General features: G+C 72.8%; 429 protein-coding genes, 5 tRNA genes, 12 pseudogenes and 1 riboswitch (1 of these 447 cut by a window edge). Of the genes and pseudogenes, 240 read left to right on the top strand and 206 right to left on the bottom strand.

The genetic code is table 11. The features are described from left to right. Nucleotides 1–246: the 5' end (the start) of a hypothetical protein gene (locus tag BLW47_RS02180; RefSeq protein WP_091550716.1), read on the bottom strand. 1,020 nt of this gene lie to the left of the window's left edge; 246 of the gene's 1,266 nt are visible here — the first part of the coding sequence; it begins with the start codon at nt 244–246; its stop codon lies off the left edge, out of view. A gap of 152 nt (nt 247–398) precedes the next feature. On the opposite strand from BLW47_RS02180, the gene metG reads away from it, so the two are divergent. From metG to BLW47_RS02135, 9 genes are all read left to right on the top strand, one after another. After that, nucleotides 399–2,201: a methionine--tRNA ligase gene (metG, locus tag BLW47_RS02175; protein WP_091550714.1), complete on the top strand. Its 1,803-nt coding sequence runs from the start codon at nt 399–401 to the stop codon at nt 2,199–2,201. Nucleotides 2,202–2,295: 94 nt separating this feature from the next. After that, nucleotides 2,296–4,284, top strand: a complete 1,989-nt coding sequence (locus BLW47_RS02170) for a hypothetical protein (RefSeq protein WP_091550711.1) — start codon at nt 2,296–2,298, stop codon at nt 4,282–4,284. Nucleotides 4,285–4,295: 11 nt separating this feature from the next. Next, complete coding sequence (locus BLW47_RS02165; protein WP_091552381.1) at nt 4,296–5,195, top strand: TatD family hydrolase; 900 nt, start codon at nt 4,296–4,298, stop codon at nt 5,193–5,195. Between the two features lie 25 nt (nt 5,196–5,220). Next, complete coding sequence (gene rsmA / locus BLW47_RS02160; protein ID WP_091550708.1) at nt 5,221–6,084, top strand: 16S rRNA (adenine(1518)-N(6)/adenine(1519)-N(6))-dimethyltransferase RsmA; 864 nt, start codon at nt 5,221–5,223, stop codon at nt 6,082–6,084. A 65-nt stretch (nt 6,085–6,149) separates the two neighbouring features. Further along, the gene (locus BLW47_RS02155) at nt 6,150–6,737 is read left to right on the top strand and encodes a Uma2 family endonuclease (RefSeq protein WP_091550706.1); all 588 of its coding nucleotides are present in this window, start codon (nt 6,150–6,152) and stop codon (nt 6,735–6,737) included. Further along, nucleotides 6,734–7,687: a 4-(cytidine 5'-diphospho)-2-C-methyl-D-erythritol kinase gene (locus BLW47_RS02150; protein WP_091550703.1), complete on the top strand. Its 954-nt coding sequence runs from the start codon at nt 6,734–6,736 to the stop codon at nt 7,685–7,687. Before BLW47_RS02155 ends, BLW47_RS02150 begins: the two co-directional genes overlap by 4 nt. 4 nt (nt 7,688–7,691) lie before the next feature. Beyond that, the gene (locus BLW47_RS02145; RefSeq protein ID WP_091550701.1) at nt 7,692–9,515 is read left to right on the top strand and encodes an ABC-F family ATP-binding cassette domain-containing protein; all 1,824 of its coding nucleotides are present in this window, start codon (nt 7,692–7,694) and stop codon (nt 9,513–9,515) included. Nucleotides 9,516–9,602: 87 nt separating this feature from the next. After that, nucleotides 9,603–10,058, top strand: a complete 456-nt coding sequence (locus tag BLW47_RS02140; RefSeq protein ID WP_091550698.1) for a DUF4383 domain-containing protein — start codon at nt 9,603–9,605, stop codon at nt 10,056–10,058. Between the two features lie 101 nt (nt 10,059–10,159). Next, nucleotides 10,160–10,651: a DUF4383 domain-containing protein gene (locus tag BLW47_RS02135; protein ID WP_091550695.1), complete on the top strand. Its 492-nt coding sequence runs from the start codon at nt 10,160–10,162 to the stop codon at nt 10,649–10,651. Here BLW47_RS02135 and BLW47_RS02130 read toward each other — a convergent pair. Both BLW47_RS02130 and BLW47_RS02125 read right to left on the bottom strand, forming a co-directional pair. Continuing rightward, entirely contained in the window at nt 10,629–11,234 is a 606-nt protein-coding gene (locus BLW47_RS02130; protein WP_091552379.1) for a TetR/AcrR family transcriptional regulator, read from the bottom strand. The genes BLW47_RS02135 and BLW47_RS02130 overlap by 23 nt on opposite strands. Nucleotides 11,235–11,382: 148 nt before the next feature. Further along, on the bottom strand, nt 11,383–12,348 hold the full coding sequence (locus BLW47_RS02125) for an acyl-CoA desaturase (RefSeq protein WP_091550693.1): 966 nt from the start codon (nt 12,346–12,348) through the stop codon (nt 11,383–11,385). Nucleotides 12,349–12,684: 336 nt separating this feature from the next. On the opposite strand from BLW47_RS02125, the gene BLW47_RS02120 reads away from it, so the two are divergent. The 8 genes from BLW47_RS02120 to BLW47_RS02085 all read left to right on the top strand — a co-directional run bounded on the left by BLW47_RS02120 (nt 12,685) and on the right by BLW47_RS02085 (nt 20,320). After that, nucleotides 12,685–12,756, top strand: a tRNA-Gln gene (locus tag BLW47_RS02120). A 104-nt stretch (nt 12,757–12,860) separates the two neighbouring features. Continuing rightward, nucleotides 12,861–14,408 carry a bifunctional UDP-N-acetylglucosamine diphosphorylase/glucosamine-1-phosphate N-acetyltransferase GlmU gene (gene glmU, locus BLW47_RS02115; protein ID WP_091550690.1) on the top strand — a complete coding sequence of 516 codons (1,548 nt, stop codon included), beginning with the start codon at nt 12,861–12,863 and terminating at the stop codon, nt 14,406–14,408. A gap of 52 nt (nt 14,409–14,460) precedes the next feature. Then, nucleotides 14,461–15,441 carry a ribose-phosphate diphosphokinase gene (locus tag BLW47_RS02110; RefSeq protein ID WP_091550687.1) on the top strand — a complete coding sequence of 327 codons (981 nt, stop codon included), beginning with the start codon at nt 14,461–14,463 and terminating at the stop codon, nt 15,439–15,441. A gap of 294 nt (nt 15,442–15,735) precedes the next feature. Next, entirely contained in the window at nt 15,736–16,374 is a 639-nt protein-coding gene (locus tag BLW47_RS02105) for a 50S ribosomal protein L25/general stress protein Ctc (RefSeq protein ID WP_091550685.1), read from the top strand. Nucleotides 16,375–16,449: 75 nt separating this feature from the next. Next, nucleotides 16,450–17,034 (top strand): aminoacyl-tRNA hydrolase, encoded by a 585-nt coding sequence (gene pth / locus BLW47_RS02100; RefSeq protein WP_091550682.1) that lies wholly within the window; start codon nt 16,450–16,452, stop codon nt 17,032–17,034. Between the two features lie 201 nt (nt 17,035–17,235). Then, on the top strand, nt 17,236–18,057 hold the full coding sequence (locus tag BLW47_RS02095) for a 3'(2'),5'-bisphosphate nucleotidase CysQ (protein ID WP_425435307.1): 822 nt from the start codon (nt 17,236–17,238) through the stop codon (nt 18,055–18,057). Nucleotides 18,058–18,125: 68 nt separating this feature from the next. Beyond that, complete coding sequence (gene cysD, locus BLW47_RS02090) at nt 18,126–19,034, top strand: sulfate adenylyltransferase subunit CysD (protein WP_091550679.1); 909 nt, start codon at nt 18,126–18,128, stop codon at nt 19,032–19,034. Beyond that, nucleotides 19,034–20,320 carry a sulfate adenylyltransferase subunit 1 gene (locus tag BLW47_RS02085; RefSeq protein ID WP_091550676.1) on the top strand — a complete coding sequence of 429 codons (1,287 nt, stop codon included), beginning with the start codon at nt 19,034–19,036 and terminating at the stop codon, nt 20,318–20,320. Before cysD ends, BLW47_RS02085 begins: the two co-directional genes overlap by 1 nt. 98 nt (nt 20,321–20,418) lie before the next feature. Here the strand turns inward: BLW47_RS02085 and galE are convergent, their stop codons facing one another. Beyond that, the gene (galE, locus tag BLW47_RS02080; RefSeq protein WP_091552375.1) at nt 20,419–21,396 is read right to left on the bottom strand and encodes a UDP-glucose 4-epimerase GalE; all 978 of its coding nucleotides are present in this window, start codon (nt 21,394–21,396) and stop codon (nt 20,419–20,421) included. Nucleotides 21,397–21,539: 143 nt separating this feature from the next. Here galE and BLW47_RS02075 point away from each other — a divergent pair, with 143 nt between their 5' ends. The 5 genes from BLW47_RS02075 (at nt 21,540) to BLW47_RS02055 (ending at nt 25,824) form a co-directional block, all read left to right on the top strand. Beyond that, nucleotides 21,540–22,589 (top strand): hemolysin family protein, encoded by a 1,050-nt coding sequence (locus BLW47_RS02075; RefSeq protein ID WP_091552373.1) that lies wholly within the window; start codon nt 21,540–21,542, stop codon nt 22,587–22,589. A gap of 81 nt (nt 22,590–22,670) precedes the next feature. After that, nucleotides 22,671–23,696: a tryptophan--tRNA ligase gene (gene trpS / locus BLW47_RS02070; protein ID WP_091550674.1), complete on the top strand. Its 1,026-nt coding sequence runs from the start codon at nt 22,671–22,673 to the stop codon at nt 23,694–23,696. Between the two features lie 74 nt (nt 23,697–23,770). Further along, on the top strand, nt 23,771–24,385 hold the full coding sequence (locus BLW47_RS02065) for a 2'-5' RNA ligase family protein (RefSeq protein ID WP_425435335.1): 615 nt from the start codon (nt 23,771–23,773) through the stop codon (nt 24,383–24,385). Nucleotides 24,386–24,463: 78 nt separating this feature from the next. Next, entirely contained in the window at nt 24,464–25,369 is a 906-nt protein-coding gene (locus tag BLW47_RS02060) for a YhjD/YihY/BrkB family envelope integrity protein (protein ID WP_091552370.1), read from the top strand. Nucleotides 25,370–25,395: 26 nt separating this feature from the next. Continuing rightward, nucleotides 25,396–25,824 (top strand): hypothetical protein, encoded by a 429-nt coding sequence (locus BLW47_RS02055; RefSeq protein WP_091550669.1) that lies wholly within the window; start codon nt 25,396–25,398, stop codon nt 25,822–25,824. A 165-nt stretch (nt 25,825–25,989) separates the two neighbouring features. Here BLW47_RS02055 and BLW47_RS02050 read toward each other — a convergent pair whose 3' ends face one another. Continuing rightward, nucleotides 25,990–27,621 (bottom strand): glycoside hydrolase family 13 protein, encoded by a 1,632-nt coding sequence (locus BLW47_RS02050; protein WP_091550666.1) that lies wholly within the window; start codon nt 27,619–27,621, stop codon nt 25,990–25,992. Between the two features lie 91 nt (nt 27,622–27,712). Beyond that, entirely contained in the window at nt 27,713–28,786 is a 1,074-nt protein-coding gene (locus BLW47_RS02045) for a LacI family DNA-binding transcriptional regulator (RefSeq protein ID WP_091550663.1), read from the bottom strand. Between the two features lie 182 nt (nt 28,787–28,968). Here BLW47_RS02045 and BLW47_RS02040 point away from each other — a divergent pair, with 182 nt between their 5' ends. The 12 genes from BLW47_RS02040 to BLW47_RS01985 all read left to right on the top strand — a co-directional run bounded on the left by BLW47_RS02040 (nt 28,969) and on the right by BLW47_RS01985 (nt 43,525). After that, a complete protein-coding gene (locus tag BLW47_RS02040; protein ID WP_091550661.1) occupies nt 28,969–30,210 on the top strand; it encodes a sugar ABC transporter substrate-binding protein in 1,242 nt (413 codons plus the stop codon). Then, a complete protein-coding gene (locus BLW47_RS02035; protein WP_091550658.1) occupies nt 30,210–31,832 on the top strand; it encodes an ABC transporter permease subunit in 1,623 nt (540 codons plus the stop codon). Before BLW47_RS02040 ends, BLW47_RS02035 begins: the two co-directional genes overlap by 1 nt. Next, entirely contained in the window at nt 31,829–32,671 is an 843-nt protein-coding gene (locus tag BLW47_RS02030) for a sugar ABC transporter permease (RefSeq protein ID WP_091550656.1), read from the top strand. The genes BLW47_RS02035 and BLW47_RS02030 overlap by 4 nt, the downstream gene beginning before the upstream one ends. Nucleotides 32,672–32,676: 5 nt before the next feature. Further along, the gene (locus BLW47_RS02025; protein ID WP_091550652.1) at nt 32,677–34,479 is read left to right on the top strand and encodes a glycoside hydrolase family 13 protein; all 1,803 of its coding nucleotides are present in this window, start codon (nt 32,677–32,679) and stop codon (nt 34,477–34,479) included. A gap of 182 nt (nt 34,480–34,661) precedes the next feature. Continuing rightward, entirely contained in the window at nt 34,662–35,003 is a 342-nt protein-coding gene (locus BLW47_RS02020; protein WP_091552368.1) for a hypothetical protein, read from the top strand. A 277-nt stretch (nt 35,004–35,280) separates the two neighbouring features. Then, on the top strand, nt 35,281–36,351 hold the full coding sequence (locus BLW47_RS02015; protein WP_091550650.1) for a BMP family lipoprotein: 1,071 nt from the start codon (nt 35,281–35,283) through the stop codon (nt 36,349–36,351). A gap of 137 nt (nt 36,352–36,488) precedes the next feature. After that, nucleotides 36,489–38,027: an ABC transporter ATP-binding protein gene (locus BLW47_RS02010; RefSeq protein WP_091550647.1), complete on the top strand. Its 1,539-nt coding sequence runs from the start codon at nt 36,489–36,491 to the stop codon at nt 38,025–38,027. Then, complete coding sequence (locus BLW47_RS02005; protein ID WP_091550644.1) at nt 38,024–39,361, top strand: ABC transporter permease; 1,338 nt, start codon at nt 38,024–38,026, stop codon at nt 39,359–39,361. The genes BLW47_RS02010 and BLW47_RS02005 overlap by 4 nt, the downstream gene beginning before the upstream one ends. Before the next feature lie 2 nt (nt 39,362–39,363). Next, nucleotides 39,364–40,632, top strand: a complete 1,269-nt coding sequence (locus tag BLW47_RS02000; RefSeq protein ID WP_091550641.1) for an ABC transporter permease — start codon at nt 39,364–39,366, stop codon at nt 40,630–40,632. A gap of 30 nt (nt 40,633–40,662) precedes the next feature. Continuing rightward, nucleotides 40,663–41,364, top strand: coding sequence for a cytidine deaminase (locus tag BLW47_RS01995; RefSeq protein WP_091550638.1), 702 nt, complete (start codon nt 40,663–40,665; stop codon nt 41,362–41,364). Between the two features lie 134 nt (nt 41,365–41,498). Then, nucleotides 41,499–42,779, top strand: coding sequence for a thymidine phosphorylase (locus BLW47_RS01990; protein ID WP_091550635.1), 1,281 nt, complete (start codon nt 41,499–41,501; stop codon nt 42,777–42,779). Nucleotides 42,780–42,844: 65 nt separating this feature from the next. After that, nucleotides 42,845–43,525 (top strand): DUF4272 domain-containing protein, encoded by a 681-nt coding sequence (locus tag BLW47_RS01985; protein WP_091550632.1) that lies wholly within the window; start codon nt 42,845–42,847, stop codon nt 43,523–43,525. Nucleotides 43,526–43,542: 17 nt separating this feature from the next. On the opposite strand, the gene BLW47_RS01980 is transcribed toward BLW47_RS01985, so the two are convergent. Further along, the gene (locus BLW47_RS01980) at nt 43,543–44,376 is read right to left on the bottom strand and encodes a putative RNA methyltransferase (RefSeq protein WP_091550630.1); all 834 of its coding nucleotides are present in this window, start codon (nt 44,374–44,376) and stop codon (nt 43,543–43,545) included. Between the two features lie 68 nt (nt 44,377–44,444). On the opposite strand from BLW47_RS01980, the gene BLW47_RS01975 reads away from it, so the two are divergent. Beyond that, on the top strand, nt 44,445–45,521 hold the full coding sequence (locus tag BLW47_RS01975) for an adenosine deaminase (RefSeq protein WP_091550627.1): 1,077 nt from the start codon (nt 44,445–44,447) through the stop codon (nt 45,519–45,521). 22 nt (nt 45,522–45,543) lie between these two features. Here BLW47_RS01975 and BLW47_RS01970 read toward each other — a convergent pair whose 3' ends face one another. Further along, nucleotides 45,544–46,200: a uridine kinase family protein gene (locus BLW47_RS01970; RefSeq protein ID WP_245736278.1), complete on the bottom strand. Its 657-nt coding sequence runs from the start codon at nt 46,198–46,200 to the stop codon at nt 45,544–45,546. A gap of 140 nt (nt 46,201–46,340) precedes the next feature. Here BLW47_RS01970 and BLW47_RS01965 point away from each other — a divergent pair, with 140 nt between their 5' ends. The 4 genes from BLW47_RS01965 to BLW47_RS01950 all read left to right on the top strand — a co-directional run bounded on the left by BLW47_RS01965 (nt 46,341) and on the right by BLW47_RS01950 (nt 51,287). Then, complete coding sequence (locus BLW47_RS01965) at nt 46,341–49,811, top strand: sensor histidine kinase (protein WP_091550624.1); 3,471 nt, start codon at nt 46,341–46,343, stop codon at nt 49,809–49,811. After that, the gene (locus tag BLW47_RS01960) at nt 49,808–50,212 is read left to right on the top strand and encodes a roadblock/LC7 domain-containing protein (protein ID WP_091550621.1); all 405 of its coding nucleotides are present in this window, start codon (nt 49,808–49,810) and stop codon (nt 50,210–50,212) included. Before BLW47_RS01965 ends, BLW47_RS01960 begins: the two co-directional genes overlap by 4 nt. A 108-nt stretch (nt 50,213–50,320) precedes the next feature. Continuing rightward, on the top strand, nt 50,321–50,698 hold the full coding sequence (locus BLW47_RS01955) for a DUF742 domain-containing protein (RefSeq protein ID WP_091550618.1): 378 nt from the start codon (nt 50,321–50,323) through the stop codon (nt 50,696–50,698). 1 nt (nt 50,699) lies between these two features. Further along, complete coding sequence (locus BLW47_RS01950) at nt 50,700–51,287, top strand: GTP-binding protein (RefSeq protein ID WP_091550615.1); 588 nt, start codon at nt 50,700–50,702, stop codon at nt 51,285–51,287. 192 nt (nt 51,288–51,479) lie between these two features. Here BLW47_RS01950 and BLW47_RS01945 read toward each other — a convergent pair whose 3' ends face one another. From BLW47_RS01945 to deoC, 9 genes are all read right to left on the bottom strand, one after another. Next, on the bottom strand, nt 51,480–53,837 hold the full coding sequence (locus BLW47_RS01945) for a transposase (protein WP_091550613.1): 2,358 nt from the start codon (nt 53,835–53,837) through the stop codon (nt 51,480–51,482). 38 nt (nt 53,838–53,875) lie between these two features. Continuing rightward, the gene (locus tag BLW47_RS01940; protein ID WP_175543512.1) at nt 53,876–54,805 is read right to left on the bottom strand and encodes a DNA primase; all 930 of its coding nucleotides are present in this window, start codon (nt 54,803–54,805) and stop codon (nt 53,876–53,878) included. Nucleotides 54,806–54,962: 157 nt separating this feature from the next. Next, nucleotides 54,963–56,735: a thiol reductant ABC exporter subunit CydC gene (gene cydC / locus BLW47_RS01935; RefSeq protein ID WP_091550608.1), complete on the bottom strand. Its 1,773-nt coding sequence runs from the start codon at nt 56,733–56,735 to the stop codon at nt 54,963–54,965. Further along, complete coding sequence (gene cydD / locus BLW47_RS01930; protein WP_091550605.1) at nt 56,732–58,453, bottom strand: thiol reductant ABC exporter subunit CydD; 1,722 nt, start codon at nt 58,451–58,453, stop codon at nt 56,732–56,734. Before cydD ends, cydC begins: the two co-directional genes overlap by 4 nt. A gap of 140 nt (nt 58,454–58,593) precedes the next feature. After that, complete coding sequence (locus BLW47_RS01925; RefSeq protein ID WP_091550603.1) at nt 58,594–59,565, bottom strand: M56 family metallopeptidase; 972 nt, start codon at nt 59,563–59,565, stop codon at nt 58,594–58,596. 2 nt (nt 59,566–59,567) lie between these two features. Further along, nucleotides 59,568–59,975, bottom strand: coding sequence for a BlaI/MecI/CopY family transcriptional regulator (locus BLW47_RS01920; protein ID WP_091550600.1), 408 nt, complete (start codon nt 59,973–59,975; stop codon nt 59,568–59,570). Between the two features lie 105 nt (nt 59,976–60,080). Continuing rightward, the gene (locus BLW47_RS01915) at nt 60,081–60,899 is read right to left on the bottom strand and encodes an aldehyde dehydrogenase family protein (protein WP_091550598.1); all 819 of its coding nucleotides are present in this window, start codon (nt 60,897–60,899) and stop codon (nt 60,081–60,083) included. Next, complete coding sequence (locus tag BLW47_RS01910; protein WP_091552364.1) at nt 60,892–62,322, bottom strand: aldehyde dehydrogenase family protein; 1,431 nt, start codon at nt 62,320–62,322, stop codon at nt 60,892–60,894. The genes BLW47_RS01915 and BLW47_RS01910 overlap by 8 nt, the downstream gene beginning before the upstream one ends. A 9-nt stretch (nt 62,323–62,331) precedes the next feature. Beyond that, nucleotides 62,332–63,291 (bottom strand): deoxyribose-phosphate aldolase, encoded by a 960-nt coding sequence (deoC, locus tag BLW47_RS01905; RefSeq protein ID WP_091550595.1) that lies wholly within the window; start codon nt 63,289–63,291, stop codon nt 62,332–62,334. Between the two features lie 121 nt (nt 63,292–63,412). Here deoC and upp point away from each other — a divergent pair, with 121 nt between their 5' ends. After that, nucleotides 63,413–64,045 carry a uracil phosphoribosyltransferase gene (gene upp / locus BLW47_RS01900; RefSeq protein ID WP_091550592.1) on the top strand — a complete coding sequence of 211 codons (633 nt, stop codon included), beginning with the start codon at nt 63,413–63,415 and terminating at the stop codon, nt 64,043–64,045. 93 nt (nt 64,046–64,138) lie between these two features. Here upp and BLW47_RS01895 read toward each other — a convergent pair whose 3' ends face one another. From BLW47_RS01895 to BLW47_RS01885, 3 genes are read right to left on the bottom strand one after another with little or no spacing between them, the layout of a single operon-like run. Then, a complete protein-coding gene (locus BLW47_RS01895; protein WP_091550590.1) occupies nt 64,139–64,627 on the bottom strand; it encodes an NUDIX hydrolase in 489 nt (162 codons plus the stop codon). Nucleotides 64,628–64,652: 25 nt separating this feature from the next. Beyond that, nucleotides 64,653–66,320, bottom strand: a complete 1,668-nt coding sequence (locus BLW47_RS01890) for a phospho-sugar mutase (protein WP_091550588.1) — start codon at nt 66,318–66,320, stop codon at nt 64,653–64,655. A gap of 49 nt (nt 66,321–66,369) precedes the next feature. Further along, the gene (locus BLW47_RS01885) at nt 66,370–68,361 is read right to left on the bottom strand and encodes a serine/threonine-protein kinase (RefSeq protein ID WP_091550586.1); all 1,992 of its coding nucleotides are present in this window, start codon (nt 68,359–68,361) and stop codon (nt 66,370–66,372) included. Nucleotides 68,362–68,565: 204 nt separating this feature from the next. On the opposite strand from BLW47_RS01885, the gene BLW47_RS01880 reads away from it, so the two are divergent. The 5 genes from BLW47_RS01880 to BLW47_RS01860 all read left to right on the top strand — a co-directional run bounded on the left by BLW47_RS01880 (nt 68,566) and on the right by BLW47_RS01860 (nt 74,349). Further along, nucleotides 68,566–70,149: an acyl-CoA mutase large subunit family protein gene (locus BLW47_RS01880; RefSeq protein WP_091550583.1), complete on the top strand. Its 1,584-nt coding sequence runs from the start codon at nt 68,566–68,568 to the stop codon at nt 70,147–70,149. A gap of 256 nt (nt 70,150–70,405) precedes the next feature. After that, entirely contained in the window at nt 70,406–71,842 is a 1,437-nt protein-coding gene (locus BLW47_RS01875) for an amidohydrolase (protein ID WP_175543467.1), read from the top strand. 156 nt (nt 71,843–71,998) lie between these two features. Then, complete coding sequence (locus BLW47_RS01870) at nt 71,999–72,628, top strand: MBL fold metallo-hydrolase (protein WP_091550579.1); 630 nt, start codon at nt 71,999–72,001, stop codon at nt 72,626–72,628. A 12-nt stretch (nt 72,629–72,640) separates the two neighbouring features. After that, nucleotides 72,641–73,588, top strand: coding sequence for a coiled-coil domain-containing protein (locus BLW47_RS01865; protein WP_091550576.1), 948 nt, complete (start codon nt 72,641–72,643; stop codon nt 73,586–73,588). Next, nucleotides 73,585–74,349, top strand: coding sequence for an SCO6745 family protein (locus tag BLW47_RS01860; protein ID WP_091550574.1), 765 nt, complete (start codon nt 73,585–73,587; stop codon nt 74,347–74,349). The genes BLW47_RS01865 and BLW47_RS01860 overlap by 4 nt, the downstream gene beginning before the upstream one ends. 69 nt (nt 74,350–74,418) lie before the next feature. Here BLW47_RS01860 and BLW47_RS01855 read toward each other — a convergent pair whose 3' ends face one another. Further along, the gene (locus tag BLW47_RS01855; RefSeq protein ID WP_091550571.1) at nt 74,419–74,874 is read right to left on the bottom strand and encodes a gamma-glutamylcyclotransferase; all 456 of its coding nucleotides are present in this window, start codon (nt 74,872–74,874) and stop codon (nt 74,419–74,421) included. Nucleotides 74,875–75,007: 133 nt separating this feature from the next. On the opposite strand from BLW47_RS01855, the gene BLW47_RS01850 reads away from it, so the two are divergent. Beyond that, complete coding sequence (locus BLW47_RS01850; protein ID WP_091550568.1) at nt 75,008–76,411, top strand: NAD(P)H-quinone dehydrogenase; 1,404 nt, start codon at nt 75,008–75,010, stop codon at nt 76,409–76,411. A gap of 264 nt (nt 76,412–76,675) precedes the next feature. On the opposite strand, the gene BLW47_RS01845 is transcribed toward BLW47_RS01850, so the two are convergent. The 4 genes from BLW47_RS01845 to BLW47_RS01830 all read right to left on the bottom strand — a co-directional run bounded on the left by BLW47_RS01845 (nt 76,676) and on the right by BLW47_RS01830 (nt 81,917). Then, nucleotides 76,676–77,503 (bottom strand): ABC transporter permease, encoded by an 828-nt coding sequence (locus BLW47_RS01845; protein ID WP_091550565.1) that lies wholly within the window; start codon nt 77,501–77,503, stop codon nt 76,676–76,678. After that, nucleotides 77,500–78,492: an ABC transporter ATP-binding protein gene (locus tag BLW47_RS01840; protein ID WP_091550563.1), complete on the bottom strand. Its 993-nt coding sequence runs from the start codon at nt 78,490–78,492 to the stop codon at nt 77,500–77,502. Before BLW47_RS01840 ends, BLW47_RS01845 begins: the two co-directional genes overlap by 4 nt. Nucleotides 78,493–78,597: 105 nt before the next feature. Then, nucleotides 78,598–80,037 carry a GuaB1 family IMP dehydrogenase-related protein gene (locus BLW47_RS01835; protein ID WP_091550561.1) on the bottom strand — a complete coding sequence of 480 codons (1,440 nt, stop codon included), beginning with the start codon at nt 80,035–80,037 and terminating at the stop codon, nt 78,598–78,600. A 122-nt stretch (nt 80,038–80,159) separates the two neighbouring features. After that, nucleotides 80,160–81,917 (bottom strand): acetyl/propionyl/methylcrotonyl-CoA carboxylase subunit alpha, encoded by a 1,758-nt coding sequence (locus BLW47_RS01830; RefSeq protein ID WP_091552362.1) that lies wholly within the window; start codon nt 81,915–81,917, stop codon nt 80,160–80,162. Between the two features lie 206 nt (nt 81,918–82,123). On the opposite strand from BLW47_RS01830, the gene BLW47_RS01825 reads away from it, so the two are divergent. From BLW47_RS01825 to BLW47_RS01815, 3 genes are all read left to right on the top strand, one after another. After that, the gene (locus BLW47_RS01825; protein ID WP_091550558.1) at nt 82,124–82,735 is read left to right on the top strand and encodes a PadR family transcriptional regulator; all 612 of its coding nucleotides are present in this window, start codon (nt 82,124–82,126) and stop codon (nt 82,733–82,735) included. A 129-nt stretch (nt 82,736–82,864) separates the two neighbouring features. Further along, nucleotides 82,865–83,824 carry an ATP-binding cassette domain-containing protein gene (locus BLW47_RS01820; RefSeq protein WP_091552359.1) on the top strand — a complete coding sequence of 320 codons (960 nt, stop codon included), beginning with the start codon at nt 82,865–82,867 and terminating at the stop codon, nt 83,822–83,824. A 15-nt stretch (nt 83,825–83,839) separates the two neighbouring features. Next, nucleotides 83,840–84,604 carry an ABC transporter permease gene (locus BLW47_RS01815; protein WP_091550555.1) on the top strand — a complete coding sequence of 255 codons (765 nt, stop codon included), beginning with the start codon at nt 83,840–83,842 and terminating at the stop codon, nt 84,602–84,604. 8 nt (nt 84,605–84,612) lie between these two features. Here BLW47_RS01815 and mctP read toward each other — a convergent pair whose 3' ends face one another. Then, entirely contained in the window at nt 84,613–86,283 is a 1,671-nt protein-coding gene (gene mctP / locus BLW47_RS01810; protein WP_091550551.1) for a monocarboxylate uptake permease MctP, read from the bottom strand. Nucleotides 86,284–86,286: 3 nt separating this feature from the next. After that, nucleotides 86,287–86,757: a DUF3311 domain-containing protein gene (locus BLW47_RS25860; protein WP_091550549.1), complete on the bottom strand. Its 471-nt coding sequence runs from the start codon at nt 86,755–86,757 to the stop codon at nt 86,287–86,289. A 358-nt stretch (nt 86,758–87,115) separates the two neighbouring features. Between BLW47_RS25860 and BLW47_RS01800 the strand changes: the two genes are divergently transcribed. Beyond that, nucleotides 87,116–88,303, top strand: a complete 1,188-nt coding sequence (locus BLW47_RS01800; protein ID WP_091550547.1) for an MFS transporter — start codon at nt 87,116–87,118, stop codon at nt 88,301–88,303. A 133-nt stretch (nt 88,304–88,436) separates the two neighbouring features. Here the strand turns inward: BLW47_RS01800 and BLW47_RS01795 are convergent, their stop codons facing one another. From BLW47_RS01795 to BLW47_RS01770, 6 genes are all read right to left on the bottom strand, one after another. Further along, the gene (locus tag BLW47_RS01795; protein ID WP_091550544.1) at nt 88,437–89,090 is read right to left on the bottom strand and encodes an O-methyltransferase; all 654 of its coding nucleotides are present in this window, start codon (nt 89,088–89,090) and stop codon (nt 88,437–88,439) included. Between the two features lie 9 nt (nt 89,091–89,099). Beyond that, the gene (locus BLW47_RS01790; protein WP_425435334.1) at nt 89,100–89,735 is read right to left on the bottom strand and encodes a Maf family protein; all 636 of its coding nucleotides are present in this window, start codon (nt 89,733–89,735) and stop codon (nt 89,100–89,102) included. Nucleotides 89,736–89,770: 35 nt separating this feature from the next. Then, nucleotides 89,771–90,880 (bottom strand): type VII secretion-associated serine protease mycosin, encoded by a 1,110-nt coding sequence (gene mycP / locus BLW47_RS01785; RefSeq protein WP_245736276.1) that lies wholly within the window; start codon nt 90,878–90,880, stop codon nt 89,771–89,773. Between the two features lie 11 nt (nt 90,881–90,891). Further along, nucleotides 90,892–92,292: a hypothetical protein gene (locus BLW47_RS24570; RefSeq protein ID WP_139307133.1), complete on the bottom strand. Its 1,401-nt coding sequence runs from the start codon at nt 92,290–92,292 to the stop codon at nt 90,892–90,894. After that, nucleotides 92,292–92,744 carry a hypothetical protein gene (locus tag BLW47_RS01775; protein WP_091550532.1) on the bottom strand — a complete coding sequence of 151 codons (453 nt, stop codon included), beginning with the start codon at nt 92,742–92,744 and terminating at the stop codon, nt 92,292–92,294. Before BLW47_RS01775 ends, BLW47_RS24570 begins: the two co-directional genes overlap by 1 nt. A gap of 82 nt (nt 92,745–92,826) precedes the next feature. Next, nucleotides 92,827–93,039, bottom strand: a complete 213-nt coding sequence (locus BLW47_RS01770; RefSeq protein WP_091550529.1) for an acyl-CoA carboxylase subunit epsilon — start codon at nt 93,037–93,039, stop codon at nt 92,827–92,829. Nucleotides 93,040–93,172: 133 nt separating this feature from the next. Here BLW47_RS01770 and BLW47_RS25985 point away from each other — a divergent pair. Next, nucleotides 93,173–94,177, top strand: a pseudogene (locus BLW47_RS25985) (serine/threonine-protein kinase); the annotation flags it as partial. A gap of 1,466 nt (nt 94,178–95,643) precedes the next feature. Continuing rightward, nucleotides 95,644–95,883, top strand: a complete 240-nt coding sequence (locus tag BLW47_RS01760; RefSeq protein WP_245736272.1) for a hypothetical protein — start codon at nt 95,644–95,646, stop codon at nt 95,881–95,883. Between the two features lie 90 nt (nt 95,884–95,973). Here the strand turns inward: BLW47_RS01760 and BLW47_RS01755 are convergent, their stop codons facing one another. Further along, a complete protein-coding gene (locus BLW47_RS01755; protein WP_091550523.1) occupies nt 95,974–96,198 on the bottom strand; it encodes a hypothetical protein in 225 nt (74 codons plus the stop codon). A 432-nt stretch (nt 96,199–96,630) separates the two neighbouring features. Here BLW47_RS01755 and BLW47_RS01745 point away from each other — a divergent pair, with 432 nt between their 5' ends. Beyond that, nucleotides 96,631–96,852, top strand: coding sequence for a winged helix-turn-helix domain-containing protein (locus tag BLW47_RS01745; RefSeq protein WP_091550519.1), 222 nt, complete (start codon nt 96,631–96,633; stop codon nt 96,850–96,852). A 248-nt stretch (nt 96,853–97,100) separates the two neighbouring features. Here the strand turns inward: BLW47_RS01745 and BLW47_RS01740 are convergent, their stop codons facing one another. Beyond that, nucleotides 97,101–97,658 (bottom strand): Uma2 family endonuclease, encoded by a 558-nt coding sequence (locus tag BLW47_RS01740; protein WP_091552356.1) that lies wholly within the window; start codon nt 97,656–97,658, stop codon nt 97,101–97,103. Nucleotides 97,659–97,761: 103 nt separating this feature from the next. On the opposite strand from BLW47_RS01740, the gene BLW47_RS01735 reads away from it, so the two are divergent. Next, nucleotides 97,762–98,496 (top strand): M50 family metallopeptidase, encoded by a 735-nt coding sequence (locus BLW47_RS01735; protein WP_245736270.1) that lies wholly within the window; start codon nt 97,762–97,764, stop codon nt 98,494–98,496. Between the two features lie 40 nt (nt 98,497–98,536). On the opposite strand, the gene BLW47_RS01730 is transcribed toward BLW47_RS01735, so the two are convergent. Then, nucleotides 98,537–100,129 carry an acyl-CoA carboxylase subunit beta gene (locus BLW47_RS01730; protein WP_175543466.1) on the bottom strand — a complete coding sequence of 531 codons (1,593 nt, stop codon included), beginning with the start codon at nt 100,127–100,129 and terminating at the stop codon, nt 98,537–98,539. An 84-nt stretch (nt 100,130–100,213) separates the two neighbouring features. Between BLW47_RS01730 and BLW47_RS01725 the strand changes: the two genes are divergently transcribed. Together BLW47_RS01725 and BLW47_RS01720 are read left to right on the top strand one after the other, a co-directional pair. Beyond that, complete coding sequence (locus BLW47_RS01725) at nt 100,214–101,080, top strand: biotin--[acetyl-CoA-carboxylase] ligase (protein WP_091550515.1); 867 nt, start codon at nt 100,214–100,216, stop codon at nt 101,078–101,080. Between the two features lie 137 nt (nt 101,081–101,217). Next, nucleotides 101,218–101,787: a PH domain-containing protein gene (locus BLW47_RS01720; protein ID WP_091550513.1), complete on the top strand. Its 570-nt coding sequence runs from the start codon at nt 101,218–101,220 to the stop codon at nt 101,785–101,787. Nucleotides 101,788–101,797: 10 nt separating this feature from the next. On the opposite strand, the gene BLW47_RS01715 is transcribed toward BLW47_RS01720, so the two are convergent. From BLW47_RS01715 to BLW47_RS01700, 4 genes are all read right to left on the bottom strand, one after another. Beyond that, on the bottom strand, nt 101,798–102,280 hold the full coding sequence (locus BLW47_RS01715; protein WP_217634765.1) for a MaoC/PaaZ C-terminal domain-containing protein: 483 nt from the start codon (nt 102,278–102,280) through the stop codon (nt 101,798–101,800). 10 nt (nt 102,281–102,290) lie between these two features. Further along, nucleotides 102,291–102,941: a GtrA family protein gene (locus tag BLW47_RS01710; protein WP_091550511.1), complete on the bottom strand. Its 651-nt coding sequence runs from the start codon at nt 102,939–102,941 to the stop codon at nt 102,291–102,293. A 70-nt stretch (nt 102,942–103,011) separates the two neighbouring features. After that, nucleotides 103,012–103,551 (bottom strand): GtrA family protein, encoded by a 540-nt coding sequence (locus tag BLW47_RS01705; RefSeq protein WP_091550509.1) that lies wholly within the window; start codon nt 103,549–103,551, stop codon nt 103,012–103,014. 77 nt (nt 103,552–103,628) lie between these two features. Next, nucleotides 103,629–104,252, bottom strand: a complete 624-nt coding sequence (locus tag BLW47_RS01700) for an RNA polymerase sigma factor (protein ID WP_091550507.1) — start codon at nt 104,250–104,252, stop codon at nt 103,629–103,631. Nucleotides 104,253–104,632: 380 nt separating this feature from the next. Here BLW47_RS01700 and BLW47_RS01695 point away from each other — a divergent pair, with 380 nt between their 5' ends. After that, nucleotides 104,633–106,468 (top strand): phosphoenolpyruvate carboxykinase (GTP), encoded by a 1,836-nt coding sequence (locus BLW47_RS01695; RefSeq protein ID WP_091552349.1) that lies wholly within the window; start codon nt 104,633–104,635, stop codon nt 106,466–106,468. Nucleotides 106,469–106,647: 179 nt separating this feature from the next. Continuing rightward, complete coding sequence (locus BLW47_RS01690) at nt 106,648–107,418, top strand: isoprenyl transferase (protein ID WP_091550505.1); 771 nt, start codon at nt 106,648–106,650, stop codon at nt 107,416–107,418. A gap of 43 nt (nt 107,419–107,461) precedes the next feature. On the opposite strand, the gene otsB is transcribed toward BLW47_RS01690, so the two are convergent. From otsB to BLW47_RS01675, 3 genes are all read right to left on the bottom strand, one after another. Continuing rightward, the gene (gene otsB, locus BLW47_RS01685) at nt 107,462–108,286 is read right to left on the bottom strand and encodes a trehalose-phosphatase (protein ID WP_091550503.1); all 825 of its coding nucleotides are present in this window, start codon (nt 108,284–108,286) and stop codon (nt 107,462–107,464) included. A gap of 97 nt (nt 108,287–108,383) precedes the next feature. Continuing rightward, nucleotides 108,384–108,752 (bottom strand): hypothetical protein, encoded by a 369-nt coding sequence (locus tag BLW47_RS01680; RefSeq protein WP_091550501.1) that lies wholly within the window; start codon nt 108,750–108,752, stop codon nt 108,384–108,386. A gap of 164 nt (nt 108,753–108,916) precedes the next feature. After that, the gene (locus BLW47_RS01675; RefSeq protein ID WP_091550499.1) at nt 108,917–109,357 is read right to left on the bottom strand and encodes a helix-turn-helix domain-containing protein; all 441 of its coding nucleotides are present in this window, start codon (nt 109,355–109,357) and stop codon (nt 108,917–108,919) included. 264 nt (nt 109,358–109,621) lie between these two features. On the opposite strand from BLW47_RS01675, the gene BLW47_RS01670 reads away from it, so the two are divergent. From BLW47_RS01670 to BLW47_RS01645, 6 genes are all read left to right on the top strand, one after another. Beyond that, a complete protein-coding gene (locus tag BLW47_RS01670) occupies nt 109,622–109,966 on the top strand; it encodes a hypothetical protein (protein WP_091550496.1) in 345 nt (114 codons plus the stop codon). Nucleotides 109,967–109,991: 25 nt separating this feature from the next. After that, nucleotides 109,992–110,324 carry a hypothetical protein gene (locus BLW47_RS01665; protein ID WP_091550494.1) on the top strand — a complete coding sequence of 111 codons (333 nt, stop codon included), beginning with the start codon at nt 109,992–109,994 and terminating at the stop codon, nt 110,322–110,324. A gap of 410 nt (nt 110,325–110,734) precedes the next feature. Continuing rightward, nucleotides 110,735–112,150, top strand: coding sequence for an RNA 5'-3' helicase PhoH2 (gene phoH2 / locus BLW47_RS01660; RefSeq protein WP_091550491.1), 1,416 nt, complete (start codon nt 110,735–110,737; stop codon nt 112,148–112,150). Between the two features lie 331 nt (nt 112,151–112,481). Continuing rightward, on the top strand, nt 112,482–113,162 hold the full coding sequence (locus tag BLW47_RS01655) for an aggregation-promoting factor C-terminal-like domain-containing protein (protein WP_091550488.1): 681 nt from the start codon (nt 112,482–112,484) through the stop codon (nt 113,160–113,162). Nucleotides 113,163–113,318: 156 nt separating this feature from the next. Next, nucleotides 113,319–113,978 (top strand): rhomboid family intramembrane serine protease, encoded by a 660-nt coding sequence (locus tag BLW47_RS01650; RefSeq protein ID WP_091550486.1) that lies wholly within the window; start codon nt 113,319–113,321, stop codon nt 113,976–113,978. A 103-nt stretch (nt 113,979–114,081) separates the two neighbouring features. After that, complete coding sequence (locus BLW47_RS01645; RefSeq protein ID WP_091550483.1) at nt 114,082–115,050, top strand: NAD(P)/FAD-dependent oxidoreductase; 969 nt, start codon at nt 114,082–114,084, stop codon at nt 115,048–115,050. A 17-nt stretch (nt 115,051–115,067) separates the two neighbouring features. Here BLW47_RS01645 and BLW47_RS01640 read toward each other — a convergent pair whose 3' ends face one another. Next, nucleotides 115,068–116,051, bottom strand: a complete 984-nt coding sequence (locus tag BLW47_RS01640) for a DMT family transporter (protein WP_091550480.1) — start codon at nt 116,049–116,051, stop codon at nt 115,068–115,070. Beyond that, on the bottom strand, nt 116,048–117,079 hold the full coding sequence (gene glpX, locus BLW47_RS01635) for a class II fructose-bisphosphatase (RefSeq protein WP_091550477.1): 1,032 nt from the start codon (nt 117,077–117,079) through the stop codon (nt 116,048–116,050). The genes BLW47_RS01640 and glpX overlap by 4 nt, the downstream gene beginning before the upstream one ends. A gap of 157 nt (nt 117,080–117,236) precedes the next feature. Here glpX and BLW47_RS01630 point away from each other — a divergent pair, with 157 nt between their 5' ends. Further along, nucleotides 117,237–117,830, top strand: a complete 594-nt coding sequence (locus BLW47_RS01630) for a DUF4245 domain-containing protein (RefSeq protein WP_091550474.1) — start codon at nt 117,237–117,239, stop codon at nt 117,828–117,830. Between the two features lie 74 nt (nt 117,831–117,904). Here the strand turns inward: BLW47_RS01630 and BLW47_RS01625 are convergent, their stop codons facing one another. Together BLW47_RS01625 and xseA are read right to left on the bottom strand one after the other, a co-directional pair. Then, nucleotides 117,905–118,117 carry an exodeoxyribonuclease VII small subunit gene (locus tag BLW47_RS01625; RefSeq protein WP_091550471.1) on the bottom strand — a complete coding sequence of 71 codons (213 nt, stop codon included), beginning with the start codon at nt 118,115–118,117 and terminating at the stop codon, nt 117,905–117,907. Nucleotides 118,118–118,160: 43 nt separating this feature from the next. Further along, complete coding sequence (gene xseA / locus BLW47_RS01620; RefSeq protein ID WP_091550468.1) at nt 118,161–119,381, bottom strand: exodeoxyribonuclease VII large subunit; 1,221 nt, start codon at nt 119,379–119,381, stop codon at nt 118,161–118,163. A 206-nt stretch (nt 119,382–119,587) separates the two neighbouring features. On the opposite strand from xseA, the gene BLW47_RS01615 reads away from it, so the two are divergent. Both BLW47_RS01615 and BLW47_RS01610 read left to right on the top strand, forming a co-directional pair. Further along, on the top strand, nt 119,588–120,616 hold the full coding sequence (locus BLW47_RS01615) for a 4-hydroxy-3-methylbut-2-enyl diphosphate reductase (protein ID WP_091552347.1): 1,029 nt from the start codon (nt 119,588–119,590) through the stop codon (nt 120,614–120,616). 76 nt (nt 120,617–120,692) lie between these two features. Next, nucleotides 120,693–121,079 (top strand): hypothetical protein, encoded by a 387-nt coding sequence (locus tag BLW47_RS01610; protein ID WP_091550466.1) that lies wholly within the window; start codon nt 120,693–120,695, stop codon nt 121,077–121,079. Between the two features lie 68 nt (nt 121,080–121,147). On the opposite strand, the gene BLW47_RS01605 is transcribed toward BLW47_RS01610, so the two are convergent. Then, a complete protein-coding gene (locus BLW47_RS01605; RefSeq protein WP_245736268.1) occupies nt 121,148–124,405 on the bottom strand; it encodes a S8 family serine peptidase in 3,258 nt (1,085 codons plus the stop codon). 215 nt (nt 124,406–124,620) lie between these two features. Beyond that, entirely contained in the window at nt 124,621–125,835 is a 1,215-nt protein-coding gene (locus tag BLW47_RS01600) for a DNA recombination protein RmuC (protein ID WP_091550462.1), read from the bottom strand. A gap of 79 nt (nt 125,836–125,914) precedes the next feature. On the opposite strand from BLW47_RS01600, the gene BLW47_RS01595 reads away from it, so the two are divergent. Then, on the top strand, nt 125,915–126,649 hold the full coding sequence (locus BLW47_RS01595; RefSeq protein ID WP_091550460.1) for a hypothetical protein: 735 nt from the start codon (nt 125,915–125,917) through the stop codon (nt 126,647–126,649). Between the two features lie 19 nt (nt 126,650–126,668). On the opposite strand, the gene BLW47_RS01590 is transcribed toward BLW47_RS01595, so the two are convergent. The 6 genes and pseudogenes from BLW47_RS01590 to BLW47_RS01565 form a co-directional block, all read right to left on the bottom strand. Next, a complete protein-coding gene (locus BLW47_RS01590; RefSeq protein WP_091550457.1) occupies nt 126,669–127,610 on the bottom strand; it encodes an alpha/beta hydrolase in 942 nt (313 codons plus the stop codon). Between the two features lie 96 nt (nt 127,611–127,706). Then, a complete protein-coding gene (valS, locus tag BLW47_RS01585; RefSeq protein WP_091550455.1) occupies nt 127,707–130,295 on the bottom strand; it encodes a valine--tRNA ligase in 2,589 nt (862 codons plus the stop codon). A gap of 43 nt (nt 130,296–130,338) precedes the next feature. Next, entirely contained in the window at nt 130,339–131,469 is a 1,131-nt protein-coding gene (locus tag BLW47_RS01580; protein WP_091550452.1) for a serine hydrolase, read from the bottom strand. 249 nt (nt 131,470–131,718) lie between these two features. Further along, nucleotides 131,719–132,234: a methylated-DNA--[protein]-cysteine S-methyltransferase gene (locus BLW47_RS01575; protein WP_091550450.1), complete on the bottom strand. Its 516-nt coding sequence runs from the start codon at nt 132,232–132,234 to the stop codon at nt 131,719–131,721. A gap of 77 nt (nt 132,235–132,311) precedes the next feature. After that, nucleotides 132,312–133,829 (bottom strand): annotated as a pseudogene (locus BLW47_RS01570) (DNA-3-methyladenine glycosylase 2 family protein); the annotation flags it as partial. Nucleotides 133,830–133,894: 65 nt separating this feature from the next. After that, nucleotides 133,895–134,419, bottom strand: coding sequence for a helix-turn-helix domain-containing protein (locus BLW47_RS01565; protein WP_091550446.1), 525 nt, complete (start codon nt 134,417–134,419; stop codon nt 133,895–133,897). Nucleotides 134,420–134,499: 80 nt separating this feature from the next. On the opposite strand from BLW47_RS01565, the gene BLW47_RS01560 reads away from it, so the two are divergent. Both BLW47_RS01560 and BLW47_RS01555 read left to right on the top strand, forming a co-directional pair. Then, the gene (locus BLW47_RS01560) at nt 134,500–134,838 is read left to right on the top strand and encodes a hypothetical protein (RefSeq protein ID WP_091550444.1); all 339 of its coding nucleotides are present in this window, start codon (nt 134,500–134,502) and stop codon (nt 134,836–134,838) included. A gap of 41 nt (nt 134,839–134,879) precedes the next feature. Then, the gene (locus BLW47_RS01555) at nt 134,880–135,815 is read left to right on the top strand and encodes an alpha/beta hydrolase family protein (protein WP_091550441.1); all 936 of its coding nucleotides are present in this window, start codon (nt 134,880–134,882) and stop codon (nt 135,813–135,815) included. 30 nt (nt 135,816–135,845) lie between these two features. On the opposite strand, the gene BLW47_RS01550 is transcribed toward BLW47_RS01555, so the two are convergent. Then, nucleotides 135,846–136,766 carry an EamA family transporter gene (locus BLW47_RS01550; protein ID WP_091550438.1) on the bottom strand — a complete coding sequence of 307 codons (921 nt, stop codon included), beginning with the start codon at nt 136,764–136,766 and terminating at the stop codon, nt 135,846–135,848. Between the two features lie 79 nt (nt 136,767–136,845). On the opposite strand from BLW47_RS01550, the gene BLW47_RS01545 reads away from it, so the two are divergent. From BLW47_RS01545 to BLW47_RS01535, 3 genes are read left to right on the top strand one after another with little or no spacing between them, the layout of a single operon-like run. Then, on the top strand, nt 136,846–137,379 hold the full coding sequence (locus tag BLW47_RS01545) for a MarR family winged helix-turn-helix transcriptional regulator (protein WP_091550436.1): 534 nt from the start codon (nt 136,846–136,848) through the stop codon (nt 137,377–137,379). 11 nt (nt 137,380–137,390) lie between these two features. Further along, nucleotides 137,391–138,476, top strand: a complete 1,086-nt coding sequence (gene ychF / locus BLW47_RS01540) for a redox-regulated ATPase YchF (RefSeq protein WP_091550433.1) — start codon at nt 137,391–137,393, stop codon at nt 138,474–138,476. A 58-nt stretch (nt 138,477–138,534) separates the two neighbouring features. Further along, on the top strand, nt 138,535–139,257 hold the full coding sequence (locus tag BLW47_RS01535; protein WP_245736266.1) for an alpha/beta hydrolase: 723 nt from the start codon (nt 138,535–138,537) through the stop codon (nt 139,255–139,257). A 92-nt stretch (nt 139,258–139,349) separates the two neighbouring features. Here BLW47_RS01535 and BLW47_RS24565 read toward each other — a convergent pair whose 3' ends face one another. Then, the gene (locus BLW47_RS24565; protein WP_139307132.1) at nt 139,350–140,108 is read right to left on the bottom strand and encodes a hypothetical protein; all 759 of its coding nucleotides are present in this window, start codon (nt 140,106–140,108) and stop codon (nt 139,350–139,352) included. After that, on the bottom strand, nt 140,105–140,626 hold the full coding sequence (locus tag BLW47_RS01530) for a SigE family RNA polymerase sigma factor (RefSeq protein WP_091550428.1): 522 nt from the start codon (nt 140,624–140,626) through the stop codon (nt 140,105–140,107). Before BLW47_RS01530 ends, BLW47_RS24565 begins: the two co-directional genes overlap by 4 nt. Nucleotides 140,627–140,763: 137 nt before the next feature. Here BLW47_RS01530 and BLW47_RS25980 point away from each other — a divergent pair, with 137 nt between their 5' ends. Continuing rightward, complete coding sequence (locus tag BLW47_RS25980) at nt 140,764–141,072, top strand: helix-turn-helix domain-containing protein (protein ID WP_425435304.1); 309 nt, start codon at nt 140,764–140,766, stop codon at nt 141,070–141,072. Here BLW47_RS25980 and BLW47_RS01520 read toward each other — a convergent pair. Together BLW47_RS01520 and BLW47_RS01515 are read right to left on the bottom strand one after the other, a co-directional pair. Then, nucleotides 141,060–141,422 carry a PH domain-containing protein gene (locus BLW47_RS01520; RefSeq protein ID WP_091550426.1) on the bottom strand — a complete coding sequence of 121 codons (363 nt, stop codon included), beginning with the start codon at nt 141,420–141,422 and terminating at the stop codon, nt 141,060–141,062. The two genes, BLW47_RS25980 and BLW47_RS01520, sit on opposite strands and share 13 nt — an antisense overlap. Nucleotides 141,423–141,452: 30 nt before the next feature. Beyond that, nucleotides 141,453–141,764, bottom strand: a complete 312-nt coding sequence (locus BLW47_RS01515) for a 4a-hydroxytetrahydrobiopterin dehydratase (RefSeq protein ID WP_091550424.1) — start codon at nt 141,762–141,764, stop codon at nt 141,453–141,455. Between the two features lie 166 nt (nt 141,765–141,930). Between BLW47_RS01515 and BLW47_RS01510 the strand changes: the two genes are divergently transcribed. Continuing rightward, entirely contained in the window at nt 141,931–142,374 is a 444-nt protein-coding gene (locus BLW47_RS01510) for a (deoxy)nucleoside triphosphate pyrophosphohydrolase (protein WP_425435333.1), read from the top strand. A gap of 91 nt (nt 142,375–142,465) precedes the next feature. Here the strand turns inward: BLW47_RS01510 and BLW47_RS25975 are convergent. The 8 genes and pseudogenes from BLW47_RS25975 to BLW47_RS01475 form a co-directional block, all read right to left on the bottom strand. Further along, nucleotides 142,466–142,669: pseudogene (locus BLW47_RS25975) on the bottom strand (succinate dehydrogenase/fumarate reductase iron-sulfur subunit); the annotation flags it as partial. Nucleotides 142,670–142,767: 98 nt separating this feature from the next. Continuing rightward, nucleotides 142,768–143,524 (bottom strand): annotated as a pseudogene (locus BLW47_RS01505) (succinate dehydrogenase/fumarate reductase iron-sulfur subunit); the annotation flags it as partial. Further along, entirely contained in the window at nt 143,524–145,431 is a 1,908-nt protein-coding gene (locus tag BLW47_RS01500) for a fumarate reductase/succinate dehydrogenase flavoprotein subunit (RefSeq protein ID WP_091550419.1), read from the bottom strand. The gene BLW47_RS01500 and the pseudogene BLW47_RS01505, both read right to left, overlap by 1 nt. Before the next feature lie 17 nt (nt 145,432–145,448). After that, on the bottom strand, nt 145,449–146,255 hold the full coding sequence (locus tag BLW47_RS01495; RefSeq protein ID WP_091550417.1) for a hypothetical protein: 807 nt from the start codon (nt 146,253–146,255) through the stop codon (nt 145,449–145,451). 233 nt (nt 146,256–146,488) lie between these two features. Continuing rightward, entirely contained in the window at nt 146,489–147,154 is a 666-nt protein-coding gene (locus tag BLW47_RS01490; protein WP_091550414.1) for a hypothetical protein, read from the bottom strand. A gap of 121 nt (nt 147,155–147,275) precedes the next feature. Further along, entirely contained in the window at nt 147,276–148,664 is a 1,389-nt protein-coding gene (locus BLW47_RS01485; protein WP_091550412.1) for a TldD/PmbA family protein, read from the bottom strand. Continuing rightward, nucleotides 148,661–150,097 carry a TldD/PmbA family protein gene (locus BLW47_RS01480; protein WP_091550409.1) on the bottom strand — a complete coding sequence of 479 codons (1,437 nt, stop codon included), beginning with the start codon at nt 150,095–150,097 and terminating at the stop codon, nt 148,661–148,663. The genes BLW47_RS01485 and BLW47_RS01480 overlap by 4 nt, the downstream gene beginning before the upstream one ends. A 27-nt stretch (nt 150,098–150,124) precedes the next feature. After that, on the bottom strand, nt 150,125–150,679 hold the full coding sequence (locus BLW47_RS01475; RefSeq protein WP_091552342.1) for a Uma2 family endonuclease: 555 nt from the start codon (nt 150,677–150,679) through the stop codon (nt 150,125–150,127). 277 nt (nt 150,680–150,956) lie between these two features. Between BLW47_RS01475 and BLW47_RS01470 the strand changes: the two genes are divergently transcribed. The 5 genes from BLW47_RS01470 to BLW47_RS01450 all read left to right on the top strand — a co-directional run bounded on the left by BLW47_RS01470 (nt 150,957) and on the right by BLW47_RS01450 (nt 156,863). Continuing rightward, nucleotides 150,957–151,997, top strand: coding sequence for an ABC transporter ATP-binding protein (locus BLW47_RS01470; protein WP_425435303.1), 1,041 nt, complete (start codon nt 150,957–150,959; stop codon nt 151,995–151,997). Then, nucleotides 151,994–153,010: an ABC transporter ATP-binding protein gene (locus BLW47_RS01465; protein ID WP_091550404.1), complete on the top strand. Its 1,017-nt coding sequence runs from the start codon at nt 151,994–151,996 to the stop codon at nt 153,008–153,010. Before BLW47_RS01470 ends, BLW47_RS01465 begins: the two co-directional genes overlap by 4 nt. After that, nucleotides 153,007–154,014: an ABC transporter permease gene (locus tag BLW47_RS01460; protein WP_091550402.1), complete on the top strand. Its 1,008-nt coding sequence runs from the start codon at nt 153,007–153,009 to the stop codon at nt 154,012–154,014. Before BLW47_RS01465 ends, BLW47_RS01460 begins: the two co-directional genes overlap by 4 nt. 10 nt (nt 154,015–154,024) lie before the next feature. Next, nucleotides 154,025–155,011 carry an ABC transporter permease gene (locus tag BLW47_RS01455; protein ID WP_091552340.1) on the top strand — a complete coding sequence of 329 codons (987 nt, stop codon included), beginning with the start codon at nt 154,025–154,027 and terminating at the stop codon, nt 155,009–155,011. 109 nt (nt 155,012–155,120) lie between these two features. After that, the gene (locus BLW47_RS01450; protein WP_091550399.1) at nt 155,121–156,863 is read left to right on the top strand and encodes an ABC transporter substrate-binding protein; all 1,743 of its coding nucleotides are present in this window, start codon (nt 155,121–155,123) and stop codon (nt 156,861–156,863) included. Nucleotides 156,864–156,925: 62 nt separating this feature from the next. Here BLW47_RS01450 and BLW47_RS01445 read toward each other — a convergent pair whose 3' ends face one another. Beyond that, the gene (locus BLW47_RS01445) at nt 156,926–159,040 is read right to left on the bottom strand and encodes a S9 family peptidase (protein ID WP_091552337.1); all 2,115 of its coding nucleotides are present in this window, start codon (nt 159,038–159,040) and stop codon (nt 156,926–156,928) included. A gap of 126 nt (nt 159,041–159,166) precedes the next feature. Here BLW47_RS01445 and mshB point away from each other — a divergent pair, with 126 nt between their 5' ends. The 3 genes from mshB to BLW47_RS01430 all read left to right on the top strand — a co-directional run bounded on the left by mshB (nt 159,167) and on the right by BLW47_RS01430 (nt 161,136). Next, the gene (gene mshB / locus BLW47_RS01440) at nt 159,167–160,081 is read left to right on the top strand and encodes an N-acetyl-1-D-myo-inositol-2-amino-2-deoxy-alpha-D-glucopyranoside deacetylase (RefSeq protein WP_175543465.1); all 915 of its coding nucleotides are present in this window, start codon (nt 159,167–159,169) and stop codon (nt 160,079–160,081) included. Next, a complete protein-coding gene (locus tag BLW47_RS01435) occupies nt 160,078–160,509 on the top strand; it encodes a hypothetical protein (protein WP_091550396.1) in 432 nt (143 codons plus the stop codon). Before mshB ends, BLW47_RS01435 begins: the two co-directional genes overlap by 4 nt. 162 nt (nt 160,510–160,671) lie before the next feature. Further along, nucleotides 160,672–161,136, top strand: a complete 465-nt coding sequence (locus tag BLW47_RS01430; protein ID WP_091550394.1) for a hypothetical protein — start codon at nt 160,672–160,674, stop codon at nt 161,134–161,136. Between the two features lie 14 nt (nt 161,137–161,150). Here BLW47_RS01430 and BLW47_RS01425 read toward each other — a convergent pair whose 3' ends face one another. Further along, nucleotides 161,151–162,119 (bottom strand): GNAT family N-acetyltransferase, encoded by a 969-nt coding sequence (locus BLW47_RS01425; RefSeq protein ID WP_091550391.1) that lies wholly within the window; start codon nt 162,117–162,119, stop codon nt 161,151–161,153. 80 nt (nt 162,120–162,199) lie between these two features. Here BLW47_RS01425 and fdxA point away from each other — a divergent pair, with 80 nt between their 5' ends. The 4 genes from fdxA to BLW47_RS01405 are packed head-to-tail and all read left to right on the top strand — an operon-like array spanning nt 162,200 to nt 164,981. Next, on the top strand, nt 162,200–162,526 hold the full coding sequence (gene fdxA / locus BLW47_RS25315; RefSeq protein ID WP_091550388.1) for a ferredoxin: 327 nt from the start codon (nt 162,200–162,202) through the stop codon (nt 162,524–162,526). Further along, nucleotides 162,523–163,632 carry a succinyldiaminopimelate transaminase gene (dapC, locus tag BLW47_RS01415; RefSeq protein WP_245736408.1) on the top strand — a complete coding sequence of 370 codons (1,110 nt, stop codon included), beginning with the start codon at nt 162,523–162,525 and terminating at the stop codon, nt 163,630–163,632. The genes fdxA and dapC overlap by 4 nt, the downstream gene beginning before the upstream one ends. Nucleotides 163,633–163,680: 48 nt before the next feature. Then, nucleotides 163,681–164,346: an SIMPL domain-containing protein gene (locus BLW47_RS01410; RefSeq protein ID WP_091550385.1), complete on the top strand. Its 666-nt coding sequence runs from the start codon at nt 163,681–163,683 to the stop codon at nt 164,344–164,346. Continuing rightward, nucleotides 164,343–164,981, top strand: coding sequence for a nucleoside/nucleotide kinase family protein (locus BLW47_RS01405; protein ID WP_425435332.1), 639 nt, complete (start codon nt 164,343–164,345; stop codon nt 164,979–164,981). The genes BLW47_RS01410 and BLW47_RS01405 overlap by 4 nt, the downstream gene beginning before the upstream one ends. Here BLW47_RS01405 and BLW47_RS01400 read toward each other — a convergent pair. Then, nucleotides 164,971–165,489: a hypothetical protein gene (locus tag BLW47_RS01400; protein ID WP_091550383.1), complete on the bottom strand. Its 519-nt coding sequence runs from the start codon at nt 165,487–165,489 to the stop codon at nt 164,971–164,973. The two genes, BLW47_RS01405 and BLW47_RS01400, sit on opposite strands and share 11 nt — an antisense overlap. A 223-nt stretch (nt 165,490–165,712) precedes the next feature. Between BLW47_RS01400 and BLW47_RS01395 the strand changes: the two genes are divergently transcribed. Then, nucleotides 165,713–169,045: a S8 family serine peptidase gene (locus BLW47_RS01395; protein WP_245736264.1), complete on the top strand. Its 3,333-nt coding sequence runs from the start codon at nt 165,713–165,715 to the stop codon at nt 169,043–169,045. 48 nt (nt 169,046–169,093) lie between these two features. On the opposite strand, the gene dapD is transcribed toward BLW47_RS01395, so the two are convergent. After that, nucleotides 169,094–170,056, bottom strand: a complete 963-nt coding sequence (gene dapD / locus BLW47_RS01390) for a 2,3,4,5-tetrahydropyridine-2,6-dicarboxylate N-succinyltransferase (RefSeq protein ID WP_091550379.1) — start codon at nt 170,054–170,056, stop codon at nt 169,094–169,096. A 125-nt stretch (nt 170,057–170,181) separates the two neighbouring features. On the opposite strand from dapD, the gene dapE reads away from it, so the two are divergent. After that, entirely contained in the window at nt 170,182–171,255 is a 1,074-nt protein-coding gene (gene dapE / locus BLW47_RS01385; protein WP_091550377.1) for a succinyl-diaminopimelate desuccinylase, read from the top strand. Nucleotides 171,256–171,282: 27 nt separating this feature from the next. On the opposite strand, the gene BLW47_RS25005 is transcribed toward dapE, so the two are convergent. Beyond that, nucleotides 171,283–171,441: a hypothetical protein gene (locus tag BLW47_RS25005; protein WP_175543464.1), complete on the bottom strand. Its 159-nt coding sequence runs from the start codon at nt 171,439–171,441 to the stop codon at nt 171,283–171,285. A 196-nt stretch (nt 171,442–171,637) separates the two neighbouring features. On the opposite strand from BLW47_RS25005, the gene BLW47_RS01380 reads away from it, so the two are divergent. The 12 genes from BLW47_RS01380 to nudC all read left to right on the top strand — a co-directional run bounded on the left by BLW47_RS01380 (nt 171,638) and on the right by nudC (nt 187,324). Next, entirely contained in the window at nt 171,638–172,507 is an 870-nt protein-coding gene (locus BLW47_RS01380) for an LOG family protein (protein WP_091552333.1), read from the top strand. Nucleotides 172,508–172,510: 3 nt separating this feature from the next. Continuing rightward, nucleotides 172,511–173,056: an LOG family protein gene (locus BLW47_RS01375; RefSeq protein ID WP_091550374.1), complete on the top strand. Its 546-nt coding sequence runs from the start codon at nt 172,511–172,513 to the stop codon at nt 173,054–173,056. Nucleotides 173,057–173,140: 84 nt separating this feature from the next. Beyond that, a complete protein-coding gene (locus BLW47_RS01370) occupies nt 173,141–176,521 on the top strand; it encodes an ATP-dependent helicase (RefSeq protein ID WP_091550371.1) in 3,381 nt (1,126 codons plus the stop codon). Beyond that, a complete protein-coding gene (locus tag BLW47_RS01365; protein ID WP_091550369.1) occupies nt 176,518–179,934 on the top strand; it encodes an ATP-dependent helicase in 3,417 nt (1,138 codons plus the stop codon). The genes BLW47_RS01370 and BLW47_RS01365 overlap by 4 nt, the downstream gene beginning before the upstream one ends. Before the next feature lie 274 nt (nt 179,935–180,208). Further along, a complete protein-coding gene (cspE, locus tag BLW47_RS01360; RefSeq protein WP_091550366.1) occupies nt 180,209–180,412 on the top strand; it encodes a transcription antiterminator/RNA stability regulator CspE in 204 nt (67 codons plus the stop codon). 146 nt (nt 180,413–180,558) lie between these two features. Next, the gene (locus BLW47_RS01355) at nt 180,559–181,824 is read left to right on the top strand and encodes a DEAD/DEAH box helicase (protein ID WP_091550364.1); all 1,266 of its coding nucleotides are present in this window, start codon (nt 180,559–180,561) and stop codon (nt 181,822–181,824) included. Between the two features lie 38 nt (nt 181,825–181,862). Then, on the top strand, nt 181,863–182,288 hold the full coding sequence (locus tag BLW47_RS01350) for a DUF6157 family protein (RefSeq protein WP_091550361.1): 426 nt from the start codon (nt 181,863–181,865) through the stop codon (nt 182,286–182,288). Between the two features lie 170 nt (nt 182,289–182,458). Continuing rightward, nucleotides 182,459–182,638 carry a hypothetical protein gene (locus tag BLW47_RS01345; protein ID WP_091550358.1) on the top strand — a complete coding sequence of 60 codons (180 nt, stop codon included), beginning with the start codon at nt 182,459–182,461 and terminating at the stop codon, nt 182,636–182,638. Between the two features lie 135 nt (nt 182,639–182,773). Continuing rightward, the gene (locus tag BLW47_RS01340) at nt 182,774–183,562 is read left to right on the top strand and encodes a hypothetical protein (RefSeq protein ID WP_139307131.1); all 789 of its coding nucleotides are present in this window, start codon (nt 182,774–182,776) and stop codon (nt 183,560–183,562) included. Nucleotides 183,563–183,687: 125 nt separating this feature from the next. Then, the gene (locus tag BLW47_RS01335) at nt 183,688–184,998 is read left to right on the top strand and encodes a M16 family metallopeptidase (protein ID WP_091550353.1); all 1,311 of its coding nucleotides are present in this window, start codon (nt 183,688–183,690) and stop codon (nt 184,996–184,998) included. Beyond that, entirely contained in the window at nt 184,995–186,347 is a 1,353-nt protein-coding gene (locus BLW47_RS01330) for a M16 family metallopeptidase (protein ID WP_091550351.1), read from the top strand. Before BLW47_RS01335 ends, BLW47_RS01330 begins: the two co-directional genes overlap by 4 nt. Then, nucleotides 186,344–187,324 (top strand): NAD(+) diphosphatase, encoded by a 981-nt coding sequence (gene nudC / locus BLW47_RS01325; protein WP_245736262.1) that lies wholly within the window; start codon nt 186,344–186,346, stop codon nt 187,322–187,324. The genes BLW47_RS01330 and nudC overlap by 4 nt, the downstream gene beginning before the upstream one ends. Nucleotides 187,325–187,597: 273 nt before the next feature. Here the strand turns inward: nudC and BLW47_RS01320 are convergent. The 3 genes and pseudogenes from BLW47_RS01320 to BLW47_RS01310 form a co-directional block, all read right to left on the bottom strand. Continuing rightward, nucleotides 187,598–187,861: pseudogene (locus tag BLW47_RS01320) on the bottom strand (hypothetical protein); the annotation flags it as partial. Nucleotides 187,862–188,042: 181 nt separating this feature from the next. Further along, nucleotides 188,043–189,023: a helix-turn-helix domain-containing protein gene (locus BLW47_RS01315; protein ID WP_091550349.1), complete on the bottom strand. Its 981-nt coding sequence runs from the start codon at nt 189,021–189,023 to the stop codon at nt 188,043–188,045. A gap of 235 nt (nt 189,024–189,258) precedes the next feature. Then, nucleotides 189,259–189,504: a mycoredoxin gene (locus BLW47_RS01310; RefSeq protein WP_091550346.1), complete on the bottom strand. Its 246-nt coding sequence runs from the start codon at nt 189,502–189,504 to the stop codon at nt 189,259–189,261. Nucleotides 189,505–189,597: 93 nt separating this feature from the next. Here BLW47_RS01310 and BLW47_RS01305 point away from each other — a divergent pair, with 93 nt between their 5' ends. The 3 genes from BLW47_RS01305 (at nt 189,598) to BLW47_RS01295 (ending at nt 192,659) form a co-directional block, all read left to right on the top strand. After that, entirely contained in the window at nt 189,598–191,757 is a 2,160-nt protein-coding gene (locus BLW47_RS01305; protein WP_091550344.1) for an ATP-dependent DNA helicase UvrD2, read from the top strand. 88 nt (nt 191,758–191,845) lie between these two features. Beyond that, nucleotides 191,846–192,166 carry a hypothetical protein gene (locus BLW47_RS01300; RefSeq protein WP_091550342.1) on the top strand — a complete coding sequence of 107 codons (321 nt, stop codon included), beginning with the start codon at nt 191,846–191,848 and terminating at the stop codon, nt 192,164–192,166. Nucleotides 192,167–192,293: 127 nt separating this feature from the next. Then, the gene (locus tag BLW47_RS01295) at nt 192,294–192,659 is read left to right on the top strand and encodes a WhiB family transcriptional regulator (RefSeq protein WP_091550339.1); all 366 of its coding nucleotides are present in this window, start codon (nt 192,294–192,296) and stop codon (nt 192,657–192,659) included. Between the two features lie 350 nt (nt 192,660–193,009). On the opposite strand, the gene BLW47_RS01285 is transcribed toward BLW47_RS01295, so the two are convergent. From BLW47_RS01285 to BLW47_RS25000, 3 genes are all read right to left on the bottom strand, one after another. Continuing rightward, the gene (locus BLW47_RS01285; protein ID WP_091550336.1) at nt 193,010–194,338 is read right to left on the bottom strand and encodes an ABC1 kinase family protein; all 1,329 of its coding nucleotides are present in this window, start codon (nt 194,336–194,338) and stop codon (nt 193,010–193,012) included. Nucleotides 194,339–194,348: 10 nt separating this feature from the next. Then, nucleotides 194,349–195,464 (bottom strand): ThiF family adenylyltransferase, encoded by a 1,116-nt coding sequence (locus tag BLW47_RS01280; RefSeq protein WP_091550333.1) that lies wholly within the window; start codon nt 195,462–195,464, stop codon nt 194,349–194,351. 256 nt (nt 195,465–195,720) lie between these two features. Further along, a complete protein-coding gene (locus BLW47_RS25000) occupies nt 195,721–195,888 on the bottom strand; it encodes a DUF5679 domain-containing protein (protein ID WP_175543463.1) in 168 nt (55 codons plus the stop codon). A 468-nt stretch (nt 195,889–196,356) separates the two neighbouring features. Here BLW47_RS25000 and BLW47_RS01275 point away from each other — a divergent pair, with 468 nt between their 5' ends. Continuing rightward, nucleotides 196,357–196,887 (top strand): M48 metallopeptidase family protein, encoded by a 531-nt coding sequence (locus BLW47_RS01275; protein ID WP_091550330.1) that lies wholly within the window; start codon nt 196,357–196,359, stop codon nt 196,885–196,887. A gap of 69 nt (nt 196,888–196,956) precedes the next feature. Continuing rightward, the gene (locus BLW47_RS01270; RefSeq protein WP_091550328.1) at nt 196,957–197,586 is read left to right on the top strand and encodes a hypothetical protein; all 630 of its coding nucleotides are present in this window, start codon (nt 196,957–196,959) and stop codon (nt 197,584–197,586) included. A gap of 85 nt (nt 197,587–197,671) precedes the next feature. On the opposite strand, the gene BLW47_RS01265 is transcribed toward BLW47_RS01270, so the two are convergent. Then, nucleotides 197,672–198,931, bottom strand: a complete 1,260-nt coding sequence (locus BLW47_RS01265) for a zinc-dependent metalloprotease (protein ID WP_091550325.1) — start codon at nt 198,929–198,931, stop codon at nt 197,672–197,674. Nucleotides 198,932–199,043: 112 nt separating this feature from the next. Between BLW47_RS01265 and BLW47_RS01260 the strand changes: the two genes are divergently transcribed. The 3 genes from BLW47_RS01260 (at nt 199,044) to BLW47_RS01250 (ending at nt 203,462) form a co-directional block, all read left to right on the top strand. Further along, nucleotides 199,044–200,069 carry a YlbL family protein gene (locus BLW47_RS01260; protein ID WP_091550322.1) on the top strand — a complete coding sequence of 342 codons (1,026 nt, stop codon included), beginning with the start codon at nt 199,044–199,046 and terminating at the stop codon, nt 200,067–200,069. Between the two features lie 102 nt (nt 200,070–200,171). Further along, nucleotides 200,172–203,123: a UPF0182 family membrane protein gene (locus BLW47_RS01255; RefSeq protein WP_175543462.1), complete on the top strand. Its 2,952-nt coding sequence runs from the start codon at nt 200,172–200,174 to the stop codon at nt 203,121–203,123. Between the two features lie 265 nt (nt 203,124–203,388). Beyond that, nucleotides 203,389–203,462, top strand: a tRNA-Met gene (locus tag BLW47_RS01250). Nucleotides 203,463–203,583: 121 nt separating this feature from the next. On the opposite strand, the gene BLW47_RS01245 is transcribed toward BLW47_RS01250, so the two are convergent. Then, nucleotides 203,584–204,027, bottom strand: a complete 444-nt coding sequence (locus BLW47_RS01245) for a hypothetical protein (RefSeq protein WP_091550317.1) — start codon at nt 204,025–204,027, stop codon at nt 203,584–203,586. 131 nt (nt 204,028–204,158) lie between these two features. Between BLW47_RS01245 and BLW47_RS01240 the strand changes: the two genes are divergently transcribed. Next, nucleotides 204,159–204,410, top strand: coding sequence for a hypothetical protein (locus BLW47_RS01240; protein WP_091550314.1), 252 nt, complete (start codon nt 204,159–204,161; stop codon nt 204,408–204,410). Between the two features lie 21 nt (nt 204,411–204,431). Here the strand turns inward: BLW47_RS01240 and BLW47_RS01235 are convergent, their stop codons facing one another. Then, nucleotides 204,432–205,751: an ABC transporter substrate-binding protein gene (locus BLW47_RS01235; protein WP_091550311.1), complete on the bottom strand. Its 1,320-nt coding sequence runs from the start codon at nt 205,749–205,751 to the stop codon at nt 204,432–204,434. Nucleotides 205,752–205,907: 156 nt separating this feature from the next. Here BLW47_RS01235 and BLW47_RS01230 point away from each other — a divergent pair, with 156 nt between their 5' ends. Beyond that, a complete protein-coding gene (locus tag BLW47_RS01230; RefSeq protein ID WP_091550308.1) occupies nt 205,908–206,738 on the top strand; it encodes a phosphoribosylaminoimidazolesuccinocarboxamide synthase in 831 nt (276 codons plus the stop codon). Between the two features lie 33 nt (nt 206,739–206,771). Continuing rightward, nucleotides 206,772–207,746, top strand: a complete 975-nt coding sequence (locus BLW47_RS01225; RefSeq protein WP_091550305.1) for an acetylxylan esterase — start codon at nt 206,772–206,774, stop codon at nt 207,744–207,746. A gap of 74 nt (nt 207,747–207,820) precedes the next feature. Here the strand turns inward: BLW47_RS01225 and BLW47_RS01220 are convergent, their stop codons facing one another. Further along, on the bottom strand, nt 207,821–209,059 hold the full coding sequence (locus BLW47_RS01220; RefSeq protein ID WP_091550303.1) for a glycoside hydrolase family 16 protein: 1,239 nt from the start codon (nt 209,057–209,059) through the stop codon (nt 207,821–207,823). Between the two features lie 136 nt (nt 209,060–209,195). On the opposite strand from BLW47_RS01220, the gene BLW47_RS01215 reads away from it, so the two are divergent. Then, a complete protein-coding gene (locus tag BLW47_RS01215) occupies nt 209,196–210,134 on the top strand; it encodes a ribose-phosphate diphosphokinase (protein ID WP_091550301.1) in 939 nt (312 codons plus the stop codon). Between the two features lie 89 nt (nt 210,135–210,223). Here the strand turns inward: BLW47_RS01215 and BLW47_RS01210 are convergent, their stop codons facing one another. The 3 genes from BLW47_RS01210 to BLW47_RS01200 form a co-directional block, all read right to left on the bottom strand. Continuing rightward, nucleotides 210,224–210,799: a DUF5709 domain-containing protein gene (locus tag BLW47_RS01210; RefSeq protein WP_091550300.1), complete on the bottom strand. Its 576-nt coding sequence runs from the start codon at nt 210,797–210,799 to the stop codon at nt 210,224–210,226. 47 nt (nt 210,800–210,846) lie between these two features. Then, on the bottom strand, nt 210,847–211,515 hold the full coding sequence (locus tag BLW47_RS01205) for a hypothetical protein (protein WP_091550297.1): 669 nt from the start codon (nt 211,513–211,515) through the stop codon (nt 210,847–210,849). 79 nt (nt 211,516–211,594) lie between these two features. Further along, the gene (locus BLW47_RS01200) at nt 211,595–212,329 is read right to left on the bottom strand and encodes an ATP-binding protein (RefSeq protein ID WP_091550295.1); all 735 of its coding nucleotides are present in this window, start codon (nt 212,327–212,329) and stop codon (nt 211,595–211,597) included. Nucleotides 212,330–212,722: 393 nt separating this feature from the next. Between BLW47_RS01200 and BLW47_RS01195 the strand changes: the two genes are divergently transcribed. Beyond that, nucleotides 212,723–213,919, top strand: a complete 1,197-nt coding sequence (locus tag BLW47_RS01195) for a glycosyltransferase (RefSeq protein ID WP_091550292.1) — start codon at nt 212,723–212,725, stop codon at nt 213,917–213,919. 10 nt (nt 213,920–213,929) lie between these two features. On the opposite strand, the gene BLW47_RS01190 is transcribed toward BLW47_RS01195, so the two are convergent. From BLW47_RS01190 to aroA, 4 genes are all read right to left on the bottom strand, one after another. After that, entirely contained in the window at nt 213,930–214,790 is an 861-nt protein-coding gene (locus BLW47_RS01190) for a hypothetical protein (RefSeq protein WP_175543509.1), read from the bottom strand. Between the two features lie 91 nt (nt 214,791–214,881). After that, nucleotides 214,882–215,673, bottom strand: a complete 792-nt coding sequence (gene hisN / locus BLW47_RS01185) for a histidinol-phosphatase (RefSeq protein WP_091550286.1) — start codon at nt 215,671–215,673, stop codon at nt 214,882–214,884. A 51-nt stretch (nt 215,674–215,724) separates the two neighbouring features. Beyond that, complete coding sequence (gene rsgA / locus BLW47_RS01180; RefSeq protein WP_245736260.1) at nt 215,725–216,657, bottom strand: ribosome small subunit-dependent GTPase A; 933 nt, start codon at nt 216,655–216,657, stop codon at nt 215,725–215,727. Between the two features lie 124 nt (nt 216,658–216,781). Beyond that, nucleotides 216,782–218,080, bottom strand: coding sequence for a 3-phosphoshikimate 1-carboxyvinyltransferase (aroA, locus tag BLW47_RS01175; RefSeq protein WP_091550281.1), 1,299 nt, complete (start codon nt 218,078–218,080; stop codon nt 216,782–216,784). Nucleotides 218,081–218,167: 87 nt separating this feature from the next. On the opposite strand from aroA, the gene BLW47_RS01170 reads away from it, so the two are divergent. The 5 genes from BLW47_RS01170 (at nt 218,168) to rsrA (ending at nt 221,564) form a co-directional block, all read left to right on the top strand. Further along, a complete protein-coding gene (locus BLW47_RS01170) occupies nt 218,168–218,893 on the top strand; it encodes an SOS response-associated peptidase (RefSeq protein ID WP_091550279.1) in 726 nt (241 codons plus the stop codon). Nucleotides 218,894–219,080: 187 nt separating this feature from the next. Next, a complete protein-coding gene (locus BLW47_RS01165) occupies nt 219,081–219,473 on the top strand; it encodes a WhiB family transcriptional regulator (RefSeq protein WP_091550277.1) in 393 nt (130 codons plus the stop codon). A gap of 123 nt (nt 219,474–219,596) precedes the next feature. Continuing rightward, nucleotides 219,597–220,208: an alpha/beta hydrolase family protein gene (locus tag BLW47_RS01160; protein WP_091550274.1), complete on the top strand. Its 612-nt coding sequence runs from the start codon at nt 219,597–219,599 to the stop codon at nt 220,206–220,208. 241 nt (nt 220,209–220,449) lie between these two features. Beyond that, nucleotides 220,450–221,265 (top strand): sigma-70 family RNA polymerase sigma factor, encoded by an 816-nt coding sequence (locus BLW47_RS01155; protein ID WP_091550272.1) that lies wholly within the window; start codon nt 220,450–220,452, stop codon nt 221,263–221,265. Between the two features lie 2 nt (nt 221,266–221,267). Next, entirely contained in the window at nt 221,268–221,564 is a 297-nt protein-coding gene (gene rsrA / locus BLW47_RS01150; protein WP_091550269.1) for a mycothiol system anti-sigma-R factor, read from the top strand. Nucleotides 221,565–221,661: 97 nt separating this feature from the next. Here the strand turns inward: rsrA and BLW47_RS25970 are convergent, their stop codons facing one another. After that, the gene (locus tag BLW47_RS25970; RefSeq protein WP_370461611.1) at nt 221,662–221,736 is read right to left on the bottom strand and encodes a 50S ribosomal protein bL37; all 75 of its coding nucleotides are present in this window, start codon (nt 221,734–221,736) and stop codon (nt 221,662–221,664) included. A 166-nt stretch (nt 221,737–221,902) separates the two neighbouring features. On the opposite strand from BLW47_RS25970, the gene BLW47_RS01145 reads away from it, so the two are divergent. Both BLW47_RS01145 and BLW47_RS01140 read left to right on the top strand, forming a co-directional pair. Continuing rightward, nucleotides 221,903–222,118 (top strand): biotin/lipoyl-binding carrier protein, encoded by a 216-nt coding sequence (locus BLW47_RS01145; RefSeq protein ID WP_091550267.1) that lies wholly within the window; start codon nt 221,903–221,905, stop codon nt 222,116–222,118. After that, entirely contained in the window at nt 222,115–222,630 is a 516-nt protein-coding gene (locus BLW47_RS01140) for a GNAT family N-acetyltransferase (protein WP_091550264.1), read from the top strand. Before BLW47_RS01145 ends, BLW47_RS01140 begins: the two co-directional genes overlap by 4 nt. Before the next feature lie 7 nt (nt 222,631–222,637). On the opposite strand, the gene BLW47_RS01135 is transcribed toward BLW47_RS01140, so the two are convergent. Beyond that, the gene (locus tag BLW47_RS01135) at nt 222,638–224,482 is read right to left on the bottom strand and encodes a tetratricopeptide repeat protein (RefSeq protein WP_091550262.1); all 1,845 of its coding nucleotides are present in this window, start codon (nt 224,480–224,482) and stop codon (nt 222,638–222,640) included. 192 nt (nt 224,483–224,674) lie between these two features. On the opposite strand from BLW47_RS01135, the gene BLW47_RS01130 reads away from it, so the two are divergent. After that, nucleotides 224,675–225,712: an SIS domain-containing protein gene (locus tag BLW47_RS01130; protein WP_091550259.1), complete on the top strand. Its 1,038-nt coding sequence runs from the start codon at nt 224,675–224,677 to the stop codon at nt 225,710–225,712. Between the two features lie 24 nt (nt 225,713–225,736). Next, nucleotides 225,737–227,284 (top strand): PAS domain-containing sensor histidine kinase, encoded by a 1,548-nt coding sequence (locus tag BLW47_RS01125; protein ID WP_091550257.1) that lies wholly within the window; start codon nt 225,737–225,739, stop codon nt 227,282–227,284. Here the strand turns inward: BLW47_RS01125 and BLW47_RS01120 are convergent, their stop codons facing one another. After that, on the bottom strand, nt 227,285–228,718 hold the full coding sequence (locus BLW47_RS01120; protein ID WP_091552326.1) for a glycosyltransferase family 39 protein: 1,434 nt from the start codon (nt 228,716–228,718) through the stop codon (nt 227,285–227,287). It abuts the gene before it with no gap. A 454-nt stretch (nt 228,719–229,172) separates the two neighbouring features. Between BLW47_RS01120 and BLW47_RS01115 the strand changes: the two genes are divergently transcribed. From BLW47_RS01115 to BLW47_RS01105, 4 genes are read left to right on the top strand one after another with little or no spacing between them, the layout of a single operon-like run. Continuing rightward, entirely contained in the window at nt 229,173–230,852 is a 1,680-nt protein-coding gene (locus BLW47_RS01115) for a nitrite/sulfite reductase (RefSeq protein ID WP_091550254.1), read from the top strand. Beyond that, a complete protein-coding gene (locus BLW47_RS24995) occupies nt 230,849–231,013 on the top strand; it encodes a hypothetical protein (RefSeq protein WP_175543460.1) in 165 nt (54 codons plus the stop codon). The genes BLW47_RS01115 and BLW47_RS24995 overlap by 4 nt, the downstream gene beginning before the upstream one ends. After that, complete coding sequence (locus BLW47_RS01110; RefSeq protein WP_091550251.1) at nt 231,010–231,771, top strand: phosphoadenylyl-sulfate reductase; 762 nt, start codon at nt 231,010–231,012, stop codon at nt 231,769–231,771. The genes BLW47_RS24995 and BLW47_RS01110 overlap by 4 nt, the downstream gene beginning before the upstream one ends. Continuing rightward, entirely contained in the window at nt 231,753–232,565 is an 813-nt protein-coding gene (locus tag BLW47_RS01105; protein ID WP_425435302.1) for a sirohydrochlorin chelatase, read from the top strand. Before BLW47_RS01110 ends, BLW47_RS01105 begins: the two co-directional genes overlap by 19 nt. A gap of 169 nt (nt 232,566–232,734) precedes the next feature. Here BLW47_RS01105 and BLW47_RS01100 read toward each other — a convergent pair whose 3' ends face one another. Together BLW47_RS01100 and BLW47_RS01095 are read right to left on the bottom strand one after the other, a co-directional pair. Then, complete coding sequence (locus BLW47_RS01100) at nt 232,735–232,992, bottom strand: WhiB family transcriptional regulator (RefSeq protein WP_091550247.1); 258 nt, start codon at nt 232,990–232,992, stop codon at nt 232,735–232,737. A gap of 408 nt (nt 232,993–233,400) precedes the next feature. Next, a complete protein-coding gene (locus BLW47_RS01095) occupies nt 233,401–234,351 on the bottom strand; it encodes a diacylglycerol/lipid kinase family protein (protein WP_091550244.1) in 951 nt (316 codons plus the stop codon). A gap of 43 nt (nt 234,352–234,394) precedes the next feature. Between BLW47_RS01095 and BLW47_RS01090 the strand changes: the two genes are divergently transcribed. Next, on the top strand, nt 234,395–234,784 hold the full coding sequence (locus tag BLW47_RS01090) for a hypothetical protein (protein ID WP_091552323.1): 390 nt from the start codon (nt 234,395–234,397) through the stop codon (nt 234,782–234,784). 90 nt (nt 234,785–234,874) lie between these two features. After that, nucleotides 234,875–235,597 (top strand): FadR/GntR family transcriptional regulator, encoded by a 723-nt coding sequence (locus BLW47_RS01085; protein ID WP_245736256.1) that lies wholly within the window; start codon nt 234,875–234,877, stop codon nt 235,595–235,597. Between the two features lie 68 nt (nt 235,598–235,665). Here BLW47_RS01085 and BLW47_RS01080 read toward each other — a convergent pair whose 3' ends face one another. From BLW47_RS01080 to sodN, 3 genes are all read right to left on the bottom strand, one after another. After that, a complete protein-coding gene (locus BLW47_RS01080; protein ID WP_091550242.1) occupies nt 235,666–236,073 on the bottom strand; it encodes an ATP-binding protein in 408 nt (135 codons plus the stop codon). 25 nt (nt 236,074–236,098) lie between these two features. After that, complete coding sequence (locus BLW47_RS01075) at nt 236,099–236,551, bottom strand: GNAT family N-acetyltransferase (protein ID WP_091552316.1); 453 nt, start codon at nt 236,549–236,551, stop codon at nt 236,099–236,101. 65 nt (nt 236,552–236,616) lie between these two features. Next, nucleotides 236,617–237,021, bottom strand: a complete 405-nt coding sequence (gene sodN, locus BLW47_RS01070) for a superoxide dismutase, Ni (protein WP_091550239.1) — start codon at nt 237,019–237,021, stop codon at nt 236,617–236,619. 118 nt (nt 237,022–237,139) lie between these two features. On the opposite strand from sodN, the gene BLW47_RS01065 reads away from it, so the two are divergent. From BLW47_RS01065 to BLW47_RS01055, 3 genes are all read left to right on the top strand, one after another. Beyond that, nucleotides 237,140–237,457, top strand: a complete 318-nt coding sequence (locus BLW47_RS01065) for a S26 family signal peptidase (RefSeq protein WP_281247220.1) — start codon at nt 237,140–237,142, stop codon at nt 237,455–237,457. Nucleotides 237,458–237,595: 138 nt separating this feature from the next. Further along, nucleotides 237,596–238,774: an NAD(P)-dependent malic enzyme gene (locus BLW47_RS01060; RefSeq protein WP_091550235.1), complete on the top strand. Its 1,179-nt coding sequence runs from the start codon at nt 237,596–237,598 to the stop codon at nt 238,772–238,774. Nucleotides 238,775–238,835: 61 nt separating this feature from the next. Beyond that, the gene (locus tag BLW47_RS01055; protein WP_175543459.1) at nt 238,836–239,795 is read left to right on the top strand and encodes a zinc-binding dehydrogenase; all 960 of its coding nucleotides are present in this window, start codon (nt 238,836–238,838) and stop codon (nt 239,793–239,795) included. Here BLW47_RS01055 and BLW47_RS01050 read toward each other — a convergent pair whose 3' ends face one another. Both BLW47_RS01050 and BLW47_RS01045 read right to left on the bottom strand, forming a co-directional pair. Then, complete coding sequence (locus BLW47_RS01050; RefSeq protein ID WP_091550231.1) at nt 239,796–240,776, bottom strand: alpha/beta hydrolase family protein; 981 nt, start codon at nt 240,774–240,776, stop codon at nt 239,796–239,798. A 74-nt stretch (nt 240,777–240,850) separates the two neighbouring features. Then, nucleotides 240,851–241,765 carry an alpha/beta hydrolase family protein gene (locus tag BLW47_RS01045; RefSeq protein ID WP_245736254.1) on the bottom strand — a complete coding sequence of 305 codons (915 nt, stop codon included), beginning with the start codon at nt 241,763–241,765 and terminating at the stop codon, nt 240,851–240,853. A gap of 216 nt (nt 241,766–241,981) precedes the next feature. Here BLW47_RS01045 and BLW47_RS24990 point away from each other — a divergent pair, with 216 nt between their 5' ends. Then, nucleotides 241,982–242,149: a hypothetical protein gene (locus BLW47_RS24990; RefSeq protein ID WP_175543458.1), complete on the top strand. Its 168-nt coding sequence runs from the start codon at nt 241,982–241,984 to the stop codon at nt 242,147–242,149. A 91-nt stretch (nt 242,150–242,240) separates the two neighbouring features. On the opposite strand, the gene BLW47_RS24985 is transcribed toward BLW47_RS24990, so the two are convergent. The 5 genes from BLW47_RS24985 to BLW47_RS01020 form a co-directional block, all read right to left on the bottom strand. Continuing rightward, on the bottom strand, nt 242,241–242,417 hold the full coding sequence (locus tag BLW47_RS24985) for a DUF6104 family protein (RefSeq protein WP_091550229.1): 177 nt from the start codon (nt 242,415–242,417) through the stop codon (nt 242,241–242,243). Between the two features lie 184 nt (nt 242,418–242,601). Continuing rightward, entirely contained in the window at nt 242,602–246,342 is a 3,741-nt protein-coding gene (locus BLW47_RS01035) for a multifunctional oxoglutarate decarboxylase/oxoglutarate dehydrogenase thiamine pyrophosphate-binding subunit/dihydrolipoyllysine-residue succinyltransferase subunit (protein ID WP_091550227.1), read from the bottom strand. A gap of 244 nt (nt 246,343–246,586) precedes the next feature. Continuing rightward, a complete protein-coding gene (locus tag BLW47_RS01030) occupies nt 246,587–247,420 on the bottom strand; it encodes an ABC transporter permease (protein ID WP_091550224.1) in 834 nt (277 codons plus the stop codon). Beyond that, nucleotides 247,417–248,328: an ABC transporter ATP-binding protein gene (locus BLW47_RS01025; protein WP_091550221.1), complete on the bottom strand. Its 912-nt coding sequence runs from the start codon at nt 248,326–248,328 to the stop codon at nt 247,417–247,419. Before BLW47_RS01025 ends, BLW47_RS01030 begins: the two co-directional genes overlap by 4 nt. A gap of 115 nt (nt 248,329–248,443) precedes the next feature. Beyond that, the gene (locus BLW47_RS01020; protein ID WP_091550218.1) at nt 248,444–249,121 is read right to left on the bottom strand and encodes a hypothetical protein; all 678 of its coding nucleotides are present in this window, start codon (nt 249,119–249,121) and stop codon (nt 248,444–248,446) included. A gap of 253 nt (nt 249,122–249,374) precedes the next feature. Here BLW47_RS01020 and BLW47_RS01015 point away from each other — a divergent pair, with 253 nt between their 5' ends. The 6 genes from BLW47_RS01015 (at nt 249,375) to BLW47_RS00990 (ending at nt 256,101) form a co-directional block, all read left to right on the top strand. After that, nucleotides 249,375–250,001 carry a PadR family transcriptional regulator gene (locus BLW47_RS01015; protein ID WP_091550216.1) on the top strand — a complete coding sequence of 209 codons (627 nt, stop codon included), beginning with the start codon at nt 249,375–249,377 and terminating at the stop codon, nt 249,999–250,001. Nucleotides 250,002–250,079: 78 nt separating this feature from the next. Then, the gene (locus BLW47_RS01010) at nt 250,080–250,781 is read left to right on the top strand and encodes a response regulator transcription factor (protein WP_091550214.1); all 702 of its coding nucleotides are present in this window, start codon (nt 250,080–250,082) and stop codon (nt 250,779–250,781) included. Beyond that, nucleotides 250,778–252,334, top strand: coding sequence for a sensor histidine kinase (locus BLW47_RS01005; RefSeq protein ID WP_245736252.1), 1,557 nt, complete (start codon nt 250,778–250,780; stop codon nt 252,332–252,334). The genes BLW47_RS01010 and BLW47_RS01005 overlap by 4 nt, the downstream gene beginning before the upstream one ends. A gap of 63 nt (nt 252,335–252,397) precedes the next feature. Further along, a complete protein-coding gene (locus tag BLW47_RS01000) occupies nt 252,398–254,020 on the top strand; it encodes a trypsin-like peptidase domain-containing protein (protein ID WP_091552306.1) in 1,623 nt (540 codons plus the stop codon). A gap of 155 nt (nt 254,021–254,175) precedes the next feature. Beyond that, nucleotides 254,176–254,628 carry an SRPBCC family protein gene (locus BLW47_RS00995; protein ID WP_091552303.1) on the top strand — a complete coding sequence of 151 codons (453 nt, stop codon included), beginning with the start codon at nt 254,176–254,178 and terminating at the stop codon, nt 254,626–254,628. Between the two features lie 141 nt (nt 254,629–254,769). After that, complete coding sequence (locus tag BLW47_RS00990; RefSeq protein WP_139307129.1) at nt 254,770–256,101, top strand: ABC transporter ATP-binding protein; 1,332 nt, start codon at nt 254,770–254,772, stop codon at nt 256,099–256,101. 7 nt (nt 256,102–256,108) lie between these two features. On the opposite strand, the gene BLW47_RS00985 is transcribed toward BLW47_RS00990, so the two are convergent. Then, nucleotides 256,109–257,416 (bottom strand): serine/threonine-protein kinase, encoded by a 1,308-nt coding sequence (locus tag BLW47_RS00985; RefSeq protein ID WP_091550212.1) that lies wholly within the window; start codon nt 257,414–257,416, stop codon nt 256,109–256,111. A gap of 138 nt (nt 257,417–257,554) precedes the next feature. Here BLW47_RS00985 and BLW47_RS00980 point away from each other — a divergent pair, with 138 nt between their 5' ends. The 3 genes from BLW47_RS00980 to cutA are packed head-to-tail and all read left to right on the top strand — an operon-like array spanning nt 257,555 to nt 259,743. Further along, a complete protein-coding gene (locus BLW47_RS00980; protein ID WP_091552300.1) occupies nt 257,555–258,391 on the top strand; it encodes a patatin-like phospholipase family protein in 837 nt (278 codons plus the stop codon). Beyond that, nucleotides 258,391–259,416, top strand: a complete 1,026-nt coding sequence (locus BLW47_RS00975) for a 1-acyl-sn-glycerol-3-phosphate acyltransferase (RefSeq protein ID WP_091550209.1) — start codon at nt 258,391–258,393, stop codon at nt 259,414–259,416. Before BLW47_RS00980 ends, BLW47_RS00975 begins: the two co-directional genes overlap by 1 nt. A gap of 6 nt (nt 259,417–259,422) precedes the next feature. Further along, nucleotides 259,423–259,743, top strand: a complete 321-nt coding sequence (cutA, locus tag BLW47_RS00970) for a divalent-cation tolerance protein CutA (protein WP_091552298.1) — start codon at nt 259,423–259,425, stop codon at nt 259,741–259,743. Between the two features lie 65 nt (nt 259,744–259,808). On the opposite strand, the gene BLW47_RS00965 is transcribed toward cutA, so the two are convergent. Beyond that, nucleotides 259,809–260,597 (bottom strand): hypothetical protein, encoded by a 789-nt coding sequence (locus tag BLW47_RS00965; protein ID WP_091550207.1) that lies wholly within the window; start codon nt 260,595–260,597, stop codon nt 259,809–259,811. 160 nt (nt 260,598–260,757) lie between these two features. Between BLW47_RS00965 and BLW47_RS00960 the strand changes: the two genes are divergently transcribed. Next, nucleotides 260,758–261,051, top strand: a complete 294-nt coding sequence (locus BLW47_RS00960) for a 4a-hydroxytetrahydrobiopterin dehydratase (RefSeq protein WP_091550205.1) — start codon at nt 260,758–260,760, stop codon at nt 261,049–261,051. 23 nt (nt 261,052–261,074) lie between these two features. Further along, the gene (locus BLW47_RS00955; protein ID WP_091550203.1) at nt 261,075–262,190 is read left to right on the top strand and encodes an FHA domain-containing protein; all 1,116 of its coding nucleotides are present in this window, start codon (nt 261,075–261,077) and stop codon (nt 262,188–262,190) included. A gap of 75 nt (nt 262,191–262,265) precedes the next feature. On the opposite strand, the gene rocD is transcribed toward BLW47_RS00955, so the two are convergent. The 3 genes from rocD to BLW47_RS00940 all read right to left on the bottom strand — a co-directional run bounded on the left by rocD (nt 262,266) and on the right by BLW47_RS00940 (nt 265,200). Continuing rightward, on the bottom strand, nt 262,266–263,480 hold the full coding sequence (gene rocD, locus BLW47_RS00950) for an ornithine--oxo-acid transaminase (protein WP_091550201.1): 1,215 nt from the start codon (nt 263,478–263,480) through the stop codon (nt 262,266–262,268). Beyond that, nucleotides 263,477–264,319: a dimethylargininase gene (gene ddaH, locus BLW47_RS00945; protein ID WP_091550198.1), complete on the bottom strand. Its 843-nt coding sequence runs from the start codon at nt 264,317–264,319 to the stop codon at nt 263,477–263,479. The genes rocD and ddaH overlap by 4 nt, the downstream gene beginning before the upstream one ends. Nucleotides 264,320–264,603: 284 nt before the next feature. Beyond that, complete coding sequence (locus tag BLW47_RS00940) at nt 264,604–265,200, bottom strand: DUF308 domain-containing protein (protein ID WP_091550196.1); 597 nt, start codon at nt 265,198–265,200, stop codon at nt 264,604–264,606. Between the two features lie 197 nt (nt 265,201–265,397). Here BLW47_RS00940 and BLW47_RS00935 point away from each other — a divergent pair, with 197 nt between their 5' ends. Beyond that, a complete protein-coding gene (locus BLW47_RS00935) occupies nt 265,398–266,204 on the top strand; it encodes an Fpg/Nei family DNA glycosylase (RefSeq protein ID WP_091550193.1) in 807 nt (268 codons plus the stop codon). Nucleotides 266,205–266,208: 4 nt separating this feature from the next. Here the strand turns inward: BLW47_RS00935 and BLW47_RS24560 are convergent, their stop codons facing one another. Then, complete coding sequence (locus tag BLW47_RS24560) at nt 266,209–266,799, bottom strand: DUF1707 SHOCT-like domain-containing protein (RefSeq protein WP_175543457.1); 591 nt, start codon at nt 266,797–266,799, stop codon at nt 266,209–266,211. Nucleotides 266,800–267,001: 202 nt separating this feature from the next. Between BLW47_RS24560 and BLW47_RS00920 the strand changes: the two genes are divergently transcribed. After that, nucleotides 267,002–267,463 carry a PPOX class F420-dependent oxidoreductase gene (locus BLW47_RS00920; RefSeq protein ID WP_091550189.1) on the top strand — a complete coding sequence of 154 codons (462 nt, stop codon included), beginning with the start codon at nt 267,002–267,004 and terminating at the stop codon, nt 267,461–267,463. A 110-nt stretch (nt 267,464–267,573) separates the two neighbouring features. Here BLW47_RS00920 and BLW47_RS00915 read toward each other — a convergent pair whose 3' ends face one another. The 4 genes from BLW47_RS00915 to BLW47_RS00900 all read right to left on the bottom strand — a co-directional run bounded on the left by BLW47_RS00915 (nt 267,574) and on the right by BLW47_RS00900 (nt 272,061). Next, nucleotides 267,574–268,527 carry a DUF559 domain-containing protein gene (locus tag BLW47_RS00915; RefSeq protein ID WP_091550186.1) on the bottom strand — a complete coding sequence of 318 codons (954 nt, stop codon included), beginning with the start codon at nt 268,525–268,527 and terminating at the stop codon, nt 267,574–267,576. Between the two features lie 53 nt (nt 268,528–268,580). Next, the gene (locus BLW47_RS00910; RefSeq protein ID WP_091550184.1) at nt 268,581–269,990 is read right to left on the bottom strand and encodes an FAD-dependent oxidoreductase; all 1,410 of its coding nucleotides are present in this window, start codon (nt 269,988–269,990) and stop codon (nt 268,581–268,583) included. A gap of 9 nt (nt 269,991–269,999) precedes the next feature. Then, the gene (locus BLW47_RS00905) at nt 270,000–271,139 is read right to left on the bottom strand and encodes a carboxylate-amine ligase (protein WP_091550182.1); all 1,140 of its coding nucleotides are present in this window, start codon (nt 271,137–271,139) and stop codon (nt 270,000–270,002) included. Nucleotides 271,140–271,272: 133 nt separating this feature from the next. After that, nucleotides 271,273–272,061: a hypothetical protein gene (locus tag BLW47_RS00900; protein ID WP_245736251.1), complete on the bottom strand. Its 789-nt coding sequence runs from the start codon at nt 272,059–272,061 to the stop codon at nt 271,273–271,275. Nucleotides 272,062–272,406: 345 nt separating this feature from the next. On the opposite strand from BLW47_RS00900, the gene BLW47_RS00895 reads away from it, so the two are divergent. From BLW47_RS00895 to fabG, 5 genes are all read left to right on the top strand, one after another. Next, nucleotides 272,407–273,816, top strand: a complete 1,410-nt coding sequence (locus BLW47_RS00895) for a carbohydrate-binding protein (RefSeq protein WP_091550179.1) — start codon at nt 272,407–272,409, stop codon at nt 273,814–273,816. A gap of 185 nt (nt 273,817–274,001) precedes the next feature. Beyond that, nucleotides 274,002–275,390 (top strand): chitinase, encoded by a 1,389-nt coding sequence (locus BLW47_RS00890; protein WP_091550177.1) that lies wholly within the window; start codon nt 274,002–274,004, stop codon nt 275,388–275,390. Nucleotides 275,391–275,418: 28 nt separating this feature from the next. Continuing rightward, complete coding sequence (locus BLW47_RS00885; protein WP_091550175.1) at nt 275,419–276,987, top strand: cellulose binding domain-containing protein; 1,569 nt, start codon at nt 275,419–275,421, stop codon at nt 276,985–276,987. A 108-nt stretch (nt 276,988–277,095) separates the two neighbouring features. After that, entirely contained in the window at nt 277,096–278,751 is a 1,656-nt protein-coding gene (locus BLW47_RS00880; RefSeq protein ID WP_091550173.1) for an alpha-amylase family protein, read from the top strand. Nucleotides 278,752–278,894: 143 nt separating this feature from the next. Next, entirely contained in the window at nt 278,895–279,656 is a 762-nt protein-coding gene (gene fabG, locus BLW47_RS00875; protein ID WP_091550171.1) for a 3-oxoacyl-ACP reductase FabG, read from the top strand. An 88-nt stretch (nt 279,657–279,744) separates the two neighbouring features. On the opposite strand, the gene BLW47_RS00870 is transcribed toward fabG, so the two are convergent. From BLW47_RS00870 to BLW47_RS00860, 3 genes are all read right to left on the bottom strand, one after another. Further along, the gene (locus tag BLW47_RS00870) at nt 279,745–280,158 is read right to left on the bottom strand and encodes a hypothetical protein (RefSeq protein WP_091550169.1); all 414 of its coding nucleotides are present in this window, start codon (nt 280,156–280,158) and stop codon (nt 279,745–279,747) included. Further along, entirely contained in the window at nt 280,151–280,519 is a 369-nt protein-coding gene (locus BLW47_RS00865; protein WP_091550166.1) for a hypothetical protein, read from the bottom strand. The genes BLW47_RS00870 and BLW47_RS00865 overlap by 8 nt, the downstream gene beginning before the upstream one ends. A gap of 120 nt (nt 280,520–280,639) precedes the next feature. Further along, nucleotides 280,640–282,601, bottom strand: coding sequence for a hypothetical protein (locus tag BLW47_RS00860; protein ID WP_091550164.1), 1,962 nt, complete (start codon nt 282,599–282,601; stop codon nt 280,640–280,642). A gap of 408 nt (nt 282,602–283,009) precedes the next feature. On the opposite strand from BLW47_RS00860, the gene erm reads away from it, so the two are divergent. Then, nucleotides 283,010–283,828: an ErmE/ErmH/ErmO/ErmR family 23S rRNA (adenine(2058)-N(6))-methyltransferase gene (gene erm / locus BLW47_RS00855; RefSeq protein ID WP_091550160.1), complete on the top strand. Its 819-nt coding sequence runs from the start codon at nt 283,010–283,012 to the stop codon at nt 283,826–283,828. Nucleotides 283,829–283,846: 18 nt separating this feature from the next. On the opposite strand, the gene BLW47_RS00850 is transcribed toward erm, so the two are convergent. The 5 genes from BLW47_RS00850 to BLW47_RS00830 form a co-directional block, all read right to left on the bottom strand. Next, nucleotides 283,847–285,457 (bottom strand): Hsp70 family protein, encoded by a 1,611-nt coding sequence (locus tag BLW47_RS00850; protein ID WP_175543456.1) that lies wholly within the window; start codon nt 285,455–285,457, stop codon nt 283,847–283,849. Continuing rightward, a complete protein-coding gene (locus BLW47_RS00845; protein WP_091550154.1) occupies nt 285,450–287,558 on the bottom strand; it encodes an acetate and sugar kinases/Hsc70/actin family protein in 2,109 nt (702 codons plus the stop codon). The genes BLW47_RS00850 and BLW47_RS00845 overlap by 8 nt, the downstream gene beginning before the upstream one ends. 189 nt (nt 287,559–287,747) lie before the next feature. Next, nucleotides 287,748–288,803 (bottom strand): ABC transporter ATP-binding protein, encoded by a 1,056-nt coding sequence (locus tag BLW47_RS00840; protein ID WP_091550152.1) that lies wholly within the window; start codon nt 288,801–288,803, stop codon nt 287,748–287,750. Further along, nucleotides 288,800–290,338 carry an ABC transporter permease gene (locus tag BLW47_RS00835; RefSeq protein ID WP_091552293.1) on the bottom strand — a complete coding sequence of 513 codons (1,539 nt, stop codon included), beginning with the start codon at nt 290,336–290,338 and terminating at the stop codon, nt 288,800–288,802. The genes BLW47_RS00840 and BLW47_RS00835 overlap by 4 nt, the downstream gene beginning before the upstream one ends. A 68-nt stretch (nt 290,339–290,406) precedes the next feature. Further along, nucleotides 290,407–291,471: an iron ABC transporter substrate-binding protein gene (locus BLW47_RS00830; RefSeq protein ID WP_091550149.1), complete on the bottom strand. Its 1,065-nt coding sequence runs from the start codon at nt 291,469–291,471 to the stop codon at nt 290,407–290,409. Nucleotides 291,472–291,837: 366 nt separating this feature from the next. On the opposite strand from BLW47_RS00830, the gene BLW47_RS00825 reads away from it, so the two are divergent. Then, nucleotides 291,838–292,425: a TMEM165/GDT1 family protein gene (locus BLW47_RS00825; RefSeq protein ID WP_091550146.1), complete on the top strand. Its 588-nt coding sequence runs from the start codon at nt 291,838–291,840 to the stop codon at nt 292,423–292,425. Nucleotides 292,426–292,429: 4 nt separating this feature from the next. Here BLW47_RS00825 and BLW47_RS00820 read toward each other — a convergent pair whose 3' ends face one another. Continuing rightward, nucleotides 292,430–293,140, bottom strand: a complete 711-nt coding sequence (locus tag BLW47_RS00820; protein ID WP_091550144.1) for a biliverdin-producing heme oxygenase — start codon at nt 293,138–293,140, stop codon at nt 292,430–292,432. A gap of 232 nt (nt 293,141–293,372) precedes the next feature. Between BLW47_RS00820 and BLW47_RS00815 the strand changes: the two genes are divergently transcribed. The 4 genes from BLW47_RS00815 to BLW47_RS00800 all read left to right on the top strand — a co-directional run bounded on the left by BLW47_RS00815 (nt 293,373) and on the right by BLW47_RS00800 (nt 297,790). Beyond that, nucleotides 293,373–294,287, top strand: a complete 915-nt coding sequence (locus BLW47_RS00815) for an EamA family transporter (protein WP_091550141.1) — start codon at nt 293,373–293,375, stop codon at nt 294,285–294,287. 74 nt (nt 294,288–294,361) lie between these two features. Then, entirely contained in the window at nt 294,362–294,754 is a 393-nt protein-coding gene (locus BLW47_RS00810) for a cupin domain-containing protein (protein WP_091550138.1), read from the top strand. Between the two features lie 111 nt (nt 294,755–294,865). After that, complete coding sequence (gene ggt / locus BLW47_RS00805; protein ID WP_091550136.1) at nt 294,866–296,674, top strand: gamma-glutamyltransferase; 1,809 nt, start codon at nt 294,866–294,868, stop codon at nt 296,672–296,674. 57 nt (nt 296,675–296,731) lie between these two features. After that, the gene (locus tag BLW47_RS00800) at nt 296,732–297,790 is read left to right on the top strand and encodes an FAD-dependent oxidoreductase (RefSeq protein ID WP_091550133.1); all 1,059 of its coding nucleotides are present in this window, start codon (nt 296,732–296,734) and stop codon (nt 297,788–297,790) included. 86 nt (nt 297,791–297,876) lie between these two features. Here BLW47_RS00800 and BLW47_RS00795 read toward each other — a convergent pair whose 3' ends face one another. Both BLW47_RS00795 and BLW47_RS00790 read right to left on the bottom strand, forming a co-directional pair. Continuing rightward, nucleotides 297,877–298,446, bottom strand: a complete 570-nt coding sequence (locus BLW47_RS00795; RefSeq protein WP_091550131.1) for a hypothetical protein — start codon at nt 298,444–298,446, stop codon at nt 297,877–297,879. A 97-nt stretch (nt 298,447–298,543) separates the two neighbouring features. Beyond that, nucleotides 298,544–300,655 carry a catalase gene (locus BLW47_RS00790; protein WP_091550129.1) on the bottom strand — a complete coding sequence of 704 codons (2,112 nt, stop codon included), beginning with the start codon at nt 300,653–300,655 and terminating at the stop codon, nt 298,544–298,546. A 203-nt stretch (nt 300,656–300,858) separates the two neighbouring features. Here BLW47_RS00790 and BLW47_RS00785 point away from each other — a divergent pair, with 203 nt between their 5' ends. Then, nucleotides 300,859–302,952 (top strand): bifunctional metallophosphatase/5'-nucleotidase, encoded by a 2,094-nt coding sequence (locus BLW47_RS00785; protein WP_091550127.1) that lies wholly within the window; start codon nt 300,859–300,861, stop codon nt 302,950–302,952. Between the two features lie 93 nt (nt 302,953–303,045). Here the strand turns inward: BLW47_RS00785 and BLW47_RS00780 are convergent, their stop codons facing one another. Then, nucleotides 303,046–304,038 carry a DNA polymerase ligase N-terminal domain-containing protein gene (locus tag BLW47_RS00780; RefSeq protein WP_091550125.1) on the bottom strand — a complete coding sequence of 331 codons (993 nt, stop codon included), beginning with the start codon at nt 304,036–304,038 and terminating at the stop codon, nt 303,046–303,048. A gap of 74 nt (nt 304,039–304,112) precedes the next feature. Between BLW47_RS00780 and BLW47_RS00775 the strand changes: the two genes are divergently transcribed. After that, nucleotides 304,113–304,898, top strand: a complete 786-nt coding sequence (locus BLW47_RS00775; protein WP_091550122.1) for an aldo/keto reductase — start codon at nt 304,113–304,115, stop codon at nt 304,896–304,898. 395 nt (nt 304,899–305,293) lie between these two features. Then, nucleotides 305,294–306,283: a hypothetical protein gene (locus tag BLW47_RS00770; RefSeq protein ID WP_139307127.1), complete on the top strand. Its 990-nt coding sequence runs from the start codon at nt 305,294–305,296 to the stop codon at nt 306,281–306,283. 36 nt (nt 306,284–306,319) lie between these two features. Here BLW47_RS00770 and BLW47_RS00765 read toward each other — a convergent pair whose 3' ends face one another. Then, a complete protein-coding gene (locus tag BLW47_RS00765) occupies nt 306,320–307,438 on the bottom strand; it encodes a glycoside hydrolase family 12 protein (protein ID WP_091550116.1) in 1,119 nt (372 codons plus the stop codon). Between the two features lie 116 nt (nt 307,439–307,554). Further along, entirely contained in the window at nt 307,555–308,325 is a 771-nt protein-coding gene (locus tag BLW47_RS00760) for an IclR family transcriptional regulator (RefSeq protein ID WP_245736404.1), read from the bottom strand. 59 nt (nt 308,326–308,384) lie between these two features. On the opposite strand from BLW47_RS00760, the gene eda reads away from it, so the two are divergent. The 4 genes from eda (at nt 308,385) to ctaD (ending at nt 313,248) form a co-directional block, all read left to right on the top strand. Beyond that, on the top strand, nt 308,385–309,023 hold the full coding sequence (gene eda / locus BLW47_RS00755; RefSeq protein ID WP_245736249.1) for a bifunctional 4-hydroxy-2-oxoglutarate aldolase/2-dehydro-3-deoxy-phosphogluconate aldolase: 639 nt from the start codon (nt 308,385–308,387) through the stop codon (nt 309,021–309,023). Nucleotides 309,024–309,035: 12 nt separating this feature from the next. After that, nucleotides 309,036–310,130 (top strand): sugar kinase, encoded by a 1,095-nt coding sequence (locus tag BLW47_RS00750; RefSeq protein ID WP_217634761.1) that lies wholly within the window; start codon nt 309,036–309,038, stop codon nt 310,128–310,130. A gap of 113 nt (nt 310,131–310,243) precedes the next feature. Continuing rightward, entirely contained in the window at nt 310,244–311,359 is a 1,116-nt protein-coding gene (locus tag BLW47_RS00745) for an FAD-dependent monooxygenase (protein ID WP_091550109.1), read from the top strand. A gap of 128 nt (nt 311,360–311,487) precedes the next feature. After that, complete coding sequence (gene ctaD, locus BLW47_RS00740; RefSeq protein ID WP_091550106.1) at nt 311,488–313,248, top strand: aa3-type cytochrome oxidase subunit I; 1,761 nt, start codon at nt 311,488–311,490, stop codon at nt 313,246–313,248. Between the two features lie 324 nt (nt 313,249–313,572). Here ctaD and BLW47_RS00735 read toward each other — a convergent pair. From BLW47_RS00735 to BLW47_RS00720, 4 genes and pseudogenes are all read right to left on the bottom strand, one after another. Next, nucleotides 313,573–314,851 (bottom strand): annotated as a pseudogene (locus BLW47_RS00735) (MFS transporter). Nucleotides 314,852–314,900: 49 nt separating this feature from the next. Next, complete coding sequence (locus BLW47_RS00730; protein ID WP_091552289.1) at nt 314,901–315,479, bottom strand: isochorismatase family protein; 579 nt, start codon at nt 315,477–315,479, stop codon at nt 314,901–314,903. A gap of 14 nt (nt 315,480–315,493) precedes the next feature. Further along, nucleotides 315,494–316,789, bottom strand: a complete 1,296-nt coding sequence (locus BLW47_RS00725; protein ID WP_091550101.1) for a nicotinate phosphoribosyltransferase — start codon at nt 316,787–316,789, stop codon at nt 315,494–315,496. 20 nt (nt 316,790–316,809) lie between these two features. Next, the gene (locus BLW47_RS00720; protein ID WP_091550099.1) at nt 316,810–319,449 is read right to left on the bottom strand and encodes a LuxR C-terminal-related transcriptional regulator; all 2,640 of its coding nucleotides are present in this window, start codon (nt 319,447–319,449) and stop codon (nt 316,810–316,812) included. A 289-nt stretch (nt 319,450–319,738) separates the two neighbouring features. On the opposite strand from BLW47_RS00720, the gene BLW47_RS00715 reads away from it, so the two are divergent. The 6 genes from BLW47_RS00715 (at nt 319,739) to BLW47_RS00690 (ending at nt 324,026) form a co-directional block, all read left to right on the top strand. Further along, nucleotides 319,739–321,130 carry a hypothetical protein gene (locus BLW47_RS00715; RefSeq protein ID WP_139307126.1) on the top strand — a complete coding sequence of 464 codons (1,392 nt, stop codon included), beginning with the start codon at nt 319,739–319,741 and terminating at the stop codon, nt 321,128–321,130. A 148-nt stretch (nt 321,131–321,278) separates the two neighbouring features. Further along, nucleotides 321,279–321,569, top strand: a complete 291-nt coding sequence (clpS, locus tag BLW47_RS00710) for an ATP-dependent Clp protease adapter ClpS (RefSeq protein ID WP_091550094.1) — start codon at nt 321,279–321,281, stop codon at nt 321,567–321,569. 22 nt (nt 321,570–321,591) lie between these two features. Continuing rightward, nucleotides 321,592–322,086 carry a DUF2017 domain-containing protein gene (locus BLW47_RS00705; protein WP_091550091.1) on the top strand — a complete coding sequence of 165 codons (495 nt, stop codon included), beginning with the start codon at nt 321,592–321,594 and terminating at the stop codon, nt 322,084–322,086. 92 nt (nt 322,087–322,178) lie between these two features. Continuing rightward, entirely contained in the window at nt 322,179–322,670 is a 492-nt protein-coding gene (locus BLW47_RS00700; RefSeq protein ID WP_091552286.1) for a M67 family metallopeptidase, read from the top strand. 65 nt (nt 322,671–322,735) lie between these two features. Further along, the gene (locus BLW47_RS00695; protein ID WP_091550089.1) at nt 322,736–323,050 is read left to right on the top strand and encodes a MoaD family protein; all 315 of its coding nucleotides are present in this window, start codon (nt 322,736–322,738) and stop codon (nt 323,048–323,050) included. A gap of 10 nt (nt 323,051–323,060) precedes the next feature. Beyond that, a complete protein-coding gene (locus BLW47_RS00690; RefSeq protein WP_091550087.1) occupies nt 323,061–324,026 on the top strand; it encodes a PLP-dependent cysteine synthase family protein in 966 nt (321 codons plus the stop codon). 86 nt (nt 324,027–324,112) lie between these two features. Here BLW47_RS00690 and BLW47_RS00685 read toward each other — a convergent pair whose 3' ends face one another. Then, nucleotides 324,113–325,165: a hypothetical protein gene (locus tag BLW47_RS00685; RefSeq protein WP_175543455.1), complete on the bottom strand. Its 1,053-nt coding sequence runs from the start codon at nt 325,163–325,165 to the stop codon at nt 324,113–324,115. 528 nt (nt 325,166–325,693) lie between these two features. On the opposite strand from BLW47_RS00685, the gene BLW47_RS00675 reads away from it, so the two are divergent. The 3 genes from BLW47_RS00675 (at nt 325,694) to rdgB (ending at nt 327,892) form a co-directional block, all read left to right on the top strand. Then, the gene (locus BLW47_RS00675) at nt 325,694–326,440 is read left to right on the top strand and encodes an MBL fold metallo-hydrolase (RefSeq protein WP_091550082.1); all 747 of its coding nucleotides are present in this window, start codon (nt 325,694–325,696) and stop codon (nt 326,438–326,440) included. Nucleotides 326,441–326,507: 67 nt separating this feature from the next. Next, complete coding sequence (gene rph, locus BLW47_RS00670) at nt 326,508–327,236, top strand: ribonuclease PH (protein WP_091550079.1); 729 nt, start codon at nt 326,508–326,510, stop codon at nt 327,234–327,236. After that, nucleotides 327,233–327,892 (top strand): RdgB/HAM1 family non-canonical purine NTP pyrophosphatase, encoded by a 660-nt coding sequence (rdgB, locus tag BLW47_RS00665; RefSeq protein ID WP_091550076.1) that lies wholly within the window; start codon nt 327,233–327,235, stop codon nt 327,890–327,892. Before rph ends, rdgB begins: the two co-directional genes overlap by 4 nt. Before the next feature lie 7 nt (nt 327,893–327,899). Here rdgB and hutH read toward each other — a convergent pair whose 3' ends face one another. Genes hutH through BLW47_RS00635 form a run of 6 tightly spaced genes read right to left on the bottom strand, consistent with a single transcriptional unit; the run spans nt 327,900 to nt 335,624 of the window. Further along, nucleotides 327,900–329,438, bottom strand: a complete 1,539-nt coding sequence (hutH, locus tag BLW47_RS00660; RefSeq protein ID WP_091550074.1) for a histidine ammonia-lyase — start codon at nt 329,436–329,438, stop codon at nt 327,900–327,902. Next, entirely contained in the window at nt 329,426–330,601 is a 1,176-nt protein-coding gene (gene hutI, locus BLW47_RS00655; RefSeq protein ID WP_091550071.1) for an imidazolonepropionase, read from the bottom strand. The genes hutH and hutI overlap by 13 nt, the downstream gene beginning before the upstream one ends. After that, the gene (locus BLW47_RS00650) at nt 330,598–331,923 is read right to left on the bottom strand and encodes a formimidoylglutamate deiminase (RefSeq protein WP_175543508.1); all 1,326 of its coding nucleotides are present in this window, start codon (nt 331,921–331,923) and stop codon (nt 330,598–330,600) included. Before BLW47_RS00650 ends, hutI begins: the two co-directional genes overlap by 4 nt. Next, nucleotides 331,920–333,119 carry an allantoate amidohydrolase gene (locus BLW47_RS00645; RefSeq protein ID WP_091550065.1) on the bottom strand — a complete coding sequence of 400 codons (1,200 nt, stop codon included), beginning with the start codon at nt 333,117–333,119 and terminating at the stop codon, nt 331,920–331,922. The genes BLW47_RS00650 and BLW47_RS00645 overlap by 4 nt, the downstream gene beginning before the upstream one ends. A 3-nt stretch (nt 333,120–333,122) precedes the next feature. Next, nucleotides 333,123–334,772: a urocanate hydratase gene (gene hutU / locus BLW47_RS00640; RefSeq protein ID WP_091550063.1), complete on the bottom strand. Its 1,650-nt coding sequence runs from the start codon at nt 334,770–334,772 to the stop codon at nt 333,123–333,125. Between the two features lie 9 nt (nt 334,773–334,781). After that, a complete protein-coding gene (locus BLW47_RS00635; RefSeq protein ID WP_175543507.1) occupies nt 334,782–335,624 on the bottom strand; it encodes a MurR/RpiR family transcriptional regulator in 843 nt (280 codons plus the stop codon). 85 nt (nt 335,625–335,709) lie between these two features. Here BLW47_RS00635 and BLW47_RS00630 point away from each other — a divergent pair, with 85 nt between their 5' ends. Then, the gene (locus BLW47_RS00630; RefSeq protein ID WP_091550058.1) at nt 335,710–336,543 is read left to right on the top strand and encodes a class I SAM-dependent methyltransferase; all 834 of its coding nucleotides are present in this window, start codon (nt 335,710–335,712) and stop codon (nt 336,541–336,543) included. Nucleotides 336,544–336,556: 13 nt separating this feature from the next. Continuing rightward, nucleotides 336,557–337,372 carry an MOSC domain-containing protein gene (locus BLW47_RS00625; protein WP_091550055.1) on the top strand — a complete coding sequence of 272 codons (816 nt, stop codon included), beginning with the start codon at nt 336,557–336,559 and terminating at the stop codon, nt 337,370–337,372. Between the two features lie 31 nt (nt 337,373–337,403). Here BLW47_RS00625 and BLW47_RS00620 read toward each other — a convergent pair whose 3' ends face one another. The 3 genes from BLW47_RS00620 to bcp all read right to left on the bottom strand — a co-directional run bounded on the left by BLW47_RS00620 (nt 337,404) and on the right by bcp (nt 338,664). Then, nucleotides 337,404–337,922 carry a GNAT family N-acetyltransferase gene (locus BLW47_RS00620; protein WP_091552284.1) on the bottom strand — a complete coding sequence of 173 codons (519 nt, stop codon included), beginning with the start codon at nt 337,920–337,922 and terminating at the stop codon, nt 337,404–337,406. 125 nt (nt 337,923–338,047) lie between these two features. Next, nucleotides 338,048–338,129: transfer RNA gene (locus BLW47_RS00615), tRNA-Leu, on the bottom strand. 67 nt (nt 338,130–338,196) lie between these two features. Next, nucleotides 338,197–338,664 carry a thioredoxin-dependent thiol peroxidase gene (gene bcp / locus BLW47_RS00610; RefSeq protein WP_091550052.1) on the bottom strand — a complete coding sequence of 156 codons (468 nt, stop codon included), beginning with the start codon at nt 338,662–338,664 and terminating at the stop codon, nt 338,197–338,199. A 127-nt stretch (nt 338,665–338,791) separates the two neighbouring features. Here bcp and BLW47_RS00605 point away from each other — a divergent pair, with 127 nt between their 5' ends. From BLW47_RS00605 to BLW47_RS00590, 4 genes are read left to right on the top strand one after another with little or no spacing between them, the layout of a single operon-like run. Then, nucleotides 338,792–339,526 carry an energy-coupling factor ABC transporter permease gene (locus BLW47_RS00605; protein ID WP_091550050.1) on the top strand — a complete coding sequence of 245 codons (735 nt, stop codon included), beginning with the start codon at nt 338,792–338,794 and terminating at the stop codon, nt 339,524–339,526. Next, nucleotides 339,523–339,870 (top strand): PDGLE domain-containing protein, encoded by a 348-nt coding sequence (locus BLW47_RS00600; RefSeq protein WP_091550047.1) that lies wholly within the window; start codon nt 339,523–339,525, stop codon nt 339,868–339,870. Before BLW47_RS00605 ends, BLW47_RS00600 begins: the two co-directional genes overlap by 4 nt. 5 nt (nt 339,871–339,875) lie before the next feature. Further along, a complete protein-coding gene (cbiQ, locus tag BLW47_RS00595) occupies nt 339,876–340,661 on the top strand; it encodes a cobalt ECF transporter T component CbiQ (protein WP_091550045.1) in 786 nt (261 codons plus the stop codon). Nucleotides 340,662–340,702: 41 nt separating this feature from the next. After that, nucleotides 340,703–341,479, top strand: coding sequence for an energy-coupling factor ABC transporter ATP-binding protein (locus BLW47_RS00590; RefSeq protein WP_091550042.1), 777 nt, complete (start codon nt 340,703–340,705; stop codon nt 341,477–341,479). Here BLW47_RS00590 and BLW47_RS00585 read toward each other — a convergent pair. From BLW47_RS00585 to BLW47_RS00570, 4 genes are all read right to left on the bottom strand, one after another. Then, complete coding sequence (locus BLW47_RS00585) at nt 341,443–342,603, bottom strand: hypothetical protein (RefSeq protein ID WP_175543454.1); 1,161 nt, start codon at nt 342,601–342,603, stop codon at nt 341,443–341,445. The two genes, BLW47_RS00590 and BLW47_RS00585, sit on opposite strands and share 37 nt — an antisense overlap. Beyond that, nucleotides 342,600–343,310, bottom strand: coding sequence for a DsbA family protein (locus BLW47_RS00580; RefSeq protein ID WP_091550040.1), 711 nt, complete (start codon nt 343,308–343,310; stop codon nt 342,600–342,602). The genes BLW47_RS00585 and BLW47_RS00580 overlap by 4 nt, the downstream gene beginning before the upstream one ends. A 7-nt stretch (nt 343,311–343,317) precedes the next feature. Further along, nucleotides 343,318–343,791, bottom strand: coding sequence for a MauE/DoxX family redox-associated membrane protein (locus BLW47_RS00575; protein ID WP_091550037.1), 474 nt, complete (start codon nt 343,789–343,791; stop codon nt 343,318–343,320). A gap of 64 nt (nt 343,792–343,855) precedes the next feature. Beyond that, nucleotides 343,856–344,458, bottom strand: a complete 603-nt coding sequence (locus BLW47_RS00570; RefSeq protein ID WP_425435297.1) for a sigma-70 family RNA polymerase sigma factor — start codon at nt 344,456–344,458, stop codon at nt 343,856–343,858. A 98-nt stretch (nt 344,459–344,556) separates the two neighbouring features. Here BLW47_RS00570 and BLW47_RS00565 point away from each other — a divergent pair, with 98 nt between their 5' ends. The 4 genes from BLW47_RS00565 to BLW47_RS00550 all read left to right on the top strand — a co-directional run bounded on the left by BLW47_RS00565 (nt 344,557) and on the right by BLW47_RS00550 (nt 349,682). Continuing rightward, a complete protein-coding gene (locus BLW47_RS00565) occupies nt 344,557–345,210 on the top strand; it encodes a zf-HC2 domain-containing protein (RefSeq protein WP_091550032.1) in 654 nt (217 codons plus the stop codon). A 34-nt stretch (nt 345,211–345,244) separates the two neighbouring features. After that, a complete protein-coding gene (locus tag BLW47_RS00560; protein ID WP_091552281.1) occupies nt 345,245–346,909 on the top strand; it encodes a copper resistance CopC/CopD family protein in 1,665 nt (554 codons plus the stop codon). Between the two features lie 14 nt (nt 346,910–346,923). Then, on the top strand, nt 346,924–347,667 hold the full coding sequence (locus BLW47_RS00555) for a YcnI family copper-binding membrane protein (RefSeq protein WP_091550030.1): 744 nt from the start codon (nt 346,924–346,926) through the stop codon (nt 347,665–347,667). Between the two features lie 143 nt (nt 347,668–347,810). Continuing rightward, nucleotides 347,811–349,682, top strand: a complete 1,872-nt coding sequence (locus BLW47_RS00550; RefSeq protein ID WP_091550027.1) for a hypothetical protein — start codon at nt 347,811–347,813, stop codon at nt 349,680–349,682. Between the two features lie 193 nt (nt 349,683–349,875). Here the strand turns inward: BLW47_RS00550 and BLW47_RS00545 are convergent, their stop codons facing one another. Then, the gene (locus BLW47_RS00545) at nt 349,876–351,201 is read right to left on the bottom strand and encodes a glycosyltransferase 87 family protein (protein WP_245736247.1); all 1,326 of its coding nucleotides are present in this window, start codon (nt 351,199–351,201) and stop codon (nt 349,876–349,878) included. 68 nt (nt 351,202–351,269) lie between these two features. On the opposite strand from BLW47_RS00545, the gene orn reads away from it, so the two are divergent. Together orn and BLW47_RS00535 are read left to right on the top strand one after the other, a co-directional pair. Next, the gene (orn, locus tag BLW47_RS00540) at nt 351,270–351,866 is read left to right on the top strand and encodes an oligoribonuclease (RefSeq protein WP_091550022.1); all 597 of its coding nucleotides are present in this window, start codon (nt 351,270–351,272) and stop codon (nt 351,864–351,866) included. Nucleotides 351,867–351,974: 108 nt separating this feature from the next. Continuing rightward, nucleotides 351,975–352,050 (top strand) — tRNA-His (locus BLW47_RS00535). A 147-nt stretch (nt 352,051–352,197) separates the two neighbouring features. Here the strand turns inward: BLW47_RS00535 and BLW47_RS00530 are convergent. After that, nucleotides 352,198–353,256 carry a L,D-transpeptidase gene (locus BLW47_RS00530; protein ID WP_425435296.1) on the bottom strand — a complete coding sequence of 353 codons (1,059 nt, stop codon included), beginning with the start codon at nt 353,254–353,256 and terminating at the stop codon, nt 352,198–352,200. On the opposite strand from BLW47_RS00530, the gene BLW47_RS25965 reads away from it, so the two are divergent. Next, nucleotides 353,225–353,470, top strand: a complete 246-nt coding sequence (locus BLW47_RS25965) for a hypothetical protein (protein WP_425435295.1) — start codon at nt 353,225–353,227, stop codon at nt 353,468–353,470. The two genes, BLW47_RS00530 and BLW47_RS25965, sit on opposite strands and share 32 nt — an antisense overlap. A 192-nt stretch (nt 353,471–353,662) precedes the next feature. Here BLW47_RS25965 and BLW47_RS00525 read toward each other — a convergent pair whose 3' ends face one another. Further along, nucleotides 353,663–354,907: a L,D-transpeptidase gene (locus BLW47_RS00525; RefSeq protein ID WP_091550017.1), complete on the bottom strand. Its 1,245-nt coding sequence runs from the start codon at nt 354,905–354,907 to the stop codon at nt 353,663–353,665. Between the two features lie 185 nt (nt 354,908–355,092). Between BLW47_RS00525 and BLW47_RS00520 the strand changes: the two genes are divergently transcribed. Further along, nucleotides 355,093–355,168, top strand: a tRNA-Lys gene (locus tag BLW47_RS00520). 203 nt (nt 355,169–355,371) lie between these two features. Here BLW47_RS00520 and BLW47_RS25960 read toward each other — a convergent pair. Further along, nucleotides 355,372–355,560, bottom strand: a pseudogene (locus tag BLW47_RS25960) (glycosyltransferase family A protein); the annotation flags it as partial. Nucleotides 355,561–355,881: 321 nt separating this feature from the next. Next, complete coding sequence (locus BLW47_RS00510; RefSeq protein WP_091550015.1) at nt 355,882–357,126, bottom strand: PQQ-dependent sugar dehydrogenase; 1,245 nt, start codon at nt 357,124–357,126, stop codon at nt 355,882–355,884. A 378-nt stretch (nt 357,127–357,504) separates the two neighbouring features. On the opposite strand from BLW47_RS00510, the pseudogene BLW47_RS00505 reads away from it, so the two are divergent. Then, nucleotides 357,505–357,771, top strand: a pseudogene (locus BLW47_RS00505) (DUF2637 domain-containing protein); the annotation flags it as partial. 427 nt (nt 357,772–358,198) lie between these two features. Further along, the gene (locus BLW47_RS00500) at nt 358,199–358,603 is read left to right on the top strand and encodes a hypothetical protein (RefSeq protein ID WP_139307124.1); all 405 of its coding nucleotides are present in this window, start codon (nt 358,199–358,201) and stop codon (nt 358,601–358,603) included. A gap of 437 nt (nt 358,604–359,040) precedes the next feature. On the opposite strand, the pseudogene BLW47_RS00495 reads toward BLW47_RS00500, so the two are convergent. Then, nucleotides 359,041–359,274, bottom strand: a pseudogene (locus tag BLW47_RS00495) (tyrosine-type recombinase/integrase); the annotation flags it as partial. A gap of 173 nt (nt 359,275–359,447) precedes the next feature. Here BLW47_RS00495 and BLW47_RS00490 point away from each other — a divergent pair. Continuing rightward, nucleotides 359,448–359,999: a hypothetical protein gene (locus BLW47_RS00490; protein WP_139307123.1), complete on the top strand. Its 552-nt coding sequence runs from the start codon at nt 359,448–359,450 to the stop codon at nt 359,997–359,999. 294 nt (nt 360,000–360,293) lie between these two features. Here BLW47_RS00490 and BLW47_RS00485 read toward each other — a convergent pair whose 3' ends face one another. From BLW47_RS00485 to BLW47_RS00455, 9 genes and pseudogenes are all read right to left on the bottom strand, one after another. Further along, entirely contained in the window at nt 360,294–360,749 is a 456-nt protein-coding gene (locus BLW47_RS00485) for an SRPBCC family protein (RefSeq protein ID WP_091550005.1), read from the bottom strand. A 156-nt stretch (nt 360,750–360,905) separates the two neighbouring features. Then, complete coding sequence (locus BLW47_RS00480) at nt 360,906–361,475, bottom strand: GrpB family protein (RefSeq protein ID WP_091550002.1); 570 nt, start codon at nt 361,473–361,475, stop codon at nt 360,906–360,908. Nucleotides 361,476–361,719: 244 nt separating this feature from the next. Then, a complete protein-coding gene (locus tag BLW47_RS00475; protein WP_091550000.1) occupies nt 361,720–362,055 on the bottom strand; it encodes a YnfA family protein in 336 nt (111 codons plus the stop codon). Next, nucleotides 362,052–362,360 (bottom strand): hypothetical protein, encoded by a 309-nt coding sequence (locus BLW47_RS24550; protein ID WP_139307122.1) that lies wholly within the window; start codon nt 362,358–362,360, stop codon nt 362,052–362,054. Before BLW47_RS24550 ends, BLW47_RS00475 begins: the two co-directional genes overlap by 4 nt. Beyond that, nucleotides 362,344–362,793, bottom strand: a complete 450-nt coding sequence (locus BLW47_RS00470; protein WP_091549997.1) for a MerR family transcriptional regulator — start codon at nt 362,791–362,793, stop codon at nt 362,344–362,346. Before BLW47_RS00470 ends, BLW47_RS24550 begins: the two co-directional genes overlap by 17 nt. After that, complete coding sequence (locus BLW47_RS00465; RefSeq protein WP_091552278.1) at nt 362,790–363,146, bottom strand: hypothetical protein; 357 nt, start codon at nt 363,144–363,146, stop codon at nt 362,790–362,792. Before BLW47_RS00465 ends, BLW47_RS00470 begins: the two co-directional genes overlap by 4 nt. A gap of 284 nt (nt 363,147–363,430) precedes the next feature. Next, on the bottom strand, nt 363,431–364,696 hold the full coding sequence (locus tag BLW47_RS00460; RefSeq protein WP_091549995.1) for a TolB family protein: 1,266 nt from the start codon (nt 364,694–364,696) through the stop codon (nt 363,431–363,433). A gap of 10 nt (nt 364,697–364,706) precedes the next feature. Then, nucleotides 364,707–364,805: pseudogene (locus BLW47_RS24545) on the bottom strand (haloacid dehalogenase); the annotation flags it as partial. 96 nt (nt 364,806–364,901) lie between these two features. Further along, complete coding sequence (locus tag BLW47_RS00455; RefSeq protein WP_139307121.1) at nt 364,902–365,282, bottom strand: hypothetical protein; 381 nt, start codon at nt 365,280–365,282, stop codon at nt 364,902–364,904. A 129-nt stretch (nt 365,283–365,411) separates the two neighbouring features. On the opposite strand from BLW47_RS00455, the pseudogene BLW47_RS24540 reads away from it, so the two are divergent. The 3 genes and pseudogenes from BLW47_RS24540 to BLW47_RS00445 form a co-directional block, all read left to right on the top strand. Next, nucleotides 365,412–365,588 (top strand): annotated as a pseudogene (locus BLW47_RS24540) (hypothetical protein); the annotation flags it as partial. 63 nt (nt 365,589–365,651) lie between these two features. Then, entirely contained in the window at nt 365,652–366,221 is a 570-nt protein-coding gene (locus BLW47_RS00450) for a kinase (protein WP_245736245.1), read from the top strand. 293 nt (nt 366,222–366,514) lie between these two features. Further along, a complete protein-coding gene (locus BLW47_RS00445; RefSeq protein WP_091549991.1) occupies nt 366,515–368,281 on the top strand; it encodes a fibronectin type III domain-containing protein in 1,767 nt (588 codons plus the stop codon). 112 nt (nt 368,282–368,393) lie between these two features. Here BLW47_RS00445 and BLW47_RS25460 read toward each other — a convergent pair whose 3' ends face one another. Continuing rightward, the gene (locus BLW47_RS25460; RefSeq protein ID WP_245736244.1) at nt 368,394–368,687 is read right to left on the bottom strand and encodes a hypothetical protein; all 294 of its coding nucleotides are present in this window, start codon (nt 368,685–368,687) and stop codon (nt 368,394–368,396) included. A 491-nt stretch (nt 368,688–369,178) separates the two neighbouring features. Here BLW47_RS25460 and BLW47_RS00435 point away from each other — a divergent pair, with 491 nt between their 5' ends. Continuing rightward, complete coding sequence (locus tag BLW47_RS00435) at nt 369,179–370,381, top strand: NsdA family TPR-like regulatory protein (protein WP_091549989.1); 1,203 nt, start codon at nt 369,179–369,181, stop codon at nt 370,379–370,381. A 99-nt stretch (nt 370,382–370,480) separates the two neighbouring features. On the opposite strand, the gene BLW47_RS24980 is transcribed toward BLW47_RS00435, so the two are convergent. From BLW47_RS24980 to BLW47_RS00415, 5 genes are all read right to left on the bottom strand, one after another. Further along, the gene (locus BLW47_RS24980) at nt 370,481–370,636 is read right to left on the bottom strand and encodes a hypothetical protein (protein WP_175543453.1); all 156 of its coding nucleotides are present in this window, start codon (nt 370,634–370,636) and stop codon (nt 370,481–370,483) included. A 64-nt stretch (nt 370,637–370,700) separates the two neighbouring features. Further along, nucleotides 370,701–371,177 (bottom strand): OsmC family protein, encoded by a 477-nt coding sequence (locus tag BLW47_RS00430; protein WP_091549987.1) that lies wholly within the window; start codon nt 371,175–371,177, stop codon nt 370,701–370,703. A gap of 77 nt (nt 371,178–371,254) precedes the next feature. Further along, nucleotides 371,255–372,346, bottom strand: coding sequence for a lytic polysaccharide monooxygenase auxiliary activity family 9 protein (locus tag BLW47_RS00425; protein ID WP_091552273.1), 1,092 nt, complete (start codon nt 372,344–372,346; stop codon nt 371,255–371,257). 251 nt (nt 372,347–372,597) lie between these two features. Continuing rightward, nucleotides 372,598–373,362 (bottom strand): lysozyme, encoded by a 765-nt coding sequence (locus BLW47_RS00420; RefSeq protein WP_091549984.1) that lies wholly within the window; start codon nt 373,360–373,362, stop codon nt 372,598–372,600. 105 nt (nt 373,363–373,467) lie between these two features. Then, nucleotides 373,468–374,127, bottom strand: a complete 660-nt coding sequence (locus BLW47_RS00415) for a peptidoglycan recognition protein family protein (protein ID WP_091549982.1) — start codon at nt 374,125–374,127, stop codon at nt 373,468–373,470. Between the two features lie 301 nt (nt 374,128–374,428). Between BLW47_RS00415 and BLW47_RS00410 the strand changes: the two genes are divergently transcribed. Further along, on the top strand, nt 374,429–376,219 hold the full coding sequence (locus BLW47_RS00410) for a glycoside hydrolase family 6 protein (protein ID WP_091549979.1): 1,791 nt from the start codon (nt 374,429–374,431) through the stop codon (nt 376,217–376,219). A 118-nt stretch (nt 376,220–376,337) separates the two neighbouring features. Here BLW47_RS00410 and BLW47_RS00405 read toward each other — a convergent pair whose 3' ends face one another. After that, a complete protein-coding gene (locus tag BLW47_RS00405; RefSeq protein ID WP_091552270.1) occupies nt 376,338–376,658 on the bottom strand; it encodes a hypothetical protein in 321 nt (106 codons plus the stop codon). Nucleotides 376,659–376,720: 62 nt separating this feature from the next. Further along, a complete protein-coding gene (locus BLW47_RS00400; protein ID WP_091549978.1) occupies nt 376,721–377,002 on the bottom strand; it encodes a hypothetical protein in 282 nt (93 codons plus the stop codon). 223 nt (nt 377,003–377,225) lie between these two features. Between BLW47_RS00400 and BLW47_RS00395 the strand changes: the two genes are divergently transcribed. The 5 genes from BLW47_RS00395 (at nt 377,226) to BLW47_RS00375 (ending at nt 382,992) form a co-directional block, all read left to right on the top strand. Continuing rightward, nucleotides 377,226–378,707, top strand: a complete 1,482-nt coding sequence (locus BLW47_RS00395) for a catalase (protein WP_091549976.1) — start codon at nt 377,226–377,228, stop codon at nt 378,705–378,707. Between the two features lie 234 nt (nt 378,708–378,941). After that, on the top strand, nt 378,942–381,605 hold the full coding sequence (locus BLW47_RS00390) for a sensor histidine kinase (RefSeq protein ID WP_175543452.1): 2,664 nt from the start codon (nt 378,942–378,944) through the stop codon (nt 381,603–381,605). Beyond that, nucleotides 381,605–382,024 (top strand): roadblock/LC7 domain-containing protein, encoded by a 420-nt coding sequence (locus tag BLW47_RS00385; RefSeq protein ID WP_091549973.1) that lies wholly within the window; start codon nt 381,605–381,607, stop codon nt 382,022–382,024. The genes BLW47_RS00390 and BLW47_RS00385 overlap by 1 nt, the downstream gene beginning before the upstream one ends. After that, nucleotides 382,017–382,403 carry a DUF742 domain-containing protein gene (locus BLW47_RS00380; RefSeq protein WP_091549971.1) on the top strand — a complete coding sequence of 129 codons (387 nt, stop codon included), beginning with the start codon at nt 382,017–382,019 and terminating at the stop codon, nt 382,401–382,403. The genes BLW47_RS00385 and BLW47_RS00380 overlap by 8 nt, the downstream gene beginning before the upstream one ends. Next, on the top strand, nt 382,384–382,992 hold the full coding sequence (locus tag BLW47_RS00375; protein ID WP_091549969.1) for a GTP-binding protein: 609 nt from the start codon (nt 382,384–382,386) through the stop codon (nt 382,990–382,992). Before BLW47_RS00380 ends, BLW47_RS00375 begins: the two co-directional genes overlap by 20 nt. On the opposite strand, the gene BLW47_RS00370 is transcribed toward BLW47_RS00375, so the two are convergent. Genes BLW47_RS00370 through BLW47_RS00355 form a run of 4 tightly spaced genes read right to left on the bottom strand, consistent with a single transcriptional unit; the run spans nt 382,989 to nt 386,541 of the window. Further along, a complete protein-coding gene (locus tag BLW47_RS00370; RefSeq protein WP_091549967.1) occupies nt 382,989–383,609 on the bottom strand; it encodes a LutC/YkgG family protein in 621 nt (206 codons plus the stop codon). The genes BLW47_RS00375 and BLW47_RS00370 overlap by 4 nt on opposite strands. A 52-nt stretch (nt 383,610–383,661) precedes the next feature. Continuing rightward, the gene (locus tag BLW47_RS00365; protein WP_091549964.1) at nt 383,662–385,113 is read right to left on the bottom strand and encodes a LutB/LldF family L-lactate oxidation iron-sulfur protein; all 1,452 of its coding nucleotides are present in this window, start codon (nt 385,111–385,113) and stop codon (nt 383,662–383,664) included. Next, on the bottom strand, nt 385,110–385,859 hold the full coding sequence (locus BLW47_RS00360; RefSeq protein WP_091549962.1) for a (Fe-S)-binding protein: 750 nt from the start codon (nt 385,857–385,859) through the stop codon (nt 385,110–385,112). The genes BLW47_RS00365 and BLW47_RS00360 overlap by 4 nt, the downstream gene beginning before the upstream one ends. A 4-nt stretch (nt 385,860–385,863) precedes the next feature. Continuing rightward, a complete protein-coding gene (locus BLW47_RS00355; protein ID WP_091549960.1) occupies nt 385,864–386,541 on the bottom strand; it encodes a GntR family transcriptional regulator in 678 nt (225 codons plus the stop codon). A 147-nt stretch (nt 386,542–386,688) separates the two neighbouring features. Here BLW47_RS00355 and BLW47_RS00350 point away from each other — a divergent pair, with 147 nt between their 5' ends. The 3 genes from BLW47_RS00350 (at nt 386,689) to BLW47_RS00340 (ending at nt 391,400) form a co-directional block, all read left to right on the top strand. After that, on the top strand, nt 386,689–387,732 hold the full coding sequence (locus BLW47_RS00350) for a lactonase family protein (protein WP_091549958.1): 1,044 nt from the start codon (nt 386,689–386,691) through the stop codon (nt 387,730–387,732). 258 nt (nt 387,733–387,990) lie between these two features. Then, nucleotides 387,991–389,700, top strand: coding sequence for a VWA domain-containing protein (locus tag BLW47_RS00345; RefSeq protein WP_245736240.1), 1,710 nt, complete (start codon nt 387,991–387,993; stop codon nt 389,698–389,700). Nucleotides 389,701–389,915: 215 nt separating this feature from the next. Continuing rightward, nucleotides 389,916–391,400, top strand: a complete 1,485-nt coding sequence (locus BLW47_RS00340) for a sugar transferase (protein ID WP_425435293.1) — start codon at nt 389,916–389,918, stop codon at nt 391,398–391,400. 43 nt (nt 391,401–391,443) lie between these two features. Here the strand turns inward: BLW47_RS00340 and BLW47_RS00335 are convergent, their stop codons facing one another. Beyond that, complete coding sequence (locus BLW47_RS00335; RefSeq protein ID WP_091549954.1) at nt 391,444–392,574, bottom strand: PP2C family protein-serine/threonine phosphatase; 1,131 nt, start codon at nt 392,572–392,574, stop codon at nt 391,444–391,446. A 55-nt stretch (nt 392,575–392,629) separates the two neighbouring features. Here BLW47_RS00335 and BLW47_RS00330 point away from each other — a divergent pair, with 55 nt between their 5' ends. After that, complete coding sequence (locus BLW47_RS00330) at nt 392,630–393,112, top strand: MarR family winged helix-turn-helix transcriptional regulator (protein WP_175543451.1); 483 nt, start codon at nt 392,630–392,632, stop codon at nt 393,110–393,112. Here the strand turns inward: BLW47_RS00330 and BLW47_RS00325 are convergent. Further along, nucleotides 393,109–394,374, bottom strand: coding sequence for an ROK family transcriptional regulator (locus BLW47_RS00325; protein WP_175543450.1), 1,266 nt, complete (start codon nt 394,372–394,374; stop codon nt 393,109–393,111). The genes BLW47_RS00330 and BLW47_RS00325 overlap by 4 nt on opposite strands. A gap of 69 nt (nt 394,375–394,443) precedes the next feature. On the opposite strand from BLW47_RS00325, the gene xylA reads away from it, so the two are divergent. The 4 genes from xylA (at nt 394,444) to BLW47_RS00305 (ending at nt 398,966) form a co-directional block, all read left to right on the top strand. Next, nucleotides 394,444–395,631: a xylose isomerase gene (gene xylA / locus BLW47_RS00320; RefSeq protein ID WP_091549952.1), complete on the top strand. Its 1,188-nt coding sequence runs from the start codon at nt 394,444–394,446 to the stop codon at nt 395,629–395,631. A gap of 110 nt (nt 395,632–395,741) precedes the next feature. After that, complete coding sequence (gene xylB, locus BLW47_RS00315; RefSeq protein ID WP_091549949.1) at nt 395,742–397,157, top strand: xylulokinase; 1,416 nt, start codon at nt 395,742–395,744, stop codon at nt 397,155–397,157. 64 nt (nt 397,158–397,221) lie between these two features. Next, the gene (locus BLW47_RS00310) at nt 397,222–398,679 is read left to right on the top strand and encodes an MFS transporter (RefSeq protein WP_091549947.1); all 1,458 of its coding nucleotides are present in this window, start codon (nt 397,222–397,224) and stop codon (nt 398,677–398,679) included. A 17-nt stretch (nt 398,680–398,696) separates the two neighbouring features. After that, nucleotides 398,697–398,966 (top strand): hypothetical protein, encoded by a 270-nt coding sequence (locus BLW47_RS00305; protein WP_139307120.1) that lies wholly within the window; start codon nt 398,697–398,699, stop codon nt 398,964–398,966. 96 nt (nt 398,967–399,062) lie between these two features. Here BLW47_RS00305 and BLW47_RS00300 read toward each other — a convergent pair whose 3' ends face one another. The 9 genes from BLW47_RS00300 to BLW47_RS00265 form a co-directional block, all read right to left on the bottom strand. Next, on the bottom strand, nt 399,063–400,748 hold the full coding sequence (locus BLW47_RS00300; protein WP_091549943.1) for a glycoside hydrolase family 13 protein: 1,686 nt from the start codon (nt 400,746–400,748) through the stop codon (nt 399,063–399,065). A gap of 45 nt (nt 400,749–400,793) precedes the next feature. Then, entirely contained in the window at nt 400,794–401,819 is a 1,026-nt protein-coding gene (locus BLW47_RS00295) for a LacI family DNA-binding transcriptional regulator (RefSeq protein WP_091549942.1), read from the bottom strand. A gap of 38 nt (nt 401,820–401,857) precedes the next feature. Next, nucleotides 401,858–402,820, bottom strand: a complete 963-nt coding sequence (locus tag BLW47_RS00290) for a carbohydrate ABC transporter permease (RefSeq protein WP_091549940.1) — start codon at nt 402,818–402,820, stop codon at nt 401,858–401,860. A 4-nt stretch (nt 402,821–402,824) separates the two neighbouring features. After that, nucleotides 402,825–403,883, bottom strand: coding sequence for a carbohydrate ABC transporter permease (locus BLW47_RS00285; protein ID WP_091549938.1), 1,059 nt, complete (start codon nt 403,881–403,883; stop codon nt 402,825–402,827). A gap of 78 nt (nt 403,884–403,961) precedes the next feature. Continuing rightward, entirely contained in the window at nt 403,962–405,302 is a 1,341-nt protein-coding gene (locus tag BLW47_RS00280; protein WP_091549937.1) for an ABC transporter substrate-binding protein, read from the bottom strand. A gap of 347 nt (nt 405,303–405,649) precedes the next feature. After that, entirely contained in the window at nt 405,650–405,793 is a 144-nt protein-coding gene (locus BLW47_RS24975; RefSeq protein WP_175543449.1) for a GPGG-motif small membrane protein, read from the bottom strand. Nucleotides 405,794–405,795: 2 nt separating this feature from the next. Continuing rightward, nucleotides 405,796–406,566 carry a metallophosphoesterase family protein gene (locus BLW47_RS00275; RefSeq protein ID WP_091549935.1) on the bottom strand — a complete coding sequence of 257 codons (771 nt, stop codon included), beginning with the start codon at nt 406,564–406,566 and terminating at the stop codon, nt 405,796–405,798. Beyond that, nucleotides 406,563–406,835 (bottom strand): hypothetical protein, encoded by a 273-nt coding sequence (locus tag BLW47_RS00270; RefSeq protein ID WP_091549934.1) that lies wholly within the window; start codon nt 406,833–406,835, stop codon nt 406,563–406,565. The genes BLW47_RS00275 and BLW47_RS00270 overlap by 4 nt, the downstream gene beginning before the upstream one ends. Further along, nucleotides 406,832–407,410, bottom strand: coding sequence for a nucleotidyltransferase family protein (locus BLW47_RS00265; protein ID WP_091549932.1), 579 nt, complete (start codon nt 407,408–407,410; stop codon nt 406,832–406,834). Before BLW47_RS00265 ends, BLW47_RS00270 begins: the two co-directional genes overlap by 4 nt. A gap of 198 nt (nt 407,411–407,608) precedes the next feature. On the opposite strand from BLW47_RS00265, the gene BLW47_RS00260 reads away from it, so the two are divergent. Then, nucleotides 407,609–408,292: a dTMP kinase gene (locus BLW47_RS00260; protein ID WP_091549930.1), complete on the top strand. Its 684-nt coding sequence runs from the start codon at nt 407,609–407,611 to the stop codon at nt 408,290–408,292. On the opposite strand, the gene BLW47_RS00255 is transcribed toward BLW47_RS00260, so the two are convergent. Continuing rightward, nucleotides 408,277–408,960: an SDR family NAD(P)-dependent oxidoreductase gene (locus tag BLW47_RS00255; RefSeq protein WP_091549928.1), complete on the bottom strand. Its 684-nt coding sequence runs from the start codon at nt 408,958–408,960 to the stop codon at nt 408,277–408,279. The two genes, BLW47_RS00260 and BLW47_RS00255, sit on opposite strands and share 16 nt — an antisense overlap. A gap of 92 nt (nt 408,961–409,052) precedes the next feature. Between BLW47_RS00255 and BLW47_RS00250 the strand changes: the two genes are divergently transcribed. From BLW47_RS00250 to BLW47_RS00235, 4 genes are all read left to right on the top strand, one after another. Beyond that, complete coding sequence (locus BLW47_RS00250) at nt 409,053–410,066, top strand: NAD-dependent epimerase/dehydratase family protein (protein WP_091549926.1); 1,014 nt, start codon at nt 409,053–409,055, stop codon at nt 410,064–410,066. Nucleotides 410,067–410,157: 91 nt separating this feature from the next. After that, a complete protein-coding gene (locus BLW47_RS00245) occupies nt 410,158–411,072 on the top strand; it encodes a MurR/RpiR family transcriptional regulator (protein WP_091549925.1) in 915 nt (304 codons plus the stop codon). After that, nucleotides 411,069–412,064 (top strand): N-acetylmuramic acid 6-phosphate etherase, encoded by a 996-nt coding sequence (gene murQ / locus BLW47_RS00240; protein ID WP_091549922.1) that lies wholly within the window; start codon nt 411,069–411,071, stop codon nt 412,062–412,064. The genes BLW47_RS00245 and murQ overlap by 4 nt, the downstream gene beginning before the upstream one ends. Nucleotides 412,065–412,521: 457 nt before the next feature. Next, the gene (locus tag BLW47_RS00235; protein WP_091549921.1) at nt 412,522–413,523 is read left to right on the top strand and encodes a sigma-70 family RNA polymerase sigma factor; all 1,002 of its coding nucleotides are present in this window, start codon (nt 412,522–412,524) and stop codon (nt 413,521–413,523) included. 169 nt (nt 413,524–413,692) lie between these two features. Here BLW47_RS00235 and BLW47_RS00230 read toward each other — a convergent pair whose 3' ends face one another. After that, nucleotides 413,693–414,652: a C40 family peptidase gene (locus BLW47_RS00230; RefSeq protein ID WP_091549919.1), complete on the bottom strand. Its 960-nt coding sequence runs from the start codon at nt 414,650–414,652 to the stop codon at nt 413,693–413,695. A gap of 12 nt (nt 414,653–414,664) precedes the next feature. After that, nucleotides 414,665–414,805: riboswitch (cyclic di-AMP (ydaO/yuaA leader) on the bottom strand. Between the two features lie 633 nt (nt 414,806–415,438). Between BLW47_RS00230 and BLW47_RS00225 the strand changes: the two genes are divergently transcribed. Continuing rightward, complete coding sequence (locus tag BLW47_RS00225) at nt 415,439–415,918, top strand: DUF6232 family protein (protein WP_091549918.1); 480 nt, start codon at nt 415,439–415,441, stop codon at nt 415,916–415,918. Between the two features lie 24 nt (nt 415,919–415,942). On the opposite strand, the gene BLW47_RS00220 is transcribed toward BLW47_RS00225, so the two are convergent. Then, entirely contained in the window at nt 415,943–416,809 is an 867-nt protein-coding gene (locus BLW47_RS00220; RefSeq protein ID WP_091549916.1) for a helix-turn-helix domain-containing protein, read from the bottom strand. Between the two features lie 187 nt (nt 416,810–416,996). Next, nucleotides 416,997–417,182 carry a DUF397 domain-containing protein gene (locus tag BLW47_RS00215; protein WP_091549913.1) on the bottom strand — a complete coding sequence of 62 codons (186 nt, stop codon included), beginning with the start codon at nt 417,180–417,182 and terminating at the stop codon, nt 416,997–416,999. A gap of 222 nt (nt 417,183–417,404) precedes the next feature. On the opposite strand from BLW47_RS00215, the gene BLW47_RS00210 reads away from it, so the two are divergent. After that, nucleotides 417,405–418,415 (top strand): SMP-30/gluconolactonase/LRE family protein, encoded by a 1,011-nt coding sequence (locus tag BLW47_RS00210; protein ID WP_091549911.1) that lies wholly within the window; start codon nt 417,405–417,407, stop codon nt 418,413–418,415. On the opposite strand, the gene BLW47_RS00205 is transcribed toward BLW47_RS00210, so the two are convergent. Continuing rightward, nucleotides 418,405–418,737: a DUF3817 domain-containing protein gene (locus BLW47_RS00205; protein ID WP_091549909.1), complete on the bottom strand. Its 333-nt coding sequence runs from the start codon at nt 418,735–418,737 to the stop codon at nt 418,405–418,407. The genes BLW47_RS00210 and BLW47_RS00205 overlap by 11 nt on opposite strands. Before the next feature lie 27 nt (nt 418,738–418,764). Further along, nucleotides 418,765–419,157: a hypothetical protein gene (locus BLW47_RS00200; protein ID WP_091549907.1), complete on the bottom strand. Its 393-nt coding sequence runs from the start codon at nt 419,155–419,157 to the stop codon at nt 418,765–418,767. Between the two features lie 137 nt (nt 419,158–419,294). Between BLW47_RS00200 and BLW47_RS00195 the strand changes: the two genes are divergently transcribed. The 3 genes from BLW47_RS00195 (at nt 419,295) to BLW47_RS00185 (ending at nt 420,580) form a co-directional block, all read left to right on the top strand. Continuing rightward, nucleotides 419,295–419,639: a DUF6158 family protein gene (locus BLW47_RS00195; protein WP_091549904.1), complete on the top strand. Its 345-nt coding sequence runs from the start codon at nt 419,295–419,297 to the stop codon at nt 419,637–419,639. Beyond that, entirely contained in the window at nt 419,629–419,964 is a 336-nt protein-coding gene (locus BLW47_RS00190; RefSeq protein WP_091549901.1) for a hypothetical protein, read from the top strand. The genes BLW47_RS00195 and BLW47_RS00190 overlap by 11 nt, the downstream gene beginning before the upstream one ends. Nucleotides 419,965–420,052: 88 nt before the next feature. Then, complete coding sequence (locus BLW47_RS00185; protein ID WP_091549899.1) at nt 420,053–420,580, top strand: DUF1360 domain-containing protein; 528 nt, start codon at nt 420,053–420,055, stop codon at nt 420,578–420,580. A gap of 60 nt (nt 420,581–420,640) precedes the next feature. On the opposite strand, the gene BLW47_RS00180 is transcribed toward BLW47_RS00185, so the two are convergent. Together BLW47_RS00180 and BLW47_RS00175 are read right to left on the bottom strand one after the other, a co-directional pair. After that, nucleotides 420,641–420,853 (bottom strand): hypothetical protein, encoded by a 213-nt coding sequence (locus tag BLW47_RS00180; RefSeq protein WP_091549896.1) that lies wholly within the window; start codon nt 420,851–420,853, stop codon nt 420,641–420,643. Continuing rightward, nucleotides 420,850–421,059, bottom strand: coding sequence for a hypothetical protein (locus BLW47_RS00175; RefSeq protein ID WP_425435292.1), 210 nt, complete (start codon nt 421,057–421,059; stop codon nt 420,850–420,852). Before BLW47_RS00175 ends, BLW47_RS00180 begins: the two co-directional genes overlap by 4 nt. A 603-nt stretch (nt 421,060–421,662) precedes the next feature. On the opposite strand from BLW47_RS00175, the gene BLW47_RS00170 reads away from it, so the two are divergent. The 3 genes from BLW47_RS00170 (at nt 421,663) to BLW47_RS00160 (ending at nt 423,465) form a co-directional block, all read left to right on the top strand. Further along, entirely contained in the window at nt 421,663–422,028 is a 366-nt protein-coding gene (locus tag BLW47_RS00170) for an STAS domain-containing protein (protein ID WP_091549891.1), read from the top strand. After that, the gene (locus BLW47_RS00165; RefSeq protein WP_091549888.1) at nt 422,025–422,957 is read left to right on the top strand and encodes a sensor histidine kinase; all 933 of its coding nucleotides are present in this window, start codon (nt 422,025–422,027) and stop codon (nt 422,955–422,957) included. The genes BLW47_RS00170 and BLW47_RS00165 overlap by 4 nt, the downstream gene beginning before the upstream one ends. A 223-nt stretch (nt 422,958–423,180) precedes the next feature. Then, a complete protein-coding gene (locus BLW47_RS00160; RefSeq protein WP_091549885.1) occupies nt 423,181–423,465 on the top strand; it encodes a GlsB/YeaQ/YmgE family stress response membrane protein in 285 nt (94 codons plus the stop codon). Between the two features lie 139 nt (nt 423,466–423,604). Here BLW47_RS00160 and BLW47_RS00155 read toward each other — a convergent pair whose 3' ends face one another. Then, nucleotides 423,605–424,699, bottom strand: a complete 1,095-nt coding sequence (locus tag BLW47_RS00155) for a 3-deoxy-7-phosphoheptulonate synthase (RefSeq protein ID WP_091549883.1) — start codon at nt 424,697–424,699, stop codon at nt 423,605–423,607. A gap of 270 nt (nt 424,700–424,969) precedes the next feature. On the opposite strand from BLW47_RS00155, the gene BLW47_RS00150 reads away from it, so the two are divergent. From BLW47_RS00150 to BLW47_RS00135, 4 genes are all read left to right on the top strand, one after another. Further along, nucleotides 424,970–425,188, top strand: coding sequence for a hypothetical protein (locus BLW47_RS00150; protein ID WP_091552266.1), 219 nt, complete (start codon nt 424,970–424,972; stop codon nt 425,186–425,188). Between the two features lie 62 nt (nt 425,189–425,250). After that, nucleotides 425,251–426,543: a M16 family metallopeptidase gene (locus BLW47_RS00145; protein WP_091549882.1), complete on the top strand. Its 1,293-nt coding sequence runs from the start codon at nt 425,251–425,253 to the stop codon at nt 426,541–426,543. Beyond that, the gene (locus tag BLW47_RS00140; protein ID WP_091549879.1) at nt 426,540–427,886 is read left to right on the top strand and encodes a M16 family metallopeptidase; all 1,347 of its coding nucleotides are present in this window, start codon (nt 426,540–426,542) and stop codon (nt 427,884–427,886) included. The genes BLW47_RS00145 and BLW47_RS00140 overlap by 4 nt, the downstream gene beginning before the upstream one ends. A gap of 167 nt (nt 427,887–428,053) precedes the next feature. Beyond that, on the top strand, nt 428,054–429,082 hold the full coding sequence (locus BLW47_RS00135) for an aspartate-semialdehyde dehydrogenase (protein WP_091549876.1): 1,029 nt from the start codon (nt 428,054–428,056) through the stop codon (nt 429,080–429,082). A 56-nt stretch (nt 429,083–429,138) separates the two neighbouring features. Here BLW47_RS00135 and BLW47_RS00130 read toward each other — a convergent pair whose 3' ends face one another. Continuing rightward, nucleotides 429,139–429,891, bottom strand: a complete 753-nt coding sequence (locus BLW47_RS00130; RefSeq protein WP_091549874.1) for an IclR family transcriptional regulator — start codon at nt 429,889–429,891, stop codon at nt 429,139–429,141. 115 nt (nt 429,892–430,006) lie between these two features. On the opposite strand from BLW47_RS00130, the gene pobA reads away from it, so the two are divergent. The 4 genes from pobA (at nt 430,007) to BLW47_RS00110 (ending at nt 433,869) form a co-directional block, all read left to right on the top strand. After that, nucleotides 430,007–431,179: a 4-hydroxybenzoate 3-monooxygenase gene (gene pobA, locus BLW47_RS00125; RefSeq protein WP_091549872.1), complete on the top strand. Its 1,173-nt coding sequence runs from the start codon at nt 430,007–430,009 to the stop codon at nt 431,177–431,179. Between the two features lie 118 nt (nt 431,180–431,297). Further along, the gene (locus tag BLW47_RS00120) at nt 431,298–431,714 is read left to right on the top strand and encodes a CBS domain-containing protein (protein ID WP_091549870.1); all 417 of its coding nucleotides are present in this window, start codon (nt 431,298–431,300) and stop codon (nt 431,712–431,714) included. Between the two features lie 131 nt (nt 431,715–431,845). Beyond that, entirely contained in the window at nt 431,846–433,150 is a 1,305-nt protein-coding gene (locus BLW47_RS00115; RefSeq protein ID WP_091549869.1) for an NAD(P)/FAD-dependent oxidoreductase, read from the top strand. Continuing rightward, nucleotides 433,039–433,869 (top strand): NADPH-dependent F420 reductase, encoded by an 831-nt coding sequence (locus BLW47_RS00110; RefSeq protein WP_425435331.1) that lies wholly within the window; start codon nt 433,039–433,041, stop codon nt 433,867–433,869. The genes BLW47_RS00115 and BLW47_RS00110 overlap by 112 nt, the downstream gene beginning before the upstream one ends. On the opposite strand, the gene BLW47_RS00105 is transcribed toward BLW47_RS00110, so the two are convergent. The 4 genes from BLW47_RS00105 to BLW47_RS00090 all read right to left on the bottom strand — a co-directional run bounded on the left by BLW47_RS00105 (nt 433,866) and on the right by BLW47_RS00090 (nt 438,251). Further along, nucleotides 433,866–434,264 (bottom strand): group I truncated hemoglobin, encoded by a 399-nt coding sequence (locus BLW47_RS00105; protein WP_175543448.1) that lies wholly within the window; start codon nt 434,262–434,264, stop codon nt 433,866–433,868. The genes BLW47_RS00110 and BLW47_RS00105 overlap by 4 nt on opposite strands. Nucleotides 434,265–434,405: 141 nt before the next feature. Then, a complete protein-coding gene (locus BLW47_RS00100) occupies nt 434,406–436,049 on the bottom strand; it encodes a hypothetical protein (RefSeq protein ID WP_245736237.1) in 1,644 nt (547 codons plus the stop codon). Next, the gene (locus tag BLW47_RS00095) at nt 436,046–436,744 is read right to left on the bottom strand and encodes a TetR family transcriptional regulator (RefSeq protein WP_091549862.1); all 699 of its coding nucleotides are present in this window, start codon (nt 436,742–436,744) and stop codon (nt 436,046–436,048) included. Before BLW47_RS00095 ends, BLW47_RS00100 begins: the two co-directional genes overlap by 4 nt. Before the next feature lie 55 nt (nt 436,745–436,799). Continuing rightward, nucleotides 436,800–438,251 (bottom strand): glycoside hydrolase family 3 N-terminal domain-containing protein, encoded by a 1,452-nt coding sequence (locus tag BLW47_RS00090; protein WP_091549859.1) that lies wholly within the window; start codon nt 438,249–438,251, stop codon nt 436,800–436,802. 190 nt (nt 438,252–438,441) lie between these two features. On the opposite strand from BLW47_RS00090, the gene BLW47_RS00085 reads away from it, so the two are divergent. From BLW47_RS00085 to BLW47_RS00070, 4 genes are all read left to right on the top strand, one after another. After that, the gene (locus BLW47_RS00085; RefSeq protein WP_091549857.1) at nt 438,442–439,617 is read left to right on the top strand and encodes an ROK family transcriptional regulator; all 1,176 of its coding nucleotides are present in this window, start codon (nt 438,442–438,444) and stop codon (nt 439,615–439,617) included. Nucleotides 439,618–439,747: 130 nt separating this feature from the next. After that, on the top strand, nt 439,748–441,295 hold the full coding sequence (locus BLW47_RS00080) for a golvesin C-terminal-like domain-containing protein (RefSeq protein ID WP_245736236.1): 1,548 nt from the start codon (nt 439,748–439,750) through the stop codon (nt 441,293–441,295). 79 nt (nt 441,296–441,374) lie between these two features. Further along, on the top strand, nt 441,375–442,172 hold the full coding sequence (locus BLW47_RS00075) for an ABC transporter ATP-binding protein (protein WP_245736233.1): 798 nt from the start codon (nt 441,375–441,377) through the stop codon (nt 442,170–442,172). A gap of 88 nt (nt 442,173–442,260) precedes the next feature. Then, nucleotides 442,261–443,163, top strand: a complete 903-nt coding sequence (locus BLW47_RS00070; RefSeq protein ID WP_091549852.1) for a ribokinase — start codon at nt 442,261–442,263, stop codon at nt 443,161–443,163. 32 nt (nt 443,164–443,195) lie between these two features. Here the strand turns inward: BLW47_RS00070 and BLW47_RS00065 are convergent, their stop codons facing one another. Together BLW47_RS00065 and BLW47_RS00060 are read right to left on the bottom strand one after the other, a co-directional pair. After that, on the bottom strand, nt 443,196–443,891 hold the full coding sequence (locus BLW47_RS00065) for a hypothetical protein (RefSeq protein ID WP_091552258.1): 696 nt from the start codon (nt 443,889–443,891) through the stop codon (nt 443,196–443,198). Between the two features lie 90 nt (nt 443,892–443,981). Then, entirely contained in the window at nt 443,982–444,449 is a 468-nt protein-coding gene (locus BLW47_RS00060) for a DUF6232 family protein (RefSeq protein ID WP_091549850.1), read from the bottom strand. Between the two features lie 89 nt (nt 444,450–444,538). Between BLW47_RS00060 and BLW47_RS00055 the strand changes: the two genes are divergently transcribed. Beyond that, nucleotides 444,539–445,312: an enoyl-CoA hydratase/isomerase family protein gene (locus tag BLW47_RS00055; protein WP_091552255.1), complete on the top strand. Its 774-nt coding sequence runs from the start codon at nt 444,539–444,541 to the stop codon at nt 445,310–445,312. 301 nt (nt 445,313–445,613) lie between these two features. On the opposite strand, the gene BLW47_RS00050 is transcribed toward BLW47_RS00055, so the two are convergent. Further along, nucleotides 445,614–445,886 (bottom strand): hypothetical protein, encoded by a 273-nt coding sequence (locus BLW47_RS00050; RefSeq protein ID WP_091549847.1) that lies wholly within the window; start codon nt 445,884–445,886, stop codon nt 445,614–445,616. Further along, nucleotides 445,883–446,164, bottom strand: coding sequence for a hypothetical protein (locus BLW47_RS00045; protein ID WP_091549845.1), 282 nt, complete (start codon nt 446,162–446,164; stop codon nt 445,883–445,885). The genes BLW47_RS00050 and BLW47_RS00045 overlap by 4 nt, the downstream gene beginning before the upstream one ends. 177 nt (nt 446,165–446,341) lie before the next feature. On the opposite strand from BLW47_RS00045, the gene BLW47_RS00040 reads away from it, so the two are divergent. The 3 genes from BLW47_RS00040 (at nt 446,342) to BLW47_RS00030 (ending at nt 449,080) form a co-directional block, all read left to right on the top strand. After that, nucleotides 446,342–447,139: a helix-turn-helix domain-containing protein gene (locus BLW47_RS00040; RefSeq protein WP_091552253.1), complete on the top strand. Its 798-nt coding sequence runs from the start codon at nt 446,342–446,344 to the stop codon at nt 447,137–447,139. Beyond that, entirely contained in the window at nt 447,130–447,321 is a 192-nt protein-coding gene (locus BLW47_RS00035) for a DUF397 domain-containing protein (protein WP_091549843.1), read from the top strand. The genes BLW47_RS00040 and BLW47_RS00035 overlap by 10 nt, the downstream gene beginning before the upstream one ends. A gap of 115 nt (nt 447,322–447,436) precedes the next feature. Continuing rightward, on the top strand, nt 447,437–449,080 hold the full coding sequence (locus BLW47_RS00030) for an acetolactate synthase (protein WP_091549840.1): 1,644 nt from the start codon (nt 447,437–447,439) through the stop codon (nt 449,078–449,080). A 25-nt stretch (nt 449,081–449,105) separates the two neighbouring features. On the opposite strand, the gene BLW47_RS00025 is transcribed toward BLW47_RS00030, so the two are convergent. From BLW47_RS00025 to BLW47_RS00015, 3 genes are read right to left on the bottom strand one after another with little or no spacing between them, the layout of a single operon-like run. Continuing rightward, nucleotides 449,106–449,537 (bottom strand): PLD nuclease N-terminal domain-containing protein, encoded by a 432-nt coding sequence (locus BLW47_RS00025; RefSeq protein WP_091549837.1) that lies wholly within the window; start codon nt 449,535–449,537, stop codon nt 449,106–449,108. A 16-nt stretch (nt 449,538–449,553) separates the two neighbouring features. Then, a complete protein-coding gene (locus BLW47_RS00020; RefSeq protein ID WP_091549834.1) occupies nt 449,554–449,865 on the bottom strand; it encodes a DUF202 domain-containing protein in 312 nt (103 codons plus the stop codon). Beyond that, nucleotides 449,855–450,244: a YidH family protein gene (locus BLW47_RS00015; RefSeq protein WP_091549831.1), complete on the bottom strand. Its 390-nt coding sequence runs from the start codon at nt 450,242–450,244 to the stop codon at nt 449,855–449,857. Before BLW47_RS00015 ends, BLW47_RS00020 begins: the two co-directional genes overlap by 11 nt. 41 nt (nt 450,245–450,285) lie before the next feature. Between BLW47_RS00015 and BLW47_RS00010 the strand changes: the two genes are divergently transcribed. The 3 genes and pseudogenes from BLW47_RS00010 to BLW47_RS24535 form a co-directional block, all read left to right on the top strand. Then, nucleotides 450,286–451,104 (top strand): GNAT family N-acetyltransferase, encoded by an 819-nt coding sequence (locus BLW47_RS00010; protein ID WP_091549828.1) that lies wholly within the window; start codon nt 450,286–450,288, stop codon nt 451,102–451,104. Between the two features lie 32 nt (nt 451,105–451,136). Continuing rightward, nucleotides 451,137–451,514, top strand: coding sequence for a hypothetical protein (locus BLW47_RS00005; RefSeq protein ID WP_091552250.1), 378 nt, complete (start codon nt 451,137–451,139; stop codon nt 451,512–451,514). Nucleotides 451,515–451,750: 236 nt separating this feature from the next. After that, nucleotides 451,751–451,828: pseudogene (locus BLW47_RS24535) on the top strand (electron transfer flavoprotein subunit beta); the annotation flags it as partial.

The raw sequence follows: 451,828 nt of genomic DNA, 5'->3' as shown, positions 1-451,828 counted from the left end.
CGGCGCGGGTCCCGTCGCGGCGGGGCTCGCCCCCGGCCCGCCGACGCGGGCGTCGGCCCGCCACCGCGGGGTCGAGGTGCTCGCCGGCGTCGCCGAATCCTCGGCCCACCACGCCGGGTCCCGCCCGGCCGTCCACGGGCTGGCGGCGCCGATCGGGCGGTCGCGGCGCGGGCCGCCCGCGGCCCCGGCCGGAAGGCGGTCGCCGCCGCCGTGGGGTCGCTGCAGATCACCTGATTCGCCGCTCACGCCCTCATTGGACAACGCTTGTCCCGGATCGCCGCGCAGGTGAGCTGCGTGTCGAGCGACAAATCGGGTGAACCGCCTGTCCATGCCGTCAGCCGGGACGCGGTGACTATCCGTTCGCAGCCGGCCGGCGACGGTCACTAGGCTTGGGCCCCATGAGTCACGTTCTCGCGGCGGTCGCCTGGCCGTACGCCAATGGCCCACGCCACATCGGCCACGTCTCCGGCTTCGGCGTCCCCTCCGACGTGTTCAGCCGGTACATGCGGATGGCGGGCCACGACGTGCTCATGGTCTCCGGCACCGACGAGCACGGGACGCCGATCCAGGTGCAGGCGGACAACGAGGGGGTCACCCCGCGCGAGCTGGCGGACCGCTACAACCGGGTGATCGTCGAGGACCTGGCCGGGCTCGGGCTCTCGTACGACCTGTTCACCCGCACCACGACCCGCAACCACTACGCGGTGGTGCAGGACGTCTTCGAGGGGCTGCACCGCAACGGCTACATCGTCGCCAAGACCACGCTCGGCGCGATCTCCCCGTCGACCGGCCGCACCCTGCCGGACCGCTACATCGAGGGCACCTGCCCGATCTGCGGCTACGACGGCGCGCGCGGCGACCAGTGCGACAACTGCGGCAACCAGCTCGACCCCGTCGACCTGGTCAACCCGCGGTCGAAGATCAACGGGGAGACGCCGCAGTTCGTCGAGACCGAGCACTTCTTCCTCGACCTGCCGGCGCTCGCCGAGGCGCTGGGCCGGTGGCTCGACACCCGCGAGGGGTGGCGGCCGAACGTGCTGCGCTTCTCCAAGAACCTCCTGGACGACCTGCAGCCGCGGGCCATCACCCGCGACCTGGAGTGGGGCGTGCCGATCCCGCTGGAGGGCTGGCGCGACCGCGCCGACAAGCGGATCTACGTCTGGTTCGACGCGGTCATCGGCTACCTTTCCGCCTCGATCGAGTGGGCGCGCCGCTCCGGCGACCCGGACGCCTGGCGGCGCTGGTGGGCCGCCGACGCGGAGGGCAAGGACGCGCGCGGCTACTACTTCATGGGCAAGGACAACATCGTCTTCCACTCGGTGATCTGGCCGGCGCTGCTGCTCGGCTACTCCGGCGAGGGCGACCGCGACGGCGACCCGGGCGACCTCGGGCGGCTCAACCTCCCCACCGAGGTGGTCTCCAGCGAGTACCTGACGATGGAGGGGCGGAAGTTCTCTTCCTCCCGCCGCGTCGTGATCTACGTACGCGACTTCCTCGCCCGGTACGACGCCGACGCCCTGCGGTACTTCATCGCGGCCGCCGGCCCGGAGAGCAACGACACCGACTTCACCTGGGCCGAGTTCCTGCGCCGCAACAACGACGAGCTCGTCGCCGGCTGGGGCAACCTCGTCAACCGGTCGATCTCGATGGCGGCCAAGAACTTCGGCGCGATCCCGCCGGTCGACCCGGCCGGGCTGACCGACGCCGACCGGGCGCTGCTGGACACCGTCCGCGCCGCCTTCGCCACCGTCGGCGACCTGATCTCCAAGCACCGCCAGAAGGCGGCGATCGCGGAGGCGATGCGGGCGGTCGCGGAGGCGAACAAGTACCTCTCCGACCAGACGCCGTGGAAGCTCAAGGGCGAGGACGAGAAGCCCCGGATGGGCACCATCCTGCACGTCGCGCTCCAGGCGGTCAGCGACCTCAACACGCTGCTCACCCCGTTCCTGCCGCACTCGGCCCAGAAGGTGCACGAGCAGCTCGGCGGTACCGGGGTGCACGCCCCGATGCCGCAGATCGTCGAGGTCGAGGATCTCGACGGCGGCCCGGCGTACCCGGTGCTCACCGGCGACTACTCCGTCGGGGCGCGGTGGGAGTCCGTGCCGGTCGAGGTGGGCCGACCGCTCGCCCCGCCGAAGCCGGTCTTCCGCAAACTCGACCCGTCGATCGTCGACGAGGAGCTGGAACGGCTCGGCGCCTGACCCCGCGTTCGTAGCGGCGCCCCGGCAGTCGCGACTTTGGCGGAGCGTGACGAAGCCGGCACGCGGACCGGTCCGCCGGGGAAAAATACGAGCAGTGGACGCAGGAGCGCGTGAAGACCCGTGGCGGCACCTCGGGCCCGCCGCCGGCGGGGCCGGCGACATCGCCGAGCTGATCCGACAGGTGGGTTCGGCGGGCGAGACCGAGGCCCGGGAGGCGCTCGACCAGCTCGGCTACGAGCTCGGCGGCGGGGAAGGGGTGCTGCGCTCGGCGGTGCACCCCACCCTGCCGCTGTTGATCGAGATGGTGGAGGGCGACCTGACGCCCTGGCCGGTCCCGGTGTTGCGGATGCTCGCCCGGCTCGTCCCGCCGCCCGGCGAGCGGGACCTGCGGGCCGAGACGGACCGGGGGTACGCCGGGCCCCCCACCGAGGTCGACCCACTGCTGCCGGTCGTGCGTGAGCTGCTCGGGGAGCACCTGCAGGGCCTGCACCGCCTGCTGATCGGCGAGGACCCGACGACCCGGGCGGTCGTGGCCCGGCTGCTGGCCGGGCTGCCCGAACACGCGGCCGCGAGCGTTGCCGCGCTGGTGCGCGCGGCCGACCGGGAGACGGACCCGGTGCCGCACGCCAGCATGGTGCTGGCGGTGGCGGCGCTGCACCGGGACGCCCCGACCACCGCGGCCGGTGACGGGGTCGGGCTGGCCGCCTGGCTGGACGGCCGGCTCACCGAACCGGAGGACGCGCTCGTGCAGACCGCCGCCGCGGTCGCCGCCGGCTGGCTGGCGCCGGACACCCGCCGGACCCGCCCGGTGCTGGAGGCGGCCGCCCGGCAGCTGCCGCCCGGTCTGACCGACGCGTTCCCGTGGGCGGAGTGCGGGCCGGAGCAGCTGCTGCGCTCGGCCCACCCCGACGACCGGGCCTTCGCCGTCGACCTGGTCAGCGCCGGCATCCGCGCCGCCGACGCCGGCCGGCGCGACGACGCGATCTGCGCGGGCGAGGAGGTCATGCGCCGGTGGCGGGCCGCGCCCGGGCCGGTCGTCGCCGTTCTCGCCGACCTCGTCGCCGACCCGTCCGCACGGGTGCGGCAGCACGCCGTCCACACCATCGCGCTCGCCGGCCAGGCCACCGCGCTGGTCAGCGACCTGCTGGTCACACTGCTCGACGAGCCGGCCGACCCCGACCGGGTGGACGCCTGGCCCACGGTCTCGGCCAGTGCCCGGTACGGCCTGGCCCGGCGCGGCGACCCCCGCAGCGTGCCCGCCGTGGCGCGGGCGCTCACCGGCCCCGACGAGAGCGCCTGGCTGGCGGAGTCGCTCGCCGGGCTGGCCGGGTACGCCGACGAACTCGTTGGCGAGGTGGCCCGCGCGCTGGCCACGACCCGCGACCACGGCCGTCTGATCGCCGTGGTCTCCGGCCTGCAGGCGTGGGGCGAGCCCGTCGCCGCGCTGGCCGAGCCGCTGCTCGCGCTGACCGGCGACGTGGGGTGGGCGGCGTGGCCCGGTGGCCTGCCCGGCGTGCTCGGCCGCCTCGGCCCGCGCGCCGAGCCGGCCGTGCCGTACCTGCGCGGGCTGCTCCTGCACGAGTTCCCCGCCGTGCGGGCCGCGGCCGCCGTGGCGCTGTGGCGGATCACCGGCGACGCCGACGCCACGCTCGCCGCGCTGCGGGGGCTGATGTCCCGGCCGGACCCCGGCGCGTACCTGGCCGCCGACGCCGCGGAGCAGCTCGGCCGGGCCGCCGCGCCGCTCGCCGCGGAGCTCGCGCCGCTGCTCGACGCCGACACCGTCGACTGCCGCACCCGGGTCGCCGCGGCCCGCGCGCTGCTGGCGGCCGGCGCCGCCGGTGGCGCGGTGCGCGCCACGCTCACCGCCGCGGCCGGCCCCGACGAGACCGGGGTACGGGCGATCGAGGCGCTGGCGTGGACCGGGGCGCCCGTCGCGGAGCTCGTGCCGGTGCTGCGGCCGATGGCCTTCAGCGAGCGGCGGATCCCGCAGTGCGGCGGCGACCTCGGGGTGATCCGGGACGAGAGCTGTCAGCGGCTGGCCCGGATCGCGCTGGCCCGGATCGCCCCCGGCGAGCTCGCCTGAGCGGATATGTGATCCTGGCGGCGATGACTGAAAACGCCGAGACCCGCCGCGAGCGGGCCGCCCGCCGCGCCGGGGAGTTCCCGCCCGCGCCCGAGCCGCTCCCGCTCCCGGTGATCGACAGCCACACCCACCTCGACATCACCGTCTCCGAGGCGGGCGCGCCCGGGCCGGCGACCATCGACGACCCGGTCGCCCGGGTGATCGCGATCGCCGCCGAGGTCGGCGTCAACCGGCTGGTGCAGGTCGGCGTCGACCTGCCCTCCTCGCAGTGGGGTGCGGAACTGGCCACCCGCCACCCCGCGGTGGTCGCCACCGTCGCGCTGCATCCCAATGACGCGCCGCGGCTACCGGACCTGGACGAGGCGCTGCGCGGCATCGAGGCGCTCGCCGCGCAGGAGCGGGTCCGCGGCATCGGCGAGACCGGCATGGACTTCTTCCGCACCGGCGAGGACGGCCGGGCGGCGCAGGAGGCCAGCTTCCGCGCCCACATCGCGATCGCGAAGCGGTACGGCAAGCCGCTGGTGATCCACGACCGCGACGCCCACGCCGAGGTGCTGCGCATCCTCGACGACGAGGGCGCGCCGGAGACCGTGGTGCTGCACTGCTTCTCCGGCGACGCCGAGTTTGCCACCGAGTGCGTCGACCGCGGCTACCTGCTCAGCTTCGCCGGCACGGTGACGTTCGCCAGCGCCGCCGGGCTGCGCGAGGCCGCGAAGGTGACCCCGCCGGAGCTGATGCTGGTCGAGACCGACGCGCCCTACCTGACGCCGACGCCGCACCGGGGACGGCCGAACGCGTCGTACCTGATCCCGCTGACCGTCCGGGCGCTGGCCGAGACGACCGGGCGCGGAGTGGACGAGCTCTGCGCGGCGATCTCGGACAACGGCGAGCGGGTCTTCGGCCCGTGGTAGGCGCCGACACGTACGCTCTGTCTCCGTGACCGATCTCCTCGGCCCGGCGGAGATCCGGGAACTCGCCGCCCGGCTCGGCGTCGCCCCGACGAAACGGCTCGGCCAGAACTTCGTGCACGACCCCAACACCGTGCGCCGGATCGTGACCGCCGCCAACCTCGACCCGGACGACGTGGTGGTCGAGGTCGGTCCGGGACTCGGCTCGCTCACGCTCGGCCTGCTGCCCGCCGCGCGGCACGTGCACGCCGTCGAGATCGACGCGGCGCTGGCGACCGCGCTGCCGCAGACCGCCGCCGGGCGCCCCGGCGCGGAGCGGCTCACCGTGCACCACGCCGACGCGCTGCGGGTCACCGCGGCCGAGCTGGGTGACCCACCCCCCACCGCGCTGGTGGCGAACCTGCCGTACAACGTCGCCGTGCCGGTGGTGCTGCACCTGCTCGCCGAGCTGCCGGGGCTGCGACACGGTCTGGTGATGGTGCAGAAGGAGGTCGCCGACCGGCTCACCGCCGGCCCCGGCACCAAGATCTACGGGGTGCCGTCGGTGAAGCTGGCCTGGTACGCCGCCGCCCGTCCCGCCGGCCGGGTGCCGCCGAACGTCTTCTGGCCGGTGCCGAACGTCGACTCGGGCCTGGTCGCCTTCACCCGACGCGAACCGCCCCGCCCGGAGGTGCCGCGGGAGCGGGTTTTCGCGGTCGTGGACGCCGCCTTCGCGCAGCGCCGCAAGACGCTGCGCGCCGCGCTGGCCGGCTGGGCCGGCGGCGCCGACCGCGCGGCCGCCGCGCTCGTCGCCGCGGGCGTCGACCCCGGCGCCCGCGGTGAGGCGCTCACCGTCGCGCAGTTCGCCGCGATCGCCGCGGCGGCTCCGAGCGGCACGGACGGCGCCGAGTAGGCTGGCGCGTAATCCGCGGGCCCAGCCCGTGAGAGGTGGGGAACGAGGCCAGGGAGGTGAACACGATGAGCGCAGAGGCGGTCCCGCCCCAGCGCCAGCCGTGGCCCGGCCCGGACCTTCGGCGGCAGCGCCTCGCCAACCACACCGTCGAGGACGTGCTGTCGTTGCCGGACGACGCCCCCCGCGTCGAGCTACGGGATGGAGTCATGATCGTGGTCCCGTCCCCGACCATCGGGCACCAGGAGATCAGCTCCCTGCTCTGGCACTGGTTCCGGCGCCACGCCCCGCTCGAGTTCCGGCCGAGCGTGGCGACCGGCGTGCTCATCGACGCGGTGCAGACCTTCGAGCCCGACGTCCTGCTGCTCCATCGGGAGACGATCAACGTCGAAAGCCACTACTCGACGCCGGATCAGGTGGCGCTCGTGGTGGAGGTCGTCTCGCCCAGCACGCGGCGGCGCGACCGGTTGGAGAAGCCGGTGGGATACGCCGCCGCCGGCATCCGGCACTTCTGGCGGGTGGAACAGGATCCGGTGCACATCTACGCGTACGAACTGGTCGACGGCGGCTACCAACTCGTCGCCGACTCGGCCGACGAGCTCGTGCTGGCCAAGCCGTTCGAGCTGCGGCTGCCGATCCGGGACGTCACCCCGTGACCGAGGCATGGCGGCCGGACGGCGATGACGACCGCACCCGTCGTACCGGATCCGCGGTGAAGGTCCGCGTCCCGGCCAAGATCAACTTGCATCTCGGGGTCGGACCGCTGCGTCCCGACGGGTACCACGAGCTCAACACCGTGTACCACGCGATCTCCATCTACGACGAGCTGACCGCCCGCCGCGGCGACACCCTGACCCTGACGATGGAGGGGGAGGGGGCCGGCGAGCTCGCGCTCGACGAGACCAACCTCGTGATCCGCGCCGCGCGGGCGCTGGCCGCGCACGCCCGGGTCCCCGCGCACGCCCGGCTGCACCTGCGCAAGCAGATCCCGCTCGCCGGCGGGCTGGCCGGCGGCAGCGCCGACGCCGCGGCCGCGCTGGTGGCCTGCGACGCGCTCTGGGGCACCGGGCTCAGCCGCGACGAACTCGCCGAGATCGCGGCCGGACTCGGCTCCGACGTGCCCTTCCTGCTGCACGGCGGCACCGCGCTCGGCACCGGCCACGGCGAGTCCGTCAGCCCGGTGCTGGCCCGCCCCACCACCTGGCACTGGGTCGTCGCGGTCGCCGAGCGCGGCCTGTCGACCCCGGCCGTCTACCACGAACTCGACCGGCTGCGTGCCGAGTCCGCCGCCCCGGCGCCGCTCGGCCCCGCCGACGACCTGCTCGCCGCGCTGCGGCAACGCGACCCGGCGGTGCTCGGCGCGGCGCTCGGCAACGACCTGCAGGCCGCCGCGCTGGCGCTGCGCCCGGCGCTGGCCGACGTGCTCAAGGTGGCCCAGGCCGCCGGCGCGCTCGCCGGCATCGTCTCCGGCTCCGGCCCGACCTGCGTGTTCCTGGCCGCCGACGCGGCGCACGGCGGCCGGATCGCGGCCGAGCTCGCCGCGGCCGGAGTGTGCCGCGAGGCGCGCACGGCGCACGGCCCCGTCCCCGGCGCGCGGGTGATCTGAACCGGTGGCGAACATTCTCAACCTGGACCGGGTGTCCAAGGGGTACGGCGCGGCCGGGCAGCTGCTCACCGACGTCTCGCTGGGCCTGGAGGACAGCGACCGGATCGGCGTCGTCGGGCTCAACGGCGCCGGCAAGTCGACGCTGCTCCGCCTGCTCATCAGGGCCGAGCAGCCCGACAACGGCCGGGTCACACACCGCCGCGACCTGCGGGTGGCATGGCTGCCGCAGACGCTCGACCTGGCCCCCGAGGCGACCGTACGGGACGTCGTGCTCGGCACCGCCTGGCTCGACGAGGGCTTCGGCGCGGAGCACGAGTGGGCGGGCGACGCCGGCGTACGCGGCATCCTCGACGGGCTCGGCATGCCGTACCTCGGTCTCGACCAGCCGGTCGGGCCGATGTCCGGCGGCGAACGGCGGCGTGTCGCGCTCGCCGCGCTGCTGGTCCGCGCGGCCGACCTGCTCATCCTCGACGAGCCCACCAACCACCTCGACGTGGCCGGCGTGGCCTGGCTCGCCCGCCACCTGGTCACCCGGCGCGGCGCGCTGGTCGTGGTAACGCACGACCGCTGGTTCCTCGACGCGGTCTGCACGACGACCTGGGAGGTCGCCGACCAGACCGTCCGGGTCTACGAGGGCGGCTACGCAGCCTGGACGCTGGCGCGCGCCGAGCGCGAACGCGTCGCGGCCGCCACCGAGGCGCGCCGGCAGAACCTGTTGCGCAAGGAGATCGCCTGGCTGCGCCGCGGCCCGCCGGCGCGGACCTCCAAGCCGCGCTTCCGGATCGACGCCGCCAACGCGCTGATCGCCGACGTCCCGCCGCCGCGCGACACGGTGTCGCTGCAGCGGCTGGCCACCGCGCGGCTCGGCAAGCAGGTGTACGACCTCGAGGAGGTCACCCTGCACGCCGGCGACAAGCTCGTCCTCGACGACCTGACCTGGCAGGTCGGGCCGGGGGACCGGATCGCCATCGTCGGCGCGAACGGCGCCGGCAAGACGACGCTGCTGCGGTTGCTCGCCGGCATCACCGAGCCGGAGAAGGGGCGGCGCGCCGTCGGCGCGACCGTCCGGCCCGCCTTCCTGTCGCAGGAGCTCGCCGAGCTCCCCAACCAGCTGCGGGTGCTCGAAGCCGTCGAGGAGGTGGCCCGCCGGGTCACGCTCGGCGACCGCGAGCTGGGGGCGGCGCAGCTCGCCGAGCTGTTCGGTTTCGACGACCGGCGGCTCTGGACCCCGGTCGGTGACCTCTCCGGCGGGGAACGGCGGCGGCTGCAGCTGCTCCGGCTGCTCGCCACCGAACCCAACGTGCTGCTGTTCGACGAGCCGACCAACGACCTCGACACCGACACCCTCGCCGCGCTGGAGGACCTGCTGGACTCCTGGCCCGGCACGGTGATCGTCTCCAGCCACGACCGCTACCTGATCGAGCGGGTCACCGACGTCGTGTACGGCATGTTCGGTGACGGCCGCCTCGTGCACCTGCCCGGCGGGATCGACGAATACCTGGCGCGGGCCGCGGACGCCCCCGTCGACGCCGGCGAACGCGGGCGGATCGGCGGCGTCACCACGCCCGCGCTGCCGTCCCCGCCGGAGGGCGAGCCGACGCTCTCCGCCGGCGAGGTCCGGGCCGCCCGCAAGGAGCTGGCCCGGCTGGAACGGCAGATCGGCAAGCTCGAGCAGAAGGAGGCCGGGCTGCACGAGCAGCTCGCCGCGCACGCCACCGACTACGGCAAGGTGGCAGAGCTCGACGCGCAGCTGCGGGCCCTGCAGGCCGAGCGCGCCCGGGCCGAAGAGGAGTGGCTGCTGCTCGCCGAACAAGTGACGGAGAGCTGATCGCGCGGGGTCACTGGTCAGCGCCGTTGCCCCATACGCCACAATCGTCGGCGACCATCACTGGCACGGCGTTGGAGACAGACAGCCATGGCGCACAACCCCGTCAACCACCCCGCGCGCCCGATCTACCGAGCGATCGGCGGACTGACCGGCATCTACCTGGTGATCTTCGGGGTGCTGGGCTTCATCCAGAACAGCGGCGAAGAGTTCTTCGCCCAGGACGCCGCTCTCGTCCTCGGGCAGGGCACCAACCGCGGCTACGCGCTGGTCTCCGTGGCCGTCGGCGCGCTGATCCTGATCGGCACCGGCATCGGCCGCAACCTCGACGCCGCCATCAACAAGCTCTTCGGGTACCTCTTCATGCTGCTCGGCCTCGCCGAGCTGGCCCTGCTGCGCACCGACGCCAACTTCTTCGGCTTCAGCATCGTCACCGTCATCGTCGTCATGATCATCGGACTGGTGCTGCTGACCGCCGGCATGTACGGCAAGGTCGGCACCGAGGAGCAGCACCGCGCCTGGCAGGACGCGCGACTCAACCTCTGAGCGCCGCCACCCGTGCCCGCCGAACCGACCGGTTCGGCGGGCACAACCCGGCTCCCCGCGCGACAATCCATCCAGAGCGTCGACGCGACGGAGGTGGAGCAATGGCTCATATCCCGGTCAACCACCCGCTGCGGCCCGTCTACCGGACCATCGCCGGTCTCGGTGGGCTCTACCTGTTCCTCTACGGCGTCGTCGGGATGGCCGTCACCTGGGGCGACCCGCTCTTCGGGCGTGAGGACGTCTGGGCGCTCGGCCTGCGCGCCAATCTCGCCTCCGCGATCGCGTCGCTGCTGTTCGGCGCGACCGTCGTCGCCGCCGCGGTCTTCGGTGGCCGCGCCGAACACCTGGTCAATCTCGCCGCCGGCGTCGTCGCGCTGGCGACCGGCCTCGTGATGCTGACCCTGCTACGGCACGCCAACTTCCTGAACTTCTCGGTCGCGAACGTCATCGTGTCGTTCGTGCTCGGCATGGTGTTCCTCACCGCCGGGCTGTACGACAAGGTCGGCTCAGCCGCGGACGCCGACACCGAGGACGGCTTGCGGCACGGCCGGCTGCGGATGCCGCACGGCGTCAGCCACGGCCGCGCCGGCTGATCAGCGCCGGCTTCGCCTCCAGGTGCGACAGCCCGTTCCACGCCAGGTTGACCAGGTGCGCCGCCACGGTCTCCTTGCGCGGCTTGCGCACCTCCAACCACCAGCGGCCGGTCAACGCGACCATGCCGACCAGCGCCTGCGAGTAGAGCTCGGCCAGCTTCGGGTCGTAGCCGCGGCTCTTGAACTCCGCGCCCAGGATGTGCTCCACCTGGTGCGCCACGTCGTTCATCACGCTGCTGAAGTTTCCGGTCCCGGAGACCAACGGCGACTCCCGGACCAGCACCCGGAAGCCGTTGGTCTCCTCCTCGATGTAGTCCAGCAGCGCCAGCGCCGCCTGCTCCAGCAGCTCTCGCGGATGCCCCGCGGTCAGCGCCGTCGTGATCCGGTCCAGCAGCGCCCGCACCTCGCGGTCCACCACGACCGCGTACAGGCCCTCCTTGCCGCCGAAGTGCTCGTACACGACGGGCTTGGAGACCTTCGCCCGGGCCGCCACCTCCTCGATCGAGGTCGCGTCGAAGCCGCGTTCGGCGAAGAGCTGGCGGCCGATGGCGATCAACTGCTCGCGCCGCTGCGCCGCGGACATCCGCACCCGAGAGCTGGGTTTGGCGGGCGCGGGGGGTGGGGCCGGAACGCGCCCCCGCCCCCCGCCGTTCGTGCTCGGGGTCTCTGTCACTGCGCCATCCTGCCAGCCCGCCGTGACCGACACGGGCCCGCGGCGCGCGCGCCGACCGTCACGCGGTCGGCTTGACCAGCTTCGCGGCCACCCGCTCCGGCTTCGGCCAGCGCACGTTCGTGGCCGCGCCGATCTTCTCGAAGAGCCAGATCGTCCGCGCCGAGATGTCGATCTGACCGCGCAGCACGCCGTGCCGGGCGCAGGTGGGGTCGGCGTGGTGCAGGTTGTGCCAGCTCTCGCCGAACGACAGGATCGCCAGCGGCCAGAAGTTCGCCGCCTTGTCGCCCTGGCGCACCTCGAACGGGCGCTCGCCGTACACGTGGCAGACCGAGTTGATCGACCAGGTCACGTGGTGCAGCAGCGCGATCCGGACCAGGCCCGCCCAGAAGAACGCCGACAGCGCGCCGTGCCAGGACCAGGTGATCAGCCCGCCCATCGCCGCCGGGCCGAGCAGGGTGATCGCGACGATCGCGGGGAAGAGTCGGTCGATCCGGCTGATGTCCTTGTCGGCGAGCAGGTCGGGCGCGAAGCGCTCGCGGTTGGAGAGCTCGCGGTGGAACATCCAACCCACGTGGGCGTAGAGCAGGCCCTTGGTCAGGCCCCAGACGCTGTTGCCGAAGCGCCACGGCGAGTGCGGGTCGCCCTCCACGTCGGAGAAGGCGTGGTGGCGGCGGTGGTCCGCGACCCACTGCGTGATGTTGCCCTCGACGGCGAGCGAGCCGGCGATGGCGAGCGCGATCCGCAGCCAGCGCTTCGCCTTGAACGAGCCGTGCGTGAAGTAGCGGTGGAACCCGACGGTGATGCCGAGCCCGGCCACCACGTACCACACCAGGGCGATCGCCACGTCGGTCCAGGAGAGCCAGCCGCCCCAGGCGACCGGGACCGCGGCGATCAGCGCGAGGAACGGGATCACCACGAAGGACCAGAGCGCGATCAGGATGCCCGGGGACTGGGTCCCCTCGGTGAGCGGCTTGGGACCGGACGCCGGTGCGGCCGAGGGCGGTTCGAGGAGGGTGGTGGACATGGCACCTCACTGAGGGTTCAGAACGACAACTTACGCCTACGTCACCGTAACCTACGGAACCGTAGTTTTCTACGGACCGGAACCTGGCAGTTGGATGGGGACGGCCGGGCCGAGCTGTCGTGCCCGAGCCCGAACGTGTTCGGCGCCAGCGGCTCGACCGCAGGCCGGACACGCTGTACGAGCGGGTCCACCGGGTACCCCCGCCCGGGTGGACGAAACGGTCGAACGCGAAGGACACCCTGCGGATCGGGGCGCCGATGATCGCCGGCGGCGCAGGGGGCCGGATCTCGGTCGCGAAGGAGGACGTTCGGGCGGTTAAGCTATCCACCGGCACGATCGGCCGTGGTGTAATTGGCAACACCCAAGATTTTGGCTCTTGTATTCCAGGTTCGAGTCCTGGCGGCCGAGCTCCCTCTTCTGCCCTGTTTGCGTCGGCCCGGCAGCCACCGCGGGTGCCCCCGTCGCTAGCATGGGGCCGCTGACTGACCGCCGTTTCTGACGGGAGCTCCCTCGTGACCCAGGCTCCGCCGCGCACCGTCGTCGTTCTCGCTGCCGGCGAGGGCAAGCGGATGAAGTCGGCCCTGCCCAAGGTGCTGCACCCGCTGCTCGGCCGTACCCTCGTCGGCCATGTGCTGGCCGCGGCCGCGCCGGTCGGCGCGGCGCGCACGCTGGTCGTGGTCGGGCACGGCGCCGACCAGGTCACCGCGCACCTCGCCGAGATCGCGCCCGCCGCCACCCCGGTGCTGCAGGCCCAGCAGCACGGCACCGGGCACGCCGTGCGGATCGCGCTGGAGGCGGCGCCGGAGAGCGAGGGCACCGTCATCGTGCTCAACGGCGACGTGCCGCTGCTGCGCGCCGAGACCGTCACCGCGCTGGTCGAGGCCCACGAACGCGCCGGCGCGGCCGCGACCGTGCTCGCCGCCGAGGTCGCCGATCCGACCGGGCTGGGGCGGATCGTGCGCGATCCGGCCGGTGGCCTGGAGCGGATCGTCGAGGAGCGGGACGCGAGCGCCGACGAGCGGCGGATCCGGGAGATCAACGCCGGCATCTACGCCTTCGACGCGGCGCGGCTGCGCGGGGCGCTGGGAAAGCTGTCGACGGACAACGACCAGGGCGAGGAGTACCTGACCGACGTCTTCGGGCTGCTCGCCGCCGATGGCCAGGCGGTCGCGGTGCACGTCGCGGCGGACGCGAACGAGACGCTCGGGTGCAACGACCGGGTCGAGCTGGCGGGCCTGCGCCGGCTGCTGCGTGACCGGATCAACGAGGGCTGGATGCGGACCGGTGTGACGATCGCCGATCCGATGACCACCTGGATCGACGTGACCGTCACGCTGGGCCGCGACGCGGTGATCGACCAGAACACGCAGCTGCGCGGCGCGACGGCGGTCGCCGAGGGCGCGACGGTCGGGCCGGACGTGACGTTGGTGGACACGACGGTCGGGGTCGGCGCGACGGTGCTGCGGTCGCACGCGACCGGCGCGGAGGTCGGCGACGGCGCCAGCGTCGGGCCGTACGCCTATCTGCGGCCGGGCTCGCGACTGGCGCGCAAGGCGAAGGTCGGCACGTTCGTGGAGACCAAGAACGCCGAGATCGGCGAGGGCACCAAGGTGCCGCACCTGTCGTACGTCGGGGACGCGACGATCGGCGAGCAGAGCAACATCGGGGCGGCGACGGTCTTCGTCAACTACGACGGGATCAACAAGCACCGCACGGTGATCGGCAGCCACGCCCGGACCGGGGCGGACAACATGTTCGTCGCTCCCGTGCAGGTGGGGGACGGCGCGTACACGGCCGCCGGTTCGGTGATCGTCTCTGACGTGCCGCCGGGCGCGCTCGGGGTGGCCCGGGGGCAGCAGCGCAACATCGAGGGGTGGGTGGCGCGGCGTCGGCCCGGCTCGGCCGCGGCGGAGGCCGCCGAGCGGGCGCTCCAGGCGGGCACGGCGCTGCCGGCCGACCAGCCGCCGGCGGACGCGAGCACAAGCGAAAGTGAGACAGTCCACGACCGGGGTCGGGCTGGTGGTGTGGGCGAGGGCGCGAGGGATACTCGGAACGCATAGTTCCTGCGGTCCGCTGGCCGCAGCCACCGACTGACGGGAGCAGACGTCCTCGATGGGCAGCATCGTCGCTGAAAACCGTAAGAGCTTGATGCTCTTCTCCGGACGAGGTTTTCCCGAGCTGGCGCAGGAGATCGGTGAGGTGCTCGGCGTCGCGCCGACGCCCTCCGACTCGTACGAGTTCGCCAATGGCGAGATTTTCGTCCGGTTCAAGGAGTCGGTTCGCGGCTCCGACGCTTTCGTCGTGCAGTCGGTGACGCACGGTGTGAACAAGTGGGTCATGGAGACCCTGATCATGATCGACGCGCTGAAGCGGGGTTCGGCGAAGCGGATCACCGTGGTGCTGCCGTTCTACCCGTACGCGCGCCAGGACAAGAAGCACCGCGGCCGGGAGCCGATCTCGGCCCGGCTGGTGGCCGACCTGCTGCGCACCGCGGGCGCGAACCGGATCCTCACCGTCGACCTGCACACCGCCCAGATCCAGGGCTTCTTCGACGGTCCGGTGGACCACCTCTTCGCGATGGACATCCTCGCCGGCTACGTGGAGCGCAAGTACGCGGGCCGCCCGATGACGGTGGTGGCGCCGGACTCCGGCCGGGTGCGGGTGGCAGAGCGCTGGACGGACCGGCTGGGCGGTTGCCCGCTGGCGTTCATCCACAAGACGCGGGACCCGCTCAAGCCCAACCAGGTGGTCGCGAACCGCGTGGTCGGCGACGTGGAGGGGCGGGTCTGCCTCGTCGTCGACGACATGATCGACACGGGCGGGACGATCGTGGGGGCGTCGGAGATCCTGCACGAGGCGGGCGCGGCCGACATCATCGTGGCGTCGACGCACGCGCTGCTCTCCGACCCCGCGACGGAGCGCCTGAAGAACAGCCGGATCAGCGAGGTCGTGGTGACGAACACACTCCCGCTGCCGCCGGAGAAGCAACTCGACAAGATCACTGTGTTGTCGATCGCGCCGCTACTCGCCCGGGCCATCCGGGAGGTCTTCGACGACGGTTCGGTGACCACCCTGTTCGGTGGCTTGAGCTGACGTTCGTCCCGGTTCGTCCGTCCCGTAGGCGGGCGGACCGGGCCGGACGGTGGGACTGCCTGAAGGGGTTGCCGGCGGCTCGGGTAGACTGGCGCGGTTGCCACGGCGAGGGTGCCCTGCGGGCCGCTTCTGACGAAGAGCGTTGCCGCGTGGACGCACCGTGATCGACGCGGTGCTCCGGGCACTGCTCTGACGAGCGTCCCAGCGCCTCCTCGCCCGGCACCGCCCGACATCGCTCCGGTTCACCGACCGGATATTTGCATCGCAGCCGCCGAAACTCCAGGAGTACCCACCGTGTCCGAGGTAAAGATCAGCGCCGAGCCCCGCACCGAGTTCGGCAAGGGTGGTGCCCGTCGTACCCGCCGGGCCGGTAAGGTGCCCGCCGTCCTGTACGGCCACGGCGAGAAGCCGAAGCACATCGCGCTGCCGGCGCGTGAGTTCGCCGCCGCCATCCGGCACGGGGGCGCCAACCAGCTCTTCACGATCGAGATCACCGACGGCACCCAGGCGCTGGCCCTGCCGAAGGCGATCCAGCGTGACCCGATCAAGGACACCTTCGAGCACGTCGACCTGCTGCTGGTGCGCCGCGGTGAGATGGTCACCGTGGACGTGCCGGTGAACCTGGTCGGCGAGGCCGCCCGGGACACCCTGGTCGTGCACGAGAGCGACACGCTGTCGGTCAACGCCGACGCCACCAAGCTGCCCGAGTCGCTCGAGGCCTCGATTGAGGGCCTGGAGGCCGGCTCGCAGGTCACCGCGGCCGACGTCACGCTGCCGGCCGGCGTGGAGCTCGCCGCCGACCCCGGGACCATCATCGCGCTGATCTCCGCGGCCACCGTCGTCGAGGAGGCGACCGAGGCTCCGGAGGAGGAGGCCACCGAGGGCGAGGCCGCCGAGGCCGCCGAGGCGGCCGCCGAGACCGCGCAGGCCTGACCGATTCGCTGATCCGGGCGTCCCCCGTGCCGCTTCGCCGGCGCGGGGGACGCCCGGGTTGTTTCTGGAGGTGTCGTGGAGACCGCGCCGTGGCTGGTGGTCGGGCTGGGCAACCCGGGCAGGGAGTACGCCCGTAACCGGCACAACGTCGGCTTCATGGTGGTCGAGCTGCTCGCCGGGCGGATGGGCGCGAAGTTCAGCCGGCACCGGCGGGCGGTGGCCGAGGTCGCCGAGGGGCGGCTCGGGATGGGCGGGCCGAAGCTGGTGCTCGTCAAGCCGCTGACCTACATGAACCTCTCGGGCGGGCCGGCGGTGGCGCTGAGCCAGTTCTACAAGGTGCCCGTCGATCAGGTCATCGCCGTCCACGACGAGCTCGACATCGACTACGGCCAGCTGCGGGCCAAGCGAGGTGGCGGCGAGGGCGGCCACAACGGGTTGCGCTCGATGTCGAAGTCGCTGGGGAGCAAAGAGTACGCGCGCGTCCGGTTCGGCATCGGGCGGCCGCCGGGCCGGCAGGACCCGGCCGACTACGTGCTGTCGGACTTCTCCGCCACGGAGCGCAAGGAGCTGGAGTTCCTGGTCGACCGGGCGGCCGACGTCGTGGAGGCGATCGTGAACCACGGCGTGGAGTGGACGCAGAACGCGTACCACGGCGTCTGACATCGCGGGACCCGGTCGGGGGTGGCACCGCCGCCCGCGCGGCGGGTGGCAGAGTGTCCCGGTGACATGCGTGGTCGCCGGCGGTCGGGCCGCCGGGCGGCCGGGTTGGGGCAGGGGTCGCCGGCGTCGGACCTGCCGTGGGAGGAGGCGGTCTGAGTTGGGCCTGCGACACCTGGAGAGGTCGGCGACGGGGGCGTGCCGATGAACCCGCCGGTGGGTGACGGTGCCTTCGCGCGCTGGCTGGCCGAGCGGGCCGGGCGGCTGCTGCTGGAGGTCCGCGCGGAGCTCGGCCACGCCGATCCGGCGGCGCTGAAGGCGGCCGGCGACAAGCGCGCGCACGACCTGCTCCGTACGGAGCTGGGGCGGTGGCGGCCGGCGGACGCGGTGCTGTCGGAGGAGGACGACGAGGCGCGGCGTGCGTGGGCGGAGGCGTCCGGGTTGCCGGCGCCGTCGCGGCTGACCGCGGACCGGGTCTGGATCGTGGATCCGCTCGACGGTACGCGCGAGTACTCCGAACAGGGGCGCGCGGACTGGGCGGTGCACGTCGCGCTCTGGGCGCGGAACGGGTCGACCCCGCACCGCCTGGTCGCCGGCGCGGTGGCGCTGCCGGCGCAGCACCGGGTGCTGGCCACGGACAACCCGCCCGGCTATCCGCCGATGTCGTCGGGGGCGGCCGGGGTGATCCGGCTCGCCGCGAGCCGCAGCCGTCCGCCGGCGTTCCTCACCGGTCTCGCGGAGGACGTCGGCGCGGAGCTGGTCCCGATGGGGTCGGCGGGCGCGAAGATCGCCGCGGTGATCAGCGGCGAGGTGGACGCGTACGTGCACGCGGGCGGCCAGTACGAGTGGGATTCGGCGGCGCCGGTCGCTGTGGCGACGGCCACCGGACTGCACGCTTCCCGAATCGACGGATCTACGCTGCAATACAACGAGGCCGATCCGCGCCTGCCAGACCTGGTGGTGTGCCGGAAGGATCTGGCTTCCCGGCTGCTTGCAGCGCTGCAACGCCACATCCGGGTAACCTGACCCGCTACTGCAGTTAACCTACCGGGAAGGTCTGGAATCCTCATGAGCGACCGTAGCGAGGCGGAGGCATGAGCCAGGCGGCGTACCGCGTTTCCCACCTCGACGCCCTGGAGGCGGAGAGCATCTTCGTGATGCGTGAGGTGGTGGCCGAGCTGGAGCGTCCGGTGCTGCTCTTCTCGGGCGGCAAGGACTCCATCGTCATGCTGCGGCTGGCCGAGAAGGCCTTCGCGCCGGCGCGGATCCCGTTCCCGGTGATGCACGTGGACACCGGCCACAACTTCCCGGAGGTGCTGGAGTACCGGGACGCGCGGGTCGCCGAGCTGGGGCTCAACCTGGTCGTCGCCAGCGTGCCCGAGGCGCTGGAGGCCGGCCTGGTGCGCGAGCCGGCCGACGGCACCCGCAACCGGATCCAGACCCCGGTGCTGCTGGCCGCGGTGGAGAAGCACCGCTTCGACGCGCTGTTCGGCGGGGCGCGGCGCGACGAGGAGAAGGCGCGCGCCAAGGAGCGGGTCTTCAGCTTCCGCGACGAGTTCGGCCAGTGGGACCCGAAGAACCAGCGGCCGGAGCTGTGGTCGCTGTACAACGGTCGGCACCACCCGGGTGAGTCGATCCGGGTGTTCCCGCTGTCGAACTGGACCGAGCTGGACGTCTGGCACTACATCGCGAGCGAGCGGCTCGCGCTGCCGTCGATCTACTACGCGCACCAGCGCGAGGTGGTCGAGCGCGACGGGATGCTGTACGCGGTGAACGAGTTCTTCCGGGCGCGCGACGGCGAGGTGCCGTTCAAGACCACCGTCCGGTACCGCACCGTCGGTGACGCGTCGCAGACCGCCGCGGTCCGCTCGGAGGCGGACACCGTCGAGAAGGTGATCGAGGAGGTCGCGGCGACCCGGATCACCGAGCGTGGCGCGACCCGCGGTGACGACCGGGTCAGCGAAGCCGCGATGGAGGACCGCAAGCGGGAGGGCTACTTCTGATGACCGCCACCATGCCCACCGAGAGCCGTGCGATGGATCTCCTGCGCTTCGCGACCGCGGGCAGCGTCGACGACGGCAAGTCGACGCTGATCGGCCGTCTGCTGTACGACACCAAGTCGCTCTTCACCGACCAGCTCGCCGCCGTCGAGGCCGTGTCGGCGGCGCGCGGCGACGAGTACACGAACCTCGCGCTGCTCACCGACGGGCTGCGGGCCGAGCGGGAGCAGGGCATCACCATCGATGTCGCGTACCGCTACTTCGCCACCCCGCGCCGCAAGTTCATCATCGCCGACACCCCCGGCCACCTGCAGTACACCCGGAACATGGTCACCGGCGCCTCCACCGCCGACCTGGCGCTGATCCTGGTCGACGCCCGCAAGGGGCTGGTGGAGCAGTCGCGGCGGCACGCGTTCCTCTGCTCGCTGCTGCGGGTGCCGCACCTGGTGCTCTGCGTCAACAAGATGGACCTCGTCGACTGGTCGCAGGAGGTCTTCGAGTCGATCGCCGACGAGTTCACCGCGTTCGCCGCCAAGCTGGAGGCGCCGGACCTGTCGGTGATTCCGATCTCCGCGCTGAACGGCGACAACATCGTCGCCCGCTCCGAGAACATGCCCTGGTACGAGGGGCCGTCGCTGCTGCACCACCTGGAGCGCGTGCACATCGCGTCCGACCGCAACCTGGTCGACGTGCGGTTCCCCGTGCAGTACGTGATCCGCCCGCAGTCCACGACCGTCACCGACTACCGGGGCTACGCCGGCCAGGTCGCCTCCGGCGTGCTCAAGCCGGGTGACGAGGTCATGGTGCTGCCGTCCGGGTTCACCAGCCGCATTGCCGCGATCGAGACCGCCGACGGGCCGGTCGAGCGGGCGTTCCCGCCCATGTCGGTGACGGTCCGGCTCGAAGACGAGATCGACATCTCGCGCGGTGACCTGATCTGCCGTCCGCACAACGCGCCCGCGGTCGCGCAGGACATCGAGGCGATGGTCTGCTGGATGGACGAGACGCGGCCGCTGCGGGTGGGCGGAAAGTACGCGATCAAGCACACCACGCGGTCGGCGCGGGCGGTCGTGCGCGATCTGCACTACCGGCTCGACGTGAACACCCTGCACCGCGACGAGGCCGTGACCGAGCTGCGGCTCAACGAGATCGGCCGGATCCGGATGCGCACCACCGTGCCGCTGCTCGCCGACGAGTACCGCCGCAACCGCACGACCGGCGGTTTCATCATCATCGACGAGACCACCAACCGCACGGTCGGCAGCGGCATGATCGTCGACGCGAGCTGACGCGGCGGGGCCGATCAGGGAGTCTCCCGCGGACAAGGGCTTGTTCACACGGTCAGAGATCGCGTGAACAAGCCCTTGATCACGTCGCGGGCCGCCGGTCAGGCGTGCAGCTGTCGGTAGAAGCTCCAGGCGTCGCCGACGATGTCCCGCAGGCCCGGCTTCGCGGGCACCCAGCCCAGCTCGGTGCGGGCCCGCTCCGCCGAGGCGACCAGCGTGGCCGGGTCCCCCTCGCGGCGCGGCGCCATCTCGACCGGCACGGGGTGGCCGGTGACCTCGCGGACCACCTCCACCACCTGCCGGTTCGAGAACCCGTTGCCGTTGCCGAGGTTGAAGACCCGGTGCTCGCCGGGGCGGGCCGCGGCGAGCGCCAGCAGGTGGGCGCGGGCGAGATCCTCGACGTGGATGTAGTCGCGCACGCAGGTGCCGTCGGCGGTGGGGTAGTCGTCGCCGAAGAGCTGCAGCTTGTCGCGCCTGCCGGCGGCGACCTGCAGGGCGATCGGGATGAGGTGCGACTCCGGGTCGTGCCGCTCGCCGATCCCCGCGCCCTGCGGCGGCAGGTAGGCGCCGGCCACGTTGAAGTAGCGCATCGAGACCGCAGCCAGATCGTGGGCGAACGCCTCCGAGGTGAGCGCCATGTCCACGGCCAGCTTGGTCGCGCCGTACGTGCTGGTCGGCGCGGGCGATGCGGTCTCGGCGATGGGGACCGTGGCGGGGTTGCCGTAGACGGCGGCGGTGGAGGAGAAGACGAACCTCGGCACCCGGGCGGCGCGCACCGCGTCGATGAGCGCGAGCGACCCCACCGTGTTGGTCCGCCAGTAGAGTTCCGGCTTCACCATCGACTCGCCGGCCGCGATCAGGGCGGCGAAGTGCAGCACGCCGTCGAAGCCGGCCTGCGGGGTCAGCACCTGCGCCGCGTCGTGGATCGACGCCCGGACGAACGTCGCGTCCGGAGCGATCGCCTCGGCGTGTCCGGTGCACAGGTCGTCCAGGACCACGACCTCGTGCCCCGCGTCGAGCAGCATCCGGGTGACCACGCTGCCGACGTAGCCGGCGCCCCCCGTGACCAGCAGCTTCACCGCGCGCTCCTCCTTGGGTGTGTGCGCACCGCCGACGCCGTGGTCGGCGTGCCCGTCCCCGCCAGGGTAGGCGGTCGCCCCCGGCGGCCGCTCCCGGGTGAACCGATCCCGGACGCCGCCGACCCTGTCTACCATTGGCGGACATGCAGGGTGCCGGCAGTGCCGGGTCCCGGGCACGCCGTGCGCCGGGCGCTGTCCGCCGTCAACCCGGTCCGCTGGCCCGCGGTCTCGCCAACGTGGTGGTGCGCGGCGCCGACGCGTCCACCCGGCTGGTCACCGCGCTGCTGCGGGCGAGTCCGACGGCCGGGCGGGAGCGGATCAGCGAGGCCGAGCTGCGCGACCTGGTGGCCGCCAACACGCTGCTCGATCCGGTCGAGCGCCGGATCATCGACGAGGTGCTGGTCGCCGGCGCCAGCCTGGTGCGCGAGGTGATGGTGCCCCGTACCGAGGTGGTCTTCCTCGCCGCCGGTCTTCCGCTCGACGACGCGGCGCAGCTGGTGCGGGCGGAGACCCACACCCGTTATCCGGTGGTGGACGGCACGCACGACGACGTGATCGGTTTCGTGCACCTGCGCGACGTGCTGATCCGGCCGGAGGGGGACCGGCGCGCGACGATCGGCGAGCTGACCCGCGAGGTCAAGCGGCTGCCGGGCAGTAAACGGGTGCTGGCCGCGCTCTCGGAGATGCGGCGGGAGCGCCAGCATCTGGCGGTGGTGGTCGACGAGTACGGGGGCACGGCCGGGATCGTCACGCTGGAAGACCTGATCGAGGAGCTGATCGGCGAAATCCACGACGAGTACGACGCGGCGCCCGACCCGGCGCCGGTGGGGATGCCGGAGGAGCTCGACGGGCGGTTGAACCTCGCCGACTTCGCCGAGCGGACCGGGCTGGCGCTGCCGCCGGGGCCGTACGAGACGGTGGGTGGCTTCGTGATGGCCGCGCTCGGGCGGCTCGCGGTCGTCGGCGACGAGGTGCCGCTGCCCGGCCCGCACGCGGCGGGGCCCGAGCGCGAGCCGGCCCGCCGTGACGCGCCGGTTGGCGGCGCGGCGGGCGGGGCCGGCCGGGTGTTGCGGGTGCTGGCGCTGGACGGCCGGCGGGTCGCGCGGGTGGCGCTCGGGTCGGTCGCCGCGCCGTCGCCGTCGCCGGCCCGGACGGTGGCCGACGGCGGGGTCGTCGCGGTGGATCCGGGCTGAGTCGCCGCCGGCCGCGGGGCGGTCGTGGCGGGGGTGTGGGGGCGGCACCGCGCGCCGCGGCGGTGCTGACAGAATTGGCGCATGTCCGAGCCCGTCTCCCGCCCCCGGGTGCTCTCCGGTATCCAGCCGACCGCCGACTCGTTCCACCTCGGCAACTACCTCGGCGCGGTGCGCAACTGGGTGACGATGCAGGAGACGCACGACGCGTTCTACTGCGTGGTCGACCTGCACGCGATCACGGCCGGGCACGAGCCGGAGGTGCTGCGCCGGCGCGTCCGCGTCTCCGCGGCCCAGTTGCTCGCGGTCGGGCTCGACCCGGAGCGCTGCACCCTGTTCGTGCAGTCGCACGTGCCCGAGCACCCGCAGCTGGCCTGGGTGCTCAACTGCATCACCGGGTTCGGCGAGGCGAGCCGGATGACGCAGTTCAAGGACAAGTCCGCCCGGCAGGGGACGGAGCGGGCCAGCGTGGGGCTGTTCACGTACCCGGTCCTGCAGGCGGCCGACATCCTGCTCTACCAGGCGGACGCGGTGCCGGTCGGGGAGGACCAGCGCCAGCACCTGGAGCTGACGCGGGACCTGGCCCAGCGCTTCAACTCGCTGTACGGGCCGACCTTCACCGTGCCGGCGCCGCACATCGTGCGGGACACCGCCAAGATCACGGATCTGCAGGACCCGACCGCGAAGATGTCGAAGTCGGCGTCGTCGCCGGCCGGCATTATCGAGCTGCTGGAGGAGCCGGCGAAGTCGGCGAAGAAGATCCGCTCCGCGGTGACCGACACCGGTCGCGAGATCATCTTCGACCCGGAGAACAAGCCCGGGATCGCGAACCTGCTGACCATCTACGCGGCCCTGACCGGCCGTGGCATCGACAACCTCGTCGAGTCGTACGCCGGCGCCGGCTACGGCGACCTGAAGAAGGACCTCGCGGAGGTGGTGGTCGAGTTCGTCCGCCCGATCCAGGAGCGGACCCGCACTTTCCTCGACGATCCCGCGCAGCTGGACAAGCTGCTCGCGATCGGCGCCGAGAAGGCGCGCGGCGTGTCGTCGGCGACGCTGCGCACCGCGTACGACCGGATCGGCTTCCTCGCGCCGGCCCGCAACGGATGAGGGTGGTCACACGCGGGCGCGGCGGAGTTGCCGCCCGCCCCTCGTAGCCGGGCACTATGGGACACCCGCCGGAAATCGGTCCGGTGGCGAACCCGGCGACTGGCGGTCGGCGGTATGAGCGGAAAGAGCGGAGCGTGATTCGCATCGGCGGGTTGCCGGATCCCGGCGTCGAGTCGACGCGGATCGGGGTCGCCATCGACATCCCGGAGCCCTGGGGGCAGGTGCTGACGCGTCGGCGCGCCGAGGCGGGCGACCCCGCGGCGGAGTTCGTACCCGCGCACCTGACGCTGCTGGGGCCGACCGAGATTCCGGCGGCGAGCCTGCCCGCGATCGAGGCGCATCTGGCCGCGGTCGCCGCGGCCCATCCGCCGTACACGTTGCACCTGCGCGGCACCGGCACGTTCCGCCCGATCACCGACGTCGTCTTCGTTGCGGTGGCGGCCGGGATCAGCGAGTGCGAGGTGCTGGCCGAGGCGATCGGCGCGGCGGAGGACCTGCGGCGGGAGAGCCGTTTCCCGTACCACCCGCACGTCACCGTCGCCCAGGACGTCTCCCCGGAGGCGCTGGACAAGGTCTTCGAGGACCTGGCGGACTTCTCGGCGCGGTTCGAGGTGGACGGGTTCACGCTCTTCTCGCACAGCGGCGAGGGGCGTTGGCGGCCGCACCGGGACTTCCCGCTGCGCGGCTGACCCCGGCGCTTCGGTGACGGCGCCGGTCGCCCGCGGCGCGGGCGCGCGGCGCGCGCGGTGATCGGCGAGGATGGCCGCGTGAATGTCATCGCCCGGGCGACCGCCGCGTGGGGGCGTGCCGTGGCGGCCCGCCGCCGCCGTTCGCCGGGGTTCGACCATTTCTGCCGGGCGCTCGGCCGGTACAACGAGGTGATGGGCGGGCGGCTGGCGGCCGCCATCGCCTACTACGGGTTCTTCGCGATCTTCGCGCTCGTGCTGGTGGCGTACTCCGTCTTCGGGTTCGTGCTGAAGCGCAACGTCGCGCTGCAGATCGTGGTGCAGGACTTCGTCCGCCGGTACCTGCCGTTCGTCGAGCTCCGCGAGATCGGCGAGACCAGCGGCACGGTCGGGGTGATCGGCGTGATCGGGCTGATCCTCACCGGCATCGGGTGGGTGGAGGCGATCCGCTCGTCGCAGCGGCTGATCCACCGTCTCGAGCAGCAGCCGGGCAACGTGCTGATCCGGCGGGTGATCGACCTCGCGGCGCTGGTCGCGGTCCTCGTCCTGATCGGCACGTCGGTGGCGGCGGTCGACCTGCTGACCTCGTTGCTGCGCGGGGCGGTGGGCGAGCGTGGGCCCCTCCTGGCCGTGATCGGCTGGCTCATGAGCCTGTTGGTGAACCTGATCCTGGCGACCGCGTTGATGGTGGTCGTGCCGCGGCTGCGGATGCCGCCGCGCCGGCTGCGCTGGCCGGTGTGGTGGGTGGGCTTCGGCATCACGCTGCTGAACACGCTGGGCCGCGGAGTGGTCGGACAGGTGGAGCGGAATCCCGCGTACACCGTGGTGGCGGGCGCCGTCGGGGTGCTCGTCTACCTGTATCTGCTCAACCAGTTGCTGCTGTTCGGCGCGGCCCTGCTGGCGACCAGCGCGCACGGCCGGGTCGGCGACCTGGCGCGGGGCCGGAGAGCAAATTCGGGGGATTTAGGGCAAACCGCACGCACATGATCACGGAAGCCCGCATGATGATTCGAATGGGGGCACTAGTCACGTTGGAGCTGCCGGAAGACTCGCCGGTGCTCAGCATGCCGTGGATCATCACGTTCGGACCGCTCAATGACGACGAGGAGTGGGAGCCGGTCGTCTGCGGACCGTACGAGCGGCCGCACGCGCTGGCGCTGGCCGAGTCCGTCGTCGCCGACGAGGAGCTGATGGCGGTCGTCGAGCCGCTGCTGCCGCACGTCTCGGTCGAGGAGATCCGCGGCGAGATCGCGGCGGCGCAGCGGGCCGCGGAGGAAGCGGGCGCGGAGATCGACGAGGGGGACGCCTACCCCGACTTCGACGAGACCGAACCCGAGGCGGAGATCCTGGACCACCACCTCGAGCCGTCGGCGCCGCCGAGCCCGGACGAGGTGCGGGCCGGACAGGCGCGGATCGCGGAGAAGCTGAGCAAGGCGCGCTGAGGTGTGGGTGGTGCCGGCGCCCCCGGGTGACGGGGGCGCCGGCACACCTGTTCCCCCCACCACAAGGGGTTCGGCGAACTCCCCCCACCACAAAGGGGTCCGGCGAAACACCGCCCAGTCGCCCGTCGGCGCGAAGCACAACGGGCGACCAGGGTCTACCGCCTACTACCCAGCCGTCCGGGCTTCGAACCACGCGGCCGCGTCGGCGGGCAGAAAAATGTCCCCGTCCCGCTCGATCAGCGCTTCGCTGGCCAGCAGCGGGGTGCCGTACCTGCCGACGGGGGCCGGAGCGTCGCCGAAGTTGACGGCGCAGACGAAGCCCCCGGCGCGGGCGAAGGCGAGCACACCCGGCTCCGAGTCCAGCCAGGCGAGTTCCGACTCGCCCCCGAGCGCCGGGTGGGCGGCCCGCAGCCGCAGCGCGGCGCGGTAGAGCTCCAGGGTGGAGGCGGGATCACCGGTCTGCGCGGCGACCGACAGCGCCGCCCAGGTCGCGGGCGCGGGCAGCCAGGACGACGCGCACCCGTCCGGCCCGAAGCCGTACGGCGGCTGGTCCCCGCTCCACGGCAACGGCACCCGGCAGCCGTCGCGGCTCTCGCCGGTGCGCAGGAACGCCGGGTCCTGCCGCAGCTCGTCCGGGAGGTCCAGCACCTCCGGCAGACCGAGCTCCTCGCCCTGGTAGACGTAGGCGCAGCCGGGCAGCGCGAGCATCAGCAGCGCCGCCGCCCGCGCCCGGCGCAGCCCCGCCGGACCGTCGCCGTACCGGGTGACGTGCCGCTGCTTGTCGTGGTTGGAGAGCACCCACGTGGTGGGCGCGCCGACGATCGTCGCCTCGCCGAGCGCGGTGTCGATCACCTTGCGGAACGAGTCCGCCGACCAGGTGGCGTCGAGGAAGTCGAAGTTGAACGCCTGGTGCAGTTCGTCCGGTCCGATGTAGCGGGCCAGGCGCTGCGGGGTCTCCGCCCACGCCTCGGCGACCGCCATCCGGCCGCCGGGGTAGCTGTCCAGGATGGGCCGCCAGGCGCGGTAGATGTCGTGCACCTCGTCCTGGTCGAAGTAGGGGAGCCGGCCCTTGCCGAGCAGCTCGACCTGGCGCTGCCCGGTCGCGGAGCTGTGGCCGACGTCCGGCAGCCCCTCCTCCTTGATCATCCCGTGCGCCACGTCGATCCGGAAGCCGTCGACGCCGCGGTCCAGCCAGAAGCGCAGGATGTCCTCGAACTCCGCGCGCACCTCGGGGTGCCGCCAGTTGAGGTCCGGCTGCGCCGGGTCGAACAGGTGCAGGTACCACTCGCCGTCCGGCACCCGGGTCCACGCCGAACCGCCGAAGATGGACTCCCAGTCGTTGGGCGGCAGTTGCCCGTCCGAGCCGCGACCGGGCCGGAACAGGTACCGGTCGCGTTCGGCCGAGCCGGGGCCGGCGGCCAGCGCGGCGGCGAACCACGGGTGCGCGCTGGACGTGTGGTTGGGCACGATGTCCACGATGATCCGCAGCCCGAGCGCGTGCGCATCGGTGATCATGGCGTCGAAGTCGGCGAGCGTGCCGAACATCGGATCCACGTCGCGGTAGTCGGAGACGTCGTAGCCGCCGTCGACCATGGGGGAGCGGTAGAACGGCGTCAGCCACAGCGCGTCCACCCCCAGGTCGCGCAGGTACGGCAGGCGCTGCCGGATGCCCCGCAGGTCACCGGTCCCGTCGCCGTCCCCGTCGGCGAAGCTGCGTACGTAGACCTGGTAGACGACCGCGGCGCGCCACCAGTCTTCGTCGGTCGTCGGCGTCGCTGCGGCGGCAAAGGTCGTCACGGTCTCCCCGTTCGTGATCGGACGCGGTCGTACCCCAGCAGGATGCGGGGGACCGTTGAAAGAGTCAAGCAACCCTTGCGCAAGAAATGGGCTACCGGCCGGTGGGCGACGCGGACGCCGCGAGGTCCCGCGCCGCCGGTGCCGTCCCGGTCGAGCCCCGCACCACCAGCTCGGGGCGGAACACGTACTCGGAGTGCGGGGCCGCGTGCCCGTTGATCTCGTCGACCAGCGCCCGCACCGCGGCGACCGCCATCGCGCGGACCGGCTGGCGCACGGTGGTCAGCGGCGGATCGGTGAAGGCGATCAGCGGTGAGTCGTCGTAGCCGACCACCGACAGCTCGCCGGGGACCGACAGGCCGCGCTGGCGGGCGGCGCGGATCGCACCCAGCGCCATCAGGTCGGAGCCGCAGACCAGCCCGGTGACGCCGCGCTCGATGAGCCGACCGGCGGCCGCCTCGCCCCCCTCGACGCCGAAGAGCGACAGCGAGACGAGCTCGTCGAGCTCGGCCTCGGTCGATCCGAGCAGGCGGGTCATCGCGGCCCGGTAGCCGGCCAGCTTGCGCTGCACCGGGATGAACCGGTCCGGCCCGGTGATCAGCCCGATCCGTCGGTGCCCGAGCGCCACCAGGTGGGAGACGGCGAGCTCGCCCGCCACGCGGTCGTCGCAGGAGACGAACGGCGCCCCGACGTCCCGGGCGAAGCCGTTGACCAGCACGATCGGCAGGGGGCGGCCGATCAGCTTGCGGTAGCGGTCATGATCGGCGCTGGTGTCGGCGTGCAGCCCGGAGACGAACACGATGCCGGAGACCTGGCGGTCGAGGAGCATCTCCACGTACTCGTCCTCGGTGACCCCGCCGGGCGTCTGCGTGCAGAGCACCGGCGTGTAGCCCGACTGCGCCAGCGCCGACTCGATGATCTGCGCGAAGGCCGGGAAGATCGGATTGTCCAGCTCCGGGACGACGAGGCCCACCAGCCCCGCGCTGCGCTTGCGCAGCCGCGCCGGGCGTTCGTATCCGAGCACGTCCAGCGCGGTCAGCACCGCCTGCCGGGTCTCGGGCGAGACCCCGGGCCGGTCGTTGAGGACGCGCGACACGGTCGCCTCGCTCACCTGGGCCTGCTGGGCGATGTCGGACAGTCGTGCGCGCATGGCGGCACTGTAGCTCACGAGCAAGATCTTGCCGGACTCATTGCAAGCCCTTCCATTGCTTGCAACCTCTTGCTAACGTCCCGGCAACACGCGACAGGAGCGGCGCCACCAGGGCGCCGGTTGACACCCCCTCACGAACATCCCCACCTGGTCGGGGCGGTCCCGGCGACCGTCCGGCCGTGAAAACGACAGGAGTTCCGATGCGCATCCGTACCGCGGGTGTGGTCGCCGTCTTCGCCCTCGCCCTCACCGCCTCCGGCTGCGGCGGCGACGAGCCGGCCGTGAAGGATTCCCCCAAGGCGGCCGGCGGCAAGCTGGTGATCTGGTCCGACGACAAGCGGGCGGCGGCCCTCAAGCCGTTCGCGGAGAAGTTCGGCCAGGAGAACGGCGTGACCGTCGACGTCCAGGCCATCTCCAAGGACCAGCAGACCACCTTCGTCACCGCTTCCCAGCAGGGCAGCGGACCGGACGTGATGGTCGGCGCGCACGACTGGATCGGCAACCTCGTGCAGAACGGGGCGATCGACCCGGTGCAGCTCTCGGCGGCGCAGAAGAGCGCGTTCGCCGAGGTGGCGCTGAAGGCCGTGACCTTCAACGGCCAGGTGTACGGCGTGCCGTACGCGACCGAGAACGTCGCGCTGATCCGCAACACCGCGCTCGCCCCGCAGGCTCCGGCGACGATCGAGGAGCTCGTCGCGACGGGTAAGAAGCTGAAGGCCGAGAAGAAGGTCAGCGAACTGCTCTGCCTGCAGGTCGGGCAGAACGGCGACGCCTACCACCTCTACCCGCTCTACACCTCCGCGGGCGGCTCCCTGTTCGGCACCACCGCCGGCGGCGACTACGACCCGAAGAACCTCGGCGTCGGCACCCCCGCCTCGATCGCGGCATTCGAGAAGATCAAAAAGCTCGGCGAGAAGGGCGACGGCGCCCTGAAGCGCTCGATCACCCCGGAAAACTCCATCGCCACCTTCACCAGCAAGAAGTGCGCCTTCCTGGTCTCCGGACCGTGGGCGATCACCGACGCGAAGAAGGCGAACATCACGTACGACATCTCGCCCGTTCCCGGCTTCGCCGGGGGCAAGCCGGCGCAGCCGTTCGTCGGCGTGCAGGCGTTCTACGTCGCGGCGAAGGGAAAGAACAAGCCGCTCGCCCAGGAGTTCGTGGCGAACTACCTGACCACGCCGGATTTGGCCGTCGCGCTCTACCGGGCCGAGCCGCGCCCGCCGGCGCTGACCGCCGCCTTCGACCAGGTCAAGGGGACCGATCCCGACCTCGTGAAGTTCCAGGAGGCCGGCAGGGACGGGCACGTGCTGCCGGCGGTCCCGGAGATGGCCGCGATCTGGGACCCGTTCGGCAAGGCGGAGGCCGCCATCATCGGCGGCGCCGACGTGACCGGCACGGTCACCGCCGCCGCGAAGACCATCTCCAACCAGATCAAGTAATGCCGACGCAACTCCCCGGCGCGGGGCCCGGCCTCCGGGCCCCGCGGCCGGGCCGGCCCACCCCGGCCCGGCCGCGCGCCGACCGGCCGGTCACGCTCACCGGGCTCGTCGTGAAGATCGTGCTGCTCGGACTCACCGTGGGCATCGCGATCTGGGCGGCCTTCCCGCTGATCCAGACGAGGGCGTGGACCGGGCTCGCGATCCTCGCGCTGACCACGGCGGGCCTGTGCTACCTCTACCTGACCCGCCGCCACGTGCCCGCCAAGTACCTGGTGCCCGGCACGCTCTTCCTCATCGCGTTCCAGGTCCTCCCGGTGCTCTATACCGTCAGCACCTCGCTGACGAACTTCGGCGACGGGCACCGGGGGAGCAAGCAGGAGGCGATCGTCGCGATCCAGACCGCGTCGGTGGTCCAGGTGCCGGGCTCCGCCGAGTACGCGCTGGCGGTCGCCACCACCGGCGACCCCGCGACCGGCCCGTTGGTCTTCCTGGTGACCGATCCGGCGACCGGAGCGGTCTCGGCCGGCGATGCCGAGGGGCTGCGCCCCCTGCAGGACGGCGCCGCGACGGTCAACTCCGCCGGCAGGGTCACCGCCGCGTCCGGGTACACCGTCCTCAACGCCGGGCAGGTCAGCGCGCGGGGACCGGAGGTCGCGGAGTTCGCGGTGCCGACGGCCGGCGGCGCGATCCGGGCCACCGGCCTGTCCCGCGCCTATGAGGGCAAGGCGATGCGGTCGTACGACCCGGGCTGCGACTGCGTCCGGGACGCGACGAGCGGCCGGACCTGGACCGCGGACCCGGCGAACGGGTCGTTCGTCGCCGCCGACGGTGAGCGGCTCGCGCAGGGCTGGCGGGTCACCGTGGGGTTCCGCAACTTCGCCCGCATCATCACCGACGACAGCATCTCCGGCCCGTTCGTGCGCACGCTGGGCTGGAACTTCCTGTTCGCGATCGGCTCCACGGGTGGCACGTTCGCGCTCGGCCTGCTCTGCGCGTTGGCGCTGCACTCGCCGCGGGTGCGGGCGACGAACGTGTACCGGGTCCTGCTGATCCTGCCGTACGCCATGCCGTCGTTCGCGATGCTGCTGGTCTGGCGGGACATGTTCAACACCGACTTCGGACTGGTCAACCAGCTCCTCGGGCTACAGGTGGACTGGTTCGGCCAGTCCTGGTCGGCGCGGGCGGCGGTGATCCTGGTGCAGTTGTGGCTCGGGTACCCGTACATGTTCCTGGTGGCGACCGGGGCGTTGCAGGCGATCCCGCGGGAGCTGACCGAGGCCACCTCCGTGGACGGCGCGACGCCCTGGCAGTCGTTCCGGAAGATCACGCTGCCGCTGCTGCTGGTCGCGCTCTCGCCGCTGCTGATCTCCTCGTTCGCCTACAACTTCAACAACTTCAACGCGATCTACCTGACCACCGAGGGCGGCCCATTCCCGTCGGACAACCCGTCAGTCGGCGCGACCGACCTGCTCATCACGTACACCTATCGGCTGGCCTTCGGCGCGGCCGGCGCGCAGTTCGGCTTCGCCGCGGCGATCTCGATCTTCATCTTCGCGCTCGTCGCGGTGATCTCGGCGGTGAGCTTCCGGCGGACGCGGCAGCAGGAGGAGGTCTACTCATGACCTGGTTCTCCCGGGTGGGGTGGCGGCATCTCGTCGCGCTCCTGGCGGTGGCGTTCTCGCTCTTCCCGATCCTGTTCGTGGTCTCCGCGGCGCTGAACCCGGTCGGCACGCTGTCGTCGACCGAACTCGTGCCGACCGGCGCCTCGCTGACCAACTTCGGCGAGCTGTTCTCCCGGACCGCGTTCGGCCGATGGTTCGTGAACTCGCTGCTGATCGCCGGGGTCTCGGCGGCGGCCGCGGTGTTCCTGTCCGCGCTGGCCGCGTACGCCTTCAGCCGGATGCGTTTCACGGGCCGGCGCGTCGGACTGCTGGCCCTGCTGTTGGTCCAGATGTTCCCGCAGTTCCTGGCGATCGTCGCGATCTTCCTGATCTTCACGACGGTCACCGACCTGTGGCCGGGGATCGGGTTCAACACGCCCTGGGGCCTGCTGCTGCTGTATCTGGGCACGGCGCTCGGGGTGAACACGTGGTTGATGAAGGGCTTCTTCGACACGGTGCCGCGCGAGCTGGACGAATCGGCCACGATGGACGGCGCGACGCACGCGCAGATCTTCTTCCGGATCATGTTGCCGTTGGTGTCGCCGATCCTCGCGGTGACCGGGCTGCTCGCCTTCATCGGGACGATCAACGAGTTCCTGATCGCCAACGTGTTCCTCACCGACACCGGCTCGAAGACGTTGTCGGTCGGGATGTGGGGACTGGTCGCGGGCGAGCGGAACAACAACTTCGGCATCTTCTGCGCGGGAACGCTGCTCACCGCGGTGCCGACCGTGCTGGTCTTCCAGTATCTGCAGCGCTACATCGTCTCCGGCCTCACGTCCGGCGCGGTCAAGGGATGAGTCACATGCAGGCCCACCACGACGGCTCGCCGCTCTACGTCCCGCAGCAGGCACCGCGGCTCGGCGAGGTGGTCCCGGTCTTCCTCCGGGCCCCCGCCGGCGTGCGGCGGATACACGTACGGTCCACACCGGACGGTGAGCCGCGCTTCACGGCGGCGGTCGTCGACCGGCGCACAGAGAACGGCGACGTCTGGTGGCGCGCCGACGTGCTGGTCCGCAACCCGGTCACCACGTACCGCTTCCTCCTGGACGCCGACGGCGGTCCGCGCTGGCTCACCGCGCTCGGCGAGTGCGGTCACGACGTGCCGGACGCGACGGACTTCCGGCTGCTGGCGTACGACCCGCCGCCGGCCTGGGCGCGGGACGCCGTCGTCTACCAGATCTTCCCCGACCGCTTCGCCCGCTCGGCGGCCGCGGCCGACCGCCCGGCGCCGCCCTGGGCCATGCCGTGCGACTGGGACACGCCCGTCGTGGGGCGGGGCCCGGAGACGCCGCACCAGTTCTACGGCGGTGATCTGGACGGGATCGCGGCGCGCCTCGACCACCTGGAGCGGCTCGGCGTCAACACCGTCTACCTGACGCCGATCTTCCCGGCGCGCTCCAACCACCGCTACGACGCGGCCGCGTTCGACCGGGTCGACCCGCTGCTCGGCGGGGACGCCGCGCTCGCCCGGCTGGCCGCCGCCGTACACGCCCGCGGCTGGCGGCTGATCGGCGACATCACCAGCAACCACACCGGCGACGGCCACGAGTGGTTCACCGCCGCGGTCGCCGACGTGGCCGCGCCGGAGCGGGAGCTGTACTACTTCGATGCGGAGGCCGGCGACTACGAGTCGTGGAACGGCGTGAAGTCGCTGCCGAAGCTGAACTGGGGGAGCGCCGAGCTGCGCCGCCGCTTCCTCGACGGGCCGGACTCGGTGATGGGGCGGTGGCTGCGTCCGCCGTACGGGCTGGACGGCTGGCGGGTGGACGTGGCGAACATGACCGGCCGGCGCGGTGCCGACGCGTACACCCACGAGGTGGCGGCGCTGCTGCGCCGCGCGGTGGTGGCGGCCCGGCCGGACGGGCTGGTGCTCGCGGAGCACGGCCACGACTACACCCGCGACCTGGACGCCGACGGCTGGCACGGCACGATGAACTACCCCGGCTTCACCGACCCGATCTGGAGCTGGCTGGTCGCCGACGGCGTACGGCTGCCCAACTTCCTCGGCGTTCCCGGCGGGGTGCGCCGGCGCGACGGGAGCGCCGCGCTGGCCACCATCCGCGGGTTCGCTTCGCTGGTCTCCTGGCGGTCGTACACCCACTCGTGGCAGCTGCTCGGCTCGCACGACTCCGCCCGGATCCGGTCGGTGGTCGGCGACGCGGCGCGGCAGGAGGTCGCCGCCGGGCTGCTCTGCACGCTTCCCGGCACCCCGATGATCTTCGCCGGTGACGAGCTCGGGCTGCGCGGCGAGAACGGCGAGGCGTCCCGGACGCCGATGCCGTGGGACCGGTCGGAGAGCTGGGACGCCGATACCTTCGCGCGCTACCGCGCGCTCGTCGCGCTGCGTCGTGCCCAGCCGGCGCTGCGGCACGGCGGCCTGCGCTGGCTGCATGCCGACGCCGATGCGCTGGTCTTCGTCCGCGAGGCGGTGGAGGGCGGTGTGCTGGTGCTCGCCCGGCGGGCCCCGGGCGTGCCGGTGCGGCTGGCCGGACTCGGCAGCGCCGACAACGTGTACGGCGGGGCGCCCGGGTTGGCCCCGGCCGCGGACGGCGCGGTCACGCTCCCGGCCGACGGCCCGACCTTCCAGGTCTGGCGCCTCGTCTGATCGCGCCTCCCGCCCGTCCCGCCACGGCCTCGCCGTCCGCGCCGCCGGCCGCCGTGGCGTCCGCGGTCTGAACCCCGGGACGTCCCGGCCGTCCCTGCTGCGGACGGCCGGGACGCCCTTGATCCACAAGGAGGGGTGGGGCCTGAGTTGCGTGCCGGTGCCACTCAGGGAAGATGTGGCGCGTGGAACCTCTGCGGCTTGTGCTCCTCTTCGTGCATCTGATCGGCTTCGCCCTGCTGCTCGGCGGCGCGATCACGCAGTACCTGACCGGACGCTTGAAGATCAACAGCGCCATGCTCTGGGGCGCCGCCATCCAGGTGCTCACCGGGGTGGGCCTGTCCGCGCCGCTGCGCGACGGCCACGAGCCGTCGCCGGCGAAGCTCGCGACCAAGTTGGTGCTCGGTCTGATGATCTTCGCGATGGTGTTCTTCTCGCGGAAGCGGGAAGCCGTCAACCGCGGGCACTTCCTCGCGATCATCGGATTGACGCTGCTCAACGCGGGGGTCGCGGTCTTCTGGCGGTGACCCGCAGCGGCGGGTGGAGTGCGGCAAATGCCGGGTTTGCCGGAGTGGTTCAGCCGTTAGGGTGGCGATCGCCGGCCGCGCGAGTGATCTCGGGCACTGGCGAGTTACGTGAGGGTAACGGGGGCCCAACAGTCGTGCACGATTGTCGGCCGTTGGACGGTCACCGGCGTACGCTCCCGTCCGAACACGTCCGGTCCGATCGGCTGGGCGAGGAATCGCAATACCGCAACCTCGCGGTGTGCTATGGAAGGAGACCGTCTTGCGCGCTACGCGTGGGATGCGGATCGTCTCGGTATTCGCGGTAGGCGGGCTCGCGCTGAGCGCCGCCGCGTGCGGTGAGGCGCCGAAGAACAACGAAGGTGGCAGCAACGCCGCCAACAAGTACACCGCCTGCATGGTGACCGACACCGGTGGCATCGACGACAAGTCGTTCAACGCGGGCGCGTGGGCGGGTCTGCAGGCCGCGCAGAAGACGCAGAGCAACGTCGACCCCAAGTACGTCGCCTCGGCGGCGGAGGCCGACTACGAGCCGAACCTGACCCAGTACGTCAACCAGAAGTGCAACTTCATCCTCGCGGTCGGCGGACTGATGCGCGACGCCACGCTGAAGATCGCGCAGGCGAACGCGAACCAGGAGTTCGGCATCGTCGACTCCAAGATCGCTGAAGTGAAGAACGTCTACCCGATGCAGTTCGACACCGCCCAGGCCGCGTTCCTCGCCGGCTACCTCGCGGCTGGTTACTCGAAGACGGGCACGGTCGCCACCTACGGCGGCATGAAGATCCCGCCGGTGACGATCTTCATGGACGGCTTCGTCGACGGCGTCGCGCACTACAACAAGGTCAAGAACAAGGACGTCAAGGTCCTCGGCTGGAACAAGGCCACCCAGAACGGCACGTTCGCCGAGGCCTTCACCGACCAGGCCAAGGGCAAGGCGATCAGCGACACGTTCGTCGCGCAGCGCGCCGACGTGATCATGCCGGTCGCCGGCGGCACCGGCCTGGGCACCGCGTCGGCCGCCAAGGAGTCCGGCAAGTTCTCGGTCATCTGGGTCGACTCGGACGGCTGCGAGAGCGCCGCCCAGTACTGCTCGGCCTTCCTCAGCACCGTCGAGAAGAACATCTCCGGCGCGGTGGAGCAGGCCGTCGTCGCGGGCGCCAAGGGCGACAAGCTCGACAACGCCACCGGCTACGTCGGCACGCTGGCCAACGACGGCGTCTCGCTCGCGCCGTACCACGAGTTCGACGGCAAGGTCCCGGCCGAGCTCAAGGCGGAGGTCGAGAAGCTGAAGGCGGACGTCGTCTCCGGCGCCATCAAGGTCGAGTCCCCCAACTCGCCGACCAAGTGATCCGTGGCCGCGGAACGGGGTTGACCCGTTCCGCGGCGCACGAATCGGGAACGCATCCGGCCGTGGTGCGGTCCGCGGGCCACCCGCGGACCGCACCACGGCCGAACCCCTGACAGCGCTCGTGCGAGGAGACTCCGCTGAGACTCGAACTGCGCGGCATCACCAAGCGCTTCGGTGACCTGGTCGCCAACGACCACATCGACCTGACGGTGGAGCCCGGCGAGATCCACGCCCTGCTCGGTGAGAACGGCGCGGGCAAGTCCACCCTGATGAACGTCCTGTACGGGCTGCTGCAGCCGGACGAGGGGGAGATCCTCGTCGACGGCGCCCCCGTGCAGATCCACACCTCCCGCGACGCGATCGCCGCCGGCATCGGCATGGTGCACCAGCACTTCATGCTGGTGCCGGTCTTCACGGTGGCGGAGAACGTGATCCTCGGCGCGGAGAAGGTCCGCGGCGGCCTGCTCGGCTGGCTCGACCGTGGCCGCGCCCGGCGCGAGGTGCTCGACGTGTCGACCCGGTACGGCCTGCGGGTCGACCCGGACGCGATCGTCGAGGACCTGCCCGTCGGCATCCAGCAGCGCGTCGAGATCATCAAGGCGCTGACCCGCGACGTCGACCTGCTGATCCTGGACGAGCCGACCGCGGTGCTGACCCCGCAGGAGACCGACGAGCTGCTCGCCGTCATGCGCACCCTCAAGGCCGACGGCAAGTCGATCGTCTTCATCACGCACAAGCTGCGGGAGGTGAAGGCGATCGCCGACCGGATCACGGTCATCCGGCGCGGTCGTACGGTCGGCACCGCCAGCCCCGACGCGAGCGAGGACGAGCTCGCCGCCCTGATGGTCGGGCGCCAGGTGAGCCTGGTGGTCGAGAAGCCCCCGGCCGCGCCGCGCGGACCGATCCTCGAGATCGGCGGCCTCGTCGTCAATGACGAACGCGGCCACCGCGCCGTGGACGGGGTCGACCTGACCGTCCGGGCCGGCGAGGTCCTCGGGATCGCCGGCGTGCAGGGCAACGGGCAGACGGAGCTGGTCGAGGCGATCATGGGTCTGCGGCCGGTCGTGGCCGGCTCGATCACGCTGGACGGCGCGCCGATGGTGGGGCGCAGCCCGAAGGACGTGCTCCGGGCGGGCGTCGGCTACGTGCCCGAGGACCGCAGCGTCGACGGTCTGGTCAAGGAGTTCAGCGTCGCCGAGAACCTGGTCCTCGACCTGTACGACCAGGCGCCGTTCGGCAACGGGCTGGTGCTGCGTCCGGAGAAGATCGCGGCGTCGGCGAAGGAGCGGATCGCGCAGTTCGACGTGCGGACGTCGTCGCACGAATCACCCGTCGGCACGCTCTCCGGCGGCAACCAGCAGAAGGTGATCGTGGCCCGGGAGCTGTCCCGGCCGCTGAAGCTCTTCATCGCGTCGCAGCCGACCCGGGGCGTGGACGTCGGCTCGATCGAGTTCATCCACAAGCAGATCATCCACGAGCGGGACATCGGCACCGCGGTGCTGGTGGTCTCCAGCGAGCTCGACGAGGTGATCGGGCTGGCCGACCGGATCGCGGTGATGTACCGCGGCCGGGTCATCGCCATCGTGTCGCCCGACACCCCGCGCGAGGAGATCGGCCTGCTCATGGCGGGCATCACCGGCGAGGGCCCCGCATCCGACGAAGAGGTCGAGGCATGAGCACTCCGGACGACAGAGAGCCGGCGGTCGGCCCGGCGGACAGGACCCCCGCCGGCCCCGAGGGGGTGGCGGTGGACCCCGCGGTCGCCGCGACGGAGCAGCCGGGCGGCGAGCGGCAGCCGTCGCTGCCGCAGAACTTCCTGCAGAACCTGTGGGCGGCCAACACCGTCACCGTCACGGTGCTGTCGATGGTGCTGGCGCTGCTCATCGGCGCGGTGCTGATCATCGTGTCCGACCCGGACGTGCTGGCGACGTACTCGTACATCACCGCCCGGCCCAGCGACGCCATCAACGGCAGCTGGACGCTGGTGAGCGAGGCGTACGCGAACCTCTTCAAGGGCGCGATCGTCGACCCGGCGGCGGTGAGCGGCTGGCTCGCCGGGGAGAACACCTGGCAGGTGGTCTTCGCGCCGATCTCGGAGACGCTGACCTACGCTGCCCCGCTGGTGCTGACCGGTCTCGCGGTCGCGCTCGCGTTCCGCGGCGGCCTGTTCAACATCGGCGCCCAGGGCCAGGCGGTCATCGGCACGATCACCGCCGCGGTCGCCGGCTTCGTCCTCCCGCTGCCGGTCGGGGTGCACCTGATCGTCGCGCTGCTCGCCGGCGCGCTCGGCGGCGCGCTCTGGGGCTTCATCCCCGGCATCCTCAAGGCGCGCACCGGCGCCCACGAGGTCATCACCACGATCATGCTCAACTACACCGCGGGGCTCTTCCTGGGCTGGATCATCCTGCAGGGCGGCATCCACGACCCCAACCGGTCCGACGCGATCAGCAAGCGGGTCGACGGGTCCGCACAGCTGCCGGGCCTGCTCGGCGGCGGCCTCCGGGTCAACCTGGGCATCGTGCTCGCGGTCGCGGCCACCGTCGCCGTGGCGTGGCTGCTCAACCGGTCGGCCTTCGGCTTCGAGCTGCGCGCGGTCGGCGCCAACCCGGACGCCGCGCGCACCGCCGGGATCAGCGTCACCCGGACGTACGTGCTGCTGATGGTGTCCGCGGGCGCGCTCTCCGGGCTGGGCGGCGCGACCCAGGTGCTGGGCACCGCGCACACCCTGACCCCGCAGGTCGCCGGCAACATCGGCTTCGACGGCCTGCTCGTGGCCCTGCTCGGCCGGACACGGCCGTGGGGCGTCTTCCTCGCCGCGCTGCTGTTCGGCGCGTTGCGGGCCGGCGGCAACCGGATGCAGTCGTTCTCCGGTATCTCGCTGGAGCTGGTCACGGTCGTCCAGGCGCTCATCGTCATCTTCATCGCCGCACCCGCCCTCGTGAAGGCGATGTTCCGGCTCCGCGCGGCCCGCGCCGCCCGGCTGCAGACCTCCGTTGCGAAGGGCTGGTGACCATGTCCACCGTGACCGTGGAAGACCTGGCGGGCGTGACGGTGCCGCGGCGGTTCTGGACGCGTGAGCGCAAGACCGGGGCGGTGTTCGTGGCGCTCGGCGTGCTCGCGGCCGGGCTCTTCGGCGCGCTCGCGCCGGCCGAGACCGCCCGGTTCACGCTGAGCGAGGACGCCAGCGGCGCCGCACTGAAGATCAACGGCCAGTTCGGCGCGATCCTGTTCGGCATCGTCACCATCGGCGCGGGCGCGACCCTGCTGGCCGGCGTCGCCCGACGCTGGACGAGCACCCTGCTCGGGCTCGGCATCCTCGCCTTCGTGCTGTCGTTCCTGTGCTGGCAGGTGGCGGGGAAGTTCATGCCGCTGGTCGACACCGCCAAGGGCTCGCTGGAGCTGGCGCTGCCGCTGATCCTCGGGGCGCTCGCCGGGGTGCTCTGCGAGCGCAGCGGCGTGGTCAACGTGGCGATCGAGGGACAGTTCCTGATGGGGGCGTTCGGGGCCGCCCTGGTCGGCACGATGGCCGCCAGCGTCTGGATCGGTCTGCTCAGCGCGGCCGTCGGCGGTCTGGTCATCGCCGTGCTGCTGGCCGTGCTCGCCATGCGCTACCTGGTCGACCAGGTGGTCCTCGGCATCGTGCTCAACCTGCTGGCGCTCGGCCTGACCGGCTTCCTCTACGAGCGGTTGATGCAGCCGCACGCCGACGTCTACAACCAGCCGCCCCGGATGCCGACCTGGCGCATCCCCGGTCTCGCCGACATCCCGGTGGTCGGGCCGGTGCTGTTCAACACCAACCCGCTGGTCTACCTCGCGCTGATCCTGGTCGCCGTGATCAGCGTCGGGCTCGCGCGCACCCGGTGGGGGCTGCGCACCCGGGCCGTCGGCGAGCACCCCGCCGCCGCCGACACCGTCGGCATCCGGGTCAAGGGCACGCGTTACCGCAACGTCCTGCTCGGCGGGTTGATCGCCGGCGCCGGCGGGGCGTTCTTCACGCTCGTCTCCACCGGCAGCTTCAACAAGAACATGACCTCCGGCGCCGGGTTCATCGCGCTCGCCGCGCTGATCTTCGGCCGGTGGACGCCGGTCGGGGCGTTCTTCGCGGCGCTCTTCTTCGGCTTCGCGAACAAGCTCGCCACCTACCTGAGCGCGATCGGCAGCCCGGTGCCGAGCCAGTTCCTCAACATGCTCCCGTACCTGGCGACGCTGATCGCCGTGGCGGGGCTGGTCGGACGGGTGCGGGCGCCCGCCGCGGACGGCAAGCCGTTCATCAAGGGCTGAGCGACGACGGACACCAACGACGGGGGCATCGTGGAGATTGACTGGGCGCGGCTGCGGGCCGCCGCCACCGAGGTGATGCGGCACGCGTACGTGCCGTACTCGCAGTTCCCCGTCGGCGCGGCCGCCCTGGTCGACGACGGCCGGGTCGTGGTCGGCTGCAACGTCGAGAACGCGGCCTACGGTGTCGTGCTCTGCGCGGAGTGCGGCGTGGTCTCCTCGCTGCACGCCACCGGCGGTGGGCGGCTGGTCGCGCTCTCCTGCGTCGACGCCAACGGGGAGCCGCTGATGCCGTGCGGCCGGTGCCGGCAGCTGCTCTGGGAGCAGGGCGGCCCGGACTGCCTGATCGAGGCGAAGGACGGGCCGCTGCGGATGGCCGAACTGCTGCCGCACGCCTTCGACGTGACGGACCTGGCGGCGGTGACCGGCGAGACGTCGGTGCCGGCCGTGCCGCAGCGGCTGGCCGCCTTCCGCGGTCGCGGCACCGTCTTCGTGCACCCTGACATCTCCGCCGGCCAGCAGGTCTGGACGGCGTACTGGGAGCGGTCGGCCGGTGACGACGCGGCCGCCGAGACCGGTGTGCTGGAGGAGGGCCCGAGCTGGGACGACCCGGCCGACGCGATCGCCTGGGGCCTCGCCCGCAGTCCCCGGGTGGTGGTGGTCGACGCGGCCGGCAGCATCTTCTGGGCGGGCGAGGGTGAGCCGCCGATGGAGATCCCGGTTCGCTGGGGTTGAGCTTGGGGGATTCGGCCCGCCGTGCCCGGCTCCGGGCGGTCAGGCTTGATCCCTCCGCCGGGCACGGCGGGCCGAATCCCTCCGGTGCGCACGGCGCGCGGGTCGGTATCGCCATACGACTAAGAGAGATCTTGATGAGTGCTTTTACGGCGGTTGATGTCATTCGGGTGAAGCGCGACGGCGGGGTGTTGTCGGACGCGCAGATCGACTGGGTGGTGGAGGCGTACACCCGGGGCGAGGTTGCGGACGAGCAGATGTCGGCGCTGGCCATGGCCATCCTGCTGCGCGGCATGACGCCGGGCGAGATCGCCCGCTGGACCGCCGCCATGATCGCGAGCGGGGAGCGGCTCGACCTGTCCGGCGTGTCGCGTCCGACCGTGGACAAGCACTCGACCGGCGGGGTGGGCGACAAGATCACCTTGCCGCTCACCCCGCTGGTGGCGGCGTGTGGGGCGGCCGTGCCGCAGCTCTCCGGCCGCGGCCTCGGCCACACCGGCGGCACGCTCGACAAGCTGGAGTCCATCCCCGGCTGGCGGGCGGTGCTGAGCAACGACGAGTTCACCGCGCAGCTGGGCGACGTCGGTGCGGTGATCTGCGCCGCCGGCGCCGGGCTGGCCCCCGCCGACCGCAAGCTCTACGCCCTGCGCGACGTCACCGGCACCGTCGAGGCGATCCCGCTGATCGCGAGCTCGATCATGAGCAAGAAGATCGCCGAGGGGACCGGCGCGCTCGTGCTCGACGTGAAGGTGGGCTCCGGCGCGTTCATGAAGTCCCTCCCGGACGCCCGTGAGCTGGCCCGCACCATGGTCGACCTCGGCGGCGCGCACGGCGTGCGGACCGTGGCGCTGCTGACCGACATGTCGACCCCGCTCGGGTACGCCATCGGCAACGCGATCGAGGTCGACGAGACGCTCCAGGTGCTCGACGGCGCCGGCCCCGCCGACGTCGTCGAACTGACGCTCGCGCTGGCGCGCGAGATGCTCACCGCCGCCGGCCTGCCCGACGTGGACCCCGCCGAGGCGTTGCGCGACGGCCGGGCGATGGACTCCTGGCGCGCCATGATCCGCGCGCAGGGCGGCGACCCGGACGCGCCGCTGCCGATCGCCGCCGAGACCGAGACGGTGCGCGCCGAGCGGGACGGCGTGGTCGCGGCCGTCGACGCGTACACCATGGGGTTGACGGCGTGGCGGCTCGGCGCGGGACGGGCCCGCAAGGAGGACCCGGTGAGCGCCGCGGCCGGCGTCGTGCTGCACAAGAAGCCCGGCGATCCCGTCCGGGTCGGCGACCCCCTCTACGAGCTGCGGGCCGACAGCGCGGCACGGATCGCCGACGGGCTCGCCGCGGCGGCCGACGCCGTCGTCGTCGCCGACCGGGCGCCCGCCCCGACACCGCTGGTCATCGAGCGGATCGCCTGACCCGGCGCGGACGGGCTATCCTCCCGGACCGGGCTGTAACCACCCCGACTAGCAGGGACCGACGCGTGACCGTATCCGCTCCCGACCCCCGGGCGATCCGCGACGCCAGCATCGACGAGCTGCGCCGGCTGGGGCTGCCGCTGCCGCCGCCGCAGTATCCGCTCGTGTGGGAGCCCGGCGACTCCGTCGAACTGCGCCCGACCGGCGAGCTCGAGGCGCGGGTCGCGATCCTGCACGTCGTACTGGCGCGCTGCTTCGGTATGCCGCCCGAGGCGGCGATGAGCTGGATCCTCGGCTCACACCTCGTGGAACTGGTGACGCCGCCGGAGTGGCAGTTCATCATCGGCGGCCGTGGCGACCACCGGTCGTTCGTCCTGCACCACGACGCGATCTTCGCGCTGGGCTGGGTGCTCGGGCTCACCAAGCACCTCGACCCGCTCCAGCCGGTCGACAACACGATGATGGACCTGCTGCCCAACCTGCCGGCCGACGAGACGTTCGCGCAGTGGCGCTCGCGGATCCTGGCCGCGCCCCGGGACGCCGCCGAGGTCGCTGCCCTGCTCGACCTCTACTACTGCCTCGACTGGGCGTACCTGGAGGCGGAGCGGTCCGGCGCGCCCGCGCCGGGCGTGCTCGACGCCAACGCCATCGGACAGCGCCGCTGGGGGCTGGAATGGGCCGTGGTGCTGCGCGGGCCCTACCACGAGCCCCCGGCGGGCTGGGAGGAGATCGACCTCTCCACCTAGCCCGGCCGGTAGTCCAGCTAGCTCAGCCGGTAGACCCCGAGCCGGATCGCGGCGGTGACCGGGACCGGCTCGGCGAGCGCCGCGATCCCCGCGGCGAGCCGGTCGCCGTCGGCGTGCCACGCGCTCGGCCCCATCCCCACCAGAGTCCGCACCTCGGCGTGCGACAGCCGAAGCGTCCGCCGGTGCGTCTGCTCGCCCTCCAACGTGAAGCGGCCGGCGAGGCTGGCGGCGACCCGCTCGGCCTTCTCCGGGTCCACCCGCAGCAGGCCCAGCGTCTCGACCAGCTCGGCCAGGTGGTCGGCCGCGGGCGTCACCACCAGCAGCGCTCCGTCGCGGCGGAGCAGCCGGGCGAACTCGGCGCCGTTGCGCGGCGCGAACACGTTGAGCAGCAGACCCGCGGCATGATCGCCGACCGGCAGCCGGCCCCAGGTGTCGCAGAGCGCCGCCCCGGCCCGCGGGTGGGCGCGGGCGGCCCGGCGCAGCGCCGGCTTCGACACGTCGAGCGCCAGCCCGACCGCGCCGGGCAGCGCGTCGAGCACCACGCCGAGATGCCCGCCGGTGCCCGCGCCGGCATCCACGACCAGCCCCGGATCCGGGGCCGCTTCCCGCGCCGCGGCCGCGAGCGCCGCCGAGATGAAGCCGTACCGTCCGGCCCGCAGGAACTCGTCCCGCGCCGCGACCATCTCGGCGGTGTCCCCGGCGTGCGGGGCGCGGCCGGCGCTCAGGTTCACGTACCCCTGCTTCGCGATGTCGAAGCTGTGCCCCCGCTCGCAGCGCAGCGCCCGGTCGCCCGCCGCGACCGGCAGGCCGCAGACCGGACACCGCAGGTACGGCACCACGTCGCCGATCATGTCGCGTTCTTCTCCCGTGTTCCGCCCGCCGAAGCTTCCCACCCGACCGGGAGCACTAGTGTTTGACCATGGTCGCAATCACGCTCGACGAGATCGTCAAGGCCCCGAAGGCGCTGCTCCACGACCACCTCGACGGCGGGCTGCGGCCGGCGACGATCGTCGAGCTGGCCGACGCGGTCGGGCACCGGCTGCCCGCCACGGACCCGGAGGAGCTCGGCCGCTGGTTCGTCGCGGCCGCCAACTCCGGCTCCCTGGAGCGCTACCTGGAGACGTTCGACCACACCGTCGCGGTGATGCAGACCGAGGAGGCGCTGTACCGGGTCGCCGCCGAGTGCGCGCTCGACCTCGCCGCCGACGGCGTGGTGTACGCGGAGGTGCGCTACGCCCCGGAGCAGCACCTCGAACGCGGCCTCAGCCTCGAGCAGGTCGTCGAGGCGGTGCTCGCCGGGTTCGCGGCCGGGTCGGTCGAGGCGACCCGGGAGGGACGCCCGATCCGGGTCGGCACGCTGCTCACCGCGATGCGGCACGCGGCCCGGTCGCAGGAGATCGCCGAGCTGGCGGTCCGCTACCGCGACAACGGAGTGGTCGGTTTCGACATCGCCGGCGCCGAGGCGGGCTTTCCGCCCACCCGGCACCTGGACGCCTTCGAGTACCTGCAGCGGGAGAACTTCCACTTCACCATCCACGCCGGGGAGGCCTTCGGGCTGCCGTCGATCTGGCAGGCGATCCAGTGGTGCGGCGCCGACCGGCTCGGGCACGGCGTGCGGATCGTGGACGACATCACGCCGGGGCAACTTCCGGCGCTCGGCCGGCTCGCCGCGTACGTCCGGGACAAGCGGATTCCGCTGGAGCTCTGCCCCTCGTCGAACGTGCAGACCGGCGCCGCGCCGTCCATCGCCGAGCATCCCATCGGGCTGCTGCGGGATCTGCGTTTCCGGGTGACCGTCAACACCGACAACCGGCTGATGAGCGGCACGTCCATGTCGCGCGAGATGGCGCTGCTCGTCGAGGCGTTCGGGTACGGGTGGGCGGAACTGCAGTGGTTCACGATCAACGCGATGAAGAGCGCGTTCATCCCGTTCGACGAGCGCCTGACCATCATCAACGAGGTGATCAAGCCGGCGTACGCGAAGCTGCTGGGGTGAGGTCACCGGGGCGTGACCTTCGCTACGACGCGCACACCCGCGGGGCGGCTAGCGCGGAGGCCCGGCGTACGACCTCGCCGCCGCGGGCCGGGCGGCAGCCCAGGGCCGTCTGCCGGCGGAGCACCACCGGCTCCGCGCGCAGCAGCGTGAGGCCCCGGCGGATGAGCACGCCCGGCGGCTTGCGGCGCTCGACGAGGTCCCGGATCAGCCGGCGGAGGAAGGTCGCGCCGCGCGGTCGGCGCAGCGCGTAGGCGTCGATCAACAAGCCGCGGCGCCGGCATTCGGCCACGATCTCCGCGGCAAAAATGCCTTCGGCGACGAAAACTGGCGATCCGGCCAGAGAAAAGGTCCGAGTGGCCACCCGCCGGTCGGCGCCGATCGCGTAGACCGGTACCTCCGCCTCGCCGTCCCGGACGAGACGCTCGATCGTGTCGACGGCCGCCCCGGCGTCCCAGGCCAGTGGGGAGTCCCAGTCCACCAGTCCGGCCGAGCGCGGGATTGAGGGGTCGTCGCCATCCTTGTAAAAGTCGTCGAGCGACAAGACCGGCAGTCCGGTACGGCGGGCGATGTACGACTTGCCCGATCCGGAAGGGCCGGCAAGCAGGATAACTCCGGCGAAACCTGTGCTCACTGCGAGTGACTCCGAATTTGACGCGGTGCAATCAAGGGCGATGAACATCCCATCACACCCAGAGCGACAGCCAACCTGGGCTTTCTTCTTGAGGGGCGGCGTGATGGAATCTCGGAGGTCCGATCCGCCCGGGTCGGTCGATGGGCGGTGCCCGGCACTGACGGGCGCCGATACGGGAGGGCGGTGACGTGAGCAAGCGGCCGAAGACGGCGAACTCCTTCATGTCGCGTCTCCGCCGGCCAGTTGGCCGGCTTGGCGACCTGCCGATCTGGTCCAAGCTCGGTCTCATCATGGTCGTGCCGACGATCGCGACCGTCGTCGTCGGCACGAACGGGCTCGTCAACCACTTGGACACGCTCGGTAACGCCGGGCGGGCGAGCAGCCTGGCCGACCTCTCCGCCGCCTCCGGCAACCTCGTGCACGACCTGCAGAACGAGCGGGCCGCGGCCGTCATGGTGCTCAGCGCGGACGACGCCGCGACCAAGAAGCGCTACCTCGACGCGTACAACAAGCTGAACGCGGTGGTCGACACCGCGAAGGTGCCGTACTCGGAGCGGCGCACGCAGCTGCCCGAGGTCCCCGCGACGTTCGGCGGCCTGCTCATCCGGATCGACCAGGGACTGCAGGAGCTGCCCGGGCTGCGCAGCCAGGTCGTCAACAGCGCGAACCAGAAGACGGACGACGGCAAGCTCAAACTCAGCGAGGCCGCCCGCACCTACGAGATCCTGCTCAGCGACCTGCTCGACATGCGCGACTCGGCCGCACAGCTGGCCGGCGACACCGCGATCAGCGAGCACATGCGCTCGGCCGCCGCGCTCGCCCAGGCCAAGGAGTTCCTCTCCCGTGAGCGCGTCGTCGTGCTCCGGGCCTTCGACCAGGGCTCCATGACCCCCGCGCTGTTCAACGACTACATCGGCACCCGCGCCGGCCAGTCGCAGGCGCGGCAGAGCTTCGAGGCGGCCGCGCTGCGGCCGGACTCCGAGTTCTACAACCGCACCGTGGCCGGGCCGGCGCTGCGGGAGGCCGACTCCTACGGCGGTGCCATCCGCGGCAACAGCGAACGGACCATGAGCGGCCTGCCGTTCGACGCCGCGGGCTGGGACGCCGCGATGCTCGGCAACGCCAACCTGATCCGTACGGTCGAGCAGAAGATCGACCGCGACGTGGTCGCCGAGGCGGACGCCCTCCGCAGCGACGTGCAGCAGCAGGTGTTCGTCGAGACCGGCCTCCTGCTGAGCATGCTTCTGCTGGCGATCCTCTTCGCGTACCTGATCGCGCGGTCCATGGCGCGCTCGCTGCGCGAGCTGCGGCACGGCGCGCTCTCCGTCGCCCAGTACGGCCTTCCCCAGGCCGTGGCCCGGCTGCGCGACCCGCAGGTGACCAGCCAGCTCTCGCCGGTCCAGGTCGCCAACCAGATCGCCGAGCCACTGCCGGTGCGGACCAAGGACGAGTTCGGTCAGGTGACCGAGGCGTTCAACGCCGTCCACCTCGAAGCCGTACGCACCGCGGCCGAGCAGGCGCAGCTGCGCTCCTCCGTCTCCACGATGTTCGTCAACCTCGCGCGCCGATCGCAGATCCTGGTCGACCGGCTGATCGGTCACCTCGACCGGCTCGAGCGCGGCGAGGAGGACCCGGACCGGCTGGCCGAGCTCTTCCAGCTCGACCACCTCGCGACCCGGATGCGCCGCAACGACGAGAACCTCCTGGTCCTCGCCGGTGCGGACTCCACCCGGGTGCAGCGGGAGCCGGCGGCGCTCATCGACGTGCTGCGCGCGGCGCAGTCCGAGGTCGAGCACTACACCCGGATCGAGTTCGGCGTCATCGACCGCGACATCGAGGTGGCCGCGCACGCCGTCAACGACCTGGTGCACCTCGTCGCGGAGCTGTTCGACAACGCCACCGCCTTCTCCCCGCCGGACTCGCACGTGATGGTCGAGGCCCGCCGGGTGGGGGAGCGGGCGGTGCTCTACGTGGAGGACCGCGGCATCGGCATCACCGCCGACCAGCTGCACGACCTCAACGAGCGTCTCGCCACGCCGCCCCAGGTCGACGTCACCGTGTCCCGGATGATGGGTCTGGTCGTGGTCGCGCGGCTCGGCACCCGACACGGGGTCAAGGTCGAGCTGCGGCCCGCCGCGGAGCGGGGCACCATCGCCGACGTCACGCTCCCGGCGGCGGTGCTGGTGCCGCGGGCGCTCGCCGGCCGGAACCAGCCGGCCTTCATGGCGACGGTCCCGGATTCCCCGGCCGCGCTGGAGGAGGCCCCGCCGGCGGTCACGCCGACGGCGCTGCCGAGCGCGCCGGTCGTCGCGCCGCGGCCGGTCGGGTCGCAGCCCCCGGCAACCAGCCCGCTGGGCCGCCCGTTCGACCCGGCCCCGCTCAACGGCGGTGGCCTCCAGCAGCCGCCCGTCTCGCCGCGGTCGATGCCGGCCTGGTCCGACCTCACCGGGGCGGCCAACGGCGCCGGCAACTTCACGCCTCGGCCCACGAACGGCCAGCGCACCGAGCCGTTGCCGCACCGGCGCGGAGACGACCAATGGGCCGGCGACGGTGACGGCACCGGGCCGGGTCCCACGATCCCGCGTCAGCTCCCCACCACCCCGGAGACGCAGTCGCTGCCGCCGGTGTCGGGGGTGCCGGTCGCGTCCGCCCCGCCGGTTTCCGGGGTGCCGGTCGCGTCCGCCCCGCCGGTTTCCGGGGTACCGGTGGCGTCCGCGCCGCCGGTCTCCGTGCCCCCGGTCTCCGTGCCCCCGGTGTCCGTGCCGCCGGTCTCGGTGCCGCCGGTTTCGGCGGCGCCCCTGCCGCCCGTCTCCGCGCCGCCGCTGCGGCCGGTCTCCACCCCGCCGGCCGCGTCCGCGCCGCCGGTGTGGCCGCCGGTCTCCGCGTCCGACCGCGAGGGCGCCACCCCGCCGGTGCCGGAAAAGCTCGCCGCGGCCCTGGACATGACGGCCGAGTTGCCGCGGGTGACCCGTTCGAGCGAGCCGGCCCCCACCGCCGCGCAGCCGGTCGTGCCGGCGCCGCAGCAGCGGGTGCCGTTCGCGGACGAGACGATGGAGCTGCCGATCTTCCGGGAGCTGGAGTCGGCCTGGTTCCGCACCCGCAAGCCGACCGCGGAGGAGTCGCGGAGCGCGGCGAGCCCGGCCGCGAAGTCGGCGGTGGCCGCCGCGACCGAGCAACTGGGTACGATCGATCCGGCGCGGTCCGCCGGCGCGACCAAGCCGGCGGCCGGAGCGAGCGCTCCGGCCCGGGATGGCGCCGGGTCGGAGGGTTCGCCGGCCGAGGCGGCGACCATCACCGCCGAGCCGACGCCGACGCCCGTGCCGGTGCGCCGCGACGCGCCGCCCCGGGCCGGGTGGCAGACCGCGGCCGACGACGGTTGGCGGGCGGCGACCGCGGCGGCCCAGACGGAGGTGGAGGAGAAGACCCAGGCGGGTCTTCCCAAGCGCGTCCCGATGGCGCAGCTCGTCCCGGGTGGCGTCGAGAAGGCCACCACCTCGGTGCAGCGCCGTACGCCGGAATCGGTGCGCGGCCTGCTCTCCGCGTACCACCGCGGGGTGAAGCGGGGCCGCACTCAGCCCAAGGACGACAACTCGACCATGCCGGAGGCGACTCCGGATGGGCAGCAATCCTCGCAGGCTGGCAAGGAGCATGAAGGATGACAACTACGCAGGATCTCGGTTGGCTGCTCGCCAACTTCGCGGACCGCGTTCCCGGAGTCGCCCACGCGATCGCGGTGTCTGCGGACGGACTGCTCCTCGCCGCGTCCCGCGACCTACCGCGTGACCGCGCCGACCAGCTTGCCGCGATCGCGTCCGGGCTGGTGAGCCTGACCCAGGGCGCGGCCCGCTGCTTCGAGGGTGGCGCGGTGCTGCAGACGGTGGTCGAGATGGACAATGGATTCCTGTTCCTCATGTCCATCTCGGACGGTTCGTCGTTTGCGGTGCTGGCGGCCCGGAGCTGCGACGTGGGACAGGTGGGCTACGAGATGGCGCTTCTCGTGGACCGCGTCGGCGATGCGCTCACGCCGGCACCCCGCACGGCGGCGGGGATGCTCAGCTGAGCACGCCCTGGCTGGCGGAGGCCAGCTCGGGCGAGGTGAACCAGGTGGAATCGATAGGCTCCGACGGATTGAGCTTTCGGCACGGTGCAGAGGGGGTGAGCGGCGAAAATGACCGAACGTGATGAACCGACCGGCGCACTCGTCAGGCCGTACGCCGTCACCCGTGGCCGGACCCGGCCCAGGTTGGAGATCGCTCTCGAAGCGCTCGTCGAGACGACGGTGCGGGGCCGGTCCGCCGGCGCGGGCAAGGGCGGTGGCGGTCGGGAGCACCAATACATTGCCGCGCTGTGTGACGGCCGGCTGCAGTCGCTCGCGGAGATCGCGGCGCGGATGCAGCTGCCACTCGGAGTGGCCCGGGTCCTCATCGCCGACATGGCCACGGAAGGCCTTGTCGCGGTGTACGAGCCGACTTCTTTGGACGACACGAACGACGCGGTGGGCACTGAACTGCTGGAGAGGGTGCTGAGTGGACTTCGCAGGCTCTGACATGTCGCACCGCCCGATGGCCGGGCGCGTGACATCGGCGAAGATCGTCATCGCCGGTGGGTTCGGCGTCGGCAAGACGACGCTGGTCGGTTCGGTCTCGGAGATCACGCCGCTGACGACCGAGGCGATCATGACGTCGGCTGGTGTGGGCGTCGATGACACGCGACAGGTGCCGGGAAAGACGACCACCACGGTCGCCATGGACTTCGGTCGTATCTCGATCGACCGGGACCTGATTCTCTACCTGTTCGGCACACCCGGCCAGACGCGGTTCTGGTTCATGTGGGACGAACTCGTGCGCGGCGCGATCGGCGCCGTCGTGCTGGTCGACACCCGCCGGCTGGCCGACTGCTTCGCCGCGATCGACTTCTTCGAACACCGGCGACTGCCGTACCTCGTCGCGATCAACTGCTTCGACGGCATGCAGTACCACGACCCGCAGGACGTCCGGGACGCGTTGGCGATCTCCAACGACGTGCCGGTGGTGGCCTGCGACGCGCGGAACCGCGAGTCGACGAAGCACGTTCTGATCTCGCTGGTGGAGTACGTGCTGACGATGCGGCGCACCCGCGCCGTCGCGCCGGCCTGACCCCACCCGACGAGCCGGCGGTGCCCACCCAGTGAGCGCCGCCGGCTAAGTGTGTCCGCCGGACCCGCCGGGCCCCTACCCGTGCCCGTGTCCCGTGGGTGGGCGCCCGCCTGCCCGGCAGCAAGGACCGGCCGCGACAACGCGCGCGAAACGGCCCGGTCGGCATACCGCCGACCGGGCCGTTCGTGTCGTTCAGGAGCGATATCCCGCGGAACGGTATTCGAACTCGCGGCTCTCGTCGCGCCCCGTCTGGTCCCGGCTGAAGTCCCAGCCACCGCCGGACTCCCGCCCCGGACGGCCACCGACGGCGTACCCGCCGATCTCCTGGCCCCGCCGCCAGCCCTGGAAGTAGCCGGTGGTGTGGGCGGCGATGCTCGCCGGGTCGCGCACGATGCGTAGGGGCCGTTCCTCGCGGAGCGGCGAGCCGGGCACCAGGTTGGCCTGGGGCACCCGCCGGGGCAGACCGGCCTTGGTGTCGGAGCCGATCGAGGGTTTCGCCGCCTGCTCGGCCGCGCGCCATCCGGTGTCCGCCGAGGTCGACCAGTCGACGCCGGACTCCTCGTCCTCCTCCGAATGGCCGACGAACCACGCGGAGCGCGCCGCCGCGAAGATCAAAAGGTCCCCGTCACCCTCGTCCGGGATCGGCGCCGCGGGCTGCTCCTCGTCGCGCGACGCCCGCGACAGTCCACTGTCGAGCGCGTCGGAGTCGACCAGCCGGAGCGGCGGGGCGTCGAGGTGTCCGTTCTCCCGTGGTGGCGACAGGTCGTCCCGCAGCGCGCGCTCGGCCAGCGGCGCCTCGACGAGTCGCAGCACCGGGGGCTCCGGCGGCAGGTCGTCGGCGAGCCAGGGCGGACGCACCCGGTCGCTCACCGACGGCTCGGCGACCATGTCCACATCGGAACCCGGCCGATCCCGCCGCGGGTAGGCGTCCTCCTCCTGTCCGGGGCCGCCGTTGACGCGGTCGTCGCCGGAGGTCACCAGCGGCCACCGGGCCCGCGAGCCCGGCGGGGCGGTGTCGGCGGCGGAGGGTCGTGAGACCGGCACCGGCACCGTGAGGTCGGTGGCCCCGAATCCCTGGGACGGGGACGGCGGGGGCGTCTCCGCCTTGGCCGGACGGGGCGGGATCGGGGTAAGCCGCTGCCGCTCGCGCTCCGCGCGGGCGCTGTTGATGGCGGCGGTGGTGAGCGTCGGGCGGAACGGCTCGCCGGCGTCCGCGGGGGAGCCGCTGGGACGCTGCCCCGGCACGATCGGCGTCATCCCCGGTGGCGGCGGGGGCGGCGCGGAGACCGGCCGGTTGACGGGCGGCTGCTGCCGGTGTGCCGCCGGCGCCTCGGTCGAGGGCGGCGCGGAGAGCGGGCCCAGCGGCGACGACAGTGCCGCGGCGGGGGCCACCGGGCGGGGAGCGGCCGGCGGCGGCGCGACCGGCGCCGGCGCGACGGGCGGCGCGGTCATCGGCTGCGGGGCGACAGGCTCGGTGGTGACGGGCTCCGGCCGCGCCCGCCGACCGCCGGTCGGGACCCGCGCGGGCGCCGACTCGGTCCGGGTCGGTCGCGTCGAATGCAGACCGCCGCCGGGGGGCGCCGACACCGGGGCGACCGCGGCGGCCCGCCGGGCGGCGCGCCGCCCGCTGACCGGCGCCGGGGCGGCGACCCGGGACGCCACCGTCGCGATGAGCGCCTCACAGCCCGAGTCGCAGGCGCGTACGGCGGCGACCGCGTGCCGCACCGTCTCGGCGGTGCTCGCGGTCAGTGCCTTGGTGGTCGCGGCCCGGCGGGGTGTCTCGCCGATGGCGACCCGCAGCGCGGTGACCGCGTCGGCGACGGCGTCGGCGTCGGCGATGCCGTCCGCGGCGAGTTGGGCGGCGACCGCGTCCGCGGCGACCGCCGCGTCCCGGCCCCGACCGGCCGTGGCGAGTATGCCCGGCTCGGGCAACGCGTCGAGCACGGCCAGGGCCAACGGCTCGGCCGGGTCCGGGTAGGCCCGCAGCGCGGCCGGGTAGAGCTCGCGGAGCACCTCGCGCAGCGCGACCGCGGCCGCGTGGCGGCCGTTCGCGAGCGCCGCGTGGGCGGCCAGGACGGGCTTGAAGGACGCGAGGTCGCGCGGCGCCGGCAGCGTCACCGCGGAGAGCGCGCCGGCCTGCAGCGCACGGGCGAGCCCGACCGCGCGCCGCTCGGCCGCCGGGGACTCGATCTCGTCCGCCGACTCGTCGTCGGCGAAGCGCTCGGCGTAGTCGTCGACGGCGTCGTCGTCGGCGATCGCGAGGGGACGGCCGGCCGCGGTCAGCAGTGACGTCACCACGTGGTCGTCGCTGTCCGCGGCGATTGCCGCACCGCTCGGTCCGCTCGATCGTTCTACAAGTAGTGCACCGAGCCGGGCGTAGCCAGCCGGGTCGTCACTGATCTCGCAGACGTCGAGCAGCCGGCCTGCGTCGTCGACCACGGCGGCCGTCAGCAGGGATCCGGCCGAGGCCGGTCCTGCCGCCGAATCCGCCGACGCCAGACCGCAGTACACCCGCACGAGCGCCACGGCGTCGTCCTCCCTCCGGGACACGAGTCGTGTGCCAAGGACTGATGCTCCCTGGTAAGGGGTCAGTCGCGCCAGTCCACAGCAGCAGAGATCTTCCCGATAATCGTCCGCCAGCCGAGACTTGCGGTTTGTGCCCCGATTTTTTTCAGCCGGCGGCGTCCCATGAAACCGCCGATGCCGCCGTCGACCGTCGACCGCAGGGCCTCGTCGAGGTCGTCCAGGCTCGACCCGGCGGAGAGCATGTCGAGCACCGAGGGCAGCCGGAGGGCGTACGCCAGGTCCCGCGCCACCTCACCCGCCTCGATCAGCAGCGTCGCGTCCCAGGTGTCGTGGCCGCCCCGCAGATTCTCCACCACGAGGTCCAGCTCGTACGAGTCCTCGTCGGTGGGGGCCACGTCGTCGGGCTGGATCCGCTCGACCAGGTCGTTCCAGGTGTCGAGCTGGGTCATGTCGTGGGGTGCGCCGGAGCGGACGAAGCTCGCCAGCGACTCGGGGCTCTTGAACAGCAGCAGCCGCCCCTTGTGGGTGAGGAAGACCGGCACCTCCTCGGTGGCGGCGTCCGCCTGCTCCGCCGCCTCGGTGTCCGCGTCGTCGTCCCCGGCCGGGCGCCCGCGCTGGGCGTCCCGCTCGGCGTCGTCCTCGGCGGCCGCGGCGAGGAACTCCTCGTCGAGGATGACGACGTTCTCCTCGTCCTCGTCCTCGTCCGGCAGCGCCTGCCGCGACTTGGCCGCGAAGGGGTCATCCTCCTCGCGTTCGCCGATGTCGGTGGGGGTCACCTCGTTGGCCGGCCGGTAGGCCCGGAGAGTGACGCCGACGCCGGAGGGCAGGGCGATCTCGACCGGGTCGATTCGCACGTCCTCCCACAGCGACCGGTCGGCGTTGCCGGCCGGGGCGGCGTCGCCGCTATCGTCGTGCTGGGCTCCGGGCTCGTCGGCGTCGGGCCGTTGGGGCGACTGGCGGGCCACGCTGACCTCCGTGTGGGCTCCTGGGATGGGCGCCGGCCCCGCGCTGCGCGGGCCGGTGACTCTGCGCACACCCTAGTCGGCGGGGGCCGGGCGCGAACGCCCGCACCCCCGTGCGGATTCCCGCGCGTCGCCGGCCCGACTCGGCGCGTGGCGCGACCCGGCACGGCGGGGGCGTGATCGACGCCTAGGGAGCGAGTGCGGTGTAGCCGCGCTCGGCGGCCTGCTGCATCTGCCATTGCTCCCGGTACCAGCCGGGTGCCGCGGCCAGCTCCGCGGCCGTCCCGCGTTGCACGATCCGCCCCGCGTCCAGCACCACCACCTCGTCGGAGGCGTCCAGCCCGCGCAGCCGATGGGTCACCAGCACGAGCGAGCGCTCCGGGGCAAGGCTGGCCAGCACGGCGTCGAGCACCCGGTCGGCGGCGGCCGGGTCGAGCCCCTCGGTGGGCTCGTCCAGGACGAGCACCGCGGGGGCGGCGAGCAGGGCGCGGGCCAGCGCCAACCGCTGCCGCTGCCCGCCCGACAGCTGCGCGCCGTCCTCGCCGACGACCGTGTCCCAGCGCGCCGGTTGGTCGTCCACCCAGTCGCCGAGCCCCGCGACCGCGGCCGCCGCCGCGAGCTCCCCGTCGGTCGCGCCGGGCCGACCCAGCAGCAGGTTCTCCCGGACCGTGGCGTGGAAGACGTACGCCTCGGCGAGCAGGCCACCGACGAGTCGGGCGCGCCGCTCCGGCCCGTACGCGGTGATCGGGGTTCCGTCGAGCGTCGCGGCGCCGGCGGTCGGCGCGACCGCCCCGGTGAGCACCCCGAGCAGTGTGCTCTTGCCCGCGCCGCTGGGCCCGACGATCGCGACGCGCCGCCCGGCCGGTAGCGCCAGGCCGACCCCGTCGAGCGCGGGTGCCGCGCCGGCGCGGTAGCGCACGGTCACCCCGTCGATCGTGCAGTCGTGACCCGGACCTTCCGGGGCGCGCTCGGGCGATTCGGCGGCCACAACCGTCCGGCCGACGGGCCCGGGGTCGGGCGCCGGGGCGTCGAGGAAGGGGGCGACGCGGCTCAGGGCGGTGCGCAGTTGCCTCCATTGGCGGGCGGACGCGACCAGCGCCAGCGTCGCCTCGACGGCGGCCAGCGTGCCGACCGCGAGCACCCCGACGAGCACCCCGTCCGCGCCGGCGTTCAACGCGGCGAACACGACGGCGGCGGCCGTCGCGCCCGCGGTGAGCGTCCCGGCGCCGTCGATCGCCGCGCCGCCGACCGCCGTCCGGCGCTCCAGCCGGGCGAGTTCGCGGGCGTGCCCGGTGGCGCGCTGCAGGGCCGATCCGGTCGCGCCGAACGCGGCGAGGTCCGCGGCGCCGTGCGTCAGGTCGACGGCGTCGACCGCGAGCGCGCCGCGCAGCGGGGCGATCCGGTCCGCGCTGCGCCGGGTCAGGGCGGTCGCGGCGGCCGGCAGCAGCACCCCGGCCACGAACAGCCCGACCGCGAGCGCGACGGCGGCCGCCGGGGAGACGGCGGCGGCGCCGGCGACGGCGAGCACCGCGACCACGGTCGCGGCCGCTCCCGGCACCAGCACCCGCAGCAGCAGGTCCTGCACGGCCTCCACATCGGAGACGAGCCGGCTCAGGGCGTCGCCGCTGCGCTGGTCGGCGGTCGCGGGTCGCCCGGCGAGCGTGGCGAAGACCCGGGCCCGTACGTCGGTGATGATCCGCAACACCGCGTCGTGCCCGGCGAGCCGCTCGGTGTAGCGCAGCACGCCCCGGCTGATGGCCAGGGCCCGGACCCCGACGATGGCCACCGTCAGCGCGTCCAGCGGCGGCCGCCCGGCGGCCGTGACGAGCAGCCAGGTCGCCGTCGCCATCAGCGCGAGCCCGGCGAGTTCGGTGCCGGCGGCGAGCAGGCCGGCACCGACCAGTCGCCGCAGATAGGGGCGGGCCAGCCGGAGCGCGGCGCGTTCGGCCGCGAGCCTCATCCGAGCGCCCCGGTGAGTCCGACCGGGCCGGCGAGACCGGTCGCGCCGGTGCCGTCGGTCGCGCCGGCGCTCGTCGTCAGCTCGGTCACCCGGCCGTCGTCGACCCGCAGCACCCGGTCCGCGTCGCGCAGCAGCGCCGGGCGGTGCGCGACCAGCAGCGCCGTCCGGCCGGCGACGAGCCGACGGGTGGCGTCGAGGACGGCTGCCTCGGCGGCGCCGTCGAGCCGCGCGGTGGGCTCGTCGAGCAGCACGATCGGCGCGTCCCGCAGGAAGGCGCGGGCGAGCGCGACCCGCTGCCGCTGGCCGCTCGAGAGCCCGTGGCCGCGTTCGCCGAGCAGCGTGTCGAGGCCGTCGGGAAGGTGCCGGACCACGTCGTCGAGGGCGGCGGCGCGGACCGCGCCCCGGACCCGCTCCGGGGCGGCGTCGGGTTCTCCGAGGCAGATGTTGTCGGCCAGCGAGGCCGCGAAGAGGTGCGCCCGCTGCGGCACCCAGGCGAGCTGCCGCCGCCAGACGTCCGGATCGAGGGTGGCGAGGTCGACGCCGTCGACGAGGATCCGGCCGCGGGTGGGGGTGACGAAGCCCAGCAGGAGCCCGAGCAGCGTGCTCTTGCCGGCGCCGCTGGGGCCGACGACGGCGATCCGCTCGCCGGCGTGGATGGTCAGCGAGACGTCGCGCAGCGCGACGGTGCGGTCGTACTCGACGGTGACGTTCTCGAACCGGAGCTCGGTCGGCGCGGGCGGAGGGAGGCGACGGCCGGTCGGGGCGCCGGCCGCCGGCGCGGTGACCGTGAACGCCTCGTTCAGCGCGGTGAGCCCCTCCATGCTGGCGTGGAAGCGGCTCCCCGCCGCCCGCAGCGGCAGGTACGCCTCCGGCGCGAGCAGGAGCACCAGCAGCGCGGTCTGCAGGGTGAGCCCGCCGCCGAGCAGCCGCAGTCCCACCGGCACCGCGACCAGCGCCACGGAGAGCGTGGCGACGAGTTCGAGGACGAGCGCGGAGAGGAACGCGATCCGCAGCGTGCGCATGGTGGCGATCCGGTGCCCGTCGGCCATCCGGCGTACGACCTCGACCTGGGCGCGGGCCCGGCCGAACGCGCGCAGTGTCGGCAGCCCGGCGACCATGTCCAGGAAGTGGCCGCCGAGCCGGGAGAGTCGCCGCCACTGGCGCTCGGTGGCGGCCTGCGCCTGCCAGCCGAGGAGCGCACCGAAGATCGGGATGAGCGGCAGCGTCACGGCGATGACCACCGCGGTGCTCCAGTCGGCGAAGGTGAGCCGGGCCAGCACGGCGATCGGCACGGTGACGCTGAGCACGAGCTGCGGCAGGTAGCCGGTGAAGTACGCGTCGAGCGCGTCCAGACCCCGGCCGGCCAGGGTCGCGAGCTGTCCGGCGCGCTGTCCGGCCAGCCAGCCCGGCCCGCGCGTGCCGACCGCGCCGAGCAGCTCGGCGCGGAGCGTCGCCTTCACGGTCGCGGCGGTGGCGGCGGCGATGACGCCCTGCGCCCAGAGCAGGACCGCGCGCGCGGCGACGGTCGCGAGGAAGGCGGCCAGCGCCGCCCGGTCGAGGCGGCCGTCGGCGGCGGCCGCGAGCAGCGCCGCCAGCGCGGTGGCCTGGGTGATGATCAGCGCGGCGGCGACCACGCCGAGTGCTCCGAGCGCGGCGAGCTGGCGTCGGGCCGCGGGGACCCGGCGCAGCAGGCGCGGGTCGAAGGGGCGGCGGCTCACGGGTACCCCGGTGCTGTGTCGCCGACCCGCCCGCGGAACATCCACCGGCACATCGCCCGGAAGCCTAGTGGGGCCGGCGGCAGCGGCACCACGAGCCGGGTCGGCAACCGCGGCGTCGCGGGGGCGGCGGGCACTGTTGATCAGCCCAGGAAGAGCGAGATCGGCAGGCTGACCAGGAGTGCGGCCATCCCGAGCGCCGCCGCGACCCGCAGCCGGGGTGGCCGGCCGGGCGCCAGCAACCGTTGGACCCGCGCGTCGAGGTGGGTGTCGGCGATGCCGAGAGCGCCGTCCGATGCCGCGGCGCGGCAACGCGGCGGCGTGGCGATGCCGAGCGCGCCGGCCGGGGTGACCCGGGCCGGTGCGGTGGCGAACCGCAGCAGCGCGGCCGCCAGGGGACCGTCGGCGTGCAGCCGCCGCGCGCGGTCGTCGGCGCGCATCTCCACCAGCAGCGCGACCCGCTCGTACGCGGTGTGCACCCAGCGCGCCCACGGCAGTGCCCGGCACAGCGCGGTGAACGGCAGCAGCACGAGGTCGTGCCGCTCGTCGGCGTGGGCCCGCTCGTGGCTGAGCACGGCGGCGAGCTCCGCGCCGTCGAGCAGCCGCAGCGTGCCGGCGCTCACCACCACCTGTGGACGCACGCCGGGCAGGCAGTACGCGGCCGCGCTCGGGTGGTCGAGCACCAGCGCCCCGGGCGCGGCCGGATCGTCGCGGGCGACCAGGGCGAGCAGGTCCCGATGGCGGCGCTGGGCACGTACGGTGCTCAGCACGCTGCGGGTGGTCGCGCCGAGCAGCAGCGCGGCGATCGTCGCGCCGAGCGCGATCAACACCAGCTGCCCCGGCCCGACGGTCGCCGGCAGCGCGCCGCCGAACAGGTCGGTGACGAACCGGCGCAGCGCGGTGCCGGTGGGCACGTCGTAGCTCGCGAGCCCGAGCGACAGCGGCAGCCCGATCGCGGAGAGCCCGATCGCCAGCCCGACCGCCTGCCAGCACACGATCGCCGCCCGCGGGCTCTGCCAGGCCCACGCCTGCCCCGGCCAGCCGGGATGGGTCAGGATCCGGGCGGTGAGGTAGCACGCCAGGATCGTCGCGATGAAGTGCGCGGCGTAGACCATCGTCAACCCTGCCGGTCGCGGGCCTCGTCGGCGAGGGCGGCCCGGAGCACCTCCGCCTCGGTGCCGGTCACCGACCGGGCGAAGCGCACGAGCGCGGCGTCGCGGCGCAGGCTGCGCCGGCTCCGTCCGTCCGGTTCGACCTCGCCGGCCAGGTCGAGCGCGTCGAGCATCAGCTGCGCCACGTACGCCTCGCGGGTCGCGGCCGGCCGGTAGCGCCAGGCGCGTCCCTCGCGCTCCCGTTCGACCATGTCCTTGCCAGCGAGCCGGTCGAGCACGGTCATCACGGTGGTGTACGCCAGGTCGCGCTCCTCGAGCGCCTCCGCGACCTCGCGCACGGTGAGCCCGCCCGCCGGGGACCGGTCCCACAGCACGTCCATCACCGCACGTTCGAGATCACCCAGCCGAGTCACGGCCCAATCCTACTCCGCGTAGTAGTAACCCTTCCGAGGGCAGCACCACTGAGCTCACCATCCCCGCGGACCTGGCTCCCCCGGAAAACCCCAGAGCAGGCCCCGTCACACCCCCTTCGGATGCCACACCGTCTTCGTCTCCAGGAACGCCGTCATCCGCCGGGTGCCGGGATCGGCGGTCCAGTCGGGGCTCGACGGCCGCAGCACCCGCTTGAGGTTCGCCGCGGCGGCCTCCTCCAGCGTCCGGGCCAGCTCCCCGTCCGCGACGCCGGTCAGGTCCAGCGCGTTGACGTCCATGTGCGCGGCGAGGTGCGGCGCCGTCTCGGCGATCCGGCCGGTGAGCAGGTTGACCACGCCGCCGGGCAGGTCGGAGGTGGCCAGGACCTCGGCCAGCGTCACCGGGGCCAGCGGGCGCTCCTCGGAGGCGAGCACCACGGCGGTGTTGCCGGTGACGATCGCCGGGGCGACGACGCTGACCAGGCCGAGCAGCGACGGCTGCGCCGGCGCGACGATCCCGACCACGCCGGTCGGCTCCGGCGCGGAGAGGTTGAAGTACGGGCCGGCGACCGGGTTGGCCCCGCCGTACACCTGGGGCAGCTTGTCGGACCAGCCGGCGTACCAGACCCAGCGGTCGATCGCCGCGTCCACCTCGTCGGCCGGCTCGCCGAGCGCGACGAACTGCTCGCGCCGCCCCTCCAGCATCTCCGCGACCCGGTACAGCACCTGGCCGCGGTTGTACGCGGTCGTCCCCGACCAGGCCTTCACCGCGGCCCGCGCGGCCACGACCGCGTCCCGGAGGTCCTTGCGGGAGGCGAGCGCCACATTGGAGTTCTGCACCGGATACGACCGCCCCGACTCGCTGCGCGGGAACTTCCCGCCGATGAAGAGCTTGTAGGTCTTGCGCACCGCCACGCGCTCAGACATCGAGGTACGCCTCCAACCCGTGCCGGCCACCCTCGCGGCCGTAGCCCGACTCCTTGTAGCCGCCGAACGGCGAGGTCGGGTCGAACTTGTTGAACGTGTTGGCCCAGACCACGCCGGCGCGCAGTCGGTCGGCCATCCACAGGATCCGCGAGCCCTTGTCGGTCCAGACCCCGGCCGACAGCCCGTACGGCGTGTTGTTGGCCTTCTCGACCGCCTCGGCGGGGGTGCGGAAGGTCAGCACCGACAGCACCGGCCCGAAGATCTCCTCGCGGGCGATGCGGTGCGCCTGGCTGACCCCGGTGAAGATGGTCGGAGCGAACCAGAAGCCGCGGTCGGGCAGCTCGCACGGCGGCGACCAGCGCTCGGCGCCCTCCTGCGCGCCGATCTCGGACAGCGTCCGGATCCGCTCCAGCTGCGCGGCCGAGTTGATCGCGCCGATGTCGATGTTCTTGTCCAGCGGGTCGCCGACCCGCAGCCGCGCCATCCGCCGCTTCAGCGACTCCAGCACCGCGTCGTAGACCGACTCCTGCACGAGCAGCCGGGAGCCGGCGCAGCAGACGTGGCCCTGGTTGAAGAAGATGCCGTTGACGATCCCCTCGACCGCCTGGTCGATCGGGGCGTCGTCGAAGACGATGTTGGCGGCCTTGCCGCCCAGCTCCAGGGTGAGCTTCTTGCGCGTGCCGGCGATCGCCTTCGCGATGCCCCGGCCCACCTCGGTCGACCCGGTGAAGGCCACCTTGTCCACGCCGGGGTGCGTGACCACGGCCCGGCCGGTGTCGCCCGCGCCGGTGACGATGTTGACCACGCCGGCCGGCAGTTCGGCCTGCTGGCAGATCTCGGCGAAGAGCAGCGCGGTCAGCGGGGTGGTCTCGGCCGGCTTGAGCACGACGGTGTTGCCGGCGGCCAGCGCGGGGGCGATCTTCCACGCCAGCATCAGCAGCGGGAAGTTCCACGGGATCACCTGCCCCGCGACCCCGAGCGGCCGCGGGTCCGAGCCGAACCCCGCGTAGGGCAGCTTGTCGGCCCACCCGGCGTAGTAGAAGAAGTACGCGGCGACCAGCGGGATGTCCACGTCGCGCGACTCGCGGATCGGCTTGCCGTTGTCGAGCGACTCCAGCACCGCCAGCTCGCGGCCGCGCTCCTGGATGAGCCGGGCGATCCGGAACAGGTACTTGGCCCGATCGCGGCCCGGCATCGGCCCCCAGACCTTCTCGTACGCCGCCCGGGCGGCGCGCACCGCGCGGTCGACGTCGCCCGCGCCGGCCTCGGCGACCTCGGCGAGCACCTCCTCGGAGGCGGGGTTGATCGACTTGAGGGCGCCGCCGTCGGTCGGGTCGACGAACTCGCCGTTGATGAACAGGCCGTACGACGGCTTGATGTCCACCACCGAGCGGGACTCGGGGGCGGGGGCGTACTCGAACAGGGCCATCGATCAGTCCACCGTGAAGTAGTCGGGACCGGAGTAGACGCCGGTGGTGAGCTTGGTGCGTTGCATCAGCAGGTCGTTGAGGAGCGTGGAGGCGCCGAACCGGAACCAGTCGGGGTGCAGCCAGTCCTCGCCGGCGGTCTCGTTCACCGTGACCAGGAACTTGATCGCGTCCTTGGTGTTGCGGATGCCGCCGGCGGGCTTGACGCCGATCTGGCGGCCGGTGGCCGCCCGGAAGTCGCGCACCGCCTCCAGCATGATCAGCGTCACCGGCAGCGTGGCGGCGATCGGCACCTTGCCGGTGGAGGTCTTGATGAAGTCGGCGCCGGCGATCATCGCCAGCCAGGAGGCGCGGCGCACGTTGTCGTACGTGACGAGCTCGCCGGTCTCCAGGATCACCTTGAGGTGCGCGTTCCCGCACGCCTGCTTCACGGCGACGATCTCGTCGTACACCTCGGAGTAGCGGCCGGCGAGAAACATGCCGCGGTTGATCACCATGTCGATCTCGTCCGCGCCGGCGGCGACCGCGGCCGCGGTGTCGGCGAGCTTGACCTCCAGCGGCGCCTGCCCGGACGGGAAGGCGGTCGCCACGCTGGCGAGGTGGATGCCGGAGCCGGCCAGCGCGGCGGCGGCGGTGGGCACCATCGACGGGTAGACGCAGACCGCGGCGACGGTCGGGCAGCCGGGGTCGGCCGGGTCGGGGCGCCGGGCCTTCGCGCAGAGCGCCCGGACCTTGCCGGGGGTGTCCGCGCCCTCCAGCGTGGTCAGGTCGACCATCCGGATCGCGAGGTCGATGGCCCATGCCTTGGCGCTGGTCTTGATCGAGCGCGTGCCGAGCATGGCGGCGCGCTGCTCCGCGCCGATCTGGTCCACGCCGGGCAGCCCGTGCAGGAAGGTCCGCAGCGTGGCCTCGGAGCGTGCCACCTCGGACAGCCCGGACCCCGCCGACGTCGTTGTCGCCGTCATGGCTGCGAGTCTACGCACGCCGCCTTCGGGTGATCTTGGCCACGGCGGTGCGCCGCTGACCACGCCACCGGCTGGTGGCCGCGGCCCCGCACGACTTGCGGTACGGGTAGGTTGAGCGCTCGTGGACGTACTCGTCGTTGATCACCCGCTCGCGCAGTCGCGGCTGACCGCCATGCGCGACGCCCGAACCGACTCGTCGTCGTTCCGGGCCGCCCTGCACGAGCTCACCACGATGCTGGCGTACGAGGCGGCGCGCTCATTCCCGGTCGAGCGCTACCCGGTCGAGACGCCGGTCGTGGCGACCCAGGGCACCCGGCTGGCCAACCCGCCGCTGCTGGTGCCGGTGCTCCGCGCCGGGCTGGGCATGGCGAACGCGGCGCTGGGGCTGCTGCCCGAGTCGTCGATGGGCTTCGTCGGCCTGGCCCGCGACGAGCGCACCTTCGAGCCGCGCGCCTACATGGAGTCGCTGCCGGCGGACCTGTCCGGCATCCCGGTCCTGGTGCTCGACCCGATGCTGGCCACCGGCGGCTCCCTCGAACACTGCTGCCGGCTGCTCGCCGACCGTGGCTGCACCGACATCACCGTGCTCTGCGTGCTCGCCGCGCCGGCCGGCATCGAGCGCCTGCGGCGCTCCAACCTCCCCGTACGCCTGGTCACGGCCTCGATCGACGAGGGCCTCAACGACCAGATGTTCATCGTCCCCGGCCTGGGCGACGCCGGCGACCGTCAGTTCGGCGGCATGCCCCGCTTCTGACGATCCGCGTGATCAGGGACCAGCTCGGGCGCGTCGTCGGCGCGTCCCGTGACGGGTCCCTGATCACGCGGATCTTGGCCCGGAACGCCGAGGTCACGCCAGGGTGTACGTCCAGGAAATTGCTCGGCCGTTGGAGAACGGCATCGAGCCGTGGAAGACCCGCGGCTGCGCCGCGAAGACCAGCGGCAGGAAGTGCCGGTCGCTCTCCCACATCGGCACCCGGCCGGCGAGGATGTCGGCCAGCTCCGTCCAGACCAGCGTCCCCTCCGGGCAGTCCTGCCGCGGCTGCCCGGTCCAGCTCGGGATCCGGAACAGGAATCCGAACCAGTTCTCGCCGTTGCGCCCGAAGCCCGGCCACGACACCGTCCCGGCGAGCTCCACGTCGGCGCACTCCAGGCCGGCCTCCTCGCGGATCTCGCGCCGCATCCCGGCCACCACGTCCTCGCCGGGCTCCAGCTTGCCGCCGAGGCCGTTGTAGTAGCCGAAGTGGAGGTCGTCCGGCCGCCGGTCGCGGCGGATCATCAGCACCCGGGTGCCGTCGGGGGAGAGGACGTAGCCGAGCGTCGCGAGAATGGCCTGCACGACTGGCCACCCTAGCGGCGGGTGATCACCAGATCCCGAGCGCGGCGGCGGTCTCGGTCCGCAGCGCCTGCAGCGAGGCCGCCGCCCGCTCGCGCGCCGCCGCGATCTCGTCGTCCGCGACCGGTTCCCGCACTTCCAGGTACGCCTTGAGCTTCGGCTCGGTGCCCGACGGGCGCACCACGACCCGGGCGGCCTCGGTCCGCAGGATCACCACGTCGGCGTCGGGGAGCAGGTCCTCCACGGAGGTGACCGGCTCGTCCAGCAGCGCGGCGGGGGTCTTGGCGCGCAGGTGCGCCATCGCGTCCGCGATCTCGCGCAGGTCGTCGACCCGGACCGAGAGCTGGTCGGTGGCGTACACGCCGAACTCGGCGGCCAGCTCGTCGAGCCGGTCGACCAGGGTGCGCCGCTGCGCCCTGAGGCCGGCGGCCAGCTCGGCCAGGACCAGCGCCGCGGAGATCCCGTCCTTGTCCCGCACCAGCTCCGGTGCGACGCAGTAGCCGAGCGCCTCCTCGTAGCCGAAGACCAGCGGCTCGCGCCCGCCGCCCGCCCGCACGATCCACTTGAACCCGGTCAGCGTCTCGTCGTACGGCAGCCCGCGCGCCGCGCACATCGCGCGCAGCAGCGACGACGACACGATCGTGGTGGCGTACAGGCCGCGCACGCCGCGCCGCATGAGGTGATCGGCGAGGAGCACCCCGAGCTCGTCGCCGCGCAGCATCCGCCAGCCGCGCACCGGGTCGGCGACCGCCACCGCGCAGCGGTCCGCGTCCGGGTCGTTGGCGATCGCCAGATCCGCGCCGGTCGACTCCGCCAGCGCGATCACCCGGTCGATCGCGCCGGGCTCCTCCGGGTTGGGGAACGCGACGGTCGGGAAGTCGGGATCCGGCTCCGCCTGTTCGGCGACGACCGCCGGGGTGGGGAAGCCGGCGCGGGCGAACGCCGCGGTCAGCACGTCCCCACCGACCCCGTGCAGCGGCGTGTACGCGGTCACCAGCTCCCGCGGGCCGTCCGGGTCGACCACCCGCGCCGCCTCGTTCACGTACCCCGTGACGATTCCCTCGTCGAGGACCCGGCCGGGCGCGCCGAGCGGCACGGCGGCGAGGGGGCCGACGGCCCGGATCGCCGCCTCGATCTCGGCGTCGGCCGGCGGCACGATCTGCGCGCCGGAGCCGAGCGGGCCGCCCAGCTCCGCGCCGAGATAGACCTTGTAGCCGTTGTCCTGTGGCGGGTTGTGGCTGGCGGTGACCATCACGCCCGCGGCGGCGTCGAGTGCCCGGACGGCGTGCGCCAGCACGGGGGTGGGCAGCGGGCGCGGCAGCAGCAGCGCCTCCAGGCCCGCCCCGGTCGCGACCCGCGCGGTCTGCTCGGCGAACGCCCGGGAGCCGTGCCGGGCGTCGTACCCGATCACCAGCGGCCCGGTGGCGCCACGGCCCGCGAGCCAACCGACGAGCCCGGCCGCGGCCTGCGTGACGACGGCGAGGTTCATGCCGTTCGGTCCGGCGCGCAGCGGTCCGCGCAGCCCCGCGGTGCCGAAGGTCAGCGGCCCGGCGAACCGGTCGGCGAGCTCCGTCGCGCTGTCGGGCAGCCGGTCGAGGACCGCGCGCAGCTCGTCGCGGGTCGTCGGGTCCGGGTCGTCGTCGATCCAGCTCCGGGCGCGCGCCTGCAGATCCTTGATCTCCGTCTCGGCCACCATGCCGTTGTTGATAGCACGGCGACGCCGCCGGCACCGCGCCGACCCGAACTCAGCCCGCGGTCAGCTGGAACGACCGCACCATCTCCTGGAAGATCGGCTTGCTCTCCGCGAACGCGCTCTCCGGGGTGGTCAGGTAGAACGAGTACGCCTTGCCGCCCTGCACCACCGCGCACCAGATGCCGTGCCGCTTCTCAGCGCCGTCGCCGCAGGTGTACTCCAGCTCGGCCGCCGGCTTGCCGCCCGCCTCCACGTCCCGGAGTCCGAGCTGCTCGTACGGCTTCGCGCAGGACTTCGAGTCCTTCTTCTTGAGCTGCCCCTCGGCGATCTGCAGGAACCGCTTCGGCTCGGCGCTGGCCGGCTCCACCAGCACCCGCACCCGGCGCCCGTTGTCGGCGGGGTCCACGTAGTCGACGTAGAGCACTCCGGGGGCGGTCCGCTTCTCCCAGCCCTGCGGCACGTGGAGCGCGACGCCCTTGCCGGTGTGCTTCTGCACGCCGAAGGCCGGCGCGGCCGGCGCGGCGGCGGACGGCTGCGCGATCGTCGGGCCGGATTCGGAATCGGAGCCGCTGAAGATCAGCACCGTGCCGAGCAGCAGCACCACGGCGACGCCGGCGGCGGCGCCGAGCTGGACGTTGCGCGGCCAGCCCTTGACGGTCTCGACGAACCGGGTCGTGCCGCGGCGGGCGCCGGCGAGCGCCTGGTCGAGCCGGGCGCCCGGGGTGCTGCCGCCGGCCGGCGGGGTGGCGGGTCGCCCGTAGACGATCGGCGTGGTGCGCTCGCCCCAGCCCCGGTCGGGGAGCGCACCGGTCGGCGCGTCGAATGCCGCCGGGCGGCCGGCGGCCGGCAGGGGAGCGGGCACGGGGGCGGCCGGCAGGGAGGCGGCCGGGCGGCCGGGGGCCGGCATCGCCCCGGTGGGGGCGCCCAGCGCGCCGGTCGACGTGCCCAGTGCCGCGGTCGTGTCCGGGTCGTCCGGGTTCGACGCCGCCGACGCGTCCTCCGCCTGCCGCTTGCGCAGCTCCGAGGTGAGCGACTCGCCGGGCGCGAGCATCGCCCGGCCGCCGATCTGGCCGGAGGGCTGGGGCGGCGCGACCGGTGGCTGCCAGGGGGCGCGCTGCGCCGGCACCACCGCGTAGGGGTCGGTCATCAGCGCGGCCGGTGCCTTGCTGGCCAGCGGGCCGGCGAGCAGCTCCCGCAGCATCGTGCGGGCGGTGAGCACGTCGTAGCGGCGGGCGGGGTCCTTCTCCAGCAGCCCCATCAGGACCTGGGTGAGCGGGCCGGACCGGGTCGGCGGGGCGGGCGGGTCCTCGACCACCGCGTGCATGGTTTCGATCGGGTCGCCCTTGTCGAACGGGGGCCGCCCCTCCACCGCCGTGTAGAGCGTCACGCCGAGCGAGAAGAGGTCGCTCGGCGGGCCGAAGTCCTGGCCCATCGCCCGTTCGGGGGAGATGAAGTGCGGCGACCCCAGCACCATGCCCGGGGTGGTGAGCTGCACCTCGGTGGGCATCCGGGCGACGCCGAAGTCGGTGAGCACGCACCGGCCGTCGGAGCAGATCAGCACGTTGGCCGGCTTGACGTCGCGGTGCAGCACGCCGTTGGCGTGCGCGACCTCCAGCGCGCCGAGCAGGGCGATGCCGATCTTGGCGACCGCGCGCGGCGCCACCGGCCCGTCCTCGATCACCATGTCGGCGAGGCTGCGGGCGTCGAGCAGCTCCATCACGATCCACGGGCGGCCGCCGTCGGTGACCACGTCGTAGACCTGGACCACGGCGGGGTGCTGCAGCGCGGCCGCGGCGCGGGCCTCGCGCAGCGTGCGCTCGTAGAGCGCGTCCCGGTCGCTGGGGGCGAGCCCCGCCGGCAGGATGACCTCCTTGACGGCCACGTCGCGCCGCAGCAGCGTGTCGCTCGCGCGCCAGACGGTGCCCATGCCGCCGTGGCCGACGGCCGCGCGGAGCGCGTATCGCCCGCCGATGGTGGCGCCGGGTGCTGCACGTCCACTGGTGGGGCCGAGTTGTCCGCCACTCCACGTCGGGATCTGAGTCACAGGAAATGCCACCGATAGATCGAGGGGCCGGAAACCGAACCCCCCTATCTTGCGGTGTATGCCCTCCTGAGCAAAAGTCGCCGGGCCAGGGTTATCCGGAACTCAACGGTAAGTAGTTGATAGACAACGCTTTGTGCCTGTTTTTCCACCTGTTGTGCGGAATCCCTCACCCGGTCCGCGCCGCGCGCGGCCTACCATCCGCGTATGAGTGAACGGCGGTTAAGCGAGTCCGGTTTCCCGATCAAGGCCGTGTACGACGCGGCCGATCTCCCCGCGGATCTGGACTCGCGGCTCGGCCGGCCCGGCGAGTTCCCGTACACCCGCGGGGTCTACTCCTCGATGTACACCTCCCGGCCCTGGACGATGCGCCAGTACGCCGGCTTCGGCACCGCCGCCGAGTCCAACGCCCGCTACAAGCAGCTGCTCGCCGCCGGCACCATGGGGCTGTCCGTCGCGTTCGACCTGCCCACCCAGATGGGGTACGACTCGGACGACCCGATCGCGCACGGCGAGGTCGGCAAGGTGGGCGTCGCCATCGACTCCATCGAGGACATGAAGGTCCTCTTCGGCGGCATCCCGCTCGACCGGGTCTCCACCTCGATGACGATCAACGCGCCCGGCTCGGTGCTGCTGCTGCTCTACCAGCTCGTCGCCGAGGACGCCGGGATCGGCGGTTCCGCCCTCAACGGCACGATCCAGAACGACATCCTCAAGGAGTACATCGCGCGCGGGACGTACATCTTCCCGCCCAAGCCCTCGCTGCGGCTGGTCGCGGACACCTTCGGCTACTGCCGCAAGGAGGTGCCGAAGTGGAACACGATCTCCATCTCCGGCTACCACATGGCCGAGGCCGGCGCCTCGCCCGTGCAGGAGATCGCGTTCACCCTCGCCAACGGCGTCGAGTACGTGCGCGCCGCGCTCGCGGCCGGCCTCGCCGTCGACGACTTCGCGCCCCGGCTGTCGTTCTTCTTCGTCGCCCGGACCACGCTGCTCGAGGAGGTCGCGAAGTTCCGGGCGGCCCGGCGGATCTGGTCGCGGATCATGCGCGAGGAGTTCGGCGCGCAGAACCCGAAGTCGATGATGCTGCGCTTCCACACCCAGACGGCCGGCGTGCAGCTCACCGCCCAGCAGCCCGAGGTCAACCTGATCCGGGTGGCCGTGCAGGGGCTCGGCGCGGTCCTCGGTGGCACGCAGTCGCTGCACACCAACAGCTTCGACGAGGCGATCGCGCTGCCGACCGAGAAGGCGGCGCGGCTGGCGCTGCGCACCCAGCAGGTGCTGGCGTACGAGACCGACCTGACCTCCACAGTGGACCCGTTCGCCGGGTCGTACGTGGTCGAGGCGATGACCGCCGAGATCGAGGCGGCCGCCGAGGCGTTGATCGAGCGCGTCTTCGAGCACGGCTCGGCGGTGGACGCGATCGAGGCGGGCTTCCAGAAGCGCGAGATCGAGGCGTCGGCGTACCAGGTCGCGCAGGAGATCGACAACGGCGAGCGGATCGTGGTCGGGGTCAACCGGTTCACCCTCGACGAGGAGGAGCCGTACGAGCCGCTGCGGGTCGACCCGGCGATCGAGGCCGCCCAGGCCGACCGGCTCGCCCGGCTGCGCCGGGAGCGGGACGCGGGCGCGGTGGAGCGGGCGCTGGCGGGGCTGCGGACCGCGGCCGCCGGCACGGAGAACGTGCTCTACCCGATGAAGGAGGCGCTGCGGGCCCGCGCCACCGTGGGGGAGGTGTGCGGGACGCTGCGCGAGGTGTGGGGCACCTACCGCCCTGTCGAGCGGTTCTGAGCCGGCGGAGGTGTGTGGCGGTCGGTGATCCGGGTACGGGAAGACCGTGCCCGGAGAAGATCCGTGAATTGCCGAACCCGGCACTGACGGGGAACCGACGTCCGGGTGGCCGGCGTCAGAGCGTTCTGTCACGCTGGTCGCCCCGCGCCGTCCCGAGAGCCTGGGGATAAGTGCAACTCCTCATGGATGGTCCGGGTGTGCCGACAGGGATACGTGACTCGCGCGACCGTTACGCGTTGTAGGAGGTGTGGGACTCATGCCAGCGTCCGACGATGTCGGCGAGTCCGTCCTGCCGGTTCCCGGACGCTCCTACCAGGGATTTCGTGACAGTGCGCGATCCGACCGCTACCAGAACGAGGTTGCGCAGCGTCACCACTCCGGGTCTAGGCTGTCCGAGTCCCGTTCCATTCACAGTGATCGAGAAATTGACGTGACGAGTGCGTTGACGCTGTCCACCGACAGCCAGCTGGCGTCGTCCTGGCCCGAAACACCGCCCGGGGCCGACCCGCTTCCCGGTCAGCTCGACCGGTGGCTCGCCTCCCGCGGCGCCGAGCTTGTGGCCGTACGCCGTCACATCCACGCGCACCCGGAGCTGTCGAACCAGGAGTTCGAGACCGCCGCCCTGATCGCCCGGGAGCTCGCCGTGGCGGGGCTGGCGCCCCGCTTCCTGCCCAAGGGCAACGGCGTGATCTGCGACATCGGCGAGGGCGACCGGGTCATCGCGCTCCGGGCCGACCTCGACGCGCTGCCGCTGCCCGACCTGAAGGACGTGCCCTACCGGTCGACCGTCGAGAACGTCGCGCACGCCTGCGGCCACGACGTGCACACCACCGTGCTGCTCGGCGTCGGGCTGGCGCTCGCCCAGCTCGCCGAGCAGGGCGAGCTGCCCGGCCGGGTCCGACTGCTCTTCCAGCCGGCCGAGGAGGCGGTGCCCTCCGGTGCGCCCCAGGTGATCGCGGCCGGTGGGCTCAAGGACGTCTCCGCGATCTACGCGCTGCACTGCTACCCGCAGCTCCCGGCCGGTCTGGTCGGGGTCCGCTCCGGCCCGTTCACCGCAGCCGCCGACACCGTCGAGGTGACGCTCACCGGTCGCGGCGGGCACACCGCCCGCCCGCACCTGACCGCCGACCTGGTGCACGCCCTCGGCCGGGTGATCGTCGACGTGCCGTCGTTGCTCGACCGCCGGGTCGACCCGCGCGCCGGGGTGTCGCTGGTCTGGGGCCGGGTGCACGCCGGCGAGGCGTACAACGCGATCCCGGGCGAGGGAAGCGTCAAGGGCACGCTGCGGGTGTTGAACCGGGACGCCTGGCGCGAGGCCCCCGACCTGATCACTCAGCTGGTCAAGGACGTCGTCGCCGGCACCGGCGCGACCGCCGAGGTTCGCTACTCCCGCGGCGTGCCGCCGGTGATCAACGACCGGATGGCCTCCGCGATCATCGCGGGGGCGGCCGGCGCGGCGCTCGGCCCGGACCGCGTGGTCGAGGCCGAGATCAGCATGGGCGGCGAGGACTTCGCGTTCTACCTCGATCAGGTCCCCGGCGCGATGATCCGGCTCGGCACCGGCGTCCCCGGCTCCGACACCCGCGTCGACATCCACCAGGGCGCCTTCGACGTCGACGAACGCTCGATCGGCTACGGCGTCCGCGTCATGGTCCACACCGCCCTGGCGGCCCTCTCCGCCGGCGCGTTCTGACCAGACCCTTGATCAAGGGGGCGGCAGCCGCCGATTCCTTGATCACCGCGCGGAACGGGGTAGGCGGCGGCGAGCGCGTCCCATTTCCGGCAGACTGACCGGGTAGCGTCACGAACTGGCAGCCGGACGGAACGCTGCCGGACCGAGGGGGTCACGATGCGGCTCACCAAGTACGGCCACTCCTGCGTCCGCGCCGAATCGGACGGCGGGGTGCTCGTCATCGACCCGGGCGTCTACACCGAGGCGGCCGCCCTGGACGGGGTCGACGCCGTCCTGATCACCCACGAGCACGCCGACCACCTGGACGTGGACGCGCTCGCCGAGGCCCTGGGCAAGCGGCTGACCGTGACCGTCCACACGCACCCGTCGGTGGCCGCCAAGCTCGACGCGCTCGCCGGCGTGGTCACCTCCGTCGAATCTGGACAGACCTTCGAGGCGGCCGGCATGACGGTGCGCGCGTACGGCGGCTGGCACGCCGAGATCCACCCGGACGTGCCGCGCGTGCCGAACCTCGGGTTCCTGGTCAACGACAGCCTCTACCACCCCGGCGACTCCTTCGATCTGCCGACCGACGCGCAGGTCGACACGCTCTTCGTCCCGGTCTCCGCGCCGTGGCTCAAGCTCGCCGAGTCCGTGGAGTTCGTCCGGGCCGTCGCGCCCCGGCGGGCGTACGCGCTGCACGACGCCGTGCTCAGCGACGCCGGCCACACGATCACGGACGGCATGATGGCGAAGCTCGCCGGCTGCGACTACGCCCGCCTCGTTCCCGGCACCACCATCGACTGACGCCGGGACACGATGGCAGACATCCCGCGGGACGTCGTCGAGCGGCTCTACGCCGCGCCGCCGGGCGGATTCGTCGCGGCCCGGGACGAGGCGGTGGCCGCCGCCCGGAAGGACGGCGACGCCCGGAGGGCGCGGGAGATCGCGAAGCTGCGCAAGCCGACCGTCTCGGCCTGGCTGGTCAACCTGCTCGCGCTGCGCCGCCCCGAACTCGTGGCCGAGCTGGTCGAACTTTCCGCGGCACTGCGGGCGGCGCAGCGCGAGCTGCGCGGCGAGCAGCTGCGGGAGCTCTCCGCGCAGCGGCGCGCCGCCGTGACCGGGCTGGTCAACGAGGCACGGACCCTCGCCCGCGAGGCCGGCCCCCGCATCGCCGGGGCGAAGCTCCCGCTCGCGGAGGTCGAGGCGACGTTGACGGCGGCGCTCTCCGACGAGGAGATCGCCGCGCAGGTGCAGTCCGGTCGGCTGGTGCGCGCGGTGACGTACGCCGGGTTCGGTGAGGTGCCGCGGCCACGCCTGCGGTTGGTGACCGGCGGCCGCGAGGAGCAGGCCCCCGGGCCGCCGCCGACGACACCGGCCGAGCGGGAGCGTGCCGCGAAGGCCGAACGGGACGCCAAGGCCGCCGAGGCGGCGCGCGCGGCGCAGCGGCGGGCGCTCGACAGGGAGCTGGCGGCCGCGCGTACCGAGGCCAAGCGGGCCGAGACGGAGCTGGAGCGCGCCGCGGCGGCCGAACAGGACGGCGCCGCCGCGCTGGCCGAGCTCGACGAGCAGCTCGCCGAGCTACGGCGCCGGCGGTCGGCCGCCGAGGAGGAGCTCGGCCGGCGGAAGCTCGCCCGCAAGACGGCCGAGCGGGACGCCGCGGCGGCGCGCCGTCGCGCCGGCGAGGTGCAGGCGGCGCTGGAATCGCTCGACGCCGATGGCGGCGCTGTGCGAAATCGCGGCCGGAAGGCAGAATCACAGGGATGACGCCAGAGCAGGGCGCCAGCGCCGCCAAGCCCGGGCTGCTGGAGCTGGGCGGCGCGTTCAGCGAGGCCCCGCAGACGCTGCGCCGCGCGCGCCGGATGGGGCTCTCCGGCTGGGCGTTCTACGTGGCGGGTCGGGGCGGGGCGCTCGGCGACGTGCCCGCGGAGACCGTGGCGGCCGCGCTCGGCTTCATCGCGCCGGAGGCGGTCGCCGACGGCTGGGACGCGGCCCGACAGGTCACCCCGCCCATCGAGGTCGCCACCACCACCCTCGACGAGTGCTGCCGCTGGGGCGCCGAACACCTCGACGGATTTCCCCGCGTCGCCCGGCTGGTCGAGCTGCTGCGCCGGGTCGTCCGGGCCGCCGACCCGGCCGGGATGCCGCTGTTCGCGGCGTGGCGGGCGCTGGGGGAGCCGGACGACGCGCCCGGCGCGCAGGCGGCGGCGTTGCTGCACCAGCTCCGCGAGTACCGCGGGGCCGCGCACCTGCTGGCCGTCCGGGCCAGCGGCCTCACCCCGCTGGAGGCGATCCTGGCCGGGCCCGAGGGCGAGGCCGGCGCCGTCGCCTTCGGCTGGCAGCCGCCCTATCCGCCGGCCGGGCCGCTGATCCGGCGGCGGCTCTGGGCCGAAGCGGTCACCGACCGGATCACCGGGAGCGCATTCGCTGCGCTGGAGCCCACCGAGCGCGCCGAGCTGGTCGGGCTGCTGAACTGCGCGGTGGCGGGCCTGCGGTCGGCACCGACCCCGGCGTGCGCGCGCACCTGACCGGCGGCGTCCGCAGGCGTAATTGAGCGGCGGCGCGGCACCGCCCAGTCGCGGGGTAGCCGCGCCGCGCTACGGCGCGGACGTGCGGGTGGGACGCGCGCGCAGCCGCGCGACGTAGTCGTCCGGCGCGCCCGCCTTCTCCGCCGCGTTGGCGATCTCCGAGAGGTACCACGCCGTCGGCAGGCCCCCCTCGTAGCCGGTGAAGACGTAGACCCACGCCGTCACCTCGCCGTCCAGGGTGGCGACCCGCAGGTGCAGCTTCTGGTACGTGCCGGCCGTCACCCCCTCGACCTCGTCGAGCTGGGCGGCGTCCCACGGGTGCACGTCGTAGAGCGCCACGAAGACGCGATCGCCGGGGGACTCGACGATCGTGGTGACCGAGCCCTCCCAACCGAGCGCCTCCTCCCCGGCGAACGTGAGCCGCCAGCCTTCCAGCCAGCCGGTGCCCACCATCGGCGAATGCGGACAGTAGGCACGCATCCGGGCGGGATCGAGATTTGAGCCGTACGCGGCGTAATGACGCACGGCGATGACGATAGCCCGGCCGGCCGGTAGTGGAGAATACGACGGTGCGTGTCGCGCAACGGAGCCTTCGCACGCCGCCGCTCCGCCGCCCGTCCGCACGAGCCGAAACGCCCAGGTGGGGGAGAAATTCGCAGTGAGCCGTATCGTGATCATCGGTGGTGGACCGGCCGGGTATGAGGCCGCGCTCGTCGCCGCCCAGCTGGACGCCGACGTCACCGTCGTCGAGGCCGAGGGCGCCGGGGGCGCCTGCGTGCTCTCCGACTGTGTGCCGTCGAAGACCTTCATCGCCAGCTCCGACGTCGTCACCGGCTACCGGGACACCGAGGAGTTCGGGGTGCACTCGGGCGGCCTGGAGGCGGTCACCGTGGACGCGCCGGCCGTGCACGGCCGGGTCAAGCGGCTGGCGTTGGCCCAGTCCAGCGACATTCACGCAAAGTTGGTCAAGGCCGGCGTCAACTACGTGCACGGCACGGCGCGGCTGGGGGACGACACGCTCGGTCACACCCACCGGGTGATCGTCACCCCGTCCCACGGTGACGCCGAGTACGCGGTGGACGCCACCATGGTGCTGCTCGCCACCGGTGCGACGCCCCGGGTGCTGCCGAGCGCGGTGCCGGACGGCGAGCGGATCCTGACCTGGCGGCAGGTCTACGACCTGGCCGAGCTGCCCGAGCACCTGATCGTCATCGGCTCCGGCGTGACCGGCGCGGAGTTCGCCAGCGCGTACCTGGCGATGGGGGTCGCGGTGACGCTGGTCTCCAGCCGTGACCGCGTCATGCCGCACGAGGACGCAGACGCGGCCATGGCGATCGAGCAGGTCTTCCGGGCCCGCGGCATGACCATCCTCAACAACTCCCGGGCCAACGCGGTCCGGCGCACGGGCGACGGCGTCGAGGTCGAGCTCGCCGGCGGGCGTACGGTGACCGGCTCGCACGCGTTGATGGCGGTCGGCGCGGTGCCGAACACCGCGAACCTGGGGCTCACCGAGTACGGCGTCGGGGTCGCGCCCGGCGGGTACATCACCGTCGACCGGGTCTCCCGCACCAACGTGCCGGGCATCTACGCCGCCGGTGACTGCACCGGGGTGCTGCCGCTGGCCAGCGTGGCGGCGATGCAGGGCCGGATCGCCGTGTGGCACGCGCTCGGCGAGGCGGTCGCGCCGCTGCGGCTGAGTACCGTCGCCGCGAACGTCTTCACCGACCCCGAGCTGGCCACCGTCGGCGTCTCGCAGAACGAGGTCGACGCCCAGCCGACGCTCGCCCGGCAGGTCATGCTCCCGCTGGCCGGCAACGCCCGCGCCAAGATGGCGGGACTGGAGGACGGCTTCGTCAAGCTCTTCTGCCGTCCGCTGAGCGGCCAGGTGATCGGCGGCGTCGTCGTGGCGCCGAACGCCAGCGAGCTGATCCTGCCGATCACCATGGCGGTCGAGAACCACCTCACGGTGGACCAACTCGCCCACACGATCACGATCTACCCGTCGCTCTCCGGGTCGATCACCGAGGCGGCGCGCCAGCTGATGCTCCACGATCAGGACTGACCTCGACCGTCGCCCCCCGGTTGGGCGACAACACACCGCCAATGCCGCCGTTTCCGCTCAAACCAGCGTACGGTTGACGCGGCGCGCCCCCGGGCCGGCCTTCGTGCCATCCGGGCGCGGCACGCCAGCGGGCCGTCGGCAGGTCCCGTGCCGACGGCCCGCACCCTTCATGATCCCCGTGATCAGGGACCAGTTCCCGCGTGTCGCCGGCGTGCCGTACGCGCGCACCCCTGATCACGCGGATCATGCGCGGCGCGCGAGGCGTCAGCTGAGGGCGCGGCGGCGGAAGCCGAGGATCGCGGTGAGCGTGAAGATCGCGGCGAAACCGGCGAGCGCGGCGACCGAGATCCACGGCCGTACGTGCGGGATGTGCGGCACCAGCGCGGCCCGCACCCCCTCCGAGCAGTACGTCAACGGGTTCATCGCGCTGACCACCTGGAACCACCGCAGGTCGTGCAGCTGGGTCAGCGGGTACTGCGTGGCCCCCGTGAACATCAGCGGAGTGAAGATCAACCCGAACATGATGCTGATCTTCGCGGGTGGCACGGCGGTGCCGACCGTCATGCCGATGCCGGCCCCGACCCACGCGCCGAGCACCAGCACGGCGACCAGCAGCGGGAAGCCGGCGCCCCGCCACGGCGCGGCGCCGAGCACCAGCGCGCCGATCGGGAACATGACGACGGCGGCGAGCAGCCCGCGCAGGGTCGCTATCAGCATCTTCTCCACCGCCACCAGGTCGGTCGCGATCGGCGCGAGCAGCCGGTCCTCGATCTCCTTGGTCCAGCCGAACTCCATCACCAGCGGAAACGCCACGCTCTGCAGCGCGGTCAGGAACGCGGCGAGCGCGACGATGCCGGGCAGCAGCAAATCGCCGAAGTCCGCGCTGACATAGTTCAGGCTGCCGAGCACCTTGGCGAAGATGAACAGCGTGAACACCGGCGTCAGCGCCACCTGCACGAGCAGGACCCAGAACTCCTTGCCGGTGACGAAGATGTCGCGCCACAGGATCGCCAGAAACGCGCGCCGGGCGGAGGCCCGCAGCGGCGGCCCGGCGACCGCCGCCGTGGTGGTCGCATCGGTCACGGTGGTCATCGCAGCGCCCTTCCGGTCAGATCGATGAACACGTCCTCCAGGCTCGGCTCGCCGAAGTGCACGTCGGTGAGGCTGGCCGAGCGCCCGGCCAGCACGCCGGCGACCGGGGCGAGCAGGGCCGCCGGCTCGCCGGTGACGTAGAGCCGGAGCAGGGTCGCACCGTCGGCCGGCCCGGCCCCGCCGGCTGCCGCGGACACCTGCTCGCCGCGTTCGACCCCCGGAAGCTCGGTCAGCGCGGCGAGCAGCTTCTCCGTGTCGTCCCCGGCGCCGGCGACGACGGTGAGGTCGAGGACGGTCTGCCCGGTGAGCCGGCGGACGAGCGCGGGCGGCGTGTCCAGCGCCAGCAGCCGCCCGTGGTCGACGATCCCCACCCGGTCGGCCAACTGGGCCGCCTCGTCCATGTCGTGCGTGGTCAGCATGATCGTGACGCCGCGGCCGCGCAGCTCGCGCAGGCGTTCCCAGACGAAGAGCCGGGCCTGCGGGTCGAGCCCGGTGGTCGGCTCGTCGAGGAAGAGCACCTGCGGCTCGTGCATCAGCGAGCGCGCGATCATCAGCCGCTGCGCCATCCCGCCGGAGTAGAAGTCCACCTTGGTGTCCGCCTGCCCGATCAGCCCGAACTCGTCGAGCAGCGTCGCCGCCCGGGCGTTGCGCTCCGCGCGGGAGTAACCGTGGTACGCGGCGTGGAAGGTCAGGTTCTGGCGCGGCGTGAGCGACCGGTCGAGGTTGCTGCGCTGCGGTACGACGGCGAAGCGCGCCCGCGCGCGTACCGGATCGCGCAGCACGTCGACGCCGCCGACGTACGCCCCTCCGCTGGTGGCCCGCACCATCGTGGTCAGGATCCCCACCGTGGTGGTCTTGCCGGCGCCGTTCGGGCCGAGCAGCCCGAAGACCTCCCCGGTCTCGACGGCGAAGCTCAGCCCGTCGACCGCGTTGACGTCGCGCTTCGGATACCGCTTGACCAGCTCATGAACCTCGACCGCCGGTCCCATCGACGTCTCCCCCCGGGCATTCGACCTCGATCGATCGTCACGTTACTCTCCCGCGTCGATCAAGGGGGGCGCCGCCCGCTTCTCGACCAACACGCCGCGGGCGGGTCACCAGCTGGTCGGCAGTGGCATCCCCTCGGCGTAGCCGGCGGAGCTCTGCACCCCGACGACCGCGCGTTCGTGGAACTCCGACAGCGTCGCCGCGCCCGCGTACGTGCAGGCGCTGCGCACCCCGGCGATGATCTCGTCGATCAGGTCCTCCACGCCCGGGCGCGCCGGGTCGAGGTACATCCGCGCCGACGAGATCCCCTCCTCGAAGACCGCCTTGCGGGCCCGATCGAAGGCGCTGTCCTCGGCGGTGCGCGCGCTGACCGCCCGCGCCGACGCCATCCCGAAGCTCTCCTTGTAGCGTCGCCCGTCGGCGTCCGTGTAGAGATCGCCCGGCGACTCGTACGTCCCGGCGAACCAGGAGCCGATCATCACGTTCGACGCCCCGGCGGCGAGCGCCAACGCCACGTCCCGGGGATGCCGCACCCCGCCGTCCGCCCAGACGTGGGCGCCGAGGCGCCGCGCGGCGGCCGCGCAGTCGAGCACCGCGGAGAACTGCGGTCGACCGACGCCGGTCATCATCCGCGTCGTGCACATCGCGCCCGGTCCGACCCCGACCTTCACGATGTCGGCGCCGGCCTCCACGAGATCCCGTACCCCCTCGGCGGTGACCACGTTGCCGGCCGCCACCGGAACCGCCGGTCCCAGTGCGCGCACCGCGCGCAGCGCCGAGATCATCCGTTCCTGGTGGCCGTGGGCGGTGTCCACGACCAGCGTGTCCACGCCGGCGTCCAGCAGCGCGGCGGCCTTGCCGGCCACGTCGCCGTTGATGCCGATCGCGGCCGCGATCCGCAGCCGTCCGCGGTCGTCCGTGGCGGGCCGGTAGAGCGTGGCCCGCAGCGCGCCCTGCCGGGTGAGCACCCCGACCAGCCGGCCGTCCGCGTCGACCACCGGCGCGAGCCGGTGCCGCCCCTCGGCGAGCCGCTCGAAACCGCTGCGCGGGTCGGCGTCGGCCGGCACGGTGAGCAGTTCGCTGGACATCACGTGCCGCAGTTGGGCGAAGCGGTCGACGCCGACGCAGTCCGCCTCGGTCACCACGCCGAGCGGGCGGCCGGCGTCGTCGACGACCACGACCGCGCCGTGCGCGCGCTTGGGCAGCAGGTTGATCGCCTCGCCGACGGTGTCGGTCGGGCCCAGGGTGATCGGGGTGTCGTGCACGAGGTGACGTCGCTTCACCCAGGCGACGACGTCGGCGACGACCTCGAACGGGATGTCCTGAGGGATGACGGCGATCGCGCCGCGCCGCGCGACCGTCTCGGCCATCCGGCGGCCGGCGACCGCGGTCATGTTCGACACGACCAGCGGGATCGTCGTGCCGGTCCCGTCGGAGGTGGCGAGCTCCACGTCGAGCCGGGAGCCCAGCTCGGAGCGGGCCGGGGCCATGAAGACGTCGCTGTAGGTCAGGTCGTGCGCGGGTGCCGCGCCGGAAAGAAAACGCACCGGGCCATCATGCCGCCGCGGCGGGAAGGGCCCGCGTCAGGTGCCCGCTGATCACCGGTGATCAGGGGGTACGGCACGCGGCGCGCCGACGACACGCGGGAGCTGTCCCCTGATCACCGCGATCAGGCGATGGTGCAGATGGCGGCGCCGGCGGTGACGACGGCGCCCACCTCGGCCGAGAGGGCGGTGACCACGCCGGCCTTGTGCGCGTTGAGGGGCTGCTCCATCTTCATCGCCTCCAGGACGACCACGAGGTCGCCCTCCTGGACCTGGTCACCCTCGGCGACGGCGATCTTGACGATGGTGCCCTGCATGGGGGAGGTGAGCGCGTCGCTGCTGGCGGCGCCGCCCGCCTTGGACGCGGAGCCGCGGCGGGCCGGCTTGCGGGCGCCGGTGCCGGCCGCGGCGGTCGCCGTACCCGCGCCGAAGCCGGCGGGGAGGCTCACCTCCAGGCGCTTGCCGCCCACCTCGACCACGACGGTCTCGCGCTCCTGCGCGGTCTCCGTGCTGCCGGCGGCGGCGGTGAACGGCGGGACCGTGTTGTCGAACTCGGTCTCGATCCACCGGGTGTGCACGCTGAACGGCTCGGTGGTGAACGCCGGGTCGCGCACGATCAGCCGGTGGAAGGGCAGCGCGGTGGCCATCCCGTCCACGATCATCTCGTCCAGCGCCCGCCGTGCCCGTTCGATCGCCTCAGCCCGCGTCTCGCCGGTGATGATCACCTTGGCGAGCAGCGAGTCGAAGTTGCCGCCGATGACGTCGCCGGCCGAGATGCCGGTGTCGACCCGGACGCCCGGTCCGGTGGGCAGCCGCAGCGCCGTGACGGTGCCGGGGGCGGGAAGGAAGTTGCGCCCCGGGTCCTCGCCGTTGATCCGGAACTCGATGGAGTGGCCGCGTGGCGTCGGGTCGGCGGAGAAGCGCAGCTTGTCGCCCGCGGCGATCCGGAACTGCTCGCGGACCAGGTCGATGCCGGCCGTCTCCTCGGTCACCGGGTGCTCGACCTGCAGCCGCGTGTTGACCTCCAGGAACGAGATCGTCCCGTCCCGACCCACCAGGTACTCCACGGTGCCCGCGCCGTGGTAGCCGGCCTCCCGGCAGATCGCCTTCGCGGACTCGTGGATCTCCGCCCGCTGCTCCGGCGTGAGGAACGGGGCCGGCGCCTCCTCGACGAGCTTCTGGTGCCGACGCTGCAGCGAGCAGTCGCGGGTGCCGACCACGATCACGTTGCCGTGGTGGTCGGCGAGGACCTGCGCCTCGACGTGCCGCGGCTGGTCCAGGTACCGCTCGACGAAGCACTCGCCGCGTCCGAACGCCGCCACCGCCTCGCGGGTCGCCGACTCGAACAGCTCCGGGATCTCGTCCAGGGTGCGTGCGACCTTGAGGCCGCGCCCGCCGCCGCCGAAGGCCGCCTTGATCGCGACGGGCAGGCCGTGCGCCTCCGCGAACGCGATCACCTCGTCCGGGCCGGCGACCGGGTCCGGCGTGCCGGGCACCAGCGGGGCGCCGGCGCGCTGCGCGATGTGCCGGGCGGTGACCTTGTCGCCCAGGTCCCGGATCGCCTGCGGGGTCGGGCCGACCCAGGTCAGCCCGGCGTCGATCACGGCGGCCGCGAAGTCGGCGTTCTCGGAGAGGAAGCCGTAGCCGGGGTGCACCGCGTCCGCCCCGGACCTGGCGGCGACGTCGAGCAGCTTGTCGATCCGCAGGTACGTCTCGGCCGCGGTCTCGCCGCCCAGCGCGTACGCCTCGTCGGCCAGCGTCGCGTGCAGCGCGTCGCGGTCGGAGTCGGCGTAGACGGCCACGCTCGCCAGGCCGGCGTCCCGGCAGGCCCGGATGACGCGTACGGCGATCTCGCCCCGGTTGGCGATGAGAACCTTGCGCACGGCCATGTTCTCCTTTTGCTCGCGAGTGGTCCTGCTCCCGCAGCCTTTGGCTTTGCTCGGTGTACCTCACGGGGAGTCTATCGGCCGACTTGATCGCCTTAACCGGCGCTAAGTGTGGGATGTTCCACTGCCGGCGTGCCGGCCGCGGAATCTGCCGGTTGTTAGTCAATTTTGCCTATTACGCTTGGCTCGTGTCAGCCACTCGGATGATGATTCTCGGTCTGGTGCGGTGGATGCAGCCGGTGCACGGCTACGACGTGCGCCGCGAGCTGCTGAGCTGGAGCGCCGACAAGTGGGCGAACGTCGCGCCCGGCTCGATCTACCACGCGCTGCGCAAGCTGACCGAGGAGGGGCTGCTGCGCGAGGTCGCCACGGAGCAGGTGGGGGCGCGTCCGGCCCGGACGACGTACGAGATCACTCCAAAGGGGAGCGAGGAGTTCGAGACGCTGCTGCGCGAGCAGTGGTGGGAGTACCGGCCGCCGCCGGATCCGTTCTTCGCCGCCTTCTCCTTCCTGCCGGCGATGCCCCGCGAGGAGGCGGCGGCCGCGCTGCGCAACCGCGCCAACATCCTGCGTGCGTCCAACGAGAGCAGCCGCGCGGCGCTGAACTCGGACTGGCTGCACCGCACCAAGCCCGTCCACGTGGCCTGGTTCTTCGATCTCGCCATCGCCCGCACCGAGGGAGAGATCGCCTGGTGTGAGCGGACCGCGGACCTCATCGAGTCCGGGGTGCCGTACCTGCCGCCGGAGTTCGACGCGAACCAGGGCTGGGCGCAGTGGCAGCGTGACTCCGATCGATTCGGGGTTCGCGACGAGTAATAATCAAGGTTGACTACTTGCGTTATATCGCGTTACCGTGACGCCCGAGCGTTGGGGTGACGCCTCTTGGCGTGCACCGGGGGAATGCGGCCGGCGTCCGCGCCGGCCCCTGCCGACCAGGAGCTTTCGATGATCGAGACGAAGGGGCTGCGGAAGTCGTTCCGCTCCCGACAAGGCCGCGAGACGAAGACGGTGGATGCGGTGCGCGGCGTGGACCTGGTGGTCGAGCCGGGGGAGATCTTCGGTTTCCTCGGCCCGAACGGCGCCGGCAAGACGACGACGTTGCGGATGCTCGCCACCCTCATCGCGCCGGACGGCGGCGAGGCGACCGTCGCGGGCGCCGACCTGCGCAAGGACCCGGCCGAGGTGCGCCGGCGGATCGGCTACGTCGCCCAGGGCGGCAGCACGTGGGACGAGGTCACCGCCCGCGAGGAGCTGGTGCTGCACGCCCGGATGTACGGCATCGGCAAGGCCGAGGCGCACGCGCGCGCCGCCCGGGCGCTCGCGGCGTTCCAGCTGACCGAGTACGCCGACCGCAAGTGCAAGACGTACTCCGGTGGCCAGCGCCGCCGGGTCGACATCGCGCTCGGCATCATCCACGAGCCGAAGATCGTCTTCCTGGACGAGCCGACGACGGGGCTGGACCCGCAGAGCCGCGCCCACATGTGGGACGAGATCCGCCGGTTGCGGGCCGAGGGGATGACGGTCTTCATCACCACGCACTACCTCGACGAGGCCGACGCGCTCTGCGACCGAATCTCGATCATGGATCACGGCCGGATCGTCGCGGAGGGCACGCCGGCCGAGCTCAAGCGCGAGATCTCCGGCGACGTCGTCACCGTGGGCCTGTCCCGCGCCGCCACGCCCACCGCCGCGCAGCTGCTCGACACCCAGCCGTACGTCGCGAAGCTGGAGACGCTCGACGAGGGCGGCCTGCGGCTCTTCGTCGACGAGGGCGCCACCGCGATCCCGCAGATCCTCCGCACGCTCGACGGCTCCTCGATCGACCTGACCTCGATCGAGCTGCACCGGCCGAGCCTCGACGACGTCTTCCTCACCAAGACCGGCCGCTCGCTGCGCGAGTCCTGAAAGGAACCACTCGAGATGAAACTCGCCCGTGACACCTGGCTGATCTTCCAGCGGCAGACCCTGCTGCTGCTCCGGAACCCCGTCTGGATCTTCGTCGGCGTCTTCCAGCCGGTGATGTACCTGCTGCTCTTCGCCCCGCTGCTCAAGCCCGCGCTCGCGCCGATGGGCGCTACCAGCGACGCCGAGGTCTACCGCGTCTTCGTGCCCGGCCTGCTGGTCCTGATCGCCATCTTCGGCGGTCTGTTCCAGGGCTTCGGCCTGATCGCCGAGCTTCGGGCCGGGGTCATCGAGCGGTCCCGGGTCACCCCGGTCAGCCGGCTCGCCCTGCTGCTCGGACGCTCGATGCGGGACGTCGTCTCGCTGCTCGTCCAAGCGGTGATCATCACGGTGCTGGCGCTGCCGTTCGGGCTCCGGGTGCACGTCGCCGACCTGCTGCTCGCGTACCTGCTGCTCGCCCTGATCGCCCTGATGACCTCGGCCGTCTCGTACGGCGTCGCGCTGCTGGTCAAGAGCGAGGACGCGCTGGCGCCGCTGATGAACACCGTGGCCCAGCCGGTGCTGCTGCTCTCCGGCATCCTGCTGCCGCTGGCGTTCGCGCCGGCGTGGCTGCGGCGCGTCGCCGACTGGAACCCCTTCTCGTGGGCGGTCGACGGCACCCGCGCCCTCTTCGCCGGCGACGTCGGCAACGACGCCGTCTGGCAGGGCCTACTCATCACGGTGATGCTCGCCGCCCTGGCCGTGGTCTGGGCCGCCCGCGCCTTCGCCCGCAGCGTCCGCTAGTTACGGGTTCAGCGGCGGTGGGTGGGGACGGCCGCGGGTTGGGGGAGCGTCTCCTCGGCGGGGGTGCCGTCGACGATCTCGGTCATCCGCTTGACCCGCGGGTCGCCCTCGTCGGCCACGTAGTCGCGTTCGTCGGTGATGTCCCGACCGTCCGGCACCCCGGCGCGGCGTAGCACCGGCGTGAGCGCCGCAGTGACGATCAGGTTGACCGACAGGGCGACGATCCCCACGTAGATCGAGCTCTTGGTGTCCAGCCCGAGGTTGCTGAGCGGCCACGCCGAACCGCCGAAGTGCGGGCGCAGCACGGCGCCGTCGGCGCCGTAGCGGGGGATCTGGTAGAGCATCAGGATACCGACGACCAGCCCGGTGAGCAGTCCGGACATCAGCGCGGTCCGGTGGAACCAGTTGGTGTAGAGGCCCAGCGCCACCGCCGGCAGCGTCTGCATGATCAGCACACCGCCGATGAGCTGCAGGTCGATGGCGAACTGCGTGTTCAGCGCGACGATGACCAGCACCGCCCCGAACTTGACGGCCAGCGACGCCGTCTTGCTCACCATCGTCTCCTCCCGCTCGGACGCGTGCGGTCGGATGAACTCGCGGTAGATGTTGCGGGTGAACAGGTTCGCGGCGGCGATCGACATGATGGCCGCGGGCACCATGGCGCCCACCCCGATCGCCGCGAACGCCAGCCCGGCGGTCCAGTCCGGCAGCGAGGTGTTGAACCAGTTCGGAACGACGGTGTTCGGGTCACCGCCCACCGGCTCCACGCGGTCGAAGATCGCGGCGAACCCGGTCAGCATCAGCGCGCCGAGGCACAGCGTGTAGAGCGGCATGGCGGCGAGGTTGCGGCGCAGCGTCGCGCGGTTCCGCGCCGCCAACGCGGCGGTCAGCGTGTGCGGGTAGAGGAACAGCGCCACCGCCGAGCCCAGCGCCAGCGTGACGTAGTTGAGCTGGCTGTCGAGGCCCAGCAACAGGCCGTCGGTGGTGCTCCCGCTGGACGCGTACTTCTGGCTGGCCGCCTCGAAGACGTTCTCCCAGCCACCCGACCTGCCGGCCACCGCGAGCAGCGCCGCGAGCACCGCCCACAGCACCAGGACGTCCTTGACGATCGAGATCAGCGCCGGGCCGCGCAGGCCCGAGTTGAACGTGTAGAGCGCCAGCACGAGGAATGCCGCGGTGAGCGGCCAGCCGCCGGGCAGGCCCATCACCCTGAAGACCGCCTGCACGCCGATGAGCTGCAACGCGATGTACGGCATCGTCGCCACGACGCAGGTGACCGCGACGCCGACGGCCAGCGCCCGCGAACCGAAGCGGGCGCGCACGAACTCGGCGGGCGTGACGAAGCCGTGCACGTGCGAGACCGACCAGAAGCGGCTCAGCACGACGAAGAGCATGGGGTACACGATCACCAGGAACGGCACGGGGAAGAACCCCGCGGCGCCGACCCCGTACACCAGCGTCGGCACCGCGACAAACGTGTAGGCGGTGTATACATCGCCGCTGAGCAGGAAGAACGTGACCCAGCTGCCGAACGCGCGGCCGCCGAGCCCCCACTCCTCAAGGGTGTGGATGTTGTCCGGCCGGCGCCATCGGGCGGCCGCGAAGCCCATGATGGCGACCAGCCCGAAGAAGAAGATGAAGATCCAGAGCTGCACCTGGTTGTCCGCGAGGTCGCCCATCGGTCACCGGTCCTTCGTCGCCAGGTGGACGACGCTGATCACGGCCGACGCCAGCAGCGCGAAGGACAACTGCCCCCAGTAGTAGAAGGGAATGCCGCCCAGGGTCGGCTCGATCCGGTTGTAGAGCGGCACCATCAGCGGCACGATCACCGGGACGAACAGCAGCCAGTGCCACGGGCTGGCGTCGAGGCGGCGCCGTCCCCAGGCGGGCCGGGCGCCGGGCGGCGGGGCGGGCTGGTCGCCGTAGCGGCTCGGCCGGCCGTCGTAGCCTGCGCCGATCGGCCGGTACGGGTCCGGACCGGCCCCGGGGCCGTCCGGCCGGTAACCGCCGTCCCGCGACTCCTCCGGCCGGTACGCGTCGCTCCGCGGCGGCCACTCCGGCGTCGCCTGGCGCGGCGGTCCGACGTCCCAGCCGCGGCTCCCGTAGCGCGCCGACTCCGGACCGTCCCAATGCCGCTGATCCCGATCCACCATCCGCAACCCTTCGGTGTGATCTGAGTTACAGGCACACATGCTGCCGATCGGCGCTGCGCCCAGGATCCGCTCAGCGGATGGGAACAACGTCCTGTACGTACGCCCCGGTGTGGGCCGAATCGACACGTGCTAGTGACCGAACGTACTACGAGTTCACACCACTATGGACACGCAAGATCGTCTATATCGCGTCCTCCGCCCCGCTCGTCGCGCCGGGGGCCTCGCCGAACGGACCGGGCTACCGCCGGGCGCACGACGACCCCTGTTCGGCGCAGACAACCCGAGCGCCCACGCTGCGCGCCGTTAGTTCCGTCTCAGCGGGGCGGGGTCGGGACCGAACGCTTGTAGCGTCAGGACAGTGCCCCGCCTCGTACATGACCGGCTGACCTGGTTGATCTACGCGCAGCTGGGGGTGTGGGGCTTCTTCCTCTACGGCTTCGGGCCGGTCGTGCCGCTGCTGCGCGACGAGCAGCAGACCACCGCCGCCGTGGCCAGCCTGCACAGCACCGCGCTCGCCGTCGGCGCGCTGATCGGCGGATTCAGCTTCGCCCGGCTGACCGCCCGGATCGGCCGCGCCCGTACCCTCTGGCTCGCCCTCGCCGGCGTCGCCGGCGGCGTCCTGGCCCTCTGCCTGCTCCGACCGATCGCCGCCACCCTCACGGCCGTGGTCGTGCTGTCGACGTTCGGCATCATCCTGGTCAGCAGCGTCAACGTCGCGCTCGCCGAGCACCACGGCGCCGCGTCGTCCGCCGCGATCAGCGAGGCCAACGCCGCCTGCGCGGGCATGGGCGTGCTCGCCCCGATCGTCATCGGGCTCTCCGTCGACGCCGGGACCGGGTGGCGGCCGGCGCTGGCCGTCCAGGCCGGCCTGATCGCGCTCGTCGCGCTGGCCGCGGTCGCGTTCCGGATCCGCGTGCCGCAGGGCGCGCCCGCCGTGCCCGCCGCCGCCGAGACCCGGCCCGGGCGGCTGCCCCGGTCGTACTGGATCGCCTGGGCGCTGATGGGCGTGACCGGCTCCATCGAGGTCTGCCTGTCGCTCTGGACCGCCGACGTGCTCCGCTCGCACGCCGGGATGACCCCCGGCGCGGCGTCCGCGACGGTCGCCTCGATCGTCGCCGGGATGTTCCTCGGCCGGGTCGTCGGCGGCCGGATCGCGCTCCGGGTCGCGCCGATCCCGCTGCTGCTCGGCGCGCTCGCGGTGAGCACCGTCGGGTTCGCGGTCTTCTGGGCCGCCACCGCGGGCTGGCTCGCCGTCACCGGCCTGGTGATCGTCGGGTTCGGCAACGCGATGCACTACCCGCTGGCGATCTCGATCGCGCTCGCCGTCGCCGGTGACCAGGCGGACCGCGCCGCCGGCTACTCGTCGTACTCGATGGCGGTCGGCTTCGGGATCGCGCCCGTGCTGCTCGGCGCCGTCGCCGACGGCGTGGGCCCGCACCGCGCGTTCCTGCTGCTGCCGGTCTTCATCGCCGTCGCGGCCGTGCTCGCCGCCCGTCTCGGCCGCTCCATCCGACTACGCCCCGCCCCCGCCCCCGCCCCCGCATAACCCCCTGCCCCCCCGGGGGGCGGGTTAGGCGCCGCCCCCGCCCCTCGGCGGCGATCTTGCAGTTGTGGCCCTGAGTTTGCCCGCTTTTAGCACTTTTTGCCCCGGCCAGAACTGCAAGATCGCGGCGCGGCGGTCAGCGCCGGCGCGCCAGGGTGAGGCCGTCGGCGAGCGGCAGCATCACCACGTCGACCCGGTCGTCGTTGACGACCGCCTCGTTGAACGCCGCGATCGCGCGATCGCCCTCGTCCTGCGGCGCCAGCACCCGCCCACCGCGCAGCACGTTGTCCACCGCGATCAGCCCACCGGGACGCATCCGCGGCACCAGTTCCGCCCAGTAGACCGGGTAGCCCGTCTTGTCCGCGTCGATGAAGGCGAGATCGAGGTGCGGGTCCGCCGGCAGGGCACGCAGCCCGTCCGCGGCCGGCCCGATCCGCAGCTCGATGCGCTCCGCCACCCCGGCCCGCGCCCAGTAGCGGCGCGCCATCGCCGTGAAGTCCTCCGAGATGTCGAAGCAGGTCAACCGCCCGCCGGGAACGAGACCACGGGCGATCGCCAGCGCCGACAGTCCGGTGAAGGTGCCGACCTCGACCGCCTGCCGCGCGCCCACCATCTGCGCCAGCAGGGTGAGGAAGGCCGCCTGGTCGAGCGCCACCTGCATCTCCGCGAACTCCGGCAGGACGGTGTACGTCTCCGCCGCCAAATCCCGCATCACGTCGTCCGGGGGCGTCCCGTGCGCCACGACGTACGCCTGAAGCTCCTCGGTGATGCGAATCGACCTCGTCGTCATGCCGCGACGTTAGTCCTCATCGACGTCCGTGTCCCACAGGTCGGTGATGTCTCGGTCGAGTCGACCGAGCAGCCGGCGCAGCAGCGGCAGCGACAACCCGACCACCGTCCCCGGGTCGCCCTCGACGCGCTCCACGAACGGCCCACCCAGCCCGTCGATCGTGAACGCGCCGGCCACATGCAGCGGCTCGCCGGTGTTGACGTACGCCTCAATCTCCGCGTCGGTGATGTCCGCGAAATGCACCGTCGTCGACGCGACCGCCTCGGCGCGGCCGTCGCCCGACACGTCGATCAGGCAGTGCCCGGTGTGCAGCACCCCGGAACGGCCCCGCATGTCCCGCCAGCGCGTCCGCGCCTCGTCCGCATCCGCCGGCTTGCCGAGAATCTCCCCACCGAACGCCAGCACCGAGTCGCAGCCCAACACCACCAGGTCGCGCCCGCTGGTCGCCTCCGGCCGCAGCCGGTGCGCCACCGCCTCCGCCTTCAGCTGTGCCAGCGTCAGGCAGAGAGTCTCCGCGTCCGGGGCCTCCACGACCGACTCGTCCACGCCGCTGACCAGCACCTCCGGATTGATGCCGGCCGCCTGCAGGCTCTTGCGCCGCGCCGGGCTCGCCGACGCGAGCACCAGCCGGAACGGATTAGACATACGCACGATCGATCACGCTACCGGTCGCGCCGGCGTCATGTGCCCTGGCGACGGCGAGAGCGTACGACCAGCAAGGTGATCACAACGCCGATGACAATCAGCGCACCGAGGGTGATCAGCAGGGTGGTCGTCTTGCTACCGGATACGTGGGGCATCGGAACGGCCGTCCCGCCAGCCGACGGGGTCGGGGCGGCACTTGCGTTGGCCTCGTCGTCGAGCGGCGGCACGTCGGCGGTCAGCGCCGCGACGAGATCGAGTACGCCGTAGCCGTATTCCGGGTCCCGGCCGGGCGCACCCTTGTCCGTGGCCGTAGCGGTCAGTCGGTGAATCACTTCCTTGGCCGACAGGTCCGGGTACTTGCTCCGAATCAGCGCAACCGCCCCCGACACAATCGCGGTGGCATCCGACGTGCCAGTGCCCTTCCGGTAACGGCCCGCCAACCCCGTGCTGAAAATGTCCTCACCTGGCGCGGTGATAACCATGGCTTTCCCAGTTACGGAGGCCTTGCCCAGTTTCCCGCTGCGATCCGTCGCGCCAACTGCGACAACACCTTCGTACATTGCTGGAAAGCCCACTGCATATGAATCGGGCCGGTTGCCGGCGCCCGCGACGACGACGATGTCTGCCGCGATGGCCGCTGTCACGGCGCGACCCAGCCTTGCAGACGAGCCGCCGGACCACGAGATGCTTATTACCTTTGCGCCATGGCTAACCGCCCATTCAATGCCCGCAGCCAGGCTGTCGCCATAGTTTTCGTTGATCCTCCCGGTTCTCGCATACCGAACCGGGAGGATCTTGGCCTTTGGTGCGATGCCTAGAGCCCCATCGCTAGCGTTGCGGCCGTGCGCGGCGATTAATCCCGCCATTCCCGTGCCGTGTCCGTCCTGATCTTCTCGTCCATCACTGGAGCCACCCGTTGTTAGGTCAACTCCAGGTAGAACGTTATTTCGAAGGTCAAGATGGGCTGTCACGCCAGTGTCGATAACTGCAACGGTGACCCCCTCGCCCTGACTTATTTGATGAGCGTCGGCGACTTTCAACGATTCAAGATGCCATTGATTGTTCCGGATCTGGTCCGCCTGGGCTGGCGCGGCCGGTGCAAGCGTGACGGCGGCGACGCAGAAAAGCGCCGCAGTCGTCGTCAATGAGCGAAACTTCACCGATCGAAGCCGATTGCAGGACCTGGGTCGATCCGGGTCGTTTCTCGGGACGGCCGTACTACAGCGGTCACGCCTTCGTCGGTCTCCCACGGATTGTCCGGGTCCCATCGTTGACTCTGCTTAGCGTCGTCGCTCTGTCTTGCGCTGTTGCGGCGGTGTGTCGAAGGGGTGCCGTGTGTAGGGAAAGCCTGTCCTGATCGACTCTCGTGCGCGGAGAAGGGTCGGCCGGTGCCCGGTTGCATGGGCGCGCCGAAGCCGTGGCCGCCGATGACTCCGCCCACTGGATTTACCCGGCGGGCGGCCTGCGGCGGCACCCCGTGCTGTCCTAGACCAGCGACCGGAGTGCCACCGATGAGTCCGCCGGGAGGCATTGCTCGGGGCATCCCGTTGGCGACGCCGCCGCCCGGTTTCGTGTTATGGCCGACTCCGGGAATTGTCGTTCCGCGATTCTGGGGAGGCGTCAGCGGTGACGTTGATCCGATCTTGCCCCCTGGAGCGCCGGGGCCGATCGGCGCAGTGGGCGGGAGCATGACGCCGGGGGCCGGCGCGGGAGTCGGTGTGATCACCGGAGGCGCGATGGGCGGCGTCGCCGGCGGGGGCGGCGTCGTGACGGGGCTCGCGCCGCCGAGGACCGGGCCGACCGAGGAGGGCGGCTGCGTAACAACCACTTGGGCCGGCGTAGGCGCGGGGGCGTGCGATAACGGAGCCGACGGTCCCGGACCCGGGATCGGCACGACTGGCGGAATCGGGGGCGGAGGAAGTGCTCCGCCTCCCGCATATGCATCACCGCCGTGCGTATCTACAGCGCGACCTCCTGAGATCGGGACCGGTTGCCTGAGCTGCATCTTTGCTTCGACGAGGGAACTGCTCAGCGAGTACATGATCGACCGAGCTCGGTTGTTCAGCCGCTCCAGGTCCGCGTCCGTTACCGGCGGATCTCCCAGTGCCACACCGGGCAGCTGAGACGATCTCTCGAACTCGACCCGCTCCTCGTACTCCTGCTTCTGCTGCTGCTTCTGGACGTACTCGTCGTAGATCTTCTTCAGGTCGTACCGCGACGTGTAGATCGCACTGCTGGCCGTGCTCAACGCACGGTGGTTGGTGACCGCGATCTCGTACGTCTCCTTGACGTGGATGATCAGGTTGTTCAGCCGGTCGATGAAGGCCCTGGAGGCCTCACTCTTCTCCGGGGGCCACGCCGCCGCGAGATTGTCGCGGTACTCCTCCAACCGCCAGAGGTGCTGCGAGGTCAGTTCGCAGGCCTTCTTCCAGCCGGCGACGTTCCGGTAGTAGTTGGTCGTCTCCTGGTTTTCCAACAGCGCCCACATACCGGGCACCTGCTTCTCGAACCAGTTGGTCGTGCCCGCGTAGCCGCCGCCACCGTCCGCGATGTGCATCAGGACGCCTCCGGACCGGTCGTGATTTCCGGTGCCGGCATCGTGGTCGATGGCGGTGCGGGCACCGAGCCGTCGGGGCTGGGGGCGAGAGCGCTTTCGACATCGCGTACGCGCGCGGCAGAGAAGGCGTCGCTTCCGCGGTACCGCTCGCTGATCTCTGTCGCTGCGGTTGCGAAGCGGCCCGTCGCGTTCTGGTAGTCCCAGACCGTGTTGCTGAGATTGCTCTGCGCGCTGTTGTGCGTCACGACGAAGGCCGACAACTCCTGGAACGCGGCGTACGGACTGGGGATCTCGGCCTGCATGTCCTCGTACAAGGACTGCGCGTGGGGGCCGTAGTTCTCGCGGACCTCGGCGTCCAGCCTCGCCGCGAACTCTTCCATCTTCGTGATGTCGGCTTCGATGTCCCCGTAGTCGCGCAGCCAGGCTGGCGGACGGTCTTCCTCCGGCAGCATCGCCCCTCCCCAGGCAGCCCACAACCCCGTACGACGGTGAGGCTAGCGAATCAGTGCGACATGTTGCAGCCCCCGTAGGGCGTCAACGGGGCAGGCCGGAGGCGCGCCAGGCGCCGGGGCCGGGGTGGTTGGCGGCGCTGGCGGGGCGGGCGCTGCGCGCCCATGCGGACGGCGTGGGCCGGGGTGGCGCGGCGACCGGCGCGGAGCGCGCCACGAGCACGCCGACGAGGGCGGCCAACTCCTCGGCGGTCGGGGTGCCGCGGACAACCCGGAACGACGGGTCTGCGTCAGACATACGAAGAGAGTACGACGCGCCGGGCCGACGGAAGGTTGCACCGACTCGCCGGCACCGACGGCAATGACGCACGCCTCACAGTGGCACATGCCCGCGAGTGTGACGCTGGGCGCAGACGGGTAGGTTTTGCGAGATGTCCACAGCGCACACGCAACTCGTCGCCGACCGTTACCGGCTCGTGCAGCCGCTCGGTCAGGGCGGCATGGGTCGTGTGTGGAAGGCGCGCGACGAGGTGCTGCACCGCGACGTGGCCATCAAGGAACTGGTGCCGCCGCCGGGGCTGACCGCGGACGAGCGGCGTGAGATGCGGGAGCGGTCGCTGCGGGAGGCGCGCGCGATCGCCCGGCTCAACAACATCAACGTGGTCCGCGTCTTCGACGTGCTGCGCACCGACGCGGATCCGTGGATCGTCATGGAGTACGTGCCGTCGCGTTCGCTGCAGGACGTGCTGGCGAAGGATGGTCCGGTGTCGTCGGCGCGGGCGGTCGAGATCGGCCTGGGTGTGTTGGGCGCGTTGCGCGCGGCGCACCGCTCGGGTGTGATGCACCGCGACGTCAAGCCGGGCAACGTGTTGCTCGGCGACGATGGCCGCGTCGTACTCACCGACTTCGGCCTGGCCACCGTGCCCGGCGATCCCAACGTGACCCGCACCGGCCTGGTGCTCGGGTCGCCGGCCTACATCGCGCCGGAGCGCGCCCGGACCGGCAGTGCCGGTCCCGAGGCGGACATGTGGTCGCTCGGCGCGACGCTGTACGCGGCCGTCGAGGGGCAGTCGCCGTACGCGCGGCCGTCGGCGATCGGGACGCTCGCCGCGCTCGCGACCGAGCCCCCGCCGCCGGCGAAGCACGCAGGTCCGCTCAAGCCGGTCCTCAGTGGACTCTTGCGCAAGGATCCGGCTCTTCGGATGAAGGCGGACGAGGCGGAGCGGTTGTTGCGGCGCGCGTCCGGCAAACGGCCGCGCGTGACGAGGTCACTGCTTGACGGGGTACGCCGACCGAGTCCGCTGGGCAAGCCGCGCGAGCCGCGCACTCCGCTGCTCCCGGTGCAGCGCCCGCCCGCCGAGGTCTCCGAGGTAGCGCCGGTGTCGCCGCCGCCGATGGCGGCGCTGGTGACGCCGCCACCGCCGTTGGCTCCGCCGGAATTGCCCTCGCCGGAGTTGCCCTCGCCGGAGTTGCCCTCGCCGGAGTTGCCCCCCACGTTGACGGATGCGCCGCCCGTCGCGTCGGACGCGGCCGCCGCGACGGCGCCGGCGCCCGAGTCGGCGCCGGACACCCCGGAGCCGGAGCGCGCGGCAGAGCGCGCCACGGAGCCGACGCGCGCGGCGGACGCGGAGCCCCCGACCGCCGTCGTGCCCCCGACCGACGCGCCCGCGGCTGAGGCGTCGTCGGTGCCCACGATCATTACCCCGGACGGTGGATCGGAATCATCGGAGAAGCCGGCTGCCGACGAGGACGCGGCGTCCGGTACCGGCCCGGTCGACGCGGCGTCGAAGACCCCGACCACCGCTGACGACGCGCGCTCCGCTGACGAGGCGCCCGCCGCCGAAGGCTCGGCCGGAGACGCACGCGACGGTTCGGCCGCGGATTCGTCCGAAGAGGCACGCGACGATGCCGCCGCGAGTTCGGCTGATGAGTCGCGCGACCGTGCCGCCGGGAGCTCGGTTGACGAGTCGCGCGACGATGCCGCCACCGGTGGGGCTGGCGCCGCCGCCATCGGGGAGGCCGCACCGGCACGCAGCGCTGTCGACGCGTCCGGGTCGGGTGCCCAGCAGTCGCCGCCCAAGGCTGTTGCCGTCGCGGCGGTTCCCCGTACCTCCGGGTCGGTCGCGGTCCGGACGGGCCTCCGGCGCGACAAGCGGATCCTCGGCGCCGCCGCCGCGGTCGTCGCGCTGCTGGTCCTGGCCGTAGTGGTGGTCCTGTCGTCGCGGAGCGACGACGAGGGCGGGCAACGGGCCGGGGGAACGTCCGCTGCCACGCCGACCGGCGCGGCCAGCGCTCCGGCGCCGCAGGCTTCCGCGACGTCCCGGCCGAGCCCGACCGCGGCGGCCCCGAGCGCCGCGCAGCCGACCGCGCAGCCGACCGGCGCGCCGGAGTTCGTGCTGCCGGCCGGCTGGCGGATGCACCGGGACCCCACCGGCTTCGCCGTGCCGATCCGGGACGGGTGGCAGGTGAGCCGGGACGCCGACGGGCGGGTCATCTTCGTCGACCCCAGCGGTGGCCGGATGTTGATGATCGACCAGACGGACTCGCCGCAGCCCGATCCGGTGGCGGACTGGAAGTCGAAGGAAGACTACCGGCGCTCGACGGAACGCGATTACCAGCGCGTCGGACAGATCCGCGCCGTGGACTACGGCGTGAAGGCAGCCGACTGGGAGTGGCTGCACACCGGCGACAACGGCACGCGGATGCACGTCCGCAACCGTGGCTTCATCGCCGCGAAGGACAAGGCGTACGCGCTCTACTGGGAGACCCCCGAGTCGACGTGGCGGCAGAGCCTCGCCGACTACGACGTGATCGCCCGCGGGTTCAAACCCGTTCGGGGGAAGGCGGCATGACCTTCTCGTAGCAGGGGTAGTAAACCCCGTACGACGGAAGGAGGTGCGACTTGAGTCCTCGACTGCAAACGGCGAAACCGAAGCTGGCGCTCTGGATGCTGGTGGCGGTGGCCGACGTGGTCCTGCTCGTGGCGAGTGTGGGCCTCGCGACGCTGCTGCTGGCGATCGCTGGAGTCGCCACCGTGGCCGTCGCCGCGGCTGGTGCCTTCCTGTTGCTGCGCCGTGGCGTACCCGAACGTCGGGTGCCTGCTCGGGTCGTGGTCCCGGCCTCGACCCGGCGCAGGATGTGACCCCGGTGTAGAAACGCGAATGCGAGGGCGGCAGCCGGACCAGTTATCGACGTCGGACGTGATAACCGATCCCGCTGCCGCCGCCGCGCGTCAGGCCACCCGCGCCGCCACCCGGGCGGCGAAGGCCGCGATGAGTTCGGCGAGCCGCCGTGCGGCGTCGGCGTCGTGGGCGGTGACGTGGTCGGAGGCGAGCACCAGACACAGTTCGGTGCCACCGGCCTCGATGGCCAGGATGGGGGGCGCGTCCCGCTCGGTCTCCACCCAGCCGTCGAGTCCGGGCGTGAGCGTGACGGTGACCTGCACGGTGGGCGGCATTCAGCACGACCCCGGCTCGCGGTTGTTTCGGCGTACGAGGTCGGCCACGTCCTGCCGGTCGTGATTCAACACCGCGGTACGGGCCTCCAGGTAGGGCGGGCATGGCCAGCGCCCGCGGCAGTGCACGCAGCGGACGATGTGTAGTAGCCGCCAGAGGGGCGACGGCTGGTGTCGCTCGATGATGAGCATCGCGCGGTCGCGCTCCACATCTCACCTCCGGACCAGAGGGGTGGCGCGACGGCCCGCGGGCACACGGGGAGAGCGAGCCGCCGCGCGGAGAGCCGATCCTCGGCTGCGGACCAGGGAATCGACGTAGTTGAACCTAGCGCAGCATTATGCATAAGGCAACACATGGTGTAGCCAGGTGTTTCCTGAAGCTTGTAGTTCGAGGTCGCCCCGTGATCAGATGGGTCCGCGGACCAGGGAGATGCGGTGGCGACCTCAAAGACTCAGAAGATCATCGACGACATCAAGGCGCAGATCGAGTCAGGTGAACTGCGTCCCGGCGATCAGTTGCCGAGCACGACCGAGCTGCGGCAGCAGTATTCGGTGTCGATCACAGTCGTCCGTGGAGCGATCAACTGGCTGAAGGCGACTGGGCTGATCGAGGGTGTGCCGGGCGTTGGCGTGTTCGTCGCCGAGCGGAACAGCTGACTCGGCGGGTCACTCGCAGGGTGTGGGTGCATCTGTTGCTGCTATAGCGACAACAGATGCACCCAAACCCCGCGGGGCTGCGTGAACCAACGCGTCGGCGTCGACCTTTGCTCTGCTTACCTCAGGAATCACCCGCCGTCCGAACAGCGGACGGCGGGTGTTTCCCATACGTAAGCAGAGCAAAGGGAGCCGAACACGAATACGAACACGAACACGAACACGAACACGGGAGAGAACGACGACCGCCGCTACCTGGACTGCAGCGACGACAGGTCAATCTCCATCGGGAAGGGAGCTGCCATCCGCAGTGTTTCCCCGGACTTGGCCACCGCGTGCTCGACGTAATGCCCCCCGTCAAGGCGGAGCAGCCGCAGGCTGAGGGTGGCGTCGTCGGGCTCGACCAGGAGGTACCACGGGATGCGGGCGATCGCGTAGAGCTGCATCTTCACGACGCGGTCGGCGGCGGCGTTGCTGGGCGACACGATCTCCGCGACGAGACGAACTTCGCCTGCCTCGACCACTGCTCCCTCGTCATCCGTATCCGCGACGACGAGGTCGGGAATCGCGATGCGGTCGGTGCGTAGCCGGACGTTGACGGCCTCGAACACCGACAGGCCCAGGGGCGAGGCCGAACTCTCGATCGCGTTCGCGAGGCGACGTGACAGATGCTGATGGCGCTTGCTCGGCGCAGGGCTCACGATCAGGCTCCCGTCGAGGAGTTCGATCCGGTTGGGAGTCTCCCCGAGGGCGAAATATTCGGCTTCCGTCCAAGGGCCGATATGCGGCTCAAGCGGCAGAACGGTCACGCTGTTCACCTCCTGCCGTCGACGCCACGGTCCGAGTCTTCCACACCAAACGGCGAGATCAGCAGAGATGCGGACCCGGGCACGTGGGCTAGGCTCGCTCGCTGTGTCGATCGATGGGCTGACTGAACTGTGGGACCGGCTCTTCGGGGTGCAGCCGGACCCGCCCCCGCTGCTCGTGCTGTTCACCGCGGCGCTGGCTCTGCTCGTCGTCGCGGCCCGGGTGCCGTGGCGGATCGCCCGTAACGCCATCACGATCGCGCACGAGGGCGGACACGCGCTGGTCGCGCTGCTCACCGGGCGCAAGCTGCGCGGCATCCGGCTGCACTCGGACACCTCCGGGCTGACGCTCTCGGCGGGCCGGCCGACCGGGCCGGGCATGGTCTTCACGCTGCTCGCCGGCTACATCGCGCCGTCCCTGATCGGGCTCGCCGGTGCGTGGCTGCTCAGCGGCAACCGGATCACCCTGCTGCTGTGGATCGCCGTGGCGCTGCTGCTCGCCATGCTGGTGATGATCCGCAACTTCTTCGGCATCGTGTCGATCGTGGTCACCACGGCGATCGTTTTCGGGGTGTCGTGGTTCGCGCCGCCGGAGGTGCAGGCGGCGTTCGCGTACACCGGGGTGTGGTTCCTGCTGCTGGGCGGGGTGCGGCCCGTGGGTGAGCTGCAGACCCTGCGCTGGCGGGGGCAGCAGCCGGAGTCGGACGCGGACCAGTTGGCGCGGCTCACCCGGGTGCCCGGCCTGTTCTGGGTCGGCCTCTTCGGGCTGATCACCGTGGCGGCGCTCGGCGCCGGCGCGGGGCTGCTCGCCGTTCCGCTCGTCGACGGCCTAACGCGGTAGCGCCAGGATCCGGGGGAGTTCGAGCGGCTGATCCCCGTGGCTAGAGCGGAATGTTGCCGTGCTTCTTCGGCGGCAGTGTCTCCCGCTTCGTCCGCAGCATCCGCAGGCCGCGCACGACCTGACTGCGCGTCTCGGCCGGGGCGATCACCGAGTCGACGTAGCCGCGCTCGGCCGCGACGTACGGGTTCGCGAGCGTGTCCTCGTACTCCTGGATCTTCTGCGCGCGCACCACGGCCGGGTCATCGGCGGCGGCGAGCTCGGCGCGGTAGAGGATGTTGACCGCGCCCTGGGCGCCCATCACCGCGATCTGCGCGGTCGGCCAGGCGAAGTTCAGGTCGGCGCCGAGGTGCTTGGAGCCCATCACGTCGTACGCCCCGCCGTAGGCCTTCCGCGTGATCACCGTGACCTTCGGGACGGTCGCCTCGGCGTACGCGTAGATCAGCTTCGCGCCGCGCCGGATGATGCCGTCCCACTCCTGGCCGGTGCCGGGCAGGAAGCCGGGGACGTCGACGAAGGTGAGCACCGGCAGGTTGAAGGCGTCGCAGGTGCGCACGAAGCGGGCCGCCTTCTCCGAGGCGGCAATGTCGAGGGTGCCGGCGAAGTGCATCGGCTGGTTGGCGACCACGCCCACCGGGCGGCCCTCGACCCGGCCGAAGCCGACGATGATGTTCTGCGCGTAGAGCGGCTGGACCTCCAGGAACTCCCCGTCGTCCAGGACGTGCTCGATCACCCGGTGCATGTCGTACGGCTGGTTCGCCGAGTCCGGGATCAGCGTGTCCAGCTCCCGGTCCTCATCGGTCACGTCCAGCACCGCGTCCGCCTCGTAGACCGGCGGCTCGTCGAGGTTGTTGCTCGGCAGGTACGACAACAGCGCCTTGACGTACTCGATCGCGTCTTCCTCGTCGCTGGCGAGGTAGTGCGCGTTGCCGCTCTTCGTGTTGTGGGTGCGCGCCCCGCCCAGCTCCTCGAAGCCGACGTCCTCGCCGGTCACCGTCTTGATCACGTCGGGGCCGGTGATGAACATGTGCGAGGTCTGGTCGACCATCACGGTGAAGTCGGTGACCGCGGGGGAGTAGACCGCGCCACCCGCGCAGGGGCCCATGACCAGCGAGATCTGCGGGATCACGCCGGAGGCGCGGACATTGCGAAAGAAGATCTCGCCGTAGAGGCCGAGGCTGACCACGCCCTCCTGGATGCGGGCGCCGCCGGAGTCGTTGATGCCGACGACCGGGCAGCCGGTCTTCATCGCCAGGTCCATCAGCTTGACGATCTTCTCGCCGAAGACCTCGCCGAGCGATCCGCCGAAGACCGTGAAGTCCTGCGCGAAGACGCAGACCTGGCGCCCGTCGACGGTGCCGTAGCCGGTCACCACGCCGTCGCCGTACGGGCGGTTCTTCTCCAGCCCGAAATTGGTCGACCGGTGCCGGGCCAGCTCGTCGAGCTCGACGAACGAGCCCTCGTCGAGCAGCAGCTCGATCCGCTCACGGGCGGTCTTCTTGCCCCGGGCGTGCTGCTTCTCGACCGCGCGCGCCGAACCGGCGTGCACCGCCTCGTCGACCCGCCGCTCCAGGTCCGCCAGCTTGCCGGCGGTGGTGTGGATGTTGATCTCGGCCGCGCTCCGCTGTGCAGTCACGCCAGGATCGTAACGATGGTTCAGTCGGGTGCGGATGCCGCCGGGTGTGGATTTCCCCTCAATTCCGGGCCGTAGGCTGACCGGATGCCGGGGTCGCCGTACACCGATCTGGACCGTCCACCGCTCAACCCGCGCAACCTGCAGCGCGCGCTGATCACACCGGACGGTCTGTGGACGCGCCTGGACGTGCGGCGCGAAACCGCATCGACCAATGCGGACGCCGCCGAGGCGGCGCGGGCGGGCGAGCCCGAGGGGCTGATCGTGGTGGCCGAGCGGCAGTCGGCCGGCCGGGGACGGCTGGGCCGGACCTGGACGTCGCCGCCGCGGGCCGGAATCGCGACCAGCGTCCTGCTTCGGCCCGGAGCGGCCGCGCCGGACCGCGGCTGGCGGCCGGTGTCCCCCACCGGGTACGGCTGGCTGCCGCTGCTGGCGGGCGTCGCGCTCGTCGAGGCGGTGTCCCGGCTGGCCGAGCTGCCCGCCGAGCTGAAGTGGCCGAACGATCTGCTGGTGAACGGGGCGAAGTGCGCCGGGATCCTCGCCGAGGCGGTGCCGAACGGCGACGTGCCCGCGGTCGTGCTGGGCATCGGGCTCAACGTCACGCTCCGCGCCGACGAGCTGCCGCGCAACCCCACCGGGCTGCCCGCCACCTCGCTGCAGCTCGCCGGGGCGGTGGCCACGGATCGGGATCCGCTGCTGCGGGCGCTGCTGCGCGGGATCGAGCGCTGGTACGGGCGGTGGCGTGCGGCCGGTGGCGACGCCCGGGCGTCCGGGCTGCGCGAGGCGTACATGGAGCACTGCGGCACCCTCGGCCGCGACGTGCGCGCCATCCTCCCCTCCGGCGAGGAACTGACGGGGCTGGCGACGGCGGTGGACCCGGACGGCCGCCTGGTGATCGAGGCCGGCGGCGCCGGCCACCCCATCGCCGCCGCCGACATCCTCCACCTCCGCTGACCTCCTTTCCGCGCATAACGGGAGGACGCGACGTGTGGGTGCCGGCGTGGGGGGCGGGGAGCCAGTACGGTCAGCGCTGATCGAATCGATCCGCCGGCCGGACGCCACCGGCCGGACCGGGCCAAGAGGAGGCTGGCGTGGCTTTCCCCGAGGACGTGCTCACCGCCGACGAGCACGTCGAGTTGCACCTGCACCCGCACTGGAAGGCGATGGTCCGGCCGGTCGCCGTGGTGATCCTCGCCCTGGCCGCGGTGGTGGCCGGCTTCGTGCTGCTGCCCCAGACCAACGCCGGCACCATCGGGCTGTACGCGATCGCGGCGGTCGCGCTGCTCGTCATGCTCTGGCTGAGCCTCTGGCCGTTCCTGGTCTGGCGCACCACGCACTACGTCTTCACGAACGAGCGCGTGCTGCTGCAGCACGGGGTGCTCTCGCGGGACCGCCGGGACATTCCGCTCGGCCGGGTCAACGACCACTCGATGAGCCAGCGGTTCATCGAGCGACTGCTCGGCTGCGGCACCCTGACGATCGAGTCCGCCGGCGAACGCGGACAGTCGGTGCTGACCGACATCCCGCGTGTGGAACGGGTGCAGACCATGCTCTACGAGCTGATCGAGGCGAACCACGACAAGCACACCCTCGGCGACGACGAGATGCGCGAGATCATGCAGGAGGTGCGGGACGGCGCGCCGCGCGCCGAGCGCGCGTAGCGGCACAGCGCTACTCGCGCAGCGCGAACCACCCGCGGAACCTCGTCCGCAGGACCTCCCGCTCGGGGCGGTCCTGCGCGTCGAGGCGGGTCATCGTCCCGCCGAGCGTCACCGCGCCGAACCCCTGCCGCACCGTCGAGCCCGTCGCGCCGAGCACCGTCAGCCGCGCCGCGAGCCGGTCCCCGGCGTGCACCGGCGCGAGCCACCGGACCTCGTCCATGCCGGGAGAGGCGTCCGTGGCCGCCCGCGCCAGCACGTGGTCGACGTACGCCCGCATGAACAGGCCGAGGATGAACAGGCCGCTCGCGACCGGGGGTTCGGGGCGGCCCCGCCGCCCCGGCGCGGCGGGCAGGTGCGGTGGTTGCGGGTCGAAACGTCGGGCGAACGCCAGCATCTCCGCCTCGTCCACCGCCGTGACGCCCAGATCGAAGGCGTGACCGGGCGTCAGGTCCTCGAAGAACAGCTCGGGTTGGGAGCCCGTTCCGGACCGCACCGGCGTGGCGTCAGCGCGCGGCCGGGCGGCGGCTGGCGATCTCGACCTCCAGCTCGACGTCGATCGGGTCCGCGAGGTCGGCCGTCAGCCGGTCGAAGTCGCGCTGCGACGGCGGCCGCGCGGGCTCCTCCGACGCCTCCTCGAACTCGGTGACGGCCTCGGCGAGCTCGGCCACCGGGTCCAGCTCCGCGAGGACGTCGCCGTCGTCGGTCTTCGCAGCGGCGGGCGGCGCCAGCCGGAAGACGAAGGTCCGGTACGCCCAGAACCGGAACGCCGTGCCGAAGACGAGCCCGATGGTCTTGACGATGTTCAGCGCGAGCAGGCTCTCCACGCCGAAGCCGTACTTCGCGATCGCCAGCACGCCCAGCTCGATGAGCAGACCGGTCGCGTTGAAGAGGAAGAACAGGGTGTACTCGCGGCGCACCGCCGACTTCGGCCGGTCCCGGTACGTCCAGTGCCGGTTCATGAAGTACGACGAGACGGTCGCGACCAACGTGGCGATCACGGTCGCCTTCAGCTGGCCGTCGGCGAAGACCGTCAGCGCGAGCGCGTTGAACACTGCGTAGTTGACGACGGTGTTGATGCCGCCCACAGCGCCGAACTTGAGCGCCTCGTGCAACAGCTTCTGCCAACGTTCCGGTAGCAGGTGGACAAGACGCATTCGGACACCATACGGCAGTCGGACGATCGATACGTGACAACCTGAACCGGGTGGGGGCGACGTCACGCCCCTAGTGACTCTTCGTGATGGAGGAGGACGCCGCGCGTGTGGGGGCCCCGACGAAGACGAACCGTCGGTAGGCCCAGAACCGGAACAGGGTGCCGAGCGCGACGCCGACGACGTTCGCGGAGATGTTGTCGGCGAGCGCCGTGCGGAACGCGCCGGGCCAGATGCCGCCCAGTCCGTAGTGGCTGACCGCCACGCAGGCCAGCCCGATGCCGAGCCCGACCGCGTTGAAGAAGAAATAGAGGCCGTACTCGCGGGCCAGCCCGGAGCGCTCCCGCTGCCGCCACGTCCAGAACCGGTTGCCGACGAACGCGATCGTCGCGGCGACCGTGGTCGACAGCGTCTTCGCGGCCAGCACCTCCATGCCGAGTGCGAGCCGGAAGACGTTGAAGAGCGCGATATCGACGATGAACGACACCCCGCCGACCGCGCCGAACTTGCCCACCTCGTGGACGAGGTGGCCGAACCGGTCGCGGAGGGCGTGCAGCAGCCGGTGCCTCGAACCAGAGGACACGGGTGGCTCGCCGGTGGCGGTCGCAGGCACGACGTCGAGCGTACCGGCTATGTCGGACCGGGATCGGCCGCTCGGACGACTGTGAAGAACCTGTCGGTCTGCGGGGATCAGCCGTCCAGTTGGCCCCGCCGCAGCGGACGCCGGCACGTCGCGGCGTGTCGGCGTACGTCGCCGGCGTCGCGGGCGCGCTCCTGCAGGTACATCTGGCGCAGCCCGGCGCGGGCCCGGAACGCGAGCGCGGCCACGGCGTTGGGGGTGAGCCCCAGCCGGGGCGCGAGCAGGGTGAGGGGCTCGCCCTCGACGGCGGTGTGCCAGAGCACCTCCCGCCAGCGCTCCGGCAGCTGCGCGAACGCCCGCGCGGCGTAGGCGCGCTCCATCTGGTCGATCACCGTGTCGTCGAAGGGCACGCCGGACTCGTACCGGGTGAGGTCGTCGGTGAGTTCCAGCCGGCGCTCGTGTCGCAGCCGGTCGTACCGGATGTGTCGCAGGGTCGTGCAGAGGTACGCCCGGAAGGCCAACTGCGGGCCGCGGCCGGCGCGAAGCGTCGCGAACACCTTCGCGAAGGTCTCCGCCACGAGATCCTCCGCGTCGGCCGTGTCGCTCACGAGCGCGTACGCGAGCCCGCGCGCCGCCCCGGCATGCCGCAGATACAGCTCCTCGTAGGCGCCGGTGTCCCCGGCGCGAACCGCGTCGAGCAGATCCGTGTCGCTCAGGTCGATCTGGGTGGGCACGGGCCGCCTCCAGGGCGTGGGGGAGGATGTGGCTTTTAGGCCGTAAAGCCCCTTTCGCGCTACCTTATGGCACCTGGCGGGGAGACGGAAGGGGTGCGTCCGACGAATAGATCAACGCCCGGAAACCGTGATCGGCAACGGCCCCGAGTGATCTATCTGAAACATTTGCGCGAAAGTGCGCGCCGCGGCGGGGAAAAACTCGCGTTACTGCAGGCAGGCCGGACCTTGTGCAGTTCTTCACAACCGCTCCCGATGTCCTGAACGGTGCATCGGTTTACGCTGAGCCAAACCCCCAGGATTTCGTACAGGCGCGGCGTCAATCGCCCGCCGATGCTGCGTATCCGTTGAACCGGGTCAACGTCGACCACAAGGAGAAAGTCATGACTGCTCCGGCCACCGTCCGCGGCCCCGCGGACGCACCGACGTCCCATCCGAAGCTGCTGTCCTGGGTCAACGAGGTCGCCGAGCTGACGACGCCGGACCGGATCGTCTGGGTCGACGGCTCCGAGGCCGAGTGGCACCGGCTCACCGACGAACTCGTCGACGCCGGCACCCTGGTCCGGCTGGACCCGGAGCGCAAGCCCAACTCCTTCTGGGCCCGCACCGACCCCACGGACGTCGCCCGCGTCGAGGAGCGCACCTTCATCTGCTCGGTCGACCCCGCCGACGCCGGCCCCACCAACAACTGGATGGCGCCGGCCGAGATGAAGCGCACCATGACCGAGCTCTACCGGGGATGCATGCGCGGCCGCACCATGTACGTGATCCCGTTCTGCATGGGACCGCTCGAGGCCGAGGACCCGATGTTCGGCGTCGAGATCACCGACAGCGCGTACGTGGTCGCCTCGATGCGCGTCATGACCCGGATGGGCGCGACGGTGCTGGCGGCGATGGGGAACGACGCGGACTTCGTCCCCGCCCTGCACTCGATCGGCGCGCCGCTCGAGCCCGGCCAGGCGGACGTGCCGTGGCCGTGCAGCCGGACCAAGTACATCTCGCACTTCCCCGAGACCCGCGAGATCTGGTCGTACGGCTCCGGCTACGGCGGCAACTCCCTGCTCGGCAAGAAGTGCTACTCGCTGCGGATCGCGAGCGTGATGGCCCGCGACGAGGGCTGGCTCGCCGAGCACATGCTGATCATGAAGCTGACCTCGCCCGAGGGGCAGGTGCGCTACATCGCCGGCGCCTTCCCGTCCGCGTGCGGCAAGACCAACCTCGCGATGCTCGAGCCCACCATCCCGGGCTGGAAGGTCGAGACGATCGGCGACGACATCGCGTGGATGCGGTTCGGCGAGGACGGCCGGCTCTACGCGGTCAACCCCGAGTACGGCCTCTTCGGCGTCGCGCCGGGCACCGACTGGAAGACCAACCCCAACGCGATGCGCACCCTCGACCGCGGCAACTCGGTCTTCACGAACGTCGCGCTCACCGACGACGGGGACATCTGGTGGGAGGGGATGGGTGAACCGCCGGCCCACCTGACCGACTGGAAGGGCAACGACTGGACGCCCGACAGCGACCAGCCCTCGTCGCACCCGAACAGCCGCTTCTGCACCCCGATCACCCAGTGCCCGATCCTCGCCGACGAGTACCACGACCCGAAGGGCGTGCCGATCGACGCGATCCTGTTCGGCGGGCGGCGCAAGACGACGATCCCGCTGGTCACCGAGGCACGCGACTGGGTGCACGGCGTGTACATGGGGGCCACGCTGTCGTCCGAGACGACCGCCGCGGCCGCGGGCCAGGTCGGTGTGGTGCGCCGCGACCCGATGGCGATGCTGCCGTTCATCGGCTACCACGCCGGCGACTACTTCCGGCACTGGATCGAGATGGGCAAGGGCGTCGACGGTGACGCCGCGAAGCTGCCGAAGGTCTTCTACGTCAACTGGTTCCGCCGGGACGCCGACGGCGGCTTCCTGTGGCCGGGCTTCGGCGAGAACTCGCGTGTCCTGAAGTGGATCGTCGAGCGGCTCGACGGGCGCGGCGCGGCGGTCGAGACCCCGGTCGGGTTCGTACCCACCGCCGACGCGCTCGACCTGACCGGCCTGGACGTCACGCGCGAGCAGATCGAGGCCGCGCTGCGGGTCGACGCCGACGAATGGAAGGCCGAGATTCCGCAGATCACCGAGTGGTTCGAGAAGTTCGGTGACAAGCTGCCGGGCGTGCTCTGGGCCGAGCTGGACGCGCTGAAGGCGCGGCTCGACGCCGAGCGCTGACCCGACCCGCGACGGCGGTCCTGCGTTCCGCGCTGGGCCGCCGTCGTGTTCTACGGGTAACGTTGGGGCGGTATCCGCCGCGCGCCGTCGGTGGGGGTGAGCCGCTCGCCCACGGGCCGGTTCGTGCTTCGTCGGTAGCCGATAGCGGTCGCGTCGGCCCGGTCGCTAGTCTGCTGGGGATGACTCTGCGGGACCTGCTCTACTCGGTATATGAGCGGCGCTTGACGGCGAAGCTGGCCGGCAAGCCGGTGCCGCGGCACGTCGGCGTCATGTGCGACGGCAACCGCCGGTGGGCGCGGGAAATGGGGTACGTCGATCCCAACGACGGCCACCGCGTCGGCGCAGCCAAGATCAAGCACGTGCTGAACTGGTGCGACCAGGCCGGCATCGGACACGTCACCCTCTACCTGCTCGCCACCGACAACCTGCGCCGGCCGGCGAGCGAGCTCGACCCGCTGCTGCAGATCATCGAGGACCTCGTCACCGAGCTCGCCGAGGACGGCAACCCGTGGCGGCTGCGCATGGTGGGCGCGCTCGACCTGCTCCCGGCGCAGACCGCGGTCGCGCTCAAGGCCGCCGAGGAGCGCACCCAGGGACGGGCCGGCGGCGCGCAGGTCAACATCGCGGTCGGGTACGGCGGGCGGCGCGAGATCGCCGACGCGGTGCGGTCGTTGCTGCAGGAGCATGCCGCGGCCGGCGGCACCATCGAGGAGCTGGCCGAGGTCCTTGACGTGGACCACATCGCGGAGCACCTCTACACCCGCGGTCAGCCGGACCCGGACCTCGTCATCCGGACCAGCGGCGAGCAGCGGCTCTCCGGTTTCCTGCTGTGGCAGTCGGCGCACTCCGAGTTCTACTTCTGCGACGTCAACTGGCCGGACTTCCGGCACGTCGACTTCCTGCGCGCCCTGCGCTCGTATGCCAACCGCCAACGCCGCTACGGCGCCTGACCGCCGTTGCGCGGCGGACGGGCGGGGTGTGGCGGGGAGAGAGTCAGGTGAGGGCGCGGACGGCGGAGGTCAGGAAGTCGCCGAGCGCCTCAGGGGACTCGATCGTGATGTCGGCGGCGGAGGAGACCTCCTGGCCGGTCTCCGGGTTGGCGACCGCCACGCACACCCCGAAGAACTCGGGATCGGCCTGTTCCCGGGCGCGCAGCGCGGTGAACGCCTTGATGTCCGAGACGTCGTCGCCGAAGTACCACGCGCAGCCGGCGGACTTGACGGCCTCGCCGATCACCATGCCCTTGTCGCGGTCCACCGGCGGCTTCAGCTCGACCACCATCCGGCCGGCCTGCACGCGGAGCCCGAGCCGTTCGGCCTGGGCGGCGCCCCACGCCTCGATGACGGCGGACGTCTCGGGGGCGGTCCGGTAGTGCAGGGCGACCGAGAGCCGCTTGTACTCGACCAGCGTCCCGGGCGGTAGCTCGGCGCGTGCCCGGTCGGCGAGCTCGGCCATCGGACGCACCCACGGCAGCGCCATCGGCTCGGTGACGGTCGGCCCGGCGTCGTGGCTGTGCTCGAGGCCGTAGAGGCCGTAGAGGTCGACGTGCGGCACGGACGAGAACTGTTCGCGGAGGAATTCGACCGGTCGGGCGGAGACGATCGCGATCCGTTGGACCACCCCGGCAAGGGCGTCGATCGCGGTGAGCACGTGGGGGGCCGGCTGCACGGCGGTGGGGTCATCCATCACCGGGGCCAGCGTGCCGTCGAAGTCGAAGAACAGCAGACAGCGGGCTGCTCGCTCACTGGTCACCCGCCAGGCCTGCTCGGCGGTGAGGGGACGGGTCAGGCTGAGGTTGCCCGCGTTAGACGGCCGCACGGCCGCCAGCGTACCCGCATGTCACCTCCACTATTCCGAGGATGAACCGGTCAGTATTCCTGGGGATCAACCGGTCAGTATTCCGAGGATCGACCGGTCAGTCGTCCCCTCCGGTCATCGCCCGCCGCCCGTGCATCCGGGGCGCCATCTGGACCACCGCGGCGTCCTGGCCGTGGCTGAGCAGATAGCCCTCGACGAAGCCGGCGTTGCGGTCGCCGGTGTGGTTGTCGAGCTCGTTGAGGCGGGCGACGAGGAACTCGGTGAGCGCCGTCATCCGGCCGTTGAGCCGGTCGTGCAGGTCGGCGATGACAGCCACCAGCGCGCCCACCGAGGCGCACGCGATGGCGAACATGTTCACGACGATCGGCACGTCGCCGGCCCGGAGCACCGCGACCAGAACGTTGGCCGTGGTGCAGAGCGTCACCGCGACCGATGACACCACAATCGCTGTCCACTTGAGGGCCATGGACGAGACCCCTCCTTCTGTCCCGCAGGGCTTGTGTGCGGCTTTGTCCCGTCCCCCCGCCGTCGACGAGCCCAAGCAGTACGGAGAGGCACGCTAGCGTGACGGGGCGTGTATGCGGGGCCGAACGCGGGGTCTCGGGCAGGGTTCTTTCGCCATCTGCGCAACTACCCGGCGCGTTTGGGGCCTCTGCGGGGTTCGGCCGGAAGCGGGGGCCGGTAGGCGAGGTACCGAACGGTCTCTCGAATGTGGAACTTCTCCGCGTCGGAGACGTTCGGGTCGACCAGCCGGCGCAGCAGCGCCTCCACGTCAGGGTCCATCGGGGGCGCCGCGGGGACCGGTCGGGCCGGCGCCGTGCGGTCCCACCCCAGTACGCCGAACGCCACGAGCGGGTCGATGCCGAGCCCCTCGCAGAAGGCGACCACGCGTTCCGCCTCCGGGTCGCTGGCCCACTCGCCCCGTACCCACCGATTGACGGTCTGGCGGGAGACGCCGGTGCGGCGGGAGACCTCGGACCCGGTCCAGGCGCGGGTCTCCCGGGCGTCCTTGAGCGCTTTGCGTACGAAGGCGGCAAACGCGATCTTCCGCCCCGCAGAGCTGTCGGGCATCGGGTGACGGTACGACCCGTTCTCGGGGCCACCCGCGCCATGATCCGGTTTGTATTGCGTACGTGACAGTTGTTCACGCCGCTCCGATAACCATGTCTTCCTTGAAATGAGGGGTGGCACACGGACAGACTAGTTCGACGTAGGGCCGGCGCTAATCGTCCGAAAAGCTGATGCTGTCACGCATACGTGACGTCTTAGGCTGTGTCACGTGCTTGAGACGATCTGTGGTCAGAATCGTCACTCCTACGGGACAGGAGTGAAGCGGTGACGGAACTCGCTACCCGTGCCCAGGCATTCGGGTTGATCGCTGAAGGGGTGGCCGCCGGACTGAGTGCCCCCTGGCGGATGTACCTCGCCCGGGGCTGCCGGTACCTCTCCCTCAACGTCGGAGACCGGGCGGAATGGAACTCGTGGCGCGCGCACCTGGGTTGTCCGGAGCTGAGCGTCCGAGTCTACGACGCGGGCGGCGAGATCCGGCGGGCATCGATCGCCGAGGTGGTGCTCGACGGCTGTCGAATCAGCGTCGAGCTGGTGGAGGAGGTGAGCACCCAGGACGTGGACCGGCTGCTCACCGACGACCCCATGTCGTTCGAGTCGGAGGAGACATGAGCCGGGCGCGAGCGGGGGAGCGCGCATGAGCCCGTTCTTCGCGATCTTCCTGGTGTTGCTGCTCGGCTCCTCCAGCTACGCGGCGGGACGGCTGCACGGACAGCTCAGCTACCGGATCGGGTACCGCTTCGGGTACCGGCAGGGTTATTTCGACGGCGACCGGGGGGCCTGGAACCGCCGGCGTCGGGAGGCGCAGGCGGCTATCGCCTCGGTGTTGGCGGTGCCATCACCCACGACACCCAACAACGCCCACACCGCCGTGCGTCGAGGAACGACGTACACGGGCGCCTCTTTCGCGGGGGCCGCGACCAACGGCGGACGGCACTCCACCGAAGCGCTCGCCGGGCGGCAGTTGTAGCCGGCGACGTGGTGGGGTGAGCGGTCACCCGCGATCGCGGTGCGTTGTCCGCGGCGGACACGCACCGTGCGGGATCACCGTCAGACCGGTGATGGTGATCCCATCGGCCGGGATGCGCGCAGGGGGCACGCATCCCGGCCGTCCCTCCCGGCCGGCCGGGGACCCCGCGGGGTCCCCGGCCGGCCTCTCCTCGTGCGTGCGGTGAACTGTTGATGTTGAGGGCTGTTTGCTCTAGCCCGAATCGGTCTCCGGCCGCTAGCGTCTACGCATGGCGCGGGGTTCTCCCGGGCCAGCCGGCCGGCCCGGACCTGCGACGTTGCGCCACGGGGCCCGCATCCGACCCCGTGCGCCGGGCACCGGACGTGGCGGAATGCGGGCGGAGGCGGATGCACGCCCGCCGGAGCAGGCCTGTGACGACTCGCCGTACCAACTCCCGGGCCAACTCGGACCCGACCGCCCCTTCGGCCACCGGCCGCGCCCGCAACGGTCGCCGCCGCCCCGCCGGTACCGCCGACGACCGTCCGGAGCCCGCACCAGCGGCGCGGGCCTACGTCCTCGATACCTCTGTCCTGCTCTCCGATCCGGCGGCGTTCCACCGGTTCGCCGAGCACGAGGTCGTGCTGCCGCTCGTGGTGATCTCAGAGCTGGAGGGGAAACGGCACCATCCCGAGCTCGGCTGGTTCGCGCGACAGGCGTTGCGCGTCCTCGATGAGCTCCGCGTCAAGCACGGGCGGCTCGACCAGCCGGTGCCGGCCAACGACCTCGGCGGGACGCTGCGGGTGGAGCTCAACCACGCCGACGACGGCGCGCTGCCGCCGGGATTCCGCAACGACTCCAACGACACCCGGATCCTCTCCGTCGCGCTCAACCTCGCCGCCGAGGGCCGCGACGTGACGCTGGTCAGCAAGGACATGCCGCTGCGGGTCAAGGCCGCCTCGGTGGGCCTGACCGCCGACGAGTACCGGCACGGCCAGGCGAGCGACGCGACCTGGACCGGGATGGCCGAGCTGGCGCTCGGCGAGGAGCAGATGACCCAGCTGTACGGCGGCGACGCGCTCGACCTCGACGAGGCCGCGGCGATGCCCTGCCACACCGGGCTGGTGCTGCACTCGCCGCGCGGCTCCGCGCTCGGCCGGGTGCTGCCGGACAAGACGGTCCGGCTGGTACGCGGCGACCGGGAGGCGTTCGGGCTGCGGGGCCGCTCGGCCGAGCAGCGGGTCGCGCTCGACCTGCTGCTCGACGAGTCGATCGGGATCGTCTCGCTCGGCGGCCGGGCGGGGACCGGCAAGTCGGCCCTGGCGCTCTGCGCCGGGCTGGAGGCGGTGATGGAGCGGCGGCGGCACAAGAAGGTGATCGTGTTCCGGCCGCTCTACGCGGTGGGCGGTCAGGAGCTCGGCTACCTGCCGGGCTCGGAGGCCGAGAAGATGTCGCCGTGGGCGCAGGCCGTCTTCGACACGCTCGGCGCGGTGGTGCACGAGAACGTGATGGACGAGGTGATCGCGCGCGGGATGCTGGAGGTGCTGCCGCTGACCCACATCCGCGGGCGCAGCCTGCACGACGCGTTCGTCATCGTGGACGAGGCTCAGTCGCTCGAGCGCAACGTGCTGCTCACCGTGCTCTCCCGGATCGGTCAGGGCTCGCGGGTGGTGCTGACGCACGACGTGGCGCAGCGGGACAACCTGCGGGTGGGGCGGCACGACGGTGTGACCGCGGTGATCGAGGCGCTGAAGGGGCACGCGCTCTTCGCGCACGTCACGTTGACCCGGTCGGAGCGGTCGCCGATCGCGGAGGTCGTCACGGATCTGTTGGAGGATCTCCCCCGATAGGGGAGTGCTCGGCTTTCGTGTTGTCCTGATTCGCCCCGATAAGCGGCGTGTCCAACGTCACATTAGGCGTGTGCGGTTTTCCATCCGCCCCACGGTGCGCGATGGTGTCTTGCGAGCGTCCACCCGCCAGAGACATCGACCCCGGTCGAACGTCGACGGCGGTGGTCCGGCCGACTCGACAGAGCCGGCGGGTCGCGATCTGCGAGGATCGCACGCTCGCGACGTAGCCGATGCGCTGCCGGCCGTCCCCTCCCGGGGCCGGCCCGCCCGCGCCGGTCCCGATCGGACCGTGGTCGCGTCGTGTCCTTGCCCCCGACGAAGGGACCACTTCGTGAGTCGGCTGTTGAGCCGGTTCGGTGTCCGGGCGCTCGCCGTCACCCTGCTTGGTGTGGGTGTCGTCGGCGGCTACTACCTCGGCGACAACCGGAAAGTGCAGCAGCAAGCGGTCCACGCCGAGTTGGCCTCCCGGGCCGACCGGGCAGAGCAGCAACTGATGAAGGACCAGCACCGCGCGCAGATGGTGACCACCGCCGAGCGCCGGGCGGCCGAATACGAGGCGGCGCGCAAGGCCGCCGCGGTCGCCAAGGCGGAGGCCGAGCGGGCCCGGCGCGCGGAGGAGGCGGCCAGCCGCAAGAAGCGCGCCGCGGCCGCGAACGCCAGCACCGCGACGAAGCCGTACGCCGGGCCGATCCCGGCCTCCTGCAAGGAGTACAGCGGCAACCGCGCGATCGGGTGCGCCCTGCTGCTCGACAGCGGGTTCAAGCTGGACCAGATGCCGTGCCTGGACAAGCTCTGGACCAAGGAGAGCGGCTGGAACCACCGCGCGAGCAACCCCTCCACCGGCGCGTACGGGATCCCCCAGGCGCTGCCGGGCAGCAAGATGGGGTCCGCCGGCGCCGACTGGCAGAGCAGCCCGGCCACCCAGATCGAGTGGGGCCTCGGCTACATCAAGGACCGGTTCGACACCCCGTGCGGGGCGTGGTCGCACTTCCAGAACACCGGCTGGTACTAAACCACCGGCTGGTACCAGACCACCGGCTGGCACCAGCCGTTCGGCGACAAAGCGGGGCACGAACCGTCGGTTCGTGCCCCGCTTTCCGATTGCCCGGGCGGTGTCCGACGGGCACTCGGGTGGCAGCGGCCGAACGGACCTGATAGCTACTTGAGGATGGTCTTCGACGCGGCGTCCGGTGGTGGCGATCCCAACCGGTTCGGCACCGAGGCGTTCTACGCCTCCCTCGGCCGGGCCTTCGTGGCGATGTGCGCGGTGGTACCGGTGCTCTTCGCCATCGAGGCCCTGGACGTCTGGCTGGCCGGAAACTTCGACGTCGCGGTCGGCATCGTCCCCTGGAACCTCGAGGGGCTCGACGGCGTCTTCTTCGCGCCGTTCCTGCACCACGGCTTCGACCACCTCTACGGCAACAGCGTGCCGCTCATCCTGCTCGGCACGTTCGTGCTGGCCCCGGGCCCGCGCCGGTTCCTCTTCTCCACCCTGGTCATCATGTTCGTCAGCGGGCTCGGTGTCTGGTTCACCGGTTCGCCGAACACGGTGGTGGTCGGCGCCAGCGGGGTGGTCTTCGGTTACCTCGGGCTGCTGCTGATGCGGGGCATCGTCGAGCGCACCTGGTGGAATTTCGCCGTCGTGCTGCTGGTCGGCCTGCTCTACGGCTGGCAGTTGATCGGCATTCTTCCGACCGACACACGGGTGTCGTGGCAGGGGCATCTGTTCGGCTTCCTGGGCGGCCTGCTGGCGGCGATCCTGTTCCGCCGTAAGCGGCCGAGGAACGACGATCCGTACGCCCCGGAATCCACCCTTTCGCTGTCGTAGTCGGTGCGACCGGTTGCCGGACGCGTCTTGTCCGTCGCCGACGGACCCCCTAGCGTCTGCATCAGCGAGCGCTGATCCACGTCCGGAAGGCGGCGGTGAGCAGATGCGCGAGGTCGATGTCGCGATAGTGGGCGCCGGCCCGGCCGGCCTGTTCGCGGCCTACTACGCCGGATTCCGCGGCCTGTCGGTCACCGTTATCGACGCGCTGCCCGAGCCGGGCGGCCAGATCACCGCCATGTACCCCGAGAAGGTCATCTACGACGTCGCGGGGTTCCCCTCGATCAAGGGGCGCGACCTGGTGGCCAATCTGGTCGCCCAGGCCGCCCCGTTCGGGCCGCGGTACCTGCTCGGGGCCCGGGCCGAGAAGCTCTCCTACGTGGACGGCAGGCCCCTGCTCGGCCTCGCCGACGGCGAGGACGTGCACTGCGGCGCCATCATCGTCACCGGCGGGCTCGGCAGCTTCACCCCGCGGCCGCTGCCGGCGGCCGCGGCGTTCGCCGGTGAGGGGATCGTCTTCTTCGTGCCCCGCCTGGCCGACCTCGCCGGGCAGGACGTGCTGATCGTCGGCGGCGGCGACTCCGCCTTCGACTGGGCCCTGGCCCTGCAGCCGCTGGCCCGTTCCGTCACGCTCGTGCACCGCCGCGAGAAGTTCCGGGCGCACGCCTCGACCGTGGCCCGGGTCCGCGAGCTGCCCGTGCGCCTCGTGGTCAACGCCGAGGTGACCACGATCCACGGCGACGGCCGGGTGGCCGGGGCCGACATCACCGTCAGGGGCGGCGGCACGGAGACGGTGCGCGCGGACACGGTCGTCGCCGCGCTCGGCTTCACCGCCGACCTGGGCCCGCTCGCCGAGTGGGGACTGGAGCTCGACCGTCGGCACATCAGGGTCGACAGCGCGATGGCCACCAACCGGCCGCGCATCTTCGCGGCGGGCGACATCACCGAATATCCCGGCAAGGTACGGCTCATCGCGACCGGCTTCGGCGAGGCGGCGACCGCGGTCAACAACGCGGCCGTCGTCATCGACCCCGCCGCGCACCTCTTTCCCGGGCACTCCTCCGACGCGGGCTGACCCCGCGCCGACGACGGTCAGGCGCGGATCTTCGGGCGGCCGGTGCGGGCCGCGGCGATGGTCACCGCCAGCAGCGCCAGCGCGGCGCCGACCAGCGTGGTCGGGCCCGGCCGTCCCGCCGCCGGCGGCGCGATCAGGTCCAGTCCCACCGCCCCCACGATCTGACCGGCGATCGTGGCCAGACCGAGCAGCAGCACGCCGGTCAGCGGGACCACAGCGGCGGCGATCGCGATGAACACGATGCCGATCGGACCGCCCAGGTAGAGCCACGGCTCACGCGGCCACGAACCGGTCGGCCAGCCTCGCGCGGCCACGTCCACGGCGTACGCGGTCAGCAGCCCGCCGGTGCCGACCGCGAAATTGATCAGTGTGGCCGCCAGGGTGCTCCGGGCCGCGACCCGGACCCGCCCGTTGACCGCCTGCTGCCACGCGATCCCGACGCCGGCGAGCGCGGGCAGCACCGCCAGCGCCAGCGTCGCCGGGTTACCCAGGCGTTCGCCGACCGCCAGGAGCACGGCCAGCACGGTCAGCACCGCGCCCGCCAGCCGGGGCCCGGTGACCGGCTGCCGCCCGGTCGGGCCGATGCCGGCCCGGTCCACCGCGAGGCTGCTGGCCGACTGCCCGGCGACCACCGCGACCGTGAAGACCGCGACCCCCAGCGCGTGCACGGTCAGCCCCTGGGTTGCGACGAGGAACGCCCCGCACAACCCGCCGAGGCACTGCCACGGCCGCAGCGACCGGTCCCGCAGCGCGTCGCGCACCGCGCGCAGTCCCCGGCGACCCGTCGGAGTCGCCGGGACCAGGACGAGCAGTACCAGCAGGCCGACGCCGAACGACACGGTCGCGGCGGCGACCCCGTCGCCGAGGCGTACCCCGAGCTCGCCGTTGATGCGCGACTGCACGGCCACGCCCACCCCGGAGAGCAGGGCGAGCGCGACCCCCACCGTCCGCCGCGAAGCGGCGGTCCGCGGCCCGGACGTCCGGACGTCGCCCGCCGTCATTCCTCGGTGGCCAGGGGACGGCCGTCGAAGTCCACCGCCGAGTAGCGGGCCAGCTTCTCCAGACGGTGGTACGAGTCGATCACGCGGATCGTGCCGCTCTTGGAGCGCATCACGATCGACTGGGTGTAGGCGCCGCCCGAGCGGTAGCGGACGCCGCGCAGCAGGTCGCCGGAGGTGATGCCGGTCGCGACGAAGAAGCAGTTGTCGCCCTTGACCAGGTCGTCGGTGGTGAGCACCCGGTCCAGGTCGTGCCCGCCGGCCAGCGCCTTCTCCCGCTCGGCGTCGTCGCGCGGCCAGAGCTTCGCCTGCATCGCCCCGCCCATGCACTTGAGCGCGCAGGCCGCGGTGATCCCCTCGGGGGTGCCGCCGATGCCCATCAGCACGTCGACGTCCGACTCCATCCGCGCGGCGGAGATCGCGCCGGCGATGTCACCGTCGGAGATGAAGCGGATGCCCGCGCCCGCCGCCCGTACCTCGCGGACCAGGGACTCGTGCCGCGGCCGGTCCAGGATGCAGACCGTGACGTCGGAGATGCCGGAGTTCTTCACCTTCGCGATGCGCCGCAGGTTCTCCTTGACGCCCGCGTTGATGTCGATGACGTCGGCGCAGTCCGGCCCGACCGCCAGCTTCTCCATGTAGAAGACCGCGCTGGGGTCGAACATCGCGCCCCGCTCGGCGACGGCGAGCACGGCCAGCGCGTTCGGCATGCCCTTGCTCATCAGCGTGGTGCCGTCGATCGGGTCCACGGCCACGTCGACCTCGGGGCCGGTCCCGTCGCCGACCTGCTCGCCGTTGAACAGCATGGGCGCGTTGTCCTTCTCGCCCTCGCCGATCACGACGACGCCCCGCATCTGGATCGAGTTGATCAGTTTCCGCATGGCGTCGACGGCGGCGCCGTCGCCGCCCTCCTTGTCGCCGCGGCCGACCCAGCGGCCGGCGGCCATGGCGGCGGCCTCGGTCACCCGGACCAGGTCGAGGGCGAGGTTACGGTCGAGGTTCTGCGGCGTACGGGTCGTCGGTGCGGTCATGGCGGGGCCTCCTCGCGACGGTGCGGGGCGGTCTGCGACGGCGGGGTCCGCCGCCGGCAGCTATGGGAGGAATCCTGACATGACAGTCGTCGGGTAGCCCGTTCGGGTCGAGGGCGGTCCACAAAACGGCACGGAGTCGGCCTGCGAAAATGGCGGGGTGAACCCCGCCAAGCCTGCCGTTCGGTCCTCCGTCGATCCCGGCGCTCCCGTCGGCCCCGGCACGTCCGCGCCGGCCGCCCCGGAACGGTCCGGGCGGTCGCCGAAGGACATGGCGATCTCGCTGCTCGTGATCCTGTTGCCGATCGCGGTGCTGTTCGCCGCCCACCGGTTCCTCCTGAACGGAGACCAGCCGGTGGTGGTCGACCCCGCGCCGGCGGTGGCCCAGGCCCGCTCCGCGAACGCGTTCCCGGTGAGCGAGCCGCGCGGTCTGGGCGAGGACTGGCGCTCTATCGCCGCGAGCTTCCGACAGGTCGAGGGCGGACGGACGCTGCGGATCGGGTACGTGACCCCGAAGGGCGCGGGGGTGCAGCTCGTGCAGAGCACCGTGCCGGTCGAGAAGTTGCTGCCCGCGGAGCTGTCGGACTCCGCGCGGCCGGAGGGGCCGATCGAGCTGGGCGGGCGGAACTGGCTGTGGTACGCGGCGCGCCCCGGGGAGCGGGCGTTGGTGCTGCTCGAACCCGCACGGACGCTGGTGATCGTCGGTGACGCCCCCGAGACCGAGCTGACCACCCTGGCCGCCACCGTGACCTAGCCCGCGGGTAGCCGGGCATCGGGAGTCCCGGCGCCGGCATCGACAGGGGCGGCCAGGCCGCCCCCGTCCGCGTCTTAGGACGCGGTCTCGCGCGACTGGCGGACCGCGTCGAGCCGCTCCCGCGCCCCGTCCAGCCAGCGCTGGCAGATGTCGGCGAGCCGTTCGCCGCGCTCCCAGAGCGCGAGCGATTCCTCCAGCGAGCTGCCGCCCGCCTCCAGCCGCTCCACCACCGAGGCCAGCTCGGCGCGGGCCTGCTCGTAGCTGAGCTTCTCGTCGGGGGCGGTCACCTGGTTCTCCTTCGTAGCCGGTCGGGCAATTGCAGCACAGTTCCTAGCCGTCCACCGTCGCGGCCAACTCGCCGTCGGCGAGGCGGACCCGCAGCGGATCGCCGGCGGCCACCTCGGCGGGGGCGCGCAGCACGTGCCCGTCCGCGCGTTGCACGATCGCGTACCCCCGTTGCAGGGTCGCGGCCGGCGACAGCGCGCGCAGCCGGGCCAGCGTGTGCCGCAGCTCCTCGTTGGCCGCGCCGAGTTGGTGCCGCAGGCAGCGGGCGGCGCGGTCGCGCAGCGCCGCCACGTCCGTGGCGCGCTGATCGAGCATGACGTGCGGGCGCGCGAGCACCGGCCGGGACCGCAGCGCCTCGATCCGGTGCTCCTCCCGGTCGAGCAGGCCGGTGACCGCGCGGTCGAGCCGCTGCCGGGCCAGCCGGATCAGCCGCACCTCCTCGGCCAGGTCGGGCACGATCCGCTTGGCCGCGTCGGTCGGCGTGGAGGCGCGTACGTCGGCCACGTAGTCGACGAGCGGCGCGTCGGTCTCGTGGCCGATCGCGCTGACCACCGGCGTACGGCAGCCGAAGACCGCCCGGCACAGCGCCTCGTCGGAGAAGGGCAGCAGGTCCTCCACGCTGCCGCCGCCCCGGGCCAGGATGATCACATCGACGGTCTCGTCGTTGTCGAGCACCTTGAGCGCGTCGACGATCTGCGGCACCGCGCCCGGCCCCTGCACCGCGACGTTGATGACCCGGAACTCCACGGCCGGCCAGCGCCGGCGGGCGTTGGTCAGCACGTCACGCTCGGCCGCCGACGCCCGCCCCGTGATCAGACCGATCCGGGTGGGCAGGAACGGGGGACGCCGCTTGCGGGCCCGGTCGAAGAGCCCCTCGGCGGCGAGCAGCTTCTTCAGCTTCTCCAGTCGCGCCAGCAGCTCGCCGAGCCCCACCTGCCGGATCTCGTCGGCGCGCAGGCTCAGCGTGCCCCGCGCCGCGTAGAACTCGGGCTTGGCGTGCAGCACCACCCGCGCGCCCTCGGCGAGTTCCGGGGCGCCGGCGTCGAGCACGTCCCGATTCGTGGTCACGGTCAGGCTCAGGTCGGCCGAGGGGTCGCGAAGGGTGAGAAACACGGTGGCCGCGCCGGGGCGGCGACTGATCTGGGCCACCTGGCCGTCGATCCAGACCCAGCCCAGCTTGGCGATCCACGCGCTCAGCTTCTGGCTGACCACGCGGACCGGCCACGGCTCCTCCGACGTGCTGCGGGCTGCCTCCGGTTGCGTCACCCGGCCAGCCTACGGCGACCGCCCGCCAGCCCCCCGCACCCGCCACCGCACCCCGCGCCCCGCGCGTTTCCCGGGTTGATCAAGGGGCCGGCAGCGGGAACGGGCGGCCAGGGCGCTGTCGGCCCCTTGATCAACCCGGCGCGGTGGGGGTGTGGTGGGGGGCGCGGGTGGTGGGGGTGGGTCCGCGGGGCACGTACGATGGCCGGGTGACCGAGGCTCAGGCGACTTCCGAGACCCGCAAGCGCGTGCTGCTGGCCAAGCCCCGCGGCTACTGTGCCGGCGTTGACCGCGCCGTGCAGACGGTGGAGGAGGCGCTGAAGCTCTACGGCGCGCCGATCTACGTGCGGAAGCAGATCGTGCACAACAAGCACGTGGTCTCGACGCTCGAGCGGCAGGGCGCGATCTTCGTGGAGGAGAACGAAGAGGTGCCCGAGGGCTCGATCGTGATCTTCTCGGCGCACGGCGTCGCACCCGAGGTCTACGAGCAGGCGCGGGAGCGCTCGCTGAAGGCGATCGACGCGACCTGCCCGCTGGTGACGAAGGTGCACCACGAGGCGCGCCGGTTCGCCGCCGAGGACTACGACATCCTGCTGATCGGCCACGAGGGGCACGAAGAGGTCATCGGCACCGCCGGTGAGGCGCCCGCGCACATCCAGCTGGTCGACGGACCCGAGGGCGCCGACAAGGTGACGGTGCGCGACCCCGCCAAGGTGGTGTGGCTCTCCCAGACGACGCTCTCGGTCGACGAGACCATGGAGACCGTCGCGCGGCTCAAGCAGCGCCTGCCGCTGCTGCAGTCGCCGCCGAGCGACGACATCTGCTACGCGACGCAGAACCGGCAGCACGTCGTGAAGGAGATCGCCGCGGAGTGCGACGTGGTCATCGTCGTCGGCTCGCGTAACTCGTCGAACTCCGTGCGCCTCGTCGAGGTCGCGCTGGACGCCGGGGCCCGCGCCGGTCACCTGGTCGACTACGCGCACGAGATCGACGACGCGTGGCTGGCCGGGGCGACGACGGTCGGCGTGACGTCCGGCGCGAGCGTCCCGGACGAGCTGGTCATGCAGGTGCTGGACCACCTCGCGGCCCGCGGGTTCACGGACGTCGCGGAGGTGACCACCGCGGACGAGCGGCTGACCTTCTCGCTGCCGCAGGAGCTCAAGCGCGACATGAAGGCGGCCGCCGCGGAGCGCGCCAAGTCGGCCGCCGCGCTGGCCGCGACCGTCGCCGACGCCTGACGGCCGCGGCATGGCGGACTTCCACGAGCGCGACCGGCGGGGGAACGCACCTCGTGGTTCTCGCGTCATACCGGCCATGAGAAACATCCGCATCGCCGTGCCCGTGTTGCTGGCGTGCCTCGCGCTGACCGCGTGTGGCCAGGCCGGCACGGGCACCTCCGACCCTGCGACCGAGCCCGGAGGAGCCACGGTGACGACCTCGCCGAGCCAGCCGACGCCCAGCGACGCCGCACCCCCGACGAAGGGCAGCCCCTCCGGTGCGACCACGACGCTGACCGGCACGATCACGCCCGGCGTCGAGCCCGGTTGTCTCCTGCTCGACGGCTACCTGCTCGTCGGCGGTCCGACCGACGTGCTGCGCGACGGCGCCCGGGTGACGGTGACCGGTCGGGTGCAGCCCGACGTGATGACGACCTGCCAGCAGGGGACCCCGTTCATGGTGGAGAGCGCGAAGACCGCCTGACAGCCGTACGAACACAGCGCCCGCCCCCGGGATCGGGGGCGGGCGCTGTGCCGTTCAGGTACGCCGCGTCAGTTGACCGCGCCGATCAAGACGCCGCCGCGACCCACGACCGCGCCCTCCTCGGTGACGACCGTCATCTCACCGAAGAGCTTGCGGCCCGCGGGCGGCACCGACGCCGCCGTCACGGTCCCGCTGATCGTGGCCGTGCTGCCGTTGCCCAGCGTCGCCGTCGTGCCCGACACCTCCACCGCGCCGAGCGCGGCCGAGAAGAAGGCGTCGCGGTAGTCGTACTGGGTGGCGCCGGCCGGCACCTCGTACGCGATGACCTCCACCTGGTAGACGCCCGGAGCCGGATTGGTCAGCGACACCGCTTCCTCGGAGTCGCCGTCCGCGGCGCGGCCGACCTCCCGGCCGCCCAGGTACACGTAGAGGTCGAGGTCGGCGCCGAGGTCACTCGGGTTGCCGATCGCGACGTCCAGCCGGGTGGCCCCATCGGGGACCGTCACCTGGTACGTCTGGGTGGCCTTGTTGTCGATGTTGGGCCGGCTGGTCAGCGAGCTGCCGAGCGGGCCGCCCCGACCCGTGACCTTGACGGGGCCGAAGGTGTTCGTGACGCCCCAGCTGACCGGGCTCGCCTGACCGGCGGTGACGGCGGGCAGCTCGATCGTCGCGGGCTCCACGGTCACGCCCTGCACCCGCGCCTGCAGCTGGAACGGGTTGTCCAGCGCCGGCGAGGTACGCCGCGACTCCACCTGGATCTCCCACACGCCGGGCAGCGGGTTCTGGTAGTCCCGCTCCTGCGGCTTGCAGACGTTGGCGTCGGAGAAGTTGGTGAAGCAGGCGAGGCTCGAGGTGCTCTCCACCGGCAGGCCGTAGGGGTTGTACGCGATGAACCGCGTCTGCGACCCGGTGGCGGTGCCGGAGAGGTTGACCTGCAGTGCCGACGCGCCCTGCGGCACGGTCACGAAGTACGACGTGAAGCCGTTGCGCTGCACGGTGCCCTCGGTGGCGAAGGAGTACGCCGGCTTCGCCAGCGACTCGGCCGCCACGACCGTGTTGAGCACCTCGAAGTCGACGGTGGACGTCGACCGGTCGTCGATCCGCATGATGGCGCTGTGCACGCCCGCGCGCGGCTTCGCCGTAACGGTGATCTCGACGGTCTTGTTGAGCGGCAGCGACACCGCGCCCGGCGTCCTGAACGTGCCGTCGTTGCCGACCCAGCTGACCGTGTGCACGACCGGGCGGTTCGGGCCGCTGGTCCGGGTCACCTTCACCACGTACGACTTGGTCTCGCCGACCTTGTGGCCGCCGGCGTCCGCGGCGCACCGGTTGTAGACGCCGGTGCCGCGGTGCGGGGTGGCCAGGTACTGCGAGATCGGGGTGCAGACCGGCGCGTCCACGGTGTAGCTGCGGGTCTCGACGCCGCCCTTGAGCAGCTTCCACGCGCCGTTCACGTTGAACATGCCGTAGCCCTGACCGTGGGCCGGAACGCCGTCGATCCAGGACGCCGAGTTGTAGATCGCCCGGCGCAGCGCGGCGGGGGTGACCCCCTTGTCCGTCGCCTTGGCGGCCGACAGCAGCAGCGCGGCGGCGCCGGTGGCCTGCGGGGACGCCATCGAGGTGCCGTTGAGCATCTGGTAGCCCGGCGGCAGCCCGTACCCGGCCTCCGCGGCCGGAGCGCCCGGCTGCCACAACGGGGCGGTGGAGATGGCCGAGCCCGGAGCGGTGATGTTCGGCTTGAAGCCGCCGTCCTCGCGGGGGCCGCGCGACGAGAAGTTGAACAGCGCGTTCTTGGCCTTGACGACCGAGCCGTAGTTGGCGAGCCACGTGTCCTTGCTGATGCTGGCCGCGACGCTGACCACGTCGGCGGCGACCGACGGGTCGCCGACGCTGTTGATGCCCGGACCGGAGTTGCCGGCCGAGATGAACAGCTGGACGCCGTGGTCGTTGATCAGCCGCTGGTAGAGAACCGCGCGGTCGTTGTTGCCGTCGTTGAGCGCCGGCAGGCCGCCGATCGAGACGTTGATGACGTCCACCTTGCGGTTGACGACCAGGTCGACCATGCCGTCGGTGAGGGCCGCGTAGGTGCAGCCGCCGCCCCAGGAGCAGGCGCGGGCGGAGACGAGCTTGGCGCCCGGCGCCGCGCCGTCGAAGGCGCCGTTGCCCAGCATGTCGTTGGCGGCGGTGATGCCGGCGACGTGGGTGCCGTGCGCGCTCTCCAGGATGCCGATGTTGACGAAGTCGTAGTACGGCCCCGGCTTGTTGTCGTCCGGCGCGACGTCGACGTTCTTCCGGTGCTCCACGACGAACGGCATCTGGTCGCGCACCGGGGTGTCCGGGTTGTCGGTGCCGAAGTGCCCGACCTGGAACTTCTCCCGGTAGGGGCGCATCACCTCGTCGTCGGTGAAGTCGTTGTTCTGGTTCACGTCGACCCGGACGTCACCGTTGGCGGGGTTGTAGAGGACACCCCAGGTGTCGGTGCGGTCCCCGTCGCGGTTGACGTCGCCGGCCGGGGCGCTCGCCGCGGTGATCGACTCGGAGAAGCGGTTGATCCGCCAGGTGCCGGCCGGGGCGGTCCAGGTCGCGCCGGCGTAGCTGAACGACGGGCCGGTGACCTCGGTCGCCATGGCGCGCCAGGACGCGTCCTCCAGCGGGTCGGTGGCGGTGACCCAGTCGACGATCTTGCGCTCGCCGGTCGTGGTCTTCTGCAGCGCCGGGTGGTCGAGGTCCACACCGGAGTCCATGATGCCGATCGTCACGCCGCGGCCGTCCCAGTTCGGGTGGCTCTTCACGAACGAGACCGCGCCGGTCTCGTTGGTCGGCATGTACGGGTTGGCGGCCGGGGTGTCCGCGCCCGGTCCGGGCAGCGTCTGCTGCGTGGCGGCGCGCACGCCGGGCCGCGCCTGGGGCATCGGGTCGGGCAGCGGGATCGCCTCGTTGAGGTCCAGCGCGGCGACGCCGGGGAGTTGTGCGGCCTTGCGCACGGCGGCGGTGGGAACGCGGGCCCGGATGTAGCCGACCGAGTCGACCTGGTTGGCGACGGTCGCGCCGAGCTTCGTGAGCTCACCGGCGACGTCCTTCGTCTCGCCCTTCTCGGTCACGACGAGGACCGTGACGCCGCGCTCGCCCTTGGCCTCGGCCTCGGCGAGCAGTTCGAGGTCGCGGGGGCCGAGCGGGTCGCTGGGGGCGCCCTTGAGGACGTCGGCCTCGGTCGCCGGCGGGTCGGCGCTGGCGGGGGTGCCCGACAGCGTCACGGCGCCGGCCGCGACGACCGACGCCAGCAGCGCCGCCGAGGTCCGGCGGCGCCAGATGGGGGATCTAGTCACGTTCTCTCTTCCTCCGGAGAACTCCGCCCCTGAATGCAGGGCAACTGGGACCGCATCTTTCGCGCCCCGGCAATCGCTGTCACTAGCAGGACAAGCGTTGTGACGAGGCCGTGACATAGATGTATTCGCATCACCCGTGGGGCGATGTGTCCGATTCGTCGCGCTGCGTGATCGCCGGTGCGGCGCCCGCTCGGCGGGCGTCCCTGAGTGGTTACTCAGCGCTGCGGATCGGGGCCGAGCTCGCCCGCGCCGAACGGCTCCGAGAGGGCGACCAGCATCGGCTGCTCGACCAGCTCGGGCGCCTGCGGCTGTCGCGGCGCCACCTCGACCTGGGCGGGCGCCCGCAGCTCGTCGGCGGAGACGCCGAGATCGGCGAGCTTGCGCGCGCTGACCAGCACCCGCGCCTCCAGTGAGCCCACCGCCCGGTTGTACGCGGTCACCGCCCCGCCGAGCGCGCCGCCGAGCTTGCTCACGTGCTCGCCGAGCGTGGCCAGCCGGCCGTACAGCTCGCGGGCCAGGGTGTGCACCGCCGCGGCGTTGTGCGCCAGCGCCTCCTGCCGCCAGGCGTACGCCACCGTGCGCAGCAGCGCGACCAGGGTGGCCGGCGTCGCGAGCACCACGTTGCGGGTGAAGGCGTGCTCCAGCAGCGTCGGATCGCGTTGCAGCGCGGCGTCGAGGAACGGGTCCGCCGGCACGAAGAGCACTACGAACTCGGGGGTCTGGGCGAACGCCGACCAGTAGGACTTGGCGGCCAGCGCGTCGACGTGGCCGCGCAGCGCCCGTGCGTGCGCGTCGAGCTGCGTGTCGCGGGAGCGCTCGTCGCGCGCCTCCATCGCCGTCAGGTACGCGTCGAACGGCGCCTTCGCGTCGACCACCACCGAGCGTCCACCGTGGAGGCTCACGACCAGGTCGGGCCGGACGCCCTGGTGGTCGGTGCTCGCCGTCACCTGCTCGGCGAAGTCGCAGTGCTCCAGCATCCCGGCGGCCTCCACGATGCGCCGCAGCTGGTGCTCGCCCCACCGGCCGCGCACCTGCGGCGCGCGCAGCGCCGCCACCAGCTGCTTGGTCTCCGTGCGCAGCTCGCCGGAGACCGCGCTCATCGACCGCACCTGTTCGCGCAGCTCCGAGTAGGCGTCCACCCGGTCCCGCTCCAGTTCGGTCACCCGGACCTCGTACCGGCGCAGCGTCTCGTGCAGCGGCGCCACCGCCCGCGCCACCGCCTCCTGCGACTGCGCGGTCGCCTCGTAGGAGAGCGCGCGCAGCGACTGCTCGAGCCGCCCCTCACCCTCGCGGGCCGCCTGCAGTGTCGCGTCGAGGCGCGCGATCTGCGCCGCGGAGCGGGCACGGGCCGCCACCCACCCCAGCGCGCCGCCCGCGCCGAGGCACACCACGACCACGGCCACCGTTGAGAGATCCACGTCGGAAAGCATGCCAAACGGGTACGACGCGCGCCCGTTCCCACACGCCGGGCAGCGGCCGCCGTTTCGCGGCGGAGCTACTGTCGTACGCATGGAGCCTGTCTTGCTGATCGTGCTCGTCGCGCTGTTCCTCGGTGGTGTGCTGTGGTGGCGGGCGGGTGCGGCGCGGCAGGCGCGGGCCCTCGCCGACGCCCGGGCCGACGCGCAGCGGTGGTACGAGCGGCTCGGCGGCCAGGTGATGAACCTGCACGGCGACGCCCCGGCGGTCCGCCAGGCGCTGGTCGACGCGGGGGAGCGGTACACCGCGGCGGGCAGCCAGCTGGAGCAGGCGCGCACGCTGCGGCAGTACGAGCTGGCGCGGGAGACCGCGCTGGAGGGGCTGGCGTACGTGCGGGCGGCGCGGACCGCGCTGGGCATCGACCCCGGTCCCGAGCTGCCGCCGCTGGCCGCGGCGCGCGGCGTGGGACAGCTGACGCGGGAACGCGAGGTCACCGTGCAGGGGCAGAGCTTCCGCGCCGGTCCCCACCCGGGCGCGGGCACGCCCCACTACTACCCGGGTGGGTACTACCAGGGCCGCCCGGTGCCGGCCGGGTGGTATTCGCAGCCGTGGTGGAAGCCGGCGCTGGCGGGCGCGGCCGGGGCTATCGGCGGGCTGCTGATCGCGGACGCGCTCTTCTCGCCGGCCTTCGGCGATGCGTTCGGCTTCGAGGCCGGCTACGACCAGGGCTTCGCCGAGGGCGCCGACTTCGGCGGCGGTGATTTCGGCGGCGGGGACTTCGGCTTCGGCGGCGGTGATTTCGGCGGCGGTGATTTCGGCGGGGAGTGACCGCCGGGACGCCTGCGGGTCAGGCCACCGTCGGCACGCCGGCGGCGAGCATCGACCGCAGGCGGTCGTCGAAGTCGATCGGGAACGCGTGTCCGAGTCCGGGCACCAGTTCCAGCTGCGGTGCCACCCCGGCCGACCGCAACTCGTCGACCGCGGCGAGCGCCTCCTCGCGGACGTCGTCGTCCGTCGCGCCGAGCAGCACGTGGCCGGTCAGCCCCCGTTGCGCGGCGGCGGCGGCGATCCGGTGGTCAACGTGGTCCGGGCCGATGGCCGGGCCGACCGCGATGAACCGCCCCGGTTCGCCCGGCCATCCGGCGAGCGCCCACCGCATCGCCTGTCGCGCCCCCGCGGAGAAGCCGGCGACCACCAGGGGCAGGCGTTGGACGTCGGACGGGAGCGTGGCGAACGCCGCCGTGATGTCGCGGGTGCCGACCGCCGGGTCGGGCCAGGACCGGTACGTCGGGGTGTGGCGCTGGGACGACTCGATGGCGACGAGCACGTACCCGGCGTCCACCGCGGCCTGCCACTGCTGCATCGCGTCGTCCGCGTCCTGACCGGCTCCGTGCAGCGCGACCAGCACGCCGATCGGGGGACCGGCGGGCCGGCGCAGCACCGGCGGTCGCGGCTCCGTGCTCGCGCGCACGGCCCGGGCGTGCGACTCCTCGACGAGCTCCGCGAACCCGTCCAGCTCCTGCACGCTGGCCAGGTCCTCGTCGTCGACGAGGATGCGCCGGTGCCACCAGCCGCCGACGTCGAACGCGGTACGCAGCTCCGCGAGCGCCTCGTCGGGACGTCCGGAGACGGCGAGCAGGCAGGCGGCCAGGTGGGCCAGGTCGGCGCGCCAGGCCGGGAGCTGCGGCATGGCGGCCCGCACCAGCGCCACTCCTTCCGGGTGGCGCCCGTGCAGGTAGAGCTCGACCACCTCGTCGGTCAGCGCCCGGTAGCGATCACGATCGGTCACCGCGCCATCACACCACACGGGTGATCACTTCGCACCGGTGGCGCAGTGGGGTCGGCCCCTGCTTGTGCCCAAGACGACACCGCAGGGGCCCACCCGTCAGAAGGCACAGGCGATGACCAGTTCGGGGGTGCGGTCCGGGAGGTAGTCGAGCTTGCCGATCCGGCCGGCCGTGCGCACGTCGTCGTCGACCACGGCCAACTGTTCCAGCGTCGCGGCCGGCCCGAGCGCCTCCGCCAGCGGCACGTCGGTCCGCATCGACAGCTTCCGTTCCGACTTCGCCCGGCGGACCTGGGCCAGCGCCTCGCCCGCCAGCCGAAGCAGCGTCGGGTCGCCGTCCCGGCCCGCCCGCTCGATCTCGTACGTGGTGGGCCACGGCGCGCGGTGCACCGAGCCGTACCGCCACCACGACCACACCTCCTCGGTCACGAACGGCAGGAACGGCGCGAAGAGCCGTAACTGCGCCGACAGCGCGGTGGCCAGCGCGGCCCGGGCCGACTCCGCCCCGGGCCCGCCGCCGTACGCCCGATCCTTCACCAGCTCGATGTAGTCGTCGCAGAACGTCCAGAAGAACGTCTCGGCGGCCTGCAGCGCCGCGGTGTGGTCGTACCCGTCGAACGCGGACGTGGCGGTGGCGACCACCTGGCAGAGCCCGGCGAGCATCGACCGGTCCAGTGGCGCGGTGACCGGGGCCCGCAGCGCGTCGCCGGCGCCCAGCCCCAGCGCGAACTTCGACGCGTTGAGCAGCTTCGTCGCCAGCCGCCGCCCGATCCTGATCTGGTCCGGGTTGAACGCCAGGTCGGTGCCGGGCCGCCCGCTGGCCGCCCAGTAGCGCACCGCGTCCGAGCCGTGCTGCTCCAGCAGCGCCATCGGGGTGACCACGTTCCCCTTGGACTTCGACATCTTCTTGCGATCGGGGTCGAGGATCCAGCCGGAGAGCACCGCGTCCCGCCAGGGCAGCACCCCGTGCTCCAGGTGCGCGCGCACCACGGTCGCGAACAACCAGGTACGGATGATCTCCTGCCCCTGCGGTCGCAGATCCATCGGGAAAACCCGGTCGAACAGGTCGGCGTCGCTCTCCCACCCGCCGACGATCTGCGGGGTGAGCGACGAGGTCGCCCAGGTGTCCATCACGTCGGGGTCGGCGACGAAGCCGCCGGGGCGGCCGCGTTGGGACTCGACATAACCGGGCGGACACTCCGAAGACGGGTCAACCGGTAGCAACGACTCGTCGGGCGTGAGAGGCTGGGAGTGGTCCGGCTCGCCAACGTCGTCGAGCCGGTACCAGACAGGGATCGGCACGCCGAAGAAGCGCTGCCGGCTGACCAGCCAGTCACCGGTCAGGCCCTTCACCCAGTGCTCGTAGCGGTGCCGCATGTGTTCCGGCACCCAGTGAAGCTGCCGCCCCCGTTCCAGCAGCGCCTCCCGCAGTTCGGCGTCGCGACCGCCGTTGCGCAGGTACCACTGCCGCGTCGAGACGATCTCCAACGGCAGCTCGCCGCGCTCGTAGAACTTCACCGGGTGGCTGATCGGGCGCGGCGCGCCGATCAGGTCGCCCGACTCGGCGAGCAGCGCGACGATCTGCCGCCGCGCCGCGGCCACGGTCCGGCCGGCCAGCGCCGCGTACGGCTCGGCCGGCACCCCGGACGGCGGGTCGGGCAGCAGGCGACCATCGCGGCCGATCACCACCCGGGTGTCCAGCCGCAGCTCCCGCCACCAGGTCACGTCCGTCAGGTCCCCGAACGTGCAGACCATCGCGATGCCGGTGCCCTTGGCCGGGTCCGCCAGCGGGTGCGCGCGGATCGGCACCTCGACCCCGAACAGCGGGGCGCGGGCGGTGCCGCCCACGAGGTCCGCGTAGCGCTCGTCGTCGGGGTGGCAGACCAGCGCCACGCAGGCCGGCAGCAGCTCGGGCCGGGTGGTGTCGATCAGGATCTCCGGCTCGGGCAGGCCGTGACTGCCGGGCGCGGTGCCGGCGGCCCGGAACCGCAGCGTGTGGTAGGCGCCGGGCCGCTCCCGGTCCTCCAGCTCCGCCTGCGCCACCGCGGTGCCGAAGCCGACGTCCCACAGTGTCGGCGCCTCCGCCGTGTACGCCTCGCCGCGCGCGAGGTTGCGCAGGAACGCCCGCTGCGAGGCGGCCCGTGCTGCGCGCCCGATCGTGCTGTACGTCAGCGACCAGTCGACGGAGAGCCCCAGCCGCCGCCACAACGCCTCGAACGCCTGCTCGTCGTCGGCGGTCAGTCGCTCGCAGAGTTCCACGAAGTTGCGGCGGGAGATCGACGTCGGGTTGTTGCGGGCCTCGGCGCTGATCGGCGTTGCGGGCGGCGCCCACGCCGGGTCGTACGGCAGCGACGGGTCGCAGCGCACCCCGTAGACGTTCTGCACCCGGCGCTCGGTCGGCAGCCCGTTGTCGTCCCAGCCCATCGGGTAGAAGACCGTGCGGCCGCGCATCCGCTGGAAGCGCGCCACGGTGTCGGTGTGGGTGTACGAGAAGACGTGCCCCATGTGCAGCTCGCCGGATACGGTCGGCGGCGGGGTGTCGATCGCGTATACGTCCGAGCGGCTCTTCGAGCGGTCGAACGCGTACGTGCCCTCCTCCTGCCACCGGCGCGACCAGGTCTCCTCCAGCCCGTCCAGCGTCGGGCGCTCGGGGAGTCCGGCGCGCGTGGTCCTCGCCGTATCCGTCATGCGTCGATGCTACGGACGGGTCGCCGCCCCGGCCCGGCATATTTCAGTCGGGCGCGTCCGCCTCGGCGAGGCCGTCGGTGGGCGCGGGCGCGACGTGGTCGTAGACCGCGCGGGCCAGTTCCCGGACGAGTTCGGTGCCGGGGGCCTCCGGGCCGGCGGTCAGGAACGCGACCGCCACCTCGCTGCCGGGGATCAGGTAGTACCCGACGTCGTGCGCGGCGTCCTCGAGCTCGCCCGTCTTGTGCGCGACCGGCGCGTCGGGCGGCAGCGCGGCGGGGATCTTCGTATCGATTGTCTGCCCGCGCATCAGATCGATCATGAAGTCGCGGGACGCGGGGGAGAGCAGCCGCCCCTCCCAGACCGCTGCCAGCAGCGAGACCACGTCGACCGCGCTGGTGTAGTTCCCCCGTGCCCTGGGCGACGGGTCGTAGAGCTTGCTGCCCAGCTGCGTCTGCTGCTGGCCGAGCGCGCGGATCAGCGCGTTGACCGGCGCGACTCCGCCCAGGGTGTCGATGAGGACGTTGGTGGCGGTGTTGTCGCTGACGGTGATCATGAGCTCCGCCAGTCGGCGCACCGGAACGCGTTGGGGGAGCTTCTCGTCCCGCAGATCCCCGGCCCCGGCCACGACGTCCCGCCGCTCCACCAGCACCTTCTTCTCCAGCGACAGCCGTCCACAGTCCACCTGGCGGAGCAGTTCGGCGAGGATCCACAGCTTGATCACGCTGGCCGCGGGCGGTCGGAAGCTGCCGTTCACCGCGATATCCCGGAAGCCGTACCGGCCGGAGAGGTCGCGTACGGCCACGCCCGCGCGGTTGTCGGCGGCGTCGACGATCTCGCGTAGCCGCTTCGTCAGCGCGCCGAGATCCCGCGGGACCGGAAGCGCATCCGGCGGTGCGCCCCGCGCATCCGGCGGCGCTCCGACCGCCCCGGCAGCCGCGTCGGCCCGCGGCATCCGGGCGGCGCGTCCGGCCGCGACCCGCCCGCTGGCCACGGCACGCACGCATGTGCGAGCGGGCGTGGTGCGGGTCGGGGTCTCGGCGGCTGCCGGGGTGTCGGAACGGACGCCCGGGGCGGCAGCGGCCGGGCCGACCTCGGCGGCGGGATCGGGCGCGGCCGTGACGAGTGAGAGCGACAGCACGGCGGCGACGATCGTGGCGCGGCGATGAGTCAACATGGGTCGCCTTCCGAGGAATCCGCCCGGGCGTGGGCAGTTCGGACGGTAGCTCACCGCGGCGCGACGGGCGGACCCGGCGACGGGGCGGTCATCGGTCCGGCAGCCGGGACGGGCCGACGGGGTGGCGCGCCGGGCCGCCGAAGGCGGAGCACCGTCGTCCGTTGGGGGCGGCCGGGCGGAAACCGGTTGCGCCCACAGCGATCAGTGTTACGTGAATAAATCTCCGCTCTGCGGAGCCGACCGTGATGATCAGTGCGGTGCGCTCCAGGGAGGTGACTGCCGTTCATGACCCAGAAGCCACGTCTTCACGTCCAGGCCCCACCGGTAGCCCCCGAGCGTGCCGTCGGTGCGCAGCACGCGGTGGCACGGGACGAAGAGCGCGACCGCGTTGCGGGCACATGCGGCGGCCGCGGCCCGCACCGCGCGCGGTCGGCCGGCCAGGGCCGCGAAACCGGTGTACGTGACGGGATCGCCGGCCTTCACCCGACGCAGCGTCCGCCACGCGTGGCCCATGAACTCCCCGCCCGAGTGCTGCTCGACCGGCACCTCGTCGATCGCCGCCAGCTCGCCGTCCAGATAGGACCGTACGGCGTCGGTGACCGCGCCGAGCTCCGGCCGCGACCGGACGGGCCCGCGCAGGCCCGGATGCACCAGAGCGGTCAGCTCATCGACGTGCGCGGTGAAGCCGGCGGCGCGGACCGCCCCGGCCGGGCTGACCAGAATCGTGAGCGGTCCGGCAGGGGTGTCGACGGTCGCGCTGTTCATGCCTGCTCCTTGGGTTTTCCACTGGCCGGGTCTGCTTTCCGCTCGTGACCGCGGGGCTCGCTTCGCTCACTCCTCGCGCTCGCGGACCACAGGCGGACAACGGCGTACGAGCGCCAGGGGCGCCAGCGCGCCGCGTGCGCCTCGAGGGATGTCGCGTCATGGGGCAGGCCGAGTGCCCGGGCGCCGCGGCGTACCGCCAGATCGGTGCCGAGGAGGACGTCCGGGTCGCCGAGCGCGCGCATCACCACGTACGCGGCGGTCCACGGTCCGATCCCCGGCAGCGCCGTCAGGGCCCGGGTGACCTCGTCGGGGTCGGCGCCCGGATCGAGGTCGAGGCCGCCGTCGGCGACGGCCCGCGCCAGCGCCCGCAACGTCTCCCGCCGCGCCCCCGGCATCCCGAACGCCTCGCCCGGCAACGCCAGCAGCTCCGCCGCCCCCGGAAACGCCCCCAATCCGCCCTCCCCGCCGGGTTGATCAAGGGGCGGGCGGCGCGGATGCACGGGCGAACCGCTGCCGATCCCTTGATCAACCGAGAGGGGCGCGGAGACGGTGGGCGCGGCTGCGGTGGCCAGGCGGGAGAGGGTGGTGCGGGCGGCGGTCACCGAGATCTGCTGGCCGACGATCGCCCGGACCGCCATCTCGAAGCCGTCGACCGCGCGCGGCACGCGTACGCCGGGATCGCGGGCGACCGCGGCGGCGAGCGCGGGGTCCGCGCCGAGCGTCGCGTCGACGGCCTCCGGGTCCGCGTCCAGGTCGAACAGCCGGCGGCAGCGCGCCACGGCCGGCGCCAGGTCGCGGACGTCGGCCAGTCGCAGGGTCGCGGCGACGTGGCCCGCCAGCGGCGTCAGCGCGACTGTTGCGGGGCCGTGCGGGAGCAGGAGGCCGCGCCGGTACGTGCCGTCGGAGACCTCCTCGACGCCGGGCACGGCGCGCAGCGCGAGAAACTCCAGCAGCGCCGCGGCGTGCAGCGGCGGCCGGTACGCCAGCCGGAGGCTGATGGTGCCGCCGCCGGTGGGATCGGGGCCGCGGCGCCGGCGTACCGAGTCGCGCAGCTGCGACGGGGCGACGCCGTACACCTCGCGGATCGTGTCGTTGAACTGCCGGACGCTGCCGAAGCCGGCCGCGAACGCGAGCTCGGCGAGCCCGAGCCCGGTCGTCTCGATCAGGGTGCGGGCGGTCTGGGCCCGCTGCGCGCGGGCCAGCGCGAGCGGCCCGGCGCCGAGTTGCGCAGTGAGGATGCGGTGCAGGTGCCGTTCCGTGTAGCCGAGGCGGCCGGCCAGACCGGGCACGCCCTCGCGGTCGACGACGCCGTCGGCGATCAGTCGCATCGCCCGGCCGGCGAGGTCGCCGCGCTCGTCCCACTGCGGCGAGCCGGGGGAGGCGTCCGGTCGACAGCGGCGGCAGGCGCGGAAGCCGGCGCGCTGCGCGGCCGCGGCGGACGGGTAGAACCGCACGTTGCCGGGCTTCGGCGTGGTGGCCGGGCAGGACGGCCGGCAGTAGATGCCGGTCGAGGTGACACCCGTGTAGAACCAGCCGTCGAAGCGCTGGTCACGGCTGTCGACGGCGCGGTAGCACCGCTCGAAGTCGAGTTCCACGCCGTCGATCCTGCCCCGCCGCCCGCCGGATTGACTGGCGGGAATCGGACGCGGCCCTAACGAGGTCATTCGCCGGGCATCAGGATGGTGGAGAGCAGCCGGCGGGTCCGTCCCTCGGCGGGCTCGTGCGCGAGCCGCGGCGCGAAGACGGCGGCCAGGTCGCCGATCAGGTCCCGCAGCTCGTCGTCGGTCAGGTACATCGCGGCCTGCCGGTAGCCCACCAGGTCGCGCTCCAGATCCACGTCCTGTCGGGCGAGGTAGCGGTCGTAGTCGCCCAGCAGCGCGGCGACGAACGTCATGAACGCCCGGCGGTGCTCCTCGACGCTCATCGCGGCCGCGTCGGCCCCCCTGACGACCGTGTTTCCGGAGCGCAGCCGGTACGTGCGCTCGACCGCGCCGCGCACCCGGCGCTCGGCGACCACCTCCAGCACCTCACCGTCGGCCAGCGTCCCCACGTGCCGGTAGAGCGTCGCCGGTGGCACGTCGGGCAACTCGTCCCGGAGCTCGGCGGTGGTCAGCGCCCGGTCGCCGAGGAACACCTGGACGATCCGCAACCGCACCGGGTGCAGCAGAAGATCCGCGCTCGCCATGCCGCCAATGTTCTCATATTTGACATCGTTATCAAAGGCGATAACAATAGTCCCGAACAACGAGACAGGGGGAACCAGTCATGAGCACGGTGACGATCACGGCCGACGCGATCGAGGTCCGACTGCACGCTGCGGAGAAGGCCGCCACCCTCCGGGGAAACCTGCGCGTTCCGCGTACCGCCGTGTCGTCGGTGGAGGTCGTCGAGGACGCGCTCGCCGCCACCGCGGGGTTGCGAATCGGGCTCGGCGTGCCCGGCCACCGCAAGCTCGGCACCTGGCACAGCCTGCACGGCAAGGAGTTCGTGGACGTCCGCAAGGGGCAGTCGGCCGTGCGCATCCGCCTCGCCGGCCACCAGTACGACTCCCTGCTGCTCGGCGTCGACGACCCGCAGGCCATCGTCCGGACGCTCGACGCCTGACCGGCACGCTCCAACTCCGCGCCACACGACCGGGAGACGCCGTGCGCGACATCGCCCTCCGCTTCACCGCCGCCGACCAGACCCTGGCCGGCACCCTCACGCTGCCGGCCGGCTCCGGGCCGTACCCGGCGGTCCTGCTGATCTCCGGCTCCGGCCCGCTCAACCGGGACTCCGACCACCGCAAGGGCGCGTTCGGGGTCTCCCGCGAGCTCGCGGCGGCGCTGGCCGAGGTGGGCGTGGCGTCGTTGCGGTACGACAAGCGGGGCGTGGGGGAGAGCACCGGCTCGTTCCTGGCCGCCGGGTTCACCGACAACATCGCCGACGCGCGGGCGGCGCTCGCCGCGCTCGCCGCCCGGCCCGAGATCGACGCCGCCCGGGTTTTCCTCGCCGGACACAGCGAGGGAGCGCTGATCGCGACCGCGGTCGCCGGTTCGGGCGCGCCGCCGGTCGCCGGCGTGGTGCTGCTCTGCGGGGCCGCTCGCACCGGGGCGGAGACGCTGCGCTGGCAGGCCATGCGGCTGCTGCCCGGCCTGCCGGCGCCGGTCCGGGCCCTGCTGCGGCTCACCCGTACCGACTTCGTGGCGAAGGTGGCGAAGAACCACGACAAGCTGCGGGCCACCACCACGGACGTCGCGCGCCTCGGCGGCGTACGCGTCAACGCCCGCTGGTTCCGTGAGTTCCTGGACTACGACCCGGCGGCCGACCTCGCCGCGATCCGCGTGCCGGTGCTCGCGGTCACCGGCGGCAAGGACCTGCAGGTCGATCCCGACGACCTGGACGCGATCGCCGCGCTGGTGCCGGGGCCGGTCGAGATCGACCGCCCCGCCGACCTGACCCACACGCTGCGCCGGCAGCCCGGCGAGCCGCTGCTGCGCAAGTACCGCACCGAGCTGCGCGGTCCCGTCGACCCGCAGCTGCTGTCCCGGGTCACCGGATGGGTCGCGGCGCGCGCCGCCGTGCGCGGGGCGGCGGCGTGAGCCGCGCGCGTGGACAGGGGCCGGTCGGGGTCAATCCGCGATCAACACGGGGCGCGGGTCCGGCCTGTGGGCCGACGGTCGGGGGCGTTCGCCGCGGGCCGGGAGCTGCCCGGCCGCGGTCGCGGCCAGCGCGACGGCGAAGCCGACGGCCTGCGACGCCGTCAGGGTCTGGTCGAGCGCGACCCAGCCCAGGATCGCGGCGGTCAGCGGGCTGAGCACGCCGAGCAGCGACACCTGCATGGCGGGCAAACGCTGCGCCCCCCGGAACCACAGCGCGTACGCCACCGCCGTGCCGGCCAGGGTCAACCAGGCGTACCCGACCGCCGCCGACCCGTCGAGCGCCGGCGGCGCGCCCTCGACGGCGAGCGTCAGCGGCGCGAGCAGCAGTCCACCGGCGGTCAACTGCCAGCCGGTGAGGGTCAGCACGCCGACGCCGTCGGGCCGCCCCCAGCGCCGGGTCAGGACCAGGCCGGCGGCCATCACCGCGGCCCCGCCGAGTCCGGCCGCGACGCCGAGCGTGTCGAGCGCGGCGCCGGGGCGGATCACCACCAGCGCCACGCCGCCGGCCGCGGCCAGCGCGGCGAGGAGCCGGGCCGGTTGCAGGCGTTCGGCGAGCGCCACGGCGGCGAGCCCGGCGACCAGCAGCGGCTGGGTCGCGCCGAGCACGGCGGCGACCCCGCCGGGGAGCCGGTAGGCCGCGAGGAAGAGCAGCGGGAAGAACGCGCCGATGTTGAGCACGCCGAGCACGGCGGCGCGGGCCCACCAGCGCCCGGTCGGCAGTCGCCGGGTCACCGCGAGCAGCAGCAGGCCGGCGGGGAGCGCGCGGGCAGTGGCCGCGAGCAGCGGCCGTTCGGGGGGAAGCAGCTCCGTGGTCACGAGGTACGTGGTGCCCCAGGCCAGTGGGGCCGCGGCGGTCAACGCCACGTCGGCGGCGGTGCGGTGCGACATCATCAAACCTCCTTAGTGATAAGTAGCTTAGCACTAAGGTAATTAGCTGGAAGATGCTCTCGGGTAAGGCAGGATGTGGGGCATGACCAGCGACGCGGTGGACCGGATCGTCGAGCAGTGGCGGCGCGAACGCCCCGACCTGCGGCCGGAGCCGATGGCGGTGTTCGGCCGGATCTACCGGCTGGCGCGGATCGTCGGAGACGCCCAGGAGAAGGTGTACGCACGCTGGGGGATCACGCGTGGCGAGTTCGACGTGCTCGCCGCGCTGCGCCGCGCCGGCATCCCGTACACGCTGTCGCCGAAGGCGATGACCGCCACGCTGATGCTCACCTCCGGTGGAATGACCGGACGGCTCGACAAGCTGGAGCGCGCCGGGCTGGTCACGCGCTCGCCCGACCCGGCCGACCGGCGTGCCCTGCAGATCACACTGACCGAGTCCGGCAAGCGGGTGATCGAGGAGGCCGTCGGGGCCGGTCTGGAGGTGCAGCGCCGGGCGCTGGACCGGCTGCCCGAAGCGGACCGGGCCCGCCTCGGTGACCTGCTGCGGGACCTGCTGGCAGCCGTGGAGACCGCACCCGACGAGCGCGACGCCGGGCCGGCGGCCGACGCCGCGTAGACTGGCCGCCCGTGAGTCTCACCATCGGCATCGTCGGCCTGCCCAACGTCGGCAAGAGCACGCTCTTCAACGCCCTGACCAAGAACAACGTGCTCGCGGCGAACTATCCGTTCGCCACCATCGAGCCCAACGTCGGGGTCGTCGGCCTGCCGGACCCGCGGCTCGACAAGCTCGCCGAGATCTTCGAATCGCAGAAGATCATCCCGGCGCCGGTGTCGTTCGTCGACATCGCCGGCCTCGTGAGGGGCGCCTCCAAGGGGCAGGGGCGGGGCAACGCGTTCCTCGCCAACATCCGCGACGCCTCGGCGATCTGCCAGGTCGTCCGCGTCTTCTCCGACCCCAACGTCGTGCACGTCGAGGGCAAGGTCTCGCCCTCCGACGACATCGAGACGATCAACACTGAGCTGATCCTCGCCGATCTGCAGACCATCGAGAAGGCGCTGCCGCGGCTGGAGAAGGAAGCCAAGCTCAAAAAGGACCGCGCGCCCGTACTGGCCGCGGCGAAGAACGCCGCCGAGCTGCTCAACGGCGGCACCACGCTGTACGCGGGTGCGGCGGGCGCCGGCATCGACCTCGCCGACCTGCGCGAGCTGCACCTGCTCACCACGAAGCCCTTCCTGTACGTCTTCAACGTCGACGAGGGCGAGCTGGGCAACTCTGAGCTGCTCGACGAGCTGCGCGCGCTGGTCGCGCCCGCCGAGGCGGTTTTCATGGACGCCAAGGTCGAGTCCGAGCTGATCGACCTGCCCGCCGACGAGGCCCGCGAGCTGCTGGAGTCGATCGGCCAGTCCGAGCCGGGGCTCAACCAGCTCATCCGGGTCGGGTTCCGCACGCTGGGGCTGCAGACGTATCTGACGGCCGGGCCGAAGGAGACGCGGGCCTGGACCGTCCCGATCGGCGCCACCGCGCCCGAGGCCGCCGGGGTCATCCACTCCGACTTCCAGCGCGGCTTCATCAAGGCCGAGGTGGTCTCCTTCGACGACCTGGTCGCGGCCGGATCGATGGCCGCCGCGAAGGCGGCGGGCAAGGTGCGGATCGAGGGCAAGGAGTACGTCATGCAGGACGGCGACGTGGTGGAGTTCCGCTTCAACGTCTGAAAGACGCCCGTCATCCCAGGTCAGACGGCCGCGGCTGGCAACAGAGTGGACGCCGTCGATGCGGCTGCAGCACAGTGATCCGATGGATCCTGCCTTTGTTCTCGTGCACAGTCCATCGGTCGGACCCCTGACGTGGGCACCGATAAAGAGCCGGCTCGATGACGCCGGCGCGGTAACGATCGTGCCGACGCTCCTGGCCGTCGCGGACGCCGGACCACCGTACTGGGAGAAGGTATCCGAGATCACCCGGGACGCGATCGACGAGCTACCCGCTGATCGGCCGGTCGTGATCGTCGCGCACAGCAACGCCGGCCTGTTTGTTCCGGTCATTGTCGTGTCGGCACCGCGTCGGGTCGCCGGGTGCATCTTCGTCGATGCGGCGTTGCCGTCACCGTCGGGTTCCACGCCGGTGGCAACGCCCGAGTTCCTGGAGTTTCTGCGCCCGAAGGTGACCGGCGGACGGCTACCGCAGTGGACGGCGTGGTGGGACGACGCGGACATCGCGCCCATGTTCCCGAACGCCGAGGTGCGCACGGTGGTGTCAGCTGAGCAGCCTCGCCTGCCGCTGAGCTACTACGAGGAACTGGTGCCGGTGCCGGCCGGCTGGGACAGCCGGCCATGCGGTTATCTGCTGTTTGGTCCGCCGTACGATGCGATGGCAAGGGACGCGGCGCAACGCGGGTGGACCGTGGCGGAGAACGCTGGCCTGCACCTGCATCAACTGGTGGACCCCGACGCCGTGACCCGAAGCATCCTCGCCATGTCCGTTACGTGGCGGTAATGAGTGCCGGCCGCCCTGGTCGAGGTTGCCTGCGCCGCCCGCTCTGCTTCACTTACCGGGCGGGCGGCACAGGCGGACCGATGGCCATGTTGTCAGTGCAGGGACAACGCCGGATCAAGAGCGATCGCGGTCATCTGCTCCGTGGTCAGCAGGAAGTCGTCCGTGGCGCTCGCTGCCTTCAACCACACCTGGCTGCCGTCCGGCCGGACGATCTGCACCAGTCGATCGGCTCGCGGCTGGTCGGGTCCGGGGGTTACGGCCTTCCAGGCGTCGAGATCAACGGAAATGACCTGCTCGCCGTTCGGTCCCTTCGAAGTCGCGCAGTCTCGGCTATGAACGCTGCACGTCAATGGTACGGCCGGCTGATCCAGTGTGCCGATGTTGATGGAGAAATAAGCCCGGACGCCATCGCGGGCGGCCACGCCCCAGCCAATCCAGCCGGAACCCGACTGGTCCGCAAATTGGCTCAGGTGCCATTCCGGCTTCGTGGTGATCGTGCCATTCCAGGTGCCTGGATCCGTGCTCGCACCTGGTACCCAGCCCAATCCCGGAGCGTTCCGATCAATGGCGGCGAGCATCGCGTTCCTGATCCGCTGCGGATCGGCCTCGACGTCGGAGGACTGGCTCGCCGAAGCGGCCGGAGTCGTCGGCGACGCAGTCGTGGGAGGGGTGCGATCCCTTAGTGCGTCCATGCTGAACGCGGCCGCGAGGACGACTACGGCTGCGGTTCCGGCTGCACCGGTGCGTCGCATACGGGCCCGTCGGCCTTCGCGTGCCACCACATGATTAATCTCGATGGAGGTCGGCGGAGGTTCACCAATGGCGTCGTCAAAGATCTGCCGGTATGTCACGCCTTTTCCCTTCCTGCAGTCAACGCAATCTCGTCGGCGACAATTAGGCGCAGCGCTTCCAGTGCCCGCGCAGCCTGGCTCTTTACCGCCCCGGTGGTGATGCCCAAAATGTCGGCGGTCTGCTCCACTGACAGGTCGCAGTAGTAGCGGAGCACAACGACCGCTTTCCGCCGAGGCGGAAGCTGCCCGAGCAGGTGTAACAGCAGATCCCGGTCGACCGCCGAGGCCTCGGCGACCTGCGGTTCCACATGGTCGGGCAGTTGATCCACGCTGCGCTCCCGTCGCCACGGGCGGCGTAGCTCGTCCAGCCATGCGTGTGTCAGCACCCCGCGGACGTAGGCCTCGACGTTCTCCGCATCGCGTACCCGTCGCCAATTTCTGTAGAGTTTGCCAAGCGTGATGGAGACCAAATCGTCAGCCGTATGCCAATCCCGGCACAGCAGGTACGCCGTGCGACGCAGCGAATCCATCCGAGCAGCGACAAACTGTCGATATTCGTCCTCAGCAGCCCGCTTCATCGACCGGGACCCCCTAACCGCGTCACGTCCAAGGGACGGACGGCACTGCCAACGGGGTTGCTCGGGGCCCTAAAGATTTCGGTCAACCCCTGCAGGTCGCCGACCGTCACCTACGCCCAGACGCCGCGAGTCGCCCGATGGGCGTATTGCCGGTAGAGCGTCCAGCCACGGCTACACACGTGGGGAGCGGGTGCCGGTCACGGTTGACGTGCGCCTGCTGGCCCAGAGCGGGTGATCCTCCTCGTGGCACGTATCGCGCAACGGGAGCTGAATTCGCTGAGCGTGTCGGGCTCACGCCGGCGAACGTCGCAGTGTTGAAGAACGGTCGCGCCAAGGCCGTCCGCTTCAGCACGCTGGAAGCCATGTGCCGGGTGCTCGAGTGTCGGCCCGGCGACCTGCTCGAGTGGCTCGAGGAGGTGCCGGGCCCGGGGCGTCACGAGATGTAGTGCAGGATCACGTTGTGCACGTGGTGGCTCTTCTGGTCGCCCCGGAACTCGATCTCGTAGCTGTGCGTCCCGACGTGGATGGCGATCGCGCCGGTGGAGAAGAACGAACCGCCCCAGGACTTGTTGCTCACCACGCTGACGCTGGTGATCTTCGAGTACGGGATGCTCGTGATCGCGACCTTCTTGCCGACGAACGACTTGTCCTGGATGATCACGCGCCGGTTGGTCAATCCGATGAAGCCGGTGCCGGCGCCGATCGCGTCGTAGACCGCGATCACCTGTTCCCCGTCGAGCAGGCCGCTCTGGATCTGCTGGAGCTGCTCCCGGCGGTCGAAGATCACGTTTGCCATGGCTGCGAGGGTAGCCACGGCGGGCAAGGGCTAGTCGTCGCTGGTTACCGTCCGGTACGCGTCCTCGATCCGCGCCGCCAGGGTAACGTCACTTTCGGTAATGGCGTCGTTGTCCGACGAGCCGAGCCGGATCTGGGTGTTGCCGTCCAGACGCCGGATCTCCGGCCGCAGGTGCAGGGCGTCCGCGACCACCTTGATCCGTTCGGTGAGCGCGGCGTGCTGCGCTTCGTCGAGAATCAGGGTGCGCTTGAGCTGACGCCCGTCGCGCGTCCAGCCCGTCAACACCGTCAGGGCGTCGCTGAGGTAATCCCGACTGCTCCGCCCAGCCCATAGAGCACGCATAGCCACACCTCTCAGGCGTCGTTGCCGGCTTGTGGCCAAATCGTCGCCATCCCGTGTCCTCGTCGGTGACCTTAGTCTCCCCGCTGAGCGGTTGGTGTGTCGACGTCCACCCTTCCGGGTTCTGCTGCCCTACAGGTCGGTGGCTGCACCCGATTTCCTGATTGATCTGGCACGCTGGAGCGCCGTGCAGACCGAACGGCCGTACCCAAGGATCATCGTCGGTGCCGCGATCCTCGCAACCGATCGCGTCCTCGGCTGCGCGCGGGCGAATCCGCCGGAGGTGGCCGGAATGTGGGAGTTCCCCGGCGGCAAGGTCGAGCCGGGGGAGACCGAGGTGGCGGCGCTGGTCCGGGAGTGCGCCGAAGAGTTGGGCGTGCAGGTGGACGTGGGTGCGCGGGTCGGTCCCGAGGTGCCGCTGCCGTACGGGCGCGGGCTGCTGCGGGTCTACCGGGCGCGCCTCGTGGGGCCGGACGAGCCGCGCCCACTGGAACACGCCGAGCTGCGCTGGCTCGCCGCAGATGAACTCGATCGGGTGACGTGGCTGCCCGCGGACCGGCCGATCGTCGAGGCGGTGCGCCCGCTGCTGGCCGCCGGCGCGGCGTCGGGGTGACGGCAGCGCCCGACGCGCCGCCGGCCGGGGCCGCGATGGAACGCCGATGGGGCCGTCGGCGTCCGCCGACGGCCCCTGGCACGTCCGGCCGTCAGAGCGGCTGGTCGGGGTGGCTGTAGTTGAGCTGGTTGGGCGGCATCGGGAAGCGCACGTCGTCGCCGAACGGCGACGGCGCGGCCGGACGGTCGAAGGCGAACTCGCTGACCGCGAGCATGCCGTTGTCGCCGACCGGCGGCGCGACCGGCGCCGGGACGGCCCGGTGCCAGTTGACCGCGCGCTCCGCGTCCGCCTCCGGGCTGCGCTCCCCGGCCGGCGGGACCGGAGTCACCGTCGGCAGTTGGGGGCCCGCACCCGTGTTCGTGGCGGTGATCGCCGCGCTGCCGCGGGGCGCCTCGCCCTTTTCCCGTCGGAAGATCTTGCTACCAAGCCACACGAGAGGATCGTAGCGCCGGTCCACGACGCGTTCCTTCATGGGGATGATCGCGTTGTCAGTGATTTTGATGTGCTCGGGGCAGACCTCGGTGCAGCACTTGGTGATGTTGCAGTAGCCGAGCCCCTGCGCCTCCTGCGCGTACTCCCGGCGGTCGGTCCGGGCGTCCAGGGGGTGCATGTCCAGCTCGGCGGCCCGGATGAAGTACCGCGGGCCGGCGAACGCCTTCTTGTTGTCCTCGTGATCACGGATCACGTGGCAGGTGTTCTGGCACAGGAAGCACTCGATGCACTTGCGGAACTCCTGCGACCGCTCGACGTCCACCTGCTGCATCCGGTACTCGCCGGGCGCCACGCCGGCCGGCGGCGCGAACGCCGGGGTCTCCCGGGCCTTGGTGTAGTTAAAGGAGACGTCGGTGACGAGGTCCCGGATGACGGGGAAGGTCCGTAGCGGCGTGACCGTGACCGTCTCGGTCTCCTCGAACGTCGACATCCGGGTCATGCAGGCCAGCCGGGGCAGACCGTTGATCTCCATCGAGCAGGAGCCGCACTTGCCGGCCTTGCAGTTCCACCGGCAGGCGAGGTCCGGGGCGTCGGTGGCCTGCATCCGGTGGATCACGTCGAGGACGACTTCGCCCTCGTTCACCTCCACCTGGTAGTCCTGCAGTTCCCCGCCGTTCTCGTCGCCGCGCCACACCTTGAACTGTCGCTTCGTTCCCATTACTTCGCCTCCTCAGCGAGCGCGTCGAACTCCGCGAGCTCCTCGTCGGTCAGGTACTTGGCGAGCTCGGCCCGCTCGAAGAGCCGGAACAGCTCGGGGGGCAGCTTCGGCAGCGGCTTGCGCTCCAGCCGCACCTGGTCGCCGTCGAGCGAGCAGACCAGGTTCACCCGGCGCCACGTGGGCTCCATCGTCGGGAAGTCCTCCCGGGTGTGGCCGCCGCGCGACTCCTCGCGCTCCAGCGCGGCCTTCGCCGTGCACTCCGACACGACCAGCATGTTGCGCAGGTCCAGCGCCAGGTGCCAGCCGGGGTTGTAGCGCCGCCCGCCGGCCGCGCTCACCTTCGCCACGCGCTCGCGCAGCGCGCCGAGGCGCACCAGCGCGTCCTCCAGCTCGCCCCGGCGACGGATGATCCCGACCAGGTCGCCCATCACCGCCTGCAGGTCCTGCTGCAGGGCGTACGGGCTCTCGCCGGTATCCCGCTGCAACGGGGCGAGCGCGGCGTCCACCGCGGCCTCGACGTCCGGCGTCGCCACCTGCGGGCGCCTGCCCAGCCCGTCGACGTACGACGCGGCGTGCTCGCCGGCCCGCTTGCCGAAGACGAGCAGGTCGGACAGGGAGTTGCCGCCGAGCCGGTTGGAGCCGTGCATGCCGCCCGAGACCTCGCCGGCGGCGAAGAGCCCCTGCACGCGCCCGGCCGCCGCCGCGGTGTCCGGGTCGACCTCCACGCCGCCCATCACGTAGTGGCAGGTCGGCCCGACCTCCATCGGCTCCTTCGTGATGTCGACGTCGGCCAGCTCCTTGAACTGGTGGTACATCGACGGCAGGCGCCGGCGGATCTCCTCGGCGGGCAGCCGGCTCGCGATGTCCAGCAGGACGCCGCCGGCGGGGGTGCCCCGGCCGGCCTTGACCTCGCTGTTGATCGCGCGGGCCACCTCGTCGCGGGGGAGCAGCTCCGGCGGGCGGCGGTTGTTGTCGGGGTCGGTGTACCAGCGGTCCGCCTCCTCCTCCGTCTCCGCGTACTGCCTGCGGAAGAGGTCGGGGACGTAGTCGAACATGAAGCGCTTGCCCTCGGAGTTCTTCAACACTCCGCCGTCGCCGCGCACCGACTCCGTGACCAGGATGCCCTTCACCGACGGCGGCCAGACCATGCCGGTCGGGTGGAACTGCAGGAACTCCATGTTGATCAGCGTCGCGCCGGCCCGCAGCGCCAGCGCGTGCCCGTCGCCGGTGTACTCCCAGGAGTTGGAGGTGACCTTGTAGGAGCGGCCGACACCGCCGGTCGCCAGCACCACGGCGGGGGCGGAGAAGAGCACGAACTCCCCGGATTCCCGGTAGTAGCCGAACGCCCCGGCCACCCGGTCGCCGTCGAGCAGCAGCTCGGTGATGGTGGTCTCGGAGAAGACCTTGATCCGCGCCTCGTAGTCGCCGTGTTCCCGCTTGTCCTCCTGCTGCAGCGACACGATCTTCTGCTGCAGCGTCCGGATCAGCTCCAGGCCGGTGCGGTCACCGACGTGCGCCAGCCGCGGGTACTCGTGGCCGCCGAAGTTGCGCTGCGAGATCTTGCCGGACTTCGTCCGGTCGAAGAGCGCGCCGTACGTCTCCAGCTCCCAGATCCGGCTCGGCGACTCCTTCGCGTGCAGCTCCGCCATCCGGAAGTTGTTGAGGAACTTCCCGCCCCGCATGGTGTCGCGGAAGTGGACCATCCAGTTGTCGCGGGAGTTGACGTTGCCCATCGCGGCGGCGGCGCCGCCCTCGGCCATCACCGTGTGCGCCTTGCCGAACAGCGACTTCGAGATGATCGCCGTCTTCTTGCCGGCGAGCCGGGCCTCGATCGCCGCGCGCAGCCCCGCGCCCCCGGCGCCGATCACGACCACGTCGTAGTGGTGTCGTTCGATTCGGGTAGTCATGTCAGTCTTCCGGCCCTCTAGTTGATGAAGCGCAGGTCGCCGAACCAGCCGGCGGAGAGCGCCATGACGTAGAAGTCGGTCACGGCGAGCGTGCCGAGCGTGATCCAGGCCAGCTGCATGTGCCGGGTGTTGAGCGCCGATACGAAGGTCCAGAAGCGGTAGCGGACCGGGTGCTCCGAGAAGTGCTTGAGGCGGCCGCCGACGATGTGCCGGCAGGAGTGGCAGGAGAGGGTGTACGCCCACAGCATGACCACGTTGCCGAGCAGGATCAGATTGCCCAGCCCGAACCCGAAGCCCTTCGGGCTGTGGAAGGCGAGGATCGCGTCGTACGTGTTGATGAGCGAGATGATCGCGGCGGCGTAGAAGGCGTAGCGGTGCGCGTTCTGGAAGATCAGCGGGAACCGGGTCTCGCCCGAGTAGTCCTTGTGCGCGTCCGGCACCGCGCAGGCCGGCGGCGACAGCCAGAACGAGCGGTAGTAGGCCTTGCGGTAGTAGTAGCAGGTCAATCGGAACAGCAGCAGGAACGGCAGGGTCAGCGCGGCGTCCGGGATGATCCACCAGCCGGGCAGGAACCGTCCGATGTGCGCGGCCTCCGGCACGCACCGCTCGGTGACGCACGGGGAGTAGAACGGCGTCAGGTAGTGGAACTCCTCGACCCAGTACCACTTGTGCATGAAGACCCGGACCGTGGCGTAGATGACCCACGCGGTGAGCCCGGCGAAGGTGAGCAGCGGTGGTAGCCACCACCGGTCGTTGCGCAACGTTTTCGCGCCGATGGCGGCGCGTCCTGGACCCCGCCCCGGCCTCGTTGCCGTAGTCGTCATCGCTGTCTCCCTGACAGGGCCCGATCGCTGTGACGGACCCGGACGTGTTCGGCCTAGAAGCACACTCGATCACTGCGCCCCGCACCGGGGGCGCAGTTTGTTGCACACGTTACGCCGAGTGGCGTTCGACACATGCGCAAGGGAGTGTCGCGTGTGTCCGGCCGATTACGAAAGAGGCGTCCGCGAATCGATATGTCGATCCGCGGACGCCGGACAGGGAGTCGGCGGGCGCCTCAGAGGTCCGGAGCGGTCAGCCTCCGGAGCACGCCGGCGCAGGAGTCGGGGCCGTCCTGCAGGACCTCCAGCGCCGGCGTCCCGTCGCCGGTCTGCGGCGCCAGGAAGAACGCCCGCTGACCGCCGACCTCCTGGCGCTCCAGCGCCTCGGCGTACGCCGTGCGGGCGTTGAGCAGCAGGCCCCAACTCTCCTGCCAGGCTCCCCGGTGGCCGTCGCGCTCGGCATCCTCGTCGTGGCCGGGGACCCGACGCACCTGCTCGACCCGGGCCAGGAACGGGCGGACCGCGGCGTTCTCGGCGCGGATCGCGGCCGCCCGCTCGGTGGCGTCCGTGGCGGCGCCGGGCGGCGCGAGCCGGTTCAGCCGCTTCTCCAGGTCCAGACAGGCCGCCGAGGCGCGCTCCCGGCCGTGCCGGGTCTCGTCCGCGTCCCGGCCCATCTGCTGCACCCCGGAGGCGAGCGCGGCGATGCCGCCGCAGACCAGCAGCGCCAGCACCACCGGTACGGCGATCGCGAGCGCGATCAGCCAGCCGCGTCCCCCTCGGCGGGGCGGTGGCGCGTCGGCGGCGTCCGGTTCGGCGGCGGCGTTCTCGGTGTCCGGCGTCGTGCTGGTGGCGCCCGCCCAGATCGGCGGCGTGTCGCGGGGGGTGGTGGGGGAGTCCGTCACGCCGACAGTGAAACACCGCGCACCCGCGCCGGCACGCTGGGCGACACGGTGTTTCGCGAGGTCGCGATAACCGCGAGGTCGACGAAACGCCCGTTCTCATCCGGACCGCAACAACGCGGACTCAGCCGGACGCGCCGCCGGTGAAGTTCCAGGCCGCCAGCCGCAGCGCCGGGGCGCTCCACCAGGCGCCGCCCCAGTTGTCCGGCACGGTGGTGGCATGCCGGCCGACCCCCCGCACCGCGCCCGGCGCGAGCGCCTGCGGATAGGACTGCGTGAAGCGCAGGTTCTGCACCGGCGACACGATCCGACCGTCCTCGACCAGCCACACTCCGTTGCGGGTCAGCCCCGTGACCACCAGGCTCTTCGGATCGAGCACCCGGGTGTACCACAGGTCGGTCACCAGCAGGCCCCGCTCCACGTCCGCGACCAGCGCGGCGGCGTCGGCGTCCGCCGCCGGGCCGGTGACGTCCGTGGCCGCGCCGGCCGGTCCCGGCTCCGCCGCCAACCGCAGGTTCAGCGGCACCGCGCCGCCGGCGGACCCGCCCGGCAGGGCGTGCCCGGTCGACGCGGTCCCCGCGTCCGCCGCGGTCCGCCGGTCGTGCGCCACCGCGGCGGTCAGTCCGGCGTCCACCAGGGTCAACCGCCGCTTCGGGGTCCCCTCGGCGTCGAAGGGCAGGCCCAGATCCGTCGGGCCGAGCGGGTCGTCGATGAGCGTGATGGCCGGGTCGAACTGCTGCGCCCCCGGCTCGGCGAACGACCGCCGCTCGTTGTATGCCTTGCCGTTGAAGCCGTACATCGCCAGGTTGGACAGCAGGTCCGCGACGGCCGTCGGTTCCAGCACCACCTCGTACCGGCCGGGCGGCAGCTCGACCGGAGCGCCGCCGGCCCGCGCCTTGCTGACGGCGCGCGTCCCGAGGAGCGCTCCGTCGAGTTCCGCGAGCCGTCCGGCGGAGAGCCGGGCGACGCCGTCCGCGCCGCCGCCGCGGGCGATCGCGTCCATCGCGGCCTCCGTCGCACGGCCGCTCGCCGACTGCCCGGCCGTGTTGGCGAAACCGCCCGCCCGGGCCAGGGTCCGGCAGTAACCGGCCGACTCCAGCCCACGCGCCGCGTCGACGAAAGCCCGGACCCGCGCCGCCCGCTCGTCCGGGCTGGCCTGCGCGGTGGCCTCGTCCCAGTTGCCCGGCCCGGCCAGCGGCGCCGGCGGGGCGAGCCCCGGCCATGCGGGGTCGGGCGGGCAGAGCCGGGCCGCGGTCAGCGCGCGCTCGGCGAGCCCGCGCAGCCCGTCGTCGGTGAGCACGGTGGTCGAACCGGTCGCGGTGCGCCCGTCGACGTGCAGCCGCAGCCGTACGGTCGTGGTCGCCTCCGCGACGTTCTGGTGGATGAACGAGTTGGCGAAGCGGGTCAGCGCCAGCTCGTTCCGCTCGACGAAAACCTCCGCCTCCGCGTCCGCCCCGCCGAGCCGCCGGGCGAGCTCCACGACCCGCCCGGCCAGGTCCAGTTCGGCACTCATCCGCGTACCCCCACCCGCACGTTGCGGAACCGGGCCGGCGCCGCCGGGTGCCCGGTGTGCCCGACCTGGCCCGGCTGGCCCTTGCCGCAGTTCGGCGTCCCCCACGCGACCGTCTCCGAGGAGAGCATGTCCATGGAGCGCCAGAAGATCGGCCCGATCCCGGTGTACGTCGGGTTGCGCAGCATCCGGCCGCGCCGCCCGTTCTTGATCTCCCAGCCGATCTCGCAGCCGAACTGGAAGTTCAGCCGCTTGTCGTCGATGGACCAGGAGCGGTTGATGTCCATCAGCACGCCGTCATCGGTCTCGGCGATGATCTCGTCGAGCGTGTGCGGTCCGGGCTCCAGGCCGACGTTCGTCATCCGTACCATCGGCAGTCGCGCCCAGCCGTCGGCCCGGACGCTACCCGCGTAGTCCAGTCCCGCGACCGCCGCCGACTCCCGCCCGGCCAGCACCCCCACCCAGCGTCCCTCGCGCACCGCGTCGCGCTTGGCCGCCGGCGTGCCCTCGTCGTCGAAGCCGAAGCTGCCGAGCGCGCCGGGGATGGTCGGGTCGATGGTGACGTTCATCAGGTCAGATCCATAGTGGAGGCTGCCGAGCTGGTTCAGGTCGAGCCAGGAGGTGCCGGCGAACGCCGCCTCCCAGCCCAGGATCCGGTCCAGCTCGATCGCGTGCCCCACCGACTCGTGGATCTGCAGCGCCAGCTGCTCGCCGCCGAGGATCAGCGTGTTCTCGCCGGCGGGGCAGAGCGGCGCGGTCAGCAGCTCCCGCGCCTCCTCGGCGATCCGCGCCGCGTGCGCCGCCAGGTCCAGCTCCGTGACCAGCTCCCACCCGCGCGTGCCGTACTGGCCACGGTAGCTGGGGTAGGAGCGGCGCTGGGTCTCGCCGTCGCCGACCACGGTCGCCGAGATCCCGCCGCCGCACTCGCGGACGTGCTGGTCGATCCGGTGCCCCTCGCTGGAGACGAACCACTTGGCGGTGTCCCAGATCTGGTAGATCCCCTCGGCCACGTCGGCGCCGTGCTCGCGCATGGTCCTGGTGGCGTGCGCCAGCAGGTCGCCCTTGTCCGACAGCGGGACGGCCAGGGGATCGTTCTCGCACGGGCTCGCCCAACTGGCGGTGACCGCCTCGACCGGGACCATGTCCGCGGTCGGGCCCGCCACCCGCGCGCTCGCCGCCGCGATCTGCGCGGCCCGGCCGCCGGCCGCGCGGGCCGCCGCGTCGCTCAGCTCGGGTACGGCGTAGAAGCCCCAGCTGGAGCCGACCAGCGCCCGTACGCCGATCCCGGCGTCCTCGTTCTGCGACAGCTCCTCGATCTCGCCGTTGCGCGCGTTCATCGACTCGTAGCGCCGGTGCATGACGCGCGCGTCGGCGTACCGCGCCCCCGCGTCGAGCGCCGCCTGCACCGCGGCGGTGGCCACGTCGAAGTGGGTCATCAACCGACCCTATGCGAGGAGAGGTGATCAGCGGCGCGGCAGCAACGCTTCCGGACTGATCTCCGCGAGCACCGGCGCGGTGAGCCGCAGCGTCCCGCCGGGTTTGGTGACCGAGTGCTCGACGTAGTGCCTGCCCTCCAGCCGGTGCAGGTGCAGCGCGCCCGTGTCCTGCTCGACGAGCAGATACCAGCCGATCCCCGCCTCGGCGTAGTAGTGCATCTTCAACACCCGGTCGGCGGCCGCGTTGCCGGGAGAGATGATCTCGCAGACCAGCTTCACCGAGGCGGCGTCAACGACCGGCTCGTCGAAGTCGATTTCCCCGGTGACCACCACATCCGGGATCGGCATGCGCCCGGGTTTGAGGCGCACGTTGACCGCCTCATGAACATGCAATCCGGCTGCGTCGGCGCCCGGCTCAAGAGCGTTGGCGAGCAGTCGGGCAACGCGCTGGTGCCGTGGGGTGGGGGCGGGGGTCACGAACAGGCTCCCATCGAAGAGTTCGACCCGTTCCGGAGTGTCGCCGAGGGCGAGGTACTCCTCCTCGGTCCACGGCCCCCCGTGCCCGAACACCGGCGCAGTCATCGTCACCTCCCGGAGCAACCTCTGCGCCAGTTTCCCATACGAACGCCCGCGGGTAGGCCATCGATCGTCGCGGCGCGCACTATAGTCACTGGTCTATCCGCATGTCGGGGCGCGGTGACCTGGGCGTGGACCCGATACAGAGTCGTTACGCGGCTGCCGCTGACCGTAGCCGCGTATGTAGATTATTTTCGGCCTCTAGCAACCGCCGTAGCTTTACTTCGCGATCGGTCGCGCCTGGCGCGGATCGCGGCGGCGGTCTTCAGAGGGGAGGGCGGGCGTGGGCGTGCCCCCATACCTGCAGGTCCGCGACCTGCGGGTGCGCTTCGAGACCGAGGACGGCGTGGTCCGCGCGGTGGACGGGGTCTCCTTCGCCGTCGAGCGGGGCCGGACCCTGGGAATCGTCGGGGAGTCCGGCTCGGGCAAGAGTGTCACGAGCCTCGCGATCCTCGGCCTGCACAACGCCCGCCGCACCACCATCAGCGGCGAGATCCTGGTCGCGGGGCGCGACGTCGTCGGCCTGCCCGAGGAGGAGGTACGCCGGCTGCGCGGCCGGGACATGGCGATGGTCTTCCAGGACCCGCTCTCCGCCCTGCACCCCTACTACACCGTGGGGCGGCAGATCGCCGAGGCGTACCGAATCCACCATCCGAAGGCCGGCCGCCGCGAGGCGCGGCAGCGCGCGGTCGACATGCTCGGGCGGGTCGGGATCCCGCAGCCCGCCAAGCGGGCTGACCAGTACCCGCACGAGTTCTCCGGCGGCATGCGGCAACGGGCGATGATCGCGATGGCGCTGGTGAACGACCCGGAGCTGCTGATCGCCGACGAACCCACCACCGCGCTCGATGTGACCGTGCAGGCGCAGATCCTCGACCTGCTCGAGGATCTGCAGGCGGAGTTCAACTCGGCGATCATCCTGATCACCCACGACCTCGGCGTGGTCAGCCAGGTCGCCGACGAGGTGCTGGTGATGTACGGCGGACGGGCGGTGGAGCACGGCAGCGCGGCGCAGGTACTGCGCCGGCCACAGCACCCGTACACCTGGGGGTTGCTCTCCAGCGTGCCCTCGCTGCACGGCGACGCCGACGCGGACCTGATCCCGATCACGGGCAGCCCGCCGAGCCTGATCAACCTGCCGTCGGGGTGCGCGTTCCACCCCCGCTGCCGCTACGCCGACCGCAACGGCGACCGCTCGCGCACCGAGGTGCCGGAGCTGCGGCCGGCGAGCGAGCCCGGCCACCTGGTCGCGTGCCACCTTCCCGCGCAGGAGCGCGCCCGCATCTACACCGAGGAGATCGCACACGTGGGGGTCGCGCGATGACCACGCACGATCCGTTGCTGCGGGTGGACGGGTTGACCAAGCACTTCGGGGCGCGGCGGGGCGAGATTGTGCGCGCCGTCGACGGTCTGGACTTCGAGGTGGGGGCGGGGGAGACGCTCGGGCTGGTCGGCGAGTCGGGGTGCGGGAAGACGACGACCGGGCGGATGCTGGTGCGGCTGCTCGAACCGACCGGTGGGCGGATCACGTTCGCGGGGCGGGACATCACGCACCTGGGGCGGCGCGAGCTGCGGCCGTTCCGCCAGGACCTGCAGATCATCTTCCAGGACCCGTACGCCTCGCTGAACCCGCGGCACACCGTCGGGCGGATCGTGGCGATGCCGTTGCAGGTCAACGGCGTCAAGCCGCCGGGCGGGGTGAAGCGGCGGGTGCAGGAGCTCTTGGAGCTCGTCGGTCTCAACCCGGAGCACTACAACCGCTATCCGCACGAGTTCTCCGGCGGGCAGCGGCAGCGGATCGGGATCGCCCGGGCGCTCGCGCTGCGCCCCAAGCTGATCGTCGCCGACGAGCCGGTCTCGGCGCTCGACGTGTCGATCCAGGCGCAGGTCATCAACCTGCTCCGCGGCCTGCAGCGCGAGCTCGACCTGGCGTTCGTCTTCATCGCGCACGACCTGGCGGTGGTGCGGCACTTCAGCCAGCGGGTCGCGGTGATGTACCTCGGGAAGATCGTGGAGATCGGCGACCGCGCCGACATCTACGAACGCCCGCGGCATCCGTACACCCGGGCGCTGCTCTCGGCGATCCCGGACGTGACCCAGCTCGGCCCGGCCGGCCGGATCCGGCTCGCCGGCGACGTGCCCACGCCGCTCAACCCGCCCTCGGGCTGCCGGTTCCGCACCCGATGCTGGAAGGCCCGGGACATCTGCGCCACCGAGGAGCCGGCGCTCGTGCCCCGCGACGGCGGCAGCCAGGCCACCGCCTGCCACTTCCCGGAGAGCGGGCCGGTCGGGGCGGGCGTGGGGGCCGGGGACACCATCGAGGAGGTGACCGGATGAGCCTGTCGCCGGTGGAGGGCGTCGCGCTCGCCGAGATCGAGTCCGGTGGGGACGCGGGCGCGCCGCGGGAGAAGGGTGTCGTCGGCCGCTCACCCGGACAGCTCGCCTGGCTCCGGCTGCGCCGGGACCGGACCGCGATGATCAGCGGTGGGATGCTGGTCTTCTTCGTGCTGGTGGCGCTCGCCGCGCCGCTGATCGAGGCGCTGTACGGGATCGGCCCGCGCGACCAGTTCCAGAGCAAGCTGGACGGCTTCGGCATGCCGTTGGGCTACGCCGGGGGCGTCTCCGGGGACCACTTCTTCGGGCTGGAGCCCGGCCTGGGCCGGGACATCTTCATCCGGCTGGTCTACGGCCTGCGTACGTCGCTGTTGATCGCCTTCGCGGCGGCCGTGATCAGCGCGGCGCTGGGCATCGTGCTCGGCGCGCTCGCCGGTTACCTGGGCGGCTGGCTCGACGCGGTGATCAACTGGATCACCGACCTGACCCTGGCGATGCCGTTCCTGATCATCGCGCTGGCCCTGACCCCCACCCTGACGCTGCGCTTCTACGGCGAGCGGGACGCGGTGTCGCCGGCGTTCGGGGTGGCGGTGCTGATCGGCGTCTTCGCGATCTTCGGCTGGACCAGCACCGCCCGGCTGGTGCGGGGGCAGGTGATCGCGTTGCGCGAGCGGGAGTTCGTGGAGGCGGCCAGGGCCAGCGGCGCGGGGCTCGGGCACATGCTCTTCCGGCAGCTGCTGCCGAACATCTGGGCGCCCATCCTCGTGTCGTTCTCGCTGGCGGTGCCGCAGTTCATCACCAGCGAGGCGGCGCTGTCGTTCATCGGTGTCGGCCTCACCGAGGAGACACCGAGCTTCGGCCGGATGATCTACCAGAGCCTGGACTACCTCCAGACCGACCCGGCGTTCGTCTTCTTCCCCGGCATCACGATCTTCGCGCTCGTGTTCGCCTTCAACCTCTTCGGCGACGCGCTGCGCGACGCGCTCGACCCGAAGTCGTCGCGGTAGGGGTGTGCTCATGGCGCGATTCCTGATCAAGCGGATCTTCTCCGCGGTGCTCACCCTCTTAGCGGTGAGCGTGCTGACCTTTCTGATGTTCTTCGCGCTGCCCCGCGACCCGGTCACCGGCATGTGTCCGAAGAACTGCAACCCGGAGCGGCTGGAGCGGGTACGCCAGGAGCTGGGCCTGAGCGACCCGCTGATCACGCAGTACGCCGGCTACATGAAGGGCATCTTCACGGGGCGTGACCTGGGCAGCGCGCAGGGCGGTCAGTGCGATGCGCCCTGCCTCGGCTGGTCGTACGTGAACAACGAGGCGGTGCTGGACACCATCGCCCGGGTGCTGCCGGTGACGCTGAGCATCGTGATCCCGGCGGCGATCCTCTGGCTGCTGCTCGGCGTCGGCCTCGGCATGGTCTCCGCGCTGCGCCGCGGCACCTGGCTGGACCGGGCGGCGATCGGCTTCTCGCTGACCGGCGCGTCGCTGCAGCTCTACTTCGTCGGCGCGGTCCTGCTGCTGGTCCTGGTCTACAACCTGCGGCTGCTGCCGGTGCCGAGTTACACGTCCATCTTCGACGACCCGGTGAAGTGGGCCAGCGGGCTGGTTCTCGCCTGGCTCGCGTTGGCCTTCCTCTTCTCGGCGATCTATGCCCGGCTCTCGCGGGCCCAGATGTTGGAGACGCTGTCGGAGGACTTCGTCCGCACCGCGCGCGCCAAGGGCCTGCCCAAACCCCAGGTGTACGGGCGGCACGCGCTGCGCGCGGCGATCACCCCGGTGGTGACGATCGCCGGCCTGGACGTCGGCGCCGCCCTCGGCGGCACGGTGATCACCGAGACGACCTTCGGCATCCAGGGGCTGGGGCGGACCGCCGTCGAGGCCGTCCGCGCCGGGGACCTGCCCACCATCATGGCCACCGTGCTGATCGCGGCGGTCTTCGTGGTGGTGGCCAACGTGCTGGTGGACCTGCTCTACGCCGCCATCGACCCCCGCGTCCGGCTCGGCTGACGCGCCGTCAAATTTATCCGTAACTGTTACTGAACTCGTAGGATTTCTTCTTTACGATCCTCGGGACGTCGGCGATCGACGCCGGTCACCCGGGCGGAGGAGGTAGGAGATGCGACCACGCGTGGCGGCCGCCGCAGGCGGCGCGATCGCACTGGTTGTGGCGTTGGGTGCGTGCTCGAAGAACACGGGCGAGGGCACCACGGTGGACACCGACCGGCAGCAGACCGGGGTGATCGCCACCGACCCGAAGGACTCGATGGGCCCGGCGGCCGAGGTGGCCGGCGCCCGGAAGGGCGGCACCTTCACCATCATCCGGGAGACCCCCATCTCCCACCTGGACCCGCAGCGGACGTACTCGTTCGCGGGTCTGATGACGTCGCCGCTCTTCGCCCGCTACCTGACCACCTGGAAGGACGACGGCAAGGGCCGCCTGGTGCTCGTTGGCGACCTCGCCGAGACGCCCGGCACCAACGTGAACAACGACTGCAAGGTCTGGGAATTCAAGATCAAGGACGGGGTGAAGTTCGAGGACGGCCGGCCGATCACCTCCAAGGAGATCGCGTACGGCATCGCCCGCTCCTTCGATCCCGACCTCTCCGGTGGCCCGACCTATCTGCAGGAGTGGCTGGCCGACAGCCCGCAGTTCGACACCGCGTGGGACTTCAAGAAGAACAGGACGTCGCTGCCGCCCGGGCTGACCACGCCGGACCCGAAGACCCTGCGCTTCGAGTTCGCCAAGCCCCGCTGTGACCTGCCGTTCGCGGTCTCGCTGCCGACCACCGCGCCGCTGCCGGCCGACAAGGACACCGGCGTCAACCTGGACACCCAGCCGTTCTCGTCCGGACCCTACAAGGTCGCGAAGAACCAGGTCGGCGTGCAGCTGACCCTGGACCGCAACCCGCACTGGGACCCGAACACCGACCCCGTGCGACACCAGTACCCGGACCAGTTCGTCTGGAGCTTCGGCCCGACCGCCGACGCCGCGAACAACCGGGTGATCGCCGACAACGGCGCCGACCAGAGCGCTATCGCCTTCAACTTCGTGCCGGCCTCGCTGGTCGCCAGGGTCGCCAACGACCCGGCGCTCAAGTCCCGGACCATCCTGTCGCCGACCCCGAGCGCCAACCAGCTGGTCATCAACAACCAGCGGGTCAAGGACCTGAAGATCCGCCAGGCGCTGAACTACGCGATCGACCGGGAAGGCATGGTCAAGGCGCTCGGCGGGCAGACCGTGGCCGCCCCGATGACCACGCTGATGCCGCCGTCGACGATCGGTTACCGGGCGTACGACGCGTACCCGGCCGGCCCCAACGGCAACGTCGACAAGGCCAAGGAGCTGCTCGGCGGGCAGGCGCCGGAGCTGGTGCTCGGCGTCGCCGACAACTCGACCGAGCAGCGGCAGGCCACCCAGATCAAGGCCAACCTGGAGCGGGCCGGCTTCAAAATCACGATTCGGAACATCCCGGACGACTCGAAGCTCGACGAGGTGAAGAAGAAGGGCAACCCCTGGGACCTGTACATCGGCAACTGGGCCGCGGACTGGCCGAGCGGCGCCTCGATCCTGCCGGTGCTCTACGACGGCCGCACCATCAAGGCCGAAGGGAACAGCAACCAGTCCTACTTCAACGACCCGGGCATCAACGCCGAGATCGACCGGATCCTCGCACTCTCCCCGGCCGACCAGGGTCCCGAGTGGGCGAAGCTCGATGAGCGGATCATGAAGGAGCACGCGCCGGTGGTCCCGTTCTACGTGGACGTCGCCCACGTGGTGCACGGGTCCAAGGCCGGCGGGGTCTTCATCTCCAGCGTCTTCGGCTACCCGTCCTTCGTGAACGCGCACGTCAAGCAGTGAGGCTCGGAAGGGCCCCCTCCTGTCACTTTCCGCACAGGAGGGGGCCCTTCCCGACGCGTCAGCTACAGGTTGCGGCGGAGGAAGTCCAGCTCTACCGGGAGCAGACGTTCGGCGAGGCCGCCCGCCGCCATGTGGGTCGCCCCGGTCAGCGGGATCATCGCGTGCGGCCGGCCGCTGCCCAGCAGCGCCGCCGACAGCCGCAGCGTGTGCGCCGCGACCACGTTGTCGTCGACCAGCCCGTGCACCAGCAGCAGCGGACGCGCCTCGTCCGGCCCCGGCGGCTCGGCCGCCAACTCGATCAGTGAGTGGTGCGCGTAGATCTCGCCGCCGTCGCCCGGCAGCCCCAGATACCGCTCCGTGTACGCCGTGTCGTACAGCGCCCAGTCCGTCACCGGCGCGCCCGCGATCCCGCACCGGAACACGTCCGGCCGGCGCAGCACCGCGAGCCCCGCCAGCCAGCCGCCGAACGACCAGCCCCGGATCGCCACCCGGCCCAGGTCGAGATCCGGATGCTTCGCCGCGAGCGCGGTCAGCGCGTCGATCTGGTCGGTGAGCGCCACGTCCGCGACGCGCCGGTGGATCACCTTCTCGAACGACGGCGCGATGCCCGGCGTACCCCGGTTGTCGACCGTGACCACCGCGAACCCGGCGTCGGCCCACCACTGCCGCTCCAGCCACATCGACCGGACCGCCACCACCTCCTGGTGCCCGGGACCGCCGTACACGTCGAGCAGCACGGGCAGCCGCCGACCCGCGACATGCGTGCGGGGATAGAGCACCGCCGTCGGCACCCGCCGGTCGGTGACCCGCTCCAGCGCGGGACGCGGCGCGTACGGCGGGGTGGCCGCCAGGGACCGCAGGGTGGTGACCTCACGCTCGCCGCGGCGCACCGTCCACCGCGTCCCGGTCGCGTCGAGGGAGCGGGACGCCACGACGACCACGTCGCCGCCGACCACCCCGGCGTGCCAGCCCGCCTCCGGGCTGACCCGCTGCGCGTCCGTCCCGCCCAGACCGGTGCTGATCCGGAACAGGTGCTGCTCGCTCGGCTCCCCGTCGCTGCCCTCCACGAGAAGATCACCGCCGGGCAGCTGCCCGACGACCCGCCGCACGTAGAGCCACGGCGGGGTCAGCAGCGTGCCGTCGGCGAAGAGACACCGCGCGTCGTAGCCGTCGTGCGCCAGCTCGCCGCCGACCAGCACCCGCCCGTCCGGCAGGTGCCGCGGCGTGCCGGGAATCGGCTCCACCCAGCGCGGGTCCGCCAGCTCGGCGTGCACCTGCGTCTCGCCCGTACGCGGGTCGACGGAGAGGACCAGCCCGTGCTGCTGGAGCCGGCGCAGCACGGTGATCAGCGGAGCCCGGTCGTCCCAGTCGACCGCCACCAGGTAGGGATAGGTCTCCCGGTCCCAGTGCACGTCCACCCAGCCGCCGTCGAGGTCGAGCAGGTGCAGGGTGACCTCGGCGTTCGCGCTGCCGGCGCGCGGATAGGCGACCTCGGTCGGCGCGGCCTCCGGCGTCGCCGGATCGTGCAGGTGCCAGCGGGGGACCCGGGCGTCGTTGACCCGGGCGGCGAGCACACAGCGGCCGTCCGGCGCCCACCAGTAGCCACGGAACCGGCCGAACTCCTCGGCCGCGATGAAGTCCGGCAGCCCCCAGGTGACACCGCCCTCCTCGCCGGCCAGCAGGATGTCGGCGCCGTCCGGGTGCACGACCCGCAGCTCGCCCGCGGACCGCCCGGCCGTCGCGACGTAGGCGATGCGCTCGCCGAGCGGGTCCGGACGGGGGTCGACGACTCCGCCCCCGGTCGGCACCTCGACGACCCCGCCGTCGATCAGGTCGGCCCGGAAGAGCCGGCCGCCGAGCGCGAAGACCGCGACGGTGGCGGCGGGGTCCGTCGCGTACGAGCCGATCCCGCCAGCGACCAGACGCAGCCGTTCCCGCAGCGCGCGCTCCCGGTCGGGCAGGTCGGCGCCGTCCGCGTCACCGAGCAGCGCCGCGGGGTCGGCGACCTGGCGTTCGGTCGCCGAGTCGACGTCGAGCAGCCACAGCGCGTCCGCGGGATCCTCCGGCCCACCCGACCGCAGGAAGACGACACGACTGCCGTCGCTCGCGACGGTCACCGCCCGCGGCGCGCCGTGGGTGAACCGCCGGGTACGGGCAGCCAGCTCCGGATACTCCACCCCCGGATCGTAGAGCCGGGGGTGTCCCCCGGAGGCGAAGTGGCACCCGACGACGCCACGGCCCACCCGTCGGGCGTACCGCCGCCCCGGCCGTGCCCGGGGCTCCGGCGCGTACAGTGGATCGGCGTGAGCAATCTTGCCCCCCGCCGCCTGCTGCTCGTCCACGCCCATCCCGACGACGAGACGATCGGCACCGGCGCCACGATGGCGCGGTACGCCGCCGCCGGCGCGCACGTCACCCTGGTGACCTGCACCCTCGGCGAGGAGGGCGAGATCCACGTGCCGGAGCTGTCGGGGCTGCTCGCGGGGCGCGCCGACCAGCTCGGCGGTTACCGGATCGCGGAGCTGGACGCGGCCTGCGCGGCGCTCGGCGTGACCGACCACCGGTTCCTGGGCGGGGCCGGGCGCTACCGCGACTCCGGGATGATGGGCCTGTCCACCAACGATCATCCCCGCGCGTTCTGGCGGGCCGACCTCGACGAGGCGGCCGGGCACCTGCTGGAGATCATGCGGGAGGTGCGCCCGCAGGTGCTGGTCACCTACGACGACAACGGCTTCTACGGGCACCCCGACCACATCCAGGCGCACCGGGTCGCGATGCGCGCGGCGGAGCTGGCCGCCGCGGAGGGCTTCGGGCCGGACAAGATCTACTGGACGGCGATGCCGCGCAGCGTCCTCGAGGCGGGCATGGCCGCGTTCCAGGAGTCGGAGGGCAACCCGTTCGCCGGCCTCAACGAGCTCGACGACCTGCCGTTCGGCACGCCGGACGAGGCGATCGCGGCGCGGATCGACGGGACCGACCACCACGGGGCCAAGCTGGCCGCGATGCGCGCGCACGCGACGCAGATCCCGGAGAACTCCTGGCTGTACTCCATCGCCGGTAACTTCGGCGACGAGTTCATGGGCGTGGAGTACTACACGCTGGCGTACGGACAGCGCGGTCCGGGCGAGGGCCCGCACAACTGGGAGAGCGACCTGTTCGCCGGCCTGCCGGTGCGCGGGACGGGCGACGGCGTGCGCACCGGGGCCGTCGTAGCGTGAGCCTCACGTCTGCCGTGGTGCCCCCCGTCGAGGCCGCCCGGCCGTCCCGGGTCGGTGAGGTCGCCGAACTCGCGCTGCGGGTGCTGGGCGGGGTGATCTCGGTCGTCGCGGCGGTGCTGACCGCCGCGCTGGAGGTGCTCTTCGCGACGGTGCGGATCGGCGGCGCGCTGATCGGCGTCTCCGTGCTGATGGCGGTCGTCGGCAACCTCGCGTTGAGCTGGTTCGCCCAGCGGGCGGTCGGGGCGCGGTGGGCGCTCGCGCTGCCGTCCATCGCCTGGTTCGCCGCGATGGTGGTGGCGGCCGGCGGCACGACCGAGGGGGATGTGCTGCTGTCGAGCCGGAACTGGGTGGGGATTACCACGATCTTCGTCGGCGTCACGGTCTTCACCGTGATCGCCTTCCGGATGGTGCTCCGGCCGCGCCGCTGAGCGTCGGGGACGGCATTGCCACGCGGCGTGTCCGGAGGTTTACTCGGGATGCCTGGCGCATCGTCGGTCGACGCGGTAAATGAGTTCCAGCGAGAAATCGGCTCGGCGGTGAACGCGCTTCGCGTGCGCGGCCGCCGGCAACCGCGTATTCGGGAGGATGCGATGAGGGAACGTTGGCTGCCGGTCGGCGTGCTTGCCGGCGTGCTGTTCGCGGTCAACGTGGTGGCCCGGCTGGTCACCCGGTTCGGTTTCGACAGCGACCCGGAGATCCAGGACCGCGCGTCGCTGGCGATGTTCGTGGTGATCGGGCTGGTCCTGGCCGTCGTGGCGTTCGTCCGGGGCCGGCGGCAGCCGCTGGCGCGGTGGTCCGGCGACGTCGCGGTCGCCGTGCTCGCCGCGATGGTGCTGACGATCTTCGTCGGGCCGTTCCTCAGCGGCAGCGCCCCGTTCGCCGGCGGCGCCGGGGAGTTCTTCTCACAGATCTGGCTCTACGCGGCGTTCGCCGGCGGCGGCGCGCTGGTCGGCTATCTCGTGCTGACCGCGTTCGGTCTCGACCACCGCTCGCAGTCGCTCAAGCGGTACGCCGAGACCACGCTCGCCAAGCCCCGCCGCGTCGTCCGCCGCTGACGCCGCGGCGTGGGTCACGTGCCGGCGGGCGCGGTCCGGGTCAGGTACGTGTGGTGGGTGCGGAACCCCAGCCGTCCGTAGAGCGCCACCGCGGCCGCGTTGCGCTCCTCCACCTGCAGGAAGGCGTCGCGCGCCCCGCACTCCAGGCCCCACCGGGCCAGCTCGCCGATCAGGTGCTGGGCCAGACCGCGCCGGCGCGCGTGCGGCACGACCTCGACGAGGACCAGGCCCAGCCAGCGGCCCGCCCCGGTGACGGTGCCGCGGGCGATCGCCAGCAGCTCGCCATCGTGGTCGTACACGTGCGCGAAGCGGATCCGGTCCACCGCGGTGAGCAGGTGGTGGGCGGCGCCCGGCAACCCGCCCTTGCGCCCGGAGGCGATCGCGAGCCAGGCGTCGGACGGCGCCGACGCCAGCACCACCGGCCGCAGGTCGGGGCGGCGCGGCGCGGCGTCGAGGATCGTCGGCAGCGGCGCGGTCTGCACGAGTGTGAGCGGCCGGGCGCCCCAGCCGCGTTGGTCGAGCGCGACGCCGACCGGCGCGGCGAGCGGCAGCGGAACGTTGATCATCGCCGGTTGGTCGAGCTCGCCGTACCAGCGGCACACCGCGTCGATGGCCGCCTCCAGCGGCCGGTCCGGGTCGCCGATCGGCAGCGCCGAGTTGGCGCGTCCGGTCCATCCGTCGGCGGAGCGCAGCAGCCACGACCCGAGCCGCTCCTGCACCGGCGCGGGCCACGCCTCGTTCGCGGCCTGTTCGAGGGCGGCGACGGCCGCGGCGGTCGGCCGGAGCGCGGCGGGGACCCGCTTGGCCCGGTGGATCTCGCGGAGCGGGACGCGGAGCGTGCCGCGGGCGGTCGCCAGCGTGAGATCCGTCTCGGTGAGATCAACAAGCTCGCCCAGGGCGTCGGAGAAGATCGGCCGTTCGCCGCGAATGCCTATAATTCGCCGGACTACGACCCGATGTCCCACGTCCTGCCGTCGGAGCACGATCCACCTCCTCTGCGGCGAGATACTAGGCTCTTATCCGCCGCGGGCGATCGCGGCGTGGCTTGCCGAGAGGAAGACCCGTGACCTACATCATCGCCGAGCCGTGCGTCGATGTGCTCGACAAGGCGTGCATCGAGGAGTGCCCGGTCGACTGCATCTACGAGGGCAACCGGATGCTCTACATCCACCCCGATGAGTGCGTGGACTGCGGGGCCTGCGAGCCGGTCTGCCCCGTCGAGGCGATCTTCTACGAGGACGACGTGCCGGAGCAGTGGAAGGACTACACCTCGGCGAACTACGAGTTCTTCGAGGACCTCGGCTCGCCCGGCGGCGCTTCGAAGATCGGCAAGGTCGAGAAGGACGCGACGTTCGTGGCGGCCCAGCCGCCGCGCGGAGACGCACACTGAGCAGCGGTGAAGCCCGGTCGCTCGCGGCCGGGCTGCCCGATTTCCCGTGGGACCTGCTGGAGCCGGCCAAGGCGGCCGCCGCCCGGCACCCCGACGGGATCGTCGACCTGTCCGTCGGCACCCCGGTCGACCCGGTCCCGGCGGTCATCCGGGAGGCCCTCGCGGCCGCGGCCGACGCCCCCGGCTACCCGCTGACCGCGGGCTCGCCGGCGCTGCGCGCGGCGCTGACCGACTGGCTGGTCCGGGAGTGCGGGGCGCAGCCGGACGGGCTCGGCGTGCTGCCGACGATCGGCTCGAAGGAGCTGGTCGCGTGGCTGCCGACCCTGCTCGGCGTCCGCCCCGGCGACGTCGTGGTGATCCCCTCCGTCTGCTACCCGACCTATGAGGTCGGCGCGCGGCTGGCCGGCGCCACGGTGGTGCGCGCCGACTCGCTGACGGCGGTCGGGCCGAGCTCGCGGGTCCGGTTGGTCTGGGTCAACTCGCCCTCCAACCCGACCGGCCAGGTGCTGCCCGCGGCGCACCTGCGCAAGGTGGTGGCCTGGGCGCGCGAACGGGGCGCGGTCGTGGCGAGCGACGAGTGCTACCTGTCGCTCGGCTGGGAGGACTCGCCGTTGTCGGTGCTGTCGCCCGAGGTGTGCGGCGGGTCGTACGAGGGCGTGCTGGCCGTGCACTCGCTCTCCAAGCGCTCCAACCTGGCCGGCTACCGCGCGGGCCTCATCGCCGGCGACCCCGCGATCGTCGGGGACCTGCTCGCGGTGCGCAAGCACGCCGGCATGATCGTGCCGGCGCCGGTGCAGGCCGCGATGATCGCCGCGCTGACCGACGAGGCGCACGTCGACGCGCAGCGGTCGCGCTACGCGGCGCGGCGTGACGTGCTGCGGACCGCGCTCACCAGGGCCGGCTTCGCGCTGTCGCACTCGGCGGCCGGGCTCTACCTGTGGGCGACCCGGGACGAGGACTGCTGGTCCACGGTGGACTGGCTGGCGCAGCGGGGCATCCTCGTCGCGCCGGGCTCCTTTTACGGCCCCGCCGGCAACCGCCACGTCCGGGTCGCGCTGACCGCGACCGACGAGCGGGTCGCGGCGGCGGCCGAGCGCCTGGCCTGACCGGAGCGTCGCGCGCCGTCGGCCATCGACGCCATTAGGGTGGGTGGCATGGTCGATGGTCCGGTCGTCGCCGTGCGCGGCGAGGCGATCCGTGAGGTGCCGCCGGAGATCGCGCGCTTCGGCGTGACGGTCGGGGCGCGCGACAGGGACCGGCAGGCGGTGCTCGCCCGGCTGGCGGAGCGCAGCGACGCGGTCCGAACGCTGCTCGACGGGTACGGCGATGCCGTCGAGCGCCGCGAGACCGGCGGCCTGCAGGTGCGGCCGGAGCTGAAGCGCTCGGGTGAGCGGATCGCCGCCTATCACGGCAGCGTGACCACCACCGTGACGGTGCGCGACTTCACGGTCCTCGGCGAGCTGATGCTGCGCCTGGCCGACCAGGAGCAGACCAGTGTGGCCGGCCCGTGGTGGGAGCTGCGCCCGGACAGTCCGACCGGCCGCGAGGCGCGGCACGCGGCGATCGCCGACGCCGTGGTGCGGGCCCGCGAGTACGCGGCGGCGCTCGGCGCGCGGGTGACCGGGCTGCTGGAGCTGGCCGACGCCGGGGCGGGGCCGCAGCCGATGCTGCGCACGATGGCGTACGCGATGCCGGCGGGGACGCCGGGCGGCGGCGTGCCGGAGCTGGAGCTCGATCCGCAGCCGCAGACCGTGCAGGCGAGCGTGACGGCGCGGTTCGCGATCAGCGAGCCGACCGTGGTGACCGGGGCGGCGGACTGACCCGGGTGGCGCAGTTCGCCGCGCTGGTGGCGCGTGCCCGTGCCCTCGCGGACGGCCCGCGCCGGCTGCTCGGCATCGTGGGGCCGCCCGGCGCCGGGAAGTCCACGCTCGCGGCGCGGATCGTCGCGGAGCTGGGCCCGCAGGCGGTGCTGGTGCCGATGGACGGGTTCCATCTCGCGGAGGCGGAGCTGCGCCGGCTGGGGCGGCACGCGCGCAAGGGCGCGATCGACACCTTCGACGCCGACGGGTACGTGGCGCTGCTGCGGCGGCTGCGCGGCCCCGGCGCGGAGACGGTCTACGCGCCGGAGTTCCGGCGGGAGATCGAGGAGCCGGTCGCGGGCGCGATCCCGGTGCCGGCCTCGGTGCCGCTCGTGGTGACCGAGGGCAACTACCTGCTGGTGCCGGAGCATCCGTGGGGGCGGGTCCGCGAGCTGCTCGACGAGGCGTGGTATCTCGACGTGGACGAGGGGCTGCGGCTGCGGCGGTTGACCGCGCGGCACATCGCGTACGGCCGGGAGCCGGCGGCCGCGGCGGCGCGGGCACGCGGCGTCGATCAGGTCAACGCCGAGCTGATCGCCGCGACGGCGCCCCGCTGCGATCTGGTGGTCCGGTTGGACGCGCCGCTCACCGCATGACCGGCAGGGAGCGCCGGAGCAGCGCGCCGTACCCGTCGGTCTGCTTGTGCACGGTCACCGGCGCGGGCGCCTCGGGCCACATCGCGATCAGGTAGTCCTCCACCGGCTGCGGCTGCACCTCGTCCACCGCGGTGTCGCGGCCGCGCGCGTGCACCCGCACCCGGTAGGGGCCGGGGCCGGCCGGGGTGAGCACCGGCAGCCCGTCGGGGTCGTCGGAGTCGACCGCGCGCACCCGGACCGCGCCGGTGGGCGCGTCCAGCGTCACGTCGACCACCTCGTCCCACTCCGCGGTGTCGACCGCCGGCGCCGCCGGACGTGCCTGTACGGCGAGCCGGACGTTCCCGCCGAGGATGCCCGTGAAGATCACGGCCAGCCCCGGCTGCGTGTCGATCAGGCCGTTGCTGCGGTCGAGCGGAATCCGCGGGCCGCAGACGGCCTCGTCCGCCAGGAGGAACGTGTGGCGCTGTACCGGCATCGTGGCCTGGGCGTTCGCGTACGGGTCGCTCATGTGGATCAGGGTATTGCGGACATCTCGCCCCCGCGGCCGCATCACGGAACCGCGCTCATCGGCCCGCGGCGGCGTCGCCGCGGGCCAGTGATGAACTTCTTTTCAATCCCGTTTTCGGGCCACCTGATGCATACCCCGTATGCAATGCTGACTGTCGTTCATCGATGACCTGACGTCTTTGGAAACGTCGATCGGGGAGGTTGCGTTGCACGTACCGCGAAGATTGACCGCCATAGCGCTGCTGTCCGGGCTGCTGCTCGCCGCCGGACATCCCGCCGGGGCCGCGCCGTCCGACCCGGCGCCCCGGCCCCGACCGGCGAAGACGACCACGCCGGTCACCGTCACCCTGCTGACCGGCGACCGCGTCACGGTCTCCGGCGCCGACGCCGGCCGCGCCGCCGTACGCCCGGGTCCCGGACGCGACGGGCTGCGGTTCGTCGTCGAACGCGAGCGAGGCGAGCTGTACGTCGTCCCGCAGGACGCCCAGCCGCTGCTGCGCGGCGGCACGCTCGACCGCCGCCTGTTCAACGTGACCGCGCTGGTCCGGTCGGGCTATCACGACGCCGCCCGGGACAGCCTGCCGCTGATCGTCACGTACCGGCCCGCCGCGGCCCGATCCGGCGCCGCCGCGCTCGGCGCCGCCGGAGCCCGGATCGGCCGGGAGCTGCCGGCCATCAACGGCGCCGCGGTCGCGGCCGACAAGGCCACGGCGGCGCGACTGTGGTCCGCGGTCACCGCCGGCGGCGCCCGGAGCGCGACCGCCGCCGGGATCGACCGGATCTGGCTCGACGGCAAGCGGCGCCTCTCGCTGGACGTCAGCGTCCCCCAGATCGGCGCGCCGGCGGCCCACCGCGCCGGCTTCACCGGCCGCGGCGTGACCGTGGCCGTGCTGGACAGCGGCGTCGACGCCGGCCACCCGGACCTCGCGGACAAGGTCGCGGAATCGCGGAACTTCAGCGAGGCGCCCGAGGCCGGCGACACCGTCGGGCACGGCACCCACGTCGCCTCCACGATCGCCGGCAGCGGCGCCGCCTCCGGCGGGAAGTACCGCGGCGTCGCCCCGGACGCCACCCTGCTCTCCGGCAAGGTCTGCGAATCCGCGTTCTGCACCGACTCCGCCATCCTCGCCGGCATGCAGTGGGCCGCGGCGGAGAAGCGGGCCGACGTGGTCAACCTCAGCCTCGGCGGGGCGGACAGCCCGGAGATCGACCCGCTGGAGGAGGCGGTCAACACCCTCACCGCGCAGACCGGCACGCTCTTCGTGATCGCCGCCGGCAACGACGGCGCCGAGGAGTCGATCGGCTCGCCCGGTAGCGCCGACGCCGCGCTGACCGTCGGCGCCGTCGACAAGTCCGACGAGCTGGCGGACTTCTCCAGCCGCGGCCCGCGCGTCGGCGACGACGCGGTCAAGCCGGACATCACCGCGCCGGGCGTCGACATCGTCGCCGCGAAGGCCGCCGGCACCCAGCTGGGGGAGCCGGTCGGCGAGGCGTACGTGGCCGCCTCCGGCACCTCGATGGCGACCCCGCACGTCGCCGGCGCGGTGGCGCTGCTCGCACAGCAGCACCCGCAGTGGGCGGCGACGGAACTGAAGGCGACGCTGATGGCCTCCGCCAAGCCGCACCCGGAGCTGGGCGCGTACGCGCAGGGCGCCGGTCGGGTCGACGTGGCCCGCGCGATCACCCAGCCCGTGACCGCCGACCCGGTGAGCCTGTCGTACGGGCGGGCGATCTGGCCGCACGCCGACGACGCGCCGATCACCCGGACCGTCACCTACCGCAACTCGGGCCCCGACGAGCTGACCTTGACGCTCGCGGCGCGGGTGACCGGGCCGCGGGGCGCGACCCCGCCCGCGGGCATGTTCCGGCCCAGCGTCGAACGGGTCACCGTGCCGGCCGGCGGGCAGGCGCAGGTCTCGGTCACCGTCGACACCCGGCTCGGCGGCCCCGACGGGCTCTACTCCGGGCAGCTGGTCGCCACGGCCGGTCAGACGACGGTGTCGACGCCGATCGCCGTGCATCAGGAGGTGGAGAGCTACAACCTCACCCTCAACCACGTCGACCGCTCCGGCGCCCCCACGCCGGACTACTTCTCGCTCCTCATCGGGCTCGACGGCGACCGGGTCGCCCGCCCGTACTCCGAGGAGGGCACCGCGACGGTCCGGCTGCCCGCGGGACGGTACGGGCTCTCCAGCTACCTGTTCGCCGAGCGCGCCCCGGACCAGTACGACATGACGCTGCTCGTCCAGCCGGAGCTGACGGTGACCCGGGACACGGCGGTGACGCTGGACGCCCGGGCCGGCAGGCCGGTGCGGATGAGCGTGCCGGACCGGCGCGTCGCGCCCGTGCTGGTCGACGTCAGCGCCGTCTTCGTCACCGCGAGCGGCAACCACGGCATCGGCATGACCGCGACCGACTTCGAGGGGGTCACCGCGGCGCAGCTCGGCCGGGCGGGCTCGCCGGAACGCTTCCTGTCGTCCGTCGCGAGCCAGTGGGCGGAGCCCGGACCGCAGGGGCGGTTCGACGACTCGCGCCGGCTGTACGCGCTCGCCGAGGTGTTCCCCGGGCGGATGGTGAACGGCTTCGAGCGGAACTACCGGCGGGCCGACCTGGCCACCGTCCGGCACGAGTTCCGGGGCGAAGCGCCGGGCGGGGCGGCGGAACGCGCCGTCTTCGCGGTCTATCCGCTCGACGGCGGCTCGCTCGCGCCCGTGCTGCCGACCGCGGTGCCCGGCGGCCGGGTGGAGCACTACAACACGGCCCGCGGCGTGCGGTGGGACTCTGAGCTGGACTTCGGGACCCCGGCCGAGGACGGCTGGCTGGACCTGAAGGCGATTCTGTTCTCGCCGCAGCCGGTGGCGTACCGGGCGGGACGGGACTATCGCGAGCAGTGGAACGTGGCGCCGTTCGGTCCGGCCATGCCGGCGTCGCGGTTCCCGGACGAGTGGGTGAGCCGCCAGGGCGACCTGCTGTACGCCTCCGTGCCGCTGTTCAGCGACCGGTACGGGCACATCGGCGTGTCGCTGACCGACACCGCCCGCACCGCCCTCTACCGCGACGGCAAGCTGCTCGGCGAGACGACCGACCCGGGGTGGGGGGTGTTCACGGTTCCGCCGGAGCCCGCCGACTACCGGCTGGAGACCCGCGCGACCCGGAGCGTGAGTGACCTGGCGACCGAGGTCAGCGCGGCCTGGACGTTCCCGTCCGCGCACTCCGACGGCGACGGTTTCGCGAAGCTGCCGGTGATGGCGGTGCGGTTCGCGCCGGCGCTCGACGCCGCCAACGCCGCCCCGTCCGGGCGCGCGTTCCGGATCCCGGTCACCGTGCAGCGGCAGCCGGGGGCGCCGGCCGCCCAGGTGCGGCAGCTGACCGTGGAGGTGTCGTACGACGACGGGCGGACCTGGGGCGCGGCGGAGTTGTGGCCGGGTCGGAGCGGCTGGACGGCGACGGTGCGGCACCCGGCGGGCGCCGGGTACGTCTCGCTGCGCGCCACCGCGGCGGACTCCGCCGGCAACACGGTGACCCAGTCGGTCATCCACGCGTACCGGCTGCGCTGAGCGTCGTCGGCCGCCCGGACCGCGCCGGCGGTCCGGGCGGCCGCGACCTCAGTCGTTGGCGTGCAGCGCCGCGTTGAGCTCGATGCCGCTGCCGGTGCGGGGCCGCGCCTCCAGCGCGCCGGTCACCGAGTTCCGCCAGAAGAGCAGGCCGTTGACCCCGGACAGCTCGCGCGCCTTCACCACGCGCCCGTCCGGCAGCGTGATCTTCGAGGCGGCGGTGATGTAGCAGCCGGCCTCGACGACGCAGTCGTCGCCGATCGAGATGCCGACGCCGGCGTTGGCGCCGAGCAGGCTCCGCTCGCCGATGCTGATCTTCTCCGTGCCGCCACCGGAGAGGGTGCCCATGATCGACGCGCCGCCGCCGATGTCGGAGCCGTCGCCGACCACCACGCCGGCCACGATCCGGCCCTCGACCATCGAGGCGCCCAGCGTGCCGGCGTTGAAGTTGCAGAAGCCCTCGTGCATCACGGTGGTGCCGGACGCGAGGTGCGCGCCGAGCCGCACCCGGTCGGCGTCCGCGATCCGCACCCCGGACGGCACCACGTAGTCGGTCATCCGCGGGAACTTGTCCACGCCGTACACGGCCAGGTGGCGGCCGGCGGCGCGTTCGATGATCCGCAGCTCGTCGACCCGGTCCGGCGGGCACGGGCCGGCGGAGGTCCAGGCCACGTTCGGCAGCAGCCCGAAGATGCCGTCGAGGTTGAGCTCGTTCGGCCGGACCAGGCGGTGGGAGAGCAGGTGCAGCCGGAGGTACGCGTCCGGGGTGTCCTTGATCGGGTCGGCGAGCGAGCCGATCTCGGTCACCACGACCACCGTGCTCAGCCCCGGCAGCGACCGGTCGCCGAGCGCGCCCGCCGGCAGCCCCAGCGGGTTCGCGCTGTCCGTCTCCGGCAGCGGCGGCGCGGTGCCGAGTCCCAGCTTGCCGGCCGGGTACCAGGTGTCGAGCACCTGCCCCTCGGCGGTCGTCGTGGCCAGGCCGATGCCCCAGGCGGGCTGCGCCGAAACCGTCACAGAGCTGCCTTCCGTTCGCGTCGAGCGTGCGCGCCGGGCGGCGGCAGCGGGGTCGCGCGGGCCGCGCGACCGCGACTGCGGCCACCCGCGACGCGCCGATTCCCGGAAAAGGTACCGTGCGAACCATGCTGAACCCGTTGACCCCCGAGGTGTTGGCCGATCCGGTGGCCCTCACCCGCGCGCTGGTGGACATCGAGTCCGTCTCCCGGAACGAGAAGGAGATCGCGGACTGCGTCGAGGAGGTGCTGCGCGGGGCCGCGCACCTGTCGGTGGAGCGGTTCGGCAACACGGTGATGGCCCGTACCGACCTGGGTCGGGCGCAGCGGGTGGTGCTGGCCGGGCACCTGGACACGGTGCCGCTGGCCGGCAACTTCCCGTCGACCGTGGACGGCGACAAGATCTACGGCTGCGGCACCTCGGACATGAAGTCCGGCGACGCGCTCGCGCTGCACCTGGCCGTCACCGTGCCGGACCCGCGATACGACGTGACGTACTTCTTCTACGAGGCCGAGGAGATCGACTCCCAGTACAACGGGCTGAACCTGGTGGCCCGGGCGCACCCGGAGTGGCTGGCGGCGGACTTCGCGCTGCTGCTGGAGCCGACGTACGGGGCGGTCGAGGCGGGTTGCCAGGGGACCATGCGGGCGATCGTGCGCACGAGCGGGCGGCGGGCGCACTCGGCGCGCTCGTGGCGAGGGGTGAACGCGATCCACGCGGCGGGCGAGGTGTTGCGCCGACTGGAGGCGTACACGGCCCGCACGGTCACGATCGACGGCTGCGAGTACCGCGAGGGCCTGAACGCGGTACGCGTCGCGGGTGGGATCGCCGGCAACGTGATCCCGGACCGCTGCGAGGTCGAGGTGAACTACCGGTTCGCGCCGGACCGCTCGGCGGCGCAGGCCGAGGCGCACGTGCGGGAGGTGCTCGACGGTTTCGAGGTCGAGGTGACGGACTCGGCCGGCGGGGCGTTGCCGGGGCTGACCGCGCCGCTGGCGCAGGAGTTCCTCGCGGCGGTCGGGGCGGCGCCGGTGGCGAAGCTGGGCTGGACGGATGTGGCGCGGTTCGCGGAGCTGGGGGTGCCGGCGCTCAACTTCGGGCCGGGGGATCCGATGCTGGCGCACGCGTCCGACGAGCACGTGGAGGTTGGCAAGATCAACGACGGTGCGGCGGTGCTGCGTCGCTGGATCACCGCCGCCTGACCGTCACGGACAGCGTCGATGCGGCGCTCACCCGGTCGGCAGCGTCCCCGGATCGATGGTCAGCTCCTGCGTCGTCTCCGCCTCGCCGGCCGGCTGCGCCACCGCCGTCCGGCGCTCGGCCACCACCTCGCGTATCCGTCGATGCATCCGCCGTCGTGCCCGGATCAGCTCGCTCGGGATCATCACGGTTGCTCCCTCCCCCGAAGGTGCCCGGCGGGGGTGCCGGGCTCCGTGCATACCCAGTATGTGAAAGTAAAGACGCGCAAGCACCCGATTTGGTTGCGACGGAGGTGGAGTTTTTCTTCCCGCCGCCGCGGTTTCGGGGCGGATCGGCACGGCGGGTCCGGCATCGGACCGGGCCCGCGGGACTACGGTGGAGCGGATGAAGCACGCGAACGGCCGGATGGGCGGCCGCCACCCCGGCCCCGAACGACACCGTGGCGCGGTCACGCTGCGGCGGGACGCGATCCCGGGCAGCACCGCCGATCAGCGGCTGCTCGACTCCCGCACCCGCGCCGACTGGAAGACCAGGGACGCGTGGCGTGCGCTGCGCATCCTCTCCGAGTTCGTCGAGGGCTTCGACACCCTCGCCGACCTGCCGCCCGCGGTCAGCGTCTTCGGATCGGCGCGCAGCAAGCCGGAGAGCCCGGAGTGCGTGCTCGGGGAGGAGCTCGGGGCGGCGTTGGCCCGGGCCGGCTACGCGGTGATCACCGGGGGCGGCCCGGGTGTGATGGAGGCGGTCAACCGGGGCGCGATCGAGGCCGGTGGTCTCTCCGTCGGCCTCGGCATCGAGCTCCCGTTCGAGCAGGGGCTCAACGACTCGGTCGACGTCGGCATCAACTTCCGCTACTTCTTCGCCCGCAAGACCATGTTCGTCAAGTACGCGCAGGCGTTCGTGGTGCTCCCCGGCGGCTTCGGCACCCTGGACGAACTCTTCGAGGCGCTGACGCTGGTGCAGACCGGCAAGGTGACCCGCTTCCCCGTGGTGCTGATGGGGGTGAGCTACTGGGCGGGGCTCATCGACTGGCTGCGCGACACCATGCTCGAGCAGGGCAAGATCGGGCCGGCGGACCTCGAGCTGATGTGCCTCACCGACGACGTCGCCGCCGCGGTCCGGCACATCGTCGACGCCGACCTGGCGCTCGCCGCCGAGCAGGAGGCGCTGCAGGCCGCGGCGGTGGCCAGGAACGAGGCCGACCAGCAGGCGGCGGCCGACCAGCAGGCGGCGGCCGACCAGAGGCAGGAGGGCTGATCGATGGCGCGGATCTGTGTCTTCTGCGCGTCCTCGCGCACGGTGGAACAGCGCTGGCTGGACCTGGCGACCGAGACCGGGCGGGAGATCGCCCGCCGCGGACACGCGCTGGTCTCCGGCGGTGGATGCGTCGGCATGATGGGGGCGCTCGCCGACGGCGCGCGGGCGGGCGGCGGGCAGACCCTGGGGGTCATCCCGCAGGCGCTGGTCGACCTGGAGGTCGCGGACACCCACTCCGACGAGCTGGTGGTGACCGACGGCATGGGCAGCCGGAAGGCGCTCATGATCGAGAAGGCGGACGCGTTCATCACGCTCCCCGGCGGGCTCGGCACCCTCGACGAGCTCTTCGAGGTCTGGACCACGGCGAACCTGGCCCTGCACGCGAAGCCGGTCGTGCTCGTCGACACCGACGGGTTCTACCGCGGCCTGCTCGACTGGCTGGCCGGCCTCGCGGCCACCGCGTTCGTCCGTCCGGCCGCGATGGACCTGCTGGTCGTCGTCGACTCGGTGCCGGCCGCGCTCGACGCCGTCGACGCCCGCCTCCGGTAGCGGCCACCGGCGGACCGGGCGCGCCAGGTCATAGCGGCGCGCCGCGGTCGGGCCGGTGTCGCACCGGCATGGTGAGATGGCCGGATGCAGGCGTACCGGCTGGTCCGCCGGCCGGCCGAGGCCGCGCCGGCGCGCCTCGACGACCCCGCGCAGGCCGAGGTCGTCGCGCACACCGACGGTCCGCTGCTGGTCATCGGCGGTCCGGGCACCGGCAAGACCGACACGCTCGTCGAGGCGGTCGCCGCGCGGGTCGCGGAGGGGACCGATCCCGAGCGCATCCTCGTGCTGACCTTCGGTCGCCGCGGCGCCACCGCGCTGCGGCACCGGATCGAGGCCCGGATCGCCGGCGGTGACCACCGGGTGGTGCACGAGCCGCTGGTGCGCACCTTCCCCGCGTACGCCTTCGGGCTGCTGCGGCGCGCCGCCGCCGAGCGCGGCGAACCCTCGCCGCGGCTGCTGACCGGTCCCGAGCAGGATCTGATCATCCGCGAGCTGCTCGACGCGGTCGGCGAGGACGAGGCGGACGACCCGATCGGTTGGCCGGAGGAGCTGCGCCCGGCGCTGCGCACCCGGGCCTTCGCCGCTCAGCTCCGCGACCTGCTGCAGCGCGCCGCCGAGCGGGGCGTCGGCCCCGTCGAGCTGGCCCGGCTGGGCGAGCGGCTCGGCCGCGCCGACTGGCCCGCCGCCGCGCGCTTCCTGCGCCAGTACGTCGCGGTGCTCGCCCTGCGCGACGCCACCGCCCGCGGCTCGGTCGCGTACGACAACGCCGAACTGGTCCGGGCGGCGGCGGGGCTGCTCGGCGACGACCCCGCGCTGCTCGACGCCGAGCGACGCCGCCTGGCCTACGTGTACGTCGACGAGCTCGCCGACACCGACCCGGCCCAGATCGAGCTGCTCACGCTGATCACCGGCGGCGGCAAGCCACTCGTCGCCTTCGCCGATCCCGACTCCTCGACGTACGCCTTCCGCGGCGCCGACCCCGCGATCGTCGGCACGTTCGGCCACCACTTCCGCACCGCGTCCGGCGCGGTCGCCCGCAGCGTCACGCTCACCACCTCCTACCGCTGCGGCCCCGGTCTACTCGACGCCACCCGGCGGCTGGCCCGCCGGCTGCGCGGCCCGGTCGGGCACCGCGATCTGCGTCCGCTGCCGGACGCCGCGCCGGGCGCGGTCGAGGTCCGCACCTTCCGCTCGGCGACCAGCGAGTCGGCGTACCTCGCGCACGCGCTGCGCTCGGCCCACCTGCTCGACGGCGTTCCCTGGTCGCGGATGGCCGTGATCGTCCGCTCCACGTCGCTGCAGCTGCCGTCGCTGCAGCGGGCGCTGCACGCCGCCGGCGTGCCGACCGTGGTGCACGCCGAGGACCTGCCGCTGCATCTGCAGCCCGCGGTCGCCCCGCTGCTCCTGCTGCTGCGCTGTGCGCTGGAGCCCGAGCGGCTCGACGAGGAGGCCGCCGTCGCGTTGCTGCACTCGCCGCTGGGCGGCGCGGACCCGCTCGCCGAGCGGCGGCTGCGGCAGGGGCTGCGCGCGCTCGCGTTCGCCGCCGGTGACCGGCGACCGTCCGGGGAGCTGCTGGTCGAGGCGCTGCAGGACCCGGCCGAGCTGGCGGCGGTGGAGCGGCGCTGGGCCGCCCCGGCCAAGGCGGTCGCCGGCCTGCTCGGCACCGCCCGGGAGGCGGCCGGCGTGCCGGGCGCGACCGCCGAGGACGTGCTCTGGGCGGTGTGGCGGGCCAGCGGCCTCGCCGAGCGCTGGTTCGGGGCGATCTCCCGGGCCCGGCCGGACGCCGGCGAGGGGGAGAGCGGGGCGCGGTGGCGGGCGGTCGCCGCCGACCGCAACCTGGACGCGGTCGTGGTGCTCTTCGACGCGGCGGCGCGCTTCGTCGACCGGCTCCCCGGCGCCCGCACCGAGGTGTTCCTCGACCACGTGCTCGGCCAGCAACTGCCGGCCGACACGCTCGCGCCCACCGCCGACCGGGGCGAGGCGGTCCGGCTGCTCACCGCGCACGCCGCCAAGGGCCTGGAGTGGGACCTGGTCGCGATCGCGGGGGTCCAGGAGGGGATCTGGCCCGACCTGCGGCTGCGCGGCAGCCTGCTCGGCTCCGAACGCCTCGTCGATGTGCTCGCCGGGCGCGCCGACGCCGCCGGCGTCGCCGCCTCGCTGGTCGGGCAGACCTCCGCGCTGCTCGACGAGGAGCGCCGGCTGTTCTATGTGGCGGCGACCCGCGCCCGGCGGCGGCTGCTGGTCAGCGCGGTCGCCGCGACCGCCGGGGGGACCGACCAGGATGAGCAGCCCAGCCGGTTCCTGTACGAACTCGGCAGCGGCGCGCCGCCCGATCCCGGGACGACCACCGACGGCGGGACGGCTGCCGACGGTGCAGCGGCCGCCGAGGACACAGCGCCGGCCGACGGCACGGCGCCGGCCGATGACGGCGTGCCGGACGCGGAGGCCGGCGAGCTGCCGGTGGCACGTCCGCCCCGCGCGCTCACCCTCGCCGGGCTCGTCGCCGAGCTGCGTACCGTCGTGACCGACCCGGCGGCGGGACAGACCCGGCGGCGCGCCGCGGCGGCCGAGCTGGCCCGCCTCGCCGTCGCGGGCGTGCCCGGCGCGCATCCGGACGACTGGTGGGGGCTGCGGGCGCTCTCCGACGACCGGCCGCTGGTCGACGAGGGCGAGCCCGTGAAGGTGACGCCGTCGGCGATGGAGAGCGCGCTGCGCTGCAGCCTGCGGTGGCTGCTGGAGCGGCACGGCGGGAGCGGGCCGGCCAGCGCGGCGCAGGGCGTCGGCAACCTGGTGCACGCGGCGGCGATGCTCGCCGAGGACGCCAGCGTCGACCGCGGCAAGCTGCTGGAGTACGTGGCCGGCCGGTTCGACGCGATCGAGCTCGCGGCCCGCTGGATGTCGGGCCGGGAGCAGGGCCGGGCCGAGGTGATGGTCGACAAGCTGCTGCGGTGGCTCGCCGCGAACCCCCGCCGGCTGCTCGCCATCGAACATGAGTTCGCGGTGCGGCTTGACGACCCGCGCCGGCCGGTCGAGCTCACCGGCCGGGTCGACCGGCTCGAGGTCGACGCGGACGGCCGGCTGGTCGTCATCGACCTCAAGACCGGCAAGTCCACCGCGGTGACCGCCGCCGAGGTCGCGGAGCACCCCCAGCTCGCCGCCTACCAGGCGGCCGTGGAGGAGGGTGCGTTCGCGGACTACGGCGACACCTCCGGCGGGGCGGCGCTGGTGCAGCTCGGCACCGACGCCAAGCAGGCCAAGGAGCAGACCCAGGCGGCGCTCGGCGAGGCGGAGGACCCGGGCTGGGCCGGCGCGCTGGTGCGGCGCACCGCCGACACCATGGCCGCGGCGACCTTCGTCGCGGTCGCCAACTCCAAGTGCCACGTCTGCCCGGTCCGGACCAGCTGCCCGGTCTCCGGGAAGGGACGCCAGGTGGTCGAGCCGCCGGCCGGAGGCGAGAAGACATGACCCAGCCGTCGCTGTTCACCGCGGCGCCCCCGGCGCCGCGCGCCGCCGACTCCGGTCCCCGCTACACGCCGCTGGAGCTGGCCCGGCTGCTGCGGTTGCACGCGCCCACCCCCGAGCAGGCGGCGATCATCGCCGCCCCGGTGGAGCCGCTGCTCGTCGTCGCCGGCGCCGGCTCCGGCAAGACCGAGACCATGGCGGCCCGGGTCGTCTGGCTGGTCGCCAACGGCTACGCCCGGCCGGAGCAGATCCTCGGCCTCACCTTCACCCGCAAGGCCGCCGGCGAGCTCGCGCACCGCATCCGGATGCGGCTGGGGCAACTCGTCCGCCGGTTGGGGCGCGAGGCGCGCGATCCCGGCGAGGACCTGCTGGCCGGTGAGCCGACCGTCGCCACCTACCACTCGTACGCGGCCCGGGTCGTCACCGAGCACGGGCTGCGGGCCGGCTTCGAGCCGACCACCCGGCTGCTCACCGAGGCGACCCGCTGGCAGATCGTCGACCTGCTCGTCCGCAACTACCAGGGCGACATGTCCGAGGTGGACCGGATGCCGAGCACGGTGACCGACGCCGTGCTGGCGCTGGCCGGCGAGCTCGCCGAGCACCTGGTCACCCCGGACGAGCTGGCCGCCTGGACCGGCCGATTCTTCGCCGAGACCCAGGGCCGGCCCGGCCGGCTCTACGCCGACGTGCGCCGGGCCCTGAGCACCCAGCAGCTCCGGCTGCGGCTGCTGCCGCTGGTCCGCGCGTACGACGAGCGCAAGCGCGACTTCGAGGCGATGGACTTCGGCGATCAGATGGCGCGGGCGGCGCTGGTGGCGCGCGACCACCCGGAGGTCGCCGAGATCGAGCGGGAGCGGTACCGGGTGGTGCTGCTCGACGAGTACCAGGACACCAGCCACGCCCAGGTGGTGCTGCTCGGCTCGCTCTACGGCGGCGGCCACCCGGTCACCGCCGTCGGCGACCCCTGCCAGTCCATCTACGGCTGGCGGGGGGCGAGCGCCGGCACCCTCGACCGGTTCCCGGGCGAGTTCGCCCAGTCCGACGGGCGCCCCGCCCGGACACTCACCCTGACCACCAGCTGGCGGAACCGCCCCGAGATCCTCACCGTCGCCAACGCCCTCTCCACGCCGCTGCGCGAGGCCGGCGCGCGGGTCGCCGAGCTCGCCGCCGCCGGCCGGGTCGACGAGCCCATCCCGGGCCGCACCGCCCGGGGCGCGGCGGGCGGCACGGTGCACTGCGCGCTGCTCGAGACGTACGAGGACGAGGCGGAGTGGATCGCCGACGGGATGCTCGCCGCGTGGCGCGGGGCGGCCCGGATGCGCGACGCCGCCCCCGACGCGATCCCGCTCGACGCCCGCCCCACCAGCGCGGTCCTGGTCCGGGTGCGCAGCCAGATCCCGGCGATCGAGGCGGCCCTGCGCGCCCGTGGGCTCCCCGTGGAGGTCGTCGGGCTCGGCGGGCTGCTCGACACCCCGGAGGTGCGGGACGTCGTCTGCACGCTGCGCGTGCTCGCCGACCCGACCGACGGCGCCTCGCTGCTGCGGCTGCTCACCGGCGCGCGCTGGCGGATCGGCCCGCGGGACCTGGTCGCGCTGCACCGCCGGGCGAAGGCGATCGCCGCCGCGCGGCGCGAACTCGGGCGCGACGGTGACGACGAGCCGGAGATCGTCACCGACCGGCTCGACGAGGCGACCCTGGTGGAGGCGCTGGCCGACCCGGGTCCGGCGCAGACCTACTCGGCGGAGGGCTACGCCCGGCTGCGGGCGTACGGCCGGGAGCTCGCGCTGCTGCGCTACCGGCTCGACCAGCCGCTGCCGGACCTGATCGCCGACGTCGAGCGCACCATCGGGCTCGACGTGGAGGTCGCGGTGCGCGCCGGCAGCAACGGCCGGGGCAGTAACGGCGGGGGAGGGGACGCCGGGCTGGCGCGCGGGCACCTCGACACGCTCGGCGACGTGGCGGCGCGCTTCGCCAGCGAGTCGGAGGGCGGCGCGCTCGCCGGGTTCCTGGCCTACCTGGCCGCCGCCGAGGACGAGGAGCGGGGGCTGGCGCCCGGCGAGGTCGAGGTCGTCGAGGGGGCCGTCCAGATCCTCACCGCGCACGCGGCGAAGGGGCTGGAGTGGGACGTGGTGGCGGTCGCCGGCCTGACGCGTGGCGTGTGGCCCGGGGCGGTGCGCAACTCCGACCACTACCTGTTCGGGCTCGGCGTGCTGCCGTTCCCGCTGCGCGGCGACGCCGACGGGCTGCCGCGGCTGGCGCTCGACGAGGCGACCGACCAGCGGGAGGTCGCCCGGGCGCTGGAGGAGTTCACGCAGCGCTGGCACGAGCACGATGAGCGCGAGGAGCGGCGGCTGGCGTACGTGGCGGTGACGCGGCCGCGCCGGTTGCTGCTCTGCTCCGGCTACTGGTGGGGGCCGGCCGTGAAGCGGCCGCGCGGGCCGTCGGTGTTCCTGGAGGAGGTGGCCGAGCGCTGCCGCGCGGGCGCCGGCGTGGTGGACGGGTGGGCCCCCGAGCCGACTCCCGACACCGTCAACCCGACCACCCAGGTCACCCTGCGGGCCGAGTGGCCGGCGGACCCGTTGGGATCGCGCCGTCCGGTCATCGCCGAGGCGGCCGGGCTGGTGCGGCGGATGATGGCCGCGCTGCCGGACGCGACCGGGCCCGACGACGCGCCGGACCCGGACGGCGCCGGGCCGCGGCAGGACGAGCCCGTGGATCCGGACGTGGCGCGGTGGCGGCGGGAGGCGGACCTGCTGCTCGCCGAACGGGAGCGGCTGAGCCGGCCGGTCGGGCCGGTCGACGTGGCGTTGCCCGGGCACCTGTCGGTGTCGCAGCTCGTCGCCCTGCGGCGCGATCCGCAGGCGCTGGCCCGCGCGTTGCGCCGCCCGCTGCCCAACCGCCCCGACCCGTACGCCCGGCGCGGCACCGCGTTCCACGCCTGGCTGGAGCAGCGTTTCGGGGCGGTGCGGCTGCTCGATGTGGACGAGTTGCCGGGCGCGGCCGACGAGGACGCGGCACCCGACGAGACGCTGGCTGAGCTTCAGGAACGATTCCTGGCGAGTGAATGGGCGGACCGGACACCGGTCGAGGTGGAGGTGCCGTTCGCGACGGTGATCGCCGGCGTGGTGGTGCGGGGACGGATGGACGCCGTCTTCGCCGATCTCGGCGGCCGCTTCGACGTGGTCGACTGGAAGACGGGTCGCCGTCCGTCGGGGGTCGAGGCCCGCGCCGCCGCCGTCCAGCTCGCGGCGTACCGGCTGGCCTGGGCGGAGCTGGCGGGGGTGCCGGTGGAGCGGGTACGCGCGGCGTTCCACTACGTGCGCGAGGGGGTGACCGTGCGCCCGGCCGACCTGCTCGACGCGGAGGGCCTGACCGCGTTGGTCGCGGCGTTGCCCGAGGCCGCCGAGCCCGCCTGAGCGGCCCGCGGAAAACCGACCCCGGCGCGGGCCGCGGTTTCGTGTTACGGTTTGCCCCGTTGCAGTTTTGGTTCCCAGTGACACAGTGGTTTCCAGTGACACAGTTCAGGTGCGCCTGCGGGAAACTCGCCGGAGGCGCTCTTTGTTGTATCCGGAGGAGGCTCCGGTCCGGGTGATCACGACGGCGACGTCAGGCCCGCGCGAACGGCGCGGCTTCTCTCATCGGCCCGGAGACAGTGCCGGGCTCGATCGTTCCGTCAAGGAGACGAACACAATGGCAGTTGGCACCGTGAAGTGGTTCAACGCGGACAAGGGCTACGGCTTCATCACCCCCGACGACGGCGGCGCCGACGTCTTCGCCCACTTCTCCGCGATCCAGTCCTCCGGCTACCGGAGCCTGGACGAGAACCAGCGGGTGGAGTTCGAGATCACCCAGGGCCAGAAGGGCCCGCAGGCGGAGAACATCCGTCCGCTCTGACGCACGACGCCGGCCCGCGCCCGTGATGGGCGCGGGCCGGCCCGCGTACCCCCTGTTCCGGTCCGTGCCCGCGACCGCGCCGCCGGGCGCCTTCCTCGACACGTGCCGCCGCCGAGGAAGGCCCCCACGTGACGACCCGTACCCCGATGCCCACCTTCGGTGACGTCCCGTTGCCGCCCGCCCTGCATGCCGCCCTGGTCGCCAACGGCATCACCGCGCCGTTCCCGATCCAGGCCGCGACGCTGCCGGATTCGTTGGCCGGCCGTGACGTGCTCGGCCGGGGCCGCACCGGTTCCGGCAAGACCCTCGCCTTCGGACTTCCGCTGCTGTGCCGCACCGCCGGCCGGCGGGCCCGCCCCGGCCGCCCGCTGGCGCTCGTGCTGGTGCCCACCCGTGAGCTGGCGCAGCAGGTGACGGAGGCGCTCGCCCCGTACGCCGCGGCGGTCGGGCTGCGCACCGCGACCGTGGTCGGCGGGCTGTCGCTGAAGCGTCAGGCCGACGCGCTGCGCGCCGGCGCGGAGGTGCTGGTGGCCACGCCGGGGCGGCTCAACGACCTGATCAACCGCGGCGACTGCCGGCTCGACCAGGTGGCGATCACCGTGCTGGACGAGGCGGACCGGATGGCCGACATGGGCTTCCTGCCGCAGGTCACCGCGCTGTTGACGCAGGTGGCGCCGGACGGGCAGCGGATGCTCTTCTCGGCCACCCTCGACGGCGGCGTCGACCGGCTGGTGCGCCGGTTCCTCACCGACCCCGTGTCGCACGAGGTGGACCCCGGCACCGCGACGGTCACCGCGATGACCCACCATCTGCTGCTCGTCGAGACCGCGGACAAGTCGGCCACGACCGCGGAGATCGCCGCCCGCGAGGGCCGCACGATCATGTTCATCGGTACGAAGCACCGCGCCGACCGGCTGGCCCGGCAGTTGCTCGCGAAGGGCGTACGGGCGGCGGCGCTGCACGGCGGCAAGTCCCAGCCGCAGCGGACCCGGATCCTCGAGCAGTTCCGGACCGGGCAGGTCACCGCGCTGGTCGCCACCGACGTGGCGGCGCGTGGCATCCACATCGACGGCCTGGACCTGGTGGTGAACGTCGACCCGCCGGCGGAGGCCAAGGACTACCTGCACCGGGGCGGCCGGACGGCGCGGGCGGGGGAGTCGGGCACGGTCGTGACGCTGGTGCTGCCGGAGCAGCGGCGCGACGTGGACCGGCTGATGGCGACCGCGGGGATCCGGCCGAAGGCGGTGCCGGTCCGCCCCGGCGCCCCGGAGCTGGCCCGGTTGACCGGCGCGCGTACCCCGTCCGGGGAGCCCGTCACGATCGCGGCGCCCACGCCCACCCCGGCGGCCCGGTCCGCGCACCCCGCGACCGGCCGTTCCCGTCGCACGCCCCGGCGCCGCCCCCGCGGGTAGTTATCGTGGTCGCAGTCCGGGAATGACGGAGATGCGGCGTGGATCTGAACTACTACCAGACGTTGATCGCGGTCGCGGACGACTGTCCGGTCGCGGCGAGCGAGGTCCCGCGCCCGCGCGGCGGCCGGCCGACCGTGGCGGTGGTGCAGTACGAGCTGCTCGTCGCCGACCCGTACCGGTACACGCAGGAGGATGTGCTCTTCGAGTCGTGGCTCGCCCGTCGGGACGGACAGTGGTCGCCGGCCGAGGTGGCGCGGCTGCGGGAGGAGTTCTTCGCCCGGCCGCAGGCGTGCCTGCGCTCGTCGCCGCTGCCCAAGAGGCACGGCTGGGGGCTTCTCTTCGACGACCGGGGGCGGATCGCGCTCTGCGCGATGGAGTCCGACGAGTACGCGCGGCTCATCTCCGCTGTCCCGCCCCCGCTGAAGGTCCTGAAGGCCCTCCGCACCCGCCGCCCCCGCCCCTGATCGCGACGATCTTGGGCTTATGGCGAGGTTATGCCCGAATCGTGCAGCTATAACTCCGAGATCGTCGCGATCTTCCGCGCGTGCCGGCGCGGTGCGTCCGATGGACGACTGCGTGCGGGCCGTCCGGGCGGGATGCTCGGGCGGCATGGACCGGGCGCGGGAGGTGGGTCATGGATGTTGTCGTCGGCACGACCGGCCGCCGCGAGATGCTCGTCGTGCTGGTGCTCGCCGCGGTCGGCGTGCTGCTCGCGCTGCTCGCCGCCTTCACGCCGTGGTACGCCGCGCCGGTCGACCGGTCCGCCGTGGTCGACGTGACCGTGCCGGCCCCGCCCGGAAACGACGCCGGCTGACGTCGCGCCGGCGGGCGGTGTTTCACTTGGACGGTGCCCGACGCGTCGACCCCCTCTCCGTGGTCCCGGCCCGTGGCGGGTCCGGGATCGGTGGCGGGCGCCGGCCCGGCCGGATCATGGGGCGGCGGGGCCGGGGTGCCACCCGCGTCGGGCGGTCGGGACCCGCGGCTGTGGTGGTTCGCCGGGGCGGCGGGCTCCGTACTGGTGATCGGCGTCGTGCTGGTGCTCGCGCTGGCGTTCTCCGGGTCGGGGCCGTTCCGGGAGATGCCGGCCGCGCCGACCGACGTCCGGCCGCCGCTGGCCCGACTCTGCCCGCCGTCGACCGAGCCGCCGTCGGTCGAGCCGCCGTCGGTCGAGCCGCCATCGGCCGGGGCGCCGCGGACCGTCGAGCCCGTGCCGGCGGGACGCCGGACGGTGGACCGCGACGCGGGGATCAGCTACCGCGCGTACGGCGAGCCGTGGCTGCCGTGGAACACGGTCTGGAGCGCCGGCACCCTCAACGTGCCGTACCGGGTGGGCCAGCACTTCGTCACCGAGTCCGCGTACGACGGCTTCAGCGACTACCACGCGTCGATCCTGTCCGCGGCGGTGCCGGCAGCGGAGAACGACGCGTTGACGTTCAACCTGGAGTGCGTCGGTCGCCAGGTCGCCGCCGACGTGCGCGCGGAGTACTACCCGCAGCCCACCCGGATGGAGCTGCGTCGCGACGAGCGCGCGACGCTCGGCGGCCGGCCGGCATGGGTGACGGTGTTCCGGCTGCACTTCAGCCGCCCGGGCCTGCGGGCGACTGACGAGTTGGCCGCGGTCGCCTGCATCGACGTGGGGAAGCCGACCGCGGCCGTCCTGTACGTCTCGATCCCGGGCACCCATCGGCGGCTCGACTGGATCGTCGACGACGTACTGGCCTCGGTGCGCCCGGCCTGACGCCGGTGACTGCCGGTCCCGGCGGGGAGCGGGCGCGATGTTCCCCGCCGGCCCGGCGCACCCGTCCCGGTGACCATCGCCCGACGCCGGGGTCGCGGCCGCGGGGGACGCGCTAGTGTCGCCGTGTGGCCCGCACGATAAAGATCCCCGCGACGAAATATCCGGTCGAGCGGTTCACGCTCGACAACGGGCTGCGGGTGGTGCTGGCGCCGGACCGCACCGCCCCGGTCGTCGGGGTGGCGGTCGTCTACGACGTCGGGATCCGGTCGGAGCCGCAGGGACGCACCGGCTTCGCGCACCTCTTCGAGCATCTGATGTTCCAGGGCTCGGAGAACCTGGAGAAGCTGGCCCACTTCCGGCACGTCCAGGGCTCCGGCGGCACGTTCAACGGCTCCACCCACCTGGACTACACCGACTACTTCGAGACGTTGCCGAGCAACGCGCTGGAGCGGGCGCTCTTCCTGGAGGCGGACCGGATGCGCGGGCCGCGGCTGACCGAGGAGAACCTGCGCAACCAGGTCGACGTGGTCAAGGAGGAGATCCGGGTCAACGTGCTGAACCGGCCATACGGCGGCTTCCCGTGGTTGAAGCTGCCGCCGGTCATGTTCGACACCTTCCCGAACGCGCACGACGGCTACGGGTCCTTCGACGATCTGGAGAGCGCCACGGTCGCCGACGCCGCCGAGTTCTTCGAGCGCTACTACGCCGGCGGCAACGCGGTGCTCGCGGTCGCCGGTGATCTCGACGTGGTGGCCGCGACCGAGCTGATCGAACGGCACTTCGGTGACGTGCCGGCCCGTCCCGCGCCGGCGCGCCCCGACTTCGCCGAGCCGGACCTGAGCGCGGAACGCCGGGAGTCCTACCCGGACCGGCTGGCCCCGCTGCCGGCGTTCGCCGCGGCCTGGCGGGTGCCCGACCCGATCAACGCCTTCGACGACTACCTGCCGTACGTGGTGCTCGCCGAGGTGCTGACCGACGGCGACGCCTCCCGCCTGGTGGAGCGGCTGGTGCTGCGCGACCGCACGGTCACCAGCATCGGCGCCTACCTCGGCTTCATGGGGGAGCCGTTCGCGGTGCGGGACCCCACCGCGCTGGTGATGCAGGCCCACCTGCCGCCGGGCGGCGACGTGGACAAGGTGCTGCGCGCGATCGACGAGGAGCTGGACCGGCTCGCGTCGGGCGGACTGACCGCCGGCGAGCTGGCGCGCACCCAGGCCCGGATGGCCACGCACCTGCTGCGCGAGACGGACGCGGTGCTCGGCCGGGCGTTGCAGATGGCGGTGCTGGAACAGCAGCGCGGCGAGCCGGGCCTGCTCAACGAGTTGCCGCGCCTGGTCGGCGCGGTGACCGAGGAGCAGGTCCGGGCGGCGGCGGCCGCGCTGCGCCCCGGGCGGCGCGCGACGGTCGAGGTCATCGCAGGGGGAGCGGGACGATGACGGCACTCAGCAGCGAGCGTCCCGCGGCGCCGTACACCCTGCCGCCGCTCGGCCCGAACAAGAAGCTGAAGCTGCCCAAGGAGGCGGAGCGGCGGCTGCCCAACGGGCTGACCGTGATCGCGATCCGGCGGCCGGCCGTACCCCTGGTCGAGCTGCGGCTCTGGGTGCCCTTCGGCCGGGCCCACCTGGCGCGGGCCGTGCTGCTGTCCCAGACGCTCTTCTCCGGCACCGACACCATGTCCATGGTGGAGATCGCGGCGGCTCTGCAGTCCGTCGGCGGCGGGCTCTCCGCCGGAGTCGACCCGGACCGCTTGCTGGTCTCCGGCAACGGCCTGGTCACGGGGCTCGACCGGATCCTGGAGCTGCTGGCCGGGGTGCTCACCGGGGCGGCGTACCCGAACGACGAGGTCGCGACGGAGCGCGAGCGGCTGGCCGACCGGATCCAGGTCGCGCAGAGTCAACCCGCGCACCTGGCGCGCGAGGCGCTGCTGCGCCGGATGTACGGCAGCCACCCGTACGCGACGCAGACCCCCGAGGTGGAGCAGGTGCGCGCGGTCCGGCCGGCGCAGCTGCGGGCACTGCACGCCGAGCGGGTGCGGCCGGACGAGGCGATCCTGGTGCTGGTCGGCGACGTGCAACCGGGCAAGGCGCTGGACGCCGCGGAGCGGGCGCTGGGCGGCTGGGAGGCCGGCGGCCGGCGGTTGGCGCTCCCGGCGGCGCCGCCGCTGTCGCCCGGGCCGTTGCTGGTCGTGGATCGGCCGGACGCGGTGCAGTCCTCGCTGCGAATCGCGCTGCCGGCGGTCGGGCGCACCCATCCCGACCATGCCGCGCTGCAGCTGGCGAACCTCGTCTTCGGCGGCTACTTCTCCTCCCGCTGGGTGGAGAACATCCGGGAGGACAAGGGCTACACGTACGGGCCGCACTCGGCGGTGGAGCACGGGGTGGCCGGGTCGGCGCTGACCGTCGCCGCGGAGGTGGCGACCGAGGTGACCGGACCGGCGCTGTTGGAGACGGTCTACGAGCTGGGGCGGCTGGCCTCGCTGCCGCCGAAGGAGGACGAGCTCGAGCAGGCCCGGCAGTACGCGCTCGGCACGTTGCAGCTCGGCATGTCCACCCAGGCCGGGCTCGCCACGGTGGCCAGCACGTACGCCGGGTTCGGTCTGCGTCTGGACTACCTCGCGGAGCATTCGGCGCGGCTCGCCGCGGCGACCCGCGACGACGTGGCCGCCGCGGCCGCGACCTATCTCGCGCCGTCCCGCGCGGTCGCCGTGGTCCTCGGCGACGCGGGGCGGATCGAGGCGCCGGTGGCCGCGCTGACGCCGGTCGAACGCCAGGTCAGCTCCGCGTGACCGCCCCCGACGAGCTGCCGGTTCCGCCGCTGGCCCGCTCGGCCGTAAATCGGGCGGCGCACCACCGCACGGACGAGCGGTGGCTCGCCGAGGCATGGTCGCGGGCGCGGGTGCTGGTGGTGGAGATGGCCTCCGGCGGCCGCGCGCTGGCGCGTACCGGGGACGACTCGGTGACGCTGGTGCTGCTCGACGCCGACGCGGCGCCCCGGGTCGATCCGGCGGCGCGGCTCTTCCTCGGCGTCGAGCCGGACGGCACCCCGGTCTTCGCGGTCGACGCCCCGTTGCCGGAGCTGCCCGACGCCAGCCCGGTCTCGCTGCGCGAGGTCGGTCATCTGCTCAGCGACCGCGACGCCGGGCTCTTCACCACGACGGCGGCGCTGGCCAACTGGCACGCCGGTCACCGGTACGCCCCGGCGACGGGCCTGCCGACGACGGCGGAGGAGGGCGGCTGGAGCCGGGCCGACGGCAACGGCAACCGGATGTGGCCCCGGACGGACCCGGCGATGATCGTGCTGGTGCACGACGGCGTCGCCGGGCCGGAGGGACGCTGCCTGCTGGGGCACAACGCGGCGTGGGGCAGCAACGGGGTGATCCGGCGCTTCTCCTGCCTCGCCGGCTACGTGGAACCGGGCGAGTCCGCGGAGGCGGCCGTGGTGCGGGAGGTCGAGGAGGAGGTGGGGGTCGCGGTCGAGCGGATCGACTACGTCGGCAGCCAGTCATGGCCGTTCCCCGGCTCCCTGATGCTCGGCTTCCACGCGTACGCGGATCCGGGCCAGCCGGTCCGGGTGGATCCTGCGGAGATCGCGCAGGCGCGCTGGTTCAGCCGGAGCGAGATCGCTACCGTGCTGTCGGGCGGGGTGGTGGACGCCGGCAACGGCGAGCGGGTGGCGCTGCCGCCGCCGGTGTCGATCGCGTTTTTCCTGATCACGCAGTGGCTCCGCGCCGCGGAACCCGGTCCACACAACCTTGGCCCGTGATCACCGTTGCCGCGGTGGTCCACGGGCCAAGATCTGGCCGTCCTGGCGGTCTCGGCGATTGCACGGCGGGGGGCCGGACCGACCAGTAACGGTCGTCTACATCGTCCCGGTATCCGAGTTGACGCCGTGGTGGCGCCCGAAGCGTGCGGGCGGCTCGGTGCGCTGGCGCGGAACGGGGTTGGCGGTGCGTTCCGGGCGGGGGGCGGGGCCGGCGTTGACGGTACGGTCGAGGCTCAACGCGCGGTCGAGGCTGGAGGGCCGGTTCCCGCTGACGCGACGGTCGGGCCGGAACGGCCGGTCGGAGGGCTCGCTCAGCCGCACCACCTTGACCCGTTGGCGTCCCGCGCGTACGGCGCCGACCGCGGAGAACGCCCGGGCGAGCACCATGGCCGCGTCCCGGTCCTCGGCGCAGACGGTCTGCCGGCGCGGTTCGGGGGCGACCTGCTCGTCGCGGACCGGCTCGCCGTCGGCCCAGGCGGCGGCCAGTTGATCGGTGGGGACGGCCCGGATGTCGGTCCGGACGATCAGAAACCTCATGACAGTCTCCGGGGGGTCCGTGGCGGGTGGCCGCTGGATTGTTGCGAGTGAAGATCCAGAGTGGAACTTCCACGCACGGCGGCCATGCTCACGGAGAACCCAGAAGGGCGGCACGCTAAACGCGACTATCGGCCAGAAGCATCTAACTCTTTGGATGAGCGGTCTGTGACATGAGTCACTGTTATATGCCGTCGTCGTCGGGTCGGGGGCGCCGCCGGCGCTGGGCGGGCGCCGGCGGGCGGCCGCCCCGACCGTCCGCCGCGGGCCGGCGGCCGCTGCTCCACACCGCCTCGGTGATCCATTCCAGCGACTCCTCCGGCGACCGGGCCGCTGCGCAGAGCCACTCGAAGACCTGCGTGTAACGGTCGAGCACGGCCTCGTCGGTGATCACCACGTCCGCGTCCAACGCCTCGATCGCCACCGCGCTCGGGTCCTCCGGCTCGGCGAACCGGTAGATGGAGAAGCCGGTCTCCGGCAGGTACCAGTCGGCCACGACCGCGGACGGCGGCAACAACCGCAGCGTCACGTTCGGCAGGGCGGCCACCCGACGGAGGTGCTGCAACTGGGCCCGGAGCACGTCCGGCGGACCGCTGCGGCCGGTCAGCGCCGGCTCCTCCAGCACCGCCACGTAGCGCGGCGGATCGTCGCCGCGGCTCAGCAGCGACTGCCGGGCCATCCGCGCGGCCACCTCGGTCTCGGCGTCGTCGGGGTTGACCGGATCATCGGGGTGGTCGCCGGCCAGCGGCCGGGCCGACACGATGCGCACCCGCGCGTACTCCGGGGTCTGCAGCAGTCCCGGCACGATCACCGGGGCGTATTCGCTGATGTCCGCGCAGCCCGCCTCGAGCTCGGCGTACGCGCGTTGCCGTTGCGTCATGACCGGGTACGAGCGCAGCCACGCGCGGGTGTCGCCGGCCTCCCGGGCGATGGCGATCAGCTCGTCGCGCTCCGGCCCGTCGACCGCGTAGACCTCGAGCAGGTCCTGCACGTCGCTCAGCGCGGGACGGCTCCGGCCGTTCTCCAGGCGCGAGAGCTTGGACGCCGACGCCCAGCCCACCCGCTCGATGACCTGATCGCCGGTCAGTCCCGCCGTCTCGCGCAGGCGTCGGAGCTCGGTGCCGAGGCGGCGCCGGCGCACGATCGGGCTGGGCGCGGGCGACACAGATACCTCCCCCGATTACGTCATGTCTCGCATCTTTGACGGACTGTGAGCATTGACGGCCGCCTCAGTATGCCCCGTCGGTGTGACCGCGGCTGCGCGCGGAGCGCACTTCTCCGCGTCGGAGTCCTTTCCACGGGACTCGTCGGCGACGGCGCCGCGCCGACAACGCCGGCGGGGGCCGGCGGCAGGAGCCGCCGGCCCCCGCCGGTGCCGGACCATCGGTCGTCGAGCGCCGTCAGCTGCCCGCGAGCGCGGCCAGCTGCTGCTTGACCTGCACGATCGACGGGTTGGTCAGCGCGCTGCCGTCGGCGAAGCGCAGGGTCGGCACGGTCTGGTTGCCGCCGTTGACGCCCATCACGTATTCGGCGGCCTGCGGATCCTGCTCGATGTCGACCACCTCGTAGGCGATGCCCTCCCGGTCGAGCTGGGACTTCAGCCGGTGGCAGTAGCCGCACCAGGGGGTGGAGTACATGGTCAACATCGTCAGGTCCTCCCGAGGACGAGAAGTTTGTCTCCGCGATCCGGACAACACTATGCGGTGCAACGCCGGGACCAGCTGCCATGATTCCTACCTGTGGCGGTTGACTCAGCAGCGGAACGGGTGCTCGCCGGGCTGGATCCGGAGCAGCGCACGGCGGTGACGGCGCCGGCCGGGCCGGTCTGCATCCTCGCCGGCGCCGGCACCGGCAAGACCCGCGCCGTCACGCACCGGATCGCGTACCGGTCGCTCACCGGCGAGGTGGTGCCGCGACACGTGCTCGCGGTCACCTTCACCGCGCGGGCCGCGGCCGAGATGCGCGCCCGGCTCACCGCGCTCGGCGTCGGTGGGGTGCAGGCGCGCACGTTCCACGCCGCCGCGCTGCGCCAGGTCCGCTACTTCGCGCCCCGGCTGCTGCACGGTCGGGAGATGCCGGAGCTGCTGGACAGCAAGGTGCGGCTCGTGACGCTGGCGGCGGCCAAGATCGGCATGCGCACGGACCGGGCGGCCGCGCGGGACCTGGCCGGCGAGATCGAGTGGGCGAAGTCGTCGCTGGTCGAGCCGGCGGAGTACGTGGTGGCGGCCGCGAAGGCGCTGCGCGAGACGCCGCACGAGCCGGCCAGGGTCGCGGAGGTCTTCGCCGCGTACGAGACGCTCAAGCGCGCCAGCGGCGTGATCGACTTCGAGGACATGCTCCGGGCCGCGGTCTGGGGAATCGAGGAGCACAACGACGTCGCCGAGCAGGTGCGCGCCCAGTACCGGCACTTCGTGGTCGACGAGTATCAGGACGTCAACCCGCTGCAGCAGCGCCTGCTCGACGCCTGGCTCGGCGGGCGGGACGACCTGACGGTCGTCGGGGACGCCAGCCAGACGATCTACTCGTTCACCGGCGCCACCTCGTCGTACCTCATCGACTTTCCCCGGCACCACCGCGACGCGGTGGTGGTGCGGCTCGTCCGCGACTACCGGTCCACGCCGCAGGTGGTCGGGCTCGCCAACGCGGTGATCAAGCAGGCGCGCGGCGCGGAGGCGCGGCTGCGACTGGAGCTGGTCGGGCAGCGCGCGCCCGGCCCCGAGCCCGACCTGCGGATCTTCGCCGACGAGCCCGCCGAGGCCGCGGCCGTGGCCGCGCGCTGCCGGCAACTGATCGCCGGCGGTACGCCCGCACGGGAGATCGCCGTGCTGTTCCGGACCAACGCGCAGTCGGAGGCGTACGAGAAGGCGCTCACCGAGGCCGAGGTCCCGTACGTGGTGCAGGGGGCCGAGCGGTTCTTCGAGCGCGCCGAGGTGCGCCAGGCGATGGTCGCGCTGCGCTCGGCCGTCCGCGCGACGCCGGGCGAGACCCCGCTGGTTCCCGCGGTCGTCGACGGACTCGCGGCGGTCGGCTGGGCACCGGACCAGCCCCCGCCGGGCGGCGCGGCGCGGGAGCGCTGGGAGGCGCTGGCCGCGCTGGTCCAGCTCGCCGAGGAGTACGCGGCGTCGCCGGTGCTGTTGCCGTTGGGCGAGGCCGCGGTCTCGGAGCGGCCGGTCTCGCTGAGCAACTTCTGCGACGAGTTGCAGCGGCGGGCCGCGCAGCAGCACGCGCCGACGGTCGAAGGGGTGACGCTCGCGTCGCTGCACTCGGCGAAGGGGCTCGAGTGGGACGCGGTGTTCCTGGTCGGCCTCTCCGACGGCACGTTGCCGACCACCTACGCGAAGACGGCGGAGCAGCTGGAGGAGGAGCGCCGGCTGCTCTACGTCGGAGTGACGCGGGCTCGGGAGTGGCTGTGGCTGTCGTACGGCGCGGCGCGTTCGCCCGGTGGCCGCGCCCGCCGTCCCAGCCGCTTCCTGCCGCAGCTCGACCGCTCCGGCGGCGGCCCCGAGCGGGCCGGCGCGGGAAACAGTCGCAAACCCGACCGTCGCCGTCAGGTCGTCTCCTGCCGGGTGTGCGGCGCGACGCTGCTCGCCGGCGCCGACCGCAAGCTGGGGCGGTGTCCGACGTGTCCGTCCGACTTGGACGACGAGCTGCTCGAGCGGCTGCGGGAGTGGCGGCTGCGGGTCGCCGGCGCGCAGAAAGTGCCTGCGTACGTGGTGTTCACCGACGCGACGCTGGTCGCGCTCGCCGAGCGCAGGCCGGGCCGCTCGGAGGAGCTGATCGCGATCGCGGGCATCGGCCCGCGCAAGCTGGGGCTCTACGGCGACGCGGTGCTGGCCCTGGTGGACGGTGCGGACGTCGATGACGTGGCGCCCGAAAAAACTTCTGGGGAATCACCGTAAATTCGTTTGCCCCCGCCCCGTGGTCGGGCTTAGCCTCAGTTCGCACCGCACGAGTAGTGGAGTTATCGCTGCTGGTGGGGGATCTGCAGTGATCAGTGACGAGTTCAGACAGGAGGTGTTGACGGTGGAGACGTACACGATGAACCGACCGTCGGCGCTGCCTGCTGTCTGGGCTCCGGTGTCGGTGTCGGCCGGCTACGCCGTCGACGCCCGTCCGCTCACGCAGGCGCACCAGGTCCAGGTCCAGGCCGAGCTGGTCCGGGCCCTGCCGCGCGTCGAGCAGCGTCACGAGATCAGCGAGTTCATCGGGACCAGTGGGTTCCTGGGCAGCGAGGCCATCGTCACGACCGTCAAGAAGCGGCTGATGGATGGTGCCCGCGGTGTTCCACCTCGAGGAAGGCCGGTCTGACAAAGACCACCGGCTCACCTCGAGGCCGCGGAACCCGCTACCGGGATCCGCGGCCTCAGTTTTTTCCTACCGCGGAAGCAAGTGGAAGCGATCTACGAGATCGAAGCGAGAGAGAGGTGACCGGGCGATGAGTCTGGCGTTGGCCCCGCTCGACCTGAGCGTCGAGCTGGAGGCGAACCTGCCGTGTCGGAAGTTCGACCCCGACCTGTGGTTCTCCGACTCCCCGACCGAGCTGGAGCTGGCCAAGGCGCTCTGCGGCGACTGCCCGCTGCGCGTCGAGTGCCTGACCGGCGCGGTGGAGCGGGCCGAGCCGTGGGGCGTCTGGGGCGGCGAGATCTTCGAGCGTGGCGCGGTCGTTCCGCGCAAGCGGCCGCGGGGCCGCCCGCGCAAGGAGGACGTCGCCCGGGACGCGGCCCTGCGGGTCGAGGTCGAGGCGCGCATGGCGGCCAATGGGCTCGCCGAGTCGCGCGACGCGGTCCGACTGGCGGCCTGACATGACCCCGAACTTCGTAACCGCCGGCGTGTGGCCGGCGCTGACGACCGAGATGAACACCGTCGTACCCACTCCGATCGGAGCCAGCGAGATGCATCTACTCCACGAAGCGTTGTCCAGGGCTCGAATGCGACTGCCTCAGGCCGGTCGCAGCACCACGAGCACTGAGGCACCCCGATCCGCCCGCGCCGTCGCGATGCACGCCCGTCACCGGGCCGCCCGCGAGCTGGGCACTCCCTGACCAGTCAACCGACTGAGCAGTAAACCGATTCCGGGGCGGACCGTCGACGTGACGGTCCGCCCCGCGCCGTTCCGGGCACGTGAGCCGGCGGGGTGCAGCCGACCGGGGTTCAGCCAACCGGTGCGAAGCCCGGCAGCCACCGCTCGACGATCGACCGGTACGGCCCCTTCGCCTCCAGCTGGCACAGCACGCCCGCCGAGCCGAGCGTGACGCGGTGGATCAGCAGGTACGCCGGGGGCAGGTTGAGCCGGCGCCCCAGCTGATAGGCGGCCGACTTCGGATTGGCCAGCCGCGCCGCCTCGGCGCGCAGCCACTTCCGGGTGAAGCGGAACTCGTCGACCGCCAGCGGCTCCAACATCGGCAACACGAAGTCGAGCACGGCCTTCGCGTCGATCGCCTCGTCCGGCTTGACGAACCCCTCCGCGCGCAGACCGGCCACGACCGCTTCGGCGTCGCCTTCCAGCGCGAGCCGGACCAGCCGCCCGATCGGCTCCGGGTGGCCGCCGGGAAGCCGGGCCACCGCGCCGAAGTCGATCACTCCGAGGCGGCCGTCGGGGAGCAACCGGAAGTTGCCGGGGTGCGGGTCGGCGTGGAGCAGTCCGGCACGCTGCGGGGCCGAGAAGTGCAGGACGGCCATGAGCCGTCCCGATTCGTCGCGTTCGCTCTCGGTGCCCTCGTGGATGATCCGCGACAGCGGCTGCCCCTCCACCCAGTCGGTCACCAGCACCCGGGGCGCGGCCGCGACCACCCGAGGCACGAAGATCTCCTCGTCCCGGGCGTACGCGGCGGCGAACTCGCGCTGCGAGCGCGCCTCCAGCTCGTAGTCGAGCTCCTCCTCCAGGCGGTCGCGCAGCTCGGTCAGGAGCGGTTTGATGTCCAGCCCCGGCTGGATGGCCCGGAACATCCCGCTCAGCCGGGAGAGCTGCCGCAGGTCGGAGAGGAGCGCCTCACCCGCGCCCGGATACTGCACCTTCACCGCGACCGGCCGTCCGGCCTTCGCCCGGCTCTTCCAAACCGCCCGGTGCACCTGTCCGATGCTGGCGGCCGCGGCGGGCGCGTCGTCGAAGTCGACGAACTTGCTCCGCCAGTCGACGCCGAGCTGCTCGGCCAGCACCTTGTGCACGCTCGCGGCGGGCAGCGGCGGGGCCGCCTCCTGCAGCTTCGTCAACGCCTGCCGGTACGGCGCGGCCAGCTCCTCCGGCATCGCCGCCTCGAAGACCGACAGCGCCTGCCCGGCCTTCATCGCCCCGCCCTTGAGCTGCCCCAGCACGCTGAACAGCTGCTCCGCGGTGCGCTCCTGGATCTCCGCCGAGATCACCTCGGAGGCCAGCCCGGTGACCCGCTTGCCCAGCCCGAGGACGGTCCGCCCGGCGAAGCCGAGCGGCAGTGCGGCGAGCTTGGCGGTCCGGGACACGGCCCGGCGCGGGATGTCGGTCACCCGATCATTGTTACCGACTATCGGGGTCCCCGACCCCTCTGCGCCCGTGGCTCCCGCCACGTGTGTCCGGGCCGGCCGACCGGCGCCGGCGGCGGGCGCAGCCGCAGCCGGGGTGGGGCGGCCAGCTGCGCCGGCGGAGCCGGCCGGGCGCACTGATCTCGACGGCCGCGCCGAGCGTCTCGGGGGCGGCGCCGTCGACGTACGCGAGGATCTCGGCGGCGGCGTACCCGGCCGCGGCGATCAGGGTGGGTGCCGCGCACGGTTCGGCGGCGGGATCGCCGGCGAGCTGCGCGGCCAGCGTGGGCCAGGCCGGATCGCGGTCCCGCCGGTGCAGGTCCAGGCAGTTCAGGCAGGGGGATCCCGCGGGACGGACCAGCGGACCCACCACCGGGGTGCCGTCGCGCACCTCCACGAGCAGATGCGCCTGCCGGGCGTAGGCCGCGGCGAGCAGGGCGGCGGGGCGGTCCGCGCCGAGCTGCACGGTGAGGCTGCCCCGGCCGCGCCGTACCGGTCGGGTCTCGGTGCCGGGGGCGGCGCGGACGATCGCCTCCGCCACCGCCTCTCGGCGGGGCCGGTGCACGTCGGTCGCGGTCAGCCAGGTCCCGACGGTGTCCGCTGCCGTGACCCGTCCGGTGAGCTCGGGGCTGACATGTCCGATCCCGGCCTGGGCGAGCGTGACGGCGACCGGCGCGGCGAGCCGACCGTGGCCGGCGAGAACGACCCGGGCGGCCGCCCGCCGCCGCAGGATCTGCGCCGGTGTGACCGGCGCGTCGCCCCGGCGCAGCGCGATCGCCGCCGCCTCGGCGGCGAGGCGCCGTCGGATCGGCTCGGGCAGGTTGCCGGGGAGCAGGGTGTGCGCGCCCACGACCAGCCCCGCGGCGTGCAGGGTGTCGAGGAGGGTACGGGCGTCGTCGCGGCTGAGCTGCAGCGTCGTCGCGTGTTCCAGGATCGCCCGCTCGGTGTGCGCCCCGTCGAGCAGGTCGAGCAGGCGGACCAGGCGCGGGTCGGCGACCTCGAGCAGGACCGCGCGGGCGGGGTCGTGGCCGAGTTGCAGGGTGTGCCGGTCTCGCCAGAGGCGGGCCAGACCGGGGAGCAGGGCCGGGCGGGGCAGCGGAGATCGGGTCATGGATCACACGCTGTCACCGTTTCCCAACGGGGATTCGGTCGTTATCCACAGGTGCGCGGCGGCATGCACTGCTTTATCCACAGGATCATGCGGGTTATCCACACCCTCCCGTCGATCGCTGTCGCCGCATGGACATGACGGCGCGTGTCGAGAGGGCGACAGACACAGCGGGAAGGGGCGGCCATGCGGCCGCCCCTTCCCGCTGTCGTCTACGAGTCCGTGCTGGTCCGGCCCGTGTCGCCGGACCGGAGGCGGATCAGGCCTTCGCCTTGCCCAGGATCCGGTTGACGGTCGTGCCGCAGACCGGGCACTTGCCCTTGGCCATGTTCATGCCCGTCTTCGACACCTCGACGTTGCCCTCGAAGTCCCGCTTCTCCTTGCACTTCACGCAGTACCCGTTGTAGGTCTGGGCCTGTTCGGCCACGATGCCCCTCCTCGTCTCCTTGTCGGGCGGTTTCTCACCCGACGTCACCGGGCGGCGGAAGCCCTGGTAGGCGCCCTCGCCGGAGCTCGTCCGCGGTCAGTGGTTGACCGCCGGTTGGCGGACCCTACCCAGCTGTGGGCGGCTCCATGTCAGCAATGCGTCGACACTGTGAGGAAGTCGACGACGAGAGTGTGCATGTCGTAATGGGTCGGATTAGTCAGATTCGCAAGGACACGCCGGGTGAAGCAGTGCACACTTCCCGTTCGGGGGGCTGCCGTAACGCGCCGAGGCATGGTCGCTTACCGTGGGGACCGCGGAGTCCGTCCGCGACGCGGAGAAATTTTCCGGACGACACGCCGCCAACCAGCACTTTTCTGGCATCCCTCGGCGCGTCAACTCTTGCCTTCCCCTGGTCGGTACGGATTAGCGTGCCATCGTGAACCAAAGCCCACGGCGCGCGGGCCGGTAATGGCGGGCGCGCGGAAGCCCGTCGTCGAGGTACGGCGCAGTCAGCGCCGGCGAAGGACGGTGTCCGCGTACCGGGACGGCGAGCGGGTGGTCGTCCTCATCCCGGACCAGTTCTCGCGCGCCGAGGAGACGGAGTGGGTGGACCGGATGCTCGCCCGGCTCGCCGCGCGCGAGGAGCGCGTCTGCCGGTCGGATGCCGAGCTGCTCGGCCGGGCCCGCCGGCTGATCGACCGCTACCTGAGTGAGCACGCGGCGCTGGCGATGCCGGCGAGCGTGCGCTGGGTGACCAATCAGAACGGGCGGTGGGGCTCCTGCACCCCGGCCGACCGGAGCATCCGGATCTCCCACCGCATCCAGGAGATGCCGGACTGGGTGGTCGACTACGTCCTCCTGCACGAGCTGGCGCACCTCGTCGTGCCCAGCCACAACGCGCGGTTCTGGGAGCTGGTGGGGCGCTACCCGAAGACCGAACGGGCGCGCGGCTACCTGGAGGGCGTCGCCGCCAGCACCGGTCTCGTCCTCACCGACTGAGCGAAAGTCCTTGATCGACTGCGTGGGTGGTCGGGGGCGCGGAGCGACGCGGGCCGTTAGGGTTTGCGGGTGGCTCGACGTGTCGTGGTGGTGCTGCTCGGTCCGGTCGCGTGGGCGCCGCCCGGCACCGATCCGGCGACCTGGCAGGCCGCGCTCGCCGAAGACGTGGTGGACCTGGTCGCCACGTTGAACCACGTGGCGCCGGCGATCGCGGCGACCGCCGCCGACCGGTCGCTCGCCGACGCCGTGGCGTGGCCGGGAATGCCGGTCTACGAACTGCCGCCCCCCACGGCCGGCGCCGCCGGCCGTGTCGTCCCCACCGTGGGCGCCGCCTTCGCCGCGGCGGCCGCGGACGGGTACGACCAGGCCGCCGTCGTCGCCGCCGACGCGCCGGACGTGCCGGGGCTGATCCTCGGCAAGCTGCTCCGGCCGCTGACCAGCCGCCCCGTGGCGGTGGCTCCGGCCGAGCCGGACGCCGCCCGCGGGCTGCTCGGCGTGGCCGCGCGCCTGCCCGCCGCCGAGTGGCTGCCCGACCTGGACCTGGACGCGGATGCCGCGCTGATCCGGGCGGCCGCGCCGCGCCCGGGCGACGTCGCGGTGACGCCGGGGTGGCGGCGGCTGCGCGGACCCGCCGACCTGGCGACGCTGGACCCACGCGTCGAGGGCTGGGACACCACCCGAGCCCTGCTCGGCGGCTGACCCGAACGCCCGAGATCACAACGATCGTGGGCTTGTGGCGAGACAGAACAGACGAAAGCCCGCCACAAGCCCACGATCGTGCGGATCACGGGGTGGGATTGGTCGGCTTCTCCGGGGCGTCTGGGCCGTCGCCGAAGTCGATGTCGCCGAGGTCGAAGTCGAGCTGCGCGCGCGCGAACGCGGCCGGGTCGGCGAAGTCGTCCTCGGAGGGGAGTAGATCCGGGTGCCCCCAGAGCGCGTCGCGCCCGGCGATGCCCCGGTGCTCGGTCAGCGCCGCCCAGAGGGCCGCCGCCTCCCGCAGCCGCCGCGGTCGCAGCTCCAGTCCGACCAGCGCCGCGAACGTCTGCTCGGCCGGGCCGCCGGCCGCCCGGCGCCGCCGGAACGCCTCGGCCAGCCGCGCCACGTTCGGCAGCCGCTCGCCCGCGGCGCTGTCCACCACGTGGCAGACCCAGCCCTCGACCAGCGCCAGCGCGATCTCCAGCCGGGCCAGCGACGCCTTCTGCGCCGGGGTGTCCTCCGGCGTGAAGATCCCTTCAAGCGCCATCGCCTGCATCGACTCCGGGTTCATCGGATCGAAGCGGCCCATGGCCTCCTCGATCGCCTCCCGGTTGACGGTGATGCCGGAGGCGTATATCTCCACCGCCGACAGCACGTGGCCGCGCAGCCAGGGCACGTGCTGGAAGAGCCGCTGGTGTGCCGCCTCGCGGAGCGCGACGTAGAGCCGTACCTCGTCCTCGGGCAGCTCCAGGCCGCGGCCGTACGCGGTGATGTTGGCCGGGATGAGCGCGGCCGTGCCGGGCGGTGCGAGCGGCAGGCCGATCTCGCCGGCCGACAGGACCTCGGCGGCGAGCGACCCGAGCGCCTGGCCGAGCTGCCCGCCGAAGAGCGCGCCGCCGAGCGTGGCGACCATCGACTGCATCGGGCCGAGCTGTGCCCGCGCCTCCGGCGGCACCAGGTCCGTCATCGCTCCGACCATCCGGCCCGCCACGGGGTCGCAGAGCTTCTTCCAGACGTCGAGCGTCTTGTAGATCCACTCGTTGCGGTTCCACGCGGCGGCGCTCTGGATGCCGGAGGGGAGCGCCGAGGCGGGCTCCAGCCACAGGTCGGCGAGGCGCAGCGCCTCCTCCACGGCGTTGCGCTCGTACGGCGTCACCGCCGGGTCGCCGGCCGTGCCGAGCTGGCTTGCCGCGACCTGACGGGCCAGGTCCCAGTTGACCGGGCCGCTGGCCGGGCCCGCCGCGAACATCTGCTGCAGCTGCGCCATGAACTGCTGCAGCTGCTGCGGGTCGTTGGGGTCGGGCGGCTGACCGCCCGGGAGCGCGAAGCCGAAGGGAATATCAGGCACGACATCCACGGTACGCGGGCCGGACACATCGGCACGTGCGCGCCTTTCAGCCCAGGGCGAAGTCCGGGTCGGCAATCCAGGGGTCGAGGAGGCGATCGGTACGCTCTGCCGCATGAGACGTCGCGGTGTCACTGTCCTCCTCGGCGCGATGATCACCACGCTGTTGGCCTACGGCGTGTTCGCCGCGCCCGTGCCGTACGTGGTGCTCGGCCCCGGGCCGACGGTCGACACGCTCGGCAAGGAGAACGGCAAGGAGGTCATCCAGATCTCCGGCACGTCCACCTCCACCTCGGCGGGTCAGCTCCGGCTCACCACCGTCGGGGTGCAACCCGACGTGCGGCTCCGCGACGTGATCATCGGCTGGTTCAGCGACGACGAGGCCGTGGTGCCGCGCGAGCTGATCTATCCGCCGGACCAGACGGAGAAGCAGGTCGAGCAGCGCAACGCGGAGGACTTCGCGGCGTCGCAGACCAGCGCGGAGACGGCCGCGCTGCGGGCGCTCGGCTACCCGGTCCAGGTCGTGGTCCGGAAGGTGGCGCCGGGCGGTCCGTCGGAGGGGGTGCTGCGCCCCGACGACGTGGTCACGTCGGTGGACGGGCAGCCGGTCGGCGCGCCGCAGAACCTCACCGACCTGGTCCGGTCGAAGCCGGCGGGGACCGCGCTGACGATCGGCTTCGTCCGCGGCGGCCGCACCGGGACCGCGAAGATCACCACGAAGGCGGAGAACGGGCAGCCGCCCCGGATCGGCGTCGAGGTGGAGGCGAAGCAACCGCACCCGTTCGACCTGAAGATCGAGCTGGGCGACATCGGTGGTCCGAGCGCCGGGCTGATGTTCGCGCTCGGGATCATCGACAAGGTGAAGCCGGAGGACCTGACGGGCGGCAAGGTCATCGCGGGTACCGGGACGATCGACGAGGCCGGCAACGTCGGCGCGATCGGTGGCATCCCGCAGAAGCTGGTCGGCGCGAAGAAGGCGGGCGCGTCGGTGTTCCTGGTGCCGGCGGAGAACTGCGCCGAGGCGGTGCGGAACGCGGTGCCCGGGTTGCCGCTGCTCAAGGTGGGCACCCTCGACGACGCGCTCACCGCGCTGTCGACCCTGCGCGACGGCGGCCAGCCGACGCGCTGCGCGGCCGGCTGAACACGGCGAACTCACCTTGACAGGGAACGCGTAGACACACCCCGTACTCTGGGTGCCTGATCCGAGCAGATCACACTCAAGCGTGCGGAGCCAACGGTGGTCATGCGTAGCAGTCCCCTGCCGAGAATGAGTCGACGTGGCCGCGCCACGATCGGCGTGCTCATAGGAGTCTTCCTGCTCTTCACCCTGCTCGGGTGGGGCGTGCAGGCGTGGACGGACTGGCTGTGGTTCGACGAGGTCGACTACACCGAGGTCTTCACCAACGTCCTGACGACCCGGGCGCTGCTCTTCCTCGCGGTCGGGCTGGCGATGGGCGTCGTGGTCGGTGGGAACCTCTGGCTCGCCTACCGGCTCCGGCCGCTGCTGCGGCCGCACTCGCCGGAGCAGGTCACGCTGGAGCGCTACCGCATGGTGCTCACCCCGCGGATCGGCACCTGGATCGCCGTCCTCGCGGGCGTGGTCGGCCTCTTCGCCGGTCTGTCGGCGCAGGGCCGGTGGGGCCAGTGGCTGCTGTTCCGCAACGCGCAGTCGTTCGACGCCACCGATCCGGAGTTCGGCACCAACGTCGGCTTCTACGTCTTCGAATATCCGTTCTGGCGCTACCTGCTCGGCGTGGGCTTCACCGCCGTCGTGCTGTCGGTGCTCGGGGCGCTCGCCATGCACTACGTCTTCGGCGGCGTCCGGCTGCAGGGCGTCGGCGACCGGATGACCAACGCGGCGCGCGCCCACCTGACCACGCTGGTCGCGGTCTTCGTGATGCTCAAGGCCGTGGCGTACGTGCTGGACCGGCGGGGGATGCTGCTGCAGTACAACGACGGCGCCAAGCTCTACGGCGCCGGGTACGCCGACATCAACGCGCTGCTGCCGGCGAAGGAGATTCTCGCGTACATCTCGATCGTCGTGGCGATCGCGATCATCATCTTCTCCAACGCCTTCATGCGGAACCTGGTCTGGCCCGGTGTCTCCCTCGCGCTGCTCGGCATCTCCGCGGTGGCGATCGGCGGCATCTACCCGTGGGCGGTGCAGACCTTCGAGGTCAAGCCGAGCGCCCGCGACAAGGAAGCGCCGTACATCGAGCGCAGCATCAAGGCGACCCGCGACGCGTTCGGGCTCAGCGACGCGCAGGTGCGCCCGTACGGGGCGAACACACTGACGCCGCCGGGGAGCCTCGCCACCGACACCGCCGTGGTGCCGAACGTCCGGCTGCTCGACCCGCAGCTGGTCTCCGAGACGTTCACCCTGCAGCAGCAGGTCCGCAGCTTCTACAGCTTCGGCTCCAAGCTCGACGTCGACCGCTACACGGTCAACGGCAAGCAGCAGGACTACGTCGTCGGACTACGCGAGATCAACTATGCGGAGCTGACGGAGCAGCAGCGCAACTGGATCAACCGCCACACCGTCTACACGCACGGGTACGGGTTGGTCGCGGCGCCGGGCAACCAGGTGGTCTGCGGCGGGCAGCCGTACTTCGTCTCCGGCTTCCTCGGCGACCAGGCGCAGGAGAACTGCTCGTCCAAGATGGAGCAGATCCCGGTCACGCAGCCGCGCATCTACTACGGCGAGCAGATGGGCAGCGGCGACTACGCGATCGTCGGCGCGCCGGGCAAGGGCAACCCCGTCGAGTTCGACCGGCCGACCAGCGGCGAGGGCGAGGGCAACTACACCTACACCGGCCAGGGCGGGGTGCCGATCGGCTCGTTCGCCCGCAAGCTGCTCTACGCGGTCAAGGAGCAGGAGAGCAACTTCCTGCTCTCGGCGGCGGTGAACGAGAACTCGAAGCTCATGTACGTGCGTAACCCGCGCGACCGGGTGGAGAAGGTGGCGCCGTTCCTCACGCTGGACGGCGACCCGTACCCGACCGTGGTGAACGGCCGGATCCTCTGGGTCATCGACGGCTACACCACGGCCGCCACCTACCCGTACGCCGACCGGGTCAACCTGCAGGCCGAGACGGCCGACGAGCTCACCGGGCGGGGCACGTTCCAGCTCGCCCGCGAGAACGTCAACTACATCCGCAACTCGGTCAAGGCCACCGTCGACGCGTACGACGGCACCGTCACGCTCTACGAGTTCGACGAGACCGACCCGGTGCTGAAGGCGTGGAACAAGGCGTTCGGCGGCAAGCTGCTGACGCCGAAGTCGCAGATCCCGGCGGAGCTCGCCGAGCACTTCCGCTACCCGGCCGACCTGTTCAAGGTGCAGCGCAACCTGTTGGCGCGATTCCACGTCAGCAACCCGACCGAGTTCTTCTCGGGGCAGGACTTCTGGGCCGTCCCGAGCGTGCCGGACACGCCGGACAGCGGGGTGAAGCAGCCGCCGTACTACCTGCTGACCCAGTTCCCCGGCCAGGAGTCGCCGACGTTCCAGCTGACCTCCGCGGTGACGCCGGCCGGCCGGCAGAACCTGGCGGCGCTGATCTCCGGCGCGTACGTGGACGGCAAGCCGCGGCTGGAGGTGCTGGAGCTGCCGGATCAGACCGCCGTCTCCGGCCCGGTGCAGGTGCACCAGCGGATGACCAACACCAACGCGGCTATCCGCCAGCAGCTCAACCTGCTCTCCTCCAACCAGGCCCAGGTGCAGTACGGCAACCTGCTCTCGCTGCCGTTCGGCGACGGCATGCTCTACGTCGAGCCGGTGTACGTGAAGAGCAACCAGCAGAACGCGTACCCCGTACTGCAGAAGGTGCTGCTTTCCTACGGCGACGGCGGCTCCTATCTCGTGCTGGCCGACACCCTGCAGGAGGGGATCAAGCAGCTCGTGGAGCAGGGCAAGCGGGCCGGCGGGGCGCAACCGCCGCAGCAGCAGCCGGAGACGCCGCCGCAGAACAACCCGCCGGCGCTCACGGGCGAGCTGGCCGACGCGGCCGAGCGCGTGCAGACGGCGATCGCCGAGGTGAAGGCCGCGCAGACCTCGGGTGACTTCGAGCGGTACGGCCGGGCGCTGAAGGCGCTGGACGACGCGATGAGCGCCTTCCAGGCCGCCCAGCGGGGCGCCGGCGCCGCCCCGAACCCGTCGGCGAGCCCGTCCGCGCCCAACCCCTCCCCGAGCGGCTGACGCGGCCGCCCGGCGCGTCCGGGCCCGCACCGTGATCAAGGACCTGTTCCCGCGGTTGGATCTCCAACCGGTGAACAGGTCCTTGATCCGTTTTTGGGCCCGATTTCGGCAGCGACGCCGGTGCCGAGGGCGGGTGGGACCCGGGCCCGAAGGGGGAGGGTCCACGCGAGCGGGAGGCGGCGGCCCAGGTCAGAGGGGGTTTTCGCGCGCGGGTCGGGGTCGTTTTGCGGGCGGGCCCCCCGGTGCGCTAGTGTTAACGAGCCGACGCGGGGTGGAGCAGCTCGGTAGCTCGCTGGGCTCATAACCCAGAGGTCGCAGGTTCAAATCCTGTCCCCGCTACTCAGGGAAAAACGGCCCCTCAGAGATAATCTGAGGGGCCGTTTTCGTGTCCGTGCCGTTTCACGGACGCGCGCTGCCCGGGCAGCCCGCCACTACGCGAACCGTCCCGGCCCGTGACGCGCTACTTGCCGGACTTCTTCCAGTTCTTGGGCTGCCGCTTCATCATGCCGTTCATCAGCAGGCTCAGGCCGATCCCGAGCAGCCAGGAGTCCTTGGCGAGCCCGATGCCCTGCTCGGTCGGCCAGATGGTGCCGGGCTGGCGCATCCCGGGCAACCGCGCGTAGAGCCCGAGCAACGAGGCCGCGAACGCGGTGAGCTTCAGCCCGGCCAGCTTGCTGGGGATCACCGGCGTCAGCAGCGCCGCGCCGACGACCAGTTCGGCCGTGGAGACCAGCCGGACGAACTGCTTCGGGGGGATGTCCCCGAGGAACGGGTACGCCGTGACGGCCATCCCGTGGATCCCGGCGGCCTGCTCCTCGCTGACGTTCCGCTTCGTCAGCCCGGAGTGCAGGATGTACGCCCCGGAGAAGATCCGCTCCGGGAGATGTGACGCCTTCACGAACATCCGTCCGCCTCCTCGTCTCCGTGCACCGCGCCGACCCGTGAACGGTGCTCGCGTACCCCCGCGGCGGGGGTGGAAACGGAGCCGGGTGCGTTTGCCGAGCGGCGGTTGCGACCACCGCGCAGGATGGAGCCATGGGTTCTCGTGGAACGTGGTGGGCGCGGTTGGGTGGGCTGCTCGGCGGGGTCGCGCTGGCGGTTGTCGTGCCGGTCGCCGCCTGGGCCTCGTCCGGGCCGGGCCAACTTGTGCTGGAGGTCGCACGGCCGCGGCCCCGCCGCGGCGTCGGCGGCTTCTTCGCCGCGCTCTGCTGCCTCTTCGTGGTCGGCATCGTGGTGCTGCTGGTGTTGCTGGTGGTCCGCCGCCGCGGCCGCCCCCCGCGCCGCTGACACCGCCTCTGGCGGGTCGGGTCAGCCGGCGAGCGCGGCGTTGGCCTGGGCGATGAACTCGGCGGCGGCCTGCCTCGGGGTGGCGCGGCCGGCCTGCACGTTCTCGGCCGCGGTGATCAGCAGGGCGCGCACCCGGGGGTGGCCCCGGGGCGGCGGAACCGGTGCCGGCCCGAAGCGTTCGACCATCGCGGTCTCGAACGCGGCCGTCGCCTTCATCCTCTCGTCCGTCAGGCCGGCCTGGACCAGTTGCCGGATCTCCGTGTTGGAACTCAGGCCGCGTTCCGTGCCGAGGATCCGGCCGGCCTCCGGGTCGTTCACCAGGAAATTGATCACGTCGACGACGACGTCGGGGTGGCGGGTGCCGCGGAAGGCCGCCCAGTACATGGAGGCGCGCGCCCACTGGGCCTGGGGATCGCCGGGGTAGGAGACGACCCCCAGCTCGTCGGTGGTGTACTTCTGCAGTTCGGTGAGCTGGTTCGACCACATGAACGACGTCGCGGCCTTGCGGGTGGCGACCAGCTGACGGCTCACGTCGCCGTTGTTGGCGACCCGCAGCGTCGCGGCGTCGGGGGTGGCCCCCGCGGCGTGCGCCCGCCGCCACAGCTCGAACCACCGCGTCAGGTCGTCCTCCGTGAAGCCGATCTGCCGGCCGCGGTAGAGGTCCTTGTCCTGCGAGCGCAGCCACAACCAGAGCGCCTTGTAGTCCGCTGACGGGTCCATCGTGCCGGCGACCCGGCCGCGACTGCGGTCGGTGACCCGGCTGCCCCAGGCGATCAGCTCGTCGTACGTCATGCCGATCCGCGGCTCGGGCAGGCCGAGGTTTTTCAGCAGCGTCCTGTTGTAGACCATCGCCGGCGTGTTCGCGGCACCGGCGACCGCCATGGTCCGGCCGCCGACCTGGCCGTACTGGGCGAGGCTGCTCGGGAACTTGCTGAGGTCGATCCGGTTGTCCGCGACGTACGGCGTCAGGTCGAGGATGACCTTGCGGTCGGTGTACTCGCTCAGGTAGTTGTCGTCGATCTGGAACAGGTCCGGCGCGTTGCCACCGGCCGCCTGGGTGGCGAGCTTGTCGTAGTAGCCGGTGTTGCCCTGCCAGGTGACCTTGAACGTCACCTCGGGGTGGCGCGACGAGTAGAGCCTCAGCGCCTGCTCGGTCAGCTCGGCGCGCTTCTCGCCGCCCCACCAGAACACCGACAGCTGGACGCGCTTGTCGCCGGCGCCGGCGTCGTCGCCCCCGCCGCAGGCCGCGGCCGCGCCGACGAGCACGAGCGCGGCGGCGAGCGCCGGTGCGAGCAGGAGCCGGCGCCGGGTCGGCGAGACGGCGGTAGGCGGCACGGACATCTCCTGACGTACCCCCGGGTCGGCAACAGCGATCGCGACCATTTACACCAGCCGGCGCGGCGGGTGTCAACGGCCGACCGGCCGGGTTGTCGCGCGGGGTGGGCACCGTGGACGGCACGGCGAGGGGCCCGTGGGCTGCGTGATGTACTAGCGGCCGTGGAGCTGCTGCATTCGGGCAAGGTCAGGGACGTGTACGCGGACGGTGACGATCTGATCCTCGTCGCCTCCGACCGGCTGTCCGTCTACGACGTGGTGTTGCCGACGCCGATCCCCGACAAGGGCAAGCTGCTCACGCAGCTCTCCCTGTGGTGGTTCGAGCAGCTCGCGGACGTGCTGCCCAACCACGTCATCTCGGCCACCGACGTGCCGCCGCAGTTCGCCGGCCGGGCGATCCGCTGCCGCCGACTCGAGATGGTGCCGGTCGAGTGCATCGCCCGCGGCTACCTGACCGGGCTGGGGCTCAAGGAGTACAACCGGACCGGCGCGGTCAGCGGCCTCGCGATGCCCGCCGGGCTGGTCGAGGCGTCGAAGCTGCCGGCGCCGATCTTCACCCCGACGACGAAGGCGCCGCCGGGACAGCACGACGAGTTCATGACCTTCGACGAGGTGGTGGCGGTGGTCGGCGCGGAGACGGCCGAGGCGCTGCGCGACATCACCGTACGGGTCTACCAGCGCGGCGCGGAGATCGCGGCCGACCGCGGCATCATCGTCGCGGACACGAAGATCGAGCTGGGCTGGGCGCCCGACGGGTCGCTGATCCTGGCCGACGAGGTCCTCACCTCGGACTCGTCGCGCTTCTGGCCCGCCGACTCGTACGAGCCGGGGCGGGTGCAGTTCTCCTTCGACAAGCAGTACGTCCGGGACTGGGCCGTGAGCACGGGCTGGAACAAGCAGGCGCCGGCGCCGGAGGTGCCGCCGGAGGTGGTCGAGGCGACCCGGGCGCGCTACGTCGAGGTGTACGAGCGGATCACGGGCAAGACCTGGTAGGAACCGCGGGCCGCCGCTGATAGCGTTCCCGCCATGACGCTCTTCGATCTCTCCCTCGACGAGCTGTGGCGGCACCGGCCGCGGGTGACGCCCCCGGCCGACCTCGACGGCTTCTGGGCGGAGACGCTCGCCGAGGCGCGCGCCGCGGCCGCGCCCGCCGTGGCGGCCCGGGTGCGGACACCGTTGACCCAGGTCACGACGTACGACGTGAGCTTCACCGGCTACGCCGGACAGCAGATCAAGGCCTGGCTCAACCTGCCGGCCGGCGCCGTCGGGCCGCTGCCGGTCGTCGTCGAGTTCATCGGGTACGGCGGGGGCCGCGGCCGGCCGCACGAGTGGCTGCTCTGGGCGGCGGCCGGCTACGCCCACCTCGTCATGGACACCCGCGGTCAGGGCGCGTCGTGGCGCGGCGGTGACACCCCGGATCCCGGCCCGGACGGCACGGGCCCCTCCGTGCCGGGGTACCTGACCCGCGGCGTGCTGGATCCGCGGGGCTACTACTACCGCCGCCTGGTCACGGACGCGGTGCGGGCCGTCGAGATCGCGGGGGAGTTGCCGGGCGTGGACGCCGACCGGCTGGCGGTGGTCGGGTGCAGCCAGGGCGGCGGACTGGCGTTGGCGGCCGCGTCGCTGGCCTCGGTTCCGATCCGCGCGGTCGTCTCCCAGGTGCCGTTCCTGTGCCACATCCGGCGGGCGGTCACCATCACCGACGCGGACCCGTACGCCGAGCTGGTGCGCTTCTGCCGGATCCACCCGGACCGGGCGGCGGCCGCGCTGACGACCACGGACTACGTCGACATGGTGCACCTGACGCCGCGGGCGACCGCTCCGGCGCTGTTCAGCGCCGCGCTGATGGACGAGATCTGCCCGCCGTCGACGGTCTTCGCCGCCTACCACGCGTACGGCGGCCCGAAGGAGATGGAGGTCTACGAGTGGGACGGCCACGAGGGCGGCCGCGCCCACTTCGCCCACCGCAGCCTCGAATTCGTCGCCGCCCTCGTGCATTGATCAAGGGATCGGCGGCCCGGAATCCCGCTCCGGACGCTGCCGATCCCTTGATCACCTAGCGGTGGGGGGTGGGGTCAGCGGGACCATTTCTGGTTGGCGCCGCCGTTGCAGTCCCAGATCTGCAGGCGGGTGCCGTTGGCGGAACTGACGCCGGTGGCATCCAGGCACTTGTTGGACTGCGGGTTGACGATGTCGCCGGCGGCGGAGAAGGTCCATTTCTGCGCGCCGCTGCCGTTGCAGTCGTAGAGCTGCACCTGGGCGCCGTTGGCCGTCGAGCCGGCGGTGACGTCCATGCACTTGCCGAGCGCCCGCACCGAGCCATCGGAGGCCCAGTTCCAGTTCTGCGCGGCGCTGCCGTTGCAGTCCCAGAGCTGCACCGCGGTGCCGTTGGCCGTGTTCGCGCCGGCCACGTCGACGCACTTGCCGCCGTACCCGGTGATCCGGCCGGTGGTGCCGCCACCGCCACCGCCGCCGTCGTACGACGAGACGCGGACGTAGTCGAGCACCATCTGCTGCGGGAAGGTGGTGCTGCCGTCGGGGGAGCCGGGCCAGTTACCGCCGACCGCGACGTTGAGAATCATGAAGAACGGGTGGTCGAAGACCCAGCGGTTGCCGCGCAGGTCCGCCGGGGTCTTGCGGGAGTACTGGACGCCGTCGATCCACCAGGTGATCGAGTCCGGGGCCCAGTCGACGGCGTAGACGTGGAAGTCGTCGGCCAGGGCGCGGCCGCCGGGGAGCGTGTAGCTGGCGGTCACCGGGTTGCCGCCCGAGTAGCCGGGCCCGTGCAGGGTGCCGTGCACGGTGGACGGCTCGCGGCCGATGTTCTCCATGATGTCGATCTCGCCGCTGTTGGGCCAGCCGGCCGAGCCGATGTCGTTGCCGAGCATCCAGAAGGCCGGCCAGATGCCGTTGCCGCGCGGGATCTTGATCCGCGCCTCGAACCGGCCGTACGTCTGGGTGAAGGTGCCGGAGGTGAGCAGCCGGGCGGACGTGTACTGGCAGGAGCCGTACCAGCAGCTGTAGCCGGCGGGGTTCTCGCGGCGGGCCGTGATCACCAGGTTGCCGTTGCCGTCGTGGGCGGCGTTGCTGGTGCTGTTGGTGTAGTACTGCAGCTCGTTGTTGCCCCAGCCGCTGCCGCCGATGTCGCGGCGCCATTTGGCGGGGTCGGGCGGGGTGCCGGCGGCTCCGTTGAACTCGTCGGCCCAGGTGATGGCGGGGGCGGCGCTGGCCGGGGCGCTGGCGGGCGCGGTCAGCGCGGTCGCGAGACCGGCCGCGACGACGGCGAGCGCGACCAGGGTCCGGGGTCTGGACATGGGGACCACCTTGATGCGGAAATATGGGGGTTAAGAACCGATAACAAAGCTGTCATATTGATGGACGTGACGTCAAGAGAGCGCTCTCTTGCTTTTCTGCGCGTCGCCTCGCCCGCCCGTCGCCTACGATGCGACCGTGCCGGACATCGCGGTATTCAGCGGCAGCGCACATCCCGAGCTCGCTGCCGAGATCTGTGCCCACCTCGGCGTGCCGCTGCATCCGGTGCGGGTGTCCCGGTTCGCCAACGACTGCCTTGAGGTGCAGTTGCAGGCCAACTGCCGGGAACGCGACGTGTTCCTGATCCAGCCGCTCGTCCCGCCGGTTCAGGAGCACCTCGTCGAGTTGCTGCTGATGATCGACGCCGCGCGCGGCGCGTCGGCCGGCCGGATCACCGTGGTGCTGCCGCACTACGCGTACGCCCGGTCGGACAAGAAGGACGCACCCCGGATCTCGATCGGCGCGCGGCTCGTCGCCGACCTGCTCGTCTCGGCCGGCGCGCACCGCGTGCTCGCGATGACCCTGCACTCGCCGCAGGTGCACGGGTTCTTCAGCGTCCCCGTCGACCATCTGCACGCTCTGCGCGAGCTCGCCGCCCACTTCAAGGGGTACGACCTGCGCGAAGGCGTCGTCGTCTCGCCCGACCTCGGCAACGCGAAGGCCGCCGCCGCGTTCGCCCGGATGCTCGGCACGCCGGTCGCGGCCGGCGCGAAGCAGCGCTACAGCGACGACCGGGTGCAGATCAGCGCGGTCATCGGCGACGTGGTGGACCGGGACGTGATCGTGCTGGACGACGAGATCGCCAAGGGCAGCACGGTGCTGGAGTTGATCAACCACCTGCGCGAGCTGAAGGTGCGCTCGATCCGGGTCGCCTGCACCCATGGGCTCTTCTCCAGCGGCGCACTGGACCGGCTCGGCGCCCAGGAGGGGGTGCTGGAGATCGTCTGTACCAACACGGTGCCGATCCCGGCGGAGAAACGGGTGCCGAAGCTGGAGGTGCTCTCGGTGGCGCCCGCGCTCGCCGAGGCGATGCGCCGCATCCACAACGGCGAGTCCGTCAGCGCCCTCTTCGGCTGACCGGTGCCCGCCCCGCAGCGTTGATCATGAGGGGTGCCGCGCGGTGCGTCCAACCGCGCGTGGATCGTCGGGGTCTCGTGGCACCGCGGTCAGTGGGCCGGCGGGGGCTCGGTCTCATGCATCGCCAGCTCCTCGGCGGTCGGGCCGCCGCCCGCGGCCCCGAGGTCGCGTGCGATGGAGTCGCGCTCGTCATCCGTGCGGATCCCCTGATCCGGCTCGACCAACCGGCCGACCCCGCCCTCGCCGACGCCGCCGAGGCGGCCGTGGTCGTAGAGGCTGACCGGCGACTTCGGGTCGGAGGTGGGGCTCTCGCCCATCACGTCGGCGTCGAGCTGCGCCTGGCGGGCCGCCTCCTCGCTGTCGGCCTCGTTGCCGAGCGTGCCGTCCGTCGGGGCCGCCAGCGCCTCGTTGACCAGCGTGTCGCCCTGTTCGCGGGCGAGCTTGTAGTCGAGTGACTCGCCGTGCCGTTGCTCGTCGGCGGTGTTGCCGTACCGGTCGACCGCCTGCGGCTGCTCGGTGGGCAGGCTCTGCGGATCGATGCCGTCCGCCCAGCGCCCCGTCATGACGTCGTCGTTGGCCGACGAGTCGTCGTCCGCGGTGCGGGGGAGGCCTTCGGCCTCGGGGTCGGAAACGGGTCTTGGGAACTCGGAGTCGGGTCGGCGCATGACGCTCCCCTTACCCGGTACGCCGGGATTCACACGCCTGCGACGGGTCAGTGGCCGGGCCGGCGGCGCAGCGGCTGCGTGGGGTAGCCGGCCTCCCGGCCGGCGGGAATGACCGGCTCGTCGACCGGGCTGGCGGGCACCGCGGTGGTCTGACCCGGCGGCACCTCGTAGGACGTGGACGCGGTGGTCGCCGATCGTCCGGGCACCGCCCGGCCGGTGGACTCGGCTCCGGTTCGCCGCCGCCCGCCCAACCCGCCCAACCCGCCCGGTCCCGGCCGGCCGTCCGACGGGCCGGCCCGGCCGAGCCCCGCGGGACCCGGCGGTCGGCCGGTCCGGGTGGGCTGCCCGGCGCGCGGCCCGGCCGAGCCGAAGCGCCCGGGTTCGCCCGACCCGCGTCCGGGACCGGTGCGGGTCATCCGGCCGATGTCGCCGGAGGTCGGTGTGGCCGCGCCGAGCCGGCGCAGCAGCAGCCCGGCGGCGACGGCGAGCAGGCCGCCGGCCGCCGCGACCAGCACCCCCGGTGGCCATCGGCGGGAGGCCCGCGGGATCCGGCCGAGCGCGCCGCGCAGCGGAACCGCGGCCGCCCGGATGTGCCCGCCCAGCCTGCCGGCGAATTCGCGCGCCGGGCGCCAGGCCTCGGCGCCGGCCCCTCGGATGTCGGCCACGGCCCGCTCGGCGCGGTCGCGCCCGGTGCCGTCCCCGTCGTGCTCGTACACGTGGCCCCCTCCGCTCGTCAACGCGTACCGGTGGCTACCCGCGCCCGGGCCGTCCACGCATTCCGGCCGCGTCCGGCGGTCAGCGCGCCGCCTCGTCCTCGGGGTGGATCACCGCCCAGACGACCTTCCCGTCGCGCAGCGGTGTGCTGCCCCAGCGGCGGGCCACCGTGTCGATCAGGAGCAGACCGCGCCCCCCGCAGGTCCGCGGCGAGACCAAACCGGCGTACGTGGGCTGTTCGGGGGAGAAGTCGCGGACCGCCAGGTGAAGGGCCCCGTCGCGCAGCGCCAGCCGCACCGCCATCGGGGTGCGCGCGTGCTCGACGACGTTGTTGACCATCTCGGTGATCGCGATACAGCCCGGTCCGGCCAGGTCCGGCAGGCTCCACCGCGTACACCCCTCGGTCACCAGCTCGCGCGCCCGCCGCGCCGAGCCCGGTACGGGGGTGAGGTCGACGCTCAGCGGACCGGCCGCGCCGGGGTCGGCGAGCCGGGCCAGCGCCGCCTGCGGGGTCGGGGTCACGGCGATGTCGGTCTGCGCCCAGACGGTGTCGGCGTCGCGGGGCGCGCAGAGCAGCAGTTCGCCGACGGGCCAGTGCGCGGTCTCCCGGGCGACCGCAGCGAAGATCGACAGGGCGGCGGCCTCCTGCACCATCAGCTGGGAGACGTCGACGACGACCGCGCCGGCCCGGTCGGCCAGGCAGGTGAGCAGCGCCGAGCGGACCGCCTCGGCGGCGGGCAGGTCCAACACCCCGATGAGCCGCACCAGGGCGTACCGGTCGTCGTTCTCAACGAGGCAGCGCACGTCGGTGGGCATGTCGCCTCCAAGCTGCCCGTGCGCGGCCGCAGGGGCGGCCGTCGCGGTGTCGGGTGAGGTCGGGGAAGCGTCGTGGCGTCGCCCGGGGTCCGGGTCGTGTCGACGTCTGCCGCACTGTCATCCCCCAGGCGCTGCCGGCCGCTGATTCGTGGATGCTGCCGTTGCGTGCCATGTCGTGCCCGTACCCCGTCCGGCCCGGGTCATGCCGCTTCGGTCCCGGTTACCGCCCCGGTGCCCGCCGCCGCCTCGCCAACCCGGCCGGAATCGCGGGCGGAGCGGGATGGGGTTGCCGGTTTCGGCCCGTCAGCCGGAACGAAAGGGGCATCCTCTGTGCTTGGCCCATCTCGGGCTTATCACCCTGATCTGACCTCGACCTCGACGGAGGTGAGCCCTATGCGCGTCGGCCTGGTCTACGCCCATGCCGGCCCGCCCGGTCGTCGGCATCGCCCGGGCATCGGCACCCACCACGTGGCGCGGATCGCGGCGGAGCTCTCCCGGCTCGGCCATGACGTCCGCGTCTACGAGCGGCACGACGACCCCGACCTGCCGGCGACGACCGAGGCCGGCGGATACCGGGTGGTGCGGGTCCCGGTCGGGCCGTCGGGTCGGACCGCGACGCGGGGACTCATCCCGCACGTCCCCGCCTTCAGCCGGTGGCTGGCCGAGCGGTGGTTGCGGGAGTGGCGACCCGACGTGGTGCACAGCCACTTCTGGATCGGCGGGCTGGCCGCGGCCAGCGCCGCCGGGCGCACCACGATCCCGGTGGTGCAGACCTTCCACTCGCTCGGCGTCGAGCAGCTGCGCCACCTCGGCCCGGGCTACTCGGGGCCGGGGGAGCGGATCCCACTGGAACGCGCGCTGAGCCGCGCGGTCGACGTGGCGGTGGCGCAGTCCAGCGAGGAGGTCGACGACCTGACGCGGATGGGACTGGACCGGACCGCGGTGGCGGTCGTGCCGGCGGGCGTCGACACCGAGCGGTTCACGCCCGACGGCGAGTCGGCGCCGCGCGAGCCGCGGCGGCGGCGGATCCTCTCCGTCGGTGGCCTGGCCCCCGGCCACGGCCAGGAGGACCTGATCCGGGCGATGCGGCTGGTCGGGGACGCGGAGCTGGTGATCGCGGGTGGGCCCCCCCGCACCGAGCTGGACGGGCACGCCGAGGCGCGCCGGCTGCGTGAGCTGGCCCGGCAGGTCGGGGTCGGCGAGCAGGTCCGGCTCGTCGGTGCGCAGCCGCACGAGCAGATGGCGAGCTGGTACCGCTCCGCCGACGTGGTCGCCTGCACACCGCGCTACGTGTCCGCCGGGATGGTGCCGCTGGAGGCGATGGCCTGCGGGGTGCCGGTGGTCGGCTACTCGCGCGGCGGGGTGGCGGACACCGTGGTGGACACGGTCACCGGCCGGCTCGTCCCCGCCGGCGACGTGCGCGGGCTGGGAATGACGCTGCGCCGGCTGCTCGCCGACGAGGCGGAGCGGTTCGCGTACGGGCACGCGGCGGTCGACCGGGTCCGCTGCCGCTACACCTGGGACCGCACCGCCACCGCCCTGGAACGGATCTACGAGCGGGTACGCCGGCGGGGTGCCCGGCGGGACTGAGCCGCGCCGGTCAGTGGCGCTCGGTGGCGGTGACGGCCGGACGGCCGGGGGTGCGCTCGCGGCCCACCGCGTGGTGATGCTGTGGTTCGGCGTACCGGGTCAGCCCGATCACCGCGGCCAGTGTGATCAGGAAGCCCGCGCCGGCCAGCCACTCCCGGCCGGGCCAGATCTTGTCGTTCAGCAGCAGCAGGCCCACGATCGCGGCCGGCACCGCGCCGGCGGCGTCCATCGCCGCCACCGCGGCCGTCGTCGACCCGCGCTGCATCGCCAGACCGAGCAGCAGCTGCCCGACCACGGAGTGGACGATCAGCAGGTAGAGCAGCGGATCCCGGACGAACTCGCCGGCCGACTGCGCCGATGCCAGCGGCCGGGCCGCCACGGCGGCCGCGGAGAACGCCATGCCCGCGAGCGAGCCCAATGCGACCGAGCCGGGCGCGCCGTGCAGCCGTACCGCGAAGAAGCCCAGCGCGGCGATCACGGCCAACGCGCCGACCAGCACGGCCAGCCCGGCCGGACCGAGCGGCCGGGACGGCGCCGGTTGCGCGGAGAGCACCAGCCCGGTGATGCCGGCGAAGAGCAGCACCAGCAGCGCCAGCTCGGCCCGCGGGAGCCGCCACTTGAGCAACAGCACCCCGAAGACCGCCGTGACGCCGAGCCCGGCCGCCACGCTCGCCTGCACCAGAAAGAGCGGCAGGTCACGCCGCGCCAGGAAGGCGAGGACGAAACCGAGCACCTGGAAGCCGAGCCCCACCAGATAGGTGCGGTGTCCGGCGAGCCGCAGCAGCAGTCCCGGATCGAAGGTGTGATGCACGGTCGTGCGGGCCGCGGCGACGGATTGCAGCAGGTTGGCGATGCCGTAGGCGACGATCATCGCCGCCAGGAAGAACCAACCCGTGGACGTCACTCGGCGAGGATAGAGCGTCGCGGTGGCGGTCGCTCGCGCGCCCGACCGGCGCGTCCCGCTACCCGAGCCGGTCCAGCAGATCCGCGTGCAGCCGGCCGTTCGTGGCGACCGCGCTGCCACCGGCCGGGCCCGGCCGGCCGGACACGTCGGTGAAGGTGCCGCCCGCCTCGGTCACGATCGGGATCAGCGCGGCGAGATCCCACAGCGACAGCTCCGGCTCGACCATCGCGTCGACCGCGCCCTCGGCGACCAGCATGTAGCCGTAGAAGTCGCCGTAGGCGCGGCTGCGCCAGCTGTGCCGGATGATGTCCAGCATCCCGTCGAGCCGCCCCGTCTCCTCCCAGCCGTGCAGCGACGAGTAGCAGAAGCTCGCGTCGGCGAGCCGGCGTACGCCCGAGACCCGGATCGGCGTCGCCGCGGCGGTGTGCCGGCCCGCGTACGCCCCGTGGCCCGCCGCCGCCCACCACCGACGCCCGAGCGCGGGCGCGGAGACCAGACCGACCACGGGCTGGTCGCCCTCCATCAGCGCGATCAGGGTGGCCCAGATCGGCACGCCGCGGATGAAGTTCTTCGTCCCGTCGATCGGGTCGATCACCCACTGCCGGGTGCCCGGACCGGCCGCCGCCGCCGAGGCCCCGTACTCCTCGCCGAGAACCCCGTCGCGCGGCCGGGTCCGCGCCAGCGTCGCCCGCAGCGCCTTCTCCACCGCGGTGTCGGCGTCGGAGACCGGGGTCAGGTCCGGCTTCGACTCCACATGCAGGTCGAGCGCGCGGAACCGTGCCATGGAGATCGAGTCGGCGGTGTCCGCGAGCATGTGCGCGAGCGAGAGATCATCGGCGTACCGGGCCATGGCGGGAAACGTAGCCGATCGCGACCGGCGGCCGGCGGGCGCATCCGGTGATCAGCCCGGTTCGTCGCCCGCCCGGGAGGCCAGCAGCCGCCGGTACGACGCCAGCCGCCGCTCGTCGGCGTTCCCGGCGGCCACCCAGGCGTCCAGCCCGCACTCGGGCTCCGCCGTGGTGTGCTCGCAGTTCGGCGGGCAGACCAGGGTGCCCTCGACCAGGTCGGGGAAGCCGTGCAGCAGGCTGGCGGCGGAGACGTGGGCGAGCCCGAAGCTGCGCACGCCGGGTGTGTCCACGATCCAACCCGGATCCTCGCGGGCCCCCTCGATCTCCGGCAGCCGCAGCACGACCGCGCTGGTCGAGGTGTGCCGGCCCCGGCCGACGGCGCTCACCTCGCCGACCGCGCGCAGCGCCGCCGGGACCAGCCGGTTCACCAGCGTCGACTTGCCCACGCCGGAGTGCCCCACCAGCACGGAGACCCGTCCGGCGAGCTTCGCGCGCAGCTCGGTCAGGTCGCTGTCCGGCCGGCACAGCACGTGCGGCAGGTCCAGCTCGCGGTAGTAGTCCAGCACCTCGTCCGGCCCCGCGAGGTCGGCCTTGGTGAGACAGAGCAGCGGCTCGATGTCGGCGTCGTACGCGGCGACGAGGCAGCGGTCGATGAAGCCGGTCCGCGGCGGGGGATCGGCGAGCGCGCTGACGATCACCAACTGCTCCGCGTTGGCCACGACCACCCGTTCGAGCCGCCCCTCGGCGGTGGTCTCGTCGTCGTCGGCGGTGCGCCGCAGCACGGAGCCGCGCTCGGCGATGCGCACGATCCGGGCCAGCGCCCCCGGCGCGCCGGAGACGTCACCGACGAGCGAGACCCGGTCGCCGACCACCACCGACTTGCGGCCCAGCTCGCGGGCGCGCATCGCGACGACCGTGGGCAGCGGGGCCTGCGTGGACGTGGCGTCGAGCACGCAGGTGTAACGGCCGCGGTCCACCGCGATCACGAACCCCTCTACCGCGTCCTCGTGCCGCGGACGGGTGCGGGTGCGCGGACGCGATCCCCGGCCCGGGCGGACGCGGACGTCCTCCTCGTCGTACTCGCGTCGCTTCCCGTGCAGGACCGCTCCCTCAGCTCGTGCCGTTCACCATCGCTGACCATAGCGCCGGAAACTCGGGGAGCGTCTTGGAGGTGCATGCCACGTCGGTGAGCGCAACGCCGGGCACGGCGAGGCCGATCACCGCGGCGGCGTGCGCCATCCGGTGGTCGTCGTAGGTCTCGAAGACCGTGCCGCGCAGCGGCCGCGGCCGGATCTCCAGGCCGTCGTGACTCTCGATCACCTCCGCGCCGAGCGCCGACAACTCGCGCGCCAACGCCGCCAGTCGGTCGGTCTCGTGGCCGCGGATGTGGGCCACCCCAGTGAGCCGGGACGGCGAATCGGCCAGCGCCGCGAGCGCGGCCAGCGCGGGGGTCAGCTCGCTGACGTCGGAGAGATCGGCGTCGAGGCCGTGCACGGCGCCGGTGCCGCGCACGGTGAGCCCGTCGGTGGTGAACGTGACCTCGCCGCCCATCTGCTGCAGCAGCGCACGCAGCCGCTCGACGGGCTGCACGCTGCGGTGCGGCCAGCCGGCCAGGGTCACCTGGCCGCCGGTGACCAGCGCGGCGGCGAAGAACGGCACCGCGCCGGAGAGGTCGGGCTCGATCTCCCAGGCCCGGCCGGAGAGCCGGCCCGGCTCCACCCGCCACACGTCCGGCGTGGTGTCGTCGACGGCGCCGCCCGCGGCCCGCAGCATCTGCACGGTCATTCGCACGTGCGGCGCGGAGGGAACCGGCGGTCCCACGTGCCGGACCACGACGCCGCGCTCGAACTCGGGGGCGGCGAGCAGCAGCCCGGAGACGAGCTGGCTGGAGGCGGAGGCGTCGATCACGACCTCGCCGCCGGCGACCTTGCCGATGCCGTGCACGGTCAGCGGCAGGCCCCCGCTGGGCGAGTCGATGCGCACGCCGAGCGCGCGCAGCGCGTCGAGCAGCGGGCCGAGCGGCCGCTTCCGGGCGTACGGGTCGCCGTCGAACGAGACCGGGCCGTCGGCGAGACCGGCGACCGGTGGGACGAAGCGCATCACGGTCCCGGCGAGCCCGACGTCGATGTCGGCCGGGCCGGCCAGCGGCCGGGGCCGGACGACCCACCGCTCCGGGTCGACCGTCGACACCTGCGGACCCATGCTGCGCAGCGCGGCCGCCATGAGCTCGGTGTCGCGGGCACGCAACGGCCGCAGCAGCGTCGACGGCCCGGCGGCGAGCGCGCTGAGCACCAGGGCGCGCGCGCTCATCGACTTCGAACCGGGCAGCTGGACGGTCCATCGGACCGGATCGGTGGCGGTCGGCGCCGTCCACGGCAGGGGCGCGCGGGTCACGGTCAGGTTGGCCACCCGTACAGTCTGCCCGCCCGCCGACCCGCGCCGTCCCGCCCGTCCGCACCTCCCGCTTGGCGGGATGGTGGAGATAGCGTGGAACGGATGTGTGGCCGGTATGCGACGACGCGGAGCTCGGGTGAGCTGTCCGCGCTGTTCGAGTCGCTGGACGAGACGGGGGCGCCGCTGCGCCCCGACTACAACGTGGCGCCGACCGACCCGGTGCCGATCGTCCGGATGTCGCAGCGCGCGGGCGGCCGGGTTCTCTCCGTGGCGCGGTGGGGGTTCGTGCCGCCGTGGGCGGACGACCCGCGCGTCGGGGGCCGCATGATCAACGCGCGGGCCGAGACGGTGGCGACGAGCCGCGCGTACGGTCCGTCGTTCGCCCGCCGGCGCTGCCTCGTCCCCGCCGACGGCTGGTACGAGTGGGTGCGCGGGCCCGGCGGCGGGCGCAGGGGCGCGCAGCCGTACTTCATGACCCCGCGGGACGGCGGCGTGTTGGCGTTCGCCGGGCTCTGGTCGACCTGGGGTGGTGGCGCCCAGCCGTTGCTGACCTGCACCGTGCTGACCACCGACGCCGTGGGTGAGCTGGCCCGGGTGCACGACCGGATGCCGGTGCTGCTGCCGCGCGAGCGGTGGGGCGACTGGCTGGCCGGCCGCGGTGACGCGGCGGCCGAGCTGCTGGCGGGACCGCCGGCGCGGCTGCTCGCGGGACTCGACCTGCGGCCGGTGGGACCGGCCGTCGGCGACGTGCGCAACAACGGGCCGCAGCTGGTGGCCGCGGTGCAGAGCGGGACGCCGGAGGAGCCGGCCGAATTGACGCTCTTCTGACTCTGTCAGCCGTGCGGGTTTGGTCAGAGTTGGCCCGAATCGTCTCGTCGTCTTTCGGGCAGAATCGATGAAGGCCCTTGTCTCGATCGGTGCGAATGCGATAGAACACAGCGCCGGCAGTGGGAATCGGTCGCACCGGGCGAACGGCATCCATCGATCTTGTCGGTCCCACGGGGGAGGTGGGTAGATGACACGGGCGCGAATGCCACGCCCGCATGAGGTAGCCGCGGCACGTCGCGATCCGAGACTGCTCCGGGCGCTCACCGAACGGCGCCTCGACGAAGCCTGGCGGATCCGGGGCGCATGCCAGAGCGTCGATCCGGAGACGTTCTTCCCGGCGCCGAGCGAGCCGGCCGACGCCGCGGTGGCGCTGTGCCGCACCTGCGATGTCCAGGGCTCCTGCCTGGCATGGGCGCTCGACGTCGGCGATTGTCACGGCGTGTGGGGTGGCACGACGCCGCGGGAACGCCGGGCCATGCTCGTGGCCTGGCGCAGCCAGGTGGAGCGGGACCCCGATGCGGTCGACGACGGCGGCCCCCCGGTGCGCGACCGGCTCCTGACGTTGGTGCCGCTGAGCTGATCGGCCGGCCCGCTGGGGCGGGCTGAGCTGATCGGCCGGCCCGCTGGCGCGGCCTGAGCTGATCGGCCGGCCCGCTGGCGCGGGCTGAGCACCGTGCCTGTCCGGTTCCCGCAGAATGGCGGGATGCCCGAGCAGTACGAGATCGAGACGCCGCGTGGCCCGGCCCGCGTGGATCTGGACGCCCCCGATGAGCCGCCGGCGAGCCTGCTCGTGCTCGGACATGGCGCGGGCGGTGGCGTGGACGCCCCGGACCTGGTGGCGCTGCGGGACGCGGCGTCGCCGGCCGGGGTCGTGGTCGCGCGGGTGACGCAGCCGTACCGGGTGGCGGGCCGGCGCGCGCCGGCGCCGGCGGGGCAGTTGGACGAGGCGTGGACCGCGGTCGTCGCCGGGCTGCGGGAACGCTGGCCGACGCCGCCGCTGGTCGTCGGCGGGCGCTCCAGCGGCGCGCGCGTCGCCTGCCGTACCGCGGCGGCGCTCGGCGCCGACGGCGTGGTGGCGCTGGCCTTTCCGCTGCATCCGCCGGGCCGACCCGAGCGGTCCCGGGCCGGCGAGCTTCCCGTCGGGGTGCCGACGCTGGTCGTCAACGGCGACCGCGACCCGTTCGGCGTCCCGGACGCCGCGCCCGGCGTGCGGGTGGAGGTGCGGCCGGGGGAGCGGCATGATCTTTCCCGTCACCCGTCCGGGCTCGCCCAACTGGTGCTCGAATGGCTCCGTGTGAACGAATGGGCACGCTAAGTGGTCAAACGGCGTTTCCTCCCGCCACTGCCCTCGTTGCAACCCGTGGACGAGAAGCGCGAGCCAGCTCTCGGCCGTTGAACGGACCCCCGGTCCGTGATCGCCCTCCCAGGCCCTTCCGGTCCCGGCGGTGGTGTACGCCACCGTCGGGACCGACACGGCCGGCCTGTGTGCCGGAATGCCCCGCTGGTCCGACGGTGTTGCAACCCGCGGAAGCTACCTATGGCGAGGGGGTTGACCGGTGCCAACCGAGACACGGTGCCGGGAGCAGGACGGCGCCCGCGAGGCGCGGGTCCGGGAGCTCCTGGCGGCGCCCGAGTGGCCGGCCGCGCAGCCGCCGGCCGCCCGCGTGGACGCGGGCGCAGCGACGAGATCCGAATCAACCTCACCCGGTTTCCGCGTATCCTCGGCGGGAAAGTCGAGGGGGGACGAGCCGTTGACGCAAGCGGAGAGTACTGAGGAGCGGCGTGCGCGGTTCGAGCGCGACGCGATGCCCTTCATCGATCAGCTGTTCGCGGCCGGGATGCGGATGACGCGCAACCCGGCGGACGCGGAGGACCTGGTCCAGGAGACGTATCTCAAGGCGTATTCCGCGTTCCACCAGTTCGAACAGGGCACGAACCTCAAGGCGTGGCTCTACCGCATCCTCACCAACACCTACATCAACTCCTACCGACGCCGGCAGCGTCAGCCGGTGCAGGCGCCGACGGAGGAAATCACGGACTGGCAGCTGGCCGAGGCCGAGTCGCACACGTCGACGGGCCTGCGTTCGGCTGAGACCGAGGCGTTGGACCGGCTGCCGGACAGCGACGTGAAGGAGGCGCTGCAGCAGCTTCCGGAGGAGTTCCGGCTCGCCGTCTACCTCGCCGACGTCGAGGGCTTCGCCTACAAGGAAATCGCCGAGATCATGGGTACGCCCATCGGCACCGTCATGTCCCGGCTGCACCGTGGCCGGCGGAACCTGCGCGGCATGCTGGAGCGTTACGCGTCGGAACGAGGCTTCAACCGGGTCCCGTCCACGAGCGACGCCGCCGCCCGTGCCACGAAGGAGGCGTGAGCGTGAGTTGCGGTAATCCCCACGAGACGGACTGTCGCGATGTCCTCGCCGAGGTCTACCTCTACCTCGATCTCGAGTGCGCGGAGGGGCGCCGGGAGGTGATCAAGCATCACCTCGAGGAGTGCCGTCCGTGCTTCCAGGAGTACGGCATCGAGCAGGAGGTGAAGGCGCTGGTCGCCCGGTGCTGTGGCGGCGAGCGCGCGCCCGAGGAGCTGCGGGAGCGGCTGCGGGTGAAGATCAGGGATCTGGTCCTGGAGACCGATCCCCGGGAGTTCCAGACCGACCGGACCGCGGACTGATCCGCTCCGGCCGCCCATAACTGACCGGCGCGGGCCGCCGGGACCACCGCTCTCGCACGCGACGAGCGACGGTCCCGGCGACCCGCGCCGGGGCGTATCAGGAGTTGGGGCGCTTGCCGTGGTTGGCGGCGCTCTTCTTGCGGGCCTTCTTCTTGCGGGCCTTCTTGGCCATGCTGACCTCCCGTGGAACGGATCTCCCGGAGACCGGGAGGGGACGGCGACGATGCTAGTGCCTGCGCCCGATCGGGTCGCCGAGGGCGACACCTTTGCCGCCGTCCGGGCTCGACCATGATTGGATACCGTTCGCAGGCACTGCGCTGACGAGGGAGGGCCGGACGATGGCCGAGGAGATCCGCGCCGAGATGGTGGCGAACGTCTGGAAGGTCGTCGCCGCCGCCGGCGACACCGTCGCGGAGGGGGACACGCTGGTGATCCTGGAGTCCATGAAGATGGAGATCCCCGTGGTCGCCGAGTCCGACGGTGTCCTGCGGCAGCTCGCCGTCAACGAGGGCGACGTCGTGCAGGAGGGCGACCTGATCGCCGTCATCGAATGACCGGCGTCGTCGTCCGGGCGGCCCGCCCGGCCGACTTCCCGGCGGTCGCCCGGCTGAGCGTGGCGGCGTACGAGGCGGACGGGCAGCTCAAGGAGGCGCCGCACTACGCCGAGACGCTGGCCGACGTGGCGTCGCGGGCCGCGGACGGCGAGCTGCTGGTCGCGGTCGACGGGCCGGCCGGGGACGTCCTCGGCGCCGTCACCTTCGTGCTCCCCGGCACCCCGCTGGCCGAGTTGTCCCGGCCCGGCGAGGCCGAATTCCGGATGCTGGCGGTCGACCCGGCCGCCCAGGGGCGCGGCGTCGGCGAGGCGCTCGTCCGCGCCTGCGTGGGCCGCGCCGAGCAGCTCGGCTGCGGCGCCATCGTGATCTGCGCCCGCGACATCTCCGCGCCCGCGCACCGGCTCTACACCCGGCTCGGTTTCCGGCGGCTCCCCGAACGCGACTGGCGGCCCCTGCCCCACGTCGAGTTGATCGCTTTCCGGATCGAGCTTCCCGCTCCGACGCCGGCCTGACCCGGCGTCAGCGCCGGAGGCTGTTCCGGTTCGCGCGCCGGGCGAGCCAGCGGCGGAACGGCCCCGGCCGCCGCGCGCGTCGTGGCGGGAACGGGTCGTGCGTGGCGATGAGCCGGTGCGCCGCCGCGGCCGCCTCGGCGCTCAACGCCGGCGTGCCGAGGGCCAGGTGTCCGAGGGACCAGGCGATCGAGATCGGCCGTTCCCGACCCACCCGGACCGCGTCGGCCAGCCGCTCCCCGATGATCTCCGCGACGTCCGCCCGGACCGCCGGGTCCACCCAGCCGGCGGTCATCAGCGCGAAGACCGCGGCCTCGGTGGTCCAGTCCTCCACGCCCCAGACCACGTCGAGCAGCACCCGCCGCCGCGTCGAGCCGATCCACGGCTCGTCCGTGCGGTGGTGCAGCAGCCCCAGGCAGGCCCAGACCTGCACGCAGCGAACCCAGAGCGCCGGATCGTGCTCCGTCAGCGCCCGCCCCAGCTCGTTCGCCGGCGGCGCGGGCGGGTGCACCAGCAGACCGAGCAGGTCGTCCAGTTCCAGCGTGGCCAGCGCGACCGCGGCGTCGTACGCGGCGGGCGGGTGCGGCCAGACCGGGTGGGCGAGCCGGCGCACCTTCTCCGCCGCCGCGGGCGACGGCTCGCCGACCGCGGGCTCGGCGACGGTGCCGTCGTACCGCCAGAGTGGCTGTCCGCCGGGGCGGCGGGGTGTGCGCGGGTCGGGTTCGGGAACGCTCTCCACCGTGATCGGGGTGTTCGGGAACGCGGCGGTCACCAGCCGCATCGCGCTGGGCGGCTCGAGCGCGCTGACCCAGACGTCGCGCGGGGCGGGGCGGTCGGCGGCGGCCCCCCGGACGAGGTGGACCACCGATTCGCCGGCCGGCGGGAGCAGCCCGAGCCAGGCTAGTCCGTGGCAGCATTCGGCCAGGTCGTTGTGCTCGTGCGAGGCGTCGGGGTGATCGCGTTGGAAGTCCGCGAGGGCGACCAGGTGCCGCAGCTCCCCGTCGCGGCGGTAGTGCAGGCGGTGCGCGGTGTGGACGGCGCAGTCGAAGGACGGGTCCTTCGCCAGCGCCCGGTCGATCCACTCCAGCGCGTCGTCCAGCCGGCCGTGGTCGGCGAGGGTGCCGGCGATGTCGGCGTAGACCGACAGGTCTTCCGGGTCGTGGTCGATGGCGCGACGCAGCGCCGTGACGGCGTCGGAGACGCGGCCGGCGCTGCGGTAGGCGTAGCCGAGCCACACCTCGGTCAGCTTGGACGGCTCCTCCCGGGCGCCGCGGGCCGCCCACGCCACGGCGAGGTCCGGCTGGCCGAGCCGGCGGGCGAGCGCCGACGCCGCACCGAGGAGCAGGCCGTGCCGCGGGTGCGCGGCGACGCCGTGCCGGGCCAGCGCCAGGTACGGCAGCAGCGGCGCCCGCTCGGGCTCGGGGACCGGGTCGGGGATGCCCGCGCAGATCTGCATCAGGACCACGGCCAGCTGTTCCGGGCCGACCCGGCCGGGCAGTTCGGGCTCGCCGACCCAGGGGACGCCGGCCCAGTCCGCGGTCGGCGCGTGACCGGTCGCGGCCGCGAGCAGCTCGAGTCCCTCACCGGGACGTCCGGCCGCGGCGAGCAGATGGGCGCGGGCGACCACCACGCCGATGTAGACGTGCTCGTCGAGGGGGAAGAAGTCGAGGCCGCCGGAGGTGCGGGCGGCGAGCTGCGCGAGGACCTCGTGCACCTCGGGCATGGTCGGGGCGTGCGCGATGGCGGCGGCGACGTGGTCGGCGGCGTGCGGGTAGTCACCCGCGTCGAGCGCCAGCCGCGCCAGCGCGAGCTCGCCCTCGGCGGACAGCCGCGGATCGTCGATCTCCTCTGGCACGTCCAGGTCCTCGTTCCGTGATCGTTTCCCCTGGGTCCGCGAGCCTAAGGCACGTCGCGGGGCTAGGTGATCCACTGCGTGTTTGTGATCGCACACTTGGCTTGAGGCGCTATAACGTGCAAGACTGCGCATGAAACGCGCGAATATCGCGCATGACGGGGAGGTTCTGCCGTGACCCAACCGGGAGCCGGGATGGCGGCGGACATCGCCGAGCAGCCCGCGGGCTATGCGCGACTGCTCGAGCCGACGCACGCCGCCGCGATCGCCCGGGTGGCGGCGGTCATCGCGGAGCGCCGCCCCCGGCACGTCGTCTTCACCGCGCGTGGCACCTCCGACCACGCGGCCCTGTACGCCGCGTACCTCACCGAGATCCGACTCGGCCTGCCGGCCGGCCTCGCCTCGCCCAGCGCGGTCACCGTCTTCGGGGCCCGTCCCGACCTGTCCCGGGCGCTGGTCGTCGCGGTGAGCCAGAGCGGCGGCTCACCGGACCTGGCCGAGGTGGTGCGGGTGGCGAGGGAGTCGGGTGCGCTGACGGTGTCGGTCACCAACAACCCGGCGTCGCCGCTCGCCGAGGCGGCCGAGCTCTCCGTCGACGTCGCCGCCGGGCACGAGCGGGCGGTCGCCGCCACCAAGACCTACACCGCCGAGCTGCTCGCCCTGCTCATGCTCATCGAGGGCGTCCGGGCCGGCGACGGGGCGCTCCCCGCCGACGAGCTCGCCGCGCTCCGCGCGCTGCCGGAGCTCGCCGGTCGTACCCTCGACGACCCGACCGCCCGCGACCTGGCTCCGCGCTACCGCTTCGCGGCCCGGACGGTCACCACCGGGCGCGGTTACGCCTACCCGACGGCGCGCGAGGCCGCGTTGAAGCTGATGGAGACGTCGTACCTGCCGGCGCTGGCGTTCTCCGGCGCGGACCTGCTGCACGGGCCGCTGGCGATGGCGGACCCCGACGTGCCGGTGCTCGCCGTGGTCGGCGGCGGCCCGGGCGGCAGGGCGATGCGCGAGGTGCTCACCCGGCTGGGAGAGCGGCGGGCCGACGTGCTCGCGGTCGGGGCCGCCGCCGGCACCGTGCCGGCCGCGGCGCGGATCGTCGTCCCGGACGTCGACGAGCGACACGCGCCGCTGCTCGACATCCTGCCGCTGCAGCAGCTCGCGCTGGCGCTGGCGCTCGCCCGCGGCGAGGACCCGGACGCGCCACGCGGGCTGAGCAAGGTCACGAGCACTCTCTGAGCGGCGCGTGGCAGGCTTGCCCCTGTGTCCACCCTGCGCGATCTCGTCGAGGAGCACACCGGCCTCGGGCCGGCCGACATCGACCACCTGCACCGGCTCGCCGGTGACTGGCAGCTGCTCTCTGACCTTTCCTTCGCCGACCTGCTGCTCTGGGTGCCGGTCGACGGCGCGGAGTCGTTCCTGTGTGTGGCGCAGGTGCGGCCGACCACGGCGCCGACCGCCTACCAGGACGACCAGGTGGGGCGGATCGTCGGCGGGCCGGAGGTCGCGCACCTGACGATCGCGTACAGCCAGGCGCGGATCTGGCGGGAGGGCGACCCGGTCTGGTACGGCGACACCCCGGCGCGGCACGAGGCGATCCCGGTGCGGCTGCGGAGCGCCGACGGGGAGTCCGGGAGCGTGATCGCCGTCGTCGGCCGGGACACCAACCTCTCCACCGCGCGCACCCCCAGCCAGCTCGAACTCAACTACCTGACCACCGCGGACGACCTGGCGCAGATGGTCGCCGACGGCACCTTCCCGCCGCCCCGGCACCCCGGCGAGACCACCTCGGCGCCCCGGGTCGGCGACGGTCTGGTGCGGCTCGACGCCGGCGGCAAGGTCACGTACGCCAGCCCCAACGCGCAGTCGGCGTTCCGCCGGCTCGGCTTCTCCTCCCATCTGGTCGGTGAGGATCTGCCCGAGTTGCTCCGCCGGCTCGCCGACGACCCGCTGGAGGGCACCGACGCCGCCAACCGGGTGCTCGCCGCGCTGCGTGGCGAGGCGCCGGCGCGCAAGGAGGTCGAGGCCCGCGGGGCGATCATGCTCACCCGGGCGCTGCCGCTGATGCCCGCCGGGGTGCCGATCGGCGCGCTGGCCCTGGTCCGCGACATCACCGAGGTGCGCCGGCGGGACCGCGCGCTGATCACGAAAGACGCGACGATCCGGGAGATCCATCACCGGGTCAAGAACAACTTGCAGACGGTGGCGGCGCTGCTGCGGTTGCAGGCGCGTCGGGTCGGCCAGCCCGCGGCGAAGGCGGCGCTGGAGGAGTCGGTGCGCCGGGTCGCCTCGATCGCGCTGGTCCACGAGACGCTCTCAATGTCCAGCGACGAGGCGGTGGAGTTCGACGGGATCGTCGACCGGGTCGCGACCGCGGCGATGGAGGTCGCCACCACCGAGTCGACCGTGACGGTCCGCCGCGACGGCACGTTCGGGGTGCTGCCGGCGGAGATCGCGACCTCGCTGGTGATGGTCCTGAACGAGCTGCTGCTCAACGCCGTCGAACACGGCTTCCCGTCCGCCGGCGAGGCCATCGCCCCGGCGACCGCGTCGCCGTCGCCCGGCCTGGCGGTCGGCGAGGTCGCCGAGGTCGTCGTCACCGCGCACCGCTTCCGCAAGCAGCTGCACGTCACGGTCGCGGACAACGGCCAGGGGCTGCCGCCGGACTTCGACGCGGAGAGCAGCGGACGGCTCGGCCTGCAGATCGTGCGGGCGCTGGCCACCGGCGAGCTGCGCGGCACGATCGAGCTGCGCAACCGCGCCGAGGGCGGCACGGAGGCCGTCCTGGTGGTGCCGCTCGGCAAACGGTGATCAGCGGCGGCCGAGCAGCGCGACGGTGAGACCGCGGACGCGCCACACCTGTCGCACCGCGAACTCCTCGCGCAGCGCCGCGGCCTTCCGCGGCGGCATCGGCTGTAGCGGATCCCCCGGCTGCCCCACGGTCAGCACCCACACCCGGTCCACGCCGGCCAGACACTGCGCCGGCTGTGTGCACTCCGTCGCCCACAGGCTGCCCCGCTCGGTCGCCGAGCGCGCCAGCAGCACGTCGCGCGGCCGGTCGCCCCGCAGGTGGTACGCGACGGCGATGTCGAGGAACGCCCAGTCGCGGCGGGAGCCGTAGACGATGCCGTCGCCGGGGCGCTGCTGCGCGCCGATGATCTCCGCCGCGCTGCGGTACTCGCGCGGCGCGGACCGCGGCCACTCGTGGGTGCGCCGCAGCCCCGCCTGGGCGGGCGTGCCGAGCAGGCCGACGGTGAGCACGACCGCCAGCGCGGCGCGGAGCCGGACGGTGGCGAGCGCGGCCGCCGCGAGGAGACAGATCAGCGGCACGGTGAAGATCAGGTAGCGCGGTACGAAGATCCGCAACGCCAGGCCGGCGACGAAGAGCAGCGCGGCCGGGACCAGCGCGGACAGCGCCAGCAGGTGCGCCCGGCGGCCCTGCAGCGCCCAGCCCAGCGCGGCCAGCGCCAACACCGCCCCGCCGACGGCGGGGGCCCCGAGCAGGCCGCCGGGTAGGTCGGGCAGCGCCCGAGGGGTCGCCAGCGCGACCCAGCTCAGCTGCGTTCCCCGCTGCCGGAGGCCGAGCACGAACAGCGGCGCCAGGGCCACGATCGCCGCGAGCGCGGCGACGGCCCAGCCCGGCGCGTGTCGCCGTAGTCCGGGGCGGCCGCCGATCAGCAGGCCGCCGGCGTGACCCGCGAGCAGGCTGAGCGCCAGCAGGTTGGTCAGGCCCAGGGCGGTGACGGCGAGCGCGTACGCCAGCCAGCGCCGCCACGACGGCCGCTCCAGCGCCCGCACCAGCAGCAGGGTGGCGGCCACGCCGAGCAGCGTCGCGATGGCGTACGGCCGGGCCTCCTGGGCGTACCGGGAGGTGCTCGGGAGCGCGGCGAAGAGCAGGCCGGCGAGCAGGCCGGCGCGGCCGCCGAACAGCCGCGCGCCGAGCACGGCGGTGAGCGCCGACGCGCCGGTCATCGCCAGCACACTCGGGGCGCGCAGCGCGCCGACCGCGTCGCCGACCAGTGCGATCCAGCCGTGCATGAACAGGTAGTACGGCGCCGAGACGCCGTCGATGGTGACGGCGAGGCGCAGCAGCTCGGGGGCCGAACGGGTGGCCGCGCTCCAGGTCGCCAGCTCGTCCCGCCACAGCTCGGCCCGATCGGCCCCGAAGCCGGTGACCGCCAGGGTCGCCAGCGCCGGCCAGAGCCAGACCAGGTCGCCGAGGCGGTGGATCGTCCGCCTCCGCACCGCCGGCCCGGTCCCGGCGGCGCCGTCGGCCGGCGTGCCGACCGCCGATGTCGTCCCCGTCACGCCGGAGCCAACGAGCCACGCCGGCCGGCAGCGCTACCGACACCCCCGGCTCACCGGCAGCCCTGCCTTCCGCGGGCGTTGCGTGAAGCCCGCCACACCCCGCCCGCGATACGGGATGTGGCGCACACATCGCTGGCTGGCCCCCGGTCGGTATGGCAGCATGACACCCATGACCGCTGCCGTTGACCGCCGCTTCGTGGCCCGCCGCCACGTCGATTACGGTCGCGTCCGCAGCGCCATCTGTCCGGCCGGTTGACGCCGCCCACCAGCATTTCCGGGGCGCGCGTTCCGCGCCGGCCTTCCAGACACCGTCGTCGCAGGCCCCGTCCAGGGGTGGCCGTCGCGCTCGCGTCGCTCTCCGCCGCACCAGCACACAACGGAGGACGCCGAGATGGCGGTCAACAGCAGCCCGGCCAAGTCCGTACGGCGTCGGGGTGAGGGGCAGTGGGCGCTCGGCCACCGCGAGCCGCTCAACCCGAACGAGCGCACGAAGAAGGACGACGACCCGCTCAACGTGCGGGCGCGGATCGAGAACATCTACGCCAAGGCGGGATTCGCCTCGATCGACCCGTCGGACCTGCGCGGCCGGTTCCGCTGGTGGGGCCTCTACACGCAGCGCAAGGCGGGCATCGACGGTGGCCGCACGGCGGTGCTGGAGCCGCACGAGCTCGAAGACGAGTACTTCATGCTCCGGGTGCGGATCGACGGCGGCCAGCTGACCCTCGCCCAGCTCCGGGTCATCGCGGAGATCTCGCGGGAGTTCGCCCGCGACACCGCCGACATCACCGACCGGCAGAACATCCAGCTGCACTGGATCCGCGTGGAGGACATGCCGGAGATCTGGCGGCGGCTGGAGGCGGTCGGGCTGCAGACCACCGAGGCGTGCGGCGACTGCCCGCGCGTCGTGCTGGGCAGCCCGGTCGCGGGGATCGCCGCGGACGAGAAGATCGACCCGACGCCGGCGATCGACGAGATCATCAACCGCTTCGTGGGCAGCAAGGAATTCTCCAACCTGCCGCGCAAGTTCAAGTCCTCGATCTCCTGGCTGGCCGACACCCCGTACGAGATCAACGACATCTCGTTCCTCGGCGTCGAGCACCCGGACCACGGCCCCGGTTTCGACCTCTGGGTCGGCGGCGGCCTCTCCACCAACCCGATGCTCGCCAAGCGGCTCGGCGTGTGGGTGCCGCTGGCGGAGGTTCCGGACGTCTGGGCCGGCGTGGTCGGCATCTTCCGCGACTACGGCTACCGGCGGCTGCGGCACCGCGCGCGGCTCAAGTTCCTGGTCAACGACTGGGGCGTGGAGAAGTTCCGCGAGGTGCTGGAGAAGGAGTACCTGGGGCGCGCCCTGCTCGACGGGCCGGCCCCGGAGCTGCCCGAGAAGCCGATCGACCACATCGGCGTGCACGCCCAGCGGGACGGGCGCTTCTACGTCGGCGCGGCCCCGGTGGTCGGCCGGGTCTCCGGCACCGGGCTCGCCGAGCTCGCCGATGTCGCCGCCGCGCACGGCAGTGACCGGGTGGCCCTCACGCCGTACCAGAAGCTGCTCGTGCTCGACGTGCCCGGCGACCGGGTCGACTCGCTGGTGACCGGGCTGCGCGGCATCGGCCTGGAGGCGCAGCCCTCGACCTGGCGGCGCTCGACCATGGCGTGCACCGGCATCGAGTACTGCAAGCTCGCGATCGTCGAGACGAAGAGGCGCGGCGAGGAGCTGGTGGCGCGGCTCGAGGAGCGGCTGCGCGACTTCGACGCGGACCTCTCGATCCACATCAACGGCTGCCCCAACGCCTGCGCCCGCACCCAGGTCGCGGACATCGGGCTCAAGGGGCAGCTGGTGGTTGGGCCGGACGGTCGGCAGGTGGAGGGCTTCCAGGTCCACCTCGGCGGCGGACTCGGCATGGCGCAGGGGCAGAGCGCGGGGTTCGGGCGCAAGCTGCGTGGCCTGAAGACCACCGCCGAGGAGCTGCCGGAGTACGTGGAACGCGTCGCGCGGCGCTACCTGGCCGGGCGCAACGAGGGCGAGGCCTTCGCCCAGTGGGTGATCAGAGTCGACGAGGAGGAACTGCGATGAGCAGCGAGAACCGAGCGGCACCTCTGTACTGCCCGTACTGCGGAGAAGAAGACCTGCGGCCGAACGAGGAGTCGCACGGCGCCTGGGAGTGCCACGCGTGCGCCCGGGTCTTCACGGTGAAGTTCAGCGGGCTCCTCGCCTCGCGGGTGGTGTCCCGATGAGCCCGGTCTCCGCCGTGAACCTCGGCCTGGTGACGCTCGGCGGGCCCCGGCCGGCCGAGCCGGGACGTCGCGCTCCCGACGAGCTTCGGGCGCTGGCCGAGCAGGCCGGCCGCGAGCTGGAGGGCGCCCCGGCCGAGGAGATCGCCCGGTGGGCCGCCGAGACCTTCGGCGACCGGTTCTGCGTCACCAGCTCGATGGCGGACGCGGTGCTGGCGCACGTCGTGTCGCGGGTCGCGCCCGGCGTCGACGTGGTCTTCCTCGACACCGGCCTGCATTTCCCGGAGACGTTGAGGGTCCGGGACACCGTGGCGCGCACGCTGCCGGTCAACGTCCGGTCGATCCGCCCGCGACTGACCGTCGGGCAGCAGGACGGCGAGTACGGCCCCCGGCTGTTCAACAAGGCGCCCGACGAGTGCTGCGCGCTGCGCAAGGTGGAGCCGCTGGAGCGGGCCCTGGTGGACTACGACGCGTGGGCCGCGGGTCTGCGGCGCGACGAGTCGCCGACCCGGGCCAACACGCCGGTGGTGCAGTTCGACGCCAAGCGCGGCAAGGTGAAGGTCAACCCGATCGCCGCCTGGACCCAGGCCGACGTGGACGCCTACATTTCCCGCTGGAACGTGCCCGTCAACGAGCTGTTCCGGCAGGGCTACACGTCGATCGGCTGCTGGCCGTGCACGCGGCGCACCAGGGCCGGCGAGGACGCGCGGGCGGGCCGGTGGGCGATGTTCGAGAAGACCGAGTGCGGTCTGCACGTATGACCGCTCCCGCCGCGTCGCACCGCCCCGCCGACCCGGGGTTCCCCACCCCGATCGTGCTGGTGGCGCACGGCAGCCGTGACCCGCGGGCCGCGGCCGCCACGCGTGCGCTGGTCCGCGCGGTCGAGGCGGCGGTCGGGCCCGGCGCGGTGGTCCGGGCGTCCTACCTGGACCACACGCTGCCCCGCCCCGCTCAGGTGCTGACCGCGCTGGAGGCGGCGGGGGAGCGGCGGGCGGTGCTGGTGCCGCTGCTGCTGACCGAGGCGTTCCACGGCCGGGTCGACATCCCGGGCGCGGTCGCCGCGGCCCGCGCCGACGGCCTGCGGATGCCGGTGGCGGTCAGCGACGTGCTCGGGCCACGGATCGGTGGCACGGTCGACGGGCTGCTGCTCGCCGCGCTGCGTCGGCGGCTGGCCGCGACGGGGGAGAAGTTCGACGCGGTGGTGCTGGCGGCGGCCGGCACCCGGGACGCGGCGGCCCGTCGTACGGTGGCGCAGGCGGCCGGGGAGCTGGGGGCCACCCTCGGGGTGCCCTGCCGGGCGGCGTACGCCTCAGCGGCCCCTCCGACCGCCGGCGAGGCCGTTGCCGCGCTGCGGGCCGGCGGCGCCCGCCGGGTGGCGGTGGCGGCGTACTTCCTGGCGCCCGGCCTGCTGTACGAGGCCGCGATGGCGTCCGCGCGGGACGCCGGCGCGGTGGCGACGGCGGCTCCGCTCGAGGGCGCGGCCGAGCTGGCCCGGCTGGTGCTGTCCCGGGTGGCGACGATCGACCCGCTGGCGGCGTCGCCCCGCGCCGCGTGACGTCACGCCGCGTGTCGGTGCATTGACCTCACGCCGCGTCACGCGCTCCTCGCGCGCCGGGGGTCACGCGGCGTGACGACGCGTCGGGTGCCCGATGTGACGCCGCGTGACATCGAGTGCCGCAAAAAGCCCCGGGGCGCGGCCCCGGGGCTTTTTGCTGTGGATCGGGTCAGGCAGTGTGAGCGCGCAGGACCCGCAGGCCACCGCGGCGCTTGACCGCGCGCCGCTCCTCTTCGCTCATCCCGCCCCAGACGCCGGCGTCCTGACCGGACTCCAGCGCCCACTGCAGGCACTGGTCGGTCACGGAGCAGCGCCGGCAGACGGCCTTGGCCTGCTCGACCTGCAGAAGCGCGGGGCCCGACGTCCCGATCGGGAAGAACAGCTCGGGGTCCTCGTCGCGGCAGGCAGCATGGTGGCGCCAGTCCATGGCGGCAACACTCCTCATTCTGGATCGTTGGCAGTAAATGCTTACGTCTTCTATGTGCGCCCGCGACGCCAGTCGCGACGGTGTGCATCTGTCGCGTAGGCAGCGCGTGAGCAGGCGGTTCAATCGGTAGGACGCGTTCGGGGCCCTTTTTTCAAAGAACTCCCCAGGAGGCATCCCGGTTACTCGGTTCGCTTGTGAATACTTTCACGAACTCACGCGATGTCAAGGGTGGTGCTGGGAAAAAATCGCTACGGTGAGCAAGCTCACGACCTATTTGTCCGATTTATGACGCCTGTTGGCACCCTGTGTACGACAGTCAAGAATCAATGTAGTACCGTCCCGGCCGCATTGCAGGCATTTCCGGCACGTATCCCTCAGTCGGCTGACTACTCCGCGCAGCCGTCCGGTTTAGCAGATGACGCGCAGCGCGTGCGGGACCGAGGCGAATCGCACCTTCTGTCGCTCTCCAAGGTAGTCGCCATCGAGCTGGAACGCCTGCGGGCGGGACGCAACCACCGTGAATTCCGTCTGATCGTGGAGGCGCAGCACCTGCCGTCCGCGCGGGTTCGGGCTGCCGGACAGGAGCTGGGTCACCGTGCGAGTGGTGCTCGGCACGTGCAGCTGGCGCAGCCCCATCACGTCCAGCCCGAGATCGAAGGAGGCCTCCGGGTTGGGATTGACGGCCCGTTTGCCGAGGTAGGTCCACGGGGCGGTGTTCTGGATGATCACTGTCGCCAGCTCCGCCTCGGCCGGCTCGCCCGGCCGTTCCAGCCGGATCGCCGGGTGCCGCCGGTCCGCCCCCACGAAGTAGTGGCTCACCGCCGAGCGCAGATAGAGGCCCGGAGTGGAGACCCGACCGCGGAGCCGGGCGCGCTCCACCTCGCGGATCACGGCGGCGTCCAGCCCGAGGCCGGCGCAGAAGGTGAAGTAGCGGTCGTCGGCGCGGCCCAGCCCGATCGTGCGGAAGCGGCCGAGCCGCAATCCCTCCAGGATCATGCTGGTCCCGTCCGGCCACTCGCGGGGCAGGCCGAGCGCGCGAGCGAACACGTTGGTCGAGCCGCCGGGCACCACCGCGAGCGCCGGCAGCCGCTCCGCCGGCCCCCGGGGAAGGTCGACCGTGGGCGGCGTCGCGGTCATCAGGCCGTTGACGGCCTCGTTGACGGTGCCGTCCCCGCCGAGCGTGACGACGAGCTCGACGCCCGCCTCGGCCGCCTGCCGGGCCAGCGAGACGGCGTGGCCGCGCCGGCGCGTGTACTCCACGGTCAGGTCGACCTCGCTGCGTAGCGCGCGGACCAGGACGTCCCGGCTGCGTTCACTGGTGGTGGTGGCTTTCGGGTTGACCACCAGGAGGGCGCGCATGGCCGGGACTGTACTCCGCCCCACCCCCGGTATCGTGTCGCCCGTGACCACGGACCGCGACATTCCCCCCGCCCCGCTGCGCTGGGCGGTCTGGCTGCTCACCGCCGAGGCGGCGGCGTTGGGGGTGGTGGCTGCCTTCCTGGTGTACGAGGACATCGTCGGCCGGGCGCACGACCTGGTGTCCGCGCTGTTCGTCACCGGGTTCGCCGTCGGCGGCGTCGTGGTGCTCGCGCTGCTCGCCCGCGCCCTCGGGCAGCGCCGGCCCGGCGCCCGCGCCCCGGCGATCGTGCTGCAGCTGATGCTGCTGCCGATCGGCTACTACATGATCCTCGGCGGCCTGGCGTGGCTCGGCGCGCCGTTGATGGTGCTCGGACTGGTCGTGTGCGGCATGCTCGTCAATCGGCGGACCACCGCCGCGCTCGGGCTCGACTGAAGCCCGTCCCGCCCGCGAGCCGGATTCCCGACAGCCGATGCGGTCGTCGGGTCGTGCGCCCGCGCCACGCCGGAGCCTAGGCTGACGCGCGTGACTGTCCAGCAGGCGCTGCGCCCCCCGGCCTATCAGGTTCTCGCTGACGAGATCCGTGCTCAGATCACCTCGGGTCAGCTCCGTCCCGGCGAGCGCCTGCCGACCGAGCCCCAGCTCTGCGCGCGGTCCGGGCTCAGCCGCAGCACCGTACGGGAGGCGCTGCGGTTGCTGGCCAGCCAGCACCTCATCGTCACGACCCGGGGCGTGACCGGCGGCAGCTTCGTGGCGCAGCCGAGCACGGAGAAGCTCTCGGACTCCCTGACGACGGGGATGGGTCTGTTGCTCTCCACCGCGACCGTGACCATGGCGGAGATCGTCGAGGTGCGCGCGATGATCGAGGGGCCCGCCGTCGCGTTGGCCGCGGCACGCCGTACCGACCGGGACCTCGCCGCCCTGTCGGCCGCCCTCTTCGACCCCGCGACCGATCCCGTGGAGACGATGCTGGAGGCGCAGCGGGCGTTCCACCGGGCGCTGTCGGCCGCCACGGGTAATCCGCTCTACGAGCTGCTCACCCGTCCGCTCTACCAGCTGTCGAACGAGTGGGAGATCGGCGCGGTGGCGCCGCTGTCGTTCTGGCAGCGGGTCGACGCCGAACACCGGGAGATCCTGCGCTGCGTGAACGTCCGGGACAGCGCCGGGGCGGCGCGGGCGGCGCGGGCGCACGTCGCGTTCATCGACGAGACGCAGGCGTTGCTCGAGGAGGCCCCGGCCGGGCGGTGACCGCATCCGCGGGGTGGTGTTCCACCCGCGCGCGGGGGCCGCGCGGGGCGCCCGGCCCGACGTCCGGTTCAGTCCGTCGTGGCGCGGCGCGTCAGCAGCCGGATGGTGGCGCGGTCACCGGTCGCCGTCGCGGAGGCGGCGGTGGTCAGCGCGGTCAGCACCTTCCAGGCGAACGAGGACTCGGCCGGCAGGCGGGCGCCGGACACGGTCGGCGCCGTGACCTCGACGGTGAGATCGGTGTCCGTCACCGAGAAGCGGCACTCGAGCTCCGCGTCGCGTCGCGTGATGGCCAGCAGCATCGCGCACGCCTCGTCGACGGCGATCCGTAGATCCTCGATCTCGTCGAGGGCGAAGTGCAGGCGGGCGGCGAGGCCCGCGGTGGCGGTGCGCAGCACGCCGAGGTAGCCGCCGTCCGCGGGCACGGTGAGGAGAACGATGTCGTCCTCGGCCGTCGACTGCGTACTGAGCTGACTCATGGTGCCATCCCCCCGATCCGCGACTCTACCGCTCCGCGGCCGGCTGGACGGAGCCGCGCAGCGCGAGATCCCGCAACGCCGGCCCGGTCAGCCGGTACGGCACCCACTCGTCCATCGCCGCCGCGCCGATCGCGTGGTAGAACTCGCGGGCGGGATTCCAGTTCAAAACCCACCATTCCAGACGGGGATAGCCCCGCTCCACGCAGATCTCCGCCAGGGTGGCGAGCAGTCGCAGCCCCAGCCCCGTGCCGCGCGCCTCCGGACGCACGTAGAGGTCCTCGAGATAGATCCCGTGGACGCCCTCCCACGTCGAGAAGTTCAGGAACCACAGGGCGAAGCCCACCGGCTCTCCGTCGGCGTCCACCCCGACGTGTCCGAACAGCGCCGGCTGCGGGCCGAAGAGCGCGGTCTGCAGCTGCTCCGCGGTGAGGTGGCACTGCTCCGGTGCCCGTTCGTACTCGGCAAGCTCGTGCACCATCGCGACGATGGCCGGCACGTCCTCGGGACGTGCCGGCCGGATCGTCGGTGCGCTGTGCGGAAGGCTCACGCCTGCTTGGTCTCCCAGAAGATCTTCGCGATCTCGTCGATCTTCTGCAGCAGCTCGTCGGCCTTGGCCGGGTCGACGGAGCCCTTGGCGCCGCTGGCGCCGGCGAGCTTGGTCGCCTCGTTGAAGAGCTGGTGCAGCTGCGGGTACTTCTCGAAGTGCGCCGGCTTGAAGTAGTCGGTCCAGAGCACCCAGAGGTGATGCTTCACCAGCTCCGCGCGCTGCTCCTTGATCAGGATGGCGCGGGTGCGGAACTCGGGGTCGCTGTTCGCCTGGTACTTCTCGGAGATCGCCTTGATCGACTCGGCTTCGATCCGCGCCTGCGCCGGGTCGTAGACCCCACAGGGCAGGTCGCAGTGGGCGCTGACGACGGTGCGGGGAGTAAGCATGCGGGGAAGTCGCATCAGGACCCTCCATGGGTTGCGATCCTTGCCGGCGGACGCCGCCGGCGTTCAAGGGTGGAATGATCCTCCCTGGTGACCTTATCGCGCATTGGTGTGTCTGGCCGGGGGAGGTGGGAAAGTGCCGCGTCCCGTCTTTGCCGTACTGGTGCGCGGTCCGTCCATGGCGCCCACCCTCCGGCACGGTGACGCGCTGCTGGTGCGGCGCGGCGGCCGGCCGGTCCGGCCGGGCGATGTGGTGGTCGCCACGTTCCGGTCCCGCCCCGATCTGCTGGTCGTCAAGCGCGCGGTCCGCGCGCAGGACGGTGGCTGGTGGGTACGCGGAGACAATGACCTGGTCACCGACGACTCCCGCGCGTACGGCGTCGCGGATGTGCGGGGACGGGTTCTGGCGCGTTACTGGCCCCGTCCGCGACGCATCGGTTACCGTCCGGTATGACCCTGCAGATGGGTCCCGTTCCGCGCTGACACTATGCTCGGCCTCCTAACCCGGGTGACCCCCGCGCCGCACCGCCGACCGTTGCTCACCATGCGACCCACCGGCGGGCCATGACCGCTCGATGTCCCTGGAGTCACCATGTCACCGTCTACCGTGGATCCGTCCGATCCGGTCTTCCAGCTGCACCGCGGCGGCAAGATGGCGGTCGCCTCGACCGTCCCGCTGACCAGCCGGGAGGATCTCTCGCTCGCGTACACCCCCGGGGTCGCCAGGGTCTGTGAGGCGATCGCCGCGGATCCGGCGTTGGTGGACGACTACACCTGGGTGTCGCACACCGTCGCCGTCGTGACCGACGGCTCGGCCGTGCTCGGGCTGGGCAACATCGGGCCGCGCGGCGCGATGCCGGTCATGGAGGGCAAGGCCGTGCTCTTCAAGCAGTTCGGCGGCGTCGACGCGGTCCCGATCTGCCTGGACACCCAGGACGTCGACGAGATCGTCTCCGTGGTGACCGCGCTGGCCCCGTCGTTCGGCGGGATCAACCTGGAGGACATCAGCGCCCCGCGCTGCTTCGAGATCGAGCGCCGGCTCGACGAGGCGCTGCCGATCCCGGTCTTCCACGACGACCAGCACGGCACCGCGATCGTGGTGCTCGCCGCGCTGCGAAACGCCGCGACCCTGCTCGACCGCAAGCTCGGCGACCTCCGGGTCGTGGTGAGCGGGGCCGGCGCGGCCGGCATCGCGGTCACCAAGATGCTGATCGCGGGCGGCGTCAACCCGGCCGAGACCCTGGTCTGCGACTCGCGCGGCATCCTGCACCGGGATCGCGCCGACCTGACCTCGGCCAAGGCGGAGCTGGCGGTGGTCACCAACGCGGCCGGCCGGACGGGCGGGATCGCCGAGGCGCTGGCCGGCGCCGACGTGCTCGTCGGGGTCTCCGGCGGGCAGATCCCCGAGGCGGCGGTCGCCGGGATGGCGCCGCGCGGCATCGTCTTCGCGCTGGCCAACCCGACGCCGGAGGTGCACCCGGACGTGGCCGCCCGGCACGTCGCCGTGGTCGCGACCGGACGCAGCGACTTCCCCAACCAGATCAACAACGTGCTCGCCTTCCCCGGGGTGTTCCGGGGCGCGCTCGACGCGCGGGCGACCCGGATTACCGACGGGATGAAGGTGGCGGCCGCTGACGCGATCGCCGGCGTCGTCGCCGACGCGCTGTCCGCCGACGCCATCGTGCCGTCGCCGCTCGACCCGCGGGTGGCGCCCGCGGTGTCGGCGGCGGTCGCCGAGGCCGCCCGCCGCGACGGCGTCGCCCGCGCCTAGTGGGTGCATCCCCGGCGGCGTGACTTTTTGCACCGGGCCCGAGGCGCGCGCGGCTGCTAGCGTGCGGATCATGCGTGCCGCTTTCGCTTCCGCATTCAACGATGACGATCCGCTCGCCGCGCTCACCGTCGGCGACCGACCGGAGCCGGAGCAGCCCGACGACTGGGTCACCGTCGAGGTCCGGGCCAGCTCCCTCAACCACCATGACCTGTGGTCGCTGCGCGGCGTCGGGCTCTCCGCGGAGCGGCTCCCCATGATCCTGGGCTGCGACGCCGCCGGCGTCGACCCGGCCGGCAACGACGTGGTCGTCTATCCGCTGGTGGCCGATCCCGGCGACCCGCGCGGCGCGTCCATCCTCTCCGAGCACTACCAGGGGACGTTCGCCGAACGGGTGGCCGTGCCGCGGGGCAACCTGCTGCCCAAGCCCGCCGGTCTGTCCTTCACCGACGCCGCCTGCCTGCCCACCGCCTGGCTGACCGCGTACCGGATGCTCACCACGAAGGGCCGCGTCGATTCCGCCGACGCGGTGCTGGTCCAGGGCGCCGGCGGCGGGGTCGCGACCGCGGCCGTCGTGCTCGCCGTCGCGCTCGGCAAGCGGGTGTACGCCACCAGCCGGGACGCGGCCAAGCGGGAGCGCATCGCGCAGCTCGGCGCGACCGCGCTGGAGCCCGGCGCGCGGCTGCCGGAGCGCGTGGACGTGGTCATCGAGACGGTCGGGGCGGCCACCTTCGACCACTCGTTGAAGTCGGCGGCGCCCGGCGCGCGGATCGTCGTCTCCGGCGCCACCGCCGGGCACGAGCCGAAGGTCAACCTGCGCCGGGTCTTCGCCATGCAGCTGGAGATCGTCGGGACCTCGATGGGGACGCCGGACGAGCTCGCCGCGCTGCTGCGGCTCTGCGCCGAGCGGGACATCCGGCCGGTGGTGGACGACGTCTACGGCTTCTCCGAGGTCACCGCGGCGTTCGCCCGGCTGCACTCCGGTGACGTCTTCGGCAAGGTCGTGCTCGACCACACCCGCTAGTCAGAGCCGGTTCTCCAGGACGCCCAGCCCGCCCCGCGTCGCGGCGGCCGGTAGTCGCCGCTTCGCGGCCCGGTCCCCGTAGAGCGTCCAGCGCAGGAACTCCACGGTGGTATCGGCGACGACCGTGAACAGCGGGTTGTCGGAGCGCAGCAGGGAGCCGCCGTGGTCGGCGCCGGGCAGGCTCAGCATCGCCTTCGGCCACGGCACGGCGTCGTACGCGGCCCTGCCGGCGGCGTGGGAGACGACGTCGTCGCGCTCGCCGTGCACGAACAGCTGCGGGGCGGCGGCGCCGCTGAAGGCCGTCCCGACGCCGAGGGCGCTGCCGGCGAGCACGATCCCGGCGTCCAGCCGCGGATCGCGTGCGGCGGTGAAGAGCCCGACCGTGGTGATCCCGCCGGCGGAGTGCCCGGCGGCGGCGACCCGCTCGGTGTCGAGGTGGCCGCGGAGCGGGTCGCGGGCGGCCTTGTCGAGGCCGAGCACGGCGGTGAGCACGTGGGCGGCGTCGGCGGGCTGGTTGACCACGTCGAAAACCTCGAAGCGCGCGACGTCGCGCGCGGTGTGCGGGTAGGCGGGCGCGGCGACAACGAACCCGGCGGCCGCCCACCGCGCCAGCAGCGGCGCGTAGTCCTCGGGCCGGCCGTGCAGGCCGTGGCTGAAGAGCGCCACGGGGAAGCGGCCGGCGGCGACCGGGGCGCCCGCGCGGGGCTCGTCACCCGCGGCGCCGCGCGCCGGGTACCAGATCGTGACCGGCAGCGGGCGGTCCGCGCCCCGGGTGAGGGCGAGCCGCCGGGTGCCGACGGCGAGCGCGGTCGCCGGCGCCGTCCGGTCCGCGGGAGGCGGGGTACGCGCCGACGACGGCCGCGTCGTCGGTGCCGGCGTGGCCGTGGGGCCGGCCTGCCCGGCGTCGCGCGCGGAGCAGCCCGTGAGTACGCCACCGGCGAGCACGGCGGCGAGGACGGCGGCGAGCGGCGCGCGACACATCAGTCGATTGTGCCGCGCGAACCGGCGGGGACGCGGCGCTGCGCGAGCGGCGGCGGAAGCCCCTCCAGCGGCGGTCAGATCCGACCCGTCCATTGCGTGACGCCGCCGCGGCGCGCATCGGCCGGGATGCGCCGCCGCGCCTGCGGGTCGCCGTAGAGCGCCCAGCGCAGGAAGTCCGTCGCGGTCCCCATGAACTGGTCGAACCCGGGGTGCCCCGGACCCATGTACTCGCCGTGACGCTGCCCGGTCACCGTGAGGAACGCCTTCGGCCACGGCACCCGGTCGTACGCCGACCGCCCGGTCGACGGGAGCACGGTGGGGTCCGCGCCGCCGTGCACGAACAGCATGGCGGCCGGCGGTCCGCCGAACGTGTCCCGCATGCCGCCGGCGATCACGATGCCGCCGCGGAGCCGGGCGTCGTGCCCGGGGGTGAACAGGCCGGCGGTGGTGAAGCCGCCCGCGGAGTGACCGGCCGCGCCGAGGCGGGTGGTGTCGAGGTGTCCCGCGAACGGGTCACCGGCGACGCGGTCGAGGCGGCTGACCTGTGTCAGCACGTGCCAGCCGTCGGCGGGCTGGTTGCGTACGTCGGCGCGGTCGAAGCGGGCGGTCCGGAGATTCGTGTACGGGTAGGCCGGGGCGACCACGACGAACCCGGCGGCCGCCCACCGCGTGGTGATCGCGGCGTGGTGGGCGGGCATGCTGTGCAGGCCGTGGCTGTAGAGCACGATCGGGAAGCGGCCGTCGGCCAGTGCCGCGTCTCGGCGCGGCGCGGCGCCGACGGCGCCGGACGCGGCCGGGTACCAGGCGATCGTGGGGAGTGGGCGCGCGATGCCGCGACCGAAGGTGAGCGTCCGGACGCCGACCGGGTACGGCTGGTGCGGCGCGGCCGCGGGTCCGGGCGTCGGTGCGGCGATCGCCTGCCCGCAGGCGGCGAGCGCGACCGGCATGAGCAGCGCGAGGAACGCCGTGACCAGCCGATTCACCTGCACACGATCGACAGTAGACGGATTGCGTCCGTCGTAGACCCGCCTTCCGGTCCGGGTATGACGCCCGGCCGGTTCGTGTTATCGCCGCTCGGACCGCCGCGCCGCGACAAAGGAGGCGACGTGCAGCGAAATGGATGATTTACCGGAAATGCCCCTGATTGAGCGGTGTCGCGTGCGCGGGGCGGTGCCGGGGAGCCGTCGTTCGCTAGGGTCTCCGGCATGTCTGACGAGTATGTGGACCCGAGCGGCAGCACCGAGGCGTTCCGTGCGTTCCAGGCGGCGGAGCCGGCGGCCACCCAAGCGCCGCCCCGACTGCCGTTGATCATCGGCGCCGCGGTCGTCGCGGTCGCCGTGATCGCGCTGGCCGGCTGGCTCGCGCTGGCCTGACCGCCTCCATGATCCCAACGATCTTGGGCCTATGGCGAAGAATTGTCCGAACTGCGGCGCCATAAGTCCAAGATCGTCGGGACGAATCCGGTTACTCGTCCTCGTCGTCGAGCCGCGCCAACCAGGTGGCGAAGCGCTCGATCGGCGTCTCGAACTCGGGGTTGAGGTCGAGGAAGTCGCGGAGCCGCTCCGCGAGCCATTCGACGGAGACCGTCTCCTCGCCCCGCCGCTCGACCAGCTCCTCGATCCCGCGGTCGGTGAAGTACATCAGATCGCTCCAGTGTGCGCGCCGATCAAGACTTACCCGCCGAACAACCGGCCCGGCACACCGAACCGCGTGCAGAAATCCGTGCTCGACGGGGCGCGGGGCCCGAGGGTCGGCGACGCACGGGCCGGACCCGCGGGCCGGACCCTCGGGGTCCGCGCCGCGGACCCCGAGGGCTGGGGATGGGTCAGGGCCGGGGCAGGGCCGCCTCGATCAGCGCGGCCTGCTCGGCGTCGTGCAGCTTCGTCGACCCGACCGCCGGGGCGGCCGCCGCGGGGCGCGAGATGCGGCGCAGCCGCACGCCCTCCAGGTGCTCCAGCAGGTTGAGCGCGACGAACGACCACGCACCCTGGTTGGCCGGCTCCTCCTGCACCCAGGCGAAGTCCTCCGCGTTCGGGTACTCGGCCAGCGCCGCGCGCAGCTCCTCGACGGGCAGCGGGTAGAGCTGCTCCATCCGCACGATGGCGGTGTCGGTGATCTCCCGCTCGGCCCGCGCCTGCACCAGGTCGTAGTAGACCTTGCCGGTGCAGAGCAGCACCCGCTTCACCGACTCCGGTCGCGGCCCGGAGGTGTCCCGCAGCACCGGCTGGAACGTGCCGGTCGTGAACTCCTGCACGTCCGAGACGCAGAGCTTGTGCCGCAGCAGCGACTTGGGCGTGAAGACCACCAGCGGCTTGCGCTTGGGCGACAGCGCCTGGCGACGCAGCAAATGGAAGTAGCTCGCCGGGGTGCTCGGGATGGCCACCCGCATGTTGTCCTCGGCGCAGAGCTGCAGGTAGCGCTCGGGCCGACCCGACGTGTGGTCGGGGCCCTGGCCCTCGTGGCCGTGCGGCAGCAGCAGCGTCAGCGCCGACCGCTGGCCCCACTTGACCTCACCCGAGGAGATGAACTCGTCCACCACCGACTGCGCGCCGTTGGCGAAGTCACCGAACTGCGCCTCCCACAGCACCAGCGCCTCGGGGTTCTCCACCGAGTAGCCGTACTCGAAGCCCATCGCGGCGTACTCGCTGAGCAGCGAGTCGTGCACGAAGAACCGCGCGGGGTGCTGGGCCACCGACGACGCCGGCAGATAGTCCTGGCCGGTCTGCGCGTCGACGACCGAGGCGTGCCGCTGCACGAACGTGCCCCGGCGCGAGTCCTGACCGGCGAGGCGGACGGTGACGCCGTCGGCGAGCAGCGTGCCGAAGGCGAGGATCTCCCCGAAGCCCCAGTCGATGTTGCCCTCGGTCGCCATCTTCGCGCGCCGGTCCAGCAGCTGCTGGATCCGCTTGTGCGGGGTGAAGCCCTCGGGCAGCGTCACGTGGGCCTCGCCGATCGCCCGGACCACGGCCGGGTCCACCGCCGTCTCGACGGCCGGCTCCGGCTCGGGCTGCCGGTTGCGCGTCGGCCGTGCGCCGGTCGACACCGCGTCGCGGGTCGCCTTGAAGACCTGCTCCAGCTTCGCCTGGTAGTCCCGCAGCAGCTCCTCGGCGTCTTCGACCGTGATGTCGCCGCGGCCGATCAGCTCCTCGGTGTAGAGCTTCCGCACGCTGCGCTTCTGGTCGATGATCGCGTACATCAGCGGGTTGGTCATCGACGGGTCGTCGCCCTCGTTGTGCCCGCGACGGCGGTAGCAGACCAGGTCGATCACGACGTCCTTGTTGAACGTCTGGCGGTATTCGAACGCCAGCCGCGCGACCCGGACGACGGCCTCGGGGTCGTCGCCGTTGACGTGGAAGATCGGCGCCTGGATCATCCGCGCGACGTCGGTGGAGTAGAGCGACGAGCGGCTGTACTCCGGCGCGGTGGTGAAGCCGACCTGGTTGTTGACCACCACGTGCACGGAACCGCCGGTGCGGTACCCGCGCAGCTGGGAGAGGTTGAGCGTCTCGGCGACCACGCCCTGGCCGGCGAACGCGGCGTCGCCGTGGACCAGCAGCGGCAGGACCGTGTAGCCCTCCAGCTTGAGGTCGATCCGGTCCTGCTTGGCCCGGACGATGCCCTCCAGCACCGGGTCGACCGCCTCCAGGTGCGAGGGGTTGGCGGTGACCGACACGGTGATCGCGTGCTCGCCGTCCGGCGTGGCGAACTTGCCGGTCTGGCCGAGGTGGTACTTCACGTCGCCCGAGCCCTGGGTGGACTTCGGGTCGAGGTGCCCCTCGAACTCCGAGAAGATCTTCTCGTACGGCTTGCCGACGATGTTGGCGAGCACGTTCAGCCGGCCGCGGTGCGCCATGCCGATGACGACCTCGTCGAGGTTGGCCTCGGCGGACGCCTGGAGCACCTCGTCGAGCAGCGGAATCAGCGACTCGCCGCCCTCGAGCGAGAAGCGCTTCTGGCCGACGTACTTGGTCTGCAGGAAGGTCTCGAACGCCTCCGCCGCGTTCAGCCGGTTGAGGATGTGCTTCTGCTCATCGGCCGACGGCTTGGTGTACTTCTTCTCGACCCGCTCCTGGATCCAGCGGCGCTCCTCCGGGTCCTGGATGTGCATGTACTCCACGCCGACGCGGCGGCAGTAGGAGTCGCGCAGCACGCCCAGCACCTGGCGCAGTTTCATCTTCTGCTGCCCGGCGAAGCCGCCCACCGGGAAGACCCGGTCGAGGTCCCACAGGGTCAGCCCGTGCTGGAGCACGTCGAGGTCGGGGTGCTTGCGGATCGTGAACTCGAGCGGGTCGGTGTCGGCCATCAGGTGGCCGCGCACCCGGTAGGCGTGGATCAGCTCGTGCACCCGGGCGGTCTTGTTGATCTGGCCCTCGGAGGTGACGGCCACGTCCCGCATCCAGCGCACCGGCTCGTACGGGATCCGCAGCGCGGTGAAGATCTCGTCGTAGAAGCCGTGCTCGCCGAGGACCAGCTCGTGCATCACCTTGAGGAACTCGCCGGACTGCGCGCCCTGGATGATGCGGTGGTCGTACGTGCTGGTCAGCGTGATGACCTTGCTGACCGCGAGTTCCGCGAGGGTCTCCTCGGACATGCCCTGGTACGGCGCCGGGTACTCCATCGCGCCCACACCGATGATCGTGCCCTGGCCGACCATCAGGCGCGGCTGCGAGTGCACGGTGCCGATGCCGCCGGGATTGGTCAGCGAGATCGTGGTGCCGGCGTAGTCCTCCATGGTCAGCTCGCCGCGGCGGGCCCGCCGGACCACGTCCTCGTACGCCTGCCAGAACTGCCGGAAGTCCATCTCCTCGCACGCCTTGATCGACGGCACCACGAGGTTGCGCGAGCCGTCCGGCTTGGCCAGGTCGATGGCGATGCCGAGGTTGACGTGCTCCGGGCGGACCATGGTCGGCTTGCCGTCCACCTCGGCGAACGAGTTGTTCATCTCCGGGTGCGCGGCGAGCGCCTTGACCATCGCGTAGCCGAGCAGGTGGGTGAAGCTGACCTTGCCGCCGCGGCCGCGGGCCAGGTGGTTGTTGATCACGATGCGGTTGTCGACGAGCAGCTTCGCCGGCACCGCGCGCACGCTGGTCGCGGTCGGCACCGACAGCGAGGCGTCCATGTTCTGGACGATCTTCGCCGCGACGCCGCGGAGGGGGGTGGTCTGGGCGCCGGTCGGGGCCTTCGCCGCGGGGGCGGCCTTCGCGGCGGGCTTCGCCGGGGCGGCCTTGCTCACCGGCGGGGTGGGTGCGGCCGGGGTGGCGGGCGCCGGAGCCGGGGCGGGCTGGGCCTTCCCGGTGCGCTCGGCCGCCCGCGGCTCGGCCGACGACGGCGCCGCGGGCGCGCTCGTGCCGGCCCGCGCGGCGCCGGCCGCGCCGGCCGACGCGGCGGCCTCGGTCGGCGTCGCGCCCTGGCCCGACTCACGCCGGTAGTCGGCGAAGAAGTCGTGCCACGCCGGGTCGACGCTCGACGGATCGGCGAGGTAACGCTGATACATCTCCTCGACGATCCACTCGTTGGGACCGAAACCCGCCAGCGGGTTGTCCTGCGAAGTCTGCTGGGTCGACACGGCCGGTAATCGCCTCTTTCACGCGGGATGGTTCACGCTGGTGCCGCCACACGGGCGTCAAGTGTGAGGACCCATCAAGGCTACGCCGTACGCGATCGGTGAGCGTTGTCGCCTGCGCCTCGTGTCGCGTCTCACAACCGTAACTGTGTTCCGATCGGTCCGCGCGGCACCACGGACCACCTATGTCACGCGGGGCCGGCCGCGGCGGGCGTGCGGAGCGTGACGCGCCGCACGCCCGCGGCGTTCAGCCGATGTCTCGGCGGCGCACGATGAGCGTCCCGATCGTGCCGGTGACGACGGCGTAGCCGATCAGCACGGCCGCGCCGACCCACTGTGGCGGACTGCCGGGGAGCTCGGTCCCGGTGATCATGAGTTGCGACGCGATCGACGGGACGATCACCTGCAGCTCGGAGATCCACTCTGCGTCCAGCCATACCCGCAGGAGCGTGAAGATGATGCTCGCGGCGGTCGTGCCGAGCAGGTACAGCACCACGGCGGTGATGGTCGCGCCGATCTGGCTGCGGATGAGCACGCCGAACCCGACGCCGAAGATGCCCCAGAGCACATAGGCGAGCAGGTTGAGCAGCAGCGCGCGGGTGATCTCCCAGTCGCCGAAGTGGTTGTCGAAGTCCTTCACCGCGAAGAAGATCATCGTCGACGGGATGGTGAGCGCCGTGGTGACCAGCCAGAAGACGGCCCCGAACAGCGCCGCCGTCACCAGCTTGGCCAGCACGACCGCGGTGCGGCGGGGCGTCGCGAGGAAGGTCGTCGTCGCGGTCTGGTGATAGAACTCGTTGGTCACGACGACGATGCCGAGCAGCATGACGAAGAGCAGCCCGAAGAACTGGCCCGACGTGTAGAGGTTGGCCGCCTGGAAGACGACGTCCGCCTGCGCCCGGACCTGCTCGGCCTGCTCCGGCGACATCGCCGGGACGTCCTCCGGGTTGTTCAGCAGCTGGATCGCGTTCACCGCGTTGACCAGGAACGCGAGCGCCAGCATGACCAGCGCGCCGAGACCGAACAGCCACCAGGCGTTCGTCGTACGAATCTTGAGCAGTTCTGCGCGTACCAGCCTCATCGGATGCCCGCCTTCCCCGCGGTCAGGTCCAGGAACACCCGCTCCAGGTCGGGCCGCTCGGTGGTGAGCTCGTGCAGCTCGACGCCGGCGGTGAGCGCCGCCCGGCCGACGGTCGGGGCGTCCACCCCGGTGACCAGCAGCGCTCCGTCCCCGCCCGGCGTGACGGTGGCCTGCTGCGCGGCGAGCACCCCGGTGAGCGCCTCCGCCTGCGGGGTGCGCACGCGCACCTGGGTGTTGCCGGACATCGACCCCATCACCTCGTCGACCGGCCCCTGCGTGATCAGCTGGCCGGCGGCGATGATCACCAGATCGTCGGCGAGGAGCTGCATCTCCGAGAGCAGGTGGCTGGAGACGAGCACGGTGCGGCCCTGCGCCGCGAGCGACTTGAGGAAGTCACGCATCCACCGGATGCCCTCCGGGTCCAGCCCGTTGGCCGGCTCGTCCAGGATCAGCACCTTCGGGTCGCCGAGCATCGCGGTCGCGATGCCGAGCCGCTGCCGCATCCCGAGCGAGTACCCCTTGAATTTCCGCTTCGCGGCCGGCGTCAGCCCCACCATCGCCAGCACCTCGTCCGCGCGCTGCCGCGGCAGCCCGGCGCCGGCGGCGACCACCCGCAGGTGGTTCAGGCCGGTACGCCCCTTGTGCGCGCTCGACGCCTCCAGCACCGCCCCCACGTGGCGCAGCGGCTCGGCGAGGTCGGCGTAGCGCTGCCCCCCGATGGTGGCGGCGCCCGCCGTCGGAGTGACCAGGTTGAGGATCATGCGAAGCGTCGTCGTCTTGCCGGCGCCGTTCGGGCCGAGGAAGCCGGTCACCCGACCGGGCTCCACGGTGAACGACAGGTTGTCGACCGCTCTGACGTTGCGGTAATGCTTCGTCAGCCCGGAGACGACGATCTGTCCGTCGGACATCTCTCTCCTCCCGTGACGGTGCCCACCGGGCACCGCGGGTCAGCGTCCCGGCTCGGCGCGTCGAGGTCAATCCACAGCCAGAGCTAGGCGTGTCTCCTCCGTGGGCACGACCGGGTCATCCCCGAGGCGGAGGCGGCAGCGCGACCCAGGTCGCGCGGGCGTGCCCGAGCAACTCGCCGTCGGGTCCGTACAGCGTGGAGTGGACGAGCGCCCTGCGCCCCTGCGTCGCCACGGCCGCGCCCAGCACCACGCAGCGGCTACCGGCGGCCGGCACCGCGCGGACCACCGCGGCCATCCGGCCCAGCACGTAGGGCCGGCCCGGCCCGATGACCGCCCACCCGCCCGGGCAGTCCAGCGCCGCCCAGACCGTCTCGGCGCCCGCCCCGGTCGGCGTCACGAACGGCGCCGCGGTGCGCCCGTCCGGCAGCGCACCGGGGAAGATCCGCAGGCCGTCGTCACGCGCCGGCCCGCAGACGTAGCAGGTCGGGAAGGGGTGGTCGGTGAAGCCCGGGTACGCCGCGGAGGCCTCGGCCGCCACCTCGTACGCCACCGGCGGGACGACCGCGTCGAAGGGCTCCACGTGCGCGGCCTCGGCGACCAGCCCGCCATCGCGATCGTGGACCGCGATCCCGTCCCCGTCCCGGACGACGACGAGCTCCCGGTCGAGCGGCGGCGGCGTCCGCAGCGTCACCTGGACCGGAGCGTCGCCGTCGAGCTGGGCGGCGATGCGGCCGGCGGAGTAGCCGCCGTTGCCCGAGCCGGGCGGTCCGTTGAAACGTCCGGGAATGATCACTGTCCGCCTTTCCGCTCGGAGGGGTCGGCACACGATCCCACATCGGCCGGCGACCACTTGTTATGTCGCGATGTATCGCGTTACCTTTCTTGCGGCAGGCACCGCACCGTCCGGCCGCGCTGGCGCATACGCTCACCGCGGCTTTCGATCAAGGAGGCGCCATGGGCACGTGGACGGTCGACGGTCCGCAGCGGCTCACCTTTGATGGGTTCGCCGGCCGGCCGGTTGCCGACGATCTCGACGAGGAGTCGCGGTGACCGCCGTTTTCAGCCACGGCCGCCTGCGGCTGTACCTGCTCAACCTGCTCGAGGGCGGCCCGAAGCACGGCTACGAGCTGATCCGGTTGCTGGAGGACCGCTTCCTGGGTCTCTACGCGCCCAGCGCCGGCACCATCTATCCGCGGCTGCAGCGGATGGAGGCCGAGGGGCTGGTGACGCACACCGCCGCGGGCGGCCGGAAGGTCTACGAGATCACCGACGCCGGCCGGGCGGAGCTGCGGCAGCGGGCGGGGGAGTTGGCCGCCCTGGAGTCGGACATCCGGGCCTCGGTGGAGGATCTGGCCGCGCTCGCGGGGGAGATCCAGAACGAGGTACGTGGCTCGGTGCGGGACCTCAAGCGTGAGCTGCGCGAGGCCGCCCGCGAGACGCGGCGCGGACGCCCGGCGTCGCCGCGGACGCGACCCGGGGAGCTTTACGCGGAGCCGGGGCGGCCGGGCCCGGACCCGACGGACCCGGCCGAGGAGCTGGACCGCGAGATCACGGCGTTCGTCGGGGAACTGCGCGCGCTGATCCGGCACGCGCACCTCACCGAGACCCACGTACGGGTGATCACGAGCGCGCTGCGGAGCACGATCGCCGGCCTCCGGCGGCTGGTCCGCTGACGACGAACGGCCCGCCTCTCAGCCAGTCTTCAGCTTTCCCACAGTCAGAGCCCAGTCGATCGGTTGAAAATGGGCGGTATGGCCGCACCGCAGACCGAAGCACGACTGCTCGTCGTCGAGGACGATCCCAACATCCTCGAGCTGCTCTCCGCCAGCCTGCGGTTCGCCGGCTTCGACGTGACGACCGCGACCAGCGGCAGCGCCGCGGTCAGCGCCGCCAAGGAACGCCGCCCGGACCTCGTCGTCCTCGACGTCATGCTGCCCGACCTCGACGGCTTCGAGGTGCTCCGGATGATGCGCGAGGGGGGCGCCCGTACCCCGGTGGTGTTCCTGACCGCACGGGACGCGACCGATGACAAGATCCGCGGCCTGACGCTCGGCGGCGACGACTACGTCACCAAGCCGTTCAGCCTGGAGGAGCTCACCGCCCGGATCCGCGCCGTGCTGCGGCGGACCACCGCCGGCGAGCCGGCCACCTCCCGGCTCACCTTCGCGGACCTGGAGCTCGACGAGGAGACCCACGAGGTCTACCGGGGCGGCCAGCGGGTGCAGTTGTCGCCGACGGAGTTCAAGCTGCTGCGCTACCTGATGCTCAACGCCAACCGGGTTCTCTCCAAGGCGCAGATCCTGGACCACGTCTGGAACTACGACTTCCGCGGTGACGACAACATCGTCGAGTCGTACATCTCGTACCTGCGTCGCAAGATCGATAAGAGCGATCCGCGGCTGATCCACACCCTGCGCGGCGTCGGATACGTCCTGCGCAAACCCGCGGCGTGAACGGCCCCGCCCTGGTCAAGGAGCGGCTGCGGAGCGTTCCGCTGCGCGTCAAGCTCGTCGCCTCGGTGCTCGTGCTGATGGCGGCCGGCCTGGTCGTGATCAGCGCCGGCAGCGCGCTGGCGTTGCGCAGCTATCTCATCGGCCAGATCGACGCCGACCTCAAGGCCTCGGCCAACACCCTGCGGGACGAGCTGTTGAGGCTGAGGCCGGGTGTGACGGAATTCGGGCTCCCCTCCAACTACGTGGTCGTCTTCATCTCCGACGAGGGCACCCAACTGGGGCCGTACTACGACGACAACCGGGTCGCCGTCACCGATCTGCCGCTCCTGCCGACGGATCCGGGCGAGTTCGATCGGCACCAGGGAGAGTTCGTCACCCAGCGGGCGCGCGACGGCGCGCTGCGCTGGCGGATGTACTACACGAGACTGCCCGGCGGACACATCGGCGTGGGGCAGAGCCTGCGGGACGTCGACCGGGCGGTCGGTCAGTTGGTCTGGATCGACGTGCTCGTCGGCGGAATCGTGCTGGTCGTGGTGGCGTCGCTCGGCGCCGCGATCGTCCGGACCAGCCTCAAACCGCTGGTCGAGATCGAACAGACCGCGGGGGCGATCGCGGCCGGCGACCTGAGCCGCCGGGTGCCCGATCCCGAGCCCGGTCAGGTGTATCCACAGACCGAGCTGGGCCGGCTGTCCCGCGCGCTCAACGCGATGCTCGCGCAGATCGAGGCCGCGTTCACCGCCCGGGCCGCATCCGAGAGCGCGTCCCGCACCGCCGAGGCCGCGGCGCGGGACGCGGCGATCGCCGCGCAGTCCTCCGAGGCGCGGGCGCGCCGGTCGGAGGAGCGGATGCGGCAGTTCGTGGCCGACGCGTCGCACGAGCTGCGTACCCCGCTGACCACGATCCGGGGCTTCGCCGAGCTGTACCGGCAGGGAGCCGCCGGGTCGCCGGAGGACGTCGCCCGGTTGATGCGGCGGATCGAGGACGAGGCGGCCCGGATGGGGCTGCTCGTCGAGGACCTGCTGCTGCTGGCGCGGCTGGACCGGGAACGACCGCTCGCGCTCGCCCCGGTCGAGTTGCCGGTGCTGGCCAGCGACGCCGTCCACGCCGCGCGCGCGGTCGCGCCGGACCGGACGATCCGGCTGGAGGTGGCCCCGGAAGCCGGGCCGCTCGTGGTCCTCGCCGACGACGGCCGGCTGCGGCAGGTGATCGGCAACCTGATGACCAACGCGATCACGCACACCCCGCCCGAGGCCTCCGTCACCATGCGCCTGCGCACCGGACCGGGCGACATCGCGGTGATCGAGGTGAGCGACACGGGGCAGGGGCTCACGCCGGAGCAGGCGGAGCGGGTGTTCCAGCGCTTCTACCGGGCGGATGCGGCCCGTACCCGCCGCGGCGGCGCGACCAGCACCGGGCTCGGGCTCGCGATCGTCGCCGCGATCGTCGCCGCGCACCGCGGCACCGTCGAGGTCGAGAGCGAGCCGGGGCACGGTACGACGTTCCGGGTGAAGCTGCCGCTGGCGCCGGGTAGCGTCGACATCGACCAGTCCTGATTCTCAGAAAACTTCCAGCCGAATCCAAGGTGCGTCTTAGCGCCACGGGGCAAGGTGGACACCATGACCGAGCACGAGACGAACCCGCAGCCGCGGCCGGCGAACCCCGGTGACGCCGAGCCGTCGCAGCCCACCGCCGAATTTCCCCGCGTCGAGCGGGAGCAGTCCGGCTCGCACGCCGAGACGACCGCGCAGTTCGGTGCGGTTCCCGGCCAGCCGTCCGGGGCCGCCACGCCGGGCCAGCCGCCCGCCGCGCCGCTCGGACCGGACGCGCCGGTCGGGTCGACCGACCCGCAGCCGCCGGTGGCGCACACCGCCCCGCAGCCGCCGGTCGGGTCGACCGCCCCGCAGCCGCCCGTCGGACCCGCGCCGCAGCCGGGCGCCCCCGTCTCGGCCAGCCCGTGGCAGAGCCACCAGCCGCCCAGCCACCAGCCGCCCAGCCACCAGCCGTACCCGGGCCAGCCGTACCCCGGCCAGCCCTACCGTCCCGCCGGCTGGGGCGGCTACCCGGCCGGCGCGCCGCACGGCACGCCCGGACAGCCGCAGCCGCCGTACCCCGGTGGCGACGCATCGCAGCTGCCGCCGTGGGCGCAGCAGGTCAGCCCGGGTGCGCCCCGTTCCGGCTCCGGCCGGGTGGCCAAGTTCGTCGCGGCCGGCGCGGCCGCCCTGGCCCTGATGGTCGGCTCCGGCATCGCCGGTGGTGCGTTGGCGCTCGCCCTCAACGACGAGATGACCGCTCCGGCCAGCGACACCCGCTCCGCGGCCTCCGCCCCGGTGATCAACCGCTCGTCGCTCGCCGAGATCGCTTCGAAGGTCCAGAACAGCGTGGTCTCGATCTCGACCGGCAGCGGCGAAGGCTCCGGCGTGATCCTCTCTACCGACGGCTACGTCCTGACCAACAACCACGTGGTCGAAAGCGCGTCGGGCAACACCGTCAGCGTGGTCTTCGCCAACGGCAAGACCGCGTCGGCGCGGATCATCGGCACGGATCCCAAGACCGACCTCGCCGTGATCAGGGTGCAGGGGGTGTCGGACCTGGTGCCGGCGACGTTCGGTGACAGCAGCGCGATGCGGGTCGGCGACACGGTCCTGGCGCTCGGCAGCCCGCTGGGGCTGCAGGGATCGGTGACCGCGGGCATCATCAGCGCGGAGAACCGCACCATCCAGGCCGGCGGCCAGCAGGAGAGCCCGTTCTCGCCCGGCTCCGCGCGTACCTCGATGTCGGGCCTGCTCCAGACCGACGCCCCGATCAACCCGGGCAACTCCGGTGGCGCGCTGGTCAACACGAAGGGCGAGGTGATCGGCATCAACACCGCGATCGCCACCTCCGGACAGGGCCAGGGGAACATCGGCGTCGGCTTCGCGATCCCGAGCAACAAGGCCAAGGCCGTCGCGGACGCGCTGCGCAAGGGCGAGAAGGTCAGCCACCCGTTCCTCGGGGTGAGCGTCACCCGCGGCCCCAACGGCGGCGCGGTGGTCAGCTCGGTCACCCCGGACAGCCCGGCCGACAAGGCGGGCCTGCAGAAGGGCGACGTGATCACGCGCTTCGGCGACAAGCCGGTCAACGACTCCGACGGTCTCGTCTCGGCGGTGCAGTCCGGCAAGGTGGGCGACCGCGTGCCGGTGACGTACACCCGCAACGGTGCCGAGCGGACGGCAACCGTGACGCTCGCCGAAGCGTCCTAATAGAGGTACGGCTGCGGCGGGATAGCGGTACGGACGCGGCAGCGGCGGGATAGCGGTAACGAAAGACCTCGTCTCCCTCCCCACAGCGGCGGGCGGCGTGACCAAGGGGGTTGGTCGCGCCGCCCGCCGCTCCTTTTCGGACTACCGTGCGCGCCATGCGCATCGAGACTTTCACCGACAGCTTCCCGGTTGCCGCGCCGCCCGAATCGGTCCACGCGCACCTCGCCGAGCCGACCAACCACATCGGACTCTCGCCGCTGATCGTCGCTGTCCGCGACATACGCCGGGAGAGCCGGGAGGTGCTGCGGTACGTCGCGGTGGAGCGGTTCCGCCTCCTCGGCCCGTTGCGGTACGACAACCGGCTGCGCGTGACGCAGACCGACACCGTGCCCGGTCGTCAGCTCGTGATGGAGGTGCGCAGCTCCGCCCGGGTCCGGGTCCGGTTCGTCTTCGACGTCGCGCCCGCGCCGGCCGGCTCGGTCGTCACCGTCACCGCCACCCTGCGGATGCCGACCCTGCTGCGCGGGTACGTGCTCCGTACCGCGCGCCGTGTGCAGGCGTTCCGGGCGCGGGCGCTGGCGGAGCGGATGGCCGGTGCCGTCGACTGACCGCCGGCCCCGCCGCCCCGCCCCGCCGGCCCCGCCGCCCCGCCGCGGCGTCGCCGTCCGGCGCGGCGTCGCCGCCATCCGGCGCTCCCGACTGGCGCCACCGCCGCCGCGCGCCGACGATGGCGGCAGGAGGTGGTCGCCGTGGTCGCCATCGCCACCGACCGGCTGACGAAGGTCTTCGACGACGGAACCATCGCGGTCGACGACGTGAGCCTCGAGGCGCGCTCGGGGGAGTTCCTGGTGCTGCTCGGGCCGACGGGGTGCGGAAAGTCGACGATCCTGCGGCTGGTGGCCGGGCTGGAGGAGGCGACCAGCGGGCACGTCCTGCTGGACGGTGAGGTCGTGGACGGGCTTGACACGCGTGACCGGCGGATCGCGATGGTGTTCCAGGACTACGCGCTCTACCCGCACCTCACGGTGGCGCAGAACATCGGCTTCCCGCTGCGCGCCGAGCACGAGACGCCCGACGAGATCACGGCCCGGGTCGCCGAGGTCGCCGAGGAACTCGGCATCGCCGACCTGCTGCGCCGGCTGCCCCGGCACCTCTCCGGCGGCCAGCGGCAGCGCGTCGCGATGGCGCGCGCGATCGCCCGGCGGCCGCGCGCCTTCCTACTCGACGAGCCACTCTCCAACGTGGACGCCGGCCTCCGTGCGGAGCTGCGCGCCGACGTCGCGACACTGGCCCGGCGGCTGCGCGTCACCACGCTCTACGTGACCCACGACCAGTCCGAGGCGCTGGCGATGGCCGACCGGGTCGCCGTGCTCCGGCGGGGGCGGCTCGAACAGATCGGCCCACCGGGTCAGGTGTACGACGATCCCGCGTCGCTCTTCGTCGCGGCGTTCCTCGGCACGCCCCGGACGAACCTGCTGCAGGGCGCCGTCTATGCCGACGGCGGGCGGGTCGTGCTCGACCTGGGGTCGCAGGTGATCGAGCTGCCCAGCGACGACCCGCGGCTGGCGGCGCTGGCCGCCCGACACACCGAGCGGGTGACGGTGGCGCTGCGGGCCGACGCGCTCGCACCGGTCGCGGCGGACGCCGCCGCGGGGCCCGTGCTGCGCGGCGCCGTCCGCGCCATCGAGAACCTCGGCCACGAGGCGCTGGTGCGGCTGACGACCGGGATGCTGCCGACGTCGGTGCCCGAGTCGCGGCTGGAGCTGCCGGACACCGGCCAGCACCTCTCCGACGTGCTCGCCGACGAGCCGCCGCGGGGACACCCGGTGCGGCACACGCTGTCGCGGATGATCCCGCATCAGCGCCAGGACGAACCGCCGGCGACGGCGCGCACCGAGTACGGGTTCTACCCCGTGTACGAGGCCGAGCGGTCGGCCGAACCGTCCCCCGGAGAGCTGGTGGTCCGGGTCCCGTCGCCGCGGCTGCCGCGTCGGGGCGAGCCGATGACCGTCGCGGTGGACCTCGACCGGCTGCTGCTCTTCGACCGGGGCGGGGCCCGCATCCGGCTCGACCGGCCGTAGCGGATCGCTACGGCACCCGACCCGACGGCGCGACCTGCGGCAGCCGGGCGAGCGCGGCGTCGAGCCGGTCCGCGTACCCGATCGTGATCGCGCCCTCGGTGACCCGGACCGCGACCTTCGCGCGCAGTTGCGCCACCGGCCCCGTCAGGTCGGCCGGCCCGGCGGCGGGCCCGGCCGGCAGCGCGCGCAGCAGGTTGTGCAGATCGGTGCCGGCGTCGGGGCGGATCTCGCCCGCGGACACCCCGGCGTCGACGAGCCGGGCGAGCTCGGCCAGCGCCGCGCGCGGGTCGACGGCCGCCGTGGCGTCCTCGGTGACGGTGGGCGCGGGCGGGCCCGACGTCGCGGGGTCGGGCAGCGACTCGGCGGACCTCCGCCGCTGGTCCAGCGTGGAGCCCGCCAACAGCACGGCGGCGAGCGCCAGCACCGTGGCCGCGACGAGCCCGGCGGCCCGGCGGCCGCGGTGCGTGCGCTGCTCGGAGGGGGCGACGGCGCGGAGCTGCTCCCGCAGGGCGACGCCGACCCGGTGCGCGGTGGGGCGCCCCGCCGGGTCGGGCCGGAGGCAGCGGTGGCAGACCTCGGCGACCGCGGGCGGCAGCCCCGGCACCCCGGTCAGCGCCGGGGCCGGTTCGCGCAGCGCGCCGGTCAACTCCTCCCAGGTGTCGGCCGGGTACGGTGGCCGGCCGGTCAGCGTCTCGTAGAGCAGCACCCCGAGCGAGTACGTGTCGGTGGCCGGCTGTGCGGGCTTGCCGTCCAGCCGTTCCGGCGCCACGTACGCGGGCGTGCCGAACGTGTCGCCCTCCTCGTCCGTGTCCGGCGCGCCGATCCGGGTGGCGATGCCGAAGTCGAGCACCTTGACGCCGGTCGCGGTCAGCATGATGTTCGCCGGCGTGATGTCGCGGTGCACGATGCCGAGCCGGTGGGCCGCGGCGAGCGCCTCCGCCACCTGCGCGCAGATCTCGACCGCCTCGGCCCAGGGCAGCGGACCCGCGGTCAGTCGCCGCTCCAGTTCCTCCCCGGCGAGCAGCTCCATCACCACGAACGCCGTCACCTCGCCGTCGACGGCGAACGCCTCCCCGTAGTCGTGCACCGCCGTCACGTGCGGGTGCACGAGCTGGGCGGCGGCGCGGGCCTCGTCGCGGACCATCGCCCGGAACCGGGGGTCGGCGGCCAGCTCGGTGGCGAGCACCTTGACCGCGACCATTCGCCCGAGGACCTCGTCGCGGGCGCGCCAGATGACCGACATCCCGCCCGCGCCGATCCGGTCGATGAGGCGGTAGCGGCGGGCGAGCAGCTCGCCCGCGTGCAGCGATGGCATCGTTCGTCGCACCTGCCGAGGGAGTCGAGGTCGTATCAGGCTCCGTGAATCGGTGCGGCATGTCAACGGCGCGTCCCGGGTCGGGCCGCGCGGAGCGCCCCGGCCGTCGGTTGACACCCTCGTGACAGGATGAACGCCATGGTCAACGGCCCGGTGGCGTTCGTACTCGGTGGCGGCGGCGTGCTCGGCGCCGTGGAGGTCGGGATGCTGCGCGCGCTCTTCCGGGCCGGGATCCGACCGGACCTCGTGCTGGGCACGTCGATCGGCGCGGTCAACGGCGCGCTGGTCGCCGCGGACCCCACTGAGGGCGTCACCGACCGCCTCGTCCGGCTCTGGGCATCACCCGAGGCGAGCGAGGTGTACGGCGACTCGGTGGCCCGGCAGCTCCGCCGGTTCGCCGCGCGTACCCATCTGCACTCGCCGCGGCCGCTGCGCCGGTTGCTGGAGCGGGAGCTGGGGGAGACAACGACCTTCGCCGACCTGACGGTGCCGTTCCGGTGCTGCGCGGCGAGCATCGAGCGCGCCGCCGAGCACTGGTTCGACAGCGGGCCGGTGGTGGAGGCGGTGCTCGCCTCGGCCGCGGTGCCGGGTCTGCTGCCGCCCGCCGAGATCGACGGCGAGCACTTCGTCGACGGCGGGATCGTCAACTCCATCCCGATCGGCGAGGCGGTGCAGGCGGGCGCGAAGCGCATCTTCGTGCTGCAGGTCGGGCGGATCGAGCGCCCGCTGAGCCCGGCACGCCGGCCCTGGGAGGTGGCGCAGGTGGCGTTCGAGATCGCCCGCCGTCACCGGTTCGCGCGGGAGATGGCGGCCATGCCCGACGATGTGGAGGTGCACGTCCTACCGACCGGCGGCGGGGAGCCGCGCGACGACACCCCGTGGGCCTATCGCGACATGGCCGCGGTGGGGCGGCGGATCAGCCGCGCGTACACCGCCTCCCGTCGCTATCTGGCGTCCGAACTGGATGGTCGCTGATGCCGTTACCGCCGCGGTGGATCCGGCGGGTCGTCTTCGGGCCCGCCGTGGTGCTCCTCGCCGGTTTCGTGCTGACGACCCTGCCGCTGTGGCTGCTGCTCGCCGCGGCGGTCTCGCCGCTGGTCCCCGGCCGCCTGCGCCCGCTGCGGCTGCTCTGGGTCGCCGTGCTGTACCTGCTCTTGGACGCCGCCGCCCTGGTCGCGCTCTTCGCGCTCTGGGTGGGCTCGGGCTTCGGCTGGCGCACCGGGGGGCCGAGGTTCCAGCGCGCGCACTACGTGCTGGCCGGCTGGTTTCTGACCGTCCTGTTCTGGCAGGCCCGGTGGACGCTGCGGCTGCGGATCGCGGTGGTCGGCACCGACCCGGACACCGCGCAGCCGGGGCGACCGGAGCTCGTCGTCTGCCGGCACGCCGGCCCCGGCGACTCGTTCATCCTCATCCACGCGCTGGTGAACTGGTTCGACCGTGAGCCGCGGATCGTGCTCAAGGACTCGCTGCAGTGGGACCCGGCGGTGGACGTGCTGCTCAACCGGCTGCCCAACCGCTTCATCGCGGGCCCCGGACGCCGCGACGGCGCCGCCGAGGAACAGGTGGGGCACCTGGCGAGCGGGCTCGATGAGAACGACGCGTTCGTCATCTTCCCGGAGGGCGGCAACTTCACGCCGGGCCGGCGCACCCGGGCGATCGATCGGCTCCGGGCGCTCGGCCTGGAGAAGATGGCGCAGCGGGCCGAGGCGATGCGGCACGTGCTGGCGCCCCGCCCGGGCGGTCTGCTCGCCGCGCTGGAGGCGGCCCCCGACGCTGGCGTGATCTTCGTGGCCCACACCGGGCTGGACCGGATGCTGACCGTCGCCGACGTCTGGCGTGAACTGCCGATGGACAAGCAGATCACGATGCGCTTCTGGTCGGTGCCGCCGGAGGAGGTGCCGGCGGGACGGCAGGAGCGCATCGACTGGCTGTACGACTGGTGGGCGCGGATCGACGAGTGGATCGAGGCGAACCGGCCGGTGGCCGCGCCGGGAGAGTAGGTGCCGATGGAACAGATCGCGGTGGTGACCGTGGTGGTGGACGCGCGGTCGGTGGCGGACGAGCTCGCGGCCGCGGCGGTGACCGGTCGACTCGCCGCGTGCGCCCAGGTCGGCGCCGCGTTGACGAGCACGTACCGGTGGCAGGGGCGGATCGAGACCGCCGAGGAGTGGCCGGTGCAGTTCAAGACCGCGGACGACCGGGTGGAGGCGCTCGTCGGCTATCTGCGCGGCGCGCACCCGTACGACGTACCGGAGATTCTGGTCAGCGCGGTGACCAGCGCCAACCCCGACTACACCGCGTGGGTGCGCGAGCAGACCCGATCCTGACGGTCCGCCCCGGCCACGACGCCGGGCGCCCCGCGGATCGCAGGGCGCCCGGCGATGAAATCGCGTCAGCGCCCGAACAGGCCGGGCAGCGACTCGGGGGCCTCGACGGTCTCGGCCGCGGGCGGCCGGGTCACCGTGACCGGCGCGCCGAAATCGGAGTACGTGGTGGAGAGCGTGCCGAGCGACGGGGCGATCGCGGTGAGCTCGATCTGCAGCCGGGTCAACCGCCCCTGGTTGTCCACCGCGGCGGTGAACGGCACCGCCTTGGCCTTGTCGCCGAGGCCGCTGAGCACCGCCGTGTTGATTGTCGGCGCCTTCGTCAGGTCGAGGGTGCCGCGGAAACTGCCCTCGCCGGTACGTTCGACCGCCGCCATGCTCTTGATCATCTTGTTGGCGCCGGCCGGGTCGCCCTGCGGCATGATGTCGAAGTTGCCGCCCGCGAGCCGCGCGACGTCCACGTGCATCCACTTGTTCTGCACGTTCGGCGCGCCGGCCAGCTTCACGTACGCGTCGGACCCGGTCACGAGGATCTCGGCCGTGACCGGCTGACCTTCCGTGGCCAGCTCCATCGTCATCCGGGCCTGGTTGCGGGCCGGGTCGAGGTTGCCGTTGCCCGTCAGGCCGGTCATCTCGGTGGTGACCTTGACCGTGTCGTCGTTGAGCTTCTGTGCCGCCGCGGTCAACTCGTCCAGCGCGCTGCTCGACCCGCTGGCGGACGCGGTCGCGCCGACGCTCGGGGTGGCGCTGCCGCTGGCGGTCGGGTCGGGCGAGCCCTGCGCGGCGCAGCCGGCGACGCCGACGCTGAGCGTGGCGAGCAGGCCGAGCGCCGTACGGGTCAGCCGTCGAGTGTTCATCTGATCTCACTTCCAATCGAGGCGGACGATCCGCGGGGGGAGTTCAACGGGCCCGCAGCAGCCATACCCGGCGCGGCAGAGGTTGACACCCGTGCATGGACCGTGCGTTGGCGTGCACCACGCACGACGGGCACGCGAGCACGGACGGTAAGGTCTTGCCATGGCACAGGTGCTCGACGCCGAGACGCTGCGCGTCGCGCTCGCCGGTCTGCAGGACTGGGCCGGCGATCCGACCGCGATCAGCCGGACCGCCCAGCTGCGCACATTTCCCGACGCCATCGCCGTGGTGACCCGCGTCGCGATGACCGCCGAGGAGATGGACCATCATCCGGACATCGACATCCGCTGGCGCACCCTCACCTTCCGGTGCGCCACCCACTCGGCCGGTGGGGTCACCGACCGTGACATCGAGCTGGCCCGGCGCATCGATCAGATCGTCGCTGAGCAGGGCTGACGCGTGAGTTTCCGGGAGTTCGCGTGAGATTCGAAGTCAGCAAGGTGTTCGACGCGATCGAGCAGCGGCTGAGCACCGACCCGGCGGCCGCCCGGGCCGTCATCGACCTCGCCGAGGTGGTCCGCTACGTCGACCTCGACGGCGGCCGACCGGCGAGCATGCTGCGGCTCGGCATGGTGATCGACGCGCTCGGTCGGCAGCTGGCCGAGGAGAACGTCCCGGTCCACGTGGTGGTGCACAAGGGGCTGCTCTCGGACGCCGACCTGACCTCCAACGAGCGCATGGTGGCGCGGCGCTGGGCCGACGACGGTCTGGTCGAGGTGCTGCCCAACCCCGCCGACCGGGTCCTGGAGGTCGCCGACCTGCTCGGCCTGCCGGTGCTGAGCCGGACCCGCTTCGACGCGCTCGCCGGCCGTTACCCCTGGCTGACCGGCCAACCCGGCCGGCTCATGGCGCCGCTGCCGGGCGCCGGCGGACCGGTCCTGGCCGCCCGGGTCGGCACGGCGCCCGCGCCGACGTACGCCGACCCGTCGCCGGTCGGCGCCCGACTCCTCGGCCGGCTCTGGCGCTGCCCCGACCCCGAGTGCTCCAGCTTCGGGTCGATGCGGATCGGCCGCCCCAGCGGGCAGCCGCCGCCGACGCTGCGCACCGGCGCCCCGACCTGCCCCCGGCACGACGAACGGCTCACCGACCGGGGCCCGCGGCCGCCGGCCGAGGTGCTCGCGGTGCGGATCGGCGGGGTCGTGCGGCAGCGCTTCGTGGTCGCCGGTGACCAGCCGGTGACGGTGGGGCGGGCGCCGGAGCAGGCCGGCGGCATCATGCTCGGGCAGTGGCTCTCCGAGGAGGCGCGGCGCTGGATCAGCCGCAACCACGCCCGGTTCGAGCTGCACGGGACCGAGCTGGTCGTGCAGGACGTGAGCACCAACGGGATGGGGATCCGCCCGGGCGGCTCGATGGACGACGACGAGCGGATCACGCTGAAGCGGCAGACGCGGGCCCTCGGGCCGGCGGACTTCGTGGAGCTGTATCCCGGGGTGCACGTCGGCCGGGCCCGTAACTGGAGCTCCGGCGGGGTGGTCAACCCGGCGTCGGTGATGGCCGAGGCCCCGACGATGACGTTCCGCACCGTCGACCGCTGACCTGCGGATCAGGGGCCTGTTCACCTCGAACTCCGAGCGTGTGAACAGGCCCCTGATCGATGCGGGTCGCGCGGATCAGCGCAGGACCGCGGCGAGCTGCGCCACCGCGAAGTCCAGCTCGTGCTTCTCGATCACCAGCGGCGGCGCGAGCCGGATCGTCGAACCGTGGGTGTCCTTGGCGAGCACCCCGCGCTCGGCGAGCCGCTCGCACGCCTGCCGGCCGGTCATCAGGGCCGGGTCGATGTCCACGCCGGCCCAGAGCCCACGGCCGCGCACCGCGACCAGACCCTGCCCGACCAGGTCGCGCAGCGCCGCCTGCAGGTGGGCGCCCAGCGCGGCGGAGCGGCGCTGGAACTCGCCGGTGCGCAGCAGCCGGACCACCTGGGTGCCGACCGCGCAGGCGAGCGGGTTGCCGCCGAAGGTCGACCCGTGCTCGCCCGGGCGGAGCACCCCGAGCACGTCGGAGTCCGCGGCCACCGCGGAGACCGGCACGATCCCGCCGCCCAGCGCCTTGCCCAGCACGTACATGTCGGGTCGGACGCCCTCGTGGTCGCAGGCGAAGGTCTCGCCGGTGCGGCCGAGGCCCGACTGGATCTCGTCGGCGACGAAGAGGACGTTGCGGCGGGTGCAGAGCTCCCGTACGCCGGGCAGGTAGCCGGCGGGCGGCACGACGACGCCCTGCTCGCCCTGGATCGGCTCCAGGAGCACGGCGACGGTGGTGTCGTCGATCGCCGCCTCGAGCGCGGCGAGGTCGCCGTAGGGCACGGTGCGGAAGCCCGGGGTGTACGGCCCGAAGTCGTCGCGCGCCTCCGGGTCGGTGGAGAAGCTGACGATCGTGGTGGTGCGGCCGTGGAAATTCCCCTCCGCGACCACGATCGTCGCCTGTTCCGCCGGCACCCCCTTGACCCGGTAGCCCCACTTGCGCGCCACCTTGATAGCGGTCTCCACCGCCTCGGCGCCGGTGTTCATCGGCAGCACCAGGTCCTTGCCGCAGAGTTCCGCGAGCTCCCGGCAGAAGTCGGCGAACTGGTCGTGGATGAAGGCGCGGCTGGTCAGCGTGAGCCGGTCGAGCTGCGCGTGCGCCGCCGCGATCAGCGTCGGGTGCCGGTGGCCGAAGTTGAGCGCCGAGTAGCCGGCGAGGCAGTCCAGGTAACGGCGGCCGTCCACGTCGGTCACCCAGGCCCCGTCGGCCTCGGCGACCACGACCGGCAGCGGGTGGTAATTGTGCGCGGTCCACCGCTCGGCGTCGCGTACCGCACCGGGCGTGCGCCGGCTCTCAACCGTGGTCATCTACGTGCCTTTCCCTCTTCGCGGCGGGACTCGGCGCCCCGCACCTCCAACGTGCAGCACTTGGGGCCGCCACCGGCCTTGCGCAGCTCCGACAGGTCGACGCCGATCGGTTCGTACCCACGCTCGCGCAGCGCCGCCGCCAGGCCGGTCGCCTGGCTGGGCAGCACCACGTGCCGGCCGTCGCTCACCGCGTTCAGCCCGAGCACCTCGGCGTCGGCGGGGCGGGCGATGACCGCGTCCGGGAAGAGCCGGCGCAGCACGGCCCGGCTGCCGGGGGAGAAGGCCTCCGGCAGGTACGCCACGGTCTGCCGGTCGAGCACGCACAGCGCGGTGTCCAGGTGGTAGAAGCGCGGGTCGACGAGCTGGAGCGTCACCACCGGCCGGCCGAAGATCTCCTGCACCTGGGCGTGGGCGGTGTGCGCGGTCCGGAACCCGGTGCCGGCGAGCAGCAGCTCCCCGGCGAGCAGGATGTCCCCTTCGCCCTCGTTGACCGCCTTGGGCTGCTGGACCTCGAAGCCCGCCCGCTCGAACCAGGCCGCGTACGCCGGCGCCTCGTCGGCGCGCTCCGGGTTGAGGAACTGCACCGCCAGCGCCGTGCCGTCGACGACGGTGGCGCCGTTGGCCGCGAACACCATGTCGGGCAGTCCGGGCAGCGGCTCGATCTCGTCGACGGTGTGCCCCAGGTCGAGGTAGACCTGTCGGAGCGCCGACCACTGCCGGATGGCGAGGTCGGTGTCGACCGGGGCGGTCGGGTCCATCCACGGATTGATCGCGTAGTCGACCGCGAAGTACGTCGGCCGGCACATCAGGTACCGCCGGGAAGTCGGGGTGTGCGTCATCGCGTCTGCTCCATCACGGGTTGGGCGCGCCCGGCCACGGTGGGGCCTCGAGCTGGCGCCTGCCGCAAACCTATGCGGGTCAGACGAACAAAACTACGAGTGAGAATTGCGTTCCGGCGATGATCGTTGCGTGATTACGAGCGCCGACCGGCGAAACGTTGCGTACATGCTTTGGGGGGTGGCGAACCGCCACCCCCCAGACAAGTGCACGCTCCGTGGTGAACCACCACGTCGGGTCGAGCGCTTGAGCGGTGAACCACCGCTCGTGGCTCCAGAGGTTCCCGCTAGATCCGGTTCACAAACTGTGAGTCGAGCCACTGCCGGACCCGACCCACGGTGTCGCCGTCGGTCGACAGCCAGGAGAGCGACCCGGTCACCGCGAGCAGCCCGAGGACGATGGCGCCGACGCCCAGCAGCAGGCCGACCAGCGCCGCGGACTTGCCGGCGACGTGCCGCCGGGACGTCGCCGAGATGCCGCCGATCGCCAGCAGCAGCGCGAGCACGCCCACCACGATGCCGTAACCGGCGAGCGCGCCGGTCAGCACGGTGAGCACGGCGACCACCCCGGCGACCAGGCTCAGCGTGGCGAGCACGCTGGCCCGCGGCCGGGGACCGGCCGGAACGGTCGGCTCGTCCGGCCGTACCGCTTCGGGCGTGCCGTCGGTGTCGGCCCGGGCGGCGATCCGTTGCGTCTCCGCGCGGTCGGCCTCCCGTTCGGCGACCGCCCGCTGGGCGGTCGCCTGCTCGGCGGCCCGGGCGGCGTGCGCGCGATCCGCGTCGGCCGGCACGGCCGAGTGCTTACCGCCGTACACCGCGGTTTCGTCCATCCGGTCGCGGACCATGACCGGACCGGTCTCGGCGGCGGGCGTGGTTCCGTCCACGCGCCCGTCGCCCCCGTCGTCCCGGGTCGTCGCCGCGTCCGTGCGGCGCGAGAGGGAAGGAATCCTGACCACTACACACCTCCAGGTCAGTGCGCGGGCCCGCTGCGCCTGCGCGAGGGGATTCCATCGGGATACCCGGATGTAGCAGGGGTCACACCTGGTCGGACCGGGCGGCCGGGGTGGATAGGGTCGACGTCGTGCCAGAGGGACACACCGTCCACCGGCTCGCCGCGCGGCACCGGACGCTGTTCGGCGGGGAGAAGGTGACCGCGCTCAGTCCGCAGGGGCGGTTCGCGGCCGGCGCGGGCCGGTTGTCCGGCGCGACGCTGCAGGCGACCGAGGCGTACGGCAAGCACCTGCTGCACCACTACGACACCGGCGACATCCTGCACGTCCACCTGGGGCTCTACGGGGCGTTCGCCGACGGTGACGGCGAACCGCCGGCGCCGGTGGGGCAGGTGCGGCTGCGGCTGGTCACCGACCGGCACTGGCTCGACCTGCGCGGCCCGACCGCCTGCGAGCTGCTGGAACCCGGCGAGGTCGAGACGCTGCGGGCCCGGCTCGGCGCCGATCCGCTGCGCGACGACGCCGACCCGGCCGCCGCGTACGCGAAGCTGCGGGGCAGCTCCAGACCGCTCGCCGCGCTCCTGCTCGACCAGTCGATCGTGGCCGGCGCCGGGCTCGTCTACGTCTGCGAGACCCTCTTCCGGGCCGGGATCCCGCCGACCCGACCCGGCCGGCAGCTCACACCGGAGCAGTGGGAGCCACTCTGGACGGACCTGCGGGAGCTGATGCGCGCGGGCGTCGCGCGCGGCCGGATCGACACGGTCCGCGACGAGCACCTGCCGGAGACGACCGGTCGCGCACCGCGGGTCGACCGGCACGGCGGAGAGGTGTACGTCTACCGGCGCGCCGGTCAGCCGTGCCTGATCTGCGGCGCCGGGGTGCGCCGCGCCGACCTCGCCGGCCGCAACTCCTACTGGTGCCCGACCTGCCAGGCCTGACGGGTCACCACCAGCGCTTGCGCTTGCGCGGCGGCTCCACCGTCACCGACCCGAACGCCACCTGGCACCGGATCTCGATGATCGGTGCGCCCGCGGCCACCGGCCCGCGCAGCTTCGACTCCTTGCTGCCGAAGACGGCCATGCCGGTCATCCGTACGTCGACGCCCTCGGGGACCCGGACGGTGACGGAGCCGAACATCGCGGTCGCCTCGATCCGGGTCACCTCGTGCTGCAGCTGCGCGTCCTGCAGCTCGATCTGACAGTCGCCGAAGACCGCGCGCGCTTCCAGCCGCTCCGGCACGGGCCATGCGCCGGTGCGCGACTCGCTGGCGAAGATGGCGATGACCCGCTCCGACCCGCCGGTGGTCGACGGGGACGCCGGCGCCCGATGGGGGAGCCCGGTGGGCAGATCGTGGGTGAGCCGGGCCAGTTCGCCGCGGGTCACGGCGGAGTGCGCCGCGCCGGCACGCTCCGCGTACTCGTCGAGGGTCAGCCGGCCCTCCGCCGCCGCCTGGCCGAGCAGCTCGACCACCTGCTCCCGCTCCCGGTCGGAGACCCGCAGATGTTCGTCGCCGCCCTGCCGTTCCAGCTCCACGGTCCGAGAGCATAGCGGCACGTGCCGCGTCCCCTCCCCGTCGATCGAGGACCGGTTCATCCGGTTCGATCCGCGATCGCGTGAAGCACTCCTCAATGGGAGCGAAAGTCCTTGATCGACCGGGACGTCGGGGCGGACGCCCCGGCGATCGCCTAGGGTTTTCGTTCGGGATACCCGCCCGCTGCCGCACCGGAGGTCACCCATGGCCCGCACCATCGCCACCAACACCCGCGTCGACCGCGAGGGGCTGATCGAGTTCATCCGGCCGCGCCACCGCGCCGTTGTGATCACCACCCGCGCCGACGGTCGCCCCCAGGCCTCGCCGGTCACCTGCGGCGTCGACCGCGAGGGACGGATCGTGGTCTCCACCTATCCCGAGCGCGCGAAGGCGCGCAACCTGCGTCGCGACCCGCGGGTCTCCGTCTGCGTCCTCTCCGACGACTGGAACGGCGCCTGGGTGCAGGTCGACGGCGTCGCCGAGGTCCTCGATCTGCCCGAGTCGGTGGAGCCGCTGGTCGAGTACTTCCGCTGCATCTCCGGCGAGCACCCGGACTGGGACGAGTACCGGCAGGCGATGCGGGACCAGGGCAAGTCGCTGATCCGCGTGACGATCGAGAGCTGGGGGCCGGTCGCGACCGGCGGCTTCCCGGCCCGCCTCGCCTGACTGCGGGCCGGCCTCGACACAGTTGCCGCCCTGATCGGCGCTCCTGGCCGGTCGGTGCACCGTGCTCCGGGTTTGTGAACGTTTATTGCTGCCCTGACCGCAATAAGCGTTCACAAACATGGTTGCCAGCCGGCGGCGGTGAGCGCCGCGCGCAGTTGGGTGACCACGTAGTCGGGTCGGCGTCGGAGGTCGAATGCGGCGAACCGGAGAATACGGTCACCCGCGATCCAGATCTCGTTCTGTCGCCGCATGTCCGCCGCCCAGTGCCGGGCCTCCATGTGATGCGCGCCGTCCACCTCCACGTGCAGCCGCCACCGCCGCCACCGCGCGTCGAGATACCGCACGCGCCCGCCGGCGTCAACCCGACGCTCCTGCAGGTCGGGCGCGGGCAGCCGGTGCCGGCGGCAGAGCCGGACAAAATCGATCTCCGACAGTGCCTGCGCGCCGCCCTCGACGTCGGCGACCGTCGCGAGAATCAGCGCGCGCCGGCGCGCCCGCGGCATCCGTTCCACCACCTGCCGCACTTCGTCGGGGGAGACCCGGCGCTGCTGGCAGGCGGCCGCGATCACCGTGCACGCCTCGTCATCGTTGCCGGCCCACTGCGCGGCGTCGACGACCGCGCGCGCCATCGTGGTCCGGGTCGGTCGTGCCAGCTGGATATCGGTCTCGGGCAGGTGGCGGGTGCGCCGGACCCGGACCGCGGGCAACCCCAGCGGCAGCCGACGCAACAGGTCCGCGGCGCGCCGGGCGTACGGCACCAGAACGTCGACGACGTCGCGGCGCCACTGGCCGCGTAGCCCACCGGCCTGCGCCGCGGCGAGTCCGGCCAGCATCGCGCCCTCGCCGGCGGCGAGCACCGCGACCCACCACTGCTGTTCGCGGGTGAACTGGCCGCTCTGGGTGGCCAACACGTTCCGGGTCACGCGGCGCCATCGCCCGCTCTCGACCAGATGGCGGACCTTCGCCGCGCTCAGCTCCGCCGTCGCCTGGCGCCAGGTGAGCATCCCGCCCTGCTCAAAGATCGCCCATTCCAGCGCGTCGGCGTCGTCCCTTGGTATCGGCATTCGGCGATTCCACACGCATTCCGCGTCGGCCTTTGTCGGCAGAGCGACACGGGTCAGCTCGGGGCGGCGCCGACGGCGTCGGCGGCCTTGCGGGCGGCGACCAGCACCGGATCCCACACCGGGGCGAACGGCGGGGCGTAGCCGAGATCCAGCGCGGTCATCTCGGTCACGGTCATGCGGTTCCAGAGCGCCACGGCCAGTACGTCGATCCGCTTGGCCGACTCGGAGCGGCCGACGATCTGCGCGCCGAGCAGCAGCCCGGTGCCCCGTTCGGCGATCAGCTTGACGGTCATCGGCGCGGCGCCGGGGAAGTAGCCGGCCCGGTTGTTCGACTCGACGGTGGCGGTCACGTACGCGTACCCGGCCTGGGCGGCGTCGCGCTCGCGCAGACCGGTCCGGGCGACCTCCAGGTCACAGACCTTCGTGACGGCGGTGCCGACGACCCCCGGGAAGGTCGCGTACCCGCCACCGATGTTGATCCCGGCGACCCGGCCCTGCTTGTTCGCGTGGGTGCCGAGCGGAATGTGGACCGGCTGCCCGGTGACCCGGTGGACGGTCTCGACGCAGTCGCCGGCCGCCCAGATCCCGCCCATCGTGCCGTCGCCGGAGGGGCCGGGGGCGCCGACGAGGCGCATCCGCAGGTCGGTGCGGAGCCCGCCGGTGACGCCGAGCGGCAGGCCGGAGCGCTCGGCCAGCGCGGTGTTGGGGCGTACGCCCAGACCGAGGACCACGACGTCGGCCGGTAGTTCGCCGGACCCGGTGAGCACCGCGCTGACCCGGCCGCCCCGTTCGGCGACACCGGTGACGCTCACCCCGGTGCGCACGTCGATGCCGAGGCCGCAGAGCGCCTCGCGCACCATCGCGCCCATGTCGGGGTCGACGGTGGACATCGGCTGCGGGCCCCTGTCGACCAGGGTGACGGCGAGGCCGCGCCGGATCAGCGCCTCGGCCATCTCCACCCCGACGTATCCGCCGCCGACCACCACCGCCCGCTGCGGCCGCGGTTCGGCGTCGAGCCACGCGCGCAGCGCGGAGCCGTCGTCGAGGGTCTGCACCCCGAAGATGCCGGCGATGTCGTCCTGTTCCCAGGGGGGCGCGACCGGGACGGCGCCGGTGGCGTACACCAGGGTGTCGAAGCGCTCGCGGAGCTCGCGCCCGCCGTCGTCGAGCGCCCGCGCGATCACCTCGCGCCGGTCCAGGTCGATCGCGGTCACCTCGTGCCGCAGCCGTACGTCGATCGCGTGTTTGCGCCGGAACGTCTCCGGGTCGCGCGCGATCAGCGCGTCCGGGCCGTCGACCAGCCCGGAGATCCAGTACGGGACGCCGCAGGCCGAGTAGGACGTGAAGTGGCCGCGCTCGAAGGCGATGATCTCCAGGTCGTCGGGGCCGCGTAACCGGCGCGCCTGCGAGCCCGCGGACATCCCGGCCGCGTCGCCACCAACGATCACCATTCGTTCCGGCATCGGCGCGGCTCAGCCCCGGGTCTGCGCGGCGAGGTAGCCGACGACGTCGCGCAGCTCGCCGGCCCGGGCGTGTACGGCGCGTTGCCGCGCCGCCCCGGTGCCCCGCGACCGCAGCCGCCCCAGCAGCGCGGTGACCTGCGCCAGGTCGCCGTGGCGATCCAGCTCGGGGCAGACCCGGTCGAAGAGCCGGCGCATCAGGTGCCACGCCGAGCGGGTCCCGCCCTCGGCCACGTCGACGGCCATGCCTTCGAGCCCGTCGTGCGCCGCCCGCCAGTGCGCGGCGACCAGCATGTGGTGGTCGACCGGCGGCGCGGGGCGGCCGGCCTCGATGTCGGTGAGGATGGTCGCGACCAGCGCGCGGATCAGGGCGGCGATCAGGACGGCGTCGTCGACGGTCGGGCAGACGTCGCCGACCCGCACCTCCACGGTCGGGTAGTTGGCCGACAGTCGGGCGTACCAGTAGAGCATCCCTTCGTCGAGCAGCATCCCCGACTCGATCAGCTCGTCGACCAGCCGCTGGTAGTGGGCGTGCGACTCCAGCCACGGCGTGGGCGCCACCGCCGGCCAGCGCTCCCACATCACCGAGCGCCAGCTGGCGTACCCCGTGTCGACGCCCTCGTAGAAGGGGGAGTTGGTGGTGGCGGCGTGCAGCACCGGCAGCCAGGGGCGCAGGTGGTTGAGGACCTGCACGCCGGTCTCGGGGTCGGGGATGGCGACGTGCACGTGCATGCCGTTGTTGCCCGGCCCGTCCACCAGCAGCCGGTACCGCTCGACCATCCGGTGGAAGCGCGGCTTGTCGACGATCGGCGGCTCGGGTCCGGCGATCGGTCCGGTGCCGACCGCGAGCAGCCGTACGCCGGCGCGCTCGGCGGCGTCGGAGAGCCCCTCGCGCAGCAGTCCGAGCGAGTGCCGGAGCGCGCCGAGCTCGATGCCGGGCGGCGTGCCGATCTCGATCTGGCTGGTCTGGAACTCCTGCTGCACCTGCCCGCTCAGCTCCGCCGGGACCTCGGCGAGCACCGCGTCGACCGCGGGCGCGGCGGCGCCGGTCGCCGGGTCGACGAGCAGGAACTCCTCTTCGACGCCGACCGTGAGCAGATCCGACGCTTGCTCGGGCGCCGGCCGTACCTCGGTCATCACCCCGCTGTTCATGGGCCTCACCGTCCGTTGCTGGCGTGCCGCTGCCCGGCACTGTCGTGGACCTCGATACCCACGGGGTCCACTGCGGGAAACGCAGCCACGGACATTGTCCGGCGCACCACCCCGCTCCGGGTCGGAATGCGGGTCATCGCCGTGGCCGCCGGGGCAGCGGTAGGTCGTGCCGGCCGGCGATCAGCTCCTGGAACCAGATCTTCGCGGCGATGATCGGCTGCCGGAACCGCCGCTCCCGGAACGTGGCCAGCGCCCGCTTGCGTTCGTTGCGCCGCCCTGGCCGGACGTAGAACCAGTGCGCCCAGGGGGAGTGCGGTCGCGCCAGCCGGACCGCCCCGACGATGACCAGCACCGGGATGAACAGTCCGAGCAGCCCGGTCCAGATCTTTCCCTTGAGCAGCGTGATCGCCGCCAGTCCGAGGTTGAGGATCGCGAAGAGCGCGGCGGCCAGCCACGGCCGGACCCCGTCGGTGGGCACCCGGAGGAAGTCGTTGAAGGTGACCGGCCGCATGCCGAGCAGCAGCAACCCGGAGACGGCGATCGCCACGAAGACCGCGTCGATCGAGGTCCGCCCCTTCTCCGACCAGTACACGTCGCTGAGATGCAGCAACAGCGCGAACTCGTCGAGCACCAGCGCGGATCCGACCCCGAACACGGCGGCGGCGGCGGAGCGCCAGACGGTCGCGGTGCCCGGCAGCATCACGCCCGCCACCCCGGCGATGAGCATGAAGACCACCCCGAACACCACATGGTGGATGTGCAGCCCGCCGGGGGTGATGTTCCCCGGCCACCAGCGGACCCGGGCCCGGATCAGCCGGGTCGAGGTGCGGATGAACGCGAAGCCGACGATCACGCCGAGGAAGAAGCAGAACAGCGGCAGCCGCCCGGAAGACAGGATCGTCCGATCGAACCAGTCCGCCACGCGCCCGATCATCCTCCCGGCAGGACCGCGCCGCGCGCCGGCTCGGGCAATCCGGGGCGCGCCGGACGGCGTGTCGGCGCGCTTGGCCGCCGCGGTCGTGCCGCTCGCGGCGTGCTCCACCTGCTCGCCCCCACCGCCGCCGGCGACCGTGCTCAGGGCACGCGGCGCTGTGGCGCGCCCCATCGATGGCTGTTGACAAGCCGGGGTCCGGCCACTAGAACGTGAGAGAGCGCTCTCACAGCTGTAACGCCGGCTTTACCCGCTCGTAGCACGGGGGTGTTTCGTCCTAACGCGATCGGCCCGGAAACGCTCTCCCGGCCGGCCGTGCTCGCAGAGAGGTCCGCGATGACAGTGACCGCCCGACCCGGCGCCCCCGCCCGGCGCCGCCTACTCGCCACGGTGGCGATGACCGCCGTGGTCACCACCGCGCTCGCGGTCAACATGACCGCGCGCGCGGACGTGCCGCCGCCCGCCTCCGGCTGGAGCCTGGTGTGGAGCGACGACTTCACCGGCGCCGCCAACACCCTGCCGTCGTCCGCCAACTGGATCATCGACACCGGCACCAGCTACCCGGGTGGTCCCGCCAACTGGGGGACCGGAGAGATCCAGACCTACACCAACAGCACCGCCAACGTCAGCCACGACGGCGCCGGCAACCTGCGGATCACGCCGATCCGCAGCGCGTCCGGCCAGTGGACCTCCGCCCGGATCGAGACGACCCGCACCAACTTCAAGCCGCCGGCCGGCGGGGTGCTGGCGATCGAGGGCCGGATCCAGATGCCGAACGTCACCGGCGCGGCCGCGGCCGGGTACTGGCCGGCGTTCTGGGCGCTCGGCTCGCCGTACCGGGGCAACTACCAGAACTGGCCGAGCATCGGCGAGTTCGACGTGATGGAGAACGTGAACGGCATCAACTCCGTCTGGGGCGTGCTCCACTGCGGCGTCGCGCCCGGCGGGCCGTGCAACGAGTCGAACGGCATCGGCAACTCCCGGGCCTGCCCGGGCAGCACCTGCCAGTCGGCGTTCCACACGTACCGCTTCGAGTGGGACACCAGCACCAACCCCGATCAGCTGCGCTGGTACGTGGACGGCCAGCAGTACCACACCGTGACCGAGGCGCAGATCGGGCAGCCGCACTGGAGCAACATGACCAGCCACGCCGGCTACTTCCTGCTGCTCAACGTCGCCATGGGCGGCGCCTTCCCGAACGGCGTCGCCGGCTCCGGCACGCCGACCGCGAACACCGTCTCCGGGCGCCCGATGCTGGTCGACTACGTCGCCGTCTACAGCCGCGGCGGCGGCTCGACCAACCCGCCGACCAACCCGCCGACGAACCCGCCGGGCGGCGGCGGCAGCGTGTACTCGACCATCCAGGCCGAGGCGTTCAACGCGCAGAACGGCGTCGCGGTCGAGGCGTGCAGCGAGGGCGGGCAGAACATCGCCGCGCTCCGCAACGGCGACTGGGCCCGCTACGACAACATCGACTTCGGCTCGACCCCGGCCCGCGACTTCGTCGCCCGGGTCGCCTCCGGTGCGGGCAGCGGCGTCAGCGGCCTGGTCGAGGTCCGGATCGACAGTCCCACGGCGACGCCGATCGGCAGCTTCGCCATCGGCAACACCGGCGGCTGGCAGAGCTGGCGCTCGGTGCCCGGCAACGTCTCGGCCGTGACGGGCCGCCACACGGTCTACCTGACCTTCAGCAGCGGCCAGCCGAACGACTTCGTCAACGTCAACTGGTTCCACTTCCGCAGCTGACCGCGGCACGGCTCGTCGATCATGAGGTTTGCGGCGCGAAACGGCCCCGGCCGGCGCCGCAAACCTCATGATCGCGCGTGGGCGCGGTGCGCGGGGTGGGCGCGGAACCGCGAAAACGGGTATGGACATTAACAGTTAACAGTCCTAATAATTAGCCAACTGTCGATGGGCGGTTGGAGGACTGCATGAGGCGTTTCAGATTCCTGATCGGGCTTGCCGTGACGGCGATCGTGGCCGCGGCGGGTGGTGTGTGGGCGGCCGGTCCGGCGCTCGCGGCGGGGCCGACCGCGACGTTCGTCAAGACCGCGGACTGGGGCTCCGGCTGGGAGGGGAAGTACACGATCACCAACGGGGGCCCCACCACCATCACCGGCTGGAGGATCGAGTTCGACCTGCCGGCCGGCACCGCGCTCGGCAGCTACTGGGACGCCCTCGTCACCACGTCCGGGCAACACGTGACCGCGACGAACCGCGACTACAACGGCACGCTCGCGCCGGGCGCCTCGGTCTCGTTCGGCTTCCTCGGCAACGGCTCCGGCGCCCCGCTCAACTGCCGGCTCAACGGCGCCCCGTGCGGCGGCGGCACGCCGGGCCCGAACCCCACTCCCACGTCGCCACCCGGCCCGACCGCCCCGCCCACGACGCCGCCAACCACCACCCCGCCCGGCGCGGGCGCTCTCCCGCGCCACTTCCTCACCGGCTACTGGCACAACTTCGACAACCCCGCGGTCGAGCTGCGGCTGCGCGACGTGCCCGCCGAGTACGACCTGATCGCCGTCGCGTTCGCCGAGGCGACCGGCACCCCCGGCGCGGTCGGCTTCGGCATCGATCCGGGGTTGTCCGCCTCGCTCGGCAGCTACACCGACGCGCAGTTCGCCGCCGACGTGCAGACCCTGCACGCCCGCGGCAAGAAGGTCATCATCTCGGTCGGCGGCGAGACCGGCCGGGTCGCGGTCAACGACGCGGCCTCGGCGACCACCTTCGCCGATAGCGTGCACGCCCTGATCCAGCGGTACGGCTTCGACGGCGTCGACATCGACCTGGAGAACGGGCTCAACCCGACGTACATGGCGCAGGCGCTGCGGTCACTGCGCGCCAAGGTCGGGTCCGGCCTGATCATCACGATGGCGCCGCAGACCATCGACATGCAGTCGACCTCGGCGTCCTACTTCAAGCTGGCGCTCGACATCCGCGACATCCTCACCGTCGTGCACACCCAGTTCTACAACTCGGGCTCGATGCTCGGCTGCGACCAGTCGTTCGCGTACGCGCAGGGCAGCGTCAACTTCCTCACCGCGCTGGCCTGCCTCCAGCTCGAGAACGGCCTGCGACCGGACCAGGTGGCGCTCGGACTGCCCGCCGGTCCCGGCGCCGCCGGCGGCGGCGTGGTCGCCCCCGCCCTCGTCAACCAGGCGCTCGACTGCCTGGCCCGCGCCACCAACTGCGGCAGCTTCCGGCCGCCGCGCACCTATCCGGGCATCCGCGGCGCGATGACCTGGTCGATCAACTGGGACGTCTCGAACGGCAACGCGTTCGCCCGGACCGTCAAACCGCACCTCGGCACCCTCCCCTGACCCCCCGTACCCCCGCCAGGAGGACCCCATGAGACTCAGATCGCTCCGGACCGCGGCGCTCGCCGCGGCAATGGCCGCCGGGCTCGTCGCCGGCTCCCTCGGGTTCGCCACCGCGGCGTCCGCCGCCACCGCGACCTTCGCCCGCACCGCCAGCTGGGCCAGCGGGTACGAGGCCAAGTTCACCGTCACCAACAACACCTCGGCCACGATCACCTCGTGGAACGTCCAGTTCGACCTGCCGGCGGGCAGCTCAATGGGCACCTACTGGGACGCGCTGGTCAGCACGTCCGGTCAGCACGTCACCGCCACCAACCGGGACTACAACGGCACGCTCGCCCCCGGCGCGAGCGCCAGCTTCGGCTTCGTGGTCAGCGGCACCGGGGACCCCGCCAACTGCACGGTCAACGGGGCCCCGTGCAGCGGCGGCGGTAACCCCGGCAACCCGGGCGCGCCCGGCGCGCCCGGCAACCTGCGCGTCACCGGCACCACCAACACGGCGATCTCGTTGGCCTGGAACGCCTCCTCCGGCACGGTCACCGGCTACCGGATCTACGAGGGCAGCGCGGTACGCGCCACCGTCACCGGCACCTCGGCGACGATCTCCGGGCTCGGCGCGTGCACCGGCCACAGCTACACCGTCGCGGCGTACAACTCCGCCGGTGAGTCGGCGCGCTCCGCGGCGGTCTCCGCGACGACCACCGGCTGCACCGGCGGCGGCACCGGCTCGATGGCCGCCGCGCCGTACCTCTACCCGGGCTGGGGCAACCCGCCCGCCCCGTCGACGGTGATGAACGCGACCGGGGTCAAGTGGTTCACGATCGCGTTCATCCTCTCCGGCGGGGGCTGCACGCCGGCCTGGGACGGCGGCGGCTCGCTCACCGGCGGCGCGCATGCCAGCACCATCAACGCGATCCGGGCAGCGGGCGGCGACGTCATCCCGTCGATCGGCGGGTGGAGCGGCAACAAGCTCGGCCCGAACTGCTCGACCCCGCAGGCGCTCGCCAACGCCTACCAGCAGGTCATCAACACCTTCAACCTGAAGGCGATCGACGTCGACATCGAGAACACCGACGAGTTCGAGAACACGGTGGTGCAGGACCGGATCCTCGGCGCGTTGAAGATCGTCAAGCAGAACAACCCGGGCATCAAGACGATCATCACGTTCGGCACCACGACGAGCGGCCCGAACTACTACGGCACCCGGCTGATCAACCAGGCCGCCGCGCTGCAGGCCAACATCGACGTCTTCACCATCATGCCGTTCGACTTCGGCGGCGGCGCGAACATGTACCAGAGCACGGTCAACGCGTCCGAGGGGCTGAAGAACGCGTTGAAGAGCGCGTTCGGCTGGTCGGACGCGACCGCGTACGCCCACATGGGCATCTCCGGCATGAACGGCCTCTCCGACCAGCAGGAGCTGACCTCGCCGGCGACCTGGACGCAGATCCGCGACTGGGCGAAGGCCCGCGGGCTGGCCCGCTTCACGTTCTGGGCCGTCAACCGGGACCGGCCGTGCCCGGGCGGCGGCGTCGTCTCCGACTGCAGCGGCATCGCCCAGAACCAGTGGGAATTCACCTCCATCACCGCCCGGTTCTGACCCCCACCCCCGGGACCCCCGCCGACCGATCGGCGGGGGTCCCATGTTTGCCGGTCGGGCCCGATGGAGAAGGCCGTCGGGCATGACTGGGCGGATCGAGGTGGCCGTATGAGTGACCGCTGGTACAGCAAGGCCGTGATCTACTGCCTCGACGTCGACACGTACGTCGACTCCGACGGCGACGGCGTGGGCGACTTCCGCGGGCTGATCGGGCGGCTGGACTACCTGGCGCGGCTGGGGGTCACCTGCCTCTGGCTGCACCCCATCCACCCGTCACCGGGCCGCGACGACGGCTATGACGTCAGCGACTTCTACAACGTGGATCCCCGCTACGGCACGCTCGGCGACTTCGCGGAGCTGCTGCACCAGGCCCGCAACCGCGGCATCCGCGTCATCATCGACCTGGTCGTCAACCACACCTCCGACCAGCACCCGTGGTTCCAGTCGGCGCGATCGTCACCGGACTCGGCGTACCGCGACTGGTATCTCTGGTCCGACCAGGCGCCGCCGGACCGCAAGCAGGGCATGGTCTTCCCCGGCGAGCAGCAGGAGACCTGGACGTACGACCGGACCGCCAAGGCCTGGTACTACCACCGCTTCTACCGGTTCCAGCCGGACCTCAACGTCGCCAACCCCCACGTCCGCGCCGAGATCAAGAAAATCATGTCGTTCTGGCTGCAGCTCGGCGTCTCCGGCTTCCGCATCGACGCGGCGCCGTTCATCATCGAGCGGACCGAGCCGGGCAACCCGGACTCGCCCAAGGACTTCGAGTTCCTCACCGAGCTGCGCCAGCATGTGCAGTGGCGGCGCGCCGACGCGGTGCTGCTCGCCGAGGCGAACGTGGAGCCGGAACAGCTCACCGACTACTTCGGCGACATCGGCGGGTCGAGCAACCGCCTGCACATGCTCTTCGACTTCATGCTCAACGGCCGGCTGATGCTCGCGCTCGCCCGCGGCAACCCCGAGCCGATCATCGAGGCGCTGCGCGACACCCCGGCGCTGCCGTCGGGGGCGTCCTGGGCGACCTTCCTGCGCAACCACGACGAGATCGACCTCTCCCGGCTCACCGCCGAGCAGCGCAACGAGGTGTACGAGCAGTTCGGCCCCGACGAGGAGATGCGGCTCTACGGGCGGGGCATCCGGCGGCGGCTCGCGCCGATGCTCGGCAACGACCGGCGGCGCCTGGAGCTGGCGTACTCGCTGCAGTTCTCGCTGCGCGGCACCCCGGTGCTGCGCTACGGCGAGGAGATCGGGATGGGGGAGGACCTGTCGCTGCCGGGGCGGGAGGCGATCCGGACCCCGATGCAGTGGTCGTACCTGCCCAACGGCGGCTTCTCCGCCGCCGACCCGAAGCAGCTCGTCCGTCCGGTGATCTCCGACGAGGAGTACGGCTACGAGAAGGTCAACGTGACCGCGCAGCGCCACGACCGCGGCTCGCTGCTCGCCTGGTTCGAGCGGATGATCCGCACGCTGCGGGAGGCCCCCGAGGTGGGGGCGGGCTCCTGCACCCACGTGGACGTGCTCTGCCCACCCGGCGTGCTGGTGCACCGCGCCGACGACGGCGCCGGCAGCATGGTCTTCCTGCACAACCTCGGCACCGAGCGGGTGACCGTGGACCTGTCGTCGCTCGCCGCCGACGCCGACTTCCCCAACGACGTCTTCGCCGACCGCGAGTACGAGCCGGTCGGGAAGCTGGACGCGCTGGAACTCGACGGACACGGCTACCGCTGGATCCGGCTGCGCCGGGATCCCGCCGGCGGCTGAGCGGCGGCCCCGGCCGCGGCGCTGATCGGCGGCCCCGGCCGCGGCGCTGATCGGCGGCCCCGGCCGCGGCGCTGATCGGCGGCCCCGGCCGCGGCGCTGCTGGGCTAAGCTCCGGCCACGTCACACGTTACCGGGAGGTAAGCATGTTCGAGGAGCCTGGGCGCGTCGCCATCGTGACCGGTGCCGCCCGCGGCATCGGCGCCGCCACCGCGCGACGCCTCGCCAACGACGGACACGCCGTCGCCGTGGTCGACCTCGACGAGGCGGCCTGCGCGTCCACGGTGGAACAGATCAAAAATGACGGCGGGCGCGCGCTGGCGGTCGGCGCCGACGTGGCGGACGCGGCCCAGGTCGCGGCCGCGGTGGACCGGATCGCGGGCGAGCTCGGCGCGCCCGGCATCCTGGTGAACAACGCCGGCGTGCTCCGGGACAACCTGATCTTCAAGATGAGCGAGACCGACTGGGACACGGTCATGAACGTCCACCTGCGCGGCGCGTTCCTCTTCACCCGGGCCGCCCAGAAGCACATGGTCGACCAGAAGTGGGGCCGGATCGTCAACCTCTCCAGCACCTCCGCGCTCGGCAACCGGGGCCAGGTGAACTACGCCGCGGCGAAGGCCGGGCTGCAGGGCTTCACCAAGACCCTCGCGATCGAGCTGGGCCCGTTCGGAATCACGGCCAACGCCGTCGCGCCGGGCTTGATCGTCACCGACATGACGGCGGCGACCGCGGCGCGGATGGGCGTGGACTTCGCGGAGTTCCAGAAGCACGGCGCCGCGCAGATCCCGGTGCGCCGGGTCGGCCGTCCGGAGGACGTCGCCCACACCATCTCGTTCCTGGCCAGCGAGGGCGCGTCGTTCGTCTCCGGCCAGGTCATCTACGTCGCTGGCGGCCCCCGCGACTGACCCGCGCCGCCCGGAGCGCCCGACGATCCGGGGGGTTATGGCGAGGACACGTCCGATCCGGACCGCCATAACCCCACGATCGTCGGGATCACGGGCGGGCGGTGCGGCGCAGCCAGTAGAGGCCGATCAGCGGGAGGACCAGGGGGACGTAGCCGTATCCCCGGCCGAAGCCCGACCAGACGGTCTCGTGCGGGAAGGCGTCCGGCGCGAGCACGCTCGCCGCGCCGACCGCGAGCACACCGACCAACTCCACGGTGCAGCAGACCCAGGCGAGGCGCCGGCCGAACGCGCCGTCGCGGGCCAGCCCGACGGTGGCGACGATGTAGATCACGGCCGCCACCGCGGAGAGCAGGTACGCCAGCCGCGCCTCGTCGAACTTCGTCGCGATCTGCACCCCCGCGCGCGAGGTCGCGGCGATCGCGAAGAGCAGATAGATCAGGACGAGGACACGTCCCGGCCCGGTGCTGGTGGCCCGCTCGCCGGCGGTGCGCTGCTCAGCCATGCGACACGACCGACCAGGTCTGTTCGAGCCGGAGCACCAGGACGGGGACGACCAGGCACACGGTCATGACGATCCCCGAGCCCCACCGGGTCGGCTCCATCCGGGCCAGCACCCAGCCCAGCGGCGGCAGGCAGACGATCGTCACCAGGTAACCGACGAAGGTCGCCATGCTCGCCGGCCGCTCGCCTTCGGCGATCGCGATCACGGCCGCCACGGTCAGCGCCACGACGATCAGGCCGAGCACGCCGAGTCCGACCAGGTGCGAACGCCCCGGCGGGCGGTTGCGCGCGGTCGCGACGCCGGCCCAACCGGCGAGGACGAGGGAGGCGACGATCGTCAGGGTCGCCAGGGGCCCGTTCACCGGAGCGCCCCGGTCGGTGCATCGTTCACGGCCACACTCTACTAACGGCGGTAGTAGGCAACGCGTACGCCGCCGCCGATCCCGCGCGGGCGGCGCCGCACGCCCGGTCCCCGCCCGCGACTAGTTGAGCACCGGGACCGGGTCGCCGTCGCGCGCAGTGGCCCGCACGGTGGCCGCGGCGGTCGGGCGGGTCGGATACGGACCGGAGACGACCAGCGGGCCGCCGCGCCGGGTGCGGCCGTCGATCGTCACCTCGACCGTCTCCACCGCCCCGCCGCCGACCGCGAGGTGGTGCCACGCGCCCGTCGGCGCCCTCCACCACCACGCGACGGCGACGTCGGGCGCGAGCCGGCTGCAGAGCCGGGTGCCGGACGCGGCCGCCACGGTGCTCGGGGCCCTCTCCGGGGCGAGCAGCACCGCAGCCACCCGGTTACCGCCGCCGCCGAAGGCCGCGCGCAGGCAGACCAGCCGGGACGTCCCGGTCGTCCCGGGCAACCGTCCGCGCCAGAGCTCCCACGCGGTCGCCGACTCCGGCGCCGTGCCGCGCAACTCGGCCAACGGACACCCCAGCCGCGACCAGAGGCCCGCCCCGCCGTCCGGGTCGAGCTCGTCGGCCCCGTCGCCCGCCGGGTCCGCCGTGGGCGGCAGGTAGCGCAGCCGCGCCAGCGCCGTGCCGCCCAGGTCCGCCAGGAGGAACGGGGTGCGATCGACCTCGGCCGACCGCAGCCGCAGCAGCGGCCCCGACCCGCAACCGCGCGCCCCGGCCGGCACCGGATCGCTCACCCCGCCGGCGACCCGCAGCGGACGCCACCCCCGGCCGTCGGCGGTGCGTGTCTCCACCCGCGTCACCCAGGGCGCGACCAGATAGCGGGCCGGTCCGTCCGCCGGTCCGAGCCGCAACGCGCTGCCGGTGTCGGCCTCCGGCAGCGGCGTCGGCTCGACGCGCAACCCCCGCGCGCCGCCCCGCAGGGTGTACGTGGCGATCCGGGTCTGGTCGGCGAGCACCGCCACGGTGGCGCCGTCCAGCTCACCGGCGTACAGCAGCTGCGGAGTCCCGACGGGCGGCCCGGCGACCGCGCCGGCCCCGGTGGTGACCGTGACGCGGCCGGCCGGCGACGACACCGCGACCGTGAGCGGCGCGGGCGTCGAGCCGCCGGACGCCGCCTGGGCGCGGACGCGGGTGGCCGCGTCGGTCCGGCGGTCGGTGGCCGGCTCCGCCAGCTGCCGCCACGCCCCGACGGCGGCGCGCACGAGTTCGTCGTCGGTGGTGCGGGTGCCGCGCGCCGGCCAGGTCGCCACGCTCAACTCGCTCGCGCCGGCCCAGGCCCGGGCCGCGATCCGGCGGACGGCCACCGGGCTCGCCTCGGGCGTGGCCCACCTGCCCACCGTCTGCGGCACGGCCGGTTGCCGCTGCGGGACGCCGAGGAGCGTGGTCGCGACGACCGTGAGCGCGACGACCGCCGCCAGCGCGGCGCCGCCGAGCCGGGCCACGCGCCGCACCCGCAGGGTCACCGGGTCGGGGGCGCGCAACCGCACCACGGTCGGATCGGCCGGCGGGCCCGCCAGCAGCGCCCGCTGCCGGTCGACCGGGATGCCCTGCTCGTCCGCGAGCCGCTGCCGCAGCGCGCTCGCCGCCGCGACGTGCGCGACCCCTTCCGGCCAGCCCGCCTCGTGCAGCACCACGACCGCGTCACGGGCCGGGAGCCGCTCGACCATCAGCAGGACGTACGCGGCGCGGACCGCGCGCGGCGCGGCACCGAGCGCGGTGACGACCGCGTCGTGCGCACGATCGCCGTCGACCGGGGCGGGCCAGGCCCAGGTCCGCAGGGACGGCCACCCGGTCCGGCTGCGCCGGGCGGCCCGGCGCAGCACCCGGATCAGCAGCTCGCGTTCGGTCCGCACGGCGCGCTCGCGCCACGGCAGGCAGCGCTGGACCAGCCGGTGCGCCCGCGCCAGCCGGGACTCCGGGTCGCGGCCGGCGGGCGCGACCAGGAACGCGAGCCGCACCAACCGGTCGTAGTGCCGCACGAACACGTTCGCGGCGGGGGTGGGCGCGGTGGATTCGTGGCGATCGGGCTGCATATCGGGAACAACGTCGATTTCCGGACGTCGGACACGGCGCGGCCCGCCGTTCGGGGTCGGGCCCGGAAATCCCGTTGCCCGGTTCGTACGCCCGTCGCTAGCGTCGGGCCCATGTTCGCCACGCACGCGCTGATCCGCGCCGCCACGTCGGCCGCGCGGGGACCGCTGTTGGTCTCCCGCCCGCGCCGGCGGCCCGCCCTGGTCCGCCAGGACGTGGTCGGCGCCTGACGCGTCTCCCTGCCGGATCGGCAGGGAGGCCGCCGCAGAACAGCCGCGCACCGCACGCCGCGTCCGACGCGCACGCCAGGGCCACCCGAGTCCAGATCCGCTCGGGCAGGCCCGCCTTCGCGGCTGCCTGTCCACACCGCCGCCCGACCTGCGGGCCGGGCGGCAGACAGGACACCGGCTGTGGCGCAGAGCGCATCACCCACACCCAGAAAACGAACGGCACGCGACCGTACCCGACGGGTGCTGTCGCAGAACTTTCTCCGCGACCCCGCCGCGATCGAGCAGATCGTGCGCGCGGCCCGGATCGGCCCCGCCGACCTCGTGGTCGAGGTGGGGGCCGGGGAGGGGCACCTGACCCGGGCACTGGCCCGGCGGGCCGGCCGGGTGCTCGCGTACGAGGTGGACCCGGCGCCGGCGGCCCGGCTGCGCGAGACGTGCGCGGCGCTGCCCACCGTCACCTGCCTGGTCGAGGACTTCCTGACCGCGCCGGCGCCGGCCCGGCCGTTCGCCGTCGTCGGCAACATCCCGTACGCGCTGACCGCGCCGATCGTCGACTGGTGCCTGCGGGCGCCCGGGCTGACCTCGGCGACGCTCGTCACCCAACTCGAGTACGCGCGCAAGCGCACCGGCGACTTCGGGCGGTGGAGCCGGCTGACCGTGCGGAGCTGGCCGGAGTTCGAGTGGCGGCTCGCCGGCCGGCTGCCCCGGACGGCGTTCCGGCCGGCGCCGCGGGTCGAGTCCGGCCTGCTGCGGCTCGCGCGCCGGCCCGTGCCGCTGCTGCCGCCCGACGCGATGCCGGCGTACCGCCGCTTCGTCGAGCTCGGCTTCGGTGGGCTCGGGGGCTCGCTGCACGCGTCGCTGTGCCGGGGCTATCCGCCGCGCCGGGTGGACGCGGCGGCGCGGGCGGCACGGCTGGCGGTGGACACCCCGGTCGGGTACGTCTGGCCGGAGCAGTGGCTCGCGCTGTTCCGGCTGCTGCGGGCGCCGGGGCGGGGGTGACGGGGAGCGTCGGCGGGGCTAGGCCGGCTGGGGATCGGGGCTCGCGGGCGCCGCCGCGGGGTCGGGGCTCGCGGGCGGCGCCGCGGGGTCGGGGGACGGGGGCGCCGCCCCCGGGTCGGGGGACGGGGATCCCGCCGCGTCATGGGGCGTCGCGGGCCCCGCCGCCGGGTCCGGCGTCGCGGGTTCCGCGCCGCGCCCCGCAGTGGTGGACGCCGCGCCGTGTTGCGCGGTCGCGGGTGGCGTCGCGCGGTCGGTGGTCGCGGGTGGCGTCGCGCGGTCGACGGTGGTGGGCCGGGCCAGCGCCAGCCAGTGCTGGGGGGCGATCTCGGCGCCGGGGGCGACGAGCAGCCGCTCGATTGTGCCGGCGGTGGCGGCGGTCAGATCCCACAGCGCGCCGGTCTGCAGCCGCACCCGGGCCAGGGTGGCCCCCGCCGGGTAGGCGTCGCCCGGTCCGACCAGCCAGCGCAGCAGCCGGGCCCGGCCGGGCACGGCGAACGACAGCGGCTGGGAGCCGTCGCTCGCCGGCGACGGCAGGACCGTACGGCTGCCGCTGTGTCCCAGCCAGCGCGCCGCGCCGCGGACCGTGGCCAGCTCGGGCTCGTCGACGTGTCGCAGCGGCCGCTCGAACGCCCGCCGCACCGTGTCGATCACCGCCGGCATCCGGGCGCCGCCGCCGACCAGCAGCACCGCGTCGACCTCGCTCACCCCGACGACGAGCTCGTCGAGCAGGCTCTGGCAGCAGGCGACGGTCTGGTCGAGCAGCGGCGCGGCCAGCGAGGCCAGGTCGTCGCGGGTCATCCGGTAGGCCGGGGTGTTCGGCATCAGGAAGTCCTCGACCTCCTCCACCTCGCTGAGCTGGTGCTTGATCCGCCGGGCGAAGTCGGTGACCGCCATCTCCATCCGCAGCGCGGCCGGCCCGGTCGGGTCCGTCGCGGCGGCGGCGAGCAGCGGCTCCAGCCACTCCCGCCCCTCGTCGTGGATGCGCGCCGCCAGCAGCGCGTCGATGTCACGCCCGCCGCAGTTGTCGATCGCGACGTGGCCGAGCACCTCGTGCCCGTGCTCGCCCACCCGGACCAGGGCGGTGTCGAAGGTCCCGCCGCCGAGGTCGTAGACGAGCACCAGCTCGCCGGGGGTGAGGGGAGCGCCCGCCACCGGCGCGAACGCGGCCGCGACCGGCTCGGAGAGCAGCTCGACGGTGTGGAACCCGGCCGCCTCGCCGGCGGCGATCATCTGCCCCCGGCGCGGGTCGCCGACCGCGTAGCTGGCCGGCACGGTGATCACCGCGCGCTCGATCCGCCCGCCGTGCAGGTGCTCCGCCTCGCCGCGCAGCGTCGCGAGGACCGCGACGACCTGCTCGACCGGGCGGAACCGTCGGTCGCCGAGCGGCACCGGGACGTCGGCGGCGAGGCCCCGCTTGAACTCCGCGGCGTACGCCGTGGGCTCGGCCCGCTTGCGGCGCTCGGCGACGCTGCCGACGAACATGTGCTGGCCGTCCCAGTGCACCGCGGACGGCCAGGTGTACGAGCCGGTGATCGGCTCCGCCACCAGGTGCATGGTGTCGCCGGTGACGACCGCGGCCGCCGATGACGAGGTGCCGAAGTCGACGACCAGCGACCGGCTGTCAGACATCCCAGACATCGAGCAGGCTCCGCTCGTCGGATTCCCAGTTGGCCAGCAGGTGCCGGCCGTCGCCGCTGAACGCGACCCAGGCCCGCTGCTGCGCGCCGCCCTGCACCCGGAAGACCTCCCGGTCGGTCGCGGCCTCGGACAGCACCATCGACGGGGTTCCGTCGGCGGCGTCGCTGATGATCGCACGCAGCTGGCCGTCCGGGCTCAGCGCGCTGCGCGCGAACCCCTGGCCGACACTCACCGGGGAGTAGCCGGGTTCGTGCAGCCGCCACTGCTCGTCGGTGGCCCTGGCGATCTGCGCGCCGGTCCGCAGATCCCAGAACGTCGTCACCGGTCGACCGAACCGGCCGACGCCCTTGCCGCGGCTCTCCACGGCGAGCCGCCAGTGCGCCTCGTTGACCAGCACCTTCACCGGGATGCCGGGATCGCGGAAGCGGGCGGTGAGTTTGCCGCTCTCGATGTCCCACACCGAGAAGAAGCCCTCGCCGTCCCAGGCGATCAGGCAGAGGTGGCCGCTGGTGTTCAGGAACACCCGGCCCCGGCTGTCGGTACCGCCGTGGTCGGGCTGGAACTCCGCGACCAGCGCCGCGTCGGTGACCGTCCGGAACTGCACGGCCCGGGCGGTGCGGTCGCACTCGACCAGGTGCTGCCGGTCGGCGGTGAGCAGCCAGGACCCGTCGGACTCCAGGCGGTGTCGCCGCGCCGGCGGCTGGGCCAGCAGGGTCGCGGGGTCCTTGGCGACCGCGGCGATCAGCGCCGGGCCCACCGGCTGGCCGGCGCCGACGTGCTGGCCGAGCAGCGTGCCGTCGTGCGCCGCGGTCAGCTCGAAGACCCGTTCGTCGGCGGTGCGCACCTGCGCCAGCACCGCACCGGCCGGGTACGGCCGGCCCTCCGTGAGCGTCCAGCGCAGCAGCCGCCCCTCACCGCCGGGGATCTCCCAGGAGAGCGGCCGGACCCGCCAGCGCGGCGTCTCGGCCGGGATGACCCGGGTGGCGGCCCCGGCGGCGAACCGGGCGGCCCCGCGTACGGCGGCCAGCTCCGGGTCGGCGATCCGGCGCAGCGGCCGGCCGTGAGCGCCGGCGTCGCGCAGCCCGAGCGCCCGGTGCAGGGTCGACGCCGTCATCGACAGCCGGGCGCCGCCGCCGGCGAGCACGACGGCGGCGACGGTCGCCGGGGTCGCCCCGACGCTGCTCATGACGCGCTGGCAGCTCGCCGCGAGCCAGCGCAGCGCCGGTTCCGCGAACGCCTCCATCCAGACCCGGGTGAGCCGGTACGGGGGCGTGACCGGGGTGAAGGTGTCGCTCACCTCGTCGCCGTCGCCCAACTGGTGCTTGAGCCGGCGCATGAAGTCGATCGCCTCGTAGTAGGCGCGCAGCCCGGCGTCGCCCGGCGCCGCCAGCAGCGGCTCCAGCCAGCCGCGGCCCTCGGTACGCAGGTCGTTGATGAGCTGCGCGTCGAGGTCGCGTCCGGCGGCGGAGGTCTCCTGGGTGAGCTGCGCGGTGTGGCTGCCGTACACCTGGACCATGGCGGTGGTCCAGGTGGCGCCGAGGTCGCAGACCAGCACCAGGGCGCCGGGTGGCAGGTGCTCCGAGGCCTGCGGATCCAGGGCGGTGGCGACCGCGTCGCTGATCAGCTCGACGTCGCGGAAGCCGAGGGACTCGCCGACGCCGATCAGGACGTCCCGGCGTGGGTCCCCGGGGGCGTACTCGGCCGGGACGGTCAGCAGCAGCCGGGGGATCTCGGCGCCGTGCAGCTGGCGGGCCTCGGCGGCGATCACCATCAGGTACGCCGACAGCGCCTCCGCGCCGGTCACCTCCCGGTGCTCCAGCCGCATCGGCGCCTGCGCGTCGACCGCGCGCCGCGGCCCGTCGATGTAACGGCCGGGAAGCGTCCGCTTGCGCAGCTCCGCCGCCGTGCCGACCACGTAGCCCTCGTCGGTGACGCAGACCGACGCCGGCCACGCCGCCAGGCCGCTCGCCGGCTCCTTGAGCAGGGTCACCTGGTCGTCGACGACCAGCGCCGCCCGGGTGGTCGATGTGCCCACATCGACCACCAGGATCGGTTCGCCCATCGTCTCGCCCCCCACCCGCTCGTCGGCCATCGTCCTCCTGGGCGCACAGTTTGCGCGAGCGCCGGGTTCCGCGTCCACTCCAGATTTGGGTCTTCGGGCCGCGCGGCCGTCCCGAGGCACGTCATCAGGGAGAACGTCCCACCCGCTGCCGCCGCGCCGGCCGCGGTGCGGGCCGGTCACCCGGATCCTGAGACGCCGGGGTCGGGCCGGGTGCGGGCGTCAGCCGCGCTGGCGCGGCCAGGCCAGCACGGTGTCGCGGATCTTCAACGCTACCTCGCTGCCCGGGCCGTGGTGCTCGGCGCCGTCGAGGGACCGGGCGGCGAGCTCGGTGCCGTCGGCGAGGCGTACCACGGTCAGGGTGTCGTGCCCGTGGAAGTCCCGGCGCAGCACGGTCGCGGTGACCGCGCCCGGCGCGGCCCGGTGCGCGGCGGTGAGGTCCAGCTGTTCGGGACGGATCAGTACGGTGACCGGCGTGGGCGCCTCGTCGGCCGCCGTGGGCAGGATCGGCGCGGTTCCGATCGGGGTCTGGGCGCGACCCTGGTGCGCGGTTCCCGGCAGCAGCACCGCCTCCCCGACGAAGGCCGCCACCCACGGGTCGGCGGGGGTGCGGTAGACCGAGGTGGGGGTGCCCATCTGCACGACCCGACCGTCGCGCATCACCGCGACCTCGTCGGCCAGCGAGAGCGCCTCGCCCTGGTCGTGCGTGACCAGCACCGCGGTCGCCCCGTCGGCGCGGAGCGCGGCCCGCACGTCGCGGCGCAGGTCTGCCCGGAGCCCCGCGTCCAGCGCGCTGAACGGCTCGTCGAGCAGGATCAGCGAGGGGCGCGGGGCGAGGGCGCGGGCCAGCGCGACGCGCTGCTGCTGCCCGCCGGAGAGCTGGTGCGGCATCCGGTCGCCGTAGCCGTCGAGCCCGACGAGCGCGAGCACCTCGGCGATCCGGCCGCTGCGGCGCGTCGCCCGGTCGAGCCCGTACCCGACGTTGTCGGCCACCGACAGGTGCGGGAAGAGCGCCCCCTCCTGCGGCACGAGCGCGATCCGCCGGCGGTGGGTGGGAACGTGGGTACGCGGTCCCGCGACGTCGCGGCCGTCGACCGCGATCCGCCCGGCGTCCAGCCGCTCCAGCCCGGCGACGCAGCGCAGCAGCGTGGTCTTGCCGCAGCCGGAGGGACCGAGGACGGCGACCAGCGACCCGGTCGGCACGGTGAGGCTCACCCCGGCCAGCGCGCGGACGTCGCCCCAGGCCTTCTCGGCGTCGGAGATGGACAGCGCGCTCATTGGTCACCTTCCTGCTGGAGAAGCCCGGTGCGGGCGGCGAGGACCCAGGTGGGGATAGCGGAGAGGAGCACGAGCAGCGCCGCGTACGGCGCGGCCCCGGCGTACGCGGCCACGGAGGTGTGCGTCCACAGCTCGGTGGCCAGCGTGTCCATGCCGGTGGGTCGGAGCAGTAGCGTCGCCGGGAGTTCCTTCATGCAGGTCAGGAAGACCATGGCGGCGCCGGCGGCGATGCCCGGCAGGGTAAGCGGCAGCGTCACGGTGGCGAAGACCGCGGCGGGACGGCGTCCCAGCGACCGGGCCGCCTCCTCCAGTACGGGCGGGGCCTGGGCGGCGGCGCCGGCGACCGCCGCGACCGCCAGCGGCAGGAAGAGCGCCGCGTACGCGAAGGTGAGCAGCCAGACGCTCTGGTAGAGCGGGTAGGCGACGTTGATCCCGAAGAAGACCAGCGACAGGCCGATGACGATCCCGGGCAGGGCGTGGGTCAGGTAGCTCAGCCGTTCCAGGCCGTTGGCCAGCACGCCGGGGGCGCGGGCGGCGAGCAGCCCGATCGGCAGCGCCAGCAGCATGGTCAACGCGGCGCCGCCGAGCGACACGGTCAGCGAGTTGCCGGCGGCGGTGGCGATCTCGGGGAGCGAGCCGGGCCGGGACACCCCGGCGGCGAGCCGGCGCGCCAGGTTCGCGGCGGGGACGCCGAAGGCGAGCGCGGCGACCGCGGTGAGCGCGGCGGCGGCCGGCCAGCGCAGCGCCCGCAGCCGTGCGGGGCTGTGCGGGCGGCGGGCTCCGGCGCCGACCCGGGCGTACCGGGCGCCGCGGCGGCGGCTGAGCGTCTCGCCGGCGAGCAGCAGCACGGTGAGCGCGACCAGGACCGTGGAGAGCACCAGCGCGCCGGTCCGGTCGAAGCCGAGGTCGAAGGCGATGAAGACGGCCCGGGTGAAGGTGTCGGTGCGCAGGATGGCGACCGCGCCGAAGTCGGAGAGGACGTAGAGGGCGACCAGCAGCGCGCCGCCGGCGATGGCGGGGCGGATCTGCGGCAGCGTGACCGAGGTGAACGTCGTCCACGCGCCCCGGCCGAGGGAGCGGGACACCTCCTCCTGGGCAGGGTCGGCGCGGTGCAGCGCGGCGGCGACCGGCAGGAAGACGTACGGGTAGCTGCAGAGCGTGAGCACGAGCGCCGAGGCCCAGAAGCCCTCGAACCCGGTGATGGTGGAGACCCAGGTGAAGGCCGCGATGTAGGTGGGCACGGCCAGCGGCAGCGCGGCGAGGATCGTGAAGAGCCGCCGTGCGGGCAGGTCGGTGCGGGTGACCAGGAACGCGGTGCCGACGCCGAGGGCCACGCAGCCGGCGGTGACCACGGCGGCGAGCGCGAGGCTGCGGGCGGCGAGGTCGGCGACGCGCGGGTTGGTCAGCTCGGTGCGGATCGCCGGCCAGCCGGCCTCGACCGTGCGGATCGCCAGGTACGCCAGCGGGATGAGCGCGACCACGACCGCGACGGTGGCGGCGAGCAACAGCCACGGGCGTGGGGCGAGCCGGTGCAGTCGGCGCCGCAACGCCGGCGCGGCGGACGCCGTCGTGGGCGTCCGCCGTGCCGGGATGGTCGACGTGCTCAGGGCGTCAGCCCCGATTCCTTGATCAGGGCGATGGTGCCCTGCAGTCCGTCGAGGTCGTTCAGGTTGACCGGCGGGGCGGTCAGCTCGTTCAGCGCCGGCACGTACGCCGGCCCGGCGACCCCGGCGACGACCGGGTACTCGAAGGTCTGCTCGGCGAAGTACTTCTGCCCCTCGGTGCCGAGCAGGTAGTCCACGAAGCTGCGCACGTCCGCGTCCTGCGCGGCGCGGTTGAGCACGCCGACCCCGGCGACGTTGACCAGGGAACCGATGTCACCGTTGCCGAAGAAGTGCAGCTTCGCCTTGAGCGACTCGGGCGTGACGCCGCGCTCCTTGGCGATCTCGCCGATGTAGTAGTGGTTGACCAGACCCACCGCGATCTTGCCGGCGTCCACGTCCTCGACGATCGGCACGTTGCCGTCGCGGATCTGCGGCTCGTTGGCCTTCAGCCCCTTGAGGAACTCGCGCGCCTTCGCCTCGCCGTGCTGCACGGTGATCGCGGTGACGAACGCCTGGAAGGAGGCGTTGGTCGGGGCGACGCCGATCTTTCCCTTCCACTTCGGGTCGGTCAGCTCGAAGACCGACTTCGGCAGCTCGGCGGCGGACACCAGGTCGGGGTTGTAGGTGAGCACGCGGGCCCGGGCGCTCACGCCGATCCACTTGCCGTCCTGCGCCCGGTAGGTCTGCGGCACCTTGTTCAGCGTCTCGGCGGGCAGCGCCGCGAACAGCGCCTTCTTGTTCACCGCGCCCAGCGCCCCGGCGTCCTGCGCGAGGAACACGTCGGCGGGCGACTTGTCGCCCTCCTCGAGAAGCTGCGCGGCCATCTGCGCGGTGTTGGCGTACCGGGTCTCGACCTTGATCCCGGTCTGCTGGGTGAACTTCTCCAGCAGCGGCTTCACCAGCGTCTCGCTACGCCCGCTGTACACCGTGATCTTCTTGTCGTTCGGGGCCGAACCGGCCGCGACGCCGCCGGACTCGCCGTCACCGCCGCAGGCGGTCAGGCCCAGGGCGAGAGTGGTCGCGGCGGCCAGCGCCAGCGCCCCCTTGAGCGGTGAGATGGGCACGGCAACTCCTTGTCGAGGCAGGGGATCGCCCCGAGCGGCTCCTCGGGTCGCGACGGGCTGAAGTTAGCAGAGCCTAACCAAACCTGTCATCCTGCGGTCGGCTGGCACCGTCCGTCCTCACCTGCGACGACCGCGTACGCGTGTGCGACGTCACCCCATCGTGGCCGTCATGGTCATCGTGGGTTAGGGTTGCCGGCGCGAGGGGGAGTAGCTCCCAACATCGCGGTCGACATACTGGCGCTCCGCGCCCGGCCGCGAGGCCTTTTCCGGTTTCCGGTGAGGTGAGCGAGACCTTCGACTCAGGCTGTACGAGCCGGGTCGAGGTCCGCTGTGTCCCGATCCGGCACCGACTGGACAAGGAATGTGATGGACGGATTCCTCGCAGCTCTCGTGATCAGCTTCGGCGTGATCTTCGTGGCCGAACTCGGCGACAAGTCGCAGCTGATGGCGATGACCTTCGCGACACGCTTCAAGCCGTGGCCGGTGCTGATCGGCATCACGATCGCCACCGCCGTGGTGCATCTGGTGTCGGTCGCCATCGGCTACGGACTCGGCGAAACCCTGCCGACCGGCTGGATCTCGCTGGTGGCCGGTCTCGCGTTCCTCGGCTTCGGCGCCTGGACGCTGCGCGGCGACACGCTGACCGAGGAGGAGAAGACCAAGGCCGAGCGGACGAACCGCTCGGCGATCGTGGCCGTCTCGGTCGCGTTCTTCCTCGCCGAGCTCGGTGACAAGACGATGCTCGCCACGATCACCCTCGCCACCCAGCACGGCTGGTTCGGCACCTGGATCGGCTCGACCATCGGCATGGTCGTCGCCGACGCGCTGGCGATCCTGGTCGGACGGATGCTCGGCAAGCGGCTCCCCGAGAAGGCCATCAAGTACGGCGCCGCGGCGCTCTTCGCGATCTTCGGTATCTGGCTGATCGTCGAGGCGATCCCCCAGCTGCCCTGAGGCGTCACGCCTGCGCGGGACTGACCTGCCGCGACCGGGCGAAGGCCGCCGCCGACGGTGGGCGGTCGTCGCCCGGCTCGCGGCCCAGGTCGGCGAGGAGGGCGTACGTGTGCCGGTGCGCCACGCCCACCTCGCCGACCAGGCCGGCGAGCGCGGTGGGGTCCAGCGCCAGCGCGTCGAGCCGCTCCCGATAGTCGCTCTCGTAGCGGTCCGGATCGCGGATCGCCGGGTAGCGGTGGAAGGACAGCCCCCTGCCGCCGGTCAACCCGTACGCCTTGGCGATCGCCTCGGCGTTGAGCACCCCGCGCTGAAGGTCACCGAGGCAGCGGGTGTAGTGGTGCGCGACGAACCAGGCGGGCGAGCGCCAGCAGACCTCGCGTAGCCGGGCGACGTACTCCCCGGTGGCCCGCCGTGGCGTGATCCGCTCGGCCCAGGCGCTGCCGAGCAGGAACTCCAGGTCCGCGCGGAGCGCCGGCAGCCGGCTGAGCGCGTCGTCGACGAACGGGCCGGCCAGCCGGTCCCGCCGCATCGCGTCGGCGGCCTCCTCCAGCACCTCGTACACGAACCAGTGCTGGGCGAGATGGTCGGCGTAGCGGTCCCGGCCGAGCTCACCGGCGACCAACGCCGACCAGTAGCGTCCGGCGGCGGCCGCCTGCGGGTCGTGCCAGGCGAACCCGCGCAGGCGGGCGGAGAAGGAGCTGGTCGGCGTACTCATGGCCCTCCCGGGTGCGGTCGGTCGTCCGCGTGGTGCGGCACGACCGGCAGCGTCCTGGCCGCGACGGTCCGGCTGACCCGTACCAGCGCCGCCGACCACCCTATCCGCGCGGCTGCGACGCCGGGCCGCCGCCGCCCGGCCGCCCGCGTGTCGTGAGCGCTTGTCGCATGGTCGCGACCGCACGCCGGCCCCGCCGTACGATGATCATCGTCACGGAGGAGAGGGGAGCGGGATGCGCAAGAGTGTGGCCGGGCCGCCGCTGGTGGTGCTCTCCGCGATCAGCTTCGGCTTCCTGCCCACCTTCGCCGCGTACGCGTACGACAGCGGCCTCACCGTCTTCACCCTGCTGTTCCTGCGGTTCTCGATCGCCGCGCTGCTCTTCTTCGGGTACCTGGCCGCGCGGCGGCGACTGCGACTGCCCGGCGGCCGGGAGCTCGCCTCGCTGGCGGTCCTCGGCGGGGTGCTCTACACGCTGCAGTCGGTGACGTTCTTCTCCGCCGTCCGCTACATCTCGCCGGCGCTCGCGGTGCTGCTGCTCTATCTCTTCCCCGCGCTGGTCATGCTGCTGTCGGTCGTGCTCGACCGGGAGCGGCTCTCCGGCCGGCGGGTGACCGCGATGGTGGTGGCCTTCGCCGGGATGGGGCTGGTGCTGGGCGTGCCCGGCGGCGCCCCCGACGTGCTCGGTGTGGTCCTGGCGGTCTCCGCCGCGCTCTGCTACTCCGTGTACATCGTCTTCGGTAACCGCCTCTCCTCGTCGGTCTCGCCGGTCGCGACCAGCGGGTACATCTCGCTCTTCGCCGCCGTGGCCACCGGGCTGACCGGCGCCGCGACCGGCACGCTGCGCTTCGACTTCGCACCGAGCGGCTGGTTGCCCGTCCTCGGGCTGGCGGTCGTGTCGACGGTGGTGGCGATCGGCGCGTTCTTCGCGGGGATGAGCCTGATCGGGCCGACCTCGGCGTCGATCCTGAGCATGTTCGAGCCGGTGGTGAGCATCGTCGCGGCCTGGCTGCTGCTGGACTCGCCGATGACCGTGCCGCAGCTCGTCGGCGGCGCCGTGGTCCTGGCCGGCGCGGTGCTCGCGGTCACCGCCGGTCGGGCGGCGCCCGTGGCGACCGCGCCCGAACCGGCGCCGCAGCCGGTGTCGTGACGGCCCGCCCCGTCGCGGGTACGGCCCGCCGGCGCGAGGCATGGCGCTCCGTGCGGTTGGGTAAGAGGCGCGCCATGGAGCACTTCACGATCGCTACCGTCGCCGAGCAGAGTTCGGACTTCCGCCGGGTCCTGTGGACCGGTGAGCACACCCAACTGGTGATCATGACGATCCCGCCGGGCGGCGAGATCGGCGAGGAGGTCCACGAGGACATCGATCAGATCCTCACCTTCGTCAGCGGCACCGCCGACGCCATCGTCGACGGGGAGAAGCGCAGCGTCGCCCAGGGCGACCTCGTCGTCGTACCGGCCGGCCGGAAGCACAACTTCGTCAACACCGGGCCGAACCCGTTGGTCCTCTACACCGTGTACGGGCCGCCGGAGCACGCCGACCAGGCGGTGCACCGGACGAAGGAGGAGGCGGACGCGGCGGAGGAGTCCGGTCAGGACGAGCCGCCGACCTCCTGACCGGGGCGTGCGCGACGAGAGCCGGCGGGTGAACCGCCGGCTCTCGTCTTGCCCCCGTTCCGGGCAGCCGGTAGGCAGGGACGGAGACGCACGCCGATCCGGGGAGGCCCGATGAGGTTCCGCCGCACGATCACGCTGACCGCGCTCACCGCCCTGACGGTCGTCGCCGTGGCGCCGCCGCCCGCGTACGCGCGGCGGGCCGACCCCCCGAAATCGCCGACCGCGGTGGGTTACGGGGGCGCCGTGACGACGGTCGACGCCACCGCCACGGCGGTCGGGCTCGACGTGCTGCGGCGGGGCGGCAACGCGGTCGACGCGGCCGTGGCGGCGGCCGCGACGCTCGGGGTGACCGAGCCGTTCTCGGCCGGAATCGGTGGCGGCGGCTTCTTCGTCCACTACGACGCGCGCACCGGAACGGTGCGCACCCTCGATGGGCGCGAGGCGGCGCCCGCCGCGATGCGCGCCGACTCGCTCGTGGACCCCGCGACCGGCGCGCCGTACGCCTTCGCCGCGGCCCGGGTCAGCGGCCTGTCGGCCGGGGTGCCCGGCACGCTCGCGACCTGGGAAGAGGCGCTGCGCCGCTGGGGGAGCCGCCCACTGGGGACGCTGCTCGCGCCGGCCGCCGCCGTGGCGCAGCGGGGCTTCGTCATCGACGGGACGTTCCGGTCGCAGGTGAGCGAGAACGCGGCCGCCTTCGGCCAGTTCGATTCGACCGCCGCGCTCTACCTGCCCGGCGGTCAGCCGCCCGCGGTCGGCACGGTGCTGCGCAACCCGGACCTCGCCGACACCTACCGGCTCGTCGCGCGACACGGCACGGGCGCGTTCTACCGCGGGCCGATCGCCCGCGACATCGTGGACACCGTGCAGCGCCCGCCGGTCGCGGCCAGCCGGGTCGGCGCCTGGCCGCACCCGATCCGACCCGGCGGGATGACGCTGGCGGACCTCGCCGACTACCGGGTACGCAGCCCCGAGCCGACCCGCTCCCGCTACCGCGGCCTCGACGTCTACGGCATGTCCACGCCGTCCAGCGGCGGCGTCGCGGTCGGCGAGGCCCTGAACATTCTCGAACGCTTCGACCTGTCGCGGATGCCCCGGACCGGCGCCCTGCACCACTACCTCGAGGCCAGCGCGCTCGCCTTCGCGGACCGTAACCGCTACGTCGGCGACGGCACCCCGCAACGCGTCGTCCGTGAGCTGCTCACCGACCGTTTCGCCGCCGACCGGGCCTGCCGCATCGACGCGTCGGCGGCGCTGGACAAGCCGGTCGCGCCCGGCGTCCCCGACGGGTCGTACGGCGGGTGCGCCTCGGCGCGCGCGGGCTCGGCCGAGCAGCCGGAGCACGGGACGACGAACCTGACCGTTGCCGACCGGTGGGGCAACATCGTGCAGTACACGCTGACCATCGAGGCGACCGGCGGCAACGCGATGGTGGTGCCCGGCCGGGGGTTCCTGCTCAACAACGAGCTGACCGACTTCAGCTTCGCCCCCACCCAGGGCGACGCCGCCGATCCGAACCTGCCGGGCCCCGGCAAGCGGCCGCGCAGCTCCATGTCGCCGACCATCGTGCTGGCGCAGGGCCGGCCGCTGCTCGCGCTCGGCACCCCCGGTGGGGCGACGATCATCACGACGGTGCTGCAGGTGCTGGTGAACCGGATCGACCTCGGCATGACACTGCCGGAGGCGCTCGCCGCGCCGCGCGCGTCGCAGCGCAACGCCGCGATGGCGCAGGCCGAGCCCGGGTTCGTGGCCGACCCGGCGGCGTCCGGTCTCGACGCGCTCGGGCACCGGTTCGCGCCCACGGCCGAACTCGGGGCCGCCACCGCCCTGGAGTTCCTGCCCGACGGGCGCGTCGTGGCCGCCGCGGAGCCGACCCGCCGTGGTGGCGGAGCGGCGGCGGTGGTGCGGGCCGCCGGCATGTGATCAAACCGACGACGCGGGGCGGGACGCGGCCGGCCCCGGGCCGGCGTTGCACCGGAGGTGACGAAGCGGGCGTACGACGTGGACGTGGTGGTGATCGGGGCCGGCCAGGCCGGCCTGGCCGCCGCGTACTTCCTGCGCCGTGCCGGCCTGCGGCACGTCGTGCTCGACGACGCGGACGGGCCGGGCGGCGCGTGGCGGCACCGCTGGCCGACGCTGCGGCTCGGCACCGTGCACGGGCTGCACGCCCTGCCCGGTCTCCCCTTCGACGCGCCCGATCCGACCCGGTCCGCCGCCGAGGTCGTCCCCGCCTACTTCGCCGAGTACGAGCGCCGTTTCGACCTGCGGGTGCGGCGTCCGGTGCGGGTGACGGAGGTCCGTGACCACCCGGACGGCGACGGGCGGCTGCTGGTGCGCGGCGACGCCGCCGACTGGGCCACCCGCGCATTGATCAACGCGACCGGCACGTGGAGCCGTCCGTTCTGGCCGTACTACCCCGGGCAGGAGACCTTCCGGGGCCGCCAGCTGCACACCGCCGACTATCGGGGCCCGGCGGAGTTCGCCGGCCGGCACGTGGTGATCGTCGGCGGTGGGACGTCGGCGGTGCAGCTGCTCGCCGAGATATCCGAGGTCGCGGAGACGACCTGGGTGACCCGCCGCCCGCCCGTCTTCCACGAGCGCGAGTTCACCCCGGAGCACGGGCGCGCCGCCGTCGCCCTCGTCGATCGGGCGGTACGGGCCGGCCGTCCGCCGGAGAGCGTCGTGAGCGTCACCGGGCTGACTCTGACCGCGCCGGTGCGCGAGGCCCGCGCGCGCGGCGTGCTCAACCGCCTGCCGATCTTCGACCGGATCACGCCGGACGGCGTCGCCTGGCGCGACGGGCGGACAGTGCGCGCCGACGTCATCCTCTGGTGCACCGGCTTCCGCGCCGCCCTCGACCACCTCGCCCCGCTGCGGCTGCGTGGTCCCGGCGGCGGAATCACCATGGACGGCACCCGCGTCGTCGCCGATCCGCGCGTGCACCTCGTCGGCTACGGTCCGTCCGCCAGCACGGTCGGGGCGACCCGCGCCGGCCGGGCCGCCGTGCGCGAGCTGCGCGACCTGCTCGCTCCCGCGTGATGCCGCGCGCGCCGGGGACCAACGCGCGCCGGGGATCAGTGCGCGCCGGGGATCAGCGCGCGTGGGGGATCAGCGCGCGTGGGGGATCAACGGTCGCGCGGGGTTTCCAGCAGTGACGGGTCGCGCCGGATCAGCTCCGCCAACCGCGCCTCCGGGCTGCCCGGCGCGGCCTGCGCCCGCGGCGGCCACTCCGGCGGGCCGGCGGGCACCGGCGCGTCCGTGGGCGTCCGATCCTCGGTGATCGAGAACTCCCCGACCAGCACGCGGGGGGCGGGCGGTGCGGCGGAGTCGAGCGGTGCCGACTCCAGCGGCACGTTCTCGAAGGCGGTCGCTTCGAAAGCGGTCGTCTCGAAGGCGGTCGTCTCGAACGACGGGGACTCGAACGCGGCCTCGAAGGGCTCCGACCCCTCGCTGATCTCCGTGATCATCACCCGGACCGAGCCCGCCTCGCTCGCGATCCGGAGCTCGGTGCCGACGTCGCCCTCGTCGAGGCGGACGACGGCGGTGAGGCCGGGGTGCCGTTCGACGATCGGCCGAAGGGCCTCGGCCACCTCGTCGGCGGCGGTGCGCGGCGGATCCTGGGCGCCGCTGCCGTGGCGTTTCTGCAGCTGGTCGCGGCGGGCAAGGCGGGCCAGCGCTTCGTCGAGATCACGCATCGTCCTGCTTCCTCCCCCCACACACCCGGTCAAGGATGACGGATGCCACCGGGTCCGGTCCAGACCGACCGAACGCGACCACCGCTTCAGCGGACCGTCACGCCGCGATGGCGTCCACCGCCCGGTCGAAGTGCCGGTGCCGCGCGATCGCGTCGACGTACGCGGTCACGAACGCGTCGCCCACCGTGCCGCGCGCCGACTGCACGACCAGCCCCAGCTCCTCGCCGAACCCGTCGTCGTCCAGCGCGGGCATCGGCAGCTGGGTCTGGGTGAGCAGCGTGGTCGCCTCGCCGAGCACCCCGACCGGCTTCGCGTGCTTGTACGCCTCCGCCACGAAGTGCACCACGTACCCGTCGGAGACCAGCGCGATCGCGGCGTCGTTGCCGCCGGGCACCAGCACCGCGTCGTAGAGGACCGAGCCGACGCCTCCGATCGCGCGCGTCACCGCCAGCGCCGCGCCGTCGGCGGCGGTGACGACACCGTCGACCGGGCCGAGCAGCTCGACGAGCGCCCCCCGCTCGGTCAGCGCGGCGCGCAGCGTCGCGGCCGTGTCCCCGTCGACCCCGTCCGCGACCACAATGGCGACCTTCCGGCCGAGCACGCTGTGGCGCGGGCCGTACGCCTGGCTGAGCGCCCGTGAGCCGCGGCCGTGGTTGTCACCCCGCCGCGCCGGGGCGGTCACGCCGATCCCCGCCGCCACCAGCTGCGCCAGCTCGTGGTCGATCCGGTTGAGGTGCTGCACCATCAGCTCGCGGATGTGCCTCGGCCCGACGCGGCCGAGCTCGACGCGGAACGCCGCGACGATGTGCTCCTTCTCCCACAGCGACATGCTGTTCCAGAACAGCGTCGGCTGGCTGTAGTGGTCGGCGAAGGTCTGGCTGCGCCTGCGCTCCGGCATCCCGTCGATCCGCTCCGGGAAGTGCGTGAACCCGCCGCCCTGCCGCCCGGCCACCACCGGGCGCCCGTCGCCGAGCGAGTTGGGGTGGTAGTTCGCCCGCCCCTGCCGGACCGTCTGCTGGCCGAACCCGTCCTGCTGGTAGTGCGCGACCGGCGCGACCGGCTGATTGACCGGCAGCTGCGCGGCGTTGGGCCCGCCGAGTCGGGTGAGCTGGGTGTCCGGGTACGAGAAGAGCCGCGCCTGCAGCAGCGCGTCGGCGGTGAAGTCGATCCCCGGCACGACGTTGTCCACCCGGAACGCCACCTGCTCGGTCTCGGCGAAGAAGTTGTCGGGGTTGCGGTCCAGCACCATCCGCCCAACCGGGGTGACCGGTACGACCTCCTCCGGGATCAGCTTGGTCGGGTCGAGCAGGTCGACGTCGTCGAAGTCGAACTCGCGCTCCTCCGGGATCAGCTGCAGCCCCAGCTCGTACTCCGGGAACTGCCCCGCCTCGATCGCCTCCCACAGGTCGCGCCGGTTGAAGTCCGGGTCCTGGCCGGAGATCTTCTGCGCCTCGTCCCAGACCAGCGAGTGGACGCCCAGCGTCGGCTTCCAGTGGAACTTGACGAACGTGGTCCGTCCCGCGCCGTTCACCAGCCGGAACGTGTGCACCCCGAAGCCCTGCATCATCCGGTAGCTGCGCGGCAGCGCGCGGTCCGACATCAGCCACATGACGTGGTGCAGCGTCTCCGGCTGCAGCGACACGAAGTCCCAGAAGGTGTCGTGCCCGGGCGACGCGGTCGGGATCTCGTTGTGCGGCTCCGGCTTCAGCGCGTGCACGAGGTCGGGGAACTTGATGCCGTCCTGAATGAAGAAGACCGGCATGTTGGTGCCGACCAGGTCGAAGTTGCCCTGGCCGGTGTAGAACCTGGTCGCGAAGCCGCGGACGTCGCGCGGGGTGTCGGCGGAACCGCGCCCGCCCTGCAGGGTGGAGAAGCGGACGAAGACCGGGGTACGCAGCGACGGGTCGCCGAGGAACTCCGCGGTCGTGGACTCGGCGAGCGAGCCGTCGTACACCTGGAACCAGCCGTGCGCGCCGGCGCCGCGCGCGTACACCACCCGCTCGGGGATCCGCTCGTGGTCGAACCGCATCAGCTTCTCGCGCAGGTGGAAGTCCGCCAGCAGGATCGGACCGCGCGTGCCGGCCCGCAGCGAGTTGTCGGTGTCCTCCACCCGGATTCCCTGGTCCGTGGTGAGGTAGCCGTCCCGCGGGTCGCGGCGGTGGGCGGCGAGTCTCGTCTGCTTCGCGGTCGGGGGGTGCTCGCTGCTCATCCGGTGGCCTTCCTGCGGGGACGACGGGCCGCAGGGAATACCGTGTTCTGCGCGACATACTCCTCATCCGGGTGACGGATTTCCGGTCTCCCGGCCGTCCGGCCAGCGTGTTCGCGCCGGCCGGCTACGTTGCCCGACCGCGATCAGGCCATACACTCCTTCGCGTTCAGCTCCTGCGAGACCCCCCATCGGAGGATCGCTCCATGCGCCTGATCAGCAGCGCACCCCGAACCACCCTCGCCGCCGCCCTCCTGGCCGGGCTCGCCGTGACGACCGTCGCCGCCGTCCCCGCCCGGGCGGCCGAGCCGACCGTCGATCTGCAGATCCTGACCATCAACGACTTCCACGGGCGGCTGCAGTCGCCGGCCACCGTGAACGGGCAGCCCGTCGGCGGCGCCGCCCAGCTCGTCGGCCTCGTCGACCGGCTCCGCGCCGGCAACCCGAACACCGCGTTCGTCTCCGCGGGCGACAACATCGGCGCCTCCACGTTCATCTCCGCGATCGACGGCGACACCCCGACGATCGACGCCCTCAACGCGGGCGGGCTCGCGGTCAGCGCGGTCGGCAACCACGAGTTCGACAAGGGCATCGACGACCTGCTCGGTCGGGTCACCGACCGGGCCGCGTTCCCGCTGCTCGGCGCGAACGTCTACCGCGACGGCGCTCGCGCGCTGCCCGCGTACTCGGTGCAGGAGCTCGGCGGCGTCCGCGTCGGCTACGTCGGCGTGGTGACCCCGCAGACCGCCAACCTGGTCAGCCCGTCCGGCATCGCCGGGGTGCAGTTCCGCGACCCGGTCGCCGAGGCCAACTCCGTGGCGGCGCAGCTCAGCGACGGCAACGCCGCCAACGGCGAGGCCGACGTGGTGGTGCTGCTCGCGCACGAGGGCGCGGCACCGGAGAACATCGGCTCGCCCGAGCAGCTCGCCGCCGACCCGGTCTTCGGCCCGTTCACCCGGGTCGGCGCCGACATCGACGCGGTGGTGGGCGGCCACACCCACCAGCCGTACGCCTTCCAGCTGCCGGTGCCCGGCACGGACCGTACCCGGCCGGTGCTGCAGGCCCACGAGTACGGCCGCAAGCTCGGCAGGATCACGCTGAGCGTCGACCCCGCGACCCGGGCGGTGACCGCGTCGACGGCGGAGCTGGTCGACGTCGTCGGCGCGCCGCAGAACCCCGCCGTCGCCGACATCGTCACCAGGGCGGCGGCGACCGCGAACGAGCTGGGCAAGCGGCCGCTCGGCTCGATCACCGCCGACATCCGCCGCGCCTACACGAACGGCGCGGAGAACCGGGGCGCGGAGTCGGCTCTCGGCAACTTCATCGCCGACGTGCAGCTCGCCGGCACCGCCGATCCCGGTCGGGGCGGCGCGCAGCTCGCCTTCATGAACCCGGGCGGCCTGCGGGCCGACCTGCTCCACGCCCCGGACGGGGTGGTGACCTACTCCGAGGCGTTCGCGGTGCAGCCGTTCGCCAACGACGTCGTGACGCAGACGCTGACCGGCGCCCAGCTCAAGCAGGTGCTGGAGGAGCAGTGGCAGCCCGACGGCGCCTCCCGGCCGGTGCTCTGGCTCGGCGTCTCCAAGGGCTTCAGCTACGCGTACGACCCGACGCAGCCGCGCGGCCAGCGGGTCATCGCGCGGTCGATGAAGCTCGACGGGGTGCGGATCGATCCGGCGAAGCAGTACCGGGTCACCCAGAACTCGTTCCTCGCCTCCGGCGGCGACAACTTCACCACGCTCGGCAAGGGCACCAACCGGGTCACCACCGGTGACAACGACCTGACGATGCTCACCGACTACCTGGCGAAGAACTCGCCGGTGACCGCCGACGTCGCGCCGCGCAGCACGGTGGGCCGGGTCATTCCGCTGCCCGCCTGCACCCGGACCGTCACCGGTACGTACCGCGGCGCGCTCGCGGTCGGCTCCGGCGTGACCTGCGTGTCCGACGCGACCGTGCGTGGCCCGGTCACCGTCTGGGGCGGCGGTTCGCTGATCGTCACCGGCGGCACGATCGCCGGTCCGGTCACGGCGCTGGGCGCCGCGACCGTCAGCCTCACCGACGTGGCGGTCACCGGTCCGGTCACCCTGGCCGCCGGCACCGCCACCCTCGTCATCGACGAGACCACCGTCACCGGCCCCGTCTCGCTGCTCGGCAACAAGACCACCGAGAGCCCGGTCGTCGCCGGGAGCACGATCCGTGGCCCGCTCTTCTGCACCGCCAACGCGCCCGCGCCGGTCAACGATGGGCGCCCCAACACCGTCCACGGCCCGGTCAAGGGAGAGTGCACCGCCCTCTGACCCGCCGCCAGCCCGCGCCGATCTTGCAGTTGTGGCGCCCGGATCACACCGCTTTGCCGCGGTCCGTGACCGACCACAACTGCAAGATCGGCGTTAGGTGTCGAGGCTCAGCCAGGTGCGGGGGCGTTTGCCGGGGGCGTAGGGGGAGTCCAGGCGCTTGGCGATGACGCCGGACAGGGACTGGTCGCGGGCGGCGTCCAGGGCGTACGCGCCGCCGCCGGGGAAGTGCGGCGGGGTCTGCCAGTGCGGGCCGGCCAGGGCCAGCCCGTCGAGCAGCTCGCGCCGCTGCGCGTACGGCAGCTCCACCGTGGACACCCCCTCCAGCCAGAGCAGGTCGAAGAGCAGGTACTGCACGGTCGGCTTCCGCTTCGGCTGCCGCAGCGTGGTCACCACGCCGTCCAGCACCGCCTCGGTCGGCGCCAGCTCCTCGGCCAGCGGCCGCAGCTGCCGGTAGTCACCGGTGATCTCGGTGTCGTCGTCCGAGAGCAGCCGCAGCCGCCCGCCCGAGACGTACCCCACCGCCCGCACGCCGGACCAGCGCATCTCGTACGCCCAGGCGGCGTCCTCGGCCGGCAACCTGCGCGCCGGGCTGGCGGTCATCGGCCGCACCAGCTCCGGCTGCTCGGTCCAGCCCGGCGGCGGATCCATCCGCCGGATCATCCAGTCCTTGCCGCCGGTCCGGAACAGCACGTAGCGGCCGGAGACCCGCTCGCCGCGCAGCACCACCATCACCTCGTCGTCGCGCCACTTGTCGCAGGTGTACGTGCCGCGGTCGAAGATCGTCATTTTTCCGCCGCCGTACTCGCCGGCCGGGATCTCGCCGTGGAAGTCGAGGTACTCCAGCGGGTGGTCCTCGGTGTGCACCGCCAGGTGGTTGCGCGAGTCGCGCGGCAGCCCGCGCGGCACCGCCCAGGACGCCAGCACCCCGTCGCGCTCCAGCCGCAGGTCCCAGTGCAGGCTGCGCGCGTGGTGCTGCTGGATCACGAAGCGGTCCCCGCGCCGCTTCCGCGGCGTGCGCTCGGGCACCGGTTCGGGCGTCCGCTTCGGGTCGCGCTTGCGCCGGTATTCGTCCAGCCGGTCGCCCATACGTCGCATTGTCCGGTAGTCGACCTCTTCCCGCATCCGGCATGAGATGGCCGATCTCGGGTAGAAACACGACCATGACCGCATCGAGCGAGCAGCCGTCCGTGACGCTTCCCGGCGACGTCGCCATACCGATCCTCGGCTTCGGAACCTGGCAGGCGACCGGCAACGAGGGCTACGAGGCGGTGCTCTACGCGCTGCAGGCCGGCTACCGGCACATCGACACCGCGACGATGTACGGCAACGAGGCCGGGGTGGGGCGGGCGCTGCGGGACAGCGGGCTGACGCGCGGGGACGTCTTCATCACGACGAAGCTGCCGCCGAACCGGTTCGGGCGGGAACGGGAGACGATCGAGGCGAGCCTCACCGCGCTCGGCACCGACCACGTCGACCTGTGGCTGATCCACTGGCCGCCGCGCGACGGCGACGGCCTGGAGACGTGGCGGCGGTTCGTGGAGATCCGGAACGAGGGCCTGGCGCGTGCGATCGGGGTGAGCAACTACAGCCTCGGGCAGCTCGATGCGCTGACCGAGGAGACCGGCGAGATGCCGGCGCTCAACCAGATCGAGTGGGCGCCGTCGCTGTACGACGCGCGGACGCTCGCCGAGCACCGGAAGCGCGGCGTGGTGCTGGAGGGGTACAGCCCGTTCAAGAACACGGATCTGAAGGATCCGGTGCTGACCCGGATCGCCGGGGCGCACGGGGTGACGCCGGCGCAGGTGGTGATCCGCTGGCACATCGAGCACGGCATCGTGGTGATCCCGAAGTCGGTGACGCCGGAGCGGATCGACCTCAACCGCGAGGTCTTCGGGTTCACACTGACCGGGAGTGAGATCGCCGAGATCGACGCGCTCGCCCGCTGAGTTCGACTCCGGCCGGGGCCCGTGCGGAAACATCTCCCGGATATCGTCGATGCCGGTCCGCAATTCTGGATTTCCCGTTACCTGGGGCGCCTTCCGGCGGCGCTATTGTCATCCCCGGCGTGCGGCGCATGGGGCCGCCGGGGCGGGTCATGTGCGCATTGCGAACACCACTAGCTGCGGCGGCGCGGCGCAACCGATGGTGATCATGTAGACGCGGTGCGCTTATTCCAGTCATGATCGGCAATTCGTGGCGGCGGTGCGTCGCGGCCGGCGTACACATTGTGCAGTCGTCGACGGTCACAAAAAATTCATCAGCACACGTTGCCCGTACACCCGTGTTTTTTCCGGGAGATGTCGCTACGGTATCGGGTCCTGGGGCGTCGAAGGGGCTGGGGATGAGCATGAACGACTACGGCGGTGGGTTCACCATGCCGTCGTGGATGGAAGTGGACGAGCGGGACCCGGACCTGGCGACGCTCGTGCTGTATCTCGAATGCGGCGAGCAGGTGTCGGCCATCGCGCCGCTGCTGCAGCTGTGGCACGACGAGGCCTGCCGGCTCCTGCTGCCGTTCGTGCAGCCCGCCGGCGCCACCGCCCCGACGACCTCGTTCACCGCCTTCGACGAGCCGGCCGCGGGTCGTGGCCGGCGGCGCCGTCCGTGCTCCTGGTCCGACGGGCTGACCGAGGGGCTGGGCCAGCTCTCCGCGCACTGGTACGACGTCGCCCCCGGCGCCGCCGAGCTCGACCTGCACGTGCTGCGGTTCGCCGGCGGCCGGCACCTCAAGCTGCAGGCATCGGTCGGGTTCGCCGAGCGCTCCGCACAGGTGCCGCGGGTGCTGTCCGCGCTGATCGAGCTGATCCGCCGGATGGCGCACGCCGCCGACCTCACGTACGGGGAGATCCTGCGCGCCGCCGGCAACGCGACACCCGCGACGCTGCTCGACGCGGCGCTGCGCCGGGCCGGCGACGAGTCGGCCGAGGCGAGCCGGACGTTCCTGCGCGGTTACGAGTGGCTGACCGTCTGCCCGAGGGAGTTGGCGCACCGGCTCGGCGGGGCGGAGGGGCTGGCCGCGTCGGGAGCCTTCGCCGAGGTGCGGCCGTTGCCGCACGGCGCGGTGCTGCTGCGCGCGACGGACTCGCCGGAGGAGTACCGGGGCGAGCGGGTGCACGCGGTCTTCGCGGCGCTGGCGCCCGTGCTGCCGGGCGGGCAGCCCCGCGGCCTGCCCGAGCACGACTTCACCCGGATCGTCTTCACCGACGCCCGGCACGCCGCGACCGCCGCGGCGGCGCCGCGGGTCGTCGCCCGCGCGTCGTGCCCCGTCGTCCCGGCCCCCCGCGAGCCGGCGCAGGCCCCCGTCGACCAGGGACTCGTTCACACGGTGTGACCCGATCCTTGATCGGCGGGGGCGCGGCGTCGGACGTCAGCCGACGGTGCAGGCGGTGCCGTTGAGCGCGAAGCTGTTCGGCGACGCGTAGCTGCCGGAGTAGGTGGCCTGGTAGCCGAACGACGTGCTGGCGCCCGGCGCCAGCGTGCCGTTGTGGCTGACGTTGCGGGCCGTCACCGCCGCTCCGCTCTGGGACACCGTCGCGTTCCACGAGCTGGTGATGGTCTGCCCGGCCGGCAGGCTGTACGTCAACGTCCAGCCGTTCAGCGCGCTCGACCCGGTGTTGGTGACCGTGACGTTCGCGGTGAAGCCGTTGTTCCAGGTCGTCGGGGTGTACGCGACCCGGCAGGCGCCGCTGCCGCCACCGCCCCCACCCCCACCGCCACCACCGCCGCCGCCACCGCCGTTGACGGTCGCGGAGAACGAGTTGACGGCCAGCCCGACGCCGCCGTTCCAGGGCTCGAACCCGGCCTGGATGCTGGTCAGGTACCACGAGTTGGTGATCGAGCCGCGGTTGCGGACGTCGTTGATGAAGTCGAGGACGCTGAAGTTCCAGCTGGTGATCGGCGACGGCGCGACGTACGAGACCACGTTGTTGGACCCGTTGCTGCCGGTCCACACCTCCCAGGTGCGGCCGCCGATGGTCGCGCTGCCCGTGCGCGAGCCGATCGGCTGGATCGAGCCCTGGCGGTTGAACCAGATCATGATCTCCATCTGGTTGACCCCGGTCGTCTTCGGCGTGGGGTCGAGCCAGATGTCGTACGAGGCGTTGTAGGTGCCGCTCGTGTAGGTGTAGTTGATGCTGCTGGTGGCGCTGCTGATCCGGCTGACCTGGATCGGCAGGTTGGTGCCGGGGGAGCAGTTGCCGTAGTGGCAGCCGAAGTAGACCGAGGGGTACGACAGCGGCGCGCCGTTGGTGGCCGCGCTGCCCCGCTGGCTGGTGATCGAGAAGCCCGTGCCGGTGACGTTGATGCACTGCTCGGCGCTGCTGCCCCAGCGGTTGTTCTGCACGACGTAGCGGCTCTGGATGGTGGTCGAGCCGTACTGCTCACAGATCAGCGTGTCGGCCTGGGCGGGGGCGCTGGCCCCGACGGCCGCGAGTGAGCCCGCGATGAGCAGGCCCGCCGCCGCGAGTGGGCGGATGAGGCGACGCATGGATGCTCCTTGGCTGGGTGGGACCACGGGGGATAACCGGTCGAGGGAGCGCTCCCATAGAAGTTAGGACAGATTTACGTCCATGAAAAGAGTCGGTAACGGGGCGGCGCGCGGGGCTAGCTGGCGGAGAGGAGCGCGCGGGCGGCCCGGACCTGGTCGGCGGCGCGGCGCAGCGCGGCGACGATCGTCTCCTCGCTGCCGGCGTGCAGGCGCGCGGCCGGTACCGACAGACTGATCGCGTCGACGGCGGGGTCGTGCAGCGGGACCGCTATCGCGAAGCAGACGATCCCGTCGGTGTTCTCCTCGTGGTCGACCGCGTAGCCGCGCTCGCGTACCCCCGCCAGCTCGGCGCGCAGCGCGGCGGGGTCGGTGATGGTGTGCCGGGTCAACGCGGTCAGTGGCCAGCTCAGCCTCCGGTCGACGTCGGCGTCGCCGCGTGCGGCGAGCAGCACCTTGCCCAGCGCCGTCGCGTGCGCCGGCAACCGCCGCCCGATCGCGCTGTAGAGCCGGAGGGGGTGCACGGATTCCCGTTTCGCCATGTAGACGACGTGCGGCCCGTCGAGCCGCCCGAGGTGGACGGTCTCGCCGAACTGCCGGGACAGCTCGTCGAGCACGGTCGACATCAGGCCCACCGCGTCGTCGGTCTCCAGGTACGCGGCGCCGACCTGCAGGGCCCGGACGCCGAGCCCGAAGCGGGTGCCGGTGGCGTCGGCCTCGACCCAGCCGCGCTGCATCATCGTGCGCAGGATCCCGTGCAGGCTGCTCTTCGGAATGTCCAGCGCGCGGGCGAGGTCGACCAGCGACCGGCGGCCGGGGGATGCGGCGAGCGCCTCCAGCACCTCCAACGTCCGGCCGGCGGACTTCACCGGCTGGAAACCCTCGCCCATCGTCACGCCCGCCACTGTAACGGCTTGACAGCTCCATCGACGTCGGTATGGTCACGTCCGTGACCGCCGTTCATGAGCCTGAACGCATTATCGGCGCCGACCGGATCCTCCCGGTGGTCGTCCTCGGCGACGCGACGCGCGCCGCGCCGCTGGCCGACGCCCTCACCGCGGGGGGCCTGCGCAGCGTGGAGGTGACGTTGCGCACCGACGCCGCCGCCGACGTCATCCGCGCGATGTCGCGGCACCCGGACCTGCTCGTCGGCGCCGGCACCGTGCTGACGCCGGACCAGGTCGACGCCGCCGTCGAGGCGCGCGCCCGATTCGTGGTCAGCCCCGGCTTCGGCCCGGCAGTGGTCCGGCGCTGTCGGGAGCGCGGCGTTCCGGTCTTCCCCGGCGTCTCCAGCGCCACCGAGATCCAGATGGCGCTCGACGCCGGCATCGAGACCGTCAAGTTCTTCCCCGCCGAGCAGCTCGGCGGGGTCGCCATGATCAAGGCGCTGGCCGCGCCCTTCCGGTCCGTCCGCTTCATCCCGACCGGCGGGGTCAACGCCGGCAACCTCGCCGACTATCTCGCCCTGCCGGCGGTCGTCGCCGTCGGTGGCACCTGGATGGTCGCCCCCGACCTGCTGGCCGCCGGCGACTGGGACGAGGTCACCCGCCGCACCGCCGCGGCCGTCGCCGCCGCCCGACCCGCCTGAGGAGCCGTGACCATGCTGGAGCTCCGCCCCGCCGCCCAGTGCCGCTACGACCTCGTGTCGCTCGGCGAGATCATGCTCCGCCTGGACCCGGGCGAGGGCCGGGTCCGCACCGCGCGCAGCTTCCGGGTCTGGGAGGGCGGCGGGGAGTACAACGTGGCCCGCGGGCTGCGCCGCTGCTTCGGGCTGCGCACCGCGGTCGTGACCGCCTTCGCCGACAACGAGGTGGGACGCCTGTTGGAGGACCTGGTGCTGCAGGGCGGGGTGGACACGGCGTTCATCCGGTGGCTGCCGTACGACGGGATCGGGCGCACCGTCCGCAACGGGCTGAACTTCACCGAGCGCGGCTTCGGGGTGCGCGGCGCGGTCGGCACCTCCGACCGCGGTCACAGCGCGGCGAGCCAGCTGCGCCCCGACGACGTGGACTGGGACCACCTCTTCGGCGACCTCGGCGTGCGCTGGCTGCACACCGGCGGCATCTACGCGGCGCTGTCGGAGACCACCCCGGCCACCATCGAAGCGGCGATGTCCGCCGCGCGCCGGCACGGGACGATCATCTCGTACGACCTGAACTACCGGCCCAGCCTCTGGAAGGCGGTCGGCGGGCGGACCCGGGCCCGGGAGGTCAACCGGCACCTCGCCGAGTACGTCGACGTGATGATCGGAAACGAGGAGGACTTCACCGCCGCGCTCGGGTTCGAGGTGCCGGACACCGACGAGAGCCTCGCCGAGCTGGAGGTGGCGAACTTCCGGCGGATGATCGAAGAGGTCACGACCGCGTACCCGAACTTCAGGGTGGTCGCGACCACGCTGCGCACGGTGCGCACCGCCACGGTGAACGACTGGGGCGCGATCGCCTGGGGCGACGGCCGGTTCGTCGAGGCGACGCACCGGCCGGGCCTAGAGATCATGGACCGTGTCGGCGGCGGCGACAGCTTCGCATCCGGGCTGATCTACGGCCTGCTCGCCACGGGCGACCTCCACGCGGCCGTCGAGTACGGCGCGGCGCACGGCGCGCTCGCCATGACCACGCCCGGCGACACGTCGACGGCGAGCCTGAACGAGGTGGAGGCGCTGGTCCGCGGTGCCGGCGCCCGCGTCCAGCGCTGACCCCCGCCGTGCGCCGCCGCGCGCGGGCACGGGTCGGGAAGGGCTATCGCCGCCCGCGTCGCCGGAAGTAGTCTCTTGGCTTCAACGCGTGTCCCCCCGGAGGCCTCGCCGATATGGTCGGATCCACCGTGCGCATCCTCGTGGTCGGGGCGGGCATCGCCGGCCTGGCGGTGACCCGCGCGCTGCGGCTGAAGGGCTTCCGCCCGGAGGTGGTGGAGAAGCTGCCCGCCTCCACCGTGCCGGGTGCGGGGATCTTCCTGCCCGGCAACGCCGCGCGTGCCCTGCGTGACCTGGGGCTGGACGCGCCGCTGCGCCCGCTCGGCGACGTCATCGGCACCCAGTGCTTCCTCGACGTACGCGGGCGGCAGCTCTGCGCCGTCGACCTGACCCGGCTCTGGGACGGGGTGGGCGAGTCGCGCGCGCTGCCCCGCGCCGACCTGCACCGGGTGCTGCTCACCGGCGCCGGCGGCGACGTCCGCTACGACACCGAGGTGTCCGGGGTCGAGCTGGGGGAGCAGACCAGCAAGGTCGCGTTCGCCGACGGCTCCCACACGGAGTACGACCTGGTCATCGGCGCCGACGGCCGCCGCTCGGCGGTGCGGGCGCTCGCGGCGCTCGGTGGTGCCGCCCGCCCGGTCGGCCAACTCGTCTACCGCAGCGTCGTCACCGGCGGGCCCGAGGTCACCGCCTGGACGGCGGTGCTCGGCCGACGCGCCGCCTTCGTCGTGATGCCGATGGGCAACGGGCGGCTCTACTGCTGGGCCGAGGAGCCGCTGCCGCCCGACGGGGCGCTGCCGGCCGACCCGGCCGCGCGGCTGCGCGAGGTCTTCGCCACCTTCCGCGGGCCGGTCCCCGAGGTTCTCGACGCGGTGGAGACCGTCCAGCTCGCGGCCACCGACGAGGTCGAGTTGGGACGGTGGTCACGCGGGAGCGTGGTGCTCGTCGGTGACGCGGCACACGCCACCGCGCCGACGCTGTCGCAGGGGGCCGCGATGGCGGTGGAGGACGCGCTGGTGCTCGCCGACGCGCTGCGTCGCGCCGAGAGCGTGCCCGAGGCGCTCACCGCGTACGAGCGACGGCGCCGTCCCCGTACCACCTGGGTGCTCAACCGGACGCGCGACCGCGACCGCACCCGGGACGTGCCGCCGGCGCTGCGCGACCCCTTGCTGCGCGGCAGCGGCGGCCGCATCTTCCGCAACCACTACCGCTTGCTGGTGGGTCCGGTCTGATGACGTTTCGGCGCGTCCGGTGACCCCACGCCGAACCCGCCGGTAGCGGGGACTATTCTGCGTCGGAGGTACGGCCCGCAGATCAAGAACGCGCGCCGAGTGGGACGAACGAGAACCGGAGGCCACTCGTGACCACCGTTGCACCGAAACCGATCGTGACCCGGCCCTGGCCGGTCCGACAGCCGGTTAAGGGCTCGGCCATCGCGCGCCTGCTGCGGACGACCGACGCGAAGCAGATCGGGATCATGTACATGATCACCGCCTTCGTGTTCTTCATGATCGGTGGCCTGATGGCGCTGATCATGCGGGCCGAGCTGGCGCGACCGGGGCTGCAGTTCCTGTCGCCCGAGCAGTACAACCAGCTCTTCACGATGCACGGCACGATCATGCTGCTGTTCTTCGCGACGCCGATCGTCTTCGCGTTCGCGAACTACATCACGCCGATCCAGATCGGCGCGCCGGACGTGTCGTTCCCGCGGCTCAACAGCTTCGCGTACTGGCTCTACCTGTTCGGCGGCACGCTCTCCGTCGCCGGCTTCATCACCCCCGGCGGCGCCGCCGACTTCGGCTGGTTCGCGTACACGCCGCTGAGCAGCGTCGAGCACTCGCCGGGTGTGGGCGCCAACATGTGGATCGTCGGCCTGACCATCTCCGGTCTGGGCACCATCCTCGGCGCGGTCAACCTGATCACCACGATCCTGACGCTGCGCGCGCCCGGCATGACGATGTTCCGGATGCCGATCTTCACCTGGAACATGCTGGTCACCAGCCTCCTGGTGATCATGGTCTTCCCGCTGCTCGCCGCGGCGCTGATGGCGCTCGCCGCCGACCGCATGCTCGGGGCGCACGTCTACGACCCGGCCACCGGCGGCCCGCTGCTGTGGCAGCACCTCTTCTGGTTCTTCGGCCACCCCGAGGTCTACATCGTCGCGCTGCCCTTCTTCGGCATCGTCAGCGAGATCATCCCGGTCTTCTCCCGCAAGCCGATCTTCGGCTACAAGGGTCTGGTCGGCGCGACCCTCGCGATCGCGGCGCTGTCGATGAGCGTGTGGGCCCACCACATGTTCGCCACCGGCCAGGTGCTGATGCCGTTCTTCAGCTTCCTGAGCTTCCTGATCGCCGTGCCGACCGGTATGAAGTTCTTCAACTGGATCGGCACCATGTGGCGCGGCCAGATCAGCTTCGAATCGCCGATGCTGTGGTCGATCGGCTTCCTGGTGACCTTCCTCTTCGGCGGTCTCTCCGGCGTGCTGCTGGCCAGCCCGCCGCTCGACTTCCACGTCTCCGACTCGTACTTCGTGGTCGCGCACTTCCACTACGTGCTCTTCGGGACGATCGTGTTCGCGGTCTTCGCCGGCATCTACTTCTGGTTCCCGAAGATGACGGGCCGGATGATGGACGAGCGGCTCGCGAAGATCCACTTCTGGCTGACCTTCGTCGGCTTCCACACCACGTTCCTGGTGCAGCACTGGCTGGGCAACGAGGGCTTCCCGCGACGCTACGCCGACTACCAGGCGAAGGACGGCTTCACCGAGCTGAACATGATCTCGACCGTCGGGGCGTTCATCACCGGCATCTCGACCCTGCCGTTCATCTGGAACGTCTGGAAGTCCTACAAGGCCGGCCCGATCGTCGAGGTCGACGACCCCTGGGGTCACGGCAACTCGCTGGAGTGGGCCACCACCTGCCCGCCGCCGCTGCGCAACTTCGACCGCATGCCGCGGATCCGCTCCGAGCGGCCCGCCTTCGACCTCAAGTTCCCGGAGCTGGCCGCCGGTGGCCAGTCGCTGGCCGGCCCGCCGGAGGGCGGCGCCAAGCCGCTGACGTCGGAGTCGGACGGCGGGGCCACCTACCGCGAGGACACCGTGAGCAACGTCGACAGGCACTGAGCGCAGACGCACCAGGGCGCCGCCTCCCGTACCCGGGACGCGGCGCCCTGTCGCATCTCCCGGCACCCCCGCCCCGGCCCGGTACCGCCCCGCGCCCCGCGCCCCGCGCCCCGTGCGCGTGTTCGCGCCGGTCGTCCGGCGCGGCCGCCTCGCCGACGTCCTCGGGTCCGGGGCGGCGCGCGCCCGGGGTGTGGGTGCGTTCATTGCTGTTCCAGCGACAACAGACGCACCCATACCCTTGCTGCTGGCGAGGACGCTCCCACGCATCAATCCGGTAGGACCAACCGGGCCGGGGGTGCCCGGGGTGAAGGGGGTGACGGGTGGTCAGCGCGTGGGCGGGGCGGGGGCGGACGGGGTCGGGGCGGACGGGACCAGGTCCGGGGTGGGCGTTGTGGGGGCGGCCGCCTGCGGGGTGCGGCGTCGGCGCAGCTCGCCGGGGAGCACGACGAGCCCGACCAGCAGGCCCAGCAGGCCGGTCGCCGCGAAGCCCCAGGCGGGGCCGGAGCCGTCGATGACCGCGCCGGCCAGCGGCGCGCCCAGCGCGAGGCCCACCGTGAGGGCCGAACCGTGCAGCCCCATCGCCTCGCCGCGCGCGGACGGCGGCGCCAGCCGACTCACCACGTCGGCGGTCGCCGCCAGGGTGGGGGCGCAGAGCGCGCCGGCCGGCAGCAGCGCCAGGCAGAGCAGCCACCACTGTCCACCGCCGAGCCCGACCGGGATGGTGCACGCCCCGAGCAGGATGAGAAGCGCGACCGGCGGGAGCGGCCGGGAGACCGCGCCGTAGGCGAAGCCGCCGACCAGGGAGTAGGCGCCCCAGGCGGCCAGCACCGCGCCGGTCCACTGCATCTGGCCGGCGTCGCGCAGCACGGCGACGACCGCCACGTCGGTGCCGCCGAGCACGAGCGTGCTGGCGGCGACGATGGCGAGCACCCCGACGAGTCGGGGGGTGACCCACTCCCGCCGGGCCACGGGGGCGGTCTGCGCGCTCGGCTCGTCGTGGCCGCGCACGGGGGGATTGAGCGCGAAGAGCGCGAGCCCGGAGCAGACGATGCCGGCGCCGACGGCGAGCATCGTCGACCGGGCGGAGGTGGTGGTGACCATGAGTACGGCGAGCGCCGGCCCGATCATGAACGAGAGCTCGACGGACATCGAGTCCAGCGCGTACGCCTGTCGGCGCTGGTCCTCGGGGGCCAGCGCCGCGATCGACTGCCGGATCACGGAGAAGATCGGCAACGTCAGCAGCCCGCCGAAGAACGACGTCACCAGCAGCGCCGGGTAGGGCATCGCCTGGGCGGCCGCCCAGAAGAGCGCCTCCGCGACGGTGGTCAGCACCAGCATCGGCCGCAGGCCGCGCCGGTCGACCAGGCGGCCGAGTAACGGGGCGCCGATCGCCGACCCGACGGTCATTACGGCGGCGACGAGGCCGGCCGCGGCGTAGCCCCGGTGGAGGTCGTCGACGACGTGCAGCGTCAGGGTCACGCTCGCCGCTGTCACGGGGATGCGCGCCAGCATGGCCACGATGAGCAGTGACCGGATGCCCGGCAGGGCAAGCGCCCGTCGGTAAGGCGTGAGTGTCATTTTGGGTCCGTACCTCCGGGGTTATCCTCGCCCCGCGGTACGACGTTTCCGCCACGGATTTCCCGTGATGCGGCTCACGCGGGCACGACGGGCTCCCCGGTCAGCGCGACCTCGGCGTCGCGCAGCTGGTCGAGCGCGACGATGGTGGTCTCCCGGGCGACCGCGGCGGTCAGCTCCAGCAGCACCGTGGTGTGGAACCCCTCGCGGGCGGCGTCCAGCGCGGTCGCGCGCACGCAGTGGTCGGTCGCGATCCCCACGATGTCGACCGCGTCGACGTCGTGCCGGCGCAGCCAGTCGGCGAGCCCGACGCCGCCGTCGGTGTGCCCCTCGAACCCCGAGTACGCCGCGGCGCGCTCCCCCTTGTGGAAGACCGCCTCGATCCGGTCGGTGTCGAGGTCGGGGTGGAAGTCCGCGCCGGCCGTGCCGACGACGCAGTGGGCCGGCCACGACTGGCGGAAGTCCGGCGGGTTGCCGAAGTGGGCGCCGGGGTCGACGTGGTAGTCCTTCGTCGCGACCACGTGGTCCCAGCGCCGGTCGCCGGCGCGCAGCAGCCGGGAGATCGCGGCGGCCACGCCGGCCCCGCCGGTGACGGCGAGGGAACCTCCCTCGCAGAAGTCGTTCTGCACGTCCACGATGATCAACGCTCGGGTCACGGTGTCTCCTTGGTTCACAACGACGGGGCGGGGACGACGGTGAGCGGGATCGCGGGGTCGCCGGCCGAGAGCTTGAGCCCCTCCCACGGGATGGAGATCAGGCAGTGGCGCAGGTGCTCGCGGGACTCGGCGAGCGTGGGCAGGTCGTCGACCGGGGCCCCGCCGCGCACGTACGGCCGCTGCAGCGCCCGGTCGCCGTTCATCGGCTCCGGGGTGCCGCGGGTCACCACGACCTCCTCGGTGGCGGTGCCGGTGGGCTTGTGCCGGCGTACCGCGGTCTTGCGCCCGCCGATGGTGGCCTTGTTCTCCGAGCGCTTCACCACCGGACGGCCGTCCACCTCGACCAGCTTGTAGACGAGCCCCGCGGTCGGCGCCCCGGAGCCGGTCACCACGGCGGTGCCGGCGCCGTACATGTCGACGGGCTCGGCGGCGAGCGCGGCGATCGCGTACTCGTCGAGGTCGCCGGAGACGATGATCTTTGTCTCGGTGGCGCCGAGTGAGTCGAGCAGCTCCCGCGACTGCTGGGCCAGCACCGACAGGTCGCCGGAGTCGATCCGGATCGCGCGCAGATCGGAACCGGCGACCGCGATCGCGTTGCGGATCCCCTGGCTGATGTCGTACGTGTCGACCAGCAGCGTGGTGTTCTTGCCCAGCGCGGCGACCTGCGAGGCGAACGCCGCCGGCTCGTCGTCGTGCACCAGCGTGAACGCGTGCGCCGCGGTGCCCGCGGTCGGGATGCCGTAGCGCTGCCCGGCCGCCAGATTGGAGGTGAACGCGAACCCGGCCAGGTACGAGGCGCGGGCGGCGGCCACCGCCGCGTCCTCGTGGGTACGCCGGGAGCCCATCTCGATCACCGTGCGCCCGCGCGCCGCGGTGACCATCCGGGCGGCCGCCGCGGCGATCGCGCAATCGTGGTTGAGCACCGACAACACCAGCGTCTCGAGCAGCACGCACTCCGCGAAGGTGCCGGTGACGGTGAGGATCGGCGAGCCGGGGAAGTAGAGCTCACCCTCGGCGTACCCGGAGATGTCGCCCGTGAAGCGGTAGCCGGTCAGCCACGCCGCCGTCTGGTCGTCGACCACCCCGGTGTCGCGCAGGAAGCGGATCTCCGCCTCGTCGAACCGGAAGTCCCGCAGCGCCTCCACGAGCCGCCCCGTGCCCGCGACCACGCCGTACCGACGGCCGGCGGGCAGCCGCCGGGCGAACACCTCGAAGACGCAGCGCCGATCGGCGGTGCCGTCCTTGAGGGCGGCGTTGACCATCGTCAGCTCGTAGTGGTCGGTCAGCAGGGCGGGACGAGGACTTGTCACGGTGCCACCCTAACCAGGCGTCAGCGCCCCGCCGGCACGTCGAGGTCGGGCAATGCCCGCAGCGCCGGCGCCAGCTCGCCGCGGCCGGTCACCCCGAGCTTGCTGTAGACCCGTTGCAGGTGGTTCTCCACCGTGCGGGTGGAGATGAAGAGCTGCTCGGCGATGTCGCGGCTGGCCGTGCCGTTCGCCGCGAGACGGGCGATCTGCCGCTCCCGCCCGGTCAGCGCCGGCTGTCCGGTGCGCAGCGCCGGGCTCAGCACCGCGTCGCAGCGCTCCAGCAGGTCGCCGAGGCGCGCGTTCGCCTCCACCGCGGCCGGCGAGCGCTCCGCCCGCAGCCGCGTCACCGCCATCGCGGCCGCCTCGGCGGCGAACAGCGTCAACCCCAGGCCCGCGAAGTCGTCCGCCACCGCCAGCAGGTCGGTCGCGGACCCCGCGTGCGCCGCCCGCGCCTGCCGGAAGACCAGCCCCGGCAGCGGGCCGTCGACCACCGCCGCGAGCTCGGCCGCCCGCCCGACCGCGAGGTCGGCCCGGCCGAGGCGGACCAGGTCGTGCAGGGCGACGACCTCGTGCCCGGCGAAGCCGTCCCGGCGCAGCCGGTCGAGCAGCTCGCGCAGCACGCGTACGCCGCCGGTCGGGTCGCCCGCGGTCACCGCGACCCAGCAGCGCGCCTGCTCCCGCAACGGGTAGAGCACGTCGGCCGCGTCCGGCGACCGCGTCGCGTCCGCCTCGGCCATCGCCGCGTCGGCCTCGGCGGCCTCACCGCGCAGCGCGGCGGCGTGCGCGCGTTCCGCGTGGGCCAGCGCGGCGAGCGGATGTCCCGGCCGGAGTGTCGCGCAGGCCTGCCGGCTGCGCCGCAGCGCCTCGGCGGTCTGCCCGCGCAACCGCGCGGCCTGGCCGCGCAGCACCGACAGGTAACCGGCGCCGGACCGGAACTCGCCCGCGTCGGCGCGCTCGGCGAACTCGGTGCCGGTGATCGCGTCGAGGCCGGCGAGGTCTCCGGCGAGCAGCAGCCCGGTCCCGCGGACCAGCTCGGCGGTGAGCCGCAGGTACGGCATCTGCGCGTGCCAGAGCGGGGCGTCCGCGTCGACGGCCGCGATCGACTCCGCGCTGCGGCGCAGTTCTCCCCGCGCGGCCTGGAGATGGGCCACCGTGCACCGGGCCAGCGCGCGGGCCGGCGGGGACGCGGCCGGCTCGTCCAGTACGCGCCGGGCGAGCCGCAGCGCCTCCGCGGACTGCAGCCGGTGCAGTCGGATCACCGCCTCGACGGCGTACGGCAGCGCGCGGGCGGCGTCGGGCAGCGTCCGGGCGTCCGCGGCCAGCCGGTCGGCCGCCCCCGGTCGGTCCAGCGCCCCGTGCTCGATCAGCGCCCGCGTCGCGGCCAGCCGGGCGTGCTGCTCGTCCGAGGTGGCGTCGGCGCGCGCCGCGTCGAGCGCCGACAGCGCGGCGTCGGGCTGGCCGCGCAGCATCAGCGCGGTGGCGAGCAGGTCGGCGGCCTCGAATCCGCCGCCGGCGGTCCGGGCGCCCCGGGCCAGCCGGACGGCGACCTCCAGGTCGAGCCGGGCCAGCGCCCGGGCGCCCGCGGTGAGCAGCGGCCGCGGGTCGTGTGCGGTGTCGGACTCCAGCCGCCACAGCGCGACCCGCAGCGCGTCGTCCCAGCGCTTCGCCCCGGTCTGCTCGACGAGCGTGGCCAGCTGCGCGTACAGCCGGCGGGAGCGGGTCACCGGGCAGCGCCGCCGCACCACCTCGCCGTAGAGCGGGTGGGTGGGCACGACGTTGTGCCGTCGGTCGTCGTCGAGCACCCGGATCAGGCCACGCTCCTCGGCGGCCTCGACGTGCGCCTCGTCCGTGGCGCGGATCACGAGGTGCAGGCCGATCGGCTCGCCGAGCGCGACGAGCTCGACGACCGTGCGGATCTCGGGGCTGAGCTGTCCGATCCGGACGTCGACGAGCTCCATCAGGCTGGGCGCCAGCTCCAGCCGCCCGGTCCAGCGCCACACCCCGTACGCCCGGGTCAGCTCGTCCCCGGCGTGGGCGGCGGCGACGAGCTCGCGCAGCAGCAGCGGATGCCCGGCGGACAGCCGCCAGAGCCGAACGGCTGTGGCGCTGTCGACCGGACCACCGAGCATCTCGGTGAGCAGGGCGGTGGTCTCGGTGAGCCCGAGCGGTGTCAGTTCGACGTGGTCGACGAGGTCGTCGGTCCACAGTCCCCGGATCGGCACCGGCAGCCGCTCGCCGCTGCGGAACGTGCCGAGCACGGTGGCGTGCTCGGCGCGGGCCACCAGGTAGACCAGCGCGGCCGAGGTCGGGTCCAGCAGGTGGGCGTCGTCGACGGCGAGCACGATCGGGCGGCCGCCGGCCTGTTCGTGCAGCGCCTCCACGGCCCAGCCCAGCACCGCGGTCGGGGAGAGTCCGGCCGGCTGCGTGGCGGGGAGGATCTGGGCGAGCCCGCCGAACGGCAGTCCGGCGGTGGCGATGGTGGCCGACGCGGTGTAGACGGCGAACCGGTCGGTGGGGAGCGCGGTGACGGCCTCGCGGAGCAGCCGGGTCTTCCCGACGCCGGCGGTGCCGCTGACGATCAGGCCCCGACCGGTCCCGCTGGTCGCCGCGCTGACCAGACGGCCGAGTTCATCCGTGCGGCCGACGAAGCTCCACGGACCCATGGCCGGAGCATATCGATCGAAAGTGGTCAGCGCAGGCCCCATGACGATCCGAAGTTGAGTAGTGAATGCGGGGCCTGTTGAGTAATGGCGATCCTCGCTGCGTAAGTGACCGTTCACGTAGCGTTCCGATGCGCCCGGTTCGTGCCAGAGGTTCGTTGTGTGAAGGAGGCCGTGAATGGAGCGTCCCACTCTCCATCTGGTCGCCGGAACCCGGTCGAACGGGGGCGGACCGGCAGTGCCGAGGCAGCACCGACCGAAGACGCGACGGCCATCCCCGGTGGTCGAGCCCGTGCCCGACGAGCCCATCGCGATCGTCGCGACCGGCACCGGAGCGGCGCGCAGCGCCGTCGTGGGCGCGCTGCTCGGCTCGCCCGGCCGCATCCTTGAGGTGCCCGACACCAGTTATCTCGTGGTGCGGCACGGCGCCCGCCGCGCGGTCACCGCACACCTGCCCGGCGCCCGCCGGCCCCACCCCTACCCGCCGGCCGCCGCCGGTTCCGGCTCCCGCCCGCCGCGCCGCGTCGAGCTGGTGGAGCCCGATCCGCTGCTGCGGCACTTCGCGCTCGTCGACACCCCCGACACGGCCACGCTCGGGGTCGCCGGCGCCCGGATCGTGCTGGACGCCGCCGAACGTGGCGGCGCGCTGCTCTTCGTGCTCGCCGCCGACCAGCGACCGCACCCCGCCGAGCTGGAGCTGCTCGCCGCGGCGGCACGGCGCTCGGTGGCGGTCTTCTGCGTGATCACCCCGGACGCCCGCGGCGGTTGGCGGGTTCCCGACGCGCCCGAGCCGATCTTCGACCCGGCCACCGCGGCGGTCGAGGTCCACCGCGCGGTCGTGACCGGCGCGGTGCCGGCGCTGGACCGCGCGCCCTGGTTCGCGGTCGACCCGGCCGCCACCGACACCGCGTACCTGCGTCGCGCGCTCGTCGAGTGGGCCGGCGCGGAGGGGCTGCGCCGGGCCAGCCTGAATCCGCCCGTCCCGCCGGGCGCCGGCCGCACCGTCCGGGTCGCACCGCACGCCCACGAATCCGACTGGTCACAGCGGCTGGAGACCGCGGCCCGGGCCGCAACCGAGCGCGTCCGGCAGCGGCTCGCCGTCGAGCTCGGCGACGTGCGGCTGCGGATCGAACGGCAGCTCGATTTCGGGGCCGGCCCGACCGGGCTGCCCGCCGTGCTCGACCGTGAGTTGCACGCGCTGTCGCTGCGCGCGGCCGCGGAGGGGGACGCGGCGGTGGAACGGTTGATCCAGCAGACCCTCGCGGACGTGCTCGCCGAGCCGCCGGACGAGGGGGTACGCCGACGCGTCGTCGCCGGCGTCCGCCGTGGGCTCGCCGAGGACGCCGCCGCGCGCGACCTCGCGCGGGTGTTCCTCGTCACCGCGACCGGCGGCGTTGCCGTGGTCGCCGGCGCGGAAGCGGTGGCCGGGCTCGCCGCGTACCCGAGCGATCTCGGGGCGCAGGTGCTCCCCGAGATCGGCCTGGGCCTCTCCGGCGGCTGCTACCTGCGCTGGCGCAACTCGGATGATGCCGACGCGGAGGCCGGGCGGGCCTGGGCGCAACGCGCCCTCCACGCGGTCGAGCACGAGCTGCTGCGCGAGACGGGGCGTCGGTTCGGCGCGCTGCGCGACGCGCTCGCCGTGCTGCTCGCGGAGGCGGTCGACCACGGCATCCTGCTGGCCTGACATGTCCCGACCCCCGCTCGCGGGCGCGCTGCCGCGCCGCTGTGCCGGCCGGCCGGGCGCCCCGCTCGGGTACGCGGAACACCGCGGCCGACCCGCCCGCGGTGTTCCGGTTCATCACTCCCCGCCGGGCGGTGGCACGATGGGGGACATGGCCGCTCCACAGGTTGCCCCGGTCGAGGCGCCGGACACCGAAGAGGTGCCGGCGGAGGACCGGCCATGGGTGACGATCGTCTGGGACGACCCGGTCAACCTGATGTCGTACGTGACGTGGGTGTTCCAGAAGCTGTTCGGATACAGCCGCGAGAAGGCCGAGCAGCTCATGCTCGACGTGCACACGAAGGGGCGGGCGGTGGTCTCCAGCGGCGCGCGCGAGCGAATGGAACACGACGCGTCCCAGCTGCACGGGTACGGGCTGTGGGCCACGGTCGACCGGGCATGACGGCGGGGGACGCTCAGTGACGATGTTCCGCCGGCAGGGTGCGCTCTGCGTGGCCACCTTCGCCGCCGACGAGGTGCGGGTACTGCGCAAGGTGGCCACCGAGGTGGTCGGGCTGCTCACCGAGGGGTTCGATCACGACGACCCGGTGGTGAACCGGCTTTTTCCGGACATCTACCCCGAGCGGCCCGCCGACTCCGCCGACTTCCGCCGATACACGGAGGGCGACCTCAAGACCGCCAAGATCGATCAGGCGGGCGCGATCCTGGCGGCCCTCCCCGACGCCGCGGGCGGTGAGGTGCGGCTGGACGCCGAGGCCGCCGAGGCGTGGCTGCGGGCGCTCAACGACGCCCGGCTCGCGATGGGCGTCCGGCTGGACATCGGGGCCGACACCGACATCGGCGACGAGCTGGACGACGCCGTGCTGCACGACCCGACCTCGGCCCGGGTCTTCCAGCTCTCCGTCTACGCGTACCTCGGTTATCTCCAGGAATCGCTGCTCAACGCGTTGATGGACTGACCCGCGTCCGCCACGACACGCGCGCCGGCGGCGGGTCGGGCGTGACAGTGCCCACGGGGAAGTGCCGGGCCGTACGCGGTAAGCTGGGCGTCGTGCTGAGCATCGACCGGTCGATCATGGACGCGATCATCGCGCACGCGCGTCGGGACCACCCCGACGAGGCCTGCGGCGTGGTCGCGGGGGCGGCCGGCAGCGACACCCCGACCCGGCACATCCCGATGGACAACGCCGCGCGGTCGATGACGTTCTACGAGTTCGACTCGATGGAGCAGCTGCGGGTGTGGCGCGAGATGGACGATCGCGACGAGGAGCCGGTGGTGATCTACCACTCGCACACCGCGACCGAGGCGTACCCGTCCCGCACGGACATCTCCTTCGCCGGCGAGCCCGGCGCCCACTACCTGCTGGTCTCCACCCGCGATCCCGACACCGAGGAGATCCGCTCGTTCCGGATCGTGGACGGGGTCGTGACCGAGGAGCCGGTGTACGTCATCGATGCGAGCGTGGACCCGCACGCGGTCCAGTCGTACATGTTCGGGCAGAGCCCGGCGACGGTCGACTACGAGTGTTCGCTCGGCCGCTGACCCAGCCGCCGCGCACGTCACCGCAGTCCCGCTTGTCCCACACCGTCGTTTTCTAGGAGCACGTCATGGCTATCGAGGTTCGCATCCCCACCATCCTGCGCAGCTACACCGGCGGCGCGAAGGTCGTCGAGGGCGCCGGCGACACGCTCAACGAGCTGCTGGCCGACCTGGACGGCAAGTACGCCGGCCTGCGCGGCCGGCTGATCACCGACGAGGGGGCGCTGCACCGCTTCGTCAACATCTACGTCAACGACGAGGACGTGCGGTTCCTCGGCTCGCTCGACGCCAAGCTCTCCGACGGTGACACCGTCACCATCCTGCCCGCGGTGGCCGGCGGCGCGCTCGGGTTCGCCGCCGCGGCGGCGCTGCTGCAGCGCTGAGGTCCGACCCGTGGCCCGCTACGAGAGTCTGCTCGACGCCTGCGGCGGCACGCCCCTCGTCGGGCTGCCCCGGCTGTCGCCGGTGGTGCCCGACGGGGCGCCGCCGGTGCGGCTGTGGGCGAAGCTGGAGGACCGTAACCCGACCGGCTCGGTGAAGGACCGCGCCGCGTTGTTCATGGTGCGCGCGGCGGAGGAGGCCGGCCGGCTCCGCCCCGGTGACACGATCCTGGAGCCGACCAGCGGCAACACCGGCATCGCGCTGGCGATGGTGGCGAAGCTGCGCGGCTACCGCCTGGTCTGCGTCATGCCGGAGAACGTCTCCGCCGAGCGGATCCAGCTGCTCCGGATGTACGGCGCGGAGATCATCTTCTCGCCGGCGGCGGGCGGCTCGAACCAGGCGGTCGCCACCGCCAAGCAGATCTCCGCGGAGCACCCGGACTGGGTGATGCTGTTCCAGTACGGCAACGAGGCGAACGCCCGGGCCCACTACGAGACCACCGGTCCCGAGCTGCTGCGCGACCTGCCCACGATCACGCATTTCGTGGCCGGGCTCGGCACCACCGGGACGCTCATGGGCACCGGTCGCTACCTGCGGGAAAAGGTGGAGGGCGTCCAGATCGTCGCCGCCGAGCCGCGTTACGGCGAGCTGGTCTACGGGCTGCGCAACATCGACGAGGGCTACGTGCCGGAGCTGTACGACGCCAGCGTGCTGACCCGGCGCTTCTCCGTCGGCACCCGCGACGCGGTGCTGCGTACCCGGCAGCTCGTCGAGGTCGAGGGGCTGTTCGTCGGCTTCTCCACCGGAGCGGTGCTGCACGCCGCGCTGGCCGTCGCGCACGAGGCCGTCAAGGCCGGGCGGCCGGCGGACGTGGCGTTCCTGGTCGCCGACGCGGGCTGGAAGTATCTGTCGACCGGCGCGTACGGCGGCACGCTCGCCGACGCCGAGGAAGCGCTCGAAGGCCAACTCTGGGCCTGACGCCCCCACCCTCCCCGTCGATCAAGGGCCTGTTCACGAACATGTGCACAGGCCCTTGATCGGGGCGAAAGTTTCCGATCGACGCGTCACCGCTGCAGCGCGTTGAAGGTCAGGCCGAGCGCCGCCAGCAGCGGCGCGGTCGCCAGTGTCAACATGATCCATGGGAGCCGGGGCCGCTGCACCGAGGTGAACCCGCCGACGGTCAGCGCGATGCCGAGCAGGCCGGTGCCGACCATCGCCGGCTCGTACCAGGCCGGCACGGCCTCGGCCAGGATCCCGACCAGCCCCCAGAGCGCGACCGCCAGCCCGAGCACGCCCAGCGTGGTCGCCCAGGCCGACATCGCCAGCAGCCGGCCGGACGCGGGCGACGGATCGGTCGGGCTCGGCAGCCGGAAGACCCGGATCAGCCGCCGACGGTGCTGGGGCGCCTCCGTGAGTACGGGCCGCGGCTCGTCGGGGGACGCTGGCCGTGGCGGACGCCGGGGCGCCCACAGCGGACGGTCCGGCGTGGTCGCCGACTTCTCCCAGCCTTCCGCGCCCGGTTCCGCGGACTCGGCGGGCCGCCCGGCCGCGGTCTGCGCGGGCGGCTCCGGCTCGCCCCGGTGCGCCGACTCTCCGCTCTGCTCGCGCCCGTCGCGTTGCGCGGGCCGACTGCCCTGCGTCGGCTCAGTGCGTTGCTCGGGCTCACTGCGTTGCTCGGGCTCACTGCGTTGCTCGGGCTCAGTGCGTTGCGCCGGCTCAGTGCGTTGCGCCGGCTCAGTGCGTTGCTCGGGCTCAGTGCGTTGCTCGGGCTCAGTGCGTTGCTCGGGCTCAGTGCGTTGCTCGGGCTCACTGCGCTGCTCGGGCTCACTGCGCTGCTCCGGCATGTTCGGCGGCCGCTTGTCGGCCGTGACGCTCCGGTCCGGCGGCTCCGCCGTGCGCCGCGGCCGCTCCCCGGCCGCCGCCCGTTGTTCCGGCACCGTGGGCGGTGCCTGCGTGACCGGTGCCTGCGTGACCGCTGCCTGCGTGACCGGTGCCTGCGTGACCGCTGCCTCCGTGACCGGTGCCTCCGTGACGGGCGCCTCCGGCGGATTGTCGGTCGCGGCGCACTGCGCGGGGACGGCCTCCTCCGCTGCGTCGTCGGCCGTGGAGCGTTGCACCGGCACCGGCACCTCCAGCGCACGCCTGTCTCCGCCCGTCGCCGTCGGCGGCACCGCGGTCGGCGGCACCGCGGTCGGCGGCTCGGTGGGGGCGTCGTCCGTCCCGGTCGGCGGTTCATCGGGGAGGTGGGGCCCGCCCGGTTCTCCGGTCCGGGGCGCTGGTTGTCCCGGCGGGCCCTCCGGGGTGCGAGTCGGTTCGACCGGCGCGGCGCCGGTACGGAGAGATGACTTGTCGCCTTGGGTGGACACGGCTCACCGTCCTGCTCTGCGTACCGCCCGCCGGAGGCCGACGAGCCCTTACGCTGTGCAACGGATTGCTATCACTACGCGTAACGCCGTGTGGGTCCGGGAAGCGGGCGACCCGCGGCGGCGACCTGGCTTGTCACGTTGGCGACAAGTTGGATCAGACCTTTCTTGCCTGCACCCCTCGCAGCGTAGGCTGCGCACCGTGATTGACTCGCCGGTACGGATCTTCACCGCGGTTGTCAGCGGGCTGTCCGTGGCCGCCCGCACCTCCAGGACGACCGGATGCGTTTGACCGTTCTCGGCTGTGCCGGCAGTTTTCCCGGTCCGGAGTCGGCGTGCTCCGCGTACCTCGTCGAAGCCGAGGGATTCCGTCTGTTGATCGACTTCGGCTCCGGCTCGCTCTCCGCCCTGCAGCGGTACGCCGGGCTGCACGCCGTCGACGCGATCCTGCTGACGCACCTGCACTGTGACCACATGCTCGACGCCTGCACGTACGTGGTTGTCCGGCGCTACGCGCCGGACGGGCCGTACCCGCCGTTGCCGGTCTACGCCCCGGCCGGTGCGCCGGACCGGATCGCCAGCGCCTACAGCCCGGCGGAGGGTCCGGTCGACGACGTCTACACCTTCTACGGGCTGCAGCCGGGCACCTTCCCGATCGGTCCGTTCTCGGTGAGCGTCGACCGCGTCAATCACCCCGTCGAGACGTACGGCGTGCGGGTGGAACACCAGGGGCGCGTGCTGGTCTACTCCTCGGACACCGCGCCGTGCGAGGCGCTGCTGCGTCTGGCGCAGGGCGCGGACCTGTTCCTGTGTGAGGCGAGCTACCTCGACGGCGTGGCGAACCCGCCGGACCTGCACCTGACCGGCCGGGAGGCGGGCGAGATCGCGGCGAAGGCGGGTGTCGGGAAGCTGCTGCTGACGCATCTGGTCGCGGCGTGGGGCAGCGAGTCGGAGACGCACGAGGCGGCGGCGTCCACGTTCACCGGCCCGGTCGAGATAGTCCGGCCCGGCGCGCGCTACGAGGTCTGACCACTGCGGTCGGGCGTTGGCGGACACCCCGGGTCGGCCCGCCGCGGGGAGCACTTAGGCTTCGTCCATGGCACGACCCGATGGGCGACAGCCCGACCAGCTACGGCCGGTGACCCTGACCCGGCACTGGAGCATCCATCCCGAGGGCTCGGTTTTGGTGGCGTTCGGCGACACCAAGGTGCTGTGCACCGCGAGCGTCACCGAGGGGGTGCCGCGCTGGCGCAAGGGTTCGGGGCTGGGCTGGATCACCGCCGAGTACTCGATGCTGCCCCGCGCGACCACGACCCGCTCCGACCGGGAGAGCGTCAAGGGCCGCATCGGCGGGCGTACGCATGAGATCTCCCGCCTGATCGGGCGCAGCCTGCGGGCCTGCGTCAACCTCAAGGCGCTCGGCGAGAACTCCATCGTGCTGGACTGCGACGTGCTGCAGGCCGACGGTGGGACGCGTACCGCGGCGATCACCGGCGCGTACGTCGCGCTGCACGACGCGGTCACCTGGATGGCCGGGCGCAAGCTGCTCGTCGGCAAGCCGGCGCAGGCGATCCACCGCTCGGTCGCCGCGGTCAGCGTCGGCATCATCGAGGGCGAGGCGCGGTCGGACCTGTGCTATCTCGAGGACGTCGCGGCGGAGGTGGACATGAACGTGGTGTGCACCGGCGAGGGCGACTTCGTCGAGGTGCAGGGCACGGGTGAGGCGAATGTGTTCCCCCGCGAGCAGCTGAACGCGCTGCTCGACCTCGGCGTGGCCGGCTGCGCGCAGCTCGCCGAGGCGCAGCGGACGGCGTTGGCCGGATGAGCGCCGCCGACGCCGGAGTGCTGCCGACCCGGCTGCTGCTGGCCACCCGCAACGCCAAGAAGCTGGTCGAGCTGCAGCGCATCCTCGACGCCGCGCTCGGCGGGCACCGGGTGGAGCTGGTCGGGCTGAACGACGTACCGGAGTATCCGGAGGCGCCGGAGACGGGCCTGACGTTCGGCGAGAACGCGCTGCTGAAGGCGCGGGAGGGCGTCCGCCACACCGGGCTGCCGACGGTGGCCGACGACTCGGGGATCGCGGTCGACGCCCTGAACGGGATGCCGGGCGTGTTCAGCGCCCGGTGGGCGGGGCGGCACGGCGACGACCGGGCGAACCTGGAGCTGCTGCTCGGGCAGACCGCCGACGTTCCCGACGAGCACCGCGGCGCGTCGTTCGTGTGTGCGGCGGCGCTGGTGCTGCCGAACGACACTTTCCCGGGCGGCAAAGAGCACCTGGTGGACGGCCGGCAGACCGGGCGGCTGCTGCGCGCGCCGCGCGGCGCCGGCGGATTCGGGTACGACCCGATCTTCCTCGGTGACGGGCAGACCCGGACGAACGCCGAGCTGTCGCCGGCGGAGAAGGACGCGATCAGCCACCGCGGCAAGGCGTTCCGCGCCCTGGCCACGGTGATCGCGAAGGTGCTGGTGCCGCGCGGCTAGCCCGTCGTCACGCCAGCGGCCCCACTTCGGACTCGATGGCGGCGCGGAGGTCGCGGCCGGCGACGACGGCGCGGGCCGCCTCCATCGCGGGGGCGAGGAAGATGTCCGGGCCCGGCTCGCCGGCGAACCGCGCGACGGTCTCGACGGCGGCCCGGCCGGCCGGCGACGGGGTGAGCGGCGCGCGCAGCTGCAGGCCCCGGACCGCGGCGAGCAGCTCGACCGCGAGCAGGCTGGTGAGGTTGTCCAGCACGGTACGCAGCTTGCGCGCCGCGGCCCAGCCCATCGAGACGTGGTCCTCCTGCATCCCGGAGGTCGGCACCGAGTCCACGGAGGCCGGCGAGGCGAGGCGGCGGTTCTCCGCCACGATCCCGGCGGCCGTGTACTGCGCGATCATCAGCCCGGAGTTGACGCCGGGGTCGGGGGAGAGGAACGCGGGCAGCTCGCGGGAGCGGCAGACGTCGAGCAGCCGGTCGACGCGGCGTTCGGCGATCGCCCCCACCTCGGCGGCGGCGATGGCCAGGAAGTCCGCGGCGAAGCCGAGCGGCGCGCCGTGGAAGTTGCCGGTCGACTCGACCCGGCCGTCGGGGAGCACCACCGGGTTGTCCACCACGCTCACCAGTTCCCGGCCGGCGACCGACTCGGCGAACGACAGGGTGTCCCGGGCCGCGCCGGCGACCTGCGGGGCGCACCGCATCGAGTAGGCGTCCTGCACCGCGTGCGCCAGGTCGTCGCGGTGCGAGTCCATGATGGACGAGGATTGCAGCAGCCGGTGGATGTTGGCAGCCGAGACCGCCTGCCCGGGGTGCGGCCGGATGCTGTGCAGCTCCGGCCGGAACGGCCGGTCCGAGCCGAGCATCGCCTCGATGCCGAGCGCCGCGGTCACGTCGGCCATCGTGAACAGGTGCGCGGCGTCGTGGATGGCGAGCAGCAGCATGCCGAGCATCCCGTCGGTGCCGTTGATCAGCGCCAGCCCCTCCTTGGCGGCCAGCTCCAGCGGCCTCAGTCCTGCTCGTCGCAGCGCCTCGCCGCCGTCGTGCCGCGCTCCGGACTTGTCCAGCACCCACCCCTCGCCGAGCAGCACCATCGCGCAGTGCGCCAGCGGCGCGAGGTCGCCGGACGCGCCGAGCGAGCCGTGTTCGGGCACCCACGGCGTGATGTCGTGGTTGAGCAGGTCGACCAGCGCCTGCGCGACCACCGGGCGGACCCCGGAGTGGCCGAGCGCCAGGGACCGCGCCCGCAGCAGCATCATCGCGCGCACCACCTCGCGCGGCATCGGCGCGCCGACGCCGGCGGCGTGCGACCGGATCAGCGCGTGCTGCAGCTCCGAGCGGCGCTCCGGCGCGATCGACGTGTTGGCCAGCGCCCCGAATCCGGTGGAGACGCCGTAGACGGGGCGCCCGGCGCGCTCGATGCCGTCCACGATGGCCCGGCTGGCCGCCATTGCGGCGACGGTGGAGTCGGCGAGCAGGACCTGTGCGTCGCCGCGGGCGACGGCGAGGACGTCGGCCGGGGACACCCCGGTGGGCTGGACGGTCACGGTTGGCATTGCGGGACTCCGTTGTGCAGGACGTGGGTTACCAGGGGTACGCCCGGCCGGTAGGCCAGGTGCAGGTGGGACGGGGCGTCGAGCAGGATCAGGTCGGCGCGGGCGCCGGGGCGCAGCACCCCGATGTCGTCGCGGCGCAGCGCCCGCGCGCCCCCCGCGGTCGCGGCCCACACCGCCTCCGCCGGGGTCATCCCCATCTCGCGCACCGCCAGCGCGATGCAGAACGACATCGACGAGGTGTACGACGAGCCCGGGTTGCAGTCGGTCGCCAGCGCGACGGTCACGCCGGCGTCGAGCAGCCGCCGGGCCTCCGGGTACGGCGACCGGGTCGAGAACTCGGCGCCGGGCAGCAGGGTCGCGACGGTCGGCGCGTCGGCGAGGGCGTCAACGTCGGCGTCGCTCAGGTGGGTGCAGTGGTCGACGCTGGCCGCCCCGAGCTCGACGCCGAGCTGGACGCCCGGCCCGGGGCCGAGCTGGTTGGCGTGCACCCGTACGCCCAGCCCTGCGGCCTGGCCGCAGGCCAGGATCGCCCGGGCGTGGTCGACGTCGAAGGCGCCCCGCTCGCAGAACACGTCGATCCAGCGCGCGTGCGGCCGGGCGGCGGCCAGCATCGGCCCGCAGATCAGCCCGACGTAGTCGTCGGGGCGGTCGGTGTACTCGACCGGCACGACGTGCGCGCCGAGGAACGTGGTCTCGTCGGTGAACTCCCGCGCGATCCGCAGCGCACGCGCCTCCTCGGCGACGTTCAGGCCGTACCCACTCTTGATCTCGATCGTGGTGGTGCCCTGCCGCAGCGCCTCGGCGCGCAGACGCCCGACGGTGCGGCGCAGCTGGCCGTCGGTGGCGGCGCGGGTCGCGGCGACCGTGGTGCGGATGCCGCCGCCGGTGTACGGCTGTCCGGCCATCCGGGCGACGAACTCGGCGGCGCGGTCGCCGGCGAAGACCAGGTGGGCGTGGCTGTCGACGAAACCGGGCAGCGCGGCGGCCCCCCGCGCGTCGATCCGGCGGTCGGCGGCGGGCGCGTCGGCGGCCGCCCCGACCCAGGCGACGCGGCCCTCCTCGATCAGCAGCGCGGCGTCGCGCCGGATCCCGAGCGGCCCGCCGTCACCGGCGCCGACCACATTGGTCACCAGCTCGCCGATGTTGTCGATCAGCAGGGTCATCGCATCACCTCCGCGATCGCGTGCCGGAGCGCGCGGGGCACGTCGATCGAGACGTGCCGGCCGTCGGCGACCACGGTCCGGCCGTCGACGACGACGTGCGCGACGTCGGCGGCGGTCGCCGCGAAGACCGCGCCGGCCGGGTCGGTGCCGGCGGTGCGCGCGGTGTCCAGCCGGACCGTGACCAGGTCGGCGCGCTGGCCGACCGCGATCCGCCCCGCATCGGCCCAGCCGAGCGCGGCGTGCCCGGCCGCGGTCGCCGCGCCCAGCAGCTCGTCCGGGGTGAAGTGGCCGCGCTGCTGCGTGCGCAGCCGCTCGTCCAGCTCGACCGCGCGCGCCTCCTCGAACATGTCGATCACCGCGTGGCTGTCGCTGCCGAGGCTGAGCGGGCTGCCCGCGTCGGCCAGCCCGCGCGCCGGCCCGATGCCGTCCGCGAGGTCCCGCTCGGTGGTGGGACAGAGGCACACCCCGGTGCCGCTGCCGCCGAGCGCCGCCAGGTCGTCGCCGGTCAGGTGGGTGGCGTGCACCGCCGTCGTGGCCGGGCCGAGCGCGCCGGCGTCGGCGAGCAGCCGGGTCGGGGTCTTCCCGTGGTACGCCACACAGGCGTCGTTCTCGGCGCGCTGCTCCGACAGGTGCACGTGCAGCGGAGCGTGCCGCCGGCGCGCCCACCCGACGACCTCGGGCAGCTGCCCGGCCGGGACCGCCCGGACACTGTGGATCGCGGCCCCGCGTCGGACGTGCGCGCCGGCCGGGGCGAACGCGTCGACCCGTTCCGCCCAGCGCGCCGCGTCCCCGTCGCCGAACCGGCGTTGCGGGCCGGCCAGGGGCGCGCCGTCCACACCGGCCGTGAGGTAGGCGGTGTCGAGCAGCGTCAGCCGGATGCCGGCCGCGGCGGCGGCCTCGACGAGGGCGCTGCCCATCGCGTTCGGGTCGGCGTAGCGGGCTCCGTCGGCGTCGTGGTGCAGGTAGTGGAACTCGCCGACGCAGGTGATCCCGGCGAGCGCCATCTCCGCGTACGTGGCGCGGGCCAGCGCGAGGTAGCGGTCCGGGGTGAGCCGGGCGGCCACCTCGTACATCCGGTCCCGCCACGTCCAGAACGTCCCGCGTTCGGCGTGGGTGCGCCCGCGCAGCGCCCGGTGGAAGGCGTGCGAGTGCGCGTTGGCCAGGCCGGGCAGGGTGAGCCCGGCCAGCCGGGTGGCGTCGGCGGGCGCGGGGGTGACCCCGGCGGTCACGGCGGTGAAGCGGCCGTCGGTGACCTCGATCAGCACGTCGGCGGCGGGCCCCGGCCGGCCCAGCCAGGCGTACTCGGCGTGCCACCGACTCAGTCGCATGCCAGCTCCCCGAGCGCGGCGGCGAGCGCCTCGACACCGGCGACGCAGTCGTCGTCGCCGGCCGTCTCGGCGGGGGAGTGCGACACCCCGGTCGGGTTGCGCACGAAGAGCATCGCGGTGGGCAGGTGCCCGGAGAGCACCCCGGCGTCGTGCCCGGCCCCGGTCGGCAGCACCGGGACGCGCAGCCCGGTCCGGGCGGCGACCGCGGCGCCGAGCCGGCCGCGCAGGGCGTTGTCGAACTCCACGACCGGCGTCAGCGACTCCTGGGTCACGCTGACCGCGGTGCCGTCGCGGCCGGCCCGGTCCCGCGCCTTCGCGGTGACCCCGCCGAGCAGCGCGTCGAGCGTGGCGGCGTCGGCCGCGCGGGCGTCGAGCCAGCCGCGCACCAGCGACGGGACCGCGTTCGTCGCGTTCGGCGTCACCTCGACCCGCCCCATCGTGGCGTGTGCGCCCCGCAGCCGGGCCTCCTTGTTCGCGGCCAGCACCGTGAACGCGTACGTCAGCATCGGGTCGCGGCGGTCGGCCATCAGGGTCGTGCCGGCGTGGTTGCCCTCGCCGGTGAAGTCCAGCCGCCAGCGGCCGTGCGGCCAGATCGCGCTCGCCACCCCGACCGGGGCGTCAACCTCGGCCAGCGCGCGCCCCTGCTCGACGTGGAGCTCGACGAACGCGCCGATCTTCCCCAGCAGGTCCGGGTCGGCGCCGGCCGGTCGGGCGCCGAGCGCCGCCGCGAGCGTCACCCCGTCCCGGTCGACCAGCGCCGCCGCCCGGTCCGGATCGAGCGCCCCGGTCAGCAGCCGCGACCCGAGACACGGCACCCCGAAGCGCCCGCCCTCCTCCTCGGCGAACGCGACGACGCCGATCGGTCGGCGCGGCCGCGCGTCCCGGGCGAGCAGCGTGTCCACGGCGAGGAACGCGCTGACGATGCCGAGCGGCCCGTCGTATCCGCCGCCCTGCGGCACCGAGTCGAAGTGGCTGCCGGTCAGCACGGCGCCGCCGTCGGCCGGGTCGCCCAGCCAGGCGAAGAGGTTGCCGTTGCCGTCGTCGGTCACCGGCATGCCGCGCCGGGCCGCCTGGGCCGCGAACCACTCGCGCAGCTCCCGCTCCGGCTCGGTCCACGCCAGCCGCAGGTAGCCGCCGGTGCGCGGGTCCCGCCCGATCGGCGCGATCTCGTCCCACAGCTCCCGGAACACGCCTCAGCCCTCGGCCATCGGGATGCGGACGCCGTGCGTGGTCGCCACGTCACGGGCGAGGTCGTATCCGGCGTCGACGTGCCGGATCACGCCCATTCCCGGATCGTTGCTGAGCACCCGCTCGATCTTCTGCCCGGCGAGCGCGCTGCCGTCGGCGACGCAGACCTGCCCGGCGTGCAGCGACCGGCCGATGCCGACCCCGCCGCCGTGGTGGATGGACACCCAGGACGCGCCGCTGGCCGTGTTGATCAGCGCGTTCAGCAGCGGCCAGTCCGCGATCGCGTCCGAGCCGTCGGCCATCGCCTCGGTCTCCCGGTACGGCGAGGCGACCGAGCCGCAGTCCAGATGGTCCCGGCCGATCACCACCGGCGCCGACAGCTCCCCGGACGCGACCATCTCGTTGAAGCGCACCCCCGCCCGGTCCCGCTCGCCGTACCCGAGCCAGCAGATCCGCGCCGGCAACCCCTGGAACGCGACCCGCTCGCCGGCCATCCGGATCCACCGCGCCAGCGACTCGTTCTCGCCGAAGAGCTCCAGCACCGCCCGGTCGGTCGCGGCGATGTCGGCCGGGTCCCCGGAGAGCGCCGCCCACCGGAACGGACCCCTGCCCTCGCAGAACAGCGGCCGGATGTACGCCGGGACGAAGCCCGGGAAGTCGAACGCCCGCTCGTAGCCGGCGAGCTGCGCCTCGCCGCGGATCGAGTTGCCGTAGTCGAAGACCTCCGCGCCGGCGTCCAGGAAGCCCACCATCGCCGCGACGTGCCGGGCCATCGATGCCCGCGCCCGGTCGGTGAACTCCGCCGGCTTCGCCGCCGCGTACTCGGCCGCGTCGGCGAGCTCCACCCCGACCGGCAGGTACGACAGCGGGTCGTGCGCGCTGGTCTGATCGGTGACGATGTCGATCTCGACGCCCCGGACCAGCAGCTCGGGGAAGACGACCGCGGCGTTGCCGACCACGCCCACCGACAGCGCCCGGCGCTCCCGCCTCGCGGCGGTCGCCAACTCCACGGCGGCGTCCAGTGAGTCGGCGACGGTGTCCAGGTAGCGGTTCTGCACCCGGCGGGCCAGCCGGGCCGGGTCGACGTCGACGATCAGGCAGGCGCCGCCGTTCATGGTGACCGCGAGCGGCTGGGCGCCGCCCATCCCGCCGCAGCCGGCGGTCAGCGTCAGCGTGCCGGCGAGGCTGCCGCCGAAGCGTTTGGCCGCGACCGCCGCGAACGTCTCGTACGTGCCCTGCAGGATGCCCTGGGTGCCGATGTAGATCCACGAGCCGGCGGTCATCTGGCCGTACATGGTCAGGCCGAGCTTCTCCAGCCGCCGGAACTCCGGCCAGGTCGCCCAGTCGCCGACCAGGTTCGAGTTGGCCAGCAGCACCCGCGGCGCCCACTCGTGCGTGCGGAAGACCCCGACCGGCCGCCCGGACTGCACGAGCATGGTCTCGTCGTCGGCCAACGTGCCGAGCGTGCGGATCATCGCGTGGTACGACGGCCAGTCCCGGGCCGCCCGCCCGGTGCCGCCGTAGACGACGAGCTCCTCGGGGCGCTCGGCGACCTCCGGGTCGAGGTTGTTCATGAGCATCCGGAGGGCCGCCTCCTGCGGCCAGCCGGGTGCGGTGCGGGCGGTCCCGCGGGGTGCGCGGACGGGCTCGTACATGGCGATCTCCTAGTTGACGAAGACGTGTCGTCGGTTGGCGGAGCGCTCGAACTCCTCGAGGCGGTGCTGCGCCTCGGCCGGTGCGGCGTCGCAGATGGCCTGCAGCAGCACCATCGACAGCGTCATCGGCGCGGTGTGCAGGTCGAAGACGAGCTGGGCGCCGACCGCGGCCGGCAACGCGATGTCGGCCAGTTCGGCGGCGGGGCTGATCGCCGAGTCGGTGATGGCGACGATGGCGAGCCCGGCGTCCCGCGCCTCGCGCAGCGCCTCGATCGCCTCCCGCGGGTACCGCGGCAGCACGATGGCGAGCAGCGCGCCCGCCCCGGCGGCGCGGGCCTGGTCGAGGCGGTCGGCGAGCAGGCTGCCGCCGGAGTCGAGCACCCGCACGTCGGGGTGGACCTTGGCCGCGAAGTACGCGAAGTACGCGGCCAGCGGCGCGGCGGCGCGCAGCCCGAGCACCGGCAGCGGGCGGCTCGCGGCGAGCAGCGCCCCGGCGGCGGCCACCCGCTCCCGGTCGGCGAGCTGGTCGGCCAGGTGTCGCAGGTTCGCGACCTCGGCCCGAACCGCCCGCTGCAGTTCGTTGCCGGCGGCCGCGCCCTCGGCGGGCGGCGCCTGGGTGACGACGTCGCGGAGCCGCCGGCGCAGCGCCGGGAACCCGTCGTAGCCGAGCGCCATCGCGAACCGGGTCACCGACGGCTGGCTGACCTCGGCCAGCTCGGCGACCTCGGCGGCGGACATGAAGGCGGCAGCGCCGGCGTGCCGTACCAGGCTCTGCGCGATCCGGCGCTGCGTCGGGGTCAGGCGCGCGCCCTGGAAGAGGTCGAGGACGCGTTCCACCTGCCCATCCGCCATGACGCCGTTGTCATTCACGCGCTGACTCTATGCATGAACTCATTCAGGGTGCAATGTCCCGCGCTGTTCGTGATAAAACGGCCCAGTGACCGCGACCAACTTCCGGCGCACCATCGCGCGCACCCCCCTCGCTCCGGTCGCCGCCTTCCCCAAGCGGCTGGCCCGGGTGGCCCGGCACGACGCGCGCGTGCTCCGGGCCTCTGCCCGCTGGCTCTTCACCTCCCGCGAGCACCACAACTACACGTACGACCTGACCGGCCTCAGCCGCGAACACCTGGCCTGGTTCGTCAGCGTCACCTGTGACGTCCCCGTCAAGCAGGTGCGCGGCTACTTCGCCGAGATCGAGCAGAACGCCGAGCTGCGCGCGCACATCGAGCAGACCACCGCGAACTCCGCCCGCCGCGGCCTCGCCGACCGCCACGTCCGGTACGCCCGCCGGATCGGCTGGTACGCCATCGTGCGGGCCAAGCGCCCCGCCCACGTCGTCGAGACCGGCGTCGACAAGGGGCTCGGCAGCTGCGTGCTCGCCGCCGCCCTGCTGCGCAACGCCGCCGAGGGGCATCCGGGGCGGGTCACGTCGCTGGACATCAACCCCGAGGCCGGGTACCTCGCCAAGGCCAGCCCGTGGAGCGACGTCGTCGACCTGGTCATCGGCGACTCGATCGCCTCGATCGGGGCGCTCGACCGCCCGGTCGACATGTTCCTGCACGACAGTGACCACAGCGTCGCGCACGAACGCCGCGAGTTCGAGGCGATCGAGCCGAAGCTCGCGCCCGACGCCCTCCTGCTCACCGACAACGTCACGGTCACCAACGTGCTCGGTCAGCACGCCGAGCGGACCGGCCGCCGCTTCCTCGCCTACCGCGAGACCCCGGCCCGCCACTGGTTCCCGGGCGACGGCATCGGCCTGGCCTGGTGAGGGGGCCGGCGAGATGCGGATCGAGTCGCTGCACACCTACCCGATCAAGGGCTGTCACCGGCTCGACCACGACGGCGCGCAGGTGGAGCCGTGGGGCCTGGCGGGCGACCGGCGGTGGCTGCTGGTGCGGCCCGACGGGCGCGCGCTGACGCAGCGCGACATCCCGCTGCTGGCCCGGATCCAGCCGGTGCCGCAGCCGGACGGCGGCCTGGCCGTCCACGCCGGCGGCCGGCCGGAGCTGCGCGTGCCGCGCCCCGACGACGGCGACCTGATCGACGTGACGGTCTGGTCGTCCACGCTGGCCGCGACCCGCGCCGGGGCCGCCGCCGACGAGTGGTTCAGCGCGCTGCTCGGTCGGCCGGTGCGGCTGGTCTGGCTCCACGACCCGACCCGCCGCCCCATCGACCCGGCGTACAGCGGGCCGACCGACCGGGTCAGCTTCGCCGACAGCTACCCGCTGCTGCTCGGCAACGCCGCCTCGCTCGACGCGCTCAACGGCTGGCTGTTCGAGTCGGGCGACGTCGAAGGGCCGCTGCCGATGACCCGGTTCCGCCCCAACGTCGTGGTCGCCGGGGCGGCGCCGTGGGCCGAGGACGACTGGGTGGGCCGGCGGCTGCGGATCGGTGACGTGCTGTTCCGCGCGGTCAAGCCGTGCGATCGCTGCGTCGTGACCACCACCGACCAGGAGACCGGCGAGCGGGGGCGGCAGCCGCTGCGCGTCCTGGGCGAGCACCGCAACGTCGACCAGGACCTGATGTTCGGCCTCTACCTCATTCCCGACGGCACCGGCCCGATCGCGGTCGGCGACCCCCTGGAGCCGCAGCCCTAGTTCTGTCTCCGATCGGTTGCGCGGACCCGGCTCAGGCCAGCGCCAGCCACATCAGCACCTCGTCGCGGTCGTCGCCGGGCGCCACCCGCAGCGCCCCCGGCAGCCGGCCGACCTCCTTGTAGCCGCAGCGCTCGTAGAACGCCTCCAGGCCGAGCCCGCCGCGCGCCGTGATGTGCAGCGCCGCCAACCCGAAGCCGCGCGCGAGGCGCTCGGCCTCCCGCATCAGCGCGACGCCGTACCCGCGCCCCTGGCAGTCGGGGTGCACCATCACGCGCTTGAGGACGCAGAAGTGCTCCTTGAGCGCGAACCGGTTGCCGGTGAAGAAGAGCAGCGCGACGAGCCGGCCGTCCTCGTACCCGATCAGCAGGCGGTCGTGCCCCTCCGCGACGCCCGCGAACGTGGCGTCGGCGGTGACCCGCACCTCGTCCCGGGTGACCGGCGCGACGAAGCCGACGGCCCCGCCGGCGTTGGTCACGTCGGTCCACAGCGAGATGATCTGCTCCCGCAGATCGACGGTGAGCTCGGGATCGAGGACGAATCGCAGCTCCATGCCCGCCATCCTTCACCGCACAGCGGACGCAACCACGGCGGTCGCGGTCATCCGTGTCGCACCTAACAACGCGCGGCCCGGCCGGAGGATCGTGCGGATCGTTCGGCCGGGCCGGTGCGTCGTCGTGCGGAAGAGGGGACTTGAACCCCTACGCCCGAAGGCACGGGAACCTAAATCCCGCGCGTCTGCCAATTCCGCCACTCCCGCGTGGGGGAAAGTCTAGAGCGTGTCGGCCGAGACCGGTTGACCGCCGAGCCGCCGACGAGCGGCGCGGTCAGTCCAGGCCCAGGTCCCGGCGGAGCTTGGCGACGTGCCCGGTGGCCTTGACGTTGTACAGCGCCTTCTCGATCTTCCCGTCCTCGTCGATCACGAAGGTCGAGCGGATCACCCCGGTCACCGTCTTGCCGTAGAGCTGCTTCTCGCCGAACGCCCCGTACGCGGTCAGCACCGCCTTGTCGGCGTCGGAGACGAGCGGGAAGGTCAGCGCGTCGCGCTCCCGGAACGTCGCCAGCTTCGCGGGCTTGTCGGGGGAGATGCCGACGACCTCGTACCCGGAGGCCTGCAGCGAGGCGAGCGAGTCGCGGAAGTCGCAGGCCTGCTTGGTGCAGCCGGGGGTCATCGCGGCCGGGTACGCGTAGAGCACGACCTTGCGGCCGCGCAGTTCCTTGAGGGAGAGCGTCTCGCCGGTGTCGGTGGGGAGCGAGAAGTCGGGCGCGGGGTCGCCGGGCGCGAGTCGGGTCATGCGCAAACCCTACCGGCGCGTGCGGCGGGCGTTCGGGGACGGGCATCCGGCTTATTGCAATAACTTGGCAACAACGAGCGTGGGGAAATAGGCTGACGATCGGTCGGGAACGCCAGGGGAGGGGCCAGTGAACGAGCTCGCGCTACACATCCAGAACGGGGTGCTCGACGCCCCCGTCAGCCTCGGGTACGCCGTGCTCGCCGCCGTCACCTTCGGCTTCTGCGTGGTCCGCGGCCGGCGTGACCTCGACGATCGGCTCGCGCCGATGGCCGGACTGGTCGCGGCCTTCATCTTCGCCGTCCAGATGCTCAACTTCCCGGTGCTGCCCGGCGTCAGCGGCCACCTGGTCGGCGGGGCGCTGGCCGCGCTGCTGGTCGGGCCCTGGGTCGGCGCGCTCTGCGTGTCGGTGGTGCTGATCGTGCAGGCACTGGTCTTCGCCGACGGCGGGGTCACCGCGATCGGCCCGAACGTCACCAACATGGCGCTGGTCGGCACCGCGGCGGCGTACGCGCTGATCGCGCTCTTGCTGCGGGTCCTGCCGCGCACCCCGACCGGCCTGGCGGTCACCGCCTTCGCCGCGTCGGTGGTCAGCGTGGTCGCCGCGTCGCTGAGCTTCGTCGTGCAGTACGCCCTCGGCGGCACCACCCGGCTGGAGAGCTACGGCCTCGGCGAGATCGCGATGGCGATGGCCGGCACCCACACGCTGATCGGCATCGGCGAGGGGCTGATCGCCGCGACCACGGTGGTCACGGTCGCCAGGACCCGCCCCGACCTGGTGTACGCGCTGCGCGGCCTGCGCCGCGACGCGGTCGCCCCGCCCGCGCCGGCGCGCCCGGTGCCGACGCCCGGAGGTGTGGCGTGAAGCGCACGACGTGGTTCGTCCTGAGCGGCCTGCTGGTGTCGCTCCTGCTCGCCGGCGTGGTGAGCAACTTCGCCTCCGGCTCGCCGGACGGGCTCGACTCGGCGTCCACGAAGGGCTGCACGGTCGACGCGCACGGCGAGATCACCGGCGGGACGTGCATGGCGAGCAACGCGAAGGATCATGAGCTGGGCGACAGCCCGTTCGCCGACTACGCGCTGCGCGGCGTGCAGAACCCGTACCTCGCCACGGCGATCTCCGGCGTGGCCGGCGTGCTGCTCACCTTCGCGGTCGGCGGCGGCGTCTTCTGGTTGGCGCGCGGCCGCCGCACGCCGACGCCGGAATAGCGTCGATGGGAGCTGCGGAGACGGGGCAGGGGCACGCGCACGTGCTGCACCTGGAACGCGACGGCGTGCTGCACCGGCTGCCGCCCGAGGTGAAGATCGCGGCGATGGCGGCGTACACCCTCGTGGTGGTCGTCACCCCGCGGGAGGCGCTCTGGGCCTTCGCCGGCTACGCCGCGCTGATCGTCGCGGTCGCGGCGCTCGGCCGGATCCCGGCCGGCTGGCTGGCGAAGCGCGCCCTGATCGAGCTGCCGTTCGTCGTGTTCGCGCTGGCGCTGCCGTTCCTGGCCGGCGGCGAGCGGGTCGACTGGCTCGGGCTGCGGCTGTCGGTCGAGGGGCTGTACGGCGGCTGGAACATCCTGGCGAAGGGGACGCTCGGGGTGCTGGCGTCGCTGATCCTGGCCGCCACCACCACGTCCCGCGACCTGATCGTCGGGCTGGACCGGCTGCGGTGCCCCCAGATCCTCACCCAGATCGCCACCTTCATGCTGCGTTATCTCGACGTGCTCGCCGCTGAGGCGCGGCGGATGCGGGTGGCGCGGATCTCCCGCGGCGACGACCCGCGGTTCCTGTGGCAGCTGCGCGGCTTCGCGGCCGGGGTGGGTGCGCTGTTCCTGCGCGCGTTCGAGCGGGGCGAGCGGGTCTACCTGGCGATGGTCTCGCGGGGGTACGACGGTCGGATGCCGGCGGCCTGGCACGCGACCGGCGTCGCGACCGCGGGACAATGGGTCGCCGCGGCGGTCGTACCGCTCGCCGCGGCGACGATCGCCGTCGCGGCGACGGTTCTCCGCTGAGCCGCCGCGCCGACGGCCGTCCTGACATGACGGGAGCAGCGATGGGCGTGGAGCTCGCCGGGGGGACCACCCCGTCCCTGGACGTGCGCGGGGTGCGCTACGCCTACCCCGACGGGCACGTCGCGCTGGACGGGGTCGATCTGACCGTGGCCCGCGGCGAGCGGGTCGCGTTGCTGGGCCCAAACGGCGCCGGCAAGACCACGCTGGTCCTGCACCTGAACGGCGTCCTGGGCGGTGGCGGCGGCGTCGTATCGGTGGCCGGGCTCACCGTCGACCGGGACCGGCGCACGCTCGCGGAGATCCGGCGCCGGGTGGGGATCGTCTTCCAGGACCCCGACGATCAGCTCTTCCTGCCGACGGTGGGGGAGGATGTCGCGTTCGGCCCGGCGAATCTCGGGCTGCGCGGCGCGGAGCTGGCGGCGCGGGTCGACGAGGCGCTGGCGGCGGTCGGCATGACGGAGCACCGTGACCGGGCCCCGCACCACCTGTCGTTCGGGCAGCGCCGCCGGGTGGCGGTCGCCACCGTGCTGGCGATGCGTCCGGAGATCCTGGTGTTGGACGAGCCCTCGTCCAACCTCGACCCGGCCTCGCGCCGCGAGCTCGCCGGGATCCTCCGGGCGCTGCCGGTGACCCTGCTCATGGTCACCCACGACCTGCCGTACGCGCTGGAGCTCTGCGAGCGCTCCGTCATCCTCGACGCGGGCCGCATCGTCGCCGACGCCCCCACCCCCCACCTCCTAACCGACCCCCCGCTGCTGGCCCGGCACCGCCTAGAACTCCCCTACGGCTTCACCCCGCCACTCCCCGCCCCCCACTGATCCGCGTGATCAGGGAGTGATTCGGGCGAGTCGTCGGCGTGCCGTGAGACGGGCCCCTGATCACGCGGATCATCGCGGGGTGCGCGGGAGGCGGCGTGCATCCGCAGCGCGCCGGCGAGCGCCATGCCGGCCCCGGTGGCGATGACCACGACGATCACGGTCCGTGCCGTGCCGGCCGGCCACGGGACCGGGGCGATCGCCCGGGTGAAGACCGCGGCGTTCGCGGCGCCGCCGAAGATGCCCAGGCAGGCGCCGGCCAGCGCGAGCGCGAAGTCGGTGGCCGGGCGTCGGGCGAGGGCGTACGCCGCGGCGGCGAGCGCCCCGAGCCCGGTCAGCACCGGCCAGATCTGGCCGACGAGCAGCCCCTGCAGGATCGCGCCGAGCGTCTCCGCCCCGGCATCGAGTTCGCGGCCGACGGCATAGCCGACGGCGAGCAGGCCGGCGGCGGTGCCGAGCGCGGCGAGCGCGACGGTGCCGGCCCGGCCGGCCCGGGACGGCGCGGGCAGCAGCCCGAGCGCGCCGACGGCGAGCGCGCCGAGCAGGCTGACCGCCCACCAGAGGCCCGGGCTGGGCGGCGGCACCCAGTCCAGCGTCCCGTGCACCTCGATGGCGGCGACGCCGTCGCGCAGCGGCACCACCCAGTCGCGGACGCGGTGTTCGCGGCCGGGATCGGCGCTGACCGCGGGCGGCGGGGTGGCGCTCATCCAGTGGGTGCGGTGGTCGTGCCAGCGCACCACCGGCTCGGTCGCGACGCGTTCCCAGAGCGGCGGCAGGGTCGGGTCGGCGGTGGCCGGCGGCTGGGTGTCACCGGCGAGGGTCTCGTTCAGGTACGCGGCGGGGGAGCGCTGGTTCTGATAGACGCCGTCGGGGCGCAGCTCCAGGTAGGGCTCGCCCTCGTAGCCGAGCACCTCGATGGTGCGGCCGGTGCGGTTGCTGACCTCGATGCGGGCGCCGGCCTCGACCGCGCGCACGGTGAGCCCGGCGACCGGCGGGGTCACCTCGGTCACCGCGGTGCGGTAGTCGGTGCCGTCGGGGGCGTCGGCCCCGTGCGCGGCGGCCGGGGCGGCACCGGCGAGCGCGGCGACGACGCCGGCGACGACGGCCGCGAGGGCGCGCCCGATCACTTGCCCGCCGCGTCGACCGCGGCCGTGATGGCCTGCGGGTTGCTGTCGGTCGGCTTGCCGTTGACGTACGCGCTCGGGGTGCCGATCACGCCCCGCTTGCTGGCCGCGTCGGTGACGTGTGCCGTCCATGCCGTGTACTTTCCGTCGCGTACGCACCGACCGAAGGTATCTCCCAGCCCGATGCCACTGCCGATCGAGATGAGCTCGTCGTCGGAGAGCCCGGCCCCGCCCTCGGGGGGCTGCCGTTCGAAGAGCGCCCTGGCGTACTCCCGGTATTTGCCGCCCTCCGCGGCGCAGGCGGAGGCCGCGGACGAGCGCGTCGAGTAGCGGGTGCTGGAGAACCGGTCGAGGTAGGCGACCGGGTGGTAGATCAACGTCACCTTGTTGGCGGCGATCAGCTGGTCGACGGTCGCACCGCCCTGCTGCTCGAACTGCCGGCACGCCGGGCAGATGAAGTCCTCGTACAGGTCGAGCTTGACCGGCCCGGTGCCGACGGCGATGCCCGAGGCGTCGTCGACGGCCCCCGGCGGCGCGGTGTACGTGTGCGGGCGCTGATTGGAGTAGACGACGTACCCGATCATGCCCGCGATCGCCAGCGCGATCACCGCGACGACCGAGGTCCAGAGGGTGCGCCTGCGTCGGCGCTCCCGCGCGATCTCATCGCGCACCATCCGGGCGGCCGCCTTCTGGCCGGTTCGTTTGCTCATCGGGTGCTCACCGCCGGTCGAGGAAGGAATCTACGGACAGTCGGGTGCGGGGGCAGCCCAGGAGGAACGCGGCGAGCAGCAGGAAGCCCAGGTCGCGCAGCAGCTCCGGGCCGTAGCTCGGGCTCTGCCCGGCCGGCAGCTCGCCGCCGGTGCCGAAGCAGCCGCAGTCGATCGCCAGCCCGCGGACCCAGGCCGAGGCGATGCCGGCGATGAAGACCAGCAGCAACGCCGCGGAGACGCCGGCGACCAGGCGGGTCGCGAGGCCCAGCAGCAGGAGTACGCCGAGCGCGATCTCCACGAAGGGCAGCGCGGCGCCGATCACGCGCGCCAGCTCGTACGGCATGACGCGGTAGGCGTTGACGGCCCGCCCGGAGGCGGCCAGGTCGCCGACCTTCGTCGCGCCGGCGTAGAGCCACACCGCGGCGAGCCCCATCCGCGCCGCGGTGCCGAGCCAGGGTTGGACCGTCCGCCACCGGGACATGCGCTCCGTCACGATCGTTAGTCGTTCGGGTCGCGGACGGAGTTCCGCTTTTCGTCCGGGTTAATCAGCTGGCGAGCGCCTCGCCGACGGCGGTGACCAGGTCGGCGCGGGCCCGCGCGACCCGGGAGCGGATCGTGCCGACCGGCACGTCCTCGATCGTCGCGGCCTCGGCGTAGGACAGCCCCAGCACCTGGGTGAGCACGAAGGCGGCGCGGCGCTCGTCGGGGAGCCGGCGCAGCAGGTCGGTGGCGCCGAGGTGCAGCGCGGGGTCGGGGTGCCCGATCTCGGCGTCGGCGTGCGCCGCGAGGCGCCGGTCGAGCTCCCGGCGCCGGACCACCGTCCGCAGGTGGTCGGCGCAGGCGCGCCGGGCGATGCCGAGCAGCCAGGTGCGGGCGGTCGCGCGCCCCTCGAACGAGGGCAGCGCCCGGAACGCGCGCAGATAGGTCTCCTGGGTCAGGTCGTCGGCGCTGTTGGTGTCGACCAGGGCGGCCACGAAGCGCCACAGCTCGGCCTGGGTGGCCCGCACGAAGGCGGCCGGGGCCACGGCGTCGCCGTCGCGGGCGGCGAGCGCCCAGTGCGTGGCGTCGTCCAGCACAAAGCCGGCCGGCGCGTCGGCGCCCTCGCCGTCGCCCACGCCGACCCGTGCGTCACGCGGAGCCGGGATCACGGCAACCCAGGGTACGCGGCGGGCGTCGATCGGTGTGTCCCCCGTCGCGGCCCGCAGCTGCCGGGAACTTTTTCCGCCCGGCGACCGACTATCCCCGCATGACGTGCGACGAGATTCGGATCGCGCTGTCGGCGCGGCTGGACGGCGAGGACCCGCAGGCGCCGGCGGCCCGGCTGGACGGGCACCTGGCGGGCTGCGCCGCCTGCCGGGTCTGGCTGGCGCGGGCCGAGCAGGTGACCCGCGCGGTGCGGGTGCAGCCGGCCGAGGTGCCGGACCTGACCGCCGCGGTGCTCGCCGCCGTGGCGGCCGACCCGCGGGGCCCGGCCGCGGCCCGGCGCCGGGCGGCCGCGGCCGCGCGGGGGCGCCGGCAGATCCTGCGGGTCGCGGTGGCGGTGGCGGCCGTCGCCCAGCTCGCGGTCGCGCTGCCGATCCTGCTCGCCGGCTTCGGTGTCGCCGTCGATCCGCACACCAGCCGGGAGATGGCCTCGTTCGATGTCGCGCTCGCGGTCGGTTTCGCGCTCGCCGCGTACCGCCCGGAGCGGGCGCAGGCGTTCGTGCCGGTCGCCTTCGTGCTCGCCGTCTGCCTCGCCGGCACCAGCGCGGTGGACATCGCCAACTCCACGACGCTGCTGGTGCACGAGATCGGACATCTGGCCGCGGTGGTGCAGGCCGTTCTGCTCTGGGCGCTGGGGCGGGTCAGCGGCGGCCGCGCGGGGCCGGTGTCGACCGCGGCCGCCGCGGGACGCGGGTGAGGTGGGTCGCGCCCGGACGTCCGGGTCGGCGAGCATGTCCGGCATGACTGCCGTGATGAACCGGGCCGCGGCGCGGTCGACCGTACTGGTCGGGTTGCTGCTCGCCGTCCTCGCCGCGTTGCTGGCGCCCGCCGCGCCGGCGTTCGCGCACGCCGTGCTGGTGAGCAGCAGCCCCGCCCCGGAGACCGTGGTGCCGGCGGCGCCCGCTCAGGTGGTGCTCACCTTCTCCGAGCCGGTCCGGGAGGTGCCCGGCAAGATCCGGGTGATCGGCCCGGACGGCAAGCGCGTCGACCGGGGCGAACCGGCGTTCAACGGCACCACCGTCACGATCACCGTCGACCAGGGCGCCCCGCGCGGCACGTACCTGGTCAGCTACCGCGTGATCTCGGCCGACAGCCATCCGGTGCCCGGCGGCTACACCTACTCGGTGGGCGAGCGCACCGTCGCGCCCGCCGACTCCGAGACCGCGGACCGGGCCGACACGGCGGTCACGGCCGCGATCCCGGTGGCCAAGTTCCTCGGGTACGCCGGCCTGGTGCTGCTGGTCGGCCCGGTGCTGGTGCTGAGCCTGCTCTGGCCGCGGCGGCTGCCGCGCGGCGGCCCCGCCCGACTGGCCTGGGCCGGGGTCGGGCTGGTCGCGTTCTCGACCCTCGCGGGCTTCTGGCTGCAGGTGCCCTACACGATGGGTGGCGGGCTGTTCGACGTCGACGTCGCCGGGTTGAGCTCGGTGCTGAGCAGTCCGTTCGGCACCGCGCACCTGGTGCGGATCGGGATCCTGCTGGCCGCGGCGCTGCTGCTGCGCCCGGTGCTCGCCGGCACCGAGGGGCGCGTCGACCGGCCGTTGCTGGCCATCCTGGCGGTGGCGGGGCTGGCCACCTGGCCGCTGGCCGGGCACCCGGCCGCCTCTCCGGTGCCGCCCGTCTCGGTCGTGGTCGACACCGTGCACCTGGCCAGCATGGCGGTGTGGCTGGGCGGGCTGCTGATGCTCGTCGCCTTTCTGCTCCGGCGGGCGGACCAGCGGGAACTCTCGGCGATCCTGCCGATCTGGTCGCGCTGGGCCACGCTGGCCGTGACGGCGTTGCTGCTCGCCGGCACGGTGCAGGCGCTGATCGAGGTCGGCACGCTGGGCGCGCTCACCGGCACCACGTACGGGCGGATGATCATCGCCAAGATCGCGCTCTTCGTCGTGGTGATCGCGGTCGCGGCGTACTCCCGGCAGCTCGTGCGCCGGGCCGTCGCGGGGGAGGGGCCGGGCCGGATGCGAGGGGCGGTGCTCGCCGAGCTCGCCATCACCGCGGTCGTGCTCGCGGTCTCCGCGGCGTTGGTGCAGATCACGCCGGCCCGGACCGCGATCGGGCAGACCGAGCGCGCCGGTCCGGGCTACTTCTCCACCCGGCTCGACAGCAGCATCTACTCGCTGCAGGTCGAGATCGATCCCGCGAAGCGGGGGAACAACACAATCCACGTGTACTCGTACACCCGGGACAACAAGCCGCTGCCGGTCGTGGAGTGGAAGGCGACCGCGGCGCTGCCCGCCAGCGGGGTGGAGCCGGTCGACATCCCGCTGCTGCCGCTCACCGACAACCACGTCACCGGGGAGATCAACCTGCCCGCCGCGGGCGAGTGGCAGCTGCGACTCACCGTCCGCATCTCCGACATCGATCAGGCCACGGTGACCGCCACCGTGCCCATCACCTAGAGGAAGGTCCGTACATGTTCCGTCACCGGCGCTCCGCGACGACCGCGGCAGCTCTCGCCCTCGGCGCAGCCCTCGTCGGCGTGCTCGGCTTCGCCGCGCCCGCGTCCGCGCACGTCTCGGTCAACCCGAAGGAGGCGACGCAGGGCGGGTACGCCCGGCTGGCGTTCCGGGTGCCGAACGAGAGCGACACGGCCTCCACCACGAAGGTGGAGGTGGTGCTGCCGGAGAACGCGCCGGTGGCGTCGGTCTCCACCATGCCGGTGCCGGGTTGGACCGTGACGACCGAAAAGCGCAAGGTCGACCCGCCGCTGGAGGTGCACGGCAGTCAGGTCACCGAGGCCATCTCGAAGATCACCTGGACGGCGAGCGCCGACGCCGGCGTGAAGCCGGGGCAGTTCCAGGAGTTCCCGGTGTCGATGGGCCCGCTGCCGAAGGTCGACACGATGGTGTTCAAGACGCTGCAGACCTACTCCGACGGCAACATCTCGCGCTGGATCGAGGAGCCGCCGGCCGCCGGTGGCGAGGAGCCGGAGCACCCGGCGCCCGTGCTGAAGGTGCTGCCGGCGGGTGCGACGCCGGCGACCTCGCCGGCCGCCGCTGCGGCCGGGGACGACGATGACCGCGACGACGAGTCCGAGAGCGACTCGGTCGCGCTGGGGCTGGGCATCGCCGGTCTGGTCGCGGGGCTGGGCGGGCTGGCGCTGGGCGGCCTGGCGTTCGCCCGTACCCGCCGGACGGCCGGGACCCCCACGGCCTGAGGTGTCGCCTCGCCGCTGACCCGCCGGATCGACCGGCGGGTCAGCGGTTTTTCCACTCCGTCGGCGCGGCGACGCACTGCATCACGTGTCCACCTGATCACCGTCGGTATGGTCGAGCCGTACGGTGATCTAGGAGGGACGCGATGCGGGTCGTTCGCGCGATCGTCGGGATGCTGCTGCTCACCGTCGGGGTGCCGACGTTCTTTGTCGGCGGTGCCCTCTGGATGGCCGCGCAGCACCGCGACGCCGGCGGCGCGTTCAGCGGCTCCATGCAGCGGCTCGAGCGGACCGGCAGCGCCGTCGTGGTGCCCGACCTCGACGCCCTGCTGGCCCGGGACGCGCCCTTCACCCGCGACGACCGCACCACCCTGCGGATCACCGCCCAGACCGAGGCCGGGCCGTCCTTCGTCGGCATCGCGCCCAGCGCCCTGGTGACCAGCTACCTCGCCGGCCTGCCGCACGCCCGCGTCGACGCGGTCGGGGTGGCGCGCGGGCCGCTGCCCGTGCAGCTGACCCGGGTCCCCCGGGGCGGTGTCGAGCCCGTGCCCGCCGCCGAGCCCGCCACGCAGTCGTTCTGGCTGCGCCAGGGCGTCGGCGCGCTCGACCTGACCCCCGCCGAGCTGCGCGGGCAGGAGGTGGCGCTGGTCATCATGCGCCCCGACGGCCGGCTCGCGGCCGGCGTGGAGCTGCGCGCCGAGGTCCGGCCGGGCTGGCTCGACCCGACCAGCTGGGGCCTGCTCGCCCTCGGCGCCCTCGCGATCGCCGCCGGCACGGCCGTGCTGGCCTGGCCGACCCGGCCCCGCGAGGTCGTCATCGTCGTCGAACCCGACCAGGTGCCCGCGCTCGCCGCCCGCCTCGGGCTCCAGACGCTCAACGGCATCGGCCGCGACGCCACCGTCCCGGCCGGAACGGCGCTGCCGTCTCCGTCCGCGCCCGGCTCCGCGGCGCAGACCCTGCCGTCTCCGTCCGCGCCCGGCTCCGCGGCGCAGGCCCCGCCGGCCTGGCCCGCCCCGTCGACGCGACCGGCGACGCTCGCGGACACCACCGACGCGTCCCCGTCGAACCCGTCCGCGACCGGGTCGCCCGCCGTGCCGTCCGGCCGCGCCGGCGACGAGGTCCGGCCCGGTCCGGTCCGGCCCGGTCCGGTCCGGCCGCCGGTGACCCCGACACTGGCCTGGCCGCCGGCGCCGGACGCCGTCGCGGGCACGCCGGCGTCGGACGCCGCGCCCACGCACAACGGCGCGGCGGAGACGGTCGCCACGAGGGCGGTCGCGCCGGCGACGCCGGGCCGCCACGCCGCGCCCACCGCACCCGCCACGGCCACCGCGGCCGCTCCGGAGTCCGGGTCGGGCACCGAGGGCCGGCACGCGGCGCCGACGCACGACGGTGATCCGGCCGCGCCCACCGAACCGGCGGCGGCATCCCGGAACGCGCTGCCGCTGCCGCCCGCGACCTGGCGCGGCGGCCCACGGCCCGACGCGCCGCGCACCCCCGTCCGCGAGGTCGCCGCCGCGACGCGGCAGCGGCGCGCCAACGACGACGCGGCGACCGCGGAGCCGACGCCGGGGCGCCGGCCGGACTCCGCCGACGCGCTGGCCGGTCCGACCGCGGAGGCGCGGCGGGCGACGCTGCCGGCGGGGGAGGCGCGGGCCGCGGCGCTGGCGCAGACCCCGGCCCTGCCGGTGGTGTCGCACCAGCCGCCGTCGTCGGCGACGCCTGGGCTGGCGGGGACTTCCGCGGCGCCGGGGGCGCCTGGGCTGGCGGGGACTTCCGCGGCGCCGGGGACGCCTGGGCTGGCCGGGACTCCGGCGGCGGCACCCGCGAAGCGCCGCCGCAAAACCGCGGGCGGGCTGCCGGCCCCGGACGTGCTGCCGATCATCGTCCCGCCGCTCAACGTGCCGCCGATGAACGTCGTGCTGCCGCGCGGCGGCCAGAGCCGCCGGCGGAACGCGGCGAAGTCGGGCACGGTCGCGAAGGGCGGCGAATCGGCGTCCGGGAACGCGCCCAGAAGTTAGCCTCGACCGGTGCGGCCGGTGAGGGCGTCCCGCCGCAAGCCGCCAGGGGCAGCGGCTCGCGAGTGGCCCTCCGCGCTGCCGACGCGGAGGGCCACTCTTCACCGGGGATCGGTGCGGAGAGGCGTAACCGTTAACGCCAGATTAGTGGTATCCGTGCGTACTGACTAGATCTGTCCATTTAGTGCAACATCTGCTATTGCTGGGCGCCCGGCGCCGGGGTCGCGTCCCGCTCGGCCGCGTCGTGCCGTCCCCGAACCGGCAGCAGCACGAGCAGCGCCAGGGCGAGCAGCACGTAGACGTTGCGGAGCACGAACTCCACCGGCGAGTCCGTCGGCACGGGCGCGGCGCCCCAGTCGTGGAACGACACCACGCCGTAGCCGATCCCGACGTACACCAGCGTCGCCAGCGCGAGCAGCGCGGCCCGCCGGCGGCGGTCGAGCGCGGCGCGCCGGTCGGCGGGCGGTGGCAGCGGGGCCCGCCGGTCGGCGGGCGGTGGCAGCGCGGCGTCCGCCAGCACGACCAGCGCCGGCACGAACCAGAAGATGTGGTGCGTCCAGGTGATCGGGCTGACCAGCGCGCCGACCAGCCCGGTGAGCGTCAGGGCGGCCACCTCGTCGCCGGCGCGCGCGGCCCGGCCCGCCCGCCACAGCCCGTACCCGAGCACGAGAGCGACCAGCGCGAGCCAGATCAACCGGTTGGGCGGCTCGGGGGCGACGAGCCGGCTCAGCAGCCCCTGCAGCGACTGGTTGCCGGTGTAGTCGGTGCGGCCGACCCGCTCGGTCGCCCAGAGCGAGTGCGTCCAGAACTGCCACGAGTCGCGCGGCGCGAACGCCGCCGCGAGCAGCGTCGCCGCGGCGGCCGCGCCGGCCGCGGTCATCGCGGCCCGCCAGCGGCGCGTGACCAGCAGGTAGACGATGAAGATCCCCGGGAAGAGCTTGAGCGCCGTCGCCAGCCCGATGCCGACGCCGGCCCAGCGCGATTTCCGGGGTACGGCGAAGAGCAGGTCGGCGAGGATCAGCACGACCAGCAGCATGTTGATCTGGCCGAAGTTGATCGTCTCCCGGGACGGCTCGATCAGCACGACCAGCGGCACGGCCAGCGCCACCATCCACCACCGGGAGATGCCGCGCCGGTCGGCGAGCGGGATCACCAGCCAGCGGGTGGTGACGGCGATGGCGACCAGGGTGCCGATCGTGAAGGCGGTGATCGTCACGCCGAGCGGAAGCGCGGCGAACGGCCGCAGCAGCAGCGCGGCGAACGGCGGGTACGTGAAGTAGAGCTCGCCCTGGACGCGGTCGGACTGGGCGTAGTCGTAGAGCGGGTTGCCCTCCGCCCACCAGCGCAACGCGCTGATGTAGATGCGCAGATCGAAGAAGTCGTGGTGGTTGCCGAACCGGTAGACGAGGGCGTCCCCGGCGACGGCGAGCGCGACGAGTACGGCGAACCAGCGCCCCGTCGATCGCGGAGCGCGCGTCGTCGTCGGGGCCGGTGTGGGGGTTCCGGCGGGCACGGCTGGCACGACGGCAACCCTAACGGTGTCGTGTCACAGCCGCGTTGAGGCGTATCGGGACGGGCGACGCGTACGCTGTGGCCGTGGCTGATCTTCTTGTCTGGATCGATTGTGAGATGACCGGCCTCGACCTGGGCAAGGACGCCCTGATCGAGGTCGCGGCGCTGGTCACCGACTCGAACCTGAACGTGCTGGGCGACGGCGTCGACCTGGTCATTTCCGCCGACGAGGAGACGCTCGCCGGGATGCCCGAGGTGGTCCGGACGATGCACGAGAAGTCCGGTTTGACCGAGGAGGTCCGGCGCTCGACGGTGACGCTGGCCGAGGCCGAGGAGCGGATCCTGGAGTACGTCACCAGCCTGGTGAAGGACCCGCGCTCCGCGCCGCTCTGCGGCAACTCGATCGCCACCGACCGTGGCTTCATCGCCCGCGACATGCCGCGCCTCGACGCGTACCTGCACTACCGGATGATCGACGTTTCGTCGATCAAGGAGCTCTGCCGGCGCTGGTACCCGCGGGTGTATTTCGGGCAGCCGCCGAAGGGGCTGGCGCACCGCGCGCTGGCCGACATCCGGGAGAGCATCCGCGAGCTGGAGTACTACCGGCGGACGGTCTTCGTGCCGCTGCCCGGCCCGGACGTGGAGACCGCGAAGGCCATCGCCGCCGAGCTGTGAGCGGGGTCGCGCAACGCCGACGGTAACCCGCTCGACGATGACCGCCAGGATGTGGCTATCATTGGTCGGCACGGCACGCGGGGTGCGCCCCGGGTGCTGATCCGCATGGTGGCTGTAGCTCAGTTGGCAGAGCACCGGGTTGTGGTCCCGGGTGTCGAGGGTTCAAATCCCTTCAGTCACCCCAGCAGCCGTCAGGGCCGGTCTTCGGACCGGCCCTGACGCGTTTCCGGGGTACGACGCGTTTCCGGGGTCCCGCAGGGCCCGCGAGCGGCATCGGACAAGCGGAAGGGCCGGCCAGCGGGTGCTGACCGGCCCTTCCCTCGTGCGTCGCTCAGGGCGTGGTGGAGGTGTCGTCGCCCGAGGCGGCCGACGATGGCTCGAACGGGATCGCGCTGCCCTTGACGAACTGGTCCCAGCTCATGTTCCAGACCGTCCAGCCGTTGCCGTTCTGCAGCTTGACCTCGGTGCCCTTGACCGTGATCGGGTCGCCGATCAACGTCTGGTTGAACAGCCAGGCGGCGTTCGCGGTGGACATGTTGACGCAGCCGTGCGAGACGTTGGTGCGGCCCTGCTGGGCGACCGACCAGGGCGCGGCGTGGATGAACTCGCCACCCCAGGTCAGCCGCTGGGCGTACTCGATCTTCGTCCGGTAGCCCTCCTCGGGGCCCAACTCCCGGAAGGTGTCGAAGATCGTTTTGCGGAGTTTCTCCATCACGATCATCGTGCCGCTCGACGACGGGGTCTTGGGCTTGCCGAGGCTGACCGGGATGGTCCTGATGACCTTGCCGTTCCGCCGGACCGTCATGCTCTTGCTGGCATTGTCGACGGTCATGATCGTGGCGGCGCCGATGCTGAGGTCGACGGTGAAGTCGGATTGGCCGTACCAGTTGCCGCCCATCGGCAGGCCGCCGGTCTGCACCTTGTAGCTGATCTTCGTGCCGGCCTTCCAGTACTGCTTCGGGCGGTACTGCACCTCGGTCGGGCTGATCCAGCTCCAGATGCCCTCCTGGGCCGGCGTCGACTTCACCGTCATCCGGCGCTGCACGTCGTCGCGGACCCCCTCCGGCACGGCGCGGCCGAACCGGACGATCAGCGGCATCCCGACCCCGACCACGGCGCCGTCACCCAGGAAGCTGCTCACCTGCACCAGGTTGGCCGGCTTCTTCATGGTGGTGAAGCTGCTGGTGGTGGTGGCGGGCTTGCCCTCGTCGTCGGTGACCGTCACGGTCGCCGTGTACGCAGTGCCGTAGTCGAGCTGGCCGCTCGGCAGCCAGCTGTCGCCGTCCTTGCTCAGTGCGCCCTTGACGGCCTTGCCGTCGGCGTCCTTGAGCTGCACGACGGTCTTCGCGGCGTCCTTGGTGCTGAACGTGATCTCGGCCGAGGCCGGCACGTTCCTGGCGTCGGCGGCCGGGCCGGTGATGGTCGCCGAGGCCTTTGACGGCGGTTCGGTGGGTGAGGCCGCATTGCCCTGCCATGATGGTGACTGGTCCCCGTTGCCCCGCGTGCACGCGCCGGTGAGCGCCAACACGGCGGCGAGTGCGGAGGCCGCGAAGACCCGCGCCACCGTGGTCCGTCGCGGCCTACCGGCAGGCCGCGTCAGGTGATCTTGGCTCGTTCGCATGATCCCCTCACAATTCCACTCCGATGCCCATCGTCCACCAAAGACGCCTCACGGCAAACTCTGGTTTCATGGCGTGAAGAGGAACACTCCCAGCGTTGGCCGGTATGCCGGAAAATAGTGACCTTTCGGCCAGGGCTTTGTAGCTGATCTATCCTTAGATCGCAATTTCGGGCATTTACGGCGTAGTCGAACCGGATGCGCCCGGTGCCGGCTCGGCCCGCACCGTCACGGGGAGCGCGCTGCCCTTGACGAACTCGTCCCACGGCAGGTTCCACGCCGTCCAGCCGTTGCCCGCCACCAGCTTGACCTCGGTGCCCTTGACGGTGATCGGGTCGCCGACCTTCGTCTGGTTGAACAGCCACGCCGCGTTGGCGACCGAGAGGTTCACGCAGCCGTGTGAGACGTTGCGGACCCCCTGGTCGCCGACCGACCACGGCGCCGCATGGATGAACTCCCCGCCCCAGGTCAGACGCTGCGCGTATTCGATGTTGGTCCGGTAGCCCTCCTCCGGGCCCAGCTCGGCGAAGGTGTCGAAGACCGTTTTGGTCTTCTTCTCCATCACCACCATCGTCCCGCTCGACGAGGGGGTCTTCGGCTTGCCGAGGCTCACCGGCATCGTCCGGACCAGCTTGTCGCCCCGGTAGACCGACATTTTCTTGGTGGCGTTGTCGACGGTCATGACCAGCTTCTCGCCGATCTCCGCGGTCGCGCTGCGGTCCGTGTCGCCGTACCGGCCGCTGCCGGTCGGGTGCCCGCCGACCGCGACCCGGACGCTCAGCTTCGTGCCCGGACGCCAGAACTCGGGGGCGCGGTAGTAGACCTGGGTGCCGTTCGCCACCCAGTGCCAGGCGCCGGGCTGCGGTGGGTCGGTGGTGACGAAGAGCCGCTTCTGCACCGCGGCGCGCTGCTTCGCCGGGACACCCGGGACGAACTCCACGACGACCGGCATCGCCACCCCGTACGTGCCACCGTCGTGCAGGTAGAGGCCCGTGCCGGTCAGCGAGGACGGACGGGCCATCGTGCTGAACGTGGTGGTCTTCGTCACCGTCTCGCCGGCGCTGCTCGTCGCGGTCACCGTCGCGGCGTACCGCTTCGCGTGCTTGAGCGGGACGGCCGGCACCCACGACGAGCCGTCCTCGCGCCACTGCCCGCGCACCGTCGGGCCGCCGACCTCCGCCAGGCGTACCGAAGTGATCTTTCCGCCCCGGACCGTCGCGCCGACCTCCGCGCTCGCCGGAACGTTCTTCGCGTCCTCGGCCGGGGTGATGGCGAGCTCGAACGGCTCCGCCGGCTGGCTGGGTGTGACCGGACTCGGCGTGACGAAGCGTGGAGCGGACCTGGTGGCGCACCCGACCAGCGCCAGCGGCGCAACCATCACCAGCGCGGCCACCATCACCCGCGCGCCTCTGACCCGGCCCATCCCCGCTACCCCGTTCGCTTGAAACCTGGATGACATGGTGCACCACCGGGGCCACGTTCGTGCCCCGCTCGGATGGGAACGACGAAACGGCGGATTTGGGGACGGATGCCGGGGTGTGACGCGGCCGGGGAACCGATTGGCAGCCGATCGTGAGTGCGTGCTAGTGTTCTCCCCGTTGTCAGCGAGCGCCGCTAGCTCAACTGGCAGAGCAGCGGACTCTTAATCCGCGGGTTCGGGGTTCGAGTCCCTGGCGGCGCACCACCGAGCAAGGCCCTGACCTGGCGTCTTATGCTGGGTCGGGGCCTTTTTCGTGTCCTTGCCAAAGGGACCGGGTGCTCGGGGGGCGCTCGGGAGCGGTTGGACCCATTCGGGCGTCCTGGACGGGGTGCCGCGCTGGTGGATGTCAGCTCTTGAAACGTCTCCTTCTTCATCGCGAAGAGCGTCGAGTGTAGGCCGGGATGGTGCCCTCGACCTTGCAGAACCAGACGTACTGCTGGATGGCGCCGTAGCGCTTGACCAGGCTGTCGGGGAACGTCGGCTCGGCCCGGTACGCCGCGGATCGCGCCGAGTTGCGGTTCGGTCCGCAGATGTTCGACCGCCCGCTCGACCGCGTCCCGGTCGAGCGCGACGTCGGAGTCCACGAAGAACAGCACGTCACCCTTGGCATGCCGGACACGGCTCGTCCGGCCAACTATCTGGTCGCGGCCCGTTTCTGAAGTAGACGCCGCCGCGGTCCGATCGCGGCAATCACCGCGGTGACCCGCCGAGCCAGCCGGGATCAGCACCTCGCCCAGGCGCTCCGACTCGACGAACTCAAAGCTGTCGAACTCGTCCGGGCACAGCCGAATGGCCGCGATCTGGTCCGCCGTCAGCACCCCGCCGTCGAACACGAATATGAGCCCGTAAGCCGGGCACGGCCGTCCGGACGCGGCCGTCCCGAGGGGTATTGCGGATGCGAACGGATTGCCCGGATTTCAGCGGTTCGCCGCCCCGCCGCCGGAGGCTGGCTGGACCCGCTCGAACCGCACCCGGCTCAGCCATCCCGGGAGGTCACTGAGCACGTACAGCTCGCCGTGCACGTCGGCGTCGATCGCGGTTGGCTGGGTCGGGAAGTTGCCGATCGTGGCGGTCTCGTAGCCGCCCCCGGGTTTGGGACGCACGGCGAAGGCGAGAGTCGAGCAGTAGTCGCTCGCGATGTAGGTCCCCCATGCCTCCGGGGTGGCGGACCCTCGGTACACAACGCCGCCGGTCACCGAGCAGTTCTCCGTCATGAAATGTTCGTACTCGAAGACCGGATCGGTGTACCGCACGCCCGGCCGGCATTGCTCTGGGTCGAAAACCGGGGTGCCCTCCCGGCACGACCAGCCGAGGTTCGCCCCCCGCTGCCACGGGCGGATGTGATTGATCTCCTCGACCAGGCCCTGGCCGACGTCACCGATCCACAGCGAGCCGTCGACCGGGTCGACGGAGAACCGCCACGGGTTGCGCAGTCCGTAGACCCAGATCTCCGGCCGCGCGCCGCGCGTGCGGACGAACGGGTTGTCGGAGGGCACGCAGTAGGGCTTCGCCCCGCAGGTGCGGTTGACGTCGATCCGCACGATCTTGCCGAGCAGGGTGCCGAGGTTCTGACCGGCCTTGAACGGGTCGTTCGCGTGGCCGCCGTCGCCGAGGGACCAGTAGAGGTAGCCGTCGCGGCCGAACGCCACCTGTCCGCCGTTGTGGTTGCCATACTCGGCGTGCTCCTGGGTGAGCAGCACCTGCACCCGCTCAGGAGCGCCGATGGGCACTCGCGCCAGGGTCAGCGCGCCGGCCGGTAGGCTCGTGTAGGCCACGTAGAGAAGCCCGGTCCGCGCGAAGTTCGGCGCAGGCGTGATGCCGAGAAGGCCACGCTCGTTGTCCGACGTGTCGATCCGGGCGGTCAGGTCGAGCACCGGGGCAGCCGCCAAGCCGGTGTCGGGGTGGTAGGCGCGGACGGTGCCGTTTTTCTCCGCGATCAGCATCCGGCCGTCCGGCAGCCCGGTGAGCGCGATCGGACGCTGTAGACCGAAAGCCACCCGTTCGGTTACCACGGTCAGCTCGGTGAGTGGCACCGCGCTGGTGCGGGAGGTGCCGGCCGTGGCGGTGCCGGCCACCGAGGCCGGTGGCAACAGGAACACAGGCAGGGCCAGAAGGAGGAGCCCGGCCAGCAGGTGGGCCGGGCGACAACCCCGTCGCGGCATGTTTTCAGCTCCTTGAGCAGGTGAAGTGGGGACGCAATCTGGGAGCGTTCCCACAATACATCAACATCGATCAATGTCCAACTGGAGCCGGCGACGGAAGGGCGCTCGACGGGTGCTCGGCCGCGATGGACGAAACTCGGCTTCGGATGGACTGCGCGGTACGCGCGGGCAGTAGAACCTGCGACATCTAGCGACGCGTGGATTCTTGGGACCACAACAGACACGAGCAAATCGATCAACGCGGCTCTTAATCCGCGGGTTCGGGGTTCGAGTCCCTGGCGGCGCACCAGCAATTAAGGCCCTGACCTGGCGTTTCACGCTGGGTCGGGGCCTTTTTCGTGTCCCCGCCGGTGGCCGGGTGCTCGGGAGCGGTTGGACCCCGGATGGCTGGCCTGGGCCGGCACGGTCGTCCTCGAACTGATGTCCATCGCCTCCGGCCTGGAGCTGCGCCGCCGCAAACGCGCCCGCACCTCGACGGTGTTTCCCGCGAGTGTGCTGGCATGCGCGGTCACGCTGTCTCTCGCCGCGCAGGTCGTGGAGACCGAACCGTCTCCGATCGGCTGGATCGCCGCGGCCGTGCCCGCGCTCGGCTTCCTCGTCATGGTCAAGGTCGCCCTCGGTTACGCCGGCACCGAGCCCCAACCGACGCCTCCCGGACCGCACACCATCTGCCGCGCCGGCCCACGGTCGTCAGGTAGGCGAACTCGCTCGTCCCGCTGCTCCTCGTTGATCCACCGTTGGCACGCGCGCGCCGATCTCGGCCTGGGAAAGCTGTTCAGAATCGCAGCGCACGTCGCGGACGCACAGGATCCTCACCGACAGCGCCGGATGCGTCTACGCATCGTGAGGCACCAGTGCATTCCGTGACCACGCTCAGTAGGAGCCGCCACCACTGTCAATGTGACCTGTTTCACTCTGATAGTCGTACGCCAATTGTTTATGCAGGTTAAGACGACGGCAGAGGGCGCGAAGAAGGGCCGCAGATGTGACCGGATTGACTCGTGTGAACCGTACGGCTTAGGGTTTTGACTGCTGCAGCACGGCGGTTATCGCCAGCGTCGCCACATATCGCGTGCTCATCACCTGGGGAGACATGAAGACCCGATCAGCAAAACGAATGGCCACCGTCGCGGCATTTTCGGCGCTCATCGCGGCCGCGCCCGCCGCGCCCGCGTTCGCGTCCGCCCACCAGATGTCGCCGCCGGACGGCGGCGGATACGGGCGCGTGGAAAGCGGCCACCAGGCGGTTTCCGCGTGCGACACGTCAGCGAACGACCGCGGCGTCTTCGTCCGGTACGTCACCAGCAACCCGAACGACGGACGGCAGCACACGCTGCGGGACACCGACGGCTCCTCGGGCGGCTGCGGTGTGGCGAACGTCGGGCCGTACGTCATCACGAGCTACCAGGTCTGTTCCATCCAGACCGGTGGCACGAACGAAAAGTGCACGAGCGAAGAATGGATTTCCGGCCGATGAGGTAATCCCTTCCGGTTTCCTTACATAGAAACGGCGTAGCGGGAACAATTCGATTGACGTGCATAGGGCATTCCCCTGTGCACGTCAATCATTCCCGGGCCATTGTGTGGACGACCGCCACCCGACGCCGCATGACACCCGATCATCGTCACCGTACGTTGGTGTGGTGATCGGAACGAAGCGGGCAGATGCGCGTGGCTCACGCTGGCGGGCGTCAGTGTGCTGTTCGAGCGACGTGATACAGCGAGCCAACCCAGCAGGGGACGGCTTCCGAGGTGGCGACAGGCCAAGGCGGTGCGCGTGTCCTCTTAATCCGCGGTTTCGGGTTCGAGTTCCTGGCGGCGCACCAACAATCCTCTGGGCGTTCACCTATCACAGGTGGGTGCCCGGATGTCGTTTCGGCGGGAGTGACAACAACGGCGACAGCAACGGTGTCACTAGCCAACGTCGTCACGCGTCTCGGGCTCGGCCAGCGCCGCGTCCATGTGTCCTGCGACCTCTTGTTGAATGGCCGGCATGACATGCCCGTAGATGTTCATGGTCACCGCGATCTGCGAGTGGCCGAGGATGTCCATGACGACTCGTGGAGACACGCCCGCCGCCAGCAGCAGCGTCGCGCAGGTGTGCCGGCATGTCGGGCTCCACTTGATGCGTGACACATCGGCTTCACGTGACGCGTGACGCGTTCCCGCACGATGGGCTGCCGCTGCTACACAGAGTTACTACTCGGCTGGACGCTGGGGATTCGACGGTCCGTCAGAGGCGCGTAGTCAGCGGCATGACAGGTTGGCTGAGCGGCAGTACCAGTACGCTCCCTGCCCGGTGACAAGACGAAGGGGACAGCGTGGGCGCATCGGCGTGGAGCTGGCAGGTGCCGTATCAGCAGGATCTTGGTCGTGCGTTGCAGCAAGCTCGTCGTGAGGCGTACGCGCGGGGCTCGTTCTATCGCGAAGAGCCGAACAGGCAGGCCCGGTCGATGAGCGAAGAAGACTATGTCGCATCGGATCTTGCCGCCATTCGAGAGAGCATTGCCGATGCGTTCGGGGACGACGGCTGGGAACCGGACGACAGCATGTCCCGAGCGGCGTGGCGCGCTGCGCAGATTGAGGTGACAGACCCAGATTCCCTGCTGGCGTCGCAGCCGTTCTCCGGCACCCACTCGATCATCGACATGACCGGGGTCTCGGCCACCTCGGCACCGCACATGGTGGCACCGGTGCCAGTCGAGGAACTGGACGAGCTGTTCGGTACACGGCGACCGGCCGCGACCACGGTTGCCGAAGCAATCGAGAACAGTGCGCTCACTGGCCTTGAACGATGGCGCGGCCGCTACGTGATCGGGTATGACGGCGACGTGCCGCACGCGATCTACTTCGTGGGGTACAGCGGCGACTGACCTGGCGCACACGGCCCACAGCGACCGTGTGACCGCCGCGACCGATCGTTTGGCAAGTGGGTCATCAAGATTAGGCATCCGCTCATTGGCAGAGGCGGATGCGCCAGCGCGTCCGCTCGCCCGCGTTCACGGCGGGTAACCAACAGCCGGACCGGGGTGTCACGCTCCAAGAGGAACCACGACGTGACGCGTCATGTGGAGTACGACACGGCCGGCAGCCGGCAGGTGGACGCTCCTATTTCCGTCAACCCGTGAGCCGGCGTCGTGCAAGGTCCGAAGCCAGAGCAAGTCGGCTTAGCTGGCGAGGGACCTGACAAGGTAGGAGTTTCGGTCCTCGATCAACCGGTGCATGTACCGCAGCAAGAAGATCTTGGTGACCAGCCACCCAAGCACGCCGAATGGGGCGGCGAAGTCTATGACGTCACGCATGATCGTGGCCTGACTCGCCTCATCCCAAGTGAAGATGTGCTCGTGGTGCCAACGGCGGAATGGCCCGGCGACCTGCTCGTCGACGAACCGGTGGGGACGATCGTATGCGCTGATCCTGGAGGTCATCCGCCAGCGGATACCGAAGTGCCGAGCGGCCCAGGTAACCGTCTCGCCAAAGGCCATTCGACCGGACCGGACGCCATCCACTGCCTGCTCTCCGGCTGAAGACATGGAGGCGGTGTGCGCGTCGACGTCCAGGGAGAGGTCGAAGACGTGTTCCACCGGCGCCCGGACCACCGTGGTGATGTCGATCAACGCCACATCGGCAACCTACGCCACGGCGACCAGCTCATCCAGTTCGACGGCCGGCGGAGACTAGGGCCTCGCCGCTATGGACGGCAGGGCGCTGCGCGTCGGCACGCCGATGGCCTACGGCCACCCTGGACCCCGACCGAGCGCCGCAGTCTTTGGCACCTATCAAGAGGATGGGGGCAAAATAGCGGCTTTCCGCTCGATCTCCCTCACGAAGTCCCGCTTGTCCCTCGTGTAGCGACCAGGGTCAGCGGCATGTCGGGCAGCGAGGCCCCGTTTCAGACTGACGTAGGCGGCGGCGTCTTCCGGGTGCGCGCGAAGGTAGTCACGGAAGGCGATCACACGACGCCAGTAGTGGCTGCCCTGCTGAGTGACATGCAGGTGATGCGAGCGGAGACGGGTGACGTCTCCTGGCCCCTTTCGGAAGACACGGCGGCTCGGGTCGTCTGCCTCGGACTCAGACGTGTAGGTGTAGCCGATCTCCTGTAGGCGCTCCACCAGCGCCGGGAAACCGTTGAAGTCCCGGACAGCCGCGAGGATGTCGATAACGGGCTTTGCCGCCAGGCCCGGCACCGCTGTACTCCCGACGTGCTCTACCGCAAGCAACGAGTCCGCAAGTGTGCGCGTCAGCAGCTCGGCTTCCTCGGCATAGCGCTCGGGCCAGCTCGGGTCGTACATCTGAACCTGAACCCGTGCCGCCCGATACCAGAGTGGGTTGCCCGGCTGCCCGTTCATGTGTCCTTCCTATCGACCGGGTGTGACATGCGCCGCCCCAGCCAGCTTCGGCTGTACAGCCAGCCATACAGCCGTACCACCCGCTGACGCCGACGCCCCCGACAACGGCAGACGGGCTGACCAGGGAAGCATCTGCGTGACCCGCTATCACCGATCCTCACGAACAGCCTGACTGGGCATTGCGCGCAGCACCGCGTGAACCTGCTGAACGGTTCGCGGCGATACGTTCCGCCAGGCGCGGCGCCTAGCTGGCGCGCGGTGCGTACATGATGACGGCGACGCCGGCGAGGCAGATGGCTGCGCCGATGAGGTCGTAACGGTCGGGGCGGAATTTGTCGACGACCATGCCCCAGGCGAGGGAGCCGGCGACGAAGATGCCGCCGTAGGCGGCCAGGATGCGGCCGAAGTTCGGGTCGGGTTGGAAGGTGGCGACGAAGCCGTAGAAGCCGAGGGCTATGACTCCGGCCGCGATCCAGAGCAGCCCGCGGTTCTCCCGCCAGCCCTGCCAGACCAGCCAGGCACCGCCGATTTCGGCGAGCGCGGCGAGCAGGAATAGCAGGATTGAGCGGGCAACCGTCATGCGTCGGACCGTACCGTGACCACTTCGCGCTCCTTCTGGTCGCCTTGCCCGCAGGAGCAGTTGCCGCCGGCGCAGCCGGTCGTGTGGCGGCGCTTGCTGGCCCACCACCAGGAAAGGCCGGCGAGCACGGCCAGAGCGACGGCGACGACAGGCATGAATCGGTTGGCTGCGGCCCAGCCGGCGCCACCAAGTACCCCGGCGGCCAGCAGCGGTGGCAGGACGCAGCAGGCGGTGCAGGCGGCTCCTGCGAGTCCGGTCATGCCGGAGGGGAGCAGGCGGCGCAGCCGGTTAACAGGTGTCGGCACAGTTGGTCCTTTCGGCGAGTTCAGCGAACGGCAGGGGGCAGCAGGAGCTGCCGGCGCAGGCGACCAGGTCGTCGCAGCCGGCAGAGATGGCGGCGCGCAGGGTGTCACGGATGACGGTGAGGTCGGCCAACCTCTGTTCCACCTCGACGAGCTTCTCCTTGGCCCGTGCCTGCAGGCCGCTGTCGGGTCGGCCGCCGTGCTGGTGTCGGCCGGCGTCGAGCAGATCGGCGACCTCGTTGAGAGTGAAGCCGAGGCGTTGCGCGGTCTTGATGACCCGCAGCAAGGTGACGGTGTCGGACGGGTAGAGCCGATGCCCGCCCGGCGACCGCTGCGGGGAGGCGAGCAGTCCCCGCCGCTCGTAGTAGCGCAGCGTCTGCAAGTTGACCCCGGCCGCCTCAGCGACCTGGCCGCTGCGCAGTCCCGATCCGGTCATCTCTGCACCCGGGCAGAGCTCGCCCGCTCGGCGAGGGCATCGAGCACGACGACGTGTGCCGCCGGTACCCGAACGTCCAGCGTCAGGGAATCCGGGTCAGGCCGTGCGACGTCGAAAGCGAAGAACGAGCAGCAGGACGATTCACGGGCCGTCAGATCCCGCGCCGTCTCCTCCACCTGCTGCGCGGCGTCGAGGTGCAACCGCAGATGCTGTGCCGACAGCCGGTCGGCACCCCGGACCGCATCGCGGAAGAACTGATCGAACTCAGCGAGCCGCAGCGGCTGCTCAGCTGTCGGCAGGGTGCATGCATCGGGCACCCAGGAGTCATCCGTCGTGACGTGTCGGTCGCTCATAACCACGACGGTAAGCCCGTACCTAGGTACCAGATGCAAGCCTCAGGCCAGCGGAAAAATACCCAGGCCGTCGTCAGGTCGTCAGAGGTCGGACAAGGCCAAGGGCCGTGACTGGGCGTCGAAGGACGACCAAAGATGACCGATGACGACCGGCGGCACCCGAAGAAACAGCAGGCCAGCCGCCATGTAATAACCGGTTGGCCTGGTGGCCGACGGACGAGTCGGCCGGTACGCCGGATACCGCCCGGTGCCCCTAATCGCAGAGATAGCGCCTGCTCATGAATTCAAGAACGGTGCGTCGGTCCCCGATCTCCACCGTCGCTGGCTGAGCGTCGGCGCTGCCAACTCACCAGCGCCAGGACGGCGAGCGGCAGCGGTACCGCGAGCGTGGCGTACATCCACGGTGGCGCGGCGAATGGAGACGGACGGGGCTCCGGACCGCCGAACGCGGCCCGGTCCAGCAGGTCGCCAGGCACCACAAGGTCGCTGACGCCGTTTGGAGCGGTCAGTAGCACCTGCTCCCCGCCGAGGGCGGAGACCGCCGTGAGAGCGGTGTGCCGCTTCTCGTGGTCCGCCTCCGGCGACTGCCGCTTCACTACCGGGTCGCCGCTTCGCCAGGTGACCAGCTCTACTGCTGAGCCGGAGACCGGGATTGCGTCGCCGACTGGGCGGCCGGTGGCCGCGTCAAGGAACTCGATCCGCCAGGAGCGCCGGAGCATCTCGGCAGTGTCGGCGCAGCGGGTGGCGCAGCCGTCGTATGCCAGCAGAGCGATCCGTCGCCCGTCGGGGCTCCAGGCGCTCCGGCCGGCCAGCCGTCGCCGCTCGCCCAGCTCGACTTGCCAGCGCACCCCACCCCCGGCGGGGTCGGCCATCACCAGCCGTTCCCGCTCGGCGATCTGGGCGGCCGGGTCCGCCGGGCCCGCCACGGCGAGCAGTGACCCGTCGGGGGACCAGGCCGCCGCGCTGTGGCTGGCGAAGGTGCCGACCGGCAACACCCGTTCCACGCCAGTCCATGGGTCGACGGCGAGGAGATCGTCCGGCTTCGACGGGTCGTTGAGCTGGTGATTGTCCGGCCCGTACGTGATCACGGCGTCGTCGTTGTCCCGGGTGGCGAGCACCCGTCTTCCGTCCGGGGACCAGGCCAGGGGGTGCAGGCGCGGCCGATGCGTAGGCCGTTCGTCGCCGGTGCGCAGGTCGACAAGGCTTCCGGTGCCGGGACGCAGGTACCACTGGCCGTCAGGGGAGAGCAGCCCATGCCCCTCGCCCACGCCGATTGGCAGCAGCCGGTAGCCGCCGTCCCGGCCGACCACGACCCCTGTGGACTCGAAATAGCGGGTGTGCGCGGTGAAGAAGAGCACCGAGGCCGGGCCGACTGGGTGCTGGCCGACGGTCGCCTGCCACAGCCACGGGTCTCGCACCCGGCTCGGGACGACCGCGGCGGGGGCCGCGTCGTGGTGCGCGGCGAGCCAGCCGGGCGCCTGCGCGGCGACGATGACAAGGGCCGCCGCGGCGATGAAGGTCGCAACCGCCGGCGCTCGGCGTATCAACATTGCGCCATTAAACCCGGATCCGGTGGTCAGCCGGGCATCCCGCCTCGGTGATCATTCGGTCGAAGATCGCGGCCGACGGCTTCTCCACACCCCAGCCGTCCGAGGTGCCCGAGCGCGTCCTGGATCTTCTCGATCGGCCCGCACCTGCTCGCGGGCGATGACCGTCCGTGGCGGTGGGGGGGGGAAAGGGCAGGGGCGGCGCTGGTCAGGACCAGGGCGGTTCGCCCAGCAGATCACGGCACGCCGTCATCAGCTTCTGCTGAGCGTCGGCGATCCGCACCTCGGCCTGCGTCATGTCCGCCTTGCCGTCGGTGCTTGTATCCAGGTCGCCAGCCTCCTTCAGGACCAACATGAACTCGTGGCCCGCGGCGCTGACAGCGGGGTCCGTCGAATGAACTGCCCGGCTCGCGACACCGAGGTTCAGGATCCAGCCATGATCATTCTTCTCCAGCCGTTGCGCCAGCAAAACACAACCACCGCGGCCGTGCTGGTCAGGGCTGGGCCGGCTTGCCTCCGGCTTGTCGTCGCCGCAAGCGGGAAGAAGGAGGGTGGCGCCCAGCAGGCTGGCGGCGAAAGATCGATTCACCGGCGGATCGTATATCGGCGATCATGGGTTCCCCCATCAGGTCGGTTGGGTGCTCCTAGAGAGGGCGTTCGCCGGTGACGGGGCAGCAGCGTCGCCTCTCGGCGCACCGGACCGTGCCGACTGCAACAGATGTGGGCAGCTGGCTGCCTGCATGATGCGATCGACGATCTGCACCGGCTTAACCCCAGTGAGGCGAGCAGCACCGCTGAGATTTTCGACCGGTTCCTCGGCTGGCCTGCCCGGCACACCGACGCGTACCGCATCGCGACAACCACGGCAGTCGATACCGAGGAGTCCTCGTCGTGAACGGCATTGACCTCATCACTGTGGCAGGGGAGCCGGCGCAACGACTGACCCCGAGGAGGCACCGTGCCCGCTGCACCCATCCCCGTTGGCAGTCCGGACACGATCCTCGTCTGCGTCCGCGGCAACTCCGGCTCGGGTAAGAGCAGCATCGCGCGGGAGCTACGGCGTCGCCACGGCCGGGGCTGCGCCCTGGTCGAGCAGGACTACCTGCGCCGCATCGTGCTGCGCGAGCGGGACAGGCCCGGCGGCGCCGCACCCGCTTTGATTGCGCAGACCGTCCGGTTCGCGCTCGACCACGGCTACCACGTGGTGCTGGAGGGCATCATGCACAGCAGCCGTTACCGCAGCATGCTCACCGGTCTGCGTGACGGTCACCGGGGGCGATCGCTGTTCTGCTACCTCGACGTGTCCCTGCCCGAGACCCTCCGCCGGCACCTCACGCGCCCGCAGGCCACCGAGTTCACCGCCGAGGACATGAGCAGCTGGTACGCCACCCACGATGTCCTCGGCTGGCCCGACGAACTCGTCCTCCCAGAGCCCACCACGATGGAGGAAGCCGTCGAGGCCATCGTCGCAGCCGCTGGACTACCCCAGACCGGACTCGACGACGATCTCCTACCGATCGTTCCGTGACCGCAATGGTAGAGGGCTCCGCTATGCCGCCTCGGTGAGCGGCCTTGACTCATTCGGACAGGTGCCGTCGCGCTCGCCCGCATGGTCGGATCCAGCCGCATCGCCGGATCGGGGCCCCTTTTGCGCGAGGCGGCTCGCGCGGGCGGCCAATCGCAAGGGCGGCAGCGTAAGGACCGCGGGTAGCGAACCAGGTGCAGGATCCCCGCAGTTGGGTTTTCCCCAAAGAAACCGGACGGGCCGACCGATCTCCCTTGCTGTTACTCACACATTGCGGATGGCGATTAGGGGCCCCCATGACTGACGTTTCCTCCGCGCCCGAACGGGTGCGCAGACGAGGATGGCGCGCGATCGGCGCGGCCGTACTCCTGGCCGCCGTGCTGCCGATCGCCGCGAGCCCGCAGGCCGCGCTCGCCGAGCCGGGGCCGGTCCGGGTTCAGGTGAACGCGCCGGCGGTCATCACCTCCGTCACGCCGGCGTCCGGATACGTCACCGTCGCGTGGGACCCGTCTCCCTCAGAGGGCGTGACGCAGTACGAGGTCGGGATCGCCGACGCGTCGGGCATGGACACCCTTGGCCTGGAGTACGTGGGGCCCGAGGTGCGCTCGCACAACGTCCCGGTCACCCTCGACGCCGGCAACTACAACGCCTGGGTGTGCGTGACCTCCTCGGAGGGCGGCTACTGTACCGAGTTCTACCCGTTCACGGTCGCTGCCGCCCCGGTTTCGGCACCCGGCCAACCGACGAACCTTCAGCTGCAGCGGCAGCCGCGCAGCCTGGCGGTGAGCTGGGCGGCGCCGGCCACCGGCGGAGCCGTGGACGCCTACGAGGTGTTCGCGACGAACGACCAGACCGACGCCAAGATCGAGTGTGGGCCCATCTCGGACCTGAGCTGCGTCCTCGACGCGCTCAACTATGCCAACACGTACACCGTCACCGTGACCGCGATGAACGACAGCGGTGGCGCGACGGTCGCCTCGGCGAGCACCCGGCCGGGGCCGCTGGCCCCGAGCAAGCCGGGCACGCCGACCGTCACTGCCGGCGACCGGTCGCTGCACGTGGCCTGGACCGAGCCGGTCAGCCGGGGCGACGGCATCGGCGGTTACCTGGTGACCGCCGCCCCGGGCGAGTCGGAGTGCGTGATCAGCGACCCGGACGTGGGCAGCTGCGATCTCGCCAACCTCACGAATGGCCAGGAGTACACGGTCCGGGTCTACGCCTACGACAAGGAAGACGTCACCAGGGTCGGCAGTGACGCGGTCACCGGCACCCCGCTTGCCGCCGCGCCGCCCGTGCCGCCCGTGATCCCCGTGCCGCCCGTGTTCCCCGTGCCGCCCCTGCCGGCGCCGGGTGCGCCGGGTGCGCCGACCGGCGTGACCGCCGCCGCCGGGGTCTCGTCGATCGAGGCGAGCTGGACGCCGCCGAGCAACGTCGGCGCCGGCATCACCCGCTACACCGTGACCGCGAACCCGGGCCCGGCCACCTGCACCACCACCGGCACCAGCTGCGTGCTCGGGGCGGTCGCCGGCACGCCGTACACGGTCACGGTCGTCGCCCACGCGGCCGACGGCAAGGTCTCGCCCGCGAGCGCCGCGTCCCTGCCGGTGATCCCGTCCGCGCCGGTCGCGCCGGCCGCCCCGCCGGCGACCGACCTGACGTTGACCACCGACCGTGGTGTGATCGACAGGGTCCCGCCGGGCGACACGATCACCGTGATCGGCACCGGCTTCGCGCCGCACTCGACGGTCACCGTCACGATCTACTCAACCCCGACCCACCTGGGTACGGCGACCGCCGACGCCAACGGCGACTTCGAGCTGACCGTCACGGTCCCGAGTGACCTGCCGGCGGGCGCGCACACGCTGGTCGCGCAGGGCGTCGACTCCAGCGGCGCACCGCATGCGATGAAGCTCGCCGTCACCGTGCCCGCCGCCGACGGGGACTCGGATCTGCCGAAGACCGGCGCCGGCATCATGACCATGCTGCTCTCCGGCGCGGTGCTCGTCGTCGCCGGCGTCGCCATGGTCGCCATCGGTTACCGCCCGCGCCGCCTCGCGGCCTGACACCTGATCCGCGCCGATCTTGCAGTTTGGCACGCGAATGTAACCGCCACCTGCAAGATCGCCGGGCGGCTCCGCCGTCCGGAGCGGTCCCAGAAGCGCCCAGGGGTCCCCTTCATCGGGGCCGCCCCTGGGCGCTTCTGTCATCGGCGACGTCCCGCGGGTTGTCCGCCGTCTCGATGCGTTGGCGGCGGCGCTCGGTCGTGACGTGTGGGCCGGGGCGCGGGCGGGCGACGCTGACCGACAACGGGTCGTCATCCGGAACATCGCAGGTCACCAGCCCGTCGAACGGGTGGATCCAGCCGTAGCCGGGATGCGGCACGACGTCGCGACCGCACCAGCGGCACGCGATGGTTTCCCTCGTCGACTGCGGCACCATGACCGGGCCGGCCTGCAGGAACGCCGTCACCAGCGCGCGGATCGCCCGTCGCCGCGCCGTGCATGGCCAAACCTCACCGCATGCGCATCGTGAACCGGCGTCTTCAAGCTGGTGCTCGGTGTACCACGCATGCGCGGTACGCCAGCGCTGTCCGTCGCGGCAGCCCTCCGGCGGCTCGGCCGGTGGGTTCCGCAGATCCCACGGCAGCCTCACCGTTGCCGGAACCATCCGAAGCATGGCCCATCCGGTCCGGTGCGACCCGGCAAGCCTGGCGTCCGCCCCGGCAGTCGTCGGTGGCGGACGAAGACGCGTTCGGCCTCGATGAGGTCGAAGCAGGCCCGCTCCGCAGCGCAAGCGCCGCAGGCCACGCGGTGAACGCATCGCATTGATGGGCACCTTCCGGTTATTGCTCCGTCACGAGACGTGCGCCGGCTCACAGCCTCGGCGGTACGCTCGCCACAGTCGATTGGTTGCGCCTTGCCATCGACGCTCCCGCCGTACGGGCAACGAGGGGACTCAATGTGTCCGCCTTTGGGAAACGTGTTCGGGCGCTCCGCGAGGAGCGAGGCATGACGCTTACCGCGCTCGCCACCGCGGTTCCCTGCGACAAGGGCCACCTGTCGCGGGTAGAGACCGGCAGGCGGCCTCCCACCGAAGCCCTCGCGCGGCGGCTGGATGCCGTGCTGGGCGCGCGGGGCGATCTGATCGGGTGTGCGCATCTGGACGCGAGTGCGACCCGCAACACGCGGCCCGGCGAAACGGCGGAGCTGCTGCGGCGCATCCAGGCCAGCGACACCGCGCCGGCCACGCTGGAGGGGCTTCAGGCCGCGGTGCTGGAGCTGTGCTGTCAGTACGGGTGGCGCGACGCCTACGAGTTGCGCGCCGAGGGCCAGACGTGGCTGCGGGAGCTGGCGCGCCTACTGCACCGGCCGGTCGGACTGCGCGAACACCAGGAACTGCTGGTGTGTGGTGGCTGGCTGGCACTCCTGGTGGGCTGCGTCGAGTACGACCTGGGAATGCGGGCCAGTGCCGAGACGACACGGATCGCTGCGCGGCAGCTGGGTGAGGAGGCCCGCCATCCGGGGATCATCGGCTGGGCGTGGGAACTGTCGGCGTGGTTCGCGCTGACGCAGGGCCGCTACCCGGCAGTGGTCGCCGCCGCGCGGACCGGGCAGACGGTCGCGCCGGGCGAGTCGGTCGGCGTGCAGCTGATCGCGCAGGAGGCCAAGGCGCGTGCCCGAATGGGCGACCTGGAGGGAGTACGCAGAACGCTCGATCGGGGCCGCGTGCTGCTCGATGCCATGCCGCGACCCGATCGACCGGACAACCACTTCGTGGTCGACCCGGACAAGTGGGAATTCTACGAGATGGACGCGTACCGGCTGGCCGGGGACGACGGTCTCGCCGAGCACCACGCGCGCGAAGTGCTGCGCCTCGGTGTGCGCCCGGACGGCGGCGAGTCGTCGCCGATGCGGATGGCCGAGGCGCGGCTGACGCTTGCGGCGGTCGCCGCGCGAGCCGGTGAACTGGAGCAGGCGGTGGCGACGGGCGTGGTGGCGTTCCGTGCGGCGCGCAGGTCGCTGCCGTCGCTGCTGATGGTGGCCGGTGAGGTGGACGCGGAGCTGCAGCGCCGTTATCCACGCGAGGTGGCGACCGCGCAGTTCGGCGAGGCGTTGCGCGCGGTGTCTACTCCGGACGCCGCGCTCCGGGGGGAGGAACGCTGACCGGCGGTTTCCCGGTCGTTCCGACCGGAGTCGTGCCGCATCCCGGAACGAGTCGCGGTGCACGACTGCGTCCGGGATGCGGCACGATCAGGCGCGCCGCTAGCGGTGCGGTCCCGTCTTGCCGGTGACGCGCTGGGCCAGCTCCCGCAGCTTCTGCTGCGTCTGCGGCTTCTGCATCTGCGCGCGCCCGCGGTCCATCATCTTCTTGCCGCGCGGGCTCTGCATGAAATCCTTGATCCGGTCGGTCATCGCCATCGTCGTCAACCTCCCAATCGTCGTCCCGTGCTATCTACCCCGGCCGCTGACGGTTACACCTAGATCAGGCCGGGGCGACGCGGATGGCGGGCTCGTGGCGTACCGGGAAGTTGACCGAGTTGGCGATGAAGCAGAGCCGGTGTGCGGCCTCGTGCAGCGCGGCGGCCTTCTCCGCCATCTCCGCGGCGGCGACCGTGACCTCCGGTCGGAGCACGACCTCGGTGAAGTGCCCACCGCCGTCGGCGGTCTCGGCCATCGTGCCGCGCGGCGCGTCGGTGTAGGCGGTGACCACGACGCCCGAGGTGGCGCAGAGGTGCAGGTACCAGAGCAGGTGGCACTGGGCGAGGGAGGCGACGAGGAGCTGTTCGGGGTTCCACCGCTGCGGGTCGCCGCGGAACGCCGGGTCGGAGGAGCCGAGCAGGACGGGCGGGCCGCCCGCCGTCACCTCGTGGTCGCGGCCGTACGCGCGGTAGTTGGTGGTTCCGGTCCCGCCCGCCCCGGTCCAGGTCACCCGGACTTCGTAGCTGTGCTCCTTCGGCATGGCCTATTTGTTAGTGGGCCGGTCGGGGATGTCAAGGGCCGGCGCGGGGCGGCCGCGCGCGCCGGCCCGGAGAACGGTCAGGAAGCCGCGCAGGTCGGGGTCGGTGCGGTGTTGCTGCCCGTCCACGACCCGATGAAGCCGAAGCTGGTGCTCGCGCCCGCGGCGAGGCCGCCGTTGTAGTCGACGTTGCGGGCGGTGACCGTCGACCCGCTGGTCGTCACGGTGGCGCCCCACGCCGAGGCGACCTGCTGTCCATTGGGGAAGGTCCAGCTGATCGTCCAGCCCCGGATCGCCGACGATCCGGCCGTCACCTTGACGTCGGCCTGGAAGCCGCCCGACCACTGCCCGGTCACCGCGTACGTGACGGAGCAGCCGCCGGTCGGCGGGGTCGTCGGCGGCGTGCTGGGCGGGGTGGTCGGCGGCGTCGTCGGGGGTGTGGTGGGCGGGGTGCCGCCGCCCGAGCCGCCCGGGAAGGTCACGTCGCTGCAGAAGTAGTACGTCTGGTCGGAGTGGCTGGCCTTCCAGATCGTGTAGACGATGTGCCGGCCGGTGCGGCCGGGCGCGCTGACGCTGATGGTGTTGGAGACGCCGTTGAGCACCGGGTCGTTGATCGGAGTGCCCGCGCCGGGGGCGTAGCGGCCGGTCTGGGTGCGCAGCTCCAGGTCGCTCCAGCGCAGGCGTTGCCGCGTCGGGTCGAAGCCCTGCTTCGTCACGTACACCAGGAAGTAGTCCGCGCCGTGCCGGGCCTGGTCGTGCACGGTCACGCCGAAGTCGGTGTTCACCTGCTGCGCCCGCCACTGTCCGGGGTTGTCCAACGCGGCGTACCGAATGCCGCCGGTCTGACCGGCGCTGCAGAGCTGGCCGTCCGGGACGGCGGCCTGGTGGTTGCCGGCGACGCCGTCGCGGTAGAGGCCGTTCCAGTTCCACATCGCGTTCGGGTCGGCCTGCCAGGCCTGCCAGCACATCGGGTCCTCGGTGGCCATCGCGGGGTTCTGGAAGTCGTTGCCCCACCGCTTCCAGCATCCGTAGTTGCGGGACGGCGGTTCGATCGCGGAGCCGTGCGCGGACGCCACGTCGGCGAGCACGGTGGTCAACAGGACCAGCGCGGTGGCGGCCACGGCCAGCGCGCGCAGGGTCAGGGGTCTGCGGGCATGGGGGAGAGATGACATCGGAGCCTCCGGCATCGCCGTGCGCGGGCACGGCGGACGAATCGGGTACGCGGGAAGCTGCCCCTGCTCCCGCACCTGCATGGCTCCTGCGACTGCGTAGCCGAGCGTCACACGTTCGATCTACAAATGTCAATGAGAAAGCGCTATCCCCGCCCCCTGCGCCTGTGTGTCGACCGTGGCCGCCAAGGGCCCGGACGCCACCGGGAGGAGCCCCGGCAAGGGCTCCTCCCGGTCGGCGGGGGAGACGCGGATCAGGTGTTGTTGGCCAGGGCGACCAGGCGGTCGCGGGTGCCGTTCCAGTAGTTGCGGTCGACGTCGCCGGAGATGCCCGAGACCCGGCCGGTGGCGGTGTACTGCCAGAAGCTCCAGACGGAGGCGCCGGCGGGCAGGGCGCCGACGGTGCTGGACCAGCGGGCGACCCAGAGCGGGTGGTTGGCCCATGGGGCGGTCCAGTTGCCCGTGCAGGTGTTCCAGAAGTTGGTCGTGGTGTAGATGACGGCGTAGCGGCCGGTGCGCGAGCGGTAGGTGTTCAGGAAGTCCTGGATCCAGTTGCGCATGGCCGTGGTGCTCAGGCCGTAGCACTGCGCGCCGCTCGGGTTGTTCTCGATGTCGAGGGCGGCCGGCAGGGTGCGGCCGTCGGCGGACCAGGCGCCGCCGTTGCTGGCGAGGTAGTTGGCCTGGACGGCGCCGGAGGAGGCCGCGGGGCGGGCGAAGTGGTACGCCCCGCGGATGACGCCGGCGTTGTAGGCGTTGACGTAGTTGGTGTTGAACTGCGGGTCCTTGTAGCTGGTGCCCTCGGTCGCCTTGATGAACGCGAACTCGATGCCGGCGCTGCGGACGCTGCTCCAGTTGATGGAGCCCTGGTAGTGCGAGATGTCGATGCCGGCGGTCGTGGCGGCCTGGGCCGGCGCCGCGTTCACGGCGACGATCGCGGTGGCGGCGGCCACCAGGCTGAGGCCGGCGGTGAGCAGCCGGCGCAGGGACCGGCGGCCGACGCCGCTGTCGGTGGTGCTCATGAATCCTCCCCAGGATCGCGGTGATTGAGAGCAATCTTTGAAGTTAACTGCCCAAGATCGCAATACCACCTAAAGATTTCTTCATACACGGACGGGGGATGGTGCTCAGAGCGCCGCCGCGACCTTCTGCCGCAGCTCCGGCAGTCGCGCGTAGAGCACGTCACCGGGGCACTGCGTGGCGACGTAGTCGCGGTGGCCGACGATCGCGGCGAACGGGTCGAGGTCGTAGACCTGGCAGAGCCAGGCGCAGGTCTGCACCAGTGAGCCGAAGAGCGCGGCCGGGACCGGCGCCGAGACGTAGATGCCCTCGTTCTCGATGCCGATGGTGTGGTCGTTGTGGCCGGCGGTCTGCGCGCCGCTGACGTGCTGCCCCTCCCGGATCGCCCGCAGGCTGAGCTGCCGGCCCTCCATCACGTAGCCGCCGCGGCTGATCGTCAGCTGCTGGCCGGAGTCGATCCAGCCGTTCTGGTCCATGTGCAGATCCTGAATCCACTTTGAACACCGGTACGCGGCCGCGAGCGAGTAGTCGGTGACGTTCGTGCCGGCGGTGTGGTGCACGACGATGTGGTCCGGCTGTCGGTCCAGGTAGCGGATGGCGCCGGTGGCGGGGCGGGCGCCCCATTCCGCGCGGGTGTAGACGCGGGGCGGGGTGACGGCCGCGCGCGCGGCGTCGGGCCGGATCAGTCCGCCGATCAGCAGGCCGCCGGTGAGGCCGGCAGCGCCGGTGAGCAGCCGGCGCCGGGACGGGTGGGCGGGGTGTGTCATGGAGCCTCCCTCGATCGATGACGACAAGTACCGTACGCATTGATTGGCGTGAAAGAAACCTTCGATCGAGTGGAAGCGATCGTCGTCCATTGCAGTGGGAGCGTTCCCATGCCATGATGACTGTCAATTCGCGCAGCGGAGCCAGCGCAGCTGAGTCGCCGAGGGCACCCGGGGCACCGGAACCGGCGATCGCGACGTCCACCACGGCCACCGTGCCGCGGCCGGGCGAGCACCGGTCCCCGTCACCGTCGGCGGCATCGTTCTCGCCGGGTGACCAGAGTTGTCCGAGGAGACACTCCGCATGAACCTGAATTCACTCCACGGCGCCGGGGGCGCGCGATGGCGTCGCGGGCTGACCGCGGCCGCCGCCGCGCTGCTCGGCTCCGGGGTCGTCGTCGTCGCGGCAACCCAGGCCAACGCCGCGGCCGGTTGCAGGGTCGACTACTCCGTCAACCAGTGGTCCAACGGTTTCACCGCCAACGTCAACATCACCAACCTCGGTGACCCGATCAGCGGCGGCTGGACCCTGGAGTGGGACTTCGCCGGCAACCAGGCCGTCACGCAGTCCTGGAGCAGCACGTACACCCAGTCCGGCCGGCACGTGACGCTGAAGAACGCGTCGTGGAACGGCTCGCTCGCGACCAACGCGAGCACAGGCGTCGGCTTCCAGGCCACCTACTCGGGCACCAACACCGCCCCGACGTCGTTCCGGCTCAACGGCACGACCTGCAACGGCGGCACGACGCCCACCAACCCGCCGACCAACCCGCCGACCAACCCGCCGACGAACCCGCCGACGAACCCGCCGACGAACCCGCCGACGAACCCGCCCACCAACCCGCCGTCGGGGACCCGGGTGGACAACCCGTACGTGGGCGTGCGCGGCTACGTCAACCCGGAGTGGAAGGCCAAGGCCGAGTCGGAGCCCGGCGGCAACCGCGTCTCGAACAACCCGACGGCCGTCTGGCTCGACCGGATCGCCGCCATCGAGGGCACGCCGGACAGCGAGTCGAACGGCCCGATGGGGCTGCGTGACCACCTGGACGCCGCGCTGGCGCAGGGCGCCGGCTACGCCCAGTTCGTCATCTACAACCTGCCCGGCCGGGACTGCTCGGCGCTGGCCTCCAACGGCGAGCTCGGCGTCGACGAGCTGCCGCGCTACAAGAGCCAGTACATCGACCCGATCGCGGCGATCATGGGCGACCAGAAGTACCGCAACCTGCGGATCATCGCGATCATCGAGATTGACTCGCTGCCCAACCTGGTCACCAACACCAACATCGCCAAGTGCGCCACGATGAAGTCGAACGGCGGTTACGTCGACGGTGTCGGGTACGCCCTGGCCAAGCTGGGCGCGATCCCCAACGTCTACAACTACATCGACGCCGCCCACCACGGCTGGATCGGCTGGGACACCAACTTCGGCCCCAGCGCCGACATGATGGCCACGGCCGCCCGCGCCTCGGGCAGCACCCTGAACAACGTGCACGGCTTCATCACCAACACGGCCAACTACTCCGCGCTGGTCGAGCCGTACGTCAAGATCACGGACAACGTGAACGGCACGTCGGTGCGGCAGTCGAAGTGGATTGACTGGAACTTCTACGTCGACGAGCTGTCGTTCGCCCAGGCGTTCCGCCAGCGGCTGATCCAGGCCGGCTTCAGCTCCAGCGTCGGCATGCTGATCGACACCTCCCGCAACGGCTGGGGCGGCTCCGCCCGGCCGACCGGACCGGGCGCGACGACCAACGTGGACACCTACGTCAACGGCGGCCGGATCGACCGCCGGATCCACCCCGGAAACTGGTGCAACCAGAGCGGGGCCGGCCTGGGCGAGCGGCCGAAGGCGGCGCCGGCGTCCGGCATCGACGCGTACGTGTGGGTCAAGCCTCCGGGCGAGTCGGACGGTTCCAGCCGCGAGATCCCGAACAACGACGGCAAGGGCTTCGACCGGATGTGCGACCCGACGTACACCGGCAACGAGCGCAACGGCAACAACATGACGGGCGCGCTGGCCAACGCCCCCATCTCGGGCGCGTGGTTCTCGGCGCAGTTCCGTGAGCTGATGGCGAACGCGTACCCGCCGCTGTAGGGGTAATCCCCGCCCGGCTCGCACTGCGGGGCCTGGGGCGACCGTTTCGGCGGTCGCGCCAGGCCCCGTCTTCGCGGCGCACCCGTGCCGTCGTGCGCCGCGACGGCCCGACGGCGCGTTACGGCACGGTCTTCTCGATCGCCGCCGGCCCGTTCCGGTCGAGTTCCCGCCGCGCGCGCTCGACGTTGCGCGGCGTCGGGTCGTGTCCGTCGGCCACCGCCAGGTCCTCCGGGTCCCAGGACTGGTCGGCGCCGGTCCGCACGTCACGCAGGTTGTCGATCGGGCCGCGGGTGTCCTGCGGCGACATCAACGTCGGGGTGTCCCGGTCCGGCTGGCCGCCGGTCTGCAACTGCGGCACCGTGCTCTCGTCGTCGACGGCCGCGGCCGCCTCCGGCGTCTCCTCCAGGGGTCGGGCGACAGCCCGATCGCGATCGGTCATGGCCTCCTCCTCGCCTCGGCTGTCCATCTACCCCGGGCGTGCGCGGCCATGCGCAGGTCGGCTCAGCGGTCCCGGCGATGCCGCGCGACCGCGTGTCGCGGGTCGACGGCGGGCAGATCCTCGTCGACCGGGCCGTCCCCGTCGGCGACGGTGTCCTCGTCGCGCGGGTCCAGCCTGACGGGGCGGCGCGGTCCGGCCAGCGCGGCCGCGGCCGCCGCCCCGCCGACGGTCGTGGCGCCGAAGGTGGTCGGCGGCCCCGGCGGCTCGTAGTACGGCGGTTCGTCACGTTCGGGCGCGATGCCGGTGACCGGCTCGGCGCCGCGTCGCTGGTTCTGCTCGGGCATGGCGGCGACTCCTCGGGTCGGGTGGTCGTTCGTCCGTCTTCCCTATTCCCGGTCCCGCCGCGATCCATGTCGCCGCGACACCGGCCGAATCGACCGACACGCCGCGAAATGCCAAAAAGGCACGGCTCAAAACTTGACTCATTCCAGATACGGGGGTTCGCTTGACGGAGCGAACCTTGTCGGGGGTCGCCCCGAGTGCCAGCAGGATGCGAGGAGGAGAAGGATGAGCAGCCCGGACAAGCCCACGCTCACCACGCGGCAGGGCCACCCCGTACACAACAACCAGCAGCAGCGCACGGTCGGCTCGCGCGGGCCGGCGACGCTGGAGAACTACCACTTCCTCGAGAAGATCAGCCATTTCGACCGGGAGCGCATCCCGGAGCGCGTCGTGCACGCGCGCGGCTTCGTCGCGCACGGTGAGTTCGAGGCGTACGGGACGATCGGCGACGAGCCGGCGTCGACGTACACCCGGGCCAAGCTCTTCCAGACCAAGGGCAAGAAGACCCCGGTCACCATCCGGTTCTCCACCGTCATCGGCGGTCGGGACTCCTCGGAGGCGGCGCGCGACCCGCGCGGCTTCGCGGTGAAGTTCCGCACCGAGGACGGCAACTGGGACATGGTGGGCAACAACCTGCAGGTCTTCTTCATCCGCGACGCGATCAAGTTCCCGGACGTGATCCACTCGCTCAAGCCGGACCCGGTCACCTTCCGGCAGGAGCCCAACCGGATCTTCGACTTCATGTCGAACACGCCGGAGTCGATGCACATGCTGACCTGGCTGTTCTCGCCGTACGGCATCCCGAAGAACTACCGCACGATGCGCGGCTCGGGCGTCAACACGTACCGCTTCGTCAACGACCGGGGTGAGGGCGTGCTGGTGAAGTTCCACTGGCTGAGCCAGCAGGGCGAGGAGGGTCTGACCGAGGCGCAGGCCGCGGAGATCCAGGCCACCGACCTCGGGCATGCCTCCAGGGACCTCTACGAGGCGATCGAGCGCGGCGAGTACCCACAGTGGGAGCTCAACGTGCAGATCATGAGCGACGACGAGCACCCGGAGCTGGACTTCGACCCGCTCGACGACACCAAGATCTGGCCGCGCGAGCAGTTCCCCTACCTGCCGGTCGGCATGATGACGCTCAACCGCAACATCAGCGACCACCACAACGAGAACGAGCAGATCGCGTTCGGCACCGGTGTGCTGGTCGACGGCATCGACTTCTCCGACGACAAGATGCTGGTCGGCCGCACCTTCTCGTACTCCGACACCCAGCGCTACCGCGTCGGCCCGAACTACCTGCAGCTGCCGATCAACCGGCCGCGCGAGGACGTGCTGGTCAGCACGAACCAGGGCGGCGGCCAGATGTCGTACGGCGTGGACAACCGGGGGGCCAACCCGCACGTCAACTACGAGCCGTCGTCGATCGCCGGGCTGCGCGAGGCCGACGAGTCCTATCGCGAGTACCGCCCGTTCGTCTCCGGCCACATCGTGAAGGCGCCGATCGAGCGGCAGAACAACTACGCGCAGGCCGGTGAGACGTTCCGGTCGTTCACCGACTTCGAGCGCGACGACCTGATCACGAACCTGGTGAACAATCTGTCGCAGTGCGACAAGCACATCCAGGAGAAGATGGTCCACCACTTCACGCAGTGCGACGAGGAGTACGGCCGCCGGGTGGCGGAGGGGCTCGGCCTCGCCGTCTCCTGACCGCCGTGCCGCGTCGACGAGGCGTCCGTCCCAGGCGGGACGGGCGCCTCGTCCCGTTTCAACCGTTATCGGCCGTAGCTGCCCAAAACCGCTTCGGCGCGACGTCTGGTAGTGTCCCGGCCCGCCATTACGTATCCTGCCGTAGGCGCAGACGCCCACCCCGTCGCGAGCCCTGGCCCGGACAACAGGTGGGGCCTCGGTGTCAGTCCTGCCACCTTCCCCCGGCGAGGTCTGATGAATACCCGCAACTGGTCGATCCGATCGAAGATCGTCGCGATGGTGGCTGTCCCGATCGCCGCCCTGTTGGCGCTCTGGATCTTCGCCATCACCCTGACCGTCGACCCGGCGCTGCGCCTGCTCTCCGCCCAGACCATGGTCGACGAGCTGGTCCGCCCCGGCGAGCTCGTCGTCGCCGAGCTGCAGAAGGAGCGCCGCCTCGCGGTCGTCTACCTCGCCGGCCACGGCGAGGTCCCGACCATGGCCGAGCAGCGCGCCCGCACCGACGAGGCGATCGCCGGACTGCGCCGACGCGCCGCCGACCCCGGCGTCCGCGACGCCGCCCCCGCCCTCGTCAACGCGCACCTCGACCAGATGCTGACCGCGCTGGAGGCGCTCCCATCCGCGCGCGGGTTCATCGACCGCCGCGAGATGGACCGCGGTGGTGCGATCGGCCTCTACAACGGCGTCATCGACTCCGGGTTCCGGTTGTTCGCGGCGGTCGCGGTGCTCCCCGACGAGGCGCTGAGCCGGGCGGCGCGCGCGCTGGTCGAGCTGAGCGTCGCCGGCGAGGTGCTCGGGCGCACCGACGCGCTGCTGGCGGGGGCGTTCACCGCCGGCAGGTTCGGTCCGGGCGAGTACAACGAGCTGCTGGAGGTCATCGGTACCCAGCGCTTCCTCTACGCGTCCGCGATCGCCGAGCTGCCCGCGGACGGCCGCTCGGCGTACCAGCGGCTGAGCGAGGGCGACGACTTCGTCGCGCTACGCGAGATGGAGGATCAGCTGCTGCTCAACGGGCGCAACAACGCGCCGCCGCCGGTGCCGCAGGGCCAATGGCAGGTCACGTACGACTCGGTGCACGAGCAGCTGCGCCAGTTCGAGCTGGGCATGGCCGACGACCTGGCCGAGCGGAGCAAGCCGGTCGCGTTCGCCGTCCTGACCCGGCTCGCGCTCGCCGGGCTGGTCGGCTTCGCCGCCGTCGTCACCGCGATCGTCATCTCGGTCCGCGTCGGCCGCTCGCTGGTCCGCCGGCTGACCGGCCTGCGCGCCGCCGCCCTGGACCTGGCCGGGGCGCGCCTGCCCGACGTGGTCGGGCGGCTGCGCCGGGGCGAGGACGTGGACGTGGCGGCGGAGGTCCCGTCGCTGGAGTACGGCACCGACGAGATCGGCCAGCTCGGTCACGCGTTCAGCGAGGTGCAGCGGACCGCCGTGCAGTCCGCGGTGGACGAGGCGACGGTCCGGCACGGGCTGAAGGAGGTCTTCCTCAACATCGCGCGGCGCAGCCAGACGCTGCTGCACCGGCAGCTGGCGGTGCTCGACAAGATGGAGCGGCGGGCCACGGACCCCGCCGAGCTGCGCGACCTCTTCCTCGTCGACCACATGGCGACCCGGATGCGGCGGCACGCCGAGGACCTGGTCATCCTCGCCGGGGCGGCGCCGGGCCGCGGTTGGCGCAACCCGGTGCCGATGGTCGACGTGATCCGGGGCGCGATCTCGGAGGTGGAGGACTACGCCCGGGTCGACCTGACCGCGGTGGAGAGCGTCTCCGTCGCCGGCCGCGCCGTCGGCGACGTCATCCACCTGCTCGCCGAGCTGATCGAGAACGCCACGGCGTATTCCCCGCCGCAGACCCGCGTGCAGGTGACCGGGCAGCTCGTGCCGAACGGCTACGCGATCGAGATCGAGGACCGCGGGCTGGGGATGACCCCGGACGCGATCGAGGACGCGAACCGACGGCTCGTCGAGCCACCCGACTTCGACCCGGCCCGCAGCGCGCAGCTCGGACTCTTCGTGGTGGCCCAGCTCGGCGCCCGGCACGGCGTGCAGGTGACGCTGCGCGTCTCCCCGTACGGCGGGATCACCGCGGTCGTGCTGGTGCCGGCGGACCTGGTGGTCTCCGGGGCGACACCGGTCCCGCCCACCGCGCCGGCGGGGCCGGCGATCGCCGCCGCGGCGCAGCCCCCGTCGACGCCCGTCGCCGGATCGCGCCCGACGCCGACGCTCCCGCCGGTGCCGCCGGTGCCGGACGACGGCGCCACCCAGGAGATCCCGCGCGTCACCGCGCCGCTGCCCGCGGACGGGCCCGGCGGCGAGCTGCAACGGCGGATCCGCACCGCATCCCGACTCGGCTCGCTGCCGCTGCGTGGCGGCGCCCACCCGACCACGACCGCCCCGCCGGTCGATCCCACCCCGGCGCCGCCGGCCGCCCCGGCCCGGTCCGGCGCCACCCCCGCCTCGCCGGGCGGACCGGCGCGCTCCGCGGCCCCCTCGGAGATCCCGGTGGGGCCCGACGGGCTGCCCCGGCGGATCCGCCAGGGCAGCCTCGCCCCGCAGTTGCGGCAGCCCGCCGCGCCGCCGCCCGCCCCCGAGCCGGGCGGCCGCGCCTCCTCGCTGCGCTCCCCGCAGCAGGTCCGATCCATCATGTCGGCGCTGCAGGACGGCACCGCCCGCGGCCGCCGCGACGCCGCCGTCCCGCTCGGCGACGCACCCCCGCCGGGAGCCGCCCCGCTCGGCGACCGTCCCCGCGCGGGCGCCGAGCCGGCCGCCGCGCCCGCCGCGCCGCCGACCACCCCGCGCGCCGCCGACCCGCCCGCGGTGGTGCCGGCGCCGCGGCACGCCGCGCCGGCTGATGCTGTCCCCGCCTCCGACGGGGGATCCACCGATTCCGGGAGGGACGTGTAGTGGTGCAGACGACGAGGCAGGCCGCACATCTCGACTGGCTCCTCGACGACCTCGTCGACCGGGTGCCGGCCGCGCAACAGGCGGTGGTGCTCTCCGCCGACGGGCTGCTGATGGGGGCGTCGCGGGACCTCAGCCGGGAGGACGCCGAGCACCTCTCCGCGATGGCCGCCGGGTTCCAGAGCCTGGCGAAGGGCGCCAGCCGGCACTTCAACGCGGGGCCGGTGCAGCAGACCGTGGTGGAGATGGAGTCCGCGTACCTCTTCGTCACCTCCGCGGGGCAGGGCGCCTGCCTGGCGCTGCTGAGCAGCGCGGACTCCGACATCGGCCTGATCGCGTACGAGATGGCGATGCTGGTGACGCGGGTCGGGCAGAACCTGACCGCGCCGGATCGCCCGCCGACACCGCGGTCCGATGGGTGAAGCGCCCGGGCCGCACCACGACTGGCTGGACGGCGAGGCCGGGCCGGTGGTGCGCCCGTACGCGATGACCGCCGGCCGGGTGCAGCCGGCCGGCGGCGGGTTCGACCTGATGGCGTTCGTGGTGGCCGGCGCGCCCGGCGGCGCGCAGCTCCCGCCGTCGCTGCAGCCGGAGCACCACACGATCCTCGCGATCACGCAGCAGCCGATCTCCGTCGCCGAGGTGGCGTCCCAACTCGACCTGGCGGTCGGGGTTGTCCGGGTGCTCCTCGGTGATCTGCTCTCCGCCGGCCTCATCGCGATGTACGAGCCGCCGGCCGCGGCGGAGCTTCCCGACGACAGAATCCTCAAGGCGGTGGTCGATGGACTCCGTGCGCTCTGACACGGACCCCGCGGGGCGACGCGTCCCGCTCGCGCTCAAGATCCTCGTCGCCGGCGGCTTCGGCGCCGGCAAGACGACGATGGTGGGGGCGGTCAGTGAGATCCGGCCGCTGCAGACCGAGGAGGTGCTCACCGCCGCCAGCGTCGACACCGACGACATCTCGGGCGTCGAGGCGAAGAGCACGACCACGGTGGCGATGGACTTCGGGCGGATCACCATCAACGACGAGGTGCTGGTCTACCTGTTCGGCACGCCCGGCCAGGACCGGTTCTGGTTCCTGTGGGACGAGTTGGCATACGGCGCGCTCGGGGCGGTGGTGCTCGCCGACACCCGGCGGTTGGCCGACTGCTTCCCCTCGGTCGACTACTTCGAGCGGCGCGGCACCCCGTTCGTGGTCGGCGTCAACTGCTTCGACGGCGCGCAGCGCTACAGCCCGGAATCGGTGCGCGCGGCGCTCGACCTGGACCCGGACGTGCCGGTGCTGCTCTGCGACGCGCGCGAGCGGGAGTCGGGCAAGCAACTGCTGATCGCGCTCGTGGAGCACGTCGCCCAGCGCCGCGGCGACCCGGTCCCGGCCGCGGCGCCCTAGCGGTCCACGACGATCACGTCGAGGCGGCGCGGGCCGTGCACGCCCTCCACCCGGTTGAGCTCGATGTCGCTGGTGGCCGAGGGCCCGGAGACCAGCGTCAGCGGCCGGGTCGGGTCGGCGAGCCGGGCCAACGCCTGCGGCACCCCGGCGACGACCTGTCCGGTGTGGACGACGCAGAGATGGTGGTCGGGCACGAGGCTCAGCAGCCGCCGGCCCTGGTCGGGCCCGGCGTCGAGCAGCAACGTCCCGGTCTGCGCGACCGCGACCGCGCAGCCGGTCAGCACCGCCAGCCCCGGCGCGTCCAGGTCGGCGACCGTCAGGGGGCGGGGCGTCCCGTCGCGCACGACCGTGCCGGAGTACGCCGCGAGCCACTCCTCCGGCACGCCCGGCGGCACCGCCAGCCGGGGCACCCCGGCGAGCAGCTCGGCGACCGTGGCCGCCACCTCGTCGGTGCCGCACCGGCGCACCGTGGCGCGGTAGTCGACCAGTCGGTCGACCAGCAGCCCGACCAGGTCGGTGTCGGCGGCGTGCACTGTCCGGTACTCGCGCGGCACCGCGACGCGCCCCTCCGGCCGCGCGGCCCGGATCCGCCCCAGGATCTCGTCGCGCGCGCTCACGGTGCCCGTCCTTCGTTCGCGACTGCGGGGCTCGCAAGCTCACTCCTCGCGCTCACGGTGTGTTGTCCCTTTCCCGGGCCGCCCACCATTCCCGGAACGTCCGCTGCGGCGGCAGCGGGGCGTCCCGGCTGGCCGTCCAGGCCGACAGCGGCCACGGCAGCCGGCGTACGACGCCGCGCCTGCCCGCGGCCAGCCGCAGCGGGGCCGATCCGCGCCGGGCGGCGCGCAGCGCCGCCGCGTACCGGCGGCGATCGCGCATCACCCAGGACATCGCCCGCATCGCGGTGCGTTCCGCCGACGGGCGGCGTCGCTCGGCGTCCACCCCGGACTGTCGCAGGTGGACGAGGACCTCGGGAATGTTGATCCGCACCGGGCAGGCGTCGAAGCACGCCCCGCAGAGCGTCGAGGCGTACGGCAGGGTGCGGTTGGCGCCGGCACCGGTCAGCTGGGGCGAGAGGATCGCGCCGATCGGGCCGGGGTACACCGAGCCGTAGGCGTGGCCGCCGACGCGTTCGTAGACCGGGCAGACGTTGAGGCAGGCCGAGCAGCGGATGCAGCGCAGCGCCTGCCGACCCACGGAATCCGCGAGCGTGTCCGTGCGCCCGTTGTCGACCAGGACGATGTGCACCGTCCGGGGCCCGTCGCCGGGCGTCACGCCCGTCCAGAGCGAGGTGTAGGGGTTCATCCGCTCGCCGGTCGACGACCGCGGCAGCAGCTGCAGGAAGACCTCCAGGTCGCGGAAGGTCGGCACGATCTTCTCGATCCCCACCACCGAGATCAGCGTCTCGGGCAGCGTCAGGCACATCCGCCCGTTCCCCTCGGACTCCACCACCGCGAGCGTGCCGGTTTCGGCGACCGCGAAGTTCGCCCCGGAGATCGCCACCTTCGCGGATAGGAACTTGGCGCGCAGGTGCCGGCGGGCCGCCTCGGCGAGCGCGGCGGGCTCGTCGGTGAGGGCCGCGAGGTCGACCCCGGGCATCCGCCGGGCGAAGATGTCCCGGATCTGGCCGCGGTTGTAGTGGATCGCGGGCACCAGGATGTGCGACGGGGTGTCGTCGGCGAGCTGCACGATCAGCTCCGCCAGGTCGGTCTCGACGGCGGCGATGCCGGCCCGGGCCAGGGCCTCGTTCAGCCCGATCTCCTGGGTGGCCATCGACTTCACCTTGACCACCTCGGTGGACCCGGTCGCCCGGACCAGCTCGGTGACCACCGCGCACGCCTCGGCGGAGTCCCGGGCCCAGTGCACGGTCGCGCCGGCCGCGGTCGCCGCCGCCTCGAACTGCTCCAGCAGCTCGGGCAGCCGGGCCAGCACGTCGTCCTTGATGGCGGCGCCCGCGACCCGAAGCGCCTCCCAGTCGGACACCTCGGCGACCACCCGCTGCCGCTTGTCCCGGATGGTGTGGGTGGCGCGGCGCAGGTTGGCCCGCAGCTGGGCGTCGGCCAGCTCGTTCCGGGCGGCGGTGGGGAAGGGCAGCCGGGCGACGATGTTGCCGGTGCCGCTCATGCCGCGCCGTCCGTCTTCCCGCCGTCGACCAGGCCGGCGAGGATCTCCGCGTAGTGCAGCGCACTCACCCCACCGCCGCCGCGGGAGAGGCCGCCGCCGATGTGCGCCAGGCACGAGTTGTCGGCCGCCGCGACGTAGCCGGCCCCGGTGCCGCGGATCGCCGCGCACTTGTCGGCCAGCATCGCCGCCGACACGTCCGCGTTCTTCATCGCGAACGTGCCGCCGAACCCGCAGCACTCCTCGCCGCCCGGCAGCTCGACCAGCTCAAGGCCGCGCACCGTCCGCAGCAGCCGCTGGGGACGGTCGCCGAGCCGCAGCATCCGCAGCCCGTGACAGGTCGGGTGGTAGGTGACGCGGTGCGGGAAGTGCGCGCCGACGTCGGTCACGCCGAGCACGTCAACGAGGAGCTCGGAGAGCTCGTACGTGCGCGGGGCGAGCGCGGCGACCGCCGCCGACAGCTCCGCGTCGCCGGCGGCCAACCGGGGGTACGACTCGCGCACCATCGCCACGCACGATCCCGACGGCGCGACCACCGCGTCGTACGGGGCGAACGTGTCGACGAAGCCGCGCAGCAGCGGCAGCGCCTCGGCCCGGTAGCCGCTGTTGGCGTGCATCTGCCCGCAGCAGCTCTGCGCCTCCGGGAACTCCACCCGGTGCCCGAGCCGCTCCAGGATCCGCACCACCGCCTGGCCGGTGCGGGGGAACATCAGGTCGTTGACGCAGGTCACGAAGAGCGCGATCCGCATCGCGTCAGCCCTCCTCGGTGAAGTACGGCAGGTGCCGTTCCCGGGCCGCCAGCAGATGGGCCCGCATCGCGGCGTCGGCGCCGTCCGGGTCGCCGGCCGCGACCGCGTCGACCACCCGGTGGTGCTCGCGCGCGCTGGTGTCGTGGTGGGTGGTCGGGAAGTGCAGCCGGAACAGGTGCAGGTGCGGCCGGAGCCGCACGACGGCCTCGTGCAGCATGCGGTTGCCGGAGAACTCGGCGAGCAGGTTGTGGAAGCGCGCGTCCCGGGCGGTGAAGGCGGCGATGCCGGCGTACCCGCTGTCGGCGGTGGGGCCCGGTAGGTCCGCCTCGCGCCGCAACGCCGCCACGTCGACGCCGTCCGCGCCTTCGCGCGCCGCGGTGCGGGTGGCGCAGCGTCGCGCGGCGGCCGTCTCCAACACCAGCCGCATCTCGACCAGCTCTTCGAACTCCGCGCGGGTCAGCAGCGGCGCGGCGGTGTAGCCGGCGAGCGGCCGCTTGCGGACCAGACCGTCGGACTCCAGCCGGGCGAGCGCCTCCCGCACCGGGGTGGGCGAGACCTGGAGTTGGCGGGCGAGGGCGTCGATGTTGACGCGCTCGCCAGGGGCGACCGCGTGATCCATGATCAGCGCCCGGACCGATTCGTAGACGTCGTCGGTGAGGGTCAGCCGGCGCGCCGGTCGCATGGCTCTCCCTCCGTCGCCGGGCCGCCTCGCCGGGGAGTGGCCGTCCGGAACGAATCCTATAGGATTTCGCGGCGGTCAGCGACGGCGGGCGCTGCCACCGACGTTCTGGTTGGATCACAGGTGGCGGAACGCGGAGGTGGAGCTGCGGTGGCTGACGGCACGATCGTCTTTATCGGGTGCTACACGCCGGCCAGCGGCGGCGGGCGGGGCGAGGGGATCGTGGCGGCGCGCCGCCGGCCCGACGACGGCCGCCTGGAGCCGATCGGGCTGGTCGCGGCCACCCCGTCGCCGTCGTTCCTGGTCCGGCACCCCACGCTGCCGGTGCTCTTCGCGACGAACGAGGTCGAGGCCGGCGCGATCAGCGCGTGGGCGATCGGCGACGGGGGTTCACTCGTCGCGCTCGGCCGCGCGGCCACCGGCGGCGCGGAGCCGTGCCACGCCGCGGTCGCGCCGGGGGACGGCCACCTGGTCGTCGCCAACTACGGCACCGGCAGTCTGGCGCTGCACCCGCTCGAACCGGCGACCGGCGCGCCGGGGGAGCGCACCGACCTGCTCGCGCACGAGGGGCACGGCGTCGACCCGGAGCGCCAGGCGGGCCCGCATCCGCACATGGTGTCGCCCGATCCCTCCGGCGCGTCGCTGCTCGCCGTCGACCTCGGCACCGACTCGGTCTACCGGTACGACCTCGACGCCGCCGCGGGGCGGCTGGTCCCGTACGGCGGGCCGGTGTGGCAGCGCCCCAGCGCGGGGCCGCGGCATCTGGCCCGGCACCCGGACGGGCGGCGGTGTTTCCTGGTCGGCGAGCTCGACGCGACGGTGACCGTCTGCGAGATCGACGGGGCGGGGGTGCTGCACGAGCGCGGCAGCCTGCCGGCGAGCGCCGCCGCGGGGCACGTGCAGCCGTCGGAGATCGCGGTCCGCGGCGACGGCCGGTTCCTCTACGTCGCCAACCGCGGGCCCGACACGGTGGCGGTGTTCGCGTTGGACGGCGAACAGCCGCGCTACGTCGACGAGGTGCCGACCGGTGGGCGGTGGCCGCGACACTTCGCGATCATCGGCGAGCACCTCTACGTCGCGAACGAGCGGTCGCACTCGGTCGGCGTGTTCCGGCTGGACGCGGATACCGGGCTGCCGGTCGCGGTGGGTGCACCGTTCGATACGCCGAGTCCAACGTGCGTTATGCCGGAATAGCCGCGTTCGGCCCTAGAACTAGGCCCGAGGGTTAATTGGCTCTTAGGCGAATTTGCGGAGCGTCCAACGCGGATTTTCGGACTTAGCGGGATGGTGGGGTCACAATCTGTAGCCAAATCCAGATCAAGTGTTTCTCCTACGTAACTTTCGTCCGAACGTACCTGGCAGTCCGGCCTCCGAATCCGCATCATGGGTGCCGTGTCAGGCCGCCATCGCATACGTAGTCGGTTCGGGGGAATGGGCGCCATCGCAGCAGCGATGGCGCTTGTTGTCGTGTTGGTAGGAGGGTGGTTCGGGTACCGGCAACTCGCCGGGCCGAGCTGCGAGGGTCAGTTACCGCTGACCGTGGCCGCCGCGCCGGAGATCGCGCCCGCCGTCCAGGCCGCCGCCACGCAGTGGAGCGCCGACGGTGGAGCCGTCGACGGCGTCTGCGTCGCGGTGCAGGTGGCCGCGAGCGACCCGGTTGACGTCGCCGCCGTGGTGGCCGGTCAGCATGGCATCGCGCTCGCGGGCGTCGGTCAGGCGAGCGGCACCGCCGTCGCGCCCGACGTGTGGATCCCGGACTCGACGACCTGGCTCGCCCGGCTGAGCCTGGCCGCCTCGGGCTTCGCCCCGAGCAACGGCGGCTCCGTCGCGCGCAGCCCCGTGGTGGTCGCGATGCCCGAGCCGGTCGCCGGCACGCTGGGCTGGCCCAACAAGCAGTTGGGTTGGAAGGACCTGCTCACCCAGGTGACGCAGGGCACCAGCCTGCGCACCGGCATCGTCGAGCCGAGCCGCGACGCGGCCGGCCTCTCCGGACTGCTCGCGCTGAGCGCGGCCGCCCAGCAGGCCGGCAACCCCGAGGCCGTGGGGAAGGCGAGCACGGCTGCGCTGCGGGCGCTCGCCACCGGTAAGTCCGCGCTGCGCGAGGATCTCATCGCGCGCTTCCCGCGCTCCTCGGATGCCGCCGCGGTCGCCTCCGCGCTCAGCGCCGCGCCGCTGTCCGAAGAGGACGTGATCGAGTACAACAAGGCGAAGCCGCCGATCCCGCTGGCCGCGCTCTACCTCGAGCCGGCACCGCCGTCGCTCGACTACCCGTTCGCGGTCATGCCCGGCACCGACCCGGCCAAGGCCGGCGCGGCGCAGGGGCTCTTCGAGGTGCTCGGCACCGGTGCCTTCCGCAACCGGCTGGGAGAGCGGGGGCTGCGCGCCCCCGACGGCACCTGGGGCGCCGGTTTCTCGGCGCCGCCGGGCGCGCCCAGCCCGGCCGGCACGTCCGCCCCGGCCGCTTCGCCGGACGCCGGCGGCAAGGCCGCGGGTGGGCTGGACCCGGCCAGCGTCGACCGGGCGATCTCGGCCTGGACCGCGGTCACCCTGCCGGGCCGGATGCTCGCCGTGCTCGACGTCTCCGGCTCGATGGAGACGCCGGTGCCGACGGCCGGCGGCGCGACCCGGATGGCGGTGACGCTCAACGCGGCCCAGCGTGGCCTGGCCCTCTTCGACGACTCCTGGGCCGTCGGTCTCTGGATCTTCTCGACCGAACTCGACGGCAGCAAGCCGTACAGGGAGTTGGCGGCGATCGGGCCGCTGACCGCCCAGCGCAGCTCCCTGACGGCGAACCTTGCCTCGATCAAGCCGAAGCGCAACGGCAGCACGGGTCTCTACGACTCGGTCCTCGCGGCGTACAAGACGACGCAGGAGGGCTGGCAGGCGGGCCGGGTCAACTCGATCGTGGTGATGACCGACGGCAAGAACGAGAACCCGGCTGGCCTCACCCAGGCCAGGCTGCTCGCCGAGCTGAAGCGGATCAAGGACCCGAAGCGCCCGATCCAGGTGATCATGATCGGCATCGGCAACGAGGTCAACAAGGCCGAGCTGGAGTCCATCGTGAAGGCCACCGGCGGCGGTGCGTTCGTCGCGGAGGACCCGACGAAGATCGGTGACATCTTCCTGAACGCGATCGCGCGGCGGCCGGCACCGGCCAAGTAACCAGCGGTCATGGGCACGACAAACGGACGGGTCGGTCACGGCCCGTCCGTTTGTCGTTGCGTTCCGTGTAATTCTCCGCTCCGCTTGTCACCCCGAAGTGACGGGAATCTGTCGCAACCGGCGGTTCCGTGATGGCATGAGTGAAGATCGCCGAAGTGGTACCGCGCACGCAGGTGCGCGGCGCTCGGCGGGACGACGGAGCTGGGGGAGGGCTAGTGACGTCGGGGACACTCCTCGGCCCGGTGGTGACGGCTCCGCACGTCGCCGCCGAGGCGCCCACCGCGACCCGGCAGGCCCGGGAACGGAACTACGTCCGGAGCATGGTCGTGCTGGACGCGGCCGTGCTGCTGCTCGCCGTGCTCGGCGGCTACCTCGCCCGGTTCCGCGGCGCCCAACCGTCCGGCGCCGAGATCTCCTACCTGCTGGTCGTCCCCGCGCTGGTGCTCGCGTGGCTGCTCTCGCTGCGGCTGATGCGCTGCTACGACGACCGGGTTCTCGGCTACGGCGCCGACGAGTACCGGCGGGTCGGCACGGCCAGCCTGCGGGTCGCCGGCGCGGTCGCCATCGCCGGCTACATCGCCGACGTCGGGGTCTCCCGGGGCTTTCTCGGCATCACCTTCGCCGTCGGCACGGTCGGTTTGATCGGGGCGCGGTTCGCCGCGCGCAAGCGGCTGCACCGGGCCCGGCGCCACGGCACCGGCTGGTTCCGCCGCGTGCTGGTCGTCGGCGACACCCCGCACGTGCTCGAACTGGTGCACACGCTGCGCCGGGAACCGTACGCCGGCTACCGGGTGGTCGGCACCTGCATCCCCGACGTGCTGCTCGCCCCGGTGCCGCAGATGCTCGGCGACGTGCCCGTCACCGGCTCGTTCCGCAACATCGTCGGCTCCGCCGTGGCGGCGGGCGCCGACACCGTCGCGGTGACCGCCTCCAGCGAGCTGACCGCCGCCCGGCTGCGCCGCCTCGGCTGGCAGCTCGAGGGGACCGGCATCGACCTGGTGCTCGCGCCGGCGCTGACCGACGTCGCCGGCCCGCGGATCCACATGCAGCCGGTCGCCGGGCTGCCGCTCATCCACGTCGAGGCGCCCGAGTTCCGCGGCGCGCGCAAGCTCGTCAAGGGTCTCGTCGACCGCGCGCTGTCGCTGCTGGCGCTCACCCTGGCCCTGCCGGTGATGGCCGTCATCGCGCTCGCCGTCAAGCTGGATACCCGCGGCCCGGTGCTGTTCCGGCAGATCCGGGTCGGTCGGGGCGGACGCGAGTTCCACGTCTACAAGTTCCGCACCATGGTGGTCAACGCCGACGAGCTGCTCGGCACGCTCGCCGGGCAGAACGAGACCGACGGTCTGATGTTCAAGATGCGCCGCGACCCGCGGGTCACCCGGGTCGGCCGGTTTCTCCGGAAGTGGTCGCTGGACGAGCTGCCGCAGCTGGCCAACGTGTTCTTCGGCGACATGAGCCTTGTCGGGCCGCGCCCGCCGCTGCCCGCCGAGGTCGCGCGCTACGACGGCGACGTCGCGCGGCGGCTGCTGGTGAAGCCGGGGATGACCGGGCTCTGGCAGGTCAGCGGGCGGTCGGACCTGTCCTGGGAGGACGGCATCCGGCTCGACCTCTACTACGTCGAGAACTGGTCGCTCGCCGCCGACCTCACCATCCTGTGGAAGACCTTCGGCGCGGTCATCCGGCGCCGCGGCGCGTACTGACCGGCGGGTCGCACCCCGCCGCGGGTGCGTCCGGCGACCCGCGTCAGCGGCCCGGCCCGGTCCAGTCGAGGCAGACCACGACCGCGTCGTCGACCAGGTCGCCGCCGACGAACGCGCGCAGGTCGCCCACGACCGCGCGCACCGCCTCCATCGGCGGCAGCGAACGGGTACGCCGCAGACACCGCTCGAGCGTCGCCTCCCCGTACCGGCCGGCTTCCTTCGCGGCGTTGAGGACGCCGTCGCTCACCACCACCAGCCGGTCGCCAACCGACAGATCGAGCCGCTGCTCGTGGTAGACGGTGCCGTCGAACATCCCCAGCGGGAACTGCTGCTCCAGCTCCTGGTGGTGCAGCTCCCCGTCCCGCTGCACGATCAGCCGTGGCGATCCGGCGTCCACGACGGTCAGCGTGCCGGTCGCGAGGTCGAGCTCCATCAGCAGCGCCGCCAGATGCTGGACGCCGGTGTAATGCGCGTAGAGCGCCTGGTCGGCGAGGGCCGCCTGATCGGCGAGGTCCAGCCCGGCCCGGCGGGCGTTGCGCAGCGCGTACGTGCCGAGGCAGGTCGCGGTGGCCGCGGCGACGCCCTCGCCCATCCCGTTCATCACCGACAGCCAGAGCCGGCGCTCGTCATCGGCCCAGTCGAAGCTGTCGCCGCGTACGGCGTACGCCGGTTCGAGCTGCCCGGCGAGGCTGAACGCGGTGCCCCGCCGGCTGCGGCCGGGCAGCAGCTCCCACTGCATCTCGGCGGCGAGGGTCAACCGGCGGGAGCGGGCGGCGACGCGGTACCGGTCGGTGGTGGCGTCCACGGCGGCCAGCTCGTGGCCGAGCAGCGTGGCGACCTCGGACAGCTCGGCCCGTACCTCGGGCTCGGTCGCCGCCGGCGCGAGCCGCAGCACGCCCATCCGCTCGCCCCGCGAGCCGACCGGCAGGTGAAGGGCACCGTCGGCGATCACCTCGGTCTGGTGGTCGAAGCTGCGCCAGGCCGGGCTGCCGGGTGCGGTCGGCGGGGCGCCGCCGTGCAGCGGCAGTAGCGCGGCGAGCCGGTAGTCGACCTGGAAGTACGCCACGTCGGTGAGGTTGTAGAGCTTGCGCAGCACCTCGGCGAGGTGTTCGACCAGCAGGTCGGCGGGGGCGTCGGTGAGTGCGCGTCGTACGTCGGCCAATCGGTGCGGCATTGGGCCCTCTCGTGCGGTCGGTGGTGCTGATCGCACGAGTAGTCTCGTCCCCACCATGCCCGAACACTATGGTCCATACGGACCGGACCTCAGCACGGCGGCCGCGGTCGATGCCGCCGCCGAAGCGCTGCTCGCGGTCTGGGATGCCGCCCGGGAGCAGGCGACGAGCCGGCTGTCCAGCTCGCAGCTGCGGGCGCTGCTCGTGGTCGAGCAGTGCGACGGGGTGAACCTGCGGGGGCTCGCCGGCCGGCTCGGCATGATCCTGTCGTCCGCGAGCCGCCTCTGCGACCGGCTGGTCGCCGCCGGCGTGCTCGAACGCGAGCCCGGCCGCGCGGATCGCCGGGAGATCGCCCTGCACCTGACGCCCGCGGGACACGCGCTGCTCGAACAGTTGCGGGCCGCCCGGCGGGCGCGGCTGGCGACGGTGCTGGCGGCGATGTCGCCGGCGGGGCGGCAGGCGCTGCTGGCCGGTCTGCAGGAGTTCGACGTGGCGACGCGGGCGGGTCGGGAGCGCGGGCGGGAGGCCCGCTCGGCCTAGCGGCCCCCGCCGCTGGAGTCCGGGGCGCCGGCGAGCCAGCGGGCCGGGTGGTCCCGGACGGCGCGGACGACCGAGCCGGCCGCGCCGACCGCGGCGGCGTCCCCACCGAGCACTGACGGGCGTACCGCCACCGGCGACCAGCTGGCGGTGAGCACCCGGCGGGCGAGTTCCGCCTCGACGGTGGGGCGCAGCCACGGCGCGAGCGGCGCGTAGACGCCGCCGAGCACGACGGTGTCGACGTCGAGCAGGTTGACCACCCCGGCGACGGCGACGCCGAGCGCGGTGGCCGCGCCGGCGAGCGCCTCGACGGTGTCCCGGTCCCGGGCCGTGGCCAGCTCGGTGAGTCGGACTATCGCGGCGTCCGGGGCGAGGCCGTAACCGGCGAGCCCCGCCGCCCGCAGGATCGCCTCCTGCCCCGCGTACTGCTCGAGGCAGCCGTGCGACCCGCACCGGCAGGCGGGGCCGTCGGGGCGGACCGGTACGTGGCCGAGCTCGCCGCTCCAGCCGCGCGCGCCGCGGAACAGCGTGCCGTGCAGCACGATCCCGGCGCCGATGCCGATCTCGCCGGAGATGTAGAGGAAGTTGGGGGCGTCGGCGGTCGCGGCGTGCAGCTCGCCGAGGGCGGCGAGGTTGGCCTCGTTGTCGACGGTCAGCGGCAGGTCGGCGAGGGCCGGGTGTCCACTGAGGAGTCCGGGGGCGTCGACGTCGCGCCAGCCGAGGTTGGGGGCGAGCCGGACCAGCCCGTCGGCGGTGACCAACCCGGGCACGGCGAGCGCGGCGCCGGCCAGGATCAGCCCGTCGGCGTCGGCGGCGGCGCGGGCGGCGCCGGCGAGGTCCGCGAGTCGGGTGAGCACCTCGGCGGCGGAGTGGGGTCGCTGGTCGGCGCGGTGCGCGACGCGGTGCCGCACCGTGCCGGCGAGGTCCACGACGCAGGCCGCCAGGTAGTCGACGTTGATCTCCAGGCCGAGCCCGGCGGGCCCGTTCGCGCCGAGCACCAGGCCCACGGCGGGTCGGCCGGCCCCGCTGCGCGGGGCGGGGTCGACCTCGGTGAGCAGTCGCCCGCCGATGAGGTCGTCGACGAGCGCCGAGACGGTGGCCCGGGTGAGCCCGGTGGCGGCGGCGATGTCGGCCCGGGAGGGTGGCCGGGGCGCCGCGCCGACGTGCCGCAGCACCAGCGCGAGGTTGTGCTCGCGGAGGCTGGCCTGGCGGACGGGGCGGTCGCCGGCGGGGCGGGTCGGGGTGCGGAGGCCGCCAGCTTTCATGGCCTTGACAATGCCACAGCCGGCTCAAATAATTCAATCGCTAAACAAATCATTCCGTGGAGGATCAGCATGGCAGCGCAGCCCACTCCCGCCGACAAGTTCTCCTTCGGCCTCTGGACCGTGGGCTGGCAGGCCCGCGACCAGTTCGGCGACGCCAGCCGGCCGCCGCTCGACGCCGTGGAGGCGGTGCACAAGCTCGCCGAGCTCGGCGCGTACGGCATCACGTTCCACGACGACGACCTGATCCCGTTCGGCGCGGACAACGCGACGCGGGACGGCGAGATCAGCCGGTTCCGGAAGGCGCTCGACGAGACCGGCCTGGTGGTACCGATGGTCACCACCAACCTCTTCAGCCACCCGATCTTCAAGGACGGCGGCTTCACCAGCAACGACCGTCAGGTGCGCCGCTTCGCGCTCCGTAAGGTGCTCCGCAACATCGACCTCGCCGCCGAGCTCGGCGCGAAGACGTTCGTGATGTGGGGCGGGCGCGAGGGCTCGGAGTACGACGTCGCCAAGGACATCCGCGCGGCGCTGGACCGCTACCGCGAGGCGGTCGACCTGCTCGGGCAGTACGTCATCGACCGCGGCTACGACCTGCGCTTCGCCATCGAGCCCAAGCCGAACGAGCCCCGCGGCGACATCCTGCTGCCGACCGTCGGGCACGCGCTGGCGTTCATCGAGAGCCTGGAGCACCCCGAGCTGGTCGGGCTCAACCCGGAGGTCGGGCACGAGCAGATGGCCGGGCTCAACTTCGCGCACGGCATCGCCCAGGCGCTCTGGCACGGCAAGCTCTTCCACATCGACCTCAACGGCCAGCGGGGCGTGAAGTTCGACCAGGACCTGGTCTTCGGCCACGGTGACCTGCTCAACGCGTTCGCCCTGGTGGACCTGCTCGAACACGGCGGCCCGGACGGCGGCCCGGCGTACGACGGCCCGCGCCACTTCGACTACAAGCCGTCCCGCACCGAGGACTTCGACGGCGTCTGGGCGTCGGCCGCCGCCAACATGCGCACCTACCTGCTGCTGAAGGAGCGGGCCGCGGCGTTCCGCGCCGACCCGGAGGTGCAGGAGGCGCTGGCGGCCAGCAAGGTCGACGAGCTGCGCACCCCGACGCTCAACCCCGGCGAGACCTACGCCGACCTGCGAGCCGACACCACCGCCTTCGAGGACCTCGACGTGGATGCGGTGGCCTCCCGCGGCTTCCACTTCGTCCGCCTCAACCAGCTAGCCCTCGAACACCTCCTAGCCGCCCGCTAACCCGCATGATCGCCGTGATCAGGGACGGGTTCGGCGTGTCGCCAGCGCGTCGCCGACCCAGCTCCCTGATCACGGCGATCTTCCTCCGATGACGCCAGGAAGGGCCGAACGTGACGCTTGTTGCTGGGGTGGACTCGTCGACCCAGTCGTGCAAGGTGGTGATCCGCGACGCGGAGACCGGGGAGTTGGTGCGCGAGGGGCGGGCGTCGCACCCCGACGGCACCGAGGTGCACCCGGACGCGTGGTGGACGGCGCTCGGCGACGCGATCGCCCAGGCGGGCGGAGTGGACGACGTGGCGGCCGTGTCGGTCGCCGGCCAGCAGCACGGGATGGTCTGCCTCGACGAGGCCGGTGAGGTGGTCCGGCCGGCGCTGCTCTGGAACGACACCCGGTCCGCCCCGGACGCGGTCGAGCTGATCGACGAGTTCGGCGGCGGCGAGGCCGGCCGGCGCGCCTGGGTGGAGGCGACCGGCTCCGTACCGGTCGCCAGCTTCACCGTCACGAAGCTGCGCTGGCTGGCCCGGCACGAGCCCGAGGCCGCCGCCCGGACCGCCGCGGTCTGCCTGCCGCACGACTGGCTCACCTGGAAGCTGGCCGGCGCGACCGGCCTGGAGGCGCTGCGCACCGACCGCAGCGACGCCAGCGGCACCGGCTACTGGTCCACCGCCACCGGCGACTACCGCCGCGACCTGCTCGTGCACGCCTTCGGGCGCGAGCCGCTGCTGCCGGCGGTGCTCGCGCCGACCGCGACCGCCGGCGCGCTGCGCAGCGGCGCCCCGCTCGGCGCCGGGGCCGGCGACAACGCCGCCGCCGCCCTCGGGGTCGGCGCGCTCCCCGGCGACGTGGTCGTCTCGATCGGCACCTCCGGGACGGTCTTCAGCGTGTCGGAGACCCCGGCCGGCGACCCGACCGGCGCCGTGGCGGGCTTCGCCGACACCACCGGCCGGTTCCTGCCGCTGGTCTGCACGCTCAACGCGGCCCGGGTGCTCGACGCCGCGGCCGGGCTGCTCCGGGTCGGCCACGACGAGCTCGCCGACCTGGCGCTGGCCGCGCCGGCCGGCGCCGACGGGCTCGTCCTGGTGCCGTACCTGGAGGGCGAACGCACCCCGAACCGTCCACTGGCGACGGGCGCGGTGCACGGGCTGACGCTCGGTTCCTCGACCCCCGCGCACCTGGCGCGCGCCGCGGTGGAGGGCATGCTCTGTGCCCTCGCCGACGGCCTGGACGCGCTGGTCGCGCAGGGCGCCACCGTCAACCGGGTCATTCTCGTCGGCGGTGGGGCGCGCTCCGCGGCGGTCCGCCGGATCGCGCCGCAGGTCTTCGGCTGCCCGGTCCTGGTGCCGCCGCCCGGCGAGTACGTCGCCGACGGCGCCGCGCGCCAGGCCGCCTGGGTCGCGCTCGGCGGACAGGCGCCGCCCGCGTGGTCGGCGGCGGAGATCCAGCGGTACGAGGCCGAGCCGGTCCCGGCCATCCGGGAGCAGTACGCCGCCGCCCGCGACCACGTCCTGGATCGCCGCCCCACCTGATCAGGGGGTGGGGCGCGCGGCGTGGCGGCATGCGAGCGTGACCGTGGCCTGGTTCAGTGCCGGAATGGGCATCGGGCGCTCCCGGTCCGGCGGCGGCCGTGGCCACCGCCGCTACAGCGTCGTGGTCTTCACCGTCCTCGCCTCGCTGGACAACGTGGCGATCGGGCTCGTCCCACCGCTCTACAGCAGGATCAGCGGCTCCTTCGGGGTCGGCGAGGGCGCGATCAGCGCGGTCACGGCCGCGACGTTCCTGGTCAGCGCGGTGGCCGCGGTCGCGTGGGCGTACGTGGGTGACCGCGGGCACCGTAAGCCGCTGCTGATGACCGGGACGCTGTTCTGGGCGGCCGGCACCGCGGGGACGGGGCTCGCGGGCGCGTACCCGATCTTCTTCGTGGCGCAGCTCGTCGCGGCGGTCGGGCTGGGCGCGGTCGCGTCGGTGGGCTTCTCGGTGGTCAGCGACCTCATCTCGCCTCGCCGCCGCGGACTGGTGATGAGCCTCTGGGGGCTGTCCCAGGGCGTCGGCACGCTCGCCGGCACGCTGCTCGGCGGGCTGCTGGGCTACCAGGCCTGGCGCCGGCCGTTCCTCGTGCTGACCGCGGTCGGGCTGGCGGCGACGGTCGCCTACCTGTTCACGTACGACATCCGGCGCGGCGAGAGCGAGCCGCGGCTGGCGGCGGCGTTCGCGGTCGGCCGCGAGTACGACTACCGGATCAGCCGGCGTGACCTGCCGGGGATCCTCGGGCGGCGCACGAACGTGTGGCTCGTGCTGCAGGGCCTCACCGCGCAGATCGCGTTCGGCTCGCTGGTCTGGTTGCCGGCGCTGTTCCGGGGCCGCGCCGAGGCGCAGGGCTTCTCGGAGGGGACCGCGATCATCGTCGGGAGCGTCTTCGCGACGCTCTTCCAGCTCGGTGGCGCGTTCGCGATCGTGGGCGGGCTGGTCGGCGACCGGCTGCAACGGCGTACGCCCCGGGGCCGGGCGCTGGTCGCCGCCGTGGGCATCCTCGCGGCGGTGCCGTTCTACCTGGTGCTGTTCTTCGTCCCGATGCGGATCGACGCGCCGGACGGGGCGTCGGCGGGCGTGGTGGTGCGGGCGGTGCTGTCCAGCGTCGTCACCGAGCCGACGGTCGGCCTGAGCCTGCTGGCCGCGCTGTTGGCACTCGCCCTGACCTCGGCGAACTCGCCGAACTGGTTCGCGTTGATCGCCGACGTCAACCCGCCGGAGCACCGCGGCACCGTCTACAGCCTCGGCAATCTCGTCAACGGGGTCGGCCGGGCGGCCGGCAACGCGCTGTTCCCGGTGGCGCTGCGGGCGCTGCAGGCGCCGTTCCCGCCGCCGCTGAACGTCGCGGCCGGGCTCGCGTTGTTCCAGCTCTTCTTCGTGCCCACCGGCCTGATGTACTGGCTGTCGTCCCGCACCGCGCCGCGCGACATCGCGCGGGTCGAGCAGTTGCTGGCCGACCGCGCGCTGGTCGCCGTCGGGGCCGGTGCTGACCGTACGGAGGAGGGCGGAGCGCCGCGCTGAGCCCCACAGTGGGAGCCATGGAACACGCTCCACTGTGGGCACGGGTGGTCGGCTGGCTCGGCCTGGCCGGTCACGCCTTCATGCTCTTCTGGTACGCGGTGAGCGGGCTGGTCGCCCCGTCGTGGGCGATCGTGCTGCTCATGATGGTCTGGGCCGGGCTGCTCGCCGTGGCGGTCCGGCTGTTGCGCTCCCGCCCGTTGCTGGTGCCGCTGGTCCCCATCGCCGCCGCCGTGATCTGGATCGGCGCCCTGACCGCCGGCCAAATCTGGCTCAACTGGACGGCCTGACGCGCCGGGCTCCACGCGTTGGTCATGAGGTTTGCCGCGGGATGGCCTGAGGCCGTGCGGCAAACCTCATGATCAAGCGGGTGGGGGCGTCCGCCGTCAGGCGCGCGCCCAGACGGTGACGTCGGTGGGGATGCGGCCGTCGGGGTCCAGCGGGGCGCTGGTGTGCACGGGCTCCGCGCCGGCCGGGAGTTCGGCCGGCTCCGCGCCGAAGTTCGTCACCACCAGCAGGTCGCCGGTGCGGAACGCCAGCACGTCGTCGGGGCTGTCCACCCACTCCAGCCGGCCGTCGCCGAGCCCGAGTTCGCGGCGCAGCCGCAGCGCCGTGCGGTACAGCTCGTACGTCGAGCCGGCCACGCCGCGCTGCCGGTCCAGCGCGTACTCCGCCCACACCGGAGGCTGTGGCAGCCAGCTGGCGTCGGTCGGCCCGAAGCCGTACGACGGGGCGTCCGCCTCCCACGGGATCGGCACCCGGCAGCCGTCGCGGCCGCGCTCGGCGCCGCCGCTGCGCTGCCACGTCGGGTCCTGCCGCGCCTCGTCCGGCATCGTGGTGTGCTCGGGCAGCCCGAGCTCCTCGCCCTGGTAGAGGTAGGCGGAGCCGGGCAGGGCGAGCATCAGCAGGGTGGCCGCGCGGGCGCGACGCAGACCGAGGGCGCCGTCCGGCTGCGGGTCGTCGGCACCGATGCCGCGGGGCCGGCGGGTCCCGACCGGCAGGCCGAGCCGCGAGGCGTGCCGGAGCACGTCGTGGTTGGAGAGGACCCAGGTCGTCGGCGCCCCCACCGCGCCGGTCGCGGCCAGCGACCGGTCTATGACCGCGTACTGGGCGGTCGCGGTCCACGGGGCTTCGAGGTATTCGAAGTTGAACGCCTGGTGCATCTCGTCGGGCCGCACGTACGCGGCGAGTCGTTCGGCCGGCTGCACCCAGGCCTCGGCGACCAGCACCCGGTCACCGGGGTAGCTGTCCACGATCTCCCGCCAGTCCCGGTAGATCTCGTGCACCCCGTCCTGGTCCCACATCGGCGGGCGCGGCCCCTCGACCGGCTCGACCGAGAGCGGCTCCTCCGGGTAGTGCCACTCCGCCAGGTCGGCCTGCTTGATCAGGCCGTGCGCGACGTCCACCCGGAAGCCGTCCACGCCGCGGTCGAGCCAGAAGCGCAGGATCTCCCGGAACTCCGCCCGGACCTCCGGGTGGTCCCAGTTGAGGTCGGGCTGCCCGGCGTCGAACAGGTGCAGGTACCACTGGCCGGGTTTCCCGTCGGAGGAGGTGACCCGGGTCCAGGCGGGGCCGCCGAAGACGCTGCGCCAGCCGTTCGGCGGCTGGTCGCCGTCGGCGCCGCGGCCGTCGCGGAAGATGTAGCGCTGCCGGGCGGCGCTGCCCGGGCCGGCGGCGAGCGCCTCGGCGAACCACGGATGCGCCGACGAGGTGTGGTTGGGCACCAGGTCGACGATCACCCGTAGGCCGCGGGCGTGCGCCCGCAGCAGCAGCTTGTCGATGTCCTCCAGCCGCCCGAAGACCGCGTCGACGTCGCGGTAGTCGGCCACGTCGTAGCCCGCGTCGGCCTGCGGGGACGGATAGAACGGGGACAGCCAGACCGCGTCGACGCCGAGCTCGACGAGGTGGTCGAGGCGCGCGGTGATGCCGGGCAGGTCGCCGATGCCGTCGCCGTCGGAGTCGGCGAAGGAGCGGGGGTAGATCTGGTAGATGACCGCGTTGCGCCACCACTGCCGCTGGGCGCGTCCGGCGGCGCCGGCTGCGGCGGTACGAGTCGTCTCGTGCGTGTTCAGGGCGCTCTCCCGTCGTTTCTGCTGCTCGCCTCCCGGCCGCGTCGGTTAGCTTCCCGGTGGTGGCGCGGTCGACTCACGAACGACCAGACGTGTGGGCAGGATCACCGGATCCGCTCCATCATGGTGCCCGGTGCCGTCGCGCAGCGGGCGGAGCAGTGCCAGTGCGGCGAGTCGGCCCTGTTCGGCGGCGGGCTGCGCGACGGTGCTGAGCCCGACCACCCCGGCCAGATCGTGGTCGTCGATCCCGATCACGCTGACGTCCTGCGGCACGCGTAGCCCCGCCTGGCGCAGCGCGGCCATCGCGCCCATCGCCATCTCGTCGGAGGCGGCGAAGACCGCGGTCGGCGGCGGCTCGCGGCGCAGCAGCTCGGTCATCGCCCGCTCGCCGCCGCCGATCGTGAACTCGGCCTCCACGTTCAGCCGCGGGTCGGCCGGTACGCCGGCGTCGGCCAGCGCCGCCAGGTAGCCGCGGCGGCGGTCGAGGTGGGTGCTGACCGCCAGCTCGTCGGCGCCGTCGCCGCAGATGTGCGCGATCCGGCGGTGCCCGAGGGCGAGCAGGTGACCGGTGGCGGTCCGCGCGGCGGCGACGTCGTCGATCCGGATGCTCGGCCAGCCGGGGACGTCGGTGCCCGAGCTGACCGTGATGCCGGGCAGCGCGAGCTTGCCGATCATCGCGACGTCCGCCGCCTGCAGCGGGGTGGCGACCAGCATCAGGGCGTCGACCCGCTTGTGCAGGTTGGTGGTGTGCAGCAGCCGTTGCCGCGTCCGTTCCCGGCCGCCGAGGTTGTACAGCAGCAGGTCGTAGCCGGCGTGGTGCAGCGCCTCCTCGGCGGCCTCGACGACGGTGCTGAAGAACCAGCGGGTGATCCGGGGCACGACGACCGCGACCGAGCGGGTCTTCCCGCCGGCGAGCCGGGACGCGCTGGGCGACGCCGTGTAGCCCAGCCGCGCCGCCGCCTCCAGCACCCGTTGCCGGGTGCCGTCCGACACGGTCGGCAGGCCGCGCAGGGCCCGCGAGACGGTCGCGGTGGAGACGCCCGCCAGGCGGGCGACGTCGTCGATTCTGGTCACGGCAGTCACCTTGCGCCGACCCGGAACGGTCGGTGAGCTCAGCCCTTCACGCTCCCGGAGAGCAGGCCGCGGACGAAGTAGCGCTGCAGAGACAGGAAGACGATCAACGGTATGACGATCGACACGAACGCCCCGGAGGTGAGCCGCTGCCACTCGTTGCCGCGGGTGCCGGCCAGTTCGGCCAGCCGGACGGTCAGCGGGGCGGTCTGCTTGCCGCCGCCCGCGAAGATCAGCGCCACCAGCAGGTCGTTCCAGACCCAGAGGAACTGGAAGATGCCGAAGGCGGCGAGCGCCGGTGTGATCAGCGGCAGCACGATGGTGCGGAAGATCTTGGGATGGGTGGCGCCGTCGACCCGGGCCGCCTCCATCAGGTCGCGCGGCAGCTGCGACACGAAGTTGTGCAGCAGGAAGATGCCGAGCGGCAGCGCGAAGCAGGTGTGCGCGAACCAGACCTGAATGAACCGCTCCTCACCGGTGAGTCCCCAGGCGGGCAGCAGCGTCACGCCGCCCACGGTGACGCCCTCGGAGAAGAAGCTCAGCAACGGCACGAGCGCCATCTGCAGCGGCACGATCTGCAGCGCGAACACGCAGATGTAGATCCAGTCGCGGCCGCGGAAGTTGATCCACGCCAGCGCGTACGCGGCGAGCGCGGCGAAGGCCAGCGGGAAGAGCACCGACGGCAGAGTGATCACGAGCGAGTTGATGAAGTAGCTGGCGAGCTGCCCCGACGACGCGGTCCGTCCGAAGAGCACCTCCTGGTAGTTCTCCAGCGTCACCTGCGGGTCCGTGAAGAACGTCCACCAGCCGGTGCTCTTGATGTCGTTCTCGGGCCGGAACGAGGAGATGAACAGCCCGAACGTGGGGATCGTCCAGAGGACCGCGATGATGATCGAGACGACCGTCGCGGTCCGCGTGTTCAGCCTCTTGCGGACGCGGGCGGCGGCGCCCCCCGGCGGTGCGGCGGCGGTGGCGGGAGCGGGCCGGGTCGGGGTGGTGGTCATGCTGTCACGCCTCCCGCTGCTTCCGGAGGTTACGGATCTGGTAGATCACGATCGGGATGACCAGGACGAAGAGGAACACGGCGAGCGCCGAGCCCTGGCCGGTCTGGCCGTACCGGAACGCCTGGTTGTACATCTCGGTGGCGATGACGTTGGTGTCGTAGTTGCCGTTGGTCATCGTCCGGACGATGTCGAAGAGCTTGAGCGTGGCGATCGAGATGGTGACCACGACCACGATCAGCGCGGGCCGGATGCTCGGCATCGTGATCCGCCAGAACATCTGCCAGGAGTTCACGCCGTCGAGCCGGGCCGCCTCGACCACGTCGGCGGGGATCGCCTTGATGGCCGCGGAGAGCACGACCATCGCGAAGCCGGCCTGAATCCAGACCATGACGACGATCAGGAAGAGCGTGTTGAGCGGCGGGTTCTGCAGCCACTGCTGGGGCTCGCCGCCGAACCCCACCACGAGCTGGTTGAGCAGGCCGATCTGCTCCTGTTCCGGGCCGCGGTAGGCGTACACGAACTTCCAGATGATGCCGGCGCCGACGAACGAGATCGCGGTCGGCATGAAGACCAGCGCCTTGGCCAGCGACTCGAGTCGGGCCCGGTCCACCAGCACGGCGTAGATGAGGCCGACCGAGGTGGCCAGCAACGGCACCAGGAGCACCCAGACGAGCGTGTTGGTCAGCACGCTGAGGATCTCGTCCTGGGAGAACATCCAGGAGTAGTTGTCGAGCCCGACCCAGCTCTCCGACCGGCCGTCCATCAAGGAGAGCAGGACGGTGCGGATCGCCGGCACGACCAGCCCGACGAGGAGCAGCAGGACCGCCGGGAGCAGGAAGAAGAGTCCGAACAGCCATTCCCGTGGCTTCCGCCGCGCCGGTGGGGGCGCCGCCGGGTCAACGCCGGCGACCGCCATCGCGAGGCGCTGCTCGCGCTGCCGGGCGAACCAGCTCGGCACGATGTCGAGCAGGAGCAGCAGGCCGCCGACGACCACGACGAAGGCCAGCAGGCCGTAGCCCAACATCGTGAGTTTGTCGGCCTCAGCCGCGACGTCGAAGTTCATCCGCCCTCCCCGCGGGATGTGCGAGCCACTGCCGCCGGGTGGTCCGGCCCGGTCGACCGGGCCGGACCACCACCGCGGTCACTTCCAGGAGTTCTCGATGTAGGTGAGCGTCGACGCGGTGTCCTTGCCGTTGATCCAGTCGACCATGCCCTTCCAGAAGGTGCCGGCGCCGACCGCGGCCGGCATCAGGTCGGAACCGTCGAACCGGAAGGTGGTCTGCTGGTCCTGCAGGATCTGGACGGAGAGCTTGTCGATCGGGTTCTTGACGTTGTTGATGTCCAGACCCTTGTTCGCCGACACCCAGTTGCCGAGCTTGGCGCGGCTGTTGGCGTACTCGGACGAGGCGAGGTACGTCTGCACCGCCTGCACCTCCGGCCGGTCGGCGAACGCGACGGTGAACTCGCCGCCGCCGAGCACCGGCTTGCCCTTGGCCGGGTCGATGGCCGGGAAGTAGAACGCGAAGACGTCCCCGTCCTCGGCGACCTTGGTGCCCTGCGGCCACTGGTTGGCGTAGAACGACGCCTGCCGGTGCAGCGCGCACTTGCCCTGGACGATCGGCGTGCCGGCCTCCTGGAACGAGGTGGAGGCGATGGTCTTGACGTCACCGAAGCCGCCGTTGACGTACTTCGGGTTCTTCAGGATCTGGCCCGCCTGGTCGACCGCCGCCGCGACCCGCGGGTCGTTGAACGGGATGCCGTGGGTGGTCCACTGGTCGTAGACCTCCGGCGTCTGCGTACGCAGCATGAGGTCTTCGATCCAGTCGGTCGCCGGCCAGCCGGTCGCGTCGCCGGATTCGATGCCGGCGCACCACGGCTTGGTGCCGGCGGCCGCGATCTGGTCGCTGAGCGTCATCAGCTCGGCCCAGGTCGTCGGGACCTTCCAGCCCTTCTCGGCGAACATCTTCGGCGAGTACCAGACGAAGGACTTCACGTTGGAGCCGAGCGGCGCGCCGTAGAAGGTGCCCTTGACGGTGCTGTATTTCAGCCAGTCAGCCGGGTAGTTCTTCTCGGCCATCGTCTTGGTCTCGGCCGACGCCGGCTTGAGCTTGCCGCTCTCGGCGAAGCGGGCGAGCAGACCGGGCTGCGGCACGAACGCGATGTCGGGGGCGTTGCCGCCGTCGACCCGTACCTGCAACTGGGCCTCGAACTCGCCGCTGCCCTCGTATTCGATCTCGATGCCGGTGCAGTCGCTGAACTCCTCCCAGGACTGCTGCAGCAGGTCGGCCTCGGCGTCACGGATCGACGCGTAGATGGAGACCGTCTTGCCGTCGTTGCCCTGGTACTGCTCGTAGGCCGCGCAGTCGCCGGACCCCGAGTTGTTTTTGCTGTCGTCGCTGCCGCCGCAGGCCGTGGCGCTCATGGCCAGGCCCAGCACGCTGGCGAGCATGAGGGCTTGGCGGGGCCGGGAAAAGACCGCCATGCCGTCCTCCTTCCTCTCCGGCGCCCGGAGCCGGGTGGCTCGCGCCGGTCGCCGTCACTGTGGGCGTCACCACATGTAAGCGCTTGCAGCGATCGTCGTCCAGCGCTGAACGGGCACGAGCCCGTAACGATTCAGAAACCCGGCGACCGCGAATGGCCGGTGGCGACGCGACATCCGGCCGTGACGGAGGGGCGGCCGGTGCCCACACGAGAGCGCCGGGGCCGCCGCGGCCGGGTCCACCAGTCGGGGAGGACGAAGGCCCGGATGCGACGGCCCCGGCGGGTCCGGGGATACGGAGGGAGGTATGGAACGGGGGGAATACGAGGGGATAGCAGTGGGAGCGGCGGTTAACTGAAGATGCTGACTCCGCCGGGGCCGACCAGCAGCCCGACGATGATGAGGACGACGCCCCACAGGATCTGCCGGCGGAACAGCGCGAGCACACCGGCCACGACCAGTACGACTGCGAGAATCCAGAGTAGAAGGTCCATGGCTATTGATGTACCCCGCTGGCCGCGCCGGAAACCTGTGTCGAGGATCCCGCCAGCTCGGTCTCGCTCAGATGGAACACGCTGTACGCCTGCTTGATCACCGGGTGCGCGACGTTACGGACCCGCACGCCCCCCGGCGTGGTGCCCCGTTCGCTGCCCAGATGCGCGTGGCCGTGCAGGGCCAGCGCGGTCGGCGCGGAGTCGATCGCCTCACCCAGCAGGTAGGAGCCGAGGAACGGATAGATCTCCAGCGGCTCACCGGCGAGCGTGTCCGGCACCGGGGAGTAGTGGGTCAGCGCCACCCGTACGTCGCAGTCCAGCTCGCGCAGCGCCGTGCCCAGCCGCTCGGCGATCGCCCCGGTGGTGCGCACGAACGCCTTCATCTCCGGCTCGCCGAACTCGCTGGCGCACCGCCCGGCGAAGCCGCCGCCGAAGCCCTTCGCGCCGGCGACACCGAGCCGGACGCCACCGACGTCGATCACGGTGCTGTTCCCCTCCAGCACGGTGATACCGGCGTCGGACAGCACCTTCACCACCTGCGGCACCTGGTCGCAATGATGGTCGTGGTTGCCCAGCACGGTCACCACCGGCACGCCCAGCCCGCCGAACTCGGCGGCCACACAGCGCGCCTCCGACTCGGTGCCGTGCCGCGTCAGGTCGCCGGCCAGCAGCAGCACGTCCGCCCGGTCGGGCAGGTGCTCCAGCGCCGGCCGGTAGCGGCCCAGCACGTCCTCGTCCATGTGCACGTCGCCGACGGCGGCAATGCGGATCACGGCAGCTCCTCCACCTCGGACGGTTCCGGTGCCCGCGTCACCCCGATGTCGCAGGCGATCGTGACGTCGGGGAAGTGCTCGGTGACCAGCCGCAGAATCTCGTCCCGGCGCTGCGGGCTCGCGACCTCGCCGCGGAGCAGCAGGGTGTGGTCCCGGCGGACCACGGTGATGCCCTGCTCGGCGACCTGCGCGTGCTCGGTGAGCAGCCGCTGCACCGCCGCCTCCGCGTACTCGTCGAGCGGTTTGACGGTCGCGTTGTCGTCACTCACGCCGCGAGCTCCTTTCCGTCGGACGGCACGACGTCGAGCCGGTCCAGCAGCACCAGGAACGCCTCGGCGTACGGCGAGTTCGCGGTCTCCTTGCGCACCCGGTCCCAGTCGATCTGCTCGCGCAGCGAGCGGGCCAGCGGAAGGCCGCGGGCGAAGTCGCAGTAGTGCTGGGAGAAGCTCAGCAGCTTGTGCACCATGAGTTGGGACGCCGACAGCACCGGCATGTGGATGGCGTCGACGCAGCGGGTCACCGTGTCGCCGAACGTCTCGTCCGTGACCGGCGTCTCCACCGGGCGGTGGATCAGATCCACCATCCGGCCCTGGTCGTCGTACACCTTCACGAGCCAGTCCTCCGGCGGTCGCTCCGCGGTGAACCCTTCCGCGACGAGCGCGGCCAGCGCCCGTTCGACGTCCTCCTCGCGGATCAGGAAGTCGACGTCGTGGTCGCTGGAGTGGCCGCCGTGGGCGTAGACGGCGAAGCTGCCACCCAGCGCGAACGGCACGTCCGACTGCTTCAGCGTGGCGGCGACGCGTTTGAGGGTGTGCAGCAGCCCCTCGTCTCCGCGGTGAGCCATCCTGGCCTCCCGTGGTCGGTGTCGGTAGGGAATCAACCGGTACCCGCGGGTCTGCCCGTTCACACCTCTGCGGCCGCCTCTGCGGCGATGGCGCGCTGTGACCCCCGCCGCTTCGTCGGTGCCGCACCCACCCGTCCGCGCCCGACCGGGCGTTTCGTCACGATCCGCGGTTGTCGCCGCCTCGTAGCCTTGCTGAGCATGGTCGGATCTCGGGAGCACCTTCGGAGGGGCGCGCCGCGCCGGGGGCGGTTGCGCTCGGTGGCGCTGATCGGCGTGGACGGGTCGGGTAAGACGACCCAGGCCCACCGGCTGGCGGCGGCGTTGACGCAGCGCGGCGTGCCGGCGATGTACGCGCAGAACGCGGGGGGCCGGCGGTGGTTCGGCCGGCTCGCGGCGCGGCTGGGGCGCGGTGACGCGCAACGACTCCTGGGGCGCACCGGCCTGCTGCTGGTCGAGTCCACGCTGCGCTGGCTGGCGATCGCCCGCGCGGTGCTGAGGTCGATTCTCGGCGGCCGGGTCGCGGTGATGGACCGCTACGCCGTCTGCCAGTACGCCAGCATCCGCTCGCACGGCGCGCCGCAGTGGGAGCCGGTGGCGCGGATCGCGTACTCGGTCTTCCCGCCGCCGGACGTGACGTTCCTGCTCACCGTCGACCCGCAGGAGGCGCAGCGCCGGATCGAGGCGCGCGGCACCGACTCCGAGACGCTGCAGTTCCTGACCGCGGCGTCCTGCGCCTACCGTTCGCTGCCGGAGTCGCGCACCTTCGTGGTGGTCGACGCGAACGGCACCCCGGACGAGGTGAGCCGGGCGATCGACGAGGAGCTGCGCGGCTGGCTGCCCGACGGGCCGGAGCCGGTGGCCGCGGGTCAGCTGCGGCCGTAGACGGGGATCACCGCCCCGGTCGTCGGCGCCGACTCGTCGTCGGCGAGGAACCGGATCACGGGCGCGATGTCGGCGGGGTCGACCCAGCGCCCGTGGTCGGCGTCGGGCTGGGCGGCCCGGTTGGCCGGGGTGTCGATGACGCCCGGCACGACGGTGTTGCAGCGCACGCCGAAGGGGCGGTATTCGACCGCGACCGCGGCGGCGAACGCCGACACCGCCGCCTTGGCGGTGGCGTAGCCGGCCGCCCCGGGAAACGGCGCGAGCGCCGCGCGCGACGAGACGCAGACGACCGCGCCGCCGCCGGCCGCGATCAGGTGGGGCAGGGCGGCGCGGGTCACCAGGTGGGTGGGGCGCAGGTTGAGCGTCATCATCCGCTCGAACTCGGCCACGTCGGTCTCGTGCACCCGTCCGCCGGCCGCGTACCCGCCGACGAGGTTCACCACCGCCCGCAGCGGCGCGTCCGGGTCGCCGGCCGCGACCGCCACCGCCCGGTCCACCGCCGCCGCGTCGGTCAGGTCGGCGCGGACCGGCACGACCGGGCCCGCGGCGTCGGCGTCGGCGGAGCGCGCCGCCGCGACCACCCGCCAACCCGCCTGGGCGAAGGCGGCCACCACCGCCCCGCCGAGTCCGCCCGTACCGCCGGTGACCAGGACACTGCGCCGTCGCATGGCGACACCGTACCGGTACGCGGAGCGCGTAATCGTTGCGCTGCCGGCGAAAGCGTGCCGACAGCGGCGACGTCGCGCCGCACCATCGGCGTATGCGGATTCTTGTTCTCGGTGGCACCGTCTTCCTCGGCCGGGCCGTCGCCCGGCACGCCCGCGACGCCGGCCACGAGGTGACCTGCGCGGCGCGCGGCGTCGCGGGGACGCCCGTGCCGGGTGTCCGGTTCGTCGCCGTGGATCGGGACTCGCCGCAGGGGTTGTCCATGCTGGAGGGCGAGACCTTCGACGCGGTGGTGGACGTCACGCGCCGCCCGAGTCACGCCCGGCACGCGGTCGCCGCGCTCGCCGGCCGGGTCGGCCACTGGTCGTACGTCTCGACCGGCTCGGTCTACGCCGACCACGGCACGCCGGGCGGGACGGTCGCGACCACGCCGCTGCTGCCACCGCCGCCCCCGGAGATCGACGACCCGACCGGCGACGCCCAGCAGTGGTACGGACCATGCAAGGTGGCGTGCGAGGAGGCCTTCCGGGCGGTCGTGGACGAACAGCGGCTGTTCGTCTGCCGGGCGGGGCTGATCGTGGGGCCGGAGGATCCGACCGAGCGCTTCGGGTACTGGGTGCGGCGGCTCGCCGACGGTGGCGAGGTGCTGGCGCCCGGGACCCCGGACGCGCCGGTGCAGTGCGTCGACGTGGCGGACCTGGCCGGGTGGCTGGTGCGGGCCGGCAAGACCGGGCTCGCCGGGACGTACGACGGTATCGGCGCGCCGATGCCGCGCGCGGCGTTCCTCGCCGCGGTGGCGGCCGGGGTCGGTCGCCCGCAGCCCCGGCTCACCTGGGTCGATCAGGACTTCCTCATCGAGCGCGACGTGCGCCCGTGGGCGGGGGAGCGGGCGCTGCCGCTCTGGCTGCCGTTGCCGGAGTACGCCGGGTTCATGGCCCGCGACGTCTCGGCGTCGCTCGCGGCGGGGCTGACCACCCGGCCGTTGGCCGAGACCGCCCGGGCGACTCTGGAGTGGCTCGGCGCGGCCCATCGGCCGGGCGTGGCTGGCGGTCTGTCCCGCGAGGACGAGACGAACGTGCTGCGGGAATGGCACGGTCGGCGGGCCTGAACGGGGCCGCGGGCCGGCCGGCCGGGCGTACTTTCGCAGGAACCCGGTGTCGTGGTTGACTCTCCGGGCATTGTGAAAGTAAGTTTCAAGTGTGGCGAAGACTGCGAAAGTTTCTGCGACCAGCGAGTCGAGTGGGCTGATCGTGCACATCAGCGGCCTGCTCCCGTCGCTGTCGCCGGCCGAGCAGCGCGTCGCCCGACTCGTGGTCGCCAACCCCGCGGACGCCGCGCGGCGGACGATCACGGACCTCGCCACGGCTGCGGAGACCTCCGAGGCCACCGTGATCCGGTTCTGCCGCTCGGTCGGCATGGAGGGCTACCCGCAGCTGCGCATCCGGCTCGCCGCCGAGGCGGCGCGCCGGGTGGAGCCGCCGGACGCCCGCGTGGTCGGCGGCGACATCCCACCCGGCGCCGACCTCGCCCAGATCATCGCGACGATCGCCTTCAACGACGCGCGTGCGGTCGAGGAGACCGCCGAGCAGCTCGACCCGGCGGTCTGCGAACGGGTGGTGGAGGCCATCAACGCGGCCGGCCGGATCGACATCTACGGCGCCGGCGCCAGCGGCTTCGTCGCCTCCGACTTCCAGCAGAAGCTGCACCGCATCGGGCGCACCGCGTTCTATTTTCCGGACGTGCACACCGCACTGACCTCCGCCGCCCTGCTCGGCAAGGGCGACGTCGCGGTGGGCATCTCCCACACCGGCACCACCTCCGACGCGATCGAGGTGCTCGAGCAGGCGCGTTCCCGCGGCGCCACCACGGTGGCGCTGACCAACTTCCCGCGGGCCCCGATCACCGAGGTCGCCGACTTCGTGCTCACCACCGCGGCGCGGGAGACGACGTACCGGTCCGGGGCGATGGCCAGCCGGCTCGCCCAGCTCACCGTCGTCGACTGCCTCTTCGTCGGCGTCGCCGCCCGCAACCGCAATCGCGCCAGACGCGCGCTGGAGGTGACCGCCGACGCGGTGCAGCAGCACCGGACGGGCGCCGCGCGGAGGCGGGGATGACCACGGAGGGGGGCGGCGGTCCCGCGACCGCCACCCCGCGTCCCGACCCGGCCGCGTCGGTGCCGCACCGTCCGAACGGACACGACGGGCGGGTCCGGGTGCGGGTGTCGGCCCCGACGGAACGCCGCAACCCACACAGCGCCGACCTGGATCTGATGTCCACCCGCGACGTGCTGCGGGTCATCAACGATGCCGACTGCCGGGTGCCGGTCGCGGTCGCGGCCGTGCTCGACGAGATCGTCGCCGCGGTCGACATCGCGGTGGCCGCGCTGCGCGCCGGGCGGCGGGTGCACTACTTCGGCGCGGGCACCTCCGGTCGGCTCGGCGTGCTGGACGCGGCCGAGCTGCCGCCGACCTTCAACTGCCCGCCCGACTGGTTCTGCGCGCACCTCGCCGGCGGGCCCGCGGCGATGTGGCGGGCGGTCGAGGACGCCGAGGACGACGAGCCGGCCGGCGCCGGTGAGGCCCGGGACTGCGTGCGCGCCGGTGACCTCGTGGTCGGCCTGGCGGCCAGCGGCCGTACCCCGTTCGTGCTCGCGGCGCTGCGCGCCGCGCGGGAGGGCGGGGCGCGGACGGTGCTGCTGAGCGCGAACCCCGAGGCGCGGGTCGCCGACGAGGTCGACGTGTTCATCGGCGTGGACACCGGTCCCGAGATCGTCACCGGGTCCACCCGGATGAAGGCGGCCACCGCGCAGAAACTGGTGCTCAACGCCTTCTCCACCGCGGTGATGGTGCGGCTCGGACGGGTCTACTCCAACCTGATGGTCGACGTGGTCGCCACCAACGCGAAGCTGCGCGGCCGGATGATCTCGATCCTCATGGAGGCGACCGGCGCGACGGAGGAGGTCTGCGCGGCGGCGTTGACCGAGGCGGACGGCGAGCTGAAGACCGCGCTCGTCTCGCTCGTCTCCGGCGCGAAGGTCGCCGACGCCCGCGCGGCGCTGGACCGCTCCGCCCGGCAGGTGCGCGACGCGCTCGCGCTGCTCGGCTAGCCGACCCGCCTCGCCCCGGCCTCACCCGTTCGGGTGCAGCGCGGGCATCATCCCGCGGTGCCGGTTGTTCTCTCTCGGGACGGGGTAGACCGGGACCGAGCGGTGAACCATTCGGGCCCGCCGACCGTACTGCTGAGCAGTGACGAGGATCGCAGTGGGCCAGTGACCCGGGTCGCTGCGGCCACCGCAGCGGCGATGATGTGATTAATCGGACAAAAGCACGCGCAGCCGGGGCCGACGCGGGGTGGCGCCCCGCGACAGACGCCCTGATCAGGGGCGCTTTGCAGGTAACACTAACCGCACTCCCAGCAACTACTCAGGCATTCGTGACAGTTTCGACTCACGATACGGAATCCCCGACACGTCACAGCTGTTGTGTAGGTGTCAGCGCCGCCGGGCATGGTTTCGGCCACGACGGGCCGGCCATCGCCGCAGCGGACGGAACGGGGGAGGGCTGATGAACGTGGGCACCGCAGGTAAGAGGGTACGTCGGGTAAACGAGGGGACCGTGGGCAACGTGGAGAAGAACGTGGTGATGCGGACCGACGAGGTTGCCGAGGAGCGCGACCTGGTCGGCGTCTACCTGCACGAAATCTCCCGGACGCCGCTGCTGGACGCGGCCGCGGAGGTCGACCTCTCCAAGGCCATCGAGGCGGGGCTCTACGCCGAGCACCTGCTCGACGAGGGCACGCTCCCCAAGGGCGTCAGCCGCGAGGAACTGGAGCGTCTGGTCGCCGAGGGCGTTCGGGGCAAGGACCTGTTCATCCGCGCGAACCTGCGCCTGGTCGTCTCGATCGCCCGACGGTACGTGCGGTCCGGCATGCCGATGCTCGACCTGATCCAGGAGGGCAACACCGGCCTGGTCCGCGCCGTGGAGAAGTTCGACTACGAGCGCGGTTACAAGTTCTCGACGTACGCGACGTGGTGGATCCGCCAGGCGATCAGCCGGGCGATCGCGCAGCAGGAGCGCACCGTGCGACTCCCCGTGCACCTGGTCGAGGACGTCAACCGGATGCGCAACGTCGCCCGTCAGCTCACCCGTGAGCTCGGCTCGGACCCCGAGCCGGAGCAGATCGCGGCCGCGCTCGGCGTGCCGGTCGAGCGGGTCCACGAGCTGGTGCGCTGGTCGCAGGACACGGTGTCCCTGGACACCCCGGTCGGCGACGACGGCGACACCAACCTCGGTGACCTGGTCGCCGACAGCGACGCCCCGTCGCCGGAGGAGATCGTGCTGACCGCGCTCGAGCGGCAGCGCATCGAGGGTCTGCTCAACCACCTCGACGACCGCTCCGCGGGCATCATGCGGGCGCGCTACGGGCTGGAGGACGGGCGGGAGCACTCGCTCACCGAGGTCGCGTCGCGCTTCTCGCTCTCCCGGGAGCGGATCCGGCAGCTCGAGATCCAGGCGCTGGGGCGGCTCCGTGAGCTCGCCCGCGCCGAGGGTCTGCAGGCCGCCTGATCAGTCCGCGCACCGCGCGGCGAAAACGGCGAACGGCCGGCGTCCAATCGGACGCCGGCCGTTCGCCGTATTCCCGGAAATCCGCGTTGATCAAGGGGGCGGCGGCGGGAAGTAGGCCCTTCCGGGCCGCCGATCCCTTGATCAACGGAGCGGATCCGGTGGGGCGGGGTCAGCGGACTCGGCCGTAGCCCATCGGGGGCATCATGTCCACGCTGGCGAGCGTGACGCTCTCGCCGAAGGTCGGTGCGTGGATCACCTTGCCGCCGCCCACGTAGAGGGCGACGTGGCCCAGCCCGCTGTAGAACACCAGGTCGCCGGGGCTCAGCGCGGAACGGCTGATGTGGCTCACCACGTTCCACTGCATCTCGGTGTTGTGCGGCAACGACGTGCCCGCCGCCCGCCAGGCCGCGAGCGTCAGCCCGGAGCAGTCGTACCCGCCCGGCCCCTCGGCGGCCCAGACGTACGGCTTGCCGATCGCGCCGTACGCGTAGCGCACCGCGACGCCGGCCGAGCCGAGCACCGACGGAACCGGACCGCGGTAGCCGGAGCCGGCCGAGGTGGCCGAGCCGTAGGCGTTGCGGCGCATCTCGTACAGCTTGTCGAGCTGGGCCTCGATCTTCTTTTTCCGTGCCCCGAGCTGCTTCGCCTGCGCGTTCTGGCGCGCCAGCGCCGCGCTGAGCCGCTTCTGCTCGGTGTCGTACCGCTGGCGCGTCGCCGTGTACCCGTCGACCCGCTCCTGGCGGCTGCGGGCGAGCTGGTCGAGCGCCCCGAGCTGGCTGAGCAACGTGTCGCTCTCGGCGTCCAACAGCGCTCCGGCCGTGCTCAGCCCGCCGTTCTTGTAGGCGGTGGAGGCCAGCTCGCCGAGCTCGGAGCGGGCCGTGCCCAGCTGCTGCTCGAGCGGCGCGAGCTTCTTGGCGAGCGCGTCCGCCGCGGCCTTGGTCTGTTTTCTCTCCTCGTTCAGCCGGTTGTAGGACTCGACGACCTTTTCCAGCTGGACCGAGTACGTGGTGATCTGCTGCGTGAGCTGCGCGGGTGACGGCTCGGCCGCGGCCGCCGTGGCGGGCGCGACGAGGCCGATCGACAGGCCGGTAAGCAGGACGGCGCGCAGCAGCATCCGTGAGGATGACAAAACAGGCAGAACCTTTCTTCCCCTGGCCGCCTACCGGGTTAGCTGACGGATTCGGGCGGGAAAGATCGCCCTACCGCGCGCCGGGCGCGGATTCACCCCGATGGTGCAAGGTGGGTCCCCGGTTCGCCGTATGCCCGCGGGCGCCGTCGTGCGACTCTCTGTGGCGGCGGGCGACGATTCGGCAGCGCCGGGCCGGCGCCACCCGATTGGGGCGACTGCCTACCGGACCAGCACTTCCAACCTAGCTGCGCGGTACGGGACGCGGAAGTGACTCCGGGGCGATCTGCCGCACAAGGGGCCGATCGGCGGAATGTCCTTATCGCTGAACGTACGCACTCCACGTCGAAGCGTCACAACACCCCGCACGCCCGTCACCCGCCGCGGGGTTCGGGGCGCGTCACACCGCCCGCCCTCACGTCCGCCCGTGGCGATCGGGTCGCGGCGGCTGTTTGCCGGTTTCGTCGCTCTTGGCGCGCCGAACGCGAGCGTCGCCCACGGCAAAAGGCAACGGAAGGCGCAAATCACTGTCCAGGCGGCTTCCTGCCCGCTGCCAATCTGCCAGGTAGCAGATTGCACACCTTCCGCTGTCGAGCTTGCTCTTTGCACAATGGACACGAGACCGAAACACCGCGTCCGAAAAGGTGATCGGCACCTGGCTGCCACCAGGTGCCGATCTGGAGAAACCACCACACCAGCCCGCCGCACGAGCCGTGGGAGGCACACGTGCATGCTACCCGCGACAATCCGCGCCTACCAGGTGCACAATCCGTTACGCCCGATCATGTAATGGAGCGGAAGCCGGCGCTGCTCTACCGTCAGCCCGGCATCCGCGTCACGCCGGAATGGTTCGTCGTCGCGGAACGTCGGTTCGCGGTGCGCGAGCTGAGCAACCTGCAGACCGTACGCGGCTCCCGGGATCGGCTGACCACGCGCGCGGTCGGCGCCACGGCGGTCGTCCTGGTGGTCGTCGGGGCGGCGCTGGGCTTCCGCGGCCTCGACCACCTCAGCGGGGCGACGTACCTCGCGCTCGCCGTCGCGGCCTTCGTGCCCGGAGCGCTGGCCTGGGCGGGCCACCGGCTCCGGCCCAGGTCGTACGAGCTCTGGGGCTACTACCACGGGCTGAACACGCTGCTGTTCAGCACCGACGAGGAGCGCCAGTACGGCCAGGTGACGCGGGCGCTGCTGCGCGCGCAGGAGGTGACCCGGCTGGGCGGCATCGCCGAGCCGATCGCCTCGAGCCAGGTGTGGGTGCCGCGTCCACGCTGACTCCGCGGTCGGGACGCCGGCGGATCACCGCAGTTCGTCGGCGATCTTCGTGATCAGGGCCAGCGACGCCGTCGCGCTCAGCGACTTGTCCCGCAGCCGCCGGAACATCGCCTGGTACGGCTTCACCGCGTCCGGATTGTCGATCACGTCCTGGACCATCGCCGCCTCGACGTACACGACGTCGCTGTCGTCCGGGTCGGCGAACTCCAGGACCGTGAACGGCGCCGCGACCGCATAGTCCGTCGCGGTGAACGGCAGCACCTGGATCGTCACCCGCTCGGAGGTCGCCATCGCCACCAGATGCCGCAACTGCTCGCGCAGGCACGCCGCCCCGCCGGTCTGCCGGCGCAGCGTCGCCTCGTCGAGCACCACGTGCATCGCCGGTGGTTCCGGCCGCCCCAGCACCTCCCGCTGGCGGCGCAGCCGGATCTCCACGGCGACGTCCACATCGTCCGGGCCCGCCTGCTCCGGCGGGACGGCGGCGGCGAAGATGGCGCGGGCGTACGCCTCGGTCTGCAACAGGCCGGGGATCCCCGCTGCCTGGAAGAACCGCAGGCCGACGGCTTCGGCCTCCAGCCCGATCAGCGCGGCGTAGCTCGGCGCGAGCGCCTCCCGGTACTGCGACCACCACGCGCGGCGGCGGGACGCGCGGGCCAACTCCACCAGCTCGGCGACCTGCCGAGGGTCGGTCAGCCGGTAGTGCTGGAGCAGCGCCTTGAGGTCGTTCGTGGAGACCGAGACGCTGCCCGCCTCGATCCGGATCACCTTGGACAGTGACCAGTCCATCGCGGCGGCGACCTGCTCCTGGGTCATGCCCGCGGCGTCGCGGGCGCGGCGCAGCGCCGAGCGGAGCCGCCGTCGCCCGACGGTCGGTCCCTGCACGGTCGTCATCGGACGCACCCCTCGGAGAACGCGATGGACCACCGCGTGACGAAGCCGAAATCGCCCCGGCCGGGCGGCCCCGAGGGTACACCGAGAAGGTTTCGCCTTTTCCGCGTGACCGTGATGATCCGCGTGATCAGGGGCGCGGATCACCGCGCGCCGGCGACACGCCCGAGCGGTCCCCTGATCACGCGGATCAGGCGGCTCGGAGGGTGGCGATGAAGCGGCGCCAGGCGGGCGCGGGGAAGCTGAGGTGGCGGTCCGGGGACGCCGAGTCCCGCACCGCGGCACCGTCGCCGAGCGCCACCTCGACGCACTGGTGGGAGTCACAACGGCTGCTCTTGCGCCAGGCCGTTGTACCCCGGGCACCGATCTGGGCCATCCTGCGCTCCTTGCGGCAGTCTCCACCGGCCGGGCGCGCCGCGGCGCCCGACCGGGCGTGCGGTTGCGCGCACGCCTGTATAGCGGCGATTGTTAAATTCGCGGTGATTATCCGGATCGTGTCCGTGCGGGCTTCTGTGGTTGATGTGCACCACCTGCGCGCCGCGAGAACATTAGCGATCGGGCATTCCCCCGACAAGGCCGGGACGTGACAATACGGACGATGGACTCACGTTCCGCGCCCCGCTGGATCCGCGCCGCGAAGGCGCCCGCGACCGTCCCGCCGCCGCTCGACGGCGACTGGGCCCCGCTCGACCTGCGGCTCGACTCCGTCGAGCGGTTCACACTGCCCAGCGGAGTCGGGCCCGAGGACGTCCTCGTCGACGATGAGGGGCGGCTCGTCACGGGCGGCGACGACGGGCGGTTGTGGCGCTGGGCGGCCGGCGCACGGCCGGGGGACGAGCCCGAGCAGCTCGCGGAGACCGGCGGGCGCCCGCTCGGCATCGAGCTCGATCCGACCGACGGCAGCCTCGTGGTCTGCGACGCCGAGCGGGGGCTGCTGCGGGTCCGCGCCGACGGCGCGGTGACGAAGCTCGCCGACGCGGCCGGCGGCGCGCCGCTGCGCTTCTGCAACAACGCGGCCGTCGCCGCCGACGGCGCCGTCTTTTTCACCGACAGCTCCGACCGGTACGGGGTGCACACCTGGAAGCGCGATCTGCTGGAACACCGGCCCAACGGGCGGCTGCTGCGCTACGACCCGGGCAGCGGGGCGGTCGACGTGCTGGCGACGGGGCTGTACTTCCCGAACGGGGTGGCGCTCACCCCGGACGGGTCGGCGTTGGTGGTCGCCGAGACGAGCACGCACCGGCTGCTCCGGGTCACCCTGGACGGCGCCGTGACCGAACTCGTCGACCTGCCGGCCTACCCGGACAACCTCTCCGCCGTCGGCGACGGCACCTACTGGGTGGCGCTGCCCAGCCCGCGACTGCCGATCGAGGAGCGGCTGCTGCCGTACCCCTTCATCCGGCAGCTGGCGGCGCTGCTGCCGGACGCGCTGCAGCCGCAACCCCGCCGGTACGGCCTCGTCGCGCTCGTCGACGGGGCCGGGCGGGTGTTGCGGACGCTGCACGGGCCGAGCGGGAGCTACCGGTTCGTGACCGGGGTGCGGCAGGACGGCGACCGGCTCTGGCTCGGCAGCCTGACCGAGCCGGCGGTGGCCCGGGTCAGCGTGTGACCGGCACCTTCTCCGGCTCGGCCGGGGTGCTCGGGCGCGCCCACCGCGTCACGACCCGCTCGGCGTAGAACGACACGAACGGAACGGTGCCGGCGAGCATCACGAGCGCCATCCGCTTGAGCGACCAGTTGCCCCGCCGGGCGAGGTCGAACGCCGCGACCAGGTAGACCATGTAGAGGAAGCCGTGCGCCGGGCCGATGGTCTCGACGACCACCGGCTGATCGAACAGATACTTCAGCGGCATCCCGATCACCACGAGCGCGATCAGCACGACGCCGACGATGTAGGCGATCAGGCGGTATCGGGTCAGGGCAGCGCCCACGTCGGTTCCGTTCCTTCCTGCCGGCGATCAGCCGGGGTAGTCGCCGGGCCGGGCGCCCGGGTTCTCGTTCAGCCACGCCAGGTAGCGGTTGTACTCGGTCAGCTCGGCGTCGCCGCCGTTGTCGGGCACCGGCGCCGGCACACGGTTGCTCCGGACCGGGCGACGGTAGCCGGCCTCCGTCGGCGGGTCGGGCTCCGCGGCCGGCGACGGCTCCCCGGCCAGCGTGTGGCGCAACTCCCGGAGCCACACGAACACGACGAACCCCGCGAAGACCGGCCACTCGACCGCGTACGCCCAACTCAGCGTGTTGCCTCCGGCCGCCCGGCTGATCTGCCACCAGCCGAGCAGCAGGAACGCCACGACGAGGACGACGGCGACCACGTGGCGGACGATCCACGCCGGGGTCAACAGCCGCTTCATGCGCACGAGCGTACCGGCGACGCCCGGCGATCTCCGACAGACGGTCGTAGTACGCCGCGCGGAGTGGGTTTGGTGACAACGCGTTCGGGCAACGTCTAGGCCATACCGGCCCAGACGAGATGAACCCGGGAGCGACGATGACCGACTCAGTCCGCTACGGCGATTACTCACCGGCCAGCTCCGGTACCGCGTTCGAGCCCACCGCCGAGCCGAGACGCGCGGGTTGGGACGGTGACCATGTCCGGGACACCGGCATCGCCGAGCCCGATGAGGACCTCGGCATCGACCCCGCCGAGCTGAGCGACGAGGACCTGCTGCGCGAGATGGGCAGCCTGCACCGCACCCGGATGGACACGCTGCGGCACGCCGCCGACACGGCGCTCGCCACCCACCTGCGCCGGACCGCGGAGCTGGAGACCGAGTACCTGACCCGCTACCCCGGCCGGGAGGTCGACCCGGATCGGCTGCGCGATGCCGACTGAGACCGCCCGCGTCGAGCGTGGCGTCTCCGCCCCGCCGGAGGTGGCCTTCGACACCGCGACCGACCCCGACCTGCGGCCCGCCTGGCTGCCCGAACAACTCCGCGGGGTCCGGCCGAGCCGGGACGCGGACGATCTGACCGTGCGCTGGGACGCCGGATCGTCGGGCTGGTCGCTGGCGCTGCGGGTGCACACCATCGAGGCCGGCGGCGCGACCGTGCGGCTGGAGCTGACCGGGGACGCCCCGCGCGACCAGCTGTCCGCGCTGGCGGAGGAGACCGTCGCGAACCTCACCCGGATGGTGGGGGACCGGCTCACCGCCGGCTGAGGCGTCGCGGACCGGCGTCGCGGACCGGCGTCGCGCAGAGGAGAGGAAACGAGATGACCGAGGAGAAGGACCGGCGGGGAGCGGCCGCATGAGCGTCACGGAGCGGCTGACGCGGCTGCGGAAGGCGTACGCGCCGCACGAGAACCGCCCGCTCGGCGGCTACGTAGCGGCGATGGGGGTCTACGCGGGCGTCGCCGGCGGCCTCGCCGCGCTGGTCAGAGCCACCGGCCGACCCGTGCCGGAGCGGCCGAGCGCCAGCGACGTCGTCCTGATCTCCATCGCCACGCACAAACTGAGCCGCCTGCTCACCAAGGACGCCATCACCAGCCCGCTGCGGGCACCCTTCACCGAGTACGAGAAGCCGAGTGGCAGCGGCGAGGTGATGGAACAGGTACGCGACGAGGGCAGCAGCACGCGGCACGCCGTCGGCGAGTTGCTCAGCTGCCCGTTCTGTCTGGCGGTCTGGGTCGCCACCGGCTTCACCGGGGGACTCGTGCTGGCGCCGCGGCTGACCCGGCTCGCGGCCACCGCGCTGACCGCGGTCGCCGCCTCCGACTTCCTGCAGATGGCGTACGCGACGGCGCAACGGGTCGCCTCCGCCCCGCCGAAGCGGTAGAGCGACTGGTGCGTACAGACCGGCTGCCCGACGTCGCGGGAGCGGGGTCGGGCAGCCGGCTCAGTCCGCGGTGACCTCGGGGCGTTCGAGCCCGGCCCAACCACGGGGGGACTCGGGCTCCCGGTCGTCGGTGCCGACAAGGATGTCCTCATCGACCGCGGTGTCGTCGTGTTCGCCCGCGAAGTCGTTCTCGGTCTCCGGCTCCGGTTCCTCGTCGGGCTGGCCGAGCGCCGGCAGCGGCCTCTCCCGGTCGGGGCTTCCCCGGTCGGTCACGTCGCCTGCCCCCGGTCCAGGACCTCGGCGGCCTCGTCCAGGGCGTACTCGCCCTCGGGCATGGCTCCGATGCGGGTCATCAGATCGGCCGGCAGGTCGGCGGCGACGGCCGCGCGGTGAATGTCCGCCTGCGTCACCCGGTCCCGGCCGACGTAGACACCGTTGAGGAGGGTGTTCAGCTCATGGCTGGGCGCTTCGTCGGTCACGCCCGTCAGCTACCCGGGCCCGGAGAAACCAAACCCGGCGGCGGTGACGTGGGTCACCGGCCGGCGCGGAAGATCCCCGCCCCGGTGCTGGTTGTGCTCACTGTCGGTGTGTTCAGTGTCCCCGGGCCTCATCCCATTTGCCTTCGCGGAATACCGTTCGGCTGGAGCCGCGTCGCGCCACTCGCCGCGAGGCGACCTACACACCGGCGCCCGCGCCGCCCACGGTCTCGACCGTGGGCGGCGCTTTTTCTTGCGCTTCCCGCCCAGTGACGGGCGCGACACGCCGCCCGGAACATCCGGCCCCCGGTGCTGGTTGTGCTCACTGTCGGTGTGTTCAGTGTCCCCGGGCCTCATCCCATTTGCCTTCGCGGAATACCGTTCGGCTGGAGCCGCGTCGCGCCACTCGCCGCGAGGCGACCTACACACCGGCACCCGCGCCGCCCACGGTCTCGACCGTGGGCGGCGCTTTTTCGTTCACGAACCCGTTTCGTGTTCGTGTCCCTACCCGTTGTGCCCCATGTGGGTGATGGGACTCGACGGACGTGGGCACTAGGGTCGGTGCGGAATCACGGCGTCGCTCACGGTGATCGGAGGTGCCGGGACGTGCTGCAACGGCACGGCGAGACCCCCGATACACCGGTCCTCGAACTTCCCCGGCGGGCCGCCGAGTTCGCCATCCTGTCCGCTACCGGACGGCCCGGCCTGCGCCTGGTCGGAGAGGTGGACTGCGCCACCCGGCACATCCTGGACGCCGCGCTCGAAACCCTCTGCGTGGACGCCGGCGACGTGCACCTCGACCTGGCCGAACTCACCTTCATCGACGTCGGAGGGGCGACCTCCCTCGTGCTCTGGGCCAGCCGGCTCCGGCAGGGCTGCCGGATGATCCTGCACGACCCACCGTACGAGCTGCGGCGCATCATCGATATGTTGTGGGGGCAACCGGCCACCATCGAAGTGGACCCGCCATGACCCCGCGCACGACGGAAACGTTCGTTCACGAAGGGCTCCTCTACCGCGGCTGCGCCGATTACCTCGCCGGCACCGTGCCGTTCGTGCGGGACGGCCTCGACGCCGGCGAACCGGTCCTGGTCGCCGTCCCCCAACCGCACGTCGAGCTGATCAGCGACGAGCTCGGCGGCGACGCCGGCCAGGTGCGGTTCCTGGACATGGCGAAGGCCGGTCGTAACCCGAACCGGATCATCCCGTGGGTGCTGCGGGGCTTCGTCGACGAGTTCCGCGGCCGGCCCGTCCGGATCATCGGCGAACCCATCTGGCCCGGCCGCGCCCCCGAGGAGATCCCGCTCTGCGTCCAGCACGAGGCGCTGATCAACGTCGCGCTCGCGGACGCACCCGCCGCCGTGCTCTGCCCGTACGACGCCAACGCGCTCGACGCCGGGGTGCTGCTCTACACGGGTCGCACCCACCCCGTGCTCGTCGAGGACGGCGAACGCCGTCGCCACCCCGGCTACGCCGACCCGTACGCCCTGGTCGCGCTGCTCAATCTGCCGCTGCCCGAGCCGACGGCGCCGGCCGCCGAGCTGACCTTCGACCGCCTCGGCCTCGCCGGCGTCCGTGACCTCGTCGGCGACCGCGCCCGCCGCGCCGGGCTCGCCCCGCGGCGCGTCGTCGACCTGCAGCTGGCGGTCAACGAGATCGCCACCAACGCGGTCACCCACGCCGACGGCTTCGGCGCGGTGCGGGTGTGGCAGGAGGGGCTGCGGGTGCTGTGCGAGGTGCGCGGCCCGGGCGAGCTGACGGACTGGATGGCCGGGCGGCTGCTCCCGCCGCCGGACAGCGCGCGCGGCCGCGGCCTGCTGCTCGCCAACCGCCTCTGCGACCTGGTGCAGACCTACGTCCAGCCGGACGCCATCACGACCCGCCTCCACATGCTGATCTGACCCCCACTTCTGACCCCCGTTGCGTTGATCAAGGCGTCGGCTGCCCGCGCGGCGCCCCCCCGCTGCCCGTCCCTTGATCAACCGAGGGTGGGGTGGGCTGGGGCGTTCCGGCGCGGGTGGAGGGGTGGTCGGCCTACGCTGGGAAGATCCGTGGACGACGACACCTTCGTCGGCTCCTGCATCAGTCGCCGCCGTGCCGCGGCGGTGACCAGGAGGGGGAACAATGATCGGAACAATCATCTGGGCGATCGTCGCCGGTGCGATCATCGGAGCCCTGGGGCGCCTGGTCCTGCCCGGCCGGCAGAACATCTCGGTCTGGGCGACGATCGGCGTCGGTATCGCAGCGGCGCTCATCGGTGGCGTCCTCGCCATGTGGCTCGGTGTGGGCGCGACCCGCGGGGTGGACTGGATCCGGCATCTGATCCAGGTGGCGCTGGCGGCGCTCTTCGTCGCCCTGGCCGCGCGGATCAGCGCCAACCGTCCCGAGCCGCGCCGCGTGACGCGCTGACGCCATCGCCGGGCCGCTCGGGTGGGGACGGCCGGGGCCTCGCCGCCCGGCGGCCGGGCAGAGCGTCGTTGCCCGGCCGTTGCCCGGCCCGGTGGCCGGGCGGAGCGCCGTTGCTCCGCCCACGGCGCGCGCCGCCGCCTCAGCCGGCGACGCGCTCGCCGGCCACCGTCTCGCGGCGCGCCGCCACGGCCCGGGCGAGCCGCTCCAGCACGGCCTCCGTCTCGTCCCAGCCCACGCAGGCGTCCGTGATCGACTGGCCGTACACGAGCTCCCGGGTCGGCTCCAGGTCCTGCCGGCCGGGGACGAGGAACGACTCCAGCATCACCCCGACGATGCCGCGCTGGCCGGCGGCGAGCTGCTCGGCGACCGCGTCGGCCACGATCGGCTGCCGCCGGTGGTCCTTGCCGCTGTTGTCGTGGCTCGCGTCGATCACCAGCCGCTCCGGCAGCCCCGCCGCCCGCAGCAGCTCCAGCGCCCCGGCGACCGCCTCGGCGTGGTAGTTCGGGGCGTTGCGCGCGCCGCGCAGCACGAGGTGACCGTCCGCGTTGCCGCGGGTGTGCAGGATGGCGGGGGTCCCGGACACGTCGATGCCGGGGAAGACGTGCGGTACGCCCGCCGCGCGGATCGCGTCCACGGCGGTCGCGATGCTGCCGTCGGGGCGGTTCTTCATGCCGACGGGCATGGACAGGCCGGAGGCGAGCTGCCGGTGGACCTGACTCTCCACGGTGCGCGCGCCGATCGCGCCCCAGGCGACGGTGTCGGCGATGTACTGCGGCATGATCGGGTCGAGGAACTCGCAGCCCACCGGGAGGCCGGCCCGGACCACCTCCAACAGCAGGGCGCGGGCCGTGCGCAGCCCGGTGTTCACGTCGCCGCTGCCGTCCAGGCCGGGGTCGTTGATCAGGCCCTTCCAGCCGACCGTCGAGCGCGGCTTCTCGAAGTAGACGCGCATCACGACCAGCAGGTCCCCGCTGAGCCGGCGCGCCACCGGCGCCAGCCGGTGCGCGTACTCCAGCGCCGCGGCCGGGTCGTGGACCGAGCAGGGGCCGACCACGACCATCAGGCGGTCGTCGGACCGGTCGAGCACCCGGCCGACCGCTCGTCGCCCGTCGAGCACGGCCGCGGTGAGGGCGTCGTCGAGTGGCAGCTCGTGATGCAGCAGCGCCGGGGTGGTCAGCGGCACGACCTTGTCGATGCGCTGATCGCTGACGCGTCCGGTACCGGTGGTGCCCACTGCAGGCTCCTTCCGCCGGCGTTCCCCCGGGGCCGGCGTCCCGGGATCGAGCCGGCTGCGTGTCGCATGCGAAAGGGCAGGGACGGCGTCCCTGCCCTTGCCGGCTCTGGTGTGGTGACGTCAGGTCATGGCCGAGTCACCGGCACCAGGGCCGGCTGCTCAAACCATCGATAGCACCGCGTCACGCGGCCAACGTTACCCGACGCGACGGCGGTGGGTCGCCCGGCGACGAGGACTACCGATTGGTGGGACGGGGTAAGAGGGGTGACCATGAGCGCACCGATCGATGATCAGGAACGGATCGAGTCGCGGGCCGAGCATCTGCTCCCCGAGGAGCGGGCCGCCGGCAGCGATGACCCACAGGCGCAGGCGGCGGCGATCCTCGCCGAGTCCGACCGGCGCGAGGCCGACCAGCACGCCGCGCCGGACTCGTTCCTGGAGCGCCGCACCTCGACGGAGGCGGCGGCGCCGCCGGAGCCACCGGACTGACCGCCGTACCCCCTGCGTGGCTGTCGGGGCGGACGGTCACCCGATCCGATAACGTCGGCGACATGCCGCCGAACGGGTATCCCTGGCCGATCGAGACGACGCGCCTGGACAACGGACTGCGGGTGACCGTCAGCCAGGACCGCAGCGCGCCCGTCGTCGCCGTCAACCTCTGGTACGACGTCGGCTCCCGGCACGAGCCGCACGGCTGCACCGGCTTCGCCCACCTCTTCGAGCACCTGATGTTCGAGGGCTCGGTGCACGTCGCGAAGTCCGAGCACATGCAGCTCATCCAAGGGGCCGGGGGCTCGCTCAACGCGACGACCAACCCCGACCGCACCAACTACTTCGAGACCGTGCCGGCTGAGCACCTGGCGTTGGCGTTGTGGCTGGAGGCCGACCGGATGGGCGGCCTCGTCCCGGCGCTGAGCCAGGAGACGCTGGATAACCAGCGCGAGGTGGTCAAGAACGAGCGCCGGCAGCGGTACGAGAACGTGCCGTACGGCGACGCCTGGCTGCGCCTGCTCCCCATGCTCTACCCGCCGGGGCACCCGTATCACCACGCCACGATCGGCTCGATGGAGGACCTCAACGCCGCCGACCTGGCGACCTTCAAGAACTTCCACGAGACCTACTACGCGCCGAACAACGCGGTGCTGACCGTGGTCGGCGACGCCGACCCGGCCGAGGTGTTCGGCCTGGCCGAGAAGTTCTTCGGCGGGCTGGCGCCGCGCCCGGACATCCCGGCCGCACCGGAGGGGCGGCAGGTGGTGATCGCCGGGGGGCCGGCGCGTGACCGGGTGGCCGCCGACGTCCCGGCGCCCCGTGTCTACCTCGCCCACCGGACCTATCCGTTCGGCACCGCCGAGTACGACGCGCTCACGGTGCTCGCCGTGGTACTGGGCAGCGGCCGGGGCAGCCGGCTCTACCAGCGGCTCGCCGACGGGGCGCGGCTGGCGCAACCGGACAACATCGGGGCGTACGGCGTCGACCTCGCGCACGGCCCGGCGCCGCTGATCGTGACCGCGACCGCCCGGCCCGGCGTCACCGCCGAGCAGCTCGAGGCGGGGCTGGTCGAGGTGGTCGACGAGCTCGCGTCCGGCGGGGTGACCGAGGCCGAGCTCGACCGGGCCCGGGCCCTGCTGACCACGAGCTGGTGGCGGCAGCTCGCCACCTTCGAGGGGCGGGCGGACACCCTGGGTCGCTACGCCGTGCAGTTCGGCGATCCGGCGCGGGCCGCCGAGCGGCTGCCCGGCTGGCTCTCCGTCACCGCGGAGCGGGCCAGCGGGCTCGCCGCCGAGCTGCTGCGCCCGATCGATCGGGCGACCCTGACCTACGTGCCGGAGGCGATGGCGTGACCCTGACAGCGCAGCGGCCCGCGACCGGCGAGGCCCGCCCGTACCGTTTCCCCGCCGTGGTCCGGCGCTCCGTCGCCGGCGGGAACATCGTCGCGGCGCATGTCCCCGGCCACCAGCTCGCGGTCGCGACGCTGCTGCTCGACGCCGGCGCGCTGCGCGAGCCGGCGGGGCGGGAAGGGCTGGCCGGCGTGGTCGCCAAGGCCCTGGAGGAGGGGACCGCGGCGCGGGACTCGACCGCGTACGCGCTGGCGTTGGAGGGGCTCGGCACCGAGCTGTCCATGGCGGTCGACTGGGACTCGTTCCGGGTCGGCGTGCAGGTGCCGGTTGAACGCCTTCCGCTCGCCGTGGAGCTGCTCGCCGAGGCGGTCCGGACGCCGCGGCTGGACCCCGCGGATGTCACGCGGGTCCGCGACGACGAGGTGACGTCGCTGCGGATGTACTGGGCGAACCCCGGCCCGCGCGCCGACGCCGCGCTGCGCGCCGACCTGTTCGGCGTGGATCAGCGGGCGGGGCGGCCGATGGACGGCGACCCCGACTCGGTGCAGGCGGTGACCGTCGAGGACGTGGTCGACTTCCACCGCGGCTGGCTCACCCGCGCCGGAACGCTGCTGGTCGTCGGTGATCTGGAGCGGCTGGACCTGGACGTGCTGGGCGCCACCGCGTTCGCCGACACCCGGGCCGAGCCGGCCGATGCCGGCCCGCCGCTGGCGGTGCCGACCCGGGCCGAACGCCGGATCATCCTGGTGGACCGCCCCGGCTCCGTGCAGTCCACGCTGCGGTTGGGCCACCCGGCGCCGCACCGGGCGCACCCCGACTACGTGCCGATGTCGCTGGCCTCGACGGTGCTCGGCGGCGCGTTCACGTCCCGGCTCAACCACCTGATCCGCGAGGTGCGTGGCTACACGTACGGCATCCGGTCCGATTTCGGGCTGTCCCGCCGGTTCGGCCGGTTCGTGGTCAGCTCGAACGTCCAGACCGCCGTCACCGCGCCGGCGCTGGTCGACGCGGTGGCGGAGATCGCCCGCACCCAGTCCGCCGGGGTGACCGAGCCGGAGCTGGAGGTGGCGCGCTCCTGGCGGGCCGGGCAGCTCTCCGTGGAGCTGCAAACGCCGCGCGCCGTCGCCGGCGCGCTCGCCACGCTGGTCGTGTACGGGCTCCCCGACGACTACCACGCCCGGCTGCGCGGGGAGCTGCTCGCCGCCTCCGTCGACGACGTCTCCGCCGCGGCGGCGGCGCACCTGCACCCGGAGGGGCTGACCCTGGTGGTCGAGGGGGACGCCGCGGTGATCCGCGACGAGCTCGCCGCGACCGGGCTCGGCGATGTGGTGACCGCCACGTTCTGAGCCCGACGGCGTCGTCGTCGCCGTCGCACGCGGCTCGGCGGAAACTTTGCCGGGTTCAGCGACGGTCGCAGCAAGATCGACGGGGGGTGCGGGGTCGCCGGGGCGGTACCGGCCACAACGCGGGATTTGATTCCTGATCAGGGCCGTTTCGTCGGTAGCCTCGCGGCATGAGGATTGGCATTGTGGGGGCCACGGGCCAGGTCGGCGGCGTGATGCGGCGGATCCTGGAGGAGCGGCAGTTCCCCGTGGAGCGGTTGCGGTTGTTCGCCTCGGCGCGGTCGGCGGGCCGGACGCTGCCCTGGGCGGGCGGCGAGGTCACCGTGGAGGACGCGGCGACCGCGGACTACGGCGACCTGGACATCGTGCTCTTCTCGGCCGGGAAGGGCACGTCGAAGGAGCTGGCGCCGCGGGTGGCCGCGGCCGGCGCGGTCGTGATCGACAACTCGTCCGCGTGGCGGATGGACCCGGACGTGCCGCTCGTGGTCGCCGAGGTCAACCCGGACGCGGCGCGGCAGCGTCCCAAGGGCATCATCGCCAACCCCAACTGCACGACGATGGCGGCGATGCCGGTCCTGCGGCCGCTGCACGACGAGGCCGAGCTGGTCGGCCTGGTCGTCTCGACGTACCAGGCGGTCTCCGGGGCCGGGCTCGCCGGCGTCGCCGAGCTGGACGAGCAGGTGCGCAAGGTCGCGGACGGGGCGGCGGCGCTCGCCCACGACGGGGCGGCGGCCGAGTTCCCGGCGCCGCGCTCCTTCGCCCGCCCGATCGCGTTCAACGTGCTGCCGCTCGCCGGCTCGCTCGTCGACGACGGCTCGGCGGAGACCGACGAGGAGCAGAAGCTCCGCAACGAGAGCCGCAAGATCCTGGACATTCCCGGGCTGAAGGTGTCGGGCACCTGTGTCCGGGTGCCGGTCTTCACCGGGCACTCGCTGCAGATCAACGCCCGGTTCGCCCGCCCGATCACGCCGGAGCGGGCCCGTGAGCTGCTCGACGGGGCGCCGGGGGTGGCGCTGGTCGAGGTGCCGACGCCGCTGGAGGCGGCCGGGCAGGACCCGACGTACGTCGGCCGGATCCGCGCCGACGAGACCGTCGAGCACGGGCTGTCGCTGTTCTGCTCGAACGACAACCTCCGCAAGGGCGCCGCGCTCAACGCCGTCCAGCTCGCCGAGCTGGTGGCGGCCGAGCTTCGCGGCTGACGTGTGCGCAAGGGGCCCCTTGGCGGCGCGTGACGCGGCGCGAAGGGGCCCTGTCGCTACAGGCGGGCGCCGAGGGCGCGGGAGACGCCGCGGGCGGCGGCGGTGACGGCCGGCAGGAAGGGCCCCGGCGCCCGCGAGATCGGTACGACGATCGACAGCGCGGCGACGACGTCGCCGGCGGGCCCCCACACCGGCGCCGCGACCGAGAGCGCGTTGTTCTCCAGGTAGCCGGGGCTGATGGCGGTCCGGGTCCGCCGCACCTCGGCCAGCAGTCGGCGCAGCTCCGGCGGTGACGTCACCGTCCGGTCGGTGAACCGCCGCAGCGGCCCCGCCATCACCCGCTCCTGCACCTCCACGTCGGCGTACGCGAGCAGCACGAGCCCGACGCCGGTGGCGTGCAGCGGCAGTCGTCCGCCGACCCGCGAGACGACGCTCACCGCGTGCCGTCCCGAGATGCGCTCCACGTACAGGGCCTCGTCGCCGTCCCGGACGGCGAGGTGCACGTTCTCGTGCGTCGCCTCGTACAGGTCCTCCAGGAACGGCAGCGCCGCCTCGCGCAGCCCGACGCTGCGCGGGGCGAGCGCGGCGATCTCCCAGAGCCGGAGGCCGATCCGGTACAGCCCCTGTTCGTCGCGCTCCAGCGCGCCCCAGGTGGCGAGCTCGCCGACGAGCCGGTGGGTGGTGGTGAGCGGCAGTCCGGTGAGCCGGGCGAGATCGGAGAGGGTCAGCTCGCGGCGTTGCGCGGAGAACGTCGCGAGCACCCGCAGTGCGCGGCTTGTGACGGTTTCGCCCGACGGGGAGTGCGGCATTTTCCGATCGTGCCCTCAGGTTGCCTTCCGCTCAACGGAAGAGGCCGCTGACGTGGCGTGCTCCGTGCCACATGATCACCGTCAGATTCCACTCCTGTGACTACCCGGAGGCGTTGTGCGTACCCAGGTCGTGATCGTCGGCGCGGGGCCCGCCGGCCTGCTCCTCTCCCATCTCCTGGCGATGTCCGGCATCGACTCCGTCGTGCTCGAGACGCGGAGCCGGGAGTACGTGGAGCGGCGCATCCGGGCGGGCGTGCTGGAGCAGCCGACGGTGGAGCTGCTGCGCGAGGTCGGCCTGGGCGAGCGGATGGACCGGGAGGGCCTGCCGCACGAGGGGATCTCGCTGCGCTTCGACGGCGCGGACCACCGGATCGACTTCGCGGCGCTGACCGGCCGCTCCATCACCGTGTACGGGCAGCAGGAGGTGGTGAAGGACCTGATCGCCGCCCGCACCGCGGCCGGAGGCGACCTGCGCTTCGAGGTCACCGACGTGGCGCTGCACGACCTCGACTCGGACGCGCCGCGCGTGACGTTCCGGGACGCCGACGGGGTGCGGCAGGAGCTGCGCTGCGACGCGGTCGCCGGCTGCGACGGGTTCCGCGGGGTGAGCCGCGGCTCGATCCCGGCGGGCGTGCTGACCACGTACGAGCGGAGCTACCCGTTCGCCTGGCTCGGCATCCTCGCCGAGACCCCGCCCTCGCACGACGAGCTGATCTACTGCTACCACGAGCACGGCTTCGCGCTGCACAGCATGCGCTCCCCGCAGGTCACCCGCCTCTACCTCCAGGTCCCGCCGGACGAGCGGATCGAGGACTGGTCGGACGCGCGGATCTGGGACGAGCTGCACGTCCGGCTGGCCGCCGACGGGTTCGCGCTGACCGAGGGGCCGCTGCTGGAGAAGAGCATCACGCCGATGCGCAGCTTCGTGGTCGAGCCGATGCGGCACGGCCGGCTCTTCCTCGCCGGGGACGCCGCGCACATCGTGCCGCCCACCGGCGCTAAGGGCATGAACCTCGCGATCGCCGACGTGCGGCACCTGTCCCGGGCGCTGACCGCGTGGTTGCGGGAGGGTCGTACGGAGCCGATCGACGGGTACGGGCAGGCGTGCCTGCGCCGCATCTGGCGCGCCCAGCACTTCTCCTGGTGGATGACGTCCATGCTGCACCGGTTCCCGGACGCCGACGCGTTCCAGCACCAGATCCAACTGTCGCAGCTGCGCTACACCGCGACGTCGCCGGCCGCCGCCACCAGCCTCGCCGAGAACTACGTCGGGCTGCCCTTCGACTGAGCGTGCCGTTCTCCTCCGTCCACCCGCGCGCGGGCCGGTCCACCGGCCCGCGCGCGGCGTTACTCGGCGAGGACCGGGGGTACCCGAAATCCGGCGCCCACACGAGAGGAGCACACCGATGACGACCGTCGGAGAGTTCATGACGGCCCGACCCATGACGATGGACGCGGGGAGCAGCTTGTGCGACGCGGCACGACAGATGCGTGACGCGGACATCGGGGACATCATCGTGACCAACGGTGGCGAGGTCCGTGGCATCCTGACCGACCGCGACATCGCGGTCCGGGCCGTCGCCGCCGAGATGGACCCCCGCGCCACCACGCTCAACCAGATCCTCACCGAGGATGTGGTGATGGTGTCACCGCAGGACGATGCGGTGGCGGCAGCCGAACTCATGCGGACCTACTCCGTCCGACGGCTGCCGGTAGTGGATGACGGCCGGCTGGTGGGCGTCGTCTCGATCGGTGACCTCGCCGTCGAGTGGGAGCCCGACTCGGTGCTGGCGGACATCAGCACCGACGAACCGAACAACTGACCGCCGGCCGCGCGGTCGTACGACCGTACACAGTGGTGGGTGTCGGTCCGTGTCCCTGCCGGGTCGCGACCGCCGTCGGCGGTCCGCGGAGCACGGCACCCACCACCCACTGCCATCCGATCGGAGGCGAGATGAGCCCACCCCGCGTGGTCATCGTGGGCGCCGGCTTCGCCGGCTACCAGACCGCCCGTACGCTCTCCCGGCTCGCCCGCGGCGCCGCCGAGATCGTGCTGATCAACCCGACCGACTACTTCCTCTACGTGCCGCTGCTTCCCGAGGTCGCCGCGGGCGTGCTGGAACCCCGGCGGGTTACCGTGGCGCTGCCCGACACCCTTCCCGGCGTCCGCCTCGTGCTCGGCGAGGTGAACGCGGTCGACCTGAACGCGCGACGCGTGCGCTACGTCGACCCGGAGGGCAACCCGGGCGAGCTCGACTACAACCGCCTGGTGCTCGCGGCGGGGAGCGTGAACAAGCTGCTGCCGATCCCGGGCGCCACCGAGCACGCGCACGGCTTCCGCGGCCTGCCCGAGGCACTCTTCCTGCGGGACCACGTCACCCGGCAGATCGAGCTGGCCGACGCGACCGACGACCTCGTCGACCGCGCCGCCCGCTGCACGTTCGTGGTGGTGGGCGCGGGTTACACCGGCACGGAGGTCGCCGCGCACGGCGTGCTCTACACCGACGAGTTGGCGCGCCGTCATCCGCGGCTCGACGGCGAGCGTCCACGGTGGCTGCTGCTCGACATCGCGCAGCGCGTGCTGCCGGAGCTCGACCCGCGGATGTCGGAGACCGCCGACCGCGTGCTGCGCGGACGCGGTGTGGACGTCCGGATGGGAACCTCGGTCACCGAGGTGCGCAAGGACGGGGTGGTGCTCACCGACGGCCAGACGGTGCCGACGCGGTCGCTGATCTGGTGCGTCGGGGTCCGGCCGGACCCGATCGTCGCGGACCTGGGGCTGAAGACCGTCAAGGGTCGCCTGCTCGTTGACGAGTACCTGACGGTGCCCGGTCATCCCGACGTCTTCGCCTGCGGCGATGCGGCCGCGGTGCCCGACTCCACCCGCCCGGGCGAGTTCACCCCGATGACCGCGCAGCACGCGGTGCGGCACGGGAAACTGGTCGCGTACAACATCGCGGCGTCGTACGGGCAGGGGACGCGGCGTCCGTACCGGCATCGGGAGCTCGGCTTCGCGGTGGATCTCGGCGGGAAGGACGCGGCGGCGAATCCGTTCGACGTCAACCTCTCCGGGCCGGCGGCCAAGCTGGTCACCCGCGGCTACCACCTGCTGTCGATGCCGGGCAACCGCGTGCGGGTCGCGGTCGACTGGCTGCTCGACGCGGTGCTGCCCCGGCAGGGCGTGCAGCTCGGGCTGCTCCCGGCGCACGCGGTGCCGCTGGACAACGACGCGCCGGAGTTGGTGCGCACCGCCCGCTGAACGTTCGGGCCGGGGGTCGGGCGACCGTTTCCGGGCGGGCTGGCGGGGTACCCGCGCGGAGCGCAGACGACCGGAAGGACTTATTGATGAACATCGGCATCATCGGGGCCGGCAACGTCGGATCCGTCCTGGCCCGCCGCCTGAACGAACTCGGTCACTCGGTGGCGATCGCGGCCTCCAGCACGGAGTCCCCCCGGCTGGCGAGTGCCGCGGCCGCCGCCGGCGCGACCGCGACCACGGCGGTCAAGGCGGCGTCCTACGGCGACGTCGTCATCCTCGCCGTCCCGTTCACGGCGATGGAGGCGGCGCTCAACAGCGACGTCGTCGGCGCGGTCGCCGGCAAGACCGTCGTCGACGTGAGCAACCCGCTGACCGAGGACCTGATGGCGTTGGAGATCGGGCACACCACGTCGGCGGCGGAGGCCGTCGCCGGGCTGCTTCCCGAGGCCAGGGTGGTGAAGGCGTTCAACACGGTGCTGGCCCCGAACCACGCCCGGCCGGTGCTCGGCGGCGTGCGGCAGTCGCTGCCGGTGGCCGGCGACGATCCGGTGGCGAAGCGGCGGGTGCTCGACCTCGGCACGGAACTCGGCTTCGAGGCGATCGACGTGGGGCCACTGAGCACCGCGCGTTACCTGGAGCCGGTCACGGGACTGCTCATGCAGCTCGGGCACCGGCAGGCGCTCGGCGGGGAGATCGGCTTCGCGCTCGCGCGCGACTAGCTCCAACCCTCTTCGCGGCCGCCGAGTGGCAGCGGGTCGTGCCGGACGATGGTGTGGCGCGCGGCGGTCAGGGTCAGCTCGACGCCCTCGACGATCTCCTGGGTCGCGCCGTGCGCGCGCAGCGCGGTGAGCAGGTAGTGGGCGACCCGCGCATACTGTTCGTCGGTGATGCCGAGGTCGCGGTGGGCCGAGGCGAGATCCGGCGGAACGTGCTGCCCCGGGCCGCGGAGCACCCGGGCCAGCAACGCGGTCTGATGCGCCTTGAGCTGCCCGAGGTCGGCCTTGGCGAAGTACGGCCGCAGCTCCTCGTCGGCGAGCACCAGGTCGTAGAAGCGGGAGATCGCCTGCTTCACGACGGCCGCTCCGCCCAACCGCTCGAAATACGAAACAGTCACTGTTCTGCTCCCGTCCGGGTGCATATGCGGACAACGGCCTACTCGATTCTGAACCCCCGATGAAGGCCCGTACAGTCACGACCTTCCATCCATGGTCATGAGGCACGAACGCGGGCCGAATCCGGACCGGCCGCTGACAAATCAGCCGAGCTGCGGGGGCGCGACCCGGGTCGCGGGACGGTAGATCCGGTAGCCCGGCACCTCGTCCACCGTGACCGGCGTCCCGGCGTCCGCGAGGTGCCGCGCGACGGCGGCGTCGAACGGCGACGGCACGGGCGCGACGTACGCCGGCGCCGCGGCGGCGGCGACCGCGTCGCGCAGCGGCGGATAGCGGTCCAGGCCCGGCTGCAGCTCGTCGCCGAGGACCGCGCAGCGGACGCGTTCGGCGGTGGCGAACGCGACCCGGTTGCAGCTCCAGTACTCGGTGTAGAAGTGGGTGACGCCGAGCCGTTCCAGCGCCGCGACCAGCCCGTCCTGCCGGCGGGTCCGCTCGGCGTACGCCGGCGCCTCGGCCGCGAGCAGGACGGTGGCGGCCGCCATGGTGGCCGCGAGCGCGGCGACCGGGGCGCCGGCGGCGACGCGCCGCCACGCCGGTCCGGGTCGGGTCGCCGCCCGCCAGAGCGGCCAGATCACCGCCGGGACGGAGACCAGCACCAGGCTGAGATAGCGGGCGCTCTCGATCGGGGTGTGACCGGCGGCCGGGCTGCGCGCGTACGAGATCAGGCTGACCACGCCGGCGACCACCAGCGCAAGCGCGGTGGCGTGCCGGACCCGTTCGGCGCGCTCCGCCCGCGACGCGGCCCGCAGGTAGAACCCGGCCGCGACCAGCGCGAGCACCAGGAACACCGGCCCCCACCAGAGCTGCCACGGCTCGCACCGGCTCGGCGCACACAGCCCCGTGCCCAGCGGCAGCCCCTCGACGAAGCCCCCCACCAGCCGGTCCGGCCACGGGGCGTCCTCGGTGACCCCGTTGAGCTGGAAGAAGACCACCGGGGAGCTCTGCGCCAGGGGCGCGACGAGGTTGTGCCCGATCAGCGGCGCGGCGCCGAGCCCGAAGCCGACGAGCGTGACCAGCCCGGCGCGGCCCCACAGCTCGCGCGCGCAACCGACGATCAGCACGGCGGTGGCCGCGGCGAGGTACGGCAGCCCCAGCCAGTGGTTCCAGACCAGCAGCCCAGCGACGACGCCCCAGGCGGCGAAGGCCGGCAGCCGCCGCCGGGTGGCCCGCATCCCGAGCGCGGCGGCGAGCAGGAAGAGCGCGACCGCCGCGGGGCTGACCTCCGGGTATCCGCCGCCCGCGATCAGCTGGTTCTTGACCGTGCGGTCCGCGCCGAACGCCAGCAGCCCGACGGTGGCGACCGCGAAACCGGGCGTGAACAGCCGCCGGCTCAGCCGGTACGCCAGCACGAGGAACGCGGCGTAGAGCAGCAGCGTCGGGATCCGCAGCATCAGCGGCGACGGGCCGAACGCGGCGACCAGCGGGGCGGCCAGGTACGCCTCGATCGTGCCCATGTAGTGCTGGCCGTAGAAGAAGATCGGGAAGTCCCGCCCCTGCGAGATGTGCAACGCGGCGAGCCCCATCGTCGCCTCGTCGCTGTTGGTCGGCGGCGCGCCGGTGAGGATCAGCCAGAGCCGGAAGGCGATGCCGGTCAGGCCCAGCAGCGTCGCCGCCGCGGCCGCCCGCGACACATCGAACCGCGTCCTGTGCTCCCACGCAGTCACCGCAGGAGTCTGGCACAGCCCCTCCGGGCGGCCGTGCCGGGCCGCGCGTGCGGTGACGCTCACGGGCGCACCGTCTGGATCACATCGAGAACGTGCCGGGTGATCGGGCGCAGCACGCGCACCCGGGAGAGTCCGATCCCGCGCTCGATCAGGGGCACCGCGATGTCGATCAGCGCCCGCGTCCTGGCCTGATCCGGCGAGCGGTCGTGCAGCCAGTAGAAGATCAGGGCCAGGTACGCCAGCCACAGCAGATCGGGCAGTTCACTGCGGACCTCCGGGTCGATCCGGGTGGACGAGCCCTCCAGGACCTCGCGGAAGAGGCCGATGCCGACGTGTCGCGGCTCGGCGGACTCGGCGGAGAACGGGCTCAGCGGTGACGTCGGGACGGCCGCGGCCCCCAGCAACGTCCCGGCGAACGCGCGATGGGGGGCGAGCACGTCCAACCCGGCGTGCAGCACCCCGCCCAGCCGCGGGCCCAGGTCGCTCTCCCGGGCCAGCACCGGCCGGGCGACCGTCCGGTGTTCCAGCTGTGTCCCCAGGTAGAACCCCTGGATCAGCTCTTCCTTCGAGCCGAAGTGGTAGTAGGCGTCACCGACGGCGACGCCCGCCTCCTGCGCGACCGCCCGCATGGTGGTCTCGGTGTAGCCACGGTCGCCGAACAGTCGGACCGCGGTGTCCAGGATGAGCCGCCGGGTCTGCTCGTCATGCGCGCCGGCCGGTTCGGCCGCCGCGCCCGGCCGCGCGGTCGGTTCGCTCATCGGTGTCACGGTATCCCCGCCGGTCACCGCGGGGCGCGCACTCCGGCCGAAGGCGTCAGGCGGCGAGGCCGAGCGTCTGGGCCGCGGCGCGGCCGTTGGCGTGGCTCGCGCCGTACGTGGTGACGAACGCCCGGACGCCGGCGGGTCGCCACCGCGACGGCCAGCCCATCTCCACGACGGTCACCGGGTGCCGGGCGGCCAGCGCCTCGACCAGCTCGCGGGCGCCCGCGACCCGGTGGGTGTGCCGCCCGACCACCACGATCGGCCGCTGCCCGGCCCGGCGCAGCAGCGCGTCCGCGTCGGTCTCGGCCGGCACGACCTGCAGCTGCTCGGTCCCGTTGAGGTGCGGTCCCAACCCCCACGGCACCCGCCCCTCGGCGATGGTGGAGGAGGCGGCGAGGTGCACCACGAGCGGGCTGGCGAGCCCGGACAGTTCGCCCTCGACCCGCACGGCGCGGCGCGCCGCGGCGTACCCGAGGTCCGTGGGGGCGGCCGGGTCCACGGCGGAGCGCAGCGTCCAGGCGGCGAGCGCGTCGGCGCGGGCCGCGGCCTCCTCGACGCGGGCGACGTCGAGCCGCCCGTCGCCGAGCGCCGCGACGATCTCGGCCGCGACGTCCTCGACCAGCGCGGCGTCCACCTGGGCGCCGATGCAGAGCAGGTCGGCGCCGGCCGCGAGCGCCCGGACGGCGGCGGGCCCGATGCCGCCGGCGGAGATCGCGGCCCCCTTCATCTCCAGCGCGTCGGTCACGATCGCGCCGGTGAAGCCGTATTCCCGGCGGAGCAGGTCGACCAGCACGGCACGGCTGAAGGTGGCCGGCAGCTCGCCGGTCAGCCGCGGGACCCGGATGTGCGCGGTCATGATGGCCTTGACCCCGGCGTCGACGACGGCGGCGAACGGCGGCAGGTCCCGGGCGCGCAGCACGTCGGGCTCGACGTCGACGGTGGGCAGCTCGTAGTGCGAGTCGGCGACGGTGGCGCCGTGCCCGGGGAAGTGCTTGGCGCAGGCGGCCACGCCGGTGGCCTGCAGCCCGGCGACCGCGGCGGCGGAGTGCGCGGCGACCCGGTCGGGGGCGGCGCCGAACGACCGGGTACCGATGATCGGGTTGTCGTCGGCGGTGTTCACGTCGACGGTGGGGGCGAGGTTGAGGTTGATGCCCAGCGCCGCGAGCTCGGCGCCGATCGCCTGGTAGACCCGGCCGGTCAGCGCGGTGTCGTCGACCGCGCCGAGCGCCGCGTTGCCCGGGTACGGGCTGCCGGTGGCGTGGGCGAGCCGGGTGACGTCGCCGCCCTCCTCGTCGATGGCGATGAGCGCGTCGGGTCGGGCGGCGCGCAGCGCGGCGGTGATCGCGGCGATCTGCTCGGGGTGCTCGATGTTGTAGCCGAACAGCGTGTGCCCGGCCAGCCCGTCCGCGATCAGCTCGACCGCCCATTCCGGCGGGGTGCTGCCGCGGAACGCCGCGAGCAACGTCCGCAGCGCCAGCCGGCGAAGCCCCGGATCGACCGCCATGGTGTCTCCCCCCTTCGGCGACCTCGGGTGCCCCGAGTGTCGCGCCGGACGCCGGACGCCGGCCGTCCCGGTGATCGGCGAGTGCCGGGTCGTGTGAGCGCTCCCGTCGTTACCGGCGATTACGCTACGGCTACCCGTTAAGGTTGACCAGCCCAACAGTTAGCTTTCCTAAATACTAGAGGATGACGGCATGGGTTCCACCCGCCTACCCGGCACCCCCCGGCTGCTGCGCGCGCTCAACGACCGGGCGGCCCTGGAGCTGCTGCTGGCCCGGGGACCGCTGACCCGCGCCCAGCTCGGCGAGCTGACCGGGCTCTCCAAGGTGACCGCGTCCCAGCTCGTCGAGCGGCTGGAGGAACGCGGCCTGGTGAGCCGGGTGGGGGAGCAGGCCGGCGGCCGTGGACCGAACGCGCAGCTGTACGCCGTGACGCCGGACAGCGCGCACGTCGTCGGCGTCGACGTCGGACCCGACCGGGTGGTGGCCGCCTGCGCCGACATCACCGGCACCGTGATCGGTCGGGTGGAGCAGTCCACGAAGGACACCGACGACCCCGTCGGGGTGGTGCACAACGCGGTCGTGCAGGCGGCGGGGAGCGCCCAGGCCAAGCTGGCCAGCGTCCGCCGCGTGGTGCTCGGCACGCCGGGCCTGGTCGACCCGGCGACCGGCGACATCACCTTCGCGTTCAACCTGCCCCGCTGGCACCGCGGCCTGCTCGCCGCGCTCCGCGAGGACCTGCGCACCCCGGTCGTCTTCGAGAACGACGTCAACCTCGCCGCCGTCGCCGAGGCGCACGCCGGCGCGGCCCGCGGCGTGCAGGACTTCGTCCTGGTCTGGGCGGGGGTCGGGCTCGGCGTCGCCGTCATGCTCGGTGGCCGGCTGCACCACGGCAGCTCCGGCGCGGCGGGCGAGGTCGGCTACCTGCCCGTGCCGGGCGCGTCGATCCCGCGCGACGCGTCGCGCCGCGCCAAGCCGGCGTTCCAGCAGGTGGCGGGGGCGGAGGCGGTCCGCGCGGTGGCGCGCGAGCACGGCTTCAGGGCGCCCAGCGCGGCGCAGGCGCTGCGCGCCGCGATCGCCGCCGGCACCCGCGGCGGCGCGATGCTCGACGAGGTCGCGCGCCGACTCGCGCTCGGCGTCGCCAGCACCTGTGTGGTGCTCGACCCGCCGCTGGTGGTGCTCGCCGGCGAAGTCGGGCAGGCCGGCGGGACCGCGCTCGCCGAACGCGTGCAGAACGAGGTCGCCGCGATCACCCTCGTCTCGCCGCGCGTCGTGGTGACCGAGGTGACGGCCGAACCCGTCCTGGAGGGCGCGCTGCGCACCGCGCTGGACGCGGTCCGCGACGAGGTGTTCGGCTCCACGGTCGGCTGATCCGCCGACGCCGGGGGGGCCGGCGGTGCCGGCCGGGCCCGCGTGCGGGCCGGTTTGCGGCGTACCCGGCGAGCCGGGTCGGGGCGGAGCCATACGTTACGGCCACCAGGCAGCACTCGGAAGGAGTGACGTGGCCGAAATCTTCCGCCGCTCCGCATGCGGCCGCCGGACCTTCACCCTGGGCGCGGTCGGCCTGGCGGTCGGCCTCTCCGCTGAGGTCGCGTTCGGGGCGCCCCGCCCCGACCCGCGCCGGCCCGGCGGGTTGGCGGCGGCCTTCGATCGCGCCGCCCGGCGCTACGAGGTCCCGCGCGACCTGCTCGCCGCGCTCGGCTACGCGGAGACGCACCTCGACGGGCACGCCGGGGCGCCCAGCGCCTCCGGCGGGTACGGCGTGATGCACCTGGCCGACAACGGGAACACCGACACCCTCGACGAGGCGGCCGCGCTCACCGGCCTGTCCGCGGGCGCGCTGCGCACCCAGCCGGCGGCCAACATCGCCGGCGCCGCCGCGGTGCTGCGCAGCTACGCCGACGCCGCCGGACTGACCGCGGCGCAGCGCCGCGACCTGAGCCGGTGGTACGGGCCCGTGGTGCGCTACGGCGGCGTGACGGACCCGGCGATGGCGCGGCTGTACGGCGACGCGGTCTACGACCTGCTCGCCTCCGGCTTCACCGCCCCGGCGGAGGTCGGAGCGCTGCGGGTGGCGCCCCGGTCGGTCACCCCGCGCCGCGGCGCGCTGGCCAACGTCCCGCCGGTCGGCGGACCCGAGGCGGTCGGCACGCTGAGCGCCGACTACGGGCCGGCGGCGTGGGTGCCGGCCAGTCGCCGCAACTACACGGTCGCCAACCGGGAACGCTCGCACAACATCAACTACGTCGTCGTGCACGTCACCCAGGGCTCGTACGCCGGCACGATCAACTGGTTCCGGAATCCGATCTCCGAGGTCAGCGCCCACTACACCGTCCGGTCCCGGGACGGCGCGATCACCCAGTCGGTGCGGGACAAGGACATCGCCTGGCACGCCGGCGACTGGACGTACAACCTGCACTCGATCGGCATCGAGCACGAGGGCTACATCAGCCAGGCGTCCTGGTTCACCGACACGATGTACCGCTCCTCGGCGGCGCTGACCCGGCACCTGTGCAACCGCTACCGCATCCCGAAGGACCGGGCGCACATCATCGGCCACATCGAGGTGCCCGGCGCGACCCACACCGACCCGGGGCGGTACTGGAACTGGAACCACTACCTGCGGCTGGTGCGCGGCGGCTGGTCGACAACCGTGGACAACCGGACGCCGGGGCGCTTCACCGCCAGCCGCAACTGGGGCAGTTCCGCGTACTCCGGTCAGCGCTACGGCGACGGCTACCGCTTCGCCCGCCCGGTCGCCGCCAGCGACCCGGCATGGTTCCTGGTGAACATCCCGGAGACCGCGAGCTACCGCGTCGACGTCTGGCACCCGGCCGACCCCGGCTACAACGACCGGACGCCGTACCTGATCGCGACGACGACCGGTCTCCGCAGCGTGCACCTCAACCAGCGGATCGCTGGGGGCCAATGGCGCAGCCTGGGCGCGTTCCGCCTCGCCCGCGGCGACCGGCGCACGGTCGGGGTGAGCCGGTGGACGGCCGGCGCCGGCTACGTGATCGCCGACGCGGTCCGCGTCACGCGGGTGTGAACGGAAGCTCGGTGTCCGGCGCGGTCAGCAACGCGATGCCCGTGGGGGGCATGCGCGGGGCGCGTGATTGGATGGGCGGGTGCCTACCGTGGACGACGACCTGGTGATCGACCTCGACGGGGTCGGCGTGACGCGCTCCGGAAAATCGCTGCTGCACGGCGTGACGTGGCGGGTGGAGCTGGACGAGCGATGGGTCGTGCTCGGGCCGAACGGCGCCGGCAAGACCACGCTGCTCAATCTCGCCGCGGGCCGGCTGCACCCGACGACCGGCGCGGTCCACGTGCTCGGGGAGCAGATCGGGCGCACCGAGCTCGCCGAGCTGCGTACCCGGATCGGGATCACCACCGCGGCGGTGGCCGAACGGATCCCGGCGGACGAGCGCGTGCACGACGTGGTGGTGACCGCCGCCTGGTCGGTGGTGGGCCGCTGGCGCGAGCGGTACGACACGATGGACGAGATCCGGGCCCGCGCGCTGCTCGACCAGTTCGGCGTCGCGGGGCTCGCCGACCGGGCGTACGGGACGCTCTCCGAGGGTGAGCGCAAGCGGGTGCAGATCGCGCGGGCGCTGATGACCGACCCCGAGCTGATGCTGCTCGACGAGCCGGCGGCCGGGCTCGACCTCGGCGGCCGGGAGGACCTCGTCGCCCGCCTCGCCGAGTTGGCGTACGACCCGGACGCGCCGGCGCTGGTGCTGATCACGCACCACGTCGAGGAGATCCCGCCGGGCTTCACGCACGCCCTGCTGCTGCGCGAGGGGACCATCGTCGCGCAGGGGCTGCTCGGCGAGACGCTGACGAGCGAGAATCTGTCGAAGACGTTCGGGCTGCCGCTGTCGGTCGAGCGGGCCGGCGAGCGGTTCACCGCCCGCGCCGCCTGACCGATCCACCGGCGACGGCCGCCGCGTCGCGGCCGTCGGTGCGGCGCGCCCCGTCGCGCGCCCGTTGCAGCTCGCGGGAGGCTGAGGCATGACGCGTCCACGGGTGGTCGTGGTCGGCAGCGCCAACATGGACCTGGTCGCGACCGCGCCGGCGCTGCCGCGACCGGGCGAGACGGTGCTCGGCACCGACTTCGTCACCGTGCCCGGCGGCAAGGGGGCCAACCAGGCCATCGCGGCGGTCCGGGCCGGCGGTGACTGTGCCTTTCTGGGCGCGATCGGCTCCGACTCGTTCGGCGTCACGCTGAAGGCCCGGATCGGCGCGGCCGGCGTCGACGCCTCGCAGGTGCGGGTGCTCTACGGCGCCTCGGGCGTCGCGGTGATCGTGGTCGACGCCGACGGCGAGAACACCATCGTCGTCACGCCCGGCGCCAACGGCGCGTTCACCGGCTTGACCGAGCCCGAGCTGATCACGATCCGGGACGCCGACGTGCTCGTCGCGCAGCTGGAGATCCCGGTCGAGACCGTGACCGAGGCGGCGCTCGCCGCCCGCGCGGCCGGCACCCGGGTGGTGCTCAACGCCGCCCCCGCCCGACAGTTGCCGGGCGAGCTGCTCGACGCGGTCGATCTGCTGGTCGTGAACGAGGTGGAGGCCCAGGAGCTGGCCGGGGCGGGCCGGGACAACCCGGAGGCGCTGCTGCGCGTCGCGCCGCGGGCCGTGCTCACCCTGGGCGCGGGGGGCGCCTGGTACGGAGACCGGGACGGGACGTCGGTCCGGGTGCCGGGCGTGCCGGTGGAGACCGTCGACTCGACGGCGGCCGGCGACGCCTTCACCGGGGCGCTCGCGGTCGCCTGGGGCGAGGGGCGCGAGCTGCCGGACGCGGTGCGCTGGGCGTGCGCCGCCGGCGCGGCCTGCGTACGCCGCCTCGGCGCCTCGGTCTCCCTACCCCACCGCCCCGACATCGAGGCTCTCTACGAGGCCCACTTCCCCTGATTAACGCGGCCCCTGATCAACGCGGCCCCTGATCAACGCGACGCGGCATCCTCGTCGGCGAGCCGGTCCTCACCCCGGCGGATCAGCCGCTGCAGGCCGGGGATGCCGGCGACGGCGAGCCGCAGGTCGCGGGTGACCTCCAGCAGCTCGTGGATGTCCGGGCCGACCCGGTCCAGGGTGGCGAGGATCGGCAGTACGTCCGCGGTGATGTGCCGGGTCAGTGCCGGCAGTTCGTCGACGAGCCGGATCGCCGCGTCGACCTCCTCCGGCGTGAGCTGCTCGACGAACCGTCCCGCCATCGGGGCGGCCCGCCGCAGCGTCGGCTCGTACGCCGACAGCAGTTGCCGGGCCTGATCGGCCAGCTCCGTGCCGCCGGCGACCAGCGTGCCCGCCTCGGCGGCGACCTGTTCCGCGTTCGTGACCACGACCGCCACCGCGGCCGCCATCCGGGTGGCCTCCTCGACCGCGGCGGTCGCCGCGGTCGCGATCGCCGCGACCCGGACCGCCGCTTCCTCGGCGTCCTCGACCACGACGTCGGCCCGGGTGAGCAGCACCTCGGCGCGGTCCACCACCCCGTTGATCCGCTTGACCAACGCCTCGATCTCGTCGAGGACGGTGAACGCGCGGCCGGGGAGCGCGGCGAGGGCGGCCGCGGTTGTCAGCGCCTGGCCGACGGCGGCCCGTGCCAGGTCGACGACCATGCCGGGTCGGGGGATGGGAAGCACCATGAACATATTGTCGGCCGTCGCGGCCCGTCCCGCCGGACTCGTGCACGACGCCCGTCGATCAAGGGCTGCCGGGTCGGGTCGGGTGACGCCTCAGCGGTGGGCCAGCGCCCGGCGCTCCATGGCGCGTTGCAGCGCCCGGTAGATCTGGCCAAACTTCAGGGCGTCGCGGGTCTGCAGCACCAGCACCGGCGCGCCACGGACCTCGGCCCAGAGCTGCAGGTCGCGGGTGCCGCGGTCATAGGAGCGGTCCATCCGGTCGAGCAGCAGGTCGGCCAGCGGCCCGACGGCGAGCCCGACCAGGCACGCGCCGCCGACGAGGGCGACGGTCGTGCTGATCGAGGCGTGCAGACTCAGCGCGACCGCGATGCCGATGGCGGCGGCCACGATCGGAGCGATCAGCGCGACGCCGACGGCGCCGCGGCCGGCGAGCGCGCCCCAGGAGCGCTCACCGCGCCGGTGCCACACCCCGGCCAGCTCGGCCAGCGGGTAGCTGCGCCCACCCACCCGGATGGCCGCCGAGGTGACCTGCACGAACCGGTCGTCGTAGTACGTGATCATCTCGCTGTCCTCGTCGAACTGGCACCAGGTTACTTACCCATCCGCGGCCGTCGTAGTCTTTGCCGGAACTTCAACGTGGAGGTGTGGGCGTGGGCGACTTCGTGCGCGTGGAGATCAACGACGGCATCGCGACGATCCGGCTGGAGCGGCCGCCGATGAACGCGCTGAACACGCAGGTGCAGGAGGGGTTGCGCGCCGCGGCCGCGCAGACCGGCGCCGACCCCGAGGTCCGCGCGGTGATCGTGTACGGCGGCGAGAAGGTCTTCGCGGCCGGCGCGGACATCAAGGAGATGGCCGACATGTCGTACGTGGACATGTCGGCGCGGGCCGCGCACCTCTCCAGCGCCTTCGACGCGATCGCCCGCATCCCGAAGCCCGTGGTCGCGGCGATCACCGGGTACGCGCTCGGCGGCGGCTGCGAGCTGGCGTTGGCGTGCGACTGGCGGGTCGTGGCGGACGACGCCAAGCTCGGCCAACCGGAGATCAAGCTCGGCATCATTCCCGGCGCCGGCGGCACCCAGCGGCTGGCCCGGCTGGTCGGGCCGGCCCGCGCCAAGGATCTGATCTTCTCCGGGCGGATGGTCGACGCCGAGGAGGCGCTCCGGATCGGGCTCGCCGACCGCGTGGTGCCGGCGGCCGAGGTCTACGACGCGGCGGTCGCGCTGGTGGGGCCGTACGTCAACGGGCCGGCGCAGGCGCTGCGCGCCGCGAAGCTGGCGGTCGACGGCGGCCTGGAGCTGGATCTCGCCTCGGGCCTGGCCTGGGAGAGCCAGCTCTTCGCCGGGCTGTTCGCCACCGAGGACAAGCGCGAGGGCATGACCGCGTTCGTCGAGAAGCGCAAGCCGGACTTCACCGGCCGCTAAAGCGAGGCGCGCCGACGCGGGCGGGGCGGGGCGGGGCCGGCGGGGCGAGGCGGGGATGTCTGTTGCCGCGCCTTTGCTCTGCTTACCCATAGGAAACGCTCACCTCCGATATGCCGACCGCGCGGTTGGCCGGGCGGGGATGTCTGTTGCCGCGCCTTTGCTTTGCTTACCTATAGGAAACGCTCACCTCCGGTATTCCGGCCGTGCGGTTGTCCGGGCGGGGCTGCTGTCCGGGCGGGGCTGCTGTCCGGGCGGGCTGCTGTTTCCTCCGGGTAAGCAGAGCAAAGGCGCCGCGCGAGAGTCAGTCGCGGCGGCGGAGTGCCCAGCCGATGAACCGGGTGAAGAGCGCGCCGGCGTCGGGTTGCCCGGCGGGGTCGGCGGCGCAGAGGTCGGCCACGGCGTCGTGCAGTTGCGCGCAGAGATAGACGCAAAGCCCGACCGGATCGCCGGCGTACGTCCGGACCAGGTCGAGCTTCGCCGGACCGCACGGCCACGGGTGCGCGCAGGCGCGGCACCGCCACGACGGGCGGTCCGGCCCGTGTGGCGCTCCGGCGCGGGGGCGATCGCGGGTCACCAGCGCCGGCCGGCGTTCGCCCGGAACTCCTGGGCCGGCGTCAGTCGCCCCGGATCGCCGACCCGCGGGTACGCGATCGTCGGCGCGTTCCACGCGGTCGCGCGGCGGATGCGCTCACTCAGCTCATCGTCGACCGCGGCGACCGTGCGGCGGGAGAGTCGCGGCCGGTAGATCCGGTCCGGGCACGGCCAGCGGAGGCCGCAGATGCAGCGCCGTCCGAATCGGCGCCAGTCGCGACGGTGGTGTGGGGCGTACCGAATGGGCTCCGGTTGTCGCATGTATTTCCTCCAATCAATGACATGCGGCGGGCTGGACAGGCGCAGCGGTGCTGGTCCAGAGTCTTGTTCGTCACCGACCGCGGTCGATATGGAACACCGTGTTCGGGGCGGCTCCCGGCGGCGATCGGCCGACGGCGTGGAATCGGCGACGGCGACTGTGTGGAGGCTGAGGAAATCGTGGGGAACGCGGCGGATTTCCTGATCGGCGAATTACGTGCGGCGCGCGTGCGGCGTGGCCTGAATCAGGACGACCTCGGAAAGATGATCAATTATTCGGGGTCGCACGTGAGCGCGGTGGAGACCGGGCAGCGCGCGCCCAAACCGGAGTACGTGGCGGCGCTCGACGAGGCGCTCGACACCGGCGGGATCTTCACGCGACTGCTGGAGCGGCTCGCCAGCCTGGACAGCGCCCCGCCGTGGCTGCGCGAGTGGATCGAGATCGAGCGCGAGGCGTCATCGCTGCGGTGGTTCGAGCCGGCGTGGGTGCCGGGCCTGCTCCAGACCGAGGCGTACGCGCGGGCGACGCTCGCTGGCGAACTACTGACCGCCGAGGAGGTCGAGAAGCTCGTGGCGTCGCGGCTCGGCCGGCAGGAGGTGCTGAGCCGGGAGCGGCCGCCGCTGCTGGTCGTGGTGCTCGACGAGGCGGTGCTGCGGCGGCACGTCTATCACGACGCCGGACTGATGGCCGCGCAGCTGGAGCATCTGGCGCGCTGCGCCGAGCTGCCGAACGTGCAGGTGCACGTTGTGCCCGCCGACACCGGCATGTATCCGGGCTTCGGCGGAGGCTTCATCATCGCGGAGACCCCGGATGGCGGGCGGGTGGCGCACGCGGACGGGCAGCTAGCGGCGCAGATAGTCGATCGCGCCGACGATATTGCTATGCTCGAATGTCGATGGGAGCGAATCCGTGGCGACGCGCTCTCGCGGCAACAGTCCCTGGAGCTCATCAGGAAAGCGGCGACATCATGGACCTGACCGGCGCCGAGTGGCGCACGAGCACGCGCAGCGGCAACAACGGGGGATCCTGCGTCGAGGTGGCCGACAACCTGCCCGGTGTCGTGCTGGTGCGCGACTCCAAGGACCGACCGGGGCCCGTGCTGACGTTCGGCCCGGTCGCGTGGCGGGCCTTCGTCGCCGAGGTCGCGCCCCGGCCGTAGCCCCGCCGCGACCACCTGTCATCGAGCGGCACGCCGGTCGATCGTGGGTCCACTCCTGATGTGACCGGGCGGTAACCTCCTCCGCAACAGCGGCACGGCACGAAGGAGAGTTGCCATGACGGAGCGGATCGAGGGGCACGGCGGAGCCCTCGCGGTGGCGGCGCTGCGCGCGGCCGGCGTCACCGAGATGTTCACCCTCTCCGGCGGGCACGTCTTCCCGCTCTACGACGCCGCGCACCAGACCGTGCCGGGCACTGACGAGGCGGCGATGCGCATCATCGACGTACGCCACGAGCAGTCCGCGGTCTTCGCGGCCGAGGCCGTCGCCAAGCTGCAGCGCCGCCCGGGTCTGGCCGTGCTCACCGCCGGGCCCGGCGTCACCAACGGCATCTCCGGGCTGACCAGCGCGTACTTCAACGCCTCGCCGGTGCTCGTGATGGGCGGGCGCGCCCCGGCGTTCCGGTGGGGCTCCGGCAGCCTTCAGGAGATCGACCATCTGCCGCTGGTCGCCCCGGTGACCAAGCACGCCGCGACGGTCCTCGCCACCGACGAGATCCCCGCCGCGGTGACCGGGGCGCTCGCCACCGCGCTCACCCCGCACCGCGGGCCGGTCTTCCTCGACCTGCCGCTGGAGGTCGTCTTCTCCGTCGCCGAGGCCACCGCGCCCGGCGCGCCCGTCGTCGACGTGGTCGAGCCGGACCCGGAGGAGGTCGGCAGGGCGGCGCGGCTGATCGCGGCCGCGCAGCGCCCGGTCATCATCGCCGGCTCCGACGTGTACGCCGGCGACGCCGTCGCCGCGCTGCGCGAGGCCGCCGAGACGCTCCAGGTGCCGGTCTTCACCAACGGGATGGGGCGCGGCGCGCTCCCCGGCCACCACCCGCTCGCCTTCGCCAAGGCCCGCCGCACCGCGCTGCGCGGCGCCGACGTCGTCGTGGTGATCGGCACTCCGCTGGACTTCCGGCTCGGCTTCGGCGACTTCGGCGCGGCGCAGGTCGTGCACATCGTCGACGCCCCCAGCCAGCGCGCCACCCACGTGCAACCGGCCGTCTCGCCCGCCGGCGACCTGCGGCTGATCCTCTCCGCGCTCGCCGACCACACCGGCGACCGGGAGGACCACAGCGGATGGATCGCCGACCTGCGGGCGGCGGAGGACGCGGCGAAGGCGCGCGACGCCGAGGAGATGGCCGCCGAGACCGACCCGATCCGGCCCGCGCGGGTCTACGGCGAGCTGCGCCGGGTGCTCGCGCCGGACGCGGTCACGATCGGCGACGGCGGCGACTTCGTCTCGTACGCCGGCAAGTACCTGGAGCCGTCGGTGCCCGGCACCTGGCTCGACCCCGGCCCGTACGGCTGCCTCGGCACCGGCATGGGCTACGCGATGGGCGCGCGGGTGACCTACCCGGACCGGCAGATCTGCGTGCTGATGGGTGACGGCGCCGCCGGCTTCTCGCTGATGGACGTCGAGTCGCTGGTCCGGCAGCAGCTGCCCGTCGTCATCGTGGTCGGCAACAACGGCATCTGGGGCCTGGAGAAGCACCCGATGCGCGCCATGTACGGCTACGACGTCGCCGCGGACCTGCAGCCGGAGCTGCGCTACGACGACGTGGTGCGGGCGCTCGGCGGTGCGGGGGAGACGGTCGCGAAGGCCGCCGATCTGGGGCCGGCGCTGCAGCGCGCGTTCGACTCCGGCGTGCCGTACCTGGTCAACGTGCTGACCGACCCGGCCGACGCCTACCCCCGCTCGTCCAACCTGGCCTGACCGTCCCCGGCGCGCGGGCGACGGGTCAGGCGTCCGAGGCGTCGGGGCGGCGCTCCTCCTGCGGGGGATCGTCCGTGTCGCGCCGCCGCAGCTCCTCCTCGCGGCGGCGCAGGTCCTCCTCCCAGCGGTCGAAGAGCTCGCGATCCTGTGTGGACCGCTGCGCGTCGACGGAGCGGAGGAACTCGGGGTCGTCGTCCGGGGCGAGCGGCCGCGGCCGTTGGTGCTCGGGGAAGGCGCCGCCGACCCGCCACGCGCCGGGCTTGCCGGCGGCGGCGACGGGACGCCCGGCGACGAACCAGGCGATCGAGCCGAGCAGCGGGAAGAACAGGATGATCAGCACCCAGGCGATCCGGGGCAGGGCGCGGATCTCGCCCTCCTCGGCCGAAAGGCAGCCGATCAAGGCGATCGCGGCGAGCACGATCTGGGCGACGAAGAGAAGCAGGTACAGGCGGGCCATGCCGCCATGATGGACCTCACCGGGGCGCTGGGCCTACCCCGGTCACCACGAGTACGAGCCCGATCACCGCAAAACCGGCGACGAGCAGCGCCGCGAGCGGCACCGTCGGGCCGGTGGCCACGGGTGTCCGCAGCGCGGCGATCCGGCGGGAGCCGACCACGACGAGCGTCGCCCAGCCGAGCAGCGTCGCCGCGGCGAGCAGCGCGCCGAGCGTGCCCCGGGTGATCGCCAGCCGGAGCGCGAGCACCGTGACGCCGGTCAGCGCGAGCGCGGAACGCCGCCACGCCAACCGGGTGCGCTCGGGCTGCAGCCCCGGATCACGCGGCATACGGCTGCGCCAGCACCGCGACGATCAACAGCAGCGCGCCGAGCCCGACCGCGATCGCCAGCAGCGCGGGAAAGCGCGACGCGGGGAGGTCCCGGCCGAGCCGCATGGCCCGCTCGATCCGCGTCCAGTGATGCACGGCGCGCAGCGCCACGGCGCCGCCGAGCAGCAGCAGCACGACCGCGATCGCCTCCCGCAGGTGCGGCAACGGCATCGGCGGCAGGAACTGGGCGGCGGCGAGGCCGCCGGCCACGAACGCCAGCGCCGTGCGCAGCCAGGCGAGGTACGTGCGTTCGTTCGCGAGGGAGAACCGGTAGTCGGGCGTGCTGCCCACCTGCCGCAGCTCCTGCGGATCGAACCAGCTCTTCAGCGCCCCGAACACAACTCCGATTATCCGGTTGCCTCCCGCCGTAGCCTGAACCGGTGACCGATCTGGACGTCAGGACGCTGCGCGACGCCTACGACGCCCGGCTGCGGGCGTACGTGCCGGACCCGGCGCCGGCGGGCGTCACCGTCGAGCGGGACGGGCCGCTGATCCGGGTTCGCGGCCTCGACCCCGGTGGCTTCCTCACGTACCGGCGGCTCGACGGGCTCGACGGCGCCGGGCTGGACGAGCTGATCGCCCGGCAGCGCGCGCTCTTCGCCGAGCGGGGCGAGCCGGTGGAGTGGAAGCTGCACGGCCACGACGAGCCCGTGGACCTGCCCGACCGGCTGCGCGCGGCCGGCTTCGAGCCGCAGGCGCAGGAGACCGTGATGATCGGGCCGGTCGCGCCGCTGGCGGACACGCTGCCGGTGCCGCCGGAGGGCGTACGGCTGCGCGAGGTGACCGCGCGCGCGGACCTGGACCGGATCGCGGCGCTGGAGACGGCGGTCTGGGGCGACCCGCGCGAGTGGCTCGCCGACGGCCTGGAGAAGGAGATCGCGGCCGATCCGGGCGCGCTGACCGTGGTGGTGGCCGAGGCGGGGCCGCGCGACGACGCCCCGGACGGCGACGTGGTCGCCGCCGGCTGGGTGCGGTACGTGCCGGGGACCGGCTTCGCGACCCTGTGGGGCGGCTCGACCCTGCCCGAGTGGCGGCAGCGCGGCATCTACCGGGCGCTGGTCGCCTACCGGGCGCGGCTGGCCTCGGCGCGCGGACACACGCTGCTGCAGGTGGACGCGTCCGACGACAGCCGCCCGATCCTGCAACGGCTGGGCTTCGTCGCGGTCACCACGACCACTCCGTACGTCTACACTCCGTGACTGTGGCGGGCCCGGTGACCGAGGACGAGCGGATGACGTTGAAGGCCGCCGCGTTCGGCGCGGTCTTCCTGGTCTCCAACGCGGACCCCGGCCTGTTGCCGATGGTGCGGGAGAGCTTCGCCGCCGCGGACGCGTTCGCCGGGTCGACGGGTCTGGTCAACGAGGTGCTGACGACCGGGCGTCCGCCGCGGCTGGCCGAGCGCGGGCCGGCCGAGCTCGAGGCCGAGGTGCTGCCGGCGCTGCGGCGAGCGGTGGAGATCCTGCGCGCGAAGGCGCCGCACGAGGTCGACAACTACCAGGACACCGTGCTCGGGGCCGCGCTGCGCGCCGCCGCCGCCGAGGGGGGCGTGAACGCGGCCGAGGCTGCCACGGTGAGTAAGGTCAGGGCCGCGCTCGGTCGGTGTGACTGAGGCCGGGACCGGTGCCGGATCGCACTCTTTCGGGCGAACGCCGCGTACCCCCACCGATGGATGGGGCCGGTGAGCTGTGTCACGCTAGGTGCCGGTTGGCGGAATGCTACTAGCGAGTAACATCGCTCGTGGGTATCCCCCCAGCGCTCGTGGTTGACCGAGCGTTAAGGAACGCGGGAGGCTGCGCCCGAGACTGGGCGAGCGTCGCACCACCTACAGGAGGGTCGTCGAAGGCGATGAACATCGTCGTACTCGTCAAGCAGGTGCCTGACTCCGGCGCGGAGCGGAATTTGCGTAGTGACGACAACACGGTT

It is taken from the genome of Micromonospora pattaloongensis (genome assembly GCF_900107255.1).
Lineage (GTDB): Bacteria > Actinomycetota > Actinomycetes > Mycobacteriales > Micromonosporaceae > Micromonospora_I > Micromonospora_I pattaloongensis.
Note: the sequence above shows the minus strand (reverse complement) of the source record. Positions and strands in the feature narration are given on the sequence as shown.

Coding starts and splice junctions, on each gene's coding strand:
- metG (WP_091550714.1), top strand. CDS start 399: ATGAGTCACGTTCTCGCGGCGGTCGCCTGGCCGTACGCCAATGGCCCA.
- BLW47_RS02155 (WP_091550706.1), top strand. CDS start 6,150: ATGAGCGCAGAGGCGGTCCCGCCCCAGCGCCAGCCGTGGCCCGGCCCG.
- BLW47_RS02140 (WP_091550698.1), top strand. CDS start 9,603: ATGGCGCACAACCCCGTCAACCACCCCGCGCGCCCGATCTACCGAGCG.
- BLW47_RS02135 (WP_091550695.1), top strand. CDS start 10,160: ATGGCTCATATCCCGGTCAACCACCCGCTGCGGCCCGTCTACCGGACC.
- BLW47_RS02130 (WP_091552379.1), bottom strand. CDS start 11,234: ATGTCCGCGGCGCAGCGGCGCGAGCAGTTGATCGCCATCGGCCGCCAG.
- BLW47_RS02125 (WP_091550693.1), bottom strand. CDS start 12,348: ATGTCCACCACCCTCCTCGAACCGCCCTCGGCCGCACCGGCGTCCGGT.
- BLW47_RS02110 (WP_091550687.1), top strand. CDS start 14,461: ATGGGCAGCATCGTCGCTGAAAACCGTAAGAGCTTGATGCTCTTCTCC.
- BLW47_RS02095 (WP_425435307.1), top strand. CDS start 17,236: ATGAACCCGCCGGTGGGTGACGGTGCCTTCGCGCGCTGGCTGGCCGAG.
- cysD (WP_091550679.1), top strand. CDS start 18,126: ATGAGCCAGGCGGCGTACCGCGTTTCCCACCTCGACGCCCTGGAGGCG.
- BLW47_RS02085 (WP_091550676.1), top strand. CDS start 19,034: ATGACCGCCACCATGCCCACCGAGAGCCGTGCGATGGATCTCCTGCGC.
- BLW47_RS02075 (WP_091552373.1), top strand. CDS start 21,540: ATGCAGGGTGCCGGCAGTGCCGGGTCCCGGGCACGCCGTGCGCCGGGC.
- trpS (WP_091550674.1), top strand. CDS start 22,671: ATGTCCGAGCCCGTCTCCCGCCCCCGGGTGCTCTCCGGTATCCAGCCG.
- BLW47_RS02055 (WP_091550669.1), top strand. CDS start 25,396: ATGGGGGCACTAGTCACGTTGGAGCTGCCGGAAGACTCGCCGGTGCTC.
- BLW47_RS02040 (WP_091550661.1), top strand. CDS start 28,969: ATGCGCATCCGTACCGCGGGTGTGGTCGCCGTCTTCGCCCTCGCCCTC.
- BLW47_RS02035 (WP_091550658.1), top strand. CDS start 30,210: ATGCCGACGCAACTCCCCGGCGCGGGGCCCGGCCTCCGGGCCCCGCGG.
- BLW47_RS02030 (WP_091550656.1), top strand. CDS start 31,829: ATGACCTGGTTCTCCCGGGTGGGGTGGCGGCATCTCGTCGCGCTCCTG.
- BLW47_RS02025 (WP_091550652.1), top strand. CDS start 32,677: ATGCAGGCCCACCACGACGGCTCGCCGCTCTACGTCCCGCAGCAGGCA.
- BLW47_RS02015 (WP_091550650.1), top strand. CDS start 35,281: ATGCGGATCGTCTCGGTATTCGCGGTAGGCGGGCTCGCGCTGAGCGCC.
- BLW47_RS02005 (WP_091550644.1), top strand. CDS start 38,024: ATGAGCACTCCGGACGACAGAGAGCCGGCGGTCGGCCCGGCGGACAGG.
- BLW47_RS02000 (WP_091550641.1), top strand. CDS start 39,364: ATGTCCACCGTGACCGTGGAAGACCTGGCGGGCGTGACGGTGCCGCGG.
- BLW47_RS01990 (WP_091550635.1), top strand. CDS start 41,499: ATGAGTGCTTTTACGGCGGTTGATGTCATTCGGGTGAAGCGCGACGGC.
- BLW47_RS01980 (WP_091550630.1), bottom strand. CDS start 44,376: ATGATCGGCGACGTGGTGCCGTACCTGCGGTGTCCGGTCTGCGGCCTG.
- BLW47_RS01975 (WP_091550627.1), top strand. CDS start 44,445: ATGGTCGCAATCACGCTCGACGAGATCGTCAAGGCCCCGAAGGCGCTG.
- BLW47_RS01970 (WP_245736278.1), bottom strand. CDS start 46,200: ATGTTCATCGCCCTTGATTGCACCGCGTCAAATTCGGAGTCACTCGCA.
- BLW47_RS01960 (WP_091550621.1), top strand. CDS start 49,808: ATGACAACTACGCAGGATCTCGGTTGGCTGCTCGCCAACTTCGCGGAC.
- BLW47_RS01955 (WP_091550618.1), top strand. CDS start 50,321: ATGACCGAACGTGATGAACCGACCGGCGCACTCGTCAGGCCGTACGCC.
- BLW47_RS01950 (WP_091550615.1), top strand. CDS start 50,700: ATGTCGCACCGCCCGATGGCCGGGCGCGTGACATCGGCGAAGATCGTC.
- cydC (WP_091550608.1), bottom strand. CDS start 56,735: ATGAGGCTCGCGGCCGAACGCGCCGCGCTCCGGCTGGCCCGCCCCTAT.
- BLW47_RS01925 (WP_091550603.1), bottom strand. CDS start 59,565: ATGGTCTACGCCGCGCACTTCATCGCGACGATCCTGGCGTGCTACCTC.
- BLW47_RS01915 (WP_091550598.1), bottom strand. CDS start 60,899: ATGTCTGAGCGCGTGGCGGTGCGCAAGACCTACAAGCTCTTCATCGGC.
- deoC (WP_091550595.1), bottom strand. CDS start 63,291: ATGACGGCGACAACGACGTCGGCGGGGTCCGGGCTGTCCGAGGTGGCA.
- BLW47_RS01890 (WP_091550588.1), bottom strand. CDS start 66,320: ATGGTGGCCGAGACGGAGATCAAGGATCTGCAGGCGCGCGCCCGGAGC.
- BLW47_RS01880 (WP_091550583.1), top strand. CDS start 68,566: ATGAGTGAACGGCGGTTAAGCGAGTCCGGTTTCCCGATCAAGGCCGTG.
- BLW47_RS01875 (WP_175543467.1), top strand. CDS start 70,406: ATGCCAGCGTCCGACGATGTCGGCGAGTCCGTCCTGCCGGTTCCCGGA.
- BLW47_RS01870 (WP_091550579.1), top strand. CDS start 71,999: ATGCGGCTCACCAAGTACGGCCACTCCTGCGTCCGCGCCGAATCGGAC.
- BLW47_RS01865 (WP_091550576.1), top strand. CDS start 72,641: ATGGCAGACATCCCGCGGGACGTCGTCGAGCGGCTCTACGCCGCGCCG.
- BLW47_RS01860 (WP_091550574.1), top strand. CDS start 73,585: ATGACGCCAGAGCAGGGCGCCAGCGCCGCCAAGCCCGGGCTGCTGGAG.
- BLW47_RS01845 (WP_091550565.1), bottom strand. CDS start 77,503: ATGACCACCGTGACCGATGCGACCACCACGGCGGCGGTCGCCGGGCCG.
- BLW47_RS01840 (WP_091550563.1), bottom strand. CDS start 78,492: ATGGGACCGGCGGTCGAGGTTCATGAGCTGGTCAAGCGGTATCCGAAG.
- BLW47_RS01825 (WP_091550558.1), top strand. CDS start 82,124: ATGATGATTCTCGGTCTGGTGCGGTGGATGCAGCCGGTGCACGGCTAC.
- BLW47_RS01820 (WP_091552359.1), top strand. CDS start 82,865: ATGATCGAGACGAAGGGGCTGCGGAAGTCGTTCCGCTCCCGACAAGGC.
- BLW47_RS01815 (WP_091550555.1), top strand. CDS start 83,840: ATGAAACTCGCCCGTGACACCTGGCTGATCTTCCAGCGGCAGACCCTG.
- mctP (WP_091550551.1), bottom strand. CDS start 86,283: ATGGGCGACCTCGCGGACAACCAGGTGCAGCTCTGGATCTTCATCTTC.
- BLW47_RS25860 (WP_091550549.1), bottom strand. CDS start 86,757: ATGGTGGATCGGGATCAGCGGCATTGGGACGGTCCGGAGTCGGCGCGC.
- BLW47_RS01795 (WP_091550544.1), bottom strand. CDS start 89,090: ATGACGACGAGGTCGATTCGCATCACCGAGGAGCTTCAGGCGTACGTC.
- BLW47_RS01790 (WP_425435334.1), bottom strand. CDS start 89,735: ATGTCTAATCCGTTCCGGCTGGTGCTCGCGTCGGCGAGCCCGGCGCGG.
- BLW47_RS24570 (WP_139307133.1), bottom strand. CDS start 92,292: ATGCACATCGCGGACGGTGGCGGCGGCTACGCGGGCACGACCAACTGG.
- BLW47_RS01775 (WP_091550532.1), bottom strand. CDS start 92,744: ATGCTGCCGGAGGAAGACCGTCCGCCAGCCTGGCTGCGCGACTACGGG.
- BLW47_RS01770 (WP_091550529.1), bottom strand. CDS start 93,039: ATGTCTGACGCAGACCCGTCGTTCCGGGTTGTCCGCGGCACCCCGACC.
- BLW47_RS01755 (WP_091550523.1), bottom strand. CDS start 96,198: ATGCCGCCCACCGTGCAGGTCACCGTCACGCTCACGCCCGGACTCGAC.
- BLW47_RS01725 (WP_091550515.1), top strand. CDS start 100,214: ATGCCGGGGTCGCCGTACACCGATCTGGACCGTCCACCGCTCAACCCG.
- BLW47_RS01710 (WP_091550511.1), bottom strand. CDS start 102,941: ATGCGTCTTGTCCACCTGCTACCGGAACGTTGGCAGAAGCTGTTGCAC.
- BLW47_RS01695 (WP_091552349.1), top strand. CDS start 104,633: ATGACTGCTCCGGCCACCGTCCGCGGCCCCGCGGACGCACCGACGTCC.
- BLW47_RS01690 (WP_091550505.1), top strand. CDS start 106,648: ATGACTCTGCGGGACCTGCTCTACTCGGTATATGAGCGGCGCTTGACG.
- BLW47_RS01680 (WP_091550501.1), bottom strand. CDS start 108,752: ATGGCCCTCAAGTGGACAGCGATTGTGGTGTCATCGGTCGCGGTGACG.
- BLW47_RS01675 (WP_091550499.1), bottom strand. CDS start 109,357: ATGCCCGACAGCTCTGCGGGGCGGAAGATCGCGTTTGCCGCCTTCGTA.
- BLW47_RS01665 (WP_091550494.1), top strand. CDS start 109,992: ATGAGCCCGTTCTTCGCGATCTTCCTGGTGTTGCTGCTCGGCTCCTCC.
- BLW47_RS01650 (WP_091550486.1), top strand. CDS start 113,319: ATGGTCTTCGACGCGGCGTCCGGTGGTGGCGATCCCAACCGGTTCGGC.
- BLW47_RS01645 (WP_091550483.1), top strand. CDS start 114,082: ATGCGCGAGGTCGATGTCGCGATAGTGGGCGCCGGCCCGGCCGGCCTG.
- BLW47_RS01640 (WP_091550480.1), bottom strand. CDS start 116,051: ATGACGGCGGGCGACGTCCGGACGTCCGGGCCGCGGACCGCCGCTTCG.
- glpX (WP_091550477.1), bottom strand. CDS start 117,079: ATGACCGCACCGACGACCCGTACGCCGCAGAACCTCGACCGTAACCTC.
- BLW47_RS01610 (WP_091550466.1), top strand. CDS start 120,693: ATGAGAAACATCCGCATCGCCGTGCCCGTGTTGCTGGCGTGCCTCGCG.
- BLW47_RS01600 (WP_091550462.1), bottom strand. CDS start 125,835: ATGCTTTCCGACGTGGATCTCTCAACGGTGGCCGTGGTCGTGGTGTGC.
- BLW47_RS01595 (WP_091550460.1), top strand. CDS start 125,915: ATGGAGCCTGTCTTGCTGATCGTGCTCGTCGCGCTGTTCCTCGGTGGT.
- valS (WP_091550455.1), bottom strand. CDS start 130,295: ATGACGGATACGGCGAGGACCACGCGCGCCGGACTCCCCGAGCGCCCG.
- BLW47_RS01580 (WP_091550452.1), bottom strand. CDS start 131,469: ATGTTGACTCATCGCCGCGCCACGATCGTCGCCGCCGTGCTGTCGCTC.
- BLW47_RS01575 (WP_091550450.1), bottom strand. CDS start 132,234: ATGAACAGCGCGACCGTCGACACCCCTGCCGGACCGCTCACGATTCTG.
- BLW47_RS01565 (WP_091550446.1), bottom strand. CDS start 134,419: ATGGCGAGCGCGGATCTTCTGCTGCACCCGGTGCGGTTGCGGATCGTC.
- BLW47_RS01560 (WP_091550444.1), top strand. CDS start 134,500: ATGAGCACGGTGACGATCACGGCCGACGCGATCGAGGTCCGACTGCAC.
- BLW47_RS01550 (WP_091550438.1), bottom strand. CDS start 136,766: ATGATGTCGCACCGCACCGCCGCCGACGTGGCGTTGACCGCCGCGGCC.
- BLW47_RS01545 (WP_091550436.1), top strand. CDS start 136,846: ATGACCAGCGACGCGGTGGACCGGATCGTCGAGCAGTGGCGGCGCGAA.
- BLW47_RS01535 (WP_245736266.1), top strand. CDS start 138,535: ATGCGGCTGCAGCACAGTGATCCGATGGATCCTGCCTTTGTTCTCGTG.
- BLW47_RS01530 (WP_091550428.1), bottom strand. CDS start 140,626: ATGAAGCGGGCTGCTGAGGACGAATATCGACAGTTTGTCGCTGCTCGG.
- BLW47_RS25980 (WP_425435304.1), top strand. CDS start 140,764: ATGGGCGTATTGCCGGTAGAGCGTCCAGCCACGGCTACACACGTGGGG.
- BLW47_RS01520 (WP_091550426.1), bottom strand. CDS start 141,422: ATGGCAAACGTGATCTTCGACCGCCGGGAGCAGCTCCAGCAGATCCAG.
- BLW47_RS01515 (WP_091550424.1), bottom strand. CDS start 141,764: ATGCGTGCTCTATGGGCTGGGCGGAGCAGTCGGGATTACCTCAGCGAC.
- BLW47_RS01500 (WP_091550419.1), bottom strand. CDS start 145,431: ATGACTACCCGAATCGAACGACACCACTACGACGTGGTCGTGATCGGC.
- BLW47_RS01495 (WP_091550417.1), bottom strand. CDS start 146,255: ATGACGACTACGGCAACGAGGCCGGGGCGGGGTCCAGGACGCGCCGCC.
- BLW47_RS01485 (WP_091550412.1), bottom strand. CDS start 148,664: ATGAGTGCCGAACTGGACCTGGCCGGGCGGGTCGTGGAGCTCGCCCGG.
- BLW47_RS01480 (WP_091550409.1), bottom strand. CDS start 150,097: ATGACCCACTTCGACGTGGCCACCGCCGCGGTGCAGGCGGCGCTCGAC.
- BLW47_RS01475 (WP_091552342.1), bottom strand. CDS start 150,679: ATGACTGCGCCGGTGTTCGGGCACGGGGGGCCGTGGACCGAGGAGGAG.
- BLW47_RS01465 (WP_091550404.1), top strand. CDS start 151,994: ATGACCACGCACGATCCGTTGCTGCGGGTGGACGGGTTGACCAAGCAC.
- BLW47_RS01460 (WP_091550402.1), top strand. CDS start 153,007: ATGAGCCTGTCGCCGGTGGAGGGCGTCGCGCTCGCCGAGATCGAGTCC.
- BLW47_RS01455 (WP_091552340.1), top strand. CDS start 154,025: ATGGCGCGATTCCTGATCAAGCGGATCTTCTCCGCGGTGCTCACCCTC.
- BLW47_RS01450 (WP_091550399.1), top strand. CDS start 155,121: ATGCGACCACGCGTGGCGGCCGCCGCAGGCGGCGCGATCGCACTGGTT.
- BLW47_RS01430 (WP_091550394.1), top strand. CDS start 160,672: ATGAGGGAACGTTGGCTGCCGGTCGGCGTGCTTGCCGGCGTGCTGTTC.
- BLW47_RS01410 (WP_091550385.1), top strand. CDS start 163,681: ATGGTCGATGGTCCGGTCGTCGCCGTGCGCGGCGAGGCGATCCGTGAG.
- BLW47_RS01400 (WP_091550383.1), bottom strand. CDS start 165,489: ATGAGCGACCCGTACGCGAACGCCCAGGCCACGATGCCGGTACAGCGC.
- dapE (WP_091550377.1), top strand. CDS start 170,182: ATGCTGAACCCGTTGACCCCCGAGGTGTTGGCCGATCCGGTGGCCCTC.
- BLW47_RS01380 (WP_091552333.1), top strand. CDS start 171,638: ATGAAGCACGCGAACGGCCGGATGGGCGGCCGCCACCCCGGCCCCGAA.
- BLW47_RS01375 (WP_091550374.1), top strand. CDS start 172,511: ATGGCGCGGATCTGTGTCTTCTGCGCGTCCTCGCGCACGGTGGAACAG.
- BLW47_RS01370 (WP_091550371.1), top strand. CDS start 173,141: ATGCAGGCGTACCGGCTGGTCCGCCGGCCGGCCGAGGCCGCGCCGGCG.
- BLW47_RS01365 (WP_091550369.1), top strand. CDS start 176,518: ATGACCCAGCCGTCGCTGTTCACCGCGGCGCCCCCGGCGCCGCGCGCC.
- cspE (WP_091550366.1), top strand. CDS start 180,209: ATGGCAGTTGGCACCGTGAAGTGGTTCAACGCGGACAAGGGCTACGGC.
- BLW47_RS01355 (WP_091550364.1), top strand. CDS start 180,559: ATGCCCACCTTCGGTGACGTCCCGTTGCCGCCCGCCCTGCATGCCGCC.
- BLW47_RS01345 (WP_091550358.1), top strand. CDS start 182,459: ATGGATGTTGTCGTCGGCACGACCGGCCGCCGCGAGATGCTCGTCGTG.
- BLW47_RS01330 (WP_091550351.1), top strand. CDS start 184,995: ATGACGGCACTCAGCAGCGAGCGTCCCGCGGCGCCGTACACCCTGCCG.
- BLW47_RS01310 (WP_091550346.1), bottom strand. CDS start 189,504: ATGTTGACCATGTACTCCACCCCCTGGTGCGGCTACTGCCACCGGCTG.
- BLW47_RS01295 (WP_091550339.1), top strand. CDS start 192,294: ATGAGTCTGGCGTTGGCCCCGCTCGACCTGAGCGTCGAGCTGGAGGCG.
- BLW47_RS01280 (WP_091550333.1), bottom strand. CDS start 195,464: ATGACCCGATCTCCGCTGCCCCGCCCGGCCCTGCTCCCCGGTCTGGCC.
- BLW47_RS01275 (WP_091550330.1), top strand. CDS start 196,357: ATGGCGGGCGCGCGGAAGCCCGTCGTCGAGGTACGGCGCAGTCAGCGC.
- BLW47_RS01260 (WP_091550322.1), top strand. CDS start 199,044: ATGAGACGTCGCGGTGTCACTGTCCTCCTCGGCGCGATGATCACCACG.
- BLW47_RS01255 (WP_175543462.1), top strand. CDS start 200,172: ATGCGTAGCAGTCCCCTGCCGAGAATGAGTCGACGTGGCCGCGCCACG.
- BLW47_RS01245 (WP_091550317.1), bottom strand. CDS start 204,027: ATGTTCGTGAAGGCGTCACATCTCCCGGAGCGGATCTTCTCCGGGGCG.
- BLW47_RS01240 (WP_091550314.1), top strand. CDS start 204,159: ATGGGTTCTCGTGGAACGTGGTGGGCGCGGTTGGGTGGGCTGCTCGGC.
- BLW47_RS01235 (WP_091550311.1), bottom strand. CDS start 205,751: ATGTCCGTGCCGCCTACCGCCGTCTCGCCGACCCGGCGCCGGCTCCTG.
- BLW47_RS01225 (WP_091550305.1), top strand. CDS start 206,772: ATGACGCTCTTCGATCTCTCCCTCGACGAGCTGTGGCGGCACCGGCCG.
- BLW47_RS01220 (WP_091550303.1), bottom strand. CDS start 209,059: ATGTCCAGACCCCGGACCCTGGTCGCGCTCGCCGTCGTCGCGGCCGGT.
- BLW47_RS01210 (WP_091550300.1), bottom strand. CDS start 210,799: ATGCGCCGACCCGACTCCGAGTTCCCAAGACCCGTTTCCGACCCCGAG.
- BLW47_RS01200 (WP_091550295.1), bottom strand. CDS start 212,329: ATGCCCACCGACGTGCGCTGCCTCGTTGAGAACGACGACCGGTACGCC.
- BLW47_RS01195 (WP_091550292.1), top strand. CDS start 212,723: ATGCGCGTCGGCCTGGTCTACGCCCATGCCGGCCCGCCCGGTCGTCGG.
- BLW47_RS01190 (WP_175543509.1), bottom strand. CDS start 214,790: ATGATCGTCGCCTACGGCATCGCCAACCTGCTGCAATCCGTCGCCGCG.
- hisN (WP_091550286.1), bottom strand. CDS start 215,673: ATGGCCCGGTACGCCGATGATCTCTCGCTCGCGCACATGCTCGCGGAC.
- BLW47_RS01170 (WP_091550279.1), top strand. CDS start 218,168: ATGTGTGGCCGGTATGCGACGACGCGGAGCTCGGGTGAGCTGTCCGCG.
- BLW47_RS01165 (WP_091550277.1), top strand. CDS start 219,081: ATGACACGGGCGCGAATGCCACGCCCGCATGAGGTAGCCGCGGCACGT.
- BLW47_RS01160 (WP_091550274.1), top strand. CDS start 219,597: ATGCCCGAGCAGTACGAGATCGAGACGCCGCGTGGCCCGGCCCGCGTG.
- BLW47_RS01145 (WP_091550267.1), top strand. CDS start 221,903: ATGGCCGAGGAGATCCGCGCCGAGATGGTGGCGAACGTCTGGAAGGTC.
- BLW47_RS01140 (WP_091550264.1), top strand. CDS start 222,115: ATGACCGGCGTCGTCGTCCGGGCGGCCCGCCCGGCCGACTTCCCGGCG.
- BLW47_RS01130 (WP_091550259.1), top strand. CDS start 224,675: ATGGCGGCGGACATCGCCGAGCAGCCCGCGGGCTATGCGCGACTGCTC.
- BLW47_RS01115 (WP_091550254.1), top strand. CDS start 229,173: ATGGCGGTCAACAGCAGCCCGGCCAAGTCCGTACGGCGTCGGGGTGAG.
- BLW47_RS24995 (WP_175543460.1), top strand. CDS start 230,849: ATGAGCAGCGAGAACCGAGCGGCACCTCTGTACTGCCCGTACTGCGGA.
- BLW47_RS01110 (WP_091550251.1), top strand. CDS start 231,010: ATGAGCCCGGTCTCCGCCGTGAACCTCGGCCTGGTGACGCTCGGCGGG.
- BLW47_RS01100 (WP_091550247.1), bottom strand. CDS start 232,992: ATGGACTGGCGCCACCATGCTGCCTGCCGCGACGAGGACCCCGAGCTG.
- BLW47_RS01095 (WP_091550244.1), bottom strand. CDS start 234,351: ATGCGCGCCCTCCTGGTGGTCAACCCGAAAGCCACCACCACCAGTGAA.
- BLW47_RS01080 (WP_091550242.1), bottom strand. CDS start 236,073: ATGAGTCAGCTCAGTACGCAGTCGACGGCCGAGGACGACATCGTTCTC.
- BLW47_RS01075 (WP_091552316.1), bottom strand. CDS start 236,551: ATGGTGCACGAGCTTGCCGAGTACGAACGGGCACCGGAGCAGTGCCAC.
- sodN (WP_091550239.1), bottom strand. CDS start 237,021: ATGCGACTTCCCCGCATGCTTACTCCCCGCACCGTCGTCAGCGCCCAC.
- BLW47_RS01060 (WP_091550235.1), top strand. CDS start 237,596: ATGTCACCGTCTACCGTGGATCCGTCCGATCCGGTCTTCCAGCTGCAC.
- BLW47_RS01050 (WP_091550231.1), bottom strand. CDS start 240,776: ATGTGTCGCGCGCCGCTCGCCGCCGTCCTCGCCGCCGTGCTCGCCGGT.
- BLW47_RS24990 (WP_175543458.1), top strand. CDS start 241,982: ATGTCTGACGAGTATGTGGACCCGAGCGGCAGCACCGAGGCGTTCCGT.
- BLW47_RS24985 (WP_091550229.1), bottom strand. CDS start 242,417: ATGTACTTCACCGACCGCGGGATCGAGGAGCTGGTCGAGCGGCGGGGC.
- BLW47_RS01030 (WP_091550224.1), bottom strand. CDS start 247,420: ATGAGGCTGGTACGCGCAGAACTGCTCAAGATTCGTACGACGAACGCC.
- BLW47_RS01025 (WP_091550221.1), bottom strand. CDS start 248,328: ATGTCCGACGGACAGATCGTCGTCTCCGGGCTGACGAAGCATTACCGC.
- BLW47_RS01010 (WP_091550214.1), top strand. CDS start 250,080: ATGGCCGCACCGCAGACCGAAGCACGACTGCTCGTCGTCGAGGACGAT.
- BLW47_RS01000 (WP_091552306.1), top strand. CDS start 252,398: ATGACCGAGCACGAGACGAACCCGCAGCCGCGGCCGGCGAACCCCGGT.
- BLW47_RS00995 (WP_091552303.1), top strand. CDS start 254,176: ATGCGCATCGAGACTTTCACCGACAGCTTCCCGGTTGCCGCGCCGCCC.
- BLW47_RS00985 (WP_091550212.1), bottom strand. CDS start 257,416: ATGCCATCGCTGCACGCGGGCGAGCTGCTCGCCCGCCGCTACCGCCTC.
- BLW47_RS00980 (WP_091552300.1), top strand. CDS start 257,555: ATGGTCAACGGCCCGGTGGCGTTCGTACTCGGTGGCGGCGGCGTGCTC.
- BLW47_RS00975 (WP_091550209.1), top strand. CDS start 258,391: ATGCCGTTACCGCCGCGGTGGATCCGGCGGGTCGTCTTCGGGCCCGCC.
- cutA (WP_091552298.1), top strand. CDS start 259,423: ATGGAACAGATCGCGGTGGTGACCGTGGTGGTGGACGCGCGGTCGGTG.
- BLW47_RS00965 (WP_091550207.1), bottom strand. CDS start 260,597: ATGAACACTCGACGGCTGACCCGTACGGCGCTCGGCCTGCTCGCCACG.
- BLW47_RS00960 (WP_091550205.1), top strand. CDS start 260,758: ATGGCACAGGTGCTCGACGCCGAGACGCTGCGCGTCGCGCTCGCCGGT.
- rocD (WP_091550201.1), bottom strand. CDS start 263,480: ATGACCACGGTTGAGAGCCGGCGCACGCCCGGTGCGGTACGCGACGCC.
- ddaH (WP_091550198.1), bottom strand. CDS start 264,319: ATGACGCACACCCCGACTTCCCGGCGGTACCTGATGTGCCGGCCGACG.
- BLW47_RS00920 (WP_091550189.1), top strand. CDS start 267,002: ATGGCCCGCACCATCGCCACCAACACCCGCGTCGACCGCGAGGGGCTG.
- BLW47_RS00915 (WP_091550186.1), bottom strand. CDS start 268,527: ATGCCGATACCAAGGGACGACGCCGACGCGCTGGAATGGGCGATCTTT.
- BLW47_RS00910 (WP_091550184.1), bottom strand. CDS start 269,990: ATGCCGGAACGAATGGTGATCGTTGGTGGCGACGCGGCCGGGATGTCC.
- BLW47_RS00905 (WP_091550182.1), bottom strand. CDS start 271,139: ATGAACAGCGGGGTGATGACCGAGGTACGGCCGGCGCCCGAGCAAGCG.
- BLW47_RS00895 (WP_091550179.1), top strand. CDS start 272,407: ATGACAGTGACCGCCCGACCCGGCGCCCCCGCCCGGCGCCGCCTACTC.
- BLW47_RS00890 (WP_091550177.1), top strand. CDS start 274,002: ATGAGGCGTTTCAGATTCCTGATCGGGCTTGCCGTGACGGCGATCGTG.
- BLW47_RS00885 (WP_091550175.1), top strand. CDS start 275,419: ATGAGACTCAGATCGCTCCGGACCGCGGCGCTCGCCGCGGCAATGGCC.
- BLW47_RS00880 (WP_091550173.1), top strand. CDS start 277,096: ATGAGTGACCGCTGGTACAGCAAGGCCGTGATCTACTGCCTCGACGTC.
- fabG (WP_091550171.1), top strand. CDS start 278,895: ATGTTCGAGGAGCCTGGGCGCGTCGCCATCGTGACCGGTGCCGCCCGC.
- BLW47_RS00870 (WP_091550169.1), bottom strand. CDS start 280,158: ATGGCTGAGCAGCGCACCGCCGGCGAGCGGGCCACCAGCACCGGGCCG.
- BLW47_RS00860 (WP_091550164.1), bottom strand. CDS start 282,601: ATGCAGCCCGATCGCCACGAATCCACCGCGCCCACCCCCGCCGCGAAC.
- BLW47_RS00850 (WP_175543456.1), bottom strand. CDS start 285,457: ATGTCTGACAGCCGGTCGCTGGTCGTCGACTTCGGCACCTCGTCATCG.
- BLW47_RS00845 (WP_091550154.1), bottom strand. CDS start 287,558: ATGGCCGACGAGCGGGTGGGGGGCGAGACGATGGGCGAACCGATCCTG.
- BLW47_RS00840 (WP_091550152.1), bottom strand. CDS start 288,803: ATGAGCGCGCTGTCCATCTCCGACGCCGAGAAGGCCTGGGGCGACGTC.
- BLW47_RS00825 (WP_091550146.1), top strand. CDS start 291,838: ATGGACGGATTCCTCGCAGCTCTCGTGATCAGCTTCGGCGTGATCTTC.
- BLW47_RS00820 (WP_091550144.1), bottom strand. CDS start 293,140: ATGAGTACGCCGACCAGCTCCTTCTCCGCCCGCCTGCGCGGGTTCGCC.
- BLW47_RS00815 (WP_091550141.1), top strand. CDS start 293,373: ATGCGCAAGAGTGTGGCCGGGCCGCCGCTGGTGGTGCTCTCCGCGATC.
- BLW47_RS00810 (WP_091550138.1), top strand. CDS start 294,362: ATGGAGCACTTCACGATCGCTACCGTCGCCGAGCAGAGTTCGGACTTC.
- ggt (WP_091550136.1), top strand. CDS start 294,866: ATGAGGTTCCGCCGCACGATCACGCTGACCGCGCTCACCGCCCTGACG.
- BLW47_RS00795 (WP_091550131.1), bottom strand. CDS start 298,446: ATGCGTGATCTCGACGAAGCGCTGGCCCGCCTTGCCCGCCGCGACCAG.
- BLW47_RS00790 (WP_091550129.1), bottom strand. CDS start 300,655: ATGAGCAGCGAGCACCCCCCGACCGCGAAGCAGACGAGACTCGCCGCC.
- BLW47_RS00785 (WP_091550127.1), top strand. CDS start 300,859: ATGCGCCTGATCAGCAGCGCACCCCGAACCACCCTCGCCGCCGCCCTC.
- BLW47_RS00780 (WP_091550125.1), bottom strand. CDS start 304,038: ATGGGCGACCGGCTGGACGAATACCGGCGCAAGCGCGACCCGAAGCGG.
- BLW47_RS00775 (WP_091550122.1), top strand. CDS start 304,113: ATGACCGCATCGAGCGAGCAGCCGTCCGTGACGCTTCCCGGCGACGTC.
- BLW47_RS00770 (WP_139307127.1), top strand. CDS start 305,294: ATGAGCATGAACGACTACGGCGGTGGGTTCACCATGCCGTCGTGGATG.
- BLW47_RS00765 (WP_091550116.1), bottom strand. CDS start 307,438: ATGCGTCGCCTCATCCGCCCACTCGCGGCGGCGGGCCTGCTCATCGCG.
- BLW47_RS00760 (WP_245736404.1), bottom strand. CDS start 308,325: ATGGGCGAGGGTTTCCAGCCGGTGAAGTCCGCCGGCCGGACGTTGGAG.
- BLW47_RS00750 (WP_217634761.1), top strand. CDS start 309,036: ATGCTGGAGCTCCGCCCCGCCGCCCAGTGCCGCTACGACCTCGTGTCG.
- BLW47_RS00745 (WP_091550109.1), top strand. CDS start 310,244: ATGGTCGGATCCACCGTGCGCATCCTCGTGGTCGGGGCGGGCATCGCC.
- BLW47_RS00720 (WP_091550099.1), bottom strand. CDS start 319,449: ATGGGTCCGTGGAGCTTCGTCGGCCGCACGGATGAACTCGGCCGTCTG.
- clpS (WP_091550094.1), top strand. CDS start 321,279: ATGGCCGCTCCACAGGTTGCCCCGGTCGAGGCGCCGGACACCGAAGAG.
- BLW47_RS00705 (WP_091550091.1), top strand. CDS start 321,592: ATGTTCCGCCGGCAGGGTGCGCTCTGCGTGGCCACCTTCGCCGCCGAC.
- BLW47_RS00695 (WP_091550089.1), top strand. CDS start 322,736: ATGGCTATCGAGGTTCGCATCCCCACCATCCTGCGCAGCTACACCGGC.
- BLW47_RS00675 (WP_091550082.1), top strand. CDS start 325,694: ATGCGTTTGACCGTTCTCGGCTGTGCCGGCAGTTTTCCCGGTCCGGAG.
- rph (WP_091550079.1), top strand. CDS start 326,508: ATGGCACGACCCGATGGGCGACAGCCCGACCAGCTACGGCCGGTGACC.
- rdgB (WP_091550076.1), top strand. CDS start 327,233: ATGAGCGCCGCCGACGCCGGAGTGCTGCCGACCCGGCTGCTGCTGGCC.
- hutH (WP_091550074.1), bottom strand. CDS start 329,438: ATGCCAACCGTGACCGTCCAGCCCACCGGGGTGTCCCCGGCCGACGTC.
- hutI (WP_091550071.1), bottom strand. CDS start 330,601: ATGACCCTGCTGATCGACAACATCGGCGAGCTGGTGACCAATGTGGTC.
- hutU (WP_091550063.1), bottom strand. CDS start 334,772: ATGTACGAGCCCGTCCGCGCACCCCGCGGGACCGCCCGCACCGCACCC.
- BLW47_RS00635 (WP_175543507.1), bottom strand. CDS start 335,624: ATGGCGGATGGGCAGGTGGAACGCGTCCTCGACCTCTTCCAGGGCGCG.
- BLW47_RS00625 (WP_091550055.1), top strand. CDS start 336,557: ATGCGGATCGAGTCGCTGCACACCTACCCGATCAAGGGCTGTCACCGG.
- BLW47_RS00620 (WP_091552284.1), bottom strand. CDS start 337,922: ATGGAGCTGCGATTCGTCCTCGATCCCGAGCTCACCGTCGATCTGCGG.
- bcp (WP_091550052.1), bottom strand. CDS start 338,664: ATGACCCGACTCGCGCCCGGCGACCCCGCGCCCGACTTCTCGCTCCCC.
- cbiQ (WP_091550045.1), top strand. CDS start 339,876: ATGGGAGCTGCGGAGACGGGGCAGGGGCACGCGCACGTGCTGCACCTG.
- BLW47_RS00590 (WP_091550042.1), top strand. CDS start 340,703: ATGGGCGTGGAGCTCGCCGGGGGGACCACCCCGTCCCTGGACGTGCGC.
- BLW47_RS00580 (WP_091550040.1), bottom strand. CDS start 343,310: ATGAGCAAACGAACCGGCCAGAAGGCGGCCGCCCGGATGGTGCGCGAT.
- BLW47_RS00575 (WP_091550037.1), bottom strand. CDS start 343,791: ATGTCCCGGTGGCGGACGGTCCAACCCTGGCTCGGCACCGCGGCGCGG.
- BLW47_RS00565 (WP_091550032.1), top strand. CDS start 344,557: ATGACGTGCGACGAGATTCGGATCGCGCTGTCGGCGCGGCTGGACGGC.
- BLW47_RS00560 (WP_091552281.1), top strand. CDS start 345,245: ATGTCCGGCATGACTGCCGTGATGAACCGGGCCGCGGCGCGGTCGACC.
- BLW47_RS00555 (WP_091550030.1), top strand. CDS start 346,924: ATGTTCCGTCACCGGCGCTCCGCGACGACCGCGGCAGCTCTCGCCCTC.
- BLW47_RS00550 (WP_091550027.1), top strand. CDS start 347,811: ATGCGGGTCGTTCGCGCGATCGTCGGGATGCTGCTGCTCACCGTCGGG.
- BLW47_RS00525 (WP_091550017.1), bottom strand. CDS start 354,907: ATGGGCCGGGTCAGAGGCGCGCGGGTGATGGTGGCCGCGCTGGTGATG.
- BLW47_RS00510 (WP_091550015.1), bottom strand. CDS start 357,126: ATGCCGCGACGGGGTTGTCGCCCGGCCCACCTGCTGGCCGGGCTCCTC.
- BLW47_RS00480 (WP_091550002.1), bottom strand. CDS start 361,475: ATGAACGGGCAGCCGGGCAACCCACTCTGGTATCGGGCGGCACGGGTT.
- BLW47_RS00475 (WP_091550000.1), bottom strand. CDS start 362,055: ATGACGGTTGCCCGCTCAATCCTGCTATTCCTGCTCGCCGCGCTCGCC.
- BLW47_RS00470 (WP_091549997.1), bottom strand. CDS start 362,793: ATGACCGGATCGGGACTGCGCAGCGGCCAGGTCGCTGAGGCGGCCGGG.
- BLW47_RS00465 (WP_091552278.1), bottom strand. CDS start 363,146: ATGAGCGACCGACACGTCACGACGGATGACTCCTGGGTGCCCGATGCA.
- BLW47_RS00460 (WP_091549995.1), bottom strand. CDS start 364,696: ATGTTGATACGCCGAGCGCCGGCGGTTGCGACCTTCATCGCCGCGGCG.
- BLW47_RS00445 (WP_091549991.1), top strand. CDS start 366,515: ATGACTGACGTTTCCTCCGCGCCCGAACGGGTGCGCAGACGAGGATGG.
- BLW47_RS24980 (WP_175543453.1), bottom strand. CDS start 370,636: ATGGCGATGACCGACCGGATCAAGGATTTCATGCAGAGCCCGCGCGGC.
- BLW47_RS00430 (WP_091549987.1), bottom strand. CDS start 371,177: ATGCCGAAGGAGCACAGCTACGAAGTCCGGGTGACCTGGACCGGGGCG.
- BLW47_RS00425 (WP_091552273.1), bottom strand. CDS start 372,346: ATGTCATCTCTCCCCCATGCCCGCAGACCCCTGACCCTGCGCGCGCTG.
- BLW47_RS00420 (WP_091549984.1), bottom strand. CDS start 373,362: ATGAGCACCACCGACAGCGGCGTCGGCCGCCGGTCCCTGCGCCGGCTG.
- BLW47_RS00415 (WP_091549982.1), bottom strand. CDS start 374,127: ATGACACACCCCGCCCACCCGTCCCGGCGCCGGCTGCTCACCGGCGCT.
- BLW47_RS00410 (WP_091549979.1), top strand. CDS start 374,429: ATGAACCTGAATTCACTCCACGGCGCCGGGGGCGCGCGATGGCGTCGC.
- BLW47_RS00405 (WP_091552270.1), bottom strand. CDS start 376,658: ATGACCGATCGCGATCGGGCTGTCGCCCGACCCCTGGAGGAGACGCCG.
- BLW47_RS00400 (WP_091549978.1), bottom strand. CDS start 377,002: ATGCCCGAGCAGAACCAGCGACGCGGCGCCGAGCCGGTCACCGGCATC.
- BLW47_RS00395 (WP_091549976.1), top strand. CDS start 377,226: ATGAGCAGCCCGGACAAGCCCACGCTCACCACGCGGCAGGGCCACCCC.
- BLW47_RS00390 (WP_175543452.1), top strand. CDS start 378,942: ATGAATACCCGCAACTGGTCGATCCGATCGAAGATCGTCGCGATGGTG.
- BLW47_RS00380 (WP_091549971.1), top strand. CDS start 382,017: ATGGGTGAAGCGCCCGGGCCGCACCACGACTGGCTGGACGGCGAGGCC.
- BLW47_RS00375 (WP_091549969.1), top strand. CDS start 382,384: ATGGACTCCGTGCGCTCTGACACGGACCCCGCGGGGCGACGCGTCCCG.
- BLW47_RS00365 (WP_091549964.1), bottom strand. CDS start 385,113: ATGAGCGGCACCGGCAACATCGTCGCCCGGCTGCCCTTCCCCACCGCC.
- BLW47_RS00360 (WP_091549962.1), bottom strand. CDS start 385,859: ATGCGGATCGCGCTCTTCGTGACCTGCGTCAACGACCTGATGTTCCCC.
- BLW47_RS00355 (WP_091549960.1), bottom strand. CDS start 386,541: ATGCGACCGGCGCGCCGGCTGACCCTCACCGACGACGTCTACGAATCG.
- BLW47_RS00345 (WP_245736240.1), top strand. CDS start 387,991: ATGGCGCTTGTTGTCGTGTTGGTAGGAGGGTGGTTCGGGTACCGGCAA.
- BLW47_RS00335 (WP_091549954.1), bottom strand. CDS start 392,574: ATGCCGCACCGATTGGCCGACGTACGACGCGCACTCACCGACGCCCCC.
- BLW47_RS00330 (WP_175543451.1), top strand. CDS start 392,630: ATGCCCGAACACTATGGTCCATACGGACCGGACCTCAGCACGGCGGCC.
- BLW47_RS00325 (WP_175543450.1), bottom strand. CDS start 394,374: ATGAAAGCTGGCGGCCTCCGCACCCCGACCCGCCCCGCCGGCGACCGC.
- xylA (WP_091549952.1), top strand. CDS start 394,444: ATGGCAGCGCAGCCCACTCCCGCCGACAAGTTCTCCTTCGGCCTCTGG.
- BLW47_RS00310 (WP_091549947.1), top strand. CDS start 397,222: ATGGGCATCGGGCGCTCCCGGTCCGGCGGCGGCCGTGGCCACCGCCGC.
- BLW47_RS00305 (WP_139307120.1), top strand. CDS start 398,697: ATGGAACACGCTCCACTGTGGGCACGGGTGGTCGGCTGGCTCGGCCTG.
- BLW47_RS00290 (WP_091549940.1), bottom strand. CDS start 402,820: ATGACCACCACCCCGACCCGGCCCGCTCCCGCCACCGCCGCCGCACCG.
- BLW47_RS00285 (WP_091549938.1), bottom strand. CDS start 403,883: ATGAACTTCGACGTCGCGGCTGAGGCCGACAAACTCACGATGTTGGGC.
- BLW47_RS00280 (WP_091549937.1), bottom strand. CDS start 405,302: ATGGCGGTCTTTTCCCGGCCCCGCCAAGCCCTCATGCTCGCCAGCGTG.
- BLW47_RS24975 (WP_175543449.1), bottom strand. CDS start 405,793: ATGGACCTTCTACTCTGGATTCTCGCAGTCGTACTGGTCGTGGCCGGT.
- BLW47_RS00265 (WP_091549932.1), bottom strand. CDS start 407,410: ATGGCTCACCGCGGAGACGAGGGGCTGCTGCACACCCTCAAACGCGTC.
- BLW47_RS00260 (WP_091549930.1), top strand. CDS start 407,609: ATGGTCGGATCTCGGGAGCACCTTCGGAGGGGCGCGCCGCGCCGGGGG.
- BLW47_RS00255 (WP_091549928.1), bottom strand. CDS start 408,960: ATGCGACGGCGCAGTGTCCTGGTCACCGGCGGTACGGGCGGACTCGGC.
- BLW47_RS00250 (WP_091549926.1), top strand. CDS start 409,053: ATGCGGATTCTTGTTCTCGGTGGCACCGTCTTCCTCGGCCGGGCCGTC.
- murQ (WP_091549922.1), top strand. CDS start 411,069: ATGACCACGGAGGGGGGCGGCGGTCCCGCGACCGCCACCCCGCGTCCC.
- BLW47_RS00235 (WP_091549921.1), top strand. CDS start 412,522: ATGAACGTGGGCACCGCAGGTAAGAGGGTACGTCGGGTAAACGAGGGG.
- BLW47_RS00225 (WP_091549918.1), top strand. CDS start 415,439: ATGGAGCGGAAGCCGGCGCTGCTCTACCGTCAGCCCGGCATCCGCGTC.
- BLW47_RS00220 (WP_091549916.1), bottom strand. CDS start 416,809: ATGACGACCGTGCAGGGACCGACCGTCGGGCGACGGCGGCTCCGCTCG.
- BLW47_RS00215 (WP_091549913.1), bottom strand. CDS start 417,182: ATGGCCCAGATCGGTGCCCGGGGTACAACGGCCTGGCGCAAGAGCAGC.
- BLW47_RS00210 (WP_091549911.1), top strand. CDS start 417,405: ATGGACTCACGTTCCGCGCCCCGCTGGATCCGCGCCGCGAAGGCGCCC.
- BLW47_RS00200 (WP_091549907.1), bottom strand. CDS start 419,157: ATGAAGCGGCTGTTGACCCCGGCGTGGATCGTCCGCCACGTGGTCGCC.
- BLW47_RS00195 (WP_091549904.1), top strand. CDS start 419,295: ATGACCGACTCAGTCCGCTACGGCGATTACTCACCGGCCAGCTCCGGT.
- BLW47_RS00190 (WP_091549901.1), top strand. CDS start 419,629: ATGCCGACTGAGACCGCCCGCGTCGAGCGTGGCGTCTCCGCCCCGCCG.
- BLW47_RS00185 (WP_091549899.1), top strand. CDS start 420,053: ATGAGCGTCACGGAGCGGCTGACGCGGCTGCGGAAGGCGTACGCGCCG.
- BLW47_RS00165 (WP_091549888.1), top strand. CDS start 422,025: ATGACCCCGCGCACGACGGAAACGTTCGTTCACGAAGGGCTCCTCTAC.
- BLW47_RS00160 (WP_091549885.1), top strand. CDS start 423,181: ATGATCGGAACAATCATCTGGGCGATCGTCGCCGGTGCGATCATCGGA.
- BLW47_RS00150 (WP_091552266.1), top strand. CDS start 424,970: ATGAGCGCACCGATCGATGATCAGGAACGGATCGAGTCGCGGGCCGAG.
- BLW47_RS00145 (WP_091549882.1), top strand. CDS start 425,251: ATGCCGCCGAACGGGTATCCCTGGCCGATCGAGACGACGCGCCTGGAC.
- BLW47_RS00135 (WP_091549876.1), top strand. CDS start 428,054: ATGAGGATTGGCATTGTGGGGGCCACGGGCCAGGTCGGCGGCGTGATG.
- BLW47_RS00130 (WP_091549874.1), bottom strand. CDS start 429,891: ATGCCGCACTCCCCGTCGGGCGAAACCGTCACAAGCCGCGCACTGCGG.
- BLW47_RS00120 (WP_091549870.1), top strand. CDS start 431,298: ATGACGACCGTCGGAGAGTTCATGACGGCCCGACCCATGACGATGGAC.
- BLW47_RS00115 (WP_091549869.1), top strand. CDS start 431,846: ATGAGCCCACCCCGCGTGGTCATCGTGGGCGCCGGCTTCGCCGGCTAC.
- BLW47_RS00095 (WP_091549862.1), bottom strand. CDS start 436,744: ATGAGCGAACCGACCGCGCGGCCGGGCGCGGCGGCCGAACCGGCCGGC.
- BLW47_RS00090 (WP_091549859.1), bottom strand. CDS start 438,251: ATGGCGGTCGATCCGGGGCTTCGCCGGCTGGCGCTGCGGACGTTGCTC.
- BLW47_RS00085 (WP_091549857.1), top strand. CDS start 438,442: ATGGGTTCCACCCGCCTACCCGGCACCCCCCGGCTGCTGCGCGCGCTC.
- BLW47_RS00070 (WP_091549852.1), top strand. CDS start 442,261: ATGACGCGTCCACGGGTGGTCGTGGTCGGCAGCGCCAACATGGACCTG.
- BLW47_RS00065 (WP_091552258.1), bottom strand. CDS start 443,891: ATGGTGCTTCCCATCCCCCGACCCGGCATGGTCGTCGACCTGGCACGG.
- BLW47_RS00060 (WP_091549850.1), bottom strand. CDS start 444,449: ATGATCACGTACTACGACGACCGGTTCGTGCAGGTCACCTCGGCGGCC.
- BLW47_RS00045 (WP_091549845.1), bottom strand. CDS start 446,164: ATGCGACAACCGGAGCCCATTCGGTACGCCCCACACCACCGTCGCGAC.
- BLW47_RS00035 (WP_091549843.1), top strand. CDS start 447,130: ATGGACCTGACCGGCGCCGAGTGGCGCACGAGCACGCGCAGCGGCAAC.
- BLW47_RS00030 (WP_091549840.1), top strand. CDS start 447,437: ATGACGGAGCGGATCGAGGGGCACGGCGGAGCCCTCGCGGTGGCGGCG.
- BLW47_RS00025 (WP_091549837.1), bottom strand. CDS start 449,537: ATGGCCCGCCTGTACCTGCTTCTCTTCGTCGCCCAGATCGTGCTCGCC.
- BLW47_RS00020 (WP_091549834.1), bottom strand. CDS start 449,865: ATGCCGCGTGATCCGGGGCTGCAGCCCGAGCGCACCCGGTTGGCGTGG.
- BLW47_RS00005 (WP_091552250.1), top strand. CDS start 451,137: ATGACGTTGAAGGCCGCCGCGTTCGGCGCGGTCTTCCTGGTCTCCAAC.